The organism is Acinetobacter sp. D009, from assembly GCF_038562025.1.
In the GTDB taxonomy this organism is placed as follows: Bacteria; Pseudomonadota; Gammaproteobacteria; order Pseudomonadales; family Moraxellaceae; genus Acinetobacter; species Acinetobacter pittii.
This window is the reverse complement of the sequence record NZ_CP151886.1, coordinates 1959430-2420802: the sequence shown is the minus strand read 5'-3', so window position 1 is coordinate 2420802 and position 461373 is coordinate 1959430. Positions and strand designations below refer to the sequence as shown.

Below are 461373 nucleotides of genomic sequence, written 5' to 3'. Positions count from 1 at the left end.
TGATGATGGTGTTCAGATTAGTGTAATGAAATATAGAAAAAATTTAAAAGGTCTAGATCCATACCCAGAAGATTATTTTAGTAAGAATACAACAAGCGAATAAGTAGTGGAACATAAATTAAACCTTAAGTTAGTTAAAGGTCCAATACATTCTTTAGAAAAAGCAAAGACTAAAATTCCCATAAATCAGAACATTGGTGGAATTGCAGCTGGAACTGCTTTTGCAGGTGTACTCGCTGAAAGTAGTTCGCTGCTTACCAGCGCTCCTATACTAGTAATGGCAGGTAAAGCTAAAGATGGCATCACCTTTACGGGCGAAATAGAAGAACATTCTTTACTAGGGCAATTTACGACGGTTCGTTTTAAAGAAAATGATGAACTGATAGCTGTAATTAGTGACAGTCCTGTAGATGGTCACTATCAAGTTTATGCAATCCTCGACCCTAAGTCTGGCTTGTTATATATGATTTATGAAATGGGGCGATCTGTAAAAAAAGGCTATAAAGCTATTTTTATGCAGACCTATTATTTTACCTTGTTGTCATGGGCGGTGATATCAATTTCACTTTTATTATTTTATATATTTAGATTTTCTTATTCTTGGGATTCTTTTTTACGTTTAATTGTGTGGAGTTTTGGGGGGGGTATTTGGGATAGCAGCTTTAATGGCTTTTGTGAATTACTTTGGTTATCGTAAAAGTTATGAAAATTTTGGAATATTATCGGAGCAAATATTTGAAAAGCTAGGATTTGAATATCCCAAAGAACAAGATTTCTATAATGATTTTTTAACTGATGAAGGTGTCCAGATTAGTGTAATGAAATATAGAAAAAATTTAAAAGGCTCAGATCCATACCCAGAAGATTATTTTGATAAGAAAAATTTTTGAAGTAAAAGGTTGTTTAATGAAGCTTAGATTGTTTGTCATTACCTTAATATTAGTCACATCTGCATGCAGTCAACAGAAAGAAGAATACACTCACGGAGGTTTGACTAAAGATTATAAAGATGTGTCTGAATATAAGTCTAAACATGAACTAGAAAAGGCTGCAAAAGCAAATGATGCTGAGGCTATTTTTGTATTGGCATCTATGTATGCCACAGGCGAAGGTGAAAAATTTGATCAAAAGAAAGCATTAGAACTATTTGAGAAATCTGCACAATTAGGCTCCTCAAATGCCATGCTTCAATTAGGACTGATTTATCGAAATGGCAATCAAGTTGTAAAAAAGGATGATCAAAAAGCTTTAATGTGGTTTGAAGAAGGAGCTAAAAAAGGAAACCCTTCCGCAATTCACAATGTTGGGCTGGCATATTACAAAGGTTTAAATGTAAAACAGGATAGAGCAAAAGCGTTTACATATTTTATTCGATCTGCTGAGTTAGGACTCATACAATCCCAGACAGTAGTTGCTGCTCAATTATATGGTGGGGATGGCGTTAAAAAGGATATCAAAGCATCTTTTAAATGGATATTAAAAGCTGCTGAACAGGGAGATATTGAGTCACAAAACAATGTAGGTTTGGCTTATGAGCGAGGTGAGGGGGTAGAGCAAGATCCACTTAAAGCACTTGTTTGGTTTAAGCGTGCGGCTGATCATGGACATGCGTTAGCGCAATATAATACTGCTCTTAAATATTATAATGGTGCAGGTATGAAACAAAATTTAGATGAGTCAATACGATATGCAGAAATGGCTGTACGCAATGGAAATAAGGCTGGAATAGAGTTGTTATTTAATATTTATTCGGATGATAGTAGTTCAAGATATAATCCTGAGAAAGCTAATTATTGGAAGTCTAAAATCTAAATTTATACTTAAATAAAAGGCTCTTTTGAATAGAAGAGCCTTTACAAACTTAAAAATCGCAATATCCTTTAAAAATATAAAGTCAAATAGTTTAATTTTCTTGATATCGAATATGGTTTTGGGTTATGCAAGAGCTTGACCCTAAAGGAAAGATGGTTATTTACAAATCTATGGGCTTTATTGGTTCTACTTGCTCTCACAAAGTGAAATGAAAAATATACTAAATAGACCGATTAGTCTTGACAATTTTATTTTTATTAATTTTGAGTTTCTACTTTCATAAATTTGAAATGTATCTTTTACAATCATTTAATTCGTTTATCTTTTAAATTAAATAAAATCTTTTTAAGAAAATGTTTCATAAATCTTAACTAAGTGATATTTATGATAATTTTTGGTTTAGTTTTAATTTTAATTTAATTGTTGAAATTCAACAACTTATTTTTAATTACAAAAAATAACAATATTATGTTTTTATAAGAATAACTTTATTAAGCTATATTTTATAAGCATCTTAACTATTTACTTTTAGTTTAAGTTGATATGATTTTTATATAAAATATGTTTGTTTATATGATAAACTGTGCCTAAATTTTTTGAATATAAGGTTTTTAGACTGATTTTTTAATGTTTTAAGAATATTAACTTTTCGGTAAAGCCTTGAATAAATAAGAAAACAGAGGAATGAAAGTTGTGTTGAAACGAAGTATTTTGATACTTTTTCTGACTGGAAACATTATCGGTCTATCATATGCTCAAGCAGCAGAACTAGAGCCTGTAAAACTTAAAAAAAGTTGTATTAAGAAGAACCCTCTAGCAGAAGGTCAAAATGATCCTGAGCTATTGAATATTTTTAAACAAGTTTGTGATAGCGATAATGCAACTCAAAAAAATGATTTATTAGCTAAAGCTGCTATGCGGTTTTATCAAACCAATCAACCAGTTAAAGCATTGAATTTAGCAAGTCAATTGCAAAGTCAAAATATACGCGGTTCATTAATAACAGATGTCTTGTTTTTATCCGGTGTGAGCATTGCAAATAACTCTTTACAGCAAATGCGTACTCAGGAACTGAGATATTTAAGCAATGATGTGACTTATCCTCCTGCAAAGCAGTTAATTGAAAATATTCATACTGCCATGCCTGCCCCGGACCCATCGAGCTTTAAAGCTAGTTCAGAAAGTAGCTCAGATGATAACGAAAAAAGAAGTTATAAAAAACAGTATGTAACGCGTAATAAAGCGAGTACTTCTAGAACGTCAAATAAACGAGTATCAAGCCCAGCAAAGACGACTACAGTAAAACCTAAAGCTGCACCTGCAGCCACTGTTAATAAATCAAAAAGTTCGCCTTTTGACCCTTTAATTAAATAATCCGGAATAGAATCTTATGGCTAAGAGAGAGAGCGTACAAAAGAAGCTTCAGCGAATTCGACCTCCACGTGTTCAGCTTACATATGATGTCGAAATTGGTGATGCAAAAGAAGCGAAAGAACTACCATTCGTTGTGGGTGTGATGGGTGATTTTTCGGCTGCATCTGAGCTTGAGCGTACAAAATTAAAAGATAAAAAATTCATTAATGTTGATTTAGATAATATTGATGAAGTTATGGAGTCATTATCTCCAAGAGCTGCTTTTCAGGTAGATAATACGTTGACAGAAGAGGGCGGTAAGATCGCTGTTGATTTAACATTTAAGTCAATGGAAGATTTTCGTCCAGAAAATGTAGTTCAACAGGTTGATCCATTAAAGAAACTTGTGGAAGCTCGTGAGCGTTTAACTGACTTAAGAAACAAAATTTCTAACAGTGAACGTTTAGAAGACTTACTTGATGAAGTTCTTAAAAATACAGATCAGATTCGTAAATTAAGTGCGGAGGCTGATCATGAATAATACTCAATCTGCAGCAATGCCTCTTGTTGAAAATGAACAGGTTAATCTCTTAGACTCGATTGTCGAAGAAAGTCGTATTGCCCGAAATGAAGAAGAACATTCACGTGCAAAAAGCTTAATCGGTGAGCTTGCTAAAGAAGTAATGGCAGGAACAATTACCGTTTCTGAAAATATGACTTTATCAATTGATAAGCGTATTGCAGAAATTGATGCGCTGATTTCAAGTCAATTAAGTCAGATCATGCACAATGAACAATTCCAAAAAATTGAGTCAACTTGGCGTGGTCTCTATTATTTCTGTCAAGAGACACCATCTAACCCTCTTATTAAAATTCGTATGTTAAATACGACTAAGAAAGAGTTGGTAAAAGATTTCCAGGGCGCTACAGACTTCGATCAAAGCACCTTGTTCAAAAAAATCTATGAGGAAGAATACGGGTCTTTTGGTGGTGCACCATATTCAGCGCTCATTGGTGATTTTGAATTCGACCGTACGCCTTCTGATATGTATTTGCTTGAGCAAATCTCTCATGTTGCTGCAGCTGCTCATGCGCCATTTATTTCGGCCGCTAGCCCAAGCATTCTTGGTCTAGAGTCATTTACAGATATTGATCGTCCTAGAGATGTTTCAAAAATCTTTGAAACAGCTGAATATGTACAATGGCGTTCATTCCGTGACAGTGAAGATGCTCGTTATGTTGCTTTAACCTTGCCACATGTGCTTGGTCGTCTTCCTTATCATCCAAAGGAAGGAACAGCTACTGAAGGCTTCAACTTTGCTGAAGATGTTTCAGGCGCAAACCACAATGAATATTTGTGGATGAATGCTGCTTATGCTTTCGGTACTCGTTTAACAAATGCATTTGATATGCATGGTTGGTGTGCTGCAATTCGTGGTGTTGAGGGTGGTGGTTTAGTCGAAGGCTTGCCTGTACACACTTTTAAAACACAAGATGGCGAAGTGGTATTTAAATGCCCAACCGAAATTGCAATCACTGATCGCCGTGAAAAAGAATTAAGCGATTTAGGCTTTATTCCTTTAGTGCATTGTAAAAACACTGATTACGCTGCTTTCTTTGGCGCGCAATCAACTCAAAAACCTAAAAAATATGACAATGATACAGCAAATGCTAACTCTGCTTTATCGAGTCAAATTCAGTACATCATGGCCGTTTCACGCATTGCTCATTATTTAAAAGCAATGATGAGAGATAAAGTGGGTAGCTTTGCTTCTGCTGGAAATGTTGAAGCATTCTTAAATGAGTGGTTGTCACAGTATGTATTACTTGACGATGGCGCTTCTCAAGAAGCAAAAGCTCAATACCCTCTACGTGAAGCGTCTGTAAAAGTTGTAGAAGACCCTGCTCAACCAGGTCACTACAAATCTGTGGTTTTCTTGCGACCACACTTCCAGCTGGACGAGTTGTCAGTTTCTTTACGACTTGTCACTGAGTTACCTCAGTCCTCAAATTAATAAAGGTCAGCGAAAGAATAACTTTAAATTACAAATAGGAAAGTTCTAAATGAAAGATATATACGTTGAGTTTCGCGGTAAATACAAAGTTGATGGAGAGTCTCGTGACTCTGAGCACAAAGGCTGGTTAGAAGTTAACTCTTGGTCTCATAACATTCGTCAACCTAAATCTGCTACTTCAAGTAGTGTTGGTGGTCATACTGCTGAACGTGTTGAACATTCAGATATGGTTTTTGTTAAAGATCTAGATGCAACTAGCCCGAAATTATGGGAAGCATGTTCAGCTGGTTATACATTTGATGAAGTACAAATTGACTTCTACCGTGCAAATGGTGATAAGCGCATCAAGTACTTACAAATCAAATTGAAGCATGTTCTAGTTTCTAGTGTAACTCCAACAGTTAATGAAGAAGGTGTTCCAACAGAAGCGTTTGGTTTGAAATACGCAGCTGTTGAATGGACTTACAATCAACAAGATATTAACGGTACTGCTAAAGGTGCTGTTACTAAGAAATGGTCACTTTCTAACAATACTGCTTCTTACGCAGCGTAATTGTTTAAGTGAATATTTGGTGGAGGCTGACTTAAAGTTAGCCTCTGCTGTCTTTAAGCATGCTTGTTGTGAACTCGAATGAATTTAGATCGGCTTTATCCATATGGATTTCGTTCAACTTTGTTTGACCGCTTAATTCCTGAAAGTGAAGATTATGCAAAAGGTCTTTCTATTCAGCAATTAAGAGAATCGGTAGCAAAAGATTTAGAAGACTTACTTAACAGTCGAGTCGCTAAATTGGATCATGTAGTTGATGATTACCCGCTAGTTAAAAAATCTATACTTCAGTTCGGTATTATTGATTTTGTGGGGCTATCTACAGCCAATCCGCTAGATCGTGACAAGATTTGCCAATCTATTGAACAGTCAATTGCAGCTCATGAACCTCGGTTAAGACAAATACGGGTAGAGATGTTGTTGGATGGGCACAATATGGGGGCATTGTGTTTAAGCATTCAGGCGTATCTAAATATTCATCCACTGTATGAACCTGTCGTTTTTGATGCATTGTTAAAACCGACAACGCAGCAATATGTAATTTCAGCGAGAACCTAGGCATAGTGGGTGTGTTGTGATAGAAGAGCTTTTACCTTTTTACGAAAAACAACTACAGGAATTTGGTCAGCAATCTCGTGAATTTGCTCAAAAATATCCGAAAATTGCTCAGCGTTTATCTTTAAATCAAGAGCAGATTGATGACCCGCATATCGAACGTCTTATACAGGCATTTTCATTAATTTCTGCTCGTATTGATAAGAAACTTGCTGATAGTTATGACGTATTTACACGTTCTTTATTTGAGGTGATGTTCCCTCAATACTTACGTCATTTTCCGGCTTGTTCAGTAATAAGCTTTGAAGATATAAATAAAATAAAACAGCTCACAGAAGCGCATATTGTTCCTGCACACACAGTTTTGAAGTCTCGCAGTTTTAAAGGCGTTCAGTGTGAGTTTAATACCACGCAAGAAGTCAAATTACTCCCGATAAGCTTGCAAGCGCTAGAATTCAAAAGTACACCTAGTGCCCATATGCATTTAAGTCAAAATGCGACTTTAACTTTTAAATTTGAAATTTTTAATCATGCTCATGTATGTTTAATAAATGAAAAACTACCTATTTATTTAGATGCAATTTCTAATTTTCCACTTCAAGTACTAGACAGTATTTTTAAGAAGGGAACATCTTTTGCCATTAAAGTAGGGCAGAAAATTGTTGAACTAGATAAAAATCCATTTGAGTTAACAGGTTTTTCCGAGCAAGAAAGTTTGTTGCCACTGGATCAGCATACTCATCATGCTTATCGTTTGCTGATGGAGTATTTTTGTTTTCCTGAAAAATTTAATTATCTAAAACTTGATTTAGGTTTTTTAAAGCGCTTATCTCTAGAAGATAGTAATTTTGAGCTGCTTATACATTTTAAATTAAATTTAAATGATCAAGCTGTAGTGCGAAATTATTCTGAATTAAATGTCGCTAATTTTAAATTGTTTACTACACCAGTTATTAATTTATTTGAAAAATACGCTGAACCACAAAAAATTGTACATAAGCAATTAGAATATCCGCTAATTACAGATGCTCATCATCCTGAGTTTTATCAGGTGTATTCAATTACTGAAATGAATATGGTTCGTGAAAAAACGAGTCAAGAAGAAAGCTATGTTCCGGTGCTGCCTTTTTTTGCCATGAGTCATTATCATGCTGACACAGCACGTTTTTTCTATTCTGTAAACTATCAAAACCTGCAGCCCAATTTTGTCGAAATGGGGTATTCAATTATTTCTAAAAATTTAAATCCTTCGTCAACACGTTCGGATTTTATTAGCACAAAACTATTATGCTCAAATCGTGACTTACCACATGAAGCATTAGGGCAATCTAATAATATATTAAACCTTAATGATAGTAGTTTGGCTCGCCGCGCTATTGTTTTAAAAAGACCTACGAAACCTTATCAATTTGGCCAAAGTCAGAGTGAGCAGTGGCGTGTTATTTCACACCTTTCATTAAATAGTTTAGCTTTAATGAAAGGTGATGCGGTATCTCATATTAAAGAGTTACTTGCTTTATATAATTTACCTTTATCAAAAGAAAATTATCTAATTATTGAATCAATCAAACATCTGGAATTTTCACTTACTCACAAACTTGTTGATGGAAAGCCATTTCCAATGTTTGTAAGAGGAGTAAAGGCAGAGTTACAAATTGATTCATCGGTATTTAGAGGTCATAGCCTATACATTTTTAGTCAGTTATTGAGTCGTGTTTTTAATTTAAAGGTTCAAATTAATAGTTTTGTTGATTTGGTGGTTAAGGATTATTCATCTCAGCAGGAGTTATACCAATGCAGTCAGAACGTTGGTGGCAAGACTCTTCTGTAACAGCTGAGCTCTTTACAAAGCCAAAGTCTTTTGAGTTTATCCAAGCAACACGGCTATTAAGACATGATTCAAGTCGTACAGTTAGTTCATCTTGGAGTGATCATTTTAAGTTTGAGACATCCTTTAATTTAAATTTTCCTGCTACAGAGATTGAAAATTTAGAATTAACGGACGAGCGGATTTATATTACGAATTTAATCGTTGGTCTTACGGGCATACAAGGTGCTTTACCTTATACGTATACGAATAAGATTAAGCAAGCTCCGCGTCAGCAACGAGCTGAGACTAAAGAGTTTCTAAGCTTATTTAATCATAAGCTTACTGCTCAATATGTAGATTCTAGTATTACTTATAATCTACCGATTAGATATGAGATAGAACATAAAAATGACTATTTAGATATTCTGCATGCTTTGAATGGTTATGTGCGTTCGCAGCATCAACAAGCTGATCTTGATGAATATTTTGCAGAATTTTCAGGATTAATGCAGGGGCAAAATAATACAGTTCATGCATTAAAAACGATGCTGTCGTGTATTTTTAAACATGAAATTACGATTAAAGAATTTGTACAAGAATCCTTTAAGTTAGCGAGTGATCAGTTAACAACTTTAGGTGGAAGTCAGCCGAGTCTACTTGGTGTTAATACTTTTTGTGGGGAAACCATTCAGCAGATTGATGGAAAAATTGAAATTCAAATTGGGCCATTAAAACGTCAGCAATATCTCAGTTTCTTACCAAATCAAGAGTTAAGTTTAAAGCTTAAAAAGCTCGTGGAAACTTGGTGTAGTCCAACTTTATCAATAGATTTACGGCTTATCTTGGATGAATCAGAAATACAACCCATCTGCTTAACTCTCAATAACGAGAGTGGTTTAGGGCAGGGTTCTTTTCTCATATCACGACAACCAAAAGTACATAACCATGAAACTTGCTATAGCCTTATTGGAGAGAAAATATGATTAAAAAAATATTACTCTCATTCATTGCTATTTTTTCATTGGTTAGTGGAATTATTATTTTCTACTGGCGTGATGTTCAATATAATCCCGATAAAGGAGATTTTTTTCTTTATTTCTTGCTGCTACCTGCAGTTATTACCTTGGTGATCTTATCGCCATGGTTAATTTATAGCGCTTATACAACGTATAAAGACAAAAAAGAGCAAGCTATAAATCAAGATAAAGATGATGCTAGTCAAAAACAAAACACAGTAGCTGATCAACCATTAGAACAGCTAGACTTTAATATTTACTCTGCTTTTGCTTTACATGCATTAGGTGAGAATGAAAGCATTATTGAGCAGCTACAAAACTTTAAAAGCCCAGAGCTGGATGATCAACTGTTAAATTCTTACGGATTGCCTATTTTATCTTACCGTATTAAAGATTTGGATGAAGAGAATCGTGAGGAGAGCGAATATGCTTCTCCACGACAAGTTCGTATGATGTCATTAATAAGACAGCAACTCGAACAAAATATAGAAAATTTATATCTTCTAGCTGAGCATTTAAAGCGTTCAACATTATTTTATGAGTTGCAACAAGCCCGTGAATATCATATGCATCCAGCATGGGTAGATCCCGACTCTGAATATGACGATGTTGAAATGCCGATCGTAGAAGTTTATCGCTTAAATCGCTTAAATCTTCACATCCTTCTTTCGGAGGATTTGTTACATATCTGGAATGATGACCACAGTAATGAATTAATTTTAGAGTTTTTTACTGAAATTGGTATTTCTGCTCAAAAAATCCATATTGAATATCATTTTTTTGGAGAGCAACTGGCTTACCAAGAGTTAATGCATTTATTAAAGGGTATTCATAAAAGAGAGCATGAGATGTTCTTTTTGGTCGTGGCCGATTCGGAAATTGATCAAGATCTAATTGATGAAAAATCTTGGATGATTAAAGATTATATTCCTGCTGAATTTGCAGCAAGCTGTTTACTCGCAGATCCTTTAGTAAAAATTCAAGAATTAGAACCGACTAAAGCACTGAAAGTGGTAGTAGGTCAACAAGATACAGCGAAGCTTTTTAATAATTTTGAATTTAATGATTTACCTCAGCATGAAGGTGATGAGCCTTATGTACTGATTTTGTCAGATCAGACCGATATAAAAGTTTCGAAGAAATTGCAGCAACACTTTCTTCAAACGCCTGTAGAACCGCATCACTATATTTATGTGAAATCTTCATTAGGGCATACCCAAAATTTAGCTGATATTTATGGCTTTATGCTGAGCATGCATTTCCCTGAACATATCATTCCTATTGTCTTTGGAGAAAATACGGTGTCAGCACATACGTTTGTGCAGAGTATCACTGAAAACTCAGAAGATGATGCGATGGTGTTGAATAACTAATTTAAACTTTGGACTTAGAACGAGAATAGAATGCATACAATTTTAGGCTACTTGTGGCAGTACATCACGAATCCTAAAGCAATTATCGCCTTGTCATTGTTCGTGGCATTGATGTCTTCATATACTTCAATTCCTCGTCATATATTCTGGGCTTTAGCAACTGCCTATGCTTTGGGTCTTATTGTTTATGGTATCTATTGGCTTATTCAACGAAGAAAGCATGCTGCTCAAGGTGAAGAGTTAGCTGAGGCGATCGAAAAAGATAACCAAGCTGAATATGGCAAAAATAAAGATAAAGAAGAGCTTCAGCTAGTTAGTCAACAAATGAAAGAATCAATTCAACTGATTCGTAAATCTAAGTTGGGTGATAAAAAAGGGAATGCTGCATTATATGAGCTTCCTTGGTATATGGTTATTGGTAACCCAGCCGCAGGTAAAAGTTCAGCTATTTATAACTCTGGTTTAAAGTTTCCTTTTGAAGAAACACATCAGAAAATGGTATCTGCTGGCTTAAGTGGTACTCGAAATTGTGACTGGTTCTTCTCTACAGAAGGTATTTTGCTCGATACAGCGGGCCGTTATTCTGTTTATAGCGAAGATCATTCTGAGTGGTTAGGTTTCTTAAATATTTTAAAAAAGAACCGTTCTAAAGCACCAGTTAATGGTTTGATTCTAATTGTTAGTATTGCTGAGCTAATTAGTCAAAGTCCTGAAAACTCATTAAAGCTTGCTAAAAATTTACGTGCTCGTATTCAAGATCTAACCGAACGTCTAGAAGTGGTTGTACCTGTTTATTTAGTCTTTTCAAAAATGGATTTGATTGCAGGTTTTACTGAGTTTTTTGAGTTTTATGAAGCTCAAGAATATAACCAAGCTTGGGGAGCAACGCTTCCATATGAGCAAAATTCTTCTCATAACGCAGTAGATTTGTTCGAAAAACATTACACTATTCTTTATGATGGTCTAAAAGGGGTAAGTTCGACTCATTTAAGTCGCCGTCATTCGCAAAATATCTCACCAAGTGTAATGACTTTCCCATTAGAATTTAAAACATTAAAACCAGCTTTAAAAAGCTTTATTGGTACACTTTTTGAAGATAACCCATATCAATTTCAACCTGTTTTCCGTGGGTTTTACTTCACCAGTGCTTTGCAGGAAGGTGTAATTGAAAGTCCAATGACTGAACAAATTGCACAAGAATTCCAGCTGACTCAAATTGCTCAAAATGATTTAAAAGACCACTCAAAAATTACTCCTAACCATGGCTATTTCTTAAATGGTCTATTTTCAGATGTTATTTTAAAAGATAAAGATCTTGTTAAGCAGCATGTAAATACGGGCAGAAAACGTCAACGTTATATTGCATTTATTGGTGCTTTAGCAGGTGTTTCAATAATTTTGGGTGTATGGGTTTGGTCTTATCGTAATAACCAGCAATTAATTGGTGAAGTTCAAGCAGATTTAAATAAAGTCGTTCAATTAGAAAGAGCCTCTGGTCAGCAACTGTCTACCCAATTAGAAGCTTTGCTGATTCTTCAAAGACGTTTACAGCAGTTAGATGAGTTTGATGAAAATAGACCACTTAAGTTTAGTTTTGGTTTATATCAGGGCAATGAGCTTCGTGAAAAGTTAAAAGCTGAATATTTAAAAGGTGTTAAACAGATTGTGTTAACACCAACACAGCAAAATATTGCTCAATATTTGCAACGTGTAAAAAATAATGAAGCAACATTAAAAGCAAACCACACGAATGTTGAGATCAAGCAAACTGCTCAATCTCAACAATATTTGGAACCTTCAGATACCAACCCTCAAGATGCTTATAATGCATTAAAAGCATATTTAATGATGAGCAATCCGCAATATATGGATGCTAGTCATCTAAGCGATCAGGTTACGCGTTTCTGGCGTTCTTGGTTAGATGCAAATAAGGGTCAAATGCCGCGTGCAGATATGATTCAAGAAGCTGAACAGATCTTGTCGTATGCAATGACCTTAGCAAATGATAAACAATTCCCAGTTTTAGAAGCAGATTCGCAAATTGTTGATCAAACACGTCAAGTATTGCTCTCTGTTGTTAGAGGGATGCCAGCGCGTGATCGTGTTTATAACGAAATAAAAATGCGTGCTGCGGTACGTTTCCCAGCGCTGACTGTAAGTCAGATTGTGGGTGAGGCAAATAAAAATATTGTATTGGGTAGTTATGCATTACCTGGCGTATTTACCCAAAAAGCTTGGAATGACTATGTAGAAAAAGCAATTGAGGAAGCTGCAGATAAGCCAACAGACAGTAAAGACTGGGTGTTAAATAGTCGACAATCTGATGATTTAACTTTCTCGGGTAGTCCAGAGCAAATTAGAAAGCAGCTAACAGCGCTTTATAAGCAAGAATACATTGCTGAATGGAGAAAATTCTTAAGTGGTATTCATTATGCTAAAGCTGGCCAATTTGCTCAGCAAGTAAAAAATATTGATGTTTTAGGTGAACCGCAAAACTCTCCAATTAGAACATTAATTGAAAGAGTTGCAGTCGAAACAAATTGGGATAATCCGGTTGTTCAAGCTGAGCTTGCAGCTCCACAAAAAGGATTTATTGCATGGTTTAAACGTAAAGTTTTAAATCATGATGACAAGCAAGTTGCTAATCAAGTGGCAAACAATGCCCAAGGCGCTATTTCTCAAGAATACCAAATGTTCTACCAGTTGGTTCGCAAACGCGATGATCAACAAGGTAAATCATTGCTTGATGAATATATGACAAATTTAGCACTCGTTCGTAGTAAGTTTAATGAGCTTAAAAATGCGGGTGAAATTGGACCTAATGCAATGACATTAGTCAAGCAAACCCTTAATGAGCAAACGTCAGTATTTAACCAAACTCAAAAAATTGTAGATGAAAAAATGGCGGTTGGTTTCAATGAAATTGATCAGCGGTTACTGCAAAAATTAGTAGTTAGCCCACTTACGCAGGCTTTTGAGAGTTTAATTATACCTACACAAGACGAAATTAATAAATTATGGGTAATGCAAGCCTATCAACCATTTACAGCAAATCTTGCTAAGAAATATCCATTTAATTCATCAGCTTCTTTACAAGCAACAAGTAGTGAAATTGGTCAAATCTTGGGTGAGAACGGTAGTATTTCTCGCTTTGTAAAAGAAAGTCTTGATCCATTTGTGATTCGTCGTGGGTATACGTTAACGTCTAAAACTTGGAAAGATTTAGGCATTAGTTTAAATCCTCAATTCGTTATGAATTTCCAAAGATATGTTGCACCAGCCAATGGTATGGCAACTGGTGAGTTGAATGCTCAAGCGCAAGCTGCTCCAGCAACCAACCAATCGAACTTCCAGTTCTACCCAATTCCAAACCCGCAATTGCTTTCATATACCGTTGATATTGATGGTCAGCGTATGACCTATGAAAACGGTGTTCAGCAGTGGGTTAACTTCATTTGGCCAAACCAAGGCAGTATTCCAGGTGCTCGTATTACCGCTGTAGATTTACAAGGCCAAACACATACAATTTTTGATGAACCAGGTGAGTACGGTATTAACCGTTTAATTGATAGTGCTCAACGTAAGGAACAAAATGGCGGATTTGAAATGCTTTGGCGTAGTAAAACTGATCCATCATTATTTGTAAAAATGAATTTCCGTCTAATTAGCAGTAATTCAGGCAGTATTGGTTCAAGCCGTGGTTATGCAGGTATGCAACTGGTTGATAAAGTCACTGCCGACAAAGCAGCTCGTGTGGTGTCTGCTCAGCAAGCTCCAGCTCAAGCTACTCCAGCAAGAACTGAAAATCCTGTTTCAGCACTTGCTCAGCCTTCTGCGGGAGTTAAACCATGACATGGAAAATAACCTCTATGCGAAAGGAGGAGCAATAATGCAAACATTAAAAACAACTCCTTTGTATTACGGCAAAAGTCCTGCACGAGGCGACTTTTTAAAAACAAAAGGTCAGAATGCTCTAATACAGTTGCTTGATCAGTGGATTGCTGAAGCATTGGAATACGCAATGCAATCAGGCAGCTTTAAAGAAGCTTATAACACGTTACCTTCACTGGATTTCTTTATTGCGAATCCGAAAGAAAATATGTTTTTAGCGGCAAATCTACTCGCAAGTGAAGATAGTTCAGGTCGATCTTTTCCAATGGTACTGAGCCATTTGTTAGAAATTGATTTACCGTATGATAATTTGTTGTATGCGCCCTATAGCTATAAACATGTACTCGTTGATTTGTTTCAAAACAATCGTGCTTTAAAAGGAATTAAAGATTCCGATCTGTTACTTGGAAAATTAGGTCACTTACAAAATCAAATTCAGGTTTTAACTGAACGCGAGTGTGTAGGTTTCTATGAAAATCATACGATGCACTCATTTGCTCAATTAATGAAGTTAAGTATTTATGAATTAGCTCAAAGTATGATTGGTCTAGGATTATTACTGCAGCCAATTTTACAAAATGGAACCAGTCGGTTAAATAAAGTTTTAATCTTACCTATTAATAATCCTGCTTACAGTTATGAAATAGCAGCATTTTGGGTCAGTATTATTTGCCGTTTTTTAAAAGAACATAATACTGAGGTGCTGATAGGTTTGCTACATCGAGAGCAACCCGTATTATTCTTCGGTTTTCAAGGGGCGGATATTTTAGCCCTTAGCGATATTTTTACTCAGAATATGGATAGTAAACACTGGGTTTCTTTAATAGAAGCACAATGGATTGATACTTATTTGGAGCAGAATGCTGGTTTAGCTACGCTAGAACAATCATTATGCCAACGCCAATTAAGTTTAAATCAAGGTTTAAAACTATTTAGACAGACTTTTTTGGGTGAATAATAATGAATCAACGATATCAAACTAAACTTTCACAGCTCATAAAAGGCTGTTTTATCTATGCAATCGCTAACTATGCTTTAGCTCAGCCGATTGTTGTAGAAGGAGTCGTTCCTAACGAGGCAAGTAAACAGGCCATCTTATTAAAAATGCAATCTGTTTATGGTGCTGATCAGGTTGTAGATAAAATACAAGTGAGACCCGTAGCTGCTCCAAATGGATGGAGTGATTCCGTGACTCGAGTGATTACTCCTGATCTTAAAAAGGTTTCACAAGGCAAGTTGAGTGTAAACGGTACACGTTTTGAGTTGAGTGGAAAAATGCTGAACCCAGCAGATATCCAGCCCACAATTCAATCTTTTCAAGGATTAGTGCAACCACCGTATCAACTGTATTCACAGTTATCAGTCAATCAGGCTGAGCAGAAAATCATTGATGATGCACTTAAAAATCGAATTATTGAGTTTGAATCTGGTAGCGCAGTTTTAACTGATGCGGGTCAAAAAATTCTTGATGAGATGGCTATTGCTTTAAATAAAGTAGGTGGTAAGAAAGTCAAAATCGTAGGACATACAGATAGTTCTGGTGATGCGACTAAAAACTTAAAACTTAGTCAAGATCGAGCATTGGCAGTTAAAAACTATTTGATTAGTAAGAGTATTCCTGCCGACCATTTATCTACAGAAGGTTTAGGTTCATCTAAGCCAGTTGCAGATAACACTTCTCCAGAAGGAAGAAAGAAAAACCGTCGGATTGAGTTTACTGTTCTATAAATATAAGGAGAAGAACATGGCTAGCCCTTACATTACGATTGGATGCCCAACAACTGGTGGAGGGCAAGTCATTTCAGGAAACAGTACATTTTTAATTGATGGAATTGCAATTGCCTGTGTAGGAGATAAGGCTACTTGTCCGTTACACAAAACGGTTTCTACGATTGTATCGGGAGACCCAAATATGCTTGTCATGGGAAAATCTGCAGCACGTGTAAATGATTCATTATCATGTGGCTGTAAATTATTGCCAAAACAGAGTTTAGTTAATCAAGGATAAGGGTAGAGATATTTTTATATAGATATAAATATCTACTAAAACATATTAACGCTTGAAATGATGAGTAGTTTGTCTGATAAAGCTGAATTTTGTTAATATACAGGCATTATGATTTTAAGCATTAAATTATTTAAAAATATTGAGAGTAATGATGAGTAATTTAAAAATTTTAATTACAAAACTTTCTACAGTTGCACGAACTGCTTTAGAAAAATCGGCTAATGCTTGTGTTATTCAACAAAATTACGAAATTGAAATTGAGCATCTATTTTTAGAATTACTTAATCAATCTTTAGAGAATGATTTAAAAATTTTATTAAAGAAATATAAAATTTCATCTGAAGCTTTAGCTGATGATTTAAAAGAAACAATTTCTCAATTACCAAAGGGTAATACTCGAACTCCTATTTTTGCTAAATCTATTGTTCGTTTGTTTGAACAAGCTTGGTTATTAGCTTCGGCTGAACAAAATCCCGTTATTCGTAGTGGTCATTTATTAGTTGCATTATTAACTGCACCTGATTTATATCAAATTGCAACAAGAGCTTCGAGTTTATTTGATCTTTTACCAATTGATTCAATGAAGCATAAGTTTCTTGAAATTTGTGAGAAGAGTGTTGAACAACAAGATGAAACAAAAACACCTTCAGATGAAGCTGAACCTACAGACACAACTGCAGCAGCTACCAAAGTAGCTAAAACACCTGCACTTGATCAATATACGATTAATCTCACTGAAAAAGCGAAAAAAGGCGGTATAGATCCAGTTATTGGACGTGAATATGAAATTCGCTTAATGCTCGATATTTTAATGCGTAGACGCCAAAACAATCCGATCTTAACCGGAGAGCCAGGTGTTGGTAAAACAGCTGTAGTGGAAGGTTTGGCTTTAAAAATTGCTCAAGGTTTAGTACCAAACGCCCTAAAAAATGTCCATTTACATGTGCTGGATATGGGGTTGTTGCAGGCAGGTGCAAGTGTTAAAGGCGAATTTGAAAATCGTTTAAAACAGGTTATTCAAGAAGTTCAAGCTTCTACTCATCCTATTATTTTATTTATTGATGAAGCACATACTTTAATTGGTGCAGGTGGACAAGCAGGGCAAAATGATGCTGCAAATCTTTTAAAACCAGCACTTGCACGTGGTGAGTTGCGTACGATTGCTGCGACAACTTGGGCAGAATATAAACAATATTTTGAAAAAGATGCTGCATTGAGCCGACGTTTTCAGGTAGTAAAAGTAGAAGAGCCAACCGAAGAAGTTGCAGTAGATATGTTGCGGGCTATGATTCCAGTCATGCAGCAGCATTTTAAATTGCAAATTGATGATGAGGCGATCGTTACTGCGGTTCATTCTTCACATCGATATATTAGTGGTCGCCAACTTCCGGATAAAGCAATTAGTGTGCTTGATACGGCTGCAGCACGTGTTGCTTTGACTCAAAATGCTCAACCTGTAAAGCTTGATCAGTTAAAGGCCCAAGAGCATAACTTAAAGCTTGAGCAGCAAATTTTAGAAAATGAGCATCGTCAGATTCCAATTCATCATGAACGATTGGAAACTTTAAAAGCTAATTTAGAATCTTTACAAGAAGAGATCCAAGAAACCGAAGAGCAGTGGCAAAAAGAATTAGAACTTGTTCATAAAATTCAAGAGTTAGAAGCACAGAATCATGCTAATGAGTCTGAAGCTTTCGATCAGATTAATCTGCTGCGTAAAGATCTTGCCGATATTCAAGGCCAGCAACCATTAGTATTTGAAAGAGTAAACTCTCAGATTATTAATGAAATTATTTCTGACTGGACTGGTATTCCTGTTGGAAAAATGGTCAATGATGAAATTAAACAGATATTAACGCTTGAAGATAAATTGGGCGAGCGTGTAATGGGGCAAGATTATGCACTCACACAATTAGTTCAAGGGATTAAAACTTCAAAAGCAAAACTTGAAGATCCTAATAAGCCACAAGGTGTATTTCTTTTGGTCGGACCAAGTGGTGTAGGTAAAACTGAAACTGCATTAACTTTGGCAAATGAGTTATATGGTGGTGAGCAGCATTTAATCACTATTAATATGTCTGAATATCAAGAAGCGCATACGGTATCTTCATTGAAAGGTGCGCCTCCAGGATATGTCGGATATGGCCAAGGTGGGGTTTTAACAGAAGCTGTACGCCGTAACCCGTACAGTGTTGTGTTGCTTGATGAAATTGAAAAAGCTCATAGCGATGTTCAGGAACTGTTCTATCAAGTATTCGATAAAGGTACTTTAGAAGATGGTGAAGGACGAGTAATTGATTTTAAAAACACGACTATTTTGTTAACTTCAAATGCTGGTTCAAGTGCCATTATGCAGGCTTGCTTAAATAGACCTGTAGAAGAGTGGCCTACAGCTGAAGAGTTGATTGAGCACTTAAAACCAAGTTTATATAAACAATTTAAGCCTGCATTTTTAGGCCGAATGAGAGTTGTACCTTATTTCCCACTGCATGACGATTTACTTGTACGAATCATTAAGCATAAGTTAGGCAAAATCACAGCAAGAATTGAGAAACAATACGGAACACAAGTCCAGTATTCTGATGATTTGGTAGAGCTCCTCTTAAGCCGTTGTACAGAAGTCGATAGTGGTGCGCGTAACGTTGATAATATTTTAAATTCTACAGTGTTACCTGCATTAGCTACAGAAATTTTGGTGGCTTTAGCAGAGCAAAAACTACCAAAAGTTATCATGATTGATGCTAAAGATGACGAAATTCAATATGTACTAGACCCAGTTGTAAAAGCTGCTAAAAAAAGGACTAGTAAAAAATTGAAGTCAGAAGTTTAAAATTGAATAGAGCTAAAATTAGATGAATATTGATATTTCTGAACTACTCGAACCCATTAGTGATAGTTTACCTTGTGGTGATGACTTTTCGTTTTCTAATGAATTTCATGAAATAAAAAAAGCGAAGACACAAGATGATCTATTACTAGATCAAGGTGATTGGGTTGCTGAGCGCAAACAAGCCGATTGGGACTTTGTAGCAAAGAACACGAGTGTTTTGCTAAAAGATAAAACGAAAGATATTCGTCTATTAACTTGGCTCTTAGAGGCTTGGACTCATCTTTATGGTTTTGAAGGTATGGCTAAAGGTTTAACTTTAAGCCATACCATGCTGAATCAATACTGGCAGGAAATTCACCCTGTTATTGAAGATGATGACTTAGATCAACGCATTGGTTTATTACAGGGTTTAATTAATCAGCTTCCGATGTTGTTAAAGAAAGTTTCTTTAACCAATACAGCTCCTTATTATAATTTGCTTGATTACGATAATTTTCTATATCACGAAAATGTTCGCCGTAAACAAACTGAAGAGTATGACAGCCAGTCAGGACCATCTGAATTAGAACAATTCGACCAAGCCATTTTTAATACTTCTAAAACTTTTCAATATTCTAATTATCAAGATTTTAGTTCAGTCTTAACCGAGTGGGATGTTTTAAAACAGACTCTTGATCATTTAATGGGATTAGATTCGCCGAGTTTTGCTGCTATTGATTCGGCATTTGAGACTATTCACAGCACATTACGTAAGATTTATAAAGCAGAAGCTTTTGGTACAGGGCTTGCGCCAATCCAAGAACAAGCTACTGTTATCACGAGTTCATCTATGGAAAACCAAGTGCCTGTACAAGTTGTTTCAGATCAGCCAGCTTTTCAGCCTCAAGCACAAACGCACTTGGCTAACCGTGAGCAAGCAATGAAAGTATTGCAAGAAATCGCAGATTACTTCCAAGCAAATGAACCTCATAGCCCTGTGAGCTATATGCTTCAAAAAACGATTAAATGGAGTCAAATGCCATTACATGAATGGTTAGCGCAAGTCATCAAAGATGAGCATCCATTACAAATGGTTCAGGAAATGTTAGGTGTGCAGCCTAAAAATGAATATGAATAAAGATTGGTAAAGACATATGTTTAAAGCTGAAAAAGTCCTGTGGGGCGAAGGTTTATTTTTAAGACCTCAACATTTCCAAATTCAAGATACGTATCATGAACAACGCCTAAATCATACGGTTCGCGCAGTTGTGCCTTTTTCGTATGGCATTCAAAAGTTAAGTTTCGATGAAGCTCAGTTGAGTACGCATATTCTTGCTCTTGAGTCTGTAGAGATGATCTGGCAAGACGGTGAAATTTATCAGGCACCTGCATATGATCTATTGCCTGAACCAATTTTATTAGACGATCTTAATTTACGTGGTGAGATGCTAATCTATTTAGCATTGCCGCTTTTACAAGCAAATAAGCAAAATCTAATTGATCAAAACCAAGCGCAAAAGGGTAGATATCAATCACACCTTGTTGAAACGCATGATTTGTTTACTAATGCTACTGAAGCAGATATTAGTTTGCTACGCCGCCGTGCTGTTTTTAAATTATTAGATGTACATAGTAATCCAGACCACAATCTAGATGGTTTCTTATATCTGCCGATTGGAAAGATTAAGCGTCAAAGCTCCGGCGCTTTTGAAATTGATCGAAAGTTTATTCCGCCAATTTTGCACGTGGATGCCTCAGAATCACTCATTTCAAACTTAAAAAGAACACTGAATGTGATTAAGGCAAAAATTAAGACGATTCAAACCAATAACCGAGAAAATGAACAGAAGTTAATTGAATTCCGTTCAGGTGATATCGTTTCATTCTGGTTAGTAAATGCCTTAAACACAGCTCATGCTGGCCTGAATCATTTTGTGCAATATCCACAAATCCATCCAGAACGTTTGTTCTTCGAATTGTTACGTTTAGCAGGTTCTTTATTAACCTTCTCGACGGCGTATGATGTCGACCAGTTGCCTGCCTATAAACACCATAATTTACAAGAAAGTTTTTCGCAGTTAGACACGATTCTACGTGATTTACTCGATACAATTATTTCGAGCCGTTACATCAGTATTGCACTTAAAGAAATCCGCCCTTCATATTGGGTGGGAAGTCTTGAGACCGATAAGATTACTCGAGACACTCGACTTTATATTGCAGTATCAAGTAGTGCAATGCAGACACATGAGTTGATTCAGATTGTACCTTTACGATTCAAGATTGGTAGTACTTTAGATGTAGAGCAACGTGTAGTTGCTGCATTACCTGCAATTCCATTGCATCACTTGATTCAGGTTCCAACAGCGATCCCTGTACGTTCTGGTGTGAGCTATTTTGAAGTTGAACCGCATCATGAATTATACCAGCGCATGTTAGATTCAGAGACGATTTGTATTTATGTTCCGGCTGGCTTCCAAGATATCAGTATTGAACTGATTGCGGTTATGAACGCTTAAGGGTAAAGGAGAGAAAAATGTCACAATCCACAGGTGCTCCTTCTTTATTTGACGATGGGCAAATTGGAACGGGTGGGAACAATAATAGCCAGTCTCAGGCAAAACTACAGGCAATCAATCTTATTGATTTATTGCATGATGGCTTTTATTTGGTTTTTTTGATTCGAAATCAGTATGTGCCGGCAGATGCTCAGCAGTTTCGTGAAAAAATCTTAAATTTACTCAATCAATTTGAGCAACAAGCTAAAAAGTTGCAATTTTCAGCTGATGATATTCATGATGCTAAATATGCATTTTGTGCTTTGATTGATGAAACTATCGTAACGCAACAAGACCCAAGCTATTTTAATTTACAAAATGCTTGGTTAATTAGCCCATTGCAATTGAGCTTGTTTGGTTCTCAGTTAGCCGGGTATCGTTTCTTTGAAATATTGGAACAATTACGTAGTCGTGGAAAAGAACGTCTAGCTGCTTTAGAGGTATTTCATTACTGCCTTTTGCTCGGTTTTCAGGGTAAGTACCGAATTGAATCTATTGAAAGTCTCAACCACCTAGTATCAAGAGTGGGTGATGAAATTGACTATTTAAAAGGGAAAAAAGTTGCGTTTTCGCCATTCTCGGCAATTCCCGATCAAATACGAAATATTATTCATCGCGAAGTACCTTTCTTTTGGATTTTGATCTTTTTATTGATTTTTGCATTACTTACCTTTGCGGGTTTAAGATTTATGCTGAACAATCAAAATGATAAAGCATTATCTAACTATCAAAATGTGATTTCTGCTCCTCAAGAGCAAGCACATATTACAATTTATTTACCTTGATGATGGAACGAAATGGCTCAGGAAAAACCAACTTCTATTCGAGTTTTACAATCGAATAAAAAAAAGCCGAAATCACCAGTACTTTATATTGTGATTGGTGTGATTGCAGGGGTGTTTGTCAGCATCTCGCTATTCCTGTTCTTGTCTCAACCGAATTCGCCAGATTCAGCAGCAATTGAGAGTAAATCAACGGAAGAGCAAATTTTAAATCAAGATGCTGTACATTCTTCAGATGAACAAAATCAGGTTGTTGTAAGTCAAGATAATGAGACGGACTCAATGAGCCGTGATGGCTTTGAACAGCCAAAAGATAATGAGTTAAGCAATATTTTTAAACCTGCTCCACATAAATCTATTGCTACGAATGAACAACGAGTTTCGCCGTTTGATGAGCAGCTAACAGGTGAAAAGAAAGTTCAGATTGTGCCTCAACTGCAGACAGGTACAGCTAAAGCGACTCAACCTAAAATACAGCCAACTCAGCAAAAACCTGTGAGTAAGCCGCAGCAGCAACAAGTGGTGCAAGCTAAACCCGTAGTTGAGAGTAAAGCTCCAGCCGAACCAGAACCTGAGGTTGAGCCACCTAAGGCATCGGTAGATATTAAAATTACACGAAGTCCTTTTGCCGTGAATTAATGAACTGATGATGATCTTTCTCATTTTCTTTTGCTTTACATGTTTGGCAATTGGCTTAGCGTTTTTAATGTCTTATGAACTCAGGAGTAGAAGCAAAGATTTTGTTTTGTCATTACTGCCCCAAGGGCGTAAACAGCTTAATCAGGTTAAACAATTTGCTCAAACCATGAATCAGGCAGCTGCTCCTGAAAAATTACAATCTCATTGGCATTTACAGCAATGGTGGATTGTAATTGCAGGCTTTTTCTTGTTTGCCAGTATATTAGTTTTTGCTTTTACTCGTCCGATTAGTTCAACCCGAATTGAAGCTGAATATCTGAAAAAAACAGATCCTCAAATTTATGCACTTTTGAATGGTGAAATATTATCGCCACCGCCAGAAGTAGATGAAAGCCTAATTGAAGCCGCAATTGTTGAGGCGACGCAGTTAGAGCAGCAATATTCGTCTCAAAATAGTGGAGCTATTAATTCTTCACCGATTGATAACGCCAGTTTCGATGGTCGAGCTATTTTGGATACAAATTTAGTTGATCGTAAATGGGACAAAATGAACCCACGATATAAACAGCGTTTACTCATGGTCTTTAAAATCATGAAAGAACAGTATGGTTATGAGTTGGTTCTATTAGAAGGCTATCGTAGCCCAGCACGTCAGAATATGTTGGCGGGCAATCCAAATACGACTAGAGCGAGGGGTTATCAAAGCTATCACCAATTTGGTTTAGCTGCTGATGTAGCATTTAAGCGAAATGGAAAAGTGGTTATTTCTGAGCGAGATCCGTGGGCAATGCAAGGCTATCGATTATATGGTCAAGTCGCCGAATCGGTTGGTTTGACTTGGGGTGGACGTTGGAAATCTATCCAAGATTATGGGCATACCGAGTTCCGTATGCCGGGCTTAAGAAAAACTCAAGAAATGGCAGAAAAACTGATTGCTGAAAGTTCGAATGATATAAGTTAAATATTGATTGATGATTGAAAACGTTCTTGTAAAACAGACGTCATTTTATCTACAAGCTGGGAAATTATCCCAGCTTTTTCCCATGTGTAAATTGAAACGGCCATAGGAGGCACATCTCCTAATGAATCATATCGACGTACTCTCCGTCCATTGGTTGTCGCTACAGGCAATAAAGATAATCCTAATCCTGTTTCAACACTGACTAACACGCTTTCTAGGCTACTACCTGTAAAGGCAATATACCAACGTCGCCGTTCGTGCTCTAAAGTTGCGAACATTTCGTCCCGATAAAGTCCGCCTTGAGGAAAGGTCACTAAACTCATGGGATCAGACCATTTAGTTGTTGAATTCGAACTTTCAAACCATGCCATTTCTTCTGGGAATGTAGCGTGGTGATCAGCACTAGCAGCAGGTTCTTTGACAATAATAATATCGAACTCACCATTCCGATAACGTTCTGTTAGGTTCCGACTTAAGCCAGAGGTTACATCTAAACGAATGGAGCGATGCTCTTTGGCAAATATACCGAAAACTTCAGCCATTGCAGGACTCATCATATCTTCTGGTAAACCAATACGAATGGGAATACTTCCTGCCGGATCTTTAAGTAGGGCCTCAGCTTCCTGTTGGAGAGTCAAAATCCTTTGCGCATAACCAATTAGATATTCTCCAGATGCCGTCAGTTTGAAAGGTCTTGCTGTCCGATCTATAAGGGCATGACCGACAGATTCTTCAAGTCGTGCTAACTGCTGACTAACTGTTGATTGAGTCAGGTGTAATCGATCGGCAGCTGCGGTAAAACCGCCAGTTTCAAAAATAGTGACGAAAGCACGTAAAAGGCGAGGATCAAACATATTAGGTACCGCCACACTTAAAAGCCGATAAGATAAATATTTATAATCTTAATACTATCGATTCAATAATTTAATTTCCAAATACTTTTGGTGATCTTTATTCTATTTACAAAATATTTTGCCAAAAAATTCTATTGGGAGGCCACCATGCGTAAGTCACTAATATGGATGAATCTGATTGTCGCATTAGGGACTTCGGGTTTTACAAATATGACGAATGCAATGGGTGAGTATCCTTTACATCAGGCAGTGATAAATAATGATACACAATCTATTAAACGGATTTTATCTCAAAAAGCTTTAATTGATGAGCGAGATGAAACTGGTTCGACTGCTTTGATGGTCGCTACAAGAGCAAATAATGTACATGCTGCTCATATGCTGATAGAGGCTGGTGCCGATGTAAATGCAAAAGACAATATTCAAGACAGTCCATATTTATATGCTAGTGCACAGGGATATTTAAAAATTCTAAGAATGACACTCATGCATGGTGCCGATTTAAAAAGTATTAACCGTTACGGTGGGACTGCACTCATTCCGGCAGCGGAACGAGGCCATGTTGAAACAGTTCGTACATTAATTGCGGCCGGTGTAGATGTTAATCATGTCAATAATTTGGGGTGGACGGCATTACTTGAGGCCATCATTTTGGGAAATGGAGAGCCCAAATATCAACACATTGTAGAGCTTTTATTAAAGGCAGGTGCTGATCCGAACTTGGCTGATAAAGACGGCATAACTCCCTTACACCATGCGCGGTCAAGAGGATATCGCGAAATTGAAAAAAGACTTCTTGCAGCTGGTGCAAAATAGAAAGTGAGAGTATGTGATGGAAAAAGGTGAACATTTTTTACGTAAGGCGATTGAGCTTGCCTATAACAATATAGAAAAAGGTGGCAGACCATTTGGAGCAGTAGTTGTAAAGAATGGAGAAATTATTGCTTCAGGTGTAAATCAGATTCTGACAACGAATGACCCAACTGCACATGCCGAATTACTGGCGATTCGTGCAGCCAGCCAAGTTTTAGGAACTGCCAATTTAGAAGGCTGCTCTGTGTATGCAAGTGGTCATCCATGCCCAATGTGTATGGCTGCAATGCGTTTAGCAGGTATCAAGTCGGTGAGCTATGCATATTCTAATGAAGACGGAACACCATTTGGTTTGTCTACAGCCGAAATATATATTGAGTTTGCCAAGCCGTTTTCTGAACAATCAATGAAAATTCAATATATACCGATCAGAGTTGAAAACCGCACTGATCTTTATGTGCATTGGAAGAATTATCAGGCCCAGAATTCAGGTTCAGAAGAATGAAGCAGTCTGGATTTTTTTTGACTCGTCCCATGCTTGTTGTAACGGTAGCTTTGGTGGGCCTTAATTTAAGACCATTTATCACAAGTATTGGACCATTAATTGCCAATATTCGAACAGCCACTGGCTTAAGCCTACAAGGAATGGCACTACTTACTTTGCTACCGATGATGCTTATGGGGCTTGTTGCATTTGTTGGCCCAATATTGCAGAACTATGTGGGCGAACGGAAAGCTATTCTCGGTGCATTGCTCGCCATTTGTGGAGGATGTGCTGTCCGATTTTTATTGCCTACATCTGAAGGATTAATTCTTAGTGCAATAGTAATTGGATTCGGAGTTGCGATGATACAAGCGGCTTTTCCGGGCATGATTAAACGAGAATTTAGCCAATACATAGGTCCGATGATGGGGCTTTATTCGGCTATGCTCATGGGCGGTGGGGCGTTAGGAGCATGGTTAGCTCCCATAATTTCAAATATAACGGGTGTCTGGTCGATTGGCCTAGCTTTTTTTGCTATTCCAGCTTTATTTACATTTATATTGGCACTTATTTTTTTACCATCAAAAGTTCGCTCATCCATCCATCGCGCGCCTATAAGAAAGTTATTAAAGCAACCTCGAACTTGGTTATTAATGGCTTGTTTCGGGCTTGTAAATGGTGGCTACTCATCAGTCGTAGCTTGGTTAGCACCTTCTTTTCAAGATCAGGGTCGGAGCGTAGCGCAAAGTGGACAACTACTTGCTTTACTGGCCTTGAGCCAAGCAGCTTCAGCACTCATTTTGCCTGTTTTAGCTAGGAAATATAAAGATCGACGTCCATGGTTATGGTTTACGTTAGCCATGCAACTAGTCGGTTTCTCTGGAATGGCTTTTATGCCTGAGTTCGCCTCTATGCTTTGGGCAATTTGTTTAGGCGCGGGTTTAGGGGGATGTTTTGCCTTAACGCTTATCGTTGCATTAGACCATTTTGATGATCCGACTCATGCAGGTGCTTTATCTGCACTGATGCAGGGTGGTGGTTTTTTACTGGCAGCAATCCCGCCGTGGATTATTGCAATTTTGTATGATCTTACGGGGGCTTACAAAGCAGGATGGCTTTTTCATTTAGTCAGTGTGATATTAGTCATTATTTTAGTAATTAGATTGAATCCCAAAAGTTATTTCAAAGTAAGTCTGTAAAAAGTTGAGTTAGCCAAGATTCTTTTTTAAAAATTGCTACTCCTATAATCACAAGCAAATGAGGAAATAGTGATACGATAGAACTGAAAATTTCCGCTTCTAAATGAATACAACAATATTTGATTTCTATGACTTCTTCTTTGAAACAGCTCACTTTATTTAATCAAGGCTTAGGAAAAACCAGTCGATTTGCAAAAGGCATGGATGGAACTTTACAGGCTATTGAGCATTTAGGATATGTGCAGATTGATACCATATCGGTTATAGAGCGAGCTCATCACCATATATTGTGGAGCCGAGTGCCTGATTATGAGCTAAGTCATCTTAATAGTTTGGTTGGTGAGCGGCAGATTTTTGAATATTGGTATCATGCCGCGTCTTATCTTCCTATGAAAGATTATCGCTATGCATTGCCTGCCATGATGTCTGTCAGAAACGGAGAAAGCCGTTATTTCAATAGAGGTGATCAACACCTTATGAATGAAATTTTGGCACGTGTTCGTGCTGAAGGAAAAATTCGTCTACGTGATATTGATAAAAATAATAAAAAGAGTTTGGGAAACTGGTGGAATACCGGACCAGGCCGCCGTGCTTTTGAGCAGTTATATATGCAGGGTGACCTGATGATCTGTGAACGTAACGGAATAGAAAAGGTCTTTGATTTGACCGAGCGCTACTTGCCAGAAAATATTGATTTAAGTATGCCTACACTTTATGAATATGCGCAGTATTTATTTAATAATACGCTTCGAGCACATGGTGCATTTACATGGAAACAATTAGTTCATCTAAAGAAAAATGATTTAAAAGAAACTATGCGTGTCGTTCTGAAGGAGCAAATTGACGCAGGTGTTGTATCAGCAATTAAACTTGAGAATGGTCAAACTTTATATGTTGATGTTGCTGCAATAGAACAAAAGGTTAGTACTGATTTCGGTTTAAAAATACTGTCGCCTTTTGATAATTCTCTTATTCATCGTGACCGTCTAGCTTCCTTATTTGAATTTGATTACCGCATTGAATGCTATGTACCAGCGGCCAAACGTGTATATGGTTATTTTTGTTTGCCGATTCTATATCAAGATGAGTTAGTAGGCCGAGTAGATTGTAAAGCGCATCGGTCTATCAAAGAATTAGAAGTGATTAGCCTGCATCTTGAAAAAACAGTAAAAAATAAGGAGCTCTTCCTCTTCGAACTGGAACAAGAGCTCAAGCGTTTTGCTGCGTTTAATCAATGCTCAACTATTAATGACAAAGTGATTCAGCGTATTCGTACTAAAATTTAGACACCAAAAGCACTCCAGCTTTTGGTGTTTTCACTTTTTAGTTTAAAGGCATACGATATTCAATAATTCCTGGTTTTTGTGCAATCCAGTCATAAAGCTTTTGCGCTGTTAGATTGGTTTCTTGAGTATGCCAATATAAACGGTCACAGTTGTGTTCGATAGCTTGCTTCTGCACATATTCAATGAGTTGCTTACCAATGTGTTGTCCACGAACTTCAGGTGAAACATAAAGGTCCTCTAGATAACAGTAATTATTTTCTGCCCATGTTGAACGATGAATAACATAATGCACAATTCCTAAAACCTGCTCACCTTGTTTAGCAATGGCACAGTACATAGGTTCATTCTCATCGAAGAAACGTTCCCATGTTACTTTTGTGACATGAAGGGGTAAATTCACTTGATAAAAATTTTGGTAGGCAAGCCAATATTTTTCCCATTGTGAATAATCTTGCTGCTCAACAGGAACGATTTGAAGACCTTGATTTTGCATAATAATTACACTCTGTTTTAAAGTAATAAAAAATCGACAACTAGAGTGTAGTTTTGATAGTGGTATTTTTATAAGATACACTTTTGATATTTTTCATAGTACCAGTTTTGATATGGCAGCTCCGATTTCTGCATCTTTTCCCCATTTAATTTTGCCAAAAGGCCAGATTAAAGATGGATTATATACGGCTTTACGTGATGCAATTTTAGATGGAAGGCTGACTGCCGGAACAAAATTACCCTCAAGTCGTGCTTTGGCAGAGATGATGTCAATTTCAAGGAATTCTGTATTGGCGGCTCTTGAACGATTACTGGATGAGGGATATTTATTTACTAAACCAAGTTCGGGTACCTATGTTGCTGAGGTTGTGCCAGATCAGTTAATACACGTTCAAAAAAATTCAAAAGAAACGTCTAAAAATACTCATCGTTCCTTAAATATTAATCCAAATATTGAAGCTTTATTGGATTCATGGCGAAAGCAGTCATGGTTAAGTAAAAAGAAAAAGATGTTTCATGTAGGGGTAGGCTGTATTGATTTATTTCCTCATCAACTGTGGGGCAAGTTATTAACACAAGCTTGGCGGCAGTCGTATTATCAGCTTGGTCAATTTTACGACCCGCGTGGCTATCTACCTTTGCGTCAGGCAATTTGTGAATATGTTCGCTCTACCCGGGGGCTAAACTGCAACGAAGAGCAAATTATTATCGTAAACGGAACGCAGCAAGCTATTCATTTAACGGCCTATGCCTTACTTCAAGCAAATGATGAAGTGTGTTTGGATGAGCCAGGATATGATGCAGCTTTTAAGATTTTTCGAAGTTTTAGTGCACAGGTAAATTTGATCGAGAGTGATGAGGAGGGAATGCAAATTTCTGACATTACAAATCATTACTTCAAAAGCAAACTGGTCTATACAGCACCTTCACATCAATTTCCTTTAGGAGGAACTTTAAGTTTAGCTCGCCGTTTTGCTTTATTAGATTGGGCAAACAAAGAAGAAAAATGGATTTTTGAAGACGATTATAATAGTGAGTTTCGTTATGGCACGCACCCAATTCAAGCACTACAAGGTTTAGATCAGCAGCAAAGAGTCATTTATTCTGGAACTTTTACCAAAATGATGTTTCCAGAGTTTCGTTTAGGGTTCATGGTTGTACCTGAAGCATTAATTGAAACCTTTAGTGCAGCTAAATACTATACTGATGTACGAAGTTCATATTTAGAGCAGGTCGCTTTAGCTTTATTCATTCAACAAGGCCACTATGCTCGACATGTACGTAAAGTTCGAAAGGCATGCTATGAGCGTCAACAAGTATTGATTAACGCTATTAATGAACACCTCTCAGATGTACTCGACGTTCAGCCAACAGATTCAGGCATTCATCTTATATGTTGGTTAAAAGCACCATGGACAGAGCAGGAGTTTATTTCTCATTGCTCGGCATTAGATTTGGAGATTCAACCTCTATCAAGATATTGTCAACTTGAGTCGAAAAAAGCAGCAGTTCTGTTGGGCTATGCTGCACATCAACCTGAGGAAATGGTGGAAAATATTAAGAGACTAGCCATCAGTATCAAAAAGTAAAATAGCTAAACTTTTCAAAATTATATCTGGATTTTAGAGTGATTTTATTTTTAATGAGAAGGGCAAAGTATTTATTCGATTTAAATATTTGATGAAATTTTAAAAAATTTAAATTTAAAAGATTTGTTAATCTTATTTTAAGCTAACTTCATTATTCTAATAATATCAAAGCTCAGTACAGTACACCTTTTGGCCACATTCTCCAGATGTGGCCTCTTTTTATTAGGAATAAATATAGCTTAGAATGAATTAATTTTTTAAGGAGAATAATTTTTAATCTTCTTCCATGGCATTACTATAAAACTTAACACCCAGTTTAATTCGGTCTCGACCATTACTCATACGCCAACGATTGGTATCACGTAAAGAGTATACACAACCACAATATTCCTGTTGATAGAATTCCTCTCGCTTACTGATTTCAATCATTCGACTAGAGCCACCATTTTTTCGCCAGTTATAATCCCAATATTGAATATCTGGATAATTGGATGCTGCTCGAATTCCGCAATCATTAATTTGAGCCATATTTTTCCAACGAGAAATTCCTAAGGAACTACTGATGAGACTAAAGCCGTGTTCATGTGCGTAAAGGGCAGTTCGCTCGAAACGCATATCGAAACACATGGTACAACGAATACCGCGTTCTGGTTCATCTTCCATACCTTTAGCTCGAGCAAACCAATTATCCGTATCATAATCGGCATCGATAAATGGAATATTATGCTTTTCTGCAAAACGAATATTTTCTTCCTTACGGATGAGATATTCTTTTATCGGATGAATATTAGGATTATAAAAAAATATTGAAAATTTAATTCCAGAATCAATTAATGCTTCCATAACTTCTCCTGAACAAGGAGCACAGCAAGAATGAAGTAATAATTGATCATGTCCAGATGGGAGTTCTAATTTTAAACGTTGAGTTGACATAATAAAAAATTAAATTGCAATTCTAATAATTATATATTTTTATTTTGTATAATGTGAACTGAATTATTTTCAATTAAACATGAAATTAATTTAATATCTTAAAATTTATTTATTACTTTGTTTGAGGTTTAGTTGAATATAATGAAATAATTAGATTATTAAATACTAAAATTATTTATATAGACGCTTTTAAATTTATTAAACGAAATACTATATAGTAATATAAAATATAGATAAATTTAATATTTTTTAAAATAATAATATTAAAAAACAGCTAGTTAAGTGATTGATGTTTCTAGATATAATTTGAAATTTTTTATGTTTTATTGTGATGTATGTCACAAATAAACCTTATTTTTTCAATTAAAATATTTCTTTAGATTTGTAGCTTTAATAAATCTATACTATAAAATTCGATGTGTTTTTAAATTTAAGCGTGTGATTATTTGAGATATGAAAGATTGGCAATGTAAGTATTGTAATGGTTACATTATGGTTAATCATTCAAAGATCAGCGTAGGAGAAAAAGTTTACTTTTTGGTATATAAATTTGATGCAAAGAATGAACGAAAAAAATTATATAAAAAGGGAATTGTAGTTGCTCGCTACGATAATATACTTCACATTGAGTCACGTAAAAAAACTTATAAGATCGAACAGGCTAAGGTCTATCCATTAGGAGCACCAATGCCTTTTGTTTATAACATGTTTTGGATTTGCGGGTGTCCATGTACCCTACAAAATTAATTTCTTAAATTTAATTGAATTAATAATCGTATCAAATTTATTTTTTCAGCTTTTATAGAAAAGTTAAGACCAACAAAGTCAGAAAAATGACTTTGAATGGTTGAGTGATTGATTTGACAAAACCAATAGGCTCTCTTATAAACCTCGAGTAAAGTTGAGGTTAATCATGATAAGTGAAAATAAAAAAGTTGACTCTAGTCGAGTTTTGACTGTGGGTGAAGTTGCAAAAAGGAGTGGAGTTCCTGTCTCGACCCTACATTTTTATGAGGCGAAGGGGCTGATAAAAAGTATAAGAACCAATGGTAATCAACGCCGTTTTCCATTAATCGTTTTAAGGTATATTGCGATTATTAAAGTTGCTCAAAGAGTAGGAATTCCTTTAAATGAAATTAAAGAGGCTCTTAGCGCCTATCCTATGGGGAGCAAATTAACAGCTAAACAGTGGAAAGAGTTATCAAGCCATTGGCGAAAAGATCTCGATGATCGTATTCAAAAATTAACGAGGCTACGGGATGAAATGGACTGGTGTATTGGTTGTGGTTGCTTATCACTAGAGCAATGCCCTTTAAGAAATCCAGAAGATGTTTTGGGGCAAGAGGGATCTGGACCACGAATTTTGGAAAGGCCATGATCGCAATATTTTGATAATTATTTTTAGAAAGGAAAATCTTAAATTCCAATCAATTAAAGAAATGGTGAATAGAACTTCCAAGTGAGTTTTTTATTGTAATCAAGTGACATGAAACATGAGTTTTTTTGATATCTTTAGTTTTTTTATTAAGAAGCAAAAATTTATGAAAAAAATTATCTTTCTTGGTTTAGCGCTTGTTTCGTTAACGGCTTGTTCATCTGTACAACATAAAGATCCAACTCCACCAAAAATTGGTTCACCAAACCCAGCTAGTCAATATTGTGTTGAACAAGGTGGGAAATTAGAAATTAGAAATGAAGCAAATGGTCAGGTTGGGTATTGTCATTTACCAAACGGCCAAGTCGTGGAAGAATGGAAATTATTCCGTGATAATCAAGCAAACTGTGTAGCAGAAGAAGCTCAAAAATTAGTGGGTCAATCTGGCCTTACTGATGATCAAATTAAACAAAAAACTAAATCAGAAATTGTGCGCAAAGTGGCTCCAGGTCAACCAATGACTATGGATTATCGTACAAACCGAGTTACAGTTACTATTGATCCTGCTTCTAAGAAAATTACTCAGGCAACTTGTGGTTAATATGTTTAATTAAAGTTTGCTAAATCAAATTTTAAAGAAAAGAGCCTGCTGAAAATGCAGGCTTTTTTTACTTTAATTTTCGGAATAATGAATGACTGGATACTCTTTTTGTTGAGGCAGTTGTTGCAAAGCCTGATTAATTTTGATGAGAAAAATATCCACTTTGTCTTGGCTTGGATTGTCGGTGTTGTATGATGCTCTTTCTTGATAGTTAATTCCGCATCCAATAATTTTCATATTTGCAGGATTAAAGCTCCAGTCATTTGCATTCTTGATCGAGATATCTAAATCACTATCACATTCTTTCCAGAGTTTTAAAAATTGATTGGAATATACACCTGGAGCTTCTTGTGCTCGGTAGGCTGTAAATCCTTGCATTTCAGAGTTAGCAAATTGAAGGAGATGATTGGTAGGCATTCCTCCCCAAAGTATAGCCGTATCTTTCGGTAGCTTTATTCCTGTTATATGTTCTTCTTTAAGTGGTGCAGTTTGCTCATCTTTCTGTTTGGACTTTTGAGATTTATAAACCAGTTTTGTTCCAACAGGAACTGTTACACCTTTGATTTGAGTTATTTGTGTTGTATAGAAATAAGGCGAATCATCACGGCTACAGCCTGTCGGGTTATAACAACCAATACAACCACTTAATAATAAAAGCGGGCAACTTAAAACACTTAATTTGAATACTCGATCCATTTTTCTTGTCTTTAATTATGTCTAGAAATTTAATATATCAGTATTTAAATCAATAATAAAAAAAGCCCCTAGCGGACTAGAGGCAGAAAAACATCAGATGCAAGAACAGGTGAATTATGCATCTGAGTTAAGTAGGTTGTATCAAACCATGTAAAGCACTTTACCAGCAAAAATGAATAAAAATAGGGAGGTGCGACTAATGGCTAATGTTCTGCGGCTATTTATTGAGCGTTTATAAGCTCGAATTTAATTTCTATCCTCGGCGCTAAATTTTAAATTTCATTAATTTTTTAGGTTAAATTTTTTGAAAAATATACGCCAGACTTTATTTTAAATTCTATTAATAAAATTAATATTTGATTTATATGAATATTTACTCAGTTAAAGAATTTAAGGGACAGGACTATTCTTTTTGTTGTATATCGTATACGATATATGAAGAATGATTAAACAGCTATTAATCCCATTCCATAACTTTTGAGATGGATTAACTCGAAAGTACGACTACCCAGAGTTTTATTTGTATTACTGAGGAATAATTATGAGTAATATCTTCACAGGATGTATCCCGGCGCTAATGACCCCATGTACTCCTAACCGTGAGCCAGATTTTGACGCGCTTGTGAAAAAAGGGCATGAGCTGATTGAAGCGGGCATGAGTGCGGTAGTGTATTGTGGTTCTATGGGTGATTGGCCTTTACTAACCGAAGCTCAACGCCAAGAAGGTGTAGCACGACTTGTTGCTGCTGGCATTCCTACAATTGTTGGTACTGGTGCAGTTAATTCAAAAGAAGCGGTTTCTCATGCAGCTCATGCAGAAAAAGTCGGTGCACAAGGGCTTATGGTTATTCCACGTGTACTATCACGCGGTGCATCACCAACAGCACAAAAAGCTCACTTTTCTGCAATTTTAAAAGCAGCTCCAAGCTTACCAGCGGTGATTTACAATAGCCCGTATTATGGATTTGCGACTCGTGCAGATTTATTTTTTGAATTACGCCGCGAGTTTCCAAACTTAATTGGTTTTAAAGAATTTGGCGGTGCTGCCGATATGCGTTACGCAGCTGAGTTCATTACTTCACAAGATGATTCAGTTACCTTAATGGCAGGTGTAGATACTCAAGTTTTTCATGGCTTCGTGAACTGCAATGCAACGGGTGCGATTACAGGGATTGGTAATGCTTTGCCTAAAGAAGTGCTACAGTTGGTTGACCTCAGTAAGAAAGCTGCAGCAGGTGATGCCAAAGCTCGTCGTTTAGCACAAGAGTTATCAAGTGCATTAGAAGTTTTATCGTCTTTTGATGAAGGAACTGATTTAGTTCTTTACTATAAATATTTAATGGTACTTAACGGCGATAAAGAATATACCTTACATTTTAACGAGACGGATGCATTAAGTGAATCACAACGTAAATATGTTGAAACTCAGTATGAACTATTCCGTACTTGGTACCGTAACTGGTCAGCTGAAATCTAAGTAAATACCTATAAAAAAGAGGCTAATAATTGAGCCTCTTTTTTTATTTCTATTAATTACTTTTTTGTTAGAACAATAACGCATAGGAAAATGAGAATTAAACCTAAATAACTATGCATTGTTAAACTTTCGCCTACTACAACAACCGCTAATAATGCTGCAACAGGAATTTCGACCAAAGCTAGTGTCATAGCTTGACTTGCTGGAATTCGTTTAAGACCAAAGCTAAAAAATAAATAGCCCAAAAACATAGGAACAATTGGAATATAGATCGCAACCCAAATGTTAGTTGGATAATCAAAAAGGTTTTGTGCTGTAATGAATAATGTAGGTAGTAACAGCACTGCAGAGATACCAAAAATCACACCCATGGCAGCTCTTGAGTCGACATCTTGGCGAATTAGGTTTCTCATTATCCAAGAATATGTTGCATAGCTCAGGCTAGAGAGTAAGCCAAAAAATACCCCTAAAATACGATCAGATTGTATGACTTGATGTTGTGTGTGATCACCGGCATAAGAGAGTAAAATAATTCCTAAAAAGCCGAGAATAAAACTGATGAGCCATTTCAAAGAAAGTTTTCGATTATCTAAAATCCATTCTAAAAGCACTGAAAACAAAGGTGCACAGCCAATAGAAATTACTGTGCCAATAGAAACACCAGCCAAAGAGACAGATGAATAAAATGCAAAAGGACAAAGAATTGAAACGACAACGGCAATAAAGATTTGAGACTTATAGTTAAATAGTTTTTGATAATTTTTTTTAATGGCTTTTAAGCTTAAAAATGTATGAATTAATCCACCGAAGCCCACAGAAATGGTAGCAATTACAAGTGGACTAATGCCTTTTGCAAAAGATGCCGCTGTACCTGCTGTACCCCATAGAAAAGCAGCAAATAGTACAGATAAGAAACCCGTATAATAATGCAGGGAAAATTTTGCTTCTGTTGGCGTACTCATATGAAGTGACTCAGACTTTAAAAGTTTTATGCAGCATAATTTTTACAAGACAAAAATTTTATCTTGCAGGCAATAACTCAGCGCAATGAATAAGAATTTTTTGACAGTTACCCGTCAAGAGAACAGGGTAGTATGCTGCTATTTATTATGATTTGCTTGGTTAGATACAATAAAATGATGACGATTTCAGCATAGTCTAATAATAGTTTTGTGAATTAAATGGTATAAAGTATACTTTGTATATGAATGATTTTAAAAATTATTGATTTATAGTGATATAAAAATAGTTTTTAAAAGCTTTGTATGAAGGATAAACCGTACCGAAAATGATGCTTTCAAAGCAATAATTTCATTATGGTGGATGACTAAAATTATCATCCTTTTGTTTGTGTCATATTTTGAGGTTAAGAGAATATTCGTGACGCTACCATCTTTTAATGTATCAAATCTTGGTGCAATGCCTTCGGTATCTGAAGTTATTGTCAAATATATTAGAGAAGCAATTATTGCAGGGCATATTGCTGAAGGTGAGCCTATCCGTCAGGATGAAATTGCCAAGCTATTTAATGTCAGCAAAATTCCGGTACGTGAAGCCTTAAAGCAACTTGAAGCCGAAGGCTTAGTAGAGTTTATAAAAAATCGCGGTGCAATTGTGACCCGAATCTCTGAAGAAGAATTAGCTCAGATTTTTGAAGTACGGGTTATGTTAGAAACGAAGTTGATTCAGCTCGCCGTGCCGAATATGACAGAAGAAACTTATAAAAAGGCAGATCAAATTTGTAATGCCTTTATCGATAACATGGATATTGGAAGCTGGACCACACTAAATTGGCAGTTACATGCCTGCCTTTATGAACCAGCACAGCGGCCTTATATGCTCGGATTAATTCGTTCGATTTACGATAAGATTGAGCGCTATTTAAGATTGCAGATGAATGTTTCAGAAGGCAAATCACGTGCAAACGATGAGCATAAAGAAATTGTGAAAGCCTGCAAAGCCAAAGATGTTGATTTGGCGGTTAAGTTAATTGAAGAGCATATTAATGGTGTTTGCCAATCACTTTATGAGCACTTACCTCATCATAAAAATGTGAAAAAATAAGCGCTGCATTCTTTATCATTTCAATTAGGCCAATGGCCTAATTTTTTTGTCTTTATTTTAGCTGAAGCAAGTTTTCACTATGCTGATTTCGTCATAGATTTATAAGAAAACGATCAAGCTTGCTGTTTTGAGATCAGTCATCCTAAAGGAAAATGTAAGGATACTTCTATGAAAACAGTAAAAATTTTGGACTCTCATACTGGTGGTGAACCAACACGATTAGTGCTTGAAGGTTTTCCTGATTTAGGTACAGGAGATATGGAAAGCCGTCGAAAAATTTTATCAGAACAATATGACCATTTCCGTAGAGCAACCATGTTAGAGCCGCGGGGTAATGATGTGTTGGTTGGCGCATTATTGTGTAAGCCAGTGAATCCCAAAGCGAGCGCGGGCGTTATTTTCTTTAATAACACGGGCTACCTAGGCATGTGTGGTCATGGCACGATTGGTTTGGTAGCTTCGTTAGCCCACTTGGGAAAAATACAAGTTGGTACACACTTAATTGAAACTCCTGTGGGCGATGTTGAGGCGACATTGCATGAAGATCATTCAGTGAGTGTGCGAAATGTACCAGCATATCGTTATAAAAAAGCGGTCGAAGTTGATGTTGAAAAATATGGAAAAGTTACTGGTGATATTGCATGGGGTGGTAACTGGTTCTTCTTAATTAATGATCATGGTCAACGTGTTGCAAGTGATAATTTGGATCAACTGACTGACTATGCGTGGACGGTTAGACAAGCGCTTACGGCACAAGGAATAACTGGTAAAGATGGGCAAGAAATTGACCATATCGAATTATTTGCAAGTGACACCGAAGCAGACAGTAAAAATTTCGTACTTTGCCCAGGCAAGGCCTATGACCGTTCACCATGTGGAACCGGAACCAGTGCGAAAATTGCTTGCTTAGCTGCAGATAGCAAACTTGAACCAGGAAAGTTATGGAAACAAGCCAGCATTATTGGTAGCCAGTTTATTGCCTCGTATGAGCAAGCAGGGGAATATGTTATTCCAACCATTCGTGGTGAAGCTTACATGAGTGCCGAAGCAACTTTATTTATGGATGAAAATGACCGATTTGCTTGGGGTATTCAGCTATGAGAACCGATGCCATCGTCATTGGGGCAGGCATTGTAGGTGCGGCATGTGCTTATGAGTTAGCCCGACAAGGGTTAAATGTGCAAGTTTTAGATGCTCGTATCGGTGGTGCAACAGCCGCGGGCATGGGGCATTTGGTCATTATGGATGACTTGGAAGCCGAATTAAAACTTAGTCATTGGTCAGTTCAGCTATGGCATGAATTAGGACACGAGCTTTCAGAAGAATGTGCCTATCGCCAAACGCCAACTTTATGGCTGGCAAGTAGCGCAGAAGAAATGCAGATTGCTGAGGAAAAATATCAACGTCTCACTGCACAAGGCGTCCGTTGCCAACTTCGAAACGCAGATGAAGTTCATCAGCTTGAACCTCACTTAAAGCAGGGTCTTTATGGTGGTTTAGAAGTTTTTGATGATGGAATTTTATATGCGCCTTGTGCTGCTGAATGGTTATTAAAAAAATTTCCCCACAAGGTTCAGGTTCAACAAGCTAAAGTTATTCATATTGAAGAAAATCGGGTTCAGTTAAGTGATGGAGCATGGCTAGAAGCTGCGCATATCGTTTTGGCTAACGGTATTCATGCGACAGATTTTTTTCCAGAGCTACCGATTGAACCTAAAAAAGGTCATTTGGCGATTACTGACCGTTACCCTGAATTAAATGTAAAACATACGTTAGTGGCTTTGGCTTATGCGGCCAGCACTCAAGCGACAAGTGGTATTTCGGTGGCTTGTAATATTCAGCCTAGACCGACGGGCCAGCTTTTTATTGGGTCATCTCGTCAGTTTAATACAGTTGATCCGACTGTAGAGCCAGAAGTGTTTACTCGGGTGCTTAAAGAGGCTGCGGATTATTTTCCAGCTTTGGCTGATCTTAATGTTATTCGGGCATGGACTGGTTTTCGTGCAGCCACTCCGGATGGTATTCCGGTAATTGGACGACATCCTGCATTTCAATCGGTTTATTTAGCAGTAGGCCATGAAGGATTAGGTGTAACCACAGCAACAGGGACAGCAAGACTTATTGCTTCACATGTGTGTGGATTAACTTGTGATATAGATCCTGATCCTTTTTTACCTCATCGTTTTATAGGAGCTGCATAGATGATTCAGCTTTTTATTAACGGACAATCTGTTTCTGTGATTGAAGGTACGAGTGTTGCTGCTGCTTTAGCACAAGCGAAATCTTATAGTCGTTTGTCTGTCTGTGGTGAAAAACGTACTCCATTTTGTGGAATGGGAGTTTGTCAGGAATGTCGTGTCAATATTAATGGACTCAGAGTGCTTGCTTGTCAGACGCTGTGCCAGCAAGACATGAAGGTGGAAACACAATAATGGAAAAACAATACGATGTGGTGGTTGTCGGTGCTGGGCCTGCAGGGTTGTCAGCTGCTATTGCAGCCGCCGAAAGTGGCGGACGAATTTTAGTATTAGATAATAACCCACAGGCGGGCGGCCAAATCTGGCGGGCCGGTCCGACTTTTCCTGTGCCTGAAATGGCGCAGCAGAAATATCAACAAATCAAGACTCATTCTAATATTGAATTTATGTTTGGTGCCAAGATTGTCGCTGCACCTTTTGTAGGCCAATTACTCGTTGAGCGACCTCACGACAGCCTAAATTTGTCTTATTGCCAGCTTATATTGTGTACGGGTGCAAGAGAACTGTTTTTGCCTTTTCCCGGTTGGACTTTACCTGGTGTAACAGGTGCAGGTGGTTTGCAAGCCTTAATTAAAGCAGGCACACCTGTCAAAAATGAACGTATTGTGATTGCAGGTTCCGGGCCATTACTTTTAGCAAGTGCGGATACAGCAAAAAAAGCAGAGGCTCAAGTTCTCTATGTTGCCGAACAGGCGGCTTCATCTTCTGTTCGTAAATTTGCACTGCAACTTTGGCGTTGGCCTGCGAAAATAATACAGGCGTTATCTTTGCCTTATCGTTTATATCAACCTGACAGTTATGTGGTTGAGGCGATTGGTCAGGAGCGTCTTGAACGAGTAAGGCTACAAACGCCGAAGGGAATCATTGAAATTGAGTGTGATCGACTCGCGTGCGGATTTGGCTTAGTCCCGAATACTCAATTAGGGCAGTTAATGGGTTGTCAAATTAAGGACAATGCGATTACGGTTGATGACTATCAACGTACATCACAACCACAGGTGTGGGCAGCAGGTGAGTGTACAGGTTTTGGCGGAAGTGAGCTGGCGATGGTTGAAGGTAGCATCGCAGGTTATGCAGCTATAGGTCAAAATGAAAAAGCCAGTCAATTATTTGCTCAAAGACAACGGTATCGTTTATTTGCACATCTCCTTGAGAAAAGCTTCAAGTTACGTGCTGAGTTAAAAACGCTTGCACGCCCAGAAACTATTTTTTGTCGATGTGAAGATGTGACTTTTGATAAAGTTGCTGAGCGTAGTAGTTGGATTGATGCAAAATTACATACACGTTGTGGAATGGGAGCGTGCCAAGGAAGCACATGTGCAACAGCAGCAGCTTGCTTATTTGATTGGCAGTTGCCTAACTCTCGACCACCATTACTTCCTACTCGTGTAAAAAGCCTCATGGCGATGTCTACTTCTCCTTTAAATCAAAAATGAAATGTTCTAGAGTAGACAAGTTATTACTTTGTCCGCTCTAGCTCATGACTTTGGTTCAAATTCCGAAACTAACTACCACTTTGGAAGATTTCTTAAAAAATCTGGAAAGTATAGAACCATTGTTTGATGCTTTATCTTCGGTGGTTTTTTTCATCAAAAATACCGAAGCACGCTATGTCTTTGTCAATCAAACATTAGTAAATCGCTGCGGTCTAAAGGATAAAACTGCAATATTGGGAAAAACCTCTTCTGAAGTTTTTCCTCATTCACTTGGAAAAATATATACATCGCAAGACTTGCAAGTTATTCGCCGCGGTAAAAAGTTAACAGAGCAATTAGAGCTGCATTTATATGCAAAAAATCAGTCGGGTTGGTGTTTAACTTATAAAGAACCTTTATTTGATGCGGATGGAAAGTTAGTAGGAATTGCTGGAATTTCTAATGATTTAAATGTGCCTGAAAATACACATCCTGCTTTTTATAAAATGGTTCAGGTTGAGGAATATATTAAAAAGAATTATGCCGAAACCATTACTTTGGCGCATTTGACTGCAATTGCTGGTGTGTCGGTGGCTCAGTTAGAACGTTATTGCAAAAAAATATACCATTTAACGCCTCGGCAAATGATTAGCAAAATTCGTCTGCAAGTCGCCACTGAACTATTGGCGACAGATTTACCAATCACTCAAATTGGTTTGCGTTGTGGTTATACCGATCATAGTGCTTTTTGTCGTCAGTTTAAGTTGCATACAGGCATGTCACCTACTTTGTATCGGGCCTCTATCAAAAATATTTAGATAAAAAATTGGGCTGTATAAAACAACCCAAATCATTATTAAGTGCTGAATTTGTATATTAAAGATTAATCTTTAAAAGCCAATGATCGGCCTTTGGTTTCTTTTACCAGCAAAATAGAGATTATAGAGATCAGACTTGCGGCAACCAAATATAAAGAAATCGGAATTGAGCTGTTAAATTCTTTGAGTAAGGTTAAGGCAATTAATGGAGCAAGGGAACCTGCCATAATTGGTGCGACTTGATAACAAAATGAAAGCGCCGTATAGCGAATATGAGTAGGAAATAACTCAGTCATTAGGGCAGAGTAAGGCGAATAGGTCATGGACTCAATAAATAAACCAAGCACAATTGCTAACATAATGAGCCAGTCATTGCCTGTATCCATTAAAGGAAAGCCGACAAAACCCCAAAAAGCAGTGAGTACAGCTCCAATAAGATAAATAGGTTTGCGGCCAAATATATCGCTTAAATGCCCCATAAAAGGAATAATAAAGAAATGGATCAGATGAGCGCCAAACATGAGCAGTAAGATCTGTGAAGTATCTTTATGGACGACTAACTTTAAATAACTGATCGAAAAAGTAACCACCATATAGTACAAAATATTTTCTGCAAATCTGGCACCGATACCCGCAATAACAGATTTCTTATGATATTTTAAAACCTCAATAATCCCGAGTTGTTGTTTTTCAAGAAGCTGTTGTTTGGCCTGTGCTTCTTTAAACACTTCGGCATCGTCTACATTTTTTCGAATCCATAATCCAATCAGTACCACGACTGCTGAGAACCAGAATGCACAGCGCCACCCCCAGTCTAGGAATTGTTCGGGTGAGAGGTTTTTTGAAAGTAATAATAAAACCAGTGTGGCTACTAAATTTCCGAGCGGTACACCAGTTTGTGGCCAGCTTGCCCAATAACCTCTGCGATCATCTGGACTGTGCTCTGAAACCAAAATAACTGCGCCGCCCCATTCACCACCAAAAGCAAAACCTTGAATTAAACGCAGTATCACTAGGAGTGTAGGTGCCCAATAGCCAATTTGATGAAAGGTCGGAATACAGCCCATTAAAAAAGTAGTGATACCGACAATAATCAGGCTAATTTGCAATAATTTCTTGCGTCCAATTTTATCGCCGTAATGCCCAAACACGAGGCCACCGAGAGGTCTTGCTAAAAAGCCAACGGCATACAGGGCAAAGGCCGCCAAAATGCCATCTATAGCATTGCCAGTTTGTTGAAAGAAAAGTTCGCCAAAGACAAGGGCTGAGGCTGTTCCATAAAGGAAAAATTCATACCATTCTGCTACGGAGCCAACCATGGAGGCCGCTACAACCTTTTTTAGTGTTGTCGTCATATACCAATATCCTTATTTGAAAATATGTTACGCATTGATTTGATGGAGCATCGTGCTATTCATTTTTTGCACTTTTTTATTTAAATAATGTGCGGTTATGCTGGTGGCTTTGAACTAAAAAAGGAGTTCATCTCTTGGATAAACTCCTTTAAAAAAATTAAAGAGCAGCTTTACTCATTTCACCATTGACCAAGCGCGCAATACCAAGCGGATTGGCATTTTGAAGGGCGAGTGGCAATAAGTGATCTGGATAGTTTTGGTAGCATACTGGACGTAAATAACGTTCGATTGCTAAGGTTCCTACCGATGTGCCACGTGCATCTGAAGTTGCAGGATATGGCCCGCCGTGAACCATGGCATCACAGACCTCCACACCTGTTGGGTAACCATTTAGAAGTAAACGTCCTGCTTTTTCTTCGAGTAATGGAATAAGGGTTGCGAAGTTCTCAAAATCTTGTGGCTCGGCAATTAAAGATGCTGTAAGTTGACCACGTAGACCATTTAAAGCGAGAGCGAGCTGCTCTGCCGATTCAACTTCAATCACAATCGTCGTTGGGCCGAACACTTCTTCTTGAAGTAATTCATCATGCTCTAGTAAAAGAGATACATCGGCTTTAAAGAGCTGAGGATAGGCTTGCGGACCTTGTTGAGGTTGACCCGCTAAATGCTCAATTTTGTCATGTGCGAGTAATTCTTTAAGACCATGCTCGTAGCTTCTTAAAGTACCTTTGTTAAGCATAGTTTGTGGCGGTTGCTGAGCCATTGTAGCCTTGAAATGCTCAAGGAATTGGCTAAATTCAGGTGATTTAATTCCAATAATTAAACCGGGATTGGTACAAAACTGACCGCAGCCTAAAACCACTGAACCACTAAGTTCGGTCGCAATTTTATCACCACGCACTTTTAGAGCTTCGGGTAATAAAATCATTGGGTTAATGCTCGACATTTCGGCAAAAACAGGAATGGGTTCAGGACGTGCAGCAGCTAAATCGCATAGAGCACGACCACCTTTGAGTGAACCGGTAAATCCAACGGCTTTAATTGCAGGATGTTTTACCAGTGGCTCACCGACACCTTGACCATAAATCATGCTAAAGATACCTTTTGGCATGGCGCATTTCTCAATCGCACTACAAATGGCATTTGCAATTGATTCGGCTGTTGCCATGTGACCGCTATGAGCCTTCACAATAACTGGACATCCAGCCGCAAGTGCTGAAGCGGTATCGCCACCAGCAGTAGAAAAGGCGAGAGGGAAGTTACTTGCACCAAATACGGCAACTGGTCCAACACCGATTTTATATTGACGTAAATCTGGACGTGGAAGTGGCTGGCGCTCAGGCAAAGCCAAATCAATACGGGCACCTAAATAGTCACCACGGCGTAATACTTGAGCAAATAGGCGTAATTGACCTGTAGTCCGCCCACGTTCACCGCGAATACGCGCTTCCGGCAAAGCAGTTTCTTGACAGACTGTTGCAATAAACTGGTCATCAAGCGCATCAATTTCACTGGCAATCGTTTCTAGAAAAATAGCGCGTTGTTCTGGCATAGTTTGTCTAAAAGCCGGATAAGCCAATGCAGCTGCTTGAGCTGCCTGATCAATTTCTTCAGGAGTTGCTTGAGCAAACTGATAGGGTAATGCTTCATCTGTTGCAGCATCGTAGCTTAATACAAACTTACTGCCTGCACTTGAACGTTGGCCTGCAATAAAATTTTGACCAGTAATATTTAACATTATCAACCTCACTTGAGAGTGAACGTCAAAAGTGGTTCTTATGACGTTGGAGAGTTATCAAAGCGAAGGTTTTACATTTGAAAATATTGTATTTTGTATACGGTATTAATCAAAAGAAAACCTTAACTTATATGTGTTTAAGCAAACGATCGCTAAGCTTCATCGTCATTTTTAATCAGTGCTTTTGGTAAACCTGAGCGTATACCCCAGTAGTAGCAACCAAGAGAAATCACCATGACGAATAAGGTGTCGAAAGGCGCGGCTAATAGGTGTGATGCGCCATCACCGAAGCTGCCAAGGTAAGAGGCAAGAATCATTAAAATGTAGTAAACAAGGAGCCATGTTGATGACTTTAACTGTTGGGCTAAGCTGACTTCTTGGGTTGGCACGTAGCGCTTAAAAATGACATAGAGTGCAAACAACACGATTTGTGCGCCTAATAACCATGAAATGACATTCCAGCCAGACCAATACACAATAAAAGACGCAATGACAAAAGCGAGCGGCCCGAGAACAGTAAAGCCTTTTACATAGAATGGACGTTCAAGCTCAGGAGCATTACGGCGTAAAGCACCCACTGTGACAGGAGCAAGGGCATAACTTAAAACTAACGCTGCTGAAACTACGGAAATTAATTTATCCCAAGATGGAAACGGCATGGTCCAAAATACTGAAAGTGCAAACGTTAACCATAATGCATAACGAGGAATACCTGATTTTGGATCTACACGCGTAAAAATACGGAAGAATGTATTACTGTTTGACCATGCATAAATGACACGTGGAGTTGCAGCCATATAGATATTGCCGCAGCCAGACGGAGAAATAATGGCATCTGAAACAACTAAGAGTGCTAACCATCCCAAACCTAATAACATGGCAATGTCGCGGTAAGGTAATGGGAACTTGTCACTAAGTCCTGACCAACCATTTGCTAACATATCGGTAGGTACTGCACCTAAGAAAGCAACTTGAAGCACTACATAAATAATCGTTGCCAAAACGACAGATAAGATGAGTGCAAAAGGAATCGTAAATTGAGGACATTTTACTTCACTTGCTACCGAAATAATCGGCGTTAAACCCAAATACGCAAAAATAATACCGCCAGCAGATACGGCACCTTGTACGCCGTGAGCACCCATCGGGGCAAACTCGGTCATTGAGAAGTTTGCAGGTTTAAAATGGTATAGAAGAGCAACCATCACTAAAACCGGAACAGCAAATTTCAATGCACTAATCAGGTTGTTGGCAATTGCAAAGGTTTTTACGCTGTAATAGTTCAATGCAAAAAATACGCATAAAAGTGCAAACTGAAACAACCATCCAATGGTAGTTGGAGTTCGAACACCATCATGTACGGCGGTAAGAGAAGGGAACCATGCTGCTGCATATTCGCGGGCAGCGACGACTTCAATTGCAATTAAACTTGAAAAGGCAATGACGGTCACAGAACCCAATAAATATCCTTGTAATGGGCCATGTGAAAATACGGGATAACGGATAATACCGCCTGCTCGGGGTAAGGCTGCGCCTAACTCACAATAAATAATTCCCAGAATTAAAACGGCAAAGCCCCCAATAATCCATGACAATATACCCGCAGGGCCGGCTTGAGAGGCCACATGACTTGCTGAAAATAACCATCCTGAACCGAAAATGGCGCCTAAGCCAATGAATGTAAGATCCATTAGAGATAACTGTTTTTTAAACTGACTTGTCATTACGTTTTCCTTAACGACAGAACTATTGTTCTTTCATATATCGTATACGATATATGTTTATTGGTAAATAGGGGAATTTTTATTCTATTTATGGAAAATGAATGATTTAAATGTTATGTAAATGTTTGTTTTTAATTGATTTTAAATGGATTAAATTTCAAGTAAATAAACTGAAAACTAAATATTTTTTATAAAAATTGGCAAAGGATTTTGATTTTATTTGCTCAAAAGAACAATTCTTCAATATTGGTTGAGTCATTTACCATTTAAATTAATGGAAAATTCCATTTTTTAAAAAATATTGAATTAGAAGTTGATTGTGTTGTTTTTAGGCTATGAGCCATTTATTTTCAGTGCTTTATAGATGGCTTAATGATAATTTTAGAGCTATCCGAAAGGACACAATAATGACGAACATACGAATAATAATGAATCGAAGGTAGGACCACGTGTTTATTAGTGTATTTGATCTTTTTAAAATTGGTATCGGCCCATCTAGCTCCCATACAGTTGGACCAATGCGAGCGGCGTACAGTTTTGTGGATGATTTATTGAAGCAAGACGATTTACAAGCAACGGTTAGAGTTCAGGTGAAGTTATACGGTTCGCTGTCGGCAACTGGTGTTGGTCATGCGACAGATAAGGCTGTTCTGTTAGGTTTAATGGGTTTTGACCCTGAACATATTGATACCCAAGTAAGTACAAGCTTGATTGAAGATGTTCTTGAAAATAAGGCAATCCAGCTTAATCAGCAAAAGACTATTTCCTTTGACTATAAGCATGATGTGCTTTTTTTAGATGAATCTTTACCTTATCACCCCAATGCAATGGAACTGATTGCCTATAACGAGGCTCAAGAAATTTTATATACAGAAACTTACTATTCGGTTGGTGGCGGTTTTATTGTTAGCCAAAGGCAATTAGCAACAACTCAAACTGAAACTAACGACGTTAAGGTTCCATATCCATTTCACAGTGCGGCTGAACTTTTAAGCTTATGTAAGACTCATCATTTATCAATAAGTGAGTTAATGCTTGAAAATGAAAAAAGCTGGCGTAGTGAAGCTGAAATTCGTAGCAAGATTATGGAAATCTGGAAAGTAATGCAGCACTGCATTCACAACGGATTAATTAATGAAGGCATATTACCGGGCGGTTTAAATGTAAGACGTCGGGCTAAAAAAATTCACGATAAGTTATTAAATAAGAAAAACTCAAACCTGATTGTGACGACTTTTCATGCGATGGAATGGGTCAATTTATTTGCCTTAGCGGTAAATGAAGAAAATGCTGCTGGCGGTCGAGTAGTGACGGCACCTACAAATGGGGCCGCAGGAATTATTCCGGCGGTTTTATATTACTACGTGACTTTCTCTAAAGACTTTTCCGAAGATAAAGTGGTTCGTTTCTTTTTAAGTGCAGCAGCCGTCGGCATTTTATGTAAACTCAATGCTTCTATTTCTGGTGCAGAAGTAGGGTGTCAGGGAGAAGTCGGCTCGGCATGTGCAATGGCTTCGGCGGGTTTAGCCGAGATTTTAGGAGCATCGCCTGAACAGGTGGAACATGCGGCTGAAATTGGGCTTGAACATAATTTAGGTTTAACGTGTGACCCGATTGGTGGTTTGGTTCAGGTGCCTTGTATTGAACGAAATGCAATTGCAGCCGTAAAAGCCATTAATGCAGCCCAAATGGCACTTCATGATGACGATGAACACTTTGTCACACTAGATAAAGTCATTCAGACTATGAAGGAAACAGGTAAAGATATGTCTGAGAAATATAAAGAGACTTCAAAAGGTGGCCTTGCTGTTAACGCCATTGAGTGCTAAAAAAATGAGATGGGGACGAGGTGACCCCATCTCAATTTAAACATTAAGCCTCACGAGCAACTAAGGTTAAAATGTCGTAAGTTGCGACAAGTTCACCGCGTTGGTTTTTGACTTTAATATCCCATACCACAACGCCATGCGCAGGCTGAGACGGGTCTTTTTGTGGTTTAGGTGTTTTTTGTTTACAGGTGAGTTCAACCTGAATCGAGTCACCGATTTTAACAGGTTCAACAAAACGTAAGTTGTCCATACCGTAATTGGCAATCACAGGGCCTTGTGCTGCATCTACAAATAGACCTGCTGCGGCAGACACAATGAAATATCCATGTGCCACACGTTCACCAAAGAAAGACTCGGCAGCTGCAATTTTGTCGGTATGCGCATAGAAATAGTCACCGCTTAAACCAGCAAAGTTGACAATATCTGCTTCGCTTACTGTGCGACGCGCCGTTAATAAACGTTCACCAATCACTAACTCATCAAAAGACTTTTTAAATGGATGTACACGGTCTTCGTTAACTTTCGAGCCAGCAGTCCACGAGTTGGTAATTTGGGTCAAGCTATTTGGAGAACCTTGAATTGCAGTACGCTGCATGTAGTGTTTAACAGCGCGAATACCACCTAACTCTTCACCGCCACCTGCACGACCAGGCCCGCCGTGTACTAAATGCGGAAGTGGAGAACCATGTCCTGTACTTTCTTTTGCCGATTCTGCATCGAGTACATGCACACGGCCATGCCAAGGTGCAATTTTTTGAATAATCTGCTCAATATTCTCATCGTTATTTTTAACGACAGAAGCTACTAGGCTACCTTCACCACGTGAAACAAGGTCAGCCAACTCTTCAATGTCTTGATATGGCATGAGTGTACATACCGGACCAAAAGCTTCCGTGGTATGAACATTCGTCGCTTGTAAAGGTTGTTCGCAGAGCAATAAAGTTGGAGCGAAAAAAGCACCTTTTTTAGGATGGTCGGCATTAAATGTAAAGCTATCGTTGCCACCAAAAATAATTTTTGCATCTTTGCTGAGTTCAGCAACTTTTTCTGCAACGTCATGTTTTTGTTTAATGCTCGCTAAAGCCCCCATGGTGGTTTCTTCTTTTTGAGGGTCGCCCACCACAACTTTAGCGAGTTTGGCAGTTAGCTTTTCTTGCACAGTCGCTAACAAGTTTTCAGGAACAAATGCGCGACGAATGGCAGTACATTTTTGGCCTGCTTTTGTGGTCATTTCGCGGAAGACTTCACGCACAAATAAATCGACAGTTTCTTCATTTGCCTCTGGGCTTAAAATTGCACTGTTTACCGAGTCGGCTTCCATGCTAAATGGAATTGAATATTTATTGAGGTGAGGGTGGTTACGTAGTTTTTGACCTGTGTAAGCAGAACCCGTAAACGTAACGCAGTCTTGTGGGCCTAACTGTTCTAACAGGTCATAAGTCTGACCGCAAATGAGTTGTAGCGAGCCTTTTGGTAACACATGTGCTTCTTCAATAGCTTTGACAACCGCTTGAGTTAATTGGGAGCCATCGGTTGCAGGCTTAACAATACATGGCACACCAGCAAGTAGCGTCGGTGCAATTTTTTCAAGCATCCCCCAAATTGGAAAGTTAAATGCATTAATGTGAACTGCAACACCTGCTTTAGGACTTAAAATGTGCTTAGCACCGAAAGTTCCATTTTTAGAGAGTTGAATCCAGCTGTCTTCGGTAATAATTTTTTCGTCATTGAGTTCACGGCGAACCAGACTCGAATAAGCAAATAATGTCTGGATCCCACCTTCAATATCAATCCAAGCATCTCTACGAGTTGCACCTGTTGCATAAGCAAGTTTGTAGAACTCTTCTTTGCGCTCAAGTAAATATTGGGCAATTTGTTTTAATGCATTGGCACGTTGGTGAAATGTCCAGTTAGCCAGTTCTGTACCATTTTGTTTGGCATATTGAACAACACGTTTCATATCAATGCCATGACCACTTACGGCATAAATCGATTCACCTGTAATGGCATGATAAACAGGGCGCAGTTCTTCACTCGTCGAATGCCATGTTCCATAGACATAAGAAGCAAGATGAGGCAGTTGATGCTCAGACTGATGAAAATCTGTGTCAGTTGAGGTTCCTTCTAGGTGTGCTTGTTCAAGCATGACCAAACTCCTTTTTTATTTGATACATCAATTATAAAAATTGCAAAAATATGATTCATAATTTCAGATTAATTTGTCTAAAAGTCAACTTTATTTTGATTTGTAAACGTAAAAAGATTTTTTGTTTTTAATTAATGTTTACTAATTTCAAATACTTATTTCTTGTTTGTTGGTTGGATTTAATTTGATACTAAAAAAGTGATTGACTTTGTTTTTAGTGTATCGAAAAATAGATTCAAGGGTGATACCTACAGGGAATGAAAGAATGGAAAACAATTACCAGAAATTTGAACAAAATATTGCCAATGAAATTACGATCGAGGCTAAGGATCAAATGCCCGATGCCTACCGCAAAACATTGATTCGTCAAATTGGGCAACATGGCCATTCTGAAATTGTAGGTATGTTGCCTGAAGGAAACTGGATTACTCGTGCACCAACTTTAAAACGTAAAGCGGTTTTGCTCGCAAAAGTACAAGATGAAGCGGGTCATGGTTTATATCTATACAGTGCAGCAGAAACCTTAGGTGCTGACCGTGATGACATGATGGAAAAGTTGATTGATGGAAAAATGAAATACTCATCAATCTTTAACTATCCAACTTTGACTTGGGCAGATGTCGCTGCAATTGGTTGGCTTGTCGATGGGGCAGCCATTGTGAACCAAGTTGCGCTTTGCCGTACTTCATATGGGCCATATGCACGTGCGATGGTACGTATTTGTAAAGAAGAAAGTTTCCACCAGCGCCAAGGTTTTGAAGCCATGATGGCTTTGGCAAACGGTACACCAGAACAAAAGCAGATGGCACAAGATGCGGTAAATCGCTATTGGTGGCCAGCACTGATGATGTTTGGTCCAAGTGATGAGCATTCTCCAAACAGCGCACAAAGCATGGCGTGGAAAATCAAACGCTTTAGTAACGATGAATTACGTCAAAAGTTTGTCGATAACACCGTACCACAAGTACTGCAACTTGGCTTGGAAGTACCGGACCCAGATTTAAAGTTCAATGAAGAAACAGGTCACTACGAGTTTGGCGAGATCGACTGGCACGAATTTAATGAAGTGATTGCCGGACGTGGACCATGTAATCACGAGCGTATCGAAGCACGCCGTAAAGCATGGGAAAACGGCAAATGGGTTCGTGATGCAGCAGTGGTCTACGCGAAAAAACAGCAGCTTGAAGCAAACAAAGTGGCTTAACAAGATTTATGGAAAAATTTGAGGAAATCAAAATGGAAGATAAAAACAACTGGTCGCTCTACGAAGTATTTGTACGTAGTAAACAAGGCTTAAGCCACCGTCATGTAGGCAGCTTAAGAGCACCTGATGATGAAATCGCACTGCAACATGCTCGTGATGTTTATACACGCCGTAATGAAGGAATTAGCATTTGGGTAGTTCGTTCAGAACTGATTAAGTCATCACAGCCAGATGAAAAAGCAGAATTTTTCGATCCTTCTTTAGACAAGGTTTATCGTCATCCGACTTTTTACCATATCCCAGATGGCATTGAGCACATGTAAGGGGAATGGCAAATGAATCATTCAGTTTTATCTAAATTCTTATTACATATTGGCGACAGCCAACTGGTTTTATCTCAGCGTTTGGCTGAATGGTGCGGGCATGCACCTGAGCTTGAAATTGATATTGCCTTAGCAAATATCGGCTTGGACTTGTTGGGTCAGGCAAGAAACTTTTTGACGTTGGCAGGTCAATATGATGAAGCTAAGCGTGATGAAGATCAGCTTGCGTATTTCCGTACAGAACGTGAATTTTTAAACCTATTGTTGTGCGAACAACCCAATGGTGATTTTGCTCAAACGATTGTGCGCCAGTGGTTGATGGACCATTACCATCTTCATTTATTTACGGCGTTAACCCAAAGCTCGCTTCCTGAAGTCAGTGCGCTTGCTGTGAAATCTTTAAAAGAAGTGAAGTATCACATTCGTTTTTCGACAAGCTGGATGGAGCGTTTAAGTTTAAGCACAGATGAAGCGCATCAACGTGTACAAGACGGTTTAAATAATTTATGGCGCTTTACCGCTGAATTATTTGAACTGAGTGCAGACGAACAAGCACTAGTTGCAGAAGGCGTGATTCCAGATTTTTCAAATGAAAAAGAACAATGGAACCAAACCATTGCAGATGAGCTTAAGCGTTTTGAATTAAATGTTGCTGTGAACGGTGCTTATCGCCGTGGTGCGAAACAAGGATTGCATACCGAGCATTTGGGTTATTTGTTGGCTGAAATGCAATGTATTCAAAGAACTTATCCGGGCATGACCTGGTAAGACAAGGAGGTGAGCCATGCAAATGATTCGTCATTGCATCGACCAATGTTGGGATGTTCTACAAACGGTCAGTGACCCTGAAATTCCGGTTTTATCAGTTGTCGATTTAGGCATGATTCGCGGTGTAGAGCTTAACGATCAACAAGAAATTATTGTTCGTCTAACTCCGACATATAGCGGTTGCCCAGCAACAGACATGTTGAAAGCACAAATTGTTGAGGCATTTACCGCAGAAGCTTTGACACCGGTCAAAGTCATGGTCGATTTGTCAGAAGCATGGACCACGGACTGGATGTCTGAAGCGGGTAAAAAGAAACTGCAAGTTTATGGCATTGCACCACCTGAAGGATTGGCGCATCAGTGTGGAACTCACGTTCATTTAAATGATGGTGTCGAGTGCCCACGTTGTAAAAGCCGACGTACCCGGCTGTTAACAGAGTTTAGTTCTACCGCCTGTAAAGCACTTTATAAATGTCAGGACTGTCTTGAGCCTTTTGATTACTTCAAATGTATTTAAGTCTTTAGATAAGGAAATCAGCCATGAGCCAATTTGTACCATTAAAAGTAAAAAGTATTACACCCCAAACCGATCAGGCAATTTGTATTGCATTTGACGTTGTACCTGAACAACAAGAACAATTTCAATTTCAACCGGGGCAACATTTAACCATTCGCCATTTAACTGAAGCTGGTGAAATCCGCCGTTGTTATTCAATTTGTAGCTATGCGGGCAAAGAAGACATCAGTATTGCGGTTAAAAAAATTGATCAGGGTCAATTCTCAAACTGGGCAAATGACCATTTAAAAGTGGGCGATGTGCTTGAAGTTATGCCACCACAAGGCGTGTTTTTTCAAAAAGCAGCCAAGATGGGCGGACAAAACTATTTAGGTGTTGCTGCGGGCAGTGGTATTACCCCAATTTTATCGATTGTTAAGCAAGTTTTGTTTGAGCAACCTGAAGCCAAATTTACGTTGCTCTATGGCAATCGTTCATGGAAACAAACCATGTTTGCCGAGCAAATTATGGATTTGAAAGATCAGTTTAAAGAGCGCTTTCAACTCATCAATATTTTTTCTCGTGAGTTCAACGATAGCGAGCTAATGAACGGTCGTATTGATGCAGAAAAGCTTAAGCAACTTTTTGATTTTGAAGTGCTTGAAACAAACTTTGACCATGTGTTTGCCTGCGGCCCAGACGAAATGATGAATGCCGTAGAAAATACTTTACCGAACTTTGGTATTGCCAAAGAGCGCATTCACACTGAACGTTTCCATACGGGACAAGCGCGTAAGCGTAGTGTTGAAGCGGATGCGAACCGTAAAGAAGAAAAAGTAAACATCATTTTAGATGGTCGTGAATTGATTGTTTCTGTGGCTCAAGATGATGAAAGTATTCTTGATGCGGCTTTACGTGCTGGTGCCGACTTACCGTATGCATGTAAAGGTGGAGTGTGTGCGACCTGTCGTTGTAAGGTGCTTTCTGGCGAAGTCGATATGTTCCTTAACTATAGTCTTGAAGAAGATGAAGTTGAAAAGGGCTATGTGCTGAGCTGTCAGACCTTACCAAAAGGCTCAAATGTTCGCTTGAGTTTTGATGAATAGAGGCTGTCATGCAAGAGTTGATCAAAGCCAGTACAGCTGCTGAAGGTGTTTTGTTATTAACCTTAAACCGTCCAGAAAAAAGAAATGCCTTAAACAATGCAACATTGCAGTGTTTATGCGAGTTGCTCGAAGAAGCTGAACATAATGCTCAAGTCAAAGCGGTGGTTTTAACGGGTAATGCTCAATGTTTTGCTGCTGGAGCAGATCTTAGCGAGCTGGCTGCAATGGACGCCGTGACTTTACAACTCGATATTCGTCCGAAGCTTTGGCAAAAAATTGATGCGTTTAGTAAGCCACTGATTAGTGCAGTCAATGGTTATGCCTTAGGCGCTGGGTTCGAGTTGGTTTTGCATTCAGATATGGTAATTTGCGGTGAAAATGCCCGTTTTGCTTTACCTGAAATTGGCCTTGGTATGTTACCGGGAGCAGGTGGAACACAGCGTTTAGCACGCTTGGTTGGACAACAACTTACCATGCGCTGGAGTATGACTGGTGAAATGATTTCGGCAAAACAGGCAGAGCAACACGGCATTTGCAGTCAAGTGGTGCCGACCGAATTAACCGTTGAATATGCGGTTCAACTTGCAGCCAAAATTGCCAAACAAGCGCCTTTAGCGATTCGCGTGATTAAACAATCAATTAAAAATATTCATGAAACGACTTTAAGTCAGGGACTCAAGTTTGAACGTCAAAACTTTGTCTGGCTGGCGGCTACAAAAGATCGAAACGAAGGGATTAATGCTTTCTTTGAGAAAAGAAAGCCAGTGTTTAGAGGTGAGTGATGGACTATCAAAATATTATTGCTGAAGAAAAAAATGGTGTTGGCTACCTGACATTTAACCGCCCAAAAGCACTGAATAGCTTTAACGTTGATATGCATCGTGAAGTGGCTGAGGTTTTAAACCTGTGGACCAAAAATCCGAATGTTCGCTGTGTTGTGATTAGTGGCGAAGGCCGCGGCTTCTGTGCAGGGCAAGATTTAGGTGACCGTGTAGTAGACCCAAACGCTGAAGCACCAGATTTAGGATATTCCATTGAAACTTACTATAACCCGCTCATTAAAACGATTGTAAATATGCCAAAGCCTGTCATTTGCGCGGTAAATGGCGTGGCAGCAGGTGCAGGGGCAAATATTGCACTGGCATGTGATTTAGTGATTGCAGCTAAATCGGCAAACTTTGTACAAGCCTTTTGCCGTTTAGGTTTGGTTCCGGACTCGGCTGGTACATGGTTTTTACCACGTGCCGTAGGCCATGCACGTGCGATGGGATTGGCTTTGTTAGGTGACAAGCTCCCAGCAGAAACCGCAAAAGAATGGGGCATGATTTGGGATGTTGTAGAAGACGCCGAGCTTAAAACAAAAGTGACTGAACTCGCTGAACGTTTAGCGAAACAGCCTACTTTTGGTCTATCTCTTATTAAAAAAGCCATTCATCAATCAAGCAATAACACCTTTGAAGAGCAAATGCTGTTAGAGCGTGACTTACAACGTATTGCAGGACGTTCCGAAGATTATCGTGAAGGTGTACAAGCCTTTATGAATAAACGTGAACCAAATTTTAAAGGGCGCTAAGCATGACAGATTTAGACTTATCTCGTGCCCGAATTGCCGTGATTGGTTCTGGCACCATGGGCATTGGCATTGCCCAGTTAGCCATCGTAAACGGGCACTCGACTGTTTTATATGATTTAGATGCTCAAAAAGCGCAACAAGCCGCTCAAGGCTTAGGGCAGACATTTAAAAAGCTGGTTGAAAAGAACAAGCTTACAAAACAGCAAGCTGATGAAGCCTTAGCGCGTTTAACTGTAGTCAATCAAATTGAAGCTTTAAGAGACGCTGACTTAGTTATTGAAGCGGTCGTTGAGAAAAAAGAAGTTAAACAGTCTTTATTTAAGCAACTCGCTGAAATTTGTAGTGAGAAAACCATTTTTGCAAGTAACACATCTTCAATTTCAGTGACTGCAATTGCGGCGGGCATTGCTCATCCTGAGCGCGTAGTGGGTTTACATTTTTTTAACCCTGCGCCAGTGATGAAACTGGTTGAAATTGTACAAGGCTTAAAAACCCCAAACAGCTTATGTTTGGCTTTAAAAAACTTGATGTTGGGCTGGAAAAAAATTCCTGTACTCACCAAGTCGACCCCCGGATTTATTGTGAACCGAATTGCACGTCCGTTTTATGCAGAAGGCTTTAGAGCATTGCAAGAACAAGTCACCAGCTATGACCAGCTCGACTATGCTTTAAAGCAGTGTGGCGGTTTTGCGATGGGGCCGTGTGAACTTACTGACCTCATTGGGCAAGATGTTAACTTTTCGGTAACCCAAAGTGTTTACCAAGAGTTTTTTTACGAACCACGCTACCGTCCAAGCCTCATTCAAAAAGAATTAGTCGATGCAGGTGCTTGGGGCCGTAAGTCTAAACAGGGCTTTTATCACTATAACGAAAAAAATCAGTACGAGACATTTCAGCCTCAAACTGTGACTGCCAAGCTAATTGATGCACATGTACAGCTAAAAGGAGCTTGGTCTCAGCTACCTGCATGTTTAACGCGTTTAGGTTTAAAAGGCGGATCTGCGAGCGACGACAATATCCTTCAAATTGATGATATCGACTTACGTTTAAGCCAAGGTGAGTCAGCCAATATTCATTACCTGAGCCGTAAAGTGGTTTTAATGGATTGGCACCATGATTTTGCACAGGCAGAGGCTTTGGTACTCAGCCATAACGAACTATGTGAAGCAAGTGATCTGGCTAAAGTTGAGGCTTATTTTGCACAGTTTGGTATCAGTGTGATGTGGATTAAAGACCATCCGGCACTGTTAACCTTACGCACCATCGCTTTACTCATTAATGAAGCCTGCGAAGCAAGTTTACATGGTGTTGCGAGTCTGGAAGATATTGATAATGCCATGAAATATGGAGTGAATTATCCTAAGGGTCCTTACCAGTGGTTGACACAAATGGGCGGTGCTTATGTGCTCCAAACCTTAAATAACTTATATGCACTGTATGGAGAGGAAAAATATCGCGCGAGTATCTACCTCAAGCAATATGTAGCAAAAACTCAAAACATTGCTACTCAATATTCACGTGATATGACCGAATTTGCATAATCAGGAGTCAACATGGAAGACGTTTTAATTTGCGATTTTATTCGTACCCCAATTGGACGATATGCAGGTGCCCTAAGTGCTGTACGTGCAGATGATTTAGCTGCATTGCCCATCAAATATTTAAAAGATAAACACCCGAACTTGCCGTGGAATACGGTAGACGAAGTGTTTTTAGGATGTGCCAACCAAGCAGGTGAAGACAACCGTAACGTTGCACGTATGGCAACACTCTTGGCAGGCTTACCTGATACAGTTCCAGCCATGACCGTCAATCGCTTATGTGCTTCTGGCTTAGATGCGGTAGGACTTGCTGCACGCTCAATCAAAGCAGGTGAAGCGCAGTTTGTGTTGGCAGGTGGTGTTGAGTCGATGAGCCGTGCGCCATTTGTACAAGCTAAACCAACCGAAGCGTTTAGCCGTACCCCTGAAATTTATGACACCACCATTGGTTGGCGCTTTGTAAATAAGCAACTTAAAGCACAATACGGCACAGACAGCATGCCGGAAACTGCGGAAAATGTAGCTGAAAAATATCAGATTAGTCGTGAAGACCAAGATGCGTTTGCATTGCGTAGCCAGCAAAAAACGGCTGCGGCACAACAAAACGGTTTCTTTAACGAAGAGATTTTGCCTGTCGAGATTGTAGACCGTAAGAAAAATGTGAATGTGGTGAATCGCGATGAACATCCGCGTGAAACGACACTTGAAGCGCTCGCAAAACTAAAAGCGCCCTTTAAAAAAGAAGGTGGTTCGGTGACTGCTGGAAATGCCTCTGGTGTAAATGACGGCGCTGCGTGTGTGTTAATTACTAATCGCACATTTGCAGATACACATGGTTTAAAACCTTTAGCACGTGTAATTGGCATTGCAAGTGCAGGGGTTGAACCCAAATATATGGGTATAGGTCCTGTTCCGGCTGTGCAGAAAATTTTAAAGCAAACAGGTTTAACGCTAGATCAGATGGATGTCATTGAGCTGAATGAAGCATTCGCAGCCCAATCTTTAGCTTGTATGCGCGAACTCGGTTTAAAAGATGACGATGAACGGGTTAACCCAAATGGTGGTGCAATTGCACTCGGACATCCGCTCGGTATGAGTGGTACACGTTTGGTGATTACGGCAACACGTGAGCTAAAAAAACGCGGTGGACGCTATGCACTTTGCACGATGTGTGTAGGTGTTGGACAAGGCGTCGCACTGATTTTGGAAAACTTAAATTAATTTAGACGGTTTTAAAAATTACATAATGAGGAGAGAGGCGATGGACAGCCTTACAATGGATAATGTTGAACAATTAACACTTGCAGAGCTTAGAGAGCTGCAAACGAAACGGTTAAAGCAAACCCTGACTTTTGTATATGAAAATAGTCCGGTCTATAAGAAAAAGTTCGATGAAGCAGGTGTACATCCTGATGACTTCGTGACTTTAGACGATTTGGCAAAGTTTCCATTTACCACCAAACAGGATTTAAGAGACAACTATCCTTTTGGAATGTTTGCCGTACCGCAAGAGCAAATTGTACGTTTACATGCATCATCAGGCACAACGGGTAAACCGACTGTGGTGGGTTATACCCAAAAAGATATTAATACTTGGTCGGACATTGTTGCGCGTTGCTTACGCATGGCAGGTTTAACCGCGAAGGATATGGTTCAGGTGGCTTATGGCTATGGACTATTTACAGGTGGACTAGGTGCACATTATGGCGCTGAGCGCTTAGGTGCAACCGTTATTCCAATGTCTGGCGGGCAAACTGAAAAGCAAGTTCAGCTTATTCAAGACTTTAAACCGACTGCAATTATGGTTACGCCATCGTATTGCGTGAGTATTATTGAAAAGCTCGAGCAACAATTTGGTACTGCACGTAATACCTCTTTAAAAGTGGGTATTTTTGGTGCCGAGCCATGGACCAACGAACTGCGCCGTGAAATTGAAGAGCGCTTAAATATTAAAGCGCTCGATATTTATGGCTTGTCTGAGGTGATGGGACCGGGCGTTGCGATGCAGTGCTTAGGTGAGGGTGAGGGATTAACCATTTGGGAAGATCATTTCTACCCAGAAATTATTAACCCTGAAACGGGTGAAGTCTGTAAAGATGGCGAACTTGGCGAGCTAGTCTTTACGACCATTACCAAAGAAGGCTTGCCGATTATTCGTTACCGTACTCGTGATTTGACCCGTTTACTCGCTGGAGAAAATCTGGCAATGCGCAAAATGGATAAAATTGTGGGCCGTAGCGACGACATGCTGATTATTCGCGGCGTGAACGTTTTCCCGACCCAAATTGAAGAGCAAATTTTGCAAGTTCCGCATTTAGTACCGAATTATGAAATTTTGGTGACTAAAAAAGGCCATATGGATACTTTGCATATTCGTACAGAGATGTGTCATAACTGTACTATACAGGCCAATCAACTTGCTCAGGAGTTGATGAAACGCATTAAAACCATGATTGGGATTAGCGTTACTGTAGAGGTTGTGACAGAAGCGACCTTACCTCGTTCGGAAGGTAAGGCAAAGCGGGTAATCGATATGCGTCAGATTGCTTAACATCAAGATCATTCAGGGTATAGAATCTATACCCTGAAACTAAACGCCAAGACATGAGTATGAGTGCAAAAATACAGCAAATAATTGATTCTGTTGTAAAGAATGAAACCTTAAGTGGAACTTCGCTTATTTCGACAATTTTTGGAGATTCAGTACTTCATCGGGGTGGAAACATTAGTCTTGCGAGCCTGATTCAGTTATTAGAGCTGTTTGGTTTTAATGACCGTGCTGTAAGAACCTCTGTTTTTCGTTTAGTTAAAAATGATTGGTTATGTTCGGACAAAATCGGCAGAACCAGTTTTTATCGAATTACAGATTCGAGCCGTTCGACTTATTTGCAGGCCGAGCAACGCATTTATAACGATCAGATGAAAGAGTGGGACCATTATTGGGATCTTATTCTGATGTCTAGCCTCGACACTGAAAATAAAGCGTTGTTAAAGAAAGAACTCGAATGGTTAGGGTTTGCCAATATTTCGACAAACTTAATGGCTTATCCGGGCTGTAACCGTATTGAACTGCAACGCTTGTTGGTTGACTTAAATATGAGTGAGCAAGTGGTGGTGTTTAAAGCCGAAACATTGCAGCTCTTTAATAATTCGGTCGATACCATTGGCCGTATGCTCAGAACCAACTGGCCCATCGATGAATTACGCCAAAGATATTTACAGTTTCTCGATATTTTTAGAGAAATTGGCGTGTTGCTGATGCAGGAAAACGAACAACTCGAACCTGTTCAGGCCTTTCAAATTCGAACTTTGCTGATTCATTATTATCGACGGATTTTGTTGAAAGACCCAGCACTACCGCTTGAATTGTTGCCAACTGACTGGCCCGCGATTAGTGCACGAACGTTATCAATGAATATTTATAAAAAAGTATTTGAACCTGCCGATGAATACTTCTTGTCTGTTGCTGCAACAGCAGAAGGGCCTATGCCAAATGCCACAGCACACTATTGGCGCCGTTTCGGAGGTTTGGTTGCGACAAATGAGAGGTTAAATCATGCCTTGTTATAGTATTGATGGTGTTATTCCAGTCGTTAGCCCAGAGGCTTTTGTACACCCAACCGCTGTTTTAATTGGTGATGTGATTATTGAAGCGGGCGTATATGTGGGGCCATTTGCTTCATTGCGTGCCGATTTTGGTCGTATCCATATTAAGCAAAATGCCAATATACAAGATAGCTGCACCGTACATGGCTTTCCGCAAAGCGTGACTTTAGTTGAGGAAATGGGTCACATAGGGCATGGCACAACTTTACATGGCTGCCGCATTGGAAAAAATGTTTTGGTCGGCATGAACAGCGTAATTTTGGACTATGCCGAAATTGGTGAAAACACCATTATTGGCGCAAATAGTCTGGTTAAAACCAAAGATATTATTCCGGCAAATGTATTGGCAATGGGCAGTCCTGCCAAAGTTGCACGCGATTTATCAGAACAAGAAAAAAAATGGAAAACTAGAGGCACGCAAGAATACATGGAGCTTGCACAGCGCTGCTTAAATTCAATGCAAGAAGTTCAGCCTTTAAGCTCAGAGTTGGGTGACCGCCTGACCTATAAGGACTTTAGCTCTTCAAACTATCAGATTAAACAAGATAGTGTTTAACGGCTTTCAATAAATCGATTTCAATACAGATAGATTCATAACACTTAAGGAATACTCGCACGAGTAGGGAGACGTTTGTGCAAAATATGGAAACTACAGCGGTTGATCAATTCGCAGAGCTATTGGGTGTACAAGTGCTGCATCGCAGTTTTGATGAAGCGCGTTGCCAGCTTAATGTAAAAGACGAGCACATGAATGCCTTGGGCGGCGTGCATGGTGGTGTCATATTTTCTTTAGCCGATATCGCTTTTGCGATGGCTTGTAATGCAGGGGATGCGCCATATACTGGCTTACAGGCAGATATTCGCTATATGAGCGGTGCGAAGGATAGGGTGTTATTTGCAACGGCAACCAAGGTCGGAAGTAGTAAAAAATTCGCGCATTATGAAGTGTTAATAACAGACGGTTTGAATAATAGAGTCGCTTTATTTACATCTACGTGTTACAGACTTTTGCGCCGTGATAGGCGATTGTTTGCTGGTTAGAGATTTAAAGATAACTAGCCAGTACAAAACCAACGTTCGAAGTTTCCATCTTTATCATAAATTTTGTGAGCTAATGCATAAGGGCACTGTATTAAGAAGTACCATCCTATGTAATTATTTACCTCATCCATCTTATTGATAGCATCACTGCCGATCCAGACTTGTTTTAACTGCTTAATTTGTTCTTCTGCTGATCCAGTTAGCAATTCGCCATCTCTAGATGGGTCTTCAAAGTTTAGATTATAAAATAGAGAAATATCACCACTTTCTAATAAGGTTTTTAAAGCCATGAAGAATGCTGTATCTTGGTCATATTCGAGCATAATCGTTGGATAAATTTCTTTGAGAAAGTTACCCGATAAATAGAATAAATCATCTAAACCCTCCTTAAACTCATACTCATGAAAGGTTTTTAGAATTAATTCTAGTTGATTCATTAAAATTTATGCTCCGTGATTTTAAGAAAATATAAAACTAACATAGAAGCTTCTGCTAAATCCCTAAAAACAGCTTATAACCACTATAATGATTTTAATTTATCCCCTTTATGATTTTCTATAAATTTCATTATATTAAATAGATTCTTTTTGCTTTATCTATCATTGACTAATAAAATAATAAAACTAGAAAATGCTAAAAGAAATTTTTAAATGCTTAATAAATTAAAGAAGTTAATAGGACTTGTCGGCTTAACATCACTTTCTACAGTAAGTTGCGCTCAACAAGATCAAGAAGCTGTCTGGCAAAATGTATACAACACTAGAACTCAATATTATGAAGAAAATATAGGTAAATTACCGGATGATATTCTAAAAATAGCTCACATGGCTGGTGTTTGGCCTGGTGGTGGTTTATATGTAATTCCAGCGGATAAAATTGGCAAAGATATTACTGTTTATTCTACCTTTGGACTTACAAACTCTGATATGCCAGCTCAAGCAACTGTTTCGGATGTAAAAGTTGAGAAAGATAATTTAGGGCGAGTTGTTTCAAGTTCAGCAAATATAAAATCAAAAACACAAACCGCGGCTCTCCCTGGTGCAGCAGGTTATGGATATGAATTAATATTAATGACTAAAGATAAAAATGCTGAATGGCCACTTTGGTTTTTACAATGGGCAGTACAAGCTGAATTGTTAAATGATGCAGGCTTTCTCAAAAGAGTTGAAAAGTATAATGGATTGACTGTAGAAGCCATATCAGTTGGAGAAAATGAGAATGACAAAATTAATGTCTTAATCACCAAAGCCCAAAAACCTCTACCTCATGGTACACAACTTCCAAATGGGAAAATGGAGTTTCTAGTCGCAATAGTTATTACGGATGAAGAAATGAAATGGTCTATGAAAAATGGACGAAATGAATTAGCTAGTAAGCTCATGGAAGCAGGGGTTGGTCAACTCAGTGATCGAAATAGACCATCTGTCATAGGTCATTAATTTTTAGACTTAGCCACTTTATGTGAAATAACCATATATGCCCAAATAAAAGCAGCCTATTATCAGTATGCTGCTTTTATTTTATCTAGTTCCCTCGACTTAAATCATCTTTTTAACTCTATTGTGCTTATGTTTTATAGAACATTGAATTATATTTAATAGCTAAATTTACTTATATTTAATTATTTTTTAATTTAAGGGTTCAGAGTGGCTTTTGTATCTGTAAAAGAAGTAGCTGATAAAGCACAGCATTTTAGTGTCCACGAACAAATGATTATAGGGATTAATTATTGTTTAGGATTAAATGGACATGAACAAGACATTAATGAGGGGCGAGCATGGTTGTGGATAGCAGCTACATATTATCGGTCTTTTATTGCTCAGTATAATTGGGCTTTAACATGGACAAGTAAGCCTTGTTATAAAGTTGAAAAAGATATTTCTTTAGAAGAATTACAAATGTTGGCAAATGAAAATAATTTGGCAGCGATTTACATGCTAGGTGTTCATTTCAGAGAACCTGATCCTATATTAGCTATTGAATACTATCAAAAGGCGGCAAAAGAAAATTTTTATCCAGCAATAAATAATTTAGCTGATATATATGAAAACGGCTCTGGTGTTGAACAGAACATTAATAAAGCTGTTGAACTTTATAACATTGCTGCTGAACAAGGTATTGCTGCTGCTGAGTGGAGTTTAGGATTGCTTTATTTCAATGGAGATCTTGTGGATCAAAACATTCCATTAGCTCAATATTGGTTGCAAAAAGCAGAAGCAAATGGATGGTTTCCAGCGCAGGATCTTTTGATTTCTATCGATGAAAATTATCAAAAAATTTAAGTCTATAAATTCAGATTATTTTCTCCTTGGGTATTTCGCCTAGTACCTGTTAAGTTGAAAGGAAAACTTATCAGGTACTCAACTTATAACCAAAATGATTAAGGCATACGTTAATTCCATTAAGTGAGTAGTCCGTACAACCTTTATGAATGCACTTGTTTTCTGAAAAGCCTTCATGAGCTAAAACAACTAAGAATTGCTTAATACTGTTTATTCGATTTTGGCTTAATGTTTGGTTCACATTTGCAAGTTTAATTCCAAAAATAGGTGCTGTCGGTGTATCTGGATAGCATTCAAAATACCATGTTTGCTCACACTCAGAGCAGACATAATAAAACTCACTATAGTCAAATTTTGGGCGAGTTTCTTCGCATGGAGCCTCTTCAATGATGTAGTGAGGGAACCTATTTTTCATTTCATAGTTATTGCTGAAAATATTTGAAAAGCTGTCAGGGCATACAAAAAATTCACCGACATTTTGACATTCACACATAAATTTTGTTCTTTAACGTTTTTATAAAAGACTGAATAGAGCTTATATGAAATTTATCAGTTCAATAAGTAAAAACCTGAGTGTTTCTAATTGGCTGATAGATCAGATTGTATCTAAATTGCTGCATTAAATCTTTTGAAATTGGTTGAGGTTGTTGTATTTGCATCATCAAAAGCTGTAAAAACTGTCCATGGCTAAATACAGCCAAATTCTTTTGAACATAATTTTCAGCTAATACCTTTAACTTCTCATGAAAAGCCTGTACCCGCATATATAGATTTTCAAAAGACTCTGCATCATCGGCATCTTTGTGCTGATAATCCATTTTCTTCCAGTAAGCATTTACCCAAGCTTTACGGTCATCCATATTAGTATTGGCACACTTGCGTTCAGACAAATAGGTAAACTCATGCAAATTCTCATCTACTTCAAAAGTGAGATTATATTTTTCCAATAGTGGGGCGGCGGTTTGATGTGTGCGTAAATATTGAGACACAATCACATGATCAATTTTAGGCAGTTTTAAACACAGTGCTTGAGCTTGTTTATGCCCATTTTCACTTAAAGCAATTGAAGCATGCGAAAGGGTTTTTCCATTGATATTGGCTTCACTTTCAGCATGTCTGATGAGAAAAATACTCATATTAATTCCGCTTAACTCTTTGGTTCGATGGATCTAACCTAAAGATTGTCAGTACTTTAATCTTTTTAAGATATGCCAGTAACTTAATAATACGTAGAATAAAAAGATAATTAATAGGCTATAGATTTCTTAAGATTTTAACTCAATTATTTTATACTAAATTAAAATTTATGATATTTACTCAAGCATATGAATCCGATAATAGACAAAATTTTAAGAAAATTAGACAGTTTAAAGATCACCGAAGACGTTTTCTTTATTATGAATAAAACTATTCATTTAAGGTATGCAAGAATTTATGAAACAGATAAAAAAGAATTCAAAAATCTAGAAGCTCCTGAGAACTTTTTTCTTGAACTGTACAATCTTATGGATAGCGATGAATTAGATTCAGGGATTTATAGTTATTATTCAATTGATAAAAAAATAATCCATCATACTAATTATAATCCTGAATTATTTTGGGATGCAGCAATGGAATTAATCTTATATCAAACTTATGGGGTGAGTCCAGTTGATCTAGAAAGAAAAACTCAACTAGGGGAAAGTCTTCAGCAAGAAAAAATAAAGAAAACGCTTGTCTATGCCTGCTACTTAAATTTAAGGAATGAGATAGATTTTTTGCTTACTAAGAAAGTTAGTAAAAGTGAATTAAATAGGAATCTAAAAGGCATTGGAACGCCTTTAGGGCTGAGTATTCAGCAGAATAATTTTGATTTAGCCACGAAATTATTGGCACTAGGTGCAGATCCAAAGAAAAAATCATTTGTATATACACCACTTGAATTGGCATTTAGATATTCTGATGAAATGGTATGGTATTTTTTTGATCACTACAAAGAGTATTTTATTAATACAATAAAGCAAAAGGGCTTAGCTATTGCTGGACTTAATCAGAATATTGAAATTTATAAGTTATTGATAGACTTAGGATGTGATCCATTAGGTAAAGACCCTGCTTTTCCAATGCCGCATGTTTTTGTAGATTATAATAACTTGCACGGATTGCAATTTTTGGCTAAATATGGCGTAGATATGAATTATAAAAATAAATATAAAGAAACAGCATTTGAAAGAGCAAAGAAGCAAGAGAAAACTGAGTTGATAAATTTTTTAATTGGGTTTCAGTGATAAAAATTATGAGAATTAGTCAAAAGCAAATAGATGCTGTAATTGCATTAGAAGGTACTAAAAGATATAAGCATTTCATAAAAGTTATTGCTGATACGCAAGAAGTTTGGGGCTTATATAAGGATGGATGGGCGTTAGCTGGAACAGAGGATAATCAAAAAGTATTTCCAGTGTGGCCCGCTAAAGAGTATGCCGAGTTATGTGCCGAAAATGAATGGGTAGGGTATGAAGCTGAGCCATTTCCTCTAGATGACTTTATGAATGAATTGTTACCTACATTAAAAGATGATGAAGTGTTAATAGGTATTTTTTATACTCCTTTAGACAATGGGGTAACTCCAGAGATAGGGCAGGTACTAAAGGATTTAGAATTTGAATTAGAAAATTATTAGAAAAATACGACCAAGTTGCCTTAAATGAAGCTAATTTTTAAGATCATTTAAAAAGATAGGCCATATATCTTCTGGTTCTAATTTAGAAATACCTTCTAAAGCCAAATATAATTCATCATCATAATAATTTATGAAGTTGTATAAATCTTCATCGTCAGCATATCTGGATATTTCTAGTAATATTGCAAACAAATTAGAGATTAATTCTATTGAATATTTGCTAGATGATAGTGTCTCTACATGTTTCTTTAATACTTCACAAAGAATTTTTCTCTTAAGAGTAGACTCTATGTTGCACTGGGCAATACTAATCTTATTAAAATAATCTAAGACTTCTTTATCTTTAGAGAAAAAACAAATTTCTAAAGCTAATAAGTCTGCTGGATTTTTATCTAATTTATCTATAGCCCAGTTTTGAATATCTTTAGCAGATTTTAAGTTTAATGTTAATTCCAGTTTGAGCTGAAATTTTTCTGCATCACTCATTTCATACTATTCACTTCATTTAGAATTAATAGAATATACCTTATGCAAACAGTCTGTCATAGGTCGGCTGCTTTTATTTATACCCCTTGCCAAGTGTTGATAAATACTTATTAAAACAATATAGCTAACTTTCTATTTTTAAAGAAATTCGCCAATATAATTTATTTATTCCAATAAATATTAAACACTTCTTTAATGCCTTTTTCATCCTCCATGTATTTATCAGGAGATATCTTTAGTCCAACACCACTTAAATATATTACTGCTTTCCAAAGAAGCTCTTCGTCAATGGGAGGATCAAAAAGTAAGTCTTGGTTATCCAGTGCATTCATTCTTTTTCTTGCCCATTCTTCAGCATCGTCTCGGCTGATTTTATGGTTTAACAGATCATTGAATATTTTTTGTACATCTAATAAAGATATTTTCATTTCATCGTTTTCCATTCTTTTATATTCTATATTTATCCACCTAAACTAATATATCTATATAAAATTCACCTCTCTATAACGCCCCAACTTAACAATAACCCACCTATTATTTAGCCTTACTTTTCTAATGATTTAATTTAAAACAAATGGCATTTTGTGTGCTTGACTGCAATAAGGTTGAGCACTATTCTTTGCCTGCTGGCCTACATTGCCAGACGGTCGTCGCGGACCGATTACAACAGCATCAGAATTATTCCTTTCTGAGGGATAATTTTGTGTGAGCATCTCCTCGTCTCCTCCCGTAGCGGTAGGACGGGAGAGGGACACCTTCGGGTGTGCTGGTTGTTGTACCAGTCCGCGAACCCTTTCTCGTTCTGCCACCATAATTTAAATGTCGGCAGAACTCCCCATAAAAAGGAGTTGGCTTTGCACATCCATTATTTCTTGGCTCTCGAAGCCAAAAGCTATAACGACACAGCTTAAAAATTAAAGCAGCTTGATCGCCCTAAGGTTTCAGGCTTAAAGTCATTTTTATTTAAAACTTAGTAACAACAAAACTTGAGATGTGCCAAGCACAGTCTTTACGGCTTTGCTGTGCCTTTTTTTCTCCCAAAAAGGGCACAGGTTTTTTATCTCATTTAGAAACAACAAGAATTTATAACGGTAAAACTATGCCAAAGTTAGTGCTTTCTTCCCGTGCCATACAAGTCATCAACAAGTCGATTGATTTATTTCATCATCGTGGCTTTCATACCGTTGGGGTAGATCGAATCGTCAAAGAATGTGAAATTACCAAAGCGACTTTTTATAACTTCTTTCATTCAAAAGAACGGTTTATTGAAATCTGCTTGATCGTCCAGAAAGAACGATTAAAAGAAAAAGTGGTCTCAATTGTTGAGTATGCCCAAGACACAAGCGCGGCCGATAAACTCAAACAGCTTTATTTCTTACATACCGATGTAGAGGGGATGTACTACCTATTATTTAAAGCCATGTTCGAAACGAAACTGACCTATCCAAAAGCCTATATCACCGCAGTGAGATATCGCACATGGCTGCTGAATGAAATTTATAGCCAGCTTATAAAACTAAAAACCGATGCGACTTTTCAGGACGCAAAACTATTTTTATATATAGTGGAGGGCACAATTATTCAGCTTTTAAGCTCAGATGGGACAATTGATCGGGAAAAGGTGCTGGATTGTTTCCTTAATGCGAATAAGGCGGTCAATGCATTTTAATATAAGCAATAAACATTGGCTTTGAATATTTAAAAAGGCTTTGTTCAAGTGGACGAGGCCTTTTTTATTTTAAGCTTGTTTGTTCAGTTCAGGTGGTAAATGCTGCGCCAAATAATCTATTGCAAGGCGGGTTTTGAGTGGCATAAAAGGCAGCGTAGGCCATACCAAATGAATTGGAAAAGCAATGCTCGACATGGTTTCTAACACTTGTACGAGCTTACCTTCCTGTAATTCATTTTGAATGAGCCAGTCGGGTAGCCAAGCGATACCAGCTCCAGCAAGCGCTGCATTTTTAATGGCTTGTAAGTCATTTAAAAGAAGTTTTGCTTTGGGCTTAATAAAGAAAGGCTCGCTATTTTCTTTTTGAAGTCGCCATTTTTGCATTTGACCAAAATGCGGATCGGCAATCGTGGCGTGCTGGTCTAAGTCTTCAATATTTTCTAGGGAACTTGCTTCATTTAAATAGTCAGGTGAGGCACAAAGTAGCATTCGATGCTCACCAATCGGTTTGGCAACGAGCTGAGTGGTGTCAGGTAACGCTCCGATGCGGATGCATAAATCAAAACCTTCTTCGACCAAGTCTACAGTTCGATCATTAAATGAAATTTCTAGCTGTAAGTCCGCATGCTGCTGAGCAAATTTAACCATGAGCGGGGTAGCAAAGAGTTGCCCGAACAGCACTGGCACAGACATTCGTAAACGGCCTGTTGCATTAATTTTCCCTTGGTCTAATAAAGCCGCTGCATTTTGTATTTCACTTAACGCTCGGCGGCTATGCTCATAAAACAAAGCACCTTCGTCAGTCATGCTGAGTGAACGTGTTGTTCTTTTAAATAGAACTACACCAAGCTGTTCTTCAAGCCGAGCAATATTTTTACTTATGGCTGAGCGAGTTAAATGCAATTGCTCGGCAGCTTTTACAAAACTTCCAGCTTCAACCACAGTCACAAATATAGAAATTGCACTTAGCTCATGTTGCATGATTGTTGCCTAAAAGGAACCAATTAAAAGAAATAATATCACCACTGTTGAATTTATTGTGGAGTTAATATGGCTTCATCAAAAACGTGGAGACGGTTATGGCTAAAATATTGGTATTAAAATCCAGCATTATGGGTGAGGGTTCACAAACCAATCGCCTAATCGATATCATGCTTGAACATCGAAAAGACCAAGGTTTGCAAGATGACATCACCATACGCAATTTAGCTGAAATGAATCTGCCTGTATTAGATTTAGAAATCTTTCAGGCGCTTCGTGGGGCTGAAAATATAAATCAAGACATTCAGCAAATTGTTGCTTTGTCGGACGAATTAATTGCTGAATTAAAAAGTGCTGATTTATTGGTGATAGGCGCACCCATGTATAACTTAAATGTGCCGACTCAACTCAAAAACTGGTTTGACTTGGTGGCACGCGCAAGACAAACATTCCGCTACACCGAAACTTACCCTCAAGGCTTGGTTGAAGGGGTAAAAGCGGTGGTGGTAAGTAGTCGGGGCGGTATCCATGTTGGCCAAGAAACTGAGGCAGTCACGCCTTATCTCAAAGCTGTGTTAGGGCTAATGGGCATTCATGATGTCGATTTTATCTATGCAGAAGGCTTAGACATGCAGGCATATCGTAGCAATGCATTAGATCTGGCAAACCAGCAAGTCAAAGAATTCGCCATTTAAAATCATGAGCTGAAACTCTTGTATCTCTAATTGATGACAAGAGTTTCTAAGACGATTTAAATCACATTTCTAAGCTCATTTGCCGTGTTGCGCAGCAATGGCAAAATTTGCTGAACCAAATAGTCTTCTTGTACTCGGTTGGTTTGAGACATGCAGTTAAGCGCTGCTATGGCTTGACCTTGGGCGTTAAATACGGGCACTGCAATCGCAATCACGCCAAGCTCATGTTCTTCTTTCGAAAGACAATAATCCGATAACGAAATACCCTTAAGCACTTCAAAAAACTTTGACTCATCTACTATGGTAAATGGCGTTAAGCGTTTTAAACCATAATTTTTTACCCATGCGTGTTGAGCTTCTTCGGGTAGTGCTGCCAGCAATACTTTACCTGTAGACGTAGCATGGGCCGGGAGTCGGTTTCCTAAATGCATGCCGTAAGGGCTTACACGTAAATTATCTTGCTGCGGTAAATAACTACGGGCAATCGGTACCACTTCGTTATCGTCTAACACCACAATTGAGAAAGTCAGAGATGTCTGCACGCACAAAAGATTTAAAAATGACTGAGCAACTTTAGGCAGATGAGCAGAGCTTAAATAAGAACTTGAAAAGCGCAACACGCGATGCGTGAGCCAAAAGTAATGTTCATCAGTTTCTAAATAGCCTAAGTATTTTAAAGTTTTAAGATAACGCCTTGCTGCTGTACGGCTAATACCGGTTCGCTCAGCCACTTGAGTGACATTGAGCCGTTGCCGATCTGTTCCAAAAGCTTCGAGTAAAGCTAAGCCTCTTGCTAAGCCTGCAATGTAGTCTTCTTGACGAATTTTCTCATGCGAGTTTGGGTGCTCTAAAAAAGCATCGAGAGAAGGCATCCTTTCATTCCTGTTATTTTGGTTGTTTCTGTCCGCTATTCGGACAAACTAAATGATAAACGGTTATTTTCGTCTTGGATACATAGTGCACAAAACTTAAAGCCAGTAATTTAAAAGTCAGGATGAAACAAGGATGAAGTTATGGATATTTTAAAGACACAGGTTGCAATTATTGGATCTGGACCAGCAGGGTTATTGCTGGGGCAACTTCTATATAAAGCTGGCATCGATCATATTATTGTTGAGCAACGTAGTGCTGAATATGTGGCTTCACGGATTCGTGCAGGAATTTTAGAGCAAGTTTCAGTCGACTTACTGAAACAAGCAGGTGTTGACCAAAATTTAAAAGACAAAGGATTACCGCATTCGGGCATTGAAATCTTAACCAACGGTGAATTGCATCGCGTTGATTTGGCTGCACTCACGGGTGGCAAACAAGTAACCGTATATGGTCAGACCGAAGTGACTAAAGATTTAATGACTGCGCGTGAAGCAGAGCAGCTCACTTCATTTTATGAAGCTCAAAATGTACAAGTAAAAGATTTTTACACTGCACCAAAAGTTGAGTTTGAATACCAAGGTAAAGCCTTTCAAATTCAGTGTGACTTTATTGCTGGTTGTGATGGCTACCATGGTGTCTGCCGTGCCAGCGTGCCAGAAGATAAAATTAAAACCTTTGAAAAAGTTTATCCGTTTGGATGGTTAGGAGTGTTGGCCGATGTGCCACCTGTAGCCGATGAACTCATTTATGTACAGTCAGAGCGTGGATTTGCTTTATGTAGTATGCGCTCAGAAACACGTAGCCGTTATTATTTACAAGTCCCTTTAACAGATCACGTCGAAGATTGGTCGGATGAAAAGTTCTGGGATGAGTTAAAAAACCGTCTAGACCCTGAAAGTCGTGAAAAGTTAGTCACAGGACCTTCTATTGAAAAAAGTATCGCGCCGTTACGCAGCTTTGTGACCGAACCAATGCGTTTCGGAAAACTATTCTTAGCTGGCGATGCTGCGCATATTGTTCCACCGACAGGAGCAAAAGGCCTCAATCTCGCGGCTTCTGATATTGCTTATTTATCAAGTGCGCTAGTTGAATATTATGTCGAAGGTTCCGAGCAAGGTATAAATGAATACTCAGAAAAATGCCTACAACGTGTATGGAAAGCGGAGCGTTTTTCTTGGTGGATGACTCATTTATTGCATCGTTTTGAAACTGAAAGTGAGTTTGATCACAAGATTAAACAAGCCGAGTTAAGTTATGTGCTTGGCTCGATTGCAGGTAAAACCACATTGGCCGAAAACTATGTCGGTTTGCCTTATGAGATTAAGCAAATTGATAGTTTTAAGCACGCAAGCTAAAGACTAAGTAAAAAATAAAAAGGGCATGCAAATGTCCTTTTTTTTTATAAAAACTAGCTGGAATAAGATCGCTTAAAAGATGTGATTCGGCTAAAAGTAGCCCCAATACTATTCAAAATACAGGGCTACCTATCAATTCACCTAAATTTTAGTTGGTGTTTGCCGTAACTTTATTATTGGTTAATATCACTTGTTGCTGAGATTGAAGGGGTTTAATCACTTGTGGATTAGAGTTACTCCAAGGGATATAGGCTTCTGTCAAAATATGGCCTGTAAGGCTGGTTAAATCACTCGTTTTAACTTCTGCATTGCCTTGATGACCAAATAATACAACTTCATCACCTGCTTTGGCCTCTGGAATATCTGTTACATCAACCATAACAGTATTCATTGATACTCGACCCACCACTGGCGCTTTTTGTCCATTTATTAATACAAAAGCCTTATTACTAAAACTACGACGGTAGCCATCCGAATAACCTACAGGAAGGTTTGCAAGTTTAGAGTCACGTTTTAAAGTATAGGTTTGGTCATAACCTACAGTTGAATCTTTCAGGTAATTATTAACCGCGGCAATTTGTGTTTTAAATGCCATCATGCCTTTAAATTCAGGGTGATTAGGAAAATCACCATATATAATTGCACCTGCACGAACCATATCTAAATGTGATTCAGGAACGTTTACAGTAGCAAATGAATTAGCTGTATGTAATGTTAATTCTTTACGATTCAGTTTGGCTTTTTTAATCAACCATGCGGTTTGTTCATTAAATTGCGCCAGACGCTCACGGACAAATTTTTCATCTTCTACGGCATAGTGGGTCATAATGCCATCAATTTTAAGATGGGGAAGTTTGGTGATCGCAACAGCTTGTTCTTTGCCTAGAGCCGTAGCCATTTCAAGACCATTACGGTCCATACCGCCTGAATTTAAAGCCAAGCTGTAATGAACAGTTGTATTGTTCGCTTCTGCCCATTTAGACATACGAGCAGCTTGGTCATAATTACCTAAAAGCTCTTCAATATTTAACGCCTGTGCATTGATAATTTCACTATCTGTGGCGGTACGTAAACGTGTAATTTTGCCTTTATAGCCATGCTTACGCACCATAGCCGCTTCAGCATTACTGGTAATGCCAATACAAGATACGTTTAACTTCATAACACTTGGCATAAGTAGATCAATACTATGGCCGTATGCGTTAGCTTTCATGACTATACAAAGTTGAGTTTTGCCATTAAGTAACTGATTTGTCCTTTTAATATTATCTTCAAAAGCTTGAGTATCAATTTCTATCCATGCATTTGCTGTAGGAGCAGGGCTTACTTCATTTGTAACATGGGGAGTAAGTAAGGGAGCTGCATGAGCAAATTGCACCGAACCGAATAATATTAATGCACAGCTATAAGCGAGATGAGAAAATTTTGTTTTAAGTTTTATGAGTTTTTTAATCTTTCCTGGCTGAATATAATTTAACGCTGGGTGGATTTTTATGGTTAAGTACTAAAATATAATTGATTTAAAATGTTACACGATTTGGTTGTAATAATACTTTCTCCTTAAAATATTATGGTCGCTATTAAGTAAAGTTTAATTTTGCTTAAACTAAATTGAAAAAATACAAATCTAATTTCAATTAATCTTAATTAAATCTAAATATACATTCATAAAAAAACAAGAAGAAAAATTATTATAATTTCTTGAATGTTATTTTTTTAATCTATTTATTGGTGCTGTTTTTAATAAAATTTTTTAAAATATAACATTTGGTAAATAATTAACTTTATTATTACAAAAGATTTTTTTATTTTTTTAAATACATTGGATTATGATTTTTATCAGTTGGTAAAATATAAAAAATGGTAAAATAAATAGCCGTAATTTTATTCAATAGAACATAAAAAATTAAAATTACTATATTTTTCATAATCTTATTTATTGTTTTATTAAAGCTGTTTTAAAATTTTGGATTATGTCATGTCAATTTTTAAGCATCTAATGTCATGTTTAATAGTTTTTAATAAGTTAATTTAAATTTTATAAATAAAATATTAATTAGATTGAATGAATAATTGGATGGTATTTAACCGCAAGTTTTTAGTTTTTGTTTTGTTCAATAAATGAGCTAGTATGTCTTATATTCTTTTTTTAATTGGATTTATTGTTTAAGGTTTTAGTGGAATTAAAATTTTATGTTTGTTTTGAGGTTGAGTAATTTTCTTAATATTTTAGTTTTTATTAAATGATAATTTTGTATTAAGACTTTATAAATATAAGATGATGAGTGTATTTTTTTATTGCTTAGGATGATTTGGGTTTTTCTTGATCATGTTATTCTAATTCTACAAGAATGTAATATAGGAGGCGTGATATTGATTTTTAGTGCAAACCGTCAATTCCTGTGTAAGAGTCCGTACAGAAATATGAATTTTTATCTTAAAAAATGTCTAACTAAATATGATGTAATGGCTATGCGATGCCGATTTTCTTGATGAACAAATGAGCTAAGGAAAGTTTTCAGAAGCTATTGTAGGCGTGAACACTCGATTTTTTTTATGAAAAAATGAATTGGAAAAAGCGGGGAATAGGACGCGTTTTGCTTAAAAGATCAGCATTAATAAAAGCTTTTGTCATATTTTTTCAGTATATTGCTATTAATTTCTTTATTTATAAATTCTAAGTTTGTATGGAACAGGACCAAGCTCGCATACCTAAATATATTCCTATCCGCGATGCAATTGCCCACGATATTGAATCTGGCGTATTAAAAGCCCACGCAAAACTCCCTTCGGAAAGGGTGCTTTCGGAACAATTCCAAACCACTCGAGTGGCTGCACGTGAAGCTTTGCTGGCTTTGGAAACCGATGGTTTGATTTATCGACTAGACCGCCGTGGTTGGTATGTTCGTTCTCCTCGTATTATTTATCACCCGCAATCGACAAAAAACTTTAATCAGTTTGTGATTGAACAAGGCTATGAACCTTCGACAGAAGTGATTTCGAGTGAACTGACACAGGCCACTTCTTGGGATGCCAAGCATTTAAAAGTTGAAAAAGGGCATCCGATTTATTCAGTTTGGCGACGTCGTTGTATTAATGGTCGACCTGTTTTGGTGGAGCATTTACGTGTTAACGCCGAGTTTTTCCCTGAGTTTTTAACTCATGATCTTAAGCAATCGATTACTTTACTGATGGCAAAACAATATGACTGCCATATCACTAGAGCCGACATTAATCTGTATCCAACCGCTTTATCGGAACAGCAGGCCAAAGCACTGCATGTCAATGTGGGCGCACTGGGTTTATATATTCGTCGTAGTAATAGAAATGAAGAAGGCGTGATTACCGATGTTGACCAAGAATATTGGCTACATGATGTTTTAGATTTACATTTCGAAGCGCGAGCATAAAAATATAATCTGGTTTAAACCAGATTAATTAAACTGTCATATAAAGCTGTTGAAATACGATCATCAAATAATTGCATTCGATGGTTTGCAGATGAAACAGTATGTTCAACAGACAATCAAACTCGGCACTGCATCAGTTTTAGGTGTAGTGGTCGCTATTCAAATGGGATGTTCATCAGCAACATCAAAAAACTCAGAAGAAATTACAGTCTATACGGCAGTGGAAGCCGACCAGCTCAAACAGTACCAAGAGGAATTACACAAAGCCTATCCAGAGCTAAAAGTAAAATGGGTACGTGATTCAACAGGGGTGATCACCGCTAAACTTTTGGCAGAGCAGAAAAACCCACAAGCGGATGTGGTTTTTGGTGTGGCTTTAACCAGTTTACTGGTCATGGAAAAGAAAGACATGCTTGAGCCTTTCAAACCTGAAGGTGTTCAAAATTTAAAACCAGAATTTGTAAGTCAAAAACCTGTACCGACTTGGACGGGTATGGATGCATGGGAATCTGCAATTTGTGTCAATAAAGTCGAATTAGAAAAGCGTAAATTACCGATTCCAAAAACTTGGAAAGATTTAACCAACCCGATTTATAAAAACCTGATTGTGATGCCAAATCCGGCTTCGAGTGGTACAGGCTATTTAGATGTCACAGCTTGGATGCAAATTTGGGGTGAAAAGCAGGCATGGGACTATATGCAGGCTTTAGATAAAAACATTTCACAATATCCTCATTCGGGCTCAAAACCTTGCAAGATGGCAGCACAGGGTGAAATTCCAATTGGTGTTTCTTTTGGTTATCCGGCATTTAAATTAAAAGCAGAGGGTGCACCTTTAGAAGTAGTTTATCCAACTGAAGGTTTAGGCTGGGAAATGGAAGCCTCAGCAATTGTGAAAGGAACCAAGAAATTAAGCAGCGCACAAAAATTTATAAATTGGTCGGTAAGCAAAGCGGCAAACGAAGCCTATGCCCATAACTTTTCAATGGTGGCCTACAAAGGCATTGAAAATACCACTATGGACTTCCCGAAAAACCTTTCTCAAATGCTCGTAAAGAATGATTTTTATTGGGCGGCTGAGCAGCGTGAACGTATTTTGGCTGAATGGTCAAAGCGTTTTGAAAAGTGATCTTTTGGATAAGGGCCTCATTATGCAAATACCTTCGTCATTGCAATCATCGCTGCTAGATCAAAACCAAAAGGGCGAGTTAGCAGGGCATTTATTGTCGACCTTAACGACCTATAAATATCCTGAACATGGCCCTTCGGTTTTAGAAGTGGTGGATATTCAAAAGAAGTTCCAATACTTTCAGGCCCTAACGCATATTAATTTAGACCTGAAAGCTGGCGAGTTCGTGAGCTTTTTGGGACCTTCTGGATGCGGTAAAACCACTTTGCTACGCATAATTGCGGGTCTAGAAAAACCTGATTATGGAAAAGTCATAAAAAAGGGTACAGATATTACGTTGTTAAGTGCTGAAAAGCGTCACTGTGGCATTGTGTTTCAGAACTATGCGTTATTTCCAAACTTAAACGTTGAAGAAAATATTGCTTTCGGCTTAGATAAAAGAAAGTGGGATAAGGTACAGCGTAGCCAACGGGTTCAACAGTTATTGGAACTAATTGAACTACCCGATATTGCTAAAAAATATCCAAACCAATTGTCGGGCGGTCAGCAGCAACGTGTTGCGCTTGCTCGTGCAATTGCACCGAATCCAGATATTTTACTGCTGGATGAACCCTTGTCTGCACTCGATGCTCAGGTACGTCTAAACCTAAGACAAAAGATCCGTTCGATTCAATCGCAGCTTAATTTGCCAACCATTATGGTCACACATGATCAAGAAGAAGCATTAAGCATTTCTGACCGTGTGGTTGTCATGAATCATGGCGTCATTGAGCAAATTGATACGCCGCACAATATTTATTACAAGCCACAAACCCAATTCGTTGCCAAGTTTATTGGCACCATGAACTTTTTGGCAGCCACTTGTTCGGTAGTTAATCAGCTCGAGGTTTTAGGTTTTATTGCTCTAAATTTGGAACAGCAAAAACTTAAAGCTGGGGAAAATTACAGCATTGGTTTTAGACCCGAAGCAGTCGAGTTAGTTGATGATTTTGGTAGTGATAAAGAATCGTTGTATTTGCCAGTTAAAGTAATAAGCACTGAATTTTTAGGCGCAAAACGTCGTTTGTTTTGCACTATTCATATCGATGGAATTGAGCAGGCAAAACACCTGTTGCAAATTGAAATTGAAAATACCAAGTTCAAATCTTTGCAAGAACTCATGTTTATAAAAGTGCCTAATCAGCTCATTCATGTCTTTGACGAACAAGGATACGCACTATGTTAAATGAAGCTGCTTCAGCGGTTTTAAAAACACAGCCGCGTCGAAAAACTGAATATTCATTAAGATCAAATATTGCTTTGGCTATGGTCGCAATCGCTTTGACTTTAGCGATTATTGCTCCTTTAATAATGCTGTTCGAAACTGCATTTTTTGATGAAAATCAAAATTTTGTTGGTCTTGAAAATTTTTATCATTATTTTGCAAGCCCAGCTTTACTCAGCTCTGTATTTAACTCGGTGTGGGTTGCTTGTGCTGCTACTGTCATTACAGTATTTCTTGCCAGTATTTATGCTTTTGCACTCACCAATGTAAATATAAAAGGTAAAGGCTTCTTTAAATTGGTGGCTTTTTTACCGATTTTAGCGCCATCACTTTTGCCTTCTTTGGCATTGGTTTATTTATTTGGTAAGCAAGGTGTGTTTAAACCTTTGCTGGGCGATATACAAATTTATGGTCCAATCGGTATTTTAATCAGCTACTGCTTTTGGCTATTTCCAGCAATTTTGATGTTGATGATGGTGTCTTTTCGCAGTGTCGATCAGCGTTTAATTGAGGCGTCTTTGTCGCTCGGTAAAAATATCTGGAAGACGCATTATCACGTCACATTACCTGCAATTCGCTATGGGCTTATTAGTGCAAGTCTGGTGGCTTTTATTTATGTACTGACCGATTTTGGGATTCCAAAAGTCATTGGCGGTTCATTTAACATGATGGCGCTTGATGTCTATAAACAGATTATTGGTCAGCAAAATATGAGCATGGGTGCAGTGATTTCCATCTTATTGTTGTTACCAGCAGTTTTTGTATTCATTTGCGATCGTATTCAAAGCAAACGCCATGCACGGTTTCAAGCTTTTCAGGCTAAACCTTATGTTTCAGCATCGAATAAAAAACTTGAAGTCGTTCTGAGCTTATTTTGTGGTTTAGTTTCAGGTGCGATTTTACTGATTATCTTTACGGCAGTGCTGGCTTCATTCATTCAGTCTTGGCCTTATGATTTGTCTTTGACCTTAGCACATTACAGTTTTGAATATGTCGATGGCGGCGGTTGGGCAGCGTACTTTAACTCGGTTCGCATGGCACTCTTTAGTACGGTTTTTGGAACAGCACTCATTTTTATGGTGGCACTATTAACCGAACGTTTTAAGGCACATCCACTCATTAAAAATTATGTACAGGCTTTAGTTTTATTACCCCTTGCTGTGCCTGGGTTGGTGCTAGGTATTGCTTATATTTTGTTTTTTAACCAGCAAAGTAATCCGTTAAATGTGCTGTATGGAACTATGACCATTTTGGTGATTTCAACCATCGTGCACTATTACACCGTCCCACACCTGACTTTAACCAATGCCATTAAACAGATTCCGCTACAGCTCGATCAGGCAGCACAAACTCTAGGAACATCGAAGTGGAAAACCTTTTGGAAAGTATATTTGCCCATGTGTTTTCCAGCGCTATGTGATGTGTCGGTCTATGTTTTTGTGAATGCCATGACCACTGTGTCGGCTGCCATTTTCCTCTATTCACCAGACACCAGTTTAGCGGCGGTAGCCGTTTTAAATATGGATGATGCGGGAGACACGGTTGCTGCTGTTGCCATGAGCATTCTAATTTTAACCACCTCATGTGTTGTAAAACTCATTCACTGGTTATTTACCCGAAAAATTATGGCAAGAAGTCAGCAATGGCGTGAAAGCGCTCACTAAGTTTTAGGTAAACACAATTTTTATTTAACCGACTGAAATGAAAATGCTTTGTTCAACAAGGCAAGGGTTTATTCATCCTAAATTTCGCAAATTGGAAGTCTTATGAATAACGCACAGTTTGATTTAATTGTTGTCGGAGCCGGTATTTTAGGTCTATCCGCTGCCATACAGGCACAAGAGCAAGGTTTAAAAGTCTGTATCTTCGAGAAAAATGCCAAACCAGTGGGGGCAACTCGTCGTAATTTCGGCATGGTCGGAACTTCGACATTAACCCATCCAGAGCAACAGTGGCGAAAGTACGCGCTTGAAACGCGTTCTTTTTATCAGCGTATTCAAGCTGAAACCGATATTTCGTTTGCTCAACGACAAGGTGTTTATCTCGCAAACACTGCACTTGAATGGCAGGTTTTAAATGAGTTTGCCGAGCGTGCAAGTAACTATCAAATACCTGTGCATTTACGAAGTCATGATGAACTGGTCACCCAATTTTCTTATTTAAATCCTTCGCAGCATTTTCAAGGTGGTTTGGTTTTTGAAGAAGATTATTCGGTCGAACCGCATGTGATTGGGCAGCGACTATTGGCATATGCCGAAAGAAACGGTGTAGAGATTTATACCAATGCTTGTGTCGTTCAAACCCAATATCAACATGAAATTTGTCAGGTTCGCTTGGCAAGTGGCGAGGTATATCGGGCAAATAAAGTTTTGATCTGCCACGGTGAAATCATCGATGTTTTATATCCAGATCTCTTACGAAGCTTGAATCTGAAACGTTGTGGCTTACAAATGGCACTGACTCAACGGTTTCACCAAAAATTAAATGCTTCTCTTTATTCAGGCTTATCTATTTCACGTTATCCGGCTTTTGAAATTTGCCCAAGTCATGCGGAGTTGGTTAAAGCGTCACAACAAGGTTTCATTAAAGAATTCGGTATTCATATTCTGATTAAACAAAACGAATTTGGCGAACTCATCGTAGGTGATAGCCACGAATATCATTCGATTAATGAAGCGCCTCAGTTCGAGCAGCGTGAAGAGATTAATGAATTTATTCAAGCTTACTGCCATGAAAAATTAGGGCTGACTTTACCTCCAATTCAAAAACGTTGGAATGGTTATTACCTGACTCATGAAGATGAGTTGGCCTGTGTCACTGAAGCCGAAAAAAATATCTTTCTGGTGAGTGCAATTGCTGGCAAAGGTATGACCACAGGGGCCGGATTTATGAAAGAAATATTAGAAGAAAATATTTACTAGTTTGTCATCTGGTTTAAACCAGATTGATGTATATTGAAATGAACGTGAAAGAAATGAGTACCATTATGAACATGCAACCCCAACTCGATATAGATTTAGAAAACAAATATCTGCTTTTGACTCCAGGACCATTATCAACATCGGCAACAGTACGCCGTGCCATGCAAAAAGACTGGTGTACTTGGGACCAAGAATACAACTCGCTGGTACAAGATATCCGCTCTCGTCTAGTCAACTTGGCAACCAGTCAACCTGAAAAATATACGGCTGTGTTAATGCAAGGCAGTGGTAGTTTTGCAGTGGAGTCTGTGCTTGGTTCAGCTATTCCGCGTGATGGCAAAATCTTAATTATTAATAACGGCGCATATGGTGCACGTATGTTGCAAATGGCACGTTGCTTAAATATTGAAGTTGTAGAACTGAACTATTTAGAAACTCAGTCACCAGATCTACTAGAGATTGAGCGCGTTTTAGAAGATAAAACGATTAGTCATGTTGCTTGTGTACACTGTGAAACCACCACAGGAATTTTAAACCCGATTCAAGACATTGGCCGTTTAGTAAAAGCAGCAGGAAAAATCTGGATTGTAGATGCCATGAGTTCATTTGGTAGTGTGCCCATGGATATCGCTGAGCTTGAAATTGATTTTCTAATTTCAAGTGCAAATAAATGTATTCAAGGTGTTCCGGGCTTTGGTTTTATTTTAGCAAAGCGTGATTGCCTAGAAGCATGTAAAGGCTTGGCTCGTTCGGTCAGTCTCGATTTGTATGATCAGTGGAACACGATGGAGCAGCATAACGGCAAATGGCGTTTTACCTCGCCAACCCATGTGGTACATGCTTTTTATCAAGCATTGCTTGAGCTTGAGGCTGAAGGAGGTGTTGCTGCACGTTATCAACGTTATTTACAAAACCAGCAAACCTTATCGCAAGGTATGCAACAACTGGGCTTTGAATTGGTACTCGGTGAAGAGTGCCCACAATCACCCATCATTACCACTTTTCTTTACCCAACAGCCAAGTCATTTAGCTTTCAGTCCTTCTACGAAACCCTGAAAAAATCAGGCTATGTGATCTATCCGGGCAAAGTCACCGATCTCAACTGCTTCCGTATTGGCAATATCGGCGAAGTTTATATTCATGACATTGAAGGGCTTCTTGCTGCGATTGCGAGCTACTGTGAAAACCATCTAAATCAAGCTGTAACAGCATAATTTTTATTAAAACATTTAAATTAAAGGGAATACACCATGACGACCAACAATACACAAATTCAGGCTGTGGTTTTTGACTGGGCTGGCACAACTGTAGATTTTGGCTCACGTGCACCAATTTTGGCTTTTATGGCTTTATTTAAAGACAATAAAGTTGAAATTACGGTTGAAGAAGCTCGAGAGCCAATGGGTTTAGAAAAACGTGACCATATTGCAGCAGTTTTAAAAATGCCGCGTGTCGCAGCTGCATGGCAGGAAGTATATGGTCAGGCGGCAACTGAAGCAGATATTGACCGTTTATATAAAGACTTTATTCCGTATCAGTTAAATTCTATTCCAACATGTTCTGCTTTAATTCCGGGAGCATTGGAAACGTTTGAAAATATTAAAAAGCGTGGTGCAAAAATTGGTAGTAATACGGGTTATGCATCCATGATGATTGGTCGTTTGGTTAAGGATGCTGCCGATCAGGGTTATCGACCGGACTGTATCGTTACGGCAAGTGACGTGAAATTTGGCCGACCATATCCTGAAATGCTATGGAAGAACTTAATTCAACTCGACGTGTCTGATATTAAAACTGTTGTAAAAGTAGATGATACCGTGGTGGGTATTGATGAAGGTTTAAATGCGGGATGTTGGACAGTAGGACTTGCGATTAGTGGTAATGAAGTCGGTTTAAGCTATGAAGAGTGGAGTTCGCTATCGGCCGATGAACAGATTGTTCTAAAAGATAAGGCATACCAAAAAATGAATGCGTCGGGCGCTCACTATGTGATTGATAGTGTCGCTGATTTGCCAAAAGTACTCGATGATATTGAACGCCGTTTGGGGCAGGGTGAACGACCTTAAACAAATGTTTAGGTCAATATATTTTTAAGCTTAGCTCCCTTGGGAGCTAAGCTTACCTAAAAAATTAAAATGAAGAGTAATAAACTCTACATACGTGGAAATAAGGAGTAACTTTGAGGAGTAAATTCCTTATTTCTGGCTAATGATTTAAAACTAATGTTTAGATCGTTAGCGCCATCAACCAGATAGGCATATGACCTATAGGATTTTTTGTGATGGATCTTTTACGACTTTTGAGGGTCATATAATTTTTCTTTAATGAATAGGGCTGGTATCACACCACAAATCAGGTAGGCAGCGCCCATCACGACAAAACCTAAACCAATAGACCCGCCAGAGGCTAAGAATCCAATCGTTGCAGGGGCTAACGCAGCGCCTAAACGTCCAACGTTATAAGCACCACCAATGGCTGTACCGCGGATTGCTGTTGCAAAGCTTTCGGTCATGTAGGTTGCATTTACGCCATAAGGGATGCCGTAGAGGAAACCAAAAGTGACCAGTAAATATAGAATGTTGCTTGGTGAGTTATAAAAAACGATCAGAGGTAGGAAAATAGCAGTACCAATTGCACCAAAGGCATAGGTGAAGCGACGTCCTAATTTATCGGCCATCATGCCCGCAAGAACTTTACCTAAAATCATGGCGGTATATGTACCTACCATATAAGCGGTCATTTCCTTAAATTTCATACCCAGTTCACTTTCAAGGTATGACGGCATCCAGTTATTTACACCATAGTAGCCAAACTGTAAAAAGCCTGCAGTTAAAGCCCATAAGATAAACATATTGCGGTTTCGTTTATCTTGGAAAATAAGCTTAAATGCCGAAGTTTTTTGAGCATTCTGAGTCACAACTGGTTGTTGTAGTCGAGACTTTTGCCATGCTTCTGGTTCGGGTACCAAAATATGCATGAGCACAGCAATAATGACGGGAATAATCGCAACATAAAACAGCATACGCCAGCCATGATCAGGAATAATCCAACCTGCAAGCAAGGTCGCAACAATATAGCCGACGGTCCAGCCAGCTTGTAGTGTGCCCAGTACTGTTGTGCGATAACGGGTTGGGACATACTCGGCCATGAGGGTATTACAGGCAATATAAAGTGAACCCAAACCCAGTGATGCAAAAAATCTTAAAATACCAAACTGAAGAAAGCTTTGAGTGAAACCTAAGCCACAGGTGAGGAGTGAGAAAGTTAAAATAGAAATAACAACAATGCGCACACGACCAAATTTATCGCACGCCCATCCCCCAAAAATTCCACCAACAGCCATACCTGCCAATGTGAAACTGCCAAGCATACCTGCTTGTACTGAACTTAATCCAAAATCTGCCTTAATACTATTTAAACTATAAGACAGTAACATCAAATCTGCACCATCTACCAACAGTGCTAGAAAAGCAAAAATAAAAGCTATTTTCCACGTATGAGGCTGTATACGAGAAAGACCTTCTTTGTAATTTGTAGCCATAATCCATTACCTACATTTGATAAAAAGCACTTCAAGTCGTTTTAAAGCGCTTAAAATTTGATTAAGACGCAGCGCGAATCATGTTTCGGGCAATAATCATTTGTTGAATTTGAGTCGTGCCTTCATAGAGGCGGAACAAACGAACATCTCGATAAAAACGTTCAATGGCATATTCACTGATATAACCCGCACCGCCGTGAATTTGTACGCAGCGATCAGCAACGCGGCCACACATTTCGGTTGCAAACATTTTTGCGCATGAGGCTTCAGTACTAACGTTTTGTCCTGCATCGCGTAGGCGTGCAGCGTCTAAGACCATACATTTAGCTGCATAAATTTCAGCTTTTGAGTCAGCAAGCATGGCTTGAATGAGTTGGAATTCGGCAATCGGTTGTCCAAATTGCTTGCGTTCGATGGCGTAATTTAAAGAATCATCTAGCATTCGTGTTGCTGCTCCAACGCTTAAAGCCGCAATATGCAAACGGCCTTTATCGAGTACTTTCATGGCCGTTTTAAAGCCAACACCTTCAACACCACCAATGAGTGCCGAAGCAGGAATACGACAATTTTCAAAAATCACATCACAGGTATGGGCACCTTTTTGTCCCATTTTTTTATCGCGTTTGCCAAGAAAAATGCCCGGAGTTTGACTATCAACAATAAAAGCAGAAATGCCACCAGCGCCTTTAATATCAGGATTTGTACGTGCCATGACTGTAAATACACCAGCATGAGGAGCATTGGTAATAAAGCGTTTAGTACCATTTAAAATGTAAAAGTCACCGTCTTTTACTGCACTGGTTTTTAAAGATGCCGCATCAGAACCTGCATCCGGTTCGGTTAAGCAAAAAGAACTGATCACTTCACCACGTGCTAAACGTGGCAAGAAAAATGATTTTTGTGCTTCGGTTCCATCAATAATCAGGCCACTTGAGCCAATGCCATTATTGGTTCCAATGAGAGAGCGAAAAGCAGGAGAGGTACGACCTAATTCAAAAGCCACATAGACTTCTTCTTCCATTGTCAGTCCAAGACCTTCGTACTCTTCAGGAATGGTTAAACCAAATAAGCCCAGCGCTTTCATTTGCTCAACGATATCTTGAGGAATTTCATCCGTTTCAGCGACTTCATTCTCATGAGGAATTAATACACCTTCAACAAATTGTCGAATCATATCAACAAGTTGGTTTAAGGTTTCCTGATCTCGAATCATAGTCTCGTCCTTTTACTACATGCAGAAAACATCAATGTGATGTTCGTAAAATCACCAATATTTGAAGCGATAGTAATCAAAGGATGAATGCAAAACAATATATTTTGAAAATTAATTTCGCAATGCGATACTTTGTTTTTGATTTATGTTTGGCTAATTTATTGATTTATTTGAGCTATATTTTCTTATAAAAAATCATTATTTTTAGTGGAAAATTAAAGTTTGATTTTTAAAAAGAGCTGTGTATATTAAAAATATATATCGCTATGCGAAATTTTAAATGGATAAGTTTTCCTATAGGAAATGAGTCACAAAATATAGTGGGATGAAGATGGGTGCTTTAAATGGAATTCGGGTGCTTGACTTAAGTCGGGTATTGGCTGGACCTTGGTGTGGGCAGATTCTTGCCGATTTAGGCGCAGAAGTAATCAAGATTGAACGACCGAAAGTCGGTGATGACACCCGTTCTTGGGGGCCACCTTGGATGAAAGATGACTCAGGCCAAGATACTCAAGAAGCTGCATATTATCAGTCTACCAACCGCAATAAACTATCTGTTACTATCGACATTGCTAGCCCTGATGGTCAAGAATTGATTAAAGCTCTTATTCAAGACACCGATGTTGTGATTGAAAACTACAAAGCGGGGTCTCTAAAAAAATACGGTTTAGACTACGAGTCTTTATCTGCGATTAACCCTAAACTGGTGTATTGCTCGATTACAGGTTTTGGTCAAACTGGCCCAAGAGCAGAAGAGCCCGGTTATGACTTTATTATTCAGGGCATCGGCGGACTCATGTCGGTCACAGGTGAGCGCGATGATTTGCCGGGCGGCGGTCCACAAAAAGTAGGGGTCGCATTTTCTGATTTAGCCACGGGGCTTTATTCTACGATTGCCATACAAGCTGCTTTACTCAACCGCCATGTGACGGGTTTAGGCCAATACATTGATATGGCTTTGCTTGATGTTCAAATTGCCACAATGGCGAATCAGGGAATGAACTATCTTTCATCGGGTAATATCCCTAAACGTTATGGCAATGCACACGCCAATATTGTGCCTTATCAAGTGTTCAAAGCTTCTGACCGTGATTTCATTATTGCGTGTGGAAATGACACTCAGTTTATTCAGCTCTGTCGAAGTATCGGGTTACCCGATTTACCAAATGATGCACGTTTTGCCAGAAATGCAGACCGCATTAAGCATCGTGATGAAATTATCGGGATTCTACAAACTCACTTTTTAACAAAAACAGCAGATGAATGGGTAGATGCAATCTATGCGGCTAAAGTTCCCGTAGGTGTAATCAATAACTTGGAACAAGCTTTTCAAGAACCGCAAGTAATTGCCCGAGAAATGTTAGTCGAGATGAATCATCCTCAACGTGAGAAATTGAAGGTAATTGGCTCACCAATTAAACTTTCTAGAACACCCGTTGAATACAAAACAGCACCACCGCTGCTGGGAGAACATACGCAAGCCATTTTGGGCCGAGTGGTTTCTCCTGAAAAACTAGCTGAGCTCAAAGAAAAAGGTGTAATTGGGTAGGTGGCTTAAAAGCGGAAGGTTAAAATTATATTTAAAATCAGAAAATAAAATATTTAATCTTTCGCTTTAATGAGTTAAATGAAGTTATCTTTTAGTTGCAGACTCGGATGTTTGCTCTTTTGCTATTTATAGAAAAAATAGATTATAATTTTCGCAGTGCGAAACAAAAATATGGATTGGTATGACAATGAATGATGCAGTTGATGCGGAACAGACAGAAAAATTATTAGCGCCGTTAAGGCATGAATTATTACATCCGATTGAAGACATGCAGGATGAAAATGATCGCCAATTTATTACTGCATTAGCACGTGGTTTAGAGCTATTACGTTGTTTTACGCCTAAGCATCAGCATTTGGGCAACCAAGAGCTTGCTCAAATGACCGGTTTGCCAAAACCAACCATTACTCGCCTTACACATACCTTGTCGCGTTTGGGTTATATCAAACAAGTACCTAATTCAAGCAAATTCCAGCTTTCAGTAGGTGTTCTTGCATTTGGTTATTCCATGTTGTCTAACGTATCGATTCGCTCTATTGCTCATCCATATATGAAAAATTTGGCAGACTATGCTGGCGCTGCTGTAGCCATGGCAACACGCGATCGACTCAATATGATTTACCTTGATGTGGTGCAAGGCAAAGGCAATATGACCATGCGCCGTCAAGTTGGAACCTATTTACCGATTCATTTAAGTTCTATGGGGCGTGCATGTTTAGCTGCAATGCCTGAAGACGAAAGAGAATTTTTACTTGATGCCATCCGTAGCAAACACAAAGAAGACTGGATCAAAATTAACCGTGATCTAGACAAAGCTTTTAAAGACTACCAAGATTTTGGATACTGTTTTTCAATCGGCGAATGGCATAAAGATGTAAATTCGGTTGCAGTCCCACTTATTCATGAACAACATGGTTTGCTGGTGTTCAACTGTGGTGGTCCAAGTTTTATTATGAACCGTGAAAAACTTGAAGAAGATATTGCACCGCGTCTTTTACACATGGTGAATAATATTCGTACCGAGATTAGCTAAACCTATTTGATTTATTTATAAAAGCCAGCTTTGATCTTCAATGCTGGCTTTTTAGTGGGTGAGTTTTAGGCTGTTTGGCTGTGAAAGTTCGGTTTCCGTTTTTCTTTGAAAGCATTTAATGCTTCATTAAACTCGGAACCTTGTAAACAACGCGAGAAAATAGTCGACTCATGATCAATACGATTGAGTAGATCATCAATTGGCATATCTCTTAGCAACTTTTTACTCAGTTGTAACGCTTGGCTGGGTTTGTGAGCGAGTTTAATGGCCGCATCTTCAACCATTTGATCTAGCTTATCTGCTTCAAATATTTCATTTACCAGCCCGTAATTTTTTGCTTGGTCTGCCGAAAACTTTTCACCGAGTAAAATAATTTCCGAAGCTCGAGCAAAGCCCAATAGTCTTGGCAGGATGTAACTTGAACCCGCTTCAGGTACAAGTCCCAAATTCACAAAGGGGAATTGGAAAATAGAGTTTTGGCTCGCATACACAAGGTCACAATGTAGAAGCAGAGTACTGCCAATACCAATTGCCACACCATTTACTTTAGCAATAATCGGTTTTGGAAACGTTGCTAAGCTTTTTAAGAAAACAATCGAAGCGGGTGGTTCTGAAGTGGTGGTATCGCGTTTTTCAAATGCGTTTACATCATTGCCGCTGGTAAATGCGGAGTCTTCACCAGTCAGCACAACCACATGAATGTCTTGATTAGTTGCAGCCTCATCTAATGCCTGACTTAGGCTTGCATACATTTCGTAATTAATTGCATTCTTTTTAGTGGGATTACTCATGGTGAGCGTTAGTATATTTCTATCAAAAGATTCATAAATTGTGCCTGTTTTAAGCTGGTTTTGAGTTTTGTTGTCCTGCTGCATGATTCATTCCTTTAAATAACTTTCTGTCTAAAAATTAAACTTATTAAAATAATGCTATCGAAAAATAATTCCGTTATCAATTATTTTGTTTTATATTGTGGTATATAATTTTGTATTGTGAAATTTTTAACTTAAGTTGCTTTAAATGATGATAGAATTTATGCGTAAATAAGCATCTAGCTCTGCTAAGGAAATGAGAAGCTAGCTATAGAACGGTGAGTGGAAATAATATGAAGACCAAAATTACAGAACTATTTGAAATCGAGCATCCAATTATTCAAGGCGGTATGCATTATGTTGGTTTTGCAGAGCTTGCTGCTGCGGTTTCTAACGCAGGCGGGTTAGGCATTATTACTGGCTTAACTCAGCGTACACCTGAAAATCTAGCAAAAGAAATTGCACGTTGCCGTGAAATGACTGATAAGCCTTTTGGGGTAAATTTAACCTTTTTACCTACGGTGAATACTCCTGATTATCCGGGTTTTGTAGAGGCAATTATTAAAGGTGGAGTCAAGGTTGTAGAAACAGCAGGGCGTAATCCTGAACAAGTCATGCCGTATTTAAAGGCTGCTGGTATTAAAGTAATTCACAAATGTACTTCGGTTCGACATAGCTTAAAAGTTCAGCAAATTGGGTGCGATGCGGTTTCTGTAGATGGTTTCGAGTGCGGTGGTCATCCCGGTGAAGATGATGTGCCAAATATGATCTTATTGCCTTTAGCAGCCGATGCATTAGAAATTCCGTTTGTTGCTTCAGGTGGAATGGCAGACGGACGCTCACTCGCTGCTGCATTAGCGATGGGAGCAGATGGAATTAATATGGGAACGCGCTTTATTGCGACTCAGGAAGCTCCCGTACATGCAAATGTGAAGCAGGCGATTCTGAATGCAACCGAAAGAGATACACGTTTAATTATGCGTGCTTTGCGAAATACAGAACGTGTCATGAATAATGCTGCTGTAGAAAAAATCGTGGCAAAAGAAAAAGCACTTGGCGATAACATTAAATTTGAAGATATTATTGAAGAAGTTGCGGGCGTCTATCCCAAAGTCATGATTAACGGTGATGTCAATGCTGGCGCATGGTCATGTGGGTTAGTGGCAAGCTTAATCCATGATATTCCGACATGCGATGAACTGGTTAGCCGGATTGTCAAAGAAGCAGAAGATATTATTCGTGGTCGGTTATTAGGACTTTTATAACGAACCATTAGCCTACTTTATATAAGATCAGCACAAGCTTTAATTGTGCTGATTTTTTGCATCAAGCACACAATAATAAAGACATAGCACGGCAAAAATTAAGCCCAAAATACAGACACCTGTCCATCCGAAGTGTTTCCAAGCATAACTTCCTGCCGTTGTGCCTAAAGCGCCGCCAGCAAAGTAACCCGTCATATAAATGGCATTAAACCGCGAACGTAATTCTTGATTAAGTTTAAATACAATACTTTGATTGGTGACATGTACCGCAGAAAGTGAAGCGTAGAGAATAAGTAAGGCAATAATATAAAAGGCGAAATGGTAGGGTAAAAGTGAAAAAAGAATCCAACTTAAAATAAGGCCAATGCCGCAATAAATTGAAATTTTATGAATGTAGCCTTGATCAATAAATTTGCCTGAAAAATTGGCAACGAAAGTTCCTAACACGCCAACAAAACCGAAAAGGCCAATGGTAAAGTCGCTAAAAAAATAGGGCGCTGGAGCCAGAAGCAACGACATGGTGGTAAAGGTTAAACTTACACAAGCAAATGTAAAACCACCAATATAAGTTCTGGTTCTTAACCGTCGGCTTTGAATAAAAATCTGTGGTAAAGAGCGAATAGTTTTTGCATAGTTTTCAGATTTGGTTGGTGGAAATAACCCGATATTACGATGCAAAATAATGGCAATGATAAGTAACAGAAAGCCACTGACCAGATAAATAATATTCCATGCAAAAAGCGTAGACATCAGCCCTGAAAGAGAGCGGGCGAGTAAAACCCCCATCATCAGTCCACTCAGTAGGAAGCCAACGACACGGCCGCTTTGTTGAATTGGAACCAGACTTGCAGCAAGTGGTAACAACAGTTGGGCTGCACTAGAAAATAGACCAGTAATGACAGTACCAAGCAATAAAAGATAGATATTGTGCGAAAAACCGCTAATAATTAATCCACTTGAAGCCAATAACATAAAGATAAATAGCAGCTTGCGCTTTTCTAATATGTCACCCAACGGCATTAAAAAGAGTAAGCCACATGCGTAGGTGATTTGGGCTAGAGTTGGCACCCACGCTGTAGTTGTTTCAGTTAAATCTAGGCTTACACTAATTGAATGAATAAGTGGCTGACTAAAATAATTTCCACCTGTACAAATGCCTGCGGCAATCGCCATTAAAATAATGGTTGGGGTATAGAGTGCGTTTTTCATCATGCCTTAGTCATAATGAAAGTAGACCTTTAATCAACACAACCATGACTATTTTAAGCACGACTGTTAATGCGTTTCATTCAAAGCATCTTGAATGTTGTGCACCATGTGGATTAAACGTGGTCCAATTTCACCTTCAAGTTTTTCCGGATTTAAATGAAAACTTGGCGCACCACAGTTAAAAACATAAAGACCGTGTTTCGAGCTGACCAAAGGTACAGCCACCGAGTTCACTTCTTTATGCCACTCACCTAAAGACAAACAATATCCATAATCTTGGTAATCACGGAAAGCTCGTTCTAAAGAACGTTTTATGGCTGGCCAGTTTTCTGGATTTTTTTGTTTCAACGCATCAAGTAGAAAATTGCGCTCACGTTCAGGGGTCGCAGCCAAGCATGCTCGTCCCATTGAACTACTATGGATTGGCAAAGTAGAACCAATTGGACGACGCATATTCAAGGCTGTTTCAATTTGCACAACATCAATATACACCATATTTAAGCGGTCACGCGTTGCCATCGCCACAGGCGCTTGAACATACTGACTCATCTCTTCCATATATTGATGAGCAATATTACGAATCGAGATGTTAGATAATGCTGCATATCCTAAAGATAAGACACCAATATCTAGTGTGTATTTGGTCGAGTTAGGCAATTGTTTTAAATAACCTAATGACACAAGGGTATTGGTAATACGTGCAATGGTCGGTTTAGGTAAACCTGTCATTTTTGCTAATTCTTGGTTACCAAGCACCTGATTGTTTGCAGAAAAGCATCTTAAAAGTTCTAAACCGCGCGCTAAAGAAGCAATAAATTGCGGGTTATTTTCCCGATGTATATGCGAAATAGGATCTAAACGTATCTCATCAAAATTTATTGGTTTTTCAGTTTCCGTGTTTTGAGACATTCGATCCTCAAATATAATTAAAGCAATAGTTTTGCCATTATATTTCGCTCTGCAAAATAAATCCATTCATCACTGCGCTGTTGTGATGAATGGATATCTGGTTCATGGTTATGAAACGTTTTCAATCACCATTGCAAGACCTTGACCTACACCAATACATAGGCTCACCACGGCATATTTCTTCTTACGGCGAATTAACTCGCGAGCTACTGTTAAGCTAAGACGAGCGCCAGATGCACCAAGTGGATGACCAACTGCAATCGCACCACCGTTCGGGTTCACACGCGGGTCATTAAAATCAACATTCAAGCCTTTTAAACAAGATAAAACCTGTGAAGCAAAGGCTTCATTAATTTCAATAATATCCATGTCATCTAAAGTAAGTCCCGCACGCGCAACAGCTTTTTTAATGGCTTCGATCGGACCTGCACCCATAATACGTGGTTCAATACCCGCTGCTGCTGCTGACAAAATTTTAGCCATTGGTTTTAAGCCATATTTTTGACCTGCCGCTTCTGAACCAATCAAAAGTGCTGCTGCACCATCATTAATACCTGAGGCATTACCCGCAGTGACCACGCCACCTTCAAAGAGCGGTTTTAACTTTGTAAGTGCTTCAACAGTTGAACTTGGGCGAGGGTGTTCATCTTCTGAAACGAGTTTAGGTGGCAATTTTTTGCCTTGGAAAACCTCAATTGGCATAATTTCATCGGCAAAGAAACCTTCTTCTTTGGCTTTTTGATATTTAGCTTGTGATTGAGCGGCAAATAAGTCTGCTTGCTCACGGCTAATCCCAAAATCGGCTGCAACGTTATCACCTGTTTCAGGCATTGAATGTCCGCCGTACTGAGCAATAATTTTTTTATTTGGAAAACGAGAGCCAATTGTGGTGTCATAAATTTTTGCATCACGGCTATAAGCGCTTTCGGCTTTACCCATTACAAAAGGAGCACGTGACATACTTTCTACACCACCTGCAATATACAGTTCACCTTCACCACAAGTAATGGCACGTGCTGAGTCAATTACGGCACCTAAACCACTCGCGCATAGACGGTTTACAGTTTGTCCCGGTACAGTGACAGGTAAACCTGCAAGTAATAATGCATTTCGTGCCACATTACGACTATCTTCACCCGCTTGGTTGGTGTCGCCTAAAATAACATCTTCAATATCCGCATCCGGCACACCAGTTTTTTCTAGTAGTTTTTGAATGACAGTTGCGGCTAAATCATCAGGGCGAATTGAGGCGAGTTCACCTGCATGACGGCCAAATGGACTGCGTAAACCATCATAAATATATGCATTTAACATTGAGAAATTCCTTTTCAAGACTCATGAGTAAAAGTAAGAGGTAAGTGGAGTGCGACTCGACGCTGTAACCATGGACTAGGGCGGTAACGTGGGTCATGCGTAAGTGCTGTTATACGGTTTAGAATGAGTAAGATTTTTTCGCTGCCGACTTGATCGCCCCATTCAATTGGGCCAAATGGATAGCCTAAGCCCAGACGTACCGCGGCATTAATGTCATCTACCGTGGCAACATTTTGCTGCGCAATATCACAGCCTAGATTAATCACCATCGCTAAAACACGCTGAGCAACAAAGCCAATGCTTTCATTAATCATGCTGACCAGATTTCCATCTAGATTGAAAATAGAGTGAGCCGCTTGTCGGTATTCAGATTTAGTAATGAGTGAAGGCATCAAGGTGCGATGCTTTGCAATGCCATAAAGCATGTCTATAGCAACAGCATGTTCAGGGTTAACCCCTAGACGGGTCGCCGCTTGGGTTGTGTCTTCACCATAACAAGCGAGTAAACATAAACTATCTGTTTGTGGTTCAGGGTTGATGTCTAGAGCAATATTGTGTTGAGTTAAATAATCTTGGAGCTGTTTTTTATCGTCTAAAAAATCTGCCGCAATCCAAACTTTTGGATATTGTGCTAAACGCTCTACAAACTTTGCAGGTTGTTCACCTGTTTTTGAACCAGTTTCATAGTTATAAAAACCTTGATTGACCTTACGTCCAAGTTGCTTGGCATCAAGCATTTGCTTGGTGAGCGGGTTTGGTTTGTAGCGGGCTTCTTCATAGTATTGGTGATAAATCGACTCCATAACTGGATGAGAAACATCAAGACCTGTTAAATCAAGTAATTCAAAAGGACCCATTCTAAAACCAACGCCGTCACGTAAAATTCGGTCAATTTCACTGACGTCACAGACGTTCTCGTTTAAAATTTTGAGCGCTTCGGTGCCATAAGCTCGACCAGCGTGATTAATAATAAATCCAGGGGTGTCCTTCGCTACAACAGGGCGGTGACCAAATGCACGAGACAGATCGTTTAAAGCATCTATAATAAGTGGATCTGTTTTTAAACCACGAATGACTTCAACCACTTTCATGAGTGGAACTGGGTTAAAGAAGTGATAGCCCACAACACGCTCAGGCTTTTTACAGTTTGCAGCAATGGCTGTAATAGAAAGGGAAGAGGTGTTTGAGGCTAAAATAGTATTATCCGAAACAATGTCTTCAAGCTGTTGCATCAAGCTTTGTTTAATATCAAGGCGTTCAACAATTGCTTCTACAATCAGGTCACAATTTTTTAAATCTTCAAGTTGATGAGCAACAATTAAATGGTTATTTGCCGCTGCTGCTTGCTCAGATGTAATTTTATTTTTGTCGACTAACTTTTGAAATGTAGCAGCCAGTTTTTCTTTAGCCTGTTCTGCTGCACCTGCTTTGGCATCATATAAATAAGTGGTATGACCTGACTGTGCAGCAATTTGAGCAATACCACTGCCCATAATACCGACACCAATCACAGCCATGCTTTTAATATCATAAGTCATGTCGATCATCCTGATAATTAATCTATATTTGAAATTAAATGGAAAAATAGGGTTGAGTGATTTAGCTTAAGCATTGTTTATCACCATCAATTGGTAAGATTTGACCTGAAATTGAGCGACCACTTTCTGACGCTAAAAATAGGCATAAATCTGCAATGTGCTTTGGATTGACAAAATATTTGAGTGACTGATTTTTCAGTGCATTTTGAGTCACTTCTTCAAGTGAGGTATTTGCTACATCGGCGCGGGCCTGCAATACACGTTGAACCCGATCACCATCGACTGCACCCGGAAGAATAGCGTTAACTCGAATATTGTCTGCACCGAGTTCCATAGAAAGTGTTTTGGTAAAACCGATCAGTCCCCATTTTGAAGTGGAGTAGGCTAATCTGTATGGATAGCCTAAGCGTCCGGCAATAGAGGACATATTTATAATCACGCCTGCCTGTGCTTTCTTTAAATAGGGAATGGCTAACTGGGTAATTAAAAAAGTGCTATTCAGGTTTAAATTAATCACCGTGTTCCAATCTTCAAAACTTAACTCATCTGCTGCAACGGTCGGGCCTGAAATGCCTGTGTTATTGACTAAAATATCAATACCGACAAGTTTCTGAATTGCTTCATTAAACATCACTTTAATTTGTTCATGATCAGCTAAATCACACGTATGTATATGCAGCTTTGGATAATCTTTCTGAAACTGTTCTAGGCTTTTAGCATTGATATCACAAACGAAAACTTCATCATGATTGTTTAAAAATGCTTCGGCAATGCATCGTCCAATCCCTGAACCACCTGCACTAATCAATACTTTTCTGGCCATTTTCATTCCTTTGTTATTATGGTTTTAAATTATTTACCTTGATAAGATGGTTTACGCTTTTCGATAAAAGCTTGAACGCCTTCATTTTTATCTTCGGTAGAAAACAGTAACTGGAATGCTTTTCGTTCTAGCGTTAAGCCTGCATTTAATGGAACATCTTCGCTCATCAGTGCAACTTCTTTAATTTGTTGCAGAGCAATAGGAGGCATTTTGGCTAGGCTTTGTGCCATTTGAATTGCAGTTGGGATGGTCTGGTCATCTTCTGTGACTTGTGAAACAAGACCGATGATATGAGCTTCTTCAGCTTTCACCATGGCACCCGTCATAATCATGCGCATGGCATGGAATTTACCGACAGCACGAAATAAACGTTGTGTACCACCAGCACCCGGCATTAAACCGACTTTAATTTCTGGTTGGCCAAAGGTTGCGCCTTTACCTGCAATAATAATGTCAGCATGCATTGCAAGTTCACAGCCACCACCTAATGCATAGCCATTTACAGCAGCAATCACGGGTTTAGGACACTGAGCAATCGCATTCCAATAACGTTCGGTATGGCGCAATAACATTTCTGTTGAAGTTGCGGTTGCCATTTCTTTTAGATCTGCACCTGCGGCAAAGACCTCTTCACCACCTGTGAGCACAACCGCATTGATCTCATCGTTAAAACTTAATTCGGTAAAAGCTTGTGCTAGTTGTTTGCGAACCTCTGTATTCAATGCATTTTTTGCTTCAGGTCGGTTTATTTTTACAATCGCTATTTTTTGAATAGAAAAGTCGACTTCTACGAAATTATTCCCTATTGATACACTCATTTTTGAATTCCTTGTTTCGCACATCAAAACTATATTCCTTTTATGATGCTTATTTTGGAATTTATTTCAAGTCTTATTTAGTCCATTAGAGCAATTATGATTTATTAAATAAGCTAAGTATTTGATATTTCGTAATGGTGTATTTTTAAATTTCGTTTAACGAAATTAATTTTCAAAAAAGCTTGAAATTTGTATTTTTGTTCTCGTACTATGAAACACATCCGCAGTAAACAAGATTTAAAACATGGTATCCAGACAAGCTGGAGATGGCTGATGGGTGCGATGGAAATACATAAAAAGGGAGATCACAGATGATCCGTGATGAAGGGATGTTGGAGCAGTTACTTTCAACAATTCGAGATTTTGTAAAAAATGAATTGATCCCTCGTGAAAACGAAGTGGTAGAGAAAGACAAAATTCCAGATGACATTGTGCAGCAAATGCGTGAGCTTGGTTTGTTCGGCCTCACAATTCCCGAAGAATATGGTGGCTTAGGTATCACCATGGAAGAAGAAGTCAGAGTTGCATTTGAACTTGGACAAACTTCACCGGCTTTTCGTTCTTTAATTGGTACTAATAACGGTATTGGCTCAAGTGCAATTTTGATTGATGGCACAGAAGAGCAAAAGCAAAAATATTTACCGCGTTATGCAAGTGGCGAAATTATTGGTTCATTTTGTTTAACCGAGCCTGAATCTGGCTCTGACGCTGCCTCTTTAAAAACCAGTGCAATGAAAGATGGCGACTTTTATGTGTTAAACGGCACCAAACGTTTTATTACCAATGCACCTCATGCTGCAACTTTTACCGTAATGGCGCGAACCAATCCTGAAATTAAAGGGTCAGGTGGCATTTCAGCTTTTTTAGTCGAGGCAAATACACCAGGCATTACGTTAGGCAAAATTGACCAAAAAATGGGGCAAAAGGGTTCGCACACCTGTGATGTGATTTTTGAAAATTGCCGTGTGCCTGCTTCTGCATTGATTGGTGGCGTAGAAGGTGTTGGTTTTAAAACGGCCATGAAAGTACTTGATAAAGGTCGTTTGCACATTGGTGCCTATAGCGTGGGTGTTGCCGAACGCATGTTAAACGACGCATTGCACTATGCGATTGAGCGTAAACAGTTTGGTCAACCTATTGCAAACTTCCAGTTGATTCAAGCCATGCTTGCCGACTCAAAAGCTGAAATTTATGCAGCTAAATGTATGGTCCTAGATGCAGCTCGCCGCCGTGACAATGGCGAAAATATTAGTACAGAAGCATCTTGCGCAAAAATGTTTGCGACTGAAATGTGCGGACGTGTTGCTGACCGCTGTGTACAGATTCACGGTGGTGCGGGCTATATCAGTGAATATGCCATTGAGCGTTTTTATCGTGATGTGCGTTTGTTCCGCTTATATGAAGGAACCACGCAAGTTCAACAAATTATTATTGCTAAAAACATGATTAGGGAAGCTACAGCCTAATAAAAAACAAATGCCATGAGGCATTGGATGCCTCATGTTCCTTCTGAGGATATGGACATGACAACAGAAACAGTTGCACAAAATACGGCTAGCAGTGAAGCTATCCAGACACCAAAAAAGATTTGGATTACCGCATTTATATTCGCTTTTTTAACATTGTTGTGTGATGGGGCAGACTTAGGTTTTTTGGCATTAAGCCTGACCAGTCTTAAAACAGAATTTCATTTAACGGGTGTACAAGCTGGAACATTAGGCAGTTTAACACTTTTAGGTTCAGCAATTGGTGGCCTGATTGGTGGTTGGGCGTGTGACCGTTTTGGGCGGGTCCGCATTATCGTGTTCTTTATTGCTTATTCTTCAGTTTTAACCAGCGCACTGGGTTTTACTGATTCTTATATGCAATTTGCAGTTTTAAGAACTTTTGGAGCGATGGGTTTAGGTGCGCTCTATATTGCTTGTAATATTTTAATGTCAGAAATGGTGCCAACCAAACATCGCTCGACTGTTTTGGCTACTCTCATGACGGGTTATACCTTAGGTTCTTTGTTAGCGACCTTATTGGCAGGACATATTATTCCTGAGCATGGCTGGCGTTTCCTATACTGGATTGCAATTACGCCTGTGGTGTTATCAATTTTAATGCACTTTTGTGTACCTGAACCTGAGTCTTGGAAAAAAGCACGTCAATTAAATGCGCTAGAAGTCGCTCAAAGTAATCAACTTAAAAAACGTCAAAACCCATATCTTGAAATTTTAAGAGATAAGAAACACGGCACCATGTTTGTTCTTTGGATTATTAGTACTGGTGCATTGCAGTTTGGTTATTACGGCGTAAGTAACTGGTTACCGGCTTATTTAGAGTCTGATCTTGGCATCAAATTTAAAGAAATGGCCATGTATATGGTTGGTACTTTCCTGATTATGATGTTTGCCAAAGTGATTGCAGGGATTGTTGCCGATAAATTAGGGCGCCGTGCTGTATTCGCTTTCGGAACCATTGGTACAGCCTTATTTATTCCGGTCATTGTCTATTTAAATACACCAACCAATATTTTATGGATGATGCTGTTCTTTGGTTTCCTTTACGGTATTCCGTACGCCATTAATGCTACCTATATGACGGAAAGTTTCCCGACTTCGATTCGAGGTTCGGCAGTGGGCGGTGCTTATAACATTGGCAAAGTACTTTCTATTTTCTCTCCATTAACAATTGGTTTTCTATCGCAGAACGGTTCTATTGGCTTAGGGCTTTTGGTGATGGCTGCGGCTTATTTTATCTGCGGTGTAATTCCATTGTTATTTATTAAAGACCGACTATTTAACCCGCAAAAGGCAGAGTGACAGATCAATCTGTCACCTTAAATTAAGGATGAAAAGGGACAAGTGAGATGATAAATAAAATCACCAGTGACATTGAACCGATTTTAAAAGCTATTCCTGATGGAGCAACCATCATGACTGGCGGGTTTGGTGTAACGGGGCAACCTGCTGAATTAATTGAAGCCTTAATCGATTTAGGGAAAAAAGAACTGACCATTGTAAATAACAATGCGGCTTCTGGTGATCGTGGTTTAACAAATCTGATTATTGCCGGTTGCGTTAAAAAAATGATTTGTTCATTTCCGAAATCTGCGGGGTCAACCGTTTTTCAAGACTTATATAGAGCGGGAAAAATTGAGTTAGAACTGGTTCCACAAGGTAATTTGGCCTGTCGTATTCAGGCTGCAGGTGCAGGTCTCGGTGCTATTTTTACGCCGACTGGTTATGGCACCAAAGTTGCCGAGGGTAAAGAGACCCGAACCATTAACGGTAAAAACTATGTGCTTGAGTATCCACTTGAAGCTGATTTTGCACTGATTTATGCCGATAAAGCCGACCGCTGGGGCAATTTAACTTACCGTAAAGCAGCTCGTAACTTTGGGCCAATCATGGCAAAAGCCGCTAAGACCACGATTGTTCAAGTGAATGACACCGTAGAGCTAGGAACGCTTGACCCGGAGTGCATTATTACACCGGGAATTTTTGTTCAGCACGTTGTAAAAGTAGGAGATATCTAATGTCAGTTCAAAAGCGTTCTCGTGAAGATATTGCCAAGCTCATTGCCAATGACATTCCTGAAGGTTCTTATGTCAATTTAGGGATTGGCTTACCAACCAACGTTGCTAAATTTTTGCCTAAAGACAAAGAAATCTTTCTACATTCGGAAAATGGGGTTTTAGCTTTTGGTCCACCACCACAATCTGGTGAAGAAGACCAAGATTTAGTTAATGCTGGAAAAGAACTCGTCACATTGTTAGATGGTGGATGCTTTATGCATCATGGCGACTCGTTTGACATTATGCGTGGTGGCCATCTGGACATTTGTGTGATTGGTGCATTCCAAGTTGCGGTAAATGGAGACTTGGCAAACTGGCATACAGGTAAGGCAGATGATGTACCAGCAGTCGGCGGTGCTATGGACTTGGCGGTCGGCGCAAAAACGATTTATGTCTATATGGAACATGTCACTAAAAAAGGTGAGTCCAAAATTGTAAAAGAACTGAGCTATCCAATGACTGGTGAGCAGTGTGTCAATCGTATTTATACCGATTTATGCATTATTGAGCTCAAAGACCAAAAAGCTTATGTCACAGAAATGGTGGAAGGCCTAAGTTTTGATGAATTACAAGCAGTCACCGACTGTGAACTAATCGATGCACGTGTAGCCTAAATACACACGGAAAAAATGCTTCTTTAAGGATTAAAAGATGAAAAAATTAATTTTAGCTGCAGCTTGCGCTGCGGCTTCAGGGACTATTTTTGCAAATTCTTCAGATACGACAGAACAAAGAATTAATTTGCTAGAAACCGAGCTGCAAAAATTAAAAGCAGAACTTGCTGCTCAGAAACAAACTCAAAATAATTTACAGGTCAAACAGGTAAAGATCGAAGAGAACATTGAAAAAACTAAAGCGACTGTAACAGAGAAGCCTGTTGCTCCTTCGTGGGTCACTTGGACGGATAATGTTAAGGTTTACGGTATTGCCCGTATTGATGCAGCGGTTGATTTCAAATCATCACCAGACTCGGGCGGTAGAACGACCAGCAGCCTGTATCGAACACCTTTTGAAAGTGAAAAACGTTCAAATCATGCACGTTCGGATGCCATGATTAATGCAAGCCGACTAGGTGTTTATTTTAATAGTCGTAATAAAGCGGTTACTGGAAATATTGAAGCCGATTTCTTCGATAGCTCTAACATGGGAACGGGGGATGGTAAATTCCGTATACGTCATGCTTTTTTCACCTATAAAGACTGGACCTTTGGTCAAACATGGTCACTCATGTCCAACATGGAAACCCGTACTGAAGCTGTTGACTACACTCAATTTGTGGGAACTTCTTATACACGTACTCCTCAAATTCGCTATGACTGGAAAATCGATGCCAATAATGATTTAAAAGTAGCCTTAGAATATACAGGTTCGAGAGTCTCGGCATTTCCAACTTTAACGGGTCGCTATAGCTTTAAACAAGGCCCTTTAACGGCACTTGCTCAAGGCTTTATTAATGAAAAATCTACAGATGTCGCAACTGCCACGGTGAAGAAAGTAAGCTGGGGCGCTGGAGGCGGCTTAAAATATCAACTCTCCCCTCAGCAGTCGGTACAAGCAAATTATCAATATATTGTTGGTGATCAAAAATTTATGCCTTATACCACGCAAAGTGGTTTGGCAAATTCAACAAGTTTAAATGCCGCGGGTGATTTCTCTTTAAACGAAGACAAAACAGATTTGGTTATGAATAAGTTGAATAGCATCAATATTGGTTATTCATATAAATTCAATGAGCAATGGCGTGCAAACTTATCGGCTTCGATGTTTGATTATGATGACGACACTGCTTATGCCAAACTCAATCCAGATGCCAACAAACGTCTAACGGACTACGCAGCTAACGTCTTTTATTCACCGATTGAGCAAATGGATATTGGTATGGAATATCATCAAGGCAAACGAGAAGTGTTTGATGGCAGAACCGCTGATGTATCACGTGTAAACTTTGTATCGATGTATAAATTTTAAAATAGGGCGTAGTTAAAAATGGAAAAAATAGTTGAGCCCAATGCAGAAAATATACTGTCAAAAAGCTTTATTTTTATCATGGCAATGACATGTGGAATTTGTGCGGGTTCAAACTATTATAACCAGCCCTTAATCTATTCAATTGCAGAAGCATTAAAAGTTAATGCTGATCAAGTCGCTTTAACCATTGTCATTAGCCAACTGTCATATGCAGTTGGCCTTTTTATATTAGTTCCCCTAGGCGACTTTTTTGAAAAGCGCAGTTATATTTGCTTGCTCATGTGTTGTACGGGGCTTGCACAAGTAGGGTTATCCTTAAGTCAAACCTTGCCAGCTTTATATGGCTTTACCTTTTTAGCCACATTCTTTTCGATTGCAACTCAAGTTTTAGTTCCTTTCGCCGCAGGTCTAGCTAGTCCGAAAAAAAGCCCTCAAGTTGTAGGCACTCTCATGAGCGGTTTGTTCTTAGGAATATTGTTGGCGCGTTCTATTGCAGGCTTGCTTTCTACAGTTTGGTCTTGGCATGCGGTTTATTTAATTAGTGGAATCGTCATTTTGGTGTTTGCATGGGTAATGTGGGTGAAGTTACCAGTTGCGCGCAAATCCCACCAACTCAATATTCTACAGATTTATGGTTCATTATTTTCATTAGCAGCTCATCAGCCTCATTTACTGCGCCGTGGTTTGGCTGGGGGAATTGGCTTTGGAATTTTGGCTCTGATTTTTACCACCATGACTTTTATTTTGGCGAATGATCCTTATCACTTTAACGATTTCCAGATTGGTTTATTTGGGATTGTTGGACTGGCAGGTGTGTTTGCGACCCCTTGGGCAGGTAAGAAAATTGCGGCAGGGCTTGAGAATAAAATTGCAGTGATTTGCATGGGCCTATTAATAAGTGCATGGATACCACTATTTTTTGCGCAGCAGTCTCTGGTGGCCTACGCTGTAGGGGTTATTATGGCGTATTTTGGTTTATCGGCATTTCATGTACTTAATCAAAATCTGGTCTATCGAATTTCGGCCGAGGCACGTTCACGTATTAACTCAATTTATATGACCTTATATTTTGGTGGAGCCGCCTTAGGTTCTTTTATTGCAGTTTATGCATGGAAACACTGGGGATGGGAAGCGTGTGCTGCTTTAGGTTTAGCGATGGCAATATTAAGTTTTATGATTGATCGCTTAGATTTTTATGAAATGAACAAAATTGCAAAGCAAGAAAAAGCTCCATAAACAGGAGCTTCAATATTTTATTATTTGCGAATAATCATTAAGGTTGCCGAGGCAAAAGCATACACTTTGCCGCTTTCATCTACGATTTTTCCTTCGGTACTAATAATATTGCGGCCCGCATTAATTAATTCGGCTGTCGCATAGTAAGACGTATCAATTTGCATAGGACGAATCATTTTTACATTTAAATCAATGGTTCCATAGCCGACGCCATGTTCGAGCAATGTATGAGCTGCACTGCCAGTAGCTGTATCTAAAGCTGTGGCGCAAAAGCCACCGTGTATACCGCCTTGAATATTTCTATGTTCTTTGCGAGGGGTAACTTTATAAGTTGCTTTACCTTCGGAAACTTCAACGAGTTCCATTGGTATGGTGTGAGCCATAGGTGATGGAGAAACTTCACCATTTTTTAAAGCGGTTAAAAACTCAAGACCTGTGTATTTCGGGCTTTCCATGAATCGTCCTTGGATAATTAAGCAATCTAATCACCATACTATAAATTGATTTTTTACGGAATAAAATTTTGCAATACAAAATTTAAATTTATTCTTATTAATAAGTGCTAATTACTTTCCATTCTATATTTATTTTTTTAAAACAGGTATTTATGCTTTATATCTATTTTTGAGTTACGATAATTTGTTGAATTAGTGAAAATATATTTTGCTATAAGAAATTTTTTGATATTTTGGTGAGATTGAAACAATAAAAGTCCATTTTAAGGAAAAACGATATCTGCCCATGACACAGGCAGAGAGGTGAAAGGAAAAAACTATGCCTTTATATAAAGCTCCATTACGCGATATGCAATTTGTACTGCATGAAATGCTTCAAACAGAACAGAACTATCAAGGTTTAAGCAAATATCAGGAAAGCGTAAATCGAGAATTAATTGATCAATACTTAGAGGCAGCAGCAGATTTTTGTGAAAATGAATTGGCGCCCATAAATCAAAATGGCGATCAGGAAGGCTGTCATTTAAATCAAGGCGTAGTCACAACGCCGAAAGGTTTTAAAGAAGCCTACCAAAAATATGCTGAGCTTGGGTTTACCTCTTTAACTGCTGACCCCGAATATGGTGGACAAGGCTTACCGACATTGTTGCGGATCGCTATTTCTGAAATGTTATGTGGTTCTAATTGGGCTTGGGCGATGTATCCGGGCTTGTCTCATGGGGCAATGAGAACCATTGAGCATCATGGCACTGAGCAACAAAAACAGAAGTTTTTGGCTAAGCTCATTAGTGGTGTCTGGACTGGAACCATGTGTTTAACCGAGTCACATGCGGGTTCGGACCTTGGATTAATTAGAACAAAAGCAGAACCAAATCCGGACGGTAGCTACTCCATTACGGGTGAAAAGATTTTTATCTCGGCGGGTGAGCATGATCTTTCAGAAAATATTATTCATATTGTTTTAGCTCGTTTGCCTCAAGCACCCGCAGGGACCAAAGGCATTTCTTTATTTATTGTGCCTAAATTTAATGTGAGTGATGATGGTCAGGTGCTGGACCGTAATAAAGTCGTTTGTAGTGCGATTGAACATAAAATGGGGATTCATGGAAATGCCACCTGTGTACTGAATTTTGATGGTGCCAAAGGTTATTTGATTGGTCCTGAAAATCGCGGGCTCAATTGTATGTTTACCTTTATGAATACTGCACGCATTGGAACGGCAGTACAGGGGCTTGCTGCTTCTGAAATTTCATTTCAAGGCGCATTAAGTTACGCCAAAGAGCGCCTTGCCATGCGTTCGCTATCTGGTCCTAAATATCCTGAGAAAAATGCCGACCCAATTATTGTGCATCCCGCTGTACGTTCGATGTTAATGACGCAAAAAGCGTTTTCTGAAGGCGGCCGTGCGTTGGCTTATTTTTTAGCTCAGCATGTCGATATTGTTGAAAGCTCAAATGATCAGGAACAGCAAAAACACTCCAATGAATTACTGGCTTTTTTAACGCCAATTGCCAAAGCTTTTTTAACCGAGTCAGGTAATGAGTCTGCCAAGCATGGCATTCAAGTATTTGGCGGTCATGGCTTTATTGTTGAGCATGGAATGGAGCAAATTGTACGTGATGCGCGTATCTCAACATTGTATGAAGGAACGACCGAAATTCAATCTTTAGATCTACTTGCACGTAAAGTCCTCAAGTCAGAAGGCAAACTTCTAAAAAATATGACGGACTTAATTGATCAATTTATTGGTCAACAGCAATCAAATGAAGTGCTGACACCTTATTTAGAAAAATTAGCTGAGCTTAAGCAACAATGGTTGTCACTGACCAAAACGATTGCTGACAAAGCCAAGCACAACCCAGAAGAAATAGGAGCCGCTTCAGTAGATTATCTTTATTTTTCCAGTTACGTTGTGTTCGCGTATTTGTGGGCCCGAATGGCACAAGTTGCCCATGAAAAATTAGAATCGGGTACACAAGAGGAAGATTTTTATAAAGCAAAATTAACGACAGCTAAGTTTTTCTATCAAAAACTTTTACATCGTACACAGAGCCATGCCGCTTCTATTGAGTCTGGAGCTGAATCTGTGATGGAGCTCGATCAAGATGCTTTTGCATTTTAGTGAATGGTAAGTTCTAGAATCACTGGGTGAAATTGAAATGCGGAATTTTACCTAGTGATTAAATTTGTAATTTTAGACTCATCAGTTTTTGGTAGGAAAAACCAGTTGAGCCAAAGAAATAGAGGGTTAACATAAGCATTAAAACGTGAATTTTCATCAAATATAGATGTTGCATAAGGACTACGGAAAGAAAATCATGAATGCTTATTATCAATTACTGAATAGAACAATTGGTCCTCAAGGTGAAGTTATTGCTCATTATTGCTCAACTGTTCATGCACAAGGAGCTTGGAACCCTCATGAACAGCATATGGCCCCTGCAAGTGGTGTAATCGCAGCTGAGTTAGAGCAGTTTTCACCACGACAAGATATGCGAATTGGCCGAATTAGTTTTGATATTTTTGGATTGATTGCATTTGGTGAGTTTACGATTAAGACACATGTCATTCGTGCCGGTAAAACCATTGAATTGATTGAAGCTGAAATGCAAGCACAAGGTAAAACCTGTATTGTGGCTAGAGCATGGCGCATGTGTACTCAAGACAGTTCCGATATTGCTGGGCTTGAAGATCAGCCAGTTCACCATCCAGATACTTTTACAGAATGGACGGGTATGAAAAGATGGCCAGGTGGCTTTATTCAAACGCTAGTCACTAAAACGGATGATCAGCATCGTGCGGGTAAAGGCATTGTTTGGCTCAATAATGATAAAGAAATCGTGGAAGGGCAGCCGACCACAGATTTTGCCCATTTAATTGGCATGGTAGATGCGGCAAACGGCATTGTCCCAAGACAAGAAGGCGAATTTACTTGGGGCTTTCCAAATCTTGATTTACAAATCCACATGCACCGTTATCCGCAAGGGAAATGGCTAGGTTTGGAAACCGTTCAGCAATATGGTTCGGATGGTATTGGTTTAACCAGTGCAGTTTTACATGATGTGTATGGTCCATTTGGACGAAGCGAGCAGATTTTGACTTTGCGTAAAATGACTAAATAAATTTTTGAGCCAATAAAAAAGTCATCCCTAAGGATGACTTTTTTATTTTGAGATTTAATTTTAGTTACGGACTTTTAGCAGTGTTGGTGTAAGTTCATCCCAACGTTGTTTTGCAGCATCCATTGCTTTCATTTTGATATGACCATAACCGCGGACTTCTGCTGGTAATTTTGCAATTTGTTCAGCAACAGCCAAGTTATGATTGTCTGGTGCTTCAACAAGTGCTTCAACAAATGAGATGTAACGGTCACGCCAAGCTTGTTCGTGTTGACGCTCTTCTTGACGTGCAAATGGGTCAAGGAAAGTTTCACGAAGCCATTGTAAGCGAGCAAGCATCATCATTGGGAAGCGCATCCAGTAACCAAACGCACGTTTACGGACATTTTTTAGACCACCGAGTAATGCTGGTGGGGCAAGGTGATACGTTAAACGTAAGCCTTTACCAAACTGGGTTTCAATTGATTCTTTGAAGCTCTTACCTGTTAGTAGACGAGCAACTTCATATTCATCTTTATACGCCATAACTCTATAAAGCTGAGTTGCAATCGTACCTGTTAACTCTTCTGGTAGTTTTTTAGCTGCAAGTTCTACAAGCGTACGGTATTTACTTGCGTAAGCTTCATTCCAATAGTCTGTTAGACGAGCAGAACGATCTTCAACAAGTTCAGCCAAAGTTTGCGGAGTTTTGGTTTTTGGCATTGCCGCAACTAAACGTGCAGCTAAAGTTGGATCACTTGCAAGATGACAACCCACGCGGAAAGCTTCGAGGTTCTTTTCAACAGCAGTACCATTTAAGCGAATTGCTTTTTCAATGCTTTCACGCAGTAATGGAATACGACCAGATTGCCATGCCATACCGAGTAATAACTGGTTGGTATAGATTGAATCACCTAGAAGCTGTGTTGCAATGCGAGCCGCTGGCAGAGAAACCAGTTGACCTTGACGAACACGACCACGAAGACGGTCTATTAAATCGCTAATAGGCGCATACCAGTCACGAGATTTAATAAACTCAGAAGTAGGCGTACTGTCTTCATTCACAATAACTAAAGCATCATCTTTTAAGCGAGATAGAGCAGCGCTACCACCAGCGACTACCGCATCTGCACCAATCAATAATTCACATTGACCTGCCGGAATTTTGGTAGAAGAAATTTGTTCATCACTTGCCGCAAGTTGAACGTATGAATAAACCGTACCACCTTTTTGAGCAAGACCTGCCATGTCCATAACACGTGTGGCTTTACCTTCTAGATGAGCTGCCATACCAAGAAGTGCACCAATGGTCACAACACCTGTACCACCAATACCACCAACCATAATACGACTTGGAACGTCATATAACTGAGGAATGACTGGTGCTGTTGGCCAGTCTGCGCCAATGCCTTCAAATTTAGCTGGACGTTTCATATCACGTGTATGAACTGTCACAAAACTTGGGCAGAACCCTTCGGCACAAGTGAAGTCTTTGTTACAGCTACTTTGGTTAATTTGACGTTTAGTACCTAATGCTGTTTCTACTGGCTCAATAGATAAACAGTTTGATTTTTTCGAACAGTCGCCACAGCCCTCGCAAATATCACTATTAATGTATAAACGCTCAGCTGGGTCAGGGTACGCATCACGTTTGCGACGACGGCGTTTTTCGCTGGCACAGGTTTGTACATAAATTAAAGCGGTGACACCTGTAACTTCACGAAGCTCACGTTGAACTGTATCGAGTTCATTACGGTGGCGAATTTCGACACCCGGTGCAATGCCATCTTCTTCGTTTAATAGTTTAACTTCATCAGTAACAATAACTTGTTTTTTAATGCCTTCGGCAGCAAGCTGACGAGTTAACTGCGCAACGCTCAAATGACCATCTACATGCTGACCACCTGTCATAGCGACTGCATCGTTGTAGAGGATTTTGTAGGTAATATTGGTTTTTGCAGCAATAGACTGACGAATTGCTAAATAACCTGAGTGGAAGTAAGTTCCGTCACCAAGGTTAGCAAAAATATGTTTTTCATTAGTAAATGGTGATGCACCCACCCAACTTACACCTTCACCGCCCATTTGAGAGAATGTTTCGGTACCGCGGTCAAGTGAAACTGCAATATAGTGACAACCAATACCACCTAGTGCACGGCTACCTTCGGGAACTACGGTTGAAGAGTTATGTGGGCAACCACTACAGAAATATGGTTTACGTTCTGCAAGATCAATAACACGTTTTGATTCTTGCTCTGCTTTTAGCAGTAAGTCGATTCTGCTTTGGATTTGTGCTTTTAAGCTTTCTGGAATATCAAGTTTTAAGAAGCGAGCAGCCAGCATTTTTGCAATGGGTTCAGGCTGATACTCATAGTGACCAATGAGTGGTGCTTCTTCAATAGAAGTACTCCATTCACCTTTGCCGTCAGTTGCTTTACCAATCACATGTGGGCGTTTACTATCAGGCAGTGAGTACAGCTCATCTTTAATTTGTGTTTCAATAATTGGACGTTTTTCTTCAATAACGATCAGTTCTTGTAAACCTTCAGCAAACTCGCGAACGCCTTGAGGTTCTAAAGGCCAAATCAGACCAACTTGATAAACACGTAGACCAAGCTGCTGAGCAGTTTCATCTTCAATACCTAAAATGCGTAAGGCTTCAATGGTATCTAAATAACCTTTACCACTTGCGGCAATACCGACACGGGCATTTTCACAAGGCCATGTAACAGTGTTGATTTTGTTGGCGCGGGCATAAGCCAAAACAGCAGGTAAACGGTATTTATAAAGGCGTTCTTCTTGCTGAATACCATGATCTGGCCAGCGAATATTGACGCCACCCTCTGGGAAATTGACATCTTCTGGTATAACCGGAGTAACACGGTCTAGGTCGACATGAACAGAAGCAGAAGTTTCTACAATTTCACTGACGAGCTTCATTGAAGACCAAAGGCCAGAAAAACGTGAAACAGCAATGGCGTGAACACCAAAGTCTAAAATTTGTTGAACGGATGTTGGGTAGAAAATTGGAATACCGCAACCAATCATGACATGTTCAGACTGGTGAGGGATTGTAGAAGATTTACATGAGTGGTCATCACCAAATAAAGCAACGACACCACCACGTTCAGAGGTACCAGCTAAGTTAGCATGGCGGAGTACGTCGCCTGAACGGTCAACACCCGGGCCTTTACCATACCACCATGAAGACACTCCATCATATTTACCTTGGCCTGAAAGATTAACTTGTTGGGTACCCCAAATTGCGGTAGCAGCCAAGTCTTCGTTTACACCAGGTTGAAATACAACATTATGGGATTTAAGTAATCCTTGAACTTGCCAAAGGAAACTATCATAGTTACCAACAGGAGAACCGCGATAACCAGAAATAAAACCAGCAGTATGATAACCATTAATCGCGTCACGGCGAGTTTGGGCAAGAGGCAACCGAACAAGCGCCTGAATGCCAGTCATATATGCTGTACCGTTATCACTTACATATTTATCTTCAAGTGACACATCCTTTGTTGCAATAATATTTGGAGTGACTTTTGTAGCTATATTCATTTATATCTCCTTAGAATTTTTAGTAGCTCGGACTACTTTCTTTTTTCAACATCCAGTTGAATATTTGGAGCAAGTGACATACGAAATAAAAAAAGATCGGTTCCTCTTCTTTAAAAGAATTAGTGCCAATGTATGTACATTTAGTCATTGTGGTTGATCTAAACTGGTGCAACAATCCGTAATTTAGGAAAACATATTTACGTTATGCGCAAAAATCTCGATGGTGGACTATTGCATGCAATGCATGCATTCCTGAAAGTGATTGATAGCGGGAGTTTCACAGCAGCAGCTGAGCAGATGGATCTGACCACAGCACAGGTTTCACGTCTTATCAGCGAGCTAGAAACACGCTTAGGTACAAAATTAATACAACGCTCAACGCGCCAGCAGGCACTGACCGATATTGGTGCGACTTACGCAGAACGCTGTCGTCAAGTCATTTCAATGGTGGATGAAGCGGAGTCGGAAGTAACAGGAACAGCATCTAAACCCAAAGGCCGTTTACGTGTATTAAGCATGGGAAGCTTTGGGCATCATTATGTTTTTCCAGTGATGGCCGAGTTTTGTAAGCATTACCCTGAACTAACCGTGGAATATACGACTTCACAGTACGTTCCAGACTTGTTGGCAAAAGGGGTGGATGTCAGTCTGTATCTGACCGAATCATTAACAGATTCTCGTTTTGTTGCACGTAGAATTGGCACTATTTTTTCTGTTTTATGTGCATCACCTGCTTACCTAGAAAAACATGGTGTGCCTGAGTCCCCTGAAGACTTAAAAGATCATGCCTGTTTACGCTTGGTAAACCCGTCTATTACACCAGATTGGCACTTATTAAATACAAGTGGTGAGTCTTACCAAATCGACATTGGCGGGCAACTCATCGCAGATAACCCTGAGTTATTATTAGATGTGGTGCAACAGGATATGGGCATCGCGTTATTACCGATGTTTTCGGCTTTAGATGCGGTTCAAAATGGAAGATTATGTCATATCTTGCCAGAGTGGCGTTCACCCGACATCGGAGTTTATACCTTGTTGCCTTCACGCCATTTTATCGATGCCAAAACACGTGCATGGTTAGATTGGGTGGAAGAATATATTTCCCCAAGAATTGAAATGGATGCATCTTATTTTTATAAATAATCAGATAAATTTTTAAGGACTACAATTGAAAAAGGATGAAGAATAATACGGATTTAGAACAAAAATAGGGTAGAGAATGCTTCTTTTGAAAGAGGCATTTAATACAGAGATAAATAATAGATTTTAAAAAAATTGCATGAGGGATTTAATCCCAAATCCTGAACAGAATGAGATAAAGATTAGACGTGATAATCTGGTACTCAGCCTAATATTAAGCTTTATACCAGATGCTGAGCTATTTTAATTTATGACTACGCACACTTGGTTTGCCAATAAGCATTTGCATAATTCGACAAGCTTTTTCGGTTTAATACATGGCTAATATTTTGGCTGGCTTGCATCAGTTTCTCTAAGTCAATGCCCGTTTCAAACCCCATGTGCGACAGCAAATAAAACAAATCTTCGGTCGATACATTACCTGAGGCTCCTTTGGCATAAGGGCAACCGCCAAGTCCTGCAAGAGACGAATCAAAAACACGAATACCTTGTTGTAAAGACTGATAAATATTGGCAATCGCCATGCCGTAGGTATTGTGAAAATGCCCAGCCAAAACCTTGCTGTCGAGTTCAGCGAGGCATGCTTGCCAAACCTTTTGAACGCGATCTGGTGTTGCTGTACCAATGGTTTCACCTAAAGATACTTCATAGCAGCCCATGTCATAGAGCCGTTTCACAACTTTCACCACTTGCTCAGGGGCAATTGCACCTTCATAAGGACAGTCGACAACGCAAGAGACATAACCACGTACACGGATGTTATGTGCTTTTGCCGCGCTCATGACATCGCTAAATTTCTCAAAGCTTTCGTCAATTGAGCAGTTAATATTTTTACGGGTAAAGCTTTCAGAAGCTGCGGTAAACACCGCAACCTCTTTACATCTTACTGCTTGAGCAGTTTCAAAACCTTTAATATTTGGAGTGAGCAGGCTAAATTGCACATCAGTTGTTTGGGGTAACAGCTTAAATAGCTCATCACTTTGAGCCATTTGAGGTACCCATTTTGCCGAAACGCATGAACCGACTTCAATCGATTTCAGACCTGCATTAATAAGGTCATTAATAAAGTTTAAGCGTTGTTCGACAGTCAAAGCCTGCTTTTCATTTTGGAGGCCGTCTCTGGGACCGACCTCCACGATTTTGACAAACTCACTCATGCAACTTCCTCCTGAGCAGGCTGAAATTCTACAAGCTCATCGCCAGCTTTGACCTGATCACCAACTTGGAAGTAGGAGTCTACAATTACGCCATCTTTAGGGGCACGGATGGTATATTCCATTTTCATGGCTTCAAGCGTCATTAAAATATCGTCTTTCTTCACGCTATGATTTGCGCTCACAAGTACTTGAGTGACCACACCTGGCATTGGTGCTTTTAGGTGGCCTTCATCGGCTTGGCTATCTGCCTGATTAAAGTCTTGGCGAATATAAGCAAACTTATAGCTTTGTCCATTTTGGAACAAGGTAATGCCTTGCTGACTTTGGTTAAAAGACAGTTTTTGCTGAGTCCCACCAATTTGAACAGACGCCGTATGCGCATCAAGCAATTGACCAGAAATCGGGTAGCTTTGCCCATTATATTCTGCGGTGAAGCCATCTTCATTTGAGGCAAACTTGATTTGGATATTTTGAGTTAAGTAATTCAGTTTAATACTGTGCTGATAGGCAATATTTAAACGCCAAAGCGGCTGAGCCTGCCAAAGCTGTTTTTGGCTTGAGCTGTTGTTATTAAGTTTGCTTAGAAACTCAATAAATGCTGCTACCACCACAAGTTCAGGTTTGATCTCTTCAGGATTAAACAAGAAGTTTTGTTCACGTTGAATCAGGTTGGTATCAAGCTTGGCTTGTTTAAACGATTCGCTGCGTACAATTTTTTCAAGAAAGGCAATGTTGTTACCTAAGCCATCCACATGGAATTGGCTTAAAGCATTTTGCATTTGAATAAGCGCAGCTTCACGGTTTTTGCCCCATACGATCAGTTTGGCAATCATTGGGTCGTAATAGGTCGTGATTTCATCGCCTTCAACAATACCGCTATCTACACGCACATATTGGTTTTGCGTTGGGTAGTGCAGATAGTCAATTTTACCAATGGCAGGTAAAAAGCCTTTTTCAGGTTCCTCAGCATAAATCCGTGCTTCGAGCGCATGTCCGTGAATCTGCAATTCGTTTTGTAGTTTAGGTAAAGGTTCGCCATAAGCCACACGAAGTTGCCATTCAACCAAGTCTTCACCTGTAATCATTTCGGTGACAGGGTGCTCGACTTGTAGGCGGGTATTCATTTCCATGAAATACGCCGTACCGTCTTGTTCCACAATAAACTCAACCGTACCGGCACCGACATAATTTACCGCTCGTGCAGCATCAATTGCAGCTTGGCGCATTGCATCGAGCTTCTCGCTTGGCATTTGTGGTGCAGGAGCTTCTTCTAGCACTTTTTGGTGACGGCGTTGTACAGAGCAGTCACGTTCAAATAAATGCACGTAGTTGCCATGTGTATCGCCAAAAACTTGGACTTCAATATGGCGTGGTTGAATCACATAACGCTCAATCAAGACATCATCATTACCAAAGCTCGATTTGGCTTCACGTTTACAAGAGGCTAAGGCATGCAGAAAATCTTCACTGCGTTCAACCAGACTCATGCCTTTACCACCACCGCCGGCACTGGCTTTAATTAAAACAGGATAGCCAATTCGGTCTGCCTGTTGTTTTAAAAAGTCGGCATCTTGGTTGGTTCCGTGATAACCCGGTGTTAAAGGAACACCTGCTTTTTCCATTAAAGCTTTAGAGGTCGCTTTTAAGCCCATTGCTAAAATGGCATCCACTGGTGGGCCAATAAAGCAAATATTGTGTTGTTGGCAAGCGAGTGCAAACTGGTCATTTTCAGAAAGGAAGCCGTAGCCCGGGTGAACAGCCTGGCTGCCCGTATCAATTGCTGCCTGAATAATGCGGTCAGCTTGTAAATAACTTTGGGTTGCAGGGGACTGGCCAATATAAACTGCTTCATCTGCAAGTTTGACATGTTGCGCGTTTGCATCTGCATCTGAGTAAACAGCAACCGTTGCAATCCCTAATTTTTTAGCTGTACGAATCACACGGCAAGCAATCTCGCCACGGTTCGCAATTAAAATCTTTTCAAACATGATGACCGTCCTTAATTGTTGTTATTCGAATTAGAAACCCAAGCAGGCTGTTGCTTATTTAAAAAGGCACTCAGACCTTCTTTGGCCTCACTGCCTTGACGAACTTGAGCAATATGATGTGCTGTCTGTTGTAGCAAGTCATTGCTCATGGTCTGGTTGCTTACCATTTGAATGAGTTGTTTTGATGCCGCTTGAGCATGCGGGCCACCGAGTAATAGAGCATCAATAATTTCTTGAACTTTTTTATCTAAGTCTTCGGCATCTGCTACTTCGTGCGCCAAACCAATGTGTTTGGCATCACGTGCTGAAATTCGCTCGGCAGTTAAGAAGTAACGAGAGGCTTGTCTTGCGCCAATCGCACGAATTACATAGGGACTAATGGTAGATGGAGCAAGTCCTAAACGAACCTCAGATGTCGCAAACTTAGCATCAGTACTGGCAATGCAAATATCACATGCCGATGCCAAGCCCATACCGCCGCCAAAGGCAATGCCATGTACACGAGCAATAGTCGGTTGTTTTAGCGTTGCAAGTGCATCCAACATTTGCGCAAGTTTTAATGCATCTGCTTCATTTTCTGCTGAAGATGCCTGACCTGCCTGTTTCATCCAGTTGAGGTCGGCACCTGCCGAAAAGCTTTTGCCGCGACCAGCTAGAACTACAACACGAATATCATCACGTGTATTGATTTGTTTAAAGCAAGCATGCAGCTCTTCAATGACTGTGGTGTTGAATGCATTGTGCAATTCAGGGCGGTTCAGCCAAATATAGGCAACCTGACCTTGTTGTTCGAGTTGTAAAAATTGATAGCTCATATACACCTCTTACATGCGGAACACGCCAAATTTGGTTGGCTGGATTGGAGCGTTCATAGCGGCGGCAAGGCTTAAACCAAGTACCTGACGAGTTTGAGCTGGGTCAATGACACCGTCATCCCAAAGGCGGGCAGAAGCATAGTATGGATGGCCTTGACGTTCATATTGTTCACGAATCGGTTGTTTAAATTCATCTTCTTCTTGTGCTGACCACTGGGCACCTTTTTGCTCAATCTGATCACGTTTTAAAGTCGAGAGTACGCTCGCTGCTTGTTCGCCGCCCATCACTGAAATACGAGAGTTCGGCCAAGTCCATAAAAAGCGTGGTGAATAAGCGCGGCCACACATACCGTAGTTACCTGCACCAAATGAACCACCAATAATTAGGGTAAGTTTTGGTACATTTGCGGTTGCAACTGCCATAACCAGTTTTGCACCATTTTTTGCAATCCCTTCATTTTCATACTGGCGACCAACCATAAAGCCCGTAATGTTTTGTAGGAATAACAATGGAATATTGCGCTGTGTGCATAGTTCAATAAAGTGCGCACCTTTTTGCGCAGACTCAGAAAATAAAATCCCGTTATTGGCAATAATCCCGACTGGCATACCATAGAGTGAGGCAAAACCAGTAATCAGTGTTGAACCAAAACGTGCTTTAAACTCATCAAAACGAGAGCCGTCTACAATACGGGCAATCACTTCACGTACATCAAAAGGTTTACGTGCATCACTTGGAACTACGCCATAGAGTTCTGATGCATCAAACAGTGGCTCCTCAATTTGCTTGTTTAACTCATTTGGCTTTTTATTTAAGTTCGCGACAATGTTTCGTGCAATGGCAATCGCATGTTCATCATTTTCGGCTAAATGGTCTGCCACACCTGAAAGACGTGTGTGAACATCACCACCACCTAAATCTTCACTGCTCACCACTTCGCCCGTTGCAGCTTTTACAAGAGGAGGGCCACCTAAGAAAATCGTACCTTGATTACGGACAATAATGGTTTCATCAGACATGGCAGGAACATAAGCACCACCTGCGGTACAGCTACCCATCACCACAGCAATTTGGGCAATCCCTAGGCTCGACATGCGTGCCTGATTATAGAAAATACGCCCGAAGTGATCACGGTCTGGGAAGACTTCATCTTGCATTGGTAAATAGGCACCGCCTGAGTCCACCAAATAAATACAAGGCAAGTGATTTTGTTCAGCAATTTCTTGTGCACGTAGATGCTTTTTAACTGTAAGGGGATAATACGTTCCGCCTTTAACCGTTGCATCGTTGGCAACGATCATGCAAGTGATGCCGTTGACTTGACCAACACCTGCAATCACACCTGCGGCAGGAACATCATCTTCATAAACGTTGTACGCTGCCAATTGACCAATTTCTAAAAATGCCGTGCCGACATCAATCAGTTGATCAATACGTTCACGGGGTAAAAGTTTACCTCGAGCCAGATGTTTTTGGCGGGCATTTTCACCGCCGCCTAAAGCAATACGCTGGGCAACTTGTTTGAGATCTGTGACCAATGTTTGCATGGCTTGCTGGTTTGTTTTGAAGTCTTCGCTTCGAACATTAATCTTGCTTTGTAATTGGTTCATAAGATGCGTCCTTATTTATAATTATTATTTGGTTTCATTGAAAAGTTCGCGGCCAATCAGCATGCGGCGAATTTCAGAAGTTCCGGCACCAATTTCATAAAGTTTTGCATCGCGCCATAAGCGGCCAGCAGGGAATTCATTGATATAACCGTTGCCGCCTAGACTCTGGATTGCTTCACCCGCCATCCATGTTGCTTTTTCGGCAGCATATAAAATGGCACTTGCGGCATCTTTACGTAGGCTGCGGTCATGGTCGGCTTTATCACATGCAGCACCAACAGCATAAACGAGTGCTTTACATGCCAACCAAGTTGAATACATATCTGCAAGTTTGCCTTGCATAAGTTGGAATTCACCTAAAGCTTGGCCAAACTGTTCGCGTTGATGTAAATAAGGAATTACCACATCCAGACAGGCATCCATAATGCCTAAAGGGCCAGCACTTAAAACTGCACGTTCATAGTCCAAACCACTCATCAGTACTTTTGTACCGTTACCCACGCCGCCGAGTACGTTTTCAGCAGGTACTTCTACATTGTCAAAGAACAGAGGGTAAGTGTTAGAGCCACGCATACCGAGTTTGTCTAAATGGTTACCGTGACTAAAGCCTTTCATGCCTTTTTCAATTAAAAAAGCTGTCATGCCTTTCGCGCCAGCTTGCGGATCAGTTTTAGCGTAAACCACGAGTACATCTGCATCACCGCCGTTAGTGATCCACATTTTTGAACCATTTAAAACGAAGTGATCACCTTTTTGCTCAGCACGTAATTTCATGCTAACAACATCAGAACCCGCATTCGGTTCAGACATCGCAAGGGCACCCACATATTCACCGGAAATCAATTTTGGTAAATATTTCTGTTTTTGCTGCTCGTTACCGTTACGGTTAATTTGGTTTACACATAAATTAGAATGAGCACCGTAAGACAAACCAATGGCTGCCGAAGCACGGGAAATTTCTTGCATGGCAATAATATGAGCTAAATAACCCATATTGGCACCGCCATATTCTTCAGAAACCGTCATGCCTAAAAGGCCCATATCTCCGAATTTTTTCCAGAGATGTGCAGGGAATTTGTTGTCTTGATCAACTTGTTGGGCAATTGGTGCAATTTCTTTTGCACAAAAAGCGGCTACCGAATCTTGAAGCGCAATTAAAGTTTCATCTAGACCGAAATTCAAGCTGCGTAGGTTCATGATATTTTCATCCTATTGGTTATATTTGTTGTCCATAAAATATTTTGTGGGTATTTGATAATTACCATACAATGATTTTTTGAAAAAGTGAATACAGATTCATAAAATGATTTACAATTCATTTTATTTGTTAGAGAATAAATTATGAGCTATAAACGATCATCTTTAATGCAAGAGCGGATGGAGCAAAATCGTAAATCGATTTTGAATTCAGCCAGAAAAATAATTTCAGAGGGAGGATTTAAAGACGCGCAAATACAAACAATTGCAGAGCAAGCGGGTGTATCTAGTGGACTGGTTTATCGCTACTTTGATAATAAGAGCCAAGTGCTGATTGAGGTTTTGTCCGAGGCTATTAATACAGAACTATTGGTGATTGATTCGATTACCGAAAGTGAGTTATCGGCAAAGCAGAAATTACACAAGGCGGTGGCAACCTTTGTAAAACGGGCACTGAATAGTCCTCAGCTTGCATATTCACTCATGTTTGAACCCGTCGATTCAACGGTTGAACATGAGCGTTTTCGTGTGAAGCAATTGATTAAACAAAGTATTAAAAAAATACTTGCGGATGGAAATGCAAGTGGTGAGTTTGTCTTGGACGATTTAAATACAGCAGCACTGTGTGTTGTCGGTGCCATGACCTATGTGGTGGTTGAACCCCTAGACCCAGCTCAAAATACAAAGTTTGATCATGCGCACAAAGACTATTTTTCAAAACAGATTGCTGACTTTTGTGTAGATGCTGTGCAGAAGAAATAGGGCATATAAAGGATAAACATTACAAAGTAGGCGGTTTGGAAAAGTAGTTGCAGTAACAACAATTAGATCAGGTAAGAAGAGAATTAAAAGAATCAAGGAGAATGATTCAATGCAACAAGAACGGTTAAGCTACGCCTCGGGACCAAGCACACAGCCCTTATTGGGTATGACCATTGGTGAACAATTCGATCAGGCCTGTTGGCAATATGCAGAAAAGGAAGCAATCGTCAGTTTCCATCAAAACAGACGATTAACCTACAAAGCTTTACAGGATGAAGTAAACGCTTTTGCGTGTAGCCTTTTAAAATTGGGATTAAAAAAAGGAGATCGCTTAGCGATCTGGTCGCCTAATTGTGTGGAATGGACGGTAACCCAATTTGCAGCTTTTAAAGCAGGGATTATTTTAGTCAATCTAAATACAGCTTATAAAAGCCATGAACTTGAATATGTGTTGAATAAAGTCTCATGCAAAGGATTGATTATTGCTTCTCAATTCAAAACGACTGATTATCAAGAATTACTGACAAAAATTGCCCCTGAGTTAGCCAACAGTCCAGATAAAGTGCTCAGTTCAGCGCGACTGCCACATTTAAAATTTGTCATTAAAATCGATGATCAACAACATACGGGTATTTATCGCTTTAGTGATTTAGTTACTACACCAACTTCTGAACAGCTAGAACAATTAAAACAATTAGCGAAGCAACATCAGTTTGATGAAACCATTAATATCCAATTTACTTCAGGTACAACAGGTAACCCTAAAGGGACCATGTTGACCCATCATAATATTTTAAATAACGGTTATTTCGTGGGGGAAGGCATTCGTTTAACCCCTCAAGATAAAGTTTGTATTTCTGTGCCGTTGTTTCATTGTTTCGGCATGGTCATGGGGAATCTGGCATGTGTGACACATGGTTCAACCATGGTCTATCCATCGGCGGTATTTAATCCTTTAGAAACTTTAAAAGCGATTCATCAAGAACGTTGTACGGCAGCTTATGGCGTGCCGACCATGTTTATTGCCACTTTAGAACATGAACAGTTTAATGAATTTGACCTGTCGAGCTTAAGAACAGGCATTATGGCAGGTAGTCCTTGTCCACGTGAAATTATGCAACGTGTCATAGACCGAATGCATATGTCTGAAATCACCATTTGTTATGGTATGACTGAAACCTCGCCAGTGAGTGTGCAAAGCTCGGTAAATGATTCGATTGATAAACGAGTAAGTACAGTTGGGCATGTTCATCCGCATGTTGAAATTAAAATTGTCGATTTAGAAGGCCAGATTGTTCCGCAAGGAACTTTGGGTGAGCTATGTGTTCGCGGTTATTCAGTCATGGCTGGCTATTGGGGCGAAGAAGAAAAGACCAAAGAGGTCATTGATTCAGCTGGCTGGATGCATACGGGTGATATTGCCGAAATGGACCAAGATGGTTTTATTAAAATTAAAGGCCGTATTAAAGATGTGGTGATTCGTGGTGGGGAAAATCTGTTTCCAAAAGAAATTGAAGACTTTTTATATACCCATCCAGATGTAAGCGATGTACAAGTCATTGGCTTACCAGATGCCAGATATGGCGAAGAACTTTGTGCTTGTATTATTTTGCATGACCATCATCAAATTGATGAAGACAGTATTCGCCAATTCTGCAAAGAGCACATTTCTCATAATAAAGTACCGCGTTATGTCCGATTCTTTAATGAGTTTCCAATGACTGCTTCAGGCAAAGCGCAAAAGTTTAAATTGCAGGAAATTATGCGAGCTGAACTTAATTTAACTGGAAATGTCTTTGACTAAAGAAGTCGTAAGCCCATTCAAAGTGCAGCAAACTATAAGTTGAAAGGCAGTTTAAATAGAGGATAAGCAAAATGGCAAAAGACTTTAATAACCCAAAGGTAGTCGAAGGATATGACGAACATATTCGTAAATTAATTCCGGGTTATGAAGTGATCCATCAACAGGTGGATGCCATTTTGCAATCAGTGTTGCCGCCAAATGCTCATATCTTAATTGTGGGTTGTGGCACGGGGTATGAACTCGAATATTTACTTAAACGTCATCCAAACTGGAAATTTACAGCAGTTGATCCATCTTTGACTATGCTGCAAAAAGCTCAGGAACAGGTTGAACTTTTAGATAAATCTTCTCAAGTCACCTTTGTTCACGGTGAAACGTCAGCTTTAGCTCTTGAGAATTGCTTTGATGCTGCACTTTCTATTCTCGTGGCTCATTTTATTGCAGATGACATAAAACCTGTTTTTTTTAAGGATATTTATGATCGCTTAAAAGAAAAAGCGATTTTGCTGACCTACGATTTAATGACGTGTGTAAATCCACAGCATCTTCAAGCTTTACGTTATTTATGTTTGGCACAAGGCTTAACAGAAGAACAATGTCAAAAAATGTTAGAGCGTATGGCGCAAGACTTTTTTAGCCTAACCACTGAAGGATATATAAAACTTTTAGAAAAAACTGGTTTTGAAAGTGTGCATCCTTATACGCAAATTTTGACGTATCAAGGGTTTATTGCAAAAAAATAATGGATTTGGGAAAGCGTTAATACGGATATAAAACCTGCATATTCTCAATGAGGAAGAGAATATAAAAACTGAAAAGAATTAGAAGATTTAGCTTTACTTAAAACAAATTAAAAGTGGTTTTCAGGCCGCTTTAGGGAGGTTTTGTCTAAAAAAATATGATCGAAGGTCTTTCTTGTGAAAGAAAGGCAAATTTTAAGCACCTATTTTAGATAGGTACATAACAAAAAGGACGTCGAGATCTTTAAGTCTATTTAAAGATCAAAAGGAAAATTTCATGATGAAAGTTTTAAATACAACGGTTCAAAAAAGCCTGTTGGCTGTTTCTGTGACCCTGTTTATGTCTTCCGCTTTGGCTGGTCAAACAGATCCTGAAATAGCACAACTTCGCCAAGAAATGAAAGAACTTCGGGCTATGTTACAAGCCAATATGCAGGCGCAAAAATCTTTATCGCAAGGACGAGTGGAGCTAGCAACTTCTGCAACGCCCCAAGCTATTCAGCCTACAAAACAAGGGTTAACTAAGTCTGGCGCAGAATTTAACTTATATGGTTATATACGGGCAGATGCTTCTTATCAAATGAAGGGCGCATCTACGATGTATAACAATATTAGCGGTGTTCCACTTGAGAACACGCCGGAAGAATCTGCACAAAAAGACCAGTTGCACAGTACGGTTAATGTGACACGTTTCGGGTTGAATTTTAAAACCCCAACTGCTGCGGGTGATGTGGGCGGGAAACTGGAAATGGACTTCTTTGGGGCAGCTACTCGTGATCAGTTTCGGATACGCCATGCTTATTTAACGTTTGATAAATGGCTTATCGGTCAAACGTGGTCAACATTTATTGCACCCGAATATTACCCAGAAACGATTGATGCAGGCACATTTGTAGGCAGTGCATTATTAAGATCACCGCTAGTTCGCTATAGCGATAACTTAACGGCAAATACAAGCTTTGCAATATCGGTTGAAGATCCGAAATATACTGCGACCTCAGACCCAGATAATAAAATGCGTTTACCAGCGTTGGTAGGTCGCTTAAATCATAAATTTGCCAATGGCTCGATGTTGTCCGGACGTAGTTTTGTTGCCGAAAAGAGAACGAATAATGATGAAGAAATGTCTTGGGGCGTAGGCTTGGGCGGTAAATACCAAATTACGCCCGATACATTACTCAAAGCCGATTATTACCATGTCAAAGGAGATGGGCGTTTCCTGCTATGGAGTAACAGCGGCTATGCAATAGATGATCAAAACAATATGCATAGCAATGAATTTGACACCGTTTCTTTAGGTATTACTCATCAATTTACACCGCAAATTCGCTCGACTTTAGGCTACGGCTATATGAAAGCCAAAGATGATAACCGTTTTGCCGAATTACAACGTAATAGCACCACCCAAAATAAAGAGCTTTGGCAGGGCTGGGTGAATGCACTTTATAACCCATACAAACCAATTACCTTGGGCGTCGAATATGTGTATGGCGAACGAGAAACTTTTGATGGACGTAACGGGATTGATAACCGCTTCAATATGATGGCGAGTTATGACTTTTAATTTATTCAATAAAACCTTGAATAATTTGTTTTTTCTTTAGGGTGCAGTATGTCGTTTTAAAAAATTGAATATGAATTTATCTCACAAAGGAGGTGAGTAAATGACAACATCTAAATTAAATGTAAATGAAGTTATTGATCAGGCCAGATTTACCCCTTTTCACTGGAGTATTTTACTTTGGTGTTTATTAATTATTATTTTTGATGGTTATGATCTGGTGATTTATGGCGTGGTACTGCCTTTGCTAATGCAAGAGTGGTCGTTAACAGCTGTACAGGCGGGGATGTTAGCAAGTACAGCACTATGCGGAATGATGTTTGGGGCAATGTTCTTTGGAACATTGGCAGACAAAATAGGCCGTAAAAAGGTAATTTTAATCTGTGTGACTTTTTTTAGTGGTTTTACCTTTTTAGGTGCTTTTGCATCAAGCCCACTTGAGTTTGGGGTACTTCGGTTCTTGGCGGGACTAGGCATTGGTGGGGTTATGCCAAATTTAGTTGCACTTACATCAGAATATGCGCCTAAACGTATAAGAAGTACTTTGGTGGGAAGTATGTTTAGTGGTTATGCAATTGGGGGAATACTTTCAGCATTGATCGGTAGTTATTTGGTTGAAAGTCAGGGGTGGCAAATTATGTTTTTAATTGCCGGTATTCCATTATTTTTATTACCTGTCATTTGGAAGTTTTTACCTGAGTCTTTAACCTTTTTAGTTAAGACGGGTAAGACTGAGCAAGCACAGCGCATTATTCAAAAAATTTCGCCTGAACAAAACCTAACGATCACTACGCAATTAGTGCTTAATGAAGATAATGTTCCAACAGGTAGTTCTGTAAAGGGATTATTTCAACAAGGCCGTGCTTTCAATACACTCATGTTTTGGCTCGTGTTCTTTATGTGCTTGCTCATGGTGTATGCCTTAAGTAGCTGGTTACCAAAACTCATGCTGGCAGCAGGTTATTCACTCGGAAAGAGTATTTTGTTCTTGCTTGCTCTAAATGTTGGCGCAATGATCGGTTCAATCGGCGGCGGTATTTTGTCTGATAAATTCCATTTAAAACCGGTAATTATGGGAATGCTATTGGCGGGAGTTTTAGCTTTAGTCGGTTTAGGCTTTAAGTCACCCGCCTATGTTTTATATGGTTTGGTGACCGTTGCAGGAGCTGCAACGATTGGTACTTCAATTCTTCTTTATAGCTATGTTGCACAATATTATCCACTAAGTGTGCGTTCTACTGGGATTGGCTGTGCCTCTGGTGTAGGTCGAATTGGGGCTATTGTTGGACCTATCTTAACGGGCCTGTTATTGGGTTTAGAGTTACCACATAAGATGAATTTTGTGATGATCGCAATCCCTGCAATTTTAGCGCTTTTCGCCGTCATGGTTTTAAGACGATATGCAGCTGAAAAACAGCCTATTACACCAAAACTTAATGTCGAGTTAGAGGGGAATTAATCCATATTGATACAGGTAGGAAGCAAATTCCTACCTGTATCTAGACATTAATTATGGAGTAACTGGTTTACATCAACCAGATTTGCCATTTGTTGATTCCCACGGTCATTCGGATGTAAATGATCTCCCGAATCATAAATTGGATTTAATCGGTCAGGATGCTTAGGGTCTTTTAAACCTCGCTCAAGATCAAGTACGCCGTCAAATGTATGGCTGGTTCTGATCCAGTGATTAATGCGCTGACGTAATTCATCTTTATTCGGTTGATAGTAGTTATCAAGAGGAGTATTTGGTAAAGCTCCTGAAAATGGTAATAAGGTTGCTCCAATCACTTGAATACCTTGGCGATGTGCTTCATCTACAACACGTTTATAACCTTGAGTAAGTGCTTCAAAAGTCGGTATTTGTTGTTTAGGTGCAAAAGCAGTACCGGGCCATGAAATATCATTAATACCCACCAGAACAATTAATGTTTTCACACCTGAATATTGAAATACTTCTTTTTGTAAGCGTTCTAAAGCACTGTCACCCATACCGTCGTTAAGTAACCGATTCCCTGAAATTCCACTATTAATTACCGCGACTTGATGTGGTGATAAGTGCTTAGCTAAAAAGTCGGTCCATCTCGTATTTGCATCTAAAGTTGCAGTTGCTCCATCGGTAATGGAGTCTCCAATGACTGCAACAACATGGGCTTTACGCTTCGGTTTTACTTCTACAGCCGACAATAATAATCGCGCAGTTGTGGTTTTGGCACTGCTAGGCGTATTTAAGTTCGCAGTCTGGTTACCCGTAATGAGCCAACTGGTTTGTTTCGCATCCCAATGAAAAGTTTTAAATTTAGTGGGCTTTTGAATAAAGCTATTTACCATTAACTGTGCATGATCTGGAACAGGGAGCTGGATTGGATCACTCATCAGTTGTTTGCCTGGTAAAATTTGTGCTTTAAGCTTTCCAGAGAAATAAACTGGATAAGCACTCTTTGATTTAAGACTTTGTCCTTTGACTAGCCCCACGGTAGTTTTATCAATATAAAGCGGTTGATCACCATATTGATTTGTAAAAACGAGTCTAATAGCTTCACCACCTAAACTAATTTGACTAATTTGTTTAATGGTCTGATTCGAGATTTGATCTGGAATATTTGTCGGGAAAACGAAATCTTTATTCCAGACTTTTTGTGGGCTAGCTGCCCAAGTGGTAACCCACTGGCTCTTTTGTACTTCTGCTTGTGCAAAGCTCGTAAATAAAACAAGAGAGAATAGGGCGGGTTGATAAAGTTTCATCTCGTGAACTCTTTAAAACGAATTAAAGTTATCTTGAAACAAATTGCTGGCTTGTTATAGCGACCTAAGCGGAATAAGATTTGTGAATGAAATTCATAAATAGATTTTGTTATGTCCTATTTTGATATTAATCGGTCTGGCGAGTTGACAATTTTTATTCGGGTAGTTGAATTAGGAAGCTTCTCGGCAGTCGCAAGAGCTTGTGACATGACGCCGTCTGCGGTGAGTAAGTTAATTTCTCGGTTGGAAAAAAGACTTGGCGTTAGGTTGCTTAATCGCTCAACACGTCAGTTTCAACTCACCAGTGAGGGATGCCAATTTTATGAGCAAGGTATTCAAATACTTAATAATCTGGATGAACTAGAACAATCAGTTACGGCAAACCATATACCGCAAGGGCGAATTAGAATTCATACCAGTCTTTCATATTGGACACACTTTTTATTACCTTGTATTTCTCTATTTAACGAGTGCTATCCACAAATTGAATTAGAGGCTCATTTGAGTGATGAAATCATTAATTTAGTTGAGCAAAGAATTGATGTCGCAATTCGTACAGGACCTTTGAAAAGCTCAAATTTGGTTGCTCGCTCACTCGGAAGCACTCAGAAACATTATGTATGTTCACCTACATATATTGAAAAGAATGGTTGTCCGCAGCATCCAGAAGAGTTATACGAACATCAGCTTTTAGACGTAAGTTACCAACGTCAAAATAAAACGTGGCTTTTTAAAAAAGACGATCAAGAAATCACACTTGCTCCCACTAAGGTTTTAAGGGTAAATCATGGAGAAGCCATCTTACAGTTAGCGCTTGCAGGTACTGGTATTGCACAGCTTAACCAATTCCAAGTCAAAAAAGCTTTAGAACAGAAACAGTTGGTCAAAATCCTTGAAGACTGGAATATCAAGGCTTCAGAAGAATTTCATACCGTCTGGATCGGACATGATAAATATGTCCCTAAGCGCGTAAGAGCTTTTTTAGATTTCTTGGTAGAGCATGCAAAAGTTAGTTAATGGAGTCTTTTCTTGCGCTTAATTGACATTGGTGCATAGTTTCATTCATAGTTTCCACAAAGTGCATATTCGCATTAATATTTTGTAAGCTTACTTTGGGTAAGTTCTCTACAAACTGCGGCGAATAATGTTTTTCTAAAGAGTTATAAATACAGTTGCATTGTGAAAGTGCACGACCTGCCCAAACACAATGTGTATTAAATTCATTTTTACTGATAGACCTGCAACCTAATAAACTTATAGAACTTATTAATAGGGTGCAGATTAAAACAATACGATATAAAAAAAACATCATTATTGCTCTTCATTGGTTGTTGTTATCGTTAAGTCATGTTTATAGAAATTTTCTAGTCTTTATCGAGCGTTAAATATGGAAATATTTACTCTGAAAAGATAGGAAAGCAGAAACATAAAACTGTAGGATATTTTCTTGAAAATAGTTTCAGTGAAGTAGATAACGTGATGAAGAGTAGAAGAAAAAACACGATATAAAATAATAGTCATTAGAGACTCCTTGATGAAAGAAGTTGCGCCCAATCACTGCTATTAATTATGGTGGTGAAACGAAAGAGGGTTAGCAGACTGATACCTAAGAAACCAGCACACCCGAAGGTGTCCCACTCCCGTTCCTCCGTCAAAGGCACGAGGGGCTACACACCAAAAAACTTGTTTTTAGTGCGCTTAGGTAGACGGTCTGCTAAAACCGACTGACAAAATAGGTCAGCCGGAGCATCATAAGCTGAGCCTTAAAGCGGGTCAATTGCAAAAATAAAAGATTGGTTTATATAAACAAATATTAATATTTTTAAATTTTCATTAATAAAATAATGAGTTATTTAGAATTGAAAATATTAAATAATGGTTCAATAGAGGTTGAAAAATAATTTTTAATGTTTATATATCAAATATTTATTAATTGTTTATTTATATAGTGTTTGCAAGTAATGACTTATTTCAACATAAGTCAAAAAAGAGCGGGAAATTTTGATTTTATGAATATCGTGTAATTAAATAAATAGCTGTTGCCAAATTTTAATTAAAATATCAATTGCAAGAAAAGTAATTTTTTAACATTTATTTTATTTAGATTTTTACAAAAGCTTGCACAACCTACAAAACTTAAGAGAACCACAGCGGTAGGCCAACATAAGATAATGTTATTCATAAGCCTACATCTTAAGATTTATAAGGGTGACCTCAATGTTAAGAATTTTTTGTGCAGTGAGTATGGTTGTTGCAATCGCCATGGGTATGAGCGCTTGCCAAGATCGAAATTCAACAGATGATGATGGAACACATGGCTCTAATGATCCAACCACTTCTCAACAAATAGATAAAAATTCATAATTTTTTATTTAAGGAAATTCATAGTTATGTGGGTTTCCTTAACTTTTTTCTATAAAGTATGTAACATAATAAAAAATTAAAATATAAAATTAATCAATTGGTTAGTATTGTTTAATACACACATCCATAAAAAAAAGCTTATTTCCCAGAGCCAATAGGAAATAAGCTATATGCTTTGGAGCAATTAAGGATGTCACATGTCATCCCATGCATCTTTAATGGCTTGTTTTGCATGTTCCCATTTTAATCGGGATTCAGCTTTGAGTTCTTCCCACTTTTGTTGCAAGCTACCTTCCATATCTTCAAACTGAGTTCCTTCTTTAGATTCTGAACGGGCACGGTGACCTAGTTCATAAGCTGCAGAAAAGTCACGATCATAATCCAGATCTGGCGTAGTTAATTGAGCTTCTTGATAATAAGGTCGAGTAAGATAACTTTCTCGCCAGCGAGAGTCAGAATAATTATGGTCGCCAGCTACTAGTCGAGTATGGTCTGTATTTTGATCTGTCATCAGTTTTTCCTCTTCTCTTATTTAATTTTATGCTTATGTTAAATTTAGGAAGGTGAGAGCACCTTCCTAAATAAAATGAATGACCGCATCAAATGACATTTAAGTCAGCAACGGATTAACGTTGCTGATTATTGTTATTTGAGTTTTGTTGGCCTGAATCTTTTTGATTAGAGCCTTGTTGTTGGCGGCGGTTGTCATTTTGCTGTTGTTGCTGATTGTTTTGTTGCTGTTGATCGTTTTGCTGTTGGTTGCCTTGTTGCTGCTGGTTGTTACGGTTGTCGTTTTGCTGTTGTTGTTGCTGTTGATTATCGCGTTGATTGCCTTGATTATTAGTAGTGCTCATCTTTAATTACCTCATATCATTTATGATGTGTGTTTTATCTGAGAGCTTCAGATAGATTCATTTAAACATGAAATTTTTTAATGTATAGCTTTGGGGTGTTACCCTATATTTAAATGTAAATTTAAAAATTAAATAAAACCTTGATTTCTATAAAATGTAATTTTAATCATTAAACATAATTAATATGAATATAGTTAAAATTACATTTGGGTACATAGAGGTTAAATAAAAGCTATGATCATTTCTAAATATGTATTTGTTATCTTTTATGAAGGAAAGCTATTTTTTATTATCTAATATTATATATTCTATATCTTGAGTAATGTAATAAAGCAGTTGTCTAAGTTTAAGATAGGGTAATCCTTTAAATATACGTCTGAAATTATAAAAATTATCTTTATAATAAATGGAATAAAAAAAGGTACCTACAGGTTTTTCTTGAGTTTCAGAACCTCCTTTTTTTAATAACCCGGTACAGGCAATATAAAGATCGGCATTCAAGAGTTCTTTACCTTTTTTGATCATCTCTACAGTGACTTGCATCGACTCAGGCGTATATTTTTCAATGAGTTCTGGTGAAATATGAAGTGTATTTTCTTTGACACGTAGGTCGTAGCTGACCAAGCTACCAATAAGAATATCACCTGAATAGGGACTCAAAGAAAAGCGATAAGCTAAATAACCTGCCGAAGCACTTTCAAAAAAAGCGATTTTAATTTTTTCTTGTGCTAGTAATTTACAACATGAGTTAAACATTTGTATTCTCCTTACAATTGTTTTTAATTTATTTATAAGATTATTTTTAATTTCTTTTTGTTAAGTTTTTAGTCTTTATAATTTTAAAGGTAAGTTAATTGTAAATATAGTTTATTGTTTATATATTTTTTATAAAAACATATAGTTAAATTATTCTAAAGATGAGAATGTAAGTTTGTGTTATTTTTTATGTTGTTGAAATATAAAGTTTTTAAAATTATGAGTTGTTTCTTAATAACGTAATATAACAAAGATAGGCTGGGATTATTGTTCAGTTAAAGTATGGTAATTTATATCTCACTAAAGGAGAATAGAAATGCCTGTTGTAGTGAAAAAAAGATTATTAGACTTATTACAAGATAATCAACAGAACTATTACGAATTATTTGTTTTTTTCCTTGATCCTGATATTTCTAGTTTTGAAAAAGAGAAGAAAGCAAGAGATTTTCTTAATGAAGAAATAGATAAAATAGATCAAAAGGAAATTGATTTTCCTGCAACTATAAATACAGTTAAAGAATGGTGTGAAAATGACAATAAACAAAATTGTGAGTTATTTCAGGCTTATCTAAATCGTAGACAAAGTGGGGGTGAGAGAGAGTATTTCCAGAATGTCGGACAGGCATTTGAATTTTTGATTAAGGTCTCTCCAACTAAAAAGGTCGACGGTGCATGGCTCTATAGCTCAGTTCACTACTGGAACGATCCGGTTTTTCATGACCTTATTATTACTTATCTAGAAGAGCTGGGACTCGGTGAGCCGAAAGCAAACCATGTCTGTATTTATGATGACTTATTACGTAGTCTGGGGCTTGATAGTTTTGATCTGCTTTTAGAAGATGAATACTATCATAATGCTGTGATTCAGCTGGCGCTTGGCTATGCTCCACCAGAGTTCATTCCCGAAATTGTCGGCTTCAATTTAGGTTATGAGCAACTACCGCTGCATCTACTCATCAGTAATTATGAACTTGCTGAACTGGGTATTGATTCTAAATATTTTAATTTGCACATCACTATCGATAACATTGATAACGGACATGCAGATAAAGCAATTAAAGTTATAGAAAATATTTATGATAAATACAGAGATAAAGAAGCTTTCTTTAATAAATTAAAACGTGGGTTTGCTCTTAATAATCATGGTGTTTCTTCTTCAAAAATTATTAAAAATTTAAATCTTGAAGATTTAGTCCTTAAAATTTTAAAAAGAAAAGCGCTCGTGGGGCAGCTTATTCATAACGAAACTAGACAGTTTGGATGTAAAACCATTAACCAATGGTTATCAAACCCAGAAGACGTTAAAGGTTTGGTCACACATCTTATTGATCACAAATGGATTAAATTGAATACCGACCCTGAGCAGAGTGTGTTCTGGCGGATGATTAATGAAGAAAATGGAAAAATGTTTGGGGTATTTAACCCTGTAGAACGACAAATTATTCATGACTGGATTGCTGGTACTGATCATTCTTCTAACTACTTGGCCTACAGCAGGGAACTTAAGAATAGCCAGCGTATTCAAGATTATCTGTTTAGCTATATTTCTGATGGCGAACTTGATGCGCTCCAAGAGCGTATACGTCAGACACCTGATCTTGCCATAAAAATATGCAAGCTGACTCCGTTTTTGGCTCCAGATTCACACCATAAAAGCATTGGGCTTTGGAGCACACGTAAATATGTCGAGCTCCTTTTTCCATATTTAAGTTCCTTTAACAAAACTAACTCTTGAAGTTTTTAATTCACCCCACGTTTAACTTTAAAACATAGGTAATGAACATGACTGATAATGTTAAATCAACAAATAAAACAAGTGAAATGGCTGGTGCTGATGCTGCAAATAAAGCCAATACTACCCAAAAAACTGAACAATTAGACTCAGTCAGAGACGATGCAACCAATGAAGCATTAACCACAAATCAAGGGGTTAAAATTGCTGATAACCAGAATAGTTTAAGAGCAGGTATTCGCGGTTCGACACTATTAGAAGATTTTATTTTACGAGAAAAGATTACTCATTTTGACCATGAACGTATTCCTGAGCGTATTGTGCATGCACGTGGCGTGGGTGCTCATGGTTACTTTCAGGCTTATGAAGGAAATGAGCGCTTAACAAAAGCTGGTTTTTTGACTGACCCAACCATTCAAACTCCAATTTTTGTACGCTTCTCAACAGTGCAGGGCCCACGTGGTTCTGCTGATACGGTCCGTGATATTCGTGGTTTTGCCATTAAATTTTATACTCAAGAGGGTAATTTTGATTTAGTCGGCAACAATGCGCCTGTGTTTTTTGTGCAAGATGGGATTAAGTTTCCAGACTTTGTTCATGCAGTAAAACCTGAACCAGATACAGAAATACCAACAGGAGCAACTGCACACGATACTTTTTGGGATTTTGTGTCTTTAGTACCTGAGTCAGCACACGCGGTGATTTGGGCTATGTCAGACCGTGCAATTCCACGTAATTTACGCTCAATCCAAGGGTTTGGGGTTCATACATTCCGACTCATTAATGCCGAAGGAAAATCACATTTTGTGAAATTCCACTGGACCCCTAAACAAGGTTTAAGTGCGTTAGTTTGGGATGAAGCTCAAAAGCTTGCTGGTAAAGATCCAGATTTCCACCGTCGCGATCTTTATGAAGCCATTGAAAATGGGGTTTATCCTGAATGGGAACTCGGTGTACAAATTGTTGAAGAAGAAGACGAGATGAACTTTGACTTCGACTTATTGGACCCGACAAAAATTATTCCTGAAGAGTTGGTTCCAGTGACACCAATTGGCCGATTTGTTTTAAACAGAAATGTAGATAACTTCTTTGCAGAAACAGAGCAGGTGGCTTTCTGTCCGGGACATATTGTGCCAGGAATTGACTTTACAAATGACCCGCTTCTACAAGCACGTCTATTTTCATATACCGATACACAGTTAAGCCGTTTAGGTGGACCAAACTTCCATCAAATTCCGATCAATAAACCTGTGTGCCCATTCCACAATAATCAACGTGATGGTATTCACCAGCATACGATTCATAAAGGGCAGGCTTCATATCAACCCAACTCAATTGATAATGATTGGCCAGCCGAAACGCCACCTGCTGCTTCAAATGGTGGTTTTGAAAGCTATCCTGAACAGATTAGCGGACATAAACTTCGTCAAAGAAGCGAGACTTTTTCTGATCATTTTTCACAACCGCGCCTTTACTACAAGAGCCTTGCCCCTCATGAGCAAAAGCATGTGGTCGATGCCTATACTTTTGAGTTAAGTAAAGTGCAACGAAAACACATCCGTGAGCGTCAAGTTCAACAAATTTTAGCAAATATTGATCTCGACTTAGCACGACAAGTAGGTGCTAATTTAGGAATTGAAGTGCCTGATTTAACGCTAGATTATAAAAAAACCGCAGTTGAAAAATCGGCTAAATTATCTTTCTTAGCTTTCCCACCCCAAGATATTCAAGGTCGAAAAGTTGCAGTACTCATCCATAATTTAGTCAAATCTGATGCATTAGAAGCTATGAAAAACTGGGCAATTAAAGAAGGGGTGACTCTTCATTTATTAGCGCCAAGCTTAGCTCCTGTAAAAGATCATCAAGACAATATTATTACGGCAGATGGGATGCAAATGGCTGAACCGTCAATTGCGTATGATGCAGTGATTATTCCTGATGGCGATAACTTAAACGCTGTCATGCAAGACGGAGTGACTCGCCATTATCTATTAGAAGCCTACAAGCATTTAAAACCAATTGCATTTTTAGGTAATAAATCTGATTTACTTGAACCGCTAGGTTTAGTTCCCGATGAAGGCACTCTAGTTGGAGATGAATTCCAGCCGATTGCTGAAAAGTTCAAAAACCTGATTATGGCTCATCGTGTTTGGTCACGAGAACCAATAGCTGCCCACATACCAGCTTAAAAAACAAAAAGCCCTGAAAGTTTTAACTTTCAGGGCTTTTTTATATTTTAGGAATTAACCATTTACGATTTGACCACCATTTACATGAATGACCTGACCTGTAATATAACTTGCATCATCTGAGGCAAGAAAAAGATAGGCGGGAGCAACTTCACTTGGTTGCCCCATTCTTCCCATTGGGGTATCTTTACCAAATTCTTTAACGGTTTCTGCATCGAAACTGCTTGGAATTAATGGTGTCCAGATGGGTCCTGGTGCAACACCATTTACCCGAATTCCTTTTTTCTGTTTCATTAAATTGTTCGATAAGCTACGCGTAAAAGTCGTAATCGCACCTTTGGTACTTGCATAATCAATGAGCTCATCATGGCCTTGATAGCTGGTAATACTGGTGGTGTTAATAATACTGTCACCTTCTTCCATATAAGGAATGGCTTCTTTAGTAAGATAAAACATTGGGAAAATATTAGTTTTAAATGTCTTTTCTAATTGCTCATTACTAATACTTTCAATTTCTTTTTGTTGATATTGCACACCAGCGTTATTCACTAAAATATTAATTTTGCCGTAATGTTGTAGAACTTTATCAATATCGAGTTTTACAACATCTGGGTCAGAAATATCACCTTTTAATAAAAGGCAATGTTGTCCTTCTCTTTCAACGAGTTGTTTAGTGATTTCGGCATCTTGATCTTCTTCGAGATAAAGTATCGCAATATCGGCACCTTCACGAGCAAACAATACTGCGACAGAGCGACCGATACCGCTATCACCCCCACTAATTACCGCAACTTTGCCTTTTAGCTTATCGCTACCTTTATGGGTACTTTTTATTATCTCAGGTTCAGGGTGCATTTTTTCCTGATCACCTGGTTGATGAGATTGAACTTGTGCGGGGGCAGATGTTGGATACTGGTTTGTTGAGTTTTCCATTTTTAAATACCTCGGTTGTAATATCTAATTTTCATATAGTGAGCTGTTACCGCGTAAATGTGAGTAAAATGAATTTTTTAATAAGTTGTCTTTGTTATTTTATTTGTAAGGATGTAAAAAAATATTTTATATTTGAGGGCTAAATAATATCGATTAACTTGATTTTGTTTTTATCAATCATGCTTTCAATAATAGATCTATTTCCTGTATCCTCTAACCAGTTTTCTATCGGTATATTATTAGATAAATCTAATATTTTTTTAATAATTTCTTTTGCTCCATCTATATTTTCTGAATTTTTATTATTTTTAATAGCTATATTATCTAGCAACAGTTTTATATCTTCATGTTCTATATTTTCTGACTTAATAATATATAAGTCTCTTTGGAAGGGATGACTTGCATGAGGTGGGTCTAATCTATAACTCCATTCTTTGTCATAGTCCTGCCATGAGTTTTTCGACTTAATATGTCCTAGTAAAATTTCAGGGATAGAAATATGGATATATTGTAGAGCTGACTGTTGATTTTTTAATTGCATAGTTAAGTTACTCAAACCATCTTATTAAAATTATTTTTAAATATTTATATTAATCTCTCAAGTAAATTGATTCTGAAAATGTAATGATATATGTTATTGTTTTTTAATTAAAATAATTGTTTACCTGTTTTTTTCTCAATAGATCTGATGTTGTGTTATTTTACTGTTTTGTACATTTTGAAATTTTTTGTTATCAGTTAAATTATTTTAACTATGTTTGTAAAACTATATTATAGTGTGCTATTAGGTAATAATGAGTATGTTCATTATTTAAAGAGTAAAATTATTAATAATTAAAATTTTTAAAATATTTTAAAAATAATGACTTTATAGGAAATTTCATTTTTTGATTGATATACATTTAAAAGGATTGATACATCACTTAGGTGGGAAAATATTATAAATATTCTATTGTTATTAAATCCGTTAACCAAAAGCGGTAGTGACTATAATTAAATATAGGAAGATATAACTATGGCTAATACTAGATATGAAGATGATGATAACAATAGAACAGGTACTTCAAATCGTGGATTTGCAAGTATGGATCCTGAAAGAGTACGAGAAATAGCTAGCAAAGGTGGGCGAGCTGCTCACGCGAGTGGTAATGCACATGAGTTCACCTCTGAAGAAGCTCGTGAAGCTGGCCGAGCAGCCCATGCAAGTGGTAACGCTCATGAATTTACGTCTGAAGAAGCACGTGAAGCGGGTGCCTTAAGTCATAAAAATGATGGCCGTAATGGTCGTGGTCGCAGTCGTGATGATGACGACGATGATGACGATCGCGGTAGCCGCTCAAGTGGCCGTGGTCGCAGCCGTTATGATGATGACGATGACGACGATCGCGGAGGCCGCTCAGGTGGTCGAGGCCGAGGTCGCAGTCGCGATGACGATGATGATGACGATCGCGGAGGCCGTTCAGGTGGTCGAGGCCGAGGTCGCAGCCGTGATGACGATGATGATGACGATCGCGGCCGTTCAGGCGGACGAGGCCGAGGTCGCAGCCGTGATGACGACGATGATGACGATCGCGGAGGCCGTTCAGGCGGACGAGGTCGTGGTCGCAGCCGTGATGACGATGATGATGACGATCGCGGAGGCCGTTCAGGCGGACGAGGCCGTGGCCGCAGCCGTGATGACGAGGATGATGATGACGATCGCGGAGGCCGTTCAGGCGGACGAGGTCGTGGTCGCAGCCGTGATGACGATGATGATGACGATCGCGGAGGCCGTTCAGGCGGACGAGGCCGTGGCCGCAGCCGTGATGACGATGATGATGACGATCGCGGAGGCCGCTCAGGCGGACGAGGTCGTGGTCGCAGCCGTGATGACGATGATGATGACGATCGCGGAGGCCGTTCAGGCGGACGAGGCCGTGGTCGCAGCCGTGATGACGATGATGATGACGATCGCGGAGGCCGCTCAGGCGGACGAGGTCGTGGCCGCAGCCGTGATGACGATGATGATGACGATCGCGGAGGCCGCTCAGGCGGACGAGGTCGTGGCCGCAGTCGTGATGACGATGATGATGACGATCGTGGCCGTTCAGGCGGACGAGGCCGTGGCCGTGATGACGATGATGATGATCGCGGAGGCCGTTCAGGCGGACGAGGTCGTGGCCGCAGTCGTGATGACGATGATGATGACGATCGTGGCCGCTCAGGTGGACGAGGTCGTGGTCGCAGCCGTGATGACGACGATGACGATGATGGCCGTGGTCAAAACTCTCGTAATCAAAAACGTGATGCCTACGGACGTTTTACGTCTTAAGCAGAATGTTTTAAAAACAAAGGAGGCTTTTGCCTCCTTTGTTTTTAGCTTACTTACTGTATTTACTGAGGGAGAGGTTGTAGGCCTTTTACAATATCAAGGTATTCAGAACCGTTTAACCAAAAAGATTTTTTCAAAAAAAGTGTCGTCATAATACTTTCGGCTGCTTCGCTATCCGGATTTTCACAAAATAATCCGTAGCTTTCACCTAAAACCGCATCATTTTCAATTAGGCGGATATAGTAAGCATGTTGCTCATTTGCATAACCTAAAACCGCATCACGTTGATTTTTCATTTCGCATGTCTCCATACCAAAAACTGAATTTAACCAGAATGTTAAGTGTTCAGAATCTCATTTGATAAAAATCAAAAAACAGTCAGCGATAACGACTATTTCGAAATAGGTTTTGATTTTCTTCAAATTGCCATTTTGGTTAAAACATCCCTGTTAAAAGCAAAATGGATTAAAATCTGATCATGAGATTTATTGTTATGCAAAAAAAATATTTCGTCAACTTGAAAATGTAACTTTTTCAAGTTACATTGTTTGTGTAGGATTTGAACAGTGGAATGGAGGCAATATGCCAAAGAAAAAAGAGTTCGAGCATGGCGGTGTACGAGAAAATGCCGGACGTAAAGCACAGTTCAATGAACCCACCAAAGTCATTCGTGTCCCCGAGTCTCAAGTTAACTTTATCAAAAATTGGTTACTGAATAATGTCAAAACCAATAACTTGACCGACTTTAACTCAAAACTTAATGTTCAGCAGGTCCACCCGAATAACGATAAAATTTACCACATTCCTTTGGCAACTGAACGTGTTGCGGCAGGTTTTCCTTCACCTGCACAAGATGATATTGAGCAAGCACTCGATTTAAATGAATATTTAATTAGAAATGAAAATGCCACGTTTATTGTCAAAGCCAATTCGTTGTCAATGTTAGATGCTGGAATTGATATTAATGATCCGCTTATTGTGGATCGTAGCATTCCCGCTAAATCGGGTGATATTGTGATTGCACTCATCGATAATGATTTCACTGTGAAGCGCTTAATGATTGATAGTCAATTTCATCCACCTAAAGTTTGGCTAAAAGCAGAAAATCCTGATTATCAGAATATTTATATTGAAGAGGGGCAAGAACTGGTTATTTGGGGAGTCGTGACGTATAACCTCAAACGAATGAGATAATTTTTTCTTATATTTATTATTTAAGTTACTGACCTGAAATCGAGGCCAGTAACTTTTTGCTGAATGACTTTTAAATTTGCCCAATCAATAAGCACGTTGCGATAACAACCATCAAACCACCTGAAAAACGGCCGACTAATTGTGCTGCTTGTGGTCTGGTTTTCAAAATAGCCTCTGAACCATAACCCACTATTAAGTAAATTATCGCGCAGCTAATCATGTGGACAACACCGAAGGCAAGAATTTGTGTTGTCACTGTCCATGAAGCAGTAGTGTCAATAAATTGAGGAAGCAGTGCTAAAAAGAGCAAAAAAACTTTCGGGTTTAATCCACTCACGTAAACTCCTTTGGTTGCCCAGCTCAACCATGACTGAGCTTTTTCAGAACCAGATTCGTTCGGAGTAGGAGGGGTAAGTAATAAGTTTATTCCCATCCATAACAAATAAGCAGAACCTGCAATTGTTAGGATCATCAGAGCAGTTGGATTATTTGCTACAAGTAGACCAACACCAGCCGCTACTAATAAAATCGTAATAAAGTGCCCAAACAGCATACCTGCAACAGCGGGTACGACGACTTTGCCTTTAATCCCTGCCGAAATGGCATAGGCCCAGTCTGCCCCTGGCGTAATAATAAAAAGAATGGAGACGCTCCAAAATGCAATAAAAATGTTAAAAGCCATATGCTTATCTCGGCAAACTATTTTCCAAAGGTTTCACTCGTGGTTTAGAAAAAATCCCTATTTATTCGAGCTTGTTGAAAATAATATGCTCATGTATTTAGAATGTGCTTTTAAATGTTTGCTCATATCACACTCATTTGGGGTAAATTTTTCTAAATGGATCGCACAGATAAAAAGATTCTTGCTGAATTGCAATTGAATGGCCGATTATCTATTACTGAATTGGCAGAAAAAGTTGGTTTGAGCATTTCACCTTGTCATAGACGAGTGAAGGCTTTAGAAGAGTCAGGAGCTATCAAAGGTTATCGGGCAGAGCTCGACCCGAATTTAGTGGGATTTGAATTTTCAGCGATTGTTTTTATTACGCTTAAAGAAGGTGATAAACAGGCAGTCGAGAAATTTGAAAATGCTGTAATAGACATCCCGCAAATTATTCAGGCGCAGCGCTTGTTTGGTGAGCCAGATTATTTACTACATGTGGTGGCTAAAGATTTACCTGCTTTCCAGCGTTTATACGATGAAAAATTATCAGCTATTCCAAGTGTGCAACGACTCATCTCAACCATTGTGATGAAAGATGTAGTGCCTGAACGTTTATTCCCGATTGGCTAAGAATCATCAGATATAAAAAAAGAAGCTTTAAAGCTTCTTTTTTAGTTTTAAGAATATTTAAGCATCGAGTGTTTTACACAAAGAACAGATTGTACCGTTATGTTTGTGAGAGAACATAATATCTGGACGTTCATAACCTTGCTCACATACGCGGCAGTGATAAACAGTTGCTACAGGAGTACCTTCAGCATCATAACGTGGTTCTTTAATGCCGTCATCGTGTGACTTGATGTAGTATTTTCCTTTGGTTAATAAGCCCATGATTGGTGTTAATACAAAGGCAAGTACAAGTGCGATAAGCGGTGAGTAAGGCGCCAAGAAGCTACCCAGTAATCCGAAGAATGCTGCAATTGATAAGCCTGCTGATACAAGGAACGCAACCATGCCGACAGGGTTTACGTTGTATAGCATGTCACGGCGGTATTCTGGCTCTTTCGGTGAAAGTTTTAATACATATTTATTAATTGAAATATCTGTTGCAACAACCACAACCCAAGCAATCGCAAAGTTTGAATAGAACCCTAAGATTTTACCCAGTACCGCGAACATGTTGCCTTCCATTAAAGCAAGCGCAATTGCCAAGTTCACCATCACAAAGACAATACGACCAGGATAATGTTTGCTAATACGTGTGTAGGCACTTGTCCATGCAAGGGAACCAGAGTAAGCATTGGTCACATTAATTTTAATTTGAGAAATAACTACCAAAATCACTGCAAGTGTTAAAGCTGCCCAGCCCGGAAGCATGTCATGAAACGCTGCATTAAACTGTTGAACAGGTTCAGTGCTGTTTACGCCCGGTATTTTAGTAAGTAAATAGAAACCTAAAAATGCCCCAATAATTTGTTTAATCGCCCCTAAAATTACCCAACCCGGACCCGCTGAAATAACCGCAGCCCACCATGCTTTGCTATTTTCTTTTGTTTTAGCAGGCATGAAGCGTAGATAGTCAATTTGCTCACCGATTTGCATGATTAGCGATAAACATATACCAGCACCTAACATGATTGCAGCCATGTCTACAGTTGCAAAACCTTCGTTACCTGTGAAAGTTGCAAACTGGCTGACTAAGGTAGGTTCTTGATAAATCAGATAGGCCACAGGACCAATCATCAGAACGAGCCAAAGCGGGGTAGTCCAGACTTGTAATTTACTTAAGGCTTTCATACCGTAAATCACCAGCGGTATGACCATAACTGTTGAGATGAGGTAACCTGCCCAAAGCGGAATGCCTAAACCGAGCAATAACCCTTGCGCCATGATTGAACCTTCAAGGGCAAAGAAAATAAACGTGAAACTGGCAAAAATGATACTGGTCAGGACTGAGCCGATATAACCAAAACCTGCGCCGCGGGTAATCAAGTCAAGATCGATGTTATAGCGCGCTGCGTAGTAGGCTAAAGGAATGCCGGTTAAGAAGATAATAATCGCTGCAAATAAAATGGAGAAAACAGCATTGGTTGTTCCGTAAGACATACCAATACTGGCGCCAATAGAAAAGTCAGCAAGATAGGCAATACCACCAAGTGCAGTAATAGCGACAACTTTGGGACTCCAGCGCCGAAAGCTGTGTGGAGCATAACGTAAAGTATAATCTTCTAAGGTTTCATTCACTGCTTTTTGTGAATCTGTACCTTGCACAGTGTCCAGATTTGGATGTTCAGATACACTCATAACATCAATCTCCCAATCATTTTCGGTCAATCAACACAAATATTGATCATTGTTTTTTGATGTTTTTGAGTGTGTGATTTTTGGGAAAAATTGAAAATACGTTATTTTGCGTATATGTACGTATTAGAGAAAATCGCCATGATAAATGACTTTTGGCATAAGGATTGCTGGGTTTAATGCAGCCCCATCCAAAACATGAGTGTTATGCCAGATTCTTCACGTCCCCAACAAGCGCCGCAACGTGTGATCAAAACACGCCGTGAATATAATATTTGGGTGGCAGATGAAAGTATTGAAGATTATGCGCTCCGCTATGCACCCACCTCAGTACGTAAATGGTCGCCTTGGACGGTGACCAACACCGCAATTTCGACCGTTAGCTTTTTGGCTATGGAAGCCATTGGGGCGACCATGCTTTGGCAGTATGGCTTTAGCAATGCGTTATGGGCAGCAATTGTCGTATGCACCATCATATTTTTGACCAGTTGGCCGATCAGTTACTACGCCGCAAAATATAATGTAGATGTTGATCTGCTTACTCGTGGTGCAGGTTTTGGCTATATTGGCTCGACCATTACGTCTCTGATTTATGCCAGCTTTACCTTTATTTTGCTTGCGTTTGAAGCCGCAATTATGGCAATGGCACTTGAGCTTGCTTTAGGCATTCCGCAAGTTATTGGTTACTTAATTTCTGCCTTAGTGATTTTGCCTTTAGTAGTCAAAGGCATTGGTTTTATTAATAAAGTTCAGGCGATCACACAACCAATCTGGCTCTTATTGCTGTTGTTACCGTGGTTTTTTGTACTATGGAAACAACCACAAATTTTAAGTAGTAGCTTGCATTTTGTTGGGGCAGTTTCAAACTCAACCGATTTTAATCTGTATTACTTTGGTGCGGCGTGCACTCTTATTTTTTCATTTGTGATCCAAATTGGTGAGCAAGCCGACTATTTACGTTTCTTACCCCAGCAAGAAAAAAACAGAACTGCATGGCGTTTTGCCGTTTTTTTAGGTGGCCCATCTTGGATTATTTTTGGATTTCTAAAAGTCTTGATGGGCATGCTGCTGATGGTGTTGGCTTTTCAGCTGTTTATTCCTATCTCTGAACTAGACAATCCGACTTATCTATATTGGGTCGCCTATCAACAGTTTATTCCAAACCCTCAGCTTGCTTTAATATTGACTCTAGCACTAGTTTGCTTGGCGCAAATTAAAATTAATATGACCAATGCCTACGCTGGTTCACTGGCATGGTCAAACTTTTTTGCTCGCTTAACTCATAGCCATCCGGGGCGAATTGTCTGGCTTCTTTTTAACGTTTTTATTGCTATTGTTTTGATGGAAATGGGCATTAGCCATGCAGTGGAGCGCATTTTGGGGCTATATAGCAATATTGCTTTGGCATGGATTGGTGCCGTTGTTGCCGATTTAATTATCTGTAAACCTTTAGGTTTAAGCCCAAAGGGAATTGAATTTCGCCGTGCTTACTTATATGACATTAACCCCGTAGGTGTGGGTGCCTTACTCATCGCTTCAGTGTTATCTATGCTTAGCTATTTGGGCTTTTTCGGACTCATGGCAAAAGGATTGGCGAGTTTTATTGCTTTGGGGAGTGCGGTGTTATGTGTTCCTGTTATTGCCTACCTAACCAAAGGCAAATATTACATTGCACGCCAGCCTGAAAAAATTCAGGCGACGTCGGTTGCTAATTGTGTGGTGTGTGAACGGGACTATGAACTTGCAGATATGGCAAGCTGTCCTGCCTATAACGGTACGATTTGCTCATTATGCTGTTCACTTGAAGCACGCTGTCACGATTTATGTAAACCTGATGCACGTTGGTCGGTACAACTTAAAAAAGCCATCTGGCACTATTTACCAGAACGCTGGGCGAGCCGTTTAAATAGTCGAGTCAGTTTATATTTATTACTGACTTTAGGGCTGTCGATTGTTCTGGCAGTGAGTTTAAGTCTGGTTTATATCCAAGAAAAAACCTATTTAGAAACCATTAATGCGGCAGCCGTTCCTCAGCTATTTACGCTATTTGTCAAAATTTATACCATTTTATTTCTATTGATGAGTGTTGCTGCTTGGTGGCTCGTATTAAACGATGAAAGCCGTCGTAATGCTGAAATCGAAACACACCAGCAAACAGCATTATTGATTGATGAAATTGCTGCCCATGAAGTCACTTCAAAAGACTTACAAGATGCCAGAATTTCAGCAGAACGGGCAAATGATGCAAAAAGCCGTTATGTCATTGGCATTAGTCACGAACTAAGAACGCCTCTAAATAGTATTTTAGGCTATAGCCAATTACTTCAAAAACAAGAGCAGCTTTCAGAACAAGGCAAAATGGCGCTCGGGGTGATCAGCCGTAGTGGGCAGCATTTGACTTCACTGATTGATGGTTTATTAGATTTAGCACGCATTGAAACAGGCAAAATTTCTTTAAATGTAGTGGATGTTCATTTCCCCAATTTTATTGAACAGATTATTCAAATGTTTCAGCCTCAGTTTGAACAGAAGAATTTACAGTTTGTTTATGAAATTGGAGAGAACTTACCGCATTATGTGCGTACCGACAAAAAACGCTTAGAACAAGTGCTCATCAATTTACTGGGCAATGCTTTAAAGTTTACAATGAGCGGCACAATTACTTTGAAGGTTGAGTACCGTTTTCAAACGGCTTATTTTGAAATTAGAGATACGGGCTGTGGTATTGCCGAGGCAGATTTAGAGCGAATCTTTAATCCGTTTGAACGGGGCAGTAATGTGGTTCAAGGCGGATTTACCGGAACAGGACTCGGACTACCAATTGTAAAATTATTAGTCGATTTACTTGGTGGCCAGTTATCTGTGACTAGTCAGCTCAATCAGGGTTCACAATTTAAGATTAAGTTTTACTTACCTTCAAAAGAAGTAGTTCATCCAATTTCTAATGTCTACTCCAACCAAATTACGGGTTATCAAGGCGAGCGTAAACGAATTTTGGTTGTCGATAATGAAGCTGTGGACCGAGGTTTAGTTGCTAATTTTCTCAAACCTTTGGGATTTATGATTGAAGAAGCCGAGTCGGGCATTGACTGTTTAAGACGAGTACCTATTTTTCAACCTAACCTGATTTTGATGGATTTAAATATGCCTTTGATGGGCGGGTGGGAAACAGCACGATTATTGCGTCAGAATAATATTACCAATGTGCCGATCTTAATTATTTCAGCGAATGCAGGCGAGCGTGAAGTCAATCCACAAGATGCGGTCTTAAGTGAGGACTTTATGTTAAAGCCAATCGATCTTAATTTGTTGCTGAGTAAAATTGGAGATAAGTTGGGCTTGGTATGGATTGATTTTAAATCGGAAGCACACCTTGAAAATAATGAAGTTCAAGCGCTTGATTTAAACGTGTTTAAGCAGGAGCAAGCTGCTGTTCATACACCAATCCAACAACCAGAAGATAATAATTTGCTTGATTTACCGCAAAGCTTGCAACAGTTAAATGATTTGATTGGGCAGGGTTATATTCGTGGAATTCAACAGACTTTAACGCAATGCCGTCAGAATTTTCCGGAGCATAAAGAGTTATGGGAACAGCTGGAACAGGCTATTCAAAAGTTTGATTTAAAACACGCCCAACGATTAATTCAGGATAAGCAATGAGTACGCAACATGTTTCTTTTCAGCAAGCTTCGCCAAACGAGCAGGCTGTTATTCTGATTGTGGATGATGTGCCGGAAAATTTAGGCTTGTTACATGAAAGTCTGGATCAGGCAGGTTATCGCGTACTTGTCACAACCGATGGGTTGAGTGCAATTGAAATTGCCCACCGATGCTTACCAGATATGATTTTACTCGATGGCAATATGCCACATATGGACGGTTTTGAAAGTTGTATACAGCTTAAAGCGAGCCCAATTACACAGTTTATTCCCGTCATTTTTATGACAGGTTTGTCTGAGACAGAGCATATTGTGCGTGGTTTTCAGGTCGGTGGGGTGGACTATGTAACCAAACCTTTGAATATTGAAGAAGTATTAGCAAGGGTAAAAACACATTTGGTACATGCCAAACTATTGCAACAACAGAAACAGGTAATTGATGCAACGGAAACAGCCATTCTTGCGCTAGATGTTCACGGTAAAATTGTTTGGAAAACCCAAAAGGCTAATGATCTACTGAATCAATATTTACCTGAATTAGAGGGCTTTGAAGCAGGCTTAAAAGCTTGGTTTTCAGATTTGGAACATGAAAAAGACCCCAAAAAATTAACCAGCTGTTCTTATTCGACACCATCTCAGCAATTACAGCTTTTATTGCTTACGCCGTGGCAAACTGAACAAAGTGTGGCAAAAAATTATCTGATACAGATTAAGACTTCTACGCCAGCTTTGGAAATAGCTGATATTTTAAAATATTGCCGGCAGTTGACTCAACGTGAGGCAGAAGTCATGCACTGGTTGTTGTTAGGAAAAACCAATAAAGACATTGCAGAAATTTTGGAGCTTAGTCCACGGACGGTAAACAAGCATTTGGAGCATATTTTTGAAAAACTTTGCGTTGAAAACCGAACTGCTGCTGTGGCGCACATTAATAGTCTGGTGCAAGAGTTTCACTAATTTAATTGACGATTGTATTTAAAAAGCATACAGACTCACTGCTAAAAATAGTCTATTTTTTTACACTTAAATTTGTTCTTATAGATAAAGATATATAAAGTCATTTTTAAATAAATTTGAGCCATAATACGAGGAATTCATTGTGAATATTCAACAAAAAGATGATGCAAAACACGGCAGCTTTAGCTTACTTGATGGAGAAACCGTTGCGGGTGAAATGACTTATACATGGGCAGGCGAAGGCATGCTGATTATTGACGCTACAGATGTAAATGAAAATTATCGGGGACAAGGCGTAGGTCGCCAATTACTGGATGCTTTGGTGGCTTTTGTTCGTGAAAAAGACGTAAAAGTAATTCCGCTTTGCCCATATGCTAAATCGGTTTTTGATAAAGACCCAAGCATTGGCGATGTACTTAGAAAATAAGCAGTAGATTAAAAATTATTTAATAAAAATCGGGCGTTGGTGTCCGATTTTTTATTGGTTTTATTATTCATCTTTGTTTTAGTGAATATGTTTTGAGCGGTTGTATTCAATTGATTCGAAGGTTTTCGATTGCCAGATCGAATTTATCAAACTTATAGAAAAGCTTATCTAATAAAAATAGTTTTAGACCAATTGGGAAAAAAATAAACTCGTTGCACAAATATTTAATAGCTGACGAAAGCTAAATATTTATAGCGTTTTAATATTATTTTTTTGGAATTTTCCTTGAACTGGCAGTATATCCATAGTGTGTTGCCGCAATTTTTCTCTGCAACTTTGACCACGCTGAAAATTTCAATTATCAGCATTATTTTGGCAATTATTGTGGGGCTAATTTGCAGCATTTTAATCACATATCGCGTGCGGGTGCTAAATAGAATTGCCCAGTTCTATATTGAGTTATCTCGAAATACCCCTTTATTAATTCAACTGTTCTTTTTGTATTACGGTTTGCCAAAGCTTGGCATCAAAATCGATGGTTTCGCCTGTGGTGTGATCGGACTGACCTTCTTAGGTGGAAGCTATATGGCCGAAGCTTTCCGAGCAGGTTTGCAATCTGTTGCAAAAGGGCAGATTGATTCTGCAAAAAGTATTGGTTTGCAACCGACTCAAATTTTTAGATATGTCATTTTTCCTCAAGCACTTGCCATTTCAATTCCGGCAATAGGGGCAAATTGTCTATTTCTGATTAAAGAAAGTTCTGTGGTTAGTGCCATTGCTGTTGTTGAGCTGCTTTTTGTCACCAAAGACTTAATTGGTATGGACTATAAAACTACCGAAGCTTTGTTTTTACTCATCATGGCTTATCTGATTATTTTATTGCCTGTGTCTATTTTAACCAGTTATCTGGAGCACAGAAGTCGGAAGGTGAGCCATGGAACTTGATTATCTATTTCAAGCGAGTCATCTCGAACGATTAATGTGGGGACTTTGGGCAACTGCAAAAATTGCATTTATTTCAGTGTTTTTCTCTGCAATTTTTGGCACAGTTTTCGGCGTCATTATGACTTCTAAAAACATAGTCGTTAAATCGCTGTGCCGCCTGTATCTAGAAGCCATTCGAATCATTCCAATTTTAGTTTTGCTGTTCGTGTTTTATTTCGGCTTTGCGACATGGTTTAACTGGCAGTTTTCAGCAATGTGGGTGTGTGTTGTTGTGTTTGTTTTATGGGGTACGGCAGAAATGGGCGATTTGGTTCGTGCTGCCATTACTTCAATTGATCAACATCAACGCGATTCGGCCTATGCGCTCGGACTTACCCACGTTCAAGCTTTGATCTACGTCATTTTTCCGCAAAGTCTAAAACGAGTAACACCAGGCGCGATTAATTTATTTACCCGAATGGTGAAAACCAGCTCTTTGGCGGTACTGATTGGCGTGGTTGAGGTCATTAAAGTTGGCCAGCAAATTATTGAAAACTCGCTGCTAACCGTGCCGAGCGCTTCTCTTTGGATTTATGGCTTTATTTTTATTTTGTATTTTCTGATTTGCTATCCCTTATCTCGTTTGGCGGCACATTTAGAAAAGGTCTGGGAGTAATTATGCCTTTGTTATCGATACAACAATTACAGAAATCATTTGCACAAAGTCATATTTTACAGGGCATTGATCTGGATGTAGAACAAGGAGAAGTGGTTGTTATTTTAGGTCCATCGGGCTGCGGTAAAAGTACCTTACTGCGTTGTATTAATGGCTTAGAACCGATTCAGGGTGGCGAAATTCGTTTAACTGGCTCAGGTGTTTTGGGCAAAGATGTGGACTGGACTAATGCTCGTCAAAAAATTGGCATGGTTTTTCAAAACTATGAGCTATTTGGGCATATGAACGTCATTGATAATATTTTGCTCGGGCCACTTAAAGTACAAAAACGTCACCGCGATGAAGCAGAACAAGTAGCAGATGAGTTGCTAAAGCGAGTCGGGCTATATGAGCGAAAACTTGATTATCCACGACAACTTTCTGGCGGACAAAAACAGCGTATTGCCATTGTTCGTTCACTGGTCATGCAACCTAAAGTCATTTTGCTTGATGAAATTACCGCTGCGCTTGACCCAGAAATGGTTAGGGAAGTGCTTGATGTGGTACTCAAGTTAGCGAATGAAGGAATGACCATGTTGATTGTGACACATGAGATGTCCTTTGCCCGTAAGGTTGCTGACCGCATTATTTTTATGGATAAGGGCAAGATTATTGAACAGGCTTCACCAGAAGAATTTTTTGAACAGCCGAAAACAGAACGAGCGAGAGCCTTTCTAAATATTTTGTCGTATTAATTTTTTATTATTTGAATCATGAGGAAGTGAATGTTTAAACGTAATTCAATAAAAATATTAAGCAGTCTTGCGGTAGCTGGGGTTTTATTAACTGCATGTAGTAAAACGCCATCAACTGAACAGGCAAGTAATGCTCAAGAAGACCATTCTTTAGAACAAGTCAAAAAAAATGGGGTTCTACGCGTTGCTGTTTTTGCCGATGATCCGCCGTTTGGTTATGTAGATAGTGCGGGGAATAATCAGGGCTTCGATGTAGCTCTAGCAAAACGAGTGACTAAAGATTTGCTTGGTGATGAAAAGAAAGTTGAGTTTATTGTGACTGAAGCTTCAAATCGGGTGGAGTTTTTAAAATCAAATCGAGCTGATGTTGTATTCGCGACATTTACGGTAACTCCTGAACGCAAAGAGGTTGTCGATTTTGCCGAGCCTTATTTAAAAGGTGCGTTTGGTATTGTCTCGCCTAAAGCCAAGCCAATTACTGACATTGCCCAATTAGAAGGTAAGACCTTAATCGTAAATAAAGGCACAAGTTCAGATACCTACTTTACCAAGCATTATCCAAAAGTGAATTTACTCAAGTTTGAAAGAAACTCGGATGCCTTTAAAGCCTTAACAGATGGTCGTGGTGACGCGATTTCACAAGATAGTACCTATGCTTTGGCATGGGCCGCGAAAAACCCAAGTTATGTTGCAGGTATTCAGTCTATTGGTGATCAAGAGTTTATTGCACCAGCGGTTAAAAAGGGCAATACCCAACTATTGAATTGGCTCAATACTGAAATTAAGCAGCTCAGAACAAGCGGTGAAATTAAGAAAATTTATGATGAAACCTTGAAACCAATTTACGGCGACTCGGTCAATCCGAATGTGTTTTTAGATGTAGGCCAATAATTTTCGATATCGCTAGAGCAGTGGCTAAAAGTAGGCGCTGCTATTTTTAAATAAGACTTTTACAAGAACGATAGGGTGAAATAATGACAACATTAACATTTCAAAACGTGAAGCATATTTTAGCTGCGTCTTTACTGAGTTTAGGTTTAGTTGCATGTGACAAAGGAACTCAGTCTACTGAAAAAACAGCAGATACCACACAAACTGTGTCGAGTATTGAACAGATCAAAAAGAATGGCGTGGTACGAATTGGCGTATTTAGTGATAAACCGCCGTTTGGATATTTAGATGCTCAAGGTAAAAACCAAGGCTTTGATGTTGAGATTGCCAAGCATGTTGCTAAAGATCTGCTGGGTGATGAAAACAAAGTTGAGTTTGTTTTAACTGAAGCGGCTAACCGTGTCGAATACTTAAAAGCCAATAAAGTGGATATAATTTTCGCAAACTTTACTGTTACACCAGAACGTAAAGAAGTTGTCGATTTTGCAAAGCCTTATTTAAAAGTGGCACTAGGTGTGGTTTCTCCTAAAAGCCATCCGATTACCGATGTTGCTCAACTTAAAGATAAAACTTTATTGGTAAACAAAGGTACAACGGCTGATTCATTCTTCACCAAGACTCATCCTGAAATTAAACTACAAAAATATGAACAAAACACTGAAACTTTTGATGCTTTAAAAGATGGTCGTGGTGCTGCGCTTGCACATGATAACTTGCTGGTTTTAGCTTGGGCTAAAGAAAATCCAAATTACACCGTTGGCATTACCAATTTAGGTGAACAGGACTTAATTGCACCAGCAGTGAAAAAGGGTGATAAAGAGTTATTGGATTGGTTGAACCAAGATTTAGAGAAACTGGCTAAAGAAGGTGTGATTCATCAAGCTTATGAAAAGACTTTAAAACCAGTCTATGGCGATACGATTAATCCAAAAGATTTATTGGTTGAGTAATTCTAATAAAGAGGACTCTAGATAGGATTTGCTCGAGTTAGGAGCTGGACTAGATTTTTAAAGTCGGCTCTGCTGCTAATTTATCTGCCAAATATTGAATCAACACACTCAATTTAGGCGGAACATGCCGTGTCGGTGGGTAGAGTAACCACAGCCCACCGCTATAATAGGTCTTAAAATACCAGTCGGGTAAAACCTGAACTAAGGTACCTTGTTGTAGAGCATGGCGTGCAACGAAGTACGGCAAGCTCGCAATACCTAAATGCTGTAATGCAGCACTCAAACGCACACCCGTATGATTTGCAGCATAACGACCACGCACGGCAACACTTATCGATTTATTTCCTTGTTGAAATTTCCATTTTGAGTCACTGGCTTGTTCACCTAAGTAAATACATTCATGCTGCTTTAAATCATGAGGGTGGTTCGGTATGCCATGCTTGGCCAAATACTCAGGCGTAGCACAAACCAAGTGATCAATATTAATGAGTTTTCGACCCATAAGGCCACCGGGTGGTTGCTCTGTAATTCGAAGTGCTAAATCGACTCCATCATCAATCAGGTCTACATAACGATCTTCTAAAAGCATTTGTATATCAATTTTAGGGTAGCGTTCTAAAAACTCGGGTAAATGCGGATGAATCATAAAATGTCCCACAGCTTTGGGAGCACTCATATGAATAATACCTTCTGGCTCGACATGAAATTGACCCGAACTTTCCATGACTGCTTGTGCCGCATTTACCATATCTAAACAACGTTGATAGACCTGTTGTCCACTTTCACTTAAACGAAGTTTTCGTGTAGTCCGATAGAGTAAGCGGGTGCCTAAAGCACGTTCTAAACGGGCAATCGCGCGGCTCACAGCAGAAGGTGTTGTACCAAGCTGGCGTGCAGTTTCAGAAAAGCTTTCCGACTCGACAACCTTAACGAAAGTCGCCATTTCATTTAACAGAACCAGACTTTGATTTGTGCTCATGAGGCAAAAGTTATTTGGATTTTAATTGGATTATCGCGTCTAAAAAATCGCAATACAATCTTTTAGGTAATTTTCAGGAAACTAAATTGTTATGTGGCAGTTGTATGGACATGAGTTTTTAACGCTAGCTCTTATTCACTTTATGGCGGTGATTTTACCGGGACCAGATTTTGTGATTACGGTAAGGCAAAGTGTACGTTATGGCTACCTGATTGGATGTCTGACCGCGATTGGTATTGGTGTCGGAATTTCAGTACATGTTTTTTATACCCTTGTTGGGATTGGCTTCTTGATTCAGCAAAGTGAATGGCTCATGTCACTGATCAGAACAGCAGGGGCAGCTTATTTGATTTATTTAGGATGGCAGTGTTTACGTAGCCAGCCGAATACTAATATTGAGATAAATGGCCAAGCAGACGGTGATACGCCGAGTTTATTTAAAGCGTTTACCATGGGTTTTCTCACCAATGCATTAAACCCCAAAGCCACTATCTTTTTTCTGGCAATCTTTACGACGATTGTAAGTACGGCCACACCAATGAAAGTTCAGGTTTTTTATGGTGTGTGGATGTGTATGGTCAATGCCATTTGGTTTATGGTGGTGAGTGTACTGTTTGCACAGCCTATCGTACGTAAAAGATTTTTGGAGTTTGGGGTTTATTTTGAGAGGGTAATGGGATTGTTGTTGATTGGAATTGCATTGAGATTGATTTGGGGATTGTTTAATTAAGTTGGTTTTATTTATAAGTGGATGGGGTGGCGCGACGGAGTCTTACCGTTTATACGTCATAATAAAGTAGCTAATTCTGTTACTTTTTTTGGAAAAAGTAACCAAAAAACTTTGTCATCTACAGAACCTGTTCACTGTTTTCATCTATCAGGAAATGTTGCGAAAACATTATTTTTATAAATTATGGGCAGGCTGTAGATGACTCTTAGCTCGAGCTGAAGGCTAATTCAGAAATCGAATTTAAAATAACAAGACTCCGCAGTGATAACTACTTTGAGTTGTCCGAACTATTGATGACTCTTAATTCGAGCTAAAATCATCTGCAACCTGCGTGGTATTAAATAGTTTATGTTTCTGCGATATATCGATTAGATATAAGAAGAGGACAGGTTTTGCAGATGAAAATGCTTTTGCTTACTTTGGGCGAAACCAAAGTAAGTCTAGCCGAAGGCTAATTCAGAAATCGAATTTAAAATAATAAGACTCCACTGTAATAGCTACTTTGACTTGTTACTTCATATATAACTTTTGAGCTCAAGTAGTTTTAATAAATAATCCATAAAAAAGACCGCCCAAAAGCAGTCTTTTCTCAAAAAAATAAATTTAACTAGTACGCCTATTACGCGTCAGTTGATGTAACACCGACACCAATAAATCAATTTCTTCAGTCGTATTATAAAAAGCCAAAGACGGACGCACGGTCTGTTCCACACCAAAACGGCGTAAAATTGGCTGTGCACAATGGTGCCCAGAACGTACGGCAATACCATGTTGATTTAAAGCTTTACCGACTTGTTCAGTTGAATAACCTTGTAAGGTAAAGGACATCACACTGGCTTTGTGATGTGCGGTTCCGATCAGGCGTAAACCTGACACACTACTCAGCGCATTTTGACCATATTCGAGTAGATCATGTTCATAGCGAGCAATGTTATGAATACCTAGACTTTCTACATATTCAAGTGCAGCACCTAAGCCAACAGCATCGGCAATGTTTCCAGTTCCAGCTTCAAACTTGTTGGGTGCAGGTTGGTAAACTACTTGTTCGAAGGTCACATCTTGAATCATGTTACCGCCGCCTTCCCAAACAGGCATGCTTTCTAGCAACTCTGGTTTTGCATAGACCACACCAATACCCGTTGGCCCAAACACTTTATGTCCAGAAAATACAAAAAAGTCTGCATCAAGAGCTTGTACATTAGTAGGGATGTGCGAAACAGATTGCGCGCCATCAACTAAAACACGTACACCTTTGGCATGCGCAATTTTAATGACTTCAGCAACAGGTGTGACTGTTCCTAAAGCATTCGAAACTTGAGTAATCGACAGCAGTTTAGTGCGTTCATTAATCAGTTTTGGCAACTCTTCTAAAATAATCTGGCCTGTGTCATCCACAGGAATGACTCTTAATTTTGCTCCAGTTTTTTTAGTGAGTTGATACCAAGGCACAATATTGGCATGGTGTTCTAAGTGAGAAACGATAATTTCATCACCTTCACCAATATTTTGCTCACCCCATGTTTTTGCAATCAGGTTAATGCCTTCGGTTGTTCCTCGAACAAAGATAATTTCTTTAGAAGAGGGTGCACCAATGAATCGGGCAACTACATTTCTTGCATGCTCATAGGCATCGGTTGCACGAGCCGCTAACTCATGGGCAGCACGGTGAATATTTGAGTTTTCATGCTGATAAAAATAAGCAATCCGGTCAATCACACGCTGCGGTTTTTGTGTGGTCGCAGCATTATCCAACCAAACTAGAGGGCGACCATTGACGCGTTCCTGTAAAATTGGGAAATCGCGACGTATGGCATGTACATCGAGTGGTTGAGCACTGCTTGCTACAAAAGTGGGTTGCGATGGTTGATAGTGACTATAACTTTGTCCAGTTTGAGGCAAGTCTAAAAAATAAAATGCAGAGCTTGCCGAACTTTGGGGAGGCGTGTTCGTTGCAAAACGATCTTCTGTCAGCAATGATTTCAGCTGATCACCATGTGGTAACTGAAAAGACTGTGCAACTGAATAATTATCTTCAACACCTTTAACAGACGGTTCTGCTGTATTGGGAGCAGAAAAATCATTTAAAAAATAATAAGGTGATTCACCTGCACCAGTGGGTAAGTTTGGTTCAATGCGTGGCACATTGGGTTCACTATGAGCAGCTTGTGGCAAATGTGGTTCAAATGGTGGGCGTGGCAAATTAGCTCCACCAACCACAGGCGCAGACGCTACAATTCGGCGTTCAGGGTAGTCTGGCAAATTTGGAATATGCTCAGGATATTCCGGATTGAGACTTTTCTGAAAGGCGATATTGGGCGCACGACCACTGAGTGCAGAAAATGGTTCACCCGGTTGTGGTGGATGCGGTGGCGCTCCGACAGGTAAGTCCAAGTTAAGGCCCGATGGAGAAGCTGAACTGCTTGAGCTTGGTAATGCTGAAAAAAACTCATTAGCAAGTCGAGCAATGGTGGACTCATCAGGGAAGTTGGCTGGTGGATTAATACCAGTCACTTCAGGCCCCGTTGGACTACCTTGCAGATTACTTGTAGTTAACTGGGTAGTCATGATATTTGTCCACCTCCACATCATCTAAAACTGCCAACGCATCATCAGTGAGTACTGCAAGTGAGCAATATAACGAGATTAGATACGACGCAATCGCGTTACGGTTGATTCCCATAAAGCGTACTGAAAGCCCTGGTGACTGTTCACCAGCAAGACCTGGTTGGAACAAACCAACAATCCCTTGACGCTTTTCACCAACACGAAGCAGCAAGATTTTAGTTTTGCCATCTTCTACAGGAATTTTATTAGATGGAATGAGTGGAATTCCGCGCCATGTAATGAACTGCGAACCAAATAAGCTAACCGTTGGAGGTGGTACACCACGGCGTGTACATTCACGTCCAAATGCTGCAATCGCATCAGGGTGTGCTAGGAAAAATCCCGGTTCTTTCCAGACTTTACGTAGTAAATCATCAAGATCATCTGGAGTAGGTGGGCCATTTAAAGTCGAAATACGTTGGTCATCTGTCACACTTGCCAGTAAACCATATTCAGGGTTATTGATAAGCTCGCTTTCTTGACGTTCTTTAATGGTTTCAATGGTTAAGCGAAGCTGTTCTTTAATTTGGTCGTGTGGGCTGCTGTAAAGATCAGCAACGCGTGTATGTACATCTAAAACTGTAGATACACCATTTAAAAAGTATTCACGCGGCTCTGGATCATAATCGACAAAAGTTTGTGGCAAAGTTGCTTCATCTCGTTGTGTGCAAGCCACTTGAATATCATCGGTATTATTGACACGGTTTAGGCGATAGATACCTGCTTCAACAGGAAGCCATTGCAGTAAATGAGTCAGCCATCGGGGAGTAATTGTAGAAAGTTGCGGAGCTGTTTTTGTTGCATTGGCCAGTTGGCGAGCTGCGTGGTCCCCAAGTGCAAGTTGGGCTTTATCTGTATTTTTCGCCATGAATCATTTTTCCTTATTACATTGGCTTTTTAAAAATAAAAATTCTAGGATGCATATAAACTAGAATTAGTTCTGGTTTTAAAATTAAAATCGCGTTATAAATTTTTTAAATACTGAGCTTATTAATGATTTATCTATTTTCTAAATAAAAATATATTTAAACTAGAAATAAGCATTTAGTTAATACATAAGTTTTTTGTTTATTCATCTCCTTATCTATTTATTTCACATCTATATTTTTTAACTGGCAATATGATTTTTTTGATAAGACTCATTCGGTGACTGTAAAATCTGACTACCTGCAGCAACACTATGGGTTAGCCAAACATTACCCCCAATAATTGACCCTCGGCCAATGGTAATACGGCCTAAAATAGTGGCGCCTGCATAAATCACGACATCATCTTCAACAATCGGATGGCGTATATAGTCTTTTTTCAAACCACCATCATCATTGGTTTCAAAGCGTTTTGCTCCAAGGGTCACGGCCTGATAAATACGAACACGTTCCCCAATCACACAAGTCTCACCAATCACCACACCCGTACCATGATCAATGAAAAATCCTTTGCCGATTTGCGCACCCGGATGAATATCAATACCCGTAGCAGAGTGAGCCAACTCGGAAATAATGCGAGACAATAAAGGCACTTGGGCATACAGTTGATGCGCAATTCGGTGATAAATAATCGCAAATATGCCCGGATAGCAAAGTAATACTTCATCCACACTATGTGCCGCTGGATCGCCTTCATAGGCCGCACGGACATCGCCGTCTAAAAGGCGCCGTATAGAGGGCAATGTGTTGGCAAAATCCTGCACAATAGTTTGAGCAAGTTCGTCTGGCTGTTGGACTGTGTTCGAATGACTCAAATGACGTTTTGCTTCATAATTTAAAGCCAGTTGCACTTGAGCATGTAAGGCTGTGAGTACCCGATTTAAAGTATAGGCAATATAAGAATCTTCAGTTTCTTGACGTAAGTCAGCAGGGCCTAAACGCATTGGAAATAAAATTCCGCACAGGTCATCTAAAATGGCTTTTAAAGCTTCTTTAGATGGAAGTTCACGACCCCCAAATTCTTTGGTTCTGTGCTGCTGCTGACGCCAGTCATGCCTTGCTTGTTGTAAACCTTGTACAACCGCATTAATGTTCCATTGAGTCACAAGCTTTCCTTGATTCACTGAAAATTGATTGAAGTATTAGTCTTGTTGCCAAGGAAGTTGGTGGATGCGCCAGCCATTTTTCTGATTACGCTGTTGCTGATCATTTAGATCGCCTTCGAAGCCTTCAAGAACGTTATAAATATGCTCAAAACCTGCATTAAATGCGGCTTCGGCAGCTTGTGCTGAACGGTTGCCACTACGGCATAGCAAAAGAATGGTTTTGTCTTTACCAACTTTTGATTCAAGTTCTTTTAAAAAGCGTGGATTACGGTTAAACGATGTGCCTGTTGCCCAAGCGACATGAACACTTTCAGGGACATAACCTACAAATTTACGTTCTTCATTGGTACGTACATCAACTAAAACGGCTTCTCCTTGTTGTACGAGTTGCCATGCATCAACAGGTGATAAACTGCCACTAAAATTTAGTTCGTGTTCTTGTGCATATTGCTGTGCTTTAGAAAGAATTTCTTCGGCTGAAAAGGATGCATTTGAACCATTTGAGATAAAGCTTTGCGGAGCTTCTGTATTTAATTTAGCATTCATTGAATATATCCTTATCTTTGATTCAGATTGTTAAGGTTCAATTTACGCGTTTTTAAATATAAGCAAAAATAAGGAATATCTATTTATATATATTATTTTTATAAATAAGAGCGGCGAATATTTTATATAAAACAGTATTAGTTAATCTTATAAAGTTATTAAAATAAAATAGATTTAAGAAAATTTATTATTTAGTAAAAAGCGTGCAGATTAAAATAATCCACACGTTTTTAAACATTAAGCAAATCCACCATTTACCCGAATGACTTGTGAATTTATCCAACGCCCATCTGGGCCAGCTAGCATGGCAACTACACTGGCAATTTCTTCAGGTGTTCCGATTCTTTCCAATGGGGCAAGTTTTGCAATAGCCGCCACTTGCTCTTCAGTTTTTCCATTATAAAAAAGGTCAGTACCTGTCGGGCCGGGTGCAACTGCATTTACAGTAATATTCCGTCCGCGTAACTCATTTGCTAACACATGTACTAAACCTTCGACACCTGCTTTTGAAGCAATATAAGGACCATATGCCGGAAAAGATTTGGCAATTACACTGGTTGAAAGCGCAATAATCCGACCACCATCTGGCACTGTTTCGGCCGCATGCGCCAATATTAAAAACGAGCCACGTAAATTGGTATGAATCACTTTATCGAAATCTTGCAGGCTTTCAGGTGTAATTTTTGCCATAGGCATAATACCGGCACTATGAACTACCACATCTACTTGACCATTAATGGCCTTTGCCTCTTGAAATAAACGGCTCACCTCATGTTCATTTGCAACGTCCGCTTGAATAGCTGAGGCTTGACCACCTTGCTCAATAATATGATCTACAGTGGCTTGGGCATGCACTTTATTGCCAGCATAGTTAACAATCACATAAAAACCATCTTGAGCTAAACGTTCTGCAATAGCACGGCCAATACCACGTGATGCGCCAGTAACCAGAGCTGTTTTTATTGAAATATTCATTTTTAGATTGCCTGTTTGAGTAGGTATGGCTTATTTTAATAATATAGAAATATGGGATAAATCTTCATAATTGGATAAGATAATTCCATATTTGTTAATAATAGATAGGGTTAAAAGCGAGCACCATGGATAAATTTGATACCTTGCAACTTTTTACCCGCATCGTAGAGCTGGGTAGTTTTAGTCAGGCAGCCGATCAGCTGAATATCCCACGTGCTACAGCAAGTAATGCCATTAAAGAGTTAGAGAATAATTTACAGTGCCGTTTGCTAGAACGGACGACTCGGCATGTAAGGCCATCACTAGATGGACAGGCATTTTATGAACGCTGCACACAAATATTATCGGAACTCGATGATGCCGAATCATCTTTACGTAATGTAATTGCACAGCCCCGAGGTTTACTACGTGTCGATTTATCAGGCGCACATGCGACTAAAATTGTTTTACCCAATATCGATCAATTTCACGAGTTGTACCCCGACATTGAACTGGTAATTAGTACAGGTGATCGCTTGGTTGATCTGATTAGGGAAGGGATAGACTGTGTGGTGAGAGCGGGGCGTTTGGATGATTCCACTTTAATTGCTAGACATTTGGTCGATATGCCACAAGTGATTTGTGCAAGTCCTGACTATTTAAATAAAAATGGAATGCCACAGCAACCAGAGGATTTGTTATCACATTATTGTGTTAATTTCTTTTCGACATCAGGCGGACGGAATTATCCATTTGAATTGATGGTGAACGGAAAAAAACAAGATTATTTTTTAAAAAGCTGGATAGCGGTAAATGACGCTGAAAACTATGTATTATCTGCTTTACGTGGGGCAGGCTTAATTCAAGTACCGCGCTATCATGTGGCGAATGAATTAAAAGACGGGCAACTGGTTGAGGTCTTATCTGAGTGGGAAATCCCGAAGATGTCAGTTTCTGCTTTATATCCGCAGCATCGGCAGCTCTCGCCACGCGTACGAGTTTTTGTCGCTTGGCTGAGTGAGTTATATACGGGTTATTTTGCTAACTTTGAATACCCGCAAAAATGAAATATCTTGCGGGTAAGTCAAAAAACTGAATGATATTTTTAAGACTGATTCTGTAATTTATCTTGAGTATTGGTCTCAAAATCGCTCGCATCATGACGTTCATGCAACTGTGTGGCTAAATCACCAAAGGTACGGTTGACCATACGGCCACGTTGTACCGCAGGGCGCGCTAAAATCGCATCTGCCCAGCGCTGAACATTTTTATATTGATCGACACCTAAAAACTCCGCGCCGTTATACACCCAGTTTTTAACAAGACCGCCATACCAAGGGAATGCTGCAATATCAGCGATGCTATATTCAGAACCAGCTAAATATTCATGCTTTGCCAGATGCTGATCTAATACATCAAGTAAGCGTTTTGTTTCCATTGCAAAGCGGTTAATCGCATATTCAATTTTAACAGGGGCATAAGCATAAAAATGTCCAAAACCACCACCTAAGTAAGGTGCACTGCCCATTTGCCAGAATAACCAATTAAGGCATTCAGTACGTGCAGCAATATCAGTTGGAATGAAAGCCTTAAATTTTTCAGCTAAATAAAGCAAAATTGAGCCAGACTCAAATACTCTTAATGGCGGGTTTTGGCTATGGTCAACCAATGCTGGAATTTTAGAGTTTGGATTAACTTCTACAAAACCACTGCCGAATTGCTGTCCTTCACCAATTTTAATCAGCCATGCATCATATTCAGCATCTTTATGTCCTAATGCTAAAAGCTCTTCTAACAAAATAGTGACTTTTTGACCATTAGGCGTTGCTAAAGAGTAGAGCTGAAGCGGATGTTTTCCTACAGGAAGTGTATGTTCGTAGCGAGGGCCTGAAGTAGGTTGGTTTAAATCGGTTTTTTCTCCAGTCCATTGCCAAACTTGTGGAGGAATATAGTTTGAATCACTCATTTTTTATCTCGTGTTTGGTGTAAATATAAGGATTTATTTATGTCGTAAGGCAAGCCATTTTTGTACGGTCAGTCTTTGCCATTGCTGTAATGCATAGTTTTTTAAACGTTCTGGTACAGCATCACCATTTTGAATAAGGCGTTGCAACATAAGGGCGAGTTCAGCATCTACAATGCTCCATGAACCAAAAAGAAATTCGGCATCAGACGCAAGAAGTTTTTCTGCAACAAAGAAAAGTTTCTCGGCTGCTTTTAGACCTTCTTCTGAAAGCGGAGTGGAGGTGGGCTGAATAAAAATAACATCGGTTGGACGCTCAGTTCTTAGTGCAACTAAGTCCGATCGGAGCCATGCCTGAATTTGTCTTGCTCTTGCGCGTGCTTGAATATCTTTTGGAAAAATAGCTGTGTCTGGATAAAGTTCTTCTAAATATTCCAAAATGGCAGAAGATTCTGATAAGGCAAAATCGTTATGCTCAAGTACAGGCACTTTAGCTGTTAATGACTTTTCTACAAAAGATGTTTCAAACTGGCCTTGCTGAGCTAAGTCGATGGTTGCTATTTCAAATGGAATTTGTTTTTCGTGTAGTCCTACAAAAACTGTAAATGCATAGGGACTTAGAAATTGTGAATCTGTATACAGCTTAAAATGCTCGTTATTCATTGTTATTGTCCGTGTGATAAACAGATGGGTCTAGTCTAAGTGAGCTAAGCCAAGATTGGGTAGCTTTTTTGTGGAAAAGCTTTATCGGTTTTTGAACTAAGCTATTTCGGTGGTCAACGTTAGGGTTTAATGTGCTGAAAATGTTGACGAACAATACTAAGCCAAGCTTGTACTGCTGGTGAGACAGGAAGATTCTTTTTCCAAGCCATGACTAAGTGCCACTGAATATTTGGTTTTTCAAGTGGCACTGCTGCAAATAAAGTCGGGTCAAGCATGTCAGTATAATACTGTGGGAGAAGTGCAATCCCCATACGTTGTAACACCATGTCTGCTAAGAGGTGCCATTGGCTGGTCCGGCACGCAATGGTTGGGTAGAAACCATGCTGCTTACATGCATTGAGAATAATACTGTTTAAAGAAAAATTCTCTGGAAACATTAAAAATGATTGGTGTTGTAGCTCTTCTAGATTTATTTTTTTGCGGGTTGCCCAAGTCGCATCACGACGTAAAAGTACCATTAAAGGGTAGTTACATAACTCGATGCTATTAAAAGTTTGCTCATCAAAAGGCTGCAATAAAACGCCAACGTCTAGCTCATTATTGAGTAAAGCCTGTTCAATACCGCGTGAACCAACCTCCATAAAAGCCAATTCAATATCTGGCAATTGCTGATGATAATCAAACAGGGCAGTGGTTAGGAGCTGTGAACCTAAAGGTGGAACGCCGAGTTTTAAAGTTCCTGTTTTTAATTGTTGATAGTTTTCAATTTCAAGAAAGATGTTCTGTTCTGCCTGAAGAAGCTCAATCGCATGTTGATAAATCCGCTCTCCAATTTCAGTTAGTTCAATTTGTCTTTTTCGTCCATGATCAGGTTTAACTAAGAGCTGTACCTGAAGCTGCTCTTCAAGCTGCTGTAATATTTTACTAATAGTCGGTTGAGTCAGATGCAACTCTTCAGCAGTACGGGTAAAACTTTTAGTTTTAACTAGTGTAACGAAGCACTGTAATGATTTTAGAGAAAGCATAATAAAGAATAAATTATTCCATTTTGGAATAATATTAACATGAATAATTCATATTTAGCAGCTTTTACCAAGATAGCATAATGGTGTAGTTAACCATTTAATTTCGCAAAATGAGTACTGAATCTGCTTCTGGCACACCCACACAACCTTCACTTTTAGTTTTAGTTAAACAAATTTTGATTTTGGCTGGATTTTGGTGGGTCGGATATCTCTTACATCAAAAGCTTGGCGTACCTGTCTCGGCGGGTATTTTAGGTATGTTTTTATTGCTTCTATGTCTGTTCTTTAAAATTATCAAAATGGATCAGGTGGCAATAGGAGCAACCGTTGTTTTAGGTGAACTGTTGCTGTTTTTCGTACCTGTAGTCGTTGCCGTAATTCAGTATAAAACTTTGTTTATGACTGAAGGCTGGCAAATTGTTTTGAGCATTGCGGTTGGGACCATTTCAGTCATGCTCAGTACTTGCCTGACGATTCACTATTACAATCGTTTGAAAGCTTATTTACAGGCTCGAAAACGTCTTCAACATAAGCATATCTAAAGAGCAAACGACATGAATATTTGGTCAATTCTTTGTCTGATCTGGACTTTGGCAGCCTATGTTGTGGCAAAGCGGATCTATCAGAAAAATCCGAAACTTTGGTTATCACCTGCGATTAGCGTGCCTGTACTCACCATCATTTTGATGACGATTTTTGGAATTTCATATCAAACTTATGCTGAAGATACGCAGTGGATTGTTAATTTATTAGGACCAGCAACGGTTGCGTTTGCTGTACCGATTTATCGTTATCGGGAAACGATTCGTAAAAACCTTGGGGTCCTTTCAATTGCGATTATTGTGGGGATGAGTGTAGGTGTGATGTCTGCCTATGAAATGGCACAGTGGTTTCACTTTAGCCCTGAAGTCACCAACAGTTTGATGGCACGCTCTATTTCAACCCCATTTGCCATGATTTTAGCGGAAGATATTCACGGTTCGGCAGCTTTGGTTTCACTATTTACCGTTATTACGGGTTTGGTCGGCATGATTTGCGGCGATGCGATTTTAGCGATTACTAAAATCCGTTCTAACGTGGCAAATGGGGCAGCCTTCGGAAATGCAGCCCATGGTTTTGGTACAGTTAGAGCACAGCAGCGCAATAGTGAAGAAGGTGTAATTGCCAGTTTGACTATGGTCATTGCAGGTATTTTAATGGTACTGATTGGGCCATTTGCGATTCATCTATGGTTGCTGTTGTAGATTTTATCTAACTTGATTTGTCATGTTGTTGAATAATTCTTGATAATTTTTTTATGGCTTGCCTCATCAGTTCGGGTTCAAAATCGCCTAAGCCGACAATTAAACCCGAACGTCGCCGCTCTTTTGAAAATGTCGGTGAAATTGCTTTGATGGCAATACCTGCATCGACTGCCGAGCTTGCAACGTCAATATCATTAATATGTTGAGCAAGCCATAACACCATATGCATGCCTTGATCGCCCGGCTGTAACCAAGCCAGTTCTTGAGGTATGTATTTTTCAATCAGATCAATAATGTATTCTCGAACTTCTGCATAGACATTTCGAGTACGTCGAATATGCCGCTCTAAATAGCCCTCTTGAATAAAAGTAGCCAAAACGTGTTGGTCGGCAGCAGGCGGGTGTCGATCAATTAAGACTCTAAGCCCACAAAAAGGTGCTACCAATTCTTTAGGCAATACTGCATAGCCAAGTCTAAGTGATGGAAATAGAACTTTGCTGAAAGTCCCAAGATAAATCACTTGGTCGGGTGCCATACCTTGTAAAGATGGGAAGGGTTGACCGTTATAACGGAGTTCACTGTCATAGTCATCTTCAATGATCCATGCATTTTGCTGTTTTGCCCACTCTAATAAGGCCGTACGTCTTGCTAGACTCATCGGCATGCCAAGTGGATATTGGTGAGAGGGTGTCACGAAAGCAGCACGTGCATGTTTAGAAAGCTTAATTCCAGTTTCAACCTGAATGCCTTCTTCATCAACAGGAACACGTACCATCCGAATGTTTTGTACAGCATGTTCAAAAATAGCCGTTGTACCCCGATAAGCCGGATCCTCAATCCAGACTTCATCTTTTGCTTCAAATAAAATCTGACTGCAAATATAAAGTGATTGCTGGATGCCAGGCGTAATCACGATTTGTTCAGGTTCGCAGTGGACAGAGCGGGATCGACGTACATAGTCGGCTATAGCAATTCTTAGTGATAATACCCCTTGAGGTTCACCATATCCTGAAGGAACACCTGCTCCCCGTGATCTATATTTATTACCAAATTTACGCCAGATATCACTTGGTTGAGTACGACCGACGGGGACAGATACCGCAAAAGGAACATGGGGAAGTGGCTTAAATTCATCAAGCACTTTGGCATAAGAACGTGCTGATTTGGTCAGAGGTATCGAGTTAGGTTTATTTTCTTTTGATGAATGTTGTATTGCAGATGTCTTAATCAAAGCATGAGACACATAAGTGCCAGTTCGTGGTTGAGAGTCAAACACACCTTCAGCTAAAAGCTGATCATAAGCTTCAATAATCGTTCCGCGAGCGACCCCAAGTGTTTGAGCCAGTTCGCGTGAAGAAGGCAACGGATCGCCGGGTTGTAAATCACCACTTTGTACAGCTTCGCGTAAAGCTTGGGTCAGTTGAGCACTTATTTTTCCTTGGCTTTTATCAATCTTCGCAATCGATGGAAGTTCAACAACTTTTGCCATTCTGGCCATAATTCTGGTCTACTTAAAAAAATACAAAGTGGTTCTTTTTAATAAACCACATAAACCAGAAAATTTACAACACAAAATATAAATAACCCTGATATTTACAGTGAGGTTTTGAGCCATGTATATCCCCGATGATTATGCAGAAAACCGTTTGGATGTATTGCATTCTCTTATTACCGAATATCCGTTTGGTGTGCTTTTTACTCATGGATGTAATGGTTTAGATGCAAACCATCTTCCATTTGAATTACAGGCAAATGAAGGGGAATTGGGTGTACTACGTGCGCATGTGTCTAGAGTTAATCCTGTCTGGCAGGATATTAAAAATGGAGATGAGGTGTTGGTCGTGTTTCAAGCGGGCGATGCTTATATTTCACCAAACTGGTACCCATCCAAACATGAACAGCACAGACAAGTACCGACATGGAACTATAGGGTTGTGCATGCTTATGGCAAAGTAACCATTCAAGATGATGAACGTTACGTTCGTGGGGTTGTGGCTCGTTTAACTCGTACTCATGAAGCATCTCAACCTGAACCATGGAAAATGTCCGATGCACCAAAAGACTATCTTGAACCGATGTTAAAAGCCATTGTGGGAATGGAAATTGAAATTACTAAGCTGCAAGGAAAATCAAAACTTGGGCAAAACAAAGAACGCCGAGACATTTTAGGCGCGGCAGATGGCCTATCGAAATCTGGTCATCAAACTATAGCGAATGCCATGTACAGTGTGGCTGAGTTAAATAAATAATTTTGAAAATATAAAAGCTTAATATCAATTGAGGAGATAAAGATGTCTTTGACTACACCTGTTGAGTTATTGGGTGAACACGTTATTTTAAAGCCGCTAGATGTAACTCAAGCTGAAGCGCTCAAAGAGGCCGTTTGCGATGGGGAACTCTATAATCTTTGGTATACCCGTGTGCCAAGACCTGAACAGATGACTGCTGAAATTGAAAGACGTCTTGATTTGCAAAAATCCGGCTCTATGTTGCCATTTTATATTGAAGACCGAAAAACGGGGCGAGCGCTGGGCATGACAACTTTAATGCATATTGAAGAAGCCCATCGCCGTGTAGAAATTGGCTCAACATGGTATCGCAAGTCTGCACAGCGTTCACCTGTAAATACCGAGTGTAAAAAGCTACTGTTGGCGCATGCATTTGAGTCATTGAACTGTATTGCGGTTGAGTTACGTACATCTTCTTTAAATGTTCAAAGTCAAGCCGCGATTGTACGCTTGGGTGCAAAGCTAGACGGTGTGCTAAGAAGCCATCAAATTGTGAAAGATGATATTTTGCGGGACACCCATGTTTATAGCATTTTGAAACATGAGTGGCCTGCGGTTCGCCAAAATCTGGAATGGATGTTGAACAAACCGCGTTAGGAATTAATGCATAAGTCTATATTCTTGCGGAGTATTACCTGTCCAGTTTTTAAATGCTCTGCTAAAAGAGTTGTGCTCTTGAAAGCCCAATAGAAATGAAATTTCACCCGTGCTCATTGATGATTTTTCTAAATAATGTTGGGCAAGAGATTGACGAGTCGCATCTAAAAGCGTTTTAAAATTAGTTTGCTCTTCTAAAAGTAACCGTTGTAGCGTACGTTTGCTCATCGCGAGTCGTTGAGCAACATCTTCTATCGTACATAGTCCAGCAGGTAGGTTTTCTAAAAGTATAGCTTTAACTTTTTCGCTAACTGTTGCATCTTCATCAAGCTGTATAAGACTACGTTGCAAGTTTGGCTCGAAAAAAGACCACATGGTCGGGTTGGCTGTTAAAAAAGGACGTTCAGCATCTTGGCGTGAAAAGACAATTGAAATGTGTTCACTTTTTTGTGGAAGTACGCCAAAAAATGTTTTGTACTCTGCCAGATTATTAGGTAAATCGGGCAGCGTAACTTTCAAAGGTATAACTGGATGTCTTGTACATATTCTTGCTAATTGAGCAAAAAAGACCAGTTCTGACATGGCAAGGCTTTGCGGTGTTGGCGTAGATACATTATAAAATTTGAGTTCTAGCGTTGTTGTGTCGTTATCAATTGCGACTTGTAACTGCATTGGCCCAACGAGTCTTTTAAATTCAGATAGACGCTGTATCGCAATATTGAAGTTGGGACTACAAATACAGGCAAAAATCGCTGGATCAAACAGTTCAACTGTAATCATTTGACCAATTTTTAAAGGTAAGTCATTTATTCCAGCAAGTTGTTCAATTGCGTGCCAAAAATTGAAATATTGAACGGGCGTAAGGCTTGCATCTTTACGGTTGAATAAATCAAGCGGTAGAGATGCCAAACGTAATGCATCTTCAAGATTTATGCCTAGGTCATTCAGTAATAACTTCCAATTGGTATTTAGGGCAAAATTTGAAGCATATTTCATTTGAGCATCTCAACATTAAACTTAATGGGTCACTTCATTTATTTAATAACTGACATCACCATAAGATCAAACACACGGTCACCAAACCATTTACGTACAAATATCATCAGTTTGGCATATTTGCCACCCACATAACGTGTTTTAGGTGAGGATGCATGAACAGCTTTCATCAGCATATCGACGACAACTTGCACGTCTGAAAGTTCACCTTTTTCTACTGTAATTTTTGTTGAGTTAGCAACCGCGGCTGCCATATGGCTATACGCACTTTGCCCTGAACGTTCCAGCATAGGTTGGATCATTACATCTGCAAATTCAGTTGCGATAGCACCCGGTTCAATGACAACAACATCAATATTAAATGATTTTAACTCTAAACGTAGGCAGTCAGACCAACCTTCAACTGCATGTTTACTGGCATGATACCAACTACCAAGTGGTGTATAAATTTTCCCACCCATTGATGAAATATTGATAATTCGACCCTGCATTTTTTTACGCATACTAGGCAGAACCTTTTGGGTTAAATAGGCCATACCAAACAGATTCACTTCAAATTGATAGCGTGCATCGGCAAGGGTCGTATCTTCCATAGCACCATACATACCAAAGCCTGCGCAGTTAACTAAAATATCAACGCCATGGGTTTCTTTTTCAATAGTCTTCACAACTTGGTCGATATCATCCTGATTGGTAATATCCATTTTTAATGTATGAGCACCCAGGGCTTTTAGTTCTTGCATAGCATCAACGCGACGAGCAACGGCATAAACAGTTGCACCTTCTTTGAGTAATGCTTTGGTAAATGCTTTTCCCATACCAGATGATGCGCCTGTGATGAGAACGATTTTTTCTTTAACTGTGTTCATATTCTGTCTCTCAACTAAAGTTTTAAGGAAATTGCTTTTCGATAGAGACATCATAGGAATTTGAATGATATTTATCCAAATCGAATGGCGACAATGTTTAATCAAAGCGCGCCAAATTGTAGTAAAGATCATTTATTAGAAATAGAAAGATAAACTCTGCATAAAGCGAAAGCTTATTTTTTTGCTTAATCATGATGAACATATGGCAATTAATAACCACGGGATTAAAGCCATGCTTAAATCATTAACCTGAGGTTAATAACAGCTTATCTAGGTTGATTGATCAAAAGTCCATAAAGCGTTTTTATAGATTCAGAACAAAACTGCGATCTATAGGTAAGTACATGGAAGGATCAGTTCAGAATAAAGAACGGTTATGGACAAAGCGGCGTCATGCCAAACAATTAAAACTAGAGATGGTAAACCAATATACCGATGGTGTGGTGATTCCAACTCAAGACATTATTAAAGTTTTGGAAACCTTAATTACACCGGGTGACAAAGTTGTACTCGAAGGGAATAACCAAAAGCAGGCAGATTTTTTATCGCGCTCTTTGGCACAAACCAATCCAGATGTTTTACATGATTTACATATGATCATGCCAAGCGTCGGACGTTCGGAACATCTCGATCTGTTTGAAAAAGGCATTGCGCGTAAGCTCGATTTTTCTTTTGCTGGCCCACAAAGTTTACGTATTAGCCAGTTAATTGAAGATGGACTGCTAGAGATCGGGGCGATTCATACCTATATCGAGTTGTATTCACGTTTGGTGGTCGACCTCATTCCAAATGTGGTGCTCTCAGCGGGTTTTATGGCGGACCGTCAAGGCAATATCTATACAGGGCCAAGTACCGAAGATTCTCCAGCCCTTATTGAACCTGCGGCTTTTAGTGACGGTATTGTGATTGTTCAGGTGAATGAACTGGTCGATGACGTCTCAGAGTTACCACGTGTCGATATTCCTGCTTCTTGGGTTGATTATGTGGTGGTCGCAGATCAGCCATTTTATATCGAACCGTTATTTACCCGTGACCCGAAACACATCAAGCCAGTGCATGTGCTTATGGCCATGATGGCAATTCGCGGAATTTATGAAAAGCATAATGTGCAATCGTTAAACCATGGTATTGGTTTTAACACTGCGGCAATTGAATTGATTTTACCGACCTATGGTGAATCTTTAGGTTTAAAAGGAAAAATTTGCCGAAATTGGACACTAAATCCGCATCCAACCTTAATTCCAGCGATTGAAACAGGTTGGGTTGAAAGCGTGCATTGTTTTGGTACCGAACTCGGTATGGAAAAATATGTTGCAGCTCGTCCCGACGTGTTCTTTACAGGTCGTGATGGCGCTTTACGTTCCAACCGTATGATGTGTCAGCTTGCAGGTCAGTACGCCGTTGATTTGTTTATTGGTGCAACTTTGCAAGTTGATGGTATGGGCCATTCTTCGACTGTCACCAAAGGTCGTTTAGCCGGTTTCGGTGGTGCACCAAATATGGGGCATGATCCACGCGGACGTCGTCACGATACGCCAGCATGGCTAGATATGCGTTTACAAGGTACCAGTGAAACTGAAACCTATTTGGCACGTGGTAAAAAGTTAGTTGTACAAATGGTGGAAACCTTCCAAGAGGGTGGCAAGCCAACTTTTGTAGAACGTCTTGATGCGATTGATGTGGCTAAAACCGCAGGCTTACCTTTAGCGCCGATCATGATTTATGGCGATGATGTGACCCATTTACTGACCGAAGAAGGCATTGCTTATCTATATAAAGCAAGCAGCCAAGAAGAGCGCCAAGCCATGATTGCTGCTGTAGCAGGTGTGACCAGTATTGGTTTAACTCAAGACCCAAAAACAACAGCACGTTTAAGAAGTGAAGGCTTGGTGGCATTTCCTGAGGATTTAGGTATTCGCCGTACCGATGCCACACGTGAACTGTTAGCGGCAAAAAATATTGCCGACTTAGTGACGTGGTCAGATGGCTTATATCAACCCCCTGCAAAATTCAGGAGTTGGTAATGATGGCACAAGTTCAATATCAAATCCTCAGCGATAGTCAGCTTTTGGCAAGTTTAGCGGTAGAGGCTCTGATTGATGAAGTCAATCTGACACCAAAACCGGCGCTGGTTGATCGTCGTGGTAGTGGTGCTCATGATGATCTGACATTGGAGTTAATGGAGAGCTCTGCAAAAAGTTTAGGATCCATGTTTGAAGAAATGGCTCAAGCAGCCATACATCATGGTGAGGTTTGTTTAGCTTTACGTGAAGACATTGGTGAAATTGGCCGGCAAGGTGAAAAGACCATGATGTTGGCAACAGGTGGTGTAAATACACACCGCGGTGCAATTTGGGCCTTGGGTTTAATGGTTACCGCAGCAGCATTAGCGCGCACCAATCAACAGTACTTATCGGCTGTTGAGCTATGCCATTTAGCAGGCCAGATTGCTCAGCTTGAAGATCGTTTTATTCCAAAGCAGGCTTTAAGTCATGGTCAACAAGTACAAAAGAAATTAGGCATCTTAGGTGCCAAAGAACAGGCTCAACAAGGCTTTCCAACTATTGTGAATTTTGGGTTAAAGCAACTTTATCAAAGTCGTAGTAAACCCATGAAAGAAGAGTTCGCTCGCTTAGATGCCTTACTTGCCATGATGACAGATTTGACCGATACCTGTGTGCTTTATCGCTCTGGCACATCTGGTTTAAAGCGTATGCAACAAGGCGCACAGCAAGTATTGGATTTGGGCGGTAGCTCAAGCTTAGAAGGTCGACGTGCTTTGCATCTTTTAGAGATTGATCTGCTTCGGATGAAAGCTTCCGCTGGTGGTGCCGCAGATTTGTTGGCAGCAACACTATTTATAGATCGTGTTGAGCAGACATCTGTCAAAAAATAAAGAAGGATTTTGATTATGGAAACACTTCATTTTGAATTTGTGGCGACAGAGCCACCTGTAAAAAAAGCGTTGGTAGGATGTGTTGGCTCGGGCGATTTAGAAATTTTGATGGAACCTGGTGAAAAGGGAAAAGCCTCTATTCATGTCGTTACCTCTGTAGATGGCAGTGCAGCACGTTGGCACAATCTTTTTGAACGGATTTTTACTGCTCAAATACCGCCAGCGGTCAATATTGATATTCATGACTTTGGTGCAACTCCCGGTGTCGTTCGCTTACGTCTGGAACAAGCATTGGAGGAGATTGCTCATGACTGATATCGAGAGCTTGTTAAATAAACAAGATTTTATTGAGCTGAGTGCAAGAGAGCGTGCTAAAGCATTATTAGATGAAGGGACTTTTCGAGAGTTACTCGACCCATTTGCCCGTGTTATGTCACCTTGGCTCGTTAAACAGAATATTGTGCCGCAAGCCGATGATGGCGTGGTGATTGCAAAAGGATCTATTCAAGAACGCCCAGTGGTTTTAATTTCTATTGAAGGCTTATTTCAAGGTGGCAGTTTAGGTGAGGTGGGCGGTGCCAAAATTGCGGGTGCCTTAGAACTTGCGGTTGAAGACAATCTAAAAGGCATTCCAACAGCTGCAATTTTATTGTTGGAAACAGGTGGCGTTCGCTTACAAGAAGCAAATCTGGGTTTGGCTGCAATTGCTGAAATTCAGGCTGCAATTGTGAACTTACGGCAGTATCAACCCGTAATTGCTGTGGTCGCAGGCAGTGTAGGGTGCTTCGGCGGTATGTCAATTGCAGCTGGACTATGTAGCTATATTGTAATGACACAAGAAGGACGTTTAGGTCTAAATGGCCCACAAGTGATAGAACAAGAAGCTGGTGTACAAGAATATAACGCTAAAGATCGTCCATTTATATGGAGTATTACGGGTGGTAATCAGCGCTTCACTAGTGGTTTGGCAGATGCTTATGTAGACGATGATCGCCAGAAAATTCGTCAGCAAGTCATCGCTTATTTAACTCAAGGCGTACCTCATCAGCATCGTAGTTCAAATTACTCATTCTATTTAGAAAAGCTACAACAAGTTGATACTGCTGAGCAGATTACCCCAGCACAAGTTCAAGCTTTGTATCAAGGAGAGCAAGCATGAATATCGCCGTTGATACATTAAAAGCATCTACACGTGGTGCACATTGGTTTAAAGCACTCACGCAGGGATTTAAGACAGTTGAAGGTTTTCCAGCTTCTATTTGGGTGGCTGATGGTCAGATTGACCAGCAAGTGGTACGTGTGATTGCAGTTGTCCAAGACAGCAATAATCTGTTCCCACGCGCGAGACAAGGTGAGGTTGGGCTACTGGAAGGCTGGAGTTTGGCAAAAGCAGTTGATGACGTGATTCAAGCCGATGCACATGCTGAAACTAAACGCGCTATTTTATGTTTGGTTGATGTCCCAAGTCAGGCCTATGGGCGCCGTGAAGAATTATTAGGTATTCATCAAGCTTTAGCAGGTGCAGTAGATAGTTATGCCAGAGCCAGATTGGTAGGCCATCCTATTGTGAGTTTATTGGTTGGTAAGTCGATGTCGGGTGCTTTCTTGGCGCATGGATACCAAGCCAATTGTATTATTGCCTTAAAAGATTCAGGTGTTATGGTGCATGCGATGGGTAAGGAATCTGCTGCACGCGTTACCTTGCGATCGGTTGATGAGTTAGAGCAATTGGCATCAAGTATTCCGCCAATGGCTTATGATATTGAAAGTTATGCAACTCTAGGTTTGTTATCTGAACTGATATCTGTTGAAAACCCTGAACAACCGACAACCGCTGATCTTTCATTAGCAAAGCAGGCAATTGCTCAAGCGTTTAAAGAAATTAATGCTGATCAATCGAGAGGGTTGGAACAAAGACTTCACGGCCAAAACCGTCAAATGTCTAAAAAAGTCCGTGAATTATTGCGTGAGCAATGGTCATGAAACTTAAGCTTGAAGCCCATGATTTGTTGTGGGGCATGATGGTCGATTGCTTGGCCGATGATGCTCCACATTGGGTGAAAGAAGTATTGCAACGAGGTGATCCTGTTGTAGTTCGACGGGCAATTACTCCTGTAGATCAGGTGGCTGTGGGGGTAAGAGGGCAATTTCGTCATCAACGATATGCAGCTCAAATGCCAAGATTCGCTATTAGCAGACAGCTCAAGCCAGAAGCGCTGACTCGCATAGATACGCAACAGTTTGAGCATTTGGCAGAACGTTTAAAGAGCATTTCTAGCATTATGAAAAACTTTTCAGGATGTTGGGGATATACAGGAAGTTTCGGATTTGAACTGGCAACTGGTATTGAAACAGTAACCCCGCAAAGTGACATAGATTTGTTGATCCGAGCTGAACAACCTTTTGCCAAAAAGCAGGCAATTGAGTTACTCGAAAATTTTCAGCAAGCAGGGCTGAATGTGGATATACAGCTACAACTACCACAAGGTGGTTTGGCGTTAAAAGAATGGGCTAGGAATAGCGAAAAAGTTCTATTGAAACGACCTGAAGGTGCAGTTTTAGTAGAAAACCCATGGAATTAGGGAATAGATATCATGGCTTCAATTTGGGTATATCCGGGACAAGGTGTGCAACGAAGCAATATGCTACACGACTTACCTCAAACCGCTCTGGTCAAAGAATACCTTGAGCGTGCATCGGATGCACTCAAAGAAGATGTCTTGATGCTAGATAGTCCGGCAGCATTGCAATCGACACGTTCAGTACAGCTTTGTTTACTTATTTCAGGTGTAGTGAGTTCAGCTTTATTAACAGCGGAAAACTTAACATCTGATTATGTAGCGGGCCTATCAATTGGTGCATGGTCGGCTGCGGTTGTAGCAGAAGTTTTAGCTTATGAAGATGCCATTCATTTGGTTGCCTATCGAGGTGAACTCATGCAAAACGCCTATCCAACAGGCTATGGCATGACGGCCCTAATTGGTACAGACCGTGCAGCTGTTGAAACATGGGTCAAACAAATTTATGAAATAACGCCAGAGGTGTTTGTCGCAAATATTAATGCATATAACCAGATCGTTATTTCAGGAGGCTTTGAAGCCATGAACCAAGTTGCTGTTTTGGCAAAGCAACAAGGCGTGGTGGCAAAAAAATTAGATGTATCGGTGCCATCGCACTGTGAATTATTAAGTCAGCAAGCAAAGCAACTTGCAGCGTCTATGGAGGGAGTGACTTTAAAGCAGCCTAAAATACGATATTTAAGTGGTACAACGGCTCGTACGCTTAGCAGGCCAGAACAGATTGGTGATGACTTGGCTTTTAATATGAGTCGAACTGTAGATTGGGAAAGTACCATCCAAGCTGCATGGGAGCGAGGTGTGAGGTTACAGATCGAAGCTTTGCCGGGAACGGTACTTACTACACTTGCACGTCGAACGTTTAAAGAAGGAACTGTATTGTCATTTCAGGGAACACGTTTAGACAGCATTCAATTGGCAATGCAAAACGAAAATAATGCTTCTTTGTAATTACAATACAAATTAAAAATTGAGTAATAACCCAAGGATATGAGGGATTTACAATGATTATTTATGGAACAGCAATATTAGCGATCTGCCATTTATTAGGTGACTATCTTGGCAACACCTTAGGCATGGTATTAGGCGTTAAAGCCAATGTCGGTGGAGTGGCTATTTCGATGATTCTGTTAATCTTATCTAAAGAGTTATTGGCAAAAAAAGGTTACTTACCTCAAGTCACACAATTTGGCGTCTTGTATTGGTCAGGTATGTATATTCCGATCGTAGTTGCGATGTCAGCAGGTCAAAATGTGGTTGCAGCATTATCGGGTGGCATGTTAGGGCTGATTGTCTCTATTGCATCGTTAATTGGCACGGTTTTAGTCATCCGTTATTTAAATAGAATTAGTGGTGACTACGAAACATATGAATGGACGATAGAACCCAAGGAAAAAATAGCCTAAGCAAACATAAACTACAAAAAAAGTTCAATCAAAAAGGATTTAAATGATGGACGCTATAATTGCTGTGTTAACAAAAAATGCATTAGTTACTGCTCTTGCAGTAACGGGTTTAATGATGTTCGTTTCCCATCTACTCTCAAAATATTTGACGAAGGGAAAATTACAAAGCTCTGCAATCGCGATTACTTTAGGTTTGGTTGTTGCTTACTTCGCAGGGGTTTATACGCAAGGAACCAAAGGCGTTTCTGACATCGCTATTTTTTCTGGTTTTGCGCTGTTGGGCGGAGCCATGATTCGTGATTTAGCTATTGCTTCAACTGCATTTGAAGTTGATGTGAAAGAAGTGAAGAAAGCAGGCAAAATTGGTCTAATTGCATTAATGCTTGGTTGTGTTGTGCCTTTTGCAATTGGAGTTTTGGTTGCATGGAGCATGGGCTATCGAGATCCAATTTCGATGACAACGATCGGTGCAGGCGCAATGACTTATATTGTAGGTCCAATTACTGGCACTGCAATTGGCGCGAGTTCTGATGTCATCGCACTTTCTATTGCAATTGGTTTAATCAAGTCAGTTTTCTTTATGGTCGGTACGCCACTTCTTGCGAAATTTATGTATCTAAAAAGTCCACGCTCTGCCATGGTCTTTGGCGGTTTGGCAGGAACAACCAGTGGTACAGCTGCGGGATTGGCAGGTACAGATGTACGATTGGTACCTTATGGCGCTTTAGTTGCAACCTTCTATACAGGACTAGGGTGCTTACTTGGGCCTTCGGTCTTTTTCTTAACGGTTAATGCGATTTTTGGATAAATTTTTGAAAATCCTATAACGGCAACTCATTATTCTTTAATAAGTTGCCGATATTTATCTTTTAAAATTAGAGGCAAACATTCGACATTCAGCAATAAGAGCAAGTAAGTTTGGGTCGCGTTCCTTACTTTTTAAAAAGACCAGACCAATTTCTTGCTGCATATGATATTGCCGTTTTAGAGGAATAAGTTTAACTGAACTTTCATAAACCGCAGAAATGCGACCAGGCAATAGGGCAAAACCTACACCTGAGCTGACCATACTAATTAAGGTAAAAATATCATTGACCTGTAAAGCAACTTTAGGTGAAAAACCAGCTTTTTTAAAAATGATGTCACTGTCGTTATGAGTTGCAAAACCCTTGGTTAAAGTTAAAAAAGTTTCTTCTTTTAAAAGGCTTAAATCAATGTCTTTAAAATCGGCATATTTTGAATCTTTATTGACTGCCAAAAAAATGTCGTCTGAAAACATTGGCAAAATTTCAAAGTCATCATCTTGAGTGGTTTCATTTAAAGCCACTATAATGGCATCCAGCTCAGTTGCTTTAAGCTTTTTCACCAAATCCTGATTCGAGCTCAGCAACAGTTGAATATCAAGCTCACTGCGTCTGATTTTAAGGCCGCTAATCACATTTGGAATCGTATTTACAGTTAAAGAATAAAGAGAACCTAAATGTAAAACCTTGGCTGCAAAGCCTGCGGCTTCTCTGGTTTTATTTACGGTAATAAAAATGTCTTGTACGATTTTTTGTGCCCGTTCTTCAAAGACATAAGCACTTTTTAAAGGAATGAGGTTACGGCCTTCATTTTTAAAAAGAGGGCAACGTAAAGCACTTTCTAAAGAATGTAAGGCTTTATGAACACTGACATTACTCAACTGCATTTCTGTAGCTGTTTTAGACAAATTTCCACAGCGCATAAAAGCTAAAAAAATCTGTATTTTTTTAAGGGTGAGTTCCTCATCAATTTCCATATTAATCCTTTGAACCTGTTTCCCTAAAAACTATAGATTTGAGCTATAAAGTTACCACAAAATAAAGTCTATAAAATTGTGCTTAGGTCGAAGCATTTCTTTAGAGACTTGCTTCAACTCTTTGTTGAATGGTTTTGATAACCTGATCTAATGCGCTTTGAGTTTTAGTGTTCCATTCAAAAGAACAGTTAATTCTCAAATAATGCTGCTGTGCAGGTAAAACACTAAACAGAGGGCTTGGCGCAACGCCAATGTCTTGCTGAATCAACTCTTCATAAACTTGCATACTGTCTAACGCACTAGGAAGTTTAACCCAAAGAAAATAACCACTTGGGTAGTAATACACTTCGCAAGAGCTAGGTAAATGTTGCTTTAAATAGTGATAAAACTGCTTTTTATAACGCTCAAGTGAAAGTCTAAGTGTACGCAAGTGCTTTTCATAATGATGATGAGATAAAAACTCAACCAATGCATTTTGAATAAGTGCATTTACTGAAATGGTACTCATGAGTTGCAAGTGTTGAATATGATCTGAAAACTTACCCGCATAAACCCAACCAACCCGAAAACCTGCACCTAATGTTTTAGAAAAAGAAGAGCAGTGAAGCACCAGATTTTGTTGGTCAAAATACTTCATTGAAAGTGGTTTTCGGCCACCATAAAAAAGCTCTTCATACACATCATCTTCAATCAAATAAATTTGGTGTTCGTGAAGCAACTTGGCAATTTTATATTTAATGTCATCACTAACAGTAAAACCAATCGGGTTATGGGCGTTGAGCATGAGCCAGCACACTTTGATTGGATAGGTTTGAATGACTTGTTCAAAAGCCTCTAGGTCAAAACCATGTTGTGGATGCTCAGGAATGGTAATCACTTTAAGTCCTAAACGCTCGGCGGCTTGCCAAGCCCCATAAAACACGGTTTGCTGTAATAAAATATAATCGCCGGGTTGAGCGACAGCTTGTAGCGAAAGGTTCAGTGCATCTAAACCTCCAGATGTAATGACAATGTCATCTGGGTCTGTTTGTATGCCTTGCATACAGTAGCGTTGAGCAATTAGTTTTCTTAAGGCTAAATTACCGGGAGGCAAACTGGTTGTCTGGTCATAACTTTGTCTTTGGCGCGCAAGTTGCCCCATAATTTGAATAAGTTTAGGTGCTGTTAAAAGCTGACTGTCCGGAAAAGCTGAACCAAAAGGTACGACAGATTCATGTTGAATCGATTTAAGATATTTAAAAACTAATGAATTAATTTCAATTTTAGAGTTCAGTGAAACAACTGAATATTGTTCGAGTGGCTTTAGTGCAATTTGCTCGGCAACGAAGTAGCCAGATTTTTCTTTTGAATAGATCAGACCTTGTGATTCAAGCTCCTGATAAGCATTCATGACGGTCATTAAACTAAAACCAGAACGTTGTACCTGATCTCTCAATGACGGTAATTTTTCATGTGCATTTAAAGTGCCGCTCTCAATGAGTTGGCGAATGCTATGAGCGAGTTGTTCTGATTTATACATGTATGAGCTGCACGAAATAACAAAATGAAAGAAGCACTTAATCAATAATAAATGCCGTTTGCAGAATCTACAAACGGCATTTGTTTAGAACAATAGATTTACTTTAAGTAAGGGGCTGCATAAATCAAGATAACTTTAAACAATCCCGCAATCACAGCTAAGGCTAAAAAACCACCGATCCATAGCAGAATAAACCATTGGGTTTGATTGAGTTTAACAGATGACTTTTTCATAAAACCCTCCATACTTAATGATAACCTTCGTCACCTACACGAACTTTGTCTCTAAATACCCAGTAAGACACAATGGTGTAAGCAATAATGATCGGGATTAAAATAAGTGCACCGACCAAAGCAAACATTTGGCTTGAATGCGGTGCTGCGGCTTGCCAGATTGTGACTGATGGAGGAATAATATATGGCCATAAACTAATCACAAAACCAGTAAATGCAAGGAAAACGAGCGCTAATGTATATGCAAATGGTTTAAGGTCATGATCCTGCTTTTTACATGCCGATAAAATCAGGCCAACAAATAACAAGACCAAAATCGGTACAGGACTAAAATAGAACAGATTTGGTAAAGAAAACCAGCGATCCGCAATTTCAGGATGAGTCAACGGCGTATATAAACTCACACCACCAAAAATAATGAGCAATGCAATAATCAGCTTTGGCATAAGCTCATACATACGTTGCTGTAAGCCTTTTTCAGTTTTTAAGATAAGCCAGCCACAACCCAAAGTTGCATACATGGTCACTACGCCAATACCTGTAAAGATCGTAAATGGAGATAACCAGTCAAATGGACCACCAGCATAAATACCATTTTCAGTTTTAATCCCTTGGATATAGGCACCTAAAATAATCCCTTGCAGGAAGCTGGTTAAAACTGAACCCCAAATAAAAGCCAAGTCCCAAAGGTGTTTGGTGCGATGAGCTTTAAAACGGAATTCAAAAGCAACTCCACGGAAAATCAAGGCAATGACCATGAAAATGATAGGCAGGTAGAGTGCTGATAAAACTGTTGAATAAACCAGTGGGAAGGCTGCATATAGACCAGCGCCGCCGAGCACCATCCACGTTTCGTTACCATCCCAGACAGGGGCCACGGTATTCATCATGACGTCACGTTCTTGGCTGTTCTTAATGAAAGGGAACATAATCCCGATTCCTAAGTCAAAACCATCCATGACCACGTAAATTAAAACACCTAAACCAATAATACCGACCCATATTAAAGAAAGATCAATCATGATGTTTCTCCCCAGATTTTTGATTATCGTCAATGTTTTCATCGACAGCACTGAGTGGACGCATTGGTGTTTTAAAGTGTCCAACACCACCAGATTCAATAGTTGGAGTATCGATAAATACAGGGCCTTTATTAATGAGTTTTAAGGTGTAGTAAATACCGCTACCAAAAACGATGGTATAGACCACCACAAAAATAAAGAGACTAAGTCCAACCTGATCTGCCGAAACGGTATGTGAAAGCCCGTCTTTAGTGCGCATAATGCCATATACAACCCATGGTTGACGGCCTACTTCGGTAGTAATCCAGCCAGCCAGCATTGCCACATAACCCGCAGGCCCCATCACTACAGCAAATTTATGAAACCATGATGTTTCATAGAGTTTTCCACGTTTACGTAACCAAAGCGCAATTAAAGATAGAGTGACCATGAGCACACCAAGACCAACCATCACACGGAAGCTCCAGAAAACGATGGTTGAATTTGGACGGTCTTCAGGTGCGAAATCTTTTAAACCTGTCACTTGGCCATCTAAGCTATGCGTTAAAATTAAGCTACCCAAATAAGGAACACCCACTTCGAAGTGGTTACGTTCTTCTTTCATATCTGGAATTGCAAAAAGCAATAATGGCATAGGTTCATTGTGATTGGTTTCCCAGTGACCTTCCATTGCTGCAAGTTTGGCTGGTTGATGTTCACGGGTATTTAAACCGTGGTTATCGCCAATTACTACTTGTAAACATGAAGTCACAAGCACCATCCAGAGACCCATCGAGAACGATTTTTTCACCAATTCATCACGACGGCCTTTTACTAAATGCCATGCAGATGTTCCGACCACCAATAATGATGAAACTAAGAAGGCGGCAGCACCCATGTGGGCAAAGCGGTAAGGGAAGGATGGGTTAAAGACAATTGCAAACCAGTCTTTTGGCACAATAATGCCATTTTCGATAGCAAAGCCTTGAGGGGTCTGCATCCAGCTATTAGAAGATAGAATCCAGAACATGGAAATACATGTTCCGATGGCAACCATAAGTGTTGCGAAGAAATGGGCTCGAGGACCAACGCGTCCCCAACCAAACAGCATAATGCCCAAGAAACCTGCTTCTAGGAAGAAGGCACTCAAGACTTCATAGGTAAGTAAAGGACCAGTAATACTTCCGGCGACACGTGAAAATTCACTCCAGTTCGTACCGAACTGGTAACTCATGACTACGCCCGAGACCACACCCATACCAAAGGCAACGGCAAAGATCTTAATCCAGTACTTAAATAGATCTTTATAAATCGGGTTTTGGGTTCGTAACCATTTCCACTCTAAGACTGCTAAAAAGCATGCAAGACCGATGGAAGTGGCTGGAAAAATAATATGGAAGGATACTGTAAAAGCAAATTGTATTCGCGCTAATTCTAGAGCGGTTAGACCGAGGCTCATAAACTTTCCCCCTGTGAACTAGCTGATGATGATTGAATGAGTTAAATACTTATTTTCAGGCAACAAAGTATTTTGGCGATTAAACTTACTTCTGTGATAAATGTTCTTAGCAAGTAAAATGCCAACAGGGTTAAGCAATATAATTGCTTGATATTTCAAGAGAATAGACTGATTGATTGTTCTCAATCTGTTAACAAAGTTTATGCTTGATGTTGCATTTGTAAAAATGCATGTTGCATTGAAACATTGATGAAATATCTGGCGATATGCAATAGATCGTCTCATGAAAACTACCTACCTTAAGAAGTTTCCTTAATCATGCACTTACTAATTTTGTATATGTAGATACAGAAATTTTTTATAAAACTATAACAGTCTGGAGCACTCATGAGGTGTGCTATAGTTTTTTTTCAAATATCTGTAGCTATGTATCCATTCTTCAAAAGTCCAAAATAAATGAACAAGATTTACGAATGGCCAAAATCACTCTCCAAAATACAGCGAATGCGACTTTGGGTAATAAGCGCAGAATAGTTTCTTCTCTTTTATTCCTTTGTTGTTTTGCGTGAGGTCTGGTTGTTACGTAGGTTATTAAAGACCTGATTTAAGTGTAGCTCTTCTAAAATAGCTTGGATGTTAAAAAATGTTTATTACTTCTCAACTCAATGTCCTGCATAAAATTATTAAAAATCAGCCTATTCCTGTTTCTATATTGGCTCAATTAGAGCAAACCTACGTTAATTTTGAAGCTACTTTATTAAGAGCAAAAGTACTCAGAGACTTTTCTAAATCTGAAACAGTATATTTAATTCAATCTCATATTGAGGCACAGCAAAGTAGTGTGGCTTATCTATTTTCACCATTTATTTTTGCCAACTTAAACAAGGCCGCTATCTATACAACACCTGCAACTACGCCTGTGCTTTCTATTCTTAATAAATATTACCAAGCTGAGAAAAAAGCACTATTCAAAGTAGATGATGTTTTAGACAGCTTAAAAATTTATATAGATTTGGAACTTACAGAGCTTAATGAAGTTGAGTTTATTTATTTAAGCTTATTCAAAGCTCTGTGTCGAAGTGACCTCTCTACCGTTTTTTTAATTACGAGTTTAGACGTAGATGTCGAGCATTTAAAAGCACTGGAGCAATTTTTAAAGGTCAAAATTTATTGGATTAAAACCACAAAAGATGATGACTTAAAAAATCTCAATAGCTTAGAAATGCGGAAATTATTATTCAAAAATAAAGATGAAACTTATGTCAAATTATGCGCGAAATTTGCTCAAATGAACGCAGCGTTGGTTGGTTTATGTGACACTTTTACGACACATCAAATGACGCATCTAATTGATGATATGTTTTATTCAGAACATATTTTTGAAAAGTTATCCGTCTATTCAGAATATATACAAACACTTCTCCAAAGCCAGCAGAGCGTTCGGCAAAAAGAGGCGTCTTAGTCTTTGAGATACGAGCTTTTTATCTTTGTGTTTAGGTTCTTATATAAAGAATGAATACAGTTATAAAAAAATAATCGTTTTCATGTGAAATAAATATTTTATGGTAAAAGCAAAGCAATATTGGTTTTACTTACATGACAAATTTAAATTTTGAGCATCATCTCGGTTCATTAACGCACGCTGCCCTTAGTCAAGCTTCAATCATTTCTCGCGTGTGGGGAGAAGGGCCTACATCACGTTATGATGAGTTGGCACAACATTTCAGACCAACTTTTGCCCGTATTAAAGAAGGGGCTTTAATCCGTGAGCAACAGCATATTTTGCCTTATGAACAACTTCAGTGGCTTAAGGATATTGGTTTTACACGGCTAAGACTTCCCAAAGCTCATGGTGGCTTTGATGCAACCATTCCTGAATTATTTGCCTTACTCATTGAACTTGCAGAAGCCGATTCAAACTTACCGCAAGCTTTGCGAGTGCATTTTGGTTTCACTGAAGATGTCTTAGTAAGTAAAGACAAAGCGTTTCAACAGCGTTGGCTTAGCCGAATTGCAAATGGGGAAACAGTAGGCAGTGCATGGTCTGAAGGTGGGAAAGAGTCAATTGATCAGTTCGAAACTCATTTGTATCGAGACAGTGACGGAAAAATTCGTGTTAAGGGTAAAAAATATTACACCACTGGTAGCCTATATGCAGACTGGGTGGATGTTGGTGTAACAGATTTAAAGGGTGAATCTGGCTCGGTCGTTGTTCGCCGTGAAGATGAAGGGGTGGAAATTGTTGATGACTGGAATGGCTTTGGTCAGCAACTCACCGCAAGCGGTACAGCATATTTCCATGACGTATTGGTCGATGAAACTGAAATTTTACCTGACGATGACCGTTTTAAATATTCAGCGGCTTATTATCAACTGGTCCAACTGGCAATCATTACAGGTCTAGGGCGTGCTGCAACCTATGAAGTTTCTCAAGCTGTGGCAAAACGTACACGAAACTACACGCATGCAAATGCTCAATTTGTAAAACAGGATCCGCAAATTTTACAAGTCGTAGGACAAATCCGTGGCGCAGCTTATAGTGCAGGGGCGATTGTTGAAAAAGTTGCACAAAGCTTACAGCGTGCTTACTTAGCTGCATTTCAAAATAATGAGCAGCTTGAAGAGGAGCAAAATGCACTTGCCGAACTTGAAAGTGCGCAGTCTCAAACGGTAATTACCGATCTAATTTTAAATGCTTCTACGATTTTATTTGACGCTTTAGGTGCTTCTGCAACGGACAAAGATTTAGGCCTAGATCGATACTGGCGTAACGTACGAACTTTAGCTTCACATAACCCGAGAGTATTTAAAAATCGAATTATTGGTGATTTTAGTGTAAACGGCACATTACCACCTTATCAATGGCGTATTGGTGAAGTAGCTAAACAATAATTGATAATCATAGATATTAAGCTGCTATTTTTAGCAGCTTAATACTATTTGTTCTTTTAAATAAATTATAAAAACCTATTAGAATAAAATTATATTTTGTTTGGGGTATATATTATAAAGAAAACATAAAAATTGCTTTAGTATAAAAATTAAATAAAATGCTGGCTGATATTTTATGACTAAGAAAATTAGTTTTAATGCTTTTGAAATGAATTGTATTGCCCACCAATCTCCTGGATTATGGCGACATCCTCAAGACCGATCTGTTGAATATAAAGATTTAGAATATTGGACAGATTTAGCACAAATTCTTGAGCGTGGTTTTTTTGACGGTATTTTTATTGCAGATGTGCTTGGTATTTATGACGTTTATCATCAAAGTGCTGAACATGCCTTAACAGGTGCGGTACAAGTTCCGGTCAATGATCCACTACAGATCGTGCCAGCGATGGCAGCAGTCACAAAGCATTTGGGCTTTGGTGTCACAACTTCTATTTCCTTTGAACATCCTTATCCTTTTGCTAGACGTATTAGCACACTAGACCATTTAACCAAAGGGCGAGTTGGTTGGAATATCGTGACGTCTTATTTGGAAAGTGGTTCGAAAAACTTGGGCCTAAAAACTCAGGTTAATCATGACAATCGTTATGATATTGCTGATGAATACTTAGAGGTCCTTTACAAACTTTGGGAAGGTTCTTGGGAAGAAGGTTCGGTACTTCGTGACCGTGAAAGCGGTATCTTTGCTGACCATAAAAAAGTGCATCCAATTCAGCACGAAGGTAAATACTTTACTGTACCGGGTATCCATATTTGTGAGCCATCACCGCAGCGAACACCAGTACTTTATCAAGCAGGTGCATCTTCACGTGGACAGAAGTTTGCTAGTCAAAATGCCGAGTGTGTATTCATAGCAGCGCCATCTAAAATCGCCACTAAAAAAGTGGTACAGGGCATTCGCCAGAAATTGGCTCAAGAAGGCCGCGACCCGTACTCTGTTAAAATTTATGCACTTTTGTCGATTGTCACTGATGAAACCGATGCAAAAGCTCAGGCTAAGTTTAAAGAATATCAAAGCTATGGAAGCTACGATGGCGCTTTAACCTTGCTGTCTGGCTGGTCTGGTGTCGATTTTTCACAATATCAACCGAACGACAAAGTTGAATATATTCAAACCAATGCGATTCAATCTTTATTAGATTCTTATGTGAATGCAGACCCAGAACGTGTTTGGACCATTGAAGAAATTGCAAACTGGAACAGCTTAGGCGGTAATGGGCCAGTATTGGTGGGTTCGGCAGAAACAGTTTCAGATGCTCTACAGCAATGGGTTGAAGATACCGATATTGATGGCTTTAACCTTGCCTATATTTTGGCTCATCAAACCTTTGCCGATGTGGTCGAATTTATTGTTCCAGAGTTGCAAAAACGTGGGGTATATCAAACCTCTTATGCACAAGGAACATTAAGAGAAAAATTATTTGGTGCTGGGCCATATTTGCCTGAAAATCACCGCGGTGCAAAATATCGTAATCTAAAGGAATTAAGACTTGCTGAGGCGAGTTAATATTTTAGAAAACCTTTAAATAAATAGCTGGTTAAATACCAGCTTTTATTTTGTCTTTTTATATCGATTTTACTGCTGAGTTAATAATGAAAAAATAATTCTATAATTTAGATTAAAACATCAGATTAATTTGTTTTTTTATTGTGTGAATAATCATTATTTTGTTCCTGTTATTAAAATTCAGGAATTATTAAGTGAGCACACAAGAACTCGATCATAACCATCGTTATGAAATTAAATCTCCCGATGATGTTTCACAATTAATTTCAAAATTTGCAGGGAAGGGTAAATCGAATAAAGTTATTTGGTTAGCACTAATTGGGGTGTTTATTGATGCTTATGATTTAACAACGCTGTCCTTTGGTATTGAGCAAGTTATCTCAGAGTTTTCTTTAAGCCCTGTGATGACTGGTGTGGTGGCTTCAGCAATTGTCTGCGGAACCATTGTGGGTAACCTGATTGGTGGTTGGCTGACAGATAAAATCGGCCGTTATCGGGTCTTTATGGCGGACATGGTGCTCTTTGTGATTGCTGCAATTGTTGCTGGTTTTGCACCGAATGTCTGGGTTTTGATTTTAGCCAGATTTATCATGGGAATTAGTGTCGGTATTGATCTGCCTGTTGCAATGTCATACTTATCTGAGTTTTCCAAATTTAACGGTAGTAGCAACAAGGCAGCGCGTTTAGCTGCATGGTGCCCAATGTGGTATGCCGCTTCTTCGGTCTGTTTTGGTCTAGTTCTGGCGCTTTATTTTCTTTTACCCCCTGAGCATAGCAATTGGTTATGGCGAGCATCTTTAATTTTCGGAGCAGTGCCAGCGTTACTCATTATTTTTATTCGCGGTAAATATTTAACTGAGTCACCAATCTGGCTTGCGAACCAAGGCGATTTAAAGGGGGCAGCTAAAGTTCTACAAGAATCCTATGCAATTAATGCAGTCGCTACAGTTGAAAAAGTAGAAAGAACTGCTGAAAAGAAAAAGCGCGAGGGTTTTGCAGTTTTATTTAATAAAACCTATTTACCAAGAACGATTGTGGCAATTGTGATTCACATTTCGGTGGCATTTCAGTACACGACCATTGCCTTCTTTTTACCTTCTATTTTAACGCGATTCTTTCATACAGATGTCTTGACGACCATTACTACAACACTCGGACTCAATTTGCTGTTTGCATTTACGGGCGGGCTGTTAGGTGTATTTGTTGCTAGCAGATTTAAATCTCGTCATGTGTTGCTTACAGGCTTTTTACTCCAGTTTATAGCCCTCATTGCCTTAGCATTAATTGGTGAACCCGGTAATAGCTTTTTACTCTACACCGCAATTGGCATGCTAGGTTTGTGGCTTTTTGCCGAAGGCTTTGGACCTGGGGCACAAATGATGGTGTATCCGACTATGGCTTATCCAGCTTCGATTCGTGGCGTTGGTGTTGGCTTTAACCGTGCGGTAACGGGTGTTGCTCAAGCAATCGCTTTGTTTGTTTTACCGATCTGGATGGCGGGATATAAAACCGATGTTTACCTGATTATTTCTATCTTTGCGTTTATTCCTTTAATTGTGATTGGACTACTGATTAAGTTTGAGCCTACCGCCCAAGATGTCGATGTTATCGATGAGGATAAAACAGAACTTCCTCTCAATAATTCACCAGTAATCGACTAAAGTAAAAATAAATATCTAGATAAAAATAAATATCTAGATAAAAATAAAGGCCAACATCTGTTGGCCTTTATTTTTAGAATTAGAAGTAATAAGCAAAAATTACAAATGCTTTTTTATTCCATTTATCATTAGTTCCACCAGCCGCAAGGCCTTCACTGTCTCCTAGATATGGATCATGTTTACCCATTAGTAACTCAGCTTGTACTGTCAATTTTTGATAGTTAAAGGCAATGCCGGGAATAAAACGGGTTGAATCTTTAAAGCCATCTTGCTCTTTTCGATAAGAACTATAGTTTAAATACGGGCGAACAGAAGTAATTGGTCCAAACTGCTGAGGAAATAGATAGCTCAGTTCGGCTGAATAAATCTGACCTTTGGTTGCCGAATTAAATGAATAATCGAAACCGCCCAAAGTCAGATGATCTTTATATTCATTGTCGGCATTATCAATGTCTTGATAACCAGCCAAAAGCTGTAAATTCCATTGGTTATAATTGGTATTGCTAAAAACTGAATAGACTTGGCGATCGCCATCTTGCCCTGAACGTTTATTTTCAATGGTGGAATACCATGCAGAGGCGCCCAGTTGGGTAGAGAAATTTTCTTGGCCTAAGACATTCTTAAATGTATGAGCACCGCGAACAACAATCGAGTTCTTTTCTTTAGTGTTGGTGCCTTGTGGTACTGAGTCATCCGCATTGACAGGGTTGATACTAAATCGACTCGAGTCTTTGCTTTTACCTCTATAGGTGCCACCATCGGTAGGATAAAAGGCGAGTTGTGCTTCATTAATTCCATCATTGAAATCATATTTCACCCCAAGGTTATGTACATCTTCCCAACCTGCACTATTGGCAATGCCTAAATAATAAGTATTTCCCCAAAAGCGGCCCAAGCCAAAAGGAACTGGGTTTAAGCCAGCAATAATTTTACTGTTGTCATTAATTTTATAACCCAACCACGCATCGGTAAGCCAATTGGCATCGCCTAAACGCCCGTAATATTCATAAACCCGATAATCTAGGCGACCAATCCATTTCGGGGAGTTGTAATCTAGCCATAATACCGCGTCATTAAACGAAAATTTACTGGTAGTGGGATCAGAGTCAAAATCATAAACATATTTAGCTCGAACAGTACCACTTACTTTAAGTTGACCTTCTTCAGCATTACCAAAGGTGAGAGCCGCATGACTTGAGAGGCTAAATGTAATTAAAGACGCTGTAATTAATGTTTTTTTCAAAAATTGAGAATGTTTAAACAAAAGAATTTTTCTCCTCTTAAAAATAAAAATTAAATTTGCGTCATGTATAAACCAGAAAAAGATTTGTTCAAATCTTAATATTTGCAGAAGTTTTAAGATAAAAAGATAATAAAATCTGAACTTTATATAAAAGAATGAAAATTAATTAGATACAAAACTCTGGATGCGATAAGCAGAAAATAAAAATGACGAAATGAGTAGGATAAAATAATTAGAGTAGGTATGTCAGGTTTTTCTTATCATGTGTTTTTTGAATATCCTTTTTAATTATTGATATATAAGTATTTTAATTTTATGGCTAATCTGTAAGTTTGGTTGATATTTGCTTTTTACCAAAAGATAAAAACTTATATGAAAAAGTTATTTATCAAAAATAGATAAGCAACTCATATTTTTTTATTTTTCATTATAAAGCCAGCTGCATACCATGAGCTTATATTATTGAAAGATCATGAAATTATGAGCACAAAGACCAAACCGTTGATTATCACGGCAATTGTGGTTGTAGCAATTGTTGCATTTATCGTATGGCAAAATAAGAAAGACAATAATACAAGTGCTTCAGTTCGTGACAACAAACCTGTCGTGATTGCTTATCAAACAGGGGTGGACCCAAGCAAAGTTGCGCAGGCCAATGGGGAATATGAAAAACATAGCCAACGTAATATTCAATGGAAAAAATTTGATGCGGGTTCAGATGTTGTAAACGCACTTGCTTCAGGTGATGTCGTACTTGGCAATATTGGCTCAAGTCCACTTGCTGCTGCGGCAAGCCGTGATTTACCGATTGAAGTATTCTTAATTACTTCAAAACTTGGTGGGTCTGAAGCATTAGTGGTGAGTAATAAATCAGGCATTAAAACCCCTCAAGATTTAATTGGCAAAACCATTGCTGTACCTTTTGTTTCAACAACCCATTACAGCCTTTTGTCTGCACTTAAACATTGGAACATTCCAGAAGACAAAGTAAAAATTATCAACTTGCGTCCACCTGAAATTTCAGCTGCTTGGGAACGTGGTGATATTGATGCTGCTTATGTTTGGGAACCTGCTTTAAGTAAAGCCAAAGCATCTGGTACGGTTTTAACCGACTCGAAACAAGTGGGTGAATGGGGCGCTCCAACTTATGACTTATGGGTTGTACGTAAAGACTTTGCAGAGAAAAATCCTGATTTCTTAAAAGCTTTTGTCCAAACCACGCTTGAGCAGCTTGAAAAATATAACCAAGACCCAACCGCTTACGTTAAAGATGCCGATAACGTGCAAAAAATTGCGCAGCTCACAGGTTCTTATCCAAAAGATATCCCGCTTTTATTAAGTGGAAATATTTACCTTGACCACGCTCAGCAAAAACAAACTTTAGATGGTGAATTTGCACAAAATATTTTTGATACGGCGAAGTTCTTAAAAGGTCAGGGCAAAGTCGATCAACTGAAAGCCGATTATAAAGGCAATGTGAATTCTTCATTTTTGCAGCCTTAAGGAGTTGTCATGAGTGTACTAGAAGCCAAACATATTCATCTGACTTTTCCTAAACAGCAAAAGCCAGTTTTACAAGACATTAACCTAACCATTGAAGAAGGTTCTTTAACCGTGATTTTAGGCGAGTCAGGTTGCGGCAAAACAACTTTACTTAATATCTTGGCAGGATTTCAAAAGCCGAGTTCTGGTGATGTGCTTGTAAATCATGAGGTCGTAACTGGTCCAGATGTAACCCGCGCTGTGGTGTTTCAGGATCATGCCTTACTTCCTTGGTTGAATGTTGCAGATAATGTTGGCTTCGCTTTGCAGTTAAAAGGTTTAAAGCGTGCAGAGATTGAGAAACAAGTAAACGCAATTTTAAAAATTGTAGGTTTAAGTCACGTTGAAAAAGCCAATATTTGGGAACTTTCCGGTGGTATGAAACAACGTGTTGGTATTGCCAGAGCTTTGATCAGCCACGCGCCGTTTATTTTGTTAGATGAACCTTTTGCTGCCTTAGATGCTTTTACGCGTGAAAACATGCAGCAGTTAGTGCTCGATTTATGGATTAAACAAAATAAAAGCTTCTTTTTAATTACTCATGACATTGAAGAAGCATTATTGCTCAGCAATCAGTTAGTTCTGATGACGGCACATCCAGGCAAAATTGTAGAAACTCTACATCTCGATTTTGCTCAACGGTATCGTCAGGGCGAGTCTATTCGCTCGATTAAATCAGATTCTCAATTTATTCAGCTCAGAGAACAGTTATTTGAAAGTTTAAGGGCACAAAAACAAAGCGGTAGGGAGGCGTTACCTACATGAACACTAAAGATAACGTCTATGAGTATGACAAAGCAGAACTTAAACCTGAGTTAAATGTGCAAACAGAAAATGCTTCATTTCTATCGTCATTTTTTGAAAAGCATCGCACTTTGGCGGTCAGCATAATTAGTGTGGGAAGTGTGGTTGCACTCTGGTTTCTTATTACTGCTTTGCATGTTGTACCTGAATTGTTTTTACCAAGCCCACAGGCAGTCTGGCAAAAATTTATATCGGTCAGCCAAGAAGGCTTTATGAAGGCGACTTTGTGGCAACACTTGGCAGCCAGTATCTCACGTGTATTTTTAGCTTTGATTGCTGCCGTAGTGATTGGAGTTCCGCTAGGCTTATGGATGGGTCTGAACAAATGGGTTCGCGCTGTTTTAGATCCTTTGGTTGAATTATTACGTCCAATCCCACCGTTAGCTTATTTACCCTTACTCGTGATTTGGTTCGGTATTGGCGAAACCACAAAAGTACTTTTGATTTTCTTCTCGATTTTGGCGCCTGTCATCATTAGTAGTGCGCATGGTGTGTTAAGCCATCAACTTAATCGTGAGCGTGCAGCATTGTCGCTAGGGGCAAGTCAGACACAAGTATTTTGGCATGTCATTTTACCAACAGCTTTACCTCATATTATTACCGGTATCCGTATCGGTCTCGGGGTGGGCTGGTCAACATTAGTTGCAGCAGAATTGGTTGCAGCGGACCGTGGTATTGGTTTTATGGTGCAATCGGCAGCGCAGTTCTTAATTACCGATACGGTGATTCTGGGCATTATTGTGATTGCGATTGTCGCAGTTAGTTTTGAGCTGTTTTTACGTTCGTTACAAAAACAGTTTTCTCCTTGGTATGGTCAGCAGTTGTAGTAAAGAAGATGAATACAGTAGTAGCAAACTTAAATATTGAAGTGATCAAGCCTACCATTGGCGCAATTATTCACGATATTGATTTGAATGCGTTAAATGAACAGACAACGCAACAAATCCAGCAGGCTTTGCTTGATCATCAGGTCATTTTTTTTCGAAAGCAACAATTAGCACCGCAAGCACAAGCAGACTTGGCACGCAGTTTTGGTAGCTTACATGTGCACCCGATTTATCCTTCAATTGAAGATGTACCTGAAGTGATGGTACTCGATAGCTGGAAACAAGATTTGCGTGACAATGAACTTTGGCACACAGATGTGACTTTTAGTAAAACCCCGCCTTTAGGTTGTGTGTTGCAAGCCATTAAAATTCCACCTGTAGGCGGAGATACATTATGGTCGAGCAACACAGCAGCTTTTAAAGGGCTTCCGCTTGAGTTACAGCAAAAACTACGTGGCTTAACTGCAACCCACGATATTCGTAAGTCTTTTCCGCTTGAACGTTTTGCTCATAACGAAGAAGAACGTGAAAAGCTTTTGCAAACATTTAAGCGTAACCCACCAGTGGTTCACCCAGTGGTGCGTACCCATCCTGTTACAGGTGAGCCTTTGTTGTTTGTAAGTGAGGGCTTTACCACTCGCATTAATGAGTTACCTGAACAAGAAAGTGGGCAATTACTTGATTTCTTGTTTGAACATGCGACCCAAGAGCAATTTCATTTGCGTTGGAAGTGGCAAGATGGTGACGTCGCGATTTGGGATAACCGTTGCACACAACATAAAGCATTATTTGATTATGGCGATGCTCATCGCATCATGCACCGTGCAACTATTAACGGTGATGTGCCATTTTATAAAGAAGAACAACAGCCAGAGTTAGCAGAGGCTTAATTCCTTTAATTATTCTTTGTTTCAATTCCAACGTAGCGTTTTGAGTTGGAATTGAAACAGTAAGTTATCTCTATTGTGCTCCAAAACCCGACAATATACCTGTGTAGTTCTTTACAGGAGGTGAGGCCCAATCACCGACTTTGCTGGTTTTTAAATTTAATTGAACTAGCATTTCAGCTTGTTTAACGGCTGCAGCAACGCCGTCAATAACGATTACGCCTAACTCATTTTGTAGCTTTAGACATATATCACTCATACCTGCACAGCCCAAAACAATCGCATCGCTTTTATCTTCAGCGAGCGCTTTTTTGCATTCATTTCGTACGGTCCGATAGGCATTTGAGTCAGGAAGCTCCAACTCTTCAACTGCGATATCACATGCCCGAACATTTTTGCAAAAGGGTTGAGCACCATAGCGATGAGCCAGATGCCAGCTCATATTTACTGTGCGTTGTAAGGTTGTGACCACACTAAAACCAGTACTGATATAACTTGCAGTTCGCATAGCTGCTTCTGCAATCCCAATCACAGGAGCTGAAGTCATTTCACGTGCACCATAAAGCGCAGGATCACCAAAACAGGCAATAATATAGGCATCTACATTTAGCTGTTCACCTTGGCGTATTTCTTCTAAGACACCTACGGCACTTAGAGCTTCATCATAATAACTTTCAATTGTTGCAGGGCCCATTTGAGGACTCACTGCAATAATTTGAGTACCAGAACTTGCGACTATCTTTGCTGATGCAGCAATTTTGTCAGTCATACTTTGGGTGGTATTAGGATTAATAATTTTAATTTTCATTGTACTTTTACCTTAGTCATTGCCGATTTAGCATGGGCAAGCGGTTGGTTAAGAAATCGGTAAATGACAAAACCGAATCCCATCCCAATAAACCATGTGAAATTAGCAAGTGCAGATAATTGTGGTAAAAGTACGCAGAGAATAGGAATTAATGAAGCTGGAATTAAGGCATAAAACGCAGAGTGGTTATAACCATTTTTGTACCAATACGAACCTTTGGGATCTAAGGTATATAAATCATCTACTTCGATTTTTTGTTTTTTAACGAGGTAAAAATCGGCGAGCAATACACCAAAAAGTGGACCGATAAATGCGCCTAAAATATCAATGGTGTAATGGATCACTTGAGGGTTATTAAACAAATTCCATGGGGTAATGAAAATCGAACCAACTGCTGCAATCATTCCACCCATGCGCCAGCTAATTTTGCTCGGTGAAACGTTGGAAAAATCAAAGGCAGGTGAAACAAAGTTAGCGACAATATTAATCCCAATGGTGGCAATCATTAAGGTCAAACTACCTAAAATAACCACAAAAGTATTATCAAGTTTTCCAACCATCTCGACAGGGTCGGTAATGAGCTTACCGTAGACTGGAAGCGTTGCTGCAATACAAACTACAGTAAGTAAAGAAAAGCCTAAGAAATTAATCGGTAGTCCAAGAAAGTTACCCATTTTAATCGCGTTAAAGCTTTTGCCATAACGAGAGAAGTCACCAAAGTTCAGCATCGGCCCTGAAAAATATGAAACAACAAGCGCAATAGCACCAATCATGACAGGTACAACCGCAAAGCCGTCGTATTGAACACCGCTCAAGTTTAAATCAATATTTTGCCAGCCAGCTTTCCAGATGAGCCATACTGCCATCGCAAACATCACAACATAGACAGCTGGACCTGCCCAGTCAATGAATTTACGAATGCTGTCCATGCCAGACCAAAAAACAATCGCTTGTAGTAGCCAAAGCAGCATGAAGCCAACCCATCCTAAATAGGAAAGCCCAAGAAAGCCGTAAGTTGAAACATCAGCATAGGGTGACCATTCTGGAAAGAACTTTAAAATGACTAATAAGAATGCACTTGAGGCCAAATAGGTTTGAATGCCATACCACGCGACAGCGATAAGACCCCGAATAACAGCAGGAATATTTGCACCAAGCACACCGAAGGTTGCGCGGCAAATAACAGGATAGGGCGTGCCTGTTTGTTGGCTAGACTTGGCAATGAGGTTTGTAAAAAACTGAACTATGGCAATGCCGATGAGTAAAGATAAAAGTACCTGCCAGCTGTTCAGCCCGAGTGCAAAAAGGCTCCCAGCCATGACATAACCGCCGACACTATGAACATCAGACATCCAGAAAGCAAAAATATTATAAGCGCCCCATGTTTGCTTTTTTAAAGGAGCTAAGTCTTGATTTGTCAATTTTGCATCATAAGAGGGTTTAATTATTGCTTCGGTATTATTCATCTTGAACACTCACTTCCTTAAGATGGAGGCACTTTCAGCAGCATTGTTTTTCTGTCTAAAAGAATGAAATTAAAATTGTGCACAATGTGATATTTATATTGTGCACAATTTTAATTGAGCAAAAGTTATGCCAAATTTAAGAAGTAGCGCTTATGAGTTATTTAAACTGGTATGAATTTTGGATATGAAGAGACAAATTTATAAAATGAGAAGTGCTTAATTTTTTATAAAAAGTAAGTAAAGTTAGGTGTATAAGTGGATATTTAGAAGTCTAATATTGAATTGTTTAGCTCAACATTAGTGTTTTGGAAATGAGAGCAATATTCCAAAACGCTTAAGTTAAACTTACACTACAGTTATTAGACAAAGTTTTAGAAAGAGAAGGCGTTAATAAAAATGGAGAAATCAATGCCATCGAATGCACCAAAAAAAGCCTTAGAAATGAGCAATGATGAAATTGATGACCATATATATAACGCTATTGTAGATGTTATTTTAAATCGACAACTTGCCCCTGGCGCACGTCTAGTTGAAGCACCTTTGTGTGAAGCATTCGGGGTAACGCGAGGAGTGTTAAGACGTGTTTTCGTCAAACTTGCACATGATAAGGTCATCGAAATTCAGCCCAATCGTGGGGCACTCATCGCAAAACATAGCGCTCATGAGACAAAAGAGGTCTTTGAAGCACGCAGCATGCTTGAAATCGCCACTGTAAAAAAGTTAGCTCAAAAGTCACATAACCTAGATTTTAGTGAGCTTCGAGGCTTAGTAGATCAAGAGTCTCATGAGCGTTTAGCTGGCAATTGGGCCGAGTGGATTAAGCTATCGGGGCAATTTCATTTAAAGCTGATTGAAGCAAATCAAAATACGATTATGACTAGTTATTTGCAGACGCTTATTGCAAGGACTTCGTTATTAATTGGCTTATATGAAATTCCAAAACATAATAATTGTTCGGCTGATGAACACCGTGCAATTTTAAATGCCATTGAGCAAGGCGATGAAAAGCGAGCAACTCAATTGATGGAAGAACATTTAGAACACTACGCGACGACCTTTATTGAAGAAGACAGCACAGCGTCAGCAGAACAAAATTTATTAAATTTATTTAAAAATAAGAAGATTGAAACCAGTCAAACTAACTGAAAATCATGGGCCAATTACCTATGGAAAAGGCCCGGTTTGGTTATTTTATAGGAACGATTTGACGTGTTAAAAAATCAATAAATAGTTTTACTTTCTTCGATAAAATCTTACGGTTTGGCCATGTAACATATAGGTGAAGCGGCTGACTGGTGTAGTCCTCCAAACATTTCTGTAATTTACCTTCTTTATAGTAAGGCTCTGCAATAAACTCTGGAAGAAAAACAATACCGTGATCTTTCAAGCACATATCTAATAATAATTCACCATTATTACAGGTCATCACAGGGAAGCAATTAAAGGACACTTCTTTTTGATCTTTTTGAAAGATCAACTTCTTATGTCGGCTATCCTGATAGTAAATTAGAAACTTATGTTCTTTAAGTTCTTCTAATGAATCTGGCAATCCATGCTGATTAAAATACTCAGGTGTAGCATATAAATATCGTTGATAGGTATTTAATATTTTACTATTTGCCAAATTAGGAGGAGAGCCATCTACACGAATGGTTAAATCAAATTTATTATTATTCATGTCTAATAGCTGATCAGTCATGAATAAATCAATTTTTATGCTGGGATATTTCTCTATAAAGTCCGAAATGATATGTTGAAGAAAAATGTTGCTAAAAGACATTGGCGTATTGAGCTTGAGTTCGCCTTCTGGGTACTGCTGATTGTAGCTAATTTCATAGGCAGCCCATTCGAACTCACTTAAAATGACTTTGCTATGTTGATAAAACTTTTCCCCACAAGAGGTGAGGTTCATCTGTCTTGTTGTTCGAGTTAAAAGTGTGGTTCTGAGGTCATTTTCGAGGTAGCAAACACGTTTGGCAACCAAGTCACGAGAAATATCGAGTGCTCTGGCTGCGCTACTAAAATTCCCATGTTCTACAACACTTACAAAAGTGGAAATACAGTCTAATCGATCCATGGATAAGCGAAAGGTAAAAAAATATATATCAATGATTAAACTATAAAAATTAAAAAGCAATCATTGTTTTGATTGTATTCGTACAGAATACAGATTCGTGCTGATTTGCTGTCTATGCTTTTACATTTTTATCTGTTTTCATAATAACCAGTAAGCAATTTTGATGCATTACTCATAAGGAATAATGGAGTTTACCCATGAATAAATCACTTTTAGAACAACTATCACCAACCAATTGTCAGGTTATTTTTATTGATCATCAGCCACAAATGGCTTTTGGGGTACAGTCAATAGATCGCCAAGTATTAAAGAATAATACTGTAGGATTAGCAAAAGCAGCTAAAACATTCAATATTCCTGTCACCATTACAACGGTTGAAACTGAAAGCTTCTCTGGTCATACCTATCCAGAACTTTTAGATGTATTTCCAGGTGCTCCATTACTAGAACGTACTTCAATGAATTCGTGGGATGACCAAAAAGTACGTGATTCGCTTGCAAAAAATAATCGTAAAAAAGTGATTGTTTCAGGTTTGTGGACAGAAGTGTGTAATAACACCTTCGCTTTTGGTGCGATGCTTGAAGGGGATTATGAGATTTATATGGTCGCGGATGCTTCAGGTGGTACATCGAAAGAGGCACATGACTATGCCATGCAACGTATGATTCAAGCTGGTGTTGTTCCGGTAACTTGGCAACAAGTCTTACTCGAATGGCAACGTGATTGGGCACATCGTGATACGTATGATGCAGTTATGGCAATTGTACGTGAGCATTCTGGTGCTTATGGTATGGGTGTGGACTATGCCTATACGATGGTACATAAGGCTCCTGAACGTACAACATCAAAACACGAAGTACTTGCACCAGTTCCTGCAAAATAAAACAGTACTGATTTAGGTAAAGGCATGTCTAGTATTCAATATTTAAGTGATATTAATACAGATATGCCTTTATTTTTTAGAACGATAATTCACAAGAATGGAGTTCAGAATGACCGAAATAAACCTCATACTCATAAACGGTAAAATCACAACACTAGATCCTCAGAACCCCGAAGTACAAGCAATTGCGATTGCAGACGGTAAAGTATTACGCACGGGTACAAATGATGAGGTAATGAAACTCGCAACTCCAACAAGCAAAGTTGTAGATTTAAATGGCCGTCGCGTTATACCAGGTCTAAATGACAGTCATTTGCATATTATTCGTGGTGGCCTAAATTACAATATGGAGCTGCGCTGGGAAGGTGTGCCATCTGTTGCCGATGCGTTACGCTTACTCAAAGAACAAGCAGACAATACTCCAGCTCCACAATGGGTTCGTGTCGTAGGCGGATGGACTGAATTCCAGTTTGCCGAAAAGCGTTTACCGACTTTAGAAGAAATTAATAAAGCTGCACCAGATACTCCTGTATTCGTTTTACATCTATATGCCAGTGCTTTGTTGAACCGAGCTGCACTTGATGTATTGGGCTTTAACAAAGACACACCGGACCCGCCTGGCGGCAAGATTGTACGAAATGAAAAAGGTGAGCCAACAGGTCTCTTGCTTGCTACGCCATCGGCTATGATTTTGTATTCGACCTTAGGGAAAGCACCAAAATTGCCAGTTGAAGATCAAGTCAATTCAACTCGTCATTTCATGCGTGAGTTGAACCGATTAGGTATTACTTCAGCAATTGATGCGGGCGGTGGCGGTCAAAACTATCCTGAAGATTATGATGTGATTAAGCAATTACACGATCAAAATCAAATGACCGTACGTATTGCTTATAACCTATTTGCTCAGAAGGCAGGCCAAGAGCTTGATGATTATCGTCGCTGGACAGAAATGACATTTCCGGGTGATGGTGATGAGCTATTTAGAATGAATGGAGCAGGAGAGAACCTGACGTGGTCAGCGGGTGACTTTGAAGATTTCTATGAGCCACGTCCAGATTTACCAGACAAAATGGAAGGCGAACTCGAAGCTATTGTAGAACACTTGGCTGAAAAGAAATGGCCATTCCGTATTCATGCAACTTATGATGAAAGTATTAATCGCTTACTGAATGTATTTGAGCGCGTCAATTCAAAACAGCCATTTGCGACACGATTTATTATTGACCATGCCGAAACTGTATCTGAGCGTAATATTGAACGTATTGGCGCGTTGGGTGGTGGTATTGCCATTCAACACCGTATGGCATATCAAGGTGAGATTTTCGTAAAACGCTATGGTGCCGAAGCCGCTCAGGCAACGCCACCCGTTAAGAAAATGTTAGAACTCGGTGTTCCTGTGGGTGCGGGGACAGATGCGACTCGTGTTGCCTCTTATAACCCTTGGGTGTGTTTGTATTGGCTAAGTACAGGTAAAACAGTCGGCGGTTTACCTCTCTATGAGGAAAAAAATCTATTAGACCGTCAAACAGCACTCAAACTCTGGACTAAAGGTTCAGCTTGGTTCTCAGGTGAAAAAGATGTCAAAGGTTCACTCACAGCAGGGGAACTTGCCGACTTAGTTGTGCTGTCAGATGACTACTTCAAAGTTGAAGCGGAAGATATCCAGTGGATTGAGTCTGTACTCACTGTATTGGGTGGAAAAGTGGTATATGCAGGGGCTGAGTTTAAGCACGACGATCCGCCGTTACCGCCAGCATCTCCAACATGGTCGCCGGTAAAACGCTTTGGTGGTCAGTGGCGTTTATCCGAAAATCGTAATGCACCTTCGAATCAATCATTACAGTCACAAAGTGCATTGTGTGAATGTGCTAGCAGTTGTGGCATGCATGGGCATAGCCATGCTTGGATGCTTGATGTTCCTGTAAATGATAAGGATAAAAAATCTTTCTGGGGCGCACTTGGGTGCTCGTGTTTTGCATTTTAAATAAAACAGTATGGGAACCTGCTGATTAAATGGCTTGATTCTCTAAGGTATGTACGATGAAAATGTACTTGTTATCTTTGGCTGTAGGGTTGCTTGTTGGTGTCTTATATTACGTCTTAAATGTTAAGTCACCAGCTCCACCTCTTGTTGCATTAGTCGGTTTATTAGGCATGGTAATAGGAGAGCAACTGCTTCCTTTTATCAAATCCTATTTTTAATCCATTTCACTCAAAAAAGCTAAATGGTGCCATGCCATTTAGCTTTTTATATTAATAAATATCTTCAATTACTTTATACGGCGGCCTTGTTCATCAATGATTACTTCACCATCTTCTTTTGCAAAATAGCTTAAGTTTTGTGTATCTAAAATATCCAATACAATCTCAGAAGGGCGGCAAAGTCGCGTGCCTTTTGGTGTAACCACAAATGGGCGATTAATTAAAATTGGGTACTGAACCATAAAATCAATTAACTGTTCATCGGTCCAATGGCCTTGTTCCAACTCTAACTCTTTGTAGGGATCAACATTTTTACGGATTGCTTCACGTACAGTTAGGTTTGAATCCTTAATGAGTTGAATCAATTCATCTTTACTTGGTGGTGTTTGCAAATATTCAATAACGATAGGTTCAATTCCTGCATGACGAATAAGCGCCAATGTATTGCGTGAGGTTCCGCAAGCAGGGTTATGGTAAATCTTCACTAGCTCAGTCATGGTAAATTTATTGTCAAATTAAGATATTGCATTTATATATGGATATCCGTATATTTGCAATAACGAATATATTCTGTTGAAGATATGATCAACCAAGTCGATTTCTTTAAATGTCTATCTGACCAAACTCGGTTAAATATTCTTAAATTAGTTCTAAATAAACAAAATATTTGTGTTTGTGAGCTAACAGAACAGCTTGAGTTGAGCCAACCGAAAATCTCCAGACACTTGGCCTTATTAAGAACTCATGGCGTATTACTGGATGAAAGAAAAGGCCAGTGGGTCTATTACAGCTTAAATCCTGATTTACCTATTTGGGCTTTAGATATTTTAAAAGTGATCGGAAATGATGAGACTGAGACAAGAGTAAAACAACAGGATCAGCCTTTCATCACGACAACGTGCTGTGATTAATCTTCCTAGATTTCTGTCTTAAAAATTCGGATTTTTTTAGCATAAATGCATTAGTCATTTGTGTGTATTGAGCAAAATTAATCAATTCTTTCTTCGAGTAGAACATGACCAAACAAGGGCTTTCCTTTTTAGATCGAAACCTGACGCTATGGATTTTTATTGCGATGGCTTTAGGCTTAGCCATTGGAGTTTTCTTTCCTCAGGCATCTGGGTCTTTAAATGAATTAAGTGTAGATAACGTTAATATTCCAATCGCAATCGGCTTAATTTTGATGATGTATCCACCTTTAGCAAAGGTTGACTACGCTGCGTTACCAGAAGTATTTAAAGATAAGAAAACCTTAACTTTATCGTTGGTACAGAACTGGATTATTGCTCCAGTTTTAATGTTCATTCTTGCGATTGTTTTTCTGCATAGTTATCCAGAGTATATGACTGGCCTTATTTTAATTGGCTTAGCACGTTGTATCGCAATGGTTTTGGTTTGGAATGGTCTTGCTTGTGGTGATAACCAATACGTTGCAGCTTTGGTTGCCTTTAACAGTATTTTCCAAATTTTGTTCTTTAGTACCTACGCATGGCTTTTCTTAACTTTCTTACCTCCGTATTTTGGTGTAGCAGGGCAAGTCATTGATGTTAATTTCTGGACTATTACACACGCGGTTTTGGTGTACTTAGGTATTCCATTCTTAATGGGGTTCTTGACGCGTTTGATTTTAGTCAAGTCGAAAGGGTTGGAATGGTATCAAACTAAATTTTTACCAAAAATCAGCCCAATTAGTTTAATTGCTTTACTTTTTACCATCGTGGCGATGTTTAGCCTAAAAGGTGGTGATGTAGTGAGCTTACCTTTAGATGTATTACGTATTGCGATTCCACTCACGATTTACTTTGTGGTGATGTTCTTCATTAGCTTTTTTATGAGTAAACGTATGGGGAATAATTACCCACGCACCACCGCTATTTCATTTACTGCGGCAGGTAATAACTTTGAATTAGCTTTAGCGGTTGCCATTGCAACATTTGGTTTGGCATCACCTGTGGCATTTACCACAGTGATTGGACCATTGGTTGAAGTACCTGTGCTGATTTCATTGGTTTCAGTTTCGCTTTGGCTGAAGAAAAAGTATTACTCTTAAAAACGTAGCAAAATTTATACTATTTTTTGTTAAAAATGACTTTAAAAAAGTGCCTTTATATAGGCACTTTTTATTGTTTAGCTTTTACACTCAGGCCATTGTGGGCAAAAGTTTTTGTAATAGTTCAATAAAGTTTGAAACTTTGGCAGAACTCTCATTTTCCCGAGTAATCAGGTAAAGAGGCGCATTTAGTTTCATTGAATCATCAAACTCGCGATATACAATTTCATGTTCCCAAAAATTATGCATTGAGGCCGGCACAATCGTTATACCAATTCCAGCAGCAACTAAATTTAATGTAGCGGTAGGTCGAGGCGCTTCTTGAATAATGCGTGGACTAAAACCTGCTTGGTAGCAACTATATAAAATATTGTCATATAAACCTTGTCCTGAAGAACGACGGTATAAAACAAAATTTTCATCTGATAAGTCATTTGAACTAATTTTTTCTTTTCGTGTAAGTGGATGGCCTATAGGCAATGCCACCATCATTGGTTCATCTAATATATGGTGATGTTTTAACCCAATATCACGGCTGATCGGTGCTCTTAAAAAAGCAATATCAAGTTTCTCGGAGATTAATCGATCTAATTGTTTTTGGCTGCCTGCTTCTTCAAGTTTGGTTTGTACGTTTGGATATATTTCTCGATATGAGCGCAATACTAGTGAAATAAGCGGATGCAAACCTGCGGAACTTGTAAAACCAATATTGAGTTGTCCAGTTTTACCTTGGCTAACATCTTGGACTAATTTTGGAATATGGCGCGCATGTTCTAATAAAAGTTGTGCTTCTTTAAATAAGGCTAAACCAGCCTCAGTTGGTTCAATTCCTCGAGGCTGGCGAATAAGTAATTGTGTACCAAGTTCTTCTTCGAGTTTTTTAAGTAAACGCGTTAGAGGCGGCTGTTGAATAAACAATCGGTTTGCGGCATGCGTAATATTCCTTTCTTCAATTACCACAACAAAGGCATGGAGCTTATGTAAATCGAGCATAGGAATACCTTTATGGTATGGTTAATGAAAATAAAAGCATTTGTAGATATATCACAAAAGTATCATTCTATCTTGGTCAGATAAAGTGAAAAGTAACGAAAATGAACCATGTTGAGATTGCTGTGCAGAAGGAGAGTGTCCCGACCTGCACAGAGTTATTTTTAGGTTTTTTAACATTAGGTTTAATTGGATTCGGTGGCGTGCTGCCTTTAGCCCGTAAAGTTATTGTAGAGCAGAGACAGTGGTTAAGCCCTGAAAAATTCACTGAGTTACTTGGTCTGTGTCAATTTTTACCAGGCGGCAATATTATTAATTTATCGGTTGCGATTGGCATGGAGTTTCGCGGTGTTCGTGGGGCAGTGAGCTCAATCATTGGTCTGATCCTTGCACCTACGATAATTGTTGTACTTTTACATTATGTCTATGAGCAGTTCCAAGATAATTTAATGGTTAAGCATCTTTTCGAAGGTTTAGCGGCGGCGGCAGCTGGACTTCTGGTTGCAACAGGTTTGAAAATGCTTAAGCCATTATTACGTAATCCATTAGCGATTTGCGTAGTTCTCGCTGCAATTATCAGTATAGCTTTTCTGAAAGTTCCATTACTTGTGACGATGCTGATTTTGTTGGCATTTTATTCAGCTATCATTTGGAGACGTGTGTAATGGGTGCAGTTCTACTTACTTTAGCGATCATTTTTACTCAATTGTCTCTTATTGCATTTGGTGGCGGCAATACAATTTTGCCTGAGATGCAACGCCAAGTAGTTGATATTCATCACTGGATGACGGCACAAGAATTCAGTGCATTGTTCGCCATGGCTCAAGCTGCACCTGGTCCGAACATGATGATTGTACCTTTGGTGGGATGGCATGTAGCAGGGTTGTCAGGTCTACTTGTGACTTCTATCGCTAAATTTTTACCTTCATCTCTTATTACTGTGTTTGTAATGAGAGGCTGGTCAAAATTTAAAGATAAGAAATGGCGCCGTGTTTTACAACTTGCTTTACAACCTGTCACTGTCGGAACTGTACTTGCTAGTGCGTGGATTATTTCTGAGGCAGCTGCCATAAATACTTTACTTATTATTATGGTAGTCATTGCAACTTTATTATCTTTAATTAAAAAGGTTCATCCTTTACATGTTTTGATTGCTGGGGCTGTATTTGGTGTGGTCTTACTATAGTTCAACCAGTTTGCCGACCTGCGCTGGATGAGTTCAGGTTGGCTTTATTTGATTTGAAGTAAATAATAATTAAATCTAAAAAACCGATCAAATATATAAAAACATACTGTTTCACCTATTTTATATTTTCACGTACTATGCATCTATTGAAAGAATTTGGATGCATTGGAGTAAAAACAGATGTTAGATCAAAACATTAAAACTCAATTAAAAGCTTACTTAGAACGTCTAGAAAGTCCAATCGAATTAGTTGCTGCTTTAGATGAATCAGATAAAGCAGCTCAAATTAAAGAACTCGTCACTGAAATCGCCGAACTTTCTGACAAGGTGACTGCCCGTTTTGACGGTAACAATACACGTCGTCCAAGCTTTGGTGTGGCTAAAGCAGGTGAACAGCCTCGTGTGTTCTTTGCAGGCTTGCCAATGGGCCATGAGTTTACATCTTTGATCTTGGCACTGTTACAGGTCTCTGGCTATGCACCTAAAGTGTCTGATGAAGTGCTCAACCAGATTAAAGGTTTAAACCTCAAAGCAAACTTTGATGTGTTTGTATCATTAAGCTGTCATAACTGTCCTGATGTAGTACAGGCGCTTAACCTGATTGCCATTTATAACCCGAACACCACGGCAACCATGATTGACGGTTCATTCTTCCAAGACGAAGTTGAGCAACGCAAAATCATGGCTGTGCCAATGGTATTTCAAGACAATGAGCACATTGGTCAAGGTCGTATGACCCTTGAAGAGATAGTGGCGAAACTTGATACCAACTCTGCTGAAAAAGACGCAGCAGCACTGAATGCCAAAGATGCTTTTGATGTATTGGTGATTGGTGGTGGTCCTGCGGGCGCAACAGCTGCAATTTATGCTGCACGTAAAGGTATTAATACCGGTATCGTGGCTGAACGCTTTGGTGGTCAGGTCATGGACACCATGGACATTGAAAACTTCACATCTGTGCAAAAAACGCAAGGTCCTAAGTTTGCTGCCGAGATGGAAGCACATGTTCGTGAATATGATGTCGATATCATGAACCTGCAACGTGTCAGCAAAATCACAGGTGCAAACCAGACTGAAAATGGCTTGGTTGCGGTTGAACTTGAAAACGGTGCAAAACTTGAATCGAAAACTGTAATCCTTTCTACAGGTGCACGTTGGAGAGAGATGAATGTACCGGGTGAGCAAGAATACCGTACCCGTGGTGTCGCGTACTGCCCACACTGTGATGGTCCATTGTTCAAAGGCAAACGTGTTGCCGTGATTGGTGGCGGTAACTCAGGTGTTGAAGCAGCGATTGATCTTGCAGGGATTGTTGAGCATGTCACTTTAGTTGAGTTCGATACCAAACTTCGTGCTGACCAAGTGTTGCAAAACAAATTGCATAGCTTGCCAAACACAACGGTGATTATGAATGCCTTAAGTACAGAAGTGTTAGGTGATGGTTCACAAGTGACTGGTCTTAAATATAAAGACCGTGCGACTGATGAAGAGCATGTGGTCGAGCTTGCAGGGATCTTTGTACAGATTGGTTTACTGCCAAACACTGACTTCTTGAAAGACAGTGAAGTTGAGTTAACCAACCGAGGCGAGATTATTGTGAATGACCGCAACGAAACCAATGTGCAAGGTGTGTTTGCTGCGGGTGACTGTACCACTGTACCTTACAAGCAAATCATTATTGCTACAGGTGAAGGCGCTAAAGCATCACTCTCTGCGTTTGATTACATCATCCGTTCTGGGCAATAAAATTTAAGTCCAAAACGAAAGAGCCAAAGGATAACCTTTGGCTCTTTTTCTTTTTATGGTTTATATAAACCGTGTTCGACTAAATGCTCTCGTAAAATACGACGTAACTCTAATACAGCTTGTGGTGTCAGTTGGATTGAATGACCACCTGGAAGAACTTTCTCAGATTTTGCACCTTCTAAGTGAGCACTCTTATAAGGGACAATACCATCGGTAATCACATTTGGATCATCACTCTTGGTGATGTTACCCATAATAGAGTGGAAAACTAATCCTTGGTGTGGATTAATATCTTTTGTGAGTTCCATAAATTTAGATTGATGACTTAGATCGCTCGGTCCATTTTGAATCAAACCATTATCAATATTACTTAAGAAATCTTTAACATCTAAATTTTCAGTTGTCAGTGAAGTCGCTACAGCCGACAAAAATGCACCCGGTAAACGAATAATTTTACGTGCTGCCAAGGTAAACCAACGATCCGCATAATCTGTACCGCGATGAGGAGAAGCCAAGAAAATTGCACGATCAAAATTATTGATTGAATGCATTTGCAATCGTTCAGTAACCATTGGATGTTTTTTAAAGCGGTTTTGCTGACGAATCGTCATCAACTCTAAGGCAGGTTTAGTAATATCTCCATCACTGACCAGTAAACGGCTGATAATACCTCCCATACTATGTCCAACAAGGACCGCATCATGCGCGGCAGGGTCACTTGGGTTTAATGAACCAAAAGCTTGTTTCAAGAGTGCATAAATCTGAAAACGACTTTCCAAAATTGGCATATTGGTCGAATAGAAAACTTGCCAAACTTGGTAATTGTCTCTTAAAACCGTATCGCCCATAACATCATTGGTCAGTGCAATCCATGCTTCGGGGCTACTTGCTAAACCATGTACCAACACGATAATTTTTTTGTTCGGATTATATGGTTCAAGCATATAGAGATGCGGCATAGTTAAATGCTGATCGCGGTCAATCAGAGTTAAATAAGCTGCAACCCCTAAATTGTTTTCGGCTAACCATAGGCCATAAGGTGCTGAAAAGTTAGCTGCTAGAGGATATTGTTTGCCTGCTACATTAATATTATCTGTTCGATATGGGTCATAAACTCGAATCACGAATTCTGGATTATTAATAATTTCTTCGACAGTGGTCGCGTGCTTGGGTTCAGCTACAATAGTCGCAGCTAAGTAGCGTGCATTATGAATATTTGGATTAACACCATTTTTATAATTATATTTAAGTGGATCTAGAATATATTCATTAATATCTTCATTTCCTGAACTTGGAAAAACAGCCACAAATTCGGAGCCAAAACCATCGCGGCGGTTAATGGTTCTTAAGCCAGAAAAATTCAGGTTATAACTTGAAATTAATTTTTCTAGTTTTTGACCCGTTAATTGTTTATGAAATTCAAAATCGATTGAATAAATACTCTTACCAATATGAATTTGTGGTTCAACAACATTTTTCTTTGGGTGTCTTAAGTCATAAACACCGACCATTTTGGCAATGGCTTGATTATAAAAGTCGCGTATTTGAACTTGTCTGTTATCAAAAATACGGTCGTTAGGCTTACGCTTTGTGGAAAATAGATAGGCATAGCTATAGCGAATACTTTTATCTAATAGACTCAATTGCTGGTCTAAGCAATCATCATATCTATTCAGAATATTCTTTTGTTCTTCTTCAGATTTATGTTTAGTAAATCTACTTACTTTACAGTCAGACGTATCTGATAAAGCCATTGCTTTTGCGAGATACATCTCGCTTGCTGCTGATAAGAACTGTTCATCTAAAATTTGAGGAAGGTTTTTGAGTTGATTTACACAGGTTTCAGGTGTATCTGTACAAACTTTAGCTTCCTGACCAGACATTGATAAAACATTCAGACTCGCTTCGCTAAGTTTATCTTGGGTAAGAATACTATTACGTTCATTTGCAATCGTTACATTCAAAGCTTGCTGTTTAACATTTACGACCTGACAACCACTCAGAATTGAACCGAGTAGTATGACCGTCAACAGTGTTTTACTTCTTTTTATTGAAAACATTTGGTCAAAATATAGTGGCTCAATGGTAGGTAGATCATACAAATTTTAAAATATTTTTCAAATGATCAAATATAAAAAAGGGCTGTCAAAACAGCCCTTTTTATAGAATTAAGCTTATTTTTTAGGTGCAGCAGCAGGAGTAGTTGCTGACATTGCTGGGTTAGTTAAAACTTGCCATACGTTCCAACGACCTTGTTTTTCAATTTCTTGAATTAAACGGTCAGCAATTTCCGCTTCATCTGGATATTTAACTTTATAGTTCTTTAGAGTCTGGATCGCGTTTTTCTTTTGCTCCATTGCAATATAGTTATTTGCAGCAGCTAAATATGCTTCTTGAACATTACCTTTAATGGCTTTGTCTAAGTATGGAATCGCTTCACGTTGACCGCCACCTTCAGATAAACCAAAACCGAACCAGAAATTTGTTTCCGCATCATCTGGATTAATCTTTAAAAGTCTTTGAGCATATTCTAAAGATTTAGTGGTATGAACAGTACCTAAATCAAGGTTACGTGCAAGAACACTTGCTTTAAAAGCACGAATTAAAATATCAAATGATGCATTTGGATTTGCAGCAAGTGTATCAAGTTGTTGTGTTACTTCTTTAAGTTTACTTTCAAAGCCTTTACGTTCTTGACGGTCAGTAAAGCGAGGTGGGTAATGACGTGCTTTACCTTCTACTAACTGTAAAAAGTCATCAATAGTAGTCACGTCAATTTCATTTTCACCGGCTAAAACAGCGTATTTCATTGAACGTTGTGAATTATTGACAGTCGGAACGATCAGTTTATTGACGTCGAGAGTAAGCTGTTTGGTTGGATCATCTTGACGATTAACGACCATTTTGGTTACAGGCTGTGCAGCAGCGTCTTTTAATGCAACTTCAAATGCAGGTGGCTGATCATAGTTAAAAGGGTTTAGCGCATAAAAAGGAGGAGTAAGCTCTGGTTCCTTGAAAACAAAAGGCTCAATTTTTTGTTCTTTTACGGGTGCCATTGTACAAGCGGTTAAACTTGAGGTCGCAAGGATTATATATGCCAAAGGCTTAAAATTCATAGGATCTTCCGTTCATTTTAGTAAAGTCAGATTTGGTACAGGTAAGTCTAGGAAAAGCTAAACAGACATGCAAGGGTAAGCGTGTTACATTATGAATCAAGAATATTACGTTTTTGATGTCTTATCTTGCGCACCGCATTCACGACGAACTTCTTCAATAATTTTCAGTTCTTCATCACTAAAAGGCTGTTCATCCTGACTTTCTTTTTTGAAGCTCGGATCTAGCTCTGATAAACGCTGGCATAAATTATTCATACGCGTTTCATTATGCTGAATACGATCAAGTAAAACGCGCATACCCTCTAAAATAGGGTCTGACTGATCAGCAGTTGTCGCATATGGGGCAAAGCCAATACTTTGCGCATAATCACGGCGACGTTCTTCATCTTTATTCTTGTCGGATGCATCTTTATAAATATAGCGAGCAGGGTTTCCTACAGCGGTCACACCAGCAGGGACTGCTTTGGTCACTACAGCATTTGAACCGACTTTAGCGCCTTTACCAACCGTAAATGGACCTAAAATTTTTGCACCAGCGCCAACAACCACACCATCTTCTAAAGTTGGGTGACGTTTGCCAGTCTTCCATGTTGTACCACCTAAGGTCACACCATGATAAAGCGTAACATCATCACCAATTTCAGCAGTTTCACCAATCACAACACCCATGCCATGATCAATAAAAAAACGTTTACCGATTTTGGCACCTGGGTGAATTTCAATGCCTGTTGCAAAACGACTAAATGAAGAAAGAAGGCGAGCAGCACCTTTACAATCTTTTTGCCATAATTCATGAGCAACACGATGCATCATAATCGCATGAATGCCAGGATAGGTCGTGAGAACTTCGAGTGTATTGCGGGCAGCAGGATCTCGCGCAAATACAGCCTTTATATCTTCTTTCAGCTGTTTAAGCATTGGGTTGATCCTCCTTGTCAGATAATGCTTTTTTCCATTTACCACTGGTTAGGGCTTGTACACGACTAAAAATACCGCGAAGTAAATGATATTCCATACGATCTAATTGTATACGACCAAATAAACGACGCAAGCGTAAAGGTAACAAACGTGGATTATCTGGATCTAAAAATTCAATTTCGGTTAGCATTTTCTCTAGATGAGGATAAAACTCTTCCATTTGTTTTTGAGTCACCAATGGTTCATCCCATTGCATGCTTTGACCTTGGACTAATGGCATTTCATCTGCATCTTGATCCACGTTTTCTTGTTCCAGAGCTGACATGCGAAGCTCGTAACATACCACTTGAATTGCTTGCGCAACATTTAATACACCATAGTCAGGATTGACAGGAATTGTTAAATGATAATTTGCTAGGGCTAATTCTTCGTTAGTTAAACCACGATCTTCGCGGCCAAAAACAATCGCAATTTGCTGTCCCTGAGAGGTGGCTTTAATGGCTTCTTTGGCAGCAGGTCTTACGTCAAGTAAAGGCCAAGGAATGGTGCGGCTACGTGCACTTGTTCCAAACACTAGATGGCAATCTTTAATAGCATCTTCTAAAGTATCGACAATCTCAAGATGTTCAAATAAATCCTGAGCACCAGCAGCAAGCGCTTGTATGTCTGGGTGAGGATATGTTTTAGGTGCAACAAGAACTAATTTAATTAGCCCCATTGTTTTCATGGCACGTAAAGCACTGCCAATATTGGCAGGCAAGGTAGTGTTTACCATGACAATACGCACTTGTGCTAATTGTTTTGACACAGTGTTGTGATCAAACGAACTCATAAGATTTCCAGAAATTACGAATATTGAGAAACTTCGCTTTGGTATAAATCCAATGCATCGTCCATAGTCATGTCCGCGGGAGGGGAAGCAACGGTTTGCGGACGAGCAGGTTCTGCTGCTTTAGCTGCTTTCGACTTTACTTGATATTCAATATAAATATTATCTTTACCAAAATAATCTCTGAGTTTAGCAAGTAATTCATCGAGAGGAGCAACTTTCCATTGCGGACCAAGTTGAAGCTCGGCTTGAGCATAAGGTTGATCAATCAGGAGTTGTAAAGTGATATGTTGATGCATATCTACATTGCAAAATGGCAAGATTATGTTTTGTAAATCTTTTGCCAAAGTGGCTTGCATAAACTCTTCTGTTAATTTGATCTGAATACTGTTAGCACGTTTTTGTCGTATTTCATTTAAAGTAAAAGCCTTAGTTAAACGGCCCATCGGACGTTCAAAGCCTTCTCTTTCATAAATTTCGCCTTCAAAGACGACAACACGCTCAACTTGGATAATATCTTTAAAACGTTGGAAACGTTCATGGTTGCAACTTACTTCAATACGAGCTGTACCATCATCTAGTACAATAACTACGCGATTTGGGAAGTTTGCGACGTCAATGACTAAACCTGCATACACTGTTGTAACACCACGACGTGTAGCCGTAATTTCATTAAGTTTTACAGGAATAAAAGCTTTAAGCTCTTGGCGGTAAACATCAATTGGGTGACCAGTGAGATATAGACCAAGCGTGTCTTTTTCGCCTTTTAGACGAACTTCATCACTCCACGGTTTAACGGGTTTAGCAGGCTTACGCTGAACTTCTTCAACCTCACCAAATAAATCCATAATACCGCTTTCACGATTGCTGCGCGCTTGTTCGGCAGCTTGAACCGCCTCAGGCAATTGTGCCATTAGGCTTGCACGTTCAATTCCCAAGCAATCGAGTGCACCTGCACGAATCAATGCTTCAAGAGTACGCTTATTGATTTTCTTCAAATCAATACGATGGCAAAAATCGAATAGATCTGTATAAGGACCAAATTGTCGACGAGAGTCAATAACTGACTGCATCGCTTGTTCGCCAACGCCTTTAATTGCACCTAAACCATACACAATAGTTTTATCATCGCTCGCATGGAAATGATAAGTCGACATATTGACTGATGGTGGTAAAACTTCTAGGCCATTATTTCGGCAGTCATCAATTAAAAATACAACACTGTCGGTGTTCTGCATTTCCGATGACATTACCGCTGCCATAAACTCAGCAGGATAATGTGCTTTTAACCATGCAGTATGGTAGGCAACGAGGGCATAAGCTGCGGCGTGAGATTTGTTGAAACCATAGCCTGCGAACTTCTCCATATAGTCAAAGATATGGTTGGCTGTACTTTCATCAATTCCTTTTTCAGCAGCACCTGCCAAGAATATTTGGCGTTGCTTAACCATCTCCTCAGGTTTCTTTTTACCCATTGCACGACGTAGTAAGTCCGCGCCACCGAGCGTATAACCCGCACAGATCTGTGCTGTCTGCATCACCTGTTCTTGGTAAACCATAATCCCGTAAGTTGGCTCTAATACACCTTCAAGAAGTGGGTGAAGATATTCAAAATCTCCACCATGCATACGGTGAATAAAGTCAGGAATAAGATCCATTGGACCAGGACGATACAATGATACGAATGCAATAATCTCTTCAAATTTACTTGGACGTGCTTCTTTAAGCATTCGTTTCATGCCGACGGATTCAAACTGGAATACCGCGGTTGTATTTGCATCGGCAAAGACTGAATATGCTTTAGCATCATCAAGTGGAACATGCGAAATAATGAGCGGATCATTACTATCGCGATTTTTATTAATATTTTGAATTGCATCTTCAATAACGGTTAAGTTACGTAAACCCAAGAAGTCGAATTTGACGAGACCTGCTGCTTCTACATCGTCTTTATCATATTGAGCAACACGGCTTGTTCCATCTTCATCACAAAGCACAGCCGAGAAATCGGTAATCTTACCGGGTGCAATAACAACACCACCGGCATGTTTACCGGTATTTCGGGTGATACCTTCCAATTTTAAAGCCATTTCCCAGATTTCACTCGCATCATCATTATCTGGGTTAGATGGATTGGTAACGATATCTTTAAGCTGGGGTTCCATCTCGATAGCAGTGGCTAAGTCCACACCGAGTGGTTTCGTAGGCACCATTTTTGAGATACGGTCAGCTAAACCGTAAGATTTACCTAAAACACGCGCAACGTCACGAATTGCACCTTTTGCTGCCATCGTACCGAAAGTTGCAATTTGTGATACGGCTTCACGTCCATAGGTACGGGAAACATAATCAATGACGCGGTCACGTCCGGCAATACAGAAGTCGACATCAAAGTCAGGCATCGAAACACGTTCTGGGTTTAAGAAACGTTCGAAAAGTAGATCGTAACGAAGAGGATCAAGGTCAGTAATTTTTAAGCTATAGGCAACGAGTGAGCCCGCACCTGAACCACGTCCAGGTCCTACAGGAACGCCATTATTTTTTGCCCACTGGATGAAGTCCATGACGATAAGGAAGTAACCCGGGAATCCCATTTTGAGGATAATGCCGACTTCGTAATCAATTCGTTCATCGTAAGGTTTTCGAATCTCTGGCCAGTCTTCGCCACGTTTTTCGACAGGGTAGAGATAATCTAAACGTTCTTCTAGACCTACTTTTGACAAATGCTCAAAGTAAGTGTCAATGGTAAAGCCATCTGGAATTGGATAGTCAGGTAAAAAGTAGGTGCCTAGTTGTAGGCTAACATTACAGCGTTTTGCAATGTTATAGGTGTTTTCGATAGCACTTGGGATATCTGAAAACAACTCGATCATTTCGTCCGAGGTTTTAAAATGTTGCTCAGGACTATATAAGCGTGGACGACGGTCATCTGCTAATACATAGCCATCAGCAATACAAACACGTGCTTCGTGTGCTTCAAAATCTTCTTTTTCTACAAAGTGCACATCATTATGCGCAACTACACCGACATTATATTGGGCAGCAAGTTTAGCGGCTTCTTGAATAAAGTCTTCTTCACCGGGACGATCGGTACGTGTTAAAGCCAGATAAACACGGTTACCAAATTTTTCGATCCATGCTTCTAAAAGCGGAGCTGCTTTTTGAGGGTTAGATGAGCAAAGCATCTGACCCACATCACTATGTTGACCAAGTAAAACAATAATATCTTGATGTTGTTCAAGTACCCATTCTTTTTGTACACATGGGATACTAAGTTGTTGCCCTTCAATAAAACCGCGTGAAACGATTTCGGTGAGACTTTTCCAACCTACATTACTCATTGCAAGTAAAGTTGCACGATGTTGAGCATCGTCAAGGCGAATTGTGCTACCTAAAAGCGGTTTAATCCCTTTTTTTAAACAAGAATTATAAAATTTTACCGCAGCATGAAGGTTTGATAGATCGGTTAATGCCAGCGCAGGCATTTGGTCTTTAACCGCAGCGTTGACCAAGTCAGGTATGCGAACTATCGACTCTGTAATCGAAAATTCTGTATAAATACCGAGATGAACAAACTGCATAAACCAATCCTTAATACGACTGCAGCATAGTTTAGCACGCAAAGTTAAAACGAAATGCTTAATATTTTGGCAAACTGTTAAGGATTTTATTATTTAAGAAGAATGATTTGAATATCTATTATACAGATTTAATATAAAAGAGCTTATTTTTAAGAAATAAGACCAACCCAAACTTTGTGTTTGGGCTGGTTGAAAAACTTAGTACTGCCAGAACATGCGCTGAATTTCTTTTGTGTCATTAGTCTTAGTAAGAGCTAAAGCTGCAAGAAGACGCGCTTTTTGAGGGTTTAAATCATGTGCTGCTACCCAACCATATTTAGAGTCGGGTTGTTCTGCATCACGTAATACGAAACCTTGTGCGACACGTGATGAACGGATAATTTGAATACCGTTTTTGTCGTGGAGATTTTGTAAGGTTGGTACGATATATTTTGGTACAGAACCGTTACCAGTACCTGCATTAATGATCGCTTTAGCACCAGCTTTTGCATACGCTTCATATGCATCTGGAAGCATAGAGTCCGAACCATAAACGATCTGTACAGTCGGAAGTGCATCGCCTTTAATATTTTCAATATTAAATTCTGAAGCATTTGTATGACGTTTTACAGACTGTCTGAACCAGTATGGTTTGCCTTCAACTAATGTACCTAAAGCGCCCCATTGGCTTACAAAAGCATTTGTATGAATGTTAATACCTTTAGTTACATCACGTGCAGCAAAAATAGAGTCGTTCATGAGAACCATAACGCCTTTATTTTTCGCATCATCAGAAGCTGCTAAAGCAACTGCACTATAAAGGTTAAGTGGACCATCAGCTGAAAGAGCAGTTGATGGACGCATTGAGCCAACAAGTACAATCGGTTTATCAGTATGAACAACCAAATTTAAGAAAAATGCTGTTTCTTCTAAAGTATCTGTACCGTGTGTAATTACGACACCATTAACAGATGGCTTTTTAACAAGCTCATTAACTTGACGAGCAATTTCTAATAATTCCTTGTCAGTAATACTCTCAGAAGCGATTTGTAATGCTTGAATACCAGTTACATTTGCCAAATCTTTGATTTGTGGAACTGCGTTAATTAGCGTATCAACAGGAACTTTTGCAGCAGTATAAGTTGCACTATTTGCCGAGCTTGCGCCAGCACCAGCGATAGTACCGCCAGTCGCAACTACAACAACATTATTTTTTGCATAAAGTGGGAGAGAGCAGGCTAATAAGCCCATCGCTAAACCTAAAGATTTAACAGTTTTAGTCAACATCGAAAATATCCTTATGAAGTGACGAAGTAAAAGTTTGTTGAATATGACTGCTTTTCCTAAGCAAAATACATACCATGTAAAACATATTCATAACTTGTTTGAATAAGAAGCATCCTTGAATAGCATTTTGTTTCACCAACAATCGCTTAATCATTGCTTTTATTTAGCGATAATAAATAACATGAATAAAATAAAAAATCTATTAAGTTTTTCTAATTTATCTTGATTTGTTTGCTTTTTAATATAAATAAAACAAATGATTTTTTTATCAGTATAAAATTAAAAAATAATAGGCATTTTTAATTGGTTTTTTGCTATATGATATTTTTATATTGTTGATTTTTATTATTATAATTTAATATCAAGATAATTTTAAATTTCCCAGTGTAAGTTAAAAAATAATTCTATTAATTTAATATAATTTAATTGTTGTAAATTGAATTAAAATTTAATCACTTGGTGTTTATTTTTAAAAATATAAAATTTGTTTGAATCATTTTTATTCTATTTTTAAGGTTTGGTTTAAGAAAATTTAATAGCAGTTTAAAGTCATTATTTAATATAAAAATATAGGTGAATTTCTGCCATCAATTTTAAAATAAAAAAAGAGCAATTTTATAAGGTCATATAAAATTGCTCTTAAGTTGGGAGAGTGGGAGAAAAGAGAAACTTATGCGATTGTTTGTTCTTGAGTTGATTTAATTAATACTGGCTCTGGTAGTTCTTCAGTATCAGCCACTTTATCGCCTTCAAGCTTGGCAACAACTGCGGTAGCAATACTGTTACCTACTACGTTTGTTGCAGTACGGCCCATATCAAGGAACTGATCGATACCGAGTAATAAAAGGATGCCAGCTTCAGGTAAATGGAACATAGTGAGCGTCGCTGAAATAACTACAATAGAAGCTCGAGAAACACCTGCAATACCTTTACTTGTTACCATTAGAGTTAACAAAATTAAGATTTGTTGAGTGAAACTAAGATCAATATTGTAGGCCTGAGCAATAAAGAGCACTGCAAACGTGGTGTACATCATTGAACCATCAAGGTTGAATGAATAACCTAAAGGTAATACAAAGCTCGTTACTTTTTTAGGCACGCCAAATTTATTTAGTGCATCCATAACTTTAGGATAAGCTGATTCACTTGAAGCTGTAGCAAAAGCAAGCGTTACAGGTTCACGAATTAATTTACCTAAGCGGAAAATATCTTTTTTAAGTACGATTGCACCTACAGAGAATAAGATGATCCACAGTAATAAAAGACCGAAGTAGAACTCTGCGATTAAGATGCCATAATCAACAATCAAGCCTAAACCTTGTACTGTAATTGCTGAAGCGATTGCTGCAAATACTGCAACAGGTGCAAACATCATGACGTAATCAGTAATACGGAACATGATTTTGCTGAGTTCATCAGTTAAACGAATGATAACTGAATCTTTTTCTTTGCCTTGATTTACAAAAGCAAGGGCTGAGCCAAAGAAAATAGAGAAAACAAGGACTTGCAAAATATCATTGTTTGCCATTGCTTCGGCAATACTGCGTGGGAAAACATGGCTTAAAAATGATTGTAGAGTGAAGCCTGTAGTCGCTGGAGCAGAAGAGCTACTCAATTGTTGCGCAGTTGGCAATACTAAATCTAAAGCTGCACCTGGTTGGAAAAAGTTTGCCAAACCCATACCGATAGCAAGCGATACGAACGAAGCAGTAATAAACCAAGTCATTGATTTAAGCGTAATACTGCCGATTGATGTCGATTTCCCCATTGATACAATGCCTGAAACAATAGTGGCAAATACCAATGGAGCAATAATCATTTTGATAAGGCGTAAAAAGATATCTGTAGGTATGTTGAGATAAGAAGCGATTTGCTTCAATTGTTCACCCTCATTAAAGAAGTGGTGACAAATCCAACCTGTCAGTATGCCAAGTAAAATAGCAACAACAATATACTTGAGCAATTTCTTTTGCTTCATATGAACCTCTATCCATTTGATTCAATCATCCTTTGATGGGATTTGAATGATTGAAAGCTTTCCTTGTTAGTTCAGTTCGGTTGTTCTAACGATGTTATCTTCCTAGATCTGTATCTGTTTTAACCGAATCGAATATGGCGATGTTGTTATGGAGATGGATTGTTGCTCGATTTTGAAGCAGTGTGAAATGCAAAAAAATATTGATCCATGCATTTTTTGCATAATAAAGGTTAAGTAGATTGCAGAAAATCAAGTGATTTTAAACGTATGGTAAAAAATATATAAATCAAAAAATTAACTAACTCTTAAAGTCAAATAATCATAAAATTTATAAAAATAATTTAAATACAATAATTTATTTTGTGTTGGTAAAGTTGTTGTGTGGTTGGGAGGCTTTTCTTTTATAAAAATGAAAAAATAGAATTATAAAAAAGGCACCTATTTAGAGATGCCTTTTTTGTTATGCATTTTTTTAACGACGATTGGCTAAGAAACGACCTAGACGGGTAATTGCTTCACGTAATTCATTTTCAGCAGGTAAGAAAACCACGCGGAAATGATCAGGTGTTGGCCAGTTAAAGCCTGTACCTTGCACCAATAAAACTTTTTCTGCACGTAGCAAATCAAGCATTAACTTTTCATCATCTTCAATTGGGTAGATGTTCGGGTCAAGGCGCGGGAAACAGTACATTGCTCCTTCTGGTTTTACACAACTTACGCCTGGAATTTCATTAAGCATTTCCCAAGCAATATTACGCTGTTCATATAAACGGCCACCAGGACGGATCAAGTCATTAATTGATTGATAACCGCCTAGGGCAGTTTGAATCGCATATTGAGCTTGAACGTTTGCACATAAGCGCATTGACGCTAACATGTCTAATCCTTCGATATAGTCGGCAGCACGGCTTTTATCACCCGTAATTGCCATCCAACCTGAACGGAAGCCTGCAATACGATAAGCTTTTGATAAACCATTAAAAGATACACAAAGCTGCTCGCCCGCTAATGACGCTACTGAAACATGTTCAATACCGTCATAAATAATTTTGTCGTAAATTTCATCAGCAAATAAAATTAGATCATATTTTTTTGCAATCGCTACAATCTGTTCAAGAATGTGGCGTGGATATACCGAACCCGTAGGGTTGTTCGGGTTAATGATTACAATACCGCGAGTATTCGGAGTAATCTTACTTTCAATATCAGCAATATCTGGATACCAGCTATTTTCTTCATCACATTTATAATGAATTGCTGTTCCGCCTGAAAGATTAACTGCTGCTGTCCAAAGCGGATAGTCCGGCATTGGAATCAGCATTTCGTCTCCATCATCTAATAGGCCTTGCATAGCCATTACGATGAGTTCAGATACGCCATTACCAATATACACGTCATTGACATGCATATTGAGAATTCCTTTTTGCTGGTAATACTGACAAATTGCTTTACGAGCAGGGAAGATACCTTTTGAGTCAACATAACCAATTGCATTTGGTAAGTTTAAAGCAACATCATTAATAATTTCTTGTGGTGCTTCAAATCCAAAAGGAGCTGGGTTACCAATATTCAACTTGATAATCTTATGTCCTTGCTCTTCCATTTCATTGGCGGCTCGTAAAACTGGCCCACGGATGTCATAACAAACATGCTCAAGCTTCGATGATTTTTTGATTTCTCGAGTAGATGGCATGGAATGGATGGTAGCAGTATTTTTAGACATAACGGGATTCACTTTTGCATATCGGTATAAATAACTTTTAAATGTTTTAACTGTTACCAAATTTAGATCATGTTGATCTTTCAATAGTTCAACAATTTTTTCATGGGTAAAACCCGATTGTTGATATTGTTTGATAATTGGTAGTAGTTGTTGGAAAACCACACTTTTTTTCTGAGACATGTTCTGTCCTATACAACCGTGCGCACTTAGAATAGCACTATGTTTGCTTGCTTTAAAGAAGATTAGTAATAAATTTGCTTACTTTTGATTTTGTATTTTGCTTACTTTTTGCTTTTTGTTCTTTATATGTTTAAATTCCAACAAATTTTACGTTCAGAGACTAGTGTTTTTGTGATGAATGGCGTAAATATAAAACTCGATCATCAGAAATGTTTACTTCAGAATAAAAGGTGTATGTCATGGGAAAAGTCAATAAAACAGACCGGGAATGGCAAAGAGAGTTATCACCAGAAGAGTATCGGATTACACGACAAAAGGGCACTGAACCTGCATTTACGGGGCAATACTGGAATACTAAGCAACATGGCACCTATGTTTGCCGTTGTTGCGGCGCAGAGTTGTTCTCATCGGATACCAAATATGATAGCGGTTGCGGTTGGCCAAGTTTCTTCCGTCCGATCAATGGTGCTGTCATTGATGAACATGAAGATTTAACGCATGGTATGGTCAGAACTGAAATAGTTTGTCATGATTGCGAAGCTCATTTAGGGCATGTATTTGAAGATGGACCACAGCCGACTGGTTTGCGCTACTGTGTAAACTCGGCATCATTACAACTGAAAACAGAAGAAAAAAATGATGAGGAAACCTATCCATGAGTAATATTTATCAGTTTGAAGCTGAGCTGTTAGAGGGTGAAGTTAAGCAATTAGCTGATTATAAAGGTAAAGTTTTACTAATTGTAAACACTGCCAGTAAATGTGGTTTTACACCACAATTTGCTGGCCTCGAAAAACTTTATGAAAAATATAAAGATCAAGGATTAGAAGTTTTAGGTTTTCCCTGCAACCAGTTTGGTGGGCAAGATCCAGGAAGCAATAAAGAAATTGGTAGCTTCTGTCAGCGTAACTATGGGGTGAAATTTCCCATGTTTGCTAAAGTTGATGTAAAAGGCCCAGAAGCCCATGTGATTTTTAGATATTTAACACGTGAAGCTAAAGGTATTTTAGGTAGTAGTAGCATTAAATGGAACTTTACCAAATTCTTGGTAGGTAAAGATGGTGCTGTTTTAAATCGCTATGCACCTACGACTAAGCCAGAAGCTTTAGAAGCTGATATTGAAAAAGCATTAGCGAGTTAATCGTTTAAATGAACGCTATTCCTCAGGCTTTTGAGTTTTGGCAAGATGGGCGAATGCCGTATGTTGAAACCAGAAGATCCTGTTTTAGCCGAACCTGTTATAAGTCTCATAGTCATCCAACGTTTTCTATCGGGGCTATAGACGAGGGGAATAGCGTTTTTCAAAGTTCATTTGGTACGCCCCAAAAGATTGATGCTGGTACTTTGGTTGTCGTACCCGCACATATTGAGCATTCATGTAACCCTTTGCTGGATCAGGCTTGGAGCTACCAAATGCTACATTTGGATATAAGGTGGTTAAATCAGCTTTATTCAGAATTTCGAGAGCAAGGCCTGAATTTGCATTTGCCACAGCATAGGCCTCTGATAATAAAAGAAGAAACTTTATATCAGGCTTTTTCTGATATGAATGAAACTTTATTTGATCCTGAAAAATTAATTATTGAAAAAGAACAGTCGCTGATCTATTGCCTTACCCAGCTGTTACTCCCTCATTTCGTATTAGAAGAAATACAAAAAACTGAATATTTGTATGAAGATTTTTTGGACTTAATTCATATTATTAAATCGTCAGAACGATTTATTTCTCTTGAAGAGCTTGCAGAGCAGGTTGGTCTTAGTCGATATGCAATCATTCGTTTATTCAAGGCCAATGTTGGTTTAACTCCACATGCATTTCAAATTAATTTAAAGATTAATCAAGCCAGAGCTCAATTAAAGCAAGGGATTTCACTCGCAGAGCTAGCTGTCAATTTAGGCTTTAGTGATCAAAGCCATTTTCATAAAGCTTTTAAAGCACATACGGGAATTACTCCTCGACAGTTTCAACTTGCAGCCGCGCAATAATTTACAAGAAATTATTTTTCTCTATTTTTAAGCTACTCCATACAATTTTAAAGATGAAATCGTTATGGAAGTTTTTTTGGTTATCGCCTTTACTCACTTTTTAGCACTACTATCTCCAGGTCCAGATTTTTTTCTTATTTTGACCAGTCTTTTGCAAAAAGGAGCGCGTTATACCTATGGCGTTATTCTGGGAATTACTTTGGGTAATGCTGTTATCTTAATGGTGTGTATATTTGGATTTATGGTGCTTGGCAATTTAAGCACAACGATTCTTTTAGTACTTAAATGGCTGGGGGCTGGATATTTAGTTTATTTGAGTTTTCTTTGTTTTAGAGCCACTCAAGGAACAAACTTAAATATTACTGTTGCTGAAAATAGTTTGGTTGAACAAGAGTCTAGTTATAATAGTAAAGTTAAAAGCTTAGCTCTGGGTTTGCAATCCAGTCTTCTTAATCCTAAAAATATTATGTTTTATAGTAGCTTAATGCTACTTATTCAACAGGAATTTAGCTTATTTCAAAAATTACTAATGAGTATATGGATGACAGGAGTGGTTTTCGGGTGGAATTTATTATTAGTTCGTTTATTGCGTCAAGAGCGTGTATTAGCACAGATTAAACGCTCTGCTAGAGGAATATATTATTGCTCCAGTCTGGCTTTCATTTTTTTCGCAGTGTTATTGGTTGCCTATAGTTAAAGCAGATCGCATAGCCTTCTAAACAAAATGAAGGCTATGCAATTTTGCTGGGTTTAAAGAATCGCTTTTAAACGTTTAACAACTTCTTCACATTGTGCCAAATCTGCTACTAAAGCCATACGCACATGATTGGCACCAGGGTTACCTTGTTCGGTATCACGAGATAGATAACGACCCGGTAAAACTTTAATGTGTGCTTTTTCCATCAGCATCTTGGCAAAAGTTTCATCATTATCGACTTTTAACCAGTAATAAAAACCGGCATCAGGTTTTTGTAATGGCAGTAAATGACCTAGCTCAGATTGGAATAAGTCAAACTTTGCACGATATTGCTTACGGTTTTCTTCAACATGGTTTTCATCGTTCCACGCTGCGATTGAAGCAAGCTGGTGTTGTACTGGCATTGCAGCGCCGTGATAGGTGCGGTATTGCAAATATGGCTTTAACAGATCGGCATCACCCGCTACAAAACCTGAGCGCAAACCCGGTAAGTTTGAACGCTTTGAAAGTGAATGAAATACGATACAGTTTTTGTAGTCATCACGTCCAAGCTCAGCACAAACTTCTAATAGACCAGTAGGTGCTTGGTCAAACCAAAGCTCTGAATAGCATTCATCAGAAGCAATAACGAAATTATATTGATCAGATAAGGCAATTAGCTTTTTAAATTGTTCTTTGGAAAGCACAGTACCTGTTGGGTTACCCGGTGTACATACAAAAAGTAGGGCTGTCTTTTCCCAAACTTCTGCTGGTACTGCATCAAAATCACCTAAATAGCCATTTTCTTCCGTGCAATTAATGAAGTATGGCTTTGCACCTGCAAGTAAAGCCGCACCTTCATAAATTTGATAAAACGGGTTCGGCATCACCACATAAGGTGCATCTTCACGATTAATTAATGCCTGTACAAAAGAGAAAATGCCTTCACGTGTACCAGAGACAGGCAAGATGTGGTTTTCAGCACTAATGCTGTTAAGTTTAAAGCGCTTAGTTAACCAATCTGCAATGCTTTGGCGAAGCTCTGGTAAGCCTTTACTGTTTGGATAAGTTGATAAATGGTTAAAGTTATCAATAATAGCCTGTTTAACAAACTCTGGTGCTGGATGCTTAGGTTCGCCAATTGATAGAGGAATCAAGGGAAGGTTAGCAGGAGTAGTATCCTTAAAAAGTTGGTTTAACTTTTCAAATGGATACGGGTGTAATAACGACAAGCTAGAGTTCATTAAACAGTTACCAAGTAGTTGAGTTTCAGTGCTGACAAATTTGATTAGATGCTTCATCTAATGCAGCTTTCAGTTTTTCCGAGAAGAGTTTGACCTCTTCGTTATTCAGCGGTTTTCCATCTTTTTTGGTGACAAAGAAAATATCTTCGGCACGTTCACCTAAAGTTGCGATTCGCGCTGAATGGATGTCTAAACCTTGCATCATAAATAAACCACCCACACGTGCAAGTAGGCCGGGGTGATCGAGTGTTGAAATTTCGACCATATTTTGCTGTAAGGCTTCATTTAATGTTACATCGACTGTATTTTCAATATCGAAGTGACGTAATTGACGTGGAATACGACGTTGCATGAGTCCCGGATATTGGTCTGGTTGACTAAGGGCTTTCACTAATGCATTTTTAACAGTTTCTTCACGTTCTGGGTCGGTAAGCAATGTCCCGAAACGATCCAGTACCACATAAGTGTCTAAGCTAAATGCTGTACTTGCCGTGATAATTTTTGCGTCCTGAACGTCTAAGTTCATTCGGTCTAAAACGGCAACGGTGGTGGCAAATAGGTTAGGTTGATCGCGCGTATAAATAAAGATTTGCACCGCATCTTGAGCTGCTTTACGGTGAGCACGCAAGAGGACTAATGGCTCTGGATTATCACCATGTTTTAAAATTGCTTGTGTATGCCACGCAATTTCATCCGCCGATTCTTTAATGAAGTATTCATCACCTAGTTCTTGCCATACTTTTTCGACATCTGCCAATGCGAAGTTATTTACCAGCAATTCACTTGCTGCAAACTTGGTGTCTTCAATCAGCATTTGGTAGTCAACAGGACGGCCTAAACCTGTACGGATTACATCACGAGCATGCGTATAAAGCTGACGCATGAGAGAAGCGCGCCATGTGTTCCATAGTTTTGGATTTGTCGCGTTAATATCGGCAACCGTTAAGGTATATAGATAATCAAGATGCTCCATATCGCCCAGTTTTTCTGCAAAATCTTTCACGACATCAGGATCAGAAATATCTTTTTTCTGAGCGGTCAAGGACATGAGCAAATGGTTTTGAATAAGCCATGCAATTAATTTACATTCACGCTCTGTAAAGCCATGTGCACGGCCAAACTCAATTGCGTCTTCTGCGCCAAGTTCGCTATGATCGCCACCGCGTCCTTTTGCGATGTCATGGAATAAAGCAGCAATAAAGACAATATCTTGACGGGCAAGACGTTGGAAAACTGAACTTACTACAGGGAATTCTTTGGCAAATTCTGGTTCTCTAAAACGATTTAAATTACGCAGCAATAATAATGTGTGAGCATCGACCGTATAGATATGGAACAAGTCATATTGCATAAGGCCCATAATTTGGCCAAAAGCAGGAATATAGTTTCCTAAAACACCATATCGTTTCATCGCAACCAAGGTATCGTATAAACGATATGGTGAGCGAATAATCGACATAAACAGTGCTTGATGCTCTGGATTATCGCGATAACTTTGGTTGATTCGTTTCGCCGCAAGAATAAGTAAGCGTAAAGTACGAGCGCGAATGCCTTCAATATCTGGTCGATTGGCTAAAATATAGAACAGCTCTAAAATTGCGCTTGGATGTTCTGCGAATATTTTATGATGCTGTACGGCAAGTTTATTATCAACAATTTTAAAGTGATCGTTAACAACTTCAATTTTGCGTTCATAGTTGGGCAGTCGAGGAGTAATCACTGACTCGCTAAAATACGCAAGCAACATTTCATTGAGTGTTGAAACTTGCTGCGCCGTACGGTAGTAGCGTTTCATGAATTGCTCAACACCATAATTTACAGGTTGGCCTTCTTGACGAACATAACCAAATTTAGCGGCAATTTCCCTTTGATGGTCAAAGAGTAAACGGTTTTCATCACGTTTAGCTAAACGGTGTAAATGATGTCGAATTTCCCAAAGAAAACTTTCAGCTTCTTCTAAAACTGCTAATTCAAACTCTGAAATGAAACCTAAATGCACTAAGTCGTAAATACGGTTTACGCGGAAGTGGCGTTTGGCAATCCAGCCAATTTGGTTAATGTCACGGATACCGCCCGGTGCATTTTTAATGTCGGGTTCTAAATTACTTTCAGTATTGTTGTGTTGGTGATAACGCTTGGCTTGCTCTGCCATTTTTGCGTCATAAAATGTTTTATCTGTCCATGTCTGTGAAACAATACGGCGAGGCCATTTCGCAAGCTGACTATTACCCGTAATTAATCGCGCTTCAATTAAAGTTGTTGCAACGGTTAAATCTGTAGCAGCCTGTTCAACACAGCTTTGAATCGTGCGAACACTAATGCCGGGTTTGAAATTCCCCACGTCCCATAAAGAAGAAATAAATGTAGAGATACGTTTTTCGTTTTCTTCGTTAATTTCATGCTCCGATAGGATCATGATATCGACATCGGAATAGGGCAACATTTCACGGCGCCCATAACCGCCTACAGCAAAAAGGCCCAGTTCTGTCTGATCGAGTTCAGCATGTTTCCATAAAAAGATCAGTGCTTCATCTACTAAATCTGAACGGGCTTTAATGATTTCACGAATAGATTGCCCATTTTCATATGAATCTTGCAACTGCTTTTCTACATCCGTTCGCCACTGATTAATGGCTTTAATATCATGATGACTTGAGACATAGTTCAACAATGGCGATATATTGATCATGAAAATGGGTCTACCAATAAGTAAAAATTAAGAGTTTGTTTGAACGCTTACTTGATCAGCGGTTTCTTTCGCTAAAGTACGAGCAAGATCAGTATTTTCAGCACGAGCGGTTGCTACACCCATACGACGACGTTTGAAACCTTCTGGTTTGCCAAACAGGCGTAAATCGGTGTCTGGGTGTGTTAAAGCTACATTGAGATTACTATAACTTAAATTGCTGGCATCAACTCCAGCATAAATTACTGCACTTGCTGCAACACTGTGGCGTGCTGTGTTTACAGGTAAACCTAAAATTGCACGTGCATGCAGTTCAAATTCACTTTGAAACTGAGATGCTAAAGTTACGAGTCCTGTATCGTGTGGGCGAGGTGAGACTTCACTAAACCAAACCTTGTCGCCTTTAATAAACAGTTCTACACCAAAAATACCACAGCCACCAAGTGCAGTTGTCACTTTATTTGCAATACGTTTTGCTTCTTCGAGTGCCGCCGCCGTCATTGGTTGAGGTTGCCAGCTTTCTACATAATCCCCGGCATCTTGGCGGTGACCAATTGGGTCACAGTAATGAGTTTCGATTTCACCAGTTTCAGGGTTTTTAGCGCGAACGGTAAGTAATGTAATTTCAAAATCAAAATCAATTTGAGATTCAATAATAACCGTGCCTTGGTTAACACGGCCACCTTGCATCGCATATTCCCAAGCTGCATCGACTTCATCGAAACTTTTTACACGAGACTGACCTTTACCTGAAGATGACATGACCGGTTTTACAAAGTTTGGATAACCAATGTCATCGCAAGCGGCGCGGAAGCTTTCGAGCGTATCAGCAAAACGATAAGCAGAAGTAGGTAGGCCAAGTTCTTCAGCCGCAAGACGGCGGATGCCTTCACGGTTCATTGTGAGGTTTACAGCTTTAGCAGAAGGGATGACAGTTGCTGTTTTGCTCGCTTCAATTTCAAGTAAAACTTCTGTCGCAATTGCTTCAATTTCTGGAACAATTAAATTTGGTTTAATTTTCTCGATGAGTTGTTTTAATTGGGCAGGATCTGCCATGTTTAATACATAAGAAAAATGTGCAACTTGCATTGCTGGTGCGTGATCATAACGGTCGGCTGCATGTACTTCTACACCAAGGCGTTGTAAGGAAATTACAACTTCTTTGCCAAGCTCTCCTGAACCTAACAATAAAACTTTAAATGCAGAAGATTGAAGTGGGGTACCGAGTGTTACGCTCATGCGAATCATCCTGACAAAATTATTTTTTTAAGCATAGCAGAACTTATGGTGGAGTTAAGCCTTATCATGCATAAAAAAGTAATTTTGTCGGACAATTAAAAAAGTGGTTTTTAGATATTAACCTGATAGTTTAAAAGCAATTCATCCGCATTTTTACCACGGATGCCCCAATTTTCTTTAGGTGTTTCAAAAATAGTAATTTCAATGTCTTGTGGAGAAATTCTACATTGTTCTTGAATATTACGAAATAAGGTTTGGATAAGCTGCTTTTTAGTGGCTGCACTGCGGCCTGCAAACATTGAAAGTTCAATAATAATGTAATGCTGGCTTCTGTCAGAAGGGTAAATGAAATTTCCTGGTTTAAGGCTAATAAAACGTTGAAACTTCTTCTCAACAGGATATTTCAGTTCTTCAATAAGCGCCTGATGGATTGCATGAGAAAGTAATTCTCGGTACTGCATAATGGTTTGTTCATTTGCATAAATTTTAACTTGTGACATTTTTATCTCTATTAAGTAGCTAAGGTTATCTTTTTAATCAATTCAAATTCAAAAATTAGATTTTTCAGGCCTGAAGTTTCAATCTTAAACACTTCTGGCCAGATTTTATTTTATATAAGGAAGATAAGTTTATCTATTTATAAAGGTAAATAAGTATAGATCAGACCATAAACAATTGCGGCAGTTAAAGTTGCTGGTACGATTTTCTTAAATTTAAAATAAAGACCTGCTAAAACTAAAAAACCGATAAGCATTGCGAAACTCTTATTGGGAGTTTCAAGGAGAGGTGGAAGGGTAGCAACTACAAGCATGGCACTAATTGCAGATATTCCAATACTTCCCAAAGCAATTTTTATCCAGATTGAGCCGCGTCTTTGCTGCGAACCCTGTAATTTTTGTATTACAAAAAAAGGTCCAAAGCGTGAAGCAAAATTGGCTATACCTACAATAATGCCGACCAGAATAATTTCTAGGTTCATATTAAGCCTCAACCTCATCATGCTGTTTCAGCACATAATGTTTAAATAGACCAGCTAAAATGCCTGAAAAAATACCAATAAAGATAGCCGCTGATAAGTTAATCCAATAACATGCCAAAGCTGAAACCACTAATGATACAGCAACGACAAGGCTATGCTTTCGTTCAAATGCAGCTAATAAAAAACTTAAAAATAAAGCAGGTAATAAGAAGTCTAAAGCTGCTTGTAAAAACTTTGGTAAATGAGCAACTTGATCGGCAAATAATCCACCTAACAAAGAGCCACTTGCCCAAGCCATCCAACTAAATAGACTTAGGCCAAGCATCCAAGACTCGGACCATTGTTGTTTGCGCTGTGAAAGTTGGATCATTCCACTGGCAAAAACTTCATCCGTTAAGCCCCAAGCCCATACTGCCGTTTTCTTAAGATTTAATTTGTTTGGAATCAGGTTGTATAGAGCAGGTCCATAAAGGACATGGCGAATATCAAGGGCAATAACTGTTAATGCTGTTAGCCAAATGGATGAACCGCTAGCCAAAAGCGCGACAACCAAAAATTGGCTAGCGCCGGCATACATTGAACAAGATAGAAAAAAAGCTTCCCATGGTGTAAAACCAAACTGGGATGCAGAAACGCCAAAGGCAAAAGAAACGGGTAAATAGGTGAGTACGATAGCTTGGCTATCTTTGGCGCCTTGCCAAAAAGTTGCTGTTTGGGCAGGCATCAATTGTTGTTCGGACACAATACACCTTGGCAATAAACCAAATGATAAAAATACTTGAAAGATTGAGTATTGTAGCCGAATTTAATAGCATAGTGCCGAAATGTTTAATCGGCAGTTTGATATGTTCAAGGCAAAGATTCGTTTAGTTTATATCGCCATGATGAGTGCAGGTATTTTTACATTGCAGGGCTGTGATAATGGTAATCAAGGTGCAGAAAAAAAAGTAGAAATTAAGCCAGCACCGAAACTAACCAATGATGCAACTGTTTATGCTCAAAAAGCATGGACATTAATTAACACGGTTGAGCATTTAGTTTATGAAAAACAACTCAGCCAAATTGATGACAAAGTTCGTAAACCTTTACGTCAATTGAGTACAGACTGGCGCATTAATGTAAAAATGACGGATTCAGTGACAGAAGGGAAATATGCACTCTGCCGTAAGGCCCTGACAAGTTTAGATATATGGGCACGCGAAACGCTAGAAAACAATAGTTCAGCTGCCCAAAAACAAGCGGACTATGAGCGAGATAAGGCTCAATGTAAGGATGCGATCGATACACCAAATCTTGGAAATACTTCGCCAAAATAAAACTAATGAATCTAAAAAAGCGAGATGATCAATCTCGCTTTTTTTGCTTTTAAACAATAATGAGTGAATGTGAATTACGGTTTTGTGGCAGCTTTAGCGGTGTTAGCAGTTTTCACAGCATCTTGTTTCATTTGATGAGTCATTTGCTGTGATTCATGTTGAGCATGTGTCGCGCTGGTCATAGCATCATGTTTTTGAGTGCTTAAGTCTTTTTTAACATCCTGTTTAGTTTTAGTTACCTCTTTCTTGGCTTTTTGAGCGGTAGCTTTTCCATGTACCGCTACACATTTTCCACCTTTGTGATTTGGTCCTGTACCGCCTTGTAGTTGAGTCCCTTTTGGACATGCAAATGCCGAAACACTTAACATAGCCAATACGCCTGCTGTAAGAATTGTTGATAATTTTTTCATGTTAATCAGCGCCTTGTTAAATATTATTGCTCAGCTTGAGTGTAGGGTGAAAATATCTGCTTTAACACATTTATTTTGTGTAAATAGAGTTTGAACTATGTTTTGATTTGCAGTGTTATCTAATTTTTTAATTTAATTTTAAGTTTTTATTATTTAGCCGCTTTTAAAAAATTAGCATTGTGCTTTAGCAACTACTTTCAATTTCTCAATATCTAGAATCTCAATTTTTCTAAAAGCAATTTTAATGATTTTCTGTTTTTCGAGCAGGCTCAGTTCATGATTGATCGTCTGTCTAGATGTGGTCAGCATATTTGCCAATTGTTCTTGAGAAATATGAATTTGACGATCTTGAATAAGAATATGATTCCCATATCCTTCTAAAATGAATAGAAGACGCTGAGCCAGCCTTTGAGAAATACTACATGTTTGGATAGCAATCTGTTCTAAGAAAACATACCTGAGTTTTTGGCTCGTTAAACGTGCAAAATAGTACCAATAATATGGATTTTCCTTGAGTAGATCATTTAATGGTTTTGCAGGAATATGTAGAACTGTACTTTTTTTCAATGCAATCGCATCGTGTGAGCGCGGTTCATGATCAATCAATGATATTTCACCAAACCACATGATTGGCTCAGCAATAGCAGAAAGAGCTTCATTACCATTTACATCGACATAACCCAAGCTAATCGAGCCTTCAAGTACGGTATAAATGCCATCAAATAGATCTTGAGCATGGAAAACATAGCTATTTTTCTCAAAGGTGATTTGTTTGCCATGTTCTAAAATAAAATTTTGGAATGTTTCCGGAAGCACGCTAAACCATGTGTTTTCTTTTAGTCGATTAATATAAATTAGGTCCAATATTCGGTCATCCATGAAAAAATTCATTACTTTGTCAAATAGCTGACAACTTTACGTTTTCCTTATATGTACAGTATGACTATATGTAAGTGAATAGGGAATAACTCATGTCAAATCTGGAGCAAGAGCTTAGCAAATATGCGGCTTACCACTTAAATCATAAAAATATTTTGACGCACTTTATCGGTATTCCGCTCATCGTGTTTTCAATTTTGTGTTTAACCGCAAGAGCTGGAGTCGATATTGGTAGTTTTAAACTGACTTTAGCCATAGTTCTGATTGCAGCTAGTACGATCTATTATTTTATTTTAGATAAAATATTTGGCTTACTCATGCTCGTTCTTTTAGCTGCTGTGTATCCACTGGCCAGCCAAATTGCTCAATTGTCTTTAGGAGAATGGTTAGCAGCGAGTATTGGTTTCTTTGTGGTGGGTTGGGTCTTTCAGTTTGTGGGACATTATTTTGAAAAGAAAAAACCGGCTTTTGTTGATGATGTGATTGGACTTGCGATAGGGCCGTTATTTGTATTGGCAGAATTTATATTTATGCTAGGTTTTAGAAAGCCTTTGCATGCACGTATTTTACAAGAGGCGCGCAGTAAACGAGAGGCGATGGATGTTAATCATTAAATGTAAAAAAGCCCCAACATATTGGGGCTTTTTTAGCTTTAACTTATACGTTAAAACGGAAGTGCATTACATCGCCATCTTGAACAACGTAAGTTTTACCTTCTAAACGCCATTTACCAGCTTCTTTAGCGCCGTTTTCACCGTTGTATTGTACAAAGTCATCGTATGCAACAACTTCAGCACGGATAAAGCCTTTTTCGAAGTCAGTATGAATCACACCAGCTGCTTGAGGAGCGGTTGCGCCAACTTTTACTGTCCATGCACGAACTTCTTGTACACCAGCAGTGAAATAAGTCTGTAAACCTAAAAGCGCATAACCTGCACGAATAACCACATTTAAGCCTGGTTCTTCCATGCCCATTGCTTCTAAAAACTCAGCACGATCTTCATCTTCTAATAATGAAATTTCAGCTTCGATTTGATTGCAAAGAGGAACAACAATTGCATTTTCTTCAGCCGCAAGTTTTTTAACTGCTTCTAAGTGCGGGTTGTTTTCAAAACCATCTTCTGCAACGTTTGCAATATACATAGTTGGTTTTAAAGTCATTAAACCAAAGCCACGCACTAATTTGCGTTCGTCATCAGATAAATCAGCTGCACGCGCTGGTTTACCTTCGTCAAGTAATGGTTGGATTTTTTCTAAAACTGCTTTAGTTGCTACAGCTTCTTTGTCACCACCTTTAGCAACTTTAGTTAAGCGTAAAATTGCTTTAGCAACAGTTTCAAGATCGGCAAGCGCAAGTTCAGTATTGATGGTTGCGATATCGTCTAACGGATCAATTTTACCATTTACGTGAATCACGTTTTCGTCTTCGAAACAACGTACAACGTGTGCAATTGCATCAGTTTCACGAATGTTAGCAAGGAATTGGTTACCTAAGCCTTCACCTTTTGATGCACCAGCAACAAGACCTGCAATGTCCACAAATTCCATTGTAGTTGGCAAAATACGCTGTGGTTTAACAATCGCAGCAAGTTTGTCTAAACGTGGATCTGGTACAGGAACAATACCTGTGTTTGGTTCAATGGTACAGAAAGGGAAGTTTTCCGCTGCAATCGCTGCTTTCGTTAATGCATTGAAAAGGGTAGATTTCCCTACGTTTGGCAGACCAACAATACCGCAATTAAAACCCATGAAAACCACTCACAAATGTGTAAATTAAAAATTGTCGCTGATTTTACATGAAAGCCATGACAAAGTCATGGCTAGAGCAGGGTTGTATTGCGTTTAAACTTTACGTTTATCAAGTTGCTGGGCTAATGCATCGCCAGCCGCTTGTACTAACATGACTAAAACAATGAGCACTAAAATGACAGCCACCATAATTTGCATATCAAAACGTTGATAGCCATAACGATAAGCAATGTCTCCTAGACCACCTGCACCAATAGCACCAGCAATCGCAGAGGAGTTAATCATAGTCACAATAGTCACGGTAAAACCTGCCACAATACCCGGCAAAGCCTCTGGTAAAAGCACATGCCAGATAATTTGTTTACGGTTACAACCCATGGCTTGTGCAGCTTCAATTAAGCCTTGGTCGACTTCACGTAAACTGACTTCTGCAATACGAGCAAAAAAGGGAATTGCCGCAATCGTCAATGGAACAACCGCTGCCCAAACGCCATAACTTGTACCTACAATCCAGCGAGTAAGCGGAATAAGCGCAACCATTAAAATAAGAAAGGGAACAGAACGAGTAATATTAATGACCCAACCTAAAGCCTGATTAATCTTTTGTGACGGATGAATGCCGTGCTCAGAAGTGCTAACTAAAACAACAGCAATCGGTAAGCCAATTAAAAAAGCAATAAACGCAGATGCACCTACCATGAGTAAGGTGTCTACAGTTCCAGTAATTAATAAATCAATGAGCTGGTCGTGCATAGCCAAGTACCTCAAATTGTGCAATTGCAGTTAATGCGTCTTGTCGTAGAGATGAAAGATCAATTTCTACGTTAGGAATACCGACTAAAAGTGAGCCAATAATGTGCCCTTGAATGGTATCGACCTGACTTTGATATAAATTGACAGGTGCTTTAAATCTGGCAAGTAATTCTTGAATATCGGGAACCTGATGTGCTTCAGCCTCATATTTCAGTTTTACAATAATATGAGTCGAATCTTCATCGGGTAGAGGACTGATTTTAAAAGGCAGGGTAATTTGCTCAAGGTTTAACAATTCTTGAGTAATTTGTTGTTCTGGTCGTGAAAATACAGACCAAACTTGTCCAGCCTCTACTATCTCACCTTGATCAATCACCACCACTTGATCACAAATTTCTCGAATGACCTGCATTTCGTGAGTGATGAGTACAATAGTAAGACCCAGCTCCTGATTAATCTTTTTAAGTAAAGCCAAAATAGTGGCGGTACTTTCAGGGTCAAGTGCCGAGGTGGCTTCATCGCAAAGTAAAATTTCTGGATGGTGAACAAGTGCACGTGCAATACCGACACGTTGCTTTTGTCCGCCTGAAAGTTGCGATGGGTAGTAGCCAGACTTATCTGCAAGACCTACGAGTGCCAAAACTTCATTTACACGTTGGTCGATATCTGCTTTGTTGTAATTGGAAACTTTTAAAGGCAATGCCACATTTTCCCAGACTGTTTTTGCAGACATTAAATTGAAATGTTGAAAAATCATTCCAATTCTTTGGCGAGTTTGAATAAGCTCGGCATGACTCAATTCAGCAATGTTTTGTTGATGAATATGAATACTGCCTGTATTAACTTGTTCTAAGCCATTTAAAGTGCGGAGTAGGGAAGATTTTCCCGCACCACTTTTACCAATAATGCCTAAAATCTTACCTTGAGGAATATCAAGGTTAATCTCTTTTAAAGCATGCAGTTTTTGACCTTGCGATTGGTAAAACTTATTTAAACCGCGAATTTTGATATGGGGTAGAGAAAAATCAACTTGCGATCCAAAACTCACCATCATCATTCTCCTTATTTCCAGCCTTGAAACCACATACCTTGGCCAAAGTCTTTATCCAGAATGTCTTGTGCTTGTTTTGAGTTCTGGAATGCTTTAACAAAGGTTGCAAGTTTTTGGTTTTTATCTTGGTAATCGCGACGGGTCACAAACAAAATTGCATATTTTTTATCGATTGGATCTAAAAATAATGCGCTATGTGGATCGGTTACCTTTGCCATTTTTAAGTAGTGAGGGAAGCCGAAAATTAAATCGACATCGTTATATGCATGTGCTGTTTGAGGGCCTTCAACCTGAACAAAGCTTAGCTGTTTGGGATTAGCAATAATGTCTTGAGTGGTTGAAAGTTCATTATTAACGTCTTTAAGCTGAATTAAACCTGCACGGTGCAATAAAATTAAAGCACGGGCTAAATTGACCGGATCGTTTGGAATAGCTACACGTGCTTTTGAAGGTAATTCTTCAAGTGATTTATATTTTTTTGAATATAAACCGACATGACTTCCTGAACCCACACCAAATGCATGTAGGTCATAGCCCGTTTCTTTAACAGCATTACGTAGAAATACGCTTTGCTGGAAAAAGTTCGCATCAATATCGCCGTTTTGTACGGCAACATTTGGTGCTCGCCAATCAGAAAATTCAACGAGTTTGACATGAACGCCTTGCTTTTCTACTTCATTGGCTACGCTTTGTAATAGCTCAGCATAAGGTGGGCTAATGCCAATCGTTAAAACATCATTGGCTTGTTTATTTTTAATATAACGGTAACCGACGAGGCCAAGAACTACGATTAAAATCGTAATTCCGAGTAACCAAGGCTTATGTTGTTTAAACTGAATCGCCATAATTTTTCCGTTATTACTTCCAACCAGGGAACCAAAGTGTTGGCCCAATCTCAGCATCTAACACAGCTTTAACTTTTGGCGAGTTTTGATAGATCTCAACAAATTTCTTTAATTTGTCGCCCTTATCTTGATAGTCATCACGCACTACAAACAAAATTGCATAACGTTTATTGGTATTGTCATCAAGTAAAAGTGCACTTTCAGGGTCAGCTGTTTTTGCTAAGCGTAGGTAATGTGGATAGCCAAAAGCCAAGTCAACATCATCAATTGCACGAGCAGTCTGTGGCCCTTCAACCTCTACGAATTGCAAATTTTTAGGGTTTGAAACTACATCTTTTAGTGCAGATAAATGATTATTTAAATCTTTAAGCGTTATTAATTTAGCTTGCTGTAAAAGTAGCAGGGCACGACCTTGATTGACTGGATCATTTGGAATGACTACACGTGCGTTTTGTGGCAATTCATCAAGGCTTTTATATTTCTTTGAATAAAGTCCCACATGTGATGCTGCACCCACTGCAAATGCCTTTAATTTAAAGCCTGTTTCTTTAATTGCATTGTCTAAGAAAGGTTGGTGCTGGAAAAAGTTCGCATCAATATCCCCGTGATTTAAAGTAATGTTTGGTGTATTCCAGTCAGAAAATTCGACCAGTTTTACATTTAAACCCTGTTTCTTTGCTTCATCGGCAGCAGCTTGTAAAGTTTTTGCAAATGGTGGGCTAATACCAATCACAAGTTCATTTGAGCCACTTTGGCGATGTTTATTCCAAAAGAATAAAGCAACAATAAGGACTACAACGACTAAGCCTACGCCTAGCCAATTTTTTGAGGCTGTTTGAGCCATGTCTATCTCCAAATTTAAGCGGTTATTTCTTCAATTGTTGTTAGGTTTTTGCTGTTGTTATAGGGACTACATCGGAACGCTTGAACAGGGTGTTGTTTTGGTAATTGATCACCCCGATTAAAAATTTTGTTCCGTAGTGAACCCGCTTTATATGCAGTTTTATAGCGACCACGTTGTTGTAGCTCAGGAATGACCAAGCGAATAAAGTCGTGGTGAGACTCAGGTGCAACAGTACGTGTCAAATTAAAGCCATCAATATCAGTCTCATCTAAAAGATGAATTAAATATTCAGCAACTTCTTCGCCACTGCCCACAATGAGGGGATAACGGCCACCGAAAACATGCTGAGCTTTTAAGTCATTTTTCGTGATTTGCTGTTCTTTAAATTTTTCGGTAATCGAAACAATACTGTTACTTTTTTGGTAAGGAATCGCTTCATCGTCGGCAAATTTACTTAAGTCGATGCCAGTTGAACTCGCATAATGCGCTAAGCCTGCTTCAGGGCTCGCATACTGACGATATTCATTAAGTTTTTGTACAGCCAGATCATGTGTTTCGGCAACAACAACGGTGATGCCAACGAAGACTTTAATGTCATCCGCTGAACGGCCTTGCTGTTCTGCAAGAGCACGAATCTTTTTCACTTGTTCGCGTATTTTTTCAGGTTTGTCGCCTCCAATAAATACACATTCAGCATGACGAGTCGCAAACTGCATACCTTTGGGTGAAGCACCTGCTTGAAAGAGTGTTGGGGTGCGTTGCACAGAAGGAGACACCTGAAAAACACCTTCACTTTGGTAATATTTTCCGTGGTGGTGAATGGTGTGAACTTTAGATGGATCTGTAAAAACACGCTGTACTTTATCTTTTTTAACTGCGTCGTTTTCCCATGAACCTTCCCAATATTTATAGCAAAGCTCTAAAAATTCTTCGGCTTGTTCATAGCGAGCATCGTGGTCTTTTAAACCTTTTTGACCAATTAAGCGTTCCGCACTATCTAGATAACCTGTCACGATATTCCAGCCAATACGACCTTGAGTTAAATGGTCGAGACTCGCAAAGCGGCGGGCAAATTGATAAGGATGCTCATAGCTTAAGTTCACAGTGACTCCAAAACTTAAGTTTTGAGTGACTGCTGCCATAGCTGAAATGAGTGTAGATGGGTCATGGCTCGGAAGCTGAATGGACTCTTTTAAAGTCAGATCAATACCGTTTTGATAGACGTCATAGACACCTGTAATGTCTGCAATAAACAAACCATCAAATAAACCACTTTCTAGAGTTTTTGCTTGTTCTGTCCAATAGCTCAGTTCATTAAAGCGGTGTGATTCATCACGTGGATGTGTCCATAAGCCATGATTGATATGTCCAACACAGTTCATATCAAAAGCATTTAGTAAAATCTCTTTCGCTTTGAAATCTGCCATTACAATGTCCCCCGACGAGGTGGAAGCACACCGTTAAGAACGTAGTTCCCAATAAAGTAATATTTCCATCTTGCGGCATCATGTAAGGTATGTACTCGCGCATTACGCCAGAAACGATCTAGGCCATCTTGAGACTGACTACCACGGCTACCAGCAAGTTCAATCAGCTTAGACGATGCTTTTAGGGCGATATCTGTACTATGAGCACGCACTTTAGCCACATCAATTGAAGCTTTAGCAATACTTTCAGGTGTGGTCTCAATTTTTGCGGCATCGATTGATTGCGCAGCTTGTTTTAATAACACTTCGCTTGCCCGTACATCGACAGCAATGCGTCCTAGCTCATAAATCGTTAAAGGATCTTGATTGGCTGTTTCTACATTTGAATCAATCCATGGTCGAGCTTGATGTACTCTTTGCAAACTTTCTTCAAAGGCTGCACGTGCAATGCCTACTTCAATCGATGCATGCATAATTTGGGCAAAAGGACCCACTAAGGTTGGTTGCAAAAATGCAGTATCAAAAGGAATAACATCATCTGCATCGACAAAAACCTGATCAAACTTGACCGTGCCGCTGCTTGTCGTTTTCTGTCCAAAGCCAGACCAGTCATCAACAAGTTTTAATCCTTGTGAACCACTTTTTACAAAGGCTAGATACTCTCGACCCGCATCGTCTAAAACTAAGGTTGGAATACGGTGAGCAAATAAACTTCCTGTGCAGTAAAACTTTTCACCCTGAATGAGATATCCATTTTCGTGAGGACGGATATTGGTTTGTTTATGGGTTGAAGTTTTAGTTTTAAACTCGGCAAGTGCATTACCAAAGCGAGTGCCATTTAATACTTCGCTATATAAGCGTTGCTTTTGAGCTTCTGTGCCTGTATTACGCAATATTTCTAAAGCATAAAAATGGTTTTGTGGAATTTGTCCGATTGAACCATCGGCACCGCTTAAAATCGCAATCACTTTAGCAACTGTATGGCTTGAAACTTCGGCACCGCCATATTGCTTTGGCACTGTAATTGCCCAAAGACCAGATTGGCTCAAAGCATCGATTTCGGTATACGGTAAAATTCGTTGAGCGTCTCGCTCAACTGCGGTTTTTTTAAATTGCTCAGCAAACTCTTTGGCAACTTCTAATGCTTCAGCATCATTTTGAATAATATGTGCTTGACCAGATGCCGATGTTTGTTTGGTTTGAACCGATTGATATGAAGTCATGACAATTTCTCCTTAAATCCAAGCATGGCGGGCAGGGAAATGACCATTAAGGTAATAATTGCCAATGGCATGTAATTTCCAGCGAACAGGGTCGTGTAAGGTATGTACACGGGCATTTCGCCAATGTTGATCTAAATTATGTTGGCTTAAGCTTGAACGGCTACCGCCCAGCTCTAGTAGTTTTTCAGAAATTTGTAGGGCAGCATCATTGGCATAGACTTTCGCTTCGGCAACCAGGATCGAAGCTTTTGCTACCTGTTCATCAGTCACAGTTTCAAGTTGGTCAAGTTCATCTAAATATTCAGCAGCTTCATCAAGCAGTAAAATTGCAGCATCGAGCAAAATATTTAACTTACCTACCTCTTGCAGGGTGTAATGTTCAAAGCTAGCTTTTTCAACATTTGCATCAATAATTGGACGTGCTTTGTGTATGGTTGATAAAGTATCTTCAAAAGCAGCTTCAGCAATACCTACATCAATTGCTACTTGTAATAACTGCGAATAGGCACCCCGATAGGTTGGGGTTTGGGTCAATAATCGCTCATCAAAAATAAGTTCAGGTTTAACTTCAACTTGATTTAATTTAACTGTACCGCTCGCTGTAGTACGTTGACCAAACCCATTCCAGTCATTAATGACTTCAATGCCTTGAGCATCTCGGTTAACAATGACTAAAACCACATGACCTTCAGGATGAATTGCTTTAATCGCGAGCCAATGCGCAAAGCTCGTACCTGTAGAATAAAACTTTTCGCCGTTTAAAATATATTTGCCGTTCTCAACAGTAAGAGTGGTTTTTAAGGTTTTTGAATCATGGGTATTACGTTCTGGCCCACCGTTGGCAAGACGTTTACCTGCTAATATTTCTGAAAAGATAAATTGTTTTTGTTGTTCTGTGCCCATGATTTCGATCAGGTTTAACAGGCTAATCTGATTTTGAGGAATCTGACCAACATTCGCATCACCTTTACTCAAAATACGGAAAACTTGAGCCAAAGTTTTATTGGAAATAAAAGCGCCGCCATATTTTTTCGCAATGCGAATACCGCCTAAGCCTTTTTGGCTAAAGCTTTCGATTTGCTCATGCGGTAATAAGCGTTGTTGATCACGTGCATTACGACCCTCTAAAGCATAATCAGCCACTTGATAAGCAGCATTAATCGCTTGTTGATCATTTTGAATGATTTGGACGTATGCCGTCGTTTTAGATAGAGAATTAGACATAATGACACCTTGTATTGCTGTCATTACCTTACAAAAGAAATATTTTTCCACTAAACGAGGACTTATGCTCAGCTTATGAAATAAAGTGCAAAGCATTTTTTTTGATTTTTAATGTAGAAATAGAGATATTAAAAGTATTTATAAATCAATGAATTATTGTTTTTATGTGAAAAATTGATAATAAAATTAGTTTTAATATGAAAAAGAGCAATAAGTACGGTAAAAAAAGATATAAAAAAAATAGACTTAAGTGTCAGTGAAAAATGAGCACAATATACATTGTTTTAACTAAAAATAGCTTCTAAAGTATCTACTTACCGACGACCATTTTTGTACAAATAGTCAAATAAAAATAAACGTGGAGATTTTATGCGGGTTTTGTATCAGTTTCCTTTGTCCCATTATTGTGAAAAAGCTCGCTGGTTGTTAGACCATAAAGAACTTGATTATGTGGCTCATAACTTAATTCCAGGCTTTCATCGTGCTTTTGCACAACTCAAAACAGGCCAAAATTTACTGCCTATTTTGAAAGATGATCATCAATGGATCGCTGAATCGACTAAAATTGCACTTTATCTGGATGATACTTATCCGGAGCATTCACTGTTACGTCGTGATGAACAATTAAGACAGCAAACATTAAAAATAGATAGCTTGGCTGATGAGCTGGGTATTCATGTCCGTCGTTGGGCTCTAGCTCACACGTTGGCGCATGGAGACCATGCTTTAGAAATTATGATGGGTGAACAAGGCTATTTACGTCAGTTTGAAAAAATATCGAAGCCATTCCTCAAAACACTGGTAAAGAAGAACTATAAACTTGAAGAAGAGCTAGTCAACCAGTCAAAAGAACGTATGGATGAACTCATAAATGAACTAAATAACTGCTTAATCGAAAATCAGGCACGTTATATGGTAGGTGATCGCTTAAGTCTTGCTGATATTTCTGTATGTTCTATGCTTGCTCCTTTATTAGAAATAAAGGGCACGCCATGGGAGCGGGAAGAAGCTGAAGGTGTTTCGGAAGAATGGAATAACTATCAGCAAAATTTACTCGATTTACCTCTAGGTCAGTATGTTTTAAGAATATATCAAACTGAGCGTAATGCGCGAGTAGATTGGCGCGGAATTTAAAATTATAAAATGCCCTGAGAAAATCGGGGCTTATTTTTATCTTTGCTAGTTATTTTATTAATGTAGATATTACTATCAATTTTCTAAATGATTTTTATTAAGCCATTTGTTTATATTATTTTGATGCCAAAATTACTTTTTACAATATAAATTCCATTTTATCTAAATGACTAATAACTTTAATTTTTATGATTTTTTGGAAAATACAATTTTTCTAAATACTATTTTTAGTCAAAGTTAAGCCACTTTATTGTGCATGTGTTTACAATGTAATCAATAATTGCCACATTTAAGTGTAAATAGATGAGCTTAATAATAGACAGAAGATTAAAACATAGATTAAAGTAGAAACATGTGAGCAGTTTTAAAGGTATTAATTCTGCAAAACAGATTGAATAGAATAAGTGAAGCAAATGGATGGGTCCGACTTGGAAAAGTTGGCTCGATAATTGCAATTTAATAAAAAATCACTCTATTGCTCTATATGAATGATTCTATAGATAAATAGAGAGAATGATCATCAAGGAGTTCTTATGAAACGTTCTGCAACCTCTCTCATTATTTCAACAGTTATGCTTTGTACGGTTGGCGCTACTTCTCAAATTCAAGCAGCAGATACATTAGCTAAAATTAAAAGTACCGGAAAAATCGTAATTGGTCATCGAGAATCCTCAGATCCAATTTCATATGTTGTTGCAGGTAAACCAGTAGGTTATGCAGTCGATATCTGTAACCAGTTTGCAAATGACATTAAAAAAGAATTGAAAATGCCTAGCTTAAAAGTTGAGTACAAGGCAGTAACTTCATCAACACGTATTCCTGAGCTTTTGGCAGGCAATATCGATATGGAATGTGGTACCACTACAAACTCTAAACAACGTCAGCAACAAGTTGGTTTCTCAACTAACTACTATGCAACAGAAGTGCGCATGGCTGTTAAAGCAAACTCTGGCATTAAGAGTTTGGCGGACTTAAATGGTAAAGCAGTTGTTACTACTCAAGGAACTACATCTGACAAATACATCAAGATGAATGAAAAAGGTCAGGCAGTTAATGTTCAAAATATTTATGGTAAAGATCATGCTGACTCTTTTGCCATGATGGCATCTGGCCGTGCTGCTGCCTTTGTAATGGATGATAATATTTTAGCAGGCTTGATTGCGAAGTCTTCTACACCTAAAGCTTTCGCAATTGTAGGTCCGGTACTTTCATCTGAACCTTATGGAATTATGCTTGCTAAAGATGATCCAAAATTTAAAGCGGTTGCAGACCGTACTGTAAATAACTTGTGGAAAACTGGTAAAATGGACGCTTTATATAAGAAGTGGTTCTTATCTCCAATTCCACCAAAAAACACGAATTTGAACATGCAACAAAGTTCATCTTATAAGAAATTAAAAGCTAACCCAACAGATGCAGGAATCTAACTGGATCTTTTTGTCCTAAATTTACTTGTGTAAGTGTAAAGATTCATTTGCACAAGTGGTCTATTTTCTAAAGATATTAATTTAAGGGGCAAACATGTCAGTCGGCTCGCTAAACTGGACTATATTCTGTGCGGAGTCTAATGAATATGGTGTCGATAAAGCCGCATGGGCAGAATCAGTTTGTAAAGCTATTGGTAGCTCAAGCTACAATGCTTATGCTGAGGCACCCACATGGTTACAAATGTTAGGTTCAGGCGTGTTCACTATGGTTTGGACAGCTATTATAGCCTTTCTTATCGCATTTTTATTAGGTTCTCTCCTAGGGGTAATTCGTACATTACCCAACAAACCTCTCGCATTTATCGGCAATTGTTACGTTGAAATTTTCCGTAATATTCCACTTATTGTGCAACTATTCTTCTGGGCTTTTGTTTTTCCCGAGTTTTTACCGGACAGCTTAAGTGCAGGTAGTGGGGATGTAGTTGCTGGCGGTTGGTGGAAAAATATTTTAAATCAGCAACCTGCGGTTATTGGTGTTTTTGCATTAGGTCTCTACACGGCTGCCCGTGTATCTGAGCACATACGTGCCGGAATTAATACCGTTTCTCGTGGACAGAAGTTCGCAGCTTCCGCTATGGGTTTTACTACTGCACAAAGCTATCGTTATGTCATTTTACCGGTTGCATATCGTACCGTATGGCCAACGATTACATCTGAAGCAATGAACGTTTTTAAAAACTCAGCTGTTTTATATGCGTTGAGTGTGTTGAACTTCTTTGCTTACACGAAAACCATGCGTGAAGAAACTTCTCAGGACATTATCATTCTTATTCTCTCTACACCTGTTTATTTGATTATCACTTATAGCATTAAGTTTGTGATGGCATGGATTGAGAAACGAATGGCTGTACCTGGCTTAGGTTCAGGAGGGAAGTAATCATGGATTTTTCTTTATTACAAAACCCTGATGTGATCGCGGCACTCAAAGAAGGTTTCATTTTTACGCTTACCGTAACGGTATTAGCAATGATGGGCGGTATCCTAATTGGAACCCCATTGGCAATGATGCGTTTATCTAGTAATGCCATCGCAAGTAATTTTGCAAAATTTTATGTTGATCTGTTTCGTGGTATTCCACTGATTCAGGTGATCTTTATCTTCTATTTTTTGTTGCCGAAAGTATTTGAGTTTCAATCTGATACTTATTGGGGACCGTTGTTTTCGAGTGTTGTAACTTTTGCCATTTTTGAAGCAGCTTTTTTCTCGGAAATTGTACGTTCTGGAATTCAGTCTATTTCAAAAGGTCAGGTACATGCAGGCTATGCGCTAGGTTTTACCTACGGTCAATCAATGCGCTACGTGGTATTACCTCAAGCCTTCCGTAATATGCTCCCAGTATTGTTAACTCAAACAATCATTCTATTTCAGGACATCTCTTTAGTTTATGTGATTAGTGCACCAGACTTTTTAGGCCGTGCAGATACATTGGCTAATACTTATGGACCTGAAACAAAAGCAACATTCTATTTAATCGTCGCTGTAGTGTATTTCTGTAGCTCGTTTGTGCTGTCGCATTTAGTCAAACGCTTACAGCAAAAAATTGCCATCATTCGCTAATTGGAGATTTTAAATGCCAATGATAGACATCCAACATATCTCTAAATGGTATGGTGATTTTCAGGTTTTAACAGATTGCACGACGAGTATTGAAAAAGGTGATGTCGTTGTTGTTTGCGGACCATCTGGTTCAGGAAAATCAACACTCATCAAAACAGTAAATGCTTTGGAACCATTTCAACAAGGTGACATTATTGTTGATGGAATTTCGCTTAAAGATCCAAAAACAGATCTTGCTAAATTCCGTTCACGAGTGGGGATGGTCTTTCAACACTTTGAACTTTTTCCGCACATGACTGTTTTGGAAAATTTGACAATTGCTCAAGTTAAAGTGTTAAAGCGTTCAGTTGCAGATGCTCGTGCAAAAGGTTTGAAATATTTAGAGCGTGTAGGCTTACTTGCTCATAAAGATAAATTTCCGGGGCAGTTGTCGGGTGGTCAGCAGCAACGTGTAGCGATTGCACGTGGCTTGTCTATGGACCCAATCTGTATGTTGTTTGATGAACCAACTTCTGCACTTGATCCTGAAATGGTCGGTGAGGTTCTTGAAGTTATGGTACAGCTCGCACATGAAGGCATGACCATGATGTGTGTTACGCATGAAATGGGCTTTGCTAAAAGAGTATCTAACCGTTTAATTTTTATGGATGAAGGTAAAATTTTAGAAGATTGCCCAACCCATGAGTTCTTTGATAATTTAGAAGCTCGTCATGAGCGTGCTAAACTTTTCTTAGAAAAAATTCAGGCGATGCACTAATAACCCTAATAAAAAAAGAGCCATTAAAGGCTCTTTTTTTATATCTAATTTTTAGAAACTATATTTTGCTAGCAGGTTGATACGTGAATAATCACCCTTGTCACCTGCAAAAGTTTCACGTTGACCGTAAGTATATTCTGCTCCTAAATCAATATTTTTAACTGGGTTCCAGATTAAATTGATTAAAGCGTTATAAATTTCTTTGTTATAGCTGGTATTGGTTAAATTGCTATTTGCATAGACATTATCATCTTTATATTGAATACCACCTACAGCAAAAGTAGAACGCAGAATAGGGCTCCATTTACGTTGATATCCAATTACTGCGCTATCGAATTCTCCTAAATTAATATCTTGTGTTGTTGTGTCATAGTTATAAGCCGAATTGCTATAAAGTAAATAACGGCCATCGCCTTTAACATGATAGTAATTAGCAACCACGCTATCTTGAGGCGTTAAATCATATTTACCACCAACACCAACACCCCAGCCAAATTTCTCTTCAGAAGTGCTATCTTTTGGAGCTACACGGTTTTCATGGGCAAGACCATGTAACTGTAATAGGCCTTTGTTATCCGTAGTTTTGAAATCATATCGTGCTGTTAAAGCAGGAAAACGGCTTCCACCGGCAGCATTACCAGCTTTTTCAACATCACCGCCTTCTAAGGCAACTAATATTTTTTGTTGTGCATTAATTGGCTGGGTGTATCTAACCTGTACTGTACGTGTAGTACCTGTACCAATAGCACCATTAAAATCTACTGTTTCTGGTGATGTATCTGTGTTTACAAAAGGTGAGGTCGTTTGACCAGCTAACCATTTTCCTAAAGACATATAGGCATGACGAACACGGAAAGTACCATTGCCATTATCTCCATTGCCACCCATGAAATCGGCTTCAATTTTACCTGTTAAATCTCCATATTGAGTTGGACGAGTAATATCTAAGCCAATTCGTGAAGTTGCTGCAGATACATTGAGTGAGTCTTGTTTTGGATCATCTTTATTCAGTGGATAATTGGCACCATTTGAAATACTGCCATTTGAACCTTTAAAGTCATAGGTTGCATCTGCGCGAACACTACCATAAAGCTTGACTTGAGTTTGCCCATCGGCCATAGCCATCCAACCTGGTTTTGATGCAGGGGGTGTAGGGGTGGCAGATGCTGCGGGAATTGTTGCTGGAGCAATGACAGTTAAAGCTGTTTTTTGTTGATCAGATAGTTTCTGGACGAGTTGTTTTAACTCCTTTACTTCATCACGTAAGGCGTTAACTTCAGCATCTGTAGCGGCATGCACAGGCATCGTCACGCTCATTGCACCTAAAGAACTCATTGCTAACACTAGTGTTTTGATCTTATTCACAGGAACTCCCCCGACATGGATAAAAATTTTCCTGCAAATACATAACAAAAATGATGCCAACTTTAAGAAACTTGAAAAATAGTCAAATTTTGATGATTACTTCCTTTTTAGCCTCAAATGGTAGTGAGAATAAGAATTTTGCATCGATAAATCAGATTTAAGCATAAAGCTGACTCTCTAAAATGAACCGCACATGACAGTACTTGCACGTTTAAAAGGCATAAAAGACTTAAGCTCTATAGAAGAAATATGGTTTTGTTGGCCATAAACCTTTGTATTTTCAATGCAGAGGTAGTGGTATAGGGTTATACTGTCTTCACTGTGAAATTCTGACTGGAGATAAGAGTGGAGTTAGATCGTTTTGATAAACAAATTCTAGAAATTTTGTCTCATGAAGACTTAAATTTGAATGAACTTTCAGAACGGATCAATCTGTCAGTCAGTTCTGTACATCGCCGTATTAAGCACCTGATTGAAGCCAACATCATGGGACAGCTCAAAAGGGAAATTAATTTTAGTAAGCTTGGTTTTACTTTACATATTTTATTGCAAGTTTCACTGAGTAAACATGATAGTGAAACATTTGATAAGTTTCTGTCTGAAATAGAAGCAATTCCAGAAGTAACTAATGCATTCTTGGTAACGGGGCAGAGTGCTGATTTTATTTTAGAGCTTGTAGCACGCAACATGGATGACTACAGTGAAATTTTATTAAGACGTATTGGAAAAATCGACAATGTAGTTGCTTTGCATTCTAGCTTTGTCATTAAAGAATATAATGTGTTTAATTGCTATAACTTGCTCAATAAACTATAAAAAAACGCACCATTTGGTGCGTTTTCTTTGATTCAAATGTTTGATTTAAGCATCAAGTTGAGCCAAAACCTCATCCGAGAATTCAACGTTAGTATAAACGTTTTGTACATCGTCAAGATCTTCAAACATATCAATCATTTTAAGAATTTGTTTTGCTTGGTCAACATCTGTAATTTCAGCTTTTGTAGATGGACTCATCACAACTTCTGCGTTATCAGATTTTAAACCTGCAGCAGTAAGGGCATCTTGTACTTCACCGAAAGTTTCAGGTGAAGTGATTACCAAAATTTCATCTTCTGAAACTTCAATATCTTCAGCGCCAGCTTCTAAAGCAACTTCCATGATTTTATCTTCTAAAGAAACATCTTCAAAAGTAATCTCACCACGTTTAGTAAATAGATAAGATACAGAACCCGCAGTTCCTAAGTTACCATTTGTTTTACTAAAACAGTGACGTACGTCTGGTACTGTACGGTTTAAGTTATCTGTCATTGTTTCAACAAGAACAGCAACCCCGCCAACACCATAACCTTCATAAGTTACTTCTTTTAGATCATCATTATCTTCACCACCAGCACCACGTTGGATAGCACGGTTAATGGTGTCACGTGTCATATTAACTGAGAGAGCTTTTTCAACTACTGCACGCAGACGAGGGTTGCTAGCAGGATCTCCACCACCAAGTTTGGCAGCAGTCACAATTTCACGAATATATTTAGTAAAAACCTTACCGCGACTTGCATCTTGTTTAGCTTTACGATGCTTAATATTGGCCCATTTAGAATGACCCGCCATGGACGTGAACTCCAAAAAAAGAAAATGCAAAAGTGCTGGAATATTAGCATAGGCTTGGTTTTGTTGAAAACTGTTGCCCTGCGTTTTGTTAGCCAATTGAATAAGAACAATAAGCTTAAGACCTAATGATTGAGATTAGGTCAAATCAAGTCCAATTTGATTTAGTTAATTTTTACATCTATACCAAATTGAGCGTACAGCTCTTTAATGGTTTCCAAGTCTTTTTGTAAATCAGTCGGGTAAATTTTACCTAAAATCCCACCTTGTTTACTTCGAGCATTGGCATACATTAAAACAATAGGAACATTGGCTGCTTTTGCAATATGCCAAAAACCTGTACGGATAGGCTTACGTTCAGAGCCATCTTTAGCACGTGTAGCTTCTGGAGCAATCACTAAGTTAAAAGTTTCATGGGTTTGAAATTGTTCAACCATTTGCGAAACGATATCTTTACTTGCTTTACGATCAACAGGAATGCCACCCAATTTTTCTAAAATTGGCTTAAGGGGGCCTTTGAAAAGTTCTTTCTTTATTAGAGTATGAATTTTGATGTCTAACATTTGGAAGAGGGCAATCGAGAGCACTGCATCTAGATTTGAGGTATGTTCAAAGCCAATAATAACTTGTTTTTTCTCAAGAATTTGTGGGTCTACATTGTAGGTCCAACCAACGGCTTTAAAGATAGAGTTACCTAGAAATTTTTTCATACATCAGTGCAAATTGATAAATTTTCAGGATTCTAATATGAGTTTGTAAAAAAGCCTAGAAAAATTATGAAAGCTAAAGTAGAGCACAAAAGTTAAGGATTATCTAAGTTCTAAAATACTTTAAAAGTTCTTTTTTCATTTTTCTCAAACTTCGTCTGAAAGTAATAAACCTAGATAATTTTAAAATTAAGATACTGGCTGTGGTATCTCTTCATTAATTAAATATTCAATATATTTCCAAATTTTTTCAGGGTTAATAAGGTTTTTATCTGTCGTTCCATCAATAATCATCCCATCAATAATAGAAATAATGATATGAACAAGGGGAGTTGGGTTTTCTATACCTAACTGAGTAAGTTTTTCATGTAACAGATTAGTCAACCATTTTGTATATTCATAAAATGGTTCACGAATTGAAGTATATTGTTTAGATACTTCAATAAATGCCTTTTTAAATAAACAGCCATTAAATGTTTCGCTATTGATCCATTCAATATACCAATTAAAAATAATATGAATTTGCTCAAGAGGACTAGCATCTTGATGTAAACTCAATTGTTCATTGATTGAGTTTTGAATATTTATATTTCGATGTTGCAAGCATTCCATAATTAAATTTTCCTTTGACGGAAAATATTTATAAAAAGTCATTTTTGCAACATTTGATTCAGCAATAATACGGTCAACACCAGTAGCATTGTACCCAATCTGATTAAATAAATTTAAAGCAGTATTTATAATATCTTCTTTTTTTGACATTACTATTCCATATAGTTAAAACTAATTATAACTTAATCTAAAATATTAAATTTTTAATACAAATTATGATAATAAAAAACTGATTTTGATTCAAGTTGAGATTGTGATAATGATTATCATTAATTGGAGTTTTTTAAATTTTTTATTTGATTTCGTACGATTTTAATTCTAATATTAATCAATGAAGGAACATATTTAAATATTAATTTAAGTCATTGTTTTTATAATAAAATATGTAAAAATCGATCATGCTTCAATAAGTTTAATGAGAGCGGATATGCCTAAGAAATTTGAGAATTTTAATAATCCTAGAAAGAAAGCACTCGCAGGGATGAAACAAAGCATTTCAGCTGAACTATGGGAAAAAAATTCAAAGTTTTTGACCCGATTAAGAGCAAAGATTGCGAAACATCCTGTATCTCATCATCCTGCAATCGATACTTTAAATAATGGCGAAATTAATAAAGAAGATTTAAAAAAAATTCATTTAGAGTATCGCCATGCAATTGTGCAAACTTTTACTGATGCATTGCTCATGGCTCAATTTCAAACTAAACAATTAGAGCCGAGATTGCATGCTGGTGCAAAAATGTTCCCGCGTTTTCTTTTAAGTTTAAATATTTTTGATGAATTTGGATTTCGGCCAGGATTAGATAAAGACGGCTACTATCAGGGAAATCCTGAATATGCTCATTATCCCTTATTTGAAGATATATTGAATGATTTTGGTATTACAGAACAAGATCGTCTAACTTATCATCCGACTGAAATTGCAGATCAGGTTAGAGTATTTTTAGAAAATGCTTATGATGACTATAAAGCTGTTTCAGCCTTATTAGCAGTCGCAGAGGAAGAAGTCATTCTATATAGTCCACCTTTACGTAGAGCAACTAAAGCAGTTGGTCTAGATGTGGAGGGTGGTGGTTATTATCATGTACATGGTATCTCTGAGGATGAAAGTGCCGAAGCAGCAGATGACGATCATGAAGAAGATTTATGGTATGTCTTGATGCAAGCTTGTACAGAAGAAGACTATAACTATATTGAAAAATTGTGCTTAGAGTATTGTGATTTATGGGAAAAGTTCTGGGATACACAATTAGAGAATTCTGAGCCAATGCGAAAGCAAATCTTGGCTTAATAGATGAAAGATGGATATTTAGTACGGAACGTAAGTGTATTTTAAAACATCTAAAATTTAGGGATAAAATAAATTTAAATTTTGAGTATTTTTTATAAGAGTAAAGCATATTCTATTTGGATATATATTAAAAAACCCCATAAACTTTTTGTTTATGAGGTTCGGTATTTGGTGGGCCCACACAGACTTGAACTGTGGACCAACGGATTATGAGTCCGCTGCTCTAACCAACTGAGCTATAGGCCCTATAAGTCAGAAAAGCTTTTAATCTCAATGCTTTTCAGTGCGTGCAATACTAATCAATTTTTTAATTAAACACAAGTCATTTTCTGAAGTAGACGCAAACTAAACCCAAAAATATTGTGTCTTATTGGTTAATATTTCAAGCGATAGTGATTCTAGCTTATGTGTAGTTCAAGAGTAAAGTGGGAGAAGTTATTTATCGATCAATTAGAATTTATTCCAACAATCTATTGTGACGATGACTTAATTGTATTTGTAGTTTGAGGCATTAATTTATATAAAATAAATTTTGTTTAAAATATAAGCAGGGATTGTAGATGTGCTGTTTGTGTGTTGTGAAAATATAGAATTAGAAAAATTTATTTAAGATAATATAAATGGAGATTAAAAATACTATATAAAAGTTTCAATATTTTCATATTGTAATTAAGCTTTAGATATATAATAAATCGTCTTTTAATTATATCTTTCGAAAAATAATAGTTGCAATAATTCTCTAAATAAGTTCTAGTCTATATAGTAAAGAACATAGACTAATAGGGCTAAATGACTTTAGAAAATAGCATCATTAATTTTTAGAGTAGGTCAAAATTTAAACTCAACTTAAAAAGTAAACACTGAGATATAAAGTTAGCAACTTTAATAATGAAACATAAAAGTAACGAATAAAGGGATTCAATATTTTTTGATGCAAATAGATTTAATTAAAATATAATACTTTTTCTTAAGGTGTTGTTGTGTTTTTCTAAAAAAAGCTGTTAAGGGCGGTAATAGAAATTTTTATCATTAAAATATCTTTCCTTCTCTAAAGTATTTTCTATATAAAACCTAAATTGTGATTGTCTTCACAACAATACAAATATTTGTATCTTATAAGCTTTATTCTTGACTAAAACACTTGGTTTTAATAAAGTATAAGTGTATTTTTTACAAAACAAAATATTATTGCTTAATCCTGAAATACAACAAGAGGCCTACTTTCTAAGTAGGCTTTTTGTTTTTAGTAGTATTTAGAGAGATGGTACAGAGTAATAAGCTTAAGCTTTAAATAAACTAGATTTAACAAGAATAAAAATTATAAAAAATCTTTAGACTTTCAGAACTATCCTATAAAGTTTTATAAATTTTCTTGAATAATTTGAATTAACTCTCTAGCTGCTTTAGGTAAAGGGCGGTCTTGGAGCCAAATTAAATAAATAGATAGAGGTAAATGATTTTTTGTATTTTTAAAATCTAAAAGGACTAAGTGACCTTGATCAATTTTATCTTGTACTAGTGATAACGGAAAATTTCCCCAACCAAGTCCAGCTTCAACCATATTAATTGCTGTTTGTAGGCTATTGGTTTTCCAGTACATTGCACCAATAATTGAACGGGGATCTTTCATTTCATGCTCACTACTCGCCACAACAATTTGTCTAATATTAATTAATTCCTCAATAGAAAACTGCTTTGTTCTATCTTGTAGAAGAGCGTGGTTAGAAGAAATCGTAGCCGCCACTGTTTCAGTCATTACCAATTGTAGATTCTCGCGCATTTTTATATTGAGGTCTGAACCCGCTAAGCAAAGACTGATTTGCTCCGTATAAAGTAAATTAACAATGTCGTCTTGGGGAGCAGTAATAACTTCTATGTTCAGTAAAGGGAATTTATCGGCTAGTTTCTTTATTGAATGGAATAATAATTTTGTATTTACATCAGAAACAACGCCAATACGCAATTTACTTTCAAGGCCTAAAGAAAGTTCATGTGCATGAGTGCTAAATAGCCTAAGTTGTTCAGAAATGATCCGTGCTTGAGGTTCCAAGGCTAATGCTGTGGCGGTTGGAATGACCTTTCGGGGAGTTCGTTCAAATAATGTGTAACCCAATTCTGCTTCTAAATTTGCAACGGCCATACTTACTGCTGAGGGGACTCGATTTAGTTTACGAGCAGCCGCAGAGAAAGAACCTGTATCGAGTACGGTTATGAAAAGTTCAATATTTTCACTGTTAAAATTCATTTTGATATCAGCTGAATTGAAAGCTATTAACTTTATATATGATTTTGACTGAAATTAAAATATAAGGAATTAAGCAGAGTTTAGTGATTATGCAAGGTATAAAGCGTCGAATTGTATATGTTTCTTTCTATGAAATAATCGGAATGGTTATTTCATCAGTAGGGTTAGCGATTTTGGCAGGTGATAGTGTTGAACATACAGGGCCACTATCTGTCATGATTACGACCATCGCTGTAACTTGGAATTTTATCTACAATATTTTATATGAGAAATGGGAAGCTAAACAAAGCAGTCATATCCGTACAGTTAAGCGTAGAGTTGGACATGCCATCGGTTTTCAGCTTACTTTGGTTCTATTTTTAATTCCTCTTATTTCATGGTGGATGGATATTTCCCTGATTGCTGCTTTTGGGTTAGATGTGGCCTTTATTATCATTATTCCTATCTATACTTTTATATTTAATTGGAGCTTTGATAAGTTATTTGGATTGCCTATTTCAGCACAGGCTAAAGCGCTAGCAGAATAACTGTAAAATCATTTTAATTTTAATAAGCTATCAAGGTGATCGACTTTGATAGCTTATCTAGTTCAATTATTTAATTTGATCAATCACTAATTGTTTTGAAAACTTGAGTTGAGCTTTCTTGGCGAAAATGTAGTAAATCAATGCAGTAGAGATAAGTCCTACAAGCCATGATAAATCGATTCCTCCTAACATTGCCGCAATTTGTCCGGTATAAAATTTACTATCAATAAATGGTAATTGAATCAAAATACCTAGAAAGTAGCAGGTAATACCAATCCGATTCCAACGGCCATACTTACCATTTGGATCATACAGTGCATCTACATCACATTCTTCTTTAGAGATAAAGTAGTAATCAACAAGATTAATGGCACTCCACGGAATAAAAAAGGTAAGCAAAAACAAAATAAATGCTTTAAAGGCGCTTAAAAAAGTATGTTCACCTATAATTGCAATAAAGGTTGAGACTACAACCATAGCAAGGACAATCAGTAATCTTGTTATTTTTGAGATTTGATTTGTCGATTTGAAACTATTCCAAATCGTAGCAATACACATAAAACTGCCATAGGCATTTAAGGTCGTTAGAGTAACTTTCCCAAAAGCGATACTAAAATATAGAAAGGTTACGACAAGGGCAATTGGGTTCATACCCACAACATATTGAACTTCATTTCCGACAAAATTGCCGTTTGCAACCTGAGCGATTAAAACGCCTAAGCTCATAGAAATTTGTGAGCCAATTAAAGAACCTAAGCCGACAGCCCAAAAAACACGAGATGAAGATGTTTTAGTTGGAAGATATCGAGAATAATCTGCAACGTAGGGACCAAAAGAGATTTGCCAAGAAGCAGAAAGGGAAACTGCTAACAAGAATGAAGACCAGCTGAAATGACGTACTGCTAGGAGTTCAGAAAAATCAGAAAGTGCGAAGATCTGAGTCAAAATAATCACAAAAGCAATCAAACCAATAATACTGGCTACTTTGCCTACCAAATGGATTAAACGGTATCCAATCGTTGCGAATAAAATGATTAAACTTGCATAAATTAAGATACCAGTTGTATTGCTGACATGTGCCAAATGTGCAATTGCTTTACCCGCTAATACCTCTCCAGTTGCGGTAAAACCAATATACATAAGGCAAACGAGTATGATTGGAATACAAGCGCCATAAACCCCAAATTGCACACGGCTTGAAATCATTTGAGGGAGACCAAGTTTAGGACCTTGGGCAGCATGCAGTGCCATGACGGCAGCACCAAAACATTGTCCTACTAATAAGCCGATAATAGACCAAAAAACATCTCCGCCTAACACAACGGCTAGCGCGCCTGTCACAATGGCTGTGATTTGTAAGTTGGCACCGAACCATAGGGTGAATTGAGCAAATACCCCGCCATGTCTTTCATTTTCAGGAATAAAATCAATACTTCGATTTTCTATAAAACTACTGTTAGGTTTCCCAGCCGATGAGTCCATTTCACTCTCCTTATCCTTTAAGAACCATCCTATTCTTATTTATTCATATTTGTATAAGCAAATATAAACATGTATATACAAGTAATTTTAAGAAGAATCAAATATTTTTGAAGTATTGGACGTTAAAATTGAGTTAAATAATTCATAGATAAGTAGAAAAAGTATTTGACTAATTTTATTTTTTAAAATTTAAATGATAAAAAAATAATATATGAAAAAGCCCTCTGCAGAGGGCTCTATTTTATGCATTTGCGTCTAAAACTAGTTGGAAATAAGTGGGAAGTTCAGAAAATTGTACCAGTTGGGTCTTATCTTCTTGCTTAAAATAATACTGATAATTTGGAGTGTCTAAATGGTTATCTAGATATTGGGTTGCATCTGTAAACTGTGCTTTTGCAATCGGCTTATCTTTCTTGCATTTAATAATAACAGGATTTACGGAGTTTAATTTTACAGGAACGCCATTTTCAAATTTAGCAGTTTCAATCAATAAGGAAATTTTGAAATCTCCGAAGGTTACACAGAAGTGACCTCCATTTTCAGTCTTAATTTCTCGGTCAGAGAAAAGATCTTTAAATAAATTCTTTAGGGATTCTCTGTGTTTATCTAAAGCAACTTGAAATTCATGATCACGTTGCTTGATCTTTTCTTGCTCTTCTTGTAGCAATTTGGCTTGCTTTTCAATTGTTGTAAAATCCAGCTTCATTTTAATATCTCCTTTGGTTGTTTTAAAACTATATATGGCAATCTTTTATTAAGTTTTAAAGAAACATACAGTATTTGTTACAACGGAATAATTAAGATGAGCTTTTGTATAAACCATCACAATTGTAAAAAAATATTTTGAAAATATAAGAATTTAAAGAAATTGTTGAGGAATAATTTATATATTTGAAATGCTGCTACATATTAAGAATAGATTTTTAATGTAGCAGCATATTTCTTATTTTGTACAATGTTTTGCCATAAGTGGAGTGCTTTTAATTTTAAAAAAACCTCCGCTACTCATTACACCAAGCATCACTAAAACTGTTCCTACTAACTGCCAGATATTGAGGGCTTGTCCAGTAAGTAGAGCAATTATCATACTGAACACTGGCACAAAGTTAAAAAAGACAGAAGCACGACCAGCACCTAACTTTTGTATACCATTAAACCAGAATAAATAAGCAATCATGGTAGAGCAGATAACAACATATCCCATGGCTAAATGTGCATTTAAAGGTGCAGATGCAATTGCTGTAAGAGGATCTTCAAATATCACACTCAACAAACCAAGTGTTATTGCCCCGAACAACATAGAAAAAGTTGTTGTTTCTAAGGGAGTAGCATTTTTTACATAACGGCGAGACAGTACATTTGCTAAGCAAAATCCAAATGCGCCCAATAATATAAATAGATCTCCAATGTCTATTTTGAGGTGCAGCAAAGTCGTTATATGTCCCTGACTAATCACCAGTAACACGCCACTTAAGCCAAATAAAACGCCTAAGAATTTATTCGTAGTAAGTTTTTCACCATCTAAAAGGATTGTCATTAATAGAGTCATTAATGGCGTGGTTGCCATAATCAAAGCACCGTTAACAGCTGATGTGGTTTGAAGTCCATAAAAACAGCCGATGTTGAAACCCGCAATTCCGATAATACCAATAATCAAATAGATTACTAGATTCTGTCTTAAGGTTGCCCATCTAAGCTGGCGTGTTATTGAAAAGATTAAGAGTAAGCCTAGACTTGCAATAAAAAAACGTTCAGACGCAGCAGATAACGGGGGCATATGTTGAATAATATAAGACATTGCATTAAATGCTGATCCCCAAAAAAACATCGTTAAGACAACACCAGCATAGGCATAAGCCACCGTTCTGTTCATGGACAGGCTCCCATTAAGAAAGGTTTTATTCTCGACAAATCTATAAAGGTGTACAATTCCATATTAATACACTTCTAATGTGAAAATTTGCACAATGATTGATTGGGAAAATTTGCATTACTTTTCAGTTTTTACCGAAGAAAAGTCTCTTTCCGCTGCTGCCAGAAAATTGGGAGTAGACCATGCAACCGTGTCTAGAAGAATTGCCCAGCTAGAACAAAATTTAAAACTTAAATTAGTTGATCGTAGGCCACGGACATACATTCTGACTCCTGATGGGGAACGTCTTGCACAAGTAGTTGCTCGTATGATGGAAGAAACTTTTTCTATTGAACGTTTAACACAAGCAGGTCAGCAAGAAGTAATAGGAAGTGTTTCTATTAGTATGCCCCCTTTAACTGCTGCACATCTCATCATGCCCCATTTGTGTAAATTTTATCGCCATTATCCGCAATTAAAATTACGGGTGCTCGGTGATGTTCATTATGTTTCTTTACAGCATAGTGAGGCTGATATTGCGGTACGATTTGGACGTCCCAAAGATGAAAATTTAGTTGCTCGAAAAGTAGGTGAAATACCTTTTGGAATATATGCAGGTCCAAATTATTTAGCTTCAACAGATCCTGAAAATTATGATTGGATTAGTGTAGAAGTGGGGGGAGTGCATGGTCAAAAACAGCAAAAGTTAAAAGAAAGGTTAAATCATAAAGAACCTATAATGGTTACTAATAATCCCGAGTTACAGTGGAGAGCTGCATGTGGGGAAATTGGTTTAGCGGTCTTACCAGATTTTTTAGGAGCTCTTAGTAATTTGGTCAGATTACAAGATGATTATCCGATGAGTGCTGAAATATGGTTAGTCACACACGAAGATTTACGGCATAGCCCTGCAATACGTGCAGTAATGGATTTTCTAGTAAGCTGCTTCGAGCCTTTCAAAATATAAATTTTCTTTAATAAACAAGGTGAATATAGATAATTATATCAAAGTGGTTTTCATCTAGTTATCAGAAAAAAAGCCTGCATCTTCACGTGCCTGTTTTAAAGCTAAAATAAAAGATATTAGTAAAAGTAGTCCTATGAGGAAAAGAAAAAGATCAATTTTACTGATCGCGTAACCTATACTTATAGCTCCTAGACTTAGTAAAACAATACATAATATTTTCCAAAAAATGAGCATGTTACGTTCTGATAAAAGCCTAAGAATATTGTTTGTAATTGAAGGGGATTTCTAAATTTATTTATGTTTTTTTTATTATAGATTATGTAATTCTTTATAATTCTATAAAATTCGTTTTTTATTAAGCTTTTGAAAAATAAAATAAATTATTTTTAGGTCATGTATATCGATTTCTTTCTTTTTTCTTAAAATTAAGTTTTTATTAATTAATAGAATGATAATTCTTTAGAAACACTATAAAATAGGAATGTAAAAAATAAATTTAATTTTTTAAATAATATAAAACAATAGCTTACTGTGATTATTTAAATTTTTGTTAAAAAAAAGACTTGATTTTTAAGCTAAATTTTGGAATTATAGTTATGCAAATTGTGATCTATTTCCCACAATTTGTATTTCAGGTTAAGTGGTATATCACTAATGCTCATTTGCTATTTTTGCTTATGAGCATTTTTTTATGTGACTTTTTAATATAACTACAAAATTTTTGAATCGTTAAATTTTAAGATTATTTAGCTGAGCTAAGCTTAATTATTTTTAATAAATTTTTAGAGACAAATTAATCATATTGAATAGTTACAGTTGCTGTTGCCGTAACCTCACCCGCGCTTACATTAGCCGCTGTTTGATAGTAACGAGCAGTTAAGGGAATATCGTACTCTATAGTCTGATTAGAGCTGACTGTGCCTATATTTTGTTTTATTGTTTTTTGAATTGGGGTAGTGGCACCATTCATATTCCATAATAGTTCTACACCGACACCATTGGCTTTGGTTGAGTTTGATGCACTATTATTAATGACCTGATTATTTGTGGGATCAGAATTATAGTCAAAACTTAAGCTGATGGTGTTACTTGTTGCTATACCCGAGTTGTTTTCACCGCCATTACATAAAATCGATAGATTAAAACTCTGCTCACCTTGTGTTGAACCAATCGCTTTAAAACCTGACTTTGTAACAGTCGGGAGTTGAATAGGTATATCTACACCATTTTGAATTTCACACGATGAAGACGCGATCAGAATAGGAGCATTACTTAATACTGTAGTAGTTAAAAATGGTCGGTTTTGTTGACCTGATACATAATAGGTGCTGTAACGTCCTGCTACTAATGCTCCTGAACCTGTGGTCATGGATGTTTTAATAACTTCCATAACAAAATATCCTGGTGAAAGGGTATATGCAGTATTTGGGGTTAAAGTACGTCTATATGGATAATACCCAGAAAAATCTGAAGCATCTGCTGCTTCACGATAAAGACGAATACCAATACCGGGAATATTGGTTGCATATACATTATTACCTATTGGGCTAACTGGATAATTTAAGGGGAGAGCCGCAATAATTTGATCACTAGCACGACTACATGTTGCAGTGGAATTATTGGGAGAAATTGTAAAAGTATTCCTTTGTAAGATAGTCCCTATAGGGTCAGTCGGCTTTACGACGATTTTACCAATGTTCATCGGGATATCGACGGTGGTAAATCCCTTACTTAAATTACAATTTGCATTTGTATGGCTATAAGCAAATAGACTCACTGCCAAAAATCCAATTTTTTTTAAAATCTTATTCATTTACAGACTGCCTTTGTCATAATAATTGATTGATTGTTATGCTTTATTTGATCCGTGATATCGTATTCAAGTTCGCATTTTTCAGTACTCCTTTCTCCCCATTTCACATATAAAAGGTCATGGGTTAAGGGGGTTCGTAAATAAATACGGTTGCCTTGCGCAACAATACCTATCACTTCGTTATTTTGGTTATATACCTGTGCGGCAAAAGGTAAATGTGAGCCATCTAAAGTGGTTGGGCTGATAAAAAGTGCGTAACCTTTTTTTGTTGTGAATTGAACTTTAGTGATTGAGCCTGCATAGGGAGCAATACGTAAGCTACTTTCAGCTAGCTCAACCTGTGTGGACATGTTTTGCGGATCAAGGCTAATGTCATTCATATGGTAAGGCGTAACATAGGGGATAACCGCATATCCATTTTTGTTTATGCTGAGGCCTGGTGTATTACCGACTTGTGCTCCTGTTGCATCTGGTGCATAAACTAAAACCATTGTTTGAGCTTGATCTGGACCAAACAGAATTCCTTGGGGGTGAGCAACGATATTGCCACTCAAGTTAAGCATTTCTTGTTGATATGAGTCAGCGTAACTAAATGAAGCACCTAATGTTGTGTAGTTTGTCTTATAGTTGCCATTGATATTGAGATTCGTTTGACCATGGTTTTGACTGGAAATTGATGCGCCGTAATTCAACCGGTTTCCTGTAAAACCGCTAAAACTCAGAATTTGGCTATCTTCACTTATAAGACTATTAAAATTTAAAGAGCTTTTCTTAAAATCTAAGGGGAAGGATAGAGAAATGAGGTATTGAGTATCTTGGTTAGCTCGCCCACCAGCTTCAATAGTTTCACTATTAATTGCAGAGAAACTATAAGTTAAATCTTTAAATTGGTTGCTATAGCCTAATTGGAATTGCTTATTAGTAGTAGGCTGGTTCCAATAGTTTGTCCACGAACCTATTAAATAGAAATTTCCCCATTGATTTGGAAGAACTTGATTTAAATTAATCTGGAATTCACTTTTTTGCTTACCTACCGAAAAACTATCAATATTTTGCTCTTGTAAGTCCCGAATTAAAATTGCATCACGTAGCTTGAGATAGTTTTGTGTTGAATAACGATAAGTTGCTAGTGTTAGGTTAGTATGTGTTGGAGAAAATAATTTATTGTAACTTAGACGATAACTTTGCCCTGTCATTTTAGGTTGATGGGAAAAATTGGTATTTGAATGTGTTGCATCAAAAGAAATAGCGCCAATAGGCGTTGAAAAAGCTGTACCTAACAATACAGAGAAATACTGCTGCGTTCCTTGAATTGCGCTATAAGTTGTAAGGTAATTGTTGATTCCGCGTTGATATTTACCCTGTATTAGCCATGGAGTTAACTTAATGTTTGGGTCTCGAAATTGTCCTAAGGTGAATGAATATCGGCTCATTTGAGGACGTAGCATTTCAATTACAGAAGCATATGGAATAGAATATTTTTGAACTACTCCATTAGATTCAAGTACCGAAACTTGTAACTCACCTCCAAATCCTGTGGGATAGAGATCATTAATTTCAAAGTTCCCAGGTGGAACGGTGGTCTGGTAAATTAAATTACCTTGTTGTCTAACTTCGACTTTTGCATTGGTTTTGGCATAACCTCGAACTCTTGGAGCATAACCGAGCATGCTATTTGGAAGCATTCGGTCATCACTTGAAATATTCATTCCACGATAGGGCAAAGAGTCAATAAAATCGCTATTAGTAAAATAATCTCCTAAAGTAACAACACCATGGATATCGGAAAATGCCTTTTGTACATATGTATTTGTCGAGGTATAAGAAGAATTATTAGATTGAGAATTAGATTGGCTTTGCCATTTCCATTGTCCATTATGGCGAAACTGCCAACTTGCTAAATTTGCTCCAAGATTGGTTCCCATAAAAGCATAACTATTTTCATGTTGTTCATTGACTATTCGATATGCTGTGGCGTTATAGCTTAAAAAAGCTGCATTAATACCGCGATCCCACAAATGTGGATCGATATAGCCTTGCGGATTTTTTTCTAAGACGACTTGCGGGATCGAAATATCAATTCTTAAACGGGAACTATCAAATACATAAAAAGCACTATCTATCCATGAAGCGAGAACTTTACATGAAAGAGATGAATTAGAGTCATGTTGACTTAGAACATCAGCTTTTACGCCATATTCAAGCAACGTGGCTTCTGTAAAACATGTTTCAGCATTTGTGTTAGGAGCTGAGGCAGTAAATCGCATACGCCGTTTACCCAGCCATTGACCATTAATATAAACATCTAAGCTATATTCACCAGGCAAGATCGGGTTGCCGTATTTGAAACGAGCTATATCAATTTTTTGTGCATTACCTACTAAGAAATTGCTATCAAATTCAGCCTTTGTAAAATGTGGAACATCACTAGTATTTTCAGCATATATAGCCATAGGCATGAATAGCGTAATACTTGAGACGACATGCCAAGTAAAGGGGCTTTTTAAACATATATAAGGTATAAACCATTTAGACATAGTTCTAGAGCCTATTCATGATAGGTTTTAAATTTTTTTTAAGTAATACAATGAGGTTAGAATTTTATTGGGTGCTCAACTCGTCCACCGTAATCATTGATATACACAAAGCTCATAACTGCTAAGTTTTTATTTTTTAGTTTAATTTTATCCTCTGAATAAGGGGCAATCATTAAGCCTTGTTGCAATAAGTCTGTTTTATGGCCTTCACTTCCTTGAAAAATGGAGGTAATGGTAAGAAAAAAAGGTGTCGGATTTTTTATCATTAGATATTGATCATTTATTTTCCACTCGACTTTGTCACTTAGTTGATCAATATTTTCTTTTAGATCTATAGGGCGGTAAAAAAATTTAATTCGCGAACGAACAGCGAGTTGCAAAAAATTGTTAGAGGTTGTTGTGGTTTGACCTTGTTGAGTTCTCCCTTCAGGTTTAGGAGGGATATCTAAAACATTAAGCCAAAAAATAGATTCTTGTTGTTGGCTTAGTTGAGATGTAGTAGGCAACGCTGTAATCCTTAAGGTTTGCCCCTTAGTTGCTTCTACTCTTGAAATTGGTGGAGTAATAATGAAAGGTACATTTGTTTCATCTGGTGTTGACTTTGCATTTCCATCATCGATCCATGCTTGAGCAAGAGACGGGGCCGTGCCGTTATTACTCAGTTGTAATGTGATCTCACGGGCATTTGAAGGATAAATGACACGAGTACCATGTAAAACAATCTCAGCATGACCTGTAGTAGTGAGCGCTACTTGCAGACAAACTAATCCCCAAAAAAATTTACGACCACGAAAAAGCATCAGTCATATTCTCAATAACAAATAATAGGAAGGAGATAGCTTCTATTCATGAATAGAAGCTTCAATTTTAAGTTTATTGATAAATGATCGTATATTTTACTTGTGATGTTACCGTACCAGCAGTAGAAGCACCTGTAGCATAATATTCGGCATAATAGTTAAGATCAGCACTACCGCCTGCTGAAACATTTACCCATTGTGAATTCGTTTGAGTTTCATTTGTGCTTGTAGCAAGTACAGGAATTACAGCGTTATTACTGCCAAGTAACTGAATATTTACATTTGTTGCTGCACCAGAGGTTGCTTGGTTTAATAAACGACCCGTATTAAAGTCAACGGTTGCGCCTGGTTCAAAATAAGTTGCGACTTTACCTGCAGCGGCACAGTTCGTTAAATTAATTTGAAAAGGTGTGCGACCAGCTACATCACCAGCATTTTTTAAGGTTTGAGATGAAACAGTAGGCAAATTGATTGTTAAATTTTTATCTCCAGTATCAATAGTACAAGTATTATCCGTGACAAGACCATTAATAGTAATTGTGCCATCTGCTGCTTGTGCATTTGCTATATTTAAAAGAGAAACTGCCGCCACTAAAATAAATTTTTTCATAAAATCCCCAGAATAGCTTTTTAAAATAAAATCCATTACTTTTCAGTAAGTTTATTCTGATTAAGTAAGGCGAAGGAAATATAACACTTTTCAATCAAAAAACAAGAAAAACATTATATTTATATATATTTTGATCAATTATTTTTATTAATAAAAATTAAAAAAAATATTTTTTATCAGTTGGTAAAATAATTGGTTAGTTTCTATTTAAAATAGAATTTAAAAATTAGTAATATCTAAGTAATTGTATTCTATTGAATTAATGAAATTTTAAAATATTTAAGATAATATATATTTAATATTTTTGATTAAGCCATTGTTTTTAAATGATAAAATTGTTTTGTGTGTATCTTATAAATATATTTAATTTTTTAAGAATTTTTTAAGGTTCAATTCCTACTGTTTTAGTTGTAATTCAATAAAAGATAATCTGGAGTTCAGTTCCATGAATACTATGAAGTATAGCTATAAACCTAATTACTTTTTCTTTGCTCATAAATTAGTTTTATTTTTAAAGGATTATCTCATCAAGCATCCGACGGAGCAGCAAACAACGTTTAACTTGCAAACGATTTATGACATCTTTAGCCATGATCTTGCTTCAAGTACGACAAACCTTGAAGGTATCTTAAATATTGCAGATGAATATGTCTTTGAAACAGAAGATGGCTTACTTCCATTAATTAGCAAGCATTCAGTCAATCTCAAAAATCATGTACTTTCTTTAGAATTTACACCTCAAGCCTTGTCAAGTCTATTATCAGGTCATTCGTTAGTAAATCCTAAAGCAGCTTAGATTTTCTTTTAAGGTAGAGTGAACTCATATAAAATTCATAAAATTTATTTTTAAGAGTTATTTATGAGTAAAGACTTCAAGGCCTTAACTTATATTGCGGATGAAAATGTAGCAGATACAGTGACTTGGCTTTTACACCATCAAGATGTTTTTGATTCTTTTAATTTTGATGTGTTGAACCAAGAATTCACAGTAACACATGCAGCAGGAAAAGATATTATTCGAGTCGGAACCTTTCTGAATGCTACTTACGGAATATTAGTAACTTCTATATAAATGAAAAAAGCCCTGAATAATCAGGGCTTTTAAATTTTCTAATTTGAGTTAAGCACTCATTGCATCTACTGATAAATCAGCAACTGTTGGCTTTGGTTTTTCAGCCGTTAAACCTAGTTTATTAAATAAAGCTTGGTCTTTACCTTCACCGGCATTTGGTGTGGTTAGTAGTTTATCACCAGAGAATAATGAGTTTGCACCCGCCATAAATGCTAATGCTTGGTCTGAATCACTTAATGATTCTCGGCCAGCAGAGAGACGGATATAACTATGCGGCATGATAATACGCGCCACAGCAATAGTACGAATCCACTCAATAACATCAAGCTTTTCAACATCAGCTAAAGGTGTTCCTTCAATAGGAACAAGCATATTGATTGGCACAGATTCAGGATGAATTGGTAGGGTAGCTAGTTCATGTAATAAACCAATTCGGTCTTCACGACTTTCGCCTAAACCCACAATACCGCCACTACAAACTTTCATACCAGCTTGACGAACATAATCAAGGGTATTTAAACGGTCATCAAAAGTACGAGTACTAATGATGTGAGAATAATACTCACGAGATGTATCTAAATTGTGGTTGTAGTAATCTAAACCAGCAACTTTTAGGCGTTCTGCTTGAGATTGGTTAAGCATCCCTAAAGTCATACAGGTTTCCATACCTAATGCTTTAACTTCGCGTACCATTTCTAAAACATAAGGCATATCGCGCTCATGTGGGTTACGCCAAGCAGCACCCATACAAAAACGTGAAGAACCTGAATCTTTTGCAGCTTTCGCTTCACTAATCACTTTTTCAACAGCAATACGTTTTTCTGCTTCTAGTTTTGATTCGTAATGTGCCGATTGTGAGCAGTATTTGCAATCTTCAGGACATTTACCCGTTTTAATAGATAAAAGGGTACTGACCTGAATTGAATTGGCAGTGAAGTGCTCACGATGTACTTGTTGAGCCTTGAAAACTAAATCCAAAAAAGGTTGTTCATATAAAGCTTGGATTTCTTCACGATTCCAATCATTACGTAGAGTCATTGTCATATCCATGATGATGGCATTAATTCACTATACATAATCATACAGAATTCGTATTAAAGCTATAGGGCAAAAAACATCATTTTTTTAATTTGATAGCTGAAGTTGATTAAGTTGCTGTTCAATTGCCCAATCAATATGCACATTGACGATTTCGTCATGTAAATTTTTGCCATTTTGTAGTTGATCTACAATTTCTTTTGAATAAGGAGCATTTCCTAATCCGATTGCAATATTACGTTTAAATGATTGATAACCTGTGCGGCGGATAGGGCTACCTTCCGTATTGGCTAAAAAAGTGGCTTCATCCCACTGCCAGATGTCAAGTAGACTAATATTATCTAATCCATGTCTAGGATTAAAATCAGTAATAGATGCTGTTTTGGCAAAGCTATTCCAAGGACAAATTAACTGGCAGTCATCACAACCAAATATTCGGTTTCCAATACCTGCACGTAATTCTTCAGCAATAATTCCTTTATATTCGATAGTTAAATAAGCAATACAACGTCTTGCATCTAGCATGTAAGGCTCGACAATTGCTTGCGTCGGGCAAATATCAATACAAGCGCTACAAGAACCACAATGTGCTGTTGCAGGCTCGTCGAAAGGTAAATCGAGTGACGTAAATAGCTCACCTAATACGAAAAAAGAACCTGACTTTTTATGAATGAGCAAAGTGTGTTTACCTGTCCAACCCATTCCAGCACTTTCAGCTAATGATTTTTCAAAAATAGGCGCCGAATCTGCAAAAGGACGAGATTCAAAGTCACCAACTTTTTCACGAATTCGTGTTGCTAGGGTTTTCAATCTACCACGCATGACTTTATGGTAATCACGGCCACGTGCATAGCGGGCGATAATGGCAGAATTAGGCTCTAAAGGTACATATCGAGGCTTTGGAGATTCCACAAGATAATTCATGCGGACACAAATAATACTTTTTGTACCAGGCACTAATAGTGTTGGATCAGCTCGCTTTTCTAGATTTTCTTCTAAATAGGTCATGTCTGCATGATAACCACGTTCAAGATACTCTAAAAAACGTGGCATTTGCTCTTGAGCATCTGGTTTTGCGATGACACAATCAGCAAAACCCAAGTCTAATGCTTGAGCTTTGATCCATGCTTTTAATTCATGTGGATCAATTTGTTGCACTGTAATGCGTGATGTGTCGGAAGATGTCATAAACCAAAATGCAAGAGGATAATAATATGCAGGCGGTAGTTTACCATAGCGATGATATTCGAGCATGGGAGCGGCGCTGGTTTGCTGCGCAAAACTCCTCCTTAGGTTTAATGCAGCAAGCGGCTTGGTCAATTGCCCAGCAACTTATTGAGCTTTTTAACGATCGGGCTATTAAGAATATTGCTATTTGGTGCGGAGAAGGCAATAACGCAGGTGATGGTTACTTTATAGCAAGTTACCTTAAACAAGCTGGATTTCAGGTTGAAATATTTGCGGCTCAATTGGGTGAGTCAACCGATTTACATTGTGCAGCGCAATTTGCTAGAGAAATGAAAGCCCAAATTCATCCAAATTTTGATATTAAAAGAACATTTGATTGTCATATTGATGCTTTATTTGGCATAGGTTTAAACCGAGAATTAAATATAGATTGGCAACAAGTAATTCAAAAGTTTAATGAACAATCTGGTCTAAAAATTTCAGTTGATATACCTAGCGGGTTACAAGCAAATACAGGGCAAGTCTTACCTTGCGCAGTGAGAGCTGATCATACCTTTACTGTTTTAGGACTTAAAGCTGGATTATTTACAGGACAAGGAAAAGAATATGCGGGACAAGTTCGTTTAGTTAGTCTAATTCCTATAGACAACGAGTTGAAACCCTTAGCTTATTTGTCACTCACAAACATTAAACTTCCTCAGCGTATGGCATTTGGGCATAAGGGAAGCTACGGGCATGTTTTAGTGATTGGTGGACATGAGCAAATGGGTGGAGCAGTCATTATGGCTGCTGAAGCTGCCTTTCATGCAGGTGCAGGCAAAGTGACAGTGGTTTGTCATCGCAACCATCATCAGGCCATTTTGTCGCGGGCACCTAATATTATGCTTCGTGATATTAATGCTTTAGATGAAAACAATATTAAAGAGATTCTATCTCAGATCGATGCAATATGCTTTGGAATGGGATTAGGCCGTGACGATTGGGCAAAGCAGATTTACCAACAATGGTTTAATTTGTTAAATCAAAGTACACGCTTAGAAATTGTTTTAGATGCAGATGCTTTATGGTTTCTGGCTAAACAGCCTGAAAAGTTAAATACACATATTTATGCCACACCTCATCCTGGAGAAGCTGCTACTTTACTTGGTTGCTCTACAGCGCAAATTGAAAATGACCGAATTGCTGCAATTTATGCCTTACAACAAAAATATGCAGGCCAGTGGGTACTTAAAGGAGCGGGTAGCTTAATTTTAGAAGATAATTTGTATATCTGTACGCAAGGTAATGCTGGAATGGGAACGGGTGGAATGGGGGATGTATTAGCAGGAATGATTACAAGCTTAAAAGCTCAGTTCCACAAAGGTATTGCATTACATGAGATTGTTACCCTTCATGCTCAGGCTGGTGATCAACTTGCAAAACATGGTATGCGTGGTTTACAGGCCTACCAAATGAATGAAGCAATTACTCAGATTGTAAATCAATAAATTTTTAACGTCTACGACTGCTAGAACGACTGCGTCCACGTGCCATACCACCTAAAGCATTTAAAACAGACAGTTTGCTCATACTTCCCGATGCATGTGCATGGCAGATAGCAGCAGCAAGGGCATCGGCTGCGTCGGATTGAGGTTTAATAGTCAAATTAAGTAATCGCATGACCATCATTTGGACTTGTTCTTTATCGGCAGCGCCATAACCAACCACTGACTGTTTAATTTGACGAGCAGTATATTCTGCAACTTGTAAATCTAAATTAACTAATGCGGCTATGGCAGCACCACGGGCTTGTCCTAGTTTTAAGGCAGAGTCTGGGTTTTGAGCCATGAAGACTTGCTCAACCGCAGCTTCAGTTGGACCATGGAATTTCACAATTCGCTCAACGCCAGCAAAAATACGTTTTAAGCGTTCTGGCATTTCTTGAGTTTCTGTTCGGATTGTACCGGCATCAACAAAACGTAGTTTACTACCATCTTTTTCAATGATTCCATAACCTGTTAAGCGTGAACCCGGATCAATACCAATAATCAATGCCATGTGAAGACTTATATAAATAGTTTAGAGAGTATTGTTACATAGCCAAAAAGGTTCTGCATGCGTAATTTAAAGAATGCTGCGCTGAATGGTTATTTTTCGGTTTTTTATCGAACCAATTTATATCTTTAAAATCATTTGATGTAATTCTATTTTAGTGGAATACTTATCTATAATTTTGGAATTAAAGTTTATCGGTAGATGGAAGATATTAATATCCGCATTGCGCAGCAAGTGCGTGAAATACGTCTAGCGCGTGGATATACCCTAGATATTCTTGCTAGTCGATGTCAGGTAAGCCGTTCTGCAATTTCACTCATTGAAAGAGGAGAAGCGAGCCCTACAGCTGTTGTTCTTGAAAAGCTAGCAAATGGTTTAGGGGTGCCTTTGACTCAGCTATTTGATTCGCCCCAGAATACTCAATCGCCTCAACCTATGGTACGGCGTACTCAACAAGCAGAATGGAAAGATCCAGAAACGGGATATATTCGCCGTCAAGTTTCGCCTCCAAATTGGAAATCTCCATTTCAGATCGTTGAAATTGAATTTCCAGCTCAATCTCGAGTTACTTATGAAACAAGTACGAATTCTAAAGTTGTATTACAGCAAATTTGGGTAATAGAGGGGCAAATTGATATTCAATTGGGTGAAAACTTTTATGCTTTACAAGAGGGGGATTGTTTGGCGATGCAATTAGATCAACCGATCATATATAGCAATCCTTCTTCTAAAGCTGCTCGATATATTTTAGTTGTATGTAATGAGCTCGTCTCTATTCTTAAGGAATCTTCATGATTAAAAATCTTAATCCAAATTTACGTTTAATCGATTGTCATGAAGCTACACATGCAAAGGCTATATTAGATATTTTGAATGAAGCAATTATCAATTCTACTGCTTTGTATGACTATTTGCCGCGCTCTGAAGAGTCGATGAAAAACTGGTTCGGGGTTAAAAGAGAAAATGATTTTCCTGTAATTGGTATTGTAGATGAGACAAACAAGTTATTAGGTTTTGCAAGTTGGGGAACTTTTAGAGCTTTTCCTGCCTATAAATATACGATCGAACATAGTATTTATATTCATCATGAACATCGTGGCGGCGGATTAAGCAAAATTTTAATGCAAGAATTGATTAAGCGTGCTCAAGAGGCAGACTTACATGTATTGATAGGCTGTATTGATGCAACCAACCAAGCAAGTATCGGTTTACATGAAAAAATGGGCTTTATTCATGCAGGTACTTTTAAGCAAGTCGGTTTTAAGTTTGGTCAATGGTTAGATGCTGCTTTCTATCAGTTAAATTTAAATACACCACATACCCCAGTTGACGGATAAATAATAAGGTTTTCAAATTTCAAGTTTTAAAATAACCCAGTTTATAAGGATGAATATAAGCTGGGCTATAAAGTCCAAATTATAAAATACCTAGCTGCTCTAATCCCTTATAAGCAATTTCTTTTCGAATAGAACTAGGTATGCCTTTTTTCATTTCTAAATTGAGTGAGAACGCTACAATTTTTCCTTGAGGTTGAACGACCCAGCCTGTTAACCAGCCCACTTGAGGCTCCACATCCCATCCCCAACCACTTTTGGCATAAATTTTCCGTCCATTTTTTTCTTCTATGAACAGCATAGATTGAACTTGTTCTTGCACATTCTTGCTAAAAGGAAGAGTTTTATGGGCTAGTTCATAAGCAAACTGGGCTTCTTGTTGAGGTGTAATTTTAAGTGGACCAACAAGCCAAAAATCATCTACTTTTGAACCAATATCAGCATTACCGAAACCAATGCGTTTTACCTCTTTAGACATAAGATCAAGGCCAATTCGTCGAGCTAGTTCCTGATAAACTGGAATAGCAGAAGCTTTCATCGCATCGCCTAGAGTCATGTCCTTTTCCCAATCAGGAAACAAACGCTTTTGCCCATCCCATTTAAACACTTCAGTTGGTGTTGCTTTATGATGCTCAAGTCCAATCAAAGCATTTAACATTTTAAAGGTAGAGGCGGGAACATATTCAGTTGATGATCTTTTAAGATCATTGCCATAGATTTCCTCTGTTTGCCCACGTTTTATAACTAAAACACCTTCAGTTTGTGCTTGATCAAACAATGATTTAATTTTCTCTGAGTTTTTATTGGTAGAAATTGACTGTATTTGATGTTGTTGTACGGTATTAAAAGAACATGCCGACAAAAACATCGTACCAATGGCAAAGAAAAGAGCTTTTTTAGTCATGAGTTTATGTGGGTTTAAAAGAATTATTCTTTAATTTAACTTGAATAGAGGTACTTTTAGATAGAGAAAATGTAAGTTATTTAGGAAATTCTATATCTATGCACTACTTTTTTAAATTTTATAAAACAACTATATAAATAAAGGAATATATCCAATTTTTCTAAGAACCTAAGTTTTCAACTAGACTAAAAAACTGCTTTCTTGAAGGACTTTTCGTTTAACTAGAGTAAAAAAATTAAAATCTAATTGAAGTCGCACTTGATAAACTTGATACAGCACTCATTAATAATAAAGCATGTTTGTTTTTATCGAGTTAAAATCAAATGTACTCTAGTATTGCAGACTCTGGCTGTTTCGATAGGGTTGGGGCAAATAAACTGCAATGAATTTTCTTTTTGAGATAGATAAAGTTTTACATGAATTTACTTCTTATTGTAGTTCTGGGCGCGATTGTTGAAATTGCCGTATGGATTGGCGTAGCACAGTTCATCAGTGGATGGTATGTGTTCTTTTGGTTCATTCTTGCTTTCTTTATTGGTTTGGGGCTTATTCGCAGAAGTACTGCTGGTATTATGCCTCAATTACAGCAAATGCAGATGACTGGCCAACTCGGTAATGACCCAACAGTAACTAAAAAACTTGCTTATGCTTTTGCAGGTTTCTTATTAATGTTGCCAGGCCTTGTTTCTGATGTGTTAGCGGTTTTAATTTTGATCCCTGGTGTTCAAACTGCTTTCCGTAATATAGCCATGAGAACTCTTGCAAAACGCCAACAAGCTATGATGGATAAAATGATGGGCGGTAATATGGGTGGGCAAAATCCATTTGCTGATCTAATGCGCCAAATGCAAGATATGCAGAATCAACAAGGTGGTGGTAGCCAAGGTCAATACCGTGATTCAAGCATTATTGACGGAGAAGCGCGAGAAGTCACTCCAGATCACAAGAAAATTGAACATAAAAATAAGGATTAATAAATACCTTATCTAAAGGCCTAAACCTCTAAAGTTTAGGCCTTTTTTATTTTAAGAAGATATAAATTATTTAGTTAGATGTTCAGTCACAACAGAATCTGTTTGAGCCAATTCAGTTGGGCTTTCTTGTGGTTTTGTTTGAGGTTGGTATTTGTTTGAAGCTAAGGCTGTTTGCTTATTCTCAGATTGTTGATAACCTCGGCTTCGGTTGGCTCGTTCGCGAAAGCCACCTTTATTAATGAGCTTTGTATGTGACATGCATTTGCCTAAAATGTGAGATTATTTGCTTATTTTAACAAATTTGGCAAAATATCAAAATAAGAAAAATAGTCCTATAAAAATAATATTTAACTTATATATATGTTTTTAATTAATATTTTTTAATTGACTCAATTGTTCATCCAGATTGAATTATCTATTCATTTCACATAGGATAAATATAAAGGATGTATAAATTAAAAAATGTAGCAAACCTATTAAAACAACAACGGTTGAAATGAGGGAAGGAGGGTTACCTATGCTATATCAATACCATTGTGCGTGTTGCGACAAAGTTGTGGCATCGACTGATAAATCATGTCCATATTGTGGTTCACAACATATTCGAAGCCCGTATGGCTTATGGATGTTTTGTGTGATGGCTTGTCTAGCTGTTGTCGTTGTATTTAAAGTTGTCCATATTTATATCCAGAACCATCAAGATACTCCAACGCAGTCAACTTTACTGGATGTATTAAATCAGGATGATAAAACGACAAGACAATAGATTTTGATTACAGCTACAAAAGATATGGCGTCAAGGATGATTGCTAGAAGATTAAACCCTGCATACCATAAAATTTGAACTATAAATAAAAAAGCCCGCTCAATGGCGGGCTTTTTTACGATTTTATTTTAAAGGCCAGCAGCATCTTTAAGGGCATCAACTTTATCAGTTTTTTCCCAAGTAAATGCAGAGTCGGAACCTTCGCGACCAAAATGACCATAAGCCGCAGTTTGTTTGTACATTGGTTGAAGAAGATCCAACATACGAGTAATACCAAACGGTCTTAAATCGAAATGATCACGTACAAGTTGAATAATCAACTCATCAGAAACTTTTGCTGTACCAAAGGTATTAATTGAAATCGAAGTAGGTTCTGCTACACCAATTGCGTAACTCACTTGAATTTCACATTTGTCAGCAAGACCAGCGGCTACAATATTTTTTGCAACATAACGACCAGCATAAGCAGCAGAACGGTCAACTTTAGATGGATCTTTACCAGAGAAAGCACCACCGCCGTGACGAGCCATACCGCCGTATGTATCAACAATAATTTTACGACCCGTTAAACCACAGTCACCTACAGGGCCGCCAATAACGAACATACCTGTTGGGTTAATGTGGAACTTAGTAGCTGCATGGAACATTTCAGCAGGGATGATCGGTTTGATAATTTCTTCAATAACTGCTTCTTTAAGCTGGCTTTGAGAAATTTCAGGATCGTGCTGAGTAGATAAAACAACAGCATCTAGACGTACAGGTTTGCCATTTTCATAGGCAAAAGTAACTTGGCTTTTTGCATCTGGGCGTAACCATGGAAGGGCACCTGAACGACGAAGTTCAGCTTGACGCTCCATTAAGCGGTGAGCATAAGAAATCGGCGCAGGCATAAGCACGTCTGTTTCACGGCTTGCATAACCGAACATTAGGCCTTGGTCACCAGCACCTTGATCTTCTGGTTTTTGACGGTCTACACCTTGAGCAATTTCAGGAGATTGTTTACCAATCATATTGATTACAGCACACGTTGATCCATCAAAGCCAAGATCAGAGTGGTGATAACCAATACCGTTAACAGTATTACGAACAACAGCTTCAACATCAATATTAGCAGTCGTTGTTACTTCACCAGCAAGTACAACAGCGCCTGTTTTTACCAGTGTTTCACAAGCAACACGTGCGTATGGGTCTTCTTTTAAGATTGCATCCAAAATAGCGTCGCTAATTTGGTCGGCCATTTTATCGGGATGACCTTCGCTTACAGATTCCGAGGTAAAAACAGCGTACTCGCGCATGAAAGTCCTATCTTGGTTATTTCAAAAGACATAATATGTTACATCGACTTGAGCTTGAGGACCAGTTCATACTGACTAAAAAGCATGAATTTATTTCATTTATAGTGTGTTTTAATTGATAAGTGTATTAGCAAAATTGATATAGAAAGCTTTAATTTAAAGTATTTATATTTTAACAACTTGTTGCTAGTGTGTTTTTTAAACATATAACTTAATAAAAATCTTAAATATCAAAATTTGAATTTTAAAGTAAAGAAACATGATCAACGCATACAAGATTGGCTAAATATTTTATCTATATATCAAAAGCTAACAAGATTAATGTTCTTACATTTAGTCGTTGTGCAGAAAAATGAACACTGTTTTGTATAACTTAAAGATTCAAATGTTTTTTGTGTAACCAAGAAACGGTTAAAAATAAAGAAATATACCGTGTTGGGGTTTACCCTAGGCCTTTTTTTTAAGACAATATAGCGGCATTGAATGGTTATTCATCTTCTTCTTTTCATCAATCTATTAAAATTGGATTCTGATCTATGACGACCCCTTTAAACGAACGTCGTATTGCAAATGCAATTCGTGTATTGGCAATGGATGCTGTGCAACAAGCAAACTCAGGGCATCCAGGTGCTCCAATGGGGATGGCAGATATTGCTGACGTCGTCTGGCGTGAGTTTTTAAATCACAACCCAACAAATCCACAATGGGCAAACCGTGACCGTTTCGTTTTATCAAATGGCCATGGCTCAATGTTGCAATACGCTTTGCTTCATTTAACAGGTTATGATCTTTCAATTGAAGATTTAAAACAGTTCCGTCAATTGCATTCTAGAACTCCTGGTCATCCTGAATATGGCTATGCACCGGGTGTAGAGACGACAACTGGTCCTTTAGGTCAAGGTATTGCTAATGCTGTTGGTTTTGCTTTAGCAGAAAAAACATTGGCTGCTCAATTTAATAAAGATGATTTAAAAGTTGTTGACCATTTCACTTACTGTTTCTTAGGTGATGGCTGTTTAATGGAAGGTATTTCTCACGAAGTATGTTCTTTAGCTGGCACCTTACAACTTGGTAAATTGATTGCTTATTATGATGATAATGGCATTTCAATTGATGGTGAAGTAGAAGGCTGGTTCAGCGACGATACAGAAGAGCGTTTCAAAGCCTATGGTTGGCAAGTTCTTCGTGTAGATGGTCATGATGCTGATGCGATTCGTCAAGCGACAATCGAAGCAAAAGCTGAAACTCAGAAACCAACAATCATTATGTGTAAAACGATTATTGGTTTAGGTTCACCGAATAAGCAGGGTAAAGAAGACTGTCATGGTGCGCCATTAGGTAAAGATGAAATTACTTTAACTCGTGAAGCATTAGGCTGGAACGAAGAAGCATTTGTTATTCCTGCTGATGTATATGCTGCATGGGATGCAAAAGCAAAAGGTAGTGAATCTGAAGCAGCTTGGAATGCAGTATTTGCACAATATCAAGCAAAATATCCAACTGAAGCGGCTGAGTTACTTCGTCGTATCAGTGGTGACTTACCAGCAGAATTTGCAGCGCAAGCAGATGCTTTCATTCGTGAAACAAATGCGAAAGGCGAGACAATTGCAACTCGTAAAGCAAGCCAAAATACATTACAAGCATTTGGTCCTTTATTACCTGAATTGTTAGGTGGTTCCGCTGACTTAGCAGGTTCTAACTTAACACTTTGGAAAGGTTGCCAAGGTGTTCAAGAAAACCCAGCTGGTAACTATGTCTACTATGGCGTACGTGAATTTGGTATGACTGCGATCGCTAATGGCGTTGCATTGCATGGTGGTTTCGTTCCTTACGTTGCAACATTCTTAATGTTTATGGAATATGCACGTAATGCAGTACGTATGTCTGCATTAATGAAACAACGTGTAATTCATGTTTATACACATGACTCAATCGGTCTGGGTGAAGATGGTCCAACTCACCAACCGATTGAACAAATTGCTTCATTACGTGGTACACCTAACTTAAATACATGGCGCCCTGCGGATACTGTAGAAACTGCAATTGCTTGGAAATCTGCTTTAGAACGCAAAGATGGCCCTACAGCACTTATTTTCTCTCGTCAAAACTTACCATTCCAAACACGTTCTGAAGAGCAAATTCAAAACGCTGCAAAAGGCGGTTATGTACTTGCTCAAGAAAAAGGCGAATTAAAAGCGATTATTATTGCAACTGGTTCAGAAATTTCTTTAGCAATGGAAGCTTATGCACAACTTGAAGGTGTGCGTGTAGTTTCTATGCCATGTGCAGAAGAATTTATGAAGCAAGATGCCGCATACCGTGAAGCAGTATTGCCAGCTCATATCCGTGCGCGTGTTGCTGTTGAAGCGGCTCATGTTGACTATTGGTGGAAGTTCGTTGGTCTTGATGGCAAAGTAATTGGTATGACAACTTATGGTGAGTCAGCACCAGCAAAAGATTTGTTCCAATTCTTTGGTATTACGACTGAAGCTGTTGTTGCAGCTGTAAAAGAATTAACTGCTTAAATATTAAAGTAGTGTAAAAAAGCGCTCTAGATAGAGCGCTTTTTTATTTGAGAAGTTAAATAGTGAGTTCTGTTTGGATATTAATCTGAGAGGTTAATAACTTATGAATAGGGCAATTCTCTGCAACTTTTAGTAATCGCTTATGCTGGTCTTCAGTAAACTCGCCTTTGAGTGTGATTTTCCGTTCAATATTATTTTGGCCTTTCTCAGGTTCGCCATTTGGGTTTAATGCTAAATCCACTTGAACATGATCTAGCTTAATTCCTTTAAGATTCGCATACATTTCTAAAGTAATTGTAGTGCAAGCCCCTAAAGCGGATAATAAAATCTGAACCGGATTCGGAGCTGTATCTTGTCCACCTTTATCAGTCGGTTCATCTGCAAACCATTGATGACCTGAAGGATCGGTGAGAGTTACCCGATATGGAGTGGAAGTACTTTGTGCTTGAGCAGTATTAGCCATGTTTTACCTTATTATGAATCAATAAATTTGAAATAAAAATTAATAAATCTGAAGCTTCAAATAGAAGAATATCTATACTTTATAATATGGTTTTTGAATAACAACTGTAACGCTTTTATTGTTGCATGGATGAAACATATCGTTTTATAAAGAATAGTGAATTAAATTACTTGATGTATACACTAACGACTATATCAATAAAGGATACGAAAAATGCATCTTAAAACATTAAGCTTCGGTTTGGCAGTAGCATTGGCTAGTTCAGTTACTTTAGCTGCGCCAGTAGACTACAAAATTGACCCAACACATACAGCTACTGTTTTCTCATGGAATCACTTTGGTTTCTCTACTCCAAGCGCTAACTTTTCGGATATCCAAGGCGTAATTAAAGTTGATAATGCTAAACCAGCAAACTCATCTGTAAATGTGACTATTCCTTTAAGCAGTGTAAATACAAACGTTCCTGCTTTGGATAAAGAGTTCCAAGAAGAAGCTTGGTTTAATGCTGCTAAATATCCAAATATTACGTTTAAAAGTACTAAAGTTGAAACCAAAGACAAAAAGCACTTTAAAATTACTGGTGACTTAACTGTTAAAGGCGTAACTAAGCCAGTTGTACTTGATGCTGTTTTAAACAAGCAGGGCGAGCATCCAATGGCTAAAGTTCCAGCGATTGGTTTTAATGCTACAACTTCATTCAAGCGTTCTGACTTTGGTTTAGGAAGTTATGTACCGAACGTTGGTGATAAGATCACTGTAAACATTACGACAGAAGCAACTGCCGCTAATGCAGCTAAAAAATAAGTTATAAGTTTTCTAAAAAGCTCTCAAATATGAGGGCTTTTTTATTTAGACTGGCTCTTTTTTATCTGGATCTATAAATACTAGGGGTGCTGAAGGATCGATATTTCTTTTCTGCGATTTTTCTCTTAAAAACTGGTAAGTAGGAACTTTTCTTTTTGCCTGATCGCGCAGTTTCTTTTTAATATATAGAACCAGAGCAAAACATGTAGTTGCAACGGTCAGCATCATACCATTCATATAGCTCATGATTGAGCTTACATAGCCAATAGTCGTTAAACGATGCATCATACGTTCAACTTGAGTGCTACTTTCAATACCGGTAATTGCCCAACTACATAGATGTTCACAGTTATTAATAATCAAATGATAGTGGTTTTCATGCATACGTGAACGCATTCGGCGAACCACAATCTTTCCTTTATAACGAGGTTTGTCATAAGAACGGACGTGTATTTTTTTGCCATGCGAGAAAGCATCTATTGACGTGATTTCAATCGGGCGTTTTTTGATGAAATGAGCTAAGCCAGAATAATGGATAACTCGACCTCTCCCTGCATATATACCATGATGGCTATAGCCGAGATGCTTTACGATGAGGTGAGCCCCTAAAGGGTAGCGTTTATTCGGTTGTTGCATGCTTACGCTGATCCAATAAAGTGTAAATGGCTTTTATTGAAAAGCTGCTAAACATTATAACCAATATCAGCAATTTGGAGTGTATTGATTACGTCGAATGAAGGAATTTGATGCATATCCAATCTATTCATATTTCTTGTATATAATTTAAGAACTTAATATGAAGGGAAAATGTCATGTCAGGTGATGTTAAATGAAATGGGTCGTCGGGTGCTTAGCTTTATATGGGCTTTTGTTTCAGACTGCATATGCTATAGCGCATCAGCAGATTAAAACGGTGGAAGGTGACCAATACGATGTGATCTCGATCAGCGATTTTAAAGCATTACACTTGTTTTTAAAGAATCCTAATAATCAGCAATACTATAAAAGCTTTAACAATATTGAGGAACAATTAAAGCAGTGTGAGCAGCTTAGCTTTGCAATGAATGCGGGGATGTTTCATTTAGGATTTTCTCCAGTAGGGTTGTATATTGAACGAGCTAAGGTAGTTCAGCCCTTAAATGAGCATAAAGGATTGGGAAATTTCTTTTTACAGCCGAATGGGGTAGTAGCTTGGAATAAAAAACAGGCCTTTGTTTTAACTACGCCACAATATAGCCTACAAAATTTGAAAGTTGATTATGCAACCCAATCTGGGCCAATGTTAGTTATTGATGGAAACATAAATTCCCTTTTTTTACCAGACTCTCAATCAAAGAAAATTCGTAATGGAGTTGGTATTCGAGATAATAAACTCTACTTTGTGATATCTAAGAATCGTGTGAGTTTTTACAATTTTGCCAAGTTTTTTCAAAGAAATCTTAAAGTAGAGCAGGCTTTATATCTCGATGGTTCTATTTCTAGTTTATATATGCAAAAGAACAATCGGAACGATCAGCAATTTCAAATGGGACCAATGGTCGGTTGGGTAGATGAGTCCAATTGTGTAGTAAAGTGAAATATAAAAAAGCCAGTACAAGACTGGCTTTTTAATTAATGAATAGACGGTTTTTGAGTGAGTTCATTTAACTCTTTTCGGCTATAACCACGGGAAATAAGAACTTTTTTAATTCCCTTAATGACATCTTCATCTGTTGCTTGTGCAAGTGCACTTAGAAGTTGTTCATTAGTTTTACATGAGCAGTCATTTTCAACACAAGCAGTTTGGTTTTTATGCTCGTTATGCTGTTGATCTGCCAAGAACAGCTTTTGCCAAAAACTCATAGAGCCTTCATATACAACCTAACATAGCTCGAAATATAGCCAATTTAAAATAAAATACAAGACTCTATAAGTGATAAATCCACCACTTGAACTCGAGAATTTTCGATGGGAATGCTTGAGTTAAACGAAATTATGACGAATAGATGACTTGATATTTTTTGAAAATTTAAATACTTAACTAATAAAACGTTAAAAAATAAGGAGGTATGTAGCCTCCTTATTTAAAACTTTACAATGAAAGATTTTGTTTAAATCTTCTCAAGTAAAACACCAGACTCGACATGATGCGTATAAGGGAACTGATCAAATAAGGCGAATTTAGTCAATCGATGAGTTTGACTGAGAGTTTTTAAATTTTCATATAGCGTGTCAGGGTTACATGAAATGTAGATAATACGTTCAAAACCTTGTAGAAGTTTTAAAGTCTCATCATCAATTCCTGCACGCGGTGGATCTACAAATACGGTGTCAAAGTCATAGCTTTGAATATCAATATTCGCTTCTTTTAGACGGCGGAATTCGCGCTCACCTTGATAAGCTTGAGTAAACTCTTCAGCCGATAGGCGTGCTACTTGAATATTATCGATTTGGTTTTGTTCTATGTTCCATTGAGCAGCATAAACAGATGATTTTGCAAGCTCAGTAGCAAGCACTCGTTCGAACTTTAAAGAGAGTGGAAGTGTAAAATTACCATTACCACAATAGAGTTCTAACAAGTGTTTCTTTGATCCTTCAGCTGCATCACATGCCCATTGAAGCATTTTTTTGCAAACTTGTGCATTAGGCTGGGTAAAGCTACTTTCGATTTGTTTATATTTAAATGAACGATTTAAAAGTTCGAATTCTTCAACGACGAAATCATCGCCAATAACAATTTTCTGGCCACGACTACGGCCCATAATCTTAATATCTAATTTATCGGCAAGCGCTTTAGCGGCTTGTTCCCATTCTTGATCCAATTTACGGTGATAAATGAGGGTAACTAGCATTTCGCCGCTAAGTGTTGCGAGGAAATCAGCTTCAAATAAACGATTAGAAAGCTTAGGTTCAGCTTTGAGTTCTTCCAAAAGTTTTGGCATTAAATCATTGATGCTTTGATCTGCAATTGGAAACTCATCAATGCGTACAACGGTTTTTTGCTTATCGTCATCGTTACGCTCAAACATGGCATAGAACATATCATTTTCTGTATGCCAGATACGAAATTCAGCACGCATACGGAAATGTTGTTCAGGTGATTCAAACACTTCTAATGTAGGCGGTGTAAATTCATAAAATTGAGTAGTAATGCGTTCAATTTTAGCTTGAAGTTGTTGACGATAAGAAGAGGTCATAGACAAAGAAAATTTAGACAGAATCAAATAGTGAATGGTATCAAAAAAATTGAACTTACAGGAGCCAATTTTAACCAGATATTCATAAGAGAAAGCAGGGACCTAAACTAGAGCTAATTTAAAACACGATTAATAAAATCTGATTTTATTGTTCTATATTGATCGGGGTCTAAATGGCTACACTGTAATTTTAATTCATTATATTCATTAACCAACTTGGGTGAGCTTATAAGCTTATTTTTAAATGTTAAGAAAAATGTGAATATTGAATCCGTGACTACAATTTGAAATGCTACATCATCATTGTTGAGTGATTCGAGCATACAAAGCTCATGTGTTCTTAATGTATTTTGTTTTTCGATAAAATTAAGTGTTTTTAATTGTTCTATTGCGAATTCGAATTGCTCAGACATAACTTCAATATAAATATCTAAATCACCTTTTGAAATTGCATTCGGTATTGCAGATGAACCAATATGCTCAATTTTGGCAAATGGTAGAAGTGTGGAAATATCTTTTTGATATGAATTAAAAAGCTGAGCGCATCTTTGTTGATATTGTTCTGGTTCTAAAAAGACCATTATTAGAATCTCAATTTGATAAAATTTATATAGTTAAGAATAGATTACTTTATTAAATAAAAAAGCCCAAATACTGAGATTCGGGCTTTTTAGAAAAATTATCAATTAATCAGTCATTGTCATTAAGCTTGCGTTACCACCAGCTGCAGCTGTATTCACACTAATTGCACGTTCAATCACTAAACGCTCAAGTGGAATAGTTTCATTCGGCTCAACATGGGTAATACCGACAATTGCACCAGAACGAGTAGCAATCTCTTGCTGTAATGAGAAGATCTCTTCGCGATTACCATGATGTAAAACTGCATCAAAATCATCTGTAGTGATGTTTTTAATGGTAGTAATCGCATCAAGTACATCTTTTGGTAACGTTTGTTTGTGTTTTGCCAATAACGGACTATTTGGCATTACAGCAGCTTGGCTGCCAACTGCAAAGATTGCGAGTAACTGATGCAACTGATTTTGTTCTGTATCAGCAATTGAAAGAACACGATGACGTGGCAAAATAATATATTGGTTACTTTCCCCAGTAGGGCCTTGTAACTCATAAAATTTACCAACACCAAATGGTTCGATATCACGATTTGCTTGCGGTAAATGCTGTTTCGCCCAATTTTGTAAGCTCTGATAAACCTCACGGTTAAAGCCTTCAAAAGCAGTTTGCTCAGTCTTCATAGCAAATGGTGTTGCCAATACTTTGTTTGAACACTGCTGCATCAAGCGATACATGTAAAGCGGACCACCAGCTTTCGGACCAGTACCGGAGAGACCTTCACCACCGAATGGTTGTACACCAACGACAGCACCAACAATATTACGGTTGATATAAAGGTTACCAACTTCAGCATGTTGAATGACTGTTTGGATGGTTTCATCAATACGGGTATGCAGACCCATTGTTAAACCATAACCTTTGGCATTAATACGTGAGATCAACTGCTCAAGCTCACCATACTTATAGGTAATGATGTGGAGAACTGGACCAAAAACTTCGCGCTGCAAATCATCAAGGTTAGGGAGTTCAATTGCTGTTGGTACAACAAAGGTTCCTTTATCTAGTTCATTCTGACTTGTTGCCCCGAACATCAACTGATGTACTGGATAGCCTTTCGACTTCATTTTCTGGATGTGTTGATCAATCGTTTGTTTTGCTTCGTCATCAATAACAGGACCAATGTCAGTTTTTAAAATTGCAGGGTTACCTACAATTAACTGTTGCATTGCACCTTTAAGCATTTTAATAACGGTTGCAGCACTGTCTTCTTGTACACATAAAATACGTAAAGCAGAGCAACGCTGACCCGCGCTATCAAAAGCAGAACTTACAACATCAAGTACGACTTGTTCAGTTAATGCTGATGAGTCTACAATCATTGCGTTTTGACCGCCAGTCTCTGCAATGAGAGGAATAGATTGACCATTTTCAGATAAACGTTTCGCAACAGTTTTCTGTAAAATTTTTGCAACTTCAGTCGAGCCAGTAAACATAATGCCATCGATACGGCTATCTTGGCTAAGCTGAGCACCGACTGTCTCACCGCGGCCAGGAAGTAACTGTACAGCACCATGTGGAATACCAGCTTCCCATAAAATCTGAATTGCTTGAGCTGCGACTAATGGGGTTTGTTCAGCAGGTTTAGCAATAACGCAGTTACCACTGACTAATGCTGCAGCAATTTGACCAGAGAAAATTGCAAGAGGGAAGTTCCACGGGCTAATACAAAGTACAGTACCTAAAGGCTGAATAGCTGTATTTGCAGGAAGATTCTCAACTTGAGTTGCGTAGTAACGTAGGAAATCTACAGCTTCACGAACTTCTGCAATCGCATTAGCATAGGTTTTACCGCTTTCACGGCAAAGCAAAACCATCAATTCTTGAATACGACTTTCCATTAGATCAGCTGCACGTTTTAAGTGTTGAGCACGCTGTTCTTTAGGCGTATTTGACCATTCTGATTGAGCTTGTTCAGCTGCATTAAGCGCAATTTCAACATGCTTAAGATCAGCTTCTTGCACATAACCAACAATTTCATCATTTTGTGCTGGGTTTGTAATTGCAACAGAATGACCTTGCTCTAACGACTCGTTATTTGCCAATAATGGATGACTTTGCCAAATACGATTACGTAATTCTTGAGCTGTGCTGTCTAAAGCTGCAAGTGGAGTATCGTTTGCTAAATCATAACCTTTAGAGTTTTTACGAAGTGTTCCGTACATATCTAAAGGTAGAGGAATTGATGGATGTTTTAAACCAACTGAACCTTCAAGTTTAGCTGCATGACGAATATCATAAATTGGAGACTGGATAAGATCTTCAACTTTAAGTGTTTTATCGGCAATACGGTTAACGAATGAAGTATTCGCGCCATTTTCGAGTAAACGACGAACTAAATAAGCTAACAAAGTTTCGTGGTTACCAACAGGAGCATAAATACGGCATGGTACGCCTAATTTATTTTGCTCGCGTGGACCAACAACTTGTTCATAAAGGGGTTCGCCCATGCCATGTAAGCATTGGAATTCATATTGACCGGCATAATATTTGCTTGGATCAGCTAAATGATAGATCGTTGCCAATGTTTGAGCATTATGAGTTGCAAATTGTGGATAGATGAACTCAGGTGCTGCAAGTAGTTTTTTAGCACACGCGATATAAGATAAATCCGTATGTACTTTACGGGTAAAGACAGGGTAGTCATCCATACCTTCGATTTGCGCTTTCTTAATTTCGCTATCCCAATATGCACCTTTCACAAGGCGAATCATGAGACGCTTTTGGCTGCGTTTAGCAAGGTCAATAATATAATCAACCACGAAGAAACAGCGTTTTTGGTAAGCTTGAATAACGAAGCCAATACCTTTCCAGTTTGCAAGTTCTGGCTCGAAGCAAAGACGTTCTAGTAACTCAAGAGAAATTTCTAAACGTTCTGATTCTTCAGCATCGATATTTAAGCCAATATTGTATTTTTTAGCCAAACGAGCGAGTTCAAATACTTTGCCGTAAAGTTCTTGATGAACACGTTCAATTTGCGCGCGTTGATAACGAGGGTGTAAAGCAGAAAGCTTAATTGAAATACCCGGGCCATCATAAACACCTTTACCATTAGACGCTTTGCCAATTGCATGAATGGCTTGTGTATAATCGTTAAAGTAGCGTTCAGCATCATGTTCGGTTAAGGCTGCTTCACCTAACATATCGTAAGAATAGCGGAAACCTTTGTCTTCGAGTACTTTCGCATGGTCTACAGCTTCTTCAATGGTTTCACCAGTTACAAACTGTTCACCCATCATACGCATTGCAACGTCAACAGCTTTACGAATGATGCCACGTCCACTGCGTGCTAAAAGGCCAGTAAGTACACTTGAAAGACTGGTTTGCTTAGGAGTTTCCATGAGCTTACCAGTTAACATGAGGCCCCATGCTGCAGCATTTACAAACATTAAGCTGCTTTGGCCAACATGTTCTTTCCAGTTACCTTGATTGATTTTATCTCGAATAAGCAAATCACGTGTTGCTGAGTCTGGAATACGAAGCAAAGCTTCGGCTAGACACATGAGCGCCACGCCTTCTTGTGAAGAAAGAGAGAATTCTTGTAATAACCCTTGAACAATACCTGCTTTGCCTGAAGAGGTCTTACGTTCACGTAAATTATTGGCAAGATTAAAAGCAAGATCATAAATTTTATGATCTAAATCATCAGATACCGTGGCAGCTTGTAATAGCTCTTCTACAGCTTCTGGTTCAGCACGTCGCCAAGCTGTATTGATGCGTTGTTCAAACTCACTTTTATCGTTGAATTCGGTGATATAGCCTTGGTGAGATTTATCCATTTGATGAAAAGTATCCATTGTGTTCATATCTGTTTCCGCCAACCAGCTCTCGTAAACTCATCTTGAGTAGAGAGGTTTAGATAATTTATCATTACAGAAGAAACACCGAATAACTCACTATATTTAGCCCATTTTTTAGAGGAAAATTCAGATGAATGGCCCAATATTAAGCCTTGACCGTACTGATTTAAAAATTTTGGATATTCTTCAAACAGATGGGCGAATCTCTAATAGTAAATTAGCCGAACTTGTTAACTTGTCGCCAACTGCTGTTATGGCTCGAGTGCAGAAGTTGACAAAGGATGATTTTATTTTGGGATATGAAGCGAAATTGAATCCAATCAAGTTAAATGCAAATTTTTTGGTGTTCGTAGAGGTGCTATTAGATAAAACAACACCCAATGTTTTAGATGAGTTTATTGATGCTGTGGTTCACTATCCTGAAATTGTTGAATGCCATATGGTGAGTGGTGGGTTTGATTTTTTAATTAAATTACGAAGTGGCAGCATGGAAGAGTTTAGACGAATTGCAGGGCAGGTACTGTGGCAATTACCAGGGGTAAAAGAGACTCGTAGTTATCCTGTCATGCAAGTTGTAAAAGATACTTCAAAAATTAAAATCAAAACTAAAAATAAATAAAGGGGCCGAAGCCCCTTTGGTTTATTTCAATAACTTATACACTTTCTTTGTAGAGTTCATCTGCTTTTTCAAAGCGGCCAGTTACTGTCGTATTTGGCGCTTTAGTTAAGAGACTCACTACAATGATGCTGATAAATGCAAGGATAAAGCCTGGGATAATTTCGTAAACACCAGTGTCTGCGAAAAGATTTTTCCAGCCAATCACTACAACTGCACCAACGATCATACCTGCTAAAGCACCTTGTAAATTCATACGTTTCCAGAACAATGACAAGATGATAAGCGGACCAAATGCAGCACCGAAACCAGCCCATGCATAAGCAACAAGGCCAAGAACTTTACTGTCTGGGTTACCAGCAAGAGCAATCGCAAGAACAGCAATCGCAAGAACCATAACACGGCCAACCCATACAAGCTCTTTCTGAGATGCGTTCTTACGAATGAAACCTTTGTATAAATCTTCTGTTAATGCACTCGAACATACCAAAAGCTGACAGCTCAATGTACTCATCACGGCTGCTAAAATCGCAGCCAGAATGATACCTACAATCCATGGATTGAATAAGATTTTAGTCAATTCCATAAATACAGTTTCAGGGTTTTTGCTTACAACTGCTGCTAGTTCAGGGTGTTGCTCAAAGTAAGCAATACCGAAGAAACCAGCACCGACTGCACCAGCTAAACATAAAATCATCCAAGTCATACCAATACGGCGCGCAGCAGGAATTGATTTTACAGAGTCAGCAGCCATGAAACGTACAAGGATATGTGGTTGACCAAAGTAACCCAAACCCCATGCCATGGAAGATAAAACTGCCACTACACTTAAATCTGAAATAATATTGAATGCATGTGGACGAGCAGTTTCAATGAGTGTCACAAATTGTGTTGTATCGCCAATTGCAAGATAAGTTACGATTGGTGTTAATAACAAAGCAAAAATCATTAGGCCAGCTTGGAATGTATCTGTCCAGCTAATCGCTAAGAATCCACCGATACAAACATAACTGATGGTCGCGATAGCACTGAGCCAAATAGCCGTGTTGTAAGACATTCCGAATAAATTTTCAAATAGACGGGCACCTGCTACCATGCCTGAAGCACAGTAAATTGCAAAGAAAACCAAGATGATAACGGCAGAGAAAATACGAAGTACTTTTTTCTGATCATCAAAACGGCTTGTAAAATAATCTGGCAAAGTCAGTGCATTATTTTGGATTTCAGTATGAACGCGTAATCGACCAGCAACCAGTAGCCAGTTAAGCCAAGCACCGATAATGAGACCAATTGCAATCCACGCTTCAGATAAACCAGAAAGATAAATTGCGCCCGGTAAACCCATGAGCAGCCAACCGCTCATGTCTGATGCGCCTGCGGATAATGCAGTTACGAAACTGCCTAAACTACGACCACCGAGAATATAATCTGAGAAGTCGCTTGTAGCACGGTAGGCAAATAAGCCAATAAGTACCATTGCTACGATGTACACCATAAACATGATGAGGGTGGGATCAAAATAACTCATAATGGATGTGTGTCCTTATATCCATAATCCGTGATTGTAACCTAATCCAGGTCGCTGTTTTCTTGTACGGCATCCAAGAGGTTGAGATTCAACCACAAAAGATTTTTTTTGCACTGTTATTTTTATATTGTACTTTTGTATCATTGTGTAACTTAAAATAAATTGATTTTAAAGATATAAAATTACAATATTAATCATCAACTTATAATTTTTTATTATTTATTTTTTTAAATTTTTTCAGCAAAAAAATGTCATTTTCTAAAAAAATAAATCGATATTGAGTTATAAATAGGCTATTGGCCAAAAAAAATTTATAGAAATTTAGAATAAAGTTAAAAAAATCGACAATTTTTTGTTCAATTAATAATTTTTTTTATTCAAGTTAGGCTTATTTAGTGTCTAAAAATAGCAATTAGCAGATTAAATTTTCAAAAAGTCTATGCATTCCTTGAGTCGCTGACATTTTTAATAATTCATATTGATGAGGAACACGCAGATGATCTGCATTTGGATCTATATAGTAGGCTTTACATTGATTTGAAGTTTCATGAACTAAAGCCGCAATAGGATATACGCTTAATGTCGAGCCGATCACAATAAAAATATCTGCACTTTGTACTAATTGAATTGCTTCTTCATAAGCGGGTACAGCTTCACCGAACCAGACTACATGTGGACGCAGGGGATAGCCATCTGGGCAAAAGTCTTGTTCTAAATCTAGCTTCCAGCCATTAATATCGTAAAACTGTGTTGTAAATTGTGCATTCGGGCCAGAGCTTTTCGCTAAACGAATGTTTCCATGCAAATGTAAAACGTTAGAACTCCCAGCCCGTTCATGTAAATCATCAATATTTTGAGTAATCACTTGTACGTCAAAGTAGTCTTGTAGTTTAGCAATATAGTGATGAGCTTCGTTGGGTTCAGCCTCTAAAATATTTTTACGTCGCTCATTATAAAAGCGTTGAACTAGAGCAGGGTTCTTTTGCCATGCTTCAGGTGTGGCAACTTGTTGGATGTCGTAATTTTCCCATAGACCATTACTGTCACGAAAAGTGCTAATTCCACTTTCAGCACTTATGCCAGCGCCAGAGAATACAACAAGCTTTGTCATAGAAGTCACCGATTCGTAAAACTGAATTTGAATAGATTTTGAATAGATAAAGAAAAAACCAGTTTAAGACTAAACTGGTTTTTATTAAATATGAAAAGCTATAGCTATCTGTTATAAGCCAGCTTCATATTCTGCATTTGTTAAAAGTTTTTCAACATCTGCAATGTTGTCTGGTTTGATTTTATAAATCCAGCCTTTTCCATATGGATCGTCATTTACAAAATCAGGATCATCTTCAAGGTCAGTATTTACTTCTACTACCGTGCCAGAAACAGGAGCATGGATGTCAGAAGCAGTTTTTACTGATTCAACCACACCAGCTTGTTCGCCAGCAGTAACTTTACTCCCAACTTCTGGAGTTTCAACGTAAACCAAATCGCCAAGTTCATCTTGTGCATGATCGGTAATCCCTGTAATAACAAGATCACCCTCAATCTTTACCCACTCATGTGTACGTGCATACTTCAGTTCTGAAGGATGATTCATGGTAACTCCTTAAGCTTGTGTCCAATAGTTTTTAACATTATAAGTATGGGTCTTTACGCCAGTTGCTCGGACTGCGACCACTCCAACGTTTAAAAGCTCGGCTAAAATTTGCAACGTCCGAATAGCCAAGTTCATCTGCAATTTGTTCCAGACTATAATCTGTACGTGAAAGTAGAGATGTTGCATGTCGATAGCGCACTTCATCAACCAATGTAGAAAATGAAGTTCCTTCAGCCGCCAATTGGCGCTTAAGTGTGCGGTCTGACATATGTAGACATTCAGCTACATTTTCAATGCTTAAATAATGTTGTTCAGAATTACTTAAAATATCACGAACTCGCATTGCTAAACGACGGCGCTCACCTAAAGCGGAAAGTTCGGCTTCGCACTGATTAATAGCAACCTGACTTGCGATAGGATCAGCATTAACTAACTTAATTCCTAAGTATTTTTTATCAAAACTTGAAATCAAATGTGGCTGGTTGAAGCGAATTGTGCTGCTTAGTTTATTTCTATACTTTTCAAAGCCTTCTGGTTCAGGAAAGTCCAAATCTACATCACCAGCTAAATCTTCGATACCCGTAATCGCTTTGGCCATACTCATGATACCAATGGTCAAACCTAAAACGATTTCTGTTCTTAGAGGTTCAAGTTCAATATCACACTGTAATTGTAGGGTAGCTTTGGGCCCAAACGTTGAAAAATAGAGTTGTAAAAAAGGCAAACGTAGCTGAATAAAACGTGCTGCAAGGGCAATTGCTTCAGTAATGTCTTTGGCTGTCATAATCGCATAGCCAATGAAGCCATGAATCGAAATACGCATTTGAGTACCAAGATGGTAACCCAATGTAGTTTCACCAGTTAAATTAAGCGCGTGTTTAACTAGTTCATTTGCTACAGGTGTAGAAATACGATAATCAGGATCGGCCAGTTGCTCACTAGTAAGATGAAATGGAGCAAATAATGTTTCATCGTTATATCCCCAACGCGAAACAACATCTAATAGCAATAAGCCATAGACTCCCGGAATACCTTGATCTTGACGAGCTGAGGTAATTTTCATATGCGTTCCATTGCTCTCATCAATTTGTCACATGCATTTCTTACACATCTTGTCATGAAATATAATCTGAGTTTATAAAAACTGTTAGACAATCATATCAACCATGTTTTAAACATTCTTTTTAAAGACAACAATTTTTGTTGTTGAAATGAGTAATACGTCACCATTTTGATTTAAGGCTTGCGTAACGTAACTTACAATACCACGATCTAATTTTGTTTTGGATGGTGTGATCGCTGAAATTTCTGCTTCAACATGAATTTTATCACCTGGTCGAGTGGGGCGTGGCCACCGTAAGCTAGATTCTGAACCAATCAGGCCGCCATGAATCGGCATACATTCCGTCCATAACCGCATAGTAATTGCAGAAGTATGCCAACCACTAGCAGCAATTCCTTGAAAAATTGGATCGTGCTTAGCTTGTTCTTCATCTATATGGAAGGGTTGAGGGTCATAGGAGTTTGCGAATTTTTTGATTTCATCTAAGGTAATTTCATATTCACGGCTAATGAAACGATCACCAATTTTCAAATCTTCTAAATAAAGCATTAATCTTGACCCTGTAATACTTTTTGTTCAATTAGGAAACCACCTGTTTGACGTTTCCATAACTGTGCGTATATACCATTTTGCGCAATTAACTCTTCATGAGTTCCTTGCTCAGCAATTCGACCTTCATCAAGAACGATTAAACGGTCCATTTGTGCAATAGTAGATAAACGGTGTGCAATTGCAATAACGGTTTTATCAACCATCAGGTCATTTAAACTTGACTGGATTGCTGCTTCAACTTCCGAGTCTAATGCACTAGTTGCTTCATCTAAAATAAGAATAGGAGCATCTTTTAAGAATACACGTGCAATGGCAATACGCTGTCTTTGACCACCAGAAAGTTTAACACCACGTTCACCTACTTGAGCGTTATAACCACTACGTCCTTTTAAATCAACCAATTGCGGAATAAATTCAGCAGCTTTGGCTTTATTTACAGCATTCTCCATGTCTGCATCAGATGCATCAGGGCGACCATATTTAATATTTTCTGCAACTGAGCGATGCAATAAAGACGTATCTTGAGTAACTAAAGCAATATTAGCTCTTAAACTATCTTGAGTTACATCTTCGATGTTTTGGCCATCAATTAAAATAGCACCTTGCTTAAGATGGTAAAAATGTAAAAGCAACTGAATCAGCGTAGACTTTCCTGCGCCAGAACGTCCCACAATTCCTATTTTTTCGCCTGCTCTAATATGCAAGTTGAAGTGATCAATCACATTTTTATTGTTATAAGCAAAGCTTACATCTTTAAATACAATCTCACCTTTGGTCACTGCAAGTGGTTTCGCATCTGGTTTGTCTTGAATATTGATTTTTTTACCTAATGTTTGCATACCATCTTGAATGGTTCCAACATTTTCAAATAAGGCTGACATATGCCACATCATAAATTCAGCCATACTATTAAGTTTTAAAATCATTGCAGTAGTTGCTGCGATTACACCTAATGCTGCTAAACCTTGGGTCCATAGCCAAACAGAGGTACCAATAACACCTACAAACAAAACAGCAGACAACATATTGATGCTGACTTCAAATAGGGTACCTAAACGCATTTGAGCATAGACTGTAGTCATAAACTCTTTCATAGATGCTTTTGCGTATTGGCTTTCACGACCAGCATGGGCAAATAGTTTTACCGTTTGGATGTTGGTGTATGCATCTGTTACACGGCCCGTCATGATCGCTCTAGCATCGGCTTGTTGCTGAGAAACTTTACTTAAGCGGGGGATAAAGAACCATGCGCTTAATAAAAATAGGCTTAACCAAACTAAAAGTGGAATAAGTAAAATTGGTGAAATTGCGCCAAGAACAATGCTGACTGTAATGAAGTAAATGCTGACGTATGCCAACATGTCACCCAAAATAATCCAGAACTCACGGATCGCTAACGCTGTTTGCATAACCTTAGCAGAAAGTCGTCCTGCAAAGTCATTATGGAAAAAGTCCAAGCTTTGTTTCAATAAAAGGTTATGGAAACGCCAGCGCAAACGCATTGGGAAGGTACTATATAAAATTTGATGTTTGATAATAGATTGAATATTTACAAAAAAGATATTGGTAAATAAAACACCAATTAAAATGAGTAAATCAGTAGCATGCTGACTTAAAAAGCTTTCCGGATGACTTTTACTTAACCAGTCTACGAGTTGTCCAATCTTTGAAAAAAGTAAGGCTTCAAAGCTTGCAGCACCTGCTGTAAAAAGAATAAGTAAGAATAAGTAAGGGCGTAGGCCTTCCGTAGCTTGCCAAACAAATGGAAAAAAACGAGTCGGTAAAGGTTCATCTAAACCTTTAGTTGGGTAGGGATCTACAAGTTTTTCAAACCACTTCAGCATGAATTACTACCTTTGACACAAAAGCCACTTAATTAAATCTTTGCAATTTAATTTGCAAAAAGTCAGTTAGATCAATATCACTTAGGGTTTCGATCTTGTGAATATATGCAAATACACATGAACTGATAATGTTGTACGTCTTAAATTAATACATGACGCAAAAAAGGAGACTTGAAGAAACCTTCAAGAACGTCGCGAGGACTAAAAGTATTATTCATTATATCGAGATTAATAGATAAAGGGTGAAGGAATTTATTCTTTAAGTATTTTTTCTTAGTATTTTGAACATTTGTTAAATTATTACAGCTATACATTAATTAGAAAAGGCCTTTAGATCTATATCCTAAAGGCCTAAGTATTGTATTACCACATTAGGTCGTCTGGAATAACATATGCTGCATATGGATCTTCCTCATCTGTGGCTTGTTCGTTTTTCTCAGCATTATTAATTAAAATGAAGCCTTGCATTTTTTGATCAATTTTTTCACCTAAAGCTTTTGGAAGATAGGCATATTGATCTTGATCTTTAGCAATAACTAGGCTACCTGCAACAAGTGCGTTATAAACTTGTTGAGATAGATAAACTTTTTTGATTTTATTTTCATCAATAAATTGATAAGCCACATCTCCAGCAAAATCAGTAATCTTGTGCTGCTTAATCATCTGGATGATTGATGCTTTAAGTGCTTTTTCTTCAAGCTGTTTCTGTTTTTCTAAATTTAAAGCCTGATCTTTAGCTAACTTTTCTTGTTGAGCTTTTTCAATATTTGCTTTGATTTCAGCTTCATTACTTAGCCCAAGACGTTGTTCGTGATGAGCTTGCTTTGTTAATTTTTTTGCTTTTTTATTATCAACTAAACCAGCTTTTAATAGCTGTGCTTGTAAGGCATTTTTAACCATGTCTTAGTCCTTTTGTGAAGTTGAAGTACTATAGAGATAAACTATCCAGTAAGAAATACTTAAGGCTAAGCTTAAAATTGCTGGCAATAAAAATGATTGTAGTTTCATATATGGATGTACTGAAGCGGCAAGAATTCCACCCAGCAGGAAGCCAGCAAGAATAAGTAAATGTAAAACAATACGTCGATTTTCTACAATTAAGCCTCTGGCTTTATATCCAAGTGCTAAACCAATATCAGTCAGCACACCAGATAGATGAGTAGTGCGAATAATCGTTCCTTTGTAGTGGCTTACCATCGCATTTTGTAACCCCATTGCCGTACAAGCCCATAATAATCCATAGCGTGGAAAATAAGGAAGCAATAGCCAGCAAAGGAAAATGAATAAGGCAACAAGGCTCAAAGGTAAGCCATAACGACGACCTAGTCGAAAATGACTGCCACCTAAAATAAAACCACTATAAAATGAACCGCAAACATAACAAATAATCACCAGAAGTAAAAAAATGATATGTTCTGGTTGCCACTCTACCAAACTCATAGCCAGCATACTAACGTTGCCAGTCATATGTGAAATAGATTGATGCAAAAGAGTAATTAATCCTAAGACATTAATCATTCCGGCATTAAATGCCAGCAAAAAGGCTCCAAGTTGGAACCAGTTTGGTAGGCGTTGAAATGGCATTTTGCTTAAGACGCTTGCTTAGAGCGAATATCTACAGCTGCGGTAAATAATACATCTGTAGATGAGTTAAGGGCTGTTTCTGTAGAGTCTTGCAATACACTGATAATCATACCAACAGCTACAACTTGCATAGCAATTTCTGTTGAAATACCAAATAAACTACAAGCGACTGGAATGAGTAGTAAAGAACCACCTGCAACACCAGAAGCACCACAAGCTGAAACGGTAGCAACAACTGATAAAATAACCATTGTCGCAAAATCAACATGAATGCCAAGCGTATGTACAGTAGCTAATGTAAGTACAGTAATCGTGACTGCTGCACCTGCCATATTTACTGTTGCACCTAAAGGAATAGACACACTAGCTGTAGATGGGTTAACACCTAAACGCTCTGCCAAATCTAAGTTAACTGGAATGTTTGCTGCTGAGCTTCGAGTAAAGAAAGCTGTAATACCACTTTCTTTTAGACACTTAAATACGAGAGGGTATGGATTTCCACGTATAGTAAGGGCAACAAGAATAGGGTTGATAACCAAAGCAACAAAGAACATGGTACCTAACAATACCACTAATAATTGTGCATAGCTTTCAAGTGTTGCAAGGCCGGCATCGGCAAAAGTCACTGCAACTAATCCGAAAATACCGACTGGTGCAAAAGCAATTACTTTATGAATAATAGCACTTACAGCATGTGAAACATCCTGCATCACTTGTTTTGTGGTGTCTGAGCTATGACGCATAGCTAAACCTAGGCCAATTGCCCAAGCTAAAATACCAATAAAGTTGGCTTCACTAATTGCTTGAACAGGGTTTGCAATAAAGCTTAAGAGCAAGTTTTTTAATATATCTGCGAGACTACCAGGCGCTTGTAAGTCATTATGTGAAACTGTATTGAGGAATAATGTGCTTGGAAAAGAAAGACTGACAATCACAGCTGTGAAAGCTGCAAGCAACATACCTGCCACATATAGAATCATAATAGGGCGTAAATTGGCGCTATGACCCACTTGGAAGTTGGCAATAGAAGAAAGCACCAATACAAAAACTAAAATAGGGGCAACCGACTTTAAGGCTTTAATGAAAAGCTCACCAAATAAACTTAAGTAAGGCGTAACGTTCGGAAATAGTAATGCAACGCCTATCCCTAGAATAATGGCGATAATAATCTTAGTGACTAAGCTTAATCGAGAAAAGAATGCAAGCATATAAAGGCCTTATTAACCTAATCATGGCTAAAGGTTGAACAAGCGGAGTATTTTATACTTAAGTGATGTGAATCTTAAGCTTTTTTATAGCACCTATAAGTATTTATACTTGATGGTAATATTAAATGATTGTTTTTATTGGTCTTATTTTAATATTTTAAAATTTATAGTTGGTGGTTTTGCTTGTTAATTGCTCATTAAAAAACTAGGTATATCAAAAAGCTGTGAAAGCATGGAATAGGCTAAAGACAATATAGGGGCAAAAAGTTAAATATGGTTGAGCTTTTTAGAAAAGCTACGCGAATTTTCAAAACTTTGTGCTTGGATTGGACTCTAAGCTTTCAAGCTGAAAAATCGCATATTTCAGGAAGTTACTACTATTATTATAAATTTATAATTTAAAAAATATTATTTACTTGCACAGTACAGCTGATGAAGCGTATTTAAAATTGAATGCATATTGTCATCCTTAATTGAATAAAAAATTTGCTTGCCATCACGACGGGTTGATACAACATCACTTTTGCGTAGCATCATAAGTTGTTGTGAAAGAGTGGGCTGGGTAATTTGGGTCTTCTCTTCAATTTGAGAAACATTTAACTCCTCATAAGCTAAGTGACATAAAATTAATAAACGATCTGTATTAGCCAAAGATTTAAGAATTCCAACGACTGAATCAGCCGCATTTTTCATTTCTTCGATTTGGAGTCCATCTTTCATACTTTATACCTATATCAATATAGCGGGCATAGTATAGATTGATCTTATGAAAATGAATGTAGCAAAACTAATCAATCCAATTGTTTTTGTTGAAAAGCAATATAAGAGGAATTGATAAATAAGTAGTCTTTCTAATTAAAAACAACTATTTGTATTTCTTTTGTGTCTAAAATGTTGCTTTGTGTTATAAGTGTAATTGTTAAGTATAAGTGAAACGAAGTCAACCTAAAACAATTTCAATTTGCTTTCAATAAATAGTTAAATCTAATTTATCTTAAGACAAATCATAAAAAAGGATTGAGTTTTTATTTTTTAAATATATAATCTGTTTTGTACAGACAGGTCTGTATATTTTGGTTCAGTAAGGTCGAAAAAAACGTCTAATTGTGAACCAAAATGACTTTCAGACGCAGCGTGATACATAAGAAGAATCATTAAATATAAGAAGAAGAATATCACGCTTTATTTTTATGCTGCTCTTTCGAAATCGATTAATTTTTCTACTCGAGTCCAGTAATCATTAATTTTTATTGAACCATGTTCGACTTGAGCCTGTATGGTCATACCTTCCAAAATATTAACGAGTAGTAAAGATAGGGGAACTGGCTCTTTTACATCATACTGGTTAAGAAGATTTTGCATGAGTTGGGTCAACCAAGCTTTATACAAAGTGGCAGGTTGATGTGTTGAAGGGTATTGTTTTAAAACCTCTTCCAAGGCTTTTTGAAACATACAGCCATTAAAATCTTCGCTATTAAACCAGTCGGAATACCATAAAAATACTGCTTTAATTCTCGCAAGAGGGTCTAACTCATCATGTTTTGATAAGGCAGAAGTAAGAGAGTTTTGTAGAAGCGTATTTCGAAGAAGTAGACACTCTTCAATTAATTTTTCTTTTGATGGAAAATGCTTATAGAAAGTCATTTTTGCAACGCCAGATTCATTAATGATGCGATCTACACCTATAGAATTATAGCTATACGAGTTAAAAAGTCTTAATGCGGTGTTAATAATGTCATCTTTTTTCGACATATTTTAGCCTCTCACAAATGAATTGCTATTAGCTTGAACGGTGATCTTTATCAATGAGAATCTAGATAATTTAATTTTACAAGGTATTGTTTGTTATTGATAGAAAAAAGATATTATTTTTTTAAACGCTGAAGTTTTACTTTTAGGGGAATGGCAAAGAGTTTTAGGCTATATATTTAAATAATCATACTTCCTTTTTCAAAATCTTTTAACTCCAATATTTTTGCGATAAGTCGATTTTAAAATTTAAAAAGGAAAATTAATAAACAAAAAAACAAATCTATTTTTGAATTTGTCGGCTAATTTAAAAGTGGACTTCCCGTTGCTTTGAAAAGTCCATTTTTATTAAAGTTTCTTACTCTGAAGGAGGTAAAAGCATCAAAATAGATTCATTGAGTAAGTAAGCAACATTCTCAAGGATTTCAAGCTCATTAAATTCGCTATCGAAAGCTAAGCTTTCTCCATCAGCAATAGCTTTTAATTTTGGTGCGAAAGTTTCAGCTATACATAGCGCTTCGCCATTTCCCCAGAAGCTCAGAATTCCGTTATTTTCTGTATAAAGTAGGCGAGAGGCAGGTTCTAATAGAACTTCATAACCTTCATGTAAGATCTCTTGAAGATCATCGGCTTCGATCTCATCAGGTTCTGGAATATTATCTGGATATTTAGGTTCACTCATGTATGACATGATTGCTGCATCAAGTGCTGTAGAGTCTTGCAACTGAGCTAAAACTAATTCTTTTAGATAACTTAGTTCAGTTGAGCTAATTTCACCAATTTGACTCATTTGTTTGCGTGCGATATCTACAACAGGATTTTGAAGTAAAATATTAGCTGAAAATTGATCGCTAATGCGTTCCATCATTCCTGCAATGTTTGGCATGCGAAAGCCAAATGAGAAAGTTAAGCAGTCATCTTCGGCAACCCCATAATGTGCCATTCCAGGTGGAATATAGAGTAAATCACCTGGTGCTAAAACTTCATCAAATTGCACATCTATTTCTGGCAAAAGTTTTAATGGTTGATTGGGTACAAATGTAGTATTTGCATCGCACATTTGACCTAGCTGCCAGCGACGATGACCATGACCCTGAACTAAAAACACATCATAAAAATCGAAATGTTTCCCAACTGAACCACCCTTAGGTGCATAAGACACCATAATATCGTCGCGGCGCCATTGAGGAATAAAAGGAAATTTTTTCCAAAGTTCAGAAAGATCAAAAGAGTAGTGATCTACTGCCTGTACTAAAATTGACCATAATTTTGGTAGCTTTTGAAAATCACCTTTGGTTAAAGGTGAAGACTTTGCGTGCCATTCATTTGGATTTTTATCTTTTTGGCGAATCAGTCTGGCACTTGCATGTTCTTCCAAGGCAAGTTCTTGCACATCCTGAGGTTGTAAAAGACCTATAATTTCTGGTAATCCGTTACGTACCAGTAAAGGTTTTTTCTGCCAATACTCTGCTAAAAATTGCTCGGCAGTAATACCGCCTAAAACTGTTAAAGGTTCTGTCATGGAAATAACCTATTTATAAAATATCTAGAATTAAGGAATTTGTAGATCAAGTTGCCTTAAAATATGGCAAAGTTGAATCATAGGAAGACCCATAAGTGTGGTCTGGTCTTGGCCTATCATTTTTTCAAACAAGCTAATTCCTAAACTTTCACACTTAAAGCTGCCAGCGCAATGTAGTGGCTGATCTAATAAAACGTATCGTTCAATTTCAGCTTGATTCAGGTTTCGAAATTTAACTTGATAATGTTCAACGAGCGTTTGTTCAAAGTTTCTATCGAGCCATTGCACGCTAAGTGCTGTACTAAAAAAAACAGTTCGACCAGAATTTTCGGCTAGTTGTGCTTTAGCATTTTCACTAGTCATCGGTTTGCCAATAAAGTCATGCGGAGCATGTTCTCGCCAAGCAACTTGATCTGAACCAATAACGATGGCTGATGGGTTCTGTTCAGCAATCACCTGAGCTTTTGTGAAAGCGAGCCTTTTTGCAAGTTCATCGGCATGGGTTTCATCGCGAGGACTTTCATCAATATCGGGACTAATACAAATATAATTAATTCCAAGACGGTCCATTAAGTCTTTGCGAGTTTGACTACTCGAAGCCAAAATAATTTGTGGCTGAACCATTACACTGCAAATTCCATTAATACATCTAAAGGTACATAGCTTAATACAGCTTGATGACATGCATGTATTTTAATAGGAGGGGCTTCACCAGCTTGATAAGCCTCTACCCAGCGAGTTACGCAGATACACCAGAAATCACCCGGTTTCAGACCAGGGAAACCTACTTCTGGCAAAGGAGTAATAAGATCATTACCAATTTTCTGAGAGAAATTTAAGAAATCAGAGGTCATTTGTGCACATACGGTGTGCTGACCAAGGTCTGTTACTGCTGTGTGGCAGAAACCATTTCTAAAATAGCCTGTAATAGGGTCAAAGCAACAACTTGCTAAAGGTTCCCCTAAAACATTTAAGCGATTGATTTGTGGATCTGGATGAATAGACATAATGGGTGAAATATCAAATAACTACCTCTATCATAATCAAAACTGGGGCTTTCTACAGCTTTTATGCAAAAAAACTAACCTTTTTTGATGTAATCATTTAAAATTGGCGCGTTTTTAAAATCATAAAGAGAGCTTTACATGAATTTTCAGCGTATGACTGACCTTAACTTAACAGGCAAACGTGTCCTTATTCGTGAAGATTTAAACGTTCCTGTCAAAAATGGTGTGATTACTAGCGATGCTCGCTTACGTGCAGCATTACCAACTATTAAAGCTGCTTTAGATAAAGGCGCAGCAGTGATGGTATGTTCACATCTAGGTCGTCCTGTTGAAGGTGAACCAAAGCCAGAACAATCACTTGCACCAGTCGCTGCTTATTTAACAGAAGTATTGGGCCAAGAAGTTAAATTATTAACAGATTATCTAGAAGGCGTTGAAGTTGAAGCTGGTCAAGTTGTATTGCTTGAAAATGTACGCTTTAACCATGGCGAAAAGAAAAATAATCCAGAGCTCGCTCAAAAATATGCTGCATTATGTGACGTATTTGTTATGGATGCATTTGGTACTGCTCATCGTGCAGAAGCATCTACTGAAGGCGTAGCTCGTTTCGCTCCAGTTGCTGCTGCTGGTCCTTTGTTGGCTGCTGAGTTAGATGCACTAGGCCGTGCAATGCAAACTCCTGAAAAACCAATGGTTGCAATTGTTGCTGGTTCTAAAGTTTCAACTAAACTCGATGTTTTAAACTCACTTTCTAGTATCTGTGATCAACTGATCGTTGGTGGCGGTATTGCAAATACATTCTTAGCAGCTGCTGGCTTTAACGTTGGTAAATCATTATATGAAGCTGACTTGGTTGAAACTGCTAAACAAATTGCTGCTAAAGTAAGTGTCCCACTTCCTACAGATGTTGTAGTTGCGGATGCATCGCAAATTAATTTTGAAGATTTCTTAGGTTCTTTAGCAGCAGCTCAAGCTGTTGTGAAGAAAGTAGAAGATGTGACTGCAAATGATATGATTTTAGACGTTGGTCCAGAAACAGCTAAAGCATTTGCTGATATTTTAACAACATCAAAAACGATCCTTTGGAATGGTCCAGTAGGCGTATTTGAAGTAGATCAATTTGGTGAAGGTACTAAAGCGCTTTCTCTTGCGGTTGCTCAATCGGAAGGATTCTCGATCGCTGGTGGTGGAGATACATTAGCTGCGATTGATAAATATAACGTAGCTGACCAAATTGGTTATATTTCTACAGGTGGTGGTGCATTCCTTGAGTTTGTTGAAGGAAAAACATTGCCAGCAGTTGCTGTTTTGCTTGAACGTGCTTAATACTGTTATATAGAAATAAGAAGGGATTGGGTAACCAATCCCTTTTTCATTGATAAGTCATTAAACTGTCATATATTTGCAATAAAATGTCGAGTATTAAATCACCAACTGTGGAAAATAGTGATGAATTTAAAGCTTACATTTGCTGCTATGTTAATTGTACCGATGATGTTGACTGCTTGTGCTAAGAAAGATGAAGCATCTCAAGCGGGGCAAGAATCAGCTGCATCTACTGCTGTTTCTGAAAAAGTAACGCCTGAGCAACAAGCAGCAATTGATGCGATCGATAAGCCAGTTCTAGATGAAAAGAATACAGATGTGGTTGAAGGTAGTGCGCCAAGTGAGGCTGCTGCTTCAGAAACACATTAATTTGTTGTTTTTTGTTAAAAAATCCCTGCAAATGCAGGGATTTTTTTTGAAATACTGTGATTTGTTGCTGAATTGAAATAAATGACAGGGTAGAATAAGCCGCACTACCTGGGAGGATATTATGGCACTCATTTCAATGCGCCAGCTCTTGGATCACGCTGCTGAACATAACTACGGCGTACCAGCATTTAACGTAAATAACTTAGAACAAATGCGTGCAATTATGCTTGCCGCGGATGCAACCAATTCACCTGTAATTGTTCAAGCATCAGCTGGAGCTCGCAAATATGCAGGCGCTCCATTCTTACGCCATCTTATTTTGGCTGCAATTGAAGAATGGCCACATATTCCAGTGGTAATGCATCAAGACCATGGAACAAGCCCTGATATCTGTCAGCGTTCAATTCAGCTTGGCTTTAGCTCAGTGATGATGGACGGTTCATTAGGTACAGATGGTAAAACACCTACTTCTTACGAATACAACGTTGATGTAACTCGTAATGTTGTTGCTTTAGCACATGCATGTGGTGTTTCTGTCGAAGGTGAGATTGGCTGTTTAGGTAGCCTTGAAACTGGTATGGCTGGCGAAGAAGACGGTGTTGGTGCAGAAGGTGTACTTGATCACTCACAACTTCTTACTTCTGTTGAAGAAGCAACTCAGTTTGTTGCCGATACAAATGTAGATGCATTAGCGATTGCTGTAGGTACTTCACATGGTGCTTACAAGTTCACTCGTCCACCTACAGGTGATATCTTGGCAATTGACCGAATTAAAGAAATTCATGCGGCATTACCAAATACTCATCTTGTTATGCATGGTTCAAGTTCTGTGCCGCAAGAGTGGTTGAAAGTAATCAATGAGTTTGGCGGTGATATTAAAGAGACCTATGGTGTACCTGTTGAACAGCTTGTAGAAGCAATTAAACATGGTGTGCGTAAGATCAATATCGATACAGACTTACGCTTAGCATCTACTGGTGCAATTCGTCAGTTTATGGCTGAAAACCCAGCTGAATTCGATCCACGTAAATACTTTGCTAAAACTGTAGATTCAATGAAGCAAATTTGTATTGATCGTTATGAAGCGTTTGGTACAGCTGGAAATGCTGACAAGATTCGCCCGATTTCTCTAGAGAAAATGGTTGATCGTTATAAATAATTCCCGTTAGGGTTTAATTTATAGAAACCGGTTATTTATATAACCGGTTTTTTATTAGGAAAATTTCATGCATAAAAAAACCTGTGTTTGTCACAGGTTTTGATGAAGAGAAAAAGACTTACTTTTGTAAGTTCTTTTTATCTAGACTTGGATCTTTGATTTCTACATATGCGTTTGCACGTACTTCACGTAACCAGCTATCAATCTCAGTGTTAAATTGGCGTTCACCTAAAATTTGACGTGCCATACGCTCTTGATATTCATGCGTCATGTCTTTTTCACGTTTATCCGTTACTTGTAAGATATGCCAGCCGAACTGAGTTTGGAAAGGTTCGCTAATTTCACCTACAGGAATTTCCTGCATTTTTTTATCAAATTCAGGAACCATCATTCCAGGTGTTACCCAACCCAAACTTCCACCATCACGTGCTGAACCTGTGTCATTTGAATAGGTTGCTGCAAGTGTTGCAAAATCTTGACCAGCTTTTAAGCGTTTATAGATGTTATCAATAATTTGCTTAGCATTCTCAAGAGTGACTACTTCAGATGGTTGAATAAGAATGTGGCGGGTTTGAAATTGAGGTACTAAAGCTTTTTGCTCATTTTGTTTACGTTCAAGAAGCTTTAAAACATGTACACCATCACGTACTGAAACTAAGTCAGTCGTTTGACCATCTTGTAATGGAGTAATGCGAGCTGCAAGTTCAGCAGGAATATCAGACAGTGGGCGGAAACCCATGTCAGCACCTTCAACTTTTACATTTGCAGTTGAAAGTTTTTTCAAAGCATTTATATCATTACTTTGCGCAAGCTTTGAACGCACTTCTTTAGCTACAGATTGAACTTCTTGTGCATTGTCACCAGAAATGCGCATATGAATTACATGTGCTTGATTACCTAACGCAGCTTGTCCCTGAGGTGATTTTAAGAAGTTTTCTACATCTTGATCACTAATTTTAATACGAGACATCACTTGTTGTTGGCGCAAACGACTAATCGCTAAATCCTCAGCGATTCGGCCACGTAAACTTTCATAAGTTCCTGGTGCCATAGCATCTAATTTCTGCTGGAAAGCTTCTAAACTTTTAGAGCCAGATTGACCTGCTACTTTTAAGACTGCTTCATTTAAGCTTTTTTCATCAGGTTTGATGCCATATTTTTTAACTTGTTCAAGTTGTGCCTCACGCAAGATGAGTTGATCTAATACTTGAAACTGTAAGTATTGCTGAGGTGGCACTTCTTTCTTTTGAGCTTGCAGTTCATGAGCTGCTTCAGCCATACCTTGTTGAAGATCGCTTTTTAAAATTACGCTATTGTCCACAATTGCCACAACTTCATCAGCGGGTTGGGCAAAACTATGCATTGATGAAGAGATTAGGGCAGCAAGTGTAGTTGCTTTAAAAAACTGTTTAAGATGCTTTGTCTTCATTAACGTTGTGTCCAAGATTGATTAATTTTGTTAAAACCTAAAACGCGATTTTCAAGTAAAGACGCGAGTTTATTGTTTAAACCACCTAAACCTTTTAATGTAATTTCGGCCATGATCGCGCGCTTTTCACTAACATCTGGAGATTTTGGATCGTCTAGATCGTTATAGTATGAACGGCCATAGACAGAAATACCCCAGCAACATGACTCATAGTTAACTCCTAGCAAGAGTTCACGGGCAACATCATTGTCCATGTCATATTGTACGTGGCCCATAATACGCCAATTGTCTTTAATTGGTTGTATAAACGATGCAACAACTTGGTCATAAGTATCTTGACGACCAGGAATATCTTTACGATAGAAATAGCCTAAGTTATATAGATTTCCTTTATCACCAGTATAGTAAAGTTGGAAGTCACGTTGAGCATTGTCACCATTCGACATCCAAGCTGAGTTGGCAGCAATGGTAAAGTTTTGGTTAAGCTGGCTTGATAGACTCACCACAGGACCTGTGTTGCGTTCAGTATCAATTTCATCTTGTTGTCGTTGTAAGGTGACACGACGGTCTTCGAAATAGTAACTTTGACCTACACTTGCCCGTAAACGTTCTAAACCTACTGTGTCAAAGAGGCTATAACTTACACCCAATGATAAAAAGTTATTGTCTTCTAGGCGGTCATGACCATAAAAACGGTAAGGGTTAAATAATTGATCATAACTTACTGACGCAGTGGTTGAGTCAAAGTTAGGATAACCATCTTGATTTTTGTATGGCGCATATGCATAGAAAGCACGTGGTGTAAGTGTTTGTAAGTACTTACCATCACGTTCAAAGTTCAGCCCAGTGTCTAAAGTAAATTGAGGTACAACGACTGATTTATTTTCAGAACCGCCAGGGTTATTTAACTGAGTATCTTTATCATAAAACGTTTGAATAGAACGTACAGAGACTTCAGGAATCACAAAAGCTGCTGGTGTACGGTAGTTATAACGCGTTGCGAACTGGTTATAAATACGTGTACCACTACTTTCTTGAGCAGAATCATCATTAATTGATTTCTTAAAGTAAGCAGTGTCGTTATTAAATTCGTATTGTAGTCCTAGTGGATTACCAGTGACGTAATTTAATAAGAATTGTGGTAAGCGCGCGTATGGCTTATCTGCATCTGCAACTTCAGGATCAAGTGTCTGGAAATCTTCGACCTTAAGCTGTGCTTTTAAACCCGGAATACCATGTTGGTAGTTAAGTTCCCAAGCTCTACGTAAGTTAAGATCTGTTTTAGAGTTAGGACTGCTGTCTAAGTCAGAGAAATAATCTTTATCTGATGCATAGTTATATTCGAGGTTAGTAGACCACTGATCGTTGATATCCCAATTATGTAAAAAATGGAAATCTTTACGATCTTTGTCATCATAACCTTTATCAGATGGCAAGATGCCACCCCACATTTCCCCAGCACCAAAGCCATCGGTTAAATATCTAAATTCACCTTTTAGCATTGCACCGCGGTCTGCTAAATATCGCGGAGTAAGTGTCAAATCATAGTTAGGTGCAAGATTTAAATAAACCGGAACAGAAAGCTCAACACCACCATCATTTGAGAAACCAAATTGTGGGTTAAGAATACCTGTAGTACGGCGGTCGTCAATCGGGAAGTTAAAATAGGGAACAGCTAGAACAGGAACGTCCTTAACATATAATTTTGTTCCACGAGTTACGCCGCGTCCTGTTTCCTGATTTAACTCAATTTTATTAGCTTGGATTTTCCAACCGGGTTTTTGGCCTGGTGGGCAAGTCGTATAGGTTGCATCATTAAGAACCATAACATTTGGTGAGGTTCTTTCGATTTTTCCTGCATGACCATGGGCATGTTGCTGTTCAGAAATATAAAAACTATTGTCTAAATTCCCGGTTTGGGTTTTTAGGTTATAATTAATTTCATCACTCTGTGAAAGTAACCCGCCTTGAGCTAACTGTACTCGACCTTGTGCATGCGCAAAGGTTTGGGTCTTATCAATCGTTACTTTGTCAGCACGAACTGTACGTCCTTCCTGATCAATAACGACATCACCTTCTAAAACAGAGTCACCCGCTGGATTGTAATGTCCGTAGTTAGCCGTAACGACAGAAGTCGCTTTGTCGGCGTCTAAAGCTTTGGTCTCAGGGTTAATCGGTGTAACCCATGTGCCTTGGCAAAATGCCGAGCTTAAATATTTATTGTCACGAAGCTGGGCTTCAGGTGCAGATTTATCAACATAATATTGCTGAAAGAATTCTTGACCTGGGTAAGCTTCCTTGATGCTCGCTTTAAGTTGATTATTGTCTATATTGGAGACAACATCAGTTGACTCAGCATAACTTGATTGTATGGAGCCACATAAGAGCGTAAAAATAGCTGTCGCTAAAGGATTAAATTTAAACTGATGCTTCATTGTCTCATTAACCAAGTATGCTAATTCACAATTAATTATTGTCGCATCATAGAGAAAAAGTTTATAAGTGGCTACACTTAACCCTTCAAAAATCTCAGCTTGTTTTAGATTTTATTGCAAATGAATACACAACGTGAACAATTGATATATACATGGCTTACATCTGTTCTTGAAAATGATCAATTTAAGATCGCTTTTTTAGCAGGTGATGCAAGCTTCCGCCGTTATGCGCGTATCGAGTTACAAAATAAAACGTATATGCTCATGGATGCCCCTCCAGAAAAAGAAGACTGTGTTCCGTTTGTGACCATTGACGAGTTTTTTGCGAGCCATGGCGTACGTGTGCCTCAGATCGTCGCGAAAGATCTGGCTCAAGGTTTTCTATTGTTAGAAGACTTTGGTGATGTGCTTTTGTCGACATTATTAACTAATGAAACTGTTGATAAATACTACGAACAAAGTTTTAAACAACTTATTCAATTGCAGTCTATTGACGGGACTAATCAGTTCCCAACTTATTCTTACGAAAAATTAATGTCGGAAATGCATCTACTCACAGACTGGATGTTACCGTCGCTTTCTATTCAGCCGACTGCTGAACAGAAAAAAACGATTGATAATGCATTTGACTTCTTGGCTCATGCTGCATTAGCCCAACCACAAGTTATTGTACATCGAGATTTTCATAGTCGAAATTTGATGAAAATTACCGATGAGCAAGAGTTAGGGGTAATCGACTTCCAAGATGCTGTTATTGGCGCTGATACATATGACCTAATTTCGATTACTCGTGATGCATATGTTCAATGGAACGCTGATCGTGTTTATCAATGGTTTAAAGTGTTTTATGACCTGTTACCAGCGTCGACAAAAAAGAACCGTAGCTTTGATCAATTTAAACGTGATGCAGATTTAATGGCCATCCAACGCCATATTAAAATTCTAGGTATTTTTGTTCGCTTGTTTGAACGTGATGGGAAGTCGGGTTATTTGAAGGATTTACCACGTGTCATGTGGTATCTGCTTGAAGAAAGCCGTGGTTACGCTGAGCTTGAAGAGTTTATGGTATTTATGAATAACAACGTGATGCCTAAATTTATCGAGAAATATGGTAGCTATGAGGTAGCAGCATAATGAAAGCAATGATTCTTGCTGCTGGCTTGGGCAATCGTATGCGTCCACTTACGCTATATACACCAAAGCCTTTGCTCGAGGTAGGCGGTAAGCCCCTTATTGTGTGGCATATTGAAAAACTTAAGAAAATTGGTGTGACTGAAATAGTCATCAATTCTGCATGGTTGGCCGACAAACTTATCAGTAGTTTAGGTGATGGCTCTCAATTTGGTGTGGATATCCGTTGGACACGAGAGGATGAAGGGCTAGAAACAGCTGGTGGAATTATTAATGCTTTACCACTGCTTGGAACAGATCCTTTTATTCTTGTGAATGGGGATGTATGGACCACAATGGATTTTGAAGGTCTGCGCCATATTAAACTAAATGATGATTTGGCACATCTTGTGTTAGTTGATAATCCTAAACAGCATCCTGAAGGCGACTTTACATTATTGGATGGGCGCGCTTTTACATTCGATCAAGATGTGACGGGCGAAAACCTCACTTTTAGCGGTCTATCAGTTATTCATCCTAAACTTTTTGACGGATTGGAAGCGGGTAAGCGTCCTTTAGCTCCACTATTGAAGCAAGCGATGCATAATCAGAAAATATCTGGTGAAAAGCTTAAAGGTGCATGGGTAGATGTGGGAACGCCTGAGCGTTTAATGGAGCTAGATTTGCAAATTCGTGAAGGCTTCTACGATTAAGTGTGTAATCCCTAATCGTTAACTAGTGTTCCACGATGCATAAATGGGTATACTTTGTTTTAAATTTTACTTAGATGTTATCTGTTTATGCATCCGTTTTTTCAAGAGTTACAACAGGGTAGTCAAAAATTAGGTTTATCGCTTAGCGATGAAGCTTTGACATTATTGTTGAAGTATCAAGATGCTTTGGTACTTTGGAACAAAGCTTATAATCTAACAGCGATTCGTGATCCGAAAGAAATGTTAGTGAAGCATTTGTTAGATAGCCTAAGTATTTTGAAAGATTTGCCAACAGGCCGTTTGCTTGATGTAGGTACAGGTGGTGGTATGCCGGGCATGATCATTGCTTTATGTCAGCCGGAACGCTCATGTGTATTACTTGATTCAAATGGTAAGAAAATTCGTTTTTTGAAACAGTTTATTGCTGACCTTAAGTTAAAAAACGTAGTAGCCGTGCAAACACGTGTTGAAAATCAAGATACAATTGATGAGCTTGGTCAATTTGATGTGATTACAAGTCGCGCTTTTGCTTCTTTAACGGATTTTGTGGATGCAGCTCAGCCATACTTGCATCAGAGCAGTATAATTGCAGCAATGAAAGGAGTTGTGCCAGTTGAGGAAATTGAGCAACTTAAGCAGGACTTTTCATGTAAAGTGATTGAGCTGCGCGTACCAAGACTTGATGAACAACGTCATTTACTTTTACTTCAACGTATTTAAATAAAAAGTATTAGGGTTACCATGGCTCAAATTATTGCGATTGCAAACCAAAAGGGTGGTGTTGGTAAAACAACGACTGCAGTAAATCTTGCAGCGTCTCTAGCTGTATTAAAGAAACGTGTATTACTTGTAGATATGGATTCACAAGGTAATGCTACGATGGGGTCTGGTATTCAAAAGAACGATCTTTTGTATTCCATTACGGATGTTCTACTTGGTGAAGTACCAATTGAAACGGCCATTCAAAAAGCAGAAGTTGGATATAAAGTTTTAGGGTCTAATCGTGAACTTTCCGGTGTTGAGCTTTCTATTGCAGAGCAAGAAGGGCGCGAATTTATTCTAAAAAATGCTTTGAATGAAATCCGAAACTCATTTGATTTTATCATTGTGGATTGTGCGCCAAGCTTGAGTTTGATTACTGTCAATGCTTTGGCAGCCGTAGATAGTGTAATCATTCCTATGCAATGCGAATATTATGCGCTAGAAGGTTTAGCTGATTTAACCCAGACTATAGATCGTATTCAAAAGGCATTAAATCCTGATTTAGAAATTATTGGTGTATTACGTACAATGTACGATGCACGGAATGCTTTAACACGTGATGTATCTGCTGAGTTAGAACAGTATTTCGGTAAAAAACTTTATGATACTGTCGTTCCACGTAATGTTCGCTTAGCAGAAGCACCAGCGCATGGTTTGCCTGTTATCTATTTTGAGAAAAGTTCTAAAGGTGCAGTTGCATACTTAAATCTTGCAGCTGAGATGTTGAAGAAAAGTAAAGTGAAGAAAGGAAGTAAAGTATGAGCATCAAAAAACGCGGATTGGCTAAAGGACGTGGTTTAGATGCATTACTTGGTTCAATTCAAAAAGAAAAATTACAGCTGGAAGCACAGGCACTTGACCACGGACAGTTGAAACAAATTGATGTAAATTTATTGAAACGTGGTGAATATCAACCACGTCGCTTTATTCATGAGCATGATTTGCAAGAGCTAGCATCTTCTATTGAAAAACATGGAGTGATGCAACCTATTGTAATTCGTCCAGTTGATGATGAAGCACATCCATACGAAATCATTGCGGGTGAACGACGCTGGCGTGCAGCGCAACTTGCGGGTTTAACTGAAATTCCTGCAATTGTTCGTGATTTAAATGATCAGGTTGCTATTGCACTGGCGCTTATTGAGAATATTCAGCGTCAAGATTTAAATCCGATTGATCAGGCTATAGCCTTGCAGCGTTTTCATGATGAATTCGGTTTGAGCCATCAAGAAATTGCTGACACAGTAGGGAAAGCACGTACTACGGTAAGTAATTTACTTCGTTTGTTGAGTTTGGCGGATGAAATTAAAGATTTCATGCAGCAAGGCCAGCTTGATATGGGGCATGCTCGAGCTATCTTGACGTTAAAGGGTAAAGATCAATTAGACGTTGCTAAAATCGTAATTGAAAAAGGACTATCTGTTCGTCAAACAGAGCAATTGGTGCGTGATAGAAGTGAGCCTAAGCAGGAGAAGGAAAAAGCACCTGTAGCACCAGATATTGAACAATTGACACAAAAATTATCAGAGCGTTTTGGCGCTAATGTGAAAATTGATCATAATCAAAAAGGTAAGGGTAAGCTTGTTATTCATTACCATACCTTAGATGAGTTAGATGGCATTTTAAATATTTGTTTGCCTGATTAATTTACATTTTGGGTCATATATTTCTAATTTTATATTCTTGGGGAAGAAGATATGTGGGAACTTGTGAGAGCGGGTGGCTGGTTGATGCTGCCTTTAATTCTATGCTCAATTTTAACTGTTGCGATCAGCATTGAACGTTTTGTTCGGTTAAGACGTTCACAAGTTCTACCCAAAGCATTAATTGATGATAGTTCGTTAAGAACTGAAGATATTGTGGAAAATTTGGAACAAAATGTAGAAGTGCAAAACAGCGCATTGGCTCACATTTTAAAAGCAGGTTTTGATCATCGTGAGCATGGTGAGCAATTTGCACGTGCACAAATGGAAGTAGCCGCTTCTCAAGAAATTTCTTATTTAGAAAAAAATATTAATTTCTTGGGGACTTTGAGTGCTGTGGCGCCTTTATTAGGGCTGCTTGGTACAGTAGTCGGGATTATTGAGTCATTCCTTGTGATAGATTTTGGATCGGCAGGTAGTCCAAGTTTAATGATTCCGGGTATTTCTAAAGCGCTTATTACTACAGCTGTGGGAATGTTAATTGCGATTCCTGCTTTAGTTGCTTATCGCTATTTTCAAAGATTAGTACAAGATTATATTGCTGAACTAGAGCAGCAATCGACTTTATTTCATGCCTCATTGTTCTATAAACGTTCCTCGTCTATAGCAGAACATCGTCATGTTGGGTGATGGGTGAATAGCCAGATGAAATTTAAACGTTCTCAGGTTGAAGACATCCATATCAATTTAACGCCTATGATTGACTGTTTGTTGTTCATTTTGGTTTTTTTATTACTATCGACTACTTTTAATCAGCCAAGTCGCCTCAATTTAACGTTACCAGATGCACAAGGTGTTCCACCAAAACAGTACGATCACAAAATTGAAGTCGTGGTAGACTCTTCTGGTCATTATGCTGTAAATGGTCAGGCACTTTCGTCTAAAGAGGTTGCTGATCTGAGTACTGCGATTAAGCAAGTTGCTCAAGAGCGCCGTGATTTTATGTTCATCATTGCTGCGGATGCCAAAGCGTCTCATCAGGATGTAATTCGCGTTATGGATGTAGCAGGACAACTCGGTTTTGTTAACATCAATATTAGTACCAAAGTTCCTTCTAGAGGTTTTTCTGAGTGAATCAAGATTTTAAGGTTTATTTGCGTCTCATAGCCTATTTAAAACCTTATTGGGGCGTGGCCTTATTAGTTCTTATCGGGTTCGGTATTAACTCAGCAACAGAAGTCTCCGTTGCTAAATTGATTAAATTTATTATTGATGCAATCCAAAATGGCAGTAGAGGTGATTTGGATTGGTTCCCATTATTAATCATTTTATTGGTTTTTTTCCGTGGTTTAGGCCTTTTTATGGGAGGTTACTATACTGCGGTGATTTCACGTAGTTTAGTTTTTAGTATTCGCCAAGAAGTTTATGCCAAACTTTTAAGACTACCGGCACAATATTACCTCGATAATTCATCTGGCCATATTACTGCCAAGATTATGTATAACGTTGAGCAGCTAACGGCAGCTTCTTCGGAGTCATTAAGAACCATTGTTAGGGATGGGATGATTACTCTGGGACTGTTAGGCTACCTGTTTTATACCAATTGGCGTCTTACGCTATGTATTTTTGTATTTTTACCTGTAATTGGTGTATTGGTACGTAAAGCTTCAAAACGTATGCGAAAACTCTCATTACAGGTTCAAGATACGATGGGTGACGTGAACCACGTTGTTCAAGAGAGTATCAATGGTAATGCTGTAGTAAAAACTTTTGCTGGTGAAGAGTCTGAACAAGAACGGTTCTATAAGTCATCAGAAGAAAACTTAAAACGTGGTTTAAAAATGGTAATTGTACAAAACCTGAATAGTCCTGTGGTTCAGGTAGTAATGGCTTGTGCGATGGCCCTTATTGTATGGTTAGCTTTACGACCACAGATTTTAGGTAATACTAGTGCTGGTGAGTTCGTGGCTTACCTTACAGCTGCTGGTTTATTAGCAAAACCAGTAAAAAACTTAACTGACGTTAATGAAAAGTTACAACGTGGTTTAGCAGCAGCTCATTCTGTTTTTGAACTATTGGATTTGCCTGAAGAGCAAAATAATGGTCAGTTGAAACCTAAACTAAATGGTGCGATTCGTTTTGATCATGTGGCATTAAATTATGCTGATGGCGTACAGGCTATTAAAGATTTCTCTTTAGATATTCTTCCTGGTCAAACTGTAGCATTAGTTGGACGTTCAGGCGCTGGTAAAAGCTCATTAGTTAATATGTTGGTACGTTTCCAAGAAGTATCAAGTGGGCAAATTTACTTAGATGGTTTGCCAATTAATGACATTGAGCTTTCTTGTCTGCGTACACAAATCGCAATGGTAAATCAGCAAGTTGTATTATTTAATCGTACTGTTCGTGAAAACATTGCGTATGGTCAGTTGCAAGGTGCATCAGATGAGGAAATTTATGCCGCTGCAAAAGCTGCATATGCACATGACTTCATTATGAATTTACCAAATGGTTATGATACTGTTTTAGGGGCACAGGGCCTAAACTTATCCGGTGGTCAGCGTCAGCGAATTGCTATTGCTCGAGCAATTTTAAAGAATGCTCCAATATTAATTTTGGATGAGGCTACAAGTGCTCTTGATAATGAATCTGAACATTTTATTCAGCAAGCATTTGATGAAGCGATGCAAGACCGCACTACGATCGTCATTGCTCACCGTTTATCAACAATTGAAAATGCTGACCGTATTGTAGTGATGGATCAAGGACAAATTGTTGAACAAGGTACTCATCAAGAACTCCTCGCAAAACATGGTGCTTATTATCAATTACATCAGCGTAATTTTGAGGATAACTAAGCATGTCATTAGCCCAGCTGATCCAGAATGCATGGAATAAACAATCGAGTTGGTTGATTGCTTTACGTCCATTGTCTTGCTTGTATCGGGCTGGGTTTTTACTAAATCGTAATCTTTATAATTCAGGTTTTAAGCAAGTTTATAAAGCGCCTGTACCTGTGATGGTTATTGGTAATATCACAGTAGGTGGAAGTGGAAAAACTCCCTTGCTAATACAACTGGTGAATTATCTACAGCAGCATAATGTAAAAGTAGGGGTAATTAGTCGGGGATATGGGGGTAATGGTCCTTTTCCACTGCTAGTTACCTCGGGCGGCCAAGTAGCTCAAGCTGGGGATGAGCCAGCATTAATTGTTCAGGCTACAAGTGTACCAATGGCAGTAGGTCCTAATAGGCAGGCCGCAATAGAGTTATTGCTTGAGTCATCAGAAATAGATTTGATTATTAGTGATGATGGGTTGCAGCATTGGGCATTAGATCGACAGATCGAGTGGATTGTACTGGATCAAAATCGTGGTTTAGGGAATAAAAAACTATTACCTGAAGGCTATCTGCGAGAACCTGTTGAACGTTTAGAAACTGGAACAGTGATTGAGCATACTCATAAACCTGATACAGAATTAAACATGCATCTTGAGACAGGACAGCCATATTTACTTAACCCTTTATCTAATTCTAAACCAAGCTTTAATCTTGAGAATAATTATCATGCTGTAGTTGGTATTGGTTTTCCTCAACGGTTTTATCAAACACTTAAAGATCTAGGGTTGAAGCAATTCCAAGAGCATGCATTTCGCGATCATCATGATTACACAATCAATGATTTAATTTTTAATGACGAGCTGCCACTTATTACAACTGAAAAAGATGCAGTTAAACTATTACCATTACTTGAAAAACATCCTGAATTTAAACAATCTATTTGGGTAGTTCCTGTTAAAGCTGTCCTGTCTACACAGTGTTATCAGGTTTTAAAAATGCAATTGCAAGAACTTGATATTCAATTATCTTAGGAAGAAAAAATGAAACACATCGTCATTCCAGCACGCTTCTCAAGTTCGCGTTTGCCAGGTAAACCATTGTTGCTTATTCATAATCGTCCTATGATTTTACGTGTAGTGGACCAGGCAAAAAAAGTCGAAGGTTTTGATGATTTATGCGTGGCAACAGATGACGAACGTATTGCTGAGATCTGCCGTGCAGATGGAATTGATGTAGTTCTTACCAGCGCTGATCATCCTTCGGGTACAGACCGTTTAAGTGAGGTTGCTCGTATTAAAGGCTGGGATGCAGACGATATTATTGTAAATGTTCAAGGTGATGAACCTTTATTGCCAGCTCAACTTGTTCAGCAAGTTGCAAAACTTTTGGTTGATAAACCAAATTGTTCAATGTCGACGTTGTGTGAGCCGATTCATACTTTAGATGAGTTTCAGCGTGACAGTATTGTAAAAGTAGTCATGTCTAAACAAAATGAAGCTTTATATTTTAGTCGGGCTACCATTCCTTATGATCGAGATGGGGCTAAGCATGATGAACCGACTTTACATTCACAAGCATTTCGTCATTTAGGTTTATATGCTTATCGAGTGAACTTATTACAAGAATACGTAACATGGGATATGGGGAAGCTTGAAAAGTTGGAGAGCCTTGAACAATTACGTGTTTTGGAAAATGGTCATCGAATTGCAATTGCTGTAGCCGAAGCCAATTTGCCACCAGGTGTGGACACTCAAGCTGATCTTGATCGCTTAAATAGTATGCCTGTTGAATCTTTTGAATAAGCGTTAATTTTTAATGAATCCGAATGTAACTTCAAAGGTTTATCCTTGGCAGCAAACAACATGGGACACCTTGACAACAAGGTTTCCCAATATTGGACATGGTCTCTTATTTTACGGCAAGCAAGGTTGTGGAAAACATGCTTTTGCTAAGCAGTTTTTGGCATGGGTACTTTGTTTAAATAAGCAGCCGCAGGGCCCTTGTGGTGAATGTAGTAGTTGCCAATGGTTAAAATCAGACACTCATCCCAATTATGTTCATATCACAACGGATGAAGAAAATAAAAAACAGAATGCAAAAATTAAAATAGAAAAGATTCGTGACTTACTACCTTTCGTACAACAAACGGGAGAAGGTTGGCGCGTTATTGTGATTGAGCCTGCAGAAGCACTTAATTTGGCATCTTCAAATGCTTTGCTAAAGACTTTAGAAGAACCAGGCGAGCGTGTTGTTTTAATTTTATTAGCTGATCACTATCTTAAACTACCGGCCACTATTCGTAGCCGATTGCAACATTTCGCTTTAGATCGTATTTCATATGAGCAAGCTACTTCTTATTTGAATGAGCATTTATCTGAACTTGCGGAAGTGCAGCCTGATTTACTACTTGGCTTATCTAATGATATGCCTTTACAAGCAATAGAAATTGCTCAAAGTGACTGGTTTGCGAAAAGGCAAGTTTTCTTAAATGATTGGCTTAAAATTGTTGCTCAAAAAAATATGCCTTTATTTTTCTCAGGCAAATGGCAAAAAGAATTAAGTTTTAATGATTTTATAATGCTTTTTGAATACTTGTTGGGTGATTTAATTTGTGTCAAGCTAAACCAACCACAGAAAAATACTGATTTAGATTTTGATCAGTTAAGCCCATATTATGATTTAGAAAGCTTATTTAATATTTATAGTGAATTACAGCAAGCAAAAAAGCTTGTTGAACAAAATGTACAAAGCCAACTTATTATTGATCAATTATTTATAACGTTAATGAATATTTAAGGGGAAAACTATGCAGCCGCAAATGGGGGGGATTATTCAGGTAAATATTCCTGATAAAGCTACTTTGCAAGCAAGCTATATGGGATATGTGCAAGGTGGAGGCCTATTCGTACCATCAAAACAAAAGGTAAAGATGGGACAAGAAATTTTCATTTTAGCGACTTTGCCTGAGCAGTCTCAAAAAATTCCTCTAACAGGAAAAGTAATCTGGATCTCCCATAAGCAAAGTGGATTTAAACCTCAAGGTTTTGCTATTCAGTTAAGTGGAGATAAGGGAATTTACTATAAAACTGAGGCAGAACGAGTTTTGGCTGGTAGTATGTCTCTAGACCGTCCAAGTTATACGATGTAATTAAATAGGAAAGAAAAGTGTTTGTTGATACGCATTGCCATTTAACGATGTTAGATTTAACGCCTTATCACGGTGATCTGGACCTTGCGCTTGCAGCGGCGCGAGCAGAAGGAGTGTCTAAGTTTATGGCAATTTCCGTTGATCTCGATGACCATATTGCATTGGCTGAAATTGCAAATAAACATGCAGATGTTGGTTATACGGTAGGTGTACACCCTTGTGAGGATGTGGACACAATGGCACGTGCAACAACTGAGTATTTGGTTGAATTGGGTCAATCAGAAAAAGTATGGGCTTTAGGTGAAACTGGACTGGACTATTATCACAGTACAGATTTTATTGAAGAGCAAAAAACATGTTTTGCAAGACATATCCAAGCTTCAAAAATTGTAAAAAAACCAGTTGTCGTTCATACCCGATCAGCAAAGCATGATACGGTAGATATTATCCGTGCTGAACAATCAACACATGGGATTCTGCATTGTTTTACTGAAGATTGGGAAACTGCTAAAGCTGTGCTTGATTGTGGTTATTACATTTCTTTTTCCGGTATTGTGTCATTTAAGAATGCACAGGATTTGCGCGATGTAGCTAAACAGGTCCCACTAGATCGCCTTTTAATTGAAACAGATAGCCCGTATTTAGCACCTGTCCCATATCGTGGTAAAACAAATGAACCAAAATATGTGCCTTATGTAGCCAAAGCGCTCAGTGATGTATATGATAAATCGGTTGAGGAAATTGCAATGATCACCTCACAAAATTTTGAGAACTTGCTAAAAGCGATTTAGGTTATAGAAACTATATAAGAGAGTAATTGCGTGAAGATGGATCGTCAGGCTCAGTTCCGAGCAAGAGAAGTATTAATATTTCAGGTTGCGGAACAATTGTTGCTAGAAAATGGCGAAGCCGGAATGACACTCGATGTCTTGGCTGCTGAGCTTGATTTAGCAAAAGGAACTTTGTACAAACACTTTCAAAGTAAAGATGAGTTGTACATGCTGTTGATTATTCGTAATGAGCGTATGTTACTTGAAATGGTTCAAGATACTGAAAAAGCCTTTCCAGAGCATTTGGCCTTTTTCATGTTGCATCATTTACATCATCCTGAACGAACAGTTTTATTTCATCAAATTGAAGAAAAACTCTCAATCACTGCTCAAGGCGTTCATCATCTTTTTCATGAACTTTATCAAGTGCGTAAACAGAGATTGCGAATTATCATTCGGATGACAGACCATTACCTGGAATCTATTCAAAGCAATATGCCTACACGAGATTATCTTGCTTCTATTTGGTCATTAACTCATGGTGCAGCAGCTATTCTCAATTCAAGTTTTTATCAACGATATTTAGGTTCAAGAGACACTTTAAGAGTGGCTTATATTGATCAGGCTTTAGCCTTACCTAAACAAGCTATTGAGCAATATGCTTAGGTCGATATGAAATCTCAATCACCACTTAAATCCCAAAAAGGTTTTACTCTCATAGAAGTGATGGTGGTGATTGTTATTATGACGATTATGACTTCTTTAGTTCTACTCAACATAGGTGGGGTTGACCAAAAGAAAGCGATGCAAGCAAGAGAGTTATTTTTGCTGGATATGCATAAAATTGGTAAAGAGTCGCTTGATCAGTCTCGTGTTTTAGCTTTATCTACTGTCAGTGAAACAGATGTTTCACCATTTTCTTATGAATTGTATGAGTATCACGACCAGAGTAAATTACAGGTCCAAGATTTAAAAAATCGCTGGCAGAAATATTCTGAGTTTAATACACGCCAGTTGCCTAAACATGTATCGTTTACAATACAACCTTTAGATGAGCAAAACTATTCAAAAGCTACGAATACCGATTTAATTGGAGGACAGGCTCCCCAGTTAATCTGGTTCGGTAACGGTGAAGCTAAAACTGTGAAAATACAGTTTTACTTTGAACAAAAACCAATTGGTTCAGAAATACAAATTGATCATTTGGGTAAAATAAATGAAATCTAAAGGCTTCACTCTATTAGAAGTAATGGTTGCTTTAGCAATTTTTGCAGTAGCGGCTGTCGCGTTAACTAAAGTAGCCATGCAATATACTCAATCTACCTCAAATGCAATTCTTAGAACCAAAGCTCAGTTTGTAGCAATGAATGAAATTGCTTTAATGGAGATAAATCAGGAATGGCTTGAAGGTACTCAAAGTAAGCAAGTTACTTCTCAAGGCGAAACATGGCAGATTGACAAATCTGCACAATCTACAATTAGCCCGAATGTTCAGAAAGTAGATTTACAAATTAGCTTATATGATTCTGATAAGGGCAAAGTTCAAAATGGTATTACTCACTTGGTATTTTTTAATTATCCAATGAAAGCAAAATAATGATAAAGAATAAAAGTTTTCGCTCTCCAAGCTCAGCTTCCCGTCTTGCGGTACGATCAAGCAGTGCTCGATTAACTCGTGCCTCAGGATTTACTTTAGTTGAGCTTTTAGTTTCAATTGCAATTTTTGCTATTTTATCTTTGTTGGGTTGGAAGGTTTTTGACTATTTATTAAAAGTTCGCGATCGTAATACTCAACATGAAGTGCAGCTATTTGAATTACAAGATGCTTATCAACAAGTTTTGCGTGATACATTGCAAATTATACCTTTATCAGCCAATCAAGGCGGGCAATTACGTCCAGCTTTAGAGATTGATAATCAAGTTCTCCGCTTTAGTAAGGCGGGTGTTACTGATCCATTAAAGCAAGGATTATCACCTTTTGAGCGTATCGAATATCGGTATGATCCTGATCAAAAAAAGCTTTATCGTCTTAAATATAGTAACTTAAATACTTCAAATAGAGAGCAGCCCTTATCAAGTACGCTGTTGAGCCAAGTTGAACAATTTCAAATTATGGTTTTGACACCTCAAGAAGTAACAAAGTGGCCTGAAGTTAATATTGACCCTACAAAACCTGATGAATTTAGGAAGTTGCCAAAAGGAATAAAAATGCAACTCACGGTTGCAGGTGTAAGTTATGAGTGGATTTATAGCTTAAACCAAGGGGACTTATCGCTCTCCAAACAGGGAGGTCAATAAATGTTACTCTATAAAAAAAATCAGCAAGGTGTAGCGTTACTCACAATTTTGATAATGGTTGCTTTGGCTACAATTTTAGCTGCCTCTATCGCAAAGCATCAAACTAATACGATGGAAAATACGGGTTATTTGATGCGTCAAAATCAGTCATTACTCTATGCAAAAAGTGCAGAAGCTTTTTTTTCTGAATTATTAATTCAAGATGCAAATAATGCTGGTGGTATCGATCATTTAAAGGAAAGCTGGGCTCAGCCAATGCCACCTTTTCCAATAGAAGATGGAGCTGTATCGGGGCGTTTACTAGATGAGTCTGGAAAATTTAATCTAAACAATTTAACGACCAATGAAGGCAAGATAAACGAAGCTGCTAAAAATTGGTTTGAGCGATTGCTTGTACGTGTAGGATTGCCAGCAGAGTTAAGTCAAGCAGTTATTGATTGGCAAGATCCAGATGACGAACCATCTGGACCTATGGGGGCAGAAAGTAATTATTATGAAGGCCTTGATCCTGGTTATTTAGCTTCAAATGCTAAATTTCATCGTATAGAGGAGTTGAAATTGGTAAGAGGTTTTGAAGGCAAGAAATATGATTTAATTGCACCATACATATCGGCATTACCTGAAAACACAAAAGTGAATATTAATACCGCATCGCCAATAGTATTAGCCAGTATTGATCAAAAATTAGATTTGGGGACTATAGAAAAAGAACTTCAATTACGTCAACAGAATTTAAAGTTCTTTCAAAATATTGATGAATTATGGCAATTGAATGCTTTTTCAGCAGTTGATGCGCAAAAGAAAACTGAAGTTAATAGCCTTTTAGATGTGAAGTCGAACTTTTTTCAAGCACAAATTGAAGTTGTGTTGAATAATAGAAAAAGACAGTTCACAAGTGCCTTGATACGCAGTGATAAGCAGGTTTATATATATTCTAGAAATATAGCGCCTTTTAACTAATTGAAAATTTATGATTTATTTACTTTGGATGTTTTTTTGAAGTTTGTAATTATAAATTTTTCTGAAGTTAAATATTAAAGTAAATATAAACTTTCTATATGCTTATATTCAATATTTCTTCATCAGTCTTATCATACTTTTTGCTAATTGTTTCTAATTGAAAAGTGGTGCGAAATTTTCGTCTTTTGCTTTATAATAATGTTCTTAGAAGGAATGATCGATTTGGCACATGTTAATTCGTAAGTTATTTAAGTTTGAAAATGCACATGTTGTACGTAACTGTACATCGGATCGTTGTAAGCGATCAATTCATGGACATAGCTATAAAGTTGAGTTATTGCTTAAAGCTTCGAAATTAGATCATGGGCAAATGGTTTATGATTTTGGACTCCTAAAAGGAGTAATAAAAGACCTGTTCGACAGCTTTGATCACGCAATCTGTTTTTGGGAAAAAGATGATTCTCAATATATTGATGCATGTCAGACTTTTAGTGCTCGTTGGATTTCTTTACCTGTTTCACCGTCGGCTGAACAGTTTTCACGTATTTTCTTTTATCTAGCTCAGCAAGTTTTACAATCAACAGTCACTCAAAATGGGGAAGGTGATGTTGAAGTATATTCTGTTATTGTTCATGAGACTGATACTGGATATGCTCAAAGCTTTATTGAAGATATTCAAAACGAACAAATGGGTATTTTAAGTCTTGATGGAATTGTTTTTTCAGAACAAATTCAGATAGAGTGGGCAAATCCACAAATGTATGAAGACTTGAAAAAAGGGATTAAATTTAATAATCCTCAAGTTGATTTGCAAGTCGAAGTATAAATCGAATTACTTATTTTATTTGTAGAATTGAAAATTGATCTAGGATGACATTAATGCAATTAACTGAGCAACAGCAAGATAAACTCAGTAAAGTTCAATTAGAAGAAAGTTGGAAAAGATCTTTAGCACCTTTTCTATTAAGTCCTCAGATGGATAGCTTGCGCGATTTCTTATTTCAACAGAAACAAGCTCAGAAAATAATATATCCGCCTAGTAAACAGATCTTTAATGCTTTAAATACCACACCACTGGCTGATGTGAAAGTTGTGATTTTAGGGCAAGACCCATATCACGGGCCAAACCAAGCGAATGGATTAAGTTTCTCTGTTCAAAAAGGTATTGCATTACCACCATCTTTGCGCAATATTTTTCATGAATTACATACAGATTTGGGTATTCCAGCTCCTCGCCATGGTGACTTAACAAAATGGGCTAAACAAGGCGTGCTTTTACTCAACAGTGTGCTTACCGTTGAGGCTGGACAGCCGACTTCACATCAAAAGCAGGGTTGGGAAGCCTTTACTGATGAAGTTATTGATGTTCTAAATGAACAGAGACAACATATAGTATTTATTTTGTGGGGTGCTTATGCACAGCGCAAAGGACAACGTATAAATAGAGATAAACACTTGGTTTTAACAGCCGCACATCCATCACCTCTTGCTGCAAATAGAGGGGGATTTTTTGGATGCAAAGTGTTTTCAAAAACAAATCAATATTTGAAACAACATGGCATTGAGCCCATAGACTGGCAATTGGACGCATGATGAACTCTCCCAATGTAAATAACTATCACCCGGACTTGGTGGTTGAAGAAGCAAAAAATGGCTGGCGTATAGTACGTTTGAATCGTCCTAAATCGTTACATGCTTTAGACGAATCAATCGTAACGGCATTATTGCGTGTATTTGAAGATTTCCGTGACGATGAACAGGTTAAAGCAATTTGGTTAGACTCAACTACACCAAAAGCTTTTTGTGCAGGTGGTGATGTTAGAAAATTACGCCAACTTGTTATAAATCAAGAAGTCGATACCGCAAATAAGTTCTTCCAGCAGGAATATGCTTTAGATTTACTTTTACATAATTATGCTAAACCGGTTGTGGTTTGGGGAGAAGGTTATGTAATGGGCGGTGGTTTAGGCTTGTTTATGGCTGCACCATTCCGTCTAGTGACGCCATATTCACGTTTAGCAATGCCTGAAATTAATATTGGTTTATATCCTGATGTTGGCGCGAGCCGTTTCTTGGCAGATCGTGGTCCAATAGGTTTGTTTACGGGTTTAACCGGTTCAATCATGACTGCTGCTGGGGCGTATAGCATCGGTTGGGCAACACATATTTGTGAAGCTCAGCGTGATAATGTTTTGCAAAAAGTTTTAAATATTAATTGGGCTCATTATCCTGCAGGGGATTTCCGAGCAATTGATGATACTTTAAATAGTTTGCACCGTCCTGTTGCGGCAGGTCCATTGCAAAACTCACTTGATGTAATTCATAGCGTTTGCCGTGGTTTTAATTTTGAACAAGACTATCAAGCTATTGTTAGCTTACGTGATGCGAGCAGTGATTGGTTACGTCAAGCGAGTGAGAATTTGCAAAAAGGATCTCCTAGTACTGCGGCAATTACTTGGTTACTGTGGCAATGGGGCAAACAAATTCACTCATGGGATGAGGTCTTTGATCTAGAGGCTCAGATTTCTGAGTGGAAAATACGTCATCCTGACTTTGTGGAAGGTGTTCGCGCACGCTTAGTTGATAAGGATTTATCACCTGAATGGAAACCATGTGACGATCTAAGCTTGAGAGGTATATTGGCTGATTGTCCACCAGTAACTTCAATTGATAGCTGGAATGCCTTACTTAGACAACACGGTGTGATCACCTAAAATAAATGACTGAATATAGTGATGAATACTGGATGCAGCTTGCTTACGAGCAAGCTGAATTAGCTGCTCAGCAGGGTGAGATCCCCGTTGGAGCGGTTCTGGTGAGCCAAAATCGAGTAATTGGATCTGGTTATAATGCTCCAATTACTTTATTAGATCCAACTGCACATGCAGAAATTCAAGCTATCCGTGCAGCGTGTTCCTCTTTAGAAAATTATCGATTACCCGAAGATACAACTTTATATGTCACTCTTGAGCCATGTACTATGTGTGTAGGTGCGCTCGTACATGCAAGAATTAAACATGTAGTTTTTGGTACGCCAGAACCTAAAGCAGGTTCTTTGGTGAGTGCACGTCAGTTATTACAGCAAGGTTATTATAATCATAGGTTTACATTTCAGGATGGTTGTCTACAAGAAAAATGTGCTCAACAGCTTAGCCATTTTTTTAAACAAAGACGTGAGCAAAAGAAACAAGAGAAACAACAAAAAACGTCCTTAAATGATTAAAAATTAACATACTCTTATGGCAAACTAACGCAGTTTTAATGTCATGATTCTATTTAATAAGGACGATCCAATGCGTAATGTAATTACCGTAGAAAAAGAATTTAATGCACCTCTTACTGATTTATTTAATTTGCTCTCTAAGCATTCAACTTACAATACTGCTTTTGCACCTTTACAAGTTGTGCGTGTTAAAGACTCCGCAGATTCTAAAAGACCTGATGGTTTAGGCTCAATTCGACGTATGGGATTTGGTCCAATTAAGCCACTTAAAGAAGAAATTACATTGTTGGAAGAAAATAAAAGTATTGAGTATAAATTAATAGACAATCCTTTGATTAAACACCATTTAGGCAGAATCGAGTTTTCTGAGATCACACCATACATTACTTTAGTTACATACCGCATCGAGTTAACGGCAAAAGCGCCAGTGGTCAGTAAATTAATCCTTGCACAGCTAAAACTAGCCATTACACTAGGCTTTTCGAGATTAGCTAAAGCATTTGCTTCTTAGTGAGAGTTCAATGACAGTTCAAATTATTACTATTGATGGTCCGAGTGGTTCGGGTAAAGGAACATTGGCCGCAAAACTTGCAGCACATTATCAATATCATTTACTTGATTCGGGTGCCTTATATCGTTTATTGGGGTTGTCATTACATAAACACGATTTATTAGAGAAATTAGACAGTCAGCTTGATGAGTGTATCCAATATGCACGTCAACTGGACATTAAATTTGAAACGTCTACCTCAGGGATTTTGGTCTTTTTGGATGGAGAAGATGTATCTCAAACAATCCGTACAGAGCGTGTTGGTGAGTACGCTTCAAAAGTTGCAGTGGTTCCAGAGCTTAGACAGGCACTATTTGAAAGACAAAGAGCTTTTGCGCAAAGTCCTGGTTTAGTTGCAGATGGCCGTGATATGGCAACATCTATCTTCCCAGAAGCCAATGCCAAAATTTATCTGACAGCTTCGGCAGAGTCACGCGCTGAGCGAAGAGTAAAACAGTTGCAGGGTATGGGGCTAGATGCTAAAATAAACGACATTTTAGCTAATATACAGGCACGAGACAAAAGAGATATGGAGCGAGAAGTTGCTCCGCTCAAGCCAGCCAAAGATGCTTATATCATTGATAGTTCGGAATTAACGATCGATCAGGTATTTAAGTTAATGGTTGATTATGTCGATAGCCGTACTATTTAGTAAATAGAATTATCAGTTGAAGCATAGCTTGATCAGTCTATAAAGACTATGTTGATACTTAACTAAACCGGCCTTGTCTGATCCAAGACCGCTGAATTTATCAGGTATATCATGACCGAATCTTTTGCAGCCCTCTTTGAAGAAAGTGAATTAAACCTCAACGTTGAAAAGGGTGCAGTCATCCAAGGTGTTGTTGTAAACATCGATAGCGACTGGGTAACTGTTGACACTGGCCTAAAGTCTGAAGGCATTGTTGACCGTGCTGAATTTTTAAATGAACAACGTGAACTTGAAGTTCAGGTTGGTGATACTGTTGACGTAGTTGTTGAAGCTCTTGACAACGGTATGGGTCAAACAGTTTTATCACGTGAAAAAGCTAAGCGTGCTGAAACTTGGACTAAACTTGAAAAAATCTTTGAAGATGGCGAAATCGTTACTGGTGTTATCTCTGGTAAAGTTAAAGGCGGTTTCACTGTTGACATCGGTCCTGTTCGTGCATTCTTACCAGGTTCATTAGTTGACACTCGTCCTATCCGTGACACTACTCACCTTGAAGGTAAAGAGTTAGAGTTCAAAGTAATCAAACTTGATGCTAAACGTAATAACGTTGTTGTATCTCGTCGTGCTGTTATGGAAGCTGAATCTTCTGCTGACCGTGAAGCATTACTTGCTCAACTTGAAGAAGGTCAAACAGTTACAGGTACAATCAAAAACCTTACTGATTACGGTGCATTCGTTGATCTTGGCGGTATTGATGGTCTTCTACATATCACAGATATGGCTTGGAAGCGTATCAAGCACCCTTCAGAAGTTGTTGAAGTTGGTCAAGAAGTTACTGTTAAAGTACTTAAATTTGATCGTGAACGTAACCGCGTATCTTTAGGCCTTAAACAATTAGGCGAAGATCCATGGTTAGCGATCATGAGCCGTTACCCTAAAGGTTCTATCGTTAAAGCTCGCGTAACTAACTTAACTGACTACGGTTGTTTCGCTGAAATCGCTGAAGGCGTTGAAGGTTTAGTTCACGTTTCTGAAATGGACCACACTAACAAAAACATCCACCCATCTAAAGTTGTTCAGATTGGTGATGAAGTTGATGTTATGGTTCTTGAAGTTGATGAAGAACGTCGTCGTATCAGCCTTGGTATCAAACAAACTCGTGCTAACCCATGGGAAGAGTTTGCTAAAGCTCATGAGAAAGGCGAAAAAGTATCTGGTACTATCAAGTCTATCACTGACTTTGGTATCTTCATTGGCTTGAACGGCGGTATCGACGGTTTAGTACACTTGTCTGATATTTCTTGGAACGAGCAAGGTGAAGAAGCTATTCGTCGTTACAAGAAAGGTGACACTGTTGAAGCTGTTATCTTGTCAGTAGACGCTGAAGGTAACCGTATCAGCCTTGGTATCAAGCAATTGAACAGCGATCCGTTCAATGACTTCTTAGCTGCTAACGAACGTGGTGCTTTAGTTAAAGGTACTGTAACTGCAGTTGATGCTCGTGGTGCAACTGTTAAGTTGGCTGACGAAGTTGAAGCAACTCTTAAAGCTTCTGAAATCAACCGTGACCGCGTAGAAGATGCGACTAAATTCTTAGAAGTTGGTCAAGAAGTTGAAGCGAAGATCATCAACGTTGATCGTAAATCTCGCTCTATCAACTTGTCTATCAAAGCGAAAGACGAAGCTGAAGAGAAAGAAGCAGTTGCTAGCTTGCGTACTGCAACTACAAGTCAAGACAATGGTCCTAAGACTATTGGTGACTTGATCAAAGCACAAATGAAGTAATAAGTTAACAAAGTACAGTTTCATGTAACGGAATTGTACTTTTTATACAAATTACTGTAAACGGTAGCCTAGTATTCAACATACTGCGCTACCGTTTTGTATTTAAACAGGTTATTATCGAACGACATAGAGTAGCAATAAATAACGAGGTCGTAGATGACTACTGAAGCTCTTAATAAGTCTGATTTGATTGAACGCATTGCGCTAAAAAACCCACACTTAGCTGAACCTTTGGTGGAAGAGGCGGTTAAAATTATGATTGATCAAATGATAGAAGCCCTATCAACTGATAATCGAATTGAAATCCGTGGTTTTGGTAGCTTTGCTTTACACCACCGTGATCCAAGAGTTGGTCGTAATCCTAAAACAGGAAAATCAGTTGAAGTTGCAGCTAAAGCTGTTCCACATTTTAAACCCGGAAAAGCCCTTCGTGACGCAGTAAACGAATCTGGGAAATAAATAAAATTTATAAGTCGGGGTGCCTATGCGTTATATTTTAATTGCATTGCTTATTGTTGTATTTGGCTATTCTTTAGCACTTGTTTTGCAAAATCCAACAGAGCTTTCTGTTGATTTGTTATTTACCCAAGTTCCAGCTATGCGTTTAGGCTTATTATTGCTACTCACATTAGTACTAGGAACTGTGGTTGGTCTTTTATTAGGTGTGCAAGTTTTCAGAGTATTCCAAAAAGGCTGGGAAATTAAACGCCTGCGTAAAGATATTGACCATTTAAGAAAAGAACAAATCCAAAGTGCTCAATTAGCAGCGGCTGAAGCAGCTGCAAATGTAAGACATGAAAAAACCGTTGTAGATATTTATCCTCAAGATAAAAATTCTACTCCGCTATAATCCCCGTACTACTCTTTATTAATGAGTAAAGAGTAGTATCTCTCTAAATTTTATCTCTTCTTTTATTCTTCTAAATATAAACGCTTTTGTTCTTATCGCTTTAATTTTGGAAAGCAGCTCTCTACATTCCTTTATTCCTTCATGAGTTGTCTATTATAATAACGCTGATTTTATATGATGGAAGAAAGTCTCTTGAGTATCATTGTTGCGTTAGATGCAAAAAGCCAATATGACGCTTTAAAAATTGTTGAACAGCTTGATCCTGCTTTATGCCGCGTAAAAGTAGGTAAAGAGCTTTTTACTCATGAAGGCCCATCTGTTGTAAAAAAACTGCAAGAACAAAATTTTGAAGTTTTTCTTGATCTTAAATTTCATGATATTCCAAACACTACAGCTCAAGCAGTATGTGCAGCGGCTGATTTAGGTGTATGGATGGTAAATGTTCACGCTTCAGGTGGCCGTAAAATGATGGAAACCTGTGTGGAGCGTTTAAAAGCAGGTAACTATCAAACCCAACTTATTGCTGTGACAGTACTCACATCAATGGGTCGTGAAGATTTAAAAGATATTGGTTTAGATGTTGAACCTGTAGAGCATGTAAAGCGCTTGGCTAATTTAACGAAAGAAAGTGGCTTGGATGGGGTGGTTTGTTCAGCTCAAGAAGCTAAGATTCTTCGTGAATTAATTGGGCAAGACTTCTCTTTAGTAACACCTGGTATTCGTCCAGAAGGTTCTAATGCAGACGACCAAAAACGTATTGTAACTCCAAAGCAAGCTATGCTTGATGGCTCTACGCATCTGGTAATTGGTCGACCAATTACTAAAGCAGAAAAGCCAACAGAAATGTTGAAGTCTATTCTTGCTTCGATTGCCTAAAAATTTAGGAATAAGCTAATTAATAACGGGGCGAGTAGGCTTAATAATAAGCCGCTCATCATGGCATGTGGTACATAATGTGTGCCACATGACTGTTTTACCATGGCTAAGGTAACATCCATTGAGGTTGCACCAGCACTTGAAATAGCAGGGCGTGGAAAACGCCAACCCATGGTATACATTAGAAAAATAGCAACAATTTCTCTAAATAAGTCGGTTAATAAGGCGATTCCACCCAACTCTGCCGAATGTAATTGCGTAAATAAAATCCCCGACATTGAATACCAGCCATAGCCTTGTGCTAAAGCTAAAGTTTCATTAAGTGTAAAATGCTTGTTGAGCAAATAGTAATTCAAAAGACCTGCTATACATGACCCTATAAAAGCAGCTAAGGGTACAATTAAAATTTTCCAGCTTAACCATGTGCGGTTAAAGTGGGTGAAGGCAAGTTCGATACCAATTAAAAAAATAAAAAGTAATAACAAGTACCAGCTATTAAATGCGATATGAGAGGTGACTTGAGTAACGATAGCGCCGAATAAAACACCGACACCTAGTGCAAGAAAAGCCTTCGCAATATTCTTTAAAGCATTTACAAAAAGTTGTAGGGAGATTTTGCCTTTAACACTTTGTTTATCAAAAATTGTATAAGCAAATAAACACGTAAAGAACGAACCAAAAGAAGTGGTAAGAGCAATGATAATAGCGGGTGGGAGTATGGCAGAAGGATTCTCGATTTGATCAAGTGCCAAGGTTAATTCAAAAGCTACACTAGCTAAAAGAATATAAGAAAAATAGGGCAGTATTTTAAATATAAAGTGTCGGATATTTAGAGATAGTTTGGGTGCTAGGAAATAACCGAAAGCCAGTGCTAAAAAAATTTGAATGATGAGATAAAAAGATTGCATATAATAGGTAGATTGTTATCAACCTACCTATTATGTCTTGAACATTTTAAGCTGCATAGCTCTGTGAGCTTTTATTTAAAAGTAAGTAGTCTTTGGGCTTAACTTTACGTGTTTCTAACCAATACTTCCATGTGTAAGTTGGCCATAGTGAAAAGTTTCTACCATCGGCAGATTGATACCAACTACTACAGCCACCAGCTTGCCATACGGTTCCTTGCAGCTGCTTTTGGACACGTTCGTTAAAAGCGTCTTGAATTTCAGGCTTGATCTCAATTGCTTTTTGACCAGACTCTTCTACTAACTGAATAAGCTGTAAAATGTAATTCACTTGAGATTCAATCATAAAAATAATCGAATTATGACCTAGAACTGTATTAGGGCCTACCAGTTGGAATAGGTTGGGAAAGTTTTTAGTCATAATGCCGTAATAGCTTTCAGCACCATCTTTCCATGCTTGTTTTAACTCGATTTGATTACGTCCGATACATGTGAAATGTTTTAAATAAATACGTGGGTCAGTAATAAAACCTGTACCGTAAATTAAACAATCAATAGGTCGTTCTCGACCATCTTTAGTAACAATACTGTTTTCTTTAATCTCTTGAATACTATCAGTTACTAGCTCAACATTTTTTCGGTTAAAGGTAGGGAAGTATTTATTGGAGATAAGAATACGTTTACATCCCATAACGAAGTCAGGTGTGAGTTTTTTTGCTAACTCTTTGTCTTTAACTTGAAAACGGATGAATGCTTCTGCCAATTTTTGGCCATACTTCATGATTTGAGGTTGAACAATGGGTACAACGCGAGATTCATTACTCCAGTAAAGACGACTACGATGAATCTGGCGATAAATATTAGAAGATTTGAATAATGCTTTACTTAAGCTTGAATATTTGCGCTCATCTCGTGGTATTACCCATGCAGCTGTTCTTTGAAATACATAGAGCTGTTTAACATCTTTGGCTATTTCAGGAATATATTGAATTGCGCTACCACCTGTACCAATAGATGCGACTGACTTTCCGTTTAAGTCATAGTCATGTTCCCATTTTGAGGAATGAAATACTTTTCCTTTAAATTTTTCAATTCCTTTGATAGGAGGAATTTGTGGGATGTGTAGGGGACCAGATGCAAAAACTACAAATTGAGCTTCTATAGAAGGTTGGTCCTTAAAATCTAGAGTCCAGACATGACGTGTTTCATCATATTGGACATGAGTTACGTCATGGTTAAATTTACAGTAATCCTTAATTTTATATTTCTGTGTAATGTCTTGAATATAATTAAAGATCTCTGGTCCCTCAGCATAGCGTTTTGTCCAATCTGTTTTTGGTGCAAAAGACAATGAATACATGTGAGATTGAACATCACATGCTGCACCTGGATAACGATTTTCTCGCCAAGTTCCACCGACATCATTTGATTTTTCTAAAATAACAAAGTCTTGCTGTTGATTTTGTAGTAAACGGATTGCCATTGCTAAGCCACCAAAGCCAGCACCAATAATAGCGATTTTAGTTTTTTGAATAGCATCTTGCTTTGCGTTTAGCATTGGAAACCCTGCATAAGCTGAAAAGAGGATTGCACGCAAGAGTAACGTTTTTTAATCAGTTTAAACATGATTGTATCGACGTGAAAATTGATAGATTCGGCAATTAATTTTCTTGCTTCTTTATAGTAAAACATTTCAGTCTAGGGAAATTGATAGAAGAATGAAACGGTCGATACTTGGTTTAATCTATTTAATTCAAGGAATGCGCAATGCTGGCATTGATGTCGACTCACGTTTGGCCGATATAGGTATTAAAGTCGATGCTCTAGACCCGAGTTCCACAATTCATGATCGTCTTGAATGGGACATTCAACAAATAATTAGTAAAAATGTAGAGCCTGAAAAGGGTTTATTTATTGGACAGCATTACGCTTTAGCGGGTTACGGCCCATTGCTTATGTTACTTGTTACAAGTAATGATATTCAAACTGCTTTAAATAAAGGTATAAAATATCAAAAGCTTACACATTTATTTGGTAGCTTAGCTTTATACGAAACTGATGAGCGGACCATTTTAAATTATTTGCCGGTTGATTTAAAAACGGAAATTGGTCAGTTACGGGCACAATGTGAAGTCTCTGGAACTTATAAGTTTATTCAAGATATTTATACGATGATGGGATTACAAATGCCTACGATGCGTATAGAACTTCCATTTGAAAAGCCTACTGATATGGATACTTTGTCATGCTATTTTGCATATTATGGCGAAGATGTGCATTTTAATGGTAAATATGCGGCATTTAGCCTAAGTAAGGATGTACTTGAAATCAAGATTCCTTCTGCTGATATCATTACACATCGTATTTATGAATCAAAATGTATTGCAGAAATAACAAGATTAAATCAACAAGATCATCAAACTCCACATATCATACAATGTGTGCAAGATTATCTTGAACTGCAACAAGGAATTATCCCGAGCATGGCGGAAACAGCTTTTGCATTGAAAATGCCTGAAAGGACATTGAGGCATCAACTGCAACAGCTAAATACGAGTTATAAGCAAATTCGTGAACAAATTATCAAGAATAAGGCATTGAAGCTTATGGAATATAGGGAATACTCAATAGAAGTTGTTGCCGAATTACTCGGCTATTCTGAACCGGCGGCATTTAATCATGCATTTAAACGATGGTTTGGACAGAGTCCTCGACAATATGCAAAAGAGTCATCGTCGTAACTCTTGATGCTAAAAGCTAATGTGGTTGAACAAAATGTTCGCTATACTCTCATCAGTTAAAATTGAAATAAAACGATATGTTAAATTTAAAATCTTCTCATAGTACTGCATTCACACCTTCTTCCCCAGCAGAACGCTATGCTGAGGCTTTAGCTTCAGGTCAATTTATGGCAGATGAAGCGCAAGCACAGGCAGTGCAAGAATTAGATCGCGTATGGAAAGAACTTTTAAACCGTTATAAAGCCTCAAAAAAAGCTTTCCGTCGTTTTCGTCGCCAAACTTCACCTAAAGGTGTATATATGTGGGGCGGAGTAGGCCGTGGTAAAACTTGGCTTATGGATCAATTTTACGAGTCTGTGCCATTTCGCCGTAAAACGCGTATGCATTTTCATCATTTCATGCAACATGTTCATAAAGAACTAAATAAGCTTTCAGGCCAGCGTAATCCGCTTGAAATCGTAGCTGACCAAATCTATAAAGATGCTGTCGTTATCTGTTTCGATGAGTTCTTTGTATCAAACGTAACAGATGCAATGATCTTAAGCGATTTATTCCAAAAATTGTTTGTTCGTGGTGTGACATTAATCGCAACATCAAACATTGCACCAGATGGCTTATATAAAAACGGTATTCACCGTGATCGTTTCTTGCCAACCATTGAAATGGTTAAAAAGAACTGTGCTGTTTTAAATGTAGATGCAGGTGTGGACTATCGTTTGCGTGTACTAAAACAAGCTCAATTATTCAAATCACCATTAACGAATGAAGCACAAAGCTGGATGGCTGAACGTTTTAGTGCTTTAACTCATACACAAGCTCATTCTCAAGAGCCGATTGTGATTAATAATCGTGTTGTCGAGACTTTGGGACATACAGAAGATGTGTTGTGGTGTGAGTTTTCTGAACTCTGCTTTAAACCACGTAGCCCAGCCGATTTTATTGAAATTGCGAATATTTATAATACGGTTCTAGTGAGTAATGTTCCTCATTTGACGGATTTCTTATCTGAAGGTACTCGTCGCTTTATTTATCTAGTCGATGAGTTTTACGATCGAGGTGTGAAATTACTTTTAACGTCCCAAGATAGTATTATTGATATCTATCAAGGTGAAAAATTAGCATTTGAAATTGAACGTACGCGCTCACGTTTGCTAGAAATGCAATCTGATGAATATTTACATTCTGAACATCGTCATATTGATGCTACAAAAACCTCTTAAGTAAAATAGATATGAAAAGCGCTCTAGATTGAGCGCTTTTTTATAACAAAAAATAGATAAATTTATTTAAATAGTGCTTTTTCACGCGGCAAAGTTTGATATAACTAAATACGCTTTAGAAAAACAAGATAGTGAAATTTTTTGTCTGTTAACAAAAAGTCTAGTTTCAGTATCTTTAAATATTGAATAAATTGATGGGAATCCTAGTTAGAATTTTAATATTTCCTATATAGAAAAATTTATCTTTGTCAATAGTTTTGCAAGGGAAAATGCTTACTATTTAGGAATGTGATATTAGTATTCAGCTTAATTTAAATCGGTATACTAGGATTCTCTTGGTATAAAAAGTAGCAACTTCAGGAAAGACAATGACTGCACGTATTCAAAAAGGCAAGTTAGCGATTGCTAAAGAACTTTACGATTTTATCGAAAATGAAGCTTTACCAGGTTCTGGTTTAGATAGTGAAACTTACTGGAAGAACTTTGAGCAAGTTGTTGTCGATCTTAGCCCAAAAAATAAAGCATTATTGGCTAAGCGTGATGAATTACAAGCAAAAATTGATGAATGGCACCGTAACAACAAATTTGAATTAGGTGCTTATAAAGCGTTCTTAACTGAAATTGGTTATTTATTACCAGAAGTTGAAGATTTTCAAATTACTACTGAAAACGTAGACGAAGAAATTGCGTTGTTGGCAGGACCACAGTTAGTTGTACCTGTACGTAATGCACGTTATTGCTTAAATGCAGCAAATGCCCGTTGGGGTTCTTTATATGATGCACTTTACGGCTTCGATGTAATTTCTGAAGAAGGTGGAGCTGAAAAGGGTAAAGGATATAATCCTGTTCGTGGTGCAAAAGTTATTGAGTTCGCTAAGAATTTCTTAAATGAAGTTTTCCCGCTTGCTCAAGGTTCACATGCAGATGCAACAAAATATGCAATTGAGCAAAATAAACTTGTTGTAACTTTGAAAGATGGTTCAAAAACAAGTTTAGCCCATGAAGCTCAGTTCGTTGGTTTCAACGGTGAAGAAGCAAATCCTTCAGAAGTTGTACTTTTAAGTAATGGTCTTCATGTCATTATCGAAATTGATCCAAATAGCCCAATTGGACAAACTGATTTAGCGGGTGTTAAAGATTTAACATTTGAAGCGGCAGTAACCACAATTCAAGATTTGGAAGACTCTGTTGCGGCTGTAGATGCAGAAGAAAAAGTTGAAGGTTACCGTAACTGGTTAGGTTTAATGAAGGGTACACTTCAAGAATCTATTGAAAAGAATGGTAAAACGATTGTTCGTGATCTAAATAAAGATCGCGAAATTAAAAACTTAATTGGTGGTACAACAAAACTTCATGGTCGTTCACTTATGTTACTTCGTAACGTAGGTCATTTAATGACTAACCCAGCTATTTTGGTAGACGGCGAAGAAATTTTTGAAGGTATTATGGATGCATTGGTAACTCCATTGTTATCAATTGCTGATATCCGTAGTACAAACGAAAATAAAAACTCTCGTAAAGGTTCTATGTATATTGTTAAGCCAAAAATGCATGGTCCTGAAGAAGTTGCGTTTGCTGTAGAGTTATTTGAACGTGCTGAACAGGCGATTGGATTACCACCTAAATCGTTAAAAATCGGTATTATGGATGAAGAGCGCCGTACATCTGTAAACTTGAAAAACTGTATTGCTGCTGCTAAAGACCGTACAATCTTTATTAATACTGGCTTTATGGACCGTACGGGTGACGAAATCCATACCTCTATGGAAGCTGCACCAGTTGTTCGTAAAGAAGCTGTTAAAACACAAAAATGGATTGCTGCTTACGAAAATCGAAACGTTGCAATCGGTTTGAAATGTGGTTTACAAGGTAAAGCACAGATTGGTAAAGGCATGTGGCCAAAACCAGATAGCATGAAAGATATGTTGGCAACTAAAGCTGCTCATCCAAATGCTGGTGCTTCATGTGCTTGGGTTCCATCTCCAACTGGTGCTGTTCTTCACGCGATGCATTACCATCAAGTAAATGTAAAAGCACGTCAAGATCAGTTAAAAGCTGAAGAAATGTTGTCATTAGATGACCTATTAACACCTCCATTTGCACCTGATACAAATTGGTCAGCGGAAGAGATTAACAATGAACTTGAAAATAACTGCCAAGGTATCTTAGGTTATGTTGTTCGTTGGGTTGACTTAGGTGTAGGTTGTTCGAAAGTTCCTGATATTAACAACGTGGGCTTAATGGAAGACCGTGCAACATTACGTATTTCTTCTCAACACGTTGCGAACTGGTTACGTCACGGTATTGTGACTCGTGAACAAGTTGAAGAAGTGCTTAAACGCATGGCAAAAATTGTTGATGAGCAAAATGCAAATGACCCATTGTATAAACCAATGGCAGCTAACTTTGAAACAAATATTGCTTTCCAAGCAGCTTCTGATCTTATCTTCAAAGGTTGTGAACAGCCTTCTGGTTACACTGAGCCGTTACTTCATGCTGCTCGTTTGAAGTTAAAAGGTTATACAGGTGATTAATTTCATCCTGTTTTGAAAAAAGCCTCTTCGGAGGCTTTTTTATTTTCGGTATATTTTGTGCTTATAGGAAGGGAATTTATAGCTAAAAGGTTTTGAATTTGATTAGTCTAAAAGATCTTGATCGTGAGAATTGGATTCTATGTGCAAAGTTGTCGTTGGATGAATCTCAAAAGGACTATGTTGCACCAAATGTATATTCTATTGCTGAGTCTAAAGTGGAAGAACATTACTGTCCACGAGTGATTTGTTCAAATCATAGAGTCATTGGATTCTTAATGTACTGTGTCGAAGTTGACCCACCTGATGAGACATTATTTTGGTTGTTTCGTTTTATGATTGGCAAAGATCATCAAGCCAAAGGTTATGGTACCAAGGCATTGCAAATGGCAATTGATGAAATAGCTGCAAAAGGAGCTAAGCGTATTCGAACAATGTATAAATCATCCAACTATGTGGCTGGAAACTTTATAAAAAAAAGGGTTTTCAAGAAACTGGAGAATATGATGAGTGTGGAGATATTATTTTAGAGTTGAATATTTAGTTTTAAAAAAAACGCTAACTGAGGATTCAAGTTAGCGCAGGAGTTAATAGAATTAAATAGATTGAAAAGCAATATTAGTTACTGCTCACAATTCCAATTTTAGTGACACCTAAACGCTGTGCTGTAGCCATGACCATCGCTACATTCTTATATTCAGCCATCTGGTCTGGTTTGAGTTTGATCTGGTCTTGATCTTTTTTAGCAACCACACCTTGAAATAAAGTCTCTAGTGCCTTTCGGTCAGAAACTTCTTGGTTATTCCAAAATACTTTGCCTGCTGCATCAATTCTTACATCAATCACTTCAGGTGGCTTTTCATTTGTTGGTGGCGGTGTGCCATTTGGCAAATTAATATTAATCGCGTTGTTTGGTGCAGGTATGGTAATAATAAACATAATAATGAGTACCAACATGACATCAATAAGAGGTGTCATGTTGACTTCTAACATCACATCGTCATCATTATTTGAACCGACATTCATACCCATAAAATTCTCCTTAAGTTAATTACGGGGAGGCTGGAGGGGTAGTAACAAAAGCAATTTTGCCAATACCAGCTTCTTTGGTCGTACTAATGACCTGATCTATCGCTTCAAAATGGGTAAGCTGATCACCCCGAATATGAACTTCTGGCTGAGGTCTTTTTTGTGCAACTGCTTGAAGTTTTGCCAGCAATATCTCTTTACTAGGCACATAACTTTCGTTCCAGAAAATATCGCCTTTCTTATTTACTGAGAGTTGAATATTTTCAGGCGTGGTTGCATAGGGAGTATTTTTTTCTTCTGGTAGTTTCACTGGAACCGTATGTGTGACTACCGGAATAGTAATAAGAAAAATAATAAGTAAAACCAACATGACATCAACCAAAGGTGTCGTGTTAATTGTGCCAATCATTTCATCATCATCTTCAGAACCAACACTCATACCCATAATGTTTGCTCCCGATTATTTAATACTGCGATTAACTGAATTATTGGTATTAATTTCTCCACTTAATAAAACCGCGTGTAAATCTGAACCAAATGAACGGACATTTTCCATAACTGCTTTATTACGGCGTGTAAGCCAGTTATAACCAAGTACAGCAGGTACTGCGACTGCAAGACCAATCGCTGTCATAATGAGAGCTTCACCAACAGGGCCTGCAACTTTATCGATAGATGCTTGACCTGAGATACCGATGGCTGTTAATGCGTGATAAATTCCCCAAACGGTACCAAAAAGACCAACAAATGGTGCAGTAGAGCCTACTGTTGCTAAAAAGGCTAAACCACCACCTAAATGATTTTGTATTTTCTCAATTGCGCGTTGAATTGAAATGCTCACCCATGTATTAAAATCGATTCGTTCAAGTAAAGAACCGCCATGTGATTTAGTTGAATTAATGCCTTTTTCTGCAATAAAGCGATAAGCGCTACTTTGTTCTAAACCTTCTGCAGCATCATCAAGGGAAGTCGCTTCCCAAAAGTGTTTTTCAGCTTCTTTGCCTTGGCGTTTGACTTTACCTTGCTGCAATAGTTTAGAGATGATGATGTACCAAGTACCAATCGACATGAGTACTAATATAAATAAGGTAGACTTAGCAACTAAATCACCTTCGCGCCAAAGGGCTTCTAGACCATAAGGATTTTTGACAGTTTCGCTTGTTGCGGGTTTCGGTGGTGGAGTTGGAATATTTGTACTTGACGTAGCTTCAGTAGTTGCTGTGGCCACAGGAGTATTGCTTGTTTCTTCTGCGAAAACTGAGCTTAATGGAAGTAACGAGCAAGCTGCGATTAGACTTGCAGAAGCGAAACGAACTAAAGGTTGAGTTGATTTTTTCATCATATATCTCCAATATTTTTTAATTTCTTGCTAATTCAATTGTTTATTCAATTACAAATGGATATTCAATTTCATACCAATCTTGCTGAGGTACACCATCTTTCATTGCTGGTTTGAACGTACATAAGCTGTAAGCTTTAGTTGCCGCTTTATCTAAAATTTTGCTGCCACTCGATTTTTTTACTTTGGCATCAATAACTTTGCCGGATGTATCAACCAAAACACGTATTCGCACTGTCCCTTGTTCTTCATTCATAAGTGCTTCTCGTGGATATTCTGGTTTTTCACAGCCAGCAGAACCCTCTGAAACACCACGACTTACACCAGCTGGTTTGGGGGCTGGCGCAGCAGCCACTGGAGCAGGTGCGGCAACGGGGCTTGGTGATGGGGTACTAGGTGCCGCAGGAGCTGGGGTAGCCGCTTTAGTCGGTTGAGCCACTGGTGTCGTTTTTTGTACCGGTGTTGCTACTTTCTCTACTTGTTTAGGCGGCTCAGGAACCTTGGCAACTTTTTCTACCATTTTTGGTGGCTCAGGCGGTTTTTCCTTTGGTTTCGGCTCTTCCGGCTTTGGTGGAGGAGGCGGCTTAATATCCTGAATAATTTGTAATTCCACAGGTTTTTCTGCTGGTTTTTGAATATTGTTTGCTAAACCTGACATCAGAATATAGACAACAAGAAGATGCAGAAAAATAACTGCAGCAATACCAATTAGGCGTTTGGCAGATTTATTTTCTATGTCTGTAAAAGTCATGCCCATAGTTACTCCTGAAACTGTAGACAAACAATTTTTAAAATGACTGTTTGGCTAAGAATGAGTATTTGTTCTGCAAACACAATGTTTAAAGGCATGTTTGCAGAACAACCATTTAGAACTTATATGTACCTCGTACAAAGTAAGTACGTCCTAAAGGATCTGCATAACGTGGGTCATACCCCATTTGGAAGTTGTCACCAACATTTGAAGCAGGAGGGTCTTCATCAAAGATATTCTTAATACCTGCTGTAACTTCTAGATTTTTAAAGCCTTTGTATGTGCCTGAAATATTATAAATTGTATAGTCGCTTACTTTATGATCACGATAACCTTCCGCAACAGAAGAACTTGAATTTTGGTCATCGTAACCACGAGTGAATTGTTGTTGGAAATTTACACCCCAGTTTTGGTAATTCCAATATAAATTAGCAGTATGTTTCCAACGAATAATTGGAGCATCTCCAACATATGCTCCTAAACTACTAATCCATTCTCCATCTTTTTCATTTTGATATTTATATTTAATGACATAAGTTCCATCAATTCCAAAACCAAATCGACCTGTTGCTGTCATTGGGGTTATATAATTTAGACTTACATCGACACCAGAAGTTTTTAAATCACCCATATTGTCTTGTGTAGTAATGATATGGTTAAGCGTTCCATCTGGGTTGCGTACGAACTTGTCGGCATATTTTGTTGGATTGTTAAAAATATCACTCTCAGGTAATGCAGCAATTTGATTTTCAACTTCAATATTAAAATAATCTAAGGTTAGAACTAAATTCTTAATTGGTTCAAGAACTAGGCCAGCAGTAAATGATTTTGATTCTTCAGGGTCAAGATCTTTATTTCCTCCATTTTTGCGGTCAAATTGGGTTTCGCAATCACGGCTGGCAACACCACCAGGTGGAAGAGTATCTCCCGGTTTTTTAGGAGGGCCATTCGGACAAAGTACAGGATCATTATAGTAAGCTGAAGTATTTGTTATAGAGTTAGGAGCATTTACTTCCCATAAAGTTGGTGCTCTAAATCCTGTGCTATAAGAGGTACGAAACATTAATTGTTTAATTGGTTCCCAGCGAAGTGCGAATTTAGGATTAAACGTATCTCCGAAATCACTGTAATCATCGTAACGGGCTGCAAGTTGAGCTTCTAATGTTTTATGTAATGGAATATGCAGTTCAGTAAAGACTGCTTTAATATCTCTTTTTCCTTTATTTGTAGGTTCATCAGGATCAACCCCTGTACTTGGTGCTTGACTAGCCACTTCAGACACCACGTTTGAGGTCCATTCATCATGGCGATAGCTAGCTCCTATTGCAAAACCAACGTCACCTGCTGGTAATGTAAATATAGGTCGACTAGCAGTGAAATCAACAGTAGTTGAATCAACATCTGCTTTTAAATAAGCACCAGTTACTCCTAGTGTATCCCATAAGCCTGCATCTTCTGGTGCTTGTGGACCGAATGGGTTTAAAATACCATTATTTAAAGCTTCTTGAGTTCTGTTGTAGTTAAGATACCCACTGTTTAATCGATCTTCCGCTTCGCTATGAGCATAAGTAACACCAGTATTAATATCCCAACCGAATGCTTCACCCTCTAGACCACCGAATACACGATGTGACTCATTAATACTAGAACTAACACGATTACCAGCTTGAGAACGAATATAAAGTTCAAGTGGGCCACTGACTTTATTCATAGCAGGTGTAATTCCATTACCTGGATAATATTTACTATCAGGATTCAATGTTAAATCGAAGAAAACGTCTGGAGCGACAGAAGTAGTAATTTCATTACGTGCGTAAACATATTCTGCTACAGCATTTAAATTGTCATTTAGCTTAAAAGTAGCACGCCCCAATGCTGAGATATCTTCAGTTTTTGGAACAATTCCAATCACTGCTTGACTGTTATAACGGCAGAATCCACCTTGAGCGTACACGAGCGGATTACTTCCACAGCCTGTAGCTGCATATGGGTTTCCTTCGGTACCAGTTTTTGTGTCATAAAAGTTAGCAGGAAAACTACCACTGCTACCTTTTGTAATACCTAACTCTGGTAATAATCCTCCGCGTTTACTAACTTTACGATCTTTAGCCATAACATCGTTGCCATGTCGATAATCAACGACACCAAAGATATTGAAGCCATTTTCATCAAGATCACCATAACCACCAAATACACTTACATCTTGTGTATCCCCCCCATTTTGCTCTGGTTGTGTCAAACCTCCACTGATGTTTAAACCAGTAAATTGTTTTTTAGTAATGAAGTTGATTACACCACCAATTGCATCTGTACCATAAATTGCTGATGCGCCATCTCGTAAGACCTCAATACGGTCTAACATAGCTAGCGGAATAATATTTAAGTTGGTAACGCCACTATCATAAGCATTTGCAGCTAAACGACGACCATTAAGTAAGATTAAGGTTTTATTGGCACCAATTCCTCGGAGGTCAGCTGCTGAGCCTACCGTTCCACTAGCACCTACATTTTGAGCAGTAACAAAACTTGATTGGTTTGCACTGATCTTTGCTAATGCTTCCTCTGTTGTTGTTACCCCTTGTTTTAAGATTTCATCAACTTTTACGATGGTAATGGGTGAAGCACTTTGTGCCGCAACTCCTTTGATTGAAGAACCTGTAACGGCAACTTTTACGACTTTTGTTGGTTTTTCATCAGTGCTTGATTTTTCAGTTTCTGCTGCCTGTGCCAGGGTAAGACACATCATACTCAAACTAAGGGTGCTTAATTTAAGAATTGTTTTGCTGATCTTGGGGGTTGCCTGAGATCGAACATTGTATTTTTTTTTCATCGTGGATTTGATCCCTTTTTGTTGTCGTTAGCGATATTGCTGGAAAGTTTTTAAGCAAAGCAAGTGCCAACTATATATTTTTCTTTTTTTAGTTTATGCAAAATATTGATATATATTGATTTTATTATGGTTCAGCATAAAGATTCATCTTTTATTAAACAAAAATAAATTTTCCGTTTGGAAAATTTTTGAACGCTGGCCAAAAGTTTCAAATTTTTTTGTATAAAAAATATACATTACTGGACTCTTCACATGCTTAATAAATAAAAATGTATCGTTTTAGAACCTTTCTATATGTAATGTTATACTATTTGTAATGTCGAGTTTTGTGGTGTTTTTTATTTTAAATCAATTACTTACTTTGTAATTATTTGTTAATTTGGCTTGTCTCAATATGAATCATAATGTGTCATTAATGTATTTTATTTGTGCATTTAAGGTATTAGATGATTAACATATGCAAATATAATATTTGGCAAAAAGTTACTTTTATTTATATAGTTCAAACCATTTTAAGTACCTAATAAAAATATGAATTTCTAATATTATTAATTATTTTGTGATGAATATTAATAAATGGCATGAAATTCGCTTTATTTTCAGTAGTTACAAAAGATTGGGTTTTTTGACTTTGTTTTTCCATTTGTTCAAATAAAAACGCTTATAGAAAAGTAAAGAATTAAACCCAAATAGGCTTATCTGTTGAAAAAGAACTTTTCTTATGCAGATTTAGATGTTACTCAAAAGGATAATATCTTTTAAAAAACTAATTACGTGGGTATGAACTTGAAATTAAAATTTTTTAAGCTCGCCATTTTAAGTCTGGCTATTACATCAGTTCCTTGTGCTTACGCAATTACACCAGCACAACCAAACAAAATTTTGCATGTTGCCTATGAAGCTCCAGATGATGGTTTCGATATGGTTAAAACTACCAATTTCTATAGTGCTAATATTGCTGAGGCAATTTTTGAGCCTTTACTCAAATATGACTATCTGGCACGTCCATTACAGTTAGCTCCCTATACAGTAGAGAGTCTGCCTAAAGTGGAACAAGACGGTAAAGTTTATACTTTTAAAATTAAGCCAGGTATCTATTTTACCAATGATCCCGCTTTTAAAGGTAAACGCCGTGAGCTAGTAGCCGAAGACTACGTCTATACAATTAAACGGATTCTAGATCCTAAAAATAGAGCACCGTCTGTTTCATTCATTGATGGTAAGTTACTAGGTGCCGATGCGGTTGTAGCCCAAGCAAAGAAAACTGGAAAATTTGATTATGCTGCTCCAATTGCAGGAGTCAAAGCACTTGATCGATATACTTTACAATTTACCTTAACTCGCCAAGACTATAATTTCCCTTATATTCTTGCCTATATTACTTTTGGCGGAGTTGCTAAAGAGGTTGTCGATTATTACGGCGACCGTATTGGTATGCATCCCGTAGGTACAGGCCCTTACATGTTAAGTAAGTATGTACCAAGAAGTAAGGTCGAGTTAGTTGCCAATCCTGATTATCGTGGTTTTGTCTGGAACTTTAAGTCGACAGGAACACCTTGGGATAACCAGCTTGTTAAGGAAATGTCTGGAAAGAAAATGCCACAAATTGGAAAGGTGGTGGTCAGTATTATTGAAGAAGAGCAGTCAAGATGGTTAGCTTTCCAGTCGGGTCAACTCGACTTTGACAAACTTACAGCGAGTGCAGTTCCTCAAGCTTTAGATGGAAATCAGCTTAAAGCTTCTTTTAAGAAGAGAGGAATTAAGCACTATCCAAATAAAGAACCTGAGATTACCTATACCATGATGAACATGCGTGATCCGGTGATGGGTGGTTTTAGCCCAGAAAAGATAGCTCTTCGTAGAGCAATTACTTTGTCGTACAACCAAAAAGAAAGTATAAAACAAGCTTATAAAGGGCAAGCTATTCGGGCTGAAATGTTTATACCTGAAGGTGTGAATGGCTATAATCCGAAATATAAAAGTAGCGTAGGATACAACCCGCTACTAGCAAATAAATTACTTGATTATTATGGTTATAAAAAAGGTGCTGATGGTTATAGAACCCAGCCAAACGGGAAACCTTTGATCTTAAAAATTAATACAGAAAATAGCTCCGCCTCAGTTATCCACTCAGAACTCTGGAAAAAGAATCTGGATGCAATTGGCATTCGAGCTGACTTTAAGGTGAGTAATTTTGCAGATAACTTAAAAGCCGCAACTCAATGTAAATATATGATTTGGAGTGGGGCATGGATTGCTGACTATCCTGAAGGAGATAATTTTGCACAGTTGCTTTATGGACCTAATGCTGGTCAGGGAAACCATGCTTGTTATCAGTCTAAAACATATGACGCTCTTTATACTCAGGCCATTCATTTACCACCGAAACAACGTCTACCATATTATGAAAAGCTCAATCGCCAGATTGAAGCTGATAACCCATGGATTGTTCATGTAACTCGAATTCGTAACTGGTTAGTACGGCCACAAGTTCAAGGTTTTAAACCCCATCCTATGATGAATACAAACTGGCAATATCTTGATATTACTCCTATTAAAAAATAATTTTAGATAAAGATCATGATGACTGAAAATTTAAAACAAAAGCTCAAGCACTGTAGTATCAGCTTGCTATTCGCTAGTATGGCCTTAACGGGATCTACAAGTATTTCTGCGAAAAGCCCAGCCGATCCGAATAAAGTTTTACGTTACGTATTTCCAACAGCTGAGACAGGTTTCGACCCGGCTTATATCCATGATTTATATTCGGCGCATGTAACCACATCGATATTTGAAACTCTATATACCTATGATTATTTAGCAAGGCCGGCAAAGCTTATTCCGCAAATAGCAACTGCTATGCCAGAAGTCAGTGCCGATGGTCTGAGCTATACCATTCGAATTAAAAAGGGAATTTATTTTACGCCAGACCCTGTTTTTAAAGGCAAACCTAGAGAATTAACAGCTAATGATTATGCGTACTCTTTTAAGCGTTTATTGGACCCGAATCTGCGCTCTCCAAATAGCTGGTTATTAGAAAACAAAATTGAAGGTATGGATGCGTTAGTCAAAGCAGCCAATAAGTCCGGAAAATTTAACTATGATCAAAAGGTAAGTGGTTTACAAACACCTGATAAATACACTTTGGTGATTCGTTTAGTTAAGCCAGACTATAACTTTCCTTTATTACTCGCCCATGACCCGACAGGTGCAGTGGCACGTGAAGTCATCGAAAAGTATAAAGACAAAGCCGGTTATGTAATGGGCCACCCTGTAGGTACAGGTCCTTATGTGTTGAGCAAGTGGGTACCAGCATCGCGCATTGTTTTAAAAGCGAATCCTGATTATCGCGGCTTTACTTGGAACTTTACTGCCAGCAGCCCTGAAGATCAGGCAATTGTGAAGCGACTTAAAGGTAAAAAAATGCCCCAAATCGGCACAATTGATATTCAGGTGATGGAAGAAAACCAATCGCGGTGGCTAGCATTTCAGCGTGGTGAGGTTGATATATTTCAGCTTGAAGGCCAACTGGTCGCAAAAGCGGTTAAAGATGGCAAACTAAGACCTGAACTTGCTAAAGAAGGTGTGCAGTTATCTCGCATTGTTGACCCCGAAATTAGCTATATTTATTGGAATCTTAAAAATCCAGTCGTTGGGGGAATGAGTAAGGAGAAAATTGCTTTACGCCGTGCGATAGCGATGTCTCGTTCAATAGATCAAGAAATTAAACTAGTAAGAAACGATGATGCACAGCGTCTACATTTTCCAATTCCACCAGGTGTAGTGGGTAATGACCCTCAATACAGAACTAGTACGCCATATTCTGTGAAAGCAGCAAATTTACTATTAGATCGATATCACTATAAAAAAGATGCCTCAGGTTGGCGTACACAACCAGATGGGAAACCTCTGGTCATTGAATATATGGCGCGTAGTGACAGTATTGGCCAGCAAAGCGCTGAACTTTGGAAGAAAAATTTTGATAGTTTGAATATACGTATGGTCTTTAAACCCATGCTTTTTGCAGATCTTATTCGTGCGCAAAAACAATGTGAAGGGATGTTCGGGTCTTCTGCATGGATAGCCGATTATCCAGATGGGGATAATTTTATGCAAAATTTTTATGGACCCAATACACATATGACGAACTGGTCTTGTGGTTCTACACCAGAGTTTGATCAGTTGTATCGCCAAACGCAACAAATGCAAGCAGGTGCTGAGAGAGATGCGCTTTATCGAAAAATGACACGGTTGTTAGAAGTCTATATGCCTGTTCAAATCTCATATGCACGCTACCGGAATATGCTGGCTCAACCAAAAATCATTGGATATAAGAAGCATCCAATTTTACATGCAGAGTGGATGTATTTCGATATTGATACAAATACTAAATCTAATCATTAAATGAAAAAAATTGGAGATACGATGAAAAATAATGTACTGAAAATGACAACCTTATGTGTGTTGACCATGGGTATAAGTCAATTTGCAACGGCAGAAACAACACGTCCTACTTTGCCATTACTTAAAGCACAACAACTTCCAGGATGGTGTGATGCGAATTTAAAAAAGATTCAGAAAGAGATTTCAAATTTTGAAAAAACACCTGTTAAAGATAATGCAGCAGCGGCACCTATATTGGCAAAATGGGATAAAGTTTTTGCGCATTTTGAAGATTTCTCAGGTCCTATAAGTCTATATAGTAACGTAGACCCAGATGCAAAGTTACGTAAGGCCGCAGAAGACTGTGAAATCAAAATTAATCAGTTTCATACTGATATATTTCAAAATTCAAAATTATATAACGTCATTAAGAATACAAAAGCTACTGATCCGATAGACCAAAAATATCGTCAAGATATCTTAGATCAGTTTGAAGACACAGGCGTTCAACTTGAGCCAGTAAAACGTGCACGAATGAAAGCTATTCTGGATGAGTTGACCAAACTCGAACAAGAATATGCCCGTAACGTCCGTGATAATCCAGAGAAACTTGAGTTTACTCCTGAAGAGATGAAAGGCTTACCTCAAAGTTATATTTCAGCATTAAAGAAAAATGCTAAAGGCAACTATTTATTAGGTTTTGAATATCCGGAATATCGTCCTTTTATGGAGTTGGCAGATAATGATGATGCCCGAAAAAGATATCAAATTGCCTTTACGCGACGGGGTACTGAACAAAATTTAAAACTACTTAAACAGGCAATTGATTTGCGTTATGAGCTTGCTCAGTTATTTGGAAAAGCAAGTTATGCAGATTGGGTTTTAAAAGACCGTATGGCTAAAACGCCTGAGGCTGTAAATCAATTTTTAGCAGAAGTCCAAAAAACAGTAGCGCCACTTGAACGTAAAGAAGTAGAAGAACTCCGTGAATTTAAAGCACAAACATTAAAAACACCATTAGAAAAAACCGAGATCACACGTTGGAGTGAAGCTTACTGGAGTGAAAAGCTTCGTAAGAGTAAATATCAGATCGATCAGGAAAAACTTCGTGATTATTTTCCAACCTTAGCTGCTCAAAAATGGTTGTTTGCTATTTCATCTGATCTTTATGGTATTGATTTTAAACCTGTCAAAGTTAAAGCATGGCAGGATGAAGTTGAATATTACGATGTAGTTGATAAGAAAACAGGAAAACTCCTTGGTGGCTTATATATGGATAAATTCCCTCGTGAAGGGAAGTATGGCCATGCCGCTGTTTGGGGAGTATATGGTGGTAGTACATTAACAAACCGCTTACCAGTTTCAGCCCTAGTCACGAACTTTAATCGTAAAGGGCTAAACAGTGACGAGCTTGAAACTTTTGTCCATGAGTTTGGTCATGCTTTACACGGCATTTTGTCAAATACACGTTATGCGAGTCAGTCTGGAACATCCGTAGAACGTGATTTTGTAGAAGCGCCATCTCAAATGTATGAGGAGTGGGCACGCCGTAAAGAAACCTTATCTAAAGTGGCCGATTATTGCGATCCAGCCTGCCCACGTGTTGACGATGAGTTAATTGCCCGTTTAAAAGCTGTACATAACTATGGTCGTGGCTTGCGTTATGCGCGTCAGACCCTTTATGCACAGTACGATATGTCATTGCATACTGCTGATGCATTAAAAGTAAAACCTTTAGAAAATTGGCAAAAAATGGAAGCTGCTACAGCTTTAGGTTATGTACCAACAACCGAATTTCCGGGGCAGTTTGGGCATTTGATGGGCGGTTATCAAGCAGGTTATTACGGCTATATGTGGTCTGAGGTTCTAGCTTTAGACATGCTTTCTGCTTATGGGGATAACCTTAATAACCCACAAGTAGGGCAACGTTACCGTCAAACGATCTTATCGCAAGGTAGCCAAAAACCAGCAGCTGAATTAGTTAAAGATTTCCTTGGCCGTGATCCTGACAATAAAGCATTCTTTAACGAAATTACCGGACAACGGGTTAAATAAGGAATTATCACTATGCTGGCATATGTTATTCGGCGGTTATGGCAGATGATTCCAACTATGTTGGGGGTAGTCTTACTTATTTTTATTCTTTTTAACTGGGTAGGTGGCGATCCTGCTTATATTTTAGCGGGCAAGATGTCTAATCCTGAGCAGATTGAAAACATTCGTAAGCAGTTAGGTGTAGATCAGCCTTATTACGTTCAGCTCTGGATTTTTATTAAGCAGATTCTCACTTTTGACTATGGGGCGAGTTGGAGTACTGGCGAACCTGTTTCTCAAATTATTTTAACCCGATTGGGACCCTCGCTCACGCTTCTAATCCCACTAACTATTTTACAGACGGTTATTTCAATTATTTTGGCATTGGCTGTTGCAGCGGTACGTGGTTCTCTAACCGACCGTATGGTCATGATGCTATGTACTATTGGCATGTCGATCAGCATCTTAGTTTACATTATCGTTTTTCAATATGTTCTGGCTTATCAGCTAAGTTGGTTTCCTGTGCAAGGCTGGAGCGACACTTTTACTGATAACTTATTTAAGTTTGCCTTACTGCCAATTCTAATCATGCTGGTGGTGAGTATTGCACCGACTTTACGGTTATATCGTAGTTTCGTGCTTGATGAAATTAATCAGGACTATGTTCGAACAGCACGGGCTAAAGGTGTGGGTGAAAGCCGAATCTTAGGTGTACATGTACTACGTAATGCTTCAATTCCGATTATTACCGACGTGATGTCAACTTTACCTGCATTGCTCATAGGAGCATTTTTAATTGAACGTTTTTTTGGTATTCCCGGGATTGGTCGAGAGGTGATTATTGCAGTTGAGCGGAGTGATTTTCCTGTTATTAAAGCAATTACAGTTTACATCGCAGCTGCAACTATGATTTTTAACCTGATTGCCGATTTGGTCTACAAAGTGGTTGATCCACGTGTACAGTTGAAGTAGGTGGGCTATGCTGAGCGTTTTATCAAAAAGAAAACAACAAACAAAAGCCGAAGCTCATTCATCTGGCCTGTGGAAACTTGCCATGCGTCGTCTTCGGGCCGACAAGATCGCAATGTCATCGCTAGTGATTGTATTGCTTTATTTTATTATCTTGGTTCTATCAATGACGGGCGTGATTGCATCTGACTGGAATAAAGAAGTTGCTGTGAGTTATGCGCCACCCACATTTATAGGGGCAGACAAGACAACAGAAGCTGGACAAAATGCAGCAGCAATTGGGGAGGAATTACCAGAAAATCCAGTTGATCCTTTAAAAGATGTAATTAACAAGCTTAAGGCTGAAATTAAACAAGAAAAGAGCTCTGGAAGTGCAATTGATTATTATGGTGTAGTTGACCCATTAGCCGATGATATGAAAGCGATCGATCAGCAACTTGGAGGACATTTACTTGATCAACAAGCAGAACTGAAAAGTACCCTTGTGTTTGGAGCTGATAAATGGGGACAGGACGTTTTAAAGAAAACTATTAAAGGTGCTGAAACTTCAATTATTGTTGGGGTGATATCGGCTTTAATCGCAGTAGGGATTGGTACACTTTTAGGCGCAATTTCTGGATATTTCGGTGGTTGGGTTGATGATATTCTCAACTGGTTTTATAACATTTTTACCTCAATTCCATATTTATTATTAGTTCTCGCGATTGCTGCAGTACTTCAACAAAAAGGTATTTTGTCTATTGTTCTGATTTTAGGTTTAACGGGCTGGACGGGTGTTTATCGATTAATACGTGCTGAATATATGAAACACACGGCACGTGAATACGTTCTTGCTGCCAAAGCAATTGGTGTTGGTCACTTCCGCCGTATGTTCATTCATATTTTCCCAAATGTCAGCCATATCGCTTTAGTCCAAATGTCAATTTTGGTGGTTTCTTTTATTAAATCTGAAGTTATTTTGAGTTTCTTGGGCTTTGGTGTGCCAGTAGGCGTAGTGTCTTGGGGGAGCATGTTAAATGAAGCACAAAGTGAACTACTTTTAGGTAAGTGGTGGCAGCTTGTCGCAGCTTCTGTCGCAATGGCTGTTTTGGTAACGGCATTTTCAATGTTTACTGATGCGCTCCGTGATGCATTAGATCCAAAACTAAAATAAGAGGAAGATCAAAATGATCGAACAAGAAAATAAGAATGCGCCGTTATTGCACGTTAAAAATTTACGAGTAAGTTTTAAAGGTCAAGATAAGCAATATATTGAAACCGTAAAAGGAATTACTTTTGATATTCCTACAAATACTACGGTTGCTTTAGTAGGTGAGTCGGGTAGTGGTAAATCGGTTACTTCTTTGGCAACTATGGGATTGCTGCCTGTAGGTCAGAGTAAAATTGATGAGCAAAGTAAAATTATATTTGAAGGCAAAGATTTACTAAGCTTATCTCGTAAAGATATGCGCAAAATCTGTGGTAAAGACATAGCCATGATTTTTCAGGAGCCGATGTCATCATTAAATCCAGTTTTTACGGTTGGCAATCAAATTGCAGAAGTGTTGTGTTTGCATATGGGATTGAGCCGTAAACAGGCCCGACAACGCGTTTTAGAGTTGCTTAAAGAAGTAGGTATTCCGTCACCTGAAACTAAAATTGATGCCTATCCAAACCAACTTTCGGGTGGTCAACAACAACGTGTCATGATTGCTATGGCGATTGCATGTGAGCCTAAACTGCTCATTGCCGATGAACCGACTACGGCCCTTGATGTCACGATTCAAAAGCAAATTCTTGATTTACTCGAGTCATTGCGTAAGCGCCGTCAAATGTCGATGCTTTTTATTACCCACGATTTAGCATTGGTCGGTGAAATTGCAGATAAAGTCATTGTAATGCGTCATGGCGAGATTAGAGAGCAAGGTGCTGCTGAACAGGTTCTTGAACAGCCTAAAGATGTATATACGAGAGCTTTATTATATTGCCGCCCGCAAATGTCACAAAGACCTTATCGTTTACCAGTGACCAGCGATTTTATGCGTCAAGAAGACGATGTATTGGTCGAGCAAAGTTTTGATGCTTCAGAAATTCCCGAGCGCAAACGTGGCTTAAATGGTGATGAACAAATCATTTTAGAAGTAAAAGACCTGAAAAAAAGCTTTTATAGCCGTAAAGGTCTATTTGGCAAAGAAGAGTTTCAGGCCGTAAAAGGTGTTTCTTTTAAGCTGGCTAAAGGAAAAACCTTAGGATTAGTTGGTGAGTCAGGTTCAGGTAAAACGACTGTTGGGCTATTACTCATGCGCTTACATCAGGCATCTGGTGGGCAGGCTTTCATCGAAGGTAAAGATATTCTTTCATTAACTGAAAAAGAGTTTGCTAAATATCAACGGAAAATCCAGATCATCTTTCAAAATCCGTATGCGTCTCTTAATCCGCGCTTTACCATCGGGCAGATTTTATTAGAGCCTATGCAAATTCATGGTATTGGTAAAGATGATGCTGAGCGCAAGCAAATTGCTCTCAGACTGCTTGAGCGAGTCAATTTACCTGAACAAGCTTACTACCGATATCCGCATGAGTTTTCAGGTGGACAACGTCAACGTATTGCCATTGCACGCTGTTTAACGCTAAAGCCTGAAATCTTAATTTGTGATGAATCTGTTTCTGCGCTCGATGTTTCAGTTCAGGCACAAGTACTTAATTTATTGCAAGACTTACAAGATGAGTTTGGACTAAGTTATATCTTTATTTCACATGATTTATCGGTCGTGAAATATATCTCTGATCAGGTCATGGTCATGAATCATGGCGAGGTTGTAGAAATAGCCAATTCAGATGAACTCTATGCACATCCTCAACATGATTATACTAAACGACTATTAAAGGCGATTCCTCAAGGGATTCAACACGTTTCATGAGCGTAAAGTTATGTCGTTAAGGGCACTTTCGAGTGCCTTTTTATTTGGTTTATGTGGTAAATGCTTATAAAATAAAAGAAGTAAATGTAGAGTATTTTATTCTTGTTATGTGCGCTAATTTTAAACCTTTAACGCTTGCCCAATTACAGCAACTTCAGTTGCCTGTGGTCGGCTTTAGCTATGCCGAAGAGGTTTATCCTGCAGGAACAATGCCACTATTATTTAAATCACCACAAGGGCTTGAGTGGCGTGAAGTGATGTTCGGATTGGTTCCAAAATGGGCTGAAGATACAAACATAGCAAAACATACCTACAATGCCCGCCATGAGACTATTTTCCAAAAACCGAGTTTTCAAGAAGCTGCACTTAAATGTAAATTTGGTGTGATTCCAGTGACCGAATTTTATGAAAGTAAGTATATAAATGATAAACCTGAGCGGTGGGGTGTTCGCCGTAAAGATGGGCAGGCTTTTTTCATCGCAGCAATCTACGAAATTTGCAAAATGAATGAAACGATTATTCGTTCTGCAAGTATGTTGACCATGGACGCTATAGACCATCCAATGATGAAAGACTTTCACGAGCCAGGCGATGTTAAACGATCAGTTATTGTGATTCCACACGACCGACTAGATGAATGGTTAAGTTTAGAAACACCAGATATTTCCAGCTTTATCGAAGGCTTTCCAGTTGAAGAGTTTGAATGTTCTCATGTCCCAAAAGAAAAAATTATAAAACCTACACCTCAGTTAAGTATGTTTGACTAATCTATCTAAGATTAAGATGAGGTTATTGATCTCAAATTTGAATCAATAACCTATATCACTTATTCAATATTTTTACTTAATGTTTGTACCTCAGAGTCTTCAGCTAAATAGCTCAATTCAATCGGTGAAATCACAAAAGTTGCATTATCTGAGGTCTGTTTAAATACAAAACCATATTCAAAAGATTGGCTATTTTTACTTGGTAACCAGAATAGATAAGGACAGCCTGTATAGCTACCATCCCAACCCATTTCTCTAGCGAGAGCCAACGCTGTATCAGATTTCGCTATGATTTCTTTGAGTGATTCTTTATCTCGTGTTGAGACATCACCATCATCATCTGCAAATGTTTGTAGAAACTCATTTAAGGGTTTAAGGTCTTCCCAGTTATGTTCTATTGTCGAGAAATGATATCCATATAGCATCATGTGCACTTTCTTCCATCTTGTTATTGTGTCCTTGAACATACCAAGAAATATATGAAAAGGAAATGGATAAATCTGATTTAAGTTGTTTATTTTTCATAACTTATAGATTGTTTTTTGTACGGAATAAAGGCTTTTATAAATAATATAATTATGCATATTAACTAAATAGTATAGGCGGAAAGCAACGGCCTAATGATTAAGATAAATTACTATTTTAGTAAATCAAACTGTTGGCGAATATGGAATTGTTCATAATTCACCTATAATAGAAATGAAACTATGTAGAGCATATTTATGTTTATAACAACTACACGCCCACAAGATAATTTAATTAATCAACTTCTGCCGATTTTGGAACAGGCGAGCCAGATTTTACTAGAAGAATATCAAAACTATTCAGCGGGTTATGAGTTTACTATTCATGAAAAGAATGATAATTCACCTGTAACCCAAGCAGATCTAAAGGTAAATAGATTTTTATTAAAGCATCTTGCAGAGATTACTCCAGAGTTGCCTGTATTGTCTGAAGAAAGTGATTATAGTGCCCGTCATGAATGGTCTACTTGTTGGATGTTAGATCCACTCGATGGAACCAAAGAATTTATACATGAACGTGATGAATTTACGATCAATCTAAGCTTGATCAACGGCAAAGAAACAGTTTTCTCAGTTATTGCTGTGCCATGTGAACAAGTTGTGTACTTAGGATATCTACAAGATTTACCTTTTAAATATAGCTTTAGCCAACAACAATGGTATCAATATCAGGTTAGTTCAACTTCGCTAGATGTACCTATACAAATAGGACTTAGTCACGGTAGTAAAAATCCAAAATACCAAAAATTTATTCAACCTATAGAAAAAGAACATCGTATTATTCGACGAGAAGCTGGGAGTGCCTATAAGTTTTGCATGATGTTAGAAGGTGAAATAGATATTTACCCACGCTTTCATCCTACTTCTGAATGGGATACCAGTTCTGGTCAAGGTCTCTTAGAAAGTATAGGCGGTGGTTTACTTACTCTTGATGGAAAACCTTTTGAATATAACCAAAGAAGCACGGTTTTAAATAAGGGCTTTATCGCTTTTCGTGATCAGGAAAGCAAAAAAATAGCATTTGAAGCATTAGCCCAATCAGGTGTTATAGATTGAGAGTTATGCCAGACATGTTATAGTGGCAAAGTATTGAAAAAAGATGACAAGATAAAAATGGCACTCGATTTATTGCCTAAAAGTATGTTTGAAGCAATTGATTTATTGCCCGATGCTTCAACTCCTGTAACCTTATTTACGCGCCATTCTTTAAGAGAACTTGTAGATGGGCAGGGCTTGGCTGGTTATGATCTCCAACTTACTCCTCAAGGACGTGAGCTTGCGCAGGCATGGGGTAATTACTTAATCAAAAATACAGATCGTGTTATTCAGCATTGTATTTCAAGTCCAATACAACGCTGTGTCGATACGGCGGCACTCATGATTGAAGGGGCTGACGATGTAAGTCCCCAATCAAATACTCATACGATTGAAATTATTGAGCAAGGGCTACTTGTTGAACCGGGTAGCTTTGTGTTGGATATACAACAAGCTGCTCCTTATTTTAAAAAGCAGGGTGCTTTAGGTTTTATTAATAGTTTTGTAAATAATGCATTACCTGGTATGAAACATCCCATTACAGGTGTTTTAGATGTACTAGAGCTTATTTACCGGACTCATCCAAAAACTAAAGGCGGTCTTAGTTTAGCCGTGAGTCATGACACGATTATTGCAGCAATTGTTGCTGTAATTTCTGGTGAGAATAAAATTAAGAAAGAAGACTGGCCGGAAATGATGGAAGGATTATTTGTATGGTTTGAAGGTGAAGAGTTTCCAAATTGTAAATTAAAGTGGATTTGGAGAGGAAAGGCCTATGAGCTGAATGTAGCTAAATTTCATAAAGTGCTATAAGCTCAAAAACAATAGATAATAAAAAAAGCCCTATTGGGCTTTTTTTACATGTTCAAATTAGTTAGCTAACGCTTTAACTTGAGCATTTAAACGGCTCTTATGACGAGCAGCTTTATTTTTGTGGATGATGCCTTTATCAGCCATGCGGTCGATTACAGGAACAGCTTTTTTGTAAGCTTCTGTAGCAACAGCATAATCACCACCAGCGATTGCACTTAAAGTACGTTTGATGTAGGTACGAACCATAGAACGCAAGCTTGCGTTGTGTTTACGCGCTGTAACGTTTTGACGCGCACGTTTTTTAGCTTGAGCAGAGTTTGCCACTCTTGCACTCCTTGAAAATAAGTTGGTCTGGGCGGGCTGTGGTCAATTCAGTAAACTGGTGTAACCATCACCAGCCCGTAAACAAGTGCCATATTGTGATGAATCAACACCGTGAAGTCAAGCCTTGCGAGCATTTTAAGCGGTTTTAGGGGCTGCTAAAACGGTAAGAAAAGGTTAAATTTGATACAAACTTAAAGAGGGTTGGATAAAAAATGACTATAAGTACTAAAAAAGCAATTGTGATAGGTGCTACGGGACTTGTGGGTTTAGCGCTTGTCGAACAGCTTGTGCAAACACCAGAATTTGAAGCGATTACTGTTGTGGTAAGAAAAGAATCACAACTACTTAATACATATAAAAAAGTTACTCAACTTGTTATAGAGGACTTTTTATTACTCAATGATGAAGATGTGAATGGCCATACCCATGCTTTTAGCTGTCTCGGAACAACATTAAAAATGGCTGGTTCAAAACAGGCTTTTTATGCCGTGGATTATGAAATCAATGCCCATTTAGCAGATCTAGTGCAAGATAAGCACATTCATTTACTGCTAGTGAGTGCCCTTGGAGCAAATGCAAACTCTCCAATTTTCTATAATAAAGTGAAAGGACAGTTAGAAGATTATATTGAGAGCTTAGAACTCGAAAAACTATCTATTTTTAGACCGTCTTTACTGATTGGTAAACGCAGCGATGTACGGTTTATTGAAGACTTAGGGCAGAGTCTATTTAAACTTATTGAGAATAAATTTCAAAAGCCATTCAAATATAAGCCAGTAACTGCCGAGCAATTGGCTCATACGATGGTCGTAGCGGCGCTAACGCAAATTGAAGCCTTTAAACGATATGATAATCTGAGCATACAACAAACTCGATAAGGGAGTATTAAAGTGTCGACAGTACCATTTGTAACATGTGATTTATTAGATGATAACCCTGAAAAAGGCTTACAGGTTGTAATCCCATCAATGGATGGCAAGTTCTTTCAAAGTTATGGAGCTCGTAAAACTTTTGGGGGACAGGTTGTAACAGTAAAGTGCTTTGAAGATAACTCACGTGTAAAAGAGTTATTGGCAACAGATGGTACAGGTAAAGTATTAGTTGTGGATGGTGGTGCATCTATGCGCTGTGCACTCATGGGTGATTTGATTGCTGAGTCAGCAGTTAAAAACAACTGGAATGGTGTAGTGATTTACGGTTGTGTAAGAGATGTTGATGCACTTGCGACCTTAGATTTGGGAGTACATGCATTGGCTGCAATTCCACAAAAAAGTAATCGTAAAGGCATTGGTGAAGTAGATATTAATTTGTATTTTGGTGGAGTCACAATTCAATCTGGTGATTTTATCTATGCTGATAATAATGGGATTGTGATAGCAAAAGAAAAATTAGTCTAATTCTCTAATATAAAGGAAGGCATGATGGTGATTCATCAAATTAAAGTACTTCAAGCAGTTGTATCTGCAATTGCTGAAGGTGGTAGAGGTGTTTCAGGAACAGCATTTCCACAACAACCTGTAAAGGCTTTGAAATTATATGAATTTGAAGGTTCACCATTTTGCCGTCGTGTTCGTGAAGTGATTACACTTTTGAATCTGGACGTTGAAATTTATCCATGTCCTAAAGGTGGAACAAAGTATCGTTCAGTTGTAAAAGAAAAAGGCGGTAAATTACAGTTTCCATTTTTAATTGATGAAAATACTGGCGATCAGCTATATGAATCACAGGATATTATTCATCATTTATTTAAACATTATGGTAAGACAGGGAAAACGCCGCAGAAATTTTCGAGTTACCCAAACATGCCTTATGCTGCAGTTGCTGGAACTCTATTAAATGGAGCTCGCGGAATATGGATAAATAAAAAAATTGTTAATAGAGCTGCACCTGAACAAAAACTTGAGTTATGGAGTTTTGAAGCAAGTCCGTATTCACGAATTGTAAGAAGTCTACTCTCTGAACTTGAGCTTCCATATATTTTGCATAATGTAGCAAAAGAGAGATGGCAAGATATGGGACCTGCTATTCTTCGCTTAAAACCAGGGAAATATATACCTTTAGAAGGTGGGAAAAGGGAAAAGCTGTTGCCTATTATGCAAGATAAAATGCAGGTGCCGTATTTGGTAGATCCAAATACGGGAGTGAAGATGTTTGAGTCGGCTCAAATCGTAAAGTATTTAAAAAAGCAATATGGACGTTGATTAAGGTTAATTTGAGTAAGGGTTTAAGGCGTTTTACTTAAACTCTTATCAACATCAGATTTCTTAACAGGTTGTATGAAAAAAATATGAGTATGCTAAATTAATAAACTTAAATACCTAAAAAGGCATATTTTATGGAATGTATGAGAATTCAACCTGTAACGAGTGCTCCTGGTGAAAATGCATTATTTATTGTATTGGGGCTAGCTCAAGGTGATTCTGTAATAGAAAAAGTAAAAGATTTTGCTGCTAATTTTTCAGCACTAACCAGAAGTCTCTTTAATCGTTACCCAGATAGTAAATTTAATGCCACTTTAGGTTTTAGCTCCAATGCATGGGATATATTATTTCCAGAGCAATCCAAGCCTCAAGAGTTAGAGCCATTTCAAGAAATTAGAGGTCCGAAATACACGGCTGTCTCAACTCCGGGTGATTTATTTTTCCATATACGTGCTGATCGTCAGACTTTATGTTACGAGCTGGGCAATATACTTAATCAACAGCTTGGTAAAGTAACGTATCCAATTGATGAGGTACATGGTTTTCGTTATTTTGACGGTCGTGCAATTATTGGCTTTGTAGATGGAACAGAGAACCCTGAACCTGTTATTGCAGCACAGTGGGCATTAGTAGGCGATGAAGACCCTGACTTTATCGGGGGAAGTTATGCTTTTATCCAAAAATATACACATGATATGGACAAATGGCGTTCATTAACTGACGAAGAGCAAGAAAAAGTGATCGGCCGTAAAAAGTTCAATGATGTTGAGCTCGGCGATGATGAAAAACCTTTAACGGCTCATAATGTCGTTAGTAAAGCTCATGATGCAGAAGGTAATGAACTTAAAATTATGCGAGCTAATATGCCTTTTTCAAATCCGTCTAGAAATGAATATGGCACATTCTTTATTGGCTACTCGCGTAAATTTAGTACAACCCGACAAATGCTTGAGAACATGTTTTTAGGCAATGAGCATGGTAACCTAGATCGGTTACTTGACTTTAGTACTGCTCAAACAGGTACTTTATTTTTTGTACCGACTGTAGATTTTCTTGATGATTTAGGCGATGAATAGTCGTTAGTTTAGAAGACTCAAATGATGGGAGTGACTAGATTACTTCCATTATTTAAATTGAAATAAATATGATGTGATGAAATGTTTAAAAAGATAACGCAGCTTTTTCAAGGCTCAAAAGAAACGCCAGAACAACTTTACTTGCAAGAGAGTCAATTAAAATTTGATTCTGAACGTGGGCCTATCATTAATGATGTAGTGATTAATCAAAAGTGGTCAGAGCATCTTGAATATTTCTCAAACCGTAAATTACAGAATTTTGATAATCTTCAAAAGCTATTTCAAATTACGCCACAAATTAATGAAAAGATTGATTTAGAAATCGCAACACAGCGCTATGTTGTAAGATTGGAAAATACTCAAGAAAAGCTACTCCAACTCAAAGCGATTATACAAATATTAAATCAATATTACGTTTTGTTTTTGCGTGATAAATAATCATAGTTGATTGATTAAAAAATATAAAAAGTAGGGCCAACTAGTAGTTTGATTTTCAAAAAAATAACTCATTTCACTAAAAACATCATGCTACTATTGAGCTCATATCTTTTTAGCTGATAAAAGCCATATACATGTTTCAACAAGAAATCTCTCAATTGAATTTACAACAGCTCAAAGCCGGTGAAAAGCGTTGGGTAGGGTCGTTATTAGGTTCATCTGCTGCATTATTATTCAAAGAAATTGCCGTTCAGCATTCATCTTTGCTTGTTGTAGTAGCTCGAAATAATCAACATGTTGCTCAGTTAGAAAGTGAACTTGAATTTTATGGCATAAAACCGACAATTTTCCCTGATTGGGAAATTTTGCCGTATGACCGCTTGTCACCTCATCAAGATATTGTTTCAGAACGACTCGCGATTTTATCCAATATGCCGCAAAAAGGTGTATTGCTCGTTTCAGCAAGCACTTTAGCTCAAAGAGTTGCACCATATTCTTGGGTTTTAGGTGAGCATTTCGATATACGTGTGGGGCAAAAATTTGATTTAGAACAACAGAAGCTACGGTTAGTACAAGCTGGGTATCATTTAGTAGATACGGTTTATGACCATGGTGAGTTTGCTGTACGTGGTAGCATTATGGATATTTTTGCATCTGGTCAGGATGCACCTATCCGTATTGACCTGTTTGATGATGAAATTGATACTTTAAAATTCTTTGATCCAGAAACGCAAAGAACAACAACTACTTTAAAAAGTTTTACCGTCTTACCAGCAAAAGAGTTCCCATTAAAAGAAGCTCGTTCAATTTTTAGAGACCGTTATTCTGAACTTTTTCCGACTGCAAATCCTAAGAAAAACCCAATTTACCAAGATGTTCTTGATGGAATTGCATCTCCGGGAATTGAGTTTTATTTACCGTTATTTTTTGATAAAACTTACATGCAATCTCAAAGTACACTCACAACGTACTTTCCAAAGAATTGCATTGTAATTACAAATAATGATATTGATACTGATTTAACCAGTTTTTGGAAAGAAGTTTTCCGTCGCTATGAAGATAGACGTCATAACGCAGACCAGCCAATTCTCCCACCTGATGAGTTATTTATTGCACCAAATAACTTACTAAGTGCTTTAAATCAGTTCCCACGTATGCTTGTAAGCACTGAAGCAGTTGAAGAAAAAGCTGGGGCTCTAAATCTTAAGGTTGAGCAACCACCTAAGTTGCCAGTTGATCCGAAAAAAGACAAACCATTTGCCGTGGTTAAAAAATATATTGATGAAGCAAATCATCCTGTTTTATTGGTTGCAGAAAGTGCTGGTCGACGAGAAAGTTTAAGAGATGGTTTGCGTGCCAGTCTGGGAGATATTCCTAGTGTAGATAGTTTTGAGCAATTCCAGAAAAGTCAGTTTGCGATTGCGATTACGAATGCACCATTAGACCGTGGTTTGCTTTTAACTGATGAATTGTCTGTTATTTCAGAAAATCAGTTATATGAGCACCGCGTAGTTCAACGTCGTCGTAAACGTCAGCAAGAAGTTTCAGAAGAGTTCCTAATACGTAGTTTGACCGAATTAAGCATAGGTGCTCCTGTTGTTCATATTGACCATGGTGTAGGGCGTTACGCTGGATTAATTACTTTGGCAATTGAAGGGCAAGATTATGAGTTCTTGCAACTAGACTATGCTGAAGAGGCAAAAGTTTACGTGCCTGTGACTAACTTGCATCTCATTAGTCGCTATAGTGGCGGAGATCCAGATTTAGCACCATTACATAAAATTGGAACTGACGCGTGGAGTAAGGCTAAACGTAAAGCTTTAGAACAAATTCATGATGTTGCAGCAGAGTTGCTACATATACAAGCACGTCGTCAGTCAAAACCTGGCTTTGGTTTTGAAGTCGATCAGTCACTTTATATGCAATTTGCGAGTGGATTTGCGTATGAAGAAACACTTGATCAAGCCAATGCTATTGAAGCGACGCTTTATGATATGCAACAAGCTAAACCGATGGATCGACTTGTTTGTGGGGATGTTGGTTTTGGTAAAACTGAAGTTGCGATGCGTGCAGCATTTGTTGCGGTGCAAAATGGTAAACAGGTCGCTGTTTTAGTACCGACAACATTACTTGCTCAACAGCATTATGAGTCTTTTAAAGATCGCTTTGCCGACTGGCCTGTTCGTATCGAAGTACTATCACGCTTTGGTTCAAATAAAACGCATACGAAAAATATTGAAGATCTTGCTGAAGGTAAAGTCGATATTGTGGTGGGCACCCATAAACTTTTACAAGAAAATGTGCAGTTTAAAGATCTAGGCTTAATGGTGGTCGACGAAGAACACCGTTTTGGGGTACGTGATAAAGAGCGTATTAAAGCATTACGTGCAGATGTAGATATGTTAACGCTTACAGCTACACCAATTCCTCGTACGCTTAATATGGCTTTTTCGGGAATGCGCGATTTATCTATCATTGCTACACCGCCAGCCCGTCGTTTAGCTGTTAAAACCTTTGTACAAGAACATACCGAAGCGTCTATTAAAGAGGCGATCTTGCGTGAATTACTACGTGGTGGCCAAGTATATTTCTTGCACAATGAAGTTGATACGATTGAGAGAGCAGCTGAAAATATTCGTGTGCTTGTTCCTGAAGCTCGTGTAGCAGTAGCTCATGGGCAAATGAGGGAAAGAGAACTTGAGCAAGTCATGCAACAGTTCTACCACAAAGAATACAATGTATTGGTATGTTCAACCATTATTGAAACTGGAATTGATGTTCCAAATGCCAACACTATTTTAATAGAAAGGGCTGACAAACTTGGTTTAGCTCAATTACACCAATTACGTGGCCGTGTAGGACGTTCACACCACCAAGCTTATGCCTACTTATTGGTTCCTTCCATAAAGCATTTAAAAGGTGATGCTGAAAAACGTCTAGATGCAATTCAACGTGCTTCAACTCTTGGTGCTGGTTTCATGCTGGCTACAGAAGATTTAGAAATTCGAGGTGCCGGTGAGCTTTTAGGTGAACAGCAAAGTGGTTCAATGCAGGCAATTGGATATAGCCTATATATGGAAATGCTGGAAAAAGCTACTAAAGCGATTCAGCAAGGGAAAACGCCGAATTTTGATGCACCTTTATCATTAACAGCAGAAATTAATTTACACATTCCTGCACTGATTCCAGATGAGTATTTAGGTGACGTACATCAGCGTTTATTATTCTATAAGCGTATTAGTAATACAGATACCCAAGAAAAGCTCGACAATATACGTATGGAGCTGATTGACCGTTTTGGGGTTCCACCGCAATCAGTTAAACACTTATTTAGTGTTCACCAAATTCGCCTGAAAGCTGAACAGTTAGGTATTACTAAAATCGATATTAATACTCAAGGTGGCAATATTGAATTCTCGCCTGATACACCTGTTCAGGCCATCAGTATTATTCAACTCATGCAAAAGCATCCAACCTATTATCGTATGGAAGGTGGTCAACGTTTAAAGGTTATGGTTCAGCTTGAAGAGCAGGAAAAACGAATCCAATTTATTAATGATTTATTAGCGAAATTATTGAATGAATTACATGCTTAAATAGTGTTTTAAAGTGATTTTCATTCTATATAAATCCTTTGTATGTTGATAACAGAATTTTATGCACGATTTCTCGGTCTATTAGGGGAATAAGTGCATAAAATCATTGTTATTTGTAATCAAACCAGACACTAGCAATACTCACATCAAAACTGATGTGATAGTATTAGCCATTATTGTTTATTGTCATTTATAAAAGATATGTTTAGTTTGCATCCACAACTTGCTCAAGATACTTTTTTTGTAGGCGATTTTCCGCTTTCAACATGTCGTTTAATGAATGATATGCAATTCCCTTGGCTGATTTTAATCCCTCGTGTGCCGGGAATCACAGAACTATATGAGTTGAGCCAAGCTGACCAAGAACAGTTTTTACGTGAATCAAGTTGGTTATCTAGCCAGCTATCTCGCGTATTCCGTGCTGATAAAATGAATGTTGCAGCTTTGGGGAATATGGTGCCTCAATTGCATTTCCATCATGTGGTACGTTATCAGAATGATGTTGCATGGCCTAAACCAGTATGGGGGACACCTGCGGTTCCTTATACAAATGATGTGCTGGCTCATATGCGTCAAACTCTTATGCTTGCGTTACGTGGTCAAGGTGATATGCCATTTGATTGGCGCATGGACTAAATCAATGCAATGCCACATTTATATGAATGTGGCTACATTGAGGTGTGGAGGATAGGGTGCAATTAGAGAGGTTTATCGATAGAGAGCCTAAGCAGTTTGCATATTTTCATCGTTTGATGGGATATTCAATTCTGTCATTAATTTTAGTGATCTATGCTTTTACCTCACCTAATACTAATTATCAGATCTATGTTCCACCTTTTTTCCTATTCCTACTTTTTATTAGTTCGAAGTTAGAACACTGGCTTCAGTACCAATTCGATAAAAAAACTCAAAAAAGTGTTTTCTTTGCAATCGATGCAATTGTTGTAGCCGTTACCTTAGCAGGTCTGCATCTTAATTTGGTGCCTACATTTATTGCAATTTTTGCATTATTTTATTCAGCAATTAATAGTCGTATTTCTTTCGCAGTCATTTGTTTGACCAGTTTGTTAGGCGCGATTATTTTTTATTTAAGTACTTTCTTTTTATTTGGTTTTTATACATATTTTGAGCCTACTAGCCAAGAGTTGACTGTAATTACACTTCTTGGTTTGGTTATGTTTATTACCATCGGAAACTACTACCAGCATCGCTGGGTTAAAAAAATCAGTCAGCAGCGTCAACATTACTATGACCAAATGACCCGCTATATTGCTTTTGCTAATCAGTTAAGCCGTTATGCGCCACTACAGTTGTGGCAGTCTATTATGCGCGGTGAGGCTGAAGCAAAGATTGAATATAAGCGTAAAAAAATGACAGTGTTTTTTTCTGATATTCAGGGTTTTACAGAGTTATCAGAAACTTTGATTCCAGATGATTTGGCATTTTTGCTTAATGATTATTTAAGCCATATGACTGAAATTGCTAAACAGTATGAGGCTACTGTCGATAAATTTATGGGGGATGCCATTCTCATATTTTTTGGTGATCCGAATTCACAAGGTGTGGAGCAAGATGCTAAAGCCTGTGTAGAAATGGCAATCGCTATGCGTCAGCAAATGAAATTGTTGCGCGAGCGCTGGAAAAAAATGGGTTACTCAGCATTGCATATCCGAATGGGCATTAGTACTGGTTATTGCCACGTAGGAAATTATGGGGCAACACATCGTATGGCTTATACGATTGTAGGTCGTGATGTGAATTTAGCGGCTCGTTTGCAATATGCTGCTGAAATAGATGAAATCTTAATTTCAGACGATACTTATCAATTAATTAAAAGTGATTTCTTGTGCGCTCCTAAAACACCGATTTATCTAAAAGGTATTCAAGGTGCGGTAAAGACATGGCAAGTGATGGAGAAATATACAGGCAATAAATCGGATCATCAGCAATGGTTCGATTATGAGTATAAAGGCTTTCACTTGGTACTTAATTTGGAAGAAGTACAAAACTATGAATATCCTGAATTAGTAGAAGTGCTTGAGAAAATGATTCAACGAATTAAAGTTCAACAAACTTTAGTGAATACTCAAGGTATAGCGCAGTTAAGACTTGAAGATGAAGTTAAACCTTTAGAAATAGACCAACAAGATCAAGTTTAGAGTTTATAAAACATAAAAAAAGCTGCTTTAAAAGCAGCTTTTTTTATTAACACGATTAATGATTTTCTGAAGCATGGTTAATTGTATATTTAGGAATCTCGATTTCTAAATCTTCATTCACAACTTTTACTTGGCATGAAAGGCGAGAATCTGGTTCAAGACCCCAAGCGCGATCTAAAAGATCTGCTTCAACATCATCCATTTCTTCTAGGCTATCAAAACCTTTACGAACTACTACGTGACATGTTGTACAAGCGCAGGACATGTCACATGCATGTTCGATTTTAATTCCTCGATCAAGCAAACTTTGGCAAAGATTTGCATTCTGTTCAACTTCAAATTCTGCACCTTCAGGACAAAATTGAGCGTGAGGAAGTACTTTAATGCGGGGCATATTGATCACCTATACCTTTAATTTGAATTTGACCAATCTTCAAGTTTTGTACCTTTTAAGGCGTGGTCAATATGTCGATTCATACGTAGTGCAGCAAAAGCATCACTATGTACTTTAAGTTGTTCTACAGCTTTTTCAATCGCTTGAATATCATTGCCTTCAAGTTGTACTTTAAGCATATTTTCAGCGGTTTTAAGTGCTTCGAGTTGCTCATCATTGAGTAAATCGGCATCAACTTTTAAAGCTTGTTCTAATGCTTCAAGCTCGCGTTGGGCCTCAACTTTGGTTTCTTTTAAATGACGCAGATTTTTGTCTTCTTCTGCATGTTGGAAACCTTCAATTAATAGGCGTTCAGTGTCAGACTCTGATAAACCATAAGATGGTTTAATATCAATTTGAGCTTGTACACCTGAAGTTGTTTCACGAGCTGAAACAGTAAGTAAGCCGTCTGCATCTACCTGAAAGGTAACTTCAATACGTGCTTGACCAGCAGTCATTGGAGGAATGCCATGAAGAACGAATCTTCCTAATGATCGACAGTGTTCGACTAAATCTCTTTCACCTTGAACTACATGAATAAGCATGGCAGTTTGGCCATCTTGATAAGTAGTAAACTCTTGGCGGCGAGCAACTGGAATAGCTGTATTACGAGAAATAAGACGCTCTACTAATCCACCCATGGTTTCTAAGCCAAGAGAAAGAGGAGTAACATCTAAAAGTAGTGAGCCGTCTTGGCTGTTTCCAATTAATTGATTGGCTGTAATAGAAGCACCAATCGCTACTACTTCATCAGGATTAATTGTGCAAAGTGGTTCTTGGTTAAATACATTGCGAACTGCTTGCTGAACAGCATACGAACGGGTAGAACCACCTACTAAAACAACATTTTGAATATCTGATAATTCAAGTTTTGCATCACGTAAAACGCGTTTGCAAACACTAATTGTTTTGTCTAAAGCAACTTGAATAATGCTCTCAAAGGTTGAACGATCAAGTGTTAGTACATTTTCAAGTAGTTTTAACTGAACGGATTCTTGTGTAGAGAGCTGTTCTTTTGCTTGGCGAGCAGCAACAATAAATACTGCATAGTTTTCATCACTTAGCATATCAATATTTAATTGTTTTTTAGCCCACTTAACAATGAGACGATCTAAATCATCACCACCTAAAGCAGTATGACCACCTGTAGCTAATACCTCAAAGACACCTTGTGAAAAACGTAGGATTGATACGTCGAAAGTACCACCACCTAGGTCATAAATCACATAGTTATGATCTGTAGCTAAATTCGTTTCTTGATCTAAACCATAAGCCACAGCAGCAGCAGTTGGCTCATTTAAAAGACGTAGTACATTCAACCCAGCCAGCTGTGCAGCATCGCGTGTTGCTTGACGTTGTGCTTCATCAAAATAAGCTGGAACAGTAATTACGGCTCCATTTACTGGGTTTTGTAAACTAGATTCAGCACGTTCTTTTAGTTGTTTTAAAATTTCAGCTGAAATTTCAACAGGCGTTTTACGACCAGAACGTGTCTCGAAAGCTGGCATCTCATTTTCAGAACCCACTAATTCATATGGGTGTTGAAATTTGATATCTGCTTTTGAGCGTCCCATAAAACGCTTTACAGAAACAATTGTATTTTTTGGATCAGCAATAATGAAAGGTTTTGCTTCTTCACCATAATGAGTGACATCATTTCCATAATGCACAATAGAAGGAAGAAGTCGTCTTTCTTTTTCGTCGTTAAGGACTTTTGGTTTGCCTGATAACACTGTCGCAACTAAAGAATGTGTTGTTCCTAGGTCGATACCAATCGCAATGCGGTGTTCATGTGGGGCACTGGATTGACCCGGTTCAGCAATTTGCAAAAGTGCCATGAGTTAAATCCTTTGAATATAAATTGGAAAAAGCAAATTAAAAATCATCGTCTAGATCAAAGTTGTCTTCATCATCCAACAGTTGATCTTCTGCTTTTTCAATATCGTTAAGAACGCGCTGAAAGAAACGTAATTTACGTACAGTATCTCGAGCTTCGCCCCAATCTTCATCTGAGTAGTCAATTTTAAATTCGCGAACTAAGCCATCAATCCACTGAAAAACTTCTTGCTTAAGAGTACTTAAATGCTCTTGTGAAGTTGCTTCATCAAGTTGCTCACGAAGTTCTAGAGCTGATTGTAGGAACTCAAAATCACTAATGGATTGATCAAGGTGATGATCTTGCTTTTTTAACGCTAATAGATAAGCAGCGCGGCTATCTACTTGCGAAAGTACTTTAAAAGCTTGATTAATTTCACTTGATTTGATCAATGCCTGATCTTTATCTTCTGCTTTATCTGGGTGATATTGCTGTTGCAAACTTAAGAAACTAGATTTTAAGCTCGCCAAATCGATATCGAGTTCTACGGGTAAATTGAACAACTCAAAATGATTCATTAGAAAGGAGGTCCACGTTAATTAAATACATTAAAACAGTGCTATAAAAAGTCACTGTTTTAATGAAAAGGATGGAAGGAGAAGAGGGAGTTATACAGTGAAAGACTCACCGCAACCACATTCACCTTTTTTATTGGGATTGTTAAATTCGAACCCTTCGTTAAGGCCATTCTTTACGTAGTCCATTTCTAAGCCTTCTAAATAGACAAGACTTTTTGGATCTACAAAAACCTTAACGCCAAATTGTTCGAAAACTTGGTCATGTTCATCGACAGAATCAACAAATTCGAGAACATAAGCCAACCCAGAACAACCAGAAGTTTTCACACCCACGCGAATGCCTTCACCCTTACCTCGATTTTTAAGGTAATTGCTAATATGAGTCGCAGCATTTTCAGTTAAATGAATCATGAAAACTCCAACGTTTACAATGGTAACAAATTAAGCTTTAGATTTTTTACTGCGGTAATCATCAATCGCAGCTTTAATTGCATCTTCAGCTAGTACAGAGCAGTGAACTTTTACTGGAGGAAGAGCAAGCTCAGTTGCGATATCAATATTTTTGATCGCTTGAGCTTCATCAAGAGTCTTACCTTTTAACCATTCAGTTACAAGTGAGCTTGATGCAATTGCAGAACCACAACCATAAGTTTTGAAGCGTGCTTCTTCAATCACACCACTATCATTTACCTGAATTTGTAAACGCATCACGTCGCCACATGCAGGTGCACCCACCATGCCTGTACCAACATTTTCAGAGTTTTTATCTAAAACACCAACATTACGTGGGTTTTCGTAATGATCAATTACCTTTTCGCTATAAGCCATTTCGCTTCTCCAAACCTCGGGGTCAGCCTAATATTAATATGAGGGTTAAAACACTAATTTCAATAATTAGTGTTCTGCCCATTCAACTGTAGAAAGATCGATACCTTCTTTGTACATATCCCAAAGCGGAGAAAGTTCACGTAATTTCTCAACAGCGGCTTTGGTAATTGTAAGCACGTGGTCAATGTCTTCTTCAGTTGTGTATTTACCAAAACTAAAGCGGATTGAGCTGTGTGCTAGCTCATCAGATAAACCTAATGCGCGAAGAACATATGAAGGCTCTAAAGTTGCAGAAGTACAAGCAGAACCACTTGATACTGCAGCATCTTTAAGCGACATCATTAAAGATTCACCTTCAACAAAGTTGAAGCTAACATTTAAATAGTTTGCAACGTTTTGAGTTGGGTGACCATTTAAGAACACTTGTTCAAGGTCTTGTAAACCGTTCCAAAGTTTGTCACGAAGTTTACGGAGACGCTCTTGTTCTGCATGCATTGTTTTGCCTGCAATTTCAAAAGCTTCACCCATACCAACGATTTGGTGAGTAGCCAAAGTACCAGAACGCATACCACGCTCATGACCACCACCATGAATTTGTGCTTTTAGACGAACACGCGGGCTACGACGTACATATAATGCGCCGATACCTTTTGGACCATAAATTTTATGAGCAGAGAAACTCATAAGGTCAATTTTCATCGTAGATAAGTCGATATCAACTTTACCAGCTGCTTGCGCTGCATCTACGTGGAAAAATGTTTTGTTGGCACGTGTTAATTCACCAATCGCCGCTACATCTGTAACTGTACCGATTTCATTGTTTACCATCATAAGAGAAACAAGAATAGTATCTGGGCGAAGGGCAGCCTTAACCATTTCAGGAGTGATTAAACCTGTTTGTGGTTCTGGCTCTAAATAAGTAATTTCAAAACCTTGTTCTTCTAATTCACGACAAGGATCTAGAACAGCTTTGTGTTCAATTTTACTTGTAATGATATGTTTGCCTTTAGATGCATAGAATTGAGCTACACCTTTAAGGGCAAGGTTATCTGATTCAGTTGCACCAGAAGTCCAAACAATTTCACGTGGATCAGCTTTAATTAAATTTGCTACTTGCTCACGTGCATATTCAACTTTTTCTTCTGCCTGCCAGCCATAAGCGTGCGAACGAGACGCAGCATTACCAAAGGTACCGTCGAAAGTTAAACACTCCATCATACGTTCTGCAACTTGCGGATCTACTGGAGTGGTTGCTGCGTAATCAAGATAAATTGGACGTTTCATATCAAATACCTGTACCCGATAAAAGAGCTGAATCTGTGCCAGTCACATTTTGGCGTAATGCAACAGTTTGAACGTTGTCTCGGCTAATGAGGTCGGCAAGAGAGATTTTTGCTAAATAGTCGGCAATATGATGAGAGAGTTCTTGCCATAAATCATGAGTGAGACACATTGCACCATTTTGGCAGTTACCTTTATGGTCACAACGTGTTGCATCAACCGTTTCATTTACAGCTTCAATAATTTCTAACACAGTAATTTCATCAGCATTTCGAGCCAAATGGTAACCACCATTTGCACCACGAACACTAGAAACTAACCCATGACGCTTAAGTTTTGCGAATAACTGTTCTAAATAAGCAACTGAAATGGATTGGCGTGCGGCAATTTCGGCGAGCGTGATCGTTTGTTCAGTTGGCTGCAAAGCTAAATCAAGTAGAGCAGTCACTGCGTAGCGACCGCGAGTTGTAAGGCGCATGATTCGATACACATGTTAAGACTAGATAATAGGATTTTATGAATCCCGACTAAAATAGTCAAGTTTTTTTATTTTTAATTCAAGTGTAGGAACAAAATAGAAAAATAAATTAGGCAACCCACAAATTATATATGAAATAAACAATAAATATTAGGCTAATTATACCAAAGGAGAAGTTAATATTTCGTTGACGTCGTTGTAAGCGAGTAATTCGATTTTGATACTGTTTAATTTCCACGTGAAGGGAGTTGATCTCTGATCTTTGTTGATCAATTTTCTCAAGTAATGGAGCGATCCGTTTACGTGAAGCAAGGGTTTCAGCTTCATCATCTGAAGTGTTAAACCACTGTTTCCAGTCAACTAGCAATTTTGGAAGAGTTAAATGAGAAATTAAATCTAGAAGTTCCTTTTTCGTTTCCTCATCACCATCAATACGCATATTTTTAAGACTGCGTTGGTTAGAAAAACCAAAAATTTTAATTAAATCGATAAGCGTACTATTGATCTCAAGATCAATACGTCTATCAAAAGAGTGAATATCGAATAACAAACCTTTTTCTGTAAATTGAACATAGAAGTCAAAGAAAGGTAAATAGCTATTAATACGAATCGTTGTTTTGTTCAAAATAAACTTTTTCGCTTGTAAGCGAAGGGCACCATCGTGGGTGAGAATAAATGAAAAAAAAGTTTCTAAAATAATTAGAACAATATTCAGCAACAGACGCGGATGTTTTTGTCTTTGTTGCGTTTCACTCATAAAAGTTTATCCTTAGAAATAGCAATTAACCGAAGAATGGGACATCCTATCCCAAACTTAACACAATGTCGTGTTAAATATATTTACATGACTTATTTGCTTTGTAGAACAGTTTTGTAAATGGATCAAGTCTTTACTTTGTTATTATAGAAATATTTTGTGGTCAAATCAGTCATCATTTCTCTCATCTGATTAGGAGTTTAGATTAATGGATAATGCAAATACAGATACCCAGATAGAAGAGTCCGAGGAAAAAAATAAATTAAAATCAAAAAGTTCAAGAAAATCAGCTTTAGATTTTAGGAAGTATACTAAGCAAATTTGGCTAGCAGGACTTGGTGCTTTTTCACGTGCGGAAGAAGAGGGAAATAAGCTCTTTGATTCTTTGGTTAAAGTGGGTGAGGAGCTAGAATCAAAAACTGGAGACTTGGCAGACAATACTGTTGGCAAGGTCACAGAAAAAGCAAAAGAATCTGTATCTGAAACAAAAGACAGAGTAGAAAAGATTCTTGATACGAGTGTTAATCACTCTTTAAACCGTATTGGATTGGTGACGCCGAAGGATTTGCAACACATCGAACAGCTGCTTGTACAACTGCATATTAAGGTGGATGCTTTAATAGAAGAAAATCAACAGTTGAAAGAAAAATTGAATAAAAAGTAAAAAAATGTTGGGATTTAGCAAATATATAACAGTTTTTTAGCATTTATTTTTGCTAAAAGCCCTGCTCTAGTATTGCGTTTTCCCCTAAAGCATTGCTATAAAGGCGTCATGGCCTTTTAAACTATAGCCTTGGACCTTAAACAAACGATATTAAGAGGATGTTTTATTCATGAATAAATCAGAATTAATCGATGCAATTGCTGAAAAAGGGGGAGTATCTAAGACTGATGCAGGCAAGGCACTCGATGCGACAATTGCGTCAATTACTGAAGCACTTAAAAAAGGTGACACAGTAACTTTAGTTGGTTTTGGTACTTTCAGTGTTAAAGAACGTGCTGCACGCACTGGTCGTAACCCTAAAACTGGTGAAGAGCTTCAAATTAAAGCAACAAAAGTACCTAGCTTTAAAGCTGGTAAAGGTCTTAAAGATTCAGTAGCTTAATCTTTTAAGATGAATAAACGCGCCAATATAGGCGCGTTTTTTATTAAATATCTGAATTGACCAATATTGCTCATTCATTGATTGTGGTTTTTCAGTTAAAATTCTCCTCGAAATAAAATATTGGAATACTTATGGAATCGTTTCGTACAGTCATTAAGGGTTGGCTCGGCAAAGTCCTTCTAATTTTGTTTTTGACCCCTTTAGCACTTGTAGGTATTGAAGGATATTTTAATAGGGGAAACAAGGCTGATGTTGCAAAAACAGTAAACGGCCAAGAAATATCTAAAAAAGACCTTGAAACTTTAACTCAGTCTTACAAAGAACAATATTTAGCTGCTGTTAAAGGAGATGAAAGTTTACTTAATTTACCTGTCATTCAGGCTAAGGCACTCGATATTTTGGTGTCACGTAATCTATTAATACAGCAAGCAGAAAAATTAGGTATCTCTTTGAGTGATGCTCAAATTGAGCAAATGTTAGCTCAGCAGCCTAGTTTGCAAGAGAATGGTCAATTCTCACAAAAACTCTATGAAAATTACTTACGTTCTATTGGCATGACGAGTCAGGGTTTAATAGCAAGCCTACGTCAAGATCATGCTTTGAAAATGTTAACGTCAACCTTTGCTGATTACTCTTTAGTAAGCAAAGTTGATCTAATGCAAATTGCGAATTTGCAAACTGAACAACGTACGTTACATTTAGCTAGTATTAAATTAGATGCTTACAAAACAGGTTTAACGGCATCTAATCAAGAAGCTACAGATTACTATAACAAGCATCAAAATGAATTTAAGCAACAGGCTTCGGTTGATGTTGATTATGTTGTCCTATCTCCATCAATGATGGCTAAACCAGCTCCTGCAACTGAAGCTGAACTTCAGCAAGCTTATGCAAAGTTTGTTGAAACTCAGAAAAAAGATGCTAAACGAACTGTAAAGCATATTTTAATTACTACTGATGCTCGTGATGATGCAGCCGCTCAAAAACTTGCAAAAGAAGTTTATGCTAAAATTCAGGGCGGTCTTTCATTTGCACAAGCTGCATCGCAGTTCTCTGAAGATCCTAGTTCAAAAGCAAAAGGTGGTTTAGTTGAAGCATATGCTCCAGGTGTTTTCTCGGATACATTTGATAAAACTGTTTTAAGTTTGAAAAATGGACAAGTTTCGCAGCCAGTAAAAACACAATATGGTTATCATATTATTGAAGCAGAAACTCAAGCTAACCAAATCCCTTCATTTGAAGCTGAGAAAGCGCGTTTAACGGCTGAGGTTGAAAAGAATAAAGTTGCTACGGTTTATTCAGATGCCGTAAACAGTTTGAATGAAACAATTGTTGGTAATGATTCTTTAGAAGCTGTTGTACAAGAAGTAAAAGGTGCAAAAGTTGAATCATTGAATGGTGTAACTTTAGCAACTCAAAACCCATATTTAAGTGATCCAAGTGTCAAAATTAAGCTATTTAATGATGATGTGAAAAATGGTGACCGTAATGCATCATCTAATATTCAATTAGCAAATGGTGATACGGTATGGGTTAAAGTACGTGATTACCACGCAGCTGGTGTAAAACCATTAGCGCAAGCGATGAATGAAGCAAAAGCCAAAGTTATCGATGCAAAAGCGCGTAAAGCAGCCCAAGCAAAAATTGCTACCATGTTGACTGAGTTTAAAACTCAACCAGCAGAACAAGTAGTTGCTAAAAATAAAGTCGCATTTGAATCAGCAGGCGTATTTAGTCGTTCACAGGGTTTAAAGCGTGAAATTGAACGTGCAGCATTTAGTTTAGCTACCCCTAAACCGGGTATGTGGTCTGTTACAACGGCAAACTTACTAAATGAGCTGGTAGTCGTTGCAGTTTCAAATGTAAATTCATCAGCCGCTAATGCTATTCCTGCTGATCAATTACAACAGCTAAAACAACTTTATCGTCAATCTCGTGGTCAACAAATATTGGAAGATTACAGCCAATATTTAAAATCACATGCAAAAATTAAATAATAATTTGATCAAATAAAAAAAGCGCTTCGGCGCTTTTTTTATTTTCTATTAATCAAGATGATGTTCGATATATTGCTGTCGATATTGTTTAGGTGATAAATCAAAAATTCTTTTAAAGGCCTGACTAAAAGCAGTCTCGGATGAATAGCCGACTTTGTTTGATATTTGCTGAATTGAAAAATTACTTGTGCGTAAGTACTGACTTGCTAAACGAAAACGGTAATGTTGCAAATAAGTTAGAGGTGGTTCCCCAATAATACTATTAAATAGATTTGCGAATTTGGACCGTGACATACAGCATCGTTCTGCTAAAGATTCAACTGTCCAAGCGACTTCTGGTTGGCTATGAATAGCGGATAGGGCATTACTCAATTCAGGATGGGTTAACGCACTTAGCCAGTTTTGTTGATCAGTCATTTGTTGAACATGATCACGAATGCACTCAATGAGAAGAATACTGACTAAATGATCAATAATTTTGTCATGTCCCGGCCTGATTTTTTGAGTTTCAATTGCTAAAAAATAAAGCCCAATTTGTAGCCATTCTGGTGGGTTGGTTTGATTTTCGTGCTGAATATGCATGATAGAAGGCAATGCATTAATCAAAGGACCTGCCATATGAGTATCGATCTGACAGCGTAAACATAGTAATAATGTTTTATCTGGAGAAGAAGTACCAAACTCGATCGCGTCTTGTCTATGGCCATTAAAAAGTGAAGTAATATCTAGAGAATCTACTAATTTAGTTGCTGTTGATTTTGAGTCGGTGGCATTATGTGCTTTTCCAGAAGGAATTAAAATAATATCACCAGCTGTCGCAATTATTTTTTCTGACGCATTAAGTTGAATATATACTGAACCAGTTAAAACAATATAGGCAAGTAAAGCAGATTGATCTTGTGTTTTAAAAGCCCATTCTCCTTGTGCTTTTAAATAGATGTATTCAGACTTATTAAGGTGAATATCATCAAAAAATTTACTTAGTGCATCCATCTTTAAATGATCAATCATTATTTTAATAAAATTATAGTGAGCTATGAGAATAGATCAACATGTGTTTTTAGGACAAAAAAGTGGAAGAAAATGCCAAAGACTTTGAAATAGGTTTTTTGGACGGTTACTACTGTTAAGTAAGTACTATTTCTTTAACTATATAGACATATAGAAAAAGGAAATATGACTATGAATGCACCAGTAAATGTTCAGCAAGAACTTATGCCAGTGCCAGCGTCTATGCGTGAGATAGATCGTAAGCGCTATTTATGGATGATTAGTCCAGCTCTACCTGTAATCGGTTTAGGTATTTTAGCTGGTTACCATTTTGGTCCACGCCCATTAAAAAAAGTTTTCGCTTTAGGTGGTCCACTTTTATTACATGTTGTGATCCCTGCAATTGATACTGTTATTGGGAAGGATGCACGTAATCCGACTGATGAAGAAATTAAGCTTTTAGAAAAAGATCCATATTATTCACGTCTTGTGAAGAGTTTTATTCCACTGCAATATGCTGCAAATGTTTATGCATGTTATTTAACAAGCCGTAAAACTACATCATTCATTGATAAAATTTTGCTCGGTGTTTCAATGGGGGCGATTAATGGTATTGCGATTAATACAGCCCATGAATTAAGCCATAAGCATGATCGTATTGATCATATTTTATCTCATCTTGCTTTGGTTCCTACAGGTTATAACCATTTCCGTATCGAACATCCTTATGGTCATCATAAACGTGCAGCAACTCCTGAAGATCCTGCTTCTTCACGGATGGGCGAAACATTTTACGAGTTCTGGCCACGTACAGTTGTAGGTTCTTTTAAATCTGCAATTGAAATCGAGAAAAATCGTTTAAAACGTAAAAGAAAAGAGTTCTGGTCAGCAGATAATGAATTATTACAGGGCTGGGGAATGAGCGCTGCTTTCCATGCTTCTATGGTGGGACTGTTTGGTAAAAGCACAATTCCATATTTAGCGACACAAGCATTTTATGGCATTAGTCTTTTTGAAATTATTAACTATATTGAACATTATGGCTTACTGCGTCAGAAAAAAGAAAATGGTCAATATGAGCGCACAATGCCAGAGCATAGCTGGAACAACAATAACGTAGTAACAAACTTATTTCTGTACCAGTTGCAGCGTCACTCAGATCATCATGCTTATCCGACTCGTCCATTCCAAGCATTACGTCATTTTGATGAGGCGCCAGAATTACCAAGTGGTTATGCAAGTATGTTATTACCTGCGTTAATTCCTTCGTTGTGGTTCAAAATAATGGATAAGCGAGTTTTTGATCACTATAAAGGTGATTTGAATAAAGCGAATATTTCACCAAAAAGACGTGCAAAAATCTTCAAAAAATTTGGTGCAGTAGATAAATCATTAGAAACATAAAAATTGAATAAATAATATATATTCCTGAAATACCAAACCCTCTAATCATGTGATTAGAGGGTTTTTATTTTGCCTATAGATGGTAGTACTAAGCAGCAAGGGAATTTAAACTCCCTTGCGATGCTCTTATTTTAATTCACTTGAAGATTTACCAAGCTCACGACGCGCAATAATTAATTGTTGAATTTGCTGAGTACCTTCAAAAATATCAAGAATTTTTGAATCACGTGCCCATTTCTCAAGTAATTCATCTTCGTTATAGCCTAGACTTGCTGCTAACTCGACACATTTTAAAGTGATCTCGTTACCAACACGACCTGCTTTTGCTTTTGCAATAGAAGCTTCTTTAGAATTTGGCTTTTTATTATCAGCCATCCATGTTGCTTTTAACATGAGCAGACGAGCAGCTTCCCATTCAGCCTCCATGCGGTAGATTTGTGCTGCAAGGTTAGAAGCATGCAGATAGGGAGTCGAGTAGTCAGGATCAAGTTGATCTTTAAAAATCTCTTTAATACGCTCTAGTGAAGCTTTTGCACAACCGATTGCCATTGCTGCAACTAAAGGCCGAGTATTGTCAAAAGTTTCCATTACTCCGGCGAAACCTTTAGCAACATCCACTTCGGCATTACCCAAAAGGTTCTCAGCAGGTACACGGCAGTCAATAAAACTGATGACTGCTGTATCTGATGCTTTAATTCCTAATTTATGTTCGAGGCGTTCGACCTTCATACCAAGCGTACCTTTAGGCACTACAAATGATTTAATCGCTGCACGGCCAAGTTTACGATCAAGTGTAGCCCAAACAACGACAGAGTCTGCACGTTCGCCTGAAGTTACAAAAATCTTTTCACCATTTAGAATGTAGTCATTGCCATCTTTGGTTGCTGTGGTACGGATAGCGGCAGAGTCGGAGCCACAACCTGGTTCTGTGATGGCCATTGCTGCCCATGTTCCTTTGAACCGTTCTAATTGCTCATCATTTGCGACAGCAGCAATTGCTGAGTTTCCAAGACCCTGACGAGGCATACTCAGTAATAAGCCTGTATCGCCATAACACATCTCAATAATTCCAAGAGCGGTCGACATGTTGGTTCCATTGCGAATACCTTCATTGTCGGTATCACCGCGCTTTCCAGCACCCGCAGCACCAGCATTAATTCCTTCACCACCTTCATTCATGCCATCAATGAGGGAGGCAAGCATATCAAGTTCTTTTGGATATGCATGTTCAGCTTTATCATATTTGCGAGAAATAGGGCGTAAAACATTGATCGCAACATCATGTGCCTGATCAATCATCATTTTGAATTTTTTAGGATTTTGTAAATTCATTAAAGTATCCTCTGATTGATCTTTTAAGCATGTAAGCCAGATTGTAAAATTGCAGTAGCCCGTAAATCGCGGTACCAACGTTCAACGGGATGTTCTTTTGTGAAACCATGTCCACCAAGAATTTGCACACCGTCTGTACCAATTTTCATGGATTTTTCAGCACAAAGTAGATGAGCTAAGTAAGCTTCGCGGTGAAATGGCTTGCCTGACTCTGCAAGGCTTGCTGCATTTAAAATCAACATACGCATTGCATCAATTTCAATTGCCATATCTGCAATCATGAAAGCGACACTTTGACGATGTGAAATAGGTTCACCGAATGCAGTTCGTTCATTGGCATATTTAATACAGTAAGCTTTTACAGCTTCACATGTACCTACAGCCATTGCACACCACATTAAGTTGCCCAAATCTAAAAAAGCAGTATAATCAAAATCTGTTGCACCTAAACGTAGAGCAGGAGTGTGATTAAAGCGAAGAGTTGCTGTTTCTGTCGCTTTAAGGCCCATGGCCGGAGTGTTTTTTATTGAAATTGTTTCATTACACTGCACGACAAATACATCTGGTTTACCGTTAAAGTCTGCACTTACTAAAAATACATCAGCTAAATCGCCTAAAATCACTAATGTTTTTTCCCCATCAATAAAAAACTTATCATTTTCAAGTGATGCTTTTGTTTTTAAAGCATAAGCATTAAATGCTGGAGTTGTTTCTTGAACAGCAAAAGTTGCTGTAATGTCTGAGTCTTCTGCAAAACATGGTAGGTACATCGACTGAACTTCAGCAGAACCCCAACGTGTGATTGCATTAATAACGCTAAATGTACTGAGTAATCCTGCTGTAAGGCTGAAATCACCTTCAGCTAGTTTTTCAGCAATTAACAAGTTACTAACGATATTTTGTTCGGCCGCTACTCCACCGAGTGCTTCTGGAAGTGCATAGTAGTTAAGTCCTAAATCTTCAACATATTGCCAAAGACTTTCAGGAAACTGAGCTTCCTGATCGGCATCATGAGCTAACCCCAATAAAACCTCTTGAGCAAATTGAGACATTGCTTCAGAAGTCATTTGTTGTTCTTCGGTTAAACTTAAATCAAATAAATTTTTTTGTTGGCGAGGTAAACGTTGTTGAGAGATTTGCTTGGGCTTAAATGCTTTTTGAGTCTGTGTTAATGCTCTAAAGCCAGCTTTTGAACCTTGATAAAGAGATTTTTCAACAAATTTACGCAACTTGAGTTGATCAAGTACATCGCTTCCAGCCAATCTGGTGATCAGCGATAAACCCAAACCCTGAGCTTTATTGATCATACTTGTCATGATTATGGTGTCCTAACACATTGTTATTGTTTTATGCTGACACGCCTTATATTAAAAAACTATGTCGTTACTGACATTCGAAAAATGAGTAGATAAATGGTAAATACAAAAAAATAAAATTATAAGTTTTTGATTTTATTTATTTAAAGTGATTTTAATATTGGGGGAGTCGAGAAGGATTGACTAGAATGACATAGAATCATTCTAGTCTTTCATTAAATCAAGCAAAGTTACGAATCATACGTCGTACATTGGTTTTTGCATCAATAACCGTCATAAATGTGTAGGCTCCAATGAATTTACGGCTAATAAACATAAACTCTTTTGGCGGAACCGAAAAATAACGTGAAGCCATTGATTTACTAGCTTGTTGCATAACACGGCTATGGAGCTGGCTTTTCTTCCAGTCATAACGTTCGTGTTCATCCATAAGACCAGCGGGCATATCTGGGTTATTTGCAGGAGTACTGAATGCTTCTGTTGCAAGTAAAAAGACATCAGCCATACCTGGTTTAATACTTTCAGGCATCGCATCAAAAAACTCGTAACCAGTCATGGCTTTGACCATTGCATCTTTATTATGTTGATAACCTGCCTGAATGAGTTGACGGGCAACTGATAGCAAGTGTTCATCAAACTGGCGAATAGCACCAAAATCTAATAATACAATTTTGTCTTGAATGTCTTGGCCATTACCTAAACGAACAAGGTAATTACCAAAGTTAGGGTCAGTTTGCATTTCACCCCATTCAAAAATTTCACGAACCGCAATCTCTAATGACGCTTCACCGAGTTGATTACGACGTTCCTGAGGTAATGACAACATCACAGGGCTATTAATTGGCACACCACGTTCAAAAGTCATGCAGAGCACTTGATTTGTGCAATATTCATCTACAATTGTAGGAACAATATAGCGCTCATCATCTTTTAAGCGTTCACCAAAGCGACGAGTAGTGGCAGCTTCAACATCATAGTCAACTTCACGATGCATCATTTCACGTACTTCATCAAACCACTGATCAAATTCACGGGTTTGTGGAACCATACGCGTCAGTTTAAGCATGTTTTTAAACAAGCTCATATCGGAGTCAATAGCATTTGCAACGCCCGGATATTGAATCTTTAAAACTAACTCTAAACCATCTGATTTACGCGTTGCACGGTGTACTTGTGCGAGAGAGGCCGTACCAATTGGCTCATGATCAATTGTTAAATCATTTAATTTAGCGCCCAATTGCTCTTGAAGATGTGGCTTAATTGCAGGCCAATCTAAAGCAACTGTCTGGTTATTTAAGGTGTTTAGTGCTTGTGTAATTTCTTCAGGTAAAAAATGCTCACCATAAAGGGCCATCATTTGGCCAATCTTAACAATAGAACCCTTAAGTTTACCTATTTCAGAAACCAGATAATTAGCTTGCTCGCTCATCGCTTTTTTGCGTTTCTTTTCTTTTTCTTCCTCATTAGAAAATAAAGAAGAGGCACTTGCAGTTGCCCAACGTGTTCCTGCAAGTAAAGAAGCTTTCGCGATTGATAAGCGTCGATCCATGGAAGAAGTTTTTAAACTCTTAAGCTTATCTTTCTGATTTGACATGAAAATAGAATCCTATGCGCATCATGCAGCCAAACGCTGGTGATCTAAAATTGTAACGAATATTACATGTTTTGAGCGTATTAAAATAGTTCTCTCAGACTGAATGATCAGTCGAAATGGCTATCTTTATTTCATTAACTTTAAAATAGCCTAAGCAATTTTAAAATTTAAGAAACTTACAGCGTTCAGGTGAGTAAAACTAGGGTAAAAAACGGATCTTTCACAAAAACTTAAATTACATTTTAAATTGGATCTTTAATTCAGACTTCTGCATTAAGTGAAGGCGATTGGACTGAATATGCTGTAATAACATTTGTTTGACTGAATCATGCATAAAACCAAGTGCATGAGCTTTTACAATAATAATGCTGGGTAAGGTATAGAAAAAATACTTAACATCCTCGAGTGTTGCGTTATTAAAGATGCCTTGTTCAATTAACGTCTGCTGTAAAAACTGCTTTTCATTTAAGACATAATCTGAAGATTCATCCCAAAAACGGTGACGCATAGCCATCAGATTGTTGTGTTTATAACTCATAAAATTGTCAGCTCAGACTTAAATCTAAATAAAATATATGGAGTCGAGCCATGAATATCAAGTTGAGATTATTTTTTATTCAGTTGCTGTTTGATTTTTTATGTAATTCTTGTAAATAGCCTAAGCAAATTTAAAAATTTTTCTAAAAAAAATATAATCCAAATAATTTCATCTATAACACTACTTATTATGACTCCTGCATGTAGACTGTTAAAAAGCAATAAAATTGAATTTTCAATCCATGAATATGAGCATGATTCAAATGCTAAAAGTTTTGGATTAGAAGCAGCAGAAAAACTAAATTTAGATGTAAGGGAAGTATTCAAAACATTGATGGTTAGCGATGATAAGAATTTTTTTGTTGCAGTATTGCCAGTTAATCACCAATTAAATTTAAAAAAAGTGGCTATGGCGTTTGGCTGTAAAAAATTGCAAATGGCGAACCCTAAAGACGCTGAACGTTTAACAGGATATTTGGTCGGAGGGATTAGTCCGTTAGGTCAAAAGAAGCGCTTAAAAACCGTTATTGATGCATCTGCACAAGAGTTCAGCAAAATCTATGTGAGTGGAGGAAAACGGGGACTAGATATTGGCTTAAACCCGAAAGATCTAGCACAACTCTTAAATGCTCAATTTGTTGATGTACTTGATGAGTAAAATAAATCTTTTTCTTATCTCATTAAATTAATTAATTTTAAGATAGGTAGTATTAAATCAAGTTCTTTTAATAAAAACAATTCTCATTATTATTTATATTTAGTATTATTCCGAGCCTTATAACTATCTAATAACTTTTGGGTTTGGAGAAAGGGAAAATGCATCAATACAAAAAGGTTGGGGCTAACTCAAATCATCTGATGTGTGCTGAATCACAGTATTTTAAATTAAAACCTTGTTGTATTGCTCTAGCAGCAGTATTTGCGCAGCAGGTTTATGCAAATACAAATATTGAAAAGGAAATCCTTAATAATCAACCGACACAAAAGCCTGTAGCTCAATTGCAAAAAATTATAGTGACGGCGACAAGGACGCCCAAAAATATTGCTGAAATTGCCGGCACAGTTCAAACGATTGAAAAGCAGCAAATTGAACAACAGGCAACTGCTGGACGAAAAATTGCCGATATTCTGGCTCAGTTGGTTCCATCACTTGGGGTGAGTAGTGGAACGACTACCAACTATGGGCAAACAATGCGTGGTCGTGATGTCATGATTATGATTGACGGTGTATCACAAAATGGCTCACGCGATGTTGCTCGGCAGCTAAATAGTATTAGTCCAGGCATGATTGAACGTATTGAAGTTCTTTCAGGAGCAACAAGTATTTATGGATCAGGTTCTACCGGCGGGATTATTAATATTATTACGAAACGTGCTGATTCGACTAAACCAGTAAGTTTTGAAACTAAACTTGGTATTACGTCTTCCGATACATTTCGAAGTGATAGTCTAGCTTATGAAATTGGCCAATCTATTTCATTTAATAAAGATAATATAAATGGTTTCTTAGGGGCTAATTTCACTAGTCGCGGATCTCAGTTCGATAGCCATGGTGATCGTATTGCTATAGCACCTATGCAAGGTAGCCGTCCTGATACTGATACAATTGATGTTAATAGTCGTATAAATATAGATTTAACTGATAACCAATCACTAAGTTTGGGTGCACAGTATTATAAGGATGAACAAGATACGAATTATGGTCCTGATTATGGGAAAAATTATATTTATGGAGGAGCGCCTAACTCATATATTGGGAAAAAGGGTTTAGAAATATCTAATCAGCCTTTTACAGAGCGCTATGCATTCAACACTCAATACCAAAATAAAGATATTTTAGGTCAGGTCTTAAATTTAGAAGGATATTACCGTAAAGAAGATGCTCGTTTCTTTCCAGTCTTTTTAGGAGGGAAAGGTACAGAAGCAAAGCAATCTCAATCTGAAATCGAAGTGGTTGGTCTGCGTTCAACAGTACAAAGTGATTTAAATATTATGAATCGTGATCTTAATCTAACTTATGGTTTAGATTATGAACACGAAAAAGATCATCAACACTACGAGCATTTAACAGCATTTAATACAGGTTTGACCTATAAACCTACAGGTAAAACTTCCGATGCCGGTCCAAATACAACAATTCAAAGTGCTGGCGTTTTTCTACAAGGTGATTACGCTTTAACAGACCGTATGAATGTCCAGGCTGGTACTCGTTACCAATATATTAAAGCTGAAACAGAACAGTACTCGACTAAAAATGGGATACAGCCAAGCGGATCTGTAAATGACGATGCTGTTTTATTCAATTTGGGAACAATATATAAATTAACAGATGAGCAGCAAATATTTGCTAATTTTTCTCAAGGTTTTAGCTTTCCAGATGTACAACGGATGATGCGTGATGCATTTAATATCTCAAAAGCGAATATCCAACCTATTAGTGTAAACAGCTATGAACTAGGCTGGCGTTTACAAGGGGAGCAAAGCCTAAATCTAGGTATAACGGGTTTCTATAATACCTCAGATAAAGTTGTTCAATTCTACAAGAACAGTAATAAAGAAACTGTTGCTGAGGTTATGGACAAAGACCAGCGTGTATATGGTGCTGAACTAACGGCGACCTACCCATTTATGGAAGAGTTTAAAGTTGGGGGAACACTGGGTTATACACGTGGTCAATATAAAGATACGGATGGTAAATGGAAAGAGTTGAATGCTTTTCAAGTTTCACCAATAAAAGGTACTGTTTTTGCCGAGTGGAACAGTGATGAGGAATATGGTGTTCGTGTGCAAATGCTTGCTATAAAAGGTACAAATGAAGCAGTAAAAGATGGCTCACTTTCAGCTGTAAAAATTAAAGGCTATAGCACGATGGATGTTTTGGCACATTTTCCAGCTTGGAAAGGACGTATAGATTTTGGTGTATATAATGTTTGGAATAGAGACTATCGAACAGTCTATAGTCAACAAGCAGAAAAAGTATATGGGCTGGTAGAGAGTATTCCAGCTGAAGGACGTACTTACGGCCTCAGTTATACATTTAATTATTAATGTGAAGTGAGATAGGGAATATCTATAAATCATAGGTATTCCTTAATAAATTTAAAAAAATAATAAAATAAACTTGCATTATTAAATGCAAATGATTATCATTAACTATATTGAAAGTTGAGAAACGTTCTAGTAATTAAGGTTAACGTCTACTACTGTAATGCTAAGTTTTAGGCGATTTAAAGTTATACCAGAGACTCCAATAACAATGGTGTTGAAAAAGATGAGTTGATTTCTGGTATGTGAGCGCCTGCAGGATATTATAAAAATAGGCAGGTTCAACTGGCGGTAAATGGAACAAAGAAAAATAAACATTATCAGCGCAACAAAAAGAACTAATCAAAAGCAGCAGGCGAGGATGGCCTGCTGCTTTTGTAGTTAAAGTTAATTTCATAATTATTTATCTATTTCAACTCTTTTCGTCTTTTAACTCTATTGAGTAACAGATGAATTATATTTTTGATCAAAAAACAACCACTAATGTTTCATTTATTAACATTCTGCCTTTTTAGCCGTTTTTTTGTATACCCTGAATAAAACATGATCAAAAAAAGAGGTAAAAACGTGCTTATTTTTCATGGAAAACCTGTTCACGGAGCTATATTTGATATGGATGGGACAATGTTTGACACTGAGCGATTGCGGTTTCAAACATTGCAACAGGCATCTCAAGAACTCATTGGACAGGAATTTTCACACGAATATTTAATGCAATGTTTAGGTTTAAGTGCAACTACTGCTGAGCAATTGGCTCAACGGTTATATGGGGTAAATGTTCCCTATAAAGAAATTCGAAAAAAAGCTGATGAGATGGAACTCGAATATATTCGAAAACACGGCGTACCTATCAAAAAGGGTTTAGTTCAGGTTTTAGAGCGTTTACGAAAATCGGGTTTAAGAATGGCTGTTGCGACTTCAAGCCGTAGGGCAATTGCCGAAGAATATTTAATTAATGCGAATGTTTATAAATTTTTTGATGTGATTACCTGTGGTGATGAAGTAGAGCAAGGAAAGCCACATCCAGAAATCTTTTTAAAAGCTGCTAGTCAACTTCACTTGGACGCTAACCAGTGTCTTATGTTTGAAGATTCTGAAAATGGTTTAACTTCAGCTCATACTTCAAAAGGTTTAACGATTTTATTAAAAGATATTAAAGAACCAAATGACGAAATGCTGGAAAAAGCACATTTTTATTATGATCAGATGTATGACTTTTTAACCGATCTCGACCAATTTATCCCTGTTATGGACATGCCAGAAATGCAGGAACCTTTTCCGCAAAGTCTGAATCAACTGACAGTGGGAATACATGGTTTCGGTGCTATTGGCGGTGGTTATGTAGCGCAAATCTTGTCACATTGGGATGGGTACACAAAACCAAAAAGAATTATTGCTTCAACACGTAATAGTCTTTTTCGAGAAGCCGTAAATGCATTTGGAACATATAGCATTCGCTATGGGCAATTTTCTTATGATGAACGTATTGAGAATATGACCATTGTTGATTCTGACAACGAACAACAAATGTTGGAGATGTATACCCATTCAAGTTTGATCGCACTGTGTTTACCCGAACAGGCCATCGAAGTTGAGGCAAAAATAATTGCAAAAGGGCTATATGCACGTTTTAACTCATCACTTGAAACATGTATTGAGCCGTTAACTTTTCTAATTATTTTAAATAAAGTCGGTGCGAAATATTTAGTTATGAAACATCTTAGAGAAGCTCTACTAGAATTGACCAACGATGAAGATGTGACTGAGCATATTTTAAAAGAACATTACTTTTGCGACACCGTTGTAAACCGCATGGTTTCAAAGCTATCTAATCAAAATTTATATCGCCAACTTCGTATTAAGCATAATTTTCTTGAACAGCATTTAGAAGATGTGGAAAACGAGGAACAAATCGAAATTGAAGACTGTAATAAATTGACTCAAGATCAGCAAAATCAGGCATCTTTATATGTTGATAACATGCGCCGTAATTTTCAGCCAGGCCATATATTACAAAGCATGGATCTAATTCTGTTTCATAGCGAAACGGATATGCCAATTTATGTAGAAAAAGGCAGCCCTTTACTTGAAAAGTTGCGTCAAGTTGTCTTGGTGAATCAGATTACAGACATTCAATTAATCAAAAACCGTCTATGGAACGGCGTGCATGCCATGCTTGCTTGGTACGCATCTTTACTAGGTTATGAATCTATTGGTGTTGCCATGGGTGATCATTCAGTTAAAGCATTTGCAGAAAACTTAATAAGAGAAGTAAAGCAAGGGCTTGCAATTGTATTACCTAACTATGCAAAAGATCTGGATCGCATGGCACAAAGCTTCCTAGACTCATGTGAATATGCTTTTAAAGACCCTTGTCAAAGAGTTGCTAGAGATCCACTTCGCAAATTAACTCATAATGAAAGAGTAATTGCGTCAATTGAGGTGAATATAGATCATAATTTGCCTTATAAAAATCTATTAAAAGGTGCTGCACTAGGGTATGCCTATGCGATTCAATATTTAGAAATTGAAGAGGCTGATGCGATTAAACATTTACAGCAGCAAATTCAGAAATTGGATATGAGTACTGCCCAAAAAAGACAACTTGAAGTTGAGTTAACGCAATTAGTTCAATATTTATTTTCTGAACAAGGCAAACAGCCTTTAAACATGAATATTGTCAACTCAGAAAAAGCGCGTACTCAATATGCCTAAATCCTTTTAATTATGCTCTACAACTGAAAGGCAAACATGCTTTAATACAAGAATTGAATGATTTTGAATTAAAGCTGTGTTGCTAAAACCCTCGACGTTCATGGTGCCAACATCTATACGAGATTATCCTGAGTGGCATCTTGGACGGCAAAATTATGCGTTGTGGTATTTAGAAATTAATAATCAAAAAACAGTTGATTATTTAGATGCCTTGCGCGCGCATTTTTCAGAATTCTTATTAGAACCTAATAGTCGTCAATATCACATCACGCTGTTTATATGTGGATTTTTAGATCACGAAACCAGAGTTTATAGTGATGACTTTAATTTGAGTGAATTTGAGCAGCAAAGAGAAATCTTAAAAAAAGAAGATTTTGCTCCGTTTCATTTAAAAATTGGTTCAATCGATAGCTTTAGTAGTGCTCTATTTGTAGAAATAGGAGATACCGAAAATATCTTATTTCAGATACGCCAAAAGTTAGGTTTAGTTTCTAATGAAATTGCGGCTTTAGATTATTGCCCACACATCACTTTAGGGTTGTATAAAACAGACTATAGTAGTGATTTGATTTTACAAAAAATTTCTGAATTACCTGTACAATATAAACAGGCTGAATTTGACCTTAAAGTTGAGCATTTAACATTTGGTTATTATCAAGCTCAAACTTTACAAGGTAAGTTATATCCGTATCAGCATTTGTTTTTAGGTGATGCATGTTGCAACTGATTTTGGGTGGAGCCCGTTCTGGCAAAAGCCGACTGGCTGAACAAACGGCAATAGACAGGCAATTAGCTGTCACTTATGTTGCAACGGCGCAAGCGCTAGATTCTGAAATGCAAAGTCGAATAACCCATCATCAAAATCAGCGTCCTTCTCACTGGTCCTTGGTTGAAGAACCTTTATATTTAGCAAAAATGCTGCAAAAAATTGATAGACCTAATCAAATTATTCTTGTGGATTGTTTAACACTTTGGCTAACCAATTTGTTACTTTTAGAAGATCAAAATGTTCAACAACTTGAGTGTGAGCAACTATTAAAAGTTTTACCCACGCTTCAGTCAGAAATTATTTTAGTAAGTAATGAAACGGGTTTAGGCGTTGTGCCACTCGGTGAGATTAGTCGTCGATTTGTCGATGAAGCAGGTAGACTGCATCAGAGTTTAGGGCAAATTGCAGATAAGGTTGTGTTTTGTGTGGCTGGTTTTCCAATGATTTTAAAAGGTGAGAAATAAAATGAACTGGTGGTTACAATCTGTACAGCAACCTGATGTGGACGCAAAACAACAAGCTGAGCAACACCAGCTTCAACTCACTAAACCTACTGGAGCCTTAGGTGATTTAGAACTGATAGCAGTTAAACTTGCTAGTTTACAGTCAAATGCACATCCACATGTTAACCATCCATGGATTACAGTTTTTGCTGGCGATCATGGCGTGGTTGAAGAAAATATTTCTGCATATCCTCAAGCCGTAACTCGTCAAATGCTGCAAAACTTCACGACTGGTGGGGCAGCAATTAGTGTCATTGCCAAATATCATCAAGCTCATTTGCAAGTGATTGATTGCGGTACAGTAGGTGAAACATACGAATACAATGGAGTTGAACGTCATTGTATTCGTGTTGGTACGGCAAATTTTGCTAAACAAGCCGCAATGAATGCAGATGAATGTCGTGCTGCTTTAGAGTTAGGTAAAAACAGTGTAGACACGGCCAAATCTAAAGGTGCAGATATTTATATTGCTGGTGAAATGGGAATTGGAAATACCTGTTCTGCTTCTGCCTTAGCTTGTCTTTTATTAAATGATACTGCCGAGCAATTAACTGGAGTTGGTACAGGAATTGGTGCCGATCAATTAAGACATAAAATTGAAGTAATTGAAAAGGCAATTGAACTTCACCATAAACATGTTGTTGGTGATGCATTCAAAACACTATGTGCTGTAGGTGGTTTGGAAATTGCAGCAATTGTCGGTGCTTACATTCGCTGTGCGCAGGTGGGCTTACCTATCATTGTCGATGGTTTTATTAGTTCGGTCGCTGCTTTATGCGCAGTGCGGATGAACTCTAAAGTGCGTGACTGGATGCTTTTTGGCCATCAATCGGCAGAATATGGGCACCGACGTATTTTACAAGAACTCAATGCTGAGCCAATTTTAAAAATGAATTTACGTTTAGGTGAAGGTAGTGGTGCTGGCGCTGCTTTGGCATTAGTTAAAATGGCATGTGTATTACACAACCAAATGGCTACCTTTGCTCAAGCTGCCGTAAGCGGGGATAAAATTGGGTAAATTTAGAATTGATTTACTTAGACATGGCGAAAGTCAATATAGCCATACTTTACGTGGTCATTTAGATGATGAGTTAACAGCAAAAGGTTGGCAGCAAATGCAGTCAACCATTGAGCAAGTGGCTAATCAGCCATGGGATGTCATTATAAGTTCATCATTAAAGCGTTGTGCTTGTTTTGCTGAGCAACTTGCGAAGACAACTCAGCTGCCTTTACTTCTAAATCATGACTTAAAAGAAATGTATTTTGGTGATTGGGAAGGCGTCTCAACTCAGCAAATTTATGAAACCTCACCTGAATTACTTGCAAATTTTTGGCAAAAACCGAGCCAATATTGTCCACCTCGCGCAGAAACATTAAACCAGTTTCAAACAAGGGTTCTTAAAGGTTTTCAGGATTTGCTGAAGCATATGCAAAAGCAAAACTTACAGCATGCTTTAGTTGTTACTCATGGCGGTGTGATTAAGCTATTGGCTTGTTTAGCCAGACAACAACCTTTAGACGACTTACTTAAAATGCCAGCAGAGCTTGGAAAATTATATTCACTCGAATTTTCTGAAACAGATGGACAGTTAACTTTTATATTTAGATAGTAGTTTTATATTTTTATACACTTGTAAGTTATTATTTTTATAAAGATATTTAAGTCTATGTAATAGAACTGTCATTGCTAAAAACTAAGCTATTGGCATTTCTTATTAATCACACATCTGGCTTATGAATATTTTATTTAAAACAACTATACTCGCTGCATCACTATTACTCGTTGCGTGTAACGATAATGATGATCAAGGAGCTCAAACTACACCATCTACAAACCAATCAAAATATTATCAAACGAAAACACCTTATCAACCTCAACAAGAAATAAAAAACTATGAACAAGCACCGAATGGATTCCAGCCAGTTTTTACAGAGCTAGTGGCACGTCACGGTTCAAGAGGTCTCTCAAGTCTGAAATATGATTTAGCACTTTATAATTTATGGAAACAGGCAAAATCAGAAAATGCCTTAACACCATTAGGTGAGCAATTAGGTGCTGGTTTAGAAGCCATGATGAAGGCAAATATCTTATTAGGTTATGGCGTGGAAGGGATCCGCCAGTACGGTTATGGGAATGAAACCATGACTGGTATTTTAGAACACCGCGGCATTGCCGATCGCTTATTACAGCGCTTACCAAATCTTTTAAACTCGCAAGCATCTATATTGGTACAGAGTTCTGGGGTGGATCGTGCGGTAGATAGTGCAAAATTCTTCACTGCTGAACTCATCAAACAACGACCGCCACTGAAAGATAAAATTGTTCCATTGTCTTATACCAATTTATCGAGGGAAAGCGTGCCAAGTGTTGAAGATGGTGGCGTTGATCGTTTCAAACTCTATTTTCATAGTTTGAATGCAGACGAAGACTTAGCTCAACCCTTGAGTGCTAGCCAACAAAAAATTTATGATGCTAGTCAGGCCTATCAAGATTTTGAAGAAAATAATAAAGATTTAGCACAAAAGTTAGATGAGTTATCGAAAAATACCGAGGCTGAAAAAACAGCTCAAACAGTGCTCAGCCCGATTTTTAAAGCAGACTTTATTAAAAAACTTGGTACAACAGGTTATAGTTTTAGCAACACTGGATCTTTTACAGTCACTTCACCTAAAGGTGAGCAAATTACCGAAAAAGGTAAGGGTAAAAATACAATTGCCAGTGCAGTTGATGCAGCAGCTTATATTTATGAGCTCTATTCAATTTCTGGTGGCATGAAAGATGAGTTAAAAGGTATCGATTTTGATAAATATATGCCGTTAGAAGCTGCGAAATTCTACGCTGAATTTAATGATGCAAACGATTTTTACGAAAAAGGTCCAAGTTTTACAGAGTCAAATCAAGTCACAAGTGAAATTGCTCAAGGACTTAAACAGGACCTGTTCCAACAAGTTGACGCCGTGGTGAATAAAGCTCAGCCTTACAAAGCAGTTTTACGGTTTGCCCATGCTGAAATTATTATTCCTTTGGCAACCAGCCTGGATTTACATAATATGATGCAGCCTTTACCACTACGTCAGACTTATAATTACTCAACCAGCGCATGGCGTGGTGACGTAGTTTCACCTATGGCGGCAAATGTCCAATGGGATATTTACCAAAATAGCCAAGGCAATACTTTGGTAAAAATGTTTTATAACGAAAAAGAAACTTTGTTCAAATCTGCATGTAACTATGCACGTTATACACCAACCAGTTTTTACTACGACTACATCAAATTGAAACAGTGCTATCAAATGCAATAGTTTTTCAGTTTTTGAAGTCTTTAATGGGAATAGGGATTGCTATTCCCATTTTTATTTCTTCATAATTCAATTTGTTTTTAAATATAGACCAGTTAGAGACTTGGATATGACACCTTTTTGGATTGCATTGCAATTTTTAACTGTTCTGCCTATTGAGTTAAAGACTATACCAACGGCGCAACAAAATGGTCGAGCTATTTTATTTTATCCTCTAGTCGGTCTGATTATTGGCGGCATACTTTTTATTGTTGCCTGTTTTTTTGCCAAATTACCCGTTCTTTTGCTTGCAACTATCATAATCACTTTATGGATTTGGCTAACAGGTGGGCTGCATTTAGATGGGCTAGCAGATACAGCCGATGCGTGGGTAGGCGGTTTTGGTGATAAACAACGAACTTTACAAATCATGAAGGATCCAAGTTGTGGTCCAATTGGAGTCCTCAGCTTAGTTATCATATGTTTGCTCAAATTCGCATTGGTTTATGTATTGATTGAACAACATCAAACGTTATTTTTAGTCTTTGTTCCTATCCTTGGGCGTGTGGTGCCATCTATTTTGTTTTTAACCACACCATATGTACGTGAAAAAGGTTTAGGGCGTTCTTTGACAGATCACTTACCTAAAACAGCCTCATGGATAATCATTGGGTTCGTTCTGCTATTACCTTTGTGTTGGGAGTTGCAAGGGCTTATTGCCATCATTAGTTTTTTAATAAGTCTCGTTTATTTAAGACATCTGTTTATTAAAAGAATTGGTGGTATTACGGGGGATACAGTTGGTGCAGCGATTGAACTAAGTGAAACCGTGCTGCTCTTTGCTTTTGTTTTGAGTTATTTTTATTTAGTTTAATTTTGAGTTTCATCCAAAAATAAAAAAGCCCTCAAAAAATGAGGGCTTAATTTCCAATCTTAAAAAGATGAATTAGCGGTTTGGTAAAACATCTTTTAAAGCTTCATGCATTTCAAGCAAGGTCTTTTCAGTAGTTTCCCAATCGATACAACCATCAGTTACTGATTTACCATATTCAAGGTCACAAAGATTGTCAGGAATATCTTGGCGTCCACCTTTTAAGTGACTTTCAACCATAATACCTACGATTGACTTATTACCATCTAAAATTTGTTCAGTAATATTTTTAAGAACAAGCGGCTGTAAGTACGGGTCTTTATTCGAGTTAGCGTGGCTTGCATCAATCATAATTTTGTTGCTCACTTTAGCTTTTGCTAAAGCATTTTCTGCTTCTGCAACCGAGCCTGCGTCATAGTTCGGTTTGCCATTACCACCACGTAATACAACGTGTGCATAAGGGTTACCATTTGTATTAATAATTGAAACTTGGCCATCTTCATTTAGGCCTAAGAAACTATGGCCATATTTAACAGATTGCATCGCATTGGTTGCAACAGTTAAGCCACCGTCTGTACCATTTTTAAAACCAACTGGTGAAGATAAGCCAGAAGACATTTCACGGTGAGTTTGGCTTTCGGTTGTACGTGCACCAATCGCAGACCATGAAATTAAGTCTTGATAGTATTGTGGAGAGTTAGGATCAAGTGCTTCAGTTGCACATGGCAAACCTTTTTCATTTAACTCAAGCAAGAGTTTACGACCAATACGTAAACCTTTTTCGATGTTAAATGAGTCGTTCATATCTGGGTCATTGATTAGGCCTTTCCAACCAATTGTTGTACGTGGTTTTTCAAAATAAACACGCATAACTAGATATAGGGTATCTTTAACCTTTTCGTTTAGCGCTTTTAAGCGATCAGCATATTCGTGAGCAGCTTTTGGGTCGTGAATAGAGCAAGGACCAATAACAACAAACAAACGTTTATCTGAACCATCTAAAATATTACGAATAGTTTCGCGGCCTTTTAGAACAGTTTGCGAAGCAACATCAGATAAAGGAAGTTCTGACTTAAGCTCATTTGGTGTTACAAGAGTTTGAATGCTTTTAATATTAACGTCGTCGATATCTGGCTTTGAAACGGAATTTGAATGTGTAGTCATTGCTGTCACTGGTTCGATCATACTAAAGGTTGTTTTGTGTACTGAATATACCATGAAATAATTATGAAAATACTACATCTCATGGTATTTCAGATTGGAAAAATCCTATTGATTTTACTATCTTTCAGTCGAGTTGCCTGTTTTTTCGGCAACTACTGCTTGTTGTTGTACCACAGGTGCTTTCGGTTTTGCTTTGACTGGATGAACCATAAAGTTAACACCGAGGGCAAATAGGGTAATCCCTAGAATTTTTCGGATTAAACGTTCAGGCATACGAGAGCTAATTAATGTTCCAATAATAATTGCTGGAATTGAACCCACCAATAACCACATCAGAAGTGTAAAGTCGACGTTACCAGCACTCATGTGTCCAAGGCCAGCCACTAAGGTAAGCAATACTGCATGTACAACATCCGACCCAATAATTCGGATCATAGGTAAGTTCGGGAACATAATCACAAGTGCCATGATCCCAAATGCACCTGCACCAACTGATGAAAGTGTTACGAATACACCTAAAATGATGCCCATAATCACGATAAAGCTACGTTTTTTATGGATTGCTAACTGCTCATTTTCAGTTTGGTTAACTTCTTTAGCTCTGAATTTATTAAAGAATTTCTCAATGCGCGTACGGAAAATGATGGAAACACCAGTTAACGTCAACATAAAGCCTAATACCATGGTGAGTACAGCTTTATAGTGTGTTGACTGGCTTAAATAATGCTCAAGTACCCATGAAGTACCGAAAGATGCAGGAATACTACCTACAGCCAACCATAAAACAATTGGCCAGACAATATTGAGTTTTCTAGCGTGAACCATTGATCCACAAAATTTTGAGATTGCAGCATAAAGTAAATCGGTACCAATCGCGATATGAGGTTCAATTCTAAAAAGACCAATTAAAATTGGTGTCATTAATGATCCACCACCAACTCCCGTAATCCCTACACAGAAACCAACTAACATACCCGCTAAGATAAATTCAAAAGCACCAGACATCTTTATCGCCACTTATCACGAAACGCAGATATCTTATTCCTTTTAGAGATAAACAGTTGTCATGAATAATGATTTACTTATGCAAAAAAAAGCTAAGCAACGAAAATTTTGCTTAGCTTGTACTATTTTTCATCATTTTTTAAAGAAAATGATTATTTTAATGACTTTAGTGGGTTAATTAAAAGTATAAGAATAAAAGTTAATGGCGTTGCAAAGATCCACCAACTGACAAAACCAATTGAAAATTTATATTGTTGAATAAGAATAAATGCACATAAACCAAATAGCATGAATGCAGCTATTTTAAAGTGCCGGTAATATTTTTGAGCTAATGATTTGAAATGACCTGTTGATTTCGGCGATCGATATTTCTCGCTCGCTATAAACAACAAATACATCCCTAATAAAATTAAGATGAAAGCTATAAGAATCATGAGCTCACCTCAGTATTTAATTTATTCAGCTTTTTTTGAATTTTTGCGACAGCTTTATGCTGAATAGGTTGAATTTTGAAGAATATAAAAATAGCTAATGCTGCAAAGATCCACAAAAATACATCTACACGTGCAAAGGTCCAATAATCACTGAGGCTTTGAACATACTCATGTTTAAGTAAATAAATTAGATTTAAGATTGGAAGTGCAAGACACAGCATAATAAAAACACAAAGTTGAGTTCGCCACAAATGCTGCTTTTTAGTGATGAAAGCAATGATTAAGCTGATTAGCCAAACCAAGAAAAAGCTATAAATTTCATAATTGATTGTGGTTGAAGTAACTGTAAATAATCGATTAGCGCTTAAGTAGGCGACAGTTGCACACGGCAATCCTACAAATGCTGCAACATTTAAACGGTCAACTAAATAGTGTCCGAAATGAAACTGACTACTTTTATTTTGAATTTGGCGTTTAAGACTCCAAAGTAACAAACCAGAGGCAATCATTACACAGCCTAAAATGCCTGAGAAAAAGAATCCTAAACGAAGTAAAGGCTGAGCAAATGTTGCCATGTGCAGGCCATAAACACCCGCATTTAGCGTGGCAATAGGACTATTATTACGTGTATCTGCCAAGACTTTGCCAGTTGAAGCATTTAATGTAATTTGAGGTTGATTACGAGTAATAGTGCGATCTTCTTTTTGAATAAATGTAATTTGAGCTTGATTGGTATTTGGATTTTTTACACTCATTGTTGATAAGGGTTGGTTGCCCCAACTTTGTTGAACTTGGTTCAATAGCTTATCAATAGCTAAGTTTTGAGCAGGCTGAATTGATTGGTTCTCAAGTACAGTCTTTGTACGTATTTCGGTAAAATATTGATAAGGGTTTTCAGGGTAAAGTTTTTGCATTCCCCAAGGTAGATATAAATAAAAGAAAATAGCTAAGCCTGTAAATGTAATGGTTAAAAAGAAGGGCAGAGCAACGACTGAAGAAATATTATGAAAGTCTAGCCATGAACGCTGAGACTTAAATGTACGTAAAGTAAAAAAGTCAGTGAATATTTTTTTATGGGTAATAATGCCTGAAACCAAAGCAATCAGCATAATAAATGCTGCAAGACACACGACTAATCGCCCAACTATTATTGGAATGCCAAAAAGTTGGTAATGGAAACGGTAAAAAAAATCGCCGCCTAGAGTTTCCGAAAGTTGAAGTTCTTTTCCCGTATTAGCATCAAGTGTGGCATTGCCATAACCGCCGTCAGCTTTTTCCCAATACATAGTGTTGACGGGACTTTCTGGTGTAGCAACTGTTAAATACCAAGATTTGGCATCTGGAGCGTTTTCTTGTAAATATTGATATGCTGTTTTAATAGCAATATCTTGCTTTACTTCATATTGTGCAAGTGCAGGCTGCATCCATAAATTAATTTCGTGGCGGTAATAAGATAGGCTACCCATTAAGAAAATGGCAAATACGAGCCATCCAAAAATTAAGCCAGTCCATGAGTGTAGCCATGCCATAGATTGACGTATACCTTTATGCATAACCCACCGTCCGTGTCACAATAAAGAAAAGGGCAAATAGTGCGATTGATAAAATGGTCAGTCGTACTAATGATTGAATGCAGAACCCAACAATCACAAAGACTACGTAAAATAAAATCGCTATAAATGCTGAAAGATAGATAGCCTCAGCTTTGTCCAGATTCAAAAGGAAAATTCCAGTGAGTCCAAGACTTAAATAGGCCATACAGGCAAAGCCCATACCGAAAACTAGCAAGAATCGATAGAAAACTTTTATACGATATGACACAGGGAGATTTACAGTTTTGGACATCTTTACTGACACATACACAAAGAATAATAAGTAAAGCCAATCCCTAAATTGGGATTGGCTACGGTATTAATATTTAAACTTTACAGCAACTGTATAGTTGGCTGGAGCGCCATAAAAAGCTTGCCCATCGGGGAAACTATTTAAATATTTCTTGTCAAAAATATTATTACCATTTGCTTGAAGCGTAATATAATCATTGACTTCATAGCTTGCCATTAAATTGACTAAAGCATATGCATCTTGTTTGATCGTACTGTTTACATTTGAATCATATAACTTTATCCCATCTTGCCATTGTAAACCTGCACCAACTTTCAGTTTAGGTAAAACTGGCGGAGTATAGGTGGTTAGCAAGTTAAGTGTCTGGTTTGGATTGTAGGTTCTTGCCTCGCCACCATTTTTAGTATCTTTAATACTAAATTGAGCATAACCGAAAGAAAGATTTACGTTATCAGTAATTTGACCTGATAGACCGACCTCTACACCTTGTGACTCTAAATCACTCGTTGGTACTTTTCGATTAAGTGGATTTCCATCAGAGCTGCGTAGAGGGTAATTATTTTGTTCAGTTTTAAATACTGAAAGTGTGCCTGTTAAACGGTCATCTAGCCATGAACTTTTTACGCCCATTTCATAGCTTTTACCATCAATAGGTTTTAAAGCTTGATTCGTATCTTTATCAATACCAGTTTGAGGACGGAAAATTGAGGTGTAACTCATATAACCTGTATATTCAGGTGTAAAGTTATAAGTTAGTCCAACATATGGTGAGACTTTACTTTCACTATATGACATTGGTGAACCATAACTTTCACCTTTACTTTCAGCTTGGACATAGTTTGCACCAAGTAAAAGTTTTAAATCTTCATTAAGATGTAAGCGTGTCGCAGCATAGATGGAATTAATATTCTGCTTATAGTTTGCAGCTTCTGTGAAATCTGACCAAGTTATAGATTGCGGTGTCCAACTTGACCAATCGATAGTGGTTGATTTTATAACCTTACTATCGTTAATCGTTCCTGTAGATTGTTTATCTTGCTGATGACTACGTACATAGCTGTAGCCTAAGGATGCCTCATGTTCTCGATTGAAAAGTTTATATGTTCCTTCGAGATTAAAATCGACAGCATGTTTTTCTTGGTGCTCTTGACCGCCCCACGGGGTTAGAGAAACGCCTGATCCATCAGCTTTTGGATAACCATAGTAATAGAGAAGACGGCTATTATGCTTCGTATCAAGATAGTTGTAAGTTAGCTTAGCAGTCCACTGATCATTAATTTTTTGTTTTAATTCAACAAAAGCATTTTGTGTCTCATTATCCCAGTGTGCCCAGTCAGGGTTTGGATTATATGAGCGATCATATGAAATTTGTTTACCATTGGCATCTAATAAAGGCAGAGAACCCCAGTTATTTGCATTAGGTTTATTTTGTTCTTGGCTATAACCTGCGGTAAGTAAAGTGCTATCTGTCAAATCAGCTTCAATAATACCTGCGAAACCATTTTTCTCAGAAGAATACCGATCAAGGTAAGAATCACCAGTTTGTTCATAGCCCATAATACGGCCACGTACTTTTCCACTCGGTATTATTGCGCCAGAGACATCAGCTTCATAACGCTGCGTATCCCAAGAGCCATAACTTACGCCACCACTTGCTTGGAATTCTTGAGTCGGGCGTTTTCGAATATTATTAATTGTAGCGCTTGGATCACCAAATGCATTAGTTAAAGAGTCAGCTCCTTTAACCACTTCTACACGATCATAGAAATAAGTATCAGGATTCGTATTGTTATAGTTATAACCTGAGAGGGGAAAACCCACGCCGTCAGTTAATATATTTGAAATCTCAAAGCCACGAGCCATATAGGTAGTTCGCTCAGTTTCTTGATTAGATACTGTTACACCAGGGGTGTTTTTTAAAACATCGCGAGTACTAGTAAGACCAAAATCTTCTATTTGCTGACGAGTAACGACGTTAATGGTTTGAGGAGTTTCTTTAGCCTCAATATTAAGCTTGGTTGCACTACTCGAATTTTTAACATTATATGCTTTAGTTTGTTCAGAAGACTGTTCAGCATTTGATGCTTTAATTTGAATCGTCTGTAAAGCTTGTACCTCTGAGTCTTGAGCATAAGAGAGGTTCGCATAACAAATCGCGCAGGCGATTACGGTAAGCTTAAATGGTCGAGGTGGGATATTCATAAGATTAAAGATAATGTAAATAATTCTCATTTATTTTATTGTTTGTGAATGTAAGCTACAATTCAAATAACATTGTTAATTTAGATTAAAAAGTAGGTGATGAATGTAATTTTAGATAGTAATAATCCATGTTTACTTTTAATACCGAGATTTCTTTCGAGTTCAAGATTGGGAAACCTATATGCTAGAATGCGTTATTTCAAATTCTTGGGTAAGTCGCCTTGGCAAATCGAAAACTTAAAATAGGCATTGTAGTTGGGGAAGTTTCTGGAGATACGCTCGGCGTTAAGCTTATGCGTAGTTTCCGAGAACAAGGAATCGATGCCGAATTTGAGGGAATCGGTGGTCCTCAAATGATTGCTGAAGGTTTTAACAGTTATTACCCAATGGAAACTCTGTCTGTGATGGGAATTGTTGAGGTCTTAAAAGACTTAAAAAAGCTATTTGCCGTGAGGGATGGTCTAATCAGTCAATGGACTCAAAACCCAGTTGATATTTTTATTGGAATTGATGCACCTGACTTTAACCTCAGACTTTCAAAAAGTATTAAGGAAAAGAATCTTCCAATAAAAACTGTTCAATATGTGAGTCCTTCGGTTTGGGCATGGCGCCAAGGACGTGTTCACGGCATCAAACAGAGTGTCGATTTAGTACTGTGCTTATTTCCTTTTGAAAAAGTCTTCTATGAACGATATGAAGTTCCAGCAGCATTCGTAGGACATCCATTAGCTAAACAATTACCGGTTGAGAATCCGATTCAAATTGCCAAACAACAATTAGGTATTGATGAAAATCAGAAATATATTGCTTTGTTACCAGGTAGCCGAAAAGGAGAAGTGGAACGACTTCTTCCTATGCTGCTGGGGGCTGCTAATATTTTGAATACGAAACATCCAGACATTCAATTTTTGATTCCCGCGATTAACGATGCTCGTAAACAACAGATTGAGCAGGGTGTCGAACAATTAGCACCTCAGTTAAAAGCAAAAATTCATATTTTAGAAAATACGGATAGTGAATCTAAAATTGGCCGTATGGTCATGAATGCGAGTGACATTATCGCTTTAGCATCTGGAACGGCGACATTAGAAGCAATGTTAATGCACCGACCGATGGTCACTTTCTATAAGTTGCATTGGTTAACTTACTTAATTGCCAAGTTTTTAGTGAAAATTCCTTATTATTCTTTACCCAATATTATTGCGGGTAAAAAAGTAATTGAAGAACTTATTCAAGCCGATGCAACACCAGAAAATTTAGCAGCTGAAATAGAAAAACTGATGAATGTGGAAACTGCTCAAATTCAAGTGATGCAACATTTAACTATGCATAAACAGCTTATTTCTGGAAATACAGAAGATCCAGTACAGGCAATCCTAAAAGTACTTGAAAAGTAAAAAAAGGCATTCTTATGAATGCCTTTTCTATTTATGCACGTACGATGAGCTCATAACCCGTATATTTACGAATGTTGATAACACCAATGTCAAAAATTAAATATTGGCCTTTAATACCTTGTAATACACCGCGAATTTTTGGTGTTTTATCCAGATTTAGAGACTTAATTTTTTCAGGATATTGCTCAACTGGGTAAACAAACTCACGTGGTAATTCGTTTTCTAATAATTCAACAGTTTCGTTAAATTCAAGGTTTTGACTGAATTCCTCACGAATAGATTGAATTTTAGGTGCAAACTCTTCAATTAATTGATCACGTTGTTCAACCATATTTAACGGTTCAGCTTCGCCTTTGAGAAGTTTACGCCAATCTGTCTTATCAGCAATTAAAGAGCCAAACATGGTTTCAAGCTGACCAGATAAACGGCGTGATCCAACTTTTAAAATAGGTAAGGCTTGAGTTGCGCCTTGATCTAACCAACGACCTGGCATATGGCTAACGCGGGTAATTCCCACTTTTAAAGCACTAGAGTTTGCCAAATATACAATATGAGGCTGGAAACAAACATTATGGGCAAAATCATCTTCACGGCATGTGCCTAAATGATAGTGACATGTTTCAGGTTTCATAATGCAAAGGTCACATTCCGCTTTCGTTTTAAAACATTTAAAGCAGTGACCTTGAGAATAAGATTTCGGTGTTTTAGTGCCACATGACGTGCAATAAATATTACCTGTCCATTCGATTTCTAGTTCTTGTCCTAAATTAAAAGGAAGATCAATTTCTGAACGGTCTAATACAAATTTGTATTCAACATTTGCCTTGGTTGTCTGTTGATCAGTTACACTAGCATCTTTTAGGCCTGCATGCATTTTATGGCAAATGCCTTGTAGTTCCATAAAGTTTAAACTCACATCTTTCAATTAAGGGTTGCAGTTATGGCTGAACAAAATGTCATCACTTCTATGCTAGACGATTTAACAAACGAACAGCCCATTCATACTGCACTTTGTATTGGCCAGAAAATTGACCAGAATAACGCAATTCAATGGCACTATTTTACCGTAACTGAGCTTTTAAGTCTGCCTTTTACTCAGCGTTATGATTTGGGTTTTGTATTGTTCGATACTGAGGAAATGCAGAACATCAGCGATATGCAAAAATCACAATTATTAGTGAAGCTAAGAGATTTATTAGCAAAACGCATTGTTGTCGTGAGCAAGCGCAGTGATGAACAGTTATTACGTTCTTTAGGTTTTACGCAACTCATTGATAAAACTTCACATGATAGTGATTTTGCTTTATGGCAATTTAACATCTTGACCTATAAACATGTGCCAGATTGGTTTAATTCAAAATTTTGGGCAAATCCAGAAAACTGGAATAAATTCCGTTGGTAAAAGAGCACTAAATCTCTTTCAAAATTTAACAATTTGGCTTTTGCTGTCTTAACAAGAATCCGCGTATGCTCATGTATAAACCATACATAAGAGTTACACATGACAAATTTAAGCAACATTGTAGAAGTTTTGGCTAAGCAAGCTTTAGGTGGGAATCAGCAAGCAGCAGGTCAAGGTGGTTTAGGTGGAATTTTAGGTTCAGTACTCGGACAAATGGGCGGTAATACTTCATCTGGTACTCAAGGTGGCTTGGGAGGCGTACTAGGTTCTGTATTAGGACAAGTCACTGGCAATAACAACACACCTCAAGCAGGTGGCGGCGTACAAAGTTTATTAATTGCAGTTGTGCCTTTAATCTTGGGTTGGGTGCAGCAACAAGGTGGTTTACAGGCTGCATTAGAAAAGTTGAAAGGTGCGGGTTTAGGAAGTCAGGTTCAAAGCTGGGTTGATCCAAATCAAAGTAATAGCGAAGTTCCGACTCAGCAATTACAGAGTTTATTTAATCCAGCCGATATTGAACAAGTTGCCGAGCAAGCCCAAGCACCAAAAGAGCAAGTTTACGGAGCAATTGCTTCAGTCTTACCTCAGGTTATTGATTCATTAACACCTCAGGGTGACAGTACAGATCATCAAGAAGCAAATCAAGATATCCAAAACGTTATGAACCTTGTAAGTGGTTTCTTAAAATAAGATATAAACTTCAAAAAAGCCGATAACTTTTATATCGGCTTTTTTATATTTAGTACCATAAAATAAAAGGGCATGAGCCCTTTTATTTTAGATATGAATCAAACATAACTGATTAGAAGTTATATTCGATACCAGTACCTACTACAGTTTGCTTGTCGTCATCATTCAGCCAGTCGCGTTTTTGTTGAGCAACAATGCCGTAGAAGCGAGCTTGCTTGTTAATTTGGTAATCAAGACCTAAACCATATAAGTCGATTTTACGATCTGCTTGACCACTTACTTGTGTTTCAGCTGAAGCATATTCTGCTTTCACTTTAAGTTTAGTGTTAGGAATTTTATAAGCAGCTGTTACTGCATATGCTTCTTCCTCTAAACCACGGTAAGCTTTACCAGCTTTATCGATTGAACCATCTGATTTATATGATTGACCATATGCAGTCAAATCATCAGTAGGTTCAGCATGTTGCCATAAAGCACCTACAACAAAACCTGATTTTGCGATGTCATAAGAACCAGTTACACGGTAAGCATCTGTATAAACATCTTTCAGACCATAAGCCGCATATTTACCTTTAATACCAAAGTCACCAGCAGCAGCTACTGCTAAGCCAATATCTTTGTTTTCGTAGCCAAGCGCAGTTGATACAGAGTCGAAACTATCATTTTTGCTATCTTTACCAGTTTCACCCGGTTTGCTATCAGAAGTGCTTTCACCAGTTTGAGCCATGATATTGAATGTTAAACCAGCTAATAATTTAGGGTCTAATTCAAAACCGATCACGTTGTCTAAACGGTTTTCACCATACATGATATTAGTAATATCTAAACGTGTATCGTCATTAAAGATGTCTTGGTTACCACCAGCAGCTGTTTTGAAGTAAGAATCATACTTACCTACTTTTAATGTACCAACACCTTCAGTTTTTAAACCGATAAAACGGTTACGAGCACTAAGGTCAGTATCAGAACCTGAACCATCAGTAGAAATTGCCCATTCAGCTAAATAAACAGCAGATAACTTGTCAGTTAATTTCTCTTCGCCTTTTACCCCAATACGAGAAGAGTTTGAGTTAACTTCGGTAACGTCACTTTTACCATCGAAATTTTTATTATCAACTTGGTTAATAGAAACATTTAGTTTGCCATACAAAGTTGGCGCTGCTTGCACCGCGTTTACGCTCAAAGTTGCAACTGCGGCAGCGAGTAGCAATTTCTTCATTGAGATTTCTCCAAAAGGTATTTAAAAATGGCGTATGCCTAGCTAACTATTTATTTTGTAGTTGACTTATGTACAAAAAGTTACAAAAGCTCACCAACTTGCTAAGCAGTATCGGCAAAATTTGTGACAGAGAAGTGAAGAATAAATGACAGTTTTATGACGTTTAAAATTTAGAAATAAATTAATTGTTTTCATTTTTGATAGTTTTTAGACGAAAAAAAGCGGAGTCTAAACTCCGCTTTAACCATATAAAAATCAGAGAGCTGCTTTAATTTTTTCAGCTAATTCTTTAATTTTTTCTTGATCCCCTAACTCAACAGCATGGCGTCCAAGATGATGCACATTTGTTGGAATTAGGTGAAAATGAACATGTGGAACAGTTTGTCCTGCTGCTGCTCCAGAAAGTTGCATCAATACAATACCTTCCAAATTGAGTGCTTTTTCCATTGCCTTAGCAATCTTTTGAACAATTTGTATAGTATAGGCTGCTACTTCAGCAGGTAAGTCCAGCAGTGTTACAGCAGGTGTTTTTGGAATAACTAATGTATGACCATCGGCTTGAGGCATAATATCCATAAAAGCTAGAACTTGATCATCTTCATAGACTTTTATCGCTGGAAGTTCTCCACGTAAAATTTTTGCGAAGATATTTTGATCATCATATGCCATGTATTATTCCTTTAAAATTATTTACATTTCAATTCTTTTTGACGTTCTTTAATAGCGTCAAGACGTTGTTGCTCTTTGTCAGAAAACTTTGGTTTTGTCGTATGACAGTTTTCATTACCATATTTTTCTTTAGCATCAGGATCTTTAAAACAAAAGCCTTTTGACGCATAAATCAAATTGTAATCATCTTGCAATTTTTGACATTCTTGCTCAGGTGTTGCAGCTTGTACGCCTAAACTAGCAATGCTCACCATGCCAGTAAAAACTGCAACCATAAATTTATTCATGAGCTTTTCCTCAGTTAAAGGTATGAACCTGTACTCAATATAAGGTTTCTTACCAATATTTCAATGACTATTAATTACTCAAGTGTCATTTTGGTTTGAATTTTGGGCAAAAAATGAATAAAATCTTTATATATCAATGTTTTAAAAATAAACAATAAAAACAAAAACTTAACTAAATTTTTATATATCTTTCCATAATTCAACTACTCTCTAATACCTTGTAATTGCTCATAATGAATGAAATAGGGGACTTGCTTCTATTAAATAAAAAATCAAAAAGTTCGTAGAAAAGCCATATTTATGACTCATCTTTTGCTGAAAAGACAGTTTTAGTTTGAATTTTGTTTAATGGAAAAGAAAGATATTAATGCCATGATCAAAAAACAAAGCGTGATAATTATCACATTTTGTATTTTAGGATTAGGTGAAATTCACTAGGCCCATTTATTTTAGACGGAAATGGGCTTCTCTTATTGAAACAGAGACAAAATTATTTTCGACTTTTATTTAAGACTAAAATTCACCTGAAAGATGCATTGATTTTACATATTTAAAGTCTTATTATATGGCCCATAATTGCTGCGTTTGATAGTTTTTTGTTTTTATAGCCTATTTCTCCAAATGAAATAGGCTTTTTTTATTAAAGTCATTTCAAATCATGAAAAATAAACGGTTTATAATGATAATTATCATACACGATATTGTATTTTTGTGATCAAATAGATGGATCACTTTCACAATTGCTCTAGTCGTTACTTTATAGCATCAGACCCTTACATATAGTAATAGTATATCCATCATACTTCCTTAAAGGATCTAGTCATTCGTTAAGACTAAATATTAAAGGAATAGGTGATGCCACAATTTTTACTAATTGCTGAAAGAGTTTATAAAAAATTTGAAGAGCAAAAGCTTTTCTCAGAGGATATGATCGAGCATTTGAATAGCTTAGTTAGTATTATTCGACTAGAGATAAAAGACACTTCATATAAACTAAAATATAACTTTATTGATTTTGAAGAATGTTTAAATAAGCCTGCAAAGGAATGTACAGTTAAACTCGATATCAGCTTAATGCCAACTTATAAGAATAAAAGTGAGTACATTATGTGGTTGGCAAGTTTTATCGAAAAAATTACTCTAGGTGGTAGGGAAAAGTTTCCACCGCTTACAAATAGTTTACTACCGAGCTGTATAGTGACGAATCCTTATGTAACAAAACTGGAGCAGGCCAAGGCCTCTTCTGAAAAAAGTGCACAGATGATTGTAAATTACTTTAAATCATCCGATTATAAAAAAGTTAATAAAGTGCCTTCATAATGAAAATAATAATTTTCTATTAAAACAATAATATTATTGGTAAATGCACTGTTATACGAGGGTTTATTCCACCCAAGCGAATAAAAGCAATAGATTGAATCATGACCTTATTCTTAAATTTGCGTTGATCTTTCGGTGAGCCATTTCGCTAGTTGTGGCCAGAACTCCAGCGCACTTGCCTGACTCGACATGAGGCCCAGATGACCGCCAGGGATGAGAGTAAATGTGACATCTTGGCTACTGGTTAACTGACTTAATGGTTGAGCTGCATCAGCCGTAACCAGTTGATCACTACGACCAGCTCCAACTAAGAGTGAACAGTCAATATTTTTTAATTCGATTTTTTTATCTTTTAATTGAATAGAACCTTGTCTTAATGGATTTTGTAGCCAAACATTGAACAACATGTCCTGATTAATTCCCCCCGGGTAATCAATCATATTATTTAAAAAGCTACTTAGTGTGGCATGTTCTTGTACGAACTGAAGATCATTAAGATTTTTAAGTAATTGAATATGACCATCGAGCCAGCCTTTAGGGTCGAGAATTTTGAAGCCTAAAGAATTTAAAATTCCTGGGCTATGAATCAAACGTTTTGGCAATCCAGAATAAATACGGTCTTGAATTTTTTTATTGCGACCAATCGCGTTGTTTATGGCTCGGTAGAGTTTTCCAATATAACCAGAAGCATAACTGTCTATTGGACTACCAAGAACAATAAGATTTTTAACATAATTTGGATGATTATGCGCTGTATATAAAGTGACGAATATACCTGCCATACTCCATCCGTGAAGCGAGATTTGTTCACTTCTGGAGTGTGTTCTGACAAGTTGTATGGCTTTAGGAATGAAATCTTCAATAAATGATAAAAAGTTAAGATGTCTGTCCTTAAACTTTAAACGGCCCCAATCTACCAAATAGACATCAAAACCAGCATTTTGGAAGTATTTAATAAGAGAACGATAAGGATATAAATCATATATCGCCATATTAATAGCGAGTGGTGCAACGAATACTAAAGGTTCTTTAAATTGTTTTTGAGTAGCTGCGTAATAACGTATACGGGTTTGATTAAATTCACCAATCACTTCGAACGGAGTGCTTTGTGACAATACTAATGTTTGAGGACGAAATAGTCGGGTAGAGAGATGCTTGATTTGACTTTGTTCAGAGACAAGGGACTTTAAGCGTTTCATCTTACTTTTACCAACTATTTATTAAAGTTGAATAAAGTCTAAGCGATAATTTTAAGGTTTACCTTGACCTTAAATACCCTAGACACTCAAAATGATGATAGTTTTTTAGTACATGACCAGTAAAGGCGAACATTTAATGCACCAGTCTGATGATTTAGAATACCAACTTGATACTTTAGCCATTCGTACCGGACATACTCGTAGTTTTGAAGGCGAACATGGCGAACCGATTTTTTTGACTTCATCATTTGTATATGAAAATGCGGCTGAAGCTGCAGCAAAATTTTCTGGTCAGGTTCAAGGAAATATCTATTCTCGTTTTACTAATCCGACTGTATCGATGTTCGAAAAACGTTTAGCAGCTTTAGACGGTGCTGAACGAGCTGTAGCGACGAGCTCTGGAATGGGCGCAATCTTGTCAGTTGCTATGGCATATCTAAAAGCGGGTGATCATGTTATTTGCTCAAGAGCAGTTTTTGGTTCAGTTGTTGCCTTATTTGAAAAATATATTGCCAAGTTTGGTGTAGACATTACATTTGTTGATTTATGTGATTTAGACGAATGGAAAAATGCTGTACGTCCTGAAACCAAACTTTTCTTTGTTGAGTCACCGTCTAACCCTTTAGCTGAGATTGCAGATATACAAGCACTAGCAGATATCGCCCATGCGAATGGCGCATTACTTGCGGTTGATAACAGTTTCTGTACACCTGTTTTGCAGCAACCACTCAAGTTTGGTGCGGATCTTGTGATTTACTCTGCGACTAAATACCTAGATGGGCAAGGCCGTGCATTAGGCGGTGCTGTTGTTGGCAATCATCAGTTGTTAGAAGAAGTTTTTGGTGTTGTTCGTACGCTTGGACCATCAATGAGCCCATTTAATGCATGGGTTTTCTTAAAAGGTCTAGAAACTTTACGTTTACGTATGAAAGCACACTGTGAGAGTGCTCAAATTCTTGCAGAATGGTTATCTACTCATGAAAAGGTAGAGAAGGTTTACTACGCTGGTTTACCAGCTCATGACGGTCATGAACTTGCTGCTAAACAGCAAAATGGCTTTGGCGGTATTGTATCGTTCGTTGTTAAAGGCGAGCGTGAAGGTGCGTGGAAGGTTATTGATAATACTAAGTTTATCTCGATTACAGGTAATCTAGGTGATGTGAAATCGACGATTACCCATCCAGCAACCACAACTCATGGCAAACTTTCTGTTGAAGCAAAAGAAGCAGCTGGTATTCAAGAAGGTCTAATTCGTGTTTCTGTTGGTCTAGAAGATATTAATGATATTATTGGCGATATCTCGCGTGGGTTAGATTTAATCTAATTAAGTTATGTTTGTTATGGAAAAGCCACATAGATTTTAATGTGGCTTTTTTGTTACTTATAAACAACAATAGCAATAAAAAGTCTACGTTTTGTTATAAATCAGTCTAAAATTTCAACGTATAAAAGTTCTAAATTTAATAAAAATAACAAAGAGAGTCTTTAGTCATGCTTAAACCAATAATTATTTTAGTTACGATAGGGGTAGTTGGTCTGGTTGGATATAGAGTATTTGCCCAAAAAGATGAACCAACACAGATGAGTGAAACTGTATTATTAATTAATGATGCAAACAAATCTGTTCAAGATGCTGATCTTTCAATAGAAAAAGCCAATACTTCGTTCAAGAAAGTTCCCTTAAGTGAATATAAAACAAACAATAAAAGTCTACAGGCTGCCCAGTAACTTTTCTAAATTTTACTTTTTTCTACTCATCAAAAGTTTTCTACATAAAAGCTTTATAGTGGATTGACCATAGAAAATAGTTTCATAGATACCAATAGAAAACATTGATTTATTGTGTCAGAATTACGGATTAATTTTGATTTAAACGTACTAACCTCAATGATCTTGATGATCTATAGGGGTAGTAGAAAGAGTTTAAGTTTTGCAGTGTTATGTGACTATCAATATTACTTGAAATATTTGATAGAGATACGGAGTTAGGTTTATGAATATCAATATGCTTATGCAGCAAGCGCAGCGCATGCAAAAAGATATGGAATCAAATATAAAAAAGGCTAAAGAAGAGCTTGCTCAAACTGAAGTACACGCTGAAGCGGGCGGTGGTTTAGTTAAAGTTACAATGACTGGCCGTTATATCGTAAAACGCATCGAAATTAATCCAGAATTACTTCAAGATGAACCAGACATGATTGAAGACTTAATTGCTGCTGCAGTAAATGATGCTGTGCGTCAAGCAGAAGTGATTTCTGAAGAAAAAATGCAAAAAGCAAATTCTGGTATGGGTTTACCACCTGGCTTAGCGGGCATGTTCTAAGGAAATTCAGTGTTTAGCGATAGATTTGAACAACTCGTTCAAGCTTTACGTATATTGCCAAGCGTTGGTCCGAAGTCGGCTCAACGTATGGCTTTACATCTTTTGATGAAAAATCGAGAAGGGGCATTTGCATTAGCGCATGCTTTACATGAGGCTTCAAGTTATATACATGAATGTAGTGTCTGCCATTCTCTGACTGAACATGAAATTTGTGATATTTGCGCCTCAACTGACAGAGATGATCAGTTATTGTGTGTGGTTGAATCACCAGCGGATGTGATGGCGATTGAGCAAAGCGGTAGCTTTCGTGGAAAATACCATGTTTTAGGTGGCCATCTTTCTCCATTAGATGGTATTGGTCCGGAAGAAATTGGTATTCCTTATCTCATTCAGCGTCTAAGCCAAGGTACTATTGAAGAAGTCATTTTGGCAACCAATGCGACGGTAGAAGGACAAGCGACAGCCCATTATTTGGTAGAGGCGACTAAACATTTACCAATACAAATGACGCGTATTGCTCAAGGTGTACCTCAGGGTGGTGAACTCGAATACGTAGATAGCCATACTTTAAGTCAGGCAGTGCATAACCGCATGAGAATGAAATAAGCATTCCGATGCTTATTTCATTAATGAATGTACTATCAATTTGATTAAATTTATTAATTAAATTCAGTTATTAAACATAAATATTATTCTGTCTTTTATTATTAAAGATAGTTTAAATAAAATATGAATATAAGAATGAAAAAGATCTTATAAATTTTAAATAAAGAACATTTGGAGATAAATTTAAAAAGTACAAATAAAAGATCAAAAAATTATCTATTTTCGAAAAATTGTTCAAAAATAGAGTATTCATAAAGGTTTAAGTGGCATTTTTCTGCTTCTATGTTATATATACCAGAGTTTAAAGCACTCTTTGCAATACTTGAGAAAGCATGTTTCAGTTTATCCAACAGCAAACCGAATTGGTTGATGTTCTTCAAAAAATGGATCAATGTTCAATATATGGACTTGATACAGAATTTATTAAGGTTGACACACTCTGGCCTAAACTTGGAGTATGCCAAGTCAATGTAAATGGTGATGTCTATCTGTTGGATGGTGTTTCATTAGATCTAAGTCAGTTTTGGAAAAAGATTTTTCTCGCGCAGCAAAACATTTTTCATGCATGTGGAGAAGATATTGATTTAATCTATCATTATGCTGATCAAGAAGATTTGCTTAATGTGTTTGATACTCAAGTGGGCCTTTCTTTTTTAGGTCATGGCCTGCAAGTGAGTTACCAAGGTGCTTTAAAACTTTGTCTTGATATTGATATTGAAAAAGATCAAACCAGATCTGATTGGTTAGCTAGACCTTTATCGCCTCAACAACTTTGTTATGCTGCTAACGATGTTTTGTATTTAATGAAGTTAGCTCATCATATTCAAGAACAGCTTAAGCAGAAAGGGCTTTATAACTATGTTCTTGAGGACTGTAGTAGTCTAACTAAAGAAATCATTAGTGAAACCCCTAACGAATTACTATATACCGATGTGGGAAATTATCGTCACTCACGTCGTCAGCTAATGCAATTACAAAATTTAAGTGAATGGCGTGAATACATTGTGAAAGCAACGAATCAGCCACGCAGTTTTATTCTTAGAAATTCAACCATGATTGATATGGTTGAAAAGAACCCACGCAATAGCTTTCAACTTTCGCAAGTTAAAGATATTCGTCCAAACGTAGTTCGCGAGTACGGCAAAACGATTTTAGAACTTCTTAAAGATTTGCCAGTCGAAAGCAAATGGCCATCAAAGATTGCAAAACCATTTAAGATTACGTCTAAAGAGACTTTAAATAAAATGGATATGGTACTTGCTCATGCAATAAATGAGACTTCTATTCCTAAAGAAGTGTTGTTGAGAAAAAAATGGTTAAACGCCATTCATCAACATGTTCTATGTCAAGGGGATGAACAGGATTTACCTGACTATCTATTAGGATGGCGTTATGAGTTATTAACGCAACCATTAATCCAGTTGTTTCAAGAAGAAAAACAAAGTTTATCTATTTAAAATGCAATAAATAATTAGAAATTTAAAGGTTCATCATATGATGAGCCTTTTTAACTAAAGCATAATCATGCTGTTAAATTTTTAATTAATTACTATTTAAAATGAGCTAATTATAATATCTAAGTATACAAAAAATAGATTTTCTGTAGTTTATCTAAATAATTATTTAACCTGATAAAATTCATAAAATAATGTAATAAAGTAAATATAATTTGAAATTTCAATAATGAATTAAATTAACTTATATAATGAGAAAAATTCAATTGATTAAACATACAGGTCTGTATATTCTTGGATTTAAGAAAAACAACTTCAATTTATATAATATATAACTATAAGTTTGTTTCGGTGCAGAAATGAAAAGCCTACCCAATTGGGTAGGCTTTTTTATTTTTAATGATATGGCTTAGTTAAAGTAACTTAATTTTATGAAATTTAAAAATGAGTATTAAAATCTACAGATATTATCTAAATGAATCAGCAAGTTTAGAAACAACTTCTTCAGCTTTTTGAAAAGCATTTTCTAATGACTCTATATGCCTATGATCTCTAAACTCTTGATACTCAGAAGTAATTTCATAAATTTTTTCTACGCCTAAATATTTGCTCAGTGTACGAATGTGGGGTACAAGATGACTCATATCATGCCGAATCCCATCTTTCTCAAACCCAAATTCACCGCTGGAAGTGATAATAATTAAAATTTTTCCAGCTAAAAGAGGTTGTAAGGGAAAGTCTCCACGAGCTAGGTCAAAATCAAAGGTTTTATTGATACGAATAATTTGATCAAACCATGCTTTCAGTTGAGCAGGCATGCCGTAATTGTACATAGGTGAAGAAATTACAAGAATATCTGAGCGTGAAACTTCTGCTATTAATTGATCTGATATAGATAAAACATCACGTTGAGCTTCGGTCCTTTTATTGTCAGGTGTGAATACAGCATCAATCCAGTTTTGATTAATAAAGGGTGGTGGATTCATTCCTACGTCACGATAAATATATTCATGTATAGGCAGTTGTTGTTTCCATGAGTCGATCAACCGACTGGCAATATTTTTTGAAATAGAATTATGGTTTGGATTAGCGTTAATTGCAGCTCTGACACTAGCATCTATATGTAATATTTTACTCATCATTAATTCCAAAAAGGTTAGGATTTAATTTATTTTGAGTTTTAAAACATAAGTAGACAAACGAGAAAATTACATTTATAGATGATTTTAATTCATTCATAAATGTAAATGGGGAGGAAGCATGCAAGTTTCTTTGCAAGCACTTAAAGCATTTGAATCAGCCGCTCGATTGGGTAGTTTTAAGTTGGCTGCTGAAGAACTTTCGCTTACACCGACTGCAATTTCACATCATGTTGCGAATCTAGAAAGCAGATTAAATGTTGATTTATTTCATCGACAGGTAAGGAAAATAACGCTTACAACGACAGGGGAAAGACTTGCTGGAGCAATTTCTGAAGGATTTCGTAAAATTGAAGATGCACTAGATGAAATAACAGTAAATGGAAACATAGTAAGAGTCGCTAGTACGTCTTCACTAGCTGCAATGCTGCTAATTCCTTCAATAAATGAATTTTATCAATTGTACCCCGATATCTCTGTTGAGTTTTCTACAGGTGAAACTTTAGATAATCACTTGTATACATTACCTATTCGATATGGCGACGTATCTTTGGCCCAGTCTCAAGATATTGTTAAATATGAGTCTTTTAATGTATTTGGTTCATCCAAACTTGATCTGCTTAAATGTTCTAGTGAACCAATAACTTTATTTACGACAGAATGGAAAAATAAGGCATTACCAAGCCCACCACTAGAGGCTTGGCTTGAGGAAAATGAATGGAACCAAGATAGGGTGACGATTAAGAAATTTGATCAGGAAATTTTTGGGATACACGAGGCTTTATCTGCCAATGGTTTAGTATTTTGCTCTACTACACTTACCCAAAGGTTTGTTAAGACGAATCTTTTACAGGAGTTTAAAACTAAAGCCGTTCAATCAAAGCTATGTTACTACATTCCAAATAAGGACGATTTTAAAAATAGAAATGCCAGAAAATTTATTGAATGGGTAGAAAGTTTATTCAATCAATAAACTTATATCTCTGATTGGTTTTAACTACACAACACTAAAACTTATATAGCGTTTTTATGATATAAAATTAGATAAATTAATAATTAGAGAGATAAATATGCTTAACAACTTTAATGCTGAACAAGCTCGTCAAAACGCTAAAAACTTTAAAATAAATCAAGACGTCATATTGGAAAAAATTTTAACTGGTACTGAGTCTGAATCTAAGGAGGGGAAACGAAAAGCAACTTTCTGGTTTCCTGTTGATGCTATAAGCCCTGATCATCTTACACTGGTTGAAGAGGAGCTTAGAAGCAGAGGTTTTAATGTCTCAACTGATATTGAGCACTCCGGTACCACGATCACAATTGAAATAAGCTTCTAATGAATGATAATTTTAACTAAACCACTCTTAAAAAGGAGTGGTTTTTTATTGCATGATTTATTGTGAGTTAAAAGAAATTAAATATAAATTTATTTACAATTAAATTTATATTAATCAGGATATTATTTGACAGGTTCTATCTTGTTCTGTAGCTTTACTTTTTAAGTGGAATATGGATATGAACTTCCAAACAATACTTTTATCTTTCAAAAATCAATCTACTGGTACAGATGCATTTAAAGACTTAAAAAATGCATGTGAGCAGTCTCTTAAAGAATCTCAAGATACAAAAGAAAAAGCAGCAGTTTACCTAATCTACGGTTTTGCACGCAGTTATGTAATCTTATATGAAGATGAAGCTGTAACGACCGAATTCGCCCATACTTCTAAAACCCAACTCATTGCTTATATGGAAAGTCTTAATAAAGCTTTATTAAGTCAAGATGATAGCGCTATTTTGAGTGCGTTAAATCAAGTAAGCGATGACTATATAAAAAGCTCTCGCGTCTTCTAGAAAAAAATTAACACGTCTTTAAACAAAAAATACTTCTTTAGTTTGGGCTAAAGAAGTATTTATTTTTATAAATTAATGGGACTTTTTCTTACCGCCACCATCTTGTTTGTTGACGGTAGACCATGCAATTCGTTCGGCTTCTTCTTGAGAATGGCCTCTATCTACCTCACTCTCAACAATATGTTTGGCCTGACGTTTTTGCTTTGCTGTATAAGCAGTTTTATCACCACGAGGCATAATTTCGTCCTCCATATCTATGAACAAGATACTTATTATTGAATCATATCTCGCTATTAAACGAGTTAAGTAACATCTGGTGATGTGTAGTGAAGTAGTTAAAACTTTTACTCAAATGTGTATTCTTAAATAAGTGAAAAAGAAATTTATTATTTTGATAGCTTAAGTATAAATCTTGCAAGAACACTATTATCAAATCTTTGATGATGAATACTTTTTTAAAATCCAAGAACTGCTTTTATTTTAATAAAATAGATTTTGTGTTTTGGTATTTAAAATCAAAAACTTATATTGTTTTTATGAAATCTAACTCCTGTTTGGAACAAAGTTATTATCGACCTTAATCAATGTTGTAGGTTAATATTTCTCAAGAATTAAAAAAACGACTGATGCGTAAACAAACCTGCGTGTGTGTGTCGTTTTTTTTCATGTATGCTGTCCTTAGTTCAAGAGTTGATTTGAAATGCACTGTGATATTTATAGATCGAGCAAAAAAGATGAAATGTACATGTATATTGCTCGTCCAAACTATCCTGACAATACGGAACAAGCTGATCCGTTTGAAAATGTTCCTGAAGCTGTTTTACAAGCGTTTGGTCGTGCAACGTTTGTCATGCATTTAGAGTTGGCTCCAACACGTAAATTGGCGCGTGTTAATGTTTTACATGTTTTAGACTCATTACAAACAAAAGGTTTCTTTATTCAGATGCCGCCAGAAGGGTTAATTAACCCGAATGCAGTTGAACCAGAGGGCTTACGTGGTGCGTGAAGATCAAACTGGAATAATGAATCAGTTATTCTCTTTTTTGGATGTTATTCCTGAAGGTGTTATTGCTTTAACAGCTTATGGAATAGGCGCTATTATTGCTTTGTGGTGTTGGTGGCGATTAATGCGCCGTCTTCCTACCACTTTTGGTGCAATTAGCTGGTTGATTGTATTTGCTATTTTAGTTACACCAACAGTGTCTGAAGGACCGAATGCATCTGTAGCACCTGCTATTTTTGGACTTCTTTTTGGTATTTTAACTAAAGATAGTCCGTTAATTTGGTCAAATTTATCTTTAATTCTGTTTGTAGTTGGTCTAGGTTTGGTAATTGGATATTGTTGGTCAAAATATTCAACAAACAAAAGCATGCGTTCCATCTAACCATTGAAATAGAAAAATAAGGTCTTTACATGTCTGCTGATACCCAACATTTTACCGGTACAGATCAATATATCGCGACTGATAGTCTTAAGCTTGCTGTAAAAGCAGCTCGTGCTTTGCAAAAGCCTTTACTGATTAAGGGTGAACCGGGCACGGGTAAAACTTTACTTGCTGAACAAGTAGCACAAAGTTTAGGTTTAAAACTGATTACTTGGCATATCAAATCTACAACTAAAGCACAGCAAGGGTTGTATGAATATGATGCGGTTTCTCGTTTAAGAGATAGCCAGTTAGGTGATGACCGAGTTTACGATATTAAGAACTATATTAAACCCGGTAAATTGTGGGAAGCTTTCACCAGTGAAGAGCGTTGCGTATTATTAATTGATGAAATTGATAAGGCCGATATCGAGTTTCCAAATGACTTGTTGCATGAACTCGATAAAATGTCTTTTTATGTTTATGAAACGAATGAAACAATTACGGCAACGCAACGCCCAATTGTAATTATTACTTCAAATAATGAAAAAGAATTACCAGATGCATTCTTGCGTCGTTGCTTCTTCCACTATATTGAGTTTCCAGATGAAGCCACAATGCGAGAAATCATTGCGGTTCATTTCCCAAATATCTCTGCAACACTAGTAAACGAAGCTTTACAGGTTTTCTTTAAACTACGTGAAATTCCTAATTTGAAGAAACCACCATCAACCTCTGAGTTAATTGATTGGTTAAGCTTGCTCATGGCAGATGATATGCCTGAAGATGTATTACGTAATCGAGATACCTCTAAAGCTATTCCACCTTTATATGGTGCTCTCATCAAAAACGAGCAAGATGTACAACTTCTCGAACGCTTGGCTTTCATGTCTCGACGTTAAGGGAGGGAGTAACCCATGTTTGTGCGGTTATTTTACACCTTACGTAAATATGGTGTTCCAGTTACCACTCGTGAACTCATTGATCTAAACCGTGCGGTGAGTGAAGGTTTGGTTTTTGCCGACCAAGAGGAGTTCTATCAGCTTGCTAAAACTATTTTAGTTAAAGATGAGCGATTTTTTGATAAGTTTGATCGTGCCATGAAAGATTACTTTGATGGCATTGAAACTTTTGATATCGATGAGTTGCTTAAGCAAGTTCATAAATTACCAAAAGACTGGTTCGATTTAGAACTTCTCGAAAAGCATTTAACACCAGAGCAAAGAGCTGAACTTCAAAAAGCAGGTTCTTTAGAAGAACTGATGAAAATGCTAGAAGAGCGTTTACGCGAACAGCATAAGAAACACCAAGGTGGTAACCGAATGGTGGGTACTGGTGGTACTTCACCTTTTGGGGCTTTTGGTGACCATCCAGAAGGCGTCAGAATTGGTGGGCCGGGGCGTAAACGTTCGGCGGTTAAAGTCTGGGAACAGCGGAAATACCAAAATCTAGATGATGACCAAGTTCTTGGAACTCGTCAGATGCAAATTGCGTTACGACGTTTACGCAAATTTGCTCGCCAAGGCGCAGCTGAAGAGTTAGACGTTGATGGAACTATTCGAGAAACAGCCAAACAAGGTATCTTGGATGTTCAAATGGTGCCAGAGCGTCGTAATCGAATAAAAGTACTCATGTTGTTTGATGTGGGTGGTTCGATGGATGCGCACATTGCCCAGTGTGAAAAACTCTTTAGTGCTGCTAAAAGTGAGTTTAAGACACTCGAATACTTTTATTTTCATAACTGTCTCTATGACTATGTTTGGAAAGATAACTACCGAAGAACAGCAACCCGCATGAATACGTGGGATTTGTTCCATACTTACGGACGCGACTATCGTGTAATTGTCGTAGGTGATGCCAGTATGGCACCGTATGAGCTGAAATCGGTAGGTGGCTCGGTTGAATATATGAATGATGAAACAGGTGAGGTTTGGTTACGTCGCCTACGTCAACATTTTGATAAAACAGCATGGTTAAACCCTGAAACTGAAGGGTATTGGCATTACACTCAAACCATTGGTTGGATTAAAGAGATTTTTGAAAACCATATGTATCCAATGACCTTAAAAGGCATTGAGGACTTAACACGCTACCTTTCTCGATAAACTTGATAACTTTAATAATTTAAAAAGAGGGATGATATGCAACATCAAATTAATGGTATTGCTTTGCCAAATGAACAGGGATTTTTTGGTGAATATGGAGGCCAATTTATTCCTCCGCATTTAAAAGAAGCAATGGATGAAATTAATGTTGCTTATGAGGAAATTCGCCATACACCAGAATTTCAAAATGAACTATCAGACCTCTTTACAAATTATGTAGGTCGTCCAAGTCCTTTATTTCACGCAAAACGTCTTTCTGAGCAGTTAGGCGGTGCACAAATTTATTTAAAACGTGAAGACTTAAATCACACGGGTGCCCATAAAATTAATCACTGTTTAGGTGAGGCTCTTCTTGCCAAATATATGGGCAAAAAGAAAGTTATTGCTGAAACAGGTGCGGGACAGCATGGCGTTGCTTTAGCCACGGCTTGTGCTTTAGTTGGTATTCCATGTGAAATTCATATGGGACAAGTCGATATTGAAAAAGAACACCCTAATGTGGTCAAAATGAAAATTTTGGGTGCTCATTTAGTTTCAGTAACACGTGGTACAGCAACCTTAAAAGATGCAGTTGATAGCGCTTTTGAAGAATATTTAAAAGACCCTAAAAACTTTATTTATGCAATTGGTTCTGTGGTTGGACCACATCCATTTCCAAAAATGGTTCGAGATTTTCAATCGATTATTGGTAATGAAATTAAAGAGCAGACGCAACAACGATTTGGAAAAAATCCGGATTATGTTGTGGCATGTGTGGGTGGCGGTTCAAATGCAATCGGTGCCTTTACAGCATTTTTAAATGATCCAGATGTGAAACTTGTAGGGGTTGAACCGGCTGGGCATGGTTTAGATACTCAAATGCATTCGGCTACCCTAACATTAGGTAAACCAGGCCAAATTCATGGTATGGCGTGCTACGTACTTGAAAATGAAGCTGGTGAACCGTTACCCGTGCATTCTATTGCTTCAGGATTGGACTATCCTGGTGTTGGGCCACAGCATAGTTTCTTAAAAGATTTAGGCCGTGTGGAATATAGCACTGCAACTGATCAAGAATGTTTGGATGCTTTTATGAGCTTATCTCGTGTAGAAGGAATTGTTCCTGCGCTTGAAAGCTCACACGCTGTCGCATGGGCAATACGAGAAGCACCAAAGCTGTCGAAAGGAACCATGATTGTGGTTAATCTTTCTGGTCGTGGAGACAAAGATTCGGATTATGTGGCAGAAAAACTTAAGCTTTAAACCAACTAAACACAAAAAGCGGTCAATATTTAAAGATCGCTTTTTTATTTCATAGACGAAATTTATCCTTTGTTAAAAGTTCATTATTTCTTAATTAAAACAAAGTATTCTGATTTTAAGCTGTGATTGTTAGAGATAGGTGTGTAAAACACTGCTTCACAAGGCAAAGCGTTGCGTTGCTTTGTCTCACTCAGTAGAATAGTCACTTTGCAAAATTTGCCTTTGGAGACGCCTAAGTGGAGCGACCGACGATTAGCCCTGAACATTTACAGGAAGCTGCTGAAAATTTATCTACAATTCGAGATTTTATTCGCTTTGGGGTATCAGCATTACGTCAACATGATGCACATTTAGGACAAGGTACTGAAGATTATTTTGCAGAAAGCTCTGCATTAGTTTTACAAACCTTATCTCTTGAATGGTCAGCAGACTCAGAGATTTTAGACGCTAAGCTTTTGCCAAGTGAAAAAGCAGAATTCTTAAGTTTGTTAGAACGTCGTATTAATGACCGTATACCGACTTCTTATTTATTAAATTTAGCTTACTTCTTTAATAAGCCATTTTATGTGGATGAGCGTGTACTTATTCCGCGTTCACCAATTGCAGAATTAATTGAACAACGTTTTGCACCATATTGCTTAGATGAAAATGGTCAAATGCGTGAAGCACTTAACAACCTGCCAGAAAATGCAAAACCTAAAACTCCACAGCGTATTTTAGATATGTGTACAGGTTCTGGTTGTATTGCTGTAGCTTTGGCTTATGCTTACCCAGATGCGGAAGTGGATGCAACAGACATCTCTAAAGAAGCCTTAGAAGTAGCATCGATTAATGTTGAACACCACAATAAGCAATATCAAGTTGCGTTACTTGAATCTGATTTATTTGCCAAGATTCCAGCTGAAAACCAGTATGATTTAATTGTAAGTAACCCTCCATATGTTGATGCTGAAGACATGGCTGACTTACCGGAAGAGTTTTTACACGAACCTGAGCTTGCATTGGCAGCAGGCCAAGACGGTTTAGACCTAGTGCGTAAAATGCTTGCTCAAGCGGCAGATTATTTAACTGAAGATGGTTTAATTGTCATTGAAGTGGGTAACTCTGAATGGGCTATGCGCCAAAACTTCAATACTATTGATTTCAACTGGCTTACTTTCCAAAAAGGTGGTTCTGGCATTTTTGCTTTAACCGCAGAACAATGTCGTCGTTATAGAAAATTATTTGAACAGCAACAAGCATAAGGAGTTGTACATATGGCAGGGAACAGTATTGGACAACTCTTTCGTGTAACGACATGTGGCGAGTCTCATGGCGTTGGCTTAATGGCAATTGTTGATGGTGTGCCACCTGGTCTTGAGTTAACCGAAGAAGATCTACAAAAAGATCTGGACCGACGCAAGCCGGGTACATCAAAATTTGCGACCCAGCGCAAAGAGCCTGATCAAGTTGAAATTATTTCTGGTGTGTTTGAGGGTAAAACTACTGGTACGCCAATTGGTTTACTCATTCGTAATACTGACCAAAAATCGAAAGATTATGGAAATATTGCGCAAACTTTTAGACCGGGTCATGCGGACTACACCTATACACAAAAGTATGGTTTCCGTGACTACCGTGGTGGCGGTCGTTCGAGTGCACGTGAAACTGCTATGCGTGTTGCAGCGGGTGCTATTGCTAAAAAATATTTAGCAGAAAAATTTGGTGTCTTGATTCGTGGTCATGTCACTCAAATTGGTAATGAAGTTGCTGAAAAACTGGATTGGAATGAAGTTCCAAATAATCCATTTTTCTGTGGTGATGTAGATGCTGTTCCTCGTTTTGAAGCATTGGTTACGTCTTTGCGTGAACAAGGTACAAGCTGCGGGGCTAAGCTAGAAATTTTAGCTGAAAAAGTTCCTGTAGGCTGGGGTGAACCTGTTTTTGACCGTCTAGATGCTGACATTGCTCATGCCATGATGAGCATTAATGCGGTTAAAGGTGTTGAAATCGGGGATGGTTTCGCAGTTGCTGGGCAGTTTGGTCATGAAACACGTGATGAGTTGACGAGTAATGGCTTCTTAGCGAACCATGCAGGTGGTATTTTAGGCGGTATTTCGAGTGGTCAGACGATTCGAGTTGCCATTGCATTAAAACCTACTGCAAGTATTACAACACCAGGTAAAACGATTAATTTAAGCCGTGAAGATACTGATGTGTTAACTAAAGGTCGTCATGACCCATGTGTAGGTGTACGAGCAACTCCAATTGCAGAAGCAATGTTGGCTATTGTCCTAATGGATCACTTCCTACGCCATCGTGCACAAAATGCAGATGTTGTTCCACCGTTTGAACCAATTGAACCATAGTCATAATTTTGACTATAGTAAATTAAGCCCCCATATTTAACTTAAACTTGGGGGCTTTAATTTTTTTATCATATTCGGCTCTATTAAATTTTAAATTATTTCCTTGTCTTATAATCTCTATATAAATATAATACCCGCGATTTATTTCTGAATATATTTATCTGCTTAAGTAAGAAATTAAAGTCTTATTAATTTTATACTTACTCAAGATATTTATATCTTAAAACTAATTTTATTCAAATTAGTTTTATATAAGTTTATTACATATTTAAATTTTATTACTTTAAACAAATAATTTTCAAAGTCATCATTGAAATTGGGGAAATATCAATGAATCAATGTACATATAGAATTGGCTGTATGTCAAAGGATAAACTATTGCCTAAAAACTTAGAGGCAATGATAAAAGTTATTCATGACTTATCTTTATCCTCTCAGCTATCTGAAAACTGGATATATAGTGATGATAATCCAGATATATATATTATTGATTTAGACAGTGGCTATACAAATATTCTTATTCCTAAAAAAATTAAAATTGTATTAAGTAATAACCCTGAGCTTTTAAAAGGTTATCAATATGGATTAAAGAGGCCCTTAAGGTATCAGGAGCTTTTAAAAATTTTATTAGAAATTGAAAATAATGAATATTTTAAAAAATCTTATCGAGAACGAATAGAAAATATAACTGCTACAGATCCGTTTGAGACAAAAATTCTATACAAACTTGTTTGTTATCCAAACTTTAAAAATATTCATGCAGAGCAGATTGTTAATGTCACTAGAGTTTGTGCTTTATTATCTATTGAATCAAAGACAGTCCAAGAAATTAAAAAATTCTTGAACTTATCTGTAGATGAAATACAAAAAATTATAGAGATTATTAAAAAAGAGGCTTATCCGAACTATGAAACGATACATGAGAATATTGTCTCGATATTGCCGTTTTCAAATGAAGTTGTTCAGACAACACCTCCAAGGATGGAGCAAAACTTATTGCTCTATTTTATAAATAAACTTTGGAAGAAGTTAAAAGGAGAATTCTGATGAACTGGAATTTTTTAGCTTAGAGTAGGTATGTATTAATCTTAATTAAACCATTCTTAATTTAATATTAAGAACTAAACAACAATATTTAGTACATATTAAATCTAGATTACATTTTAGCTTTACCACGGATGGAAAAGCTAAATAGAGAATTCTTTCATTATTTTAATTCAAAAGATTAATATCAAAAAACAAATAATGTAATCACTAGCCAAAAGTTATCCTCAATTGTTATTTGCCATTATTAAGTTAAATCTACAATTTGTTCTTCATTTACAGCAATCTTATATTGATTACGTCCATTGGTTTTTGCTTTATATAATGCATGATCAGCTCGTGCCACAAAAGCAGAAATAGAATCGTTTAGACGTGGAATTGTGGTTGCGACTCCTACACTAATAGTGACATGTGGTGAAACATCACTACATGGGTGTTTAATCGCAATTTTATTAATCGCATTCATTAAACGTTCTACTTGTATCAAAGCTTGCTGAGAATTTGTCATCGGGAATAGTAGTAAGAACTCTTCACCACCATAACGAGCAACTAAATCACCACTACGAGCAGCAATAGAAGAAATAGCAATTGCGATTTCTTTTAAACATTCATCACCTTTGAGATGTCCTAACGTGTCATTGTATGCTTTAAAATAATCGATATCGACCATCATAATAGTGAGTGGGGTTTCATGTCGTAATGCACGGCGCCATTCATTATCCAAGGTTTCATCTAGATAACGTCGATTGGCTAAACCAGTAAGTGCATCTTGCTGAGAAAGTAAGGATAACTGCTGCGCTTGTTGCATGAGCTCAATGCGGTTCAGCTCAATCATACAGTTTTGTAAATAGTTTTCTCGATGTTGACGGTCCGTTGCATAGGCGAGGGTCATTCCCAAAAAACTACTAAAAGTGTAAGTTCGGTTTAAGAACGTCCAGTCGATCACACCATTTAAGTAGTTGCTTACTAAAATTCCAACCAGCCCCCCCATCCATCCAGCAAATATGGCGGTATAAAAGCGCATACCAACAGCACCATAAATAATAACGATTGCATACATCATCGCAGCATGAAAAAGAACATTATCTTGTCCATTCTCAATAACGTTAATTAAAATAAAAGTAATTGCTACCGCTAAAGCCGAGCCAACTCCTACATAATAATCAAAATACTGATTTAATTTTTTAATAAATGATAAAATCCAAGCGATAAGAACAATTACACCAACCCAAGAATAATAGCTAAACCAGGATAAAACTTGTTCACTTGGTAAAACTTGATATATACCAAAGCTTAAAAATATATATAATATTAAAATAATAGGCGCTCTGTAGCGGAACTCATAGGCAGCACCATTTTGGTATTGAAAACGATAAATCGTTTCAAGCTGCTTTGGAAACCATACAAAGTTTAATCCTCGTGTGGTTAATAAATCTATTTGTTCCTGTCCCAATATATTGGAACCCTGCAACTTCATAATTAATGCTCTCTATATTGGAAGTTGTCATAAAATGAGACTTATTTTAAGTAAAGTTCCATCTAAAAATATTGATTATATAATGTGTGGTTTATTCAAAATAATAATACAGATTTTTTAAAAAAGTAATGATTTTTATCTATGTTAAATGTGATAAAAATCACGACATTTCAATGATTAGCCTAATAATTATCTAAAGTTCCCCAATCCATCGAAAAAAGTTACAAATGGTCGATTAACGATTGTATCTTTATCATTTTCGGATAGACTTATAGCGTGAAATACAGATGATTGCTGTCATATAAATAGGAAAATTAGCAATGACTGCTCTAAATCAATATGGAATGAATTTAGAAATTACGCCGCATAATGGATGGTCACAACGGTTCTGGGACGACCTGTTACCAGCTAAAGAACGGGTGAGTAAACATCCGTTTTTTACGGAAATGGCCAATGGGGGATTGAGCCTAGATAGTTTCCGTTATGCTTTACTTAATTTCTATCCATTAGTCGCCCATTTCCCGTCATATATGGCTGGAGCATTGGGGAAAGCGACTGGATTTTCTGAACCGGGAGTTACTGAAGCGCGAGATTGGTTAATTCAAAATATTAAGGTAGAAGAGCGACACTTAAAATGGTATCGCGATTGGGCTGGAGGTTTTGGCTTAACAGTTGAAGAACTTGATCATGTACGACCACCAGCTGCTATGAATGCTGTAAACCATTTTCTATGGAATATGAGTCATCGAGGCAATTTGGCAGAATGTCTGGCTGCAACAAATTTGGCGATTGAATGGGCAACTGGAGATTGGTCTATTCAGGTGTATAAAGGTATTCATACCTATACTAATCATCCTGAAGTCACGATTGATAAACGTTCTTTAGCTTGGTTGCGCGCTCATGCACATTACGATGATCTTCATCCATATGAAGCTATGGAGTTGATTAAGCGCTTATGTAATGACCGTCCTGACTGGCAGCAAAAAGCATTTCATGCTGCTGAAGAAGGGCTGCGATATTATGAATTAGCTTTGGACGACTGCTATAGGGTACAACTTCAAGCCTCTGCTTGATCTAGCCTTAAAAAGGGAGAATATCGTGTGGATATTCTCCCTTTTATTTTATTCGAGCAACTTTAAGAGTTTAGTTCGATAAGGTGTTTCTTCGGGTAATAATTCAAGTAAACGTTCAACAGCATCTACACGGTCTGGTACACGACTGACTACTCGCAATAATTGATCAATATCTTCAATTTGATAAATCACATGACTCAAACGAGCATCAAAACAATCTCTCCATGCGCATAAAAAAGGACTTTCTGATTTAGCTAAGAAACTCCCTCTATAGAGTGTAAGCGTAGTTGATGTAAAACCAAGGTTTAAGGCTTGTTCGGCCATTAAAAAATCACATTGAATTTCGCAGTTAAGTCTATATGGTCGCGACTCGATAACGTCAGGTATTAAGTTTCTGAGTTGAGAAAGTTCTGCTTTTAAAGTGGTAGTACTTACAGGCCGATCACCATATAAAGCATAATGAAGTTCTTCAAGATTAATCCCTTCGGGACAAAGGGTTAGAATGCACAGAATCTCAATTTGACGTTGAGTCAATGTAAGGCTGTGTTGGTTATATTGAACTTTAGGAGTGCCGAAGGCTTTAATATATAAGATATTTTTCTGATGAAGCTGAATTGCTTGTTTAACAATGTCAGCACAACGCTCTACTGCTAAAACTCCAAGTGAATTATGTTTTTGATATTTGGTCGATAAATTCATAATTCCATAAAACTGACCTGTATTCGCATCGGTAATCGGTGCTGCATAACAGACCCAGTCTCTGACACTATTCATTTGGTTTTCATGTGAGTAAACACAGCTTGCAGAATGTGTATTTAATGCTAAACCAATGGCATTTTGACCTACTGCCTGAGTAGACCACTGGCCACCTTCGACAAAGTGTACTTGCTCTGCCGATGAGCGCATAGGGTGACTACTCCATGTCCAAAGTAGAGTACCATGAGGATCAGTCACACCAATGGCCATATCGGCATCTTCGGCAATATGCATTAAGTTGCGATGGCACTCGTGAATCGAACGACCAAATAATGAATGTTCCCATTCCTCACCCAGATCAAACAAAGGCGCTGCCTCAAGGTCAAGTGATGGTTTTTTCCCTAATTGTTTAGAATGAGATGAGGATTCCGGCCGAAATAAGGACGGGGTAGTATCTATTAAAGGCGATGATAATTGTTCTGACATATCCATATCGAAATTCCTTTATCATTGAAATGGCGTATCCGTAGCCGCTCAATAGTTATAACTTTCTTATTGTGACTATTTCCTAGTTATCTCCTTACCTTAAATAATTTCATAAGGCTTGACCATTATCCTATTGGATAAGTTTTGTTAATTGCCTAATCATTAAGATAAGACATCTTGTCGGCTAAAAGGCTTTGGCACTTCTTCTCCGAAATATTGTCGATCAGCAAAATAGCTAGAACGAACCATAGGTCCACTCCAAATATTTTTAAAACCTAATCGCTTACCGTGTCGGGTATATCGTTCAAATTCTTGTAAATTTACAAACCGATGAATAGGCGCATGTGATTTTGAAGGCTGAAGATATTGACCAATCGTGACAAGATCGACTTGATAGTCTTTTAAATCGTTGAGTAGGGCAAGCACTTCAGCCTCTATTTCTCCTAATCCAACCATCAGGCCAGACTTGGTTTTGATATCGGGACAATATGCTTTAAAGCGTTTAAGTAACTCAAGCGAATGTTGATAATCTGAACCGGGGCGCATCGCTTTATATAAACGAGGAACGGTCTCAATATTATGATTAAACACATCTGGAGGCGATAAGCTCAAAGTTGAAAGCGCTGTCTCTAAACGACCGCGAAAATCTGGTACTAAAATCTCAATCAATGTTTCTGGACAACGTTTTCTAATTTCTTCAATACACTTTACAAAATGTGCAGCGCCGCCATCATGTAGATCATCGCGGTCTACAGAGGTAATCACGACATACTTTAAGTTTAGATTTGCGACTGTTTCTGCCAGATGCTTAGGTTCATCTTCATCTAGCGGTTTTGGACGACCATGAGCGACATCACAAAATGGGCAGCGACGAGTACAAATATCGCCCATAATCATAAATGTTGCCGTACCTCCACCAAAACATTCCGGTAAATTTGGACACGCCGCTTCTTCGCAAACACTGTGTAACTTCTGTTGGCGTAGCAAATTTTTTATGCGTTTAATTTCTTCAAAATCGGTTATTTTTGCTCTAATCCAGTCAGGTTTAGTCGGTAACTCTTCTGTAGGTAAAATTTTAATTGGAATGCGAGCAACTTTATCCGCTCCTCTTAATTTAATACCAGTTTCTATTTGCCTTTTTAAGTCCATATATGGAATTCCATTTTATATTAAATAATATTTAACTAGACTCTATATAATAAAAATCCTTATAATTTAAATAAAGGATATGGAGTTTATTAATGAGCATAGTACACAACTAATATTATAAATTAATAAAGGTTGGTTAAAGGTTTGTTTCGCAAACCAATGAAATGTATTAAAATTTTTTAATTTTATTTTTGCTATGCAAGTTTTTGAAAAATAAAAAATAATAGCAATAAAAACCATTTAAAACTTTTTAGTCTAATAGCATATTAAATTAAATTGAGCTTTATTATTTATAGCGAAATATATAACTCTCGCTGAAACTTGGTTGATTTTTAATAATCAAGATAATAAAGGAAAAGGATATGCAATTAACGGAAGAGCAATTACTCGCAGCATATAAACGCATGCGCGATATTCGTGAATTTGAGGATCGACTTCACGAAGAAAATACCAATGGTGATATTCCTGGCTTTATTCACTTATACAGTGGTGAAGAAGCTGTAGCAGTCGGGATTTGCGAAAATTTAACCGACAAAGACTATATCACTTCAACACACCGTGGACATGGACACTGTATTGCAAAAGGTTGTGACATTCACGCCATGATGCTGGAAATTTTCGGTAAAGATGACGGGCTATGCCGTGGAAAAGGCGGTTCTATGCATATTGCCGATTTAGATAAAGGTATGCTCGGTGCCAACGGGATTGTGGGTGGTGGACCTCCTTTAGCAATTGGTGCGGCGTTGACAGCGAAAACCTTAAAGACTGGTGGGGTCGGACTGTCTTTTACAGGTGACGGTGGCTCAAACCAAGGCCTTACTTTTGAAGCGATGAATATGGCTGTTGTACTTAAACTTCCAGTCATTTTCGTTTTCGAAAATAACGGCTTTGGTGAAGGAACAGGGCATGATTACGCAGTAGGAAGCAAAGACATTGCTGGTCGTGCCGCAGGTTTTGGTTTACCTGCAGTTAAAGTTGATGGGACCGATTTCTTTGCCGTCTATGAAGCCGCTCAAACTGCCATTGAACGTGCACGCCGTGGTGAAGGGCCAAGTGTCATTGAAACCATTACAAACCGTTTTTATGGCCACTTCGAAGGTGACCCTGGTTTGATTCGTTCTAAGGAAGAAGTCGAGTTCATTAAAGAAAATAAAGATCCTTTGAAAATTTTCCGAGAAAAAGTCAAAGGCAAAATTGATGAAGCCAAACTAGACGAGATTGATGCAGCATCTAAGGCAAATGTTGATGATGCCGTTGCTAAAGCTCGTGCTGCGGCATACCCAAAACCAGAACAACTCCTTACCGACGTCTATGTCTCTTACTAAAGGAATAGTAAAGATGCCAAATAAAAGTTTTCGTAATGCAATTAAAGAAGCCATTGAATCAGAAATGCGCCGTGATCCAACCGTATTTGTTGTTGGTGAAGATGTTCGCGGTGGACATGGTGGTAAAAATACCGAAGAGAACGAGCTTGAAGGCTTCGGTGGGGTACTTGGTGTAACCAAAGGTTTATGGACGGAGTTTGGTTCAGAACGTGTGATTGATACACCAATTACCGAGTCTGCAATTATCGGTATGGCCGCCGGTGCGGCTGCAACAGGTTTACGTCCTGTTGCTGATTTAATGTTTATGGATTTCTATGGCGTGTGTCATGACATGCTTTATAACCAAGCCGCTAAATTCCGTTATATGTTTGGCGGAAAAGCAAAAGCGCCAATGGTTGTACGTGGCATGATTGGCGCAGGTTTTTCTGCGGCAGCTCAGCATTCTCAGTCACCATATAACGTATTTGCCGCGGTTCCGGGCTTAAAAGTTGTGGTTCCATCTAGCCCATATGATGTGAAAGGGCTATTAATTCAGGCCATTCGTGATGACGACCCTGTGGTGTTCTGTGAGCATAAAATGCTCTATGACATTAAAGGCGAAGTTCCAGATGATGCCTATACCATTCCTTTTGGGGTAGCAAATTACACCCGTGAAGGGACAGACGTGACCATTATTGCTTTAGGCTTGATGGTACATCGTGCTAATGAAGTGGCAGACAAATTGGCAAAAGATGGTATTTCGGTTGAAGTGGTCGACCCTCGCACAATTTCACCTCTGGATGAGGAAGGAATTTTAGAGTCTGTTGCATCGACTGGGCGTGTAGTTATTGTGGATGAATCAGCGGCACGCTGTGGCTTTGGTCATGATGTTTCTGCACTGATCGCCCAAAAAGGTTTCCACTATTTAAAAGCACCTGTTGAACTCGTAACGCCACCACATACGCCTGTTCCATTCTCTCCGGTTTTAGAAAAAGAATGGATTCCAAGTGTAGAGCGTATTGAGCAAGCTGTGCGAAAAACATTGGAGGCTTAGGATGAGCGAAATTAAAACGCTGGAGATCCCGAAATGGGGATTATCCATGGAAGAAGGCACGATCGCCCAATGGTTGATTAAAGAGGGTGATAGCTTTAATAAAGGCGATGAAATTTGTGAAATTGAAACCACAAAAATCGTCAATGTATTAGAAGCACCTTTTGCAGGAACGCTCCGTAAAATTTTAGCAAAAGATGGTGATACTTTACCTGTTGGTGGCCTTATTGCCGTATGTGCTGATAGTGAAATTTCTGATGCAGAAATTGAAAAGTTTATTGCCTCACTAGGTGGGTCAGCAGCTAAAGCCCCGGAAGCGCCTTTGGAGCAAAGTAAGGCGGAAACATCTGCACCTGTTGCTGAAAAAGCAGAACAGCCACAGACTTCAACAGCTAGCGCTCCAGTTTCTGTAAAGGTAGCGAAAGGTGACTACGCTGTACCAGAGTCATTACAAGGTTATCAAACATCTAATGAGTTGTTTGCAACACCGCATGCCTTGAAGCTTGCAGAAAAGCACAATGTAAACTTGGCAAAAGTCACAGGTTCTGGTCGTGAAGGCCGCATTAGTGTTCAAGACATCCAGAAAGCTGTACAAGCTGCTGGTGGTCAATGGCCTGATATTAAACAGCAAACTCAAGCTAAAGTGATTAAATCTACGGCCGATGATAGCCAAGTTTTAGCGACACCTGTAGCACGTCGTTTAGCAAAACAATGGGGCATTAACCTAAATGACTGTCGTGTTTCAGGTACTCGTGGCCGTGTCTGTAAAGAAGATGTTGAGGCAGTTTACTATCGTAATAACCCAACGTCGGTAAATGATCAACCTTTGCAATGTGCAGCTCAACCACAATCGACCGTTACGATGGTGGCGATGAATGGGATGCGTAAAGCGATTGCTTCACGGTTACAGGCTGCAAAACGTAATGCACCGCATTTCCGCTTAGTGGTCGATCTCAACGTAGAGGCTTTGCAAAAACTACGTAAGCAGATTAATGAGACTGTTCCTCAAGTCAAACTTTCAATTAATGACATGCTAATTAAAGCAGCTGCCGCCGCACTGATTAAAGTACCTGAGGTGAATGTTCAATTTGATGAGGCGACTCAATCAATTTTACAGTTCTCTCAAGCGGATATTTCGGTAGCTGTAGCGATTCCAAACGGTTTAATTACACCCATTGTAAAAGCTGCGAATCAGAAGTCTTTAGCACAAATTTCCGATGACATGCGTGATTTAGCAACCCGTGCTAAGACGGGCAAGTTACAACCTGACGAGTTTCAGGGCGGCAGCTTTAGCATTTCAAATTTAGGAATGTTAGGCATTAAACAGTTCGATGCCATTATCAACCCACCGCAAGGTGCAATTATGGCATTAGGTGCTTCTGAATCACGTGCTGTTGTTGAAAATGGCAATGTAGTGGTTCGTGAGATTGTCACAGCGACGTTGTCTTGCGATCACCGTGTGATTGACGGTGCAGTTGGGGCGAAATTCTTGGCCAGCTTTAAGCAGTTTGTTGAAAACCCTGCTTTAATTTTGGTGTAGGAGAACCCGCATGTCAGAAGCTCAATTTGATTTAATTGTGATTGGCGCGGGACCGGGTGGGTATGTGGCTGCAATTCGTGCAGCCCAGCTCGGATTAAAAACCGCAATTGTAGAAGAGCAACATTTAGGCGGAATTTGCCTAAATTGGGGCTGTATTCCAACCAAAGCTTTGCTTGCAGGGGCAGAGCTTGCAACTCAGTTTAAACATGCTGGACAGTTTGGTTTTCAGGTATCTCAACTCGATTTTGATATACAAAAGCTTGTGCAACATAGCCGACAAGTGTCAGCTCAGTTAGTACAAGGCATCGATTATTTACTTAAAAAGAATCAGGTGACGGTTTTTAATGGCCGTGCTCAACTTACGGCTAAAGAAAAACTTGAAGTGACAGATGCTCAAGGTAACAGTCAGGCTTTAAGTGCGCCACATATCATCTTAGCAACTGGAGCTAAAGCTCGACATGTTCCTCAACTTCCTGTCGATGGAACATATGTCTGGAGCTATAAAGAAGCGCTTGTGACAGAGGATTTACCAAAAAGTTTACTGGTTGTAGGTTCAGGTGCAATTGGTAGTGAGTTTGCTAGTCTTTATCAAGACTTGGGGTGTCAAGTCACCCTTATTGATTTAGCCAAGCAGATTTTACCAACTGAAGATGCCGAAGTTGCTCAATTTGTTAGAAAGCAATTTGAACAAAAAGGAATGAAAGTCTTAACCGATGCTGTCGTTCAAAGTATTCAAATTGAAAATGGTCAAGTTCACTGTGTGATTGAAACGGCAAATGACGTTCAAACGATTGTTTTTGACCGAGTGCTTTCAGCAATTGGTGTGCAGCCGAATACCACGGGGCTAGGATTAGAACGTTTAGGTGTAGAACTCAATCCACAAGGTTTTGTGACAATTGATGACTATTGTAAAACCAACGTAGCAGGGTTTTATGCGATTGGTGATGTGGCTGGTGCACCGTGTCTTGCCCATAAAGCAAGCCATGAAGCCATGATATGTGTCGAGAAAATCGCTGGTGTAGCAAACGTACATTCACTGGATCGTAGCCAGATACCGGGTTGTATTTTTACACATCCACAAGTGGCGAGTATTGGTTTAACGGAAAATGCAGCAAAAGCTAAGAATCTACCTATACGTATTGGTAAGTTTTCTTTAACTGCAAACGGCAAAGCTTTGGCAATTGGAGATGCGTCAGGTTTCGTTAAAACGGTGGTACATGCAGAAACGGGTGAATTACTTGGTGCACATATGGTCGGTCATGAAGTGACCGAACATATCCAAGGATTTGCGATTGCCAAATATCTAGAAGCAACTGATGAAAGCTTAGCTCAAGTGATTTTTCCACATCCAACCTTATCAGAAGCCATGCATGAATCTATTTTGGCTTCAATGCAACGAGCGATTCATATGTAGAAATTCTACATTTACAGGAGTTGAACATGGTTAATGGATTAAAAAATAAAGTCGTTTTAGTGACTGGGGCAGCTCAAGGCATAGGCCGTGGGATTGCCCTGCGCTTGGCGCAAGAAGGGGCACATATTGCATTAGTGGATATGAAACAAGATCGACTGAATGATGTGCAGCAGGAAATTCAAGCTTTAGGTGTAAATGCGAGCACATTTATTGCTAATGTAAGTGACCGCGAGCAAGTGTATGCCGCTATAAATCATGCTGAGCAGACACTTGGTGGGTTTGATGTCATGATTAATAACGCTGGAATTGCACAAGTACAAGCGATTGCGGATATCACACCTGATGAATTCCAAAAAATTGTTGATATTAATATTGGCGGCGTGCTGTGGGGAATACAGGCTGCTGCTGCAAAATTTAAGCAACGCCAACATAAAGGTAAAATCATTAATGCTTGCTCAATTGCAGGCCACGATGGGTTTGCTTTACTCGGTATTTACTCGGCAACCAAATTTGCGGTACGAGCACTTACCCAAGCTGCGGCAAAAGAATATGCCAGTCACGGTATTACGGTAAATGGATATTGCCCCGGAATTGTCGGAACTGATATGTGGGTTGAAATCGATAAACGTTTTGCTGAAATTACCGGTGCCGCAATTGGTGAAACTTATAAAAAGTATGTGGAAGGTATTGCTTTAGGTAGAGCCCAAACACCAGACGATGTAGCCGCATTAGTTGCTTTTCTGGCAAGTGAAGATTCGGACTATATTACGGGTCAATCCATTTTAACGGACGGTGGAATAGTCTATCGCTAAAACAACATCCTGATTTGAGGGAGATAATAATGAAAGCAGCGCGTTTTTATGACAGAGGAGATATTCGTATTGAAGATATCCCTGAACCAGAAGTCACTCCCGGCACTGTAGGCATTAAGGTAGCTTGGTGTGGAATCTGTGGCACAGATTTGCATGAGTTTATGGAAGGGCCAATATTTATTCCACCGTGCGGACATCCGCATCCTATTTCAGGCGAATCTGCGCCGATTACGATGGGACATGAATTTTCAGGGGTGGTCTATGCCGTAGGTGAAGGTGTTAATGATATTGAAATTGGTCAACATGTGGTGGTAGAGCCTTATATTGTGGCCGATGATGTACCGACTGGACCGGGCGATAATTATCATCTTTCCAAAAATATGAACTTTATTGGTTTAGGCGGTCGTGGCGGTGGCCTATCGGAAAAAATTGCGGTTAAACGCCGTTGGGTACATCCAATTTCCAATAAAATTCCGCTAGATCAGGCAGCCTTAATTGAACCGTTATCGGTGGGTCATCATGCTTTCGTACGTAGTGGTGCAAAGGCTGATGATATTGCACTGGTTGGCGGTGCGGGGCCAATTGGGTTATTGCTTTCGGCAATTTTAAAAGCGAAAGGTCTTAAGGTCATCATTACCGAACTAAGTGCCAAACGTAAAGAAAAAGCCAAAGAGTCGGGTGTTGCAGATTATATTTTAGACCCGTCAGAAGTTGATGTTGTTTCTGAGGTCATGAAAATTACCAATGGCGATGGTGTTGATGTTGCATTTGAATGTAGCAGCGTTAACAAGGTATTAGATACTTTGGTTGCGGCAGTGAAACCAACAGGTGTTATTGTTATTGTTTCGATTTGGAGCCATCCAGCATCAATTAATGTGCATAGTGTAGTAATGAAAGAGCTTGATGTAAGAGGCACAATTGCCTATGTAAATGACCATCAAGAAACTATTAAATTGGTTGAAGAAGGTAAAATAAATCTGGAACCTTTTATTACGCAGCGCATTCAACTTGATGATTTGATTTCACAAGGTTTTGAAACCTTAATTCATAACAATGAGTCAGCCGTTAAGATTATTGTACATCCATAAACAGACACTTAAACCTATAAAAAAGAGCGATGATTCGCTCTTTTTTATTAAAGTAAATTGTTGTTTTTGGCTTCAATAATGGGTGGTAATGGCTGTCCTAAAGAGCTTAGAGACTCTCGCTCAATCAAACGCACAATTGAATCGAGCGGTAAATCATTTTCTTGCAAACCAAAAGGTTCTTCAATTTGAGCACTTAGAGCATCTAAACCTAAAAATATATAAGCGATTAAACCCACAATCAGCGGTGTCCAAATACCTAAAGCTGCTTCAAGGCTAAACGGTAAGATGAAACAAAAACAGTAAACGGCGCGGTGTAAAAGTACTGAATATGAATAGGGCAAAGGCGTGCCAGCAATTCGGTCGCAACCCGCTTGAATATTACCTAGCTCAACAATATGTCGATTTAGCGTGCTATAGATAATGTCACTAATTTCGCCGTCTTTTAGAGCTTTGACTAAATCTTTTTGAATATTTTCGAGTACAAATTGAGGTGCATTAATATGCTCATTTAAATAATTAAGTGAAGAGTTATTTAAATAGGCATGCTCAAGAAATTTTGTGGGTTCGACTGTTTGTTGACGCAATCGATCACGCAACAAATTACTAAAAATTAAGACCTGATGAATTAAATGTTCACGTTGTTCATTAGATAAAACATGGCTATCTCTAACAATATGTCTGGCATTGGCAATTAAAGCCCCCCAAAGTTTCCGGCCTTCCCACCAACGGTCATAACACGCGTTATTTCTAAAACCAGTACAAATCGAAAGAATCACACCAAATATTGTAAATCCAATCGCGGGTACGGTAGGAATTTGAATCCAATGATAATAAGAGAGCCAGACCACACATGCTGAAATAAAGACAACAAAACTCAGTGCTGGCAAGACCTTAGGTAAAATTGTTCCTTTCCAAGCAAATAATAATTTAAATACATTGCTTTTATCACGGACAATCATATAAAGCCTTTGAACTAACGAACCTAACCAAGTGCAATATGATACGCCTTAGACGAGCCAAATACCTAACTAAAGCTTATGCTTTTGTCTATATCGCCAAAGCGTGGTGCGGCTAATTCCAAAAATATTCGCGACCATATTCAAGTTATGGTTATATTTTTCTAAAGCAGCTTGCACATTTTCTGGACTAAGCTCTGTATTTGTCTCGGGTAATTTAACGTAATCCTCTGCATTTAATAGTTCATTTGGTAAGTCTTCGACTTCAATTTCATCTTTACCATTCGCCATAGTTAACGCATAAAGCAGGGTGTTTTTTAACTCACGAACATTTCCTGGCCAGTCATAGTTTAATAAAACTTGCATGGCTTTTTGATTAACATGGCGAGGCATCGTGTCGAGTTGAGTGGAGCTCTCTTTTAAAATCTGATCGACAATAAGAGGAATATCGACTTTTCTCTCTCTGAGTGGTGGTATAAAAATTGGAATTACGCGTAGACGGTAGAGTAGATCATGGCGGAAACGCCCAGCCTTAGCCTCTTCGCGTAAAGCTTTATGTGTTGCGGTAATAATTCGGACATTGGCCTGAATCGGTTTTTCACCACCCACAGGGGTAAATTCACCTGTTTCTAACACCCGTAATAATTTAGCCTGAAGCTCTAAAGGAATCTCGGCAATTTCATCTAGAAACAGCGTTCCGCCTGCGGCACGTTCAAACACGCCTTTATGGTCGCGAATTGCTCCTGTAAAAGCACCTTTCACATGCCCAAAGAGTTCACTTTCTAAAATATTGGCATTAAGAGCGGCACAGTTAATTGCCACAAAGATCTTGTTTTTACGTTGGCTATAATCATGAATTGCTTGTGCTACAAGTTCTTTGCCGCTACCAGATTCGCCGCGGACGAGTACTGGAAACTCAGTAATTGCCACTCTTTGAATAATTGAAAACATACGCGCCATTTCTGGTGAACAACTATTAAAAACTTTAGCCAAGTCTTGCAATTGTTCTGTTAGCTCTCCTTGATCAGCAATATCATTCTCTATGCTAACGGGCTGTAGAATATGCAATTTCCCGATAATGCGATGCTCTGCGATGTAAATATCATTTTCTTGATAGATAAATCGCTTTCTCATTTTAGAAGTATTGATTTCGAGATATTGATTGTGATGGTCTTGAGTAAGCGCTGCCATGCTCTCAACAGAAATGTCATCTGTATTAAATTTATAGTGAATTGCTTGAGTCGTTGTTTCTGCTAAAAATAGACTCGCATTTGGGAATAAAGCTTTTAATTGCTCAAATAAAGTAAAAAAATCTTGTTCTGACTGAAAATTTAACTTTGCCATTTCATGTGTTTCACAATCGTTTCATTGAAACATACTTGAGTTTCAAAGGAACATCAAGTTTAGTTTGTTTTCTAAATTTAATTCAAATTATTGTTTTAAATATTTGATTTTTATATTTATTATTTATTTTTAAATAATTGGCATCTTATTTGCAAAATATAGGAAAGAAATAAATTATTGGGGTATAAATCATGTTCTTTAAGCAGTTTTTTGAAAAAGAAAGTTCGACTTATACATATATGCTTGGGTGTGAAGAAACACAAGAGGCTGTTTTAATTGACCCAGTCGCATCAGATATAGAGATTTATACAAAAGAATTAGAGCAGCATCAATTTACGCTCATCTATACCTTAGATACCCATGTTCATGCAGACCATATTACCGCTGCGAATTTGCTTCGGGAACGTCTCGATTGCAAATCGGTTTTACACCGTAATTCAGATGTAAGTTGCGGAGATATTTTAATTACAGATGGTTGCATGCTTAAAGTTGGCAACCTCAGTATTGAAGCACGTTATACACCAGGTCATACCAATGCTTGTACGAGTTATTTAGTTGAAAACATGATTTTCACTGGTGATGCATTATTAATTGACGGCTGCGGTCGAACCGATTTCCAGCAAGGTAGTGCGGGCACACTTTATGACAGTATCCATAAACAACTTTTTAGCCTACCTGACGACACTATTGTGTATCCGGGACACGATTATAAAGGTCGCCTGTCTTCAACAATTGGTAATGAACGTTTAAATAACTCACGTTTAGGTCAGAATCGCTCACGAGAAGATTTTATTGAATTAATGAATAACTTAAATCTGCCATATCCAAAACAAATCGATAAAGCACTTCCTGCCAATCAGGCTTGCGGCTCAATTTCACAATTATAAGGTGGCAATATGGAACTTAAACGAGTTAATCAAGATTTTTATGTTGCTGACCAGATTACTGCCAACGATATTTCAAAAATTGCAGATCAGGGATTAAGAACTCTGATATGTAACCGTCCAGATGGAGAAGGTGCAGACCAAGCCAATGTAATTGAAATTGAAGAAGCAGCTCAGCGACATGGCCTAAACGTAATCTATCAGCCTGTTATCAGTGGTAAAATTACCGATCAACAAGTTACCGAGTTTAAGCAGCTTTATCAGAATGCTCAGAAGCCCGTTTTAGCATATTGTCGCTCTGGTATGCGTGCAATCAGTTTATGGGCTTTGGCTGAAGTTGCTCCAAAAGATGCAGCACTGTTAGTAGAAGCAGGTAACAAACTTGGTTTTAACTTAAAAGGCTTAGTGCCACGTATTTTAAAACGTGATCATGAACCAGCCACAATTCCTTGTTATAGCGTTGTGATTGTGGGCGCTGGAGCAGCAGGAGTTTCTGTTGCATCAAGCTTACTGTCTCGGGAACCTAATTTAGATATTGTCATTATTGATCCGGCAGATACCCATTATTATCAACCGGGCTGGACCATGGTTGGTGGCGGTATTTTTAAACCACAAGTAACCGCACGGTCAATGGCAAGTGTGATCCCTTCAAAAGTGAAATGGATGAAAGCTGCTGTTGCCGGATTCGACCCTGAGCATAATCAAGTTATTTTGGAAGGATGCCAACCCATTCAATATAAAGCTTTGGTCGTCTGTCCTGGTTTAAAACTGAATTGGCATGGAATTGAAGGTTTAGTCGAAACCTTAGGGAAAAATGGGGTGACGTCTAACTATCGTTATGATTTAGCGCCGTATACATGGGAATTGGTGCAACAGCTAAATGGTGGAAAAGCAATCTTTACCCAACCGCCTATGCCGATTAAATGTGCCGGTGCTCCTCAAAAAGCGATGTACCTTTCAGCCGATTACTGGTTAAGACAAGGCAAACTCAAAGATATCTCTATCCATTTTTATAACACTGGCGCTGTTTTATTTGGTGTGAAGGAATATGTACCTGCACTAATGCAATATGTCGAAAAATATGGCTCTGAACTGCATTTTAACCATCAACTTGTCAAAGTAGATGGGCCTGCAAAAAAAGCATGGTTTAAGGTAGTGAACAATGAAAATGCAGCATTGGTCGAGACTGATTTCGATATGTTGCATGTTGTTCCACCGCAACAAGCCCCAGACTTTATTCGTGCCAGCACACTCACTGATGAAGCAGGCTGGGTGAGCGTGAATCCTCAAACCCTACAACATACACAGCATGCCAATATTTTTGCTTTAGGTGATGTGATGAATGCGCCTAATGCCAAGACTGCTGCGGCGGCACGGGCACAAGCCCCGATTGTTGCTGTGAATGTTCTAGCACAACTGAACGGTGAGCAAAACTTCTGCGAGTACAACGGCTATGGTTCATGTCCACTCACTGTCGAGCGTGGAAAAATCGTTCTGGCTGAGTTTGGTTACGGCGGTAAGCTTCTTCCAAGTTTTCCAAAATGGGTGATTGATGGGCAAAAACCATCTCGTTTGGCTTGGTTACTTAAAGAACAGATTTTACCGCCGATTTACTGGCAAGGCATGCTCAAAGGCCGCGAGTGGATGGTCAAACCTGAGCGAGGATAAACAAAGCAACGCTTTGTACGAGCGCAAGGCGAGAGCTATGCTCGAGTGGAAGAGGATAAACAAAGCAACGCTTTACCCTGAGAAGCGGTTAAAGCTTCGCAAGAAGACGAGAACTATGTTCGAGTTAAGAGGATAAACAAAGCAACGCTTTATCCTGAGAAGCGGTTAAAGCTTCGCAAGAAGACGAGATCTACTCACTGATTAACCAGCAGTCTACTGCAAATAATGTATATGCAATTTTAGGCTTTTGATATGTTATTACTTGTCGTTGAAGGCATCGTGATTGGCTTTTTACTTGGTCTTACTGGTGCTGGTGGGGGTATTCTTGCTGTACCCGCGCTCATGACCAGTCAAGGCTGGAGTGTGGCGCAAGCTGCACCGATTGGGTTGTTGGCGGTTGCGCTATCTACTCTCATAGGAACCATTGAAGGCTTATTTAAAAAGATTGTGCGTTATCGCGCTGCAATCTGGATTGCCCTAATTGGTGCTCCTATGGCACATATCGGCATTTTAATAGCTAACACGATTTCACCTATTTGGCTCATGTTAATGTTTAGCTTGGTCATGTTTACAGTGGGTTATCGACTTATTAGTAACCGAGTATCAGACTTTCATAACCCGCCGTGTCAGGTTAACCCAAGTACGGGACGCTTTATCTGGAATTTTAAAACGGGAAGCGTTCTTGCCAGCATCGGAATTATTGCTGGGCTTTTAACAGGCATGCTAGGGGTTGGTGGCGGCTTTGTAATTGTGCCAGCGCTTAGAAAAGTCACAAATTTGGATATGCATAGTATTGTTGCAACGTCACTTATGATTATTTTTCTCATTAGTGGAATTAGTATTGTGATGCATATTGCAGAGGGTTTTCACTATCCAGTAGGCATTACTAGTGCGTTTGCGCTCGCATGTGCAGTTGGTATGTTATTAGGGCGCAGAGCTATTCGTTTTATTCCCTCTGCAATTGTGCAAAAAGTCTTTGCTTTAATGGTTTTTGCTGTCGCAATTTATATGGTCATTAAGATAGTTAATCTAACAAATATCTAAGTAATATAGTATTTTAACTATCTCTGTAGTTAGCAATTTTCCAAAGACGAGATGTTAAAATTCTCTTTGGAAATTTGATTTAAACCATATAAATTTTTGAGAAAGCGAAATGAAGCGAGTTAATGTGGCAATTTGTGGTTTTGGACGGATTGGGCAACAAATTGCAGAGCTTCTTTTAAATCGATCGGCATACTATCAACAAAAATATCAAATTGATGCCCGTTTAGTGGGTGTCTGTAAATCATCATCAGGTTTAATTGATCAAGAAGGTTTACAAGCTGCAAAGTGGCTAGATAAAACACAATATCAAGCAGGTCTAACTGAGCAAAAATTTTTAGAACAGGTTCAGGCGGATGTCATTATTGAGGCAGGGCCAAGTGACTATGTGACAGGTGGAAAAGGCCTATTTTATTTAAATTATGCTTTAACACATAGCATGAATGCGATAGCAGTATCTAAAGGTGCTTTAGTTATAGAAGGTAAAAAATTAATTAACTTGGCGCATCAACATAATAAAAAACTATTTTTTAGCGGTGCGACGGCTGCAGCCTTACCAACTGTTGATTTGTTTGAATATAACTTGGCTGGCTGTCAAATTTTAGAAATAGAAGGTGTGTTTACAGGTACCACGAATTTTATTTTAAATGATATGTTGCAACATGAATGCGCATTTACAGAATCTCTTGAAAAAGCTCAAGCAAAAGGTATTGCTGAACCTGACAGTTCTTTCGATGTAGATGGATGGGATACTGCTGCCAAAATTACGATACTAGCCAATACTGTTTTGGGAGCTGATGTAAAAATTCAGGATATTCCAAGACAAGGAATCAGTCACGTTACGGCTGAACATATTCGTGGTTGGAAAAAAGAAAATGTAATTCCTCGTCTGGTCGGTTTTATTCATATTAAGAATCAGCAAATTCAAACCGGTGTTGAATTACGTTTAGTTTCAGCAAATCATCCTTTTGCTCATCTGCAAGGTTCCAATAAATGCATTCGGGCGTTAACCCAAGAAATGGGGGAATTTGTTGTCAGTGGAGGGGCTTCTGCACCTTTAGCTACGGCAGCTGTAGCTTTAAAAGATTTTGAGTTGATGCTAAAAACGGGCTACTGCTGAAATTAATTATGATTTATAAAAAAGCAGGCTATTAAGCCTGCTTCTCACAACTTTTTTGACTATTAAATAACTTTTTTCCAATTTCAAATTTACTAAACATTAAGTAGTTACCAAGTAAGATTAATAAAATTCCAAATACCGCATTTAAAGTCCATACATATCCTTCAAAGAAAGTAGAAACTGTTAAAGCAACTAAAGGAAAGAGCAACGTGCTATAGGCTGCTTTGGCTGCACCAATTCGCCCAACAAGAGAAAAGTAAGCAGAGAACCCAATAACCGTACCAAATACAGCCAAGTAAAGTACCGAGCTTAAAAATGGGAAATTCATTGGAGGCATTAAATCTTGGCCAGTAAATAAAGCTAGACTTAACATCACCAATGCCCCATAAGTCATGGCATAACAATTTGTTGAAAAAATATTTAGGCCACGTTTTTGGTGTCTAACACTAATCATGTTCCCTAAAGAAAAACCGTAAGTGCCTATTGCACATAACCCAATACCCATTAATAACTGTGCATTAAACTGACTATTAATCAGGTCATGCCAAAACAGTAGAACAATACCACTTAGACCCAAAAGTGAAGCTGGCGCAAAGTTTGGGGAAGGTTTCTGCTTAAAAAAGATAAGTGCATTAATAGCATTAAAGAAAACAGCCATCGAAAAAATGACAGACTCTAAACCGCTATTTACATATTTAACCGCAGTATAAAAACAAATAAAATTTAGGCCGAAAACACAAAGTCCTTGCAGCATACAAAACAAGTGATCTTTTAAAGCAATTCGTTGTAATTTTCCTGAAAATAGTAAAACCACCCAAAGTAATAAGGCTGAAATAGCAAAACGCCATAAAATTGCGACAACTGGTGTTGCATAATGGCTTTGAACGGCAATTCCAATCCATGTTGTTCCCCAAATCAACACCACCGCAACATAGAGTAAAATATTCATAACTTCATCCTCGATTACCAAGCTTAAGTATCTAGGAATGCTTCATTTTTTCACGTATATATTCTTGTGTTGTACATGCAAGATCTTGCGTTTTTTATATGACTGAACTAGCTGAATTTTGCGGAATATGGTTAACTTAAGCTCAATGATATTCGTTTTAATTTTGCATGGCCTATCAAACTTTAGAACAGCTACAGCAATCTAAAGCCAAGCTTCACGAAACTGTGGTGCTTGATGAGAATATGCAACTTGCATTTTGGTCTAATCAGCAAGATCGTGTAAGTGTCTGTAGCGATCACCACACTTTAAGTCTCTATATTCAAGATGGCTATGAAAGCTATCAAAAAACCCCTGCAGGCTGGAAAAATGGTGGCGGGCCGGGTCGTTTTTGCTTATTGCCTGAACATCAGGAGTCGACTTGGGATATACGTGGTGGGCTTAAATTTGTTCACTTATATTATACCGACCAACATTTGCGTGATGTTGCCGAAAAAATATGGGACAAAGAACCTAATCAAATTGAACTAAACGAAGTTGTTTTTAACGATGACGAAAAGATTCGAGCGCTTTATCAGTTTTTCTTGCTAGATTGTGATTGGAAAGATTCAGCAAACCATTTACAAATGAGTACAACTGCCAGTTTATTGCTGAACCATTTAATTCGAAGATATAGCAATGTTAAGTGGCAGCAACCTATCATTAAAGGTGGGCTCGCTCCTCATAAACTCAAATATATTCAAGACTGGATTGAAGGGCATCTAGATCAAGCACTTACCTTGTCTGATTTGGCAAATGTTGTAAATTTAAGCGAATACCATTTTGCTCACATGTTTAAACAGTCCATGAATATGGCGCCTCACCAATATGTCATGCAAAGACGCTTAACCAAGGCCAAGGGGCTAATTCAGTCATCTCAGCTTTCTTTGCAAGATATTGCCCTAGTATGTGGGTTTAGTTCAGCAAGTCATTTAAGTCATCGCTTTAAACAATTTTATGGCATAAGCCCTTCGCAGTTACGTTAAGTGTCTAATGTAATTGGTTTATCTTGAGCTGCATCAAACGCAGCTCTTGCCGCATCAATATCCGCAATGTGCTGCTGAGCCCATTGGCCTAAAGCAATTACAGGTTCTGTAAGTGAATGACCGAGTGGAGTTAATTCATATTCAACATGAGGTGGAACTACAGGATAAACCGTACGTTTAACTAAACCATCTCTTTCTAAACCACGCAAACATAATGTAAGCATACGCTGCGATATTCCATTGATACTTCTTTTAATTTCAGAAAAGCGATGAGAACGTGATGCAAGTGTCATTACAATGAGTATACTCCATTTCTCGCCAACTCTAGCCAATACTTGACTGACTCTTTGGCAATCTGAACTTTGGATATCGTGAGGTATGGTTACAGTCATATTACTTGGTTCCCTAAATGTGCCTTCTTGTGCATCAGAATAATAGTAGTAACATAATTAGTTCAAGTAACAATTTTATACTGTAGGTATAAACGATGAAACTACTTCAAATTGACACAAGTATTTTAGGTGAGCAGTCTGTTAGCCGCCAACTCACCTCATCTGTTACTGGAAAGCTCAGCGCAGCTTATCCTGATGCAGAAATTATTCATCACGATTTTGCTTTAGAACCAATTCCTCATTTGTCTGATGCTGAGTTTTTGGCATGGCAAGGTGTTGAACCTAATAATAAAATAGCGCAGCAACATGTTGCACGAAACACCCAATATTTGGACGAGTTCTTATCGTCAGATATCGTTGTAATCGGCGCGCCAATGTATAACTTTAGCTTTCCATCACAGTTAAAAGCGTGGCTTGACCGACTATCTGTTGCTGGAAAAACATTCCGTTATACGGAAAACGGCCCTCAAGGTTTAGTAGAAGGTAAACGTGTCATTATTGCTTCTTCGCGTGGTGGTGTGTACTCAGAAGGTTCACCAGCCGAAGCTTTAGACTATCAAGAAACTTATATCAAAGCGTTTTTCAATTTTATTGGTGTGACTGATATTACTTTTGTGCGCGCGGAAGGGATCGCTTTCGGCCCAGAAGCACGTCAAGCTGCCTTAGATAATGCAGCAGCACAAATCGCACAATTAGCGGGTTAAAAATATAAACAGCCGAACAGAAAAGAAACTGTTCGGCCTTATTGATAAGATTTTCTGAATTTAAAAAATATTTAAATCAATAGTTAACTAAAAAAAGTGACAGCTAGTCCAACCAGCGCTGATGCAAAAATCACATATAACACGTTCACGTTAAAGCGGAATAAAGCAATAAATGCACCAACAGTAATGAAGGCTGCAACAATGTCAAAATGCCCTGAAAAGCCTTGTGGCCATAACACGTGATAACTAAAAAATAGTGCGAGATTTAAAATTACACCGACCACAGCCGCGGTAATTGCAGTGAGTGGCGCAGTAAATTTAATTTCATTATGTGTAGATTCAATAATAGGCGCACCCGCAAAAATAAATACAAATGAAAAGAGAAAGGTAAACCAAGTCACAATGACTGCACCAAGTGCTCCAGCAAAAAATAGATGCTCAGAGCCAAGTAATGAATGATTGACGCCTCCTAAAAAGCCAACAAAAGCCACTACCATAATCAGTGGACCCGGTGTAGTTTCACCTAAAGCTAAACCATCAATCATTTGTGTAGGTGAAAGCCATCCAAAATGATTTACAGCTCCTTGATAGACATAAGGTAAAACTGCATAGGCCCCACCAAAAGTGAGTAATGCAGCTTTAGTAAAAAACCACGCCATTTGAGTATAAGAATGATGCCATCCAAAATATGCGCCTAAAGCTAAAATTGGCAATAGCCATAAAGCGATTGCTACAAAAATAAGTTTAGCTAAACGCAACCAATGGAATTTAGCGTGCTCTGGTGTTGGGGTCTCATCATCAATAAATGCCGGACCATAATCGTTTTGACTGGCTTTATGTCCAGCCGCGGAGGAAAATAGTTCTGGGTACTTTTTACTCGCTAAATAGCCAGCAATACCAGCTGATAAAACGATAAGCGGGAAAGGAAGCTTTAAGACAAAGATGGCAAAGAACGCCGCAATCGCGACGATCCATAAAAACTTATTTTTAAGCGAACGGCTACCTATACGGTACGTTGCATGGAAAACAATTGCGGTAACGGCAGGCTTGATTCCATAGAAAATACCTGCAATAACGGGAACATCTCCAAATTTTATGTAAACCCAAGACAGTCCAATTAAAATAAATAAGGAGGGTAATACAAATAGAATACCTGCAACTAATCCTCCAGCAGTTCTATGCATGAGCCAACCAATGTAGGTTGCTAATTGCTGTGCTTCAGGACCAGGTAATAACATGCAGTAGTTCAGGGCATGCAAAAATCTTTTTTCAGATATCCAGCGCTTTTGCTCAACGAGTTCCTGATGCATCACAGCAATTTGTCCAGCTGGTCCCCCAAAGCTAATAAAGCCGAGCTTGAGCCAAAATAAAAAGGCTTGCCAGAAGGTGACTTGTACCACTGAATCATCAGGGGTATTTTGTTGTTTTTGTTGCATATTATCCCCTAAAAAATAATATTAATTTTTACGTTTATGGCATAACGGAGTATGTTTTATAGCATAACAAACACAAATGTATTTTTTATGATAAAAATTCAACTTTTATAGATAACTATTTATTAATTTATTGATATTAAATGAAATTATTTTTTTAACTAAAGTTATCGCTTTAAATTATTTCCAAAGCTGAAACATTTTAAACATTATTTGCTCAAGTTGTTATAACAGGTTGTGAGCCGTGAGCCAGCTACCCCAAGATCCCAAAAATCATAAGCCTCTTTACGATCAGTTAAGGGAACTCATCCTTAACAAAATTGTAAATGGTGAATATGCCGTATTGAGTCAAATTCCATCTGAAAACGAATTTGCTGAACAGTTTGGTGTAAGCCGAATCACAGTTCGCCAAGCACTCAACCAATTACAGTTGGAAGGTTATATTTTTAAGGTGCCAGGTAAAGGGACCTTTGTAAGTAAGCCAAAAACATTCCAGAACATTTCAAGTTTGCAAGGTTTTGCAGAAGCAATGTCATCTGCTGGTCACGAAATTTTAAACCGTGTCATCTCGGCCGAGCTTAAGCAGATCCCAATGCACGTTGTACCCAAATTAAAGTTACCTGTTAAAGCTAATGTGTATGAAATTCAACGTGTCCGTTTACTCAACCGTCAGCCAGTGTCTTATGAGTTGACTTATTTGCCAGAACATATTGGTTTGAAGCTTAAAGAAAAAGCGATTGATTTACGTACAACCGATATTTTCAAGGCATTAGAACAAGAGTGTGACATCCCTTTGGGACATGCGGATTTAAGCATTGATGCCACGGTGGCGGATGAAGAATTGGCGGCTTTACTGCAAGTCGAAATCGGAACTCCTGTATTACGGGTTGAACGTTTAACTCATGACGCAAATGGCCAGCCGATTGACTATGAATATCTCTATTTCTCAGGCGATACCTTCCAGTACCGTTTACGTATTCATCGTTAATAGCTCAGATAAAAATAAGGATTTTACAATGGAAACTAAATATCTTGAGTTCGATATTGTGGTGATTGGTGGTGGAACTGCTGGACCAATGGCTGCGATTAAAGCAAAACAAGAAAACCCCAATTTAAAAGTCTTGCTCATTGAAAAAGCGAATGTAAAACGCAGTGGAGCGATTTCAATGGGAATGGACGGGCTGAATAATGCTGTCATTCCGGGCTACGCAACACCTGAGCAATACACCAAAGAAATTACCATTGCTAATGATGGGGTAGTTAACCAAACCACTGTATATGCATATGCAAAGCATAGTTTCACAACCATTCAACAGCTCGATCAATGGGGCATTAAGTTTGAAAAAGATGAGACAGGCGAATTTGCAGTAAAAAAAGTACATCACATGGGGGCATATGTTTTACCAATGCCTGAAGGCCATGACGTTAAAAAAGTTTTATATCGTCAGTTAAAGCGTGCTCAAGTCAAAATTAATAATCGGATTGTCACCACAAAGCTTTTAAAAAATGAGCAAGGTGCAATCAATGGTGTACTCGGTTTTGACTGTCGTAGTGGTGACTTTTATGTCATTAAAACGAAAGCTGCCATTTTATGTTGTGGTGCCGCAGGGCGTTTAGGTTTGCCAGCGTCCGGCTATTTAATGGGCACTTATGAAAACCCAACCAATGCAGGTGATGGCTATGCAATGGCATACCATGCAGGTGCTGAACTTGCCAACTTAGAATGCTTCCAGATTAATCCATTGATTAAAGACTATAACGGTCCGGCTTGTGCCTATGTGACCGGACCTTTAGGAGGTTATACGGCCAATAGTAAAGGTGAACGTTTCATTGAATGTGACTACTGGAGTGGTCAAATGATGTGGGAATTTTACCAAGAATTGGAAAGTGGTAATGGTCCTGTTTATTTAAAAGTAGATCATCTGGCCGAAGAAACCATTCAAACCATCGAAGAAATCTTGCATACCAATGAGCGCCCAAGCCGTGGTCGTTTCCATGAGGGCCGAGGAACCAATTACCGTCAAGATATGGTGGAAATGCATATTTCAGAAATTGGTTTCTGTAGTGGACACAGTGCTTCTGGCGTATGGGTCAATGAAAAAGCCGAGACCTCGGTTAAAGGCTTATATAGTGCTGGCGATATGGCGGCTGTACCTCATAACTATATGCTTGGTGCATTTACCTACGGATGGTTTGCGGGTGTAAATGCTGCGCAATACGTAAATGCAATTGAAGATAGCGAATTAAACCAAAGCGAAATAGAAGCAGAAAAAGCTCGAATATTTGCGCCACTGGATTGCTCAGAAGGTTTACCTCCAGAACAAGTGGAATATAAGCTGCGCCGTTTTGTAAATGACTATTTGCAACCGCCTAAAACTCGCCAAAAAATGGAAATTGGGCTCAAACGTTTTGAAGAAATCAAACAGGATATTAAGCGAATTTCTGCAAGAAACCCGCATGAGCTGATGCGTGCCGCTGAAGTTTCTTTTATTCGAGACTGTGCGGAAATGGCAGCCCGAGCTTCACTGTTTAGAGAAGAAAGCCGCTGGGGACTGTACCACTATAGAGCAGATTTCCCTCAAAAAAATAACTCGGATTGGTTCTGTCACACGCATTTGAAAAAAGATGAACAAGGCAACATGGTCAGTTTCAAAAAACAAATCGAGCCTTATGTGGTTCCGATTAATCAAGATGAAGCTGTGTCTTATGACCGTTTACGCATTCAAAAAGACGTTGCTCTAGCAGACTAAATAAATCAGGAATTTAAATCATGGCTTTTATTTTTAAAGAAGTTCAGCACCGTACTGTCGCACCCGTCATTATCGATGAAGATAAATGTATTGCTGATAAAGGATGCACAGTCTGTGTAGATGTTTGTCCAATGGACTTATTGGCGATCGATCCAATAACTCAAAAAGCTTTCATGCAGTTTGATGAATGTTGGTACTGCATGCCTTGTGAAAAGGACTGCCCAACGGACGCAGTCAAAGTAAATATCCCATACCTACTCAAATAATTAATTTGGAATACTCAACATGATACAAAATAAATTGATCAATAAAAAACTATTACTCAGTAGCTTAATTGGTGCCATTGTACTTGGCACTTTGGGGTGCGGCAGTAAAACAGAAACTGTTCGTGTAGCGATTGGCACGCAAGACACGACCATTAACTGTGCAACAGGTGGGTTGTTGATTCGTGAATTGAATTTATTACCAAAATATTTACCCAAAGATGGTAAATACAAGAATGTTAAATATGACATTCAATGGAAAAACTTTACCTCTGGTGCACCACTTACCAGTGAGATGGTGGCAGGGCGTCTAGATTTGGGAGCAATGGCTGACTTTCCTGCTGTTAATAATTTAGCGGCATTTAAAAAAGCTGGAAAAGAAAGTATATTTTTAGCGCCATTGTCAGGCAGTATCAATGGTAGCGGTAATGCGATTGTTGTTCCAATTGACTCAAAAGTAACATCACTCAAAGAACTAAAAGGACAAACCATTTCCGTACCTTTTGCCTCAACTGCTCATGGACTGTTGCTACGAGCGATTCAAGCAGAAGGCTGGCAACTTGATAAAGATATTAAAGTAATTGCTCAGGCGCCTGAAGTGGCGGGACCTGCATTAAAAAGTCATAAGATTGCTGCACATGCCGACTTCGTACCATTTGGAGAGTTATTTGCTTACCAAGGTTTTGCTAAAAAAATCTATGATGGTTCTCAAGCAAAATCACCCACATTTCATGGTTCGCTTGCCAGCAAGGATTATGCACAGCAGCATCCAGAAGTTATAAAGGCTTATTTACAGGCAACTATTGAAGCGAATCGTCTGATTGGGAACAACCAGAAAAATATAGTGAACTTATTGCTGAAAAAACAGGTATTCCTGCCGAAGTTGTTTATCTATTTCATGGCCCTTTAGGTCTGCAAACTCGTGACTTAACGTGGAAACCTGAATATCGAAAAGCGACTCAAATTGCGATAGATACCTTAAAAGTTTTAGGCAAAAACGACGGTAAGCTTGATGTAAATAAATTTATTGATGACCAATATATTAAGGATGCATTTCAAGCATCTGGACTTAATTACAGCCAGCAACTGGCTGACTATGCAAAATCACCTTTGGTTGCCAATGACGCTTTAACGGGCCAACCCATCAAAACATTTGATCGGGTGACTCAAATTTGGGTAAAGGGTGAAGAAAAAGTTCGTAGCTACGAAACGCCTGAGCATGCTTTTTCTGATTTAAAGAAAATACAAGCAGCTGGAAAAACGGTGCGTGTGGTTTATAGCCAAGATCATCAGTCCGACATTAAGTTACTTGCCAATCTGGCATGGTATGCCACAGATAAAGCAGGACAAATTCACGCCTTTTTATTAAAAGATGATGCTGAAAAATGGGCTAAACAACAGGGCGGAAAAGTATATGACTTTAAAGCTATTCAGCTTGTAACACAGAGCTGATGTGTTGTCTTACCTAATGAGCAGGAGGTGACGAATGAGTAGTTTAGTCCAAACAAAACCTAAAAACCAAAGTACATTTTTGATTAAATTTTTCCAACAATTGAGGTTATATCCGACGCATCTAAAAAACTACGCGATTGCTTTTATATCGATAGTTTTCTGGATAGTCATTTGGCAAGGCCTAGCTCAGTTTAAAATAAATTTAGGTATTGTGAACTTTAGCAATGTACCCACACCTTTAGATGTTATTCATGCACTGTGGACTTTCTTTCAACTCAGCACTGCATTTGAACATGTTGAATCTAGTGTTTTTCGCGTAGTAGTTGGTTTTGTGCTTGCGGCTCTAATTGGTGTAGGTATTGGTTTGTTAGCAGGACGTTATCAAAAACTTGCTGCATTTCTAATGCCGCCATTAGAAGTACTACGTCCAATTCCAGCAGTTGCATGGATTCCTTTAGCAATTCTGATTTTTCCATCATCAGAAGCTTCCATGATTTTTATTACCTTTATTGGGGCTTTATTTCCAATTTTATTAAATACGGTACATGGCGTTGGTGCAGTTGACCCAAGGTTCGTTGCGTCAGCGAAAAGTCTGGGTGCTTCTGATCTCGCCATTATTCATGAAGTCATTATTCCGGGCGCATTACCGAACATTATTACGGGTTTATCTATTGGAATGGGCACTTGTTGGTTCTGTTTAGTGACTGCGGAAATGATTTCTGGACAACACGGAATTGGATATTTCACATGGGAGTCTTTCACCTTGCAAAATTATAGCAATATCGTGGTTGGCATGGTGCTGATCGGAGCATTAGGTATGTTTAGCAGTACATTGGTGCGCGTGATTGGAAACCGATTTACTCCATGGTATCAACTGAGGAAGTCTTAAAATGTCAATTACACAAGGCCATGTGCGTATTCAAAATCTATCGCTACATTTAGGACAAGCTAAAAATCGTTTTCAGGCACTAGATCGGGTTAATTTCGAAATACAACCGGGCGATTTTATATGTCTACTTGGCCCATCTGGTTGCGGTAAATCCACATTATTAGGTGCTTTGGCAGGGCACTTATCGATTAGTTCTGGGACTTTAACGGTCGATAATGAATCTATCCTCGAACCGCATCCAGACAGAGGTTTGGTGTTCCAGCAACATACCTTATTTCCATGGAAAAGCGTGCTTGAAAATATTGCTTTTGGTTTAAAAATGAAAGGCATCGCCAAGCAAAAGCGTATTGAACAAGCTCAGAAAATGATTGATCTGGTCGGGCTTAAAGGTTTTGAACATAAATTTCCAGCTGAACTTTCTGGTGGCATGCAGCAACGAGTTGAAATTGCGAGAGTACTGATTAATCAACCTCGTATTTTATTAATGGATGAACCTTTTGGTGCGTTAGATGCTCAAACTCGTCTAAAAATGCAAATGCTATTACTCGAAATTTGGCAAGAAATCCAAACGTCGGTTTTATTTATTACCCACGATATTGATGAGGCACTTTTTTTAGCCGATCGAGTGTTGATTATGAGCCATCGACCTGGACGAATTATTGAAGAAATTCCGCTTAAGTTTGAACGTCCACGAGACGTTGAGCTTGTAACAAGTAGTGAATTTACCGCCATTAAAAAACATTGCATCCAGACCTTAAAAGATGCCACTCAACAAGAAGAGTTTAGCCGTTTAAATCCATTAGGGCTTGGAAAGAAATCACAAATTAAGGAATACGAATGAGTTTTTATTATCAAGCTTTAGATGACCTCGATGAATATAATCAGGAATTTCTTGCGCAGCTCAATCATGCAGATGAAAAGATCCGCTTTGTCGCTTTAATGAATATTGGTGATGAAGAAAATCCGGATTTACTTCCTTGGTTGCATACAGCACTGCAACACGACTCTTCAGCTTTAGTCCGTGAAGAGGCGGCAAAAAAACTAGAAAGTTGGGAAGATCCAACCAGTTTGCAAGTATTGGCACAAGCCTTATTTGATACTGATCTGAATGTAAAACAAGCTGCCAGCCAAAGCTTAAGTGAAGTAAAAAATGCGGCATCAGCCCAGATCCTTGCGCCTTATTTAAAGCATACGGATACTTTTGCTCTTAGTGCAATTTTACGTGCTTTAAAACCTTTACGACCACAGCAATTATTCACAGAGATATCTGCTTTGGTACATCATGAAGATGCTTTAGTGCGCCGTGAGGCAGTCAGTGCATTAAGTTGGTTACAACAAGACCAAGCGATTACGATATTGGCAAAAATTGCAGAAACAGATACAGATGATGAGGTTCGCCGCATTGCAACAGGTGGTTTGGCTTATAGCCAGGACATAAACGCTGATGTTATCCAAGCGCTTCAACATTCTTTAACCTCGGAAAGTTGGCAACTAAGAGTGGAAGCCGCACTTACGATTGGAAAATTACATATCACTCAGCTTGAAACTCTCTTAATTCATGCTTTATCTGACTTATATTGGCAAGTACGTATTGCAGCTGTACGTAGCTTAGGACTACTCAAATCGCGTATTGCAGTTAGTCATCTATTTGATAACTTTAATCATGAAATTAGCAATTTACGTAAAGAGGTCGCTTTAGCACTAGGTGAAATTGGTACAGCAGAAGCTCATCACCTATTAGAACAACACCAACATGACTCTGACCCAGAAGTACGAAAAGCGATTCGTATTGGGTTAAATCAAATTGGGGAGGTGAAATATGCAAACCAGACCTGATATTCGTGTCGATACTATAAATAAGCAGGTTCACTTTATATGGACCGATGGCTCAAGCGTATGTCTGAGTCATCAAAGTTTAAGGGAAATTTGCCCATGCAGCTTTTGTCGAGCGAAGCGGATTAAACAAATTGAAATAGAGCATCAAAATGTTGAAGTGACAGCTATGTTTGATCAAGGTTATGGTGCCCAAATTTGTTTTAGTGATGGGCATGATAAAGGGATTTTTCCGTGGGCTTTTTTAAAAGAATTTGCTATGGGATAAAAGATGCCTTCTGCTTGGGACAGAAGGCATATTGTTTAATTAATGATCATGTTCTAAATAATCTGGTTTTTTCGGAAGCGCAAGGCTACATAAGAAACAGATAATCAGCATGACAATGACATATATAAAGAAGGTATTTTCAATTCCGGCAGCTTTGAACTGTAGGGCAACTGAAGGAGCAGAACCGCCAAACAGCGCATTACCTACCGCATAAGAAAATCCTACACCTAAAGCTCGCACATGAGGTGGGAACATTTCAGCTTTTACCAAGCCACTAATAGAAGTATAGAAGCTGAGTAACATCATCATAAAAATAAGTAGCAAGGTAATGATGATCGGAGAATCTATATAGGCACGCATCCCGATCACCATGACTGGGTATATAAAAATCGCAGACAATAAGCTAAAGGCCAGCATTGAAGAGCGTCGCCCAATACGGTCGGAAATTGCACCAAATACAGGTTGAGCACACATATAGACAAATAGGGCGAAGGTCATAATATAACCAACGGTTTTTCCATCCATCCCTAAATTGGTTAAATAGGTTTTTGAATAAACGGTCTCTACATAAAACGTTAATGAACCAGCAGAAGTGTATCCAACCACCAATAAAAAGGTTTTCCAATGTTTCTTAAAGAGTTCTCTTAAGCTGCCAGATTCTTTTCGTTCGCTGTCTTGATGAGAAAGCGTTTCTTCTAAGCGACTACGTGCAAGCAAAGAAAAAATTGCTGCAATGCCACCAATAACAAACGGAATACGCCATCCACCATCATGTAATTGTTGTTCACTTAAGAACGTTAATAAAATTACACCAAGTAAGCTTGCGAGTAACTGACCACCAGAGAGGGTGACATATTGGAAAGATGAGTAAAAACCACGTTGGCCTTTTAAACCCAATTCACTCATATATGTTGCTACTGCACCATATTCACCACCAACCGATAAGCCTTGAAGTAAGCGCACTACCAGTAAAAGAAACGGGGCAAATAAGCCAACTTGGTCATAAGTAGGTAGGGCTGCAAATAGAAAAGAACTCAAAGCCATCAGACAAATTGAGATGACCATCGACTTTTTTCGACCATGCCGGTCTGCAATTCGTCCAAATACCCAACTACCAATAGGACGCATAAAAAAGCTTGCAGCGAATACGCCCCACACATAGATAGATTTAGTCGTACTATCCATATCAGGTGCTGTTAGCGCTTGAGTAAAGTAGGCAGCAAATACTGCATAGATATAAAAGTCGAACCATTCAACTAAATTACCAGAGGCTGCGCCTACAATCCCACGTATTCTGCTACGTTTTTCTTCCTGAGTGTATGTCATATTTCTTCCATCATTTTGCAGACAAAAATGAGGAATTTTTAGATATGCTGGATAGAAAATAGAATGAAACTTTAAATATCACTCAATCCTGAGCACTTCCTTAAATTCCTAACCATTCATTTTTTCTAATTTTAAAATTCGATTCTAGTAAGATTACGTCCTTTTGTTCGATTTAAAGAGATTTTTAACAATGATCGAACACTTCCTTTCATTTAACTTAATAATTAATTCTATTTAAAATCAGTGAGCTAATTTACAACGGTACTTTTCTATTTTATTTCTCCTTTTAAGTTTCATTTCGAGCTTAAGTTTATTTCGAATATTTGGTAATACTTAAAAAGTTATAGCGTCAATTCCTAATAAAATAAATGAAATTTATATAATGATAAGTTCATAAAATTTGTATCAAATACACTTAATCGAAAAAGTACAGAATGTATTGTTTCTCAATATATGTAGCTGTATTCTTGCGTGGCTAAAAATAGACTCCGCACTCATTTCTAGCGCTTTAGAATTATGCACGGTATGGCAGGTAGTTATTCAATGGAAAGACGTTCGATAAATCTTCACTTCATGACATGCTCTAAAACAGCATTGGCTTCATCTATTGCACTCATAACATCTGTCGTCTATGCAAATGAAGCGGAGGTTTCGCAGCTCCCAACCATTACTGTGAATGCTACACAAAATAATGATGCACTATATACGTCTAAAAAAGTTAATTTAGCTGGTTTTCAAACTAATGATTTAAAGAAAGTTCCTGCATCTATTACAACCATTACCTCTGAGCGTATAGCAGACCAACACGCAAAAACTTTAACTGATGTTATTAAAAACGATTCTTCGTTAGGGGATGGCTATGCTGCGATTGGCTACTATCCAAATTTTGTAGCACGTGGTTTTGCGCTTGATTTAGGCTCAAGTTATCTCATTAATGGCCATACTATACGTGGCGAACAAAACGTGGCTTTAGAAAATAAAGAACAAGTTGAAATCTTAAAAGGCATTTCTGCAATTCAAAGTGGAATGTCGACACCAGGTGGTGTTGTTAACTATGTCACCAAAAGGCCTGCCGATGTTAAAAACATTACTGTAGATGCAAATTCAGAAGGCGGCTATACACTGGCAACAGATGTTGGCGGCTTTGTTAATAATAGTTTTGGTTATCGAATCAATTTAGCCCATGAAAGCATCCATCCAAATGTTGATCACGCAAATGGTAAACGAGAGTTTGGTTCAGTTGCTTTAGACTGGAAAATTAATGATCGTTCTAAATTATTGTTTGATATTGAAGCTCAGCATCAAAGTCAACGTTCAGTACCAGGTTATCAACTGCTTGATGGGCAAGAAGTACCAACAAATGTAGATCAAGACCGTTTATTGGGTTATCAGTCTTGGAGTAAACCTGTTGTAAATAACAGTGTAAATGCAAGTTTGAAATATCAATATACATTTAATGATCAATGGAATGCTAGTTTAAGTGCATCGCAAAGCCGTGTTGTGATTGATGATTATATTGTGTTTCCTTATGGAAGTTATTATTCATCGGGTAATCCACTTGCAGTATTTGACAAAGATGGAAACTATGATCTTTATGACTATCGTAGCCCAGATGACACACGTATAACTAATCAGTTTTCTGCTGGGTTAGAGGGTCAATTCAATACTGGCAATATTGAGCATCAGGTAGCTTTTGAATTGCAAAATACACGTAAAAACCTGAAGCGTTATGATCCGAGTAATCAACTTATTGAGAATGAAATTGGCAATATTTATACTGATTCATCAGATTTTAAAATGCCACCTGAAAAATTAGGCAATCGCTTTAAAGCTCTAGAAAGCGATCAGACTGCTTTTACTATATCTGACCGAGTTCAATTTAATGATCAATGGTCAACTTTACTCGGTGGAAAACTTATTCATCTTGATGAGCAAGCCTATACGTCAGATGGACAGCAAAGCCGAGATACCGATTTAAATAAATTTTTACCGCAATTAGCACTCATGTATAGCCCAACTGCTAAAACTAATCTTTATGCTTCATATGCCAAAGGATTATCAGATGGTGGTGAAGCTCCGTGGTTCGCTAATAATGCTCTAGAAGTTCTATCTCCTAAAAATTCTGAACAATATGAAGTTGGTGTTAAGCAACAAATTCGGAACTTCTTGGTAACGGCAGCAGTTTTCGATTTAAAACAAGACAATCAATATAGCAAAGTAAATGCTGATGGAACTTTCGATTTTATTGAACAAGGTGAACAGCACAATCAAGGTATTGAATTAGGTTTAACTGGTGCCTTAACCGATACAGTTGACGTAAGCTCTGGCATTACTTACACCAAATCACGTCTTGTTGATATTGAGAGTGACAGCTACAAAGGTCATCAAACTCAAAATGTACCGAAAGTACGCGCAACTGCACAGTTATCTTATAAAGTTCCGTCAGTTGAAGGATTAAGATTATTGAGTGGCATGCAATACAGTAGCAGTAAATATGCAAACAAAGAGGGAACTGCAAAAGTAGGCGGTTACAGCGTTTTTAATATTGGTGCTGCCTATAAAACAAATTTTTCTGGGCATGACACAACTTTTAGATTCAATATTGATAACTTATTTAATAAGAAATATTGGCGTGATGTAGGGGCATTTATGGGTGATGACTATTTATTCTTAGGTAATCCACGTACAGCCCAGTTCTCTACAACTTTCAGTTTTTAAAATATAAAACAAATAAAAAAGGAGCTTATAAAAGCTCCTTTTTTATTTCAGGAATTAAGCCGACATTTTTGGTTTAACCATATTATTAATCGACAAGATATCATCAAGCACTTGTGCCGATAATAAACCTTCATTTTGAACTAAAGCCAATACGCTTTGTCCAGTTTCGTTTGCAGTTTTAGCAATACGAGTTGTAGTTTCATAACCTAGATATGGGTTAAGTGCAGTCACGATACCAATCGAGTTTTCAACCAAAGCCTTACAATGCTCAGGGTTCGCCGTAATTGTATCAATACACTTACTTTGGAACATTGCCATTGCCTTACCAAGCAAATCCATAGATTCAAACAGTTTGAATGCAATAAGTGGTTCCATTGCATTTAACTGTAATTGACCCGCTTCAGCAGCTAAAGTTACAGCCAAGTCATTTGCAATAATTTGGAAGCAAGCAAGGTTCATTGCTTCAGGTATAACTGGGTTTACTTTACCCGGCATGATCGAGCTACCCGGTTGACGAGCTTCTAAATTAATTTCATTAATGCCAGTACGTGGACCACTTGAAAGTAAACGTAAGTCATTGGCAATTTTTGAAAGTTTAGTTGCGGTACGCTTTAATAAACCAGATAAAAGAACAAAGTCACCCATATCTGAAGTTGCTTCGATTAGATCAGGAGCAGATTTAATTTTCTTACCAGAAATTTTTGCAAGTGCTTGAATAGCAAGTTCACGGTAACTATATTCAGTAGTAATTCCCGTACCAATCGCCGTACCACCAAGGTTCATATACGCTAAAACATTTGGAATAAGCGTATTAATTTGCTCAAGGTCTTTTTGTAAAGTTACTGCAAAAGCACCAAACTCTTGACCTAATGTCATTGGCACAGCATCTTGTAACTGTGTACGGCCCATTTTCAGGATGTGAGCAAATTCTTGAGATTTATTGCGGAAACTTAAAATTAAATTGTTAAAAGGAAGATTTAGTTCATCTAAGCTTAATAACAAACCTAAGCGAATCGCAGTAGGGTACACGTCATTTGTTGACTGTGACATGTTAATGTCGTTATTAGGATGCAAATATTGATATTGGCCTTTTGCATGTCCCATATATTCTAAAGCGACGTTTGCTAATACTTCATTTGCATTCATATTGGTTGAAGTACCAGCACCGCCTTGCATCATATCAATCGGGAACTGGTCGTGAAAATTACCACGAATAAGTTGATTACAGCTGTATTCAATCGCTTCAAATTTAGTCTGATCTAAGCTTTTAAGATTATAGTTCGCTTCAGCACAAGCAAGCTTTACCATTGCTAAAGC

General features: G+C 38.2%; 437 protein-coding genes, 1 tRNA gene and 5 pseudogenes (2 of these 443 cut by a window edge). 263 read left to right on the top strand and 180 right to left on the bottom strand.

What is annotated here, in order from left to right; genetic code table 11:
• The 21 genes and pseudogenes from AAC388_RS11495 to AAC388_RS11395 all read left to right on the top strand — a co-directional run.
• Positions 1–103: the end of a putative type VI secretion system effector gene (locus AAC388_RS11495; protein WP_032053520.1), read on the top strand. The gene continues 689 nt to the left of window position 1, outside the view; the window shows 103 of its 792 coding nt (coding positions 690–792); the start codon falls outside the window, past its left edge; its stop codon occupies positions 101–103.
• A 3-nt stretch (positions 104–106) separates the two neighbouring features.
• Positions 107–890, top strand: a pseudogene (locus AAC388_RS11490) (putative type VI secretion system effector).
• Positions 891–906: 16 nt separating this feature from the next.
• Positions 907–1812, top strand: a complete 906-nt coding sequence (locus AAC388_RS11485) for a tetratricopeptide repeat protein (RefSeq protein WP_342370645.1) — start codon at positions 907–909, stop codon at positions 1810–1812.
• 684 nt (positions 1813–2496) lie between these two features.
• On the top strand, positions 2497–3186 hold the full coding sequence (locus AAC388_RS11480) for a hypothetical protein (RefSeq protein WP_032013146.1): 690 nt from the start codon (positions 2497–2499) through the stop codon (positions 3184–3186).
• Positions 3187–3202: 16 nt separating this feature from the next.
• Entirely contained in the window at positions 3203–3706 is a 504-nt protein-coding gene (tssB, locus tag AAC388_RS11475; RefSeq protein WP_005041656.1) for a type VI secretion system contractile sheath small subunit, read from the top strand.
• Positions 3699–5180 (top strand): type VI secretion system contractile sheath large subunit, encoded by a 1482-nt coding sequence (gene tssC / locus AAC388_RS11470; protein WP_032003316.1) that lies wholly within the window; start codon positions 3699–3701, stop codon positions 5178–5180. Before tssB ends, tssC begins: the two co-directional genes overlap by 8 nt.
• Before the next feature lie 49 nt (positions 5181–5229).
• Positions 5230–5733 (top strand): type VI secretion system tube protein Hcp, encoded by a 504-nt coding sequence (locus tag AAC388_RS11465; protein ID WP_000653195.1) that lies wholly within the window; start codon positions 5230–5232, stop codon positions 5731–5733.
• A 78-nt stretch (positions 5734–5811) separates the two neighbouring features.
• A complete protein-coding gene (gene tssE / locus AAC388_RS11460) occupies positions 5812–6288 on the top strand; it encodes a type VI secretion system baseplate subunit TssE (protein ID WP_002048404.1) in 477 nt (158 codons plus the stop codon).
• 16 nt (positions 6289–6304) lie between these two features.
• Positions 6305–8116 carry a type VI secretion system baseplate subunit TssF gene (tssF, locus tag AAC388_RS11455; RefSeq protein WP_032063484.1) on the top strand — a complete coding sequence of 604 codons (1812 nt, stop codon included), beginning with the start codon at positions 6305–6307 and terminating at the stop codon, positions 8114–8116.
• Positions 8080–9078, top strand: coding sequence for a type VI secretion system baseplate subunit TssG (tssG, locus tag AAC388_RS11450; protein ID WP_342370644.1), 999 nt, complete (start codon positions 8080–8082; stop codon positions 9076–9078). Before tssF ends, tssG begins: the two co-directional genes overlap by 37 nt.
• Positions 9075–10484, top strand: a complete 1410-nt coding sequence (locus tag AAC388_RS11445; protein ID WP_342370643.1) for a hypothetical protein — start codon at positions 9075–9077, stop codon at positions 10482–10484. The genes tssG and AAC388_RS11445 overlap by 4 nt, the downstream gene beginning before the upstream one ends.
• 30 nt (positions 10485–10514) lie before the next feature.
• Positions 10515–14336, top strand: coding sequence for a type VI secretion system membrane subunit TssM (gene tssM / locus AAC388_RS11440; RefSeq protein WP_342370642.1), 3822 nt, complete (start codon positions 10515–10517; stop codon positions 14334–14336).
• 37 nt (positions 14337–14373) lie between these two features.
• Positions 14374–15333: a type VI secretion system-associated protein TagF gene (tagF, locus tag AAC388_RS11435; RefSeq protein ID WP_336025734.1), complete on the top strand. Its 960-nt coding sequence runs from the start codon at positions 14374–14376 to the stop codon at positions 15331–15333.
• 2 nt (positions 15334–15335) lie between these two features.
• Entirely contained in the window at positions 15336–16103 is a 768-nt protein-coding gene (locus tag AAC388_RS11430) for an OmpA family protein (RefSeq protein WP_032003320.1), read from the top strand.
• Positions 16104–16119: 16 nt separating this feature from the next.
• On the top strand, positions 16120–16383 hold the full coding sequence (locus AAC388_RS11425) for a PAAR domain-containing protein (protein WP_004793184.1): 264 nt from the start codon (positions 16120–16122) through the stop codon (positions 16381–16383).
• Between the two features lie 148 nt (positions 16384–16531).
• Positions 16532–19213 carry a type VI secretion system ATPase TssH gene (gene tssH / locus AAC388_RS11420; RefSeq protein ID WP_080759757.1) on the top strand — a complete coding sequence of 894 codons (2682 nt, stop codon included), beginning with the start codon at positions 16532–16534 and terminating at the stop codon, positions 19211–19213.
• A 22-nt stretch (positions 19214–19235) separates the two neighbouring features.
• Complete coding sequence (tssA, locus tag AAC388_RS11415) at positions 19236–20330, top strand: type VI secretion system protein TssA (protein ID WP_032012867.1); 1095 nt, start codon at positions 19236–19238, stop codon at positions 20328–20330.
• Positions 20331–20346: 16 nt separating this feature from the next.
• The gene (tssK, locus tag AAC388_RS11410) at positions 20347–21711 is read left to right on the top strand and encodes a type VI secretion system baseplate subunit TssK (RefSeq protein WP_005076735.1); all 1365 of its coding nucleotides are present in this window, start codon (positions 20347–20349) and stop codon (positions 21709–21711) included.
• A 17-nt stretch (positions 21712–21728) separates the two neighbouring features.
• Positions 21729–22535, top strand: coding sequence for a type IVB secretion system protein IcmH/DotU (gene icmH / locus AAC388_RS11405; protein WP_002114531.1), 807 nt, complete (start codon positions 21729–21731; stop codon positions 22533–22535).
• 12 nt (positions 22536–22547) lie between these two features.
• Positions 22548–23171, top strand: a complete 624-nt coding sequence (locus tag AAC388_RS11400) for a hypothetical protein (RefSeq protein ID WP_342370641.1) — start codon at positions 22548–22550, stop codon at positions 23169–23171.
• A gap of 7 nt (positions 23172–23178) precedes the next feature.
• Positions 23179–24132, top strand: a complete 954-nt coding sequence (locus tag AAC388_RS11395; RefSeq protein WP_032003326.1) for a M15 family metallopeptidase — start codon at positions 23179–23181, stop codon at positions 24130–24132.
• On the opposite strand, the gene AAC388_RS11390 is transcribed toward AAC388_RS11395, so the two are convergent.
• Entirely contained in the window at positions 24129–24986 is an 858-nt protein-coding gene (locus tag AAC388_RS11390) for a LysR family transcriptional regulator (RefSeq protein WP_342370640.1), read from the bottom strand. The two genes, AAC388_RS11395 and AAC388_RS11390, sit on opposite strands and share 4 nt — an antisense overlap.
• A 147-nt stretch (positions 24987–25133) precedes the next feature.
• Between AAC388_RS11390 and AAC388_RS11385 the strand changes: the two genes are divergently transcribed.
• The 4 genes from AAC388_RS11385 to AAC388_RS11370 all read left to right on the top strand — a co-directional run bounded on the left by AAC388_RS11385 (position 25134) and on the right by AAC388_RS11370 (position 28768).
• On the top strand, positions 25134–25802 hold the full coding sequence (locus AAC388_RS11385; RefSeq protein ID WP_017402895.1) for an ankyrin repeat domain-containing protein: 669 nt from the start codon (positions 25134–25136) through the stop codon (positions 25800–25802).
• 16 nt (positions 25803–25818) lie between these two features.
• Positions 25819–26304 carry a nucleoside deaminase gene (locus AAC388_RS11380; RefSeq protein WP_342370639.1) on the top strand — a complete coding sequence of 162 codons (486 nt, stop codon included), beginning with the start codon at positions 25819–25821 and terminating at the stop codon, positions 26302–26304.
• Positions 26301–27482 carry a cyanate transporter gene (locus tag AAC388_RS11375; protein ID WP_342370638.1) on the top strand — a complete coding sequence of 394 codons (1182 nt, stop codon included), beginning with the start codon at positions 26301–26303 and terminating at the stop codon, positions 27480–27482. Before AAC388_RS11380 ends, AAC388_RS11375 begins: the two co-directional genes overlap by 4 nt.
• 128 nt (positions 27483–27610) lie before the next feature.
• Positions 27611–28768, top strand: coding sequence for a crosslink repair DNA glycosylase YcaQ family protein (locus AAC388_RS11370; protein ID WP_342370637.1), 1158 nt, complete (start codon positions 27611–27613; stop codon positions 28766–28768).
• A gap of 37 nt (positions 28769–28805) precedes the next feature.
• On the opposite strand, the gene AAC388_RS11365 is transcribed toward AAC388_RS11370, so the two are convergent.
• Positions 28806–29261: a GNAT family N-acetyltransferase gene (locus tag AAC388_RS11365; protein ID WP_342370636.1), complete on the bottom strand. Its 456-nt coding sequence runs from the start codon at positions 29259–29261 to the stop codon at positions 28806–28808.
• Between the two features lie 112 nt (positions 29262–29373).
• Here AAC388_RS11365 and AAC388_RS11360 point away from each other — a divergent pair, with 112 nt between their 5' ends.
• Positions 29374–30849: a PLP-dependent aminotransferase family protein gene (locus AAC388_RS11360; protein ID WP_342370634.1), complete on the top strand. Its 1476-nt coding sequence runs from the start codon at positions 29374–29376 to the stop codon at positions 30847–30849.
• 273 nt (positions 30850–31122) lie between these two features.
• On the opposite strand, the gene AAC388_RS11355 is transcribed toward AAC388_RS11360, so the two are convergent.
• Positions 31123–31782, bottom strand: coding sequence for an epoxyqueuosine reductase QueH (locus AAC388_RS11355; RefSeq protein ID WP_342370633.1), 660 nt, complete (start codon positions 31780–31782; stop codon positions 31123–31125).
• A 453-nt stretch (positions 31783–32235) separates the two neighbouring features.
• Here AAC388_RS11355 and AAC388_RS11350 point away from each other — a divergent pair, with 453 nt between their 5' ends.
• The 3 genes from AAC388_RS11350 (at position 32236) to AAC388_RS11340 (ending at position 33758) form a co-directional block, all read left to right on the top strand.
• Entirely contained in the window at positions 32236–32529 is a 294-nt protein-coding gene (locus AAC388_RS11350) for a hypothetical protein (RefSeq protein ID WP_016141447.1), read from the top strand.
• 166 nt (positions 32530–32695) lie between these two features.
• The gene (gene soxR, locus AAC388_RS11345; RefSeq protein WP_342370632.1) at positions 32696–33160 is read left to right on the top strand and encodes a redox-sensitive transcriptional activator SoxR; all 465 of its coding nucleotides are present in this window, start codon (positions 32696–32698) and stop codon (positions 33158–33160) included.
• A gap of 163 nt (positions 33161–33323) precedes the next feature.
• Positions 33324–33758: an I78 family peptidase inhibitor gene (locus tag AAC388_RS11340; protein WP_005076719.1), complete on the top strand. Its 435-nt coding sequence runs from the start codon at positions 33324–33326 to the stop codon at positions 33756–33758.
• Positions 33759–33830: 72 nt separating this feature from the next.
• Here AAC388_RS11340 and AAC388_RS11335 read toward each other — a convergent pair whose 3' ends face one another.
• Complete coding sequence (locus AAC388_RS11335; protein ID WP_342370631.1) at positions 33831–34454, bottom strand: hypothetical protein; 624 nt, start codon at positions 34452–34454, stop codon at positions 33831–33833.
• A 541-nt stretch (positions 34455–34995) separates the two neighbouring features.
• Here AAC388_RS11335 and AAC388_RS11330 point away from each other — a divergent pair.
• A complete protein-coding gene (locus AAC388_RS11330) occupies positions 34996–35931 on the top strand; it encodes a dihydrodipicolinate synthase family protein (protein WP_000065199.1) in 936 nt (311 codons plus the stop codon).
• A gap of 56 nt (positions 35932–35987) precedes the next feature.
• Here AAC388_RS11330 and AAC388_RS11325 read toward each other — a convergent pair whose 3' ends face one another.
• Positions 35988–36893 carry an EamA family transporter gene (locus AAC388_RS11325; protein ID WP_206261406.1) on the bottom strand — a complete coding sequence of 302 codons (906 nt, stop codon included), beginning with the start codon at positions 36891–36893 and terminating at the stop codon, positions 35988–35990.
• A gap of 418 nt (positions 36894–37311) precedes the next feature.
• Between AAC388_RS11325 and AAC388_RS11320 the strand changes: the two genes are divergently transcribed.
• The 6 genes from AAC388_RS11320 to AAC388_RS11295 all read left to right on the top strand — a co-directional run bounded on the left by AAC388_RS11320 (position 37312) and on the right by AAC388_RS11295 (position 42486).
• Complete coding sequence (locus AAC388_RS11320; RefSeq protein WP_342370630.1) at positions 37312–37995, top strand: GntR family transcriptional regulator; 684 nt, start codon at positions 37312–37314, stop codon at positions 37993–37995.
• A 168-nt stretch (positions 37996–38163) separates the two neighbouring features.
• Entirely contained in the window at positions 38164–39096 is a 933-nt protein-coding gene (locus AAC388_RS11315) for a 4-hydroxyproline epimerase (RefSeq protein ID WP_342370629.1), read from the top strand.
• Positions 39093–40196, top strand: coding sequence for an FAD-dependent oxidoreductase (locus AAC388_RS11310; RefSeq protein ID WP_342370628.1), 1104 nt, complete (start codon positions 39093–39095; stop codon positions 40194–40196). Before AAC388_RS11315 ends, AAC388_RS11310 begins: the two co-directional genes overlap by 4 nt.
• Positions 40197–40427 carry a (2Fe-2S)-binding protein gene (locus AAC388_RS11305; RefSeq protein WP_000615330.1) on the top strand — a complete coding sequence of 77 codons (231 nt, stop codon included), beginning with the start codon at positions 40197–40199 and terminating at the stop codon, positions 40425–40427.
• Positions 40427–41689 (top strand): FAD-dependent oxidoreductase, encoded by a 1263-nt coding sequence (locus AAC388_RS11300; RefSeq protein ID WP_311080249.1) that lies wholly within the window; start codon positions 40427–40429, stop codon positions 41687–41689. Before AAC388_RS11305 ends, AAC388_RS11300 begins: the two co-directional genes overlap by 1 nt.
• A gap of 44 nt (positions 41690–41733) precedes the next feature.
• Complete coding sequence (locus tag AAC388_RS11295) at positions 41734–42486, top strand: AraC family transcriptional regulator (RefSeq protein ID WP_000177074.1); 753 nt, start codon at positions 41734–41736, stop codon at positions 42484–42486.
• Positions 42487–42551: 65 nt separating this feature from the next.
• On the opposite strand, the gene abaF is transcribed toward AAC388_RS11295, so the two are convergent.
• The 3 genes from abaF to AAC388_RS11280 all read right to left on the bottom strand — a co-directional run bounded on the left by abaF (position 42552) and on the right by AAC388_RS11280 (position 47303).
• On the bottom strand, positions 42552–43841 hold the full coding sequence (gene abaF / locus AAC388_RS11290) for a fosfomycin efflux MFS transporter AbaF (RefSeq protein ID WP_261477859.1): 1290 nt from the start codon (positions 43839–43841) through the stop codon (positions 42552–42554).
• Between the two features lie 157 nt (positions 43842–43998).
• Entirely contained in the window at positions 43999–45579 is a 1581-nt protein-coding gene (locus AAC388_RS11285; protein WP_342370627.1) for an aldehyde dehydrogenase (NADP(+)), read from the bottom strand.
• A 152-nt stretch (positions 45580–45731) separates the two neighbouring features.
• Positions 45732–47303: an APC family permease gene (locus AAC388_RS11280; protein WP_342370626.1), complete on the bottom strand. Its 1572-nt coding sequence runs from the start codon at positions 47301–47303 to the stop codon at positions 45732–45734.
• Positions 47304–47752: 449 nt separating this feature from the next.
• Between AAC388_RS11280 and AAC388_RS11275 the strand changes: the two genes are divergently transcribed.
• Positions 47753–49132, top strand: a complete 1380-nt coding sequence (locus AAC388_RS11275) for an L-serine ammonia-lyase (RefSeq protein ID WP_342370625.1) — start codon at positions 47753–47755, stop codon at positions 49130–49132.
• 43 nt (positions 49133–49175) lie between these two features.
• Here the strand turns inward: AAC388_RS11275 and paaZ are convergent, their stop codons facing one another.
• A complete protein-coding gene (paaZ, locus tag AAC388_RS11270; RefSeq protein WP_342370624.1) occupies positions 49176–51278 on the bottom strand; it encodes a phenylacetic acid degradation bifunctional protein PaaZ in 2103 nt (700 codons plus the stop codon).
• A gap of 265 nt (positions 51279–51543) precedes the next feature.
• Here paaZ and paaA point away from each other — a divergent pair, with 265 nt between their 5' ends.
• The 13 genes from paaA (at position 51544) to AAC388_RS11205 (ending at position 62936) form a co-directional block, all read left to right on the top strand.
• A complete protein-coding gene (gene paaA, locus AAC388_RS11265; protein ID WP_014206395.1) occupies positions 51544–52482 on the top strand; it encodes a 1,2-phenylacetyl-CoA epoxidase subunit PaaA in 939 nt (312 codons plus the stop codon).
• 32 nt (positions 52483–52514) lie between these two features.
• Positions 52515–52805, top strand: a complete 291-nt coding sequence (gene paaB / locus AAC388_RS11260; RefSeq protein ID WP_000389648.1) for a 1,2-phenylacetyl-CoA epoxidase subunit PaaB — start codon at positions 52515–52517, stop codon at positions 52803–52805.
• A gap of 12 nt (positions 52806–52817) precedes the next feature.
• Positions 52818–53573, top strand: a complete 756-nt coding sequence (gene paaC / locus AAC388_RS11255) for a 1,2-phenylacetyl-CoA epoxidase subunit PaaC (protein WP_288100289.1) — start codon at positions 52818–52820, stop codon at positions 53571–53573.
• Positions 53574–53589: 16 nt separating this feature from the next.
• Positions 53590–54090, top strand: a complete 501-nt coding sequence (gene paaD, locus AAC388_RS11250; RefSeq protein ID WP_204084761.1) for a 1,2-phenylacetyl-CoA epoxidase subunit PaaD — start codon at positions 53590–53592, stop codon at positions 54088–54090.
• A gap of 23 nt (positions 54091–54113) precedes the next feature.
• The gene (gene paaE / locus AAC388_RS11245) at positions 54114–55175 is read left to right on the top strand and encodes a 1,2-phenylacetyl-CoA epoxidase subunit PaaE (RefSeq protein WP_057062992.1); all 1062 of its coding nucleotides are present in this window, start codon (positions 54114–54116) and stop codon (positions 55173–55175) included.
• A gap of 8 nt (positions 55176–55183) precedes the next feature.
• A complete protein-coding gene (locus AAC388_RS11240) occupies positions 55184–55957 on the top strand; it encodes an enoyl-CoA hydratase-related protein (protein ID WP_342370623.1) in 774 nt (257 codons plus the stop codon).
• Positions 55957–56748 (top strand): 2-(1,2-epoxy-1,2-dihydrophenyl)acetyl-CoA isomerase PaaG, encoded by a 792-nt coding sequence (paaG, locus tag AAC388_RS11235; RefSeq protein ID WP_069122822.1) that lies wholly within the window; start codon positions 55957–55959, stop codon positions 56746–56748. Before AAC388_RS11240 ends, paaG begins: the two co-directional genes overlap by 1 nt.
• Positions 56749–56750: 2 nt before the next feature.
• Positions 56751–58289 carry a 3-hydroxyacyl-CoA dehydrogenase gene (locus AAC388_RS11230; protein ID WP_342370622.1) on the top strand — a complete coding sequence of 513 codons (1539 nt, stop codon included), beginning with the start codon at positions 56751–56753 and terminating at the stop codon, positions 58287–58289.
• Between the two features lie 12 nt (positions 58290–58301).
• A complete protein-coding gene (gene pcaF, locus AAC388_RS11225; protein ID WP_342370621.1) occupies positions 58302–59510 on the top strand; it encodes a 3-oxoadipyl-CoA thiolase in 1209 nt (402 codons plus the stop codon).
• 40 nt (positions 59511–59550) lie between these two features.
• The gene (gene paaK, locus AAC388_RS11220; protein ID WP_086394641.1) at positions 59551–60840 is read left to right on the top strand and encodes a phenylacetate--CoA ligase PaaK; all 1290 of its coding nucleotides are present in this window, start codon (positions 59551–59553) and stop codon (positions 60838–60840) included.
• A 53-nt stretch (positions 60841–60893) separates the two neighbouring features.
• Positions 60894–61859, top strand: a complete 966-nt coding sequence (gene paaX / locus AAC388_RS11215) for a phenylacetic acid degradation operon negative regulatory protein PaaX (RefSeq protein ID WP_000062822.1) — start codon at positions 60894–60896, stop codon at positions 61857–61859.
• The gene (locus AAC388_RS11210; protein ID WP_069122827.1) at positions 61846–62451 is read left to right on the top strand and encodes a DapH/DapD/GlmU-related protein; all 606 of its coding nucleotides are present in this window, start codon (positions 61846–61848) and stop codon (positions 62449–62451) included. Before paaX ends, AAC388_RS11210 begins: the two co-directional genes overlap by 14 nt.
• A 77-nt stretch (positions 62452–62528) precedes the next feature.
• Positions 62529–62936, top strand: a complete 408-nt coding sequence (locus AAC388_RS11205) for a PaaI family thioesterase (RefSeq protein ID WP_069122828.1) — start codon at positions 62529–62531, stop codon at positions 62934–62936.
• 14 nt (positions 62937–62950) lie between these two features.
• Here the strand turns inward: AAC388_RS11205 and AAC388_RS11200 are convergent, their stop codons facing one another.
• On the bottom strand, positions 62951–63373 hold the full coding sequence (locus AAC388_RS11200; protein WP_063098563.1) for a hypothetical protein: 423 nt from the start codon (positions 63371–63373) through the stop codon (positions 62951–62953).
• A 213-nt stretch (positions 63374–63586) separates the two neighbouring features.
• Between AAC388_RS11200 and AAC388_RS11195 the strand changes: the two genes are divergently transcribed.
• Entirely contained in the window at positions 63587–64375 is a 789-nt protein-coding gene (locus AAC388_RS11195) for a suppressor of fused domain protein (protein WP_069122831.1), read from the top strand.
• 207 nt (positions 64376–64582) lie between these two features.
• A complete protein-coding gene (locus tag AAC388_RS11190) occupies positions 64583–65218 on the top strand; it encodes a tetratricopeptide repeat protein (protein WP_069122833.1) in 636 nt (211 codons plus the stop codon).
• A 70-nt stretch (positions 65219–65288) separates the two neighbouring features.
• On the opposite strand, the gene AAC388_RS11185 is transcribed toward AAC388_RS11190, so the two are convergent.
• Together AAC388_RS11185 and AAC388_RS11180 are read right to left on the bottom strand one after the other, a co-directional pair.
• Complete coding sequence (locus tag AAC388_RS11185) at positions 65289–65711, bottom strand: hypothetical protein (protein WP_063098566.1); 423 nt, start codon at positions 65709–65711, stop codon at positions 65289–65291.
• Positions 65712–65772: 61 nt separating this feature from the next.
• Entirely contained in the window at positions 65773–66354 is a 582-nt protein-coding gene (locus AAC388_RS11180; protein WP_342370620.1) for a histidine phosphatase family protein, read from the bottom strand.
• 261 nt (positions 66355–66615) lie between these two features.
• Between AAC388_RS11180 and AAC388_RS11175 the strand changes: the two genes are divergently transcribed.
• The gene (locus AAC388_RS11175; RefSeq protein ID WP_342370619.1) at positions 66616–67485 is read left to right on the top strand and encodes an ankyrin repeat domain-containing protein; all 870 of its coding nucleotides are present in this window, start codon (positions 66616–66618) and stop codon (positions 67483–67485) included.
• 8 nt (positions 67486–67493) lie between these two features.
• A complete protein-coding gene (locus AAC388_RS11170) occupies positions 67494–67877 on the top strand; it encodes a DUF2750 domain-containing protein (protein ID WP_063099686.1) in 384 nt (127 codons plus the stop codon).
• A gap of 30 nt (positions 67878–67907) precedes the next feature.
• Here the strand turns inward: AAC388_RS11170 and AAC388_RS11165 are convergent, their stop codons facing one another.
• From AAC388_RS11165 to AAC388_RS11155, 3 genes are all read right to left on the bottom strand, one after another.
• Positions 67908–68363, bottom strand: coding sequence for a hypothetical protein (locus tag AAC388_RS11165; protein WP_342370618.1), 456 nt, complete (start codon positions 68361–68363; stop codon positions 67908–67910).
• 161 nt (positions 68364–68524) lie between these two features.
• Positions 68525–68791, bottom strand: coding sequence for a hypothetical protein (locus AAC388_RS11160; protein ID WP_063099687.1), 267 nt, complete (start codon positions 68789–68791; stop codon positions 68525–68527).
• 132 nt (positions 68792–68923) lie between these two features.
• Complete coding sequence (locus tag AAC388_RS11155; protein ID WP_342370617.1) at positions 68924–69076, bottom strand: hypothetical protein; 153 nt, start codon at positions 69074–69076, stop codon at positions 68924–68926.
• A 386-nt stretch (positions 69077–69462) separates the two neighbouring features.
• Between AAC388_RS11155 and AAC388_RS11150 the strand changes: the two genes are divergently transcribed.
• Entirely contained in the window at positions 69463–70032 is a 570-nt protein-coding gene (locus AAC388_RS11150) for a TetR/AcrR family transcriptional regulator (protein ID WP_342370616.1), read from the top strand.
• 69 nt (positions 70033–70101) lie between these two features.
• On the opposite strand, the gene AAC388_RS11145 is transcribed toward AAC388_RS11150, so the two are convergent.
• Positions 70102–71013, bottom strand: coding sequence for a LysR family transcriptional regulator (locus AAC388_RS11145; RefSeq protein WP_342370615.1), 912 nt, complete (start codon positions 71011–71013; stop codon positions 70102–70104).
• Between the two features lie 98 nt (positions 71014–71111).
• On the opposite strand from AAC388_RS11145, the gene AAC388_RS11140 reads away from it, so the two are divergent.
• Positions 71112–71708: an NAD(P)H-dependent oxidoreductase gene (locus AAC388_RS11140; protein WP_342370614.1), complete on the top strand. Its 597-nt coding sequence runs from the start codon at positions 71112–71114 to the stop codon at positions 71706–71708.
• Positions 71709–71764: 56 nt separating this feature from the next.
• On the opposite strand, the gene pobR is transcribed toward AAC388_RS11140, so the two are convergent.
• Positions 71765–72580, bottom strand: a complete 816-nt coding sequence (gene pobR, locus AAC388_RS11135; protein WP_342370613.1) for an IclR family transcriptional regulator PobR — start codon at positions 72578–72580, stop codon at positions 71765–71767.
• 141 nt (positions 72581–72721) lie between these two features.
• Between pobR and pobA the strand changes: the two genes are divergently transcribed.
• Entirely contained in the window at positions 72722–73936 is a 1215-nt protein-coding gene (pobA, locus tag AAC388_RS11130; protein WP_002114537.1) for a 4-hydroxybenzoate 3-monooxygenase, read from the top strand.
• Positions 73937–74084: 148 nt separating this feature from the next.
• On the opposite strand, the gene alr is transcribed toward pobA, so the two are convergent.
• Positions 74085–75377, bottom strand: coding sequence for an alanine racemase (gene alr, locus AAC388_RS11125; RefSeq protein ID WP_342371578.1), 1293 nt, complete (start codon positions 75375–75377; stop codon positions 74085–74087).
• A 1246-nt stretch (positions 75378–76623) separates the two neighbouring features.
• Here alr and AAC388_RS11120 point away from each other — a divergent pair.
• The 7 genes from AAC388_RS11120 (at position 76624) to phnX (ending at position 84726) form a co-directional block, all read left to right on the top strand.
• Positions 76624–77346 (top strand): UTRA domain-containing protein, encoded by a 723-nt coding sequence (locus AAC388_RS11120; RefSeq protein WP_068611258.1) that lies wholly within the window; start codon positions 76624–76626, stop codon positions 77344–77346.
• A gap of 91 nt (positions 77347–77437) precedes the next feature.
• Complete coding sequence (locus tag AAC388_RS11115) at positions 77438–78475, top strand: putative 2-aminoethylphosphonate ABC transporter substrate-binding protein (protein WP_342370612.1); 1038 nt, start codon at positions 77438–77440, stop codon at positions 78473–78475.
• 22 nt (positions 78476–78497) lie between these two features.
• Positions 78498–79700 carry an ATP-binding cassette domain-containing protein gene (locus AAC388_RS11110; protein ID WP_342370611.1) on the top strand — a complete coding sequence of 401 codons (1203 nt, stop codon included), beginning with the start codon at positions 78498–78500 and terminating at the stop codon, positions 79698–79700.
• Positions 79694–81403, top strand: coding sequence for a putative 2-aminoethylphosphonate ABC transporter permease subunit (locus AAC388_RS11105; RefSeq protein WP_039765611.1), 1710 nt, complete (start codon positions 79694–79696; stop codon positions 81401–81403). The genes AAC388_RS11110 and AAC388_RS11105 overlap by 7 nt, the downstream gene beginning before the upstream one ends.
• A 102-nt stretch (positions 81404–81505) precedes the next feature.
• Entirely contained in the window at positions 81506–82660 is a 1155-nt protein-coding gene (locus AAC388_RS11100) for a TIGR03364 family FAD-dependent oxidoreductase (RefSeq protein WP_342370610.1), read from the top strand.
• A 26-nt stretch (positions 82661–82686) separates the two neighbouring features.
• Positions 82687–83874: a 2-aminoethylphosphonate--pyruvate transaminase gene (gene phnW / locus AAC388_RS11095; RefSeq protein WP_342371577.1), complete on the top strand. Its 1188-nt coding sequence runs from the start codon at positions 82687–82689 to the stop codon at positions 83872–83874.
• A 36-nt stretch (positions 83875–83910) separates the two neighbouring features.
• Positions 83911–84726, top strand: a complete 816-nt coding sequence (phnX, locus tag AAC388_RS11090; protein WP_342370609.1) for a phosphonoacetaldehyde hydrolase — start codon at positions 83911–83913, stop codon at positions 84724–84726.
• Between the two features lie 224 nt (positions 84727–84950).
• Here phnX and AAC388_RS11085 read toward each other — a convergent pair whose 3' ends face one another.
• Positions 84951–86201, bottom strand: coding sequence for an MFS transporter (locus AAC388_RS11085; protein ID WP_057077459.1), 1251 nt, complete (start codon positions 86199–86201; stop codon positions 84951–84953).
• Positions 86202–86262: 61 nt separating this feature from the next.
• The gene (locus AAC388_RS11080; RefSeq protein ID WP_342370608.1) at positions 86263–87414 is read right to left on the bottom strand and encodes an acyl-CoA dehydrogenase family protein; all 1152 of its coding nucleotides are present in this window, start codon (positions 87412–87414) and stop codon (positions 86263–86265) included.
• 331 nt (positions 87415–87745) lie between these two features.
• Between AAC388_RS11080 and AAC388_RS11075 the strand changes: the two genes are divergently transcribed.
• Positions 87746–88963, top strand: coding sequence for a CaiB/BaiF CoA-transferase family protein (locus AAC388_RS11075; protein WP_342370606.1), 1218 nt, complete (start codon positions 87746–87748; stop codon positions 88961–88963).
• 187 nt (positions 88964–89150) lie between these two features.
• The gene (locus tag AAC388_RS11070) at positions 89151–89996 is read left to right on the top strand and encodes an IclR family transcriptional regulator (RefSeq protein ID WP_000996082.1); all 846 of its coding nucleotides are present in this window, start codon (positions 89151–89153) and stop codon (positions 89994–89996) included.
• Positions 89997–90061: 65 nt separating this feature from the next.
• Here the strand turns inward: AAC388_RS11070 and AAC388_RS11065 are convergent, their stop codons facing one another.
• A complete protein-coding gene (locus AAC388_RS11065) occupies positions 90062–90871 on the bottom strand; it encodes an enoyl-CoA hydratase (protein WP_342370605.1) in 810 nt (269 codons plus the stop codon).
• A gap of 230 nt (positions 90872–91101) precedes the next feature.
• Between AAC388_RS11065 and AAC388_RS11060 the strand changes: the two genes are divergently transcribed.
• Positions 91102–92073: a nitronate monooxygenase family protein gene (locus AAC388_RS11060; protein WP_342370604.1), complete on the top strand. Its 972-nt coding sequence runs from the start codon at positions 91102–91104 to the stop codon at positions 92071–92073.
• A 39-nt stretch (positions 92074–92112) separates the two neighbouring features.
• Here the strand turns inward: AAC388_RS11060 and AAC388_RS11055 are convergent, their stop codons facing one another.
• The 6 genes from AAC388_RS11055 to AAC388_RS11030 form a co-directional block, all read right to left on the bottom strand.
• On the bottom strand, positions 92113–93285 hold the full coding sequence (locus tag AAC388_RS11055; RefSeq protein ID WP_000977180.1) for an MFS transporter: 1173 nt from the start codon (positions 93283–93285) through the stop codon (positions 92113–92115).
• 63 nt (positions 93286–93348) lie between these two features.
• Complete coding sequence (locus AAC388_RS11050) at positions 93349–94191, bottom strand: IclR family transcriptional regulator (RefSeq protein ID WP_000081480.1); 843 nt, start codon at positions 94189–94191, stop codon at positions 93349–93351.
• Positions 94192–94299: 108 nt separating this feature from the next.
• Entirely contained in the window at positions 94300–95505 is a 1206-nt protein-coding gene (locus AAC388_RS11045; protein WP_342370603.1) for a 3-oxoadipyl-CoA thiolase, read from the bottom strand.
• 14 nt (positions 95506–95519) lie between these two features.
• A complete protein-coding gene (locus AAC388_RS11040) occupies positions 95520–97043 on the bottom strand; it encodes a 3-hydroxyacyl-CoA dehydrogenase (protein WP_342370602.1) in 1524 nt (507 codons plus the stop codon).
• A 61-nt stretch (positions 97044–97104) separates the two neighbouring features.
• On the bottom strand, positions 97105–97866 hold the full coding sequence (locus AAC388_RS11035) for an SDR family oxidoreductase (protein WP_342370601.1): 762 nt from the start codon (positions 97864–97866) through the stop codon (positions 97105–97107).
• Positions 97867–97895: 29 nt separating this feature from the next.
• Positions 97896–98684 (bottom strand): enoyl-CoA hydratase, encoded by a 789-nt coding sequence (locus AAC388_RS11030; RefSeq protein ID WP_068528600.1) that lies wholly within the window; start codon positions 98682–98684, stop codon positions 97896–97898.
• 311 nt (positions 98685–98995) lie between these two features.
• Between AAC388_RS11030 and AAC388_RS11025 the strand changes: the two genes are divergently transcribed.
• The 6 genes from AAC388_RS11025 to AAC388_RS11000 are packed head-to-tail and all read left to right on the top strand — an operon-like array spanning position 98996 to position 105450.
• Positions 98996–100150 carry an acyl-CoA dehydrogenase family protein gene (locus AAC388_RS11025; protein ID WP_005069932.1) on the top strand — a complete coding sequence of 385 codons (1155 nt, stop codon included), beginning with the start codon at positions 98996–98998 and terminating at the stop codon, positions 100148–100150.
• A gap of 57 nt (positions 100151–100207) precedes the next feature.
• Positions 100208–101491 carry an MFS transporter gene (locus tag AAC388_RS11020; RefSeq protein ID WP_206257375.1) on the top strand — a complete coding sequence of 428 codons (1284 nt, stop codon included), beginning with the start codon at positions 100208–100210 and terminating at the stop codon, positions 101489–101491.
• 47 nt (positions 101492–101538) lie between these two features.
• The gene (locus tag AAC388_RS11015) at positions 101539–102207 is read left to right on the top strand and encodes a 3-oxoacid CoA-transferase subunit A (protein ID WP_000608703.1); all 669 of its coding nucleotides are present in this window, start codon (positions 101539–101541) and stop codon (positions 102205–102207) included.
• The gene (locus AAC388_RS11010) at positions 102207–102860 is read left to right on the top strand and encodes a 3-oxoacid CoA-transferase subunit B (protein ID WP_342370600.1); all 654 of its coding nucleotides are present in this window, start codon (positions 102207–102209) and stop codon (positions 102858–102860) included. The genes AAC388_RS11015 and AAC388_RS11010 overlap by 1 nt, the downstream gene beginning before the upstream one ends.
• Before the next feature lie 37 nt (positions 102861–102897).
• Positions 102898–104214, top strand: coding sequence for an outer membrane trimeric porin-like protein DcaP (dcaP, locus tag AAC388_RS11005; RefSeq protein WP_342370599.1), 1317 nt, complete (start codon positions 102898–102900; stop codon positions 104212–104214).
• Between the two features lie 18 nt (positions 104215–104232).
• On the top strand, positions 104233–105450 hold the full coding sequence (locus AAC388_RS11000) for an MFS transporter (RefSeq protein WP_342370598.1): 1218 nt from the start codon (positions 104233–104235) through the stop codon (positions 105448–105450).
• A 20-nt stretch (positions 105451–105470) separates the two neighbouring features.
• On the opposite strand, the gene AAC388_RS10995 is transcribed toward AAC388_RS11000, so the two are convergent.
• On the bottom strand, positions 105471–105920 hold the full coding sequence (locus AAC388_RS10995) for a PaaI family thioesterase (protein ID WP_342371576.1): 450 nt from the start codon (positions 105918–105920) through the stop codon (positions 105471–105473).
• 304 nt (positions 105921–106224) lie between these two features.
• Here AAC388_RS10995 and AAC388_RS10990 point away from each other — a divergent pair, with 304 nt between their 5' ends.
• Positions 106225–108027, top strand: coding sequence for an acyl-CoA dehydrogenase C-terminal domain-containing protein (locus tag AAC388_RS10990; RefSeq protein ID WP_342370597.1), 1803 nt, complete (start codon positions 106225–106227; stop codon positions 108025–108027).
• A gap of 196 nt (positions 108028–108223) precedes the next feature.
• Entirely contained in the window at positions 108224–109027 is an 804-nt protein-coding gene (locus tag AAC388_RS10985) for a thioesterase family protein (protein ID WP_029424162.1), read from the top strand.
• A gap of 60 nt (positions 109028–109087) precedes the next feature.
• On the opposite strand, the gene AAC388_RS10980 is transcribed toward AAC388_RS10985, so the two are convergent.
• Entirely contained in the window at positions 109088–112570 is a 3483-nt protein-coding gene (locus tag AAC388_RS10980) for an indolepyruvate ferredoxin oxidoreductase family protein (RefSeq protein WP_342370596.1), read from the bottom strand.
• A gap of 204 nt (positions 112571–112774) precedes the next feature.
• Here AAC388_RS10980 and AAC388_RS10975 point away from each other — a divergent pair, with 204 nt between their 5' ends.
• Positions 112775–113716, top strand: a complete 942-nt coding sequence (locus AAC388_RS10975; protein WP_086376486.1) for a LysR family transcriptional regulator — start codon at positions 112775–112777, stop codon at positions 113714–113716.
• A gap of 251 nt (positions 113717–113967) precedes the next feature.
• On the opposite strand, the gene AAC388_RS10970 is transcribed toward AAC388_RS10975, so the two are convergent.
• Genes AAC388_RS10970 through AAC388_RS10950 form a run of 5 tightly spaced genes read right to left on the bottom strand, consistent with a single transcriptional unit; the run spans position 113968 to position 120481 of the window.
• Positions 113968–114870 carry a hydroxymethylglutaryl-CoA lyase gene (locus tag AAC388_RS10970; protein ID WP_342370595.1) on the bottom strand — a complete coding sequence of 301 codons (903 nt, stop codon included), beginning with the start codon at positions 114868–114870 and terminating at the stop codon, positions 113968–113970.
• Positions 114867–116858 (bottom strand): acetyl/propionyl/methylcrotonyl-CoA carboxylase subunit alpha, encoded by a 1992-nt coding sequence (locus tag AAC388_RS10965; RefSeq protein WP_342370594.1) that lies wholly within the window; start codon positions 116856–116858, stop codon positions 114867–114869. The genes AAC388_RS10970 and AAC388_RS10965 overlap by 4 nt, the downstream gene beginning before the upstream one ends.
• An 11-nt stretch (positions 116859–116869) precedes the next feature.
• On the bottom strand, positions 116870–117673 hold the full coding sequence (locus tag AAC388_RS10960; protein WP_017399124.1) for an enoyl-CoA hydratase/isomerase family protein: 804 nt from the start codon (positions 117671–117673) through the stop codon (positions 116870–116872).
• A gap of 9 nt (positions 117674–117682) precedes the next feature.
• A complete protein-coding gene (locus tag AAC388_RS10955) occupies positions 117683–119284 on the bottom strand; it encodes a carboxyl transferase domain-containing protein (RefSeq protein WP_342370593.1) in 1602 nt (533 codons plus the stop codon).
• 24 nt (positions 119285–119308) lie between these two features.
• The gene (locus AAC388_RS10950) at positions 119309–120481 is read right to left on the bottom strand and encodes an isovaleryl-CoA dehydrogenase (RefSeq protein WP_005076583.1); all 1173 of its coding nucleotides are present in this window, start codon (positions 120479–120481) and stop codon (positions 119309–119311) included.
• Positions 120482–120625: 144 nt separating this feature from the next.
• On the opposite strand from AAC388_RS10950, the gene AAC388_RS10945 reads away from it, so the two are divergent.
• The 5 genes from AAC388_RS10945 (at position 120626) to AAC388_RS10925 (ending at position 126807) form a co-directional block, all read left to right on the top strand.
• Positions 120626–121243, top strand: a complete 618-nt coding sequence (locus AAC388_RS10945) for a TetR/AcrR family transcriptional regulator (protein WP_004793061.1) — start codon at positions 120626–120628, stop codon at positions 121241–121243.
• Between the two features lie 109 nt (positions 121244–121352).
• Positions 121353–123047, top strand: coding sequence for an AMP-binding protein (locus AAC388_RS10940; RefSeq protein ID WP_342370592.1), 1695 nt, complete (start codon positions 121353–121355; stop codon positions 123045–123047).
• A gap of 71 nt (positions 123048–123118) precedes the next feature.
• Positions 123119–123790 (top strand): class I SAM-dependent methyltransferase, encoded by a 672-nt coding sequence (locus AAC388_RS10935; RefSeq protein ID WP_342370591.1) that lies wholly within the window; start codon positions 123119–123121, stop codon positions 123788–123790.
• Between the two features lie 277 nt (positions 123791–124067).
• Positions 124068–125351 carry a DcaP family trimeric outer membrane transporter gene (locus AAC388_RS10930; RefSeq protein WP_342371575.1) on the top strand — a complete coding sequence of 428 codons (1284 nt, stop codon included), beginning with the start codon at positions 124068–124070 and terminating at the stop codon, positions 125349–125351.
• Positions 125352–125451: 100 nt separating this feature from the next.
• Positions 125452–126807, top strand: a complete 1356-nt coding sequence (locus tag AAC388_RS10925) for an MFS transporter (protein ID WP_005802478.1) — start codon at positions 125452–125454, stop codon at positions 126805–126807.
• 47 nt (positions 126808–126854) lie between these two features.
• Here the strand turns inward: AAC388_RS10925 and AAC388_RS10920 are convergent, their stop codons facing one another.
• Complete coding sequence (locus AAC388_RS10920) at positions 126855–128093, bottom strand: SGNH/GDSL hydrolase family protein (RefSeq protein ID WP_342370590.1); 1239 nt, start codon at positions 128091–128093, stop codon at positions 126855–126857.
• Positions 128094–128204: 111 nt separating this feature from the next.
• Between AAC388_RS10920 and AAC388_RS10915 the strand changes: the two genes are divergently transcribed.
• A complete protein-coding gene (locus AAC388_RS10915) occupies positions 128205–129110 on the top strand; it encodes a LysR family transcriptional regulator (RefSeq protein WP_342370589.1) in 906 nt (301 codons plus the stop codon).
• Here AAC388_RS10915 and AAC388_RS10910 read toward each other — a convergent pair.
• On the bottom strand, positions 129103–129405 hold the full coding sequence (locus tag AAC388_RS10910) for a hypothetical protein (RefSeq protein ID WP_016806122.1): 303 nt from the start codon (positions 129403–129405) through the stop codon (positions 129103–129105). The genes AAC388_RS10915 and AAC388_RS10910 overlap by 8 nt on opposite strands.
• 905 nt (positions 129406–130310) lie before the next feature.
• Here AAC388_RS10910 and AAC388_RS10905 point away from each other — a divergent pair.
• The gene (locus tag AAC388_RS10905) at positions 130311–130457 is read left to right on the top strand and encodes a hypothetical protein (protein ID WP_171265353.1); all 147 of its coding nucleotides are present in this window, start codon (positions 130311–130313) and stop codon (positions 130455–130457) included.
• Between the two features lie 193 nt (positions 130458–130650).
• On the opposite strand, the gene surA1 is transcribed toward AAC388_RS10905, so the two are convergent.
• The 3 genes from surA1 to AAC388_RS10890 all read right to left on the bottom strand — a co-directional run bounded on the left by surA1 (position 130651) and on the right by AAC388_RS10890 (position 132067).
• Positions 130651–130968: a surface antigen protein 1 gene (gene surA1, locus AAC388_RS10900; protein ID WP_033850237.1), complete on the bottom strand. Its 318-nt coding sequence runs from the start codon at positions 130966–130968 to the stop codon at positions 130651–130653.
• 115 nt (positions 130969–131083) lie between these two features.
• Positions 131084–131311, bottom strand: coding sequence for a hypothetical protein (locus AAC388_RS10895; RefSeq protein WP_032062687.1), 228 nt, complete (start codon positions 131309–131311; stop codon positions 131084–131086).
• A gap of 279 nt (positions 131312–131590) precedes the next feature.
• Positions 131591–132067 carry a CinA family protein gene (locus AAC388_RS10890; RefSeq protein WP_032062686.1) on the bottom strand — a complete coding sequence of 159 codons (477 nt, stop codon included), beginning with the start codon at positions 132065–132067 and terminating at the stop codon, positions 131591–131593.
• A 316-nt stretch (positions 132068–132383) separates the two neighbouring features.
• On the opposite strand from AAC388_RS10890, the gene AAC388_RS10885 reads away from it, so the two are divergent.
• Positions 132384–133802 carry an iron-containing redox enzyme family protein gene (locus AAC388_RS10885; RefSeq protein ID WP_227061302.1) on the top strand — a complete coding sequence of 473 codons (1419 nt, stop codon included), beginning with the start codon at positions 132384–132386 and terminating at the stop codon, positions 133800–133802.
• 41 nt (positions 133803–133843) lie between these two features.
• Positions 133844–135988: a catalase HPII gene (gene katE / locus AAC388_RS10880; protein ID WP_080759762.1), complete on the top strand. Its 2145-nt coding sequence runs from the start codon at positions 133844–133846 to the stop codon at positions 135986–135988.
• Positions 135989–136042: 54 nt separating this feature from the next.
• Here the strand turns inward: katE and AAC388_RS10875 are convergent, their stop codons facing one another.
• Both AAC388_RS10875 and AAC388_RS10870 read right to left on the bottom strand, forming a co-directional pair.
• On the bottom strand, positions 136043–136921 hold the full coding sequence (locus AAC388_RS10875; RefSeq protein WP_342370588.1) for an SDR family oxidoreductase: 879 nt from the start codon (positions 136919–136921) through the stop codon (positions 136043–136045).
• Positions 136922–137060: 139 nt separating this feature from the next.
• Positions 137061–137462 (bottom strand): DUF6367 family protein, encoded by a 402-nt coding sequence (locus AAC388_RS10870; RefSeq protein WP_032062682.1) that lies wholly within the window; start codon positions 137460–137462, stop codon positions 137061–137063.
• 474 nt (positions 137463–137936) lie between these two features.
• On the opposite strand from AAC388_RS10870, the gene AAC388_RS10865 reads away from it, so the two are divergent.
• Positions 137937–139232 (top strand): KGG domain-containing protein, encoded by a 1296-nt coding sequence (locus AAC388_RS10865; RefSeq protein ID WP_342370587.1) that lies wholly within the window; start codon positions 137937–137939, stop codon positions 139230–139232.
• Positions 139233–139294: 62 nt separating this feature from the next.
• Here the strand turns inward: AAC388_RS10865 and AAC388_RS10860 are convergent, their stop codons facing one another.
• Positions 139295–139528, bottom strand: coding sequence for a hypothetical protein (locus AAC388_RS10860; protein WP_002114518.1), 234 nt, complete (start codon positions 139526–139528; stop codon positions 139295–139297).
• Positions 139529–139814: 286 nt separating this feature from the next.
• Between AAC388_RS10860 and umuD the strand changes: the two genes are divergently transcribed.
• Positions 139815–140426: a translesion error-prone DNA polymerase V autoproteolytic subunit gene (gene umuD / locus AAC388_RS10855; RefSeq protein ID WP_002114396.1), complete on the top strand. Its 612-nt coding sequence runs from the start codon at positions 139815–139817 to the stop codon at positions 140424–140426.
• Positions 140427–140496: 70 nt separating this feature from the next.
• Here umuD and AAC388_RS10850 read toward each other — a convergent pair whose 3' ends face one another.
• A complete protein-coding gene (locus tag AAC388_RS10850) occupies positions 140497–141108 on the bottom strand; it encodes a LysE family translocator (protein ID WP_014206465.1) in 612 nt (203 codons plus the stop codon).
• Positions 141109–141264: 156 nt separating this feature from the next.
• On the opposite strand from AAC388_RS10850, the gene AAC388_RS10845 reads away from it, so the two are divergent.
• Positions 141265–141720 (top strand): Lrp/AsnC family transcriptional regulator, encoded by a 456-nt coding sequence (locus AAC388_RS10845; RefSeq protein WP_000376211.1) that lies wholly within the window; start codon positions 141265–141267, stop codon positions 141718–141720.
• Positions 141721–141777: 57 nt separating this feature from the next.
• Here AAC388_RS10845 and AAC388_RS10840 read toward each other — a convergent pair whose 3' ends face one another.
• A complete protein-coding gene (locus AAC388_RS10840) occupies positions 141778–143394 on the bottom strand; it encodes an allantoin permease (protein ID WP_002114289.1) in 1617 nt (538 codons plus the stop codon).
• 195 nt (positions 143395–143589) lie between these two features.
• Between AAC388_RS10840 and AAC388_RS10835 the strand changes: the two genes are divergently transcribed.
• The 3 genes from AAC388_RS10835 to AAC388_RS10825 all read left to right on the top strand — a co-directional run bounded on the left by AAC388_RS10835 (position 143590) and on the right by AAC388_RS10825 (position 148437).
• The gene (locus AAC388_RS10835) at positions 143590–147054 is read left to right on the top strand and encodes an ATP-binding protein (protein ID WP_342370586.1); all 3465 of its coding nucleotides are present in this window, start codon (positions 143590–143592) and stop codon (positions 147052–147054) included.
• Entirely contained in the window at positions 147051–148010 is a 960-nt protein-coding gene (locus tag AAC388_RS10830; RefSeq protein WP_336016179.1) for a response regulator transcription factor, read from the top strand. Before AAC388_RS10835 ends, AAC388_RS10830 begins: the two co-directional genes overlap by 4 nt.
• Before the next feature lie 142 nt (positions 148011–148152).
• Positions 148153–148437, top strand: a complete 285-nt coding sequence (locus AAC388_RS10825) for a GNAT family N-acetyltransferase (RefSeq protein WP_005069864.1) — start codon at positions 148153–148155, stop codon at positions 148435–148437.
• 106 nt (positions 148438–148543) lie between these two features.
• Here the strand turns inward: AAC388_RS10825 and AAC388_RS10820 are convergent, their stop codons facing one another.
• Entirely contained in the window at positions 148544–148657 is a 114-nt protein-coding gene (locus AAC388_RS10820; RefSeq protein ID WP_079748338.1) for a hypothetical protein, read from the bottom strand.
• A 65-nt stretch (positions 148658–148722) separates the two neighbouring features.
• Between AAC388_RS10820 and AAC388_RS10815 the strand changes: the two genes are divergently transcribed.
• From AAC388_RS10815 to AAC388_RS10795, 5 genes are all read left to right on the top strand, one after another.
• Positions 148723–149382, top strand: coding sequence for an ABC transporter permease subunit (locus AAC388_RS10815; RefSeq protein WP_001104465.1), 660 nt, complete (start codon positions 148723–148725; stop codon positions 149380–149382).
• Positions 149372–150037, top strand: a complete 666-nt coding sequence (locus AAC388_RS10810; RefSeq protein WP_000418072.1) for an amino acid ABC transporter permease — start codon at positions 149372–149374, stop codon at positions 150035–150037. The genes AAC388_RS10815 and AAC388_RS10810 overlap by 11 nt, the downstream gene beginning before the upstream one ends.
• 2 nt (positions 150038–150039) lie before the next feature.
• Positions 150040–150771, top strand: a complete 732-nt coding sequence (locus tag AAC388_RS10805) for an amino acid ABC transporter ATP-binding protein (RefSeq protein WP_342370585.1) — start codon at positions 150040–150042, stop codon at positions 150769–150771.
• A 30-nt stretch (positions 150772–150801) separates the two neighbouring features.
• Positions 150802–151662, top strand: coding sequence for a transporter substrate-binding domain-containing protein (locus AAC388_RS10800; protein WP_000476790.1), 861 nt, complete (start codon positions 150802–150804; stop codon positions 151660–151662).
• Between the two features lie 83 nt (positions 151663–151745).
• Positions 151746–152612 (top strand): cysteine ABC transporter substrate-binding protein, encoded by an 867-nt coding sequence (locus AAC388_RS10795; protein WP_000209985.1) that lies wholly within the window; start codon positions 151746–151748, stop codon positions 152610–152612.
• Positions 152613–152661: 49 nt separating this feature from the next.
• Here AAC388_RS10795 and AAC388_RS10790 read toward each other — a convergent pair whose 3' ends face one another.
• The gene (locus AAC388_RS10790) at positions 152662–153591 is read right to left on the bottom strand and encodes a LysR family transcriptional regulator (protein WP_342370584.1); all 930 of its coding nucleotides are present in this window, start codon (positions 153589–153591) and stop codon (positions 152662–152664) included.
• A gap of 91 nt (positions 153592–153682) precedes the next feature.
• On the opposite strand from AAC388_RS10790, the gene AAC388_RS10785 reads away from it, so the two are divergent.
• A complete protein-coding gene (locus tag AAC388_RS10785; RefSeq protein ID WP_202732557.1) occupies positions 153683–154321 on the top strand; it encodes a LysE family translocator in 639 nt (212 codons plus the stop codon).
• Positions 154322–154409: 88 nt separating this feature from the next.
• Positions 154410–154530: pseudogene (locus AAC388_RS10780) on the top strand (hypothetical protein).
• Positions 154531–154924: 394 nt separating this feature from the next.
• Here AAC388_RS10780 and AAC388_RS10775 read toward each other — a convergent pair.
• The 5 genes from AAC388_RS10775 to AAC388_RS10755 form a co-directional block, all read right to left on the bottom strand.
• Positions 154925–156886, bottom strand: coding sequence for a family 2A encapsulin nanocompartment cargo protein cysteine desulfurase (locus AAC388_RS10775; RefSeq protein ID WP_342370583.1), 1962 nt, complete (start codon positions 156884–156886; stop codon positions 154925–154927).
• Positions 156861–157793, bottom strand: a complete 933-nt coding sequence (locus tag AAC388_RS10770) for a family 2A encapsulin nanocompartment shell protein (RefSeq protein WP_001107602.1) — start codon at positions 157791–157793, stop codon at positions 156861–156863. The genes AAC388_RS10775 and AAC388_RS10770 overlap by 26 nt, the downstream gene beginning before the upstream one ends.
• A gap of 240 nt (positions 157794–158033) precedes the next feature.
• Positions 158034–158975: a serine O-acetyltransferase EpsC gene (gene epsC / locus AAC388_RS10765; protein ID WP_342370582.1), complete on the bottom strand. Its 942-nt coding sequence runs from the start codon at positions 158973–158975 to the stop codon at positions 158034–158036.
• Positions 158976–158993: 18 nt separating this feature from the next.
• A complete protein-coding gene (locus AAC388_RS10760; RefSeq protein WP_320540344.1) occupies positions 158994–159503 on the bottom strand; it encodes a rhodanese-like domain-containing protein in 510 nt (169 codons plus the stop codon).
• Positions 159504–159740: 237 nt separating this feature from the next.
• Positions 159741–160478 carry an SDR family oxidoreductase gene (locus tag AAC388_RS10755; protein WP_320540343.1) on the bottom strand — a complete coding sequence of 246 codons (738 nt, stop codon included), beginning with the start codon at positions 160476–160478 and terminating at the stop codon, positions 159741–159743.
• Between the two features lie 125 nt (positions 160479–160603).
• Here AAC388_RS10755 and AAC388_RS10750 point away from each other — a divergent pair, with 125 nt between their 5' ends.
• Positions 160604–161524: a LysR family transcriptional regulator gene (locus AAC388_RS10750; protein WP_342370581.1), complete on the top strand. Its 921-nt coding sequence runs from the start codon at positions 160604–160606 to the stop codon at positions 161522–161524.
• A gap of 38 nt (positions 161525–161562) precedes the next feature.
• Here the strand turns inward: AAC388_RS10750 and yghU are convergent, their stop codons facing one another.
• The 3 genes from yghU to AAC388_RS10735 form a co-directional block, all read right to left on the bottom strand.
• Positions 161563–162423: a glutathione-dependent disulfide-bond oxidoreductase gene (gene yghU / locus AAC388_RS10745; RefSeq protein ID WP_238517378.1), complete on the bottom strand. Its 861-nt coding sequence runs from the start codon at positions 162421–162423 to the stop codon at positions 161563–161565.
• Between the two features lie 33 nt (positions 162424–162456).
• Positions 162457–163083: a glutathione transferase gene (yfcF, locus tag AAC388_RS10740; RefSeq protein ID WP_238517379.1), complete on the bottom strand. Its 627-nt coding sequence runs from the start codon at positions 163081–163083 to the stop codon at positions 162457–162459.
• 119 nt (positions 163084–163202) lie between these two features.
• Positions 163203–164108 carry a LysR family transcriptional regulator gene (locus AAC388_RS10735; RefSeq protein ID WP_238517380.1) on the bottom strand — a complete coding sequence of 302 codons (906 nt, stop codon included), beginning with the start codon at positions 164106–164108 and terminating at the stop codon, positions 163203–163205.
• A 110-nt stretch (positions 164109–164218) separates the two neighbouring features.
• Here AAC388_RS10735 and AAC388_RS10730 point away from each other — a divergent pair, with 110 nt between their 5' ends.
• Together AAC388_RS10730 and AAC388_RS10725 are read left to right on the top strand one after the other, a co-directional pair.
• Complete coding sequence (locus AAC388_RS10730) at positions 164219–164650, top strand: CidA/LrgA family protein (RefSeq protein WP_342370580.1); 432 nt, start codon at positions 164219–164221, stop codon at positions 164648–164650.
• 12 nt (positions 164651–164662) lie between these two features.
• The gene (locus AAC388_RS10725; RefSeq protein ID WP_002157453.1) at positions 164663–165352 is read left to right on the top strand and encodes an LrgB family protein; all 690 of its coding nucleotides are present in this window, start codon (positions 164663–164665) and stop codon (positions 165350–165352) included.
• 7 nt (positions 165353–165359) lie between these two features.
• Here AAC388_RS10725 and AAC388_RS10720 read toward each other — a convergent pair whose 3' ends face one another.
• Positions 165360–166850, bottom strand: coding sequence for a PLP-dependent aminotransferase family protein (locus AAC388_RS10720; RefSeq protein ID WP_342370579.1), 1491 nt, complete (start codon positions 166848–166850; stop codon positions 165360–165362).
• A gap of 115 nt (positions 166851–166965) precedes the next feature.
• Here AAC388_RS10720 and AAC388_RS10715 point away from each other — a divergent pair, with 115 nt between their 5' ends.
• Together AAC388_RS10715 and AAC388_RS10710 are read left to right on the top strand one after the other, a co-directional pair.
• Positions 166966–167601: an FMN-binding negative transcriptional regulator gene (locus tag AAC388_RS10715; protein ID WP_342370578.1), complete on the top strand. Its 636-nt coding sequence runs from the start codon at positions 166966–166968 to the stop codon at positions 167599–167601.
• A gap of 42 nt (positions 167602–167643) precedes the next feature.
• The gene (locus AAC388_RS10710; protein WP_342370577.1) at positions 167644–168237 is read left to right on the top strand and encodes a GNAT family protein; all 594 of its coding nucleotides are present in this window, start codon (positions 167644–167646) and stop codon (positions 168235–168237) included.
• Positions 168238–168240: 3 nt separating this feature from the next.
• On the opposite strand, the gene AAC388_RS10705 is transcribed toward AAC388_RS10710, so the two are convergent.
• Positions 168241–169233, bottom strand: coding sequence for an AraC family transcriptional regulator (locus tag AAC388_RS10705; protein ID WP_151818805.1), 993 nt, complete (start codon positions 169231–169233; stop codon positions 168241–168243).
• 38 nt (positions 169234–169271) lie between these two features.
• Positions 169272–170102, bottom strand: coding sequence for an oxidoreductase (locus AAC388_RS10700; protein WP_342370576.1), 831 nt, complete (start codon positions 170100–170102; stop codon positions 169272–169274).
• 344 nt (positions 170103–170446) lie between these two features.
• Between AAC388_RS10700 and mdcA the strand changes: the two genes are divergently transcribed.
• From mdcA to madM, 9 genes and pseudogenes are all read left to right on the top strand, one after another.
• Positions 170447–172126, top strand: coding sequence for a malonate decarboxylase subunit alpha (mdcA, locus tag AAC388_RS10695; RefSeq protein WP_342370575.1), 1680 nt, complete (start codon positions 170447–170449; stop codon positions 172124–172126).
• A pseudogene (locus AAC388_RS10690) lies at positions 172126–173011 on the top strand (triphosphoribosyl-dephospho-CoA synthase). Before mdcA ends, AAC388_RS10690 begins: the two are co-directional and overlap by 1 nt.
• 2 nt (positions 173012–173013) lie before the next feature.
• Complete coding sequence (locus tag AAC388_RS10685; protein WP_000448951.1) at positions 173014–173313, top strand: malonate decarboxylase subunit delta; 300 nt, start codon at positions 173014–173016, stop codon at positions 173311–173313.
• Positions 173306–174157, top strand: coding sequence for a biotin-independent malonate decarboxylase subunit beta (locus AAC388_RS10680; RefSeq protein WP_000129619.1), 852 nt, complete (start codon positions 173306–173308; stop codon positions 174155–174157). The genes AAC388_RS10685 and AAC388_RS10680 overlap by 8 nt, the downstream gene beginning before the upstream one ends.
• Complete coding sequence (gene mdcE, locus AAC388_RS10675) at positions 174154–174981, top strand: biotin-independent malonate decarboxylase subunit gamma (protein ID WP_342370574.1); 828 nt, start codon at positions 174154–174156, stop codon at positions 174979–174981. The genes AAC388_RS10680 and mdcE overlap by 4 nt, the downstream gene beginning before the upstream one ends.
• Entirely contained in the window at positions 174972–175580 is a 609-nt protein-coding gene (locus AAC388_RS10670; protein ID WP_342370573.1) for a malonate decarboxylase holo-ACP synthase, read from the top strand. The genes mdcE and AAC388_RS10670 overlap by 10 nt, the downstream gene beginning before the upstream one ends.
• Positions 175581–175592: 12 nt before the next feature.
• Positions 175593–176525, top strand: coding sequence for a malonate decarboxylase subunit epsilon (mdcH, locus tag AAC388_RS10665; protein ID WP_342370572.1), 933 nt, complete (start codon positions 175593–175595; stop codon positions 176523–176525).
• 53 nt (positions 176526–176578) lie between these two features.
• Positions 176579–176980, top strand: coding sequence for a malonate transporter subunit MadL (gene madL, locus AAC388_RS10660; RefSeq protein WP_019458887.1), 402 nt, complete (start codon positions 176579–176581; stop codon positions 176978–176980).
• A gap of 46 nt (positions 176981–177026) precedes the next feature.
• A complete protein-coding gene (gene madM, locus AAC388_RS10655; RefSeq protein ID WP_342371574.1) occupies positions 177027–177788 on the top strand; it encodes a malonate transporter subunit MadM in 762 nt (253 codons plus the stop codon).
• A gap of 54 nt (positions 177789–177842) precedes the next feature.
• On the opposite strand, the gene AAC388_RS10650 is transcribed toward madM, so the two are convergent.
• The 5 genes from AAC388_RS10650 to AAC388_RS10630 form a co-directional block, all read right to left on the bottom strand.
• Positions 177843–178760 (bottom strand): LysR family transcriptional regulator, encoded by a 918-nt coding sequence (locus AAC388_RS10650; protein WP_342370571.1) that lies wholly within the window; start codon positions 178758–178760, stop codon positions 177843–177845.
• Positions 178761–178860: 100 nt separating this feature from the next.
• Positions 178861–180279 (bottom strand): PLP-dependent aminotransferase family protein, encoded by a 1419-nt coding sequence (locus tag AAC388_RS10645; RefSeq protein WP_342370570.1) that lies wholly within the window; start codon positions 180277–180279, stop codon positions 178861–178863.
• Between the two features lie 98 nt (positions 180280–180377).
• A complete protein-coding gene (locus tag AAC388_RS10640; RefSeq protein WP_005076466.1) occupies positions 180378–180512 on the bottom strand; it encodes a hypothetical protein in 135 nt (44 codons plus the stop codon).
• 14 nt (positions 180513–180526) lie between these two features.
• Positions 180527–181534 carry a cytochrome d ubiquinol oxidase subunit II gene (gene cydB, locus AAC388_RS10635; RefSeq protein ID WP_342370569.1) on the bottom strand — a complete coding sequence of 336 codons (1008 nt, stop codon included), beginning with the start codon at positions 181532–181534 and terminating at the stop codon, positions 180527–180529.
• Positions 181527–182972, bottom strand: a complete 1446-nt coding sequence (locus AAC388_RS10630) for a cytochrome ubiquinol oxidase subunit I (protein ID WP_017386136.1) — start codon at positions 182970–182972, stop codon at positions 181527–181529. The genes cydB and AAC388_RS10630 overlap by 8 nt, the downstream gene beginning before the upstream one ends.
• 643 nt (positions 182973–183615) lie before the next feature.
• On the opposite strand from AAC388_RS10630, the gene AAC388_RS10625 reads away from it, so the two are divergent.
• The 4 genes from AAC388_RS10625 to AAC388_RS10610 all read left to right on the top strand — a co-directional run bounded on the left by AAC388_RS10625 (position 183616) and on the right by AAC388_RS10610 (position 189092).
• Entirely contained in the window at positions 183616–184434 is an 819-nt protein-coding gene (locus tag AAC388_RS10625; RefSeq protein ID WP_342370568.1) for a hypothetical protein, read from the top strand.
• Between the two features lie 134 nt (positions 184435–184568).
• Positions 184569–185864, top strand: a complete 1296-nt coding sequence (locus tag AAC388_RS10620; RefSeq protein ID WP_342370567.1) for an acyl-CoA dehydrogenase family protein — start codon at positions 184569–184571, stop codon at positions 185862–185864.
• A gap of 175 nt (positions 185865–186039) precedes the next feature.
• On the top strand, positions 186040–187431 hold the full coding sequence (locus AAC388_RS10615) for an LLM class flavin-dependent oxidoreductase (RefSeq protein WP_342370566.1): 1392 nt from the start codon (positions 186040–186042) through the stop codon (positions 187429–187431).
• Between the two features lie 194 nt (positions 187432–187625).
• Entirely contained in the window at positions 187626–189092 is a 1467-nt protein-coding gene (locus AAC388_RS10610; RefSeq protein WP_057085541.1) for an MFS transporter, read from the top strand.
• 79 nt (positions 189093–189171) lie between these two features.
• Here the strand turns inward: AAC388_RS10610 and AAC388_RS10605 are convergent, their stop codons facing one another.
• Entirely contained in the window at positions 189172–190356 is a 1185-nt protein-coding gene (locus AAC388_RS10605; RefSeq protein WP_004887613.1) for a hypothetical protein, read from the bottom strand.
• 441 nt (positions 190357–190797) lie between these two features.
• On the opposite strand from AAC388_RS10605, the gene tauA reads away from it, so the two are divergent.
• From tauA to tauD, 4 genes are read left to right on the top strand one after another with little or no spacing between them, the layout of a single operon-like run.
• On the top strand, positions 190798–191838 hold the full coding sequence (gene tauA / locus AAC388_RS10600) for a taurine ABC transporter substrate-binding protein (protein WP_342370565.1): 1041 nt from the start codon (positions 190798–190800) through the stop codon (positions 191836–191838).
• Positions 191839–191847: 9 nt separating this feature from the next.
• On the top strand, positions 191848–192642 hold the full coding sequence (locus AAC388_RS10595) for an ATP-binding cassette domain-containing protein (RefSeq protein ID WP_342370564.1): 795 nt from the start codon (positions 191848–191850) through the stop codon (positions 192640–192642).
• On the top strand, positions 192639–193508 hold the full coding sequence (tauC, locus tag AAC388_RS10590) for a taurine ABC transporter permease TauC (RefSeq protein ID WP_342370563.1): 870 nt from the start codon (positions 192639–192641) through the stop codon (positions 193506–193508). Before AAC388_RS10595 ends, tauC begins: the two co-directional genes overlap by 4 nt.
• Before the next feature lie 8 nt (positions 193509–193516).
• Entirely contained in the window at positions 193517–194398 is an 882-nt protein-coding gene (tauD, locus tag AAC388_RS10585) for a taurine dioxygenase (RefSeq protein WP_161282064.1), read from the top strand.
• A gap of 70 nt (positions 194399–194468) precedes the next feature.
• On the opposite strand, the gene AAC388_RS10580 is transcribed toward tauD, so the two are convergent.
• Together AAC388_RS10580 and AAC388_RS10575 are read right to left on the bottom strand one after the other, a co-directional pair.
• Positions 194469–195203, bottom strand: a complete 735-nt coding sequence (locus AAC388_RS10580; protein ID WP_161282065.1) for an aspartate/glutamate racemase family protein — start codon at positions 195201–195203, stop codon at positions 194469–194471.
• The gene (locus tag AAC388_RS10575; RefSeq protein ID WP_342370562.1) at positions 195200–196669 is read right to left on the bottom strand and encodes an NCS1 family nucleobase:cation symporter-1; all 1470 of its coding nucleotides are present in this window, start codon (positions 196667–196669) and stop codon (positions 195200–195202) included. The genes AAC388_RS10580 and AAC388_RS10575 overlap by 4 nt, the downstream gene beginning before the upstream one ends.
• Before the next feature lie 396 nt (positions 196670–197065).
• Between AAC388_RS10575 and AAC388_RS10570 the strand changes: the two genes are divergently transcribed.
• A complete protein-coding gene (locus tag AAC388_RS10570; protein ID WP_342370561.1) occupies positions 197066–197815 on the top strand; it encodes a GntR family transcriptional regulator in 750 nt (249 codons plus the stop codon).
• Positions 197816–197855: 40 nt separating this feature from the next.
• Here the strand turns inward: AAC388_RS10570 and AAC388_RS10565 are convergent, their stop codons facing one another.
• Positions 197856–198746 (bottom strand): LysR family transcriptional regulator, encoded by an 891-nt coding sequence (locus AAC388_RS10565; RefSeq protein ID WP_005802433.1) that lies wholly within the window; start codon positions 198744–198746, stop codon positions 197856–197858.
• A gap of 197 nt (positions 198747–198943) precedes the next feature.
• On the opposite strand from AAC388_RS10565, the gene AAC388_RS10560 reads away from it, so the two are divergent.
• The 3 genes from AAC388_RS10560 (at position 198944) to AAC388_RS10550 (ending at position 201832) form a co-directional block, all read left to right on the top strand.
• On the top strand, positions 198944–199630 hold the full coding sequence (locus AAC388_RS10560; protein ID WP_086376602.1) for a hydrolase: 687 nt from the start codon (positions 198944–198946) through the stop codon (positions 199628–199630).
• 109 nt (positions 199631–199739) lie between these two features.
• Positions 199740–201614 carry an amidohydrolase gene (locus AAC388_RS10555; protein ID WP_342370560.1) on the top strand — a complete coding sequence of 625 codons (1875 nt, stop codon included), beginning with the start codon at positions 199740–199742 and terminating at the stop codon, positions 201612–201614.
• A 56-nt stretch (positions 201615–201670) separates the two neighbouring features.
• Entirely contained in the window at positions 201671–201832 is a 162-nt protein-coding gene (locus tag AAC388_RS10550) for a DUF1427 family protein (RefSeq protein ID WP_000784879.1), read from the top strand.
• 68 nt (positions 201833–201900) lie between these two features.
• On the opposite strand, the gene arsC is transcribed toward AAC388_RS10550, so the two are convergent.
• Entirely contained in the window at positions 201901–202329 is a 429-nt protein-coding gene (gene arsC / locus AAC388_RS10545) for an arsenate reductase (glutaredoxin) (RefSeq protein ID WP_206216011.1), read from the bottom strand.
• An 84-nt stretch (positions 202330–202413) separates the two neighbouring features.
• On the opposite strand from arsC, the gene AAC388_RS10540 reads away from it, so the two are divergent.
• Both AAC388_RS10540 and arsB read left to right on the top strand, forming a co-directional pair.
• Positions 202414–202743: a metalloregulator ArsR/SmtB family transcription factor gene (locus AAC388_RS10540; RefSeq protein WP_039760625.1), complete on the top strand. Its 330-nt coding sequence runs from the start codon at positions 202414–202416 to the stop codon at positions 202741–202743.
• Positions 202744–202847: 104 nt separating this feature from the next.
• Positions 202848–203882 carry an ACR3 family arsenite efflux transporter gene (arsB, locus tag AAC388_RS10535; RefSeq protein WP_320540317.1) on the top strand — a complete coding sequence of 345 codons (1035 nt, stop codon included), beginning with the start codon at positions 202848–202850 and terminating at the stop codon, positions 203880–203882.
• A gap of 90 nt (positions 203883–203972) precedes the next feature.
• Here arsB and AAC388_RS10530 read toward each other — a convergent pair whose 3' ends face one another.
• Positions 203973–204875, bottom strand: a complete 903-nt coding sequence (locus AAC388_RS10530) for a LysR family transcriptional regulator (protein ID WP_014206516.1) — start codon at positions 204873–204875, stop codon at positions 203973–203975.
• Between the two features lie 101 nt (positions 204876–204976).
• On the opposite strand from AAC388_RS10530, the gene AAC388_RS10525 reads away from it, so the two are divergent.
• The 3 genes from AAC388_RS10525 to ahpF all read left to right on the top strand — a co-directional run bounded on the left by AAC388_RS10525 (position 204977) and on the right by ahpF (position 207804).
• On the top strand, positions 204977–205537 hold the full coding sequence (locus tag AAC388_RS10525; protein WP_014206517.1) for a chromate transporter: 561 nt from the start codon (positions 204977–204979) through the stop codon (positions 205535–205537).
• Positions 205537–206058, top strand: coding sequence for a chromate transporter (locus AAC388_RS10520; RefSeq protein WP_342370559.1), 522 nt, complete (start codon positions 205537–205539; stop codon positions 206056–206058). Before AAC388_RS10525 ends, AAC388_RS10520 begins: the two co-directional genes overlap by 1 nt.
• 180 nt (positions 206059–206238) lie before the next feature.
• Positions 206239–207804: an alkyl hydroperoxide reductase subunit F gene (ahpF, locus tag AAC388_RS10515; protein WP_342370558.1), complete on the top strand. Its 1566-nt coding sequence runs from the start codon at positions 206239–206241 to the stop codon at positions 207802–207804.
• Positions 207805–207857: 53 nt separating this feature from the next.
• Here the strand turns inward: ahpF and AAC388_RS10510 are convergent, their stop codons facing one another.
• The 8 genes from AAC388_RS10510 to AAC388_RS10475 all read right to left on the bottom strand — a co-directional run bounded on the left by AAC388_RS10510 (position 207858) and on the right by AAC388_RS10475 (position 221395).
• Positions 207858–209864 carry an alpha/beta fold hydrolase gene (locus AAC388_RS10510; RefSeq protein WP_039760644.1) on the bottom strand — a complete coding sequence of 669 codons (2007 nt, stop codon included), beginning with the start codon at positions 209862–209864 and terminating at the stop codon, positions 207858–207860.
• A 114-nt stretch (positions 209865–209978) separates the two neighbouring features.
• Positions 209979–210920, bottom strand: coding sequence for a hypothetical protein (locus AAC388_RS10505; RefSeq protein WP_002114503.1), 942 nt, complete (start codon positions 210918–210920; stop codon positions 209979–209981).
• Between the two features lie 105 nt (positions 210921–211025).
• Positions 211026–211838: a serine O-acetyltransferase gene (gene cysE / locus AAC388_RS10500; RefSeq protein ID WP_002114303.1), complete on the bottom strand. Its 813-nt coding sequence runs from the start codon at positions 211836–211838 to the stop codon at positions 211026–211028.
• Positions 211831–212670, bottom strand: a complete 840-nt coding sequence (locus tag AAC388_RS10495; RefSeq protein ID WP_032006696.1) for an RNA methyltransferase — start codon at positions 212668–212670, stop codon at positions 211831–211833. Before AAC388_RS10495 ends, cysE begins: the two co-directional genes overlap by 8 nt.
• A 14-nt stretch (positions 212671–212684) precedes the next feature.
• Positions 212685–216248 (bottom strand): DNA polymerase III subunit alpha, encoded by a 3564-nt coding sequence (gene dnaE, locus AAC388_RS10490; RefSeq protein ID WP_325794539.1) that lies wholly within the window; start codon positions 216246–216248, stop codon positions 212685–212687.
• Between the two features lie 198 nt (positions 216249–216446).
• Complete coding sequence (locus AAC388_RS10485; RefSeq protein ID WP_014206524.1) at positions 216447–217514, bottom strand: type II asparaginase; 1068 nt, start codon at positions 217512–217514, stop codon at positions 216447–216449.
• Between the two features lie 670 nt (positions 217515–218184).
• Entirely contained in the window at positions 218185–219492 is a 1308-nt protein-coding gene (locus AAC388_RS10480) for a dicarboxylate/amino acid:cation symporter (RefSeq protein WP_032006693.1), read from the bottom strand.
• 472 nt (positions 219493–219964) lie between these two features.
• Positions 219965–221395, bottom strand: coding sequence for a pyridoxal phosphate-dependent aminotransferase (locus tag AAC388_RS10475; RefSeq protein WP_329759363.1), 1431 nt, complete (start codon positions 221393–221395; stop codon positions 219965–219967).
• Between the two features lie 239 nt (positions 221396–221634).
• Here AAC388_RS10475 and msrB point away from each other — a divergent pair, with 239 nt between their 5' ends.
• The 4 genes from msrB (at position 221635) to AAC388_RS10455 (ending at position 224078) form a co-directional block, all read left to right on the top strand.
• Entirely contained in the window at positions 221635–222054 is a 420-nt protein-coding gene (gene msrB, locus AAC388_RS10470; RefSeq protein ID WP_002114184.1) for a peptide-methionine (R)-S-oxide reductase MsrB, read from the top strand.
• Positions 222051–222536, top strand: coding sequence for a glutathione peroxidase (locus tag AAC388_RS10465; RefSeq protein WP_002114194.1), 486 nt, complete (start codon positions 222051–222053; stop codon positions 222534–222536). The genes msrB and AAC388_RS10465 overlap by 4 nt, the downstream gene beginning before the upstream one ends.
• An 8-nt stretch (positions 222537–222544) precedes the next feature.
• Positions 222545–223381 carry an AraC family transcriptional regulator gene (locus tag AAC388_RS10460; RefSeq protein WP_060465789.1) on the top strand — a complete coding sequence of 279 codons (837 nt, stop codon included), beginning with the start codon at positions 222545–222547 and terminating at the stop codon, positions 223379–223381.
• A gap of 64 nt (positions 223382–223445) precedes the next feature.
• Complete coding sequence (locus tag AAC388_RS10455; protein WP_060465788.1) at positions 223446–224078, top strand: LysE family translocator; 633 nt, start codon at positions 223446–223448, stop codon at positions 224076–224078.
• Positions 224079–224131: 53 nt separating this feature from the next.
• Here the strand turns inward: AAC388_RS10455 and dapC are convergent, their stop codons facing one another.
• The 6 genes from dapC to AAC388_RS10425 form a co-directional block, all read right to left on the bottom strand.
• Complete coding sequence (dapC, locus tag AAC388_RS10450) at positions 224132–225301, bottom strand: succinyldiaminopimelate transaminase (RefSeq protein WP_025469676.1); 1170 nt, start codon at positions 225299–225301, stop codon at positions 224132–224134.
• Between the two features lie 25 nt (positions 225302–225326).
• Positions 225327–227990, bottom strand: a complete 2664-nt coding sequence (gene glnD / locus AAC388_RS10445; protein WP_000608324.1) for a [protein-PII] uridylyltransferase — start codon at positions 227988–227990, stop codon at positions 225327–225329.
• A gap of 27 nt (positions 227991–228017) precedes the next feature.
• On the bottom strand, positions 228018–229235 hold the full coding sequence (purT, locus tag AAC388_RS10440; RefSeq protein ID WP_079381102.1) for a formate-dependent phosphoribosylglycinamide formyltransferase: 1218 nt from the start codon (positions 229233–229235) through the stop codon (positions 228018–228020).
• A gap of 101 nt (positions 229236–229336) precedes the next feature.
• On the bottom strand, positions 229337–229726 hold the full coding sequence (locus AAC388_RS10435) for a tautomerase family protein (protein WP_032052204.1): 390 nt from the start codon (positions 229724–229726) through the stop codon (positions 229337–229339).
• Positions 229727–229863: 137 nt separating this feature from the next.
• A complete protein-coding gene (gene ygaH, locus AAC388_RS10430; RefSeq protein WP_002133404.1) occupies positions 229864–230205 on the bottom strand; it encodes an L-valine transporter subunit YgaH in 342 nt (113 codons plus the stop codon).
• A gap of 1 nt (position 230206) precedes the next feature.
• Positions 230207–230929, bottom strand: a complete 723-nt coding sequence (locus AAC388_RS10425) for an AzlC family ABC transporter permease (RefSeq protein WP_001111398.1) — start codon at positions 230927–230929, stop codon at positions 230207–230209.
• Positions 230930–231050: 121 nt separating this feature from the next.
• Between AAC388_RS10425 and AAC388_RS10420 the strand changes: the two genes are divergently transcribed.
• Positions 231051–231521, top strand: a complete 471-nt coding sequence (locus tag AAC388_RS10420; protein WP_282463081.1) for a hypothetical protein — start codon at positions 231051–231053, stop codon at positions 231519–231521.
• A 74-nt stretch (positions 231522–231595) separates the two neighbouring features.
• On the opposite strand, the gene AAC388_RS10415 is transcribed toward AAC388_RS10420, so the two are convergent.
• Complete coding sequence (locus AAC388_RS10415; protein ID WP_005076398.1) at positions 231596–231931, bottom strand: hypothetical protein; 336 nt, start codon at positions 231929–231931, stop codon at positions 231596–231598.
• 171 nt (positions 231932–232102) lie between these two features.
• The gene (locus AAC388_RS10410; protein ID WP_342371573.1) at positions 232103–232810 is read right to left on the bottom strand and encodes a Crp/Fnr family transcriptional regulator; all 708 of its coding nucleotides are present in this window, start codon (positions 232808–232810) and stop codon (positions 232103–232105) included.
• 92 nt (positions 232811–232902) lie between these two features.
• Between AAC388_RS10410 and AAC388_RS10405 the strand changes: the two genes are divergently transcribed.
• A complete protein-coding gene (locus tag AAC388_RS10405; RefSeq protein WP_342370557.1) occupies positions 232903–233424 on the top strand; it encodes an Mpo1-like protein in 522 nt (173 codons plus the stop codon).
• Between the two features lie 43 nt (positions 233425–233467).
• Here AAC388_RS10405 and ychF read toward each other — a convergent pair whose 3' ends face one another.
• The 8 genes from ychF to AAC388_RS10365 all read right to left on the bottom strand — a co-directional run bounded on the left by ychF (position 233468) and on the right by AAC388_RS10365 (position 241950).
• Positions 233468–234559 (bottom strand): redox-regulated ATPase YchF, encoded by a 1092-nt coding sequence (gene ychF / locus AAC388_RS10400; protein WP_002050104.1) that lies wholly within the window; start codon positions 234557–234559, stop codon positions 233468–233470.
• A 93-nt stretch (positions 234560–234652) separates the two neighbouring features.
• Positions 234653–235312, bottom strand: coding sequence for a methionine ABC transporter permease (locus AAC388_RS10395; protein WP_002114258.1), 660 nt, complete (start codon positions 235310–235312; stop codon positions 234653–234655).
• Positions 235293–236369 carry an ATP-binding cassette domain-containing protein gene (locus AAC388_RS10390; RefSeq protein WP_342370556.1) on the bottom strand — a complete coding sequence of 359 codons (1077 nt, stop codon included), beginning with the start codon at positions 236367–236369 and terminating at the stop codon, positions 235293–235295. The genes AAC388_RS10395 and AAC388_RS10390 overlap by 20 nt, the downstream gene beginning before the upstream one ends.
• Positions 236370–236374: 5 nt before the next feature.
• The gene (locus AAC388_RS10385) at positions 236375–237208 is read right to left on the bottom strand and encodes a MetQ/NlpA family ABC transporter substrate-binding protein (protein WP_342370555.1); all 834 of its coding nucleotides are present in this window, start codon (positions 237206–237208) and stop codon (positions 236375–236377) included.
• Between the two features lie 13 nt (positions 237209–237221).
• Positions 237222–238052: a MetQ/NlpA family ABC transporter substrate-binding protein gene (locus AAC388_RS10380; protein WP_342370554.1), complete on the bottom strand. Its 831-nt coding sequence runs from the start codon at positions 238050–238052 to the stop codon at positions 237222–237224.
• Positions 238053–238066: 14 nt separating this feature from the next.
• Complete coding sequence (locus tag AAC388_RS10375) at positions 238067–239479, bottom strand: LLM class flavin-dependent oxidoreductase (RefSeq protein WP_342370553.1); 1413 nt, start codon at positions 239477–239479, stop codon at positions 238067–238069.
• Positions 239479–240702, bottom strand: a complete 1224-nt coding sequence (locus tag AAC388_RS10370) for an SfnB family sulfur acquisition oxidoreductase (RefSeq protein ID WP_342370552.1) — start codon at positions 240700–240702, stop codon at positions 239479–239481. Before AAC388_RS10370 ends, AAC388_RS10375 begins: the two co-directional genes overlap by 1 nt.
• A gap of 12 nt (positions 240703–240714) precedes the next feature.
• On the bottom strand, positions 240715–241950 hold the full coding sequence (locus AAC388_RS10365; RefSeq protein ID WP_342370551.1) for an SfnB family sulfur acquisition oxidoreductase: 1236 nt from the start codon (positions 241948–241950) through the stop codon (positions 240715–240717).
• Positions 241951–242295: 345 nt separating this feature from the next.
• Between AAC388_RS10365 and AAC388_RS10360 the strand changes: the two genes are divergently transcribed.
• The 5 genes from AAC388_RS10360 (at position 242296) to AAC388_RS10340 (ending at position 246861) form a co-directional block, all read left to right on the top strand.
• Positions 242296–243060, top strand: coding sequence for a glutathione S-transferase family protein (locus AAC388_RS10360; RefSeq protein WP_005076380.1), 765 nt, complete (start codon positions 242296–242298; stop codon positions 243058–243060).
• A gap of 533 nt (positions 243061–243593) precedes the next feature.
• Positions 243594–244487, top strand: coding sequence for an amino acid ABC transporter substrate-binding protein (locus AAC388_RS10355; RefSeq protein ID WP_002114541.1), 894 nt, complete (start codon positions 243594–243596; stop codon positions 244485–244487).
• Between the two features lie 94 nt (positions 244488–244581).
• On the top strand, positions 244582–245424 hold the full coding sequence (locus AAC388_RS10350; RefSeq protein ID WP_002114400.1) for an amino acid ABC transporter permease: 843 nt from the start codon (positions 244582–244584) through the stop codon (positions 245422–245424).
• Between the two features lie 2 nt (positions 245425–245426).
• Positions 245427–246104 carry an amino acid ABC transporter permease gene (locus AAC388_RS10345; RefSeq protein ID WP_002114551.1) on the top strand — a complete coding sequence of 226 codons (678 nt, stop codon included), beginning with the start codon at positions 245427–245429 and terminating at the stop codon, positions 246102–246104.
• Between the two features lie 13 nt (positions 246105–246117).
• Positions 246118–246861, top strand: a complete 744-nt coding sequence (locus AAC388_RS10340; protein ID WP_002114298.1) for an amino acid ABC transporter ATP-binding protein — start codon at positions 246118–246120, stop codon at positions 246859–246861.
• 51 nt (positions 246862–246912) lie between these two features.
• Here the strand turns inward: AAC388_RS10340 and AAC388_RS10335 are convergent, their stop codons facing one another.
• A complete protein-coding gene (locus AAC388_RS10335; RefSeq protein WP_342370550.1) occupies positions 246913–248226 on the bottom strand; it encodes a DcaP family trimeric outer membrane transporter in 1314 nt (437 codons plus the stop codon).
• A 345-nt stretch (positions 248227–248571) separates the two neighbouring features.
• On the opposite strand from AAC388_RS10335, the gene AAC388_RS10330 reads away from it, so the two are divergent.
• Positions 248572–249042: an Lrp/AsnC family transcriptional regulator gene (locus tag AAC388_RS10330; protein ID WP_002050132.1), complete on the top strand. Its 471-nt coding sequence runs from the start codon at positions 248572–248574 to the stop codon at positions 249040–249042.
• 45 nt (positions 249043–249087) lie between these two features.
• On the opposite strand, the gene AAC388_RS10325 is transcribed toward AAC388_RS10330, so the two are convergent.
• The 3 genes from AAC388_RS10325 to AAC388_RS10315 all read right to left on the bottom strand — a co-directional run bounded on the left by AAC388_RS10325 (position 249088) and on the right by AAC388_RS10315 (position 251303).
• Positions 249088–249837 carry a YebC/PmpR family DNA-binding transcriptional regulator gene (locus AAC388_RS10325; protein WP_002114471.1) on the bottom strand — a complete coding sequence of 250 codons (750 nt, stop codon included), beginning with the start codon at positions 249835–249837 and terminating at the stop codon, positions 249088–249090.
• Positions 249838–249998: 161 nt separating this feature from the next.
• Positions 249999–250544: a 1-acyl-sn-glycerol-3-phosphate acyltransferase gene (locus AAC388_RS10320; protein WP_002114566.1), complete on the bottom strand. Its 546-nt coding sequence runs from the start codon at positions 250542–250544 to the stop codon at positions 249999–250001.
• Positions 250545–250730: 186 nt separating this feature from the next.
• Positions 250731–251303, bottom strand: coding sequence for a TetR/AcrR family transcriptional regulator (locus AAC388_RS10315; protein WP_005076373.1), 573 nt, complete (start codon positions 251301–251303; stop codon positions 250731–250733).
• A gap of 277 nt (positions 251304–251580) precedes the next feature.
• Between AAC388_RS10315 and AAC388_RS10310 the strand changes: the two genes are divergently transcribed.
• Positions 251581–252444, top strand: coding sequence for an iron-containing redox enzyme family protein (locus tag AAC388_RS10310; protein WP_005076370.1), 864 nt, complete (start codon positions 251581–251583; stop codon positions 252442–252444).
• A 169-nt stretch (positions 252445–252613) separates the two neighbouring features.
• Here the strand turns inward: AAC388_RS10310 and AAC388_RS10305 are convergent.
• Together AAC388_RS10305 and AAC388_RS10300 are read right to left on the bottom strand one after the other, a co-directional pair.
• A tRNA-Ile gene (locus tag AAC388_RS10305) sits at positions 252614–252690 on the bottom strand.
• A gap of 1114 nt (positions 252691–253804) precedes the next feature.
• On the bottom strand, positions 253805–254689 hold the full coding sequence (locus tag AAC388_RS10300) for a LysR family transcriptional regulator (RefSeq protein ID WP_342370549.1): 885 nt from the start codon (positions 254687–254689) through the stop codon (positions 253805–253807).
• 89 nt (positions 254690–254778) lie between these two features.
• Here AAC388_RS10300 and AAC388_RS10295 point away from each other — a divergent pair, with 89 nt between their 5' ends.
• The gene (locus tag AAC388_RS10295) at positions 254779–255216 is read left to right on the top strand and encodes a PACE efflux transporter (RefSeq protein ID WP_342371572.1); all 438 of its coding nucleotides are present in this window, start codon (positions 254779–254781) and stop codon (positions 255214–255216) included.
• Positions 255217–255282: 66 nt separating this feature from the next.
• On the opposite strand, the gene AAC388_RS10290 is transcribed toward AAC388_RS10295, so the two are convergent.
• The 3 genes from AAC388_RS10290 to AAC388_RS10280 form a co-directional block, all read right to left on the bottom strand.
• Entirely contained in the window at positions 255283–256698 is a 1416-nt protein-coding gene (locus AAC388_RS10290) for a cytosine permease (protein ID WP_032034789.1), read from the bottom strand.
• Between the two features lie 241 nt (positions 256699–256939).
• Positions 256940–257404: a hypothetical protein gene (locus AAC388_RS10285; protein WP_342370548.1), complete on the bottom strand. Its 465-nt coding sequence runs from the start codon at positions 257402–257404 to the stop codon at positions 256940–256942.
• A gap of 237 nt (positions 257405–257641) precedes the next feature.
• A complete protein-coding gene (locus AAC388_RS10280) occupies positions 257642–258571 on the bottom strand; it encodes a DMT family transporter (RefSeq protein WP_342370547.1) in 930 nt (309 codons plus the stop codon).
• Between the two features lie 94 nt (positions 258572–258665).
• On the opposite strand from AAC388_RS10280, the gene AAC388_RS10275 reads away from it, so the two are divergent.
• On the top strand, positions 258666–259517 hold the full coding sequence (locus AAC388_RS10275) for a LysR family transcriptional regulator (protein WP_282463093.1): 852 nt from the start codon (positions 258666–258668) through the stop codon (positions 259515–259517).
• Positions 259518–259571: 54 nt separating this feature from the next.
• On the opposite strand, the gene AAC388_RS10270 is transcribed toward AAC388_RS10275, so the two are convergent.
• From AAC388_RS10270 to AAC388_RS10250, 5 genes are all read right to left on the bottom strand, one after another.
• The gene (locus AAC388_RS10270) at positions 259572–259751 is read right to left on the bottom strand and encodes a hypothetical protein (protein ID WP_057070710.1); all 180 of its coding nucleotides are present in this window, start codon (positions 259749–259751) and stop codon (positions 259572–259574) included.
• 559 nt (positions 259752–260310) lie between these two features.
• Complete coding sequence (locus AAC388_RS10265; protein ID WP_032003489.1) at positions 260311–261330, bottom strand: fimbrial protein; 1020 nt, start codon at positions 261328–261330, stop codon at positions 260311–260313.
• Positions 261327–263783: a fimbria/pilus outer membrane usher protein gene (locus AAC388_RS10260; RefSeq protein ID WP_342371571.1), complete on the bottom strand. Its 2457-nt coding sequence runs from the start codon at positions 263781–263783 to the stop codon at positions 261327–261329. The genes AAC388_RS10265 and AAC388_RS10260 overlap by 4 nt, the downstream gene beginning before the upstream one ends.
• A gap of 140 nt (positions 263784–263923) precedes the next feature.
• Positions 263924–264667 carry a fimbria/pilus periplasmic chaperone gene (locus tag AAC388_RS10255; RefSeq protein WP_342370546.1) on the bottom strand — a complete coding sequence of 248 codons (744 nt, stop codon included), beginning with the start codon at positions 264665–264667 and terminating at the stop codon, positions 263924–263926.
• 73 nt (positions 264668–264740) lie between these two features.
• Positions 264741–265313, bottom strand: coding sequence for a fimbrial protein (locus AAC388_RS10250; RefSeq protein ID WP_276123815.1), 573 nt, complete (start codon positions 265311–265313; stop codon positions 264741–264743).
• 409 nt (positions 265314–265722) lie between these two features.
• Here AAC388_RS10250 and AAC388_RS10245 point away from each other — a divergent pair, with 409 nt between their 5' ends.
• Complete coding sequence (locus AAC388_RS10245) at positions 265723–266073, top strand: hypothetical protein (protein WP_262461209.1); 351 nt, start codon at positions 265723–265725, stop codon at positions 266071–266073.
• A gap of 63 nt (positions 266074–266136) precedes the next feature.
• Complete coding sequence (locus AAC388_RS10240) at positions 266137–266349, top strand: hypothetical protein (protein WP_014206557.1); 213 nt, start codon at positions 266137–266139, stop codon at positions 266347–266349.
• A 48-nt stretch (positions 266350–266397) separates the two neighbouring features.
• On the opposite strand, the gene bioB is transcribed toward AAC388_RS10240, so the two are convergent.
• The gene (gene bioB, locus AAC388_RS10235) at positions 266398–267387 is read right to left on the bottom strand and encodes a biotin synthase BioB (RefSeq protein WP_005069622.1); all 990 of its coding nucleotides are present in this window, start codon (positions 267385–267387) and stop codon (positions 266398–266400) included.
• Between the two features lie 87 nt (positions 267388–267474).
• Entirely contained in the window at positions 267475–268575 is a 1101-nt protein-coding gene (gene queG / locus AAC388_RS10230) for a tRNA epoxyqueuosine(34) reductase QueG (RefSeq protein WP_206215985.1), read from the bottom strand.
• Between the two features lie 26 nt (positions 268576–268601).
• Between queG and AAC388_RS10225 the strand changes: the two genes are divergently transcribed.
• On the top strand, positions 268602–270062 hold the full coding sequence (locus tag AAC388_RS10225; RefSeq protein ID WP_337077991.1) for an NAD(P)H-hydrate dehydratase: 1461 nt from the start codon (positions 268602–268604) through the stop codon (positions 270060–270062).
• A 4-nt stretch (positions 270063–270066) separates the two neighbouring features.
• On the opposite strand, the gene ruvC is transcribed toward AAC388_RS10225, so the two are convergent.
• Complete coding sequence (ruvC, locus tag AAC388_RS10220) at positions 270067–270612, bottom strand: crossover junction endodeoxyribonuclease RuvC (protein WP_002121356.1); 546 nt, start codon at positions 270610–270612, stop codon at positions 270067–270069.
• Between the two features lie 198 nt (positions 270613–270810).
• On the opposite strand from ruvC, the gene AAC388_RS10215 reads away from it, so the two are divergent.
• A complete protein-coding gene (locus AAC388_RS10215; protein ID WP_017482298.1) occupies positions 270811–271404 on the top strand; it encodes an XRE family transcriptional regulator in 594 nt (197 codons plus the stop codon).
• Positions 271401–271946, top strand: coding sequence for a GNAT family N-acetyltransferase (locus tag AAC388_RS10210; protein WP_284090778.1), 546 nt, complete (start codon positions 271401–271403; stop codon positions 271944–271946). Before AAC388_RS10215 ends, AAC388_RS10210 begins: the two co-directional genes overlap by 4 nt.
• Before the next feature lie 79 nt (positions 271947–272025).
• On the opposite strand, the gene AAC388_RS10205 is transcribed toward AAC388_RS10210, so the two are convergent.
• Positions 272026–272847 carry an OXA-213 family carbapenem-hydrolyzing class D beta-lactamase OXA-506 gene (locus tag AAC388_RS10205; protein WP_032007272.1) on the bottom strand — a complete coding sequence of 274 codons (822 nt, stop codon included), beginning with the start codon at positions 272845–272847 and terminating at the stop codon, positions 272026–272028.
• 416 nt (positions 272848–273263) lie between these two features.
• Between AAC388_RS10205 and AAC388_RS10200 the strand changes: the two genes are divergently transcribed.
• On the top strand, positions 273264–273821 hold the full coding sequence (locus AAC388_RS10200) for an FxsA family protein (protein WP_039760758.1): 558 nt from the start codon (positions 273264–273266) through the stop codon (positions 273819–273821).
• Positions 273822–273887: 66 nt separating this feature from the next.
• Here AAC388_RS10200 and AAC388_RS10195 read toward each other — a convergent pair whose 3' ends face one another.
• Positions 273888–274079, bottom strand: a complete 192-nt coding sequence (locus AAC388_RS10195) for a hypothetical protein (RefSeq protein ID WP_284090779.1) — start codon at positions 274077–274079, stop codon at positions 273888–273890.
• A 259-nt stretch (positions 274080–274338) separates the two neighbouring features.
• Between AAC388_RS10195 and AAC388_RS10190 the strand changes: the two genes are divergently transcribed.
• Complete coding sequence (locus tag AAC388_RS10190) at positions 274339–274587, top strand: hypothetical protein (protein WP_002121448.1); 249 nt, start codon at positions 274339–274341, stop codon at positions 274585–274587.
• A 128-nt stretch (positions 274588–274715) separates the two neighbouring features.
• On the opposite strand, the gene metK is transcribed toward AAC388_RS10190, so the two are convergent.
• The gene (metK, locus tag AAC388_RS10185; RefSeq protein WP_005069601.1) at positions 274716–275882 is read right to left on the bottom strand and encodes a methionine adenosyltransferase; all 1167 of its coding nucleotides are present in this window, start codon (positions 275880–275882) and stop codon (positions 274716–274718) included.
• A gap of 536 nt (positions 275883–276418) precedes the next feature.
• On the opposite strand from metK, the gene tkt reads away from it, so the two are divergent.
• Positions 276419–278407, top strand: coding sequence for a transketolase (gene tkt / locus AAC388_RS10180; RefSeq protein ID WP_005076314.1), 1989 nt, complete (start codon positions 276419–276421; stop codon positions 278405–278407).
• 55 nt (positions 278408–278462) lie between these two features.
• Here tkt and AAC388_RS10175 read toward each other — a convergent pair whose 3' ends face one another.
• Positions 278463–278870, bottom strand: a complete 408-nt coding sequence (locus AAC388_RS10175; RefSeq protein WP_284090780.1) for an OsmC family protein — start codon at positions 278868–278870, stop codon at positions 278463–278465.
• Between the two features lie 213 nt (positions 278871–279083).
• Here AAC388_RS10175 and AAC388_RS10170 point away from each other — a divergent pair, with 213 nt between their 5' ends.
• Complete coding sequence (locus tag AAC388_RS10170) at positions 279084–279674, top strand: YceI family protein (protein WP_002121395.1); 591 nt, start codon at positions 279084–279086, stop codon at positions 279672–279674.
• 45 nt (positions 279675–279719) lie between these two features.
• Here AAC388_RS10170 and AAC388_RS10165 read toward each other — a convergent pair whose 3' ends face one another.
• Complete coding sequence (locus tag AAC388_RS10165; RefSeq protein ID WP_014206573.1) at positions 279720–280310, bottom strand: lecithin retinol acyltransferase family protein; 591 nt, start codon at positions 280308–280310, stop codon at positions 279720–279722.
• A gap of 193 nt (positions 280311–280503) precedes the next feature.
• Between AAC388_RS10165 and AAC388_RS10160 the strand changes: the two genes are divergently transcribed.
• On the top strand, positions 280504–281250 hold the full coding sequence (locus AAC388_RS10160) for a phosphodiester glycosidase family protein (RefSeq protein ID WP_284090781.1): 747 nt from the start codon (positions 280504–280506) through the stop codon (positions 281248–281250).
• A 35-nt stretch (positions 281251–281285) separates the two neighbouring features.
• Here the strand turns inward: AAC388_RS10160 and AAC388_RS10155 are convergent, their stop codons facing one another.
• The 4 genes from AAC388_RS10155 to putA all read right to left on the bottom strand — a co-directional run bounded on the left by AAC388_RS10155 (position 281286) and on the right by putA (position 287289).
• On the bottom strand, positions 281286–281516 hold the full coding sequence (locus AAC388_RS10155) for a hypothetical protein (RefSeq protein ID WP_000011679.1): 231 nt from the start codon (positions 281514–281516) through the stop codon (positions 281286–281288).
• 248 nt (positions 281517–281764) lie between these two features.
• Positions 281765–282850 (bottom strand): tRNA (uridine(54)-C5)-methyltransferase TrmA, encoded by a 1086-nt coding sequence (gene trmA / locus AAC388_RS10150; protein WP_202744185.1) that lies wholly within the window; start codon positions 282848–282850, stop codon positions 281765–281767.
• Positions 282851–282963: 113 nt separating this feature from the next.
• On the bottom strand, positions 282964–283431 hold the full coding sequence (locus AAC388_RS10145) for a GrpB family protein (RefSeq protein ID WP_064784064.1): 468 nt from the start codon (positions 283429–283431) through the stop codon (positions 282964–282966).
• A gap of 105 nt (positions 283432–283536) precedes the next feature.
• A complete protein-coding gene (gene putA / locus AAC388_RS10140) occupies positions 283537–287289 on the bottom strand; it encodes a trifunctional transcriptional regulator/proline dehydrogenase/L-glutamate gamma-semialdehyde dehydrogenase (protein WP_342370545.1) in 3753 nt (1250 codons plus the stop codon).
• 124 nt (positions 287290–287413) lie between these two features.
• Between putA and AAC388_RS10135 the strand changes: the two genes are divergently transcribed.
• On the top strand, positions 287414–287902 hold the full coding sequence (locus AAC388_RS10135) for an Lrp/AsnC ligand binding domain-containing protein (RefSeq protein WP_017386809.1): 489 nt from the start codon (positions 287414–287416) through the stop codon (positions 287900–287902).
• A gap of 34 nt (positions 287903–287936) precedes the next feature.
• Here the strand turns inward: AAC388_RS10135 and putP are convergent, their stop codons facing one another.
• From putP to AAC388_RS10065, 14 genes are all read right to left on the bottom strand, one after another.
• Entirely contained in the window at positions 287937–289427 is a 1491-nt protein-coding gene (gene putP / locus AAC388_RS10130; RefSeq protein ID WP_282463105.1) for a sodium/proline symporter PutP, read from the bottom strand.
• A gap of 412 nt (positions 289428–289839) precedes the next feature.
• On the bottom strand, positions 289840–290547 hold the full coding sequence (locus AAC388_RS10125) for a Sir2 family NAD-dependent protein deacetylase (protein ID WP_342370544.1): 708 nt from the start codon (positions 290545–290547) through the stop codon (positions 289840–289842).
• A 102-nt stretch (positions 290548–290649) separates the two neighbouring features.
• A complete protein-coding gene (gene gcvH, locus AAC388_RS10120) occupies positions 290650–291024 on the bottom strand; it encodes a glycine cleavage system protein GcvH (RefSeq protein ID WP_005069578.1) in 375 nt (124 codons plus the stop codon).
• Positions 291025–291061: 37 nt separating this feature from the next.
• Positions 291062–292087: an AraC family transcriptional regulator gene (locus AAC388_RS10115; protein WP_002121430.1), complete on the bottom strand. Its 1026-nt coding sequence runs from the start codon at positions 292085–292087 to the stop codon at positions 291062–291064.
• Positions 292088–292195: 108 nt separating this feature from the next.
• Positions 292196–292636: a MaoC family dehydratase gene (locus AAC388_RS10110; protein WP_017482285.1), complete on the bottom strand. Its 441-nt coding sequence runs from the start codon at positions 292634–292636 to the stop codon at positions 292196–292198.
• Positions 292636–294483, bottom strand: a complete 1848-nt coding sequence (locus AAC388_RS10105; RefSeq protein ID WP_063098703.1) for an ABC transporter ATP-binding protein — start codon at positions 294481–294483, stop codon at positions 292636–292638. Before AAC388_RS10105 ends, AAC388_RS10110 begins: the two co-directional genes overlap by 1 nt.
• Before the next feature lie 363 nt (positions 294484–294846).
• On the bottom strand, positions 294847–295383 hold the full coding sequence (locus AAC388_RS10100; protein ID WP_002121466.1) for a DUF2058 domain-containing protein: 537 nt from the start codon (positions 295381–295383) through the stop codon (positions 294847–294849).
• A gap of 3 nt (positions 295384–295386) precedes the next feature.
• Positions 295387–296067 carry a YoaK family protein gene (locus tag AAC388_RS10095; RefSeq protein WP_342370543.1) on the bottom strand — a complete coding sequence of 227 codons (681 nt, stop codon included), beginning with the start codon at positions 296065–296067 and terminating at the stop codon, positions 295387–295389.
• Between the two features lie 5 nt (positions 296068–296072).
• The gene (sstT, locus tag AAC388_RS10090) at positions 296073–297275 is read right to left on the bottom strand and encodes a serine/threonine transporter SstT (protein WP_017399485.1); all 1203 of its coding nucleotides are present in this window, start codon (positions 297273–297275) and stop codon (positions 296073–296075) included.
• A 408-nt stretch (positions 297276–297683) separates the two neighbouring features.
• The gene (locus AAC388_RS10085; protein WP_002121379.1) at positions 297684–297995 is read right to left on the bottom strand and encodes a metalloregulator ArsR/SmtB family transcription factor; all 312 of its coding nucleotides are present in this window, start codon (positions 297993–297995) and stop codon (positions 297684–297686) included.
• A gap of 468 nt (positions 297996–298463) precedes the next feature.
• Positions 298464–299027 carry a TetR/AcrR family transcriptional regulator gene (locus AAC388_RS10080; RefSeq protein WP_002121343.1) on the bottom strand — a complete coding sequence of 188 codons (564 nt, stop codon included), beginning with the start codon at positions 299025–299027 and terminating at the stop codon, positions 298464–298466.
• Between the two features lie 355 nt (positions 299028–299382).
• Entirely contained in the window at positions 299383–300546 is a 1164-nt protein-coding gene (locus AAC388_RS10075; protein WP_069140374.1) for a cupin domain-containing protein, read from the bottom strand.
• A 30-nt stretch (positions 300547–300576) separates the two neighbouring features.
• Positions 300577–301170, bottom strand: a complete 594-nt coding sequence (locus AAC388_RS10070; protein ID WP_032003513.1) for a Maf family protein — start codon at positions 301168–301170, stop codon at positions 300577–300579.
• Positions 301170–301553 (bottom strand): DUF2237 domain-containing protein, encoded by a 384-nt coding sequence (locus tag AAC388_RS10065; protein ID WP_002121396.1) that lies wholly within the window; start codon positions 301551–301553, stop codon positions 301170–301172. Before AAC388_RS10065 ends, AAC388_RS10070 begins: the two co-directional genes overlap by 1 nt.
• Positions 301554–301691: 138 nt before the next feature.
• Here AAC388_RS10065 and AAC388_RS10060 point away from each other — a divergent pair, with 138 nt between their 5' ends.
• From AAC388_RS10060 to fba, 3 genes are all read left to right on the top strand, one after another.
• Entirely contained in the window at positions 301692–302879 is a 1188-nt protein-coding gene (locus tag AAC388_RS10060; RefSeq protein WP_057070728.1) for a phosphoglycerate kinase, read from the top strand.
• Positions 302880–303002: 123 nt separating this feature from the next.
• Complete coding sequence (locus AAC388_RS10055) at positions 303003–303248, top strand: hypothetical protein (RefSeq protein WP_002121463.1); 246 nt, start codon at positions 303003–303005, stop codon at positions 303246–303248.
• Between the two features lie 121 nt (positions 303249–303369).
• A complete protein-coding gene (fba, locus tag AAC388_RS10050; protein WP_002121428.1) occupies positions 303370–304407 on the top strand; it encodes a class II fructose-bisphosphate aldolase in 1038 nt (345 codons plus the stop codon).
• 118 nt (positions 304408–304525) lie between these two features.
• Here fba and AAC388_RS10045 read toward each other — a convergent pair whose 3' ends face one another.
• Both AAC388_RS10045 and AAC388_RS10040 read right to left on the bottom strand, forming a co-directional pair.
• On the bottom strand, positions 304526–305836 hold the full coding sequence (locus AAC388_RS10045; RefSeq protein WP_017386817.1) for a peptidylprolyl isomerase: 1311 nt from the start codon (positions 305834–305836) through the stop codon (positions 304526–304528).
• The gene (locus AAC388_RS10040; protein ID WP_069140375.1) at positions 305836–308271 is read right to left on the bottom strand and encodes an LPS-assembly protein LptD; all 2436 of its coding nucleotides are present in this window, start codon (positions 308269–308271) and stop codon (positions 305836–305838) included. Before AAC388_RS10040 ends, AAC388_RS10045 begins: the two co-directional genes overlap by 1 nt.
• A gap of 120 nt (positions 308272–308391) precedes the next feature.
• Here AAC388_RS10040 and AAC388_RS10035 point away from each other — a divergent pair, with 120 nt between their 5' ends.
• The 28 genes from AAC388_RS10035 to pyrF all read left to right on the top strand — a co-directional run bounded on the left by AAC388_RS10035 (position 308392) and on the right by pyrF (position 330451).
• Positions 308392–309405 carry a phosphotransferase gene (locus AAC388_RS10035; RefSeq protein WP_342370542.1) on the top strand — a complete coding sequence of 338 codons (1014 nt, stop codon included), beginning with the start codon at positions 308392–308394 and terminating at the stop codon, positions 309403–309405.
• Positions 309405–310094, top strand: coding sequence for an N-acetylmuramate alpha-1-phosphate uridylyltransferase MurU (gene murU, locus AAC388_RS10030; protein WP_002121402.1), 690 nt, complete (start codon positions 309405–309407; stop codon positions 310092–310094). The genes AAC388_RS10035 and murU overlap by 1 nt, the downstream gene beginning before the upstream one ends.
• Positions 310095–310181: 87 nt before the next feature.
• Complete coding sequence (gene rsmG, locus AAC388_RS10025) at positions 310182–310814, top strand: 16S rRNA (guanine(527)-N(7))-methyltransferase RsmG (protein ID WP_002121443.1); 633 nt, start codon at positions 310182–310184, stop codon at positions 310812–310814.
• A gap of 21 nt (positions 310815–310835) precedes the next feature.
• Positions 310836–311618: an AAA family ATPase gene (locus AAC388_RS10020; protein ID WP_342370541.1), complete on the top strand. Its 783-nt coding sequence runs from the start codon at positions 310836–310838 to the stop codon at positions 311616–311618.
• Positions 311615–312502 carry a ParB/RepB/Spo0J family partition protein gene (locus tag AAC388_RS10015; RefSeq protein WP_017399496.1) on the top strand — a complete coding sequence of 296 codons (888 nt, stop codon included), beginning with the start codon at positions 311615–311617 and terminating at the stop codon, positions 312500–312502. Before AAC388_RS10020 ends, AAC388_RS10015 begins: the two co-directional genes overlap by 4 nt.
• A 51-nt stretch (positions 312503–312553) precedes the next feature.
• Positions 312554–313189 (top strand): MotA/TolQ/ExbB proton channel family protein, encoded by a 636-nt coding sequence (locus tag AAC388_RS10010; RefSeq protein ID WP_069035661.1) that lies wholly within the window; start codon positions 312554–312556, stop codon positions 313187–313189.
• A 15-nt stretch (positions 313190–313204) separates the two neighbouring features.
• Positions 313205–313633 carry a biopolymer transporter ExbD gene (locus AAC388_RS10005; protein ID WP_005069548.1) on the top strand — a complete coding sequence of 143 codons (429 nt, stop codon included), beginning with the start codon at positions 313205–313207 and terminating at the stop codon, positions 313631–313633.
• On the top strand, positions 313630–315357 hold the full coding sequence (gene msbA / locus AAC388_RS10000) for a lipid A export permease/ATP-binding protein MsbA (protein WP_161282099.1): 1728 nt from the start codon (positions 313630–313632) through the stop codon (positions 315355–315357). The genes AAC388_RS10005 and msbA overlap by 4 nt, the downstream gene beginning before the upstream one ends.
• Positions 315358–315359: 2 nt before the next feature.
• Positions 315360–316370, top strand: a complete 1011-nt coding sequence (lpxK, locus tag AAC388_RS09995) for a tetraacyldisaccharide 4'-kinase (RefSeq protein WP_342370540.1) — start codon at positions 315360–315362, stop codon at positions 316368–316370.
• 9 nt (positions 316371–316379) lie between these two features.
• A complete protein-coding gene (kdsB, locus tag AAC388_RS09990; RefSeq protein ID WP_014206593.1) occupies positions 316380–317141 on the top strand; it encodes a 3-deoxy-manno-octulosonate cytidylyltransferase in 762 nt (253 codons plus the stop codon).
• A 13-nt stretch (positions 317142–317154) separates the two neighbouring features.
• Complete coding sequence (locus tag AAC388_RS09985; protein ID WP_017482275.1) at positions 317155–318135, top strand: DNA polymerase III subunit delta'; 981 nt, start codon at positions 317155–317157, stop codon at positions 318133–318135.
• Positions 318136–318145: 10 nt separating this feature from the next.
• On the top strand, positions 318146–318487 hold the full coding sequence (locus AAC388_RS09980; protein WP_002121335.1) for a PilZ domain-containing protein: 342 nt from the start codon (positions 318146–318148) through the stop codon (positions 318485–318487).
• 17 nt (positions 318488–318504) lie between these two features.
• Positions 318505–319278: a TatD family hydrolase gene (locus AAC388_RS09975; protein ID WP_280584811.1), complete on the top strand. Its 774-nt coding sequence runs from the start codon at positions 318505–318507 to the stop codon at positions 319276–319278.
• Between the two features lie 36 nt (positions 319279–319314).
• Positions 319315–319923, top strand: coding sequence for a TetR/AcrR family transcriptional regulator (locus tag AAC388_RS09970; RefSeq protein ID WP_057085321.1), 609 nt, complete (start codon positions 319315–319317; stop codon positions 319921–319923).
• Positions 319924–319929: 6 nt separating this feature from the next.
• Positions 319930–320484: a type II secretion system protein gene (locus AAC388_RS09965; protein WP_068527582.1), complete on the top strand. Its 555-nt coding sequence runs from the start codon at positions 319930–319932 to the stop codon at positions 320482–320484.
• Entirely contained in the window at positions 320474–320854 is a 381-nt protein-coding gene (gene gspI / locus AAC388_RS09960; protein WP_002121425.1) for a type II secretion system minor pseudopilin GspI, read from the top strand. The genes AAC388_RS09965 and gspI overlap by 11 nt, the downstream gene beginning before the upstream one ends.
• Positions 320854–321555 carry a type II secretion system minor pseudopilin GspJ gene (gene gspJ / locus AAC388_RS09955; RefSeq protein ID WP_342370539.1) on the top strand — a complete coding sequence of 234 codons (702 nt, stop codon included), beginning with the start codon at positions 320854–320856 and terminating at the stop codon, positions 321553–321555. Before gspI ends, gspJ begins: the two co-directional genes overlap by 1 nt.
• Positions 321556–322515, top strand: a complete 960-nt coding sequence (gene gspK / locus AAC388_RS09950) for a type II secretion system minor pseudopilin GspK (protein ID WP_342370538.1) — start codon at positions 321556–321558, stop codon at positions 322513–322515.
• Positions 322516–322744: 229 nt separating this feature from the next.
• The gene (locus AAC388_RS09945) at positions 322745–323341 is read left to right on the top strand and encodes a 6-carboxytetrahydropterin synthase (RefSeq protein WP_002121363.1); all 597 of its coding nucleotides are present in this window, start codon (positions 322745–322747) and stop codon (positions 323339–323341) included.
• Between the two features lie 53 nt (positions 323342–323394).
• Positions 323395–324108, top strand: a complete 714-nt coding sequence (gene ung, locus AAC388_RS09940) for a uracil-DNA glycosylase (protein WP_017399503.1) — start codon at positions 323395–323397, stop codon at positions 324106–324108.
• A complete protein-coding gene (locus AAC388_RS09935; RefSeq protein ID WP_014206599.1) occupies positions 324105–325229 on the top strand; it encodes an enoyl-CoA hydratase/isomerase family protein in 1125 nt (374 codons plus the stop codon). The genes ung and AAC388_RS09935 overlap by 4 nt, the downstream gene beginning before the upstream one ends.
• A 5-nt stretch (positions 325230–325234) precedes the next feature.
• The gene (gene tadA, locus AAC388_RS09930; RefSeq protein ID WP_342370537.1) at positions 325235–325738 is read left to right on the top strand and encodes a tRNA adenosine(34) deaminase TadA; all 504 of its coding nucleotides are present in this window, start codon (positions 325235–325237) and stop codon (positions 325736–325738) included.
• A gap of 70 nt (positions 325739–325808) precedes the next feature.
• Positions 325809–326249, top strand: a complete 441-nt coding sequence (locus tag AAC388_RS09925; RefSeq protein WP_342370536.1) for an SRPBCC family protein — start codon at positions 325809–325811, stop codon at positions 326247–326249.
• Between the two features lie 10 nt (positions 326250–326259).
• Complete coding sequence (cmk, locus tag AAC388_RS09920; protein WP_005069521.1) at positions 326260–326940, top strand: (d)CMP kinase; 681 nt, start codon at positions 326260–326262, stop codon at positions 326938–326940.
• A 111-nt stretch (positions 326941–327051) separates the two neighbouring features.
• Entirely contained in the window at positions 327052–328725 is a 1674-nt protein-coding gene (gene rpsA, locus AAC388_RS09915; RefSeq protein ID WP_002121348.1) for a 30S ribosomal protein S1, read from the top strand.
• Positions 328726–328881: 156 nt separating this feature from the next.
• A complete protein-coding gene (locus AAC388_RS09910; RefSeq protein WP_002121337.1) occupies positions 328882–329184 on the top strand; it encodes an integration host factor subunit beta in 303 nt (100 codons plus the stop codon).
• A gap of 25 nt (positions 329185–329209) precedes the next feature.
• A complete protein-coding gene (locus AAC388_RS09905; RefSeq protein WP_002121360.1) occupies positions 329210–329575 on the top strand; it encodes a lipopolysaccharide assembly protein LapA domain-containing protein in 366 nt (121 codons plus the stop codon).
• A 177-nt stretch (positions 329576–329752) separates the two neighbouring features.
• Positions 329753–330451 carry an orotidine-5'-phosphate decarboxylase gene (pyrF, locus tag AAC388_RS09900; RefSeq protein WP_025466022.1) on the top strand — a complete coding sequence of 233 codons (699 nt, stop codon included), beginning with the start codon at positions 329753–329755 and terminating at the stop codon, positions 330449–330451.
• Here the strand turns inward: pyrF and AAC388_RS09895 are convergent.
• Positions 330448–331359: a lysine exporter LysO family protein gene (locus AAC388_RS09895; protein ID WP_342370535.1), complete on the bottom strand. Its 912-nt coding sequence runs from the start codon at positions 331357–331359 to the stop codon at positions 330448–330450. The genes pyrF and AAC388_RS09895 overlap by 4 nt on opposite strands.
• Before the next feature lie 46 nt (positions 331360–331405).
• The gene (locus tag AAC388_RS09890; protein ID WP_014206603.1) at positions 331406–332953 is read right to left on the bottom strand and encodes an NAD(P)/FAD-dependent oxidoreductase; all 1548 of its coding nucleotides are present in this window, start codon (positions 332951–332953) and stop codon (positions 331406–331408) included.
• A gap of 121 nt (positions 332954–333074) precedes the next feature.
• On the opposite strand from AAC388_RS09890, the gene AAC388_RS09885 reads away from it, so the two are divergent.
• From AAC388_RS09885 to AAC388_RS09870, 4 genes and pseudogenes are all read left to right on the top strand, one after another.
• Entirely contained in the window at positions 333075–334097 is a 1023-nt protein-coding gene (locus AAC388_RS09885; protein WP_002117929.1) for an AraC family transcriptional regulator, read from the top strand.
• Between the two features lie 77 nt (positions 334098–334174).
• Entirely contained in the window at positions 334175–335317 is a 1143-nt protein-coding gene (gene zapE, locus AAC388_RS09880; protein ID WP_002117902.1) for a cell division protein ZapE, read from the top strand.
• Between the two features lie 368 nt (positions 335318–335685).
• Positions 335686–337851 carry a malate synthase G gene (locus AAC388_RS09875; RefSeq protein ID WP_342370534.1) on the top strand — a complete coding sequence of 722 codons (2166 nt, stop codon included), beginning with the start codon at positions 335686–335688 and terminating at the stop codon, positions 337849–337851.
• 98 nt (positions 337852–337949) lie between these two features.
• Positions 337950–338392: pseudogene (locus AAC388_RS09870) on the top strand (GNAT family N-acetyltransferase).
• A 74-nt stretch (positions 338393–338466) separates the two neighbouring features.
• On the opposite strand, the gene AAC388_RS09865 reads toward AAC388_RS09870, so the two are convergent.
• The 6 genes from AAC388_RS09865 to AAC388_RS09840 all read right to left on the bottom strand — a co-directional run bounded on the left by AAC388_RS09865 (position 338467) and on the right by AAC388_RS09840 (position 344440).
• Complete coding sequence (locus AAC388_RS09865) at positions 338467–338880, bottom strand: biopolymer transporter ExbD (protein ID WP_068934594.1); 414 nt, start codon at positions 338878–338880, stop codon at positions 338467–338469.
• A 19-nt stretch (positions 338881–338899) separates the two neighbouring features.
• Positions 338900–339322, bottom strand: a complete 423-nt coding sequence (locus AAC388_RS09860; protein ID WP_002118000.1) for a biopolymer transporter ExbD — start codon at positions 339320–339322, stop codon at positions 338900–338902.
• 15 nt (positions 339323–339337) lie between these two features.
• On the bottom strand, positions 339338–340219 hold the full coding sequence (locus tag AAC388_RS09855) for a MotA/TolQ/ExbB proton channel family protein (RefSeq protein ID WP_206223047.1): 882 nt from the start codon (positions 340217–340219) through the stop codon (positions 339338–339340).
• A 40-nt stretch (positions 340220–340259) separates the two neighbouring features.
• Positions 340260–340973 carry a TonB family protein gene (locus tag AAC388_RS09850; RefSeq protein WP_342370533.1) on the bottom strand — a complete coding sequence of 238 codons (714 nt, stop codon included), beginning with the start codon at positions 340971–340973 and terminating at the stop codon, positions 340260–340262.
• Positions 340974–341082: 109 nt separating this feature from the next.
• A complete protein-coding gene (locus tag AAC388_RS09845) occupies positions 341083–343797 on the bottom strand; it encodes a TonB-dependent receptor (RefSeq protein WP_342370532.1) in 2715 nt (904 codons plus the stop codon).
• A 520-nt stretch (positions 343798–344317) separates the two neighbouring features.
• Positions 344318–344440, bottom strand: a complete 123-nt coding sequence (locus AAC388_RS09840) for a hypothetical protein (protein ID WP_014206611.1) — start codon at positions 344438–344440, stop codon at positions 344318–344320.
• 131 nt (positions 344441–344571) lie between these two features.
• On the opposite strand from AAC388_RS09840, the gene AAC388_RS09835 reads away from it, so the two are divergent.
• The 7 genes from AAC388_RS09835 (at position 344572) to AAC388_RS09805 (ending at position 354850) form a co-directional block, all read left to right on the top strand.
• Positions 344572–346362: an ABC transporter substrate-binding protein gene (locus AAC388_RS09835; protein WP_342370531.1), complete on the top strand. Its 1791-nt coding sequence runs from the start codon at positions 344572–344574 to the stop codon at positions 346360–346362.
• Between the two features lie 15 nt (positions 346363–346377).
• The gene (locus tag AAC388_RS09830; protein WP_342370530.1) at positions 346378–348201 is read left to right on the top strand and encodes an ABC transporter substrate-binding protein; all 1824 of its coding nucleotides are present in this window, start codon (positions 346378–346380) and stop codon (positions 348199–348201) included.
• A complete protein-coding gene (locus AAC388_RS09825) occupies positions 348202–350235 on the top strand; it encodes a M3 family metallopeptidase (RefSeq protein ID WP_082182917.1) in 2034 nt (677 codons plus the stop codon).
• A gap of 12 nt (positions 350236–350247) precedes the next feature.
• Entirely contained in the window at positions 350248–351186 is a 939-nt protein-coding gene (locus AAC388_RS09820) for an ABC transporter permease (RefSeq protein WP_000881922.1), read from the top strand.
• 7 nt (positions 351187–351193) lie between these two features.
• Positions 351194–352336 (top strand): ABC transporter permease, encoded by a 1143-nt coding sequence (locus tag AAC388_RS09815; protein WP_342370529.1) that lies wholly within the window; start codon positions 351194–351196, stop codon positions 352334–352336.
• A 13-nt stretch (positions 352337–352349) separates the two neighbouring features.
• Entirely contained in the window at positions 352350–354083 is a 1734-nt protein-coding gene (locus AAC388_RS09810) for an ABC transporter ATP-binding protein (RefSeq protein WP_342370528.1), read from the top strand.
• A gap of 107 nt (positions 354084–354190) precedes the next feature.
• Positions 354191–354850 carry an SOS response-associated peptidase family protein gene (locus tag AAC388_RS09805; RefSeq protein WP_205668416.1) on the top strand — a complete coding sequence of 220 codons (660 nt, stop codon included), beginning with the start codon at positions 354191–354193 and terminating at the stop codon, positions 354848–354850.
• A 59-nt stretch (positions 354851–354909) separates the two neighbouring features.
• Here the strand turns inward: AAC388_RS09805 and AAC388_RS09800 are convergent, their stop codons facing one another.
• Positions 354910–355278, bottom strand: a complete 369-nt coding sequence (locus AAC388_RS09800; protein ID WP_342370527.1) for a hypothetical protein — start codon at positions 355276–355278, stop codon at positions 354910–354912.
• Positions 355279–355572: 294 nt separating this feature from the next.
• Between AAC388_RS09800 and AAC388_RS09795 the strand changes: the two genes are divergently transcribed.
• Entirely contained in the window at positions 355573–356430 is an 858-nt protein-coding gene (locus tag AAC388_RS09795) for a 3'(2'),5'-bisphosphate nucleotidase CysQ (protein WP_342370526.1), read from the top strand.
• Positions 356431–356487: 57 nt separating this feature from the next.
• A complete protein-coding gene (locus tag AAC388_RS09790) occupies positions 356488–357222 on the top strand; it encodes a histidine phosphatase family protein (RefSeq protein ID WP_002117975.1) in 735 nt (244 codons plus the stop codon).
• A gap of 57 nt (positions 357223–357279) precedes the next feature.
• On the opposite strand, the gene rpsT is transcribed toward AAC388_RS09790, so the two are convergent.
• Positions 357280–357546, bottom strand: coding sequence for a 30S ribosomal protein S20 (gene rpsT, locus AAC388_RS09785; protein WP_002117906.1), 267 nt, complete (start codon positions 357544–357546; stop codon positions 357280–357282).
• Positions 357547–357758: 212 nt separating this feature from the next.
• Between rpsT and AAC388_RS09780 the strand changes: the two genes are divergently transcribed.
• The 8 genes from AAC388_RS09780 (at position 357759) to AAC388_RS09745 (ending at position 367016) form a co-directional block, all read left to right on the top strand.
• Positions 357759–358424 carry an NAD(P)H-binding protein gene (locus AAC388_RS09780; protein WP_342370525.1) on the top strand — a complete coding sequence of 222 codons (666 nt, stop codon included), beginning with the start codon at positions 357759–357761 and terminating at the stop codon, positions 358422–358424.
• 12 nt (positions 358425–358436) lie between these two features.
• Positions 358437–358943, top strand: a complete 507-nt coding sequence (gene rraA, locus AAC388_RS09775) for a ribonuclease E activity regulator RraA (RefSeq protein ID WP_005076226.1) — start codon at positions 358437–358439, stop codon at positions 358941–358943.
• Between the two features lie 21 nt (positions 358944–358964).
• Positions 358965–359747, top strand: coding sequence for a glutathione S-transferase N-terminal domain-containing protein (locus AAC388_RS09770; RefSeq protein WP_080612997.1), 783 nt, complete (start codon positions 358965–358967; stop codon positions 359745–359747).
• 143 nt (positions 359748–359890) lie between these two features.
• Entirely contained in the window at positions 359891–360823 is a 933-nt protein-coding gene (locus tag AAC388_RS09765) for a Dyp-type peroxidase (RefSeq protein WP_342371570.1), read from the top strand.
• 81 nt (positions 360824–360904) lie between these two features.
• Positions 360905–361261 carry a hypothetical protein gene (locus AAC388_RS09760; RefSeq protein ID WP_342370524.1) on the top strand — a complete coding sequence of 119 codons (357 nt, stop codon included), beginning with the start codon at positions 360905–360907 and terminating at the stop codon, positions 361259–361261.
• Between the two features lie 134 nt (positions 361262–361395).
• Complete coding sequence (mfd, locus tag AAC388_RS09755; protein ID WP_342370523.1) at positions 361396–364857, top strand: transcription-repair coupling factor; 3462 nt, start codon at positions 361396–361398, stop codon at positions 364855–364857.
• A gap of 201 nt (positions 364858–365058) precedes the next feature.
• On the top strand, positions 365059–365493 hold the full coding sequence (locus tag AAC388_RS09750; protein WP_002117900.1) for an HIT domain-containing protein: 435 nt from the start codon (positions 365059–365061) through the stop codon (positions 365491–365493).
• A 56-nt stretch (positions 365494–365549) separates the two neighbouring features.
• Positions 365550–367016 carry an adenylate/guanylate cyclase domain-containing protein gene (locus AAC388_RS09745; RefSeq protein ID WP_014206624.1) on the top strand — a complete coding sequence of 489 codons (1467 nt, stop codon included), beginning with the start codon at positions 365550–365552 and terminating at the stop codon, positions 367014–367016.
• A 55-nt stretch (positions 367017–367071) separates the two neighbouring features.
• Here AAC388_RS09745 and fdx read toward each other — a convergent pair whose 3' ends face one another.
• The 8 genes from fdx to AAC388_RS09705 all read right to left on the bottom strand — a co-directional run bounded on the left by fdx (position 367072) and on the right by AAC388_RS09705 (position 373187).
• Positions 367072–367410: an ISC system 2Fe-2S type ferredoxin gene (gene fdx / locus AAC388_RS09740; protein WP_075382904.1), complete on the bottom strand. Its 339-nt coding sequence runs from the start codon at positions 367408–367410 to the stop codon at positions 367072–367074.
• A gap of 17 nt (positions 367411–367427) precedes the next feature.
• Positions 367428–369287, bottom strand: coding sequence for a Fe-S protein assembly chaperone HscA (gene hscA / locus AAC388_RS09735; protein WP_284090801.1), 1860 nt, complete (start codon positions 369285–369287; stop codon positions 367428–367430).
• Between the two features lie 37 nt (positions 369288–369324).
• Positions 369325–369843 (bottom strand): Fe-S protein assembly co-chaperone HscB, encoded by a 519-nt coding sequence (gene hscB / locus AAC388_RS09730; RefSeq protein ID WP_002117921.1) that lies wholly within the window; start codon positions 369841–369843, stop codon positions 369325–369327.
• A 90-nt stretch (positions 369844–369933) separates the two neighbouring features.
• A complete protein-coding gene (iscA, locus tag AAC388_RS09725; protein ID WP_002117986.1) occupies positions 369934–370254 on the bottom strand; it encodes an iron-sulfur cluster assembly protein IscA in 321 nt (106 codons plus the stop codon).
• Between the two features lie 30 nt (positions 370255–370284).
• Positions 370285–370671 (bottom strand): Fe-S cluster assembly scaffold IscU, encoded by a 387-nt coding sequence (iscU, locus tag AAC388_RS09720; RefSeq protein ID WP_002117907.1) that lies wholly within the window; start codon positions 370669–370671, stop codon positions 370285–370287.
• Positions 370672–370737: 66 nt separating this feature from the next.
• Positions 370738–371955 (bottom strand): IscS subfamily cysteine desulfurase, encoded by a 1218-nt coding sequence (locus tag AAC388_RS09715; RefSeq protein ID WP_002117998.1) that lies wholly within the window; start codon positions 371953–371955, stop codon positions 370738–370740.
• Position 371956: 1 nt separating this feature from the next.
• A complete protein-coding gene (locus AAC388_RS09710; protein ID WP_002117915.1) occupies positions 371957–372430 on the bottom strand; it encodes an Rrf2 family transcriptional regulator in 474 nt (157 codons plus the stop codon).
• 109 nt (positions 372431–372539) lie between these two features.
• The gene (locus AAC388_RS09705; protein WP_005076210.1) at positions 372540–373187 is read right to left on the bottom strand and encodes a hypothetical protein; all 648 of its coding nucleotides are present in this window, start codon (positions 373185–373187) and stop codon (positions 372540–372542) included.
• Between the two features lie 208 nt (positions 373188–373395).
• Between AAC388_RS09705 and AAC388_RS09700 the strand changes: the two genes are divergently transcribed.
• From AAC388_RS09700 to AAC388_RS09690, 3 genes are all read left to right on the top strand, one after another.
• Positions 373396–373851: a phasin family protein gene (locus AAC388_RS09700; protein ID WP_057061828.1), complete on the top strand. Its 456-nt coding sequence runs from the start codon at positions 373396–373398 to the stop codon at positions 373849–373851.
• 169 nt (positions 373852–374020) lie between these two features.
• Entirely contained in the window at positions 374021–374293 is a 273-nt protein-coding gene (locus AAC388_RS09695) for an HU family DNA-binding protein (protein WP_001043034.1), read from the top strand.
• 131 nt (positions 374294–374424) lie between these two features.
• On the top strand, positions 374425–376290 hold the full coding sequence (locus AAC388_RS09690) for a SurA N-terminal domain-containing protein (protein WP_342370522.1): 1866 nt from the start codon (positions 374425–374427) through the stop codon (positions 376288–376290).
• Between the two features lie 48 nt (positions 376291–376338).
• Here AAC388_RS09690 and AAC388_RS09685 read toward each other — a convergent pair whose 3' ends face one another.
• On the bottom strand, positions 376339–377301 hold the full coding sequence (locus tag AAC388_RS09685; RefSeq protein WP_005802294.1) for an AraC family transcriptional regulator: 963 nt from the start codon (positions 377299–377301) through the stop codon (positions 376339–376341).
• Positions 377302–377472: 171 nt separating this feature from the next.
• On the opposite strand from AAC388_RS09685, the gene AAC388_RS09680 reads away from it, so the two are divergent.
• The gene (locus AAC388_RS09680; protein WP_342370521.1) at positions 377473–378684 is read left to right on the top strand and encodes an alkane 1-monooxygenase; all 1212 of its coding nucleotides are present in this window, start codon (positions 377473–377475) and stop codon (positions 378682–378684) included.
• A gap of 126 nt (positions 378685–378810) precedes the next feature.
• On the opposite strand, the gene AAC388_RS09675 is transcribed toward AAC388_RS09680, so the two are convergent.
• The 4 genes from AAC388_RS09675 to AAC388_RS09660 all read right to left on the bottom strand — a co-directional run bounded on the left by AAC388_RS09675 (position 378811) and on the right by AAC388_RS09660 (position 383464).
• A complete protein-coding gene (locus AAC388_RS09675) occupies positions 378811–380016 on the bottom strand; it encodes an acyl-CoA dehydrogenase family protein (protein WP_342370520.1) in 1206 nt (401 codons plus the stop codon).
• 23 nt (positions 380017–380039) lie between these two features.
• Positions 380040–381323 carry an acyl-CoA dehydrogenase family protein gene (locus AAC388_RS09670; RefSeq protein WP_327741661.1) on the bottom strand — a complete coding sequence of 428 codons (1284 nt, stop codon included), beginning with the start codon at positions 381321–381323 and terminating at the stop codon, positions 380040–380042.
• Positions 381324–381552: 229 nt separating this feature from the next.
• The gene (locus tag AAC388_RS09665) at positions 381553–382926 is read right to left on the bottom strand and encodes an AarF/ABC1/UbiB kinase family protein (RefSeq protein ID WP_017386866.1); all 1374 of its coding nucleotides are present in this window, start codon (positions 382924–382926) and stop codon (positions 381553–381555) included.
• A 235-nt stretch (positions 382927–383161) separates the two neighbouring features.
• The gene (locus tag AAC388_RS09660; RefSeq protein ID WP_005076193.1) at positions 383162–383464 is read right to left on the bottom strand and encodes a hypothetical protein; all 303 of its coding nucleotides are present in this window, start codon (positions 383462–383464) and stop codon (positions 383162–383164) included.
• A 189-nt stretch (positions 383465–383653) separates the two neighbouring features.
• On the opposite strand from AAC388_RS09660, the gene ybaK reads away from it, so the two are divergent.
• The 9 genes from ybaK (at position 383654) to AAC388_RS09615 (ending at position 394648) form a co-directional block, all read left to right on the top strand.
• Positions 383654–384121 (top strand): Cys-tRNA(Pro) deacylase, encoded by a 468-nt coding sequence (ybaK, locus tag AAC388_RS09655; RefSeq protein ID WP_005069426.1) that lies wholly within the window; start codon positions 383654–383656, stop codon positions 384119–384121.
• A gap of 158 nt (positions 384122–384279) precedes the next feature.
• Positions 384280–386511, top strand: a complete 2232-nt coding sequence (locus AAC388_RS09650) for a TonB-dependent receptor (protein ID WP_342370519.1) — start codon at positions 384280–384282, stop codon at positions 386509–386511.
• Between the two features lie 564 nt (positions 386512–387075).
• Positions 387076–389223 carry an HAD-IA family hydrolase gene (locus tag AAC388_RS09645; RefSeq protein ID WP_342370518.1) on the top strand — a complete coding sequence of 716 codons (2148 nt, stop codon included), beginning with the start codon at positions 387076–387078 and terminating at the stop codon, positions 389221–389223.
• A gap of 100 nt (positions 389224–389323) precedes the next feature.
• The gene (locus AAC388_RS09640; RefSeq protein ID WP_342371569.1) at positions 389324–389950 is read left to right on the top strand and encodes a 2'-5' RNA ligase family protein; all 627 of its coding nucleotides are present in this window, start codon (positions 389324–389326) and stop codon (positions 389948–389950) included.
• Entirely contained in the window at positions 389938–390456 is a 519-nt protein-coding gene (gene cobU / locus AAC388_RS09635) for a bifunctional adenosylcobinamide kinase/adenosylcobinamide-phosphate guanylyltransferase (protein ID WP_262439590.1), read from the top strand. Before AAC388_RS09640 ends, cobU begins: the two co-directional genes overlap by 13 nt.
• A gap of 1 nt (position 390457) precedes the next feature.
• Positions 390458–391513, top strand: a complete 1056-nt coding sequence (cobT, locus tag AAC388_RS09630) for a nicotinate-nucleotide--dimethylbenzimidazole phosphoribosyltransferase (RefSeq protein ID WP_342370517.1) — start codon at positions 390458–390460, stop codon at positions 391511–391513.
• Positions 391506–392105, top strand: a complete 600-nt coding sequence (locus AAC388_RS09625; protein WP_204084908.1) for a histidine phosphatase family protein — start codon at positions 391506–391508, stop codon at positions 392103–392105. Before cobT ends, AAC388_RS09625 begins: the two co-directional genes overlap by 8 nt.
• Before the next feature lie 124 nt (positions 392106–392229).
• Positions 392230–393798 (top strand): histidine-type phosphatase, encoded by a 1569-nt coding sequence (locus tag AAC388_RS09620; protein ID WP_342370516.1) that lies wholly within the window; start codon positions 392230–392232, stop codon positions 393796–393798.
• A gap of 106 nt (positions 393799–393904) precedes the next feature.
• Complete coding sequence (locus AAC388_RS09615) at positions 393905–394648, top strand: adenosylcobinamide-GDP ribazoletransferase (RefSeq protein WP_342370515.1); 744 nt, start codon at positions 393905–393907, stop codon at positions 394646–394648.
• Positions 394649–394720: 72 nt separating this feature from the next.
• Here the strand turns inward: AAC388_RS09615 and AAC388_RS09610 are convergent, their stop codons facing one another.
• Positions 394721–395830, bottom strand: coding sequence for a 3-deoxy-7-phosphoheptulonate synthase (locus tag AAC388_RS09610; protein ID WP_342370514.1), 1110 nt, complete (start codon positions 395828–395830; stop codon positions 394721–394723).
• Positions 395831–395926: 96 nt separating this feature from the next.
• Positions 395927–396814: a sulfite exporter TauE/SafE family protein gene (locus AAC388_RS09605; protein ID WP_342370513.1), complete on the bottom strand. Its 888-nt coding sequence runs from the start codon at positions 396812–396814 to the stop codon at positions 395927–395929.
• 61 nt (positions 396815–396875) lie between these two features.
• Between AAC388_RS09605 and AAC388_RS09600 the strand changes: the two genes are divergently transcribed.
• The gene (locus AAC388_RS09600; RefSeq protein ID WP_002122212.1) at positions 396876–396992 is read left to right on the top strand and encodes a hypothetical protein; all 117 of its coding nucleotides are present in this window, start codon (positions 396876–396878) and stop codon (positions 396990–396992) included.
• Here AAC388_RS09600 and AAC388_RS09595 read toward each other — a convergent pair.
• The 4 genes from AAC388_RS09595 to AAC388_RS09580 form a co-directional block, all read right to left on the bottom strand.
• On the bottom strand, positions 396967–397248 hold the full coding sequence (locus AAC388_RS09595) for a hypothetical protein (RefSeq protein ID WP_039761352.1): 282 nt from the start codon (positions 397246–397248) through the stop codon (positions 396967–396969). The two genes, AAC388_RS09600 and AAC388_RS09595, sit on opposite strands and share 26 nt — an antisense overlap.
• Entirely contained in the window at positions 397245–398801 is a 1557-nt protein-coding gene (locus AAC388_RS09590) for a PepSY-associated TM helix domain-containing protein (protein ID WP_342370512.1), read from the bottom strand. Before AAC388_RS09590 ends, AAC388_RS09595 begins: the two co-directional genes overlap by 4 nt.
• A complete protein-coding gene (locus AAC388_RS09585; protein ID WP_069123200.1) occupies positions 398794–399093 on the bottom strand; it encodes a hypothetical protein in 300 nt (99 codons plus the stop codon). The genes AAC388_RS09590 and AAC388_RS09585 overlap by 8 nt, the downstream gene beginning before the upstream one ends.
• A 66-nt stretch (positions 399094–399159) precedes the next feature.
• A complete protein-coding gene (locus tag AAC388_RS09580) occupies positions 399160–401295 on the bottom strand; it encodes a TonB-dependent siderophore receptor (protein WP_342370511.1) in 2136 nt (711 codons plus the stop codon).
• 221 nt (positions 401296–401516) lie between these two features.
• On the opposite strand from AAC388_RS09580, the gene lpxB reads away from it, so the two are divergent.
• The gene (gene lpxB, locus AAC388_RS09575) at positions 401517–402692 is read left to right on the top strand and encodes a lipid-A-disaccharide synthase (RefSeq protein ID WP_342370510.1); all 1176 of its coding nucleotides are present in this window, start codon (positions 401517–401519) and stop codon (positions 402690–402692) included.
• Between the two features lie 31 nt (positions 402693–402723).
• On the opposite strand, the gene AAC388_RS09570 is transcribed toward lpxB, so the two are convergent.
• Entirely contained in the window at positions 402724–403593 is an 870-nt protein-coding gene (locus AAC388_RS09570) for a DUF2797 domain-containing protein (RefSeq protein ID WP_224991825.1), read from the bottom strand.
• Between the two features lie 39 nt (positions 403594–403632).
• Between AAC388_RS09570 and AAC388_RS09565 the strand changes: the two genes are divergently transcribed.
• A complete protein-coding gene (locus AAC388_RS09565) occupies positions 403633–404094 on the top strand; it encodes a DUF6231 family protein (RefSeq protein WP_342370509.1) in 462 nt (153 codons plus the stop codon).
• Between the two features lie 99 nt (positions 404095–404193).
• Positions 404194–404784 carry a YidB family protein gene (locus AAC388_RS09560; RefSeq protein WP_239968671.1) on the top strand — a complete coding sequence of 197 codons (591 nt, stop codon included), beginning with the start codon at positions 404194–404196 and terminating at the stop codon, positions 404782–404784.
• Positions 404785–404896: 112 nt separating this feature from the next.
• Here AAC388_RS09560 and AAC388_RS09555 read toward each other — a convergent pair whose 3' ends face one another.
• The 3 genes from AAC388_RS09555 to AAC388_RS09545 form a co-directional block, all read right to left on the bottom strand.
• Complete coding sequence (locus AAC388_RS09555; protein WP_342370508.1) at positions 404897–406003, bottom strand: porin; 1107 nt, start codon at positions 406001–406003, stop codon at positions 404897–404899.
• Positions 406004–406258: 255 nt separating this feature from the next.
• On the bottom strand, positions 406259–406672 hold the full coding sequence (locus AAC388_RS09550) for an HIT family protein (RefSeq protein WP_342370507.1): 414 nt from the start codon (positions 406670–406672) through the stop codon (positions 406259–406261).
• Positions 406673–406689: 17 nt separating this feature from the next.
• Positions 406690–406959 (bottom strand): YARHG domain-containing protein, encoded by a 270-nt coding sequence (locus AAC388_RS09545; RefSeq protein ID WP_002122146.1) that lies wholly within the window; start codon positions 406957–406959, stop codon positions 406690–406692.
• 855 nt (positions 406960–407814) lie between these two features.
• On the opposite strand from AAC388_RS09545, the gene AAC388_RS09540 reads away from it, so the two are divergent.
• Entirely contained in the window at positions 407815–408279 is a 465-nt protein-coding gene (locus AAC388_RS09540; protein WP_033849959.1) for a hypothetical protein, read from the top strand.
• Positions 408280–408392: 113 nt separating this feature from the next.
• Here AAC388_RS09540 and AAC388_RS09535 read toward each other — a convergent pair whose 3' ends face one another.
• Positions 408393–409478 (bottom strand): alpha/beta fold hydrolase, encoded by a 1086-nt coding sequence (locus AAC388_RS09535; protein WP_325752791.1) that lies wholly within the window; start codon positions 409476–409478, stop codon positions 408393–408395.
• Between the two features lie 136 nt (positions 409479–409614).
• Here AAC388_RS09535 and AAC388_RS09530 point away from each other — a divergent pair, with 136 nt between their 5' ends.
• From AAC388_RS09530 to AAC388_RS09510, 5 genes are all read left to right on the top strand, one after another.
• Positions 409615–410802, top strand: coding sequence for an O-succinylhomoserine sulfhydrylase (locus AAC388_RS09530; RefSeq protein ID WP_032006131.1), 1188 nt, complete (start codon positions 409615–409617; stop codon positions 410800–410802).
• 167 nt (positions 410803–410969) lie between these two features.
• Positions 410970–411206 (top strand): hypothetical protein, encoded by a 237-nt coding sequence (locus AAC388_RS09525; RefSeq protein WP_342370506.1) that lies wholly within the window; start codon positions 410970–410972, stop codon positions 411204–411206.
• Positions 411207–411471: 265 nt separating this feature from the next.
• Positions 411472–411801 carry a YbaB/EbfC family nucleoid-associated protein gene (locus AAC388_RS09520; protein WP_002113538.1) on the top strand — a complete coding sequence of 110 codons (330 nt, stop codon included), beginning with the start codon at positions 411472–411474 and terminating at the stop codon, positions 411799–411801.
• 9 nt (positions 411802–411810) lie between these two features.
• Positions 411811–412407 (top strand): recombination mediator RecR, encoded by a 597-nt coding sequence (recR, locus tag AAC388_RS09515; protein ID WP_002113756.1) that lies wholly within the window; start codon positions 411811–411813, stop codon positions 412405–412407.
• A 332-nt stretch (positions 412408–412739) separates the two neighbouring features.
• Positions 412740–413864, top strand: coding sequence for an HRDC domain-containing protein (locus tag AAC388_RS09510; protein ID WP_002113905.1), 1125 nt, complete (start codon positions 412740–412742; stop codon positions 413862–413864).
• Positions 413865–414328: 464 nt separating this feature from the next.
• Here AAC388_RS09510 and AAC388_RS09505 read toward each other — a convergent pair whose 3' ends face one another.
• Positions 414329–415003, bottom strand: coding sequence for an NAD(P)H-dependent oxidoreductase (locus tag AAC388_RS09505; protein WP_322976646.1), 675 nt, complete (start codon positions 415001–415003; stop codon positions 414329–414331).
• Positions 415004–415121: 118 nt separating this feature from the next.
• On the opposite strand from AAC388_RS09505, the gene AAC388_RS09500 reads away from it, so the two are divergent.
• The 3 genes from AAC388_RS09500 (at position 415122) to AAC388_RS09490 (ending at position 416851) form a co-directional block, all read left to right on the top strand.
• On the top strand, positions 415122–415973 hold the full coding sequence (locus tag AAC388_RS09500; protein ID WP_202744139.1) for a LysR family transcriptional regulator: 852 nt from the start codon (positions 415122–415124) through the stop codon (positions 415971–415973).
• A 97-nt stretch (positions 415974–416070) separates the two neighbouring features.
• Positions 416071–416337, top strand: a complete 267-nt coding sequence (locus AAC388_RS09495; protein WP_014206661.1) for a hypothetical protein — start codon at positions 416071–416073, stop codon at positions 416335–416337.
• 178 nt (positions 416338–416515) lie between these two features.
• Positions 416516–416851 carry a hypothetical protein gene (locus AAC388_RS09490; protein WP_068527158.1) on the top strand — a complete coding sequence of 112 codons (336 nt, stop codon included), beginning with the start codon at positions 416516–416518 and terminating at the stop codon, positions 416849–416851.
• Positions 416852–416923: 72 nt separating this feature from the next.
• On the opposite strand, the gene AAC388_RS09485 is transcribed toward AAC388_RS09490, so the two are convergent.
• Positions 416924–417088: a hypothetical protein gene (locus tag AAC388_RS09485; RefSeq protein WP_002113596.1), complete on the bottom strand. Its 165-nt coding sequence runs from the start codon at positions 417086–417088 to the stop codon at positions 416924–416926.
• Positions 417089–417596: 508 nt separating this feature from the next.
• On the opposite strand from AAC388_RS09485, the gene AAC388_RS09480 reads away from it, so the two are divergent.
• From AAC388_RS09480 to AAC388_RS09445, 8 genes are all read left to right on the top strand, one after another.
• Positions 417597–417857, top strand: a complete 261-nt coding sequence (locus AAC388_RS09480) for a YcgL domain-containing protein (RefSeq protein WP_002113722.1) — start codon at positions 417597–417599, stop codon at positions 417855–417857.
• Positions 417850–418236 (top strand): hypothetical protein, encoded by a 387-nt coding sequence (locus tag AAC388_RS09475; protein WP_025469819.1) that lies wholly within the window; start codon positions 417850–417852, stop codon positions 418234–418236. The genes AAC388_RS09480 and AAC388_RS09475 overlap by 8 nt, the downstream gene beginning before the upstream one ends.
• Before the next feature lie 29 nt (positions 418237–418265).
• Positions 418266–419117, top strand: a complete 852-nt coding sequence (locus AAC388_RS09470; RefSeq protein WP_002113662.1) for a MoxR family ATPase — start codon at positions 418266–418268, stop codon at positions 419115–419117.
• A gap of 15 nt (positions 419118–419132) precedes the next feature.
• Positions 419133–420320, top strand: a complete 1188-nt coding sequence (locus AAC388_RS09465; protein ID WP_002113937.1) for a VWA domain-containing protein — start codon at positions 419133–419135, stop codon at positions 420318–420320.
• A 36-nt stretch (positions 420321–420356) separates the two neighbouring features.
• A complete protein-coding gene (gene trpB, locus AAC388_RS09460; RefSeq protein WP_342370505.1) occupies positions 420357–421562 on the top strand; it encodes a tryptophan synthase subunit beta in 1206 nt (401 codons plus the stop codon).
• A 236-nt stretch (positions 421563–421798) separates the two neighbouring features.
• A complete protein-coding gene (prmB, locus tag AAC388_RS09455) occupies positions 421799–422806 on the top strand; it encodes a 50S ribosomal protein L3 N(5)-glutamine methyltransferase (RefSeq protein ID WP_002113580.1) in 1008 nt (335 codons plus the stop codon).
• A gap of 12 nt (positions 422807–422818) precedes the next feature.
• On the top strand, positions 422819–423910 hold the full coding sequence (gene aroC, locus AAC388_RS09450) for a chorismate synthase (protein ID WP_342370504.1): 1092 nt from the start codon (positions 422819–422821) through the stop codon (positions 423908–423910).
• Positions 423911–424240: 330 nt separating this feature from the next.
• On the top strand, positions 424241–424957 hold the full coding sequence (locus tag AAC388_RS09445) for a hypothetical protein (protein ID WP_017401713.1): 717 nt from the start codon (positions 424241–424243) through the stop codon (positions 424955–424957).
• A gap of 244 nt (positions 424958–425201) precedes the next feature.
• Here the strand turns inward: AAC388_RS09445 and AAC388_RS09440 are convergent, their stop codons facing one another.
• On the bottom strand, positions 425202–426431 hold the full coding sequence (locus tag AAC388_RS09440) for a GGDEF domain-containing protein (protein WP_017386898.1): 1230 nt from the start codon (positions 426429–426431) through the stop codon (positions 425202–425204).
• A 320-nt stretch (positions 426432–426751) separates the two neighbouring features.
• Here AAC388_RS09440 and AAC388_RS09435 point away from each other — a divergent pair, with 320 nt between their 5' ends.
• Positions 426752–427504, top strand: coding sequence for an iron-containing redox enzyme family protein (locus tag AAC388_RS09435; RefSeq protein ID WP_002113940.1), 753 nt, complete (start codon positions 426752–426754; stop codon positions 427502–427504).
• A gap of 48 nt (positions 427505–427552) precedes the next feature.
• On the opposite strand, the gene AAC388_RS09430 is transcribed toward AAC388_RS09435, so the two are convergent.
• Positions 427553–428692, bottom strand: a complete 1140-nt coding sequence (locus tag AAC388_RS09430; RefSeq protein ID WP_005069347.1) for a hypothetical protein — start codon at positions 428690–428692, stop codon at positions 427553–427555.
• Positions 428693–428848: 156 nt separating this feature from the next.
• Positions 428849–429835: a lipoyl synthase gene (lipA, locus tag AAC388_RS09425; RefSeq protein WP_057085914.1), complete on the bottom strand. Its 987-nt coding sequence runs from the start codon at positions 429833–429835 to the stop codon at positions 428849–428851.
• A gap of 362 nt (positions 429836–430197) precedes the next feature.
• Between lipA and AAC388_RS09420 the strand changes: the two genes are divergently transcribed.
• Genes AAC388_RS09420 through AAC388_RS09395 form a run of 6 tightly spaced genes read left to right on the top strand, consistent with a single transcriptional unit; the run spans position 430198 to position 437044 of the window.
• The gene (locus tag AAC388_RS09420) at positions 430198–431160 is read left to right on the top strand and encodes a thiamine pyrophosphate-dependent dehydrogenase E1 component subunit alpha (protein WP_001177517.1); all 963 of its coding nucleotides are present in this window, start codon (positions 430198–430200) and stop codon (positions 431158–431160) included.
• A gap of 13 nt (positions 431161–431173) precedes the next feature.
• A complete protein-coding gene (locus AAC388_RS09415) occupies positions 431174–432193 on the top strand; it encodes an alpha-ketoacid dehydrogenase subunit beta (RefSeq protein ID WP_057084849.1) in 1020 nt (339 codons plus the stop codon).
• A 1-nt stretch (position 432194) separates the two neighbouring features.
• Entirely contained in the window at positions 432195–433730 is a 1536-nt protein-coding gene (locus AAC388_RS09410; protein ID WP_057084851.1) for a 2-oxo acid dehydrogenase subunit E2, read from the top strand.
• Positions 433731–433740: 10 nt separating this feature from the next.
• A complete protein-coding gene (gene lpdA, locus AAC388_RS09405; RefSeq protein WP_342370503.1) occupies positions 433741–435144 on the top strand; it encodes a dihydrolipoyl dehydrogenase in 1404 nt (467 codons plus the stop codon).
• A gap of 26 nt (positions 435145–435170) precedes the next feature.
• Positions 435171–435956 carry an acetoin reductase gene (locus AAC388_RS09400; RefSeq protein WP_057084856.1) on the top strand — a complete coding sequence of 262 codons (786 nt, stop codon included), beginning with the start codon at positions 435171–435173 and terminating at the stop codon, positions 435954–435956.
• A gap of 29 nt (positions 435957–435985) precedes the next feature.
• Positions 435986–437044: a 2,3-butanediol dehydrogenase gene (locus AAC388_RS09395; RefSeq protein ID WP_057084858.1), complete on the top strand. Its 1059-nt coding sequence runs from the start codon at positions 435986–435988 to the stop codon at positions 437042–437044.
• A 47-nt stretch (positions 437045–437091) separates the two neighbouring features.
• Here AAC388_RS09395 and AAC388_RS09390 read toward each other — a convergent pair whose 3' ends face one another.
• Positions 437092–438003, bottom strand: a complete 912-nt coding sequence (locus AAC388_RS09390; protein WP_311079926.1) for a bestrophin family protein — start codon at positions 438001–438003, stop codon at positions 437092–437094.
• A gap of 69 nt (positions 438004–438072) precedes the next feature.
• Positions 438073–439344 (bottom strand): sigma-54 dependent transcriptional regulator, encoded by a 1272-nt coding sequence (locus AAC388_RS09385; RefSeq protein WP_342370502.1) that lies wholly within the window; start codon positions 439342–439344, stop codon positions 438073–438075.
• 191 nt (positions 439345–439535) lie between these two features.
• On the opposite strand from AAC388_RS09385, the gene AAC388_RS09380 reads away from it, so the two are divergent.
• The 4 genes from AAC388_RS09380 (at position 439536) to AAC388_RS09365 (ending at position 444057) form a co-directional block, all read left to right on the top strand.
• The gene (locus AAC388_RS09380; RefSeq protein ID WP_262461033.1) at positions 439536–440231 is read left to right on the top strand and encodes an MBL fold metallo-hydrolase; all 696 of its coding nucleotides are present in this window, start codon (positions 439536–439538) and stop codon (positions 440229–440231) included.
• 9 nt (positions 440232–440240) lie between these two features.
• Positions 440241–441896: a TIGR01244 family sulfur transferase gene (locus tag AAC388_RS09375; RefSeq protein WP_342370501.1), complete on the top strand. Its 1656-nt coding sequence runs from the start codon at positions 440241–440243 to the stop codon at positions 441894–441896.
• Positions 441897–442148: 252 nt separating this feature from the next.
• Complete coding sequence (locus tag AAC388_RS09370; protein ID WP_290015072.1) at positions 442149–442940, top strand: sulfite exporter TauE/SafE family protein; 792 nt, start codon at positions 442149–442151, stop codon at positions 442938–442940.
• A gap of 109 nt (positions 442941–443049) precedes the next feature.
• Complete coding sequence (locus AAC388_RS09365) at positions 443050–444057, top strand: homoserine dehydrogenase (protein WP_342370500.1); 1008 nt, start codon at positions 443050–443052, stop codon at positions 444055–444057.
• Between the two features lie 31 nt (positions 444058–444088).
• Here AAC388_RS09365 and AAC388_RS09360 read toward each other — a convergent pair whose 3' ends face one another.
• Entirely contained in the window at positions 444089–445006 is a 918-nt protein-coding gene (locus AAC388_RS09360) for a DMT family transporter (RefSeq protein ID WP_078225341.1), read from the bottom strand.
• A 167-nt stretch (positions 445007–445173) separates the two neighbouring features.
• On the opposite strand from AAC388_RS09360, the gene AAC388_RS09355 reads away from it, so the two are divergent.
• The gene (locus AAC388_RS09355) at positions 445174–446028 is read left to right on the top strand and encodes an AraC family transcriptional regulator (RefSeq protein ID WP_032035018.1); all 855 of its coding nucleotides are present in this window, start codon (positions 445174–445176) and stop codon (positions 446026–446028) included.
• Here AAC388_RS09355 and AAC388_RS09350 read toward each other — a convergent pair.
• On the bottom strand, positions 446025–446420 hold the full coding sequence (locus AAC388_RS09350; RefSeq protein WP_005069321.1) for a helix-turn-helix domain-containing protein: 396 nt from the start codon (positions 446418–446420) through the stop codon (positions 446025–446027). The two genes, AAC388_RS09355 and AAC388_RS09350, sit on opposite strands and share 4 nt — an antisense overlap.
• Positions 446421–446515: 95 nt before the next feature.
• On the opposite strand from AAC388_RS09350, the gene AAC388_RS09345 reads away from it, so the two are divergent.
• A complete protein-coding gene (locus AAC388_RS09345; RefSeq protein WP_342370499.1) occupies positions 446516–447124 on the top strand; it encodes an NAD(P)H-dependent oxidoreductase in 609 nt (202 codons plus the stop codon).
• 83 nt (positions 447125–447207) lie between these two features.
• Here the strand turns inward: AAC388_RS09345 and chrA are convergent, their stop codons facing one another.
• Positions 447208–448560 carry a chromate efflux transporter gene (gene chrA, locus AAC388_RS09340; protein ID WP_276124254.1) on the bottom strand — a complete coding sequence of 451 codons (1353 nt, stop codon included), beginning with the start codon at positions 448558–448560 and terminating at the stop codon, positions 447208–447210.
• Between the two features lie 241 nt (positions 448561–448801).
• Between chrA and AAC388_RS09335 the strand changes: the two genes are divergently transcribed.
• The 8 genes and pseudogenes from AAC388_RS09335 (at position 448802) to AAC388_RS09300 (ending at position 456012) form a co-directional block, all read left to right on the top strand.
• Complete coding sequence (locus tag AAC388_RS09335) at positions 448802–449545, top strand: GntR family transcriptional regulator (RefSeq protein WP_000080816.1); 744 nt, start codon at positions 448802–448804, stop codon at positions 449543–449545.
• A 28-nt stretch (positions 449546–449573) separates the two neighbouring features.
• Complete coding sequence (locus AAC388_RS09330; protein WP_262461020.1) at positions 449574–451307, top strand: fumarate reductase/succinate dehydrogenase flavoprotein subunit; 1734 nt, start codon at positions 449574–449576, stop codon at positions 451305–451307.
• A 20-nt stretch (positions 451308–451327) separates the two neighbouring features.
• Positions 451328–451573, top strand: a complete 246-nt coding sequence (locus AAC388_RS09325; protein WP_002049790.1) for a ferredoxin family protein — start codon at positions 451328–451330, stop codon at positions 451571–451573.
• 19 nt (positions 451574–451592) lie between these two features.
• Positions 451593–453022, top strand: a pseudogene (locus AAC388_RS09320) (ABC transporter substrate-binding protein).
• A gap of 34 nt (positions 453023–453056) precedes the next feature.
• The gene (locus tag AAC388_RS09315) at positions 453057–453911 is read left to right on the top strand and encodes an ABC transporter permease (RefSeq protein WP_014206685.1); all 855 of its coding nucleotides are present in this window, start codon (positions 453057–453059) and stop codon (positions 453909–453911) included.
• Position 453912: 1 nt separating this feature from the next.
• Positions 453913–454752, top strand: a complete 840-nt coding sequence (locus tag AAC388_RS09310; protein ID WP_119685666.1) for an ABC transporter ATP-binding protein — start codon at positions 453913–453915, stop codon at positions 454750–454752.
• Positions 454749–455747, top strand: coding sequence for a HEAT repeat domain-containing protein (locus AAC388_RS09305; protein ID WP_119685667.1), 999 nt, complete (start codon positions 454749–454751; stop codon positions 455745–455747). The genes AAC388_RS09310 and AAC388_RS09305 overlap by 4 nt, the downstream gene beginning before the upstream one ends.
• Positions 455731–456012 carry a gamma-butyrobetaine hydroxylase-like domain-containing protein gene (locus AAC388_RS09300; RefSeq protein ID WP_119685668.1) on the top strand — a complete coding sequence of 94 codons (282 nt, stop codon included), beginning with the start codon at positions 455731–455733 and terminating at the stop codon, positions 456010–456012. Before AAC388_RS09305 ends, AAC388_RS09300 begins: the two co-directional genes overlap by 17 nt.
• 39 nt (positions 456013–456051) lie before the next feature.
• On the opposite strand, the gene AAC388_RS09295 is transcribed toward AAC388_RS09300, so the two are convergent.
• Positions 456052–457338 carry an MFS transporter gene (locus AAC388_RS09295; RefSeq protein WP_060465671.1) on the bottom strand — a complete coding sequence of 429 codons (1287 nt, stop codon included), beginning with the start codon at positions 457336–457338 and terminating at the stop codon, positions 456052–456054.
• Between the two features lie 516 nt (positions 457339–457854).
• Here AAC388_RS09295 and AAC388_RS09290 point away from each other — a divergent pair.
• Positions 457855–460056: a TonB-dependent siderophore receptor gene (locus AAC388_RS09290; protein ID WP_342370498.1), complete on the top strand. Its 2202-nt coding sequence runs from the start codon at positions 457855–457857 to the stop codon at positions 460054–460056.
• A 54-nt stretch (positions 460057–460110) separates the two neighbouring features.
• On the opposite strand, the gene AAC388_RS09285 is transcribed toward AAC388_RS09290, so the two are convergent.
• Positions 460111–461373, bottom strand: the 3' portion of a protein-coding gene (locus tag AAC388_RS09285; protein WP_017399577.1) for an aspartate ammonia-lyase. It continues 156 nt past the right edge of the window; the window shows 1263 of its 1419 coding nt (coding positions 157–1419); its start codon lies off the right edge, out of view; the stop codon is at positions 460111–460113.

Excerpts from the sequence above, each read along its gene's own strand:
- AAC388_RS10200 (WP_039760758.1), top strand. The coding sequence starts at position 273,264 with ATGAATTTACTTCTTATTGTAGTTCTGGGCGCGATTGTTGAAATTGCC.
- trmA (WP_202744185.1), bottom strand. The coding sequence starts at position 282,850 with ATGACCTCTTCTTATCGTCAACAACTTCAAGCTAAAATTGAACGCATT.
- rsmG (WP_002121443.1), top strand. The coding sequence starts at position 310,182 with ATGCATCCGTTTTTTCAAGAGTTACAACAGGGTAGTCAAAAATTAGGT.
- AAC388_RS11100 (WP_342370610.1), top strand. The coding sequence starts at position 81,506 with ATGAATAACGCACAGTTTGATTTAATTGTTGTCGGAGCCGGTATTTTA.
- putA (WP_342370545.1), bottom strand. The coding sequence starts at position 287,289 with ATGAACACAATGGATACTTTTCATCAAATGGATAAATCTCACCAAGGC.
- AAC388_RS10155 (WP_000011679.1), bottom strand. The coding sequence starts at position 281,516 with ATGAGTTTTTGGCAAAAGCTGTTCTTGGCAGATCAACAGCATAACGAG.
- AAC388_RS10145 (WP_064784064.1), bottom strand. The coding sequence starts at position 283,431 with ATGGTCTTTTTAGAACCAGAACAATATCAACAAAGATGCGCTCAGCTT.
- AAC388_RS09315 (WP_014206685.1), top strand. The coding sequence starts at position 453,057 with ATGAGTAGTTTAGTCCAAACAAAACCTAAAAACCAAAGTACATTTTTG.
- AAC388_RS11195 (WP_069122831.1), top strand. The coding sequence starts at position 63,587 with ATGCTTAATAAATTAAAGAAGTTAATAGGACTTGTCGGCTTAACATCA.
- gspJ (WP_342370539.1), top strand. The coding sequence starts at position 320,854 with ATGATAAAGAATAAAAGTTTTCGCTCTCCAAGCTCAGCTTCCCGTCTT.
- gcvH (WP_005069578.1), bottom strand. The coding sequence starts at position 291,024 with ATGAATCATCCTTCAGAACTGAAGTATGCACGTACACATGAGTGGGTA.
- AAC388_RS09965 (WP_068527582.1), top strand. The coding sequence starts at position 319,930 with ATGAAATCTCAATCACCACTTAAATCCCAAAAAGGTTTTACTCTCATA.
- AAC388_RS10710 (WP_342370577.1), top strand. The coding sequence starts at position 167,644 with ATGTCTTTGACTACACCTGTTGAGTTATTGGGTGAACACGTTATTTTA.
- AAC388_RS10840 (WP_002114289.1), bottom strand. The coding sequence starts at position 143,394 with ATGAGTGTATCTGAACATCCAAATCTGGACACTGTGCAAGGTACAGAT.
- AAC388_RS11045 (WP_342370603.1), bottom strand. The coding sequence starts at position 95,505 with ATGTTAAATGCATATATTTATGATGGTTTACGCAGTCCATTTGGCCGT.
- AAC388_RS11000 (WP_342370598.1), top strand. The coding sequence starts at position 104,233 with ATGGAAAAAATAGTTGAGCCCAATGCAGAAAATATACTGTCAAAAAGC.
- paaD (WP_204084761.1), top strand. The coding sequence starts at position 53,590 with ATGCAAATGATTCGTCATTGCATCGACCAATGTTGGGATGTTCTACAA.
- AAC388_RS10640 (WP_005076466.1), bottom strand. The coding sequence starts at position 180,512 with ATGAAAAAGTCATCTGTTAAACTCAATCAAACCCAATGGTTTATTCTG.
- AAC388_RS09795 (WP_342370526.1), top strand. The coding sequence starts at position 355,573 with ATGTTTATAACAACTACACGCCCACAAGATAATTTAATTAATCAACTT.
- AAC388_RS09815 (WP_342370529.1), top strand. The coding sequence starts at position 351,194 with ATGCTGAGCGTTTTATCAAAAAGAAAACAACAAACAAAAGCCGAAGCT.
- AAC388_RS11430 (WP_032003320.1), top strand. The coding sequence starts at position 15,336 with ATGAATCAACGATATCAAACTAAACTTTCACAGCTCATAAAAGGCTGT.
- AAC388_RS09445 (WP_017401713.1), top strand. The coding sequence starts at position 424,241 with ATGAATCAATGTACATATAGAATTGGCTGTATGTCAAAGGATAAACTA.
- AAC388_RS09845 (WP_342370532.1), bottom strand. The coding sequence starts at position 343,797 with ATGAAAAAAAAATACAATGTTCGATCTCAGGCAACCCCCAAGATCAGC.
- AAC388_RS09710 (WP_002117915.1), bottom strand. The coding sequence starts at position 372,430 with ATGCGCCTTACAACTCGCGGTCGCTACGCAGTGACTGCTCTACTTGAT.
- AAC388_RS11025 (WP_005069932.1), top strand. The coding sequence starts at position 98,996 with ATGATCCGTGATGAAGGGATGTTGGAGCAGTTACTTTCAACAATTCGA.
- AAC388_RS10555 (WP_342370560.1), top strand. The coding sequence starts at position 199,740 with ATGACCGAAATAAACCTCATACTCATAAACGGTAAAATCACAACACTA.
- AAC388_RS10960 (WP_017399124.1), bottom strand. The coding sequence starts at position 117,673 with ATGAGCTATCAATTTTTACAACTCGAACAACAAGGTCAGGTTGCCTAT.
- AAC388_RS10005 (WP_005069548.1), top strand. The coding sequence starts at position 313,205 with ATGAAATTTAAACGTTCTCAGGTTGAAGACATCCATATCAATTTAACG.
- AAC388_RS11425 (WP_004793184.1), top strand. The coding sequence starts at position 16,120 with ATGGCTAGCCCTTACATTACGATTGGATGCCCAACAACTGGTGGAGGG.
- AAC388_RS09875 (WP_342370534.1), top strand. The coding sequence starts at position 335,686 with ATGACTGCACGTATTCAAAAAGGCAAGTTAGCGATTGCTAAAGAACTT.
- AAC388_RS10240 (WP_014206557.1), top strand. The coding sequence starts at position 266,137 with ATGAGTAAAGACTTCAAGGCCTTAACTTATATTGCGGATGAAAATGTA.
- cmk (WP_005069521.1), top strand. The coding sequence starts at position 326,260 with ATGACAGTTCAAATTATTACTATTGATGGTCCGAGTGGTTCGGGTAAA.
- AAC388_RS10480 (WP_032006693.1), bottom strand. The coding sequence starts at position 219,492 with ATGAAGCAAAAGAAATTGCTCAAGTATATTGTTGTTGCTATTTTACTT.
- trpB (WP_342370505.1), top strand. The coding sequence starts at position 420,357 with ATGCAACATCAAATTAATGGTATTGCTTTGCCAAATGAACAGGGATTT.
- AAC388_RS09360 (WP_078225341.1), bottom strand. The coding sequence starts at position 445,006 with ATGAATATTTTACTCTATGTTGCGGTGGTGTTGATTTGGGGAACAACA.
- aroC (WP_342370504.1), top strand. The coding sequence starts at position 422,819 with ATGGCAGGGAACAGTATTGGACAACTCTTTCGTGTAACGACATGTGGC.
- icmH (WP_002114531.1), top strand. The coding sequence starts at position 21,729 with ATGTCACAATCCACAGGTGCTCCTTCTTTATTTGACGATGGGCAAATT.
- AAC388_RS10260 (WP_342371571.1), bottom strand. The coding sequence starts at position 263,783 with ATGGCTATATATGCTGAAAATACTAGTGATGTTCCACATTTTACAAAG.
- AAC388_RS11010 (WP_342370600.1), top strand. The coding sequence starts at position 102,207 with ATGTCAGTTCAAAAGCGTTCTCGTGAAGATATTGCCAAGCTCATTGCC.
- gspI (WP_002121425.1), top strand. The coding sequence starts at position 320,474 with ATGAAATCTAAAGGCTTCACTCTATTAGAAGTAATGGTTGCTTTAGCA.
- AAC388_RS11015 (WP_000608703.1), top strand. The coding sequence starts at position 101,539 with ATGATAAATAAAATCACCAGTGACATTGAACCGATTTTAAAAGCTATT.
- AAC388_RS09410 (WP_057084851.1), top strand. The coding sequence starts at position 432,195 with ATGAGCGAAATTAAAACGCTGGAGATCCCGAAATGGGGATTATCCATG.
- AAC388_RS09370 (WP_290015072.1), top strand. The coding sequence starts at position 442,149 with ATGTTATTACTTGTCGTTGAAGGCATCGTGATTGGCTTTTTACTTGGT.
- AAC388_RS10245 (WP_262461209.1), top strand. The coding sequence starts at position 265,723 with ATGAATACTATGAAGTATAGCTATAAACCTAATTACTTTTTCTTTGCT.
- AAC388_RS11210 (WP_069122827.1), top strand. The coding sequence starts at position 61,846 with ATGCCTTGTTATAGTATTGATGGTGTTATTCCAGTCGTTAGCCCAGAG.
- AAC388_RS11375 (WP_342370638.1), top strand. The coding sequence starts at position 26,301 with ATGAAGCAGTCTGGATTTTTTTTGACTCGTCCCATGCTTGTTGTAACG.
- AAC388_RS10300 (WP_342370549.1), bottom strand. The coding sequence starts at position 254,689 with ATGAATTTTAACAGTGAAAATATTGAACTTTTCATAACCGTACTCGAT.
- AAC388_RS09660 (WP_005076193.1), bottom strand. The coding sequence starts at position 383,464 with ATGAGTTATAAACACAACAATCTGATGGCTATGCGTCACCGTTTTTGG.
- AAC388_RS10845 (WP_000376211.1), top strand. The coding sequence starts at position 141,265 with ATGGATCGCACAGATAAAAAGATTCTTGCTGAATTGCAATTGAATGGC.
- paaX (WP_000062822.1), top strand. The coding sequence starts at position 60,894 with ATGAGTATGAGTGCAAAAATACAGCAAATAATTGATTCTGTTGTAAAG.
- AAC388_RS10510 (WP_039760644.1), bottom strand. The coding sequence starts at position 209,864 with ATGTTTTCAATAAAAAGAAGTAAAACACTGTTGACGGTCATACTACTC.
- AAC388_RS11170 (WP_063099686.1), top strand. The coding sequence starts at position 67,494 with ATGAGAATTAGTCAAAAGCAAATAGATGCTGTAATTGCATTAGAAGGT.
- AAC388_RS10070 (WP_032003513.1), bottom strand. The coding sequence starts at position 301,170 with ATGGTTCAGCCACAAATTATTTTGGCTTCGAGTAGTCAAACTCGCAAA.
- AAC388_RS10775 (WP_342370583.1), bottom strand. The coding sequence starts at position 156,886 with ATGACTACCCAGTTAACTACAAGTAATCTGCAAGGTAGTCCAACGGGG.
- zapE (WP_002117902.1), top strand. The coding sequence starts at position 334,175 with ATGTTAAATTTAAAATCTTCTCATAGTACTGCATTCACACCTTCTTCC.
- AAC388_RS09540 (WP_033849959.1), top strand. The coding sequence starts at position 407,815 with ATGCCACAATTTTTACTAATTGCTGAAAGAGTTTATAAAAAATTTGAA.
- mdcA (WP_342370575.1), top strand. The coding sequence starts at position 170,447 with ATGGAAGGATCAGTTCAGAATAAAGAACGGTTATGGACAAAGCGGCGT.
- AAC388_RS10415 (WP_005076398.1), bottom strand. The coding sequence starts at position 231,931 with ATGAAAAAATTATCAACAATTCTTACAGCAGGCGTATTGGCTATGTTA.
- AAC388_RS10895 (WP_032062687.1), bottom strand. The coding sequence starts at position 131,311 with ATGAGCACTACTAATAATCAAGGCAATCAACGCGATAATCAACAGCAA.
- AAC388_RS09440 (WP_017386898.1), bottom strand. The coding sequence starts at position 426,431 with ATGAAGTTGCAGGGTTCCAATATATTGGGACAGGAACAAATAGATTTA.
- AAC388_RS09380 (WP_262461033.1), top strand. The coding sequence starts at position 439,536 with ATGTTCTTTAAGCAGTTTTTTGAAAAAGAAAGTTCGACTTATACATAT.
- ung (WP_017399503.1), top strand. The coding sequence starts at position 323,395 with ATGCAATTAACTGAGCAACAGCAAGATAAACTCAGTAAAGTTCAATTA.
- AAC388_RS10725 (WP_002157453.1), top strand. The coding sequence starts at position 164,663 with ATGAATATTTGGTCAATTCTTTGTCTGATCTGGACTTTGGCAGCCTAT.
- AAC388_RS09400 (WP_057084856.1), top strand. The coding sequence starts at position 435,171 with ATGGTTAATGGATTAAAAAATAAAGTCGTTTTAGTGACTGGGGCAGCT.
- AAC388_RS11080 (WP_342370608.1), bottom strand. The coding sequence starts at position 87,414 with ATGATTCGAGATCAGGAAACCTTAAACCAACTTGTTGATATGATTCGA.
- AAC388_RS09580 (WP_342370511.1), bottom strand. The coding sequence starts at position 401,295 with ATGAATATCCCACCTCGACCATTTAAGCTTACCGTAATCGCCTGCGCG.
- AAC388_RS10910 (WP_016806122.1), bottom strand. The coding sequence starts at position 129,405 with ATGATGTTTTTTTTATATCGTATTGTTTTAATCTGCACCCTATTAATA.
- soxR (WP_342370632.1), top strand. The coding sequence starts at position 32,696 with ATGATAAGTGAAAATAAAAAAGTTGACTCTAGTCGAGTTTTGACTGTG.
- AAC388_RS10620 (WP_342370567.1), top strand. The coding sequence starts at position 184,569 with ATGACAAATTTAAATTTTGAGCATCATCTCGGTTCATTAACGCACGCT.
- ychF (WP_002050104.1), bottom strand. The coding sequence starts at position 234,559 with ATGGGTTTTAATTGCGGTATTGTTGGTCTGCCAAACGTAGGGAAATCT.
- AAC388_RS09495 (WP_014206661.1), top strand. The coding sequence starts at position 416,071 with ATGCTTAACAACTTTAATGCTGAACAAGCTCGTCAAAACGCTAAAAAC.
- AAC388_RS09570 (WP_224991825.1), bottom strand. The coding sequence starts at position 403,593 with ATGGAACTACAAGGCATTTGCCATAAAATGCATGCAGGCCTAAAAGAT.
- AAC388_RS10930 (WP_342371575.1), top strand. The coding sequence starts at position 124,068 with ATGAAAGTTTTAAATACAACGGTTCAAAAAAGCCTGTTGGCTGTTTCT.
- AAC388_RS11230 (WP_342370622.1), top strand. The coding sequence starts at position 56,751 with ATGACAGATTTAGACTTATCTCGTGCCCGAATTGCCGTGATTGGTTCT.
- AAC388_RS11465 (WP_000653195.1), top strand. The coding sequence starts at position 5,230 with ATGAAAGATATATACGTTGAGTTTCGCGGTAAATACAAAGTTGATGGA.
- arsB (WP_320540317.1), top strand. The coding sequence starts at position 202,848 with ATGACCAAACAAGGGCTTTCCTTTTTAGATCGAAACCTGACGCTATGG.
- msrB (WP_002114184.1), top strand. The coding sequence starts at position 221,635 with ATGGGAAAAGTCAATAAAACAGACCGGGAATGGCAAAGAGAGTTATCA.
- AAC388_RS10955 (WP_342370593.1), bottom strand. The coding sequence starts at position 119,284 with ATGAACCAATTACAAAGCAAGATTAATGTTCGAAGCGAAGACTTCAAA.
- AAC388_RS10315 (WP_005076373.1), bottom strand. The coding sequence starts at position 251,303 with ATGTCAAAAAAAGAAGATATTATAAATACTGCTTTAAATTTATTTAAT.
- hscB (WP_002117921.1), bottom strand. The coding sequence starts at position 369,843 with ATGAATCATTTTGAGTTGTTCAATTTACCCGTAGAACTCGATATCGAT.
- AAC388_RS09760 (WP_342370524.1), top strand. The coding sequence starts at position 360,905 with ATGTTTAAAAAGATAACGCAGCTTTTTCAAGGCTCAAAAGAAACGCCA.
- AAC388_RS09485 (WP_002113596.1), bottom strand. The coding sequence starts at position 417,088 with ATGCCTCGTGGTGATAAAACTGCTTATACAGCAAAGCAAAAACGTCAG.
- dapC (WP_025469676.1), bottom strand. The coding sequence starts at position 225,301 with ATGAACTCTAGCTTGTCGTTATTACACCCGTATCCATTTGAAAAGTTA.
- ruvC (WP_002121356.1), bottom strand. The coding sequence starts at position 270,612 with ATGGCATTGATTATTGGTATTGATCCGGGTTCACGCTTAACAGGTTAT.
- AAC388_RS09295 (WP_060465671.1), bottom strand. The coding sequence starts at position 457,338 with ATGACATACACTCAGGAAGAAAAACGTAGCAGAATACGTGGGATTGTA.
- AAC388_RS10650 (WP_342370571.1), bottom strand. The coding sequence starts at position 178,760 with ATGGAAATTGATGAGGAACTCACCCTTAAAAAAATACAGATTTTTTTA.
- AAC388_RS10290 (WP_032034789.1), bottom strand. The coding sequence starts at position 256,698 with ATGGACTCATCGGCTGGGAAACCTAACAGTAGTTTTATAGAAAATCGA.
- AAC388_RS09690 (WP_342370522.1), top strand. The coding sequence starts at position 374,425 with ATGGAATCGTTTCGTACAGTCATTAAGGGTTGGCTCGGCAAAGTCCTT.
- AAC388_RS10160 (WP_284090781.1), top strand. The coding sequence starts at position 280,504 with ATGAAATGGGTCGTCGGGTGCTTAGCTTTATATGGGCTTTTGTTTCAG.
- AAC388_RS11480 (WP_032013146.1), top strand. The coding sequence starts at position 2,497 with ATGAAAGTTGTGTTGAAACGAAGTATTTTGATACTTTTTCTGACTGGA.
- AAC388_RS11300 (WP_311080249.1), top strand. The coding sequence starts at position 40,427 with ATGGAAAAACAATACGATGTGGTGGTTGTCGGTGCTGGGCCTGCAGGG.
- AAC388_RS10680 (WP_000129619.1), top strand. The coding sequence starts at position 173,306 with ATGACTGATATCGAGAGCTTGTTAAATAAACAAGATTTTATTGAGCTG.
- tssB (WP_005041656.1), top strand. The coding sequence starts at position 3,203 with ATGGCTAAGAGAGAGAGCGTACAAAAGAAGCTTCAGCGAATTCGACCT.
- mdcH (WP_342370572.1), top strand. The coding sequence starts at position 175,593 with ATGGCTTCAATTTGGGTATATCCGGGACAAGGTGTGCAACGAAGCAAT.
- AAC388_RS10685 (WP_000448951.1), top strand. The coding sequence starts at position 173,014 with ATGGAAACACTTCATTTTGAATTTGTGGCGACAGAGCCACCTGTAAAA.
- AAC388_RS10975 (WP_086376486.1), top strand. The coding sequence starts at position 112,775 with ATGCGCAAAAATCTCGATGGTGGACTATTGCATGCAATGCATGCATTC.
- AAC388_RS09415 (WP_057084849.1), top strand. The coding sequence starts at position 431,174 with ATGCCAAATAAAAGTTTTCGTAATGCAATTAAAGAAGCCATTGAATCA.
- AAC388_RS10935 (WP_342370591.1), top strand. The coding sequence starts at position 123,119 with ATGGCAAAAGACTTTAATAACCCAAAGGTAGTCGAAGGATATGACGAA.
- AAC388_RS09420 (WP_001177517.1), top strand. The coding sequence starts at position 430,198 with ATGCAATTAACGGAAGAGCAATTACTCGCAGCATATAAACGCATGCGC.
- AAC388_RS10295 (WP_342371572.1), top strand. The coding sequence starts at position 254,779 with ATGCAAGGTATAAAGCGTCGAATTGTATATGTTTCTTTCTATGAAATA.
- AAC388_RS10380 (WP_342370554.1), bottom strand. The coding sequence starts at position 238,052 with ATGGCTCAAACAGCCTCAAAAAATTGGCTAGGCGTAGGCTTAGTCGTT.
- AAC388_RS11070 (WP_000996082.1), top strand. The coding sequence starts at position 89,151 with ATGAATGATGCAGTTGATGCGGAACAGACAGAAAAATTATTAGCGCCG.
- AAC388_RS11050 (WP_000081480.1), bottom strand. The coding sequence starts at position 94,191 with ATGTCTCAAAACACGGAAACTGAAAAACCAATAAATTTTGATGAGATA.
- pyrF (WP_025466022.1), top strand. The coding sequence starts at position 329,753 with ATGGAAGAAAGTCTCTTGAGTATCATTGTTGCGTTAGATGCAAAAAGC.
- AAC388_RS11365 (WP_342370636.1), bottom strand. The coding sequence starts at position 29,261 with ATGCAAAATCAAGGTCTTCAAATCGTTCCTGTTGAGCAGCAAGATTAT.
- paaB (WP_000389648.1), top strand. The coding sequence starts at position 52,515 with ATGGAAGATAAAAACAACTGGTCGCTCTACGAAGTATTTGTACGTAGT.
- AAC388_RS10670 (WP_342370573.1), top strand. The coding sequence starts at position 174,972 with ATGGTCATGAAACTTAAGCTTGAAGCCCATGATTTGTTGTGGGGCATG.
- AAC388_RS11370 (WP_342370637.1), top strand. The coding sequence starts at position 27,611 with ATGACTTCTTCTTTGAAACAGCTCACTTTATTTAATCAAGGCTTAGGA.
- AAC388_RS10410 (WP_342371573.1), bottom strand. The coding sequence starts at position 232,810 with ATGGATGACCGAATATTGGACCTAATTTATATTAATCGACTAAAAGAA.
- AAC388_RS10790 (WP_342370584.1), bottom strand. The coding sequence starts at position 153,591 with ATGAGCACAAATCAAAGTCTGGTTCTGTTAAATGAAATGGCGACTTTC.
- AAC388_RS09535 (WP_325752791.1), bottom strand. The coding sequence starts at position 409,478 with ATGAAACGCTTAAAGTCCCTTGTCTCTGAACAAAGTCAAATCAAGCAT.
- AAC388_RS10940 (WP_342370592.1), top strand. The coding sequence starts at position 121,353 with ATGCAACAAGAACGGTTAAGCTACGCCTCGGGACCAAGCACACAGCCC.
- abaF (WP_261477859.1), bottom strand. The coding sequence starts at position 43,841 with ATGACGACAACACTAAAAAAGGTTGTAGCGGCCTCCATGGTTGGCTCC.
- AAC388_RS09305 (WP_119685667.1), top strand. The coding sequence starts at position 454,749 with ATGAGTTTTTATTATCAAGCTTTAGATGACCTCGATGAATATAATCAG.
- ygaH (WP_002133404.1), bottom strand. The coding sequence starts at position 230,205 with ATGAACCTAGAAATTATTCTGGTCGGCATTATTGTAGGTATAGCCAAT.
- AAC388_RS11065 (WP_342370605.1), bottom strand. The coding sequence starts at position 90,871 with ATGCAGCAGGACAACAAAACTCAAAACCAGCTTAAAACAGGCACAATT.
- AAC388_RS09555 (WP_342370508.1), bottom strand. The coding sequence starts at position 406,003 with ATGAAGAAATTGCTACTCGCTGCCGCAGTTGCAACTTTGAGCGTAAAC.
- AAC388_RS10990 (WP_342370597.1), top strand. The coding sequence starts at position 106,225 with ATGCCTTTATATAAAGCTCCATTACGCGATATGCAATTTGTACTGCAT.
- AAC388_RS10890 (WP_032062686.1), bottom strand. The coding sequence starts at position 132,067 with ATGTTTAACTCATGTTGTAAATTACTAGCACAAGAAAAAATTAAAATC.
- AAC388_RS10625 (WP_342370568.1), top strand. The coding sequence starts at position 183,616 with ATGTTTATTACTTCTCAACTCAATGTCCTGCATAAAATTATTAAAAAT.
- AAC388_RS09820 (WP_000881922.1), top strand. The coding sequence starts at position 350,248 with ATGCTGGCATATGTTATTCGGCGGTTATGGCAGATGATTCCAACTATG.
- pobA (WP_002114537.1), top strand. The coding sequence starts at position 72,722 with ATGGATATTTTAAAGACACAGGTTGCAATTATTGGATCTGGACCAGCA.
- paaC (WP_288100289.1), top strand. The coding sequence starts at position 52,818 with ATGAATCATTCAGTTTTATCTAAATTCTTATTACATATTGGCGACAGC.
- AAC388_RS10565 (WP_005802433.1), bottom strand. The coding sequence starts at position 198,746 with ATGGATCGATTAGACTGTATTTCCACTTTTGTAAGTGTTGTAGAACAT.
- AAC388_RS11315 (WP_342370629.1), top strand. The coding sequence starts at position 38,164 with ATGAAAACAGTAAAAATTTTGGACTCTCATACTGGTGGTGAACCAACA.
- AAC388_RS10170 (WP_002121395.1), top strand. The coding sequence starts at position 279,084 with ATGCATCTTAAAACATTAAGCTTCGGTTTGGCAGTAGCATTGGCTAGT.
- AAC388_RS09610 (WP_342370514.1), bottom strand. The coding sequence starts at position 395,830 with ATGATCGAACCAGTGACAGCAATGACTACACATTCAAATTCCGTTTCA.
- AAC388_RS10805 (WP_342370585.1), top strand. The coding sequence starts at position 150,040 with ATGCCTTTGTTATCGATACAACAATTACAGAAATCATTTGCACAAAGT.
- AAC388_RS10340 (WP_002114298.1), top strand. The coding sequence starts at position 246,118 with ATGCCAATGATAGACATCCAACATATCTCTAAATGGTATGGTGATTTT.
- AAC388_RS10560 (WP_086376602.1), top strand. The coding sequence starts at position 198,944 with ATGAATAAATCACTTTTAGAACAACTATCACCAACCAATTGTCAGGTT.
- AAC388_RS10965 (WP_342370594.1), bottom strand. The coding sequence starts at position 116,858 with ATGTTTGAAAAGATTTTAATTGCGAACCGTGGCGAGATTGCTTGCCGT.
- AAC388_RS10365 (WP_342370551.1), bottom strand. The coding sequence starts at position 241,950 with ATGACAGCAATACAAGGTGTCATTATGTCTAATTCTCTATCTAAAACG.
- AAC388_RS10465 (WP_002114194.1), top strand. The coding sequence starts at position 222,051 with ATGAGTAATATTTATCAGTTTGAAGCTGAGCTGTTAGAGGGTGAAGTT.
- AAC388_RS10195 (WP_284090779.1), bottom strand. The coding sequence starts at position 274,079 with ATGTCACATACAAAGCTCATTAATAAAGGTGGCTTTCGCGAACGAGCC.
- AAC388_RS10950 (WP_005076583.1), bottom strand. The coding sequence starts at position 120,481 with ATGAACCTACGCAGCTTGAATTTCGGTCTAGATGAAACTTTAATTGCG.
- AAC388_RS09600 (WP_002122212.1), top strand. The coding sequence starts at position 396,876 with ATGAATAATGATTTACTTATGCAAAAAAAAGCTAAGCAACGAAAATTT.
- surA1 (WP_033850237.1), bottom strand. The coding sequence starts at position 130,968 with ATGACAGATCAAAATACAGACCATACTCGACTAGTAGCTGGCGACCAT.
- cydB (WP_342370569.1), bottom strand. The coding sequence starts at position 181,534 with ATGATTGATCTTTCTTTAATATGGGTCGGTATTATTGGTTTAGGTGTT.
- AAC388_RS11110 (WP_342370611.1), top strand. The coding sequence starts at position 78,498 with ATGCAAATACCTTCGTCATTGCAATCATCGCTGCTAGATCAAAACCAA.
- AAC388_RS10370 (WP_342370552.1), bottom strand. The coding sequence starts at position 240,702 with ATGACTTCATATCAATCGGTTCAAACCAAACAAACATCGGCATCTGGT.
- AAC388_RS09750 (WP_002117900.1), top strand. The coding sequence starts at position 365,059 with ATGTTTAGTTTGCATCCACAACTTGCTCAAGATACTTTTTTTGTAGGC.
- AAC388_RS09780 (WP_342370525.1), top strand. The coding sequence starts at position 357,759 with ATGACTATAAGTACTAAAAAAGCAATTGTGATAGGTGCTACGGGACTT.
- AAC388_RS09550 (WP_342370507.1), bottom strand. The coding sequence starts at position 406,672 with ATGGCATATGATGATCAAAATATCTTCGCAAAAATTTTACGTGGAGAA.
- AAC388_RS11120 (WP_068611258.1), top strand. The coding sequence starts at position 76,624 with ATGGAACAGGACCAAGCTCGCATACCTAAATATATTCCTATCCGCGAT.
- AAC388_RS09510 (WP_002113905.1), top strand. The coding sequence starts at position 412,740 with ATGTTTCAGTTTATCCAACAGCAAACCGAATTGGTTGATGTTCTTCAA.
- cysE (WP_002114303.1), bottom strand. The coding sequence starts at position 211,838 with ATGCTTAAACAGCTGAAAGAAGATATAAAGGCTGTATTTGCGCGAGAT.
- AAC388_RS09565 (WP_342370509.1), top strand. The coding sequence starts at position 403,633 with ATGGCTGAACAAAATGTCATCACTTCTATGCTAGACGATTTAACAAAC.
- AAC388_RS09350 (WP_005069321.1), bottom strand. The coding sequence starts at position 446,420 with ATGACTGTAACCATACCTCACGATATCCAAAGTTCAGATTGCCAAAGA.
- AAC388_RS09675 (WP_342370520.1), bottom strand. The coding sequence starts at position 380,016 with ATGAATTTACAAAATCCTAAAAAATTCAAAATGATGATTGATCAGGCA.
- ahpF (WP_342370558.1), top strand. The coding sequence starts at position 206,239 with ATGTTAGATCAAAACATTAAAACTCAATTAAAAGCTTACTTAGAACGT.
- AAC388_RS10110 (WP_017482285.1), bottom strand. The coding sequence starts at position 292,636 with ATGCTTTATTTAGAAGATTTGAAAATTGGTGATCGTTTCATTAGCCGT.
- cobU (WP_262439590.1), top strand. The coding sequence starts at position 389,938 with ATGTTGCAACTGATTTTGGGTGGAGCCCGTTCTGGCAAAAGCCGACTG.
- AAC388_RS10020 (WP_342370541.1), top strand. The coding sequence starts at position 310,836 with ATGGCTCAAATTATTGCGATTGCAAACCAAAAGGGTGGTGTTGGTAAA.
- AAC388_RS09385 (WP_342370502.1), bottom strand. The coding sequence starts at position 439,344 with ATGGCAAAGTTAAATTTTCAGTCAGAACAAGATTTTTTTACTTTATTT.
- dcaP (WP_342370599.1), top strand. The coding sequence starts at position 102,898 with ATGAAAAAATTAATTTTAGCTGCAGCTTGCGCTGCGGCTTCAGGGACT.
- AAC388_RS09365 (WP_342370500.1), top strand. The coding sequence starts at position 443,050 with ATGAAGCGAGTTAATGTGGCAATTTGTGGTTTTGGACGGATTGGGCAA.
- AAC388_RS10275 (WP_282463093.1), top strand. The coding sequence starts at position 258,666 with ATGATTGATTGGGAAAATTTGCATTACTTTTCAGTTTTTACCGAAGAA.
- AAC388_RS10615 (WP_342370566.1), top strand. The coding sequence starts at position 186,040 with ATGACTAAGAAAATTAGTTTTAATGCTTTTGAAATGAATTGTATTGCC.
- AAC388_RS10265 (WP_032003489.1), bottom strand. The coding sequence starts at position 261,330 with ATGAATAAGATTTTAAAAAAAATTGGATTTTTGGCAGTGAGTCTATTT.
- AAC388_RS09585 (WP_069123200.1), bottom strand. The coding sequence starts at position 399,093 with ATGTCCAAAACTGTAAATCTCCCTGTGTCATATCGTATAAAAGTTTTC.
- tauC (WP_342370563.1), top strand. The coding sequence starts at position 192,639 with ATGAACACTAAAGATAACGTCTATGAGTATGACAAAGCAGAACTTAAA.
- metK (WP_005069601.1), bottom strand. The coding sequence starts at position 275,882 with ATGCGCGAGTACGCTGTTTTTACCTCGGAATCTGTAAGCGAAGGTCAT.
- yfcF (WP_238517379.1), bottom strand. The coding sequence starts at position 163,083 with ATGAATAACGAGCATTTTAAGCTGTATACAGATTCACAATTTCTAAGT.
- lipA (WP_057085914.1), bottom strand. The coding sequence starts at position 429,835 with ATGGACTTAAAAAGGCAAATAGAAACTGGTATTAAATTAAGAGGAGCG.
- AAC388_RS11355 (WP_342370633.1), bottom strand. The coding sequence starts at position 31,782 with ATGTCAACTCAACGTTTAAAATTAGAACTCCCATCTGGACATGATCAA.
- tadA (WP_342370537.1), top strand. The coding sequence starts at position 325,235 with ATGACTGAATATAGTGATGAATACTGGATGCAGCTTGCTTACGAGCAA.
- AAC388_RS09885 (WP_002117929.1), top strand. The coding sequence starts at position 333,075 with ATGAAACGGTCGATACTTGGTTTAATCTATTTAATTCAAGGAATGCGC.
- AAC388_RS10540 (WP_039760625.1), top strand. The coding sequence starts at position 202,414 with ATGATCAACCAAGTCGATTTCTTTAAATGTCTATCTGACCAAACTCGG.
- purT (WP_079381102.1), bottom strand. The coding sequence starts at position 229,235 with ATGATTCGCATGAGCGTAACACTCGGTACCCCACTTCAATCTTCTGCA.
- AAC388_RS11305 (WP_000615330.1), top strand. The coding sequence starts at position 40,197 with ATGATTCAGCTTTTTATTAACGGACAATCTGTTTCTGTGATTGAAGGT.
- AAC388_RS09520 (WP_002113538.1), top strand. The coding sequence starts at position 411,472 with ATGAATATCAATATGCTTATGCAGCAAGCGCAGCGCATGCAAAAAGAT.
- AAC388_RS09290 (WP_342370498.1), top strand. The coding sequence starts at position 457,855 with ATGCACGGTATGGCAGGTAGTTATTCAATGGAAAGACGTTCGATAAAT.
- AAC388_RS10730 (WP_342370580.1), top strand. The coding sequence starts at position 164,219 with ATGAGTACTGAATCTGCTTCTGGCACACCCACACAACCTTCACTTTTA.
- phnX (WP_342370609.1), top strand. The coding sequence starts at position 83,911 with ATGACGACCAACAATACACAAATTCAGGCTGTGGTTTTTGACTGGGCT.
- AAC388_RS09505 (WP_322976646.1), bottom strand. The coding sequence starts at position 415,003 with ATGATGAGTAAAATATTACATATAGATGCTAGTGTCAGAGCTGCAATT.
- AAC388_RS10970 (WP_342370595.1), bottom strand. The coding sequence starts at position 114,870 with ATGAGTGAGTTTGTCAAAATCGTGGAGGTCGGTCCCAGAGACGGCCTC.
- AAC388_RS09895 (WP_342370535.1), bottom strand. The coding sequence starts at position 331,359 with ATGCAATCTTTTTATCTCATCATTCAAATTTTTTTAGCACTGGCTTTC.
- AAC388_RS10375 (WP_342370553.1), bottom strand. The coding sequence starts at position 239,479 with ATGGCAGATTTCAAAGCGAAAGAGATTTTACTAAATGCTTTTGATATG.
- AAC388_RS09715 (WP_002117998.1), bottom strand. The coding sequence starts at position 371,955 with ATGAAACGTCCAATTTATCTTGATTACGCAGCAACCACTCCAGTAGAT.
- AAC388_RS09695 (WP_001043034.1), top strand. The coding sequence starts at position 374,021 with ATGAATAAATCAGAATTAATCGATGCAATTGCTGAAAAAGGGGGAGTA.
- AAC388_RS10810 (WP_000418072.1), top strand. The coding sequence starts at position 149,372 with ATGGAACTTGATTATCTATTTCAAGCGAGTCATCTCGAACGATTAATG.
- paaZ (WP_342370624.1), bottom strand. The coding sequence starts at position 51,278 with ATGCTTGAACAAGCACACCTAGAAGGAACCTCAACTGACACAGATTTT.
- tssA (WP_032012867.1), top strand. The coding sequence starts at position 19,236 with ATGAATATTGATATTTCTGAACTACTCGAACCCATTAGTGATAGTTTA.
- AAC388_RS10060 (WP_057070728.1), top strand. The coding sequence starts at position 301,692 with ATGAATTTTCAGCGTATGACTGACCTTAACTTAACAGGCAAACGTGTC.
- AAC388_RS10190 (WP_002121448.1), top strand. The coding sequence starts at position 274,339 with ATGCTATATCAATACCATTGTGCGTGTTGCGACAAAGTTGTGGCATCG.
- AAC388_RS09850 (WP_342370533.1), bottom strand. The coding sequence starts at position 340,973 with ATGGGCATGACTTTTACAGACATAGAAAATAAATCTGCCAAACGCCTA.
- AAC388_RS11145 (WP_342370615.1), bottom strand. The coding sequence starts at position 71,013 with ATGCAACATGAGCTAAGTGCAATTTCTATATTTGTGACTGTGGTTGAA.
- AAC388_RS10225 (WP_337077991.1), top strand. The coding sequence starts at position 268,602 with ATGCAGGCGGTAGTTTACCATAGCGATGATATTCGAGCATGGGAGCGG.
- AAC388_RS10925 (WP_005802478.1), top strand. The coding sequence starts at position 125,452 with ATGACAACATCTAAATTAAATGTAAATGAAGTTATTGATCAGGCCAGA.
- AAC388_RS09840 (WP_014206611.1), bottom strand. The coding sequence starts at position 344,440 with ATGGAAAAACAAAGTCAAAAAACCCAATCTTTTGTAACTACTGAAAAT.
- kdsB (WP_014206593.1), top strand. The coding sequence starts at position 316,380 with ATGAAACACATCGTCATTCCAGCACGCTTCTCAAGTTCGCGTTTGCCA.
- AAC388_RS10250 (WP_276123815.1), bottom strand. The coding sequence starts at position 265,313 with ATGGATTTTATTTTAAAAAGCTATTCTGGGGATTTTATGAAAAAATTT.
- AAC388_RS09970 (WP_057085321.1), top strand. The coding sequence starts at position 319,315 with ATGGATCGTCAGGCTCAGTTCCGAGCAAGAGAAGTATTAATATTTCAG.
- AAC388_RS09545 (WP_002122146.1), bottom strand. The coding sequence starts at position 406,959 with ATGAATAAATTTATGGTTGCAGTTTTTACTGGCATGGTGAGCATTGCT.
- AAC388_RS10345 (WP_002114551.1), top strand. The coding sequence starts at position 245,427 with ATGGATTTTTCTTTATTACAAAACCCTGATGTGATCGCGGCACTCAAA.
- AAC388_RS10310 (WP_005076370.1), top strand. The coding sequence starts at position 251,581 with ATGCCTAAGAAATTTGAGAATTTTAATAATCCTAGAAAGAAAGCACTC.
- AAC388_RS11030 (WP_068528600.1), bottom strand. The coding sequence starts at position 98,684 with ATGAGTGTATCAATAGGGAATAATTTCGTAGAAGTCGACTTTTCTATT.
- AAC388_RS10985 (WP_029424162.1), top strand. The coding sequence starts at position 108,224 with ATGAATGCTTATTATCAATTACTGAATAGAACAATTGGTCCTCAAGGT.
- AAC388_RS10915 (WP_342370589.1), top strand. The coding sequence starts at position 128,205 with ATGTCCTATTTTGATATTAATCGGTCTGGCGAGTTGACAATTTTTATT.
- AAC388_RS09810 (WP_342370528.1), top strand. The coding sequence starts at position 352,350 with ATGATCGAACAAGAAAATAAGAATGCGCCGTTATTGCACGTTAAAAAT.
- AAC388_RS09800 (WP_342370527.1), bottom strand. The coding sequence starts at position 355,278 with ATGATGCTATATGGATATCATTTCTCGACAATAGAACATAACTGGGAA.
- AAC388_RS09390 (WP_311079926.1), bottom strand. The coding sequence starts at position 438,003 with ATGATTGTCCGTGATAAAAGCAATGTATTTAAATTATTATTTGCTTGG.
- paaE (WP_057062992.1), top strand. The coding sequence starts at position 54,114 with ATGAGCCAATTTGTACCATTAAAAGTAAAAAGTATTACACCCCAAACC.
- AAC388_RS09825 (WP_082182917.1), top strand. The coding sequence starts at position 348,202 with ATGAAAAAAATTGGAGATACGATGAAAAATAATGTACTGAAAATGACA.
- AAC388_RS10015 (WP_017399496.1), top strand. The coding sequence starts at position 311,615 with ATGAGCATCAAAAAACGCGGATTGGCTAAAGGACGTGGTTTAGATGCA.
- AAC388_RS11485 (WP_342370645.1), top strand. The coding sequence starts at position 907 with ATGAAGCTTAGATTGTTTGTCATTACCTTAATATTAGTCACATCTGCA.
- AAC388_RS11115 (WP_342370612.1), top strand. The coding sequence starts at position 77,438 with ATGAAACAGTATGTTCAACAGACAATCAAACTCGGCACTGCATCAGTT.
- queG (WP_206215985.1), bottom strand. The coding sequence starts at position 268,575 with ATGACATCTTCCGACACATCACGCATTACAGTGCAACAAATTGATCCA.
- AAC388_RS10215 (WP_017482298.1), top strand. The coding sequence starts at position 270,811 with ATGGAAGATATTAATATCCGCATTGCGCAGCAAGTGCGTGAAATACGT.
- AAC388_RS11390 (WP_342370640.1), bottom strand. The coding sequence starts at position 24,986 with ATGTTTGATCCTCGCCTTTTACGTGCTTTCGTCACTATTTTTGAAACT.
- AAC388_RS11165 (WP_342370618.1), bottom strand. The coding sequence starts at position 68,363 with ATGAGTGATGCAGAAAAATTTCAGCTCAAACTGGAATTAACATTAAAC.
- dnaE (WP_325794539.1), bottom strand. The coding sequence starts at position 216,248 with ATGCAGTTTGTTCATCTCGGTATTTATACAGAATTTTCGATTACAGAG.
- AAC388_RS09665 (WP_017386866.1), bottom strand. The coding sequence starts at position 382,926 with ATGTCAAATCAGAAAGATAAGCTTAAGAGTTTAAAAACTTCTTCCATG.
- AAC388_RS09855 (WP_206223047.1), bottom strand. The coding sequence starts at position 340,219 with ATGATGAAAAAATCAACTCAACCTTTAGTTCGTTTCGCTTCTGCAAGT.
- AAC388_RS11185 (WP_063098566.1), bottom strand. The coding sequence starts at position 65,711 with ATGTGTGAATGTCAAAATGTCGGTGAATTTTTTGTATGCCCTGACAGC.
- AAC388_RS09910 (WP_002121337.1), top strand. The coding sequence starts at position 328,882 with ATGACTACTGAAGCTCTTAATAAGTCTGATTTGATTGAACGCATTGCG.
- tssH (WP_080759757.1), top strand. The coding sequence starts at position 16,532 with ATGATGAGTAATTTAAAAATTTTAATTACAAAACTTTCTACAGTTGCA.
- AAC388_RS09765 (WP_342371570.1), top strand. The coding sequence starts at position 359,891 with ATGAGAATTCAACCTGTAACGAGTGCTCCTGGTGAAAATGCATTATTT.
- AAC388_RS11325 (WP_206261406.1), bottom strand. The coding sequence starts at position 36,893 with ATGAGTACGCCAACAGAAGCAAAATTTTCCCTGCATTATTATACGGGT.
- paaK (WP_086394641.1), top strand. The coding sequence starts at position 59,551 with ATGGACAGCCTTACAATGGATAATGTTGAACAATTAACACTTGCAGAG.
- AAC388_RS10395 (WP_002114258.1), bottom strand. The coding sequence starts at position 235,312 with ATGCACGACCAGCTCATTGATTTATTAATTACTGGAACTGTAGACACC.
- AAC388_RS10065 (WP_002121396.1), bottom strand. The coding sequence starts at position 301,553 with ATGTCTATTCATCCAGATCCACAAATCAATCGCTTAAATGTTTTAGGG.
- AAC388_RS10750 (WP_342370581.1), top strand. The coding sequence starts at position 160,604 with ATGGATAAATTTGATACCTTGCAACTTTTTACCCGCATCGTAGAGCTG.
- AAC388_RS10035 (WP_342370542.1), top strand. The coding sequence starts at position 308,392 with ATGAATACACAACGTGAACAATTGATATATACATGGCTTACATCTGTT.
- chrA (WP_276124254.1), bottom strand. The coding sequence starts at position 448,560 with ATGCAACAAAAACAACAAAATACCCCTGATGATTCAGTGGTACAAGTC.
- AAC388_RS10755 (WP_320540343.1), bottom strand. The coding sequence starts at position 160,478 with ATGAATATTTCAATAAAAACAGCTCTGGTTACTGGCGCATCACGTGGT.
- umuD (WP_002114396.1), top strand. The coding sequence starts at position 139,815 with ATGCCAAAGAAAAAAGAGTTCGAGCATGGCGGTGTACGAGAAAATGCC.
- AAC388_RS11160 (WP_063099687.1), bottom strand. The coding sequence starts at position 68,791 with ATGAAAATATCTTTATTAGATGTACAAAAAATATTCAATGATCTGTTA.
- tkt (WP_005076314.1), top strand. The coding sequence starts at position 276,419 with ATGACGACCCCTTTAAACGAACGTCGTATTGCAAATGCAATTCGTGTA.
- AAC388_RS10795 (WP_000209985.1), top strand. The coding sequence starts at position 151,746 with ATGACAACATTAACATTTCAAAACGTGAAGCATATTTTAGCTGCGTCT.
- fdx (WP_075382904.1), bottom strand. The coding sequence starts at position 367,410 with ATGCCCCGCATTAAAGTACTTCCTCACGCTCAATTTTGTCCTGAAGGT.
- AAC388_RS10455 (WP_060465788.1), top strand. The coding sequence starts at position 223,446 with ATGGAAGTTTTTTTGGTTATCGCCTTTACTCACTTTTTAGCACTACTA.
- tssM (WP_342370642.1), top strand. The coding sequence starts at position 10,515 with ATGCATACAATTTTAGGCTACTTGTGGCAGTACATCACGAATCCTAAA.
- AAC388_RS10385 (WP_342370555.1), bottom strand. The coding sequence starts at position 237,208 with ATGGCGATTCAGTTTAAACAACATAAGCCTTGGTTACTCGGAATTACG.
- AAC388_RS09650 (WP_342370519.1), top strand. The coding sequence starts at position 384,280 with ATGCATCAATACAAAAAGGTTGGGGCTAACTCAAATCATCTGATGTGT.
- AAC388_RS10355 (WP_002114541.1), top strand. The coding sequence starts at position 243,594 with ATGAAACGTTCTGCAACCTCTCTCATTATTTCAACAGTTATGCTTTGT.
- AAC388_RS09595 (WP_039761352.1), bottom strand. The coding sequence starts at position 397,248 with ATGATTCTTATAGCTTTCATCTTAATTTTATTAGGGATGTATTTGTTG.
- AAC388_RS09310 (WP_119685666.1), top strand. The coding sequence starts at position 453,913 with ATGTCAATTACACAAGGCCATGTGCGTATTCAAAATCTATCGCTACAT.
- AAC388_RS10280 (WP_342370547.1), bottom strand. The coding sequence starts at position 258,571 with ATGAACAGAACGGTGGCTTATGCCTATGCTGGTGTTGTCTTAACGATG.
- rpsA (WP_002121348.1), top strand. The coding sequence starts at position 327,052 with ATGACCGAATCTTTTGCAGCCCTCTTTGAAGAAAGTGAATTAAACCTC.
- mfd (WP_342370523.1), top strand. The coding sequence starts at position 361,396 with ATGTTTCAACAAGAAATCTCTCAATTGAATTTACAACAGCTCAAAGCC.
- AAC388_RS10135 (WP_017386809.1), top strand. The coding sequence starts at position 287,414 with ATGAATGGCCCAATATTAAGCCTTGACCGTACTGATTTAAAAATTTTG.
- AAC388_RS10875 (WP_342370588.1), bottom strand. The coding sequence starts at position 136,921 with ATGGAAAACTCAACAAACCAGTATCCAACATCTGCCCCCGCACAAGTT.
- AAC388_RS11395 (WP_032003326.1), top strand. The coding sequence starts at position 23,179 with ATGATGATCTTTCTCATTTTCTTTTGCTTTACATGTTTGGCAATTGGC.
- AAC388_RS10785 (WP_202732557.1), top strand. The coding sequence starts at position 153,683 with ATGTGGCAGTTGTATGGACATGAGTTTTTAACGCTAGCTCTTATTCAC.
- AAC388_RS10285 (WP_342370548.1), bottom strand. The coding sequence starts at position 257,404 with ATGAAGCTGGATTTTACAACAATTGAAAAGCAAGCCAAATTGCTACAA.
- AAC388_RS09355 (WP_032035018.1), top strand. The coding sequence starts at position 445,174 with ATGGCCTATCAAACTTTAGAACAGCTACAGCAATCTAAAGCCAAGCTT.
- paaG (WP_069122822.1), top strand. The coding sequence starts at position 55,957 with ATGGACTATCAAAATATTATTGCTGAAGAAAAAAATGGTGTTGGCTAC.
- AAC388_RS10325 (WP_002114471.1), bottom strand. The coding sequence starts at position 249,837 with ATGGCGGGTCATTCTAAATGGGCCAATATTAAGCATCGTAAAGCTAAA.
- tagF (WP_336025734.1), top strand. The coding sequence starts at position 14,374 with ATGCAAACATTAAAAACAACTCCTTTGTATTACGGCAAAAGTCCTGCA.
- AAC388_RS10075 (WP_069140374.1), bottom strand. The coding sequence starts at position 300,546 with ATGACAGAACCTTTAACAGTTTTAGGCGGTATTACTGCCGAGCAATTT.
- AAC388_RS09830 (WP_342370530.1), top strand. The coding sequence starts at position 346,378 with ATGATGACTGAAAATTTAAAACAAAAGCTCAAGCACTGTAGTATCAGC.
- AAC388_RS10945 (WP_004793061.1), top strand. The coding sequence starts at position 120,626 with ATGAGCTATAAACGATCATCTTTAATGCAAGAGCGGATGGAGCAAAAT.
- AAC388_RS10045 (WP_017386817.1), bottom strand. The coding sequence starts at position 305,836 with ATGAAGACAAAGCATCTTAAACAGTTTTTTAAAGCAACTACACTTGCT.
- AAC388_RS09560 (WP_239968671.1), top strand. The coding sequence starts at position 404,194 with ATGACAAATTTAAGCAACATTGTAGAAGTTTTGGCTAAGCAAGCTTTA.
- AAC388_RS09700 (WP_057061828.1), top strand. The coding sequence starts at position 373,396 with ATGGATAATGCAAATACAGATACCCAGATAGAAGAGTCCGAGGAAAAA.
- AAC388_RS09530 (WP_032006131.1), top strand. The coding sequence starts at position 409,615 with ATGCACCAGTCTGATGATTTAGAATACCAACTTGATACTTTAGCCATT.
- AAC388_RS11075 (WP_342370606.1), top strand. The coding sequence starts at position 87,746 with ATGGGTGCTTTAAATGGAATTCGGGTGCTTGACTTAAGTCGGGTATTG.
- AAC388_RS10865 (WP_342370587.1), top strand. The coding sequence starts at position 137,937 with ATGGCTAATACTAGATATGAAGATGATGATAACAATAGAACAGGTACT.
- AAC388_RS09435 (WP_002113940.1), top strand. The coding sequence starts at position 426,752 with ATGACTGCTCTAAATCAATATGGAATGAATTTAGAAATTACGCCGCAT.
- lpdA (WP_342370503.1), top strand. The coding sequence starts at position 433,741 with ATGTCAGAAGCTCAATTTGATTTAATTGTGATTGGCGCGGGACCGGGT.
- phnW (WP_342371577.1), top strand. The coding sequence starts at position 82,687 with ATGTATATTGAAATGAACGTGAAAGAAATGAGTACCATTATGAACATG.
- AAC388_RS09345 (WP_342370499.1), top strand. The coding sequence starts at position 446,516 with ATGAAACTACTTCAAATTGACACAAGTATTTTAGGTGAGCAGTCTGTT.
- AAC388_RS09770 (WP_080612997.1), top strand. The coding sequence starts at position 358,965 with ATGATGGTGATTCATCAAATTAAAGTACTTCAAGCAGTTGTATCTGCA.
- glnD (WP_000608324.1), bottom strand. The coding sequence starts at position 227,990 with ATGATCAATATATCGCCATTGTTGAACTATGTCTCAAGTCATCATGAT.
- AAC388_RS10475 (WP_329759363.1), bottom strand. The coding sequence starts at position 221,395 with ATGTCTCAGAAAAAAAGTGTGGTTTTCCAACAACTACTACCAATTATC.
- AAC388_RS10205 (WP_032007272.1), bottom strand. The coding sequence starts at position 272,847 with ATGACTAAAAAAGCTCTTTTCTTTGCCATTGGTACGATGTTTTTGTCG.
- murU (WP_002121402.1), top strand. The coding sequence starts at position 309,405 with ATGAAAGCAATGATTCTTGCTGCTGGCTTGGGCAATCGTATGCGTCCA.
- AAC388_RS10390 (WP_342370556.1), bottom strand. The coding sequence starts at position 236,369 with ATGATGATGGTGAGTTTTGGATCGCAAGTTGATTTTTCTCTACCCCAT.
- bioB (WP_005069622.1), bottom strand. The coding sequence starts at position 267,387 with ATGACTCTACGTAATGATTGGAATCGTGAAGAAATCCAAGCTTTATAT.
- AAC388_RS09525 (WP_342370506.1), top strand. The coding sequence starts at position 410,970 with ATGCTTAAACCAATAATTATTTTAGTTACGATAGGGGTAGTTGGTCTG.
- AAC388_RS11020 (WP_206257375.1), top strand. The coding sequence starts at position 100,208 with ATGACAACAGAAACAGTTGCACAAAATACGGCTAGCAGTGAAGCTATC.
- madM (WP_342371574.1), top strand. The coding sequence starts at position 177,027 with ATGGACGCTATAATTGCTGTGTTAACAAAAAATGCATTAGTTACTGCT.
- AAC388_RS10085 (WP_002121379.1), bottom strand. The coding sequence starts at position 297,995 with ATGAAAGATGGACTCCAAATCGAAGAAATGAAAAATGCGGCTGATTCA.
- AAC388_RS11350 (WP_016141447.1), top strand. The coding sequence starts at position 32,236 with ATGAAAGATTGGCAATGTAAGTATTGTAATGGTTACATTATGGTTAAT.
- pcaF (WP_342370621.1), top strand. The coding sequence starts at position 58,302 with ATGGAAGACGTTTTAATTTGCGATTTTATTCGTACCCCAATTGGACGA.
- AAC388_RS10860 (WP_002114518.1), bottom strand. The coding sequence starts at position 139,528 with ATGAAAAATCAACGTGATGCGGTTTTAGGTTATGCAAATGAGCAACAT.
- AAC388_RS10715 (WP_342370578.1), top strand. The coding sequence starts at position 166,966 with ATGTATATCCCCGATGATTATGCAGAAAACCGTTTGGATGTATTGCAT.
- AAC388_RS09395 (WP_057084858.1), top strand. The coding sequence starts at position 435,986 with ATGAAAGCAGCGCGTTTTTATGACAGAGGAGATATTCGTATTGAAGAT.
- AAC388_RS11085 (WP_057077459.1), bottom strand. The coding sequence starts at position 86,201 with ATGGCTACAAATTACAAAGAAGGTCTTTCTCGTATACAGCCTCATACG.
- AAC388_RS09430 (WP_005069347.1), bottom strand. The coding sequence starts at position 428,692 with ATGGATATGTCAGAACAATTATCATCGCCTTTAATAGATACTACCCCG.
- AAC388_RS10595 (WP_342370564.1), top strand. The coding sequence starts at position 191,848 with ATGAGTGTACTAGAAGCCAAACATATTCATCTGACTTTTCCTAAACAG.
- AAC388_RS10830 (WP_336016179.1), top strand. The coding sequence starts at position 147,051 with ATGAGTACGCAACATGTTTCTTTTCAGCAAGCTTCGCCAAACGAGCAG.
- iscU (WP_002117907.1), bottom strand. The coding sequence starts at position 370,671 with ATGGCTTATAGCGAAAAGGTAATTGATCATTACGAAAACCCACGTAAT.
- AAC388_RS11280 (WP_342370626.1), bottom strand. The coding sequence starts at position 47,303 with ATGACAAGTCAGTTTAAAAAACAGTTATCTCTAATGGATCTTACATTC.
- tssC (WP_032003316.1), top strand. The coding sequence starts at position 3,699 with ATGAATAATACTCAATCTGCAGCAATGCCTCTTGTTGAAAATGAACAG.
- AAC388_RS09470 (WP_002113662.1), top strand. The coding sequence starts at position 418,266 with ATGTCTGCTGATACCCAACATTTTACCGGTACAGATCAATATATCGCG.
- AAC388_RS10800 (WP_000476790.1), top strand. The coding sequence starts at position 150,802 with ATGTTTAAACGTAATTCAATAAAAATATTAAGCAGTCTTGCGGTAGCT.
- AAC388_RS10270 (WP_057070710.1), bottom strand. The coding sequence starts at position 259,751 with ATGCTCATTTTTTGGAAAATATTATGTATTGTTTTACTAAGTCTAGGA.
- AAC388_RS10460 (WP_060465789.1), top strand. The coding sequence starts at position 222,545 with ATGAACGCTATTCCTCAGGCTTTTGAGTTTTGGCAAGATGGGCGAATG.
- AAC388_RS10630 (WP_017386136.1), bottom strand. The coding sequence starts at position 182,972 with ATGAGCCTCGGTCTAACCGCTCTAGAATTAGCGCGAATACAATTTGCT.
- AAC388_RS09935 (WP_014206599.1), top strand. The coding sequence starts at position 324,105 with ATGATGAACTCTCCCAATGTAAATAACTATCACCCGGACTTGGTGGTT.
- AAC388_RS10850 (WP_014206465.1), bottom strand. The coding sequence starts at position 141,108 with ATGGCTTTTAACATTTTTATTGCATTTTGGAGCGTCTCCATTCTTTTT.
- AAC388_RS09980 (WP_002121335.1), top strand. The coding sequence starts at position 318,146 with ATGCAGCCGCAAATGGGGGGGATTATTCAGGTAAATATTCCTGATAAA.
- AAC388_RS10320 (WP_002114566.1), bottom strand. The coding sequence starts at position 250,544 with ATGAAAAAATTTCTAGGTAACTCTATCTTTAAAGCCGTTGGTTGGACC.
- AAC388_RS09325 (WP_002049790.1), top strand. The coding sequence starts at position 451,328 with ATGGCTTTTATTTTTAAAGAAGTTCAGCACCGTACTGTCGCACCCGTC.
- mdcE (WP_342370574.1), top strand. The coding sequence starts at position 174,154 with ATGAATATCGCCGTTGATACATTAAAAGCATCTACACGTGGTGCACAT.
- AAC388_RS09330 (WP_262461020.1), top strand. The coding sequence starts at position 449,574 with ATGGAAACTAAATATCTTGAGTTCGATATTGTGGTGATTGGTGGTGGA.
- AAC388_RS09685 (WP_005802294.1), bottom strand. The coding sequence starts at position 377,301 with ATGATTGATCATTTAAAGATGGATGCACTAAGTAAATTTTTTGATGAT.
- pobR (WP_342370613.1), bottom strand. The coding sequence starts at position 72,580 with ATGCCTTCTCTCGATGCTTTTTTAGAGCACCCAAACTCGCATGAGAAA.
- sstT (WP_017399485.1), bottom strand. The coding sequence starts at position 297,275 with ATGCTTGCATTCTTTTCTCGATTAAGCTTAGTCACTAAGATTATTATC.
- AAC388_RS10095 (WP_342370543.1), bottom strand. The coding sequence starts at position 296,067 with ATGCCATTTCAACGCCTACCAAACTGGTTCCAACTTGGAGCCTTTTTG.
- AAC388_RS10435 (WP_032052204.1), bottom strand. The coding sequence starts at position 229,726 with ATGTCACAAGTTAAAATTTATGCAAATGAACAAACCATTATGCAGTAC.
- yghU (WP_238517378.1), bottom strand. The coding sequence starts at position 162,423 with ATGAGTGATTCAAACTATATTCCTCCACAAGTTTGGCAATGGACTGGA.
- AAC388_RS09945 (WP_002121363.1), top strand. The coding sequence starts at position 322,745 with ATGTTAATTCGTAAGTTATTTAAGTTTGAAAATGCACATGTTGTACGT.
- AAC388_RS09985 (WP_017482275.1), top strand. The coding sequence starts at position 317,155 with ATGAATCCGAATGTAACTTCAAAGGTTTATCCTTGGCAGCAAACAACA.
- AAC388_RS11340 (WP_005076719.1), top strand. The coding sequence starts at position 33,324 with ATGAAAAAAATTATCTTTCTTGGTTTAGCGCTTGTTTCGTTAACGGCT.
- AAC388_RS09680 (WP_342370521.1), top strand. The coding sequence starts at position 377,473 with ATGAATGCACCAGTAAATGTTCAGCAAGAACTTATGCCAGTGCCAGCG.
- AAC388_RS11060 (WP_342370604.1), top strand. The coding sequence starts at position 91,102 with ATGAAGACCAAAATTACAGAACTATTTGAAATCGAGCATCCAATTATT.
- AAC388_RS10255 (WP_342370546.1), bottom strand. The coding sequence starts at position 264,667 with ATGCTTTTTCGTGGTCGTAAATTTTTTTGGGGATTAGTTTGTCTGCAA.
- AAC388_RS11330 (WP_000065199.1), top strand. The coding sequence starts at position 34,996 with ATGAGTAATATCTTCACAGGATGTATCCCGGCGCTAATGACCCCATGT.
- AAC388_RS11295 (WP_000177074.1), top strand. The coding sequence starts at position 41,734 with ATGACTTTGGTTCAAATTCCGAAACTAACTACCACTTTGGAAGATTTC.
- katE (WP_080759762.1), top strand. The coding sequence starts at position 133,844 with ATGAACATGACTGATAATGTTAAATCAACAAATAAAACAAGTGAAATG.
- cobT (WP_342370517.1), top strand. The coding sequence starts at position 390,458 with ATGAACTGGTGGTTACAATCTGTACAGCAACCTGATGTGGACGCAAAA.
- AAC388_RS09620 (WP_342370516.1), top strand. The coding sequence starts at position 392,230 with ATGAATATTTTATTTAAAACAACTATACTCGCTGCATCACTATTACTC.
- AAC388_RS10760 (WP_320540344.1), bottom strand. The coding sequence starts at position 159,503 with ATGAATGCTAAATTAAATACAGAAGCTCCGCAAAGCTTTATCTCAAAT.
- AAC388_RS10885 (WP_227061302.1), top strand. The coding sequence starts at position 132,384 with ATGCCTGTTGTAGTGAAAAAAAGATTATTAGACTTATTACAAGATAAT.
- AAC388_RS10525 (WP_014206517.1), top strand. The coding sequence starts at position 204,977 with ATGAACCATGTTGAGATTGCTGTGCAGAAGGAGAGTGTCCCGACCTGC.
- AAC388_RS10920 (WP_342370590.1), bottom strand. The coding sequence starts at position 128,093 with ATGAAACTTTATCAACCCGCCCTATTCTCTCTTGTTTTATTTACGAGC.
- AAC388_RS10505 (WP_002114503.1), bottom strand. The coding sequence starts at position 210,920 with ATGAATTTTAAGCCTTTGGCATATATAATCCTTGCGACCTCAAGTTTA.
- AAC388_RS11445 (WP_342370643.1), top strand. The coding sequence starts at position 9,075 with ATGATTAAAAAAATATTACTCTCATTCATTGCTATTTTTTCATTGGTT.
- AAC388_RS09300 (WP_119685668.1), top strand. The coding sequence starts at position 455,731 with ATGCAAACCAGACCTGATATTCGTGTCGATACTATAAATAAGCAGGTT.
- lpxK (WP_342370540.1), top strand. The coding sequence starts at position 315,360 with ATGTCATTAGCCCAGCTGATCCAGAATGCATGGAATAAACAATCGAGT.
- tssG (WP_342370644.1), top strand. The coding sequence starts at position 8,080 with ATGCAGTCAGAACGTTGGTGGCAAGACTCTTCTGTAACAGCTGAGCTC.
- AAC388_RS10495 (WP_032006696.1), bottom strand. The coding sequence starts at position 212,670 with ATGAGTTCGTTTGATCACAACACTGTGTCAAAACAATTAGCACAAGTG.
- AAC388_RS11155 (WP_342370617.1), bottom strand. The coding sequence starts at position 69,076 with ATGCTCACACAAAATTATCCCTCAGAAAGGAATAATTCTGATGCTGTT.
- AAC388_RS10420 (WP_282463081.1), top strand. The coding sequence starts at position 231,051 with ATGTTCAAGGCAAAGATTCGTTTAGTTTATATCGCCATGATGAGTGCA.
- AAC388_RS09490 (WP_068527158.1), top strand. The coding sequence starts at position 416,516 with ATGAACTTCCAAACAATACTTTTATCTTTCAAAAATCAATCTACTGGT.
- fba (WP_002121428.1), top strand. The coding sequence starts at position 303,370 with ATGGCACTCATTTCAATGCGCCAGCTCTTGGATCACGCTGCTGAACAT.
- AAC388_RS11335 (WP_342370631.1), bottom strand. The coding sequence starts at position 34,454 with ATGGATCGAGTATTCAAATTAAGTGTTTTAAGTTGCCCGCTTTTATTA.
- ybaK (WP_005069426.1), top strand. The coding sequence starts at position 383,654 with ATGACTCCTGCATGTAGACTGTTAAAAAGCAATAAAATTGAATTTTCA.
- AAC388_RS11360 (WP_342370634.1), top strand. The coding sequence starts at position 29,374 with ATGGCAGCTCCGATTTCTGCATCTTTTCCCCATTTAATTTTGCCAAAA.
- AAC388_RS10905 (WP_171265353.1), top strand. The coding sequence starts at position 130,311 with ATGTTAAGAATTTTTTGTGCAGTGAGTATGGTTGTTGCAATCGCCATG.
- arsC (WP_206216011.1), bottom strand. The coding sequence starts at position 202,329 with ATGACTGAGCTAGTGAAGATTTACCATAACCCTGCTTGCGGAACCTCA.
- AAC388_RS10055 (WP_002121463.1), top strand. The coding sequence starts at position 303,003 with ATGAATTTAAAGCTTACATTTGCTGCTATGTTAATTGTACCGATGATG.
- AAC388_RS09860 (WP_002118000.1), bottom strand. The coding sequence starts at position 339,322 with ATGGGTATGAGTGTTGGTTCTGAAGATGATGATGAAATGATTGGCACA.
- AAC388_RS09590 (WP_342370512.1), bottom strand. The coding sequence starts at position 398,801 with ATGCATAAAGGTATACGTCAATCTATGGCATGGCTACACTCATGGACT.
- AAC388_RS10870 (WP_032062682.1), bottom strand. The coding sequence starts at position 137,462 with ATGCAATTAAAAAATCAACAGTCAGCTCTACAATATATCCATATTTCT.
- AAC388_RS10165 (WP_014206573.1), bottom strand. The coding sequence starts at position 280,310 with ATGCAACAACCGAATAAACGCTACCCTTTAGGGGCTCACCTCATCGTA.
- AAC388_RS11040 (WP_342370602.1), bottom strand. The coding sequence starts at position 97,043 with ATGACTTATGATATTAAAAGCATGGCTGTGATTGGTGTCGGTATTATG.
- AAC388_RS09670 (WP_327741661.1), bottom strand. The coding sequence starts at position 381,323 with ATGATCAATAAAGCTCAGGGTTTGGGTTTATCGCTGATCACCAGATTG.
- AAC388_RS11310 (WP_342370628.1), top strand. The coding sequence starts at position 39,093 with ATGAGAACCGATGCCATCGTCATTGGGGCAGGCATTGTAGGTGCGGCA.
- AAC388_RS09615 (WP_342370515.1), top strand. The coding sequence starts at position 393,905 with ATGACACCTTTTTGGATTGCATTGCAATTTTTAACTGTTCTGCCTATT.
- tssK (WP_005076735.1), top strand. The coding sequence starts at position 20,347 with ATGTTTAAAGCTGAAAAAGTCCTGTGGGGCGAAGGTTTATTTTTAAGA.
- AAC388_RS11385 (WP_017402895.1), top strand. The coding sequence starts at position 25,134 with ATGCGTAAGTCACTAATATGGATGAATCTGATTGTCGCATTAGGGACT.
- AAC388_RS10570 (WP_342370561.1), top strand. The coding sequence starts at position 197,066 with ATGGAGAAATCAATGCCATCGAATGCACCAAAAAAAGCCTTAGAAATG.
- AAC388_RS11175 (WP_342370619.1), top strand. The coding sequence starts at position 66,616 with ATGAATAAAACTATTCATTTAAGGTATGCAAGAATTTATGAAACAGAT.
- AAC388_RS10175 (WP_284090780.1), bottom strand. The coding sequence starts at position 278,870 with ATGGCTAATACTGCTCAAGCACAAAGTACTTCCACTCCATATCGGGTA.
- tssE (WP_002048404.1), top strand. The coding sequence starts at position 5,812 with ATGAATTTAGATCGGCTTTATCCATATGGATTTCGTTCAACTTTGTTT.
- AAC388_RS10530 (WP_014206516.1), bottom strand. The coding sequence starts at position 204,875 with ATGCTCGATTTACATAAGCTCCATGCCTTTGTTGTGGTAATTGAAGAA.
- AAC388_RS09705 (WP_005076210.1), bottom strand. The coding sequence starts at position 373,187 with ATGAGTGAAACGCAACAAAGACAAAAACATCCGCGTCTGTTGCTGAAT.
- AAC388_RS10115 (WP_002121430.1), bottom strand. The coding sequence starts at position 292,087 with ATGAAAATTACCTCAGCTCGTCAAGATCAAGGTATTCCGGGAGTCTAT.
- iscA (WP_002117986.1), bottom strand. The coding sequence starts at position 370,254 with ATGATTCATTTAACTGAAAATGCTGCGACTCATATTAGCAATTACCTT.
- AAC388_RS10485 (WP_014206524.1), bottom strand. The coding sequence starts at position 217,514 with ATGTTGACTAAAACTGTTAAATCTTTAGGTTTAGCGATGGGCTTATTA.
- AAC388_RS11035 (WP_342370601.1), bottom strand. The coding sequence starts at position 97,866 with ATGGCCAGAAAAGTATTGATTAGTGCAGGTGGTTCAGGGATTGGACGA.
- AAC388_RS10360 (WP_005076380.1), top strand. The coding sequence starts at position 242,296 with ATGCGGGTTTTGTATCAGTTTCCTTTGTCCCATTATTGTGAAAAAGCT.
- AAC388_RS10350 (WP_002114400.1), top strand. The coding sequence starts at position 244,582 with ATGTCAGTCGGCTCGCTAAACTGGACTATATTCTGTGCGGAGTCTAAT.
- AAC388_RS10705 (WP_151818805.1), bottom strand. The coding sequence starts at position 169,233 with ATGAAATATGCTTCAAATTTTGCCCTAAATACCAATTGGAAGTTATTA.
- AAC388_RS10645 (WP_342370570.1), bottom strand. The coding sequence starts at position 180,279 with ATGTATAAATCAGAACAACTCGCTCATAGCATTCGCCAACTCATTGAG.
- AAC388_RS11240 (WP_342370623.1), top strand. The coding sequence starts at position 55,184 with ATGCAAGAGTTGATCAAAGCCAGTACAGCTGCTGAAGGTGTTTTGTTA.
- AAC388_RS10405 (WP_342370557.1), top strand. The coding sequence starts at position 232,903 with ATGTCAAATCTGGAGCAAGAGCTTAGCAAATATGCGGCTTACCACTTA.
- AAC388_RS10575 (WP_342370562.1), bottom strand. The coding sequence starts at position 196,669 with ATGAATAATACCGAAGCAATAATTAAACCCTCTTATGATGCAAAATTG.
- AAC388_RS10735 (WP_238517380.1), bottom strand. The coding sequence starts at position 164,108 with ATGCTTTCTCTAAAATCATTACAGTGCTTCGTTACACTAGTTAAAACT.
- AAC388_RS10100 (WP_002121466.1), bottom strand. The coding sequence starts at position 295,383 with ATGGTTAAAAATGCCTTACAAGCACAGCTATTAAAAGCTGGTTTAGTT.
- AAC388_RS11055 (WP_000977180.1), bottom strand. The coding sequence starts at position 93,285 with ATGATGAAAAACGCACTCTATACCCCAACCATTATTTTAATGGCGATT.
- AAC388_RS10520 (WP_342370559.1), top strand. The coding sequence starts at position 205,537 with ATGGGTGCAGTTCTACTTACTTTAGCGATCATTTTTACTCAATTGTCT.
- AAC388_RS11285 (WP_342370627.1), bottom strand. The coding sequence starts at position 45,579 with ATGTTAAATATTACTGGTCAAAATTTTATTGCAGGCCAACGTTCAAGT.
- AAC388_RS09790 (WP_002117975.1), top strand. The coding sequence starts at position 356,488 with ATGGCACTCGATTTATTGCCTAAAAGTATGTTTGAAGCAATTGATTTA.
- paaA (WP_014206395.1), top strand. The coding sequence starts at position 51,544 with ATGGAAAACAATTACCAGAAATTTGAACAAAATATTGCCAATGAAATT.
- AAC388_RS11105 (WP_039765611.1), top strand. The coding sequence starts at position 79,694 with ATGTTAAATGAAGCTGCTTCAGCGGTTTTAAAAACACAGCCGCGTCGA.
- AAC388_RS10105 (WP_063098703.1), bottom strand. The coding sequence starts at position 294,483 with ATGCTGAAGTGGTTTGAAAAACTTGTAGATCCCTACCCAACTAAAGGT.
- AAC388_RS10040 (WP_069140375.1), bottom strand. The coding sequence starts at position 308,271 with ATGAAGCATCAGTTTAAATTTAATCCTTTAGCGACAGCTATTTTTACG.
- AAC388_RS11150 (WP_342370616.1), top strand. The coding sequence starts at position 69,463 with ATGCCAAAGTTAGTGCTTTCTTCCCGTGCCATACAAGTCATCAACAAG.
- AAC388_RS09500 (WP_202744139.1), top strand. The coding sequence starts at position 415,122 with ATGCAAGTTTCTTTGCAAGCACTTAAAGCATTTGAATCAGCCGCTCGA.
- AAC388_RS09605 (WP_342370513.1), bottom strand. The coding sequence starts at position 396,814 with ATGTCTGGTGCTTTTGAATTTATCTTAGCGGGTATGTTAGTTGGTTTC.
- AAC388_RS10550 (WP_000784879.1), top strand. The coding sequence starts at position 201,671 with ATGAAAATGTACTTGTTATCTTTGGCTGTAGGGTTGCTTGTTGGTGTC.
- AAC388_RS10700 (WP_342370576.1), bottom strand. The coding sequence starts at position 170,102 with ATGAACACAGTTAAAGAAAAAATCGTTCTCATCACAGGCGCATCATCT.
- AAC388_RS10720 (WP_342370579.1), bottom strand. The coding sequence starts at position 166,850 with ATGGCCAGAATGGCAAAAGTTGTTGAACTTCCATCGATTGCGAAGATT.
- AAC388_RS11180 (WP_342370620.1), bottom strand. The coding sequence starts at position 66,354 with ATGAGTATTTTTCTCATCAGACATGCTGAAAGTGAAGCCAATATCAAT.
- AAC388_RS09925 (WP_342370536.1), top strand. The coding sequence starts at position 325,809 with ATGCGTAATGTAATTACCGTAGAAAAAGAATTTAATGCACCTCTTACT.
- AAC388_RS09805 (WP_205668416.1), top strand. The coding sequence starts at position 354,191 with ATGTGCGCTAATTTTAAACCTTTAACGCTTGCCCAATTACAGCAACTT.
- AAC388_RS09865 (WP_068934594.1), bottom strand. The coding sequence starts at position 338,880 with ATGGGTATGAATGTCGGTTCAAATAATGATGACGATGTGATGTTAGAA.
- AAC388_RS09480 (WP_002113722.1), top strand. The coding sequence starts at position 417,597 with ATGTATATTGCTCGTCCAAACTATCCTGACAATACGGAACAAGCTGAT.
- tauD (WP_161282064.1), top strand. The coding sequence starts at position 193,517 with ATGAATACAGTAGTAGCAAACTTAAATATTGAAGTGATCAAGCCTACC.
- AAC388_RS09465 (WP_002113937.1), top strand. The coding sequence starts at position 419,133 with ATGTTTGTGCGGTTATTTTACACCTTACGTAAATATGGTGTTCCAGTT.
- putP (WP_282463105.1), bottom strand. The coding sequence starts at position 289,427 with ATGAGTTATTTTGATCCCACCCTCATCATGTTTATGGTGTACATCGTA.
- AAC388_RS09375 (WP_342370501.1), top strand. The coding sequence starts at position 440,241 with ATGGAACTTAAACGAGTTAATCAAGATTTTTATGTTGCTGACCAGATT.
- AAC388_RS10770 (WP_001107602.1), bottom strand. The coding sequence starts at position 157,793 with ATGGCGAAAAATACAGATAAAGCCCAACTTGCACTTGGGGACCACGCA.
- hscA (WP_284090801.1), bottom strand. The coding sequence starts at position 369,287 with ATGGCACTTTTGCAAATTGCTGAACCGGGTCAATCCAGTGCCCCACAT.
- AAC388_RS09905 (WP_002121360.1), top strand. The coding sequence starts at position 329,210 with ATGCGTTATATTTTAATTGCATTGCTTATTGTTGTATTTGGCTATTCT.
- AAC388_RS10080 (WP_002121343.1), bottom strand. The coding sequence starts at position 299,027 with ATGTCGAAAAAAGATGACATTATTAACACCGCATTAAGACTTTTTAAC.
- AAC388_RS11380 (WP_342370639.1), top strand. The coding sequence starts at position 25,819 with ATGGAAAAAGGTGAACATTTTTTACGTAAGGCGATTGAGCTTGCCTAT.
- AAC388_RS11400 (WP_342370641.1), top strand. The coding sequence starts at position 22,548 with ATGGCTCAGGAAAAACCAACTTCTATTCGAGTTTTACAATCGAATAAA.
- AAC388_RS10010 (WP_069035661.1), top strand. The coding sequence starts at position 312,554 with ATGTGGGAACTTGTGAGAGCGGGTGGCTGGTTGATGCTGCCTTTAATT.
- gspK (WP_342370538.1), top strand. The coding sequence starts at position 321,556 with ATGTTACTCTATAAAAAAAATCAGCAAGGTGTAGCGTTACTCACAATT.
- AAC388_RS09640 (WP_342371569.1), top strand. The coding sequence starts at position 389,324 with ATGGTGCCAACATCTATACGAGATTATCCTGAGTGGCATCTTGGACGG.
- AAC388_RS10835 (WP_342370586.1), top strand. The coding sequence starts at position 143,590 with ATGAGTGTTATGCCAGATTCTTCACGTCCCCAACAAGCGCCGCAACGT.
- AAC388_RS11200 (WP_063098563.1), bottom strand. The coding sequence starts at position 63,373 with ATGAATCAACTAGAATTAATTCTAAAAACCTTTCATGAGTATGAGTTT.
- madL (WP_019458887.1), top strand. The coding sequence starts at position 176,579 with ATGATTATTTATGGAACAGCAATATTAGCGATCTGCCATTTATTAGGT.
- AAC388_RS11140 (WP_342370614.1), top strand. The coding sequence starts at position 71,112 with ATGGCTAAAATATTGGTATTAAAATCCAGCATTATGGGTGAGGGTTCA.
- AAC388_RS10980 (WP_342370596.1), bottom strand. The coding sequence starts at position 112,570 with ATGAATATAGCTACAAAAGTCACTCCAAATATTATTGCAACAAAGGAT.
- AAC388_RS10580 (WP_161282065.1), bottom strand. The coding sequence starts at position 195,203 with ATGAAAATTAAAATTATTAATCCTAATACCACCCAAAGTATGACTGAC.
- AAC388_RS10210 (WP_284090778.1), top strand. The coding sequence starts at position 271,401 with ATGATTAAAAATCTTAATCCAAATTTACGTTTAATCGATTGTCATGAA.
- AAC388_RS10425 (WP_001111398.1), bottom strand. The coding sequence starts at position 230,929 with ATGCCTGCCCAAACAGCAACTTTTTGGCAAGGCGCCAAAGATAGCCAA.